This window comes from Geodermatophilus marinus, from assembly GCF_003428645.1.
GTDB lineage: Bacteria > Actinomycetota > Actinomycetes > Mycobacteriales > Geodermatophilaceae > Geodermatophilus.
Genome location: NZ_QVQH01000001.1, coordinates 1 through 445,686, shown reverse-complemented (window position 1 = coordinate 445,686; position 445,686 = coordinate 1). Strand labels below are relative to the sequence as shown.

The 445,686-nt window shown below is 75.4% G+C and carries 446 protein-coding genes, 9 tRNA genes and 3 pseudogenes (1 of these 458 only partly in view); 154 read left to right on the top strand and 304 right to left on the bottom strand.

The window, feature by feature from the left end:
* From D0Z06_RS02230 to D0Z06_RS02215, 4 genes are all read right to left on the bottom strand, one after another.
* On the bottom strand, positions 1-941 hold the 5' portion of the coding sequence (locus tag D0Z06_RS02230) for an ABC transporter permease (protein ID WP_117375718.1). It extends 337 nt beyond the left edge of the window; the window shows 941 of its 1,278 coding nt (coding positions 1-941); the start codon lies at positions 939-941; the stop codon falls past the left edge of the window.
* Positions 938-2,161: an ABC transporter permease gene (locus tag D0Z06_RS02225; RefSeq protein WP_199522063.1), complete on the bottom strand. Its 1,224-nt coding sequence runs from the start codon at positions 2,159-2,161 to the stop codon at positions 938-940. Before D0Z06_RS02225 ends, D0Z06_RS02230 begins: the two co-directional genes overlap by 4 nt.
* Positions 2,158-3,732, bottom strand: a complete 1,575-nt coding sequence (locus tag D0Z06_RS02220) for an ABC transporter ATP-binding protein (protein WP_117375717.1) — start codon at positions 3,730-3,732, stop codon at positions 2,158-2,160. The genes D0Z06_RS02225 and D0Z06_RS02220 overlap by 4 nt, the downstream gene beginning before the upstream one ends.
* A 217-nt stretch (positions 3,733-3,949) precedes the next feature.
* Complete coding sequence (locus tag D0Z06_RS02215) at positions 3,950-4,993, bottom strand: BMP family lipoprotein (RefSeq protein ID WP_199522062.1); 1,044 nt, start codon at positions 4,991-4,993, stop codon at positions 3,950-3,952.
* Positions 4,994-5,046: 53 nt separating this feature from the next.
* Here D0Z06_RS02215 and D0Z06_RS02210 point away from each other — a divergent pair.
* Positions 5,047-6,162: pseudogene (locus tag D0Z06_RS02210) on the top strand (D-alanyl-D-alanine carboxypeptidase family protein); the annotation flags it as partial.
* 322 nt (positions 6,163-6,484) lie between these two features.
* On the opposite strand, the gene D0Z06_RS26075 reads toward D0Z06_RS02210, so the two are convergent.
* The 4 genes from D0Z06_RS26075 to hisC all read right to left on the bottom strand — a co-directional run bounded on the left by D0Z06_RS26075 (position 6,485) and on the right by hisC (position 10,345).
* A complete protein-coding gene (locus D0Z06_RS26075) occupies positions 6,485-7,519 on the bottom strand; it encodes a YihY/virulence factor BrkB family protein (protein WP_370453276.1) in 1,035 nt (344 codons plus the stop codon).
* A gap of 46 nt (positions 7,520-7,565) precedes the next feature.
* The gene (locus tag D0Z06_RS02200; RefSeq protein ID WP_117375714.1) at positions 7,566-8,147 is read right to left on the bottom strand and encodes a 2'-5' RNA ligase family protein; all 582 of its coding nucleotides are present in this window, start codon (positions 8,145-8,147) and stop codon (positions 7,566-7,568) included.
* Positions 8,144-9,166 carry a tryptophan--tRNA ligase gene (gene trpS, locus D0Z06_RS02195; RefSeq protein WP_117375713.1) on the bottom strand — a complete coding sequence of 341 codons (1,023 nt, stop codon included), beginning with the start codon at positions 9,164-9,166 and terminating at the stop codon, positions 8,144-8,146. Before trpS ends, D0Z06_RS02200 begins: the two co-directional genes overlap by 4 nt.
* 66 nt (positions 9,167-9,232) lie before the next feature.
* On the bottom strand, positions 9,233-10,345 hold the full coding sequence (hisC, locus tag D0Z06_RS02190; protein ID WP_117375712.1) for a histidinol-phosphate transaminase: 1,113 nt from the start codon (positions 10,343-10,345) through the stop codon (positions 9,233-9,235).
* A 74-nt stretch (positions 10,346-10,419) separates the two neighbouring features.
* Here hisC and galE point away from each other — a divergent pair, with 74 nt between their 5' ends.
* Entirely contained in the window at positions 10,420-11,376 is a 957-nt protein-coding gene (galE, locus tag D0Z06_RS02185) for a UDP-glucose 4-epimerase GalE (protein ID WP_117375787.1), read from the top strand.
* A gap of 73 nt (positions 11,377-11,449) precedes the next feature.
* Here galE and D0Z06_RS02180 read toward each other — a convergent pair whose 3' ends face one another.
* Entirely contained in the window at positions 11,450-12,763 is a 1,314-nt protein-coding gene (locus tag D0Z06_RS02180; protein ID WP_117375711.1) for a hemolysin family protein, read from the bottom strand.
* 214 nt (positions 12,764-12,977) lie between these two features.
* Between D0Z06_RS02180 and D0Z06_RS26850 the strand changes: the two genes are divergently transcribed.
* A complete protein-coding gene (locus tag D0Z06_RS26850) occupies positions 12,978-13,871 on the top strand; it encodes a CAP domain-containing protein (protein WP_304999741.1) in 894 nt (297 codons plus the stop codon).
* Positions 13,872-14,020: 149 nt separating this feature from the next.
* Here the strand turns inward: D0Z06_RS26850 and D0Z06_RS02170 are convergent, their stop codons facing one another.
* The 4 genes from D0Z06_RS02170 to D0Z06_RS02155 all read right to left on the bottom strand — a co-directional run bounded on the left by D0Z06_RS02170 (position 14,021) and on the right by D0Z06_RS02155 (position 17,588).
* The gene (locus D0Z06_RS02170) at positions 14,021-15,235 is read right to left on the bottom strand and encodes an NADP-dependent isocitrate dehydrogenase (protein WP_117375710.1); all 1,215 of its coding nucleotides are present in this window, start codon (positions 15,233-15,235) and stop codon (positions 14,021-14,023) included.
* Positions 15,236-15,364: 129 nt separating this feature from the next.
* Positions 15,365-16,318, bottom strand: coding sequence for a malate dehydrogenase (gene mdh / locus D0Z06_RS02165; RefSeq protein WP_117375709.1), 954 nt, complete (start codon positions 16,316-16,318; stop codon positions 15,365-15,367).
* A 57-nt stretch (positions 16,319-16,375) separates the two neighbouring features.
* Complete coding sequence (locus D0Z06_RS02160) at positions 16,376-16,675, bottom strand: DUF3017 domain-containing protein (RefSeq protein WP_117375708.1); 300 nt, start codon at positions 16,673-16,675, stop codon at positions 16,376-16,378.
* A gap of 40 nt (positions 16,676-16,715) precedes the next feature.
* Positions 16,716-17,588, bottom strand: coding sequence for a bifunctional methylenetetrahydrofolate dehydrogenase/methenyltetrahydrofolate cyclohydrolase (locus tag D0Z06_RS02155; RefSeq protein WP_117375707.1), 873 nt, complete (start codon positions 17,586-17,588; stop codon positions 16,716-16,718).
* Positions 17,589-17,683: 95 nt separating this feature from the next.
* On the opposite strand from D0Z06_RS02155, the gene D0Z06_RS02150 reads away from it, so the two are divergent.
* Positions 17,684-18,433, top strand: a complete 750-nt coding sequence (locus tag D0Z06_RS02150) for a hypothetical protein (protein WP_199522061.1) — start codon at positions 17,684-17,686, stop codon at positions 18,431-18,433.
* A gap of 37 nt (positions 18,434-18,470) precedes the next feature.
* On the opposite strand, the gene D0Z06_RS02145 is transcribed toward D0Z06_RS02150, so the two are convergent.
* The 8 genes from D0Z06_RS02145 to D0Z06_RS02110 form a co-directional block, all read right to left on the bottom strand.
* Positions 18,471-19,103 (bottom strand): pentapeptide repeat-containing protein, encoded by a 633-nt coding sequence (locus tag D0Z06_RS02145; RefSeq protein WP_117375706.1) that lies wholly within the window; start codon positions 19,101-19,103, stop codon positions 18,471-18,473.
* 329 nt (positions 19,104-19,432) lie between these two features.
* Positions 19,433-20,983, bottom strand: coding sequence for a bifunctional phosphoribosylaminoimidazolecarboxamide formyltransferase/IMP cyclohydrolase (purH, locus tag D0Z06_RS02140; protein WP_117375705.1), 1,551 nt, complete (start codon positions 20,981-20,983; stop codon positions 19,433-19,435).
* Entirely contained in the window at positions 20,980-21,591 is a 612-nt protein-coding gene (gene purN / locus D0Z06_RS02135; protein ID WP_117375704.1) for a phosphoribosylglycinamide formyltransferase, read from the bottom strand. The genes purH and purN overlap by 4 nt, the downstream gene beginning before the upstream one ends.
* Before the next feature lie 67 nt (positions 21,592-21,658).
* Positions 21,659-22,855 (bottom strand): cell division protein PerM, encoded by a 1,197-nt coding sequence (locus tag D0Z06_RS02130; protein WP_117375703.1) that lies wholly within the window; start codon positions 22,853-22,855, stop codon positions 21,659-21,661.
* 78 nt (positions 22,856-22,933) lie between these two features.
* Positions 22,934-23,812 carry a hypothetical protein gene (locus D0Z06_RS02125; RefSeq protein ID WP_117375702.1) on the bottom strand — a complete coding sequence of 293 codons (879 nt, stop codon included), beginning with the start codon at positions 23,810-23,812 and terminating at the stop codon, positions 22,934-22,936.
* Between the two features lie 509 nt (positions 23,813-24,321).
* Entirely contained in the window at positions 24,322-25,197 is an 876-nt protein-coding gene (gene sucD, locus D0Z06_RS02120; RefSeq protein WP_117375701.1) for a succinate--CoA ligase subunit alpha, read from the bottom strand.
* Between the two features lie 90 nt (positions 25,198-25,287).
* Positions 25,288-26,448, bottom strand: coding sequence for an ADP-forming succinate--CoA ligase subunit beta (gene sucC, locus D0Z06_RS02115; protein ID WP_117375700.1), 1,161 nt, complete (start codon positions 26,446-26,448; stop codon positions 25,288-25,290).
* A 92-nt stretch (positions 26,449-26,540) separates the two neighbouring features.
* On the bottom strand, positions 26,541-27,605 hold the full coding sequence (locus tag D0Z06_RS02110) for a hypothetical protein (RefSeq protein ID WP_117375699.1): 1,065 nt from the start codon (positions 27,603-27,605) through the stop codon (positions 26,541-26,543).
* A gap of 259 nt (positions 27,606-27,864) precedes the next feature.
* On the opposite strand from D0Z06_RS02110, the gene D0Z06_RS02105 reads away from it, so the two are divergent.
* Both D0Z06_RS02105 and D0Z06_RS02100 read left to right on the top strand, forming a co-directional pair.
* Complete coding sequence (locus tag D0Z06_RS02105) at positions 27,865-28,680, top strand: esterase/lipase family protein (RefSeq protein WP_233517380.1); 816 nt, start codon at positions 27,865-27,867, stop codon at positions 28,678-28,680.
* 332 nt (positions 28,681-29,012) lie between these two features.
* A complete protein-coding gene (locus D0Z06_RS02100) occupies positions 29,013-29,822 on the top strand; it encodes a M23 family metallopeptidase (protein ID WP_117375697.1) in 810 nt (269 codons plus the stop codon).
* Between the two features lie 144 nt (positions 29,823-29,966).
* Here the strand turns inward: D0Z06_RS02100 and pcrA are convergent, their stop codons facing one another.
* On the bottom strand, positions 29,967-32,261 hold the full coding sequence (gene pcrA, locus D0Z06_RS02095; RefSeq protein ID WP_117375696.1) for a DNA helicase PcrA: 2,295 nt from the start codon (positions 32,259-32,261) through the stop codon (positions 29,967-29,969).
* 325 nt (positions 32,262-32,586) lie between these two features.
* Here pcrA and D0Z06_RS02090 point away from each other — a divergent pair, with 325 nt between their 5' ends.
* Positions 32,587-32,883, top strand: a complete 297-nt coding sequence (locus D0Z06_RS02090; RefSeq protein WP_117375695.1) for a chorismate mutase — start codon at positions 32,587-32,589, stop codon at positions 32,881-32,883.
* Positions 32,884-32,892: 9 nt separating this feature from the next.
* Here the strand turns inward: D0Z06_RS02090 and D0Z06_RS02085 are convergent, their stop codons facing one another.
* A complete protein-coding gene (locus tag D0Z06_RS02085; protein WP_117375694.1) occupies positions 32,893-33,300 on the bottom strand; it encodes a YybH family protein in 408 nt (135 codons plus the stop codon).
* Positions 33,301-33,452: 152 nt separating this feature from the next.
* Here D0Z06_RS02085 and D0Z06_RS02080 point away from each other — a divergent pair, with 152 nt between their 5' ends.
* The 5 genes from D0Z06_RS02080 (at position 33,453) to D0Z06_RS02060 (ending at position 38,779) form a co-directional block, all read left to right on the top strand.
* Complete coding sequence (locus tag D0Z06_RS02080) at positions 33,453-34,181, top strand: PIG-L deacetylase family protein (protein ID WP_117375785.1); 729 nt, start codon at positions 33,453-33,455, stop codon at positions 34,179-34,181.
* A gap of 103 nt (positions 34,182-34,284) precedes the next feature.
* Entirely contained in the window at positions 34,285-35,781 is a 1,497-nt protein-coding gene (locus tag D0Z06_RS02075) for a bifunctional cytidylyltransferase/SDR family oxidoreductase (RefSeq protein ID WP_117375784.1), read from the top strand.
* 17 nt (positions 35,782-35,798) lie between these two features.
* Positions 35,799-36,671 (top strand): glycosyltransferase family 2 protein, encoded by an 873-nt coding sequence (locus tag D0Z06_RS02070; protein ID WP_117375693.1) that lies wholly within the window; start codon positions 35,799-35,801, stop codon positions 36,669-36,671.
* A 33-nt stretch (positions 36,672-36,704) separates the two neighbouring features.
* Positions 36,705-37,949 (top strand): CDP-glycerol glycerophosphotransferase family protein, encoded by a 1,245-nt coding sequence (locus D0Z06_RS26845; RefSeq protein ID WP_117375692.1) that lies wholly within the window; start codon positions 36,705-36,707, stop codon positions 37,947-37,949.
* Positions 37,946-38,779: a CDP-alcohol phosphatidyltransferase family protein gene (locus D0Z06_RS02060; RefSeq protein ID WP_117375691.1), complete on the top strand. Its 834-nt coding sequence runs from the start codon at positions 37,946-37,948 to the stop codon at positions 38,777-38,779. The genes D0Z06_RS26845 and D0Z06_RS02060 overlap by 4 nt, the downstream gene beginning before the upstream one ends.
* 244 nt (positions 38,780-39,023) lie before the next feature.
* On the opposite strand, the gene D0Z06_RS02055 is transcribed toward D0Z06_RS02060, so the two are convergent.
* The 10 genes from D0Z06_RS02055 to D0Z06_RS02010 all read right to left on the bottom strand — a co-directional run bounded on the left by D0Z06_RS02055 (position 39,024) and on the right by D0Z06_RS02010 (position 52,634).
* Positions 39,024-39,320: a hypothetical protein gene (locus D0Z06_RS02055; RefSeq protein ID WP_147331967.1), complete on the bottom strand. Its 297-nt coding sequence runs from the start codon at positions 39,318-39,320 to the stop codon at positions 39,024-39,026.
* Positions 39,321-39,423: 103 nt separating this feature from the next.
* Positions 39,424-40,485, bottom strand: coding sequence for an acyltransferase family protein (locus tag D0Z06_RS02050; RefSeq protein ID WP_117375689.1), 1,062 nt, complete (start codon positions 40,483-40,485; stop codon positions 39,424-39,426).
* A 356-nt stretch (positions 40,486-40,841) separates the two neighbouring features.
* Complete coding sequence (locus D0Z06_RS02045) at positions 40,842-42,356, bottom strand: glycosyltransferase (RefSeq protein ID WP_117375688.1); 1,515 nt, start codon at positions 42,354-42,356, stop codon at positions 40,842-40,844.
* Between the two features lie 7 nt (positions 42,357-42,363).
* Positions 42,364-44,256, bottom strand: coding sequence for a hypothetical protein (locus D0Z06_RS02040; RefSeq protein ID WP_117375687.1), 1,893 nt, complete (start codon positions 44,254-44,256; stop codon positions 42,364-42,366).
* Between the two features lie 7 nt (positions 44,257-44,263).
* Positions 44,264-45,019 carry an ABC transporter ATP-binding protein gene (locus D0Z06_RS02035; protein ID WP_117375686.1) on the bottom strand — a complete coding sequence of 252 codons (756 nt, stop codon included), beginning with the start codon at positions 45,017-45,019 and terminating at the stop codon, positions 44,264-44,266.
* A 3-nt stretch (positions 45,020-45,022) separates the two neighbouring features.
* Positions 45,023-45,790 (bottom strand): ABC transporter permease, encoded by a 768-nt coding sequence (locus tag D0Z06_RS02030; protein WP_199522060.1) that lies wholly within the window; start codon positions 45,788-45,790, stop codon positions 45,023-45,025.
* A 116-nt stretch (positions 45,791-45,906) separates the two neighbouring features.
* The gene (locus D0Z06_RS02025; protein WP_255419324.1) at positions 45,907-49,473 is read right to left on the bottom strand and encodes a bifunctional glycosyltransferase/CDP-glycerol:glycerophosphate glycerophosphotransferase; all 3,567 of its coding nucleotides are present in this window, start codon (positions 49,471-49,473) and stop codon (positions 45,907-45,909) included.
* Between the two features lie 57 nt (positions 49,474-49,530).
* Entirely contained in the window at positions 49,531-50,592 is a 1,062-nt protein-coding gene (locus D0Z06_RS02020; RefSeq protein WP_117375684.1) for a glycosyltransferase family 2 protein, read from the bottom strand.
* A gap of 153 nt (positions 50,593-50,745) precedes the next feature.
* On the bottom strand, positions 50,746-51,414 hold the full coding sequence (locus D0Z06_RS02015) for a response regulator (RefSeq protein WP_255419323.1): 669 nt from the start codon (positions 51,412-51,414) through the stop codon (positions 50,746-50,748).
* Entirely contained in the window at positions 51,411-52,634 is a 1,224-nt protein-coding gene (locus D0Z06_RS02010; RefSeq protein ID WP_158579851.1) for an ATP-binding protein, read from the bottom strand. Before D0Z06_RS02010 ends, D0Z06_RS02015 begins: the two co-directional genes overlap by 4 nt.
* Positions 52,635-52,755: 121 nt before the next feature.
* Between D0Z06_RS02010 and D0Z06_RS02005 the strand changes: the two genes are divergently transcribed.
* Both D0Z06_RS02005 and D0Z06_RS02000 read left to right on the top strand, forming a co-directional pair.
* Positions 52,756-53,661 (top strand): PspC domain-containing protein, encoded by a 906-nt coding sequence (locus tag D0Z06_RS02005; RefSeq protein WP_117375682.1) that lies wholly within the window; start codon positions 52,756-52,758, stop codon positions 53,659-53,661.
* Entirely contained in the window at positions 53,654-53,950 is a 297-nt protein-coding gene (locus D0Z06_RS02000; protein WP_117375681.1) for a hypothetical protein, read from the top strand. The genes D0Z06_RS02005 and D0Z06_RS02000 overlap by 8 nt, the downstream gene beginning before the upstream one ends.
* A gap of 75 nt (positions 53,951-54,025) precedes the next feature.
* Here D0Z06_RS02000 and D0Z06_RS01995 read toward each other — a convergent pair whose 3' ends face one another.
* Together D0Z06_RS01995 and D0Z06_RS01990 are read right to left on the bottom strand one after the other, a co-directional pair.
* Positions 54,026-55,084 (bottom strand): sodium:calcium antiporter, encoded by a 1,059-nt coding sequence (locus D0Z06_RS01995; protein ID WP_233517379.1) that lies wholly within the window; start codon positions 55,082-55,084, stop codon positions 54,026-54,028.
* Between the two features lie 116 nt (positions 55,085-55,200).
* On the bottom strand, positions 55,201-55,785 hold the full coding sequence (locus tag D0Z06_RS01990) for a dienelactone hydrolase family protein (RefSeq protein ID WP_117375680.1): 585 nt from the start codon (positions 55,783-55,785) through the stop codon (positions 55,201-55,203).
* Positions 55,786-55,849: 64 nt separating this feature from the next.
* Here D0Z06_RS01990 and D0Z06_RS01985 point away from each other — a divergent pair, with 64 nt between their 5' ends.
* Positions 55,850-56,536, top strand: a complete 687-nt coding sequence (locus D0Z06_RS01985; protein ID WP_117375679.1) for a helix-turn-helix transcriptional regulator — start codon at positions 55,850-55,852, stop codon at positions 56,534-56,536.
* Between the two features lie 207 nt (positions 56,537-56,743).
* Here D0Z06_RS01985 and guaA read toward each other — a convergent pair whose 3' ends face one another.
* The 3 genes from guaA to guaB are packed head-to-tail and all read right to left on the bottom strand — an operon-like array spanning position 56,744 to position 60,963.
* Positions 56,744-58,306, bottom strand: coding sequence for a glutamine-hydrolyzing GMP synthase (gene guaA / locus D0Z06_RS01980; RefSeq protein ID WP_117375678.1), 1,563 nt, complete (start codon positions 58,304-58,306; stop codon positions 56,744-56,746).
* Complete coding sequence (locus tag D0Z06_RS01975; RefSeq protein ID WP_199522059.1) at positions 58,306-59,442, bottom strand: GuaB3 family IMP dehydrogenase-related protein; 1,137 nt, start codon at positions 59,440-59,442, stop codon at positions 58,306-58,308. The genes guaA and D0Z06_RS01975 overlap by 1 nt, the downstream gene beginning before the upstream one ends.
* A gap of 3 nt (positions 59,443-59,445) precedes the next feature.
* A complete protein-coding gene (gene guaB / locus D0Z06_RS01970; protein WP_117375677.1) occupies positions 59,446-60,963 on the bottom strand; it encodes an IMP dehydrogenase in 1,518 nt (505 codons plus the stop codon).
* Positions 60,964-61,083: 120 nt separating this feature from the next.
* On the opposite strand from guaB, the gene D0Z06_RS01965 reads away from it, so the two are divergent.
* A complete protein-coding gene (locus D0Z06_RS01965; RefSeq protein ID WP_117375676.1) occupies positions 61,084-61,476 on the top strand; it encodes a DUF5319 family protein in 393 nt (130 codons plus the stop codon).
* An 18-nt stretch (positions 61,477-61,494) separates the two neighbouring features.
* Here the strand turns inward: D0Z06_RS01965 and D0Z06_RS01960 are convergent, their stop codons facing one another.
* The 7 genes from D0Z06_RS01960 to D0Z06_RS01930 all read right to left on the bottom strand — a co-directional run bounded on the left by D0Z06_RS01960 (position 61,495) and on the right by D0Z06_RS01930 (position 68,254).
* Complete coding sequence (locus D0Z06_RS01960) at positions 61,495-62,172, bottom strand: 3-oxoacid CoA-transferase subunit B (RefSeq protein WP_117375675.1); 678 nt, start codon at positions 62,170-62,172, stop codon at positions 61,495-61,497.
* Complete coding sequence (locus tag D0Z06_RS01955; protein WP_117375779.1) at positions 62,169-62,834, bottom strand: 3-oxoacid CoA-transferase subunit A; 666 nt, start codon at positions 62,832-62,834, stop codon at positions 62,169-62,171. Before D0Z06_RS01955 ends, D0Z06_RS01960 begins: the two co-directional genes overlap by 4 nt.
* A gap of 66 nt (positions 62,835-62,900) precedes the next feature.
* Complete coding sequence (locus tag D0Z06_RS01950) at positions 62,901-64,520, bottom strand: tripartite tricarboxylate transporter permease (RefSeq protein ID WP_117375674.1); 1,620 nt, start codon at positions 64,518-64,520, stop codon at positions 62,901-62,903.
* Position 64,521: 1 nt separating this feature from the next.
* Positions 64,522-64,974, bottom strand: coding sequence for a tripartite tricarboxylate transporter TctB family protein (locus D0Z06_RS01945; protein WP_117375673.1), 453 nt, complete (start codon positions 64,972-64,974; stop codon positions 64,522-64,524).
* Between the two features lie 44 nt (positions 64,975-65,018).
* On the bottom strand, positions 65,019-66,008 hold the full coding sequence (locus D0Z06_RS01940; RefSeq protein ID WP_117375672.1) for a Bug family tripartite tricarboxylate transporter substrate binding protein: 990 nt from the start codon (positions 66,006-66,008) through the stop codon (positions 65,019-65,021).
* A 44-nt stretch (positions 66,009-66,052) separates the two neighbouring features.
* Complete coding sequence (locus D0Z06_RS01935) at positions 66,053-67,021, bottom strand: tripartite tricarboxylate transporter substrate binding protein (RefSeq protein ID WP_117375671.1); 969 nt, start codon at positions 67,019-67,021, stop codon at positions 66,053-66,055.
* Between the two features lie 483 nt (positions 67,022-67,504).
* Positions 67,505-68,254 carry a helix-turn-helix transcriptional regulator gene (locus tag D0Z06_RS01930; RefSeq protein WP_117375670.1) on the bottom strand — a complete coding sequence of 250 codons (750 nt, stop codon included), beginning with the start codon at positions 68,252-68,254 and terminating at the stop codon, positions 67,505-67,507.
* 259 nt (positions 68,255-68,513) lie between these two features.
* Between D0Z06_RS01930 and D0Z06_RS01925 the strand changes: the two genes are divergently transcribed.
* Complete coding sequence (locus D0Z06_RS01925; protein ID WP_117375669.1) at positions 68,514-68,813, top strand: WhiB family transcriptional regulator; 300 nt, start codon at positions 68,514-68,516, stop codon at positions 68,811-68,813.
* A 61-nt stretch (positions 68,814-68,874) separates the two neighbouring features.
* Here D0Z06_RS01925 and D0Z06_RS01920 read toward each other — a convergent pair whose 3' ends face one another.
* Positions 68,875-69,384 (bottom strand): hypothetical protein, encoded by a 510-nt coding sequence (locus tag D0Z06_RS01920; RefSeq protein WP_117375668.1) that lies wholly within the window; start codon positions 69,382-69,384, stop codon positions 68,875-68,877.
* Between the two features lie 49 nt (positions 69,385-69,433).
* On the opposite strand from D0Z06_RS01920, the gene D0Z06_RS01915 reads away from it, so the two are divergent.
* Positions 69,434-69,820: a MarR family winged helix-turn-helix transcriptional regulator gene (locus D0Z06_RS01915; RefSeq protein WP_199522058.1), complete on the top strand. Its 387-nt coding sequence runs from the start codon at positions 69,434-69,436 to the stop codon at positions 69,818-69,820.
* 186 nt (positions 69,821-70,006) lie between these two features.
* On the opposite strand, the gene groL is transcribed toward D0Z06_RS01915, so the two are convergent.
* Complete coding sequence (gene groL, locus D0Z06_RS01910; protein WP_117375667.1) at positions 70,007-71,644, bottom strand: chaperonin GroEL; 1,638 nt, start codon at positions 71,642-71,644, stop codon at positions 70,007-70,009.
* Positions 71,645-71,866: 222 nt separating this feature from the next.
* A complete protein-coding gene (gene groES, locus D0Z06_RS01905; protein ID WP_097205740.1) occupies positions 71,867-72,175 on the bottom strand; it encodes a co-chaperone GroES in 309 nt (102 codons plus the stop codon).
* Between the two features lie 190 nt (positions 72,176-72,365).
* Between groES and D0Z06_RS01900 the strand changes: the two genes are divergently transcribed.
* A complete protein-coding gene (locus tag D0Z06_RS01900) occupies positions 72,366-73,580 on the top strand; it encodes a THUMP-like domain-containing protein (RefSeq protein ID WP_117375666.1) in 1,215 nt (404 codons plus the stop codon).
* A 20-nt stretch (positions 73,581-73,600) separates the two neighbouring features.
* Here D0Z06_RS01900 and tsaD read toward each other — a convergent pair whose 3' ends face one another.
* The 3 genes from tsaD to tsaB all read right to left on the bottom strand — a co-directional run bounded on the left by tsaD (position 73,601) and on the right by tsaB (position 75,873).
* Positions 73,601-74,638 (bottom strand): tRNA (adenosine(37)-N6)-threonylcarbamoyltransferase complex transferase subunit TsaD, encoded by a 1,038-nt coding sequence (tsaD, locus tag D0Z06_RS01895; RefSeq protein WP_117375665.1) that lies wholly within the window; start codon positions 74,636-74,638, stop codon positions 73,601-73,603.
* A 150-nt stretch (positions 74,639-74,788) separates the two neighbouring features.
* On the bottom strand, positions 74,789-75,241 hold the full coding sequence (gene rimI, locus D0Z06_RS01890) for a ribosomal protein S18-alanine N-acetyltransferase (protein ID WP_117375664.1): 453 nt from the start codon (positions 75,239-75,241) through the stop codon (positions 74,789-74,791).
* A complete protein-coding gene (tsaB, locus tag D0Z06_RS01885) occupies positions 75,238-75,873 on the bottom strand; it encodes a tRNA (adenosine(37)-N6)-threonylcarbamoyltransferase complex dimerization subunit type 1 TsaB (protein WP_117375663.1) in 636 nt (211 codons plus the stop codon). The genes rimI and tsaB overlap by 4 nt, the downstream gene beginning before the upstream one ends.
* A gap of 76 nt (positions 75,874-75,949) precedes the next feature.
* On the opposite strand from tsaB, the gene D0Z06_RS01880 reads away from it, so the two are divergent.
* Together D0Z06_RS01880 and D0Z06_RS01875 are read left to right on the top strand one after the other, a co-directional pair.
* Positions 75,950-76,171 (top strand): antitoxin, encoded by a 222-nt coding sequence (locus tag D0Z06_RS01880; RefSeq protein ID WP_117375662.1) that lies wholly within the window; start codon positions 75,950-75,952, stop codon positions 76,169-76,171.
* Positions 76,172-76,177: 6 nt separating this feature from the next.
* Positions 76,178-76,609, top strand: coding sequence for a TA system VapC family ribonuclease toxin (locus D0Z06_RS01875; RefSeq protein WP_117375661.1), 432 nt, complete (start codon positions 76,178-76,180; stop codon positions 76,607-76,609).
* A 7-nt stretch (positions 76,610-76,616) separates the two neighbouring features.
* Here D0Z06_RS01875 and tsaE read toward each other — a convergent pair whose 3' ends face one another.
* The 12 genes from tsaE to D0Z06_RS01815 form a co-directional block, all read right to left on the bottom strand.
* Positions 76,617-77,069, bottom strand: a complete 453-nt coding sequence (tsaE, locus tag D0Z06_RS01870; protein ID WP_117375660.1) for a tRNA (adenosine(37)-N6)-threonylcarbamoyltransferase complex ATPase subunit type 1 TsaE — start codon at positions 77,067-77,069, stop codon at positions 76,617-76,619.
* Entirely contained in the window at positions 77,066-77,695 is a 630-nt protein-coding gene (locus D0Z06_RS01865) for a uracil-DNA glycosylase (protein WP_117375659.1), read from the bottom strand. The genes tsaE and D0Z06_RS01865 overlap by 4 nt, the downstream gene beginning before the upstream one ends.
* 44 nt (positions 77,696-77,739) lie before the next feature.
* A complete protein-coding gene (locus D0Z06_RS01860) occupies positions 77,740-78,933 on the bottom strand; it encodes an alpha/beta fold hydrolase (protein WP_117375658.1) in 1,194 nt (397 codons plus the stop codon).
* Positions 78,933-80,069, bottom strand: a complete 1,137-nt coding sequence (gene alr, locus D0Z06_RS01855; RefSeq protein ID WP_117375657.1) for an alanine racemase — start codon at positions 80,067-80,069, stop codon at positions 78,933-78,935. Before alr ends, D0Z06_RS01860 begins: the two co-directional genes overlap by 1 nt.
* A gap of 28 nt (positions 80,070-80,097) precedes the next feature.
* A complete protein-coding gene (locus D0Z06_RS01850; RefSeq protein WP_117375656.1) occupies positions 80,098-81,522 on the bottom strand; it encodes an NAD(P)H-hydrate dehydratase in 1,425 nt (474 codons plus the stop codon).
* On the bottom strand, positions 81,519-81,905 hold the full coding sequence (locus D0Z06_RS01845; RefSeq protein ID WP_117375655.1) for a holo-ACP synthase: 387 nt from the start codon (positions 81,903-81,905) through the stop codon (positions 81,519-81,521). The genes D0Z06_RS01850 and D0Z06_RS01845 overlap by 4 nt, the downstream gene beginning before the upstream one ends.
* Before the next feature lie 150 nt (positions 81,906-82,055).
* Entirely contained in the window at positions 82,056-83,912 is a 1,857-nt protein-coding gene (glmS, locus tag D0Z06_RS01840; protein ID WP_117375654.1) for a glutamine--fructose-6-phosphate transaminase (isomerizing), read from the bottom strand.
* Positions 83,913-84,046: 134 nt separating this feature from the next.
* Positions 84,047-85,390, bottom strand: coding sequence for a phosphoglucosamine mutase (gene glmM / locus D0Z06_RS01835; protein WP_117375653.1), 1,344 nt, complete (start codon positions 85,388-85,390; stop codon positions 84,047-84,049).
* Positions 85,391-85,401: 11 nt separating this feature from the next.
* Positions 85,402-85,821: a 30S ribosomal protein S9 gene (rpsI, locus tag D0Z06_RS01830; RefSeq protein ID WP_117375652.1), complete on the bottom strand. Its 420-nt coding sequence runs from the start codon at positions 85,819-85,821 to the stop codon at positions 85,402-85,404.
* Positions 85,818-86,261: a 50S ribosomal protein L13 gene (gene rplM / locus D0Z06_RS01825; protein WP_117375651.1), complete on the bottom strand. Its 444-nt coding sequence runs from the start codon at positions 86,259-86,261 to the stop codon at positions 85,818-85,820. Before rplM ends, rpsI begins: the two co-directional genes overlap by 4 nt.
* A gap of 145 nt (positions 86,262-86,406) precedes the next feature.
* Complete coding sequence (locus D0Z06_RS01820) at positions 86,407-86,901, bottom strand: beta-class carbonic anhydrase (RefSeq protein WP_117375650.1); 495 nt, start codon at positions 86,899-86,901, stop codon at positions 86,407-86,409.
* A 41-nt stretch (positions 86,902-86,942) separates the two neighbouring features.
* Positions 86,943-87,173: a hypothetical protein gene (locus D0Z06_RS01815; protein WP_117375649.1), complete on the bottom strand. Its 231-nt coding sequence runs from the start codon at positions 87,171-87,173 to the stop codon at positions 86,943-86,945.
* Positions 87,174-87,225: 52 nt separating this feature from the next.
* Between D0Z06_RS01815 and moeA the strand changes: the two genes are divergently transcribed.
* Genes moeA through D0Z06_RS01800 form a run of 3 tightly spaced genes read left to right on the top strand, consistent with a single transcriptional unit; the run spans position 87,226 to position 89,380 of the window.
* The gene (gene moeA / locus D0Z06_RS01810) at positions 87,226-88,419 is read left to right on the top strand and encodes a molybdopterin molybdotransferase MoeA (protein ID WP_117375648.1); all 1,194 of its coding nucleotides are present in this window, start codon (positions 87,226-87,228) and stop codon (positions 88,417-88,419) included.
* Positions 88,416-88,889, top strand: a complete 474-nt coding sequence (moaC, locus tag D0Z06_RS01805) for a cyclic pyranopterin monophosphate synthase MoaC (protein ID WP_117375647.1) — start codon at positions 88,416-88,418, stop codon at positions 88,887-88,889. Before moeA ends, moaC begins: the two co-directional genes overlap by 4 nt.
* Positions 88,886-89,380, top strand: coding sequence for a MogA/MoaB family molybdenum cofactor biosynthesis protein (locus D0Z06_RS01800; RefSeq protein WP_117375646.1), 495 nt, complete (start codon positions 88,886-88,888; stop codon positions 89,378-89,380). Before moaC ends, D0Z06_RS01800 begins: the two co-directional genes overlap by 4 nt.
* 144 nt (positions 89,381-89,524) lie before the next feature.
* Here the strand turns inward: D0Z06_RS01800 and fdhD are convergent, their stop codons facing one another.
* Positions 89,525-90,355: a formate dehydrogenase accessory sulfurtransferase FdhD gene (fdhD, locus tag D0Z06_RS01795; RefSeq protein WP_117375645.1), complete on the bottom strand. Its 831-nt coding sequence runs from the start codon at positions 90,353-90,355 to the stop codon at positions 89,525-89,527.
* A 41-nt stretch (positions 90,356-90,396) separates the two neighbouring features.
* On the opposite strand from fdhD, the gene mobA reads away from it, so the two are divergent.
* A complete protein-coding gene (gene mobA, locus D0Z06_RS01790; RefSeq protein ID WP_117375644.1) occupies positions 90,397-91,002 on the top strand; it encodes a molybdenum cofactor guanylyltransferase in 606 nt (201 codons plus the stop codon).
* Between the two features lie 9 nt (positions 91,003-91,011).
* Positions 91,012-91,677, top strand: coding sequence for an NAD(P)-binding oxidoreductase (locus D0Z06_RS01785; protein WP_117375643.1), 666 nt, complete (start codon positions 91,012-91,014; stop codon positions 91,675-91,677).
* A 42-nt stretch (positions 91,678-91,719) separates the two neighbouring features.
* Here the strand turns inward: D0Z06_RS01785 and truA are convergent, their stop codons facing one another.
* From truA to rpsL, 37 genes are all read right to left on the bottom strand, one after another.
* Positions 91,720-92,496, bottom strand: coding sequence for a tRNA pseudouridine(38-40) synthase TruA (truA, locus tag D0Z06_RS01780; protein WP_233517391.1), 777 nt, complete (start codon positions 92,494-92,496; stop codon positions 91,720-91,722).
* 79 nt (positions 92,497-92,575) lie between these two features.
* The gene (locus D0Z06_RS25620; RefSeq protein ID WP_233517378.1) at positions 92,576-92,878 is read right to left on the bottom strand and encodes a hypothetical protein; all 303 of its coding nucleotides are present in this window, start codon (positions 92,876-92,878) and stop codon (positions 92,576-92,578) included.
* Complete coding sequence (gene rplQ / locus D0Z06_RS27245) at positions 92,875-93,534, bottom strand: 50S ribosomal protein L17 (RefSeq protein WP_117375641.1); 660 nt, start codon at positions 93,532-93,534, stop codon at positions 92,875-92,877. Before rplQ ends, D0Z06_RS25620 begins: the two co-directional genes overlap by 4 nt.
* 232 nt (positions 93,535-93,766) lie before the next feature.
* Positions 93,767-94,843 carry a DNA-directed RNA polymerase subunit alpha gene (locus D0Z06_RS01770; protein WP_117375640.1) on the bottom strand — a complete coding sequence of 359 codons (1,077 nt, stop codon included), beginning with the start codon at positions 94,841-94,843 and terminating at the stop codon, positions 93,767-93,769.
* Positions 94,844-95,015: 172 nt separating this feature from the next.
* On the bottom strand, positions 95,016-95,642 hold the full coding sequence (gene rpsD, locus D0Z06_RS01765) for a 30S ribosomal protein S4 (protein ID WP_117375639.1): 627 nt from the start codon (positions 95,640-95,642) through the stop codon (positions 95,016-95,018).
* A gap of 32 nt (positions 95,643-95,674) precedes the next feature.
* On the bottom strand, positions 95,675-96,082 hold the full coding sequence (gene rpsK / locus D0Z06_RS01760) for a 30S ribosomal protein S11 (protein ID WP_014377968.1): 408 nt from the start codon (positions 96,080-96,082) through the stop codon (positions 95,675-95,677).
* Positions 96,083-96,230: 148 nt separating this feature from the next.
* Entirely contained in the window at positions 96,231-96,611 is a 381-nt protein-coding gene (gene rpsM, locus D0Z06_RS01755) for a 30S ribosomal protein S13 (protein ID WP_089303741.1), read from the bottom strand.
* Between the two features lie 15 nt (positions 96,612-96,626).
* Complete coding sequence (gene rpmJ / locus D0Z06_RS01750) at positions 96,627-96,740, bottom strand: 50S ribosomal protein L36 (protein WP_012950458.1); 114 nt, start codon at positions 96,738-96,740, stop codon at positions 96,627-96,629.
* A 68-nt stretch (positions 96,741-96,808) separates the two neighbouring features.
* Entirely contained in the window at positions 96,809-97,030 is a 222-nt protein-coding gene (infA, locus tag D0Z06_RS01745) for a translation initiation factor IF-1 (RefSeq protein WP_012950459.1), read from the bottom strand.
* Between the two features lie 323 nt (positions 97,031-97,353).
* Entirely contained in the window at positions 97,354-98,157 is an 804-nt protein-coding gene (gene map / locus D0Z06_RS01740) for a type I methionyl aminopeptidase (protein ID WP_117375638.1), read from the bottom strand.
* Between the two features lie 71 nt (positions 98,158-98,228).
* The gene (locus D0Z06_RS01735) at positions 98,229-98,828 is read right to left on the bottom strand and encodes an adenylate kinase (protein WP_304999740.1); all 600 of its coding nucleotides are present in this window, start codon (positions 98,826-98,828) and stop codon (positions 98,229-98,231) included.
* An 8-nt stretch (positions 98,829-98,836) separates the two neighbouring features.
* Positions 98,837-100,147: a preprotein translocase subunit SecY gene (gene secY, locus D0Z06_RS01730; protein ID WP_117375636.1), complete on the bottom strand. Its 1,311-nt coding sequence runs from the start codon at positions 100,145-100,147 to the stop codon at positions 98,837-98,839.
* Positions 100,148-100,479: 332 nt separating this feature from the next.
* Positions 100,480-100,923, bottom strand: coding sequence for a 50S ribosomal protein L15 (gene rplO / locus D0Z06_RS01725; RefSeq protein ID WP_117375635.1), 444 nt, complete (start codon positions 100,921-100,923; stop codon positions 100,480-100,482).
* Positions 100,924-100,936: 13 nt separating this feature from the next.
* Positions 100,937-101,134, bottom strand: a complete 198-nt coding sequence (gene rpmD / locus D0Z06_RS01720; RefSeq protein WP_117375634.1) for a 50S ribosomal protein L30 — start codon at positions 101,132-101,134, stop codon at positions 100,937-100,939.
* Between the two features lies 1 nt (position 101,135).
* The gene (gene rpsE / locus D0Z06_RS01715) at positions 101,136-101,750 is read right to left on the bottom strand and encodes a 30S ribosomal protein S5 (protein WP_117375633.1); all 615 of its coding nucleotides are present in this window, start codon (positions 101,748-101,750) and stop codon (positions 101,136-101,138) included.
* A gap of 46 nt (positions 101,751-101,796) precedes the next feature.
* Positions 101,797-102,177 carry a 50S ribosomal protein L18 gene (rplR, locus tag D0Z06_RS01710; RefSeq protein WP_199522056.1) on the bottom strand — a complete coding sequence of 127 codons (381 nt, stop codon included), beginning with the start codon at positions 102,175-102,177 and terminating at the stop codon, positions 101,797-101,799.
* A 29-nt stretch (positions 102,178-102,206) separates the two neighbouring features.
* On the bottom strand, positions 102,207-102,746 hold the full coding sequence (rplF, locus tag D0Z06_RS01705; protein ID WP_117375631.1) for a 50S ribosomal protein L6: 540 nt from the start codon (positions 102,744-102,746) through the stop codon (positions 102,207-102,209).
* Positions 102,747-102,758: 12 nt separating this feature from the next.
* Positions 102,759-103,163, bottom strand: coding sequence for a 30S ribosomal protein S8 (gene rpsH, locus D0Z06_RS01700; protein WP_458339528.1), 405 nt, complete (start codon positions 103,161-103,163; stop codon positions 102,759-102,761).
* Between the two features lie 175 nt (positions 103,164-103,338).
* Positions 103,339-103,524, bottom strand: coding sequence for a type Z 30S ribosomal protein S14 (locus D0Z06_RS01695; protein ID WP_012950469.1), 186 nt, complete (start codon positions 103,522-103,524; stop codon positions 103,339-103,341).
* 37 nt (positions 103,525-103,561) lie between these two features.
* On the bottom strand, positions 103,562-104,146 hold the full coding sequence (gene rplE, locus D0Z06_RS01690) for a 50S ribosomal protein L5 (protein ID WP_117375629.1): 585 nt from the start codon (positions 104,144-104,146) through the stop codon (positions 103,562-103,564).
* A 4-nt stretch (positions 104,147-104,150) separates the two neighbouring features.
* Positions 104,151-104,465 carry a 50S ribosomal protein L24 gene (gene rplX / locus D0Z06_RS01685; RefSeq protein ID WP_117375778.1) on the bottom strand — a complete coding sequence of 105 codons (315 nt, stop codon included), beginning with the start codon at positions 104,463-104,465 and terminating at the stop codon, positions 104,151-104,153.
* A 35-nt stretch (positions 104,466-104,500) separates the two neighbouring features.
* On the bottom strand, positions 104,501-104,869 hold the full coding sequence (rplN, locus tag D0Z06_RS01680; protein WP_117375628.1) for a 50S ribosomal protein L14: 369 nt from the start codon (positions 104,867-104,869) through the stop codon (positions 104,501-104,503).
* Between the two features lie 223 nt (positions 104,870-105,092).
* Positions 105,093-105,392, bottom strand: a complete 300-nt coding sequence (gene rpsQ / locus D0Z06_RS01675; RefSeq protein WP_117375627.1) for a 30S ribosomal protein S17 — start codon at positions 105,390-105,392, stop codon at positions 105,093-105,095.
* On the bottom strand, positions 105,389-105,622 hold the full coding sequence (gene rpmC / locus D0Z06_RS01670) for a 50S ribosomal protein L29 (RefSeq protein ID WP_117375626.1): 234 nt from the start codon (positions 105,620-105,622) through the stop codon (positions 105,389-105,391). Before rpmC ends, rpsQ begins: the two co-directional genes overlap by 4 nt.
* The gene (gene rplP / locus D0Z06_RS01665) at positions 105,622-106,038 is read right to left on the bottom strand and encodes a 50S ribosomal protein L16 (protein ID WP_117375625.1); all 417 of its coding nucleotides are present in this window, start codon (positions 106,036-106,038) and stop codon (positions 105,622-105,624) included. Before rplP ends, rpmC begins: the two co-directional genes overlap by 1 nt.
* Positions 106,039-106,041: 3 nt before the next feature.
* Positions 106,042-106,947, bottom strand: coding sequence for a 30S ribosomal protein S3 (rpsC, locus tag D0Z06_RS01660; RefSeq protein ID WP_117375624.1), 906 nt, complete (start codon positions 106,945-106,947; stop codon positions 106,042-106,044).
* Entirely contained in the window at positions 106,947-107,414 is a 468-nt protein-coding gene (gene rplV / locus D0Z06_RS01655) for a 50S ribosomal protein L22 (RefSeq protein WP_117375623.1), read from the bottom strand. Before rplV ends, rpsC begins: the two co-directional genes overlap by 1 nt.
* A gap of 22 nt (positions 107,415-107,436) precedes the next feature.
* Complete coding sequence (rpsS, locus tag D0Z06_RS01650) at positions 107,437-107,718, bottom strand: 30S ribosomal protein S19 (protein WP_089402109.1); 282 nt, start codon at positions 107,716-107,718, stop codon at positions 107,437-107,439.
* A 26-nt stretch (positions 107,719-107,744) separates the two neighbouring features.
* Positions 107,745-108,578, bottom strand: a complete 834-nt coding sequence (rplB, locus tag D0Z06_RS01645; RefSeq protein WP_117375622.1) for a 50S ribosomal protein L2 — start codon at positions 108,576-108,578, stop codon at positions 107,745-107,747.
* Positions 108,579-108,632: 54 nt separating this feature from the next.
* Positions 108,633-108,935 (bottom strand): 50S ribosomal protein L23, encoded by a 303-nt coding sequence (gene rplW, locus D0Z06_RS01640; RefSeq protein ID WP_117375621.1) that lies wholly within the window; start codon positions 108,933-108,935, stop codon positions 108,633-108,635.
* Positions 108,932-109,825, bottom strand: a complete 894-nt coding sequence (gene rplD, locus D0Z06_RS01635) for a 50S ribosomal protein L4 (protein WP_117375620.1) — start codon at positions 109,823-109,825, stop codon at positions 108,932-108,934. The genes rplW and rplD overlap by 4 nt, the downstream gene beginning before the upstream one ends.
* Positions 109,822-110,487, bottom strand: a complete 666-nt coding sequence (gene rplC, locus D0Z06_RS01630) for a 50S ribosomal protein L3 (protein WP_117375619.1) — start codon at positions 110,485-110,487, stop codon at positions 109,822-109,824. The genes rplD and rplC overlap by 4 nt, the downstream gene beginning before the upstream one ends.
* Before the next feature lie 10 nt (positions 110,488-110,497).
* Positions 110,498-110,803 carry a 30S ribosomal protein S10 gene (rpsJ, locus tag D0Z06_RS01625; RefSeq protein WP_014742859.1) on the bottom strand — a complete coding sequence of 102 codons (306 nt, stop codon included), beginning with the start codon at positions 110,801-110,803 and terminating at the stop codon, positions 110,498-110,500.
* Between the two features lie 170 nt (positions 110,804-110,973).
* On the bottom strand, positions 110,974-112,167 hold the full coding sequence (gene tuf, locus D0Z06_RS01620) for an elongation factor Tu (protein WP_117375618.1): 1,194 nt from the start codon (positions 112,165-112,167) through the stop codon (positions 110,974-110,976).
* 91 nt (positions 112,168-112,258) lie between these two features.
* Positions 112,259-114,358 carry an elongation factor G gene (gene fusA / locus D0Z06_RS01615; protein ID WP_117375617.1) on the bottom strand — a complete coding sequence of 700 codons (2,100 nt, stop codon included), beginning with the start codon at positions 114,356-114,358 and terminating at the stop codon, positions 112,259-112,261.
* Between the two features lie 100 nt (positions 114,359-114,458).
* Positions 114,459-114,929 carry a 30S ribosomal protein S7 gene (gene rpsG / locus D0Z06_RS01610; protein WP_117375616.1) on the bottom strand — a complete coding sequence of 157 codons (471 nt, stop codon included), beginning with the start codon at positions 114,927-114,929 and terminating at the stop codon, positions 114,459-114,461.
* A 1-nt stretch (position 114,930) separates the two neighbouring features.
* Positions 114,931-115,305, bottom strand: coding sequence for a 30S ribosomal protein S12 (gene rpsL / locus D0Z06_RS01605; protein ID WP_012950487.1), 375 nt, complete (start codon positions 115,303-115,305; stop codon positions 114,931-114,933).
* 544 nt (positions 115,306-115,849) lie between these two features.
* Between rpsL and D0Z06_RS01600 the strand changes: the two genes are divergently transcribed.
* The 3 genes from D0Z06_RS01600 to D0Z06_RS01590 all read left to right on the top strand — a co-directional run bounded on the left by D0Z06_RS01600 (position 115,850) and on the right by D0Z06_RS01590 (position 119,490).
* A complete protein-coding gene (locus tag D0Z06_RS01600) occupies positions 115,850-116,836 on the top strand; it encodes a chymotrypsin family serine protease (protein ID WP_117375615.1) in 987 nt (328 codons plus the stop codon).
* Positions 116,837-118,137: 1,301 nt separating this feature from the next.
* Positions 118,138-118,368, top strand: a complete 231-nt coding sequence (locus D0Z06_RS01595; RefSeq protein WP_117375777.1) for a hypothetical protein — start codon at positions 118,138-118,140, stop codon at positions 118,366-118,368.
* Positions 118,369-118,446: 78 nt separating this feature from the next.
* Positions 118,447-119,490, top strand: coding sequence for an LLM class F420-dependent oxidoreductase (locus tag D0Z06_RS01590; protein ID WP_117375776.1), 1,044 nt, complete (start codon positions 118,447-118,449; stop codon positions 119,488-119,490).
* 188 nt (positions 119,491-119,678) lie between these two features.
* Here D0Z06_RS01590 and D0Z06_RS01585 read toward each other — a convergent pair whose 3' ends face one another.
* From D0Z06_RS01585 to D0Z06_RS01545, 9 genes are all read right to left on the bottom strand, one after another.
* Positions 119,679-123,584, bottom strand: a complete 3,906-nt coding sequence (locus tag D0Z06_RS01585; RefSeq protein ID WP_117375614.1) for a DNA-directed RNA polymerase subunit beta' — start codon at positions 123,582-123,584, stop codon at positions 119,679-119,681.
* Between the two features lie 97 nt (positions 123,585-123,681).
* Positions 123,682-127,191, bottom strand: a complete 3,510-nt coding sequence (rpoB, locus tag D0Z06_RS01580; protein WP_117375613.1) for a DNA-directed RNA polymerase subunit beta — start codon at positions 127,189-127,191, stop codon at positions 123,682-123,684.
* Between the two features lie 593 nt (positions 127,192-127,784).
* Positions 127,785-128,183 (bottom strand): 50S ribosomal protein L7/L12, encoded by a 399-nt coding sequence (rplL, locus tag D0Z06_RS01575; RefSeq protein ID WP_117375612.1) that lies wholly within the window; start codon positions 128,181-128,183, stop codon positions 127,785-127,787.
* A gap of 17 nt (positions 128,184-128,200) precedes the next feature.
* The gene (rplJ, locus tag D0Z06_RS01570; RefSeq protein WP_117375611.1) at positions 128,201-128,779 is read right to left on the bottom strand and encodes a 50S ribosomal protein L10; all 579 of its coding nucleotides are present in this window, start codon (positions 128,777-128,779) and stop codon (positions 128,201-128,203) included.
* A gap of 330 nt (positions 128,780-129,109) precedes the next feature.
* Positions 129,110-129,829 (bottom strand): 50S ribosomal protein L1, encoded by a 720-nt coding sequence (rplA, locus tag D0Z06_RS01565; RefSeq protein ID WP_117375610.1) that lies wholly within the window; start codon positions 129,827-129,829, stop codon positions 129,110-129,112.
* Positions 129,830-129,963: 134 nt separating this feature from the next.
* Complete coding sequence (gene rplK, locus D0Z06_RS01560) at positions 129,964-130,395, bottom strand: 50S ribosomal protein L11 (protein ID WP_117375609.1); 432 nt, start codon at positions 130,393-130,395, stop codon at positions 129,964-129,966.
* Positions 130,396-130,481: 86 nt separating this feature from the next.
* Positions 130,482-131,366 (bottom strand): transcription termination/antitermination protein NusG, encoded by an 885-nt coding sequence (gene nusG / locus D0Z06_RS01555; protein WP_117375608.1) that lies wholly within the window; start codon positions 131,364-131,366, stop codon positions 130,482-130,484.
* Between the two features lie 40 nt (positions 131,367-131,406).
* The gene (secE, locus tag D0Z06_RS01550) at positions 131,407-131,946 is read right to left on the bottom strand and encodes a preprotein translocase subunit SecE (RefSeq protein ID WP_117375607.1); all 540 of its coding nucleotides are present in this window, start codon (positions 131,944-131,946) and stop codon (positions 131,407-131,409) included.
* Positions 131,947-132,058: 112 nt separating this feature from the next.
* Positions 132,059-132,131: transfer RNA gene (locus tag D0Z06_RS01545), tRNA-Trp, on the bottom strand.
* Between the two features lie 208 nt (positions 132,132-132,339).
* Between D0Z06_RS01545 and D0Z06_RS01540 the strand changes: the two genes are divergently transcribed.
* Positions 132,340-133,593: a pyridoxal phosphate-dependent aminotransferase gene (locus D0Z06_RS01540; protein WP_117375606.1), complete on the top strand. Its 1,254-nt coding sequence runs from the start codon at positions 132,340-132,342 to the stop codon at positions 133,591-133,593.
* Positions 133,594-133,620: 27 nt separating this feature from the next.
* Here D0Z06_RS01540 and D0Z06_RS01535 read toward each other — a convergent pair whose 3' ends face one another.
* From D0Z06_RS01535 to D0Z06_RS01510, 6 genes are all read right to left on the bottom strand, one after another.
* Positions 133,621-134,049, bottom strand: a complete 429-nt coding sequence (locus D0Z06_RS01535) for a MaoC family dehydratase (RefSeq protein ID WP_117375605.1) — start codon at positions 134,047-134,049, stop codon at positions 133,621-133,623.
* Positions 134,046-134,492, bottom strand: a complete 447-nt coding sequence (locus D0Z06_RS01530) for an FAS1-like dehydratase domain-containing protein (protein ID WP_117375604.1) — start codon at positions 134,490-134,492, stop codon at positions 134,046-134,048. Before D0Z06_RS01530 ends, D0Z06_RS01535 begins: the two co-directional genes overlap by 4 nt.
* 32 nt (positions 134,493-134,524) lie before the next feature.
* Entirely contained in the window at positions 134,525-134,689 is a 165-nt protein-coding gene (gene rpmG, locus D0Z06_RS01525; protein WP_117375603.1) for a 50S ribosomal protein L33, read from the bottom strand.
* 97 nt (positions 134,690-134,786) lie between these two features.
* A tRNA-Met gene (locus D0Z06_RS01520) sits at positions 134,787-134,860 on the bottom strand.
* Positions 134,861-134,918: 58 nt separating this feature from the next.
* A tRNA-Thr gene (locus tag D0Z06_RS01515) sits at positions 134,919-134,991 on the bottom strand.
* 67 nt (positions 134,992-135,058) lie between these two features.
* A complete protein-coding gene (locus D0Z06_RS01510; protein WP_117375602.1) occupies positions 135,059-137,599 on the bottom strand; it encodes a putative bifunctional diguanylate cyclase/phosphodiesterase in 2,541 nt (846 codons plus the stop codon).
* A 604-nt stretch (positions 137,600-138,203) separates the two neighbouring features.
* On the opposite strand from D0Z06_RS01510, the gene D0Z06_RS01505 reads away from it, so the two are divergent.
* On the top strand, positions 138,204-138,626 hold the full coding sequence (locus D0Z06_RS01505; RefSeq protein WP_117375601.1) for a pilus assembly protein TadG-related protein: 423 nt from the start codon (positions 138,204-138,206) through the stop codon (positions 138,624-138,626).
* 69 nt (positions 138,627-138,695) lie between these two features.
* Here the strand turns inward: D0Z06_RS01505 and D0Z06_RS01500 are convergent.
* Positions 138,696-138,777: transfer RNA gene (locus tag D0Z06_RS01500), tRNA-Tyr, on the bottom strand.
* Positions 138,778-138,878: 101 nt separating this feature from the next.
* On the opposite strand from D0Z06_RS01500, the gene D0Z06_RS01495 reads away from it, so the two are divergent.
* The gene (locus D0Z06_RS01495; protein WP_117375600.1) at positions 138,879-139,370 is read left to right on the top strand and encodes a YajQ family cyclic di-GMP-binding protein; all 492 of its coding nucleotides are present in this window, start codon (positions 138,879-138,881) and stop codon (positions 139,368-139,370) included.
* 149 nt (positions 139,371-139,519) lie between these two features.
* On the opposite strand, the gene htpX is transcribed toward D0Z06_RS01495, so the two are convergent.
* Entirely contained in the window at positions 139,520-140,389 is an 870-nt protein-coding gene (gene htpX, locus D0Z06_RS01490; protein ID WP_117375599.1) for a zinc metalloprotease HtpX, read from the bottom strand.
* Positions 140,390-140,594: 205 nt separating this feature from the next.
* Between htpX and D0Z06_RS01485 the strand changes: the two genes are divergently transcribed.
* Together D0Z06_RS01485 and D0Z06_RS01480 are read left to right on the top strand one after the other, a co-directional pair.
* Positions 140,595-142,514: a 2-oxoacid:acceptor oxidoreductase subunit alpha gene (locus D0Z06_RS01485; protein WP_199522055.1), complete on the top strand. Its 1,920-nt coding sequence runs from the start codon at positions 140,595-140,597 to the stop codon at positions 142,512-142,514.
* Entirely contained in the window at positions 142,511-143,617 is a 1,107-nt protein-coding gene (locus D0Z06_RS01480) for a 2-oxoacid:ferredoxin oxidoreductase subunit beta (protein ID WP_117375598.1), read from the top strand. Before D0Z06_RS01485 ends, D0Z06_RS01480 begins: the two co-directional genes overlap by 4 nt.
* 116 nt (positions 143,618-143,733) lie before the next feature.
* On the opposite strand, the gene pdxR is transcribed toward D0Z06_RS01480, so the two are convergent.
* A complete protein-coding gene (pdxR, locus tag D0Z06_RS01475) occupies positions 143,734-145,116 on the bottom strand; it encodes a MocR-like pyridoxine biosynthesis transcription factor PdxR (RefSeq protein WP_117375597.1) in 1,383 nt (460 codons plus the stop codon).
* Between the two features lie 78 nt (positions 145,117-145,194).
* On the opposite strand from pdxR, the gene D0Z06_RS01470 reads away from it, so the two are divergent.
* On the top strand, positions 145,195-145,893 hold the full coding sequence (locus D0Z06_RS01470; protein WP_117375596.1) for a pyridoxamine 5'-phosphate oxidase family protein: 699 nt from the start codon (positions 145,195-145,197) through the stop codon (positions 145,891-145,893).
* On the opposite strand, the gene D0Z06_RS01465 is transcribed toward D0Z06_RS01470, so the two are convergent.
* From D0Z06_RS01465 to D0Z06_RS01380, 18 genes are all read right to left on the bottom strand, one after another.
* Entirely contained in the window at positions 145,877-147,109 is a 1,233-nt protein-coding gene (locus tag D0Z06_RS01465) for a PQQ-dependent sugar dehydrogenase (RefSeq protein ID WP_117375774.1), read from the bottom strand. The genes D0Z06_RS01470 and D0Z06_RS01465 overlap by 17 nt on opposite strands.
* A gap of 24 nt (positions 147,110-147,133) precedes the next feature.
* The gene (locus tag D0Z06_RS01460) at positions 147,134-148,192 is read right to left on the bottom strand and encodes a polyprenyl synthetase family protein (RefSeq protein ID WP_117375595.1); all 1,059 of its coding nucleotides are present in this window, start codon (positions 148,190-148,192) and stop codon (positions 147,134-147,136) included.
* Entirely contained in the window at positions 148,192-149,730 is a 1,539-nt protein-coding gene (nuoN, locus tag D0Z06_RS01455) for an NADH-quinone oxidoreductase subunit NuoN (protein WP_117375594.1), read from the bottom strand. Before nuoN ends, D0Z06_RS01460 begins: the two co-directional genes overlap by 1 nt.
* Positions 149,730-151,400 carry an NADH-quinone oxidoreductase subunit M gene (locus D0Z06_RS01450; protein ID WP_117375593.1) on the bottom strand — a complete coding sequence of 557 codons (1,671 nt, stop codon included), beginning with the start codon at positions 151,398-151,400 and terminating at the stop codon, positions 149,730-149,732. The genes nuoN and D0Z06_RS01450 overlap by 1 nt, the downstream gene beginning before the upstream one ends.
* 33 nt (positions 151,401-151,433) lie before the next feature.
* Entirely contained in the window at positions 151,434-153,329 is a 1,896-nt protein-coding gene (nuoL, locus tag D0Z06_RS01445; RefSeq protein ID WP_199522054.1) for an NADH-quinone oxidoreductase subunit L, read from the bottom strand.
* 19 nt (positions 153,330-153,348) lie between these two features.
* A complete protein-coding gene (gene nuoK, locus D0Z06_RS01440) occupies positions 153,349-153,648 on the bottom strand; it encodes an NADH-quinone oxidoreductase subunit NuoK (protein WP_117375592.1) in 300 nt (99 codons plus the stop codon).
* Positions 153,645-154,490, bottom strand: coding sequence for an NADH-quinone oxidoreductase subunit J (locus D0Z06_RS01435; RefSeq protein ID WP_117375591.1), 846 nt, complete (start codon positions 154,488-154,490; stop codon positions 153,645-153,647). Before D0Z06_RS01435 ends, nuoK begins: the two co-directional genes overlap by 4 nt.
* A complete protein-coding gene (gene nuoI, locus D0Z06_RS01430) occupies positions 154,487-155,140 on the bottom strand; it encodes an NADH-quinone oxidoreductase subunit NuoI (protein ID WP_233517377.1) in 654 nt (217 codons plus the stop codon). The genes D0Z06_RS01435 and nuoI overlap by 4 nt, the downstream gene beginning before the upstream one ends.
* Positions 155,133-156,605 carry an NADH-quinone oxidoreductase subunit NuoH gene (nuoH, locus tag D0Z06_RS01425; RefSeq protein ID WP_117375590.1) on the bottom strand — a complete coding sequence of 491 codons (1,473 nt, stop codon included), beginning with the start codon at positions 156,603-156,605 and terminating at the stop codon, positions 155,133-155,135. The genes nuoI and nuoH overlap by 8 nt, the downstream gene beginning before the upstream one ends.
* Positions 156,602-159,070 (bottom strand): NADH-quinone oxidoreductase subunit G, encoded by a 2,469-nt coding sequence (locus tag D0Z06_RS01420; protein ID WP_117375589.1) that lies wholly within the window; start codon positions 159,068-159,070, stop codon positions 156,602-156,604. The genes nuoH and D0Z06_RS01420 overlap by 4 nt, the downstream gene beginning before the upstream one ends.
* Positions 159,071-159,173: 103 nt before the next feature.
* Positions 159,174-160,502: an NADH-quinone oxidoreductase subunit NuoF gene (gene nuoF / locus D0Z06_RS01415; protein WP_117375588.1), complete on the bottom strand. Its 1,329-nt coding sequence runs from the start codon at positions 160,500-160,502 to the stop codon at positions 159,174-159,176.
* A gap of 3 nt (positions 160,503-160,505) precedes the next feature.
* Positions 160,506-161,540 (bottom strand): NADH-quinone oxidoreductase subunit NuoE, encoded by a 1,035-nt coding sequence (gene nuoE, locus D0Z06_RS01410; protein WP_117375587.1) that lies wholly within the window; start codon positions 161,538-161,540, stop codon positions 160,506-160,508.
* Positions 161,541-161,613: 73 nt separating this feature from the next.
* On the bottom strand, positions 161,614-162,945 hold the full coding sequence (locus D0Z06_RS01405; protein WP_117375586.1) for an NADH-quinone oxidoreductase subunit D: 1,332 nt from the start codon (positions 162,943-162,945) through the stop codon (positions 161,614-161,616).
* Positions 162,942-163,679 (bottom strand): NADH-quinone oxidoreductase subunit C, encoded by a 738-nt coding sequence (locus tag D0Z06_RS01400; RefSeq protein WP_117375585.1) that lies wholly within the window; start codon positions 163,677-163,679, stop codon positions 162,942-162,944. The genes D0Z06_RS01405 and D0Z06_RS01400 overlap by 4 nt, the downstream gene beginning before the upstream one ends.
* A complete protein-coding gene (locus D0Z06_RS01395; RefSeq protein WP_117375584.1) occupies positions 163,676-164,344 on the bottom strand; it encodes a NuoB/complex I 20 kDa subunit family protein in 669 nt (222 codons plus the stop codon). Before D0Z06_RS01395 ends, D0Z06_RS01400 begins: the two co-directional genes overlap by 4 nt.
* 9 nt (positions 164,345-164,353) lie before the next feature.
* Entirely contained in the window at positions 164,354-164,716 is a 363-nt protein-coding gene (locus D0Z06_RS01390) for an NADH-quinone oxidoreductase subunit A (protein ID WP_117375583.1), read from the bottom strand.
* Between the two features lie 98 nt (positions 164,717-164,814).
* The gene (locus D0Z06_RS01385; protein WP_117375582.1) at positions 164,815-166,074 is read right to left on the bottom strand and encodes a geranylgeranyl reductase family protein; all 1,260 of its coding nucleotides are present in this window, start codon (positions 166,072-166,074) and stop codon (positions 164,815-164,817) included.
* 261 nt (positions 166,075-166,335) lie between these two features.
* Positions 166,336-167,061: a demethylmenaquinone methyltransferase gene (locus D0Z06_RS01380; protein WP_117375581.1), complete on the bottom strand. Its 726-nt coding sequence runs from the start codon at positions 167,059-167,061 to the stop codon at positions 166,336-166,338.
* A gap of 35 nt (positions 167,062-167,096) precedes the next feature.
* Here D0Z06_RS01380 and D0Z06_RS01375 point away from each other — a divergent pair, with 35 nt between their 5' ends.
* Positions 167,097-168,371 (top strand): isochorismate synthase, encoded by a 1,275-nt coding sequence (locus D0Z06_RS01375; RefSeq protein WP_117375580.1) that lies wholly within the window; start codon positions 167,097-167,099, stop codon positions 168,369-168,371.
* 46 nt (positions 168,372-168,417) lie between these two features.
* On the opposite strand, the gene D0Z06_RS01370 is transcribed toward D0Z06_RS01375, so the two are convergent.
* From D0Z06_RS01370 to D0Z06_RS01355, 4 genes are all read right to left on the bottom strand, one after another.
* Complete coding sequence (locus tag D0Z06_RS01370; protein WP_117375579.1) at positions 168,418-168,960, bottom strand: 2,4'-dihydroxyacetophenone dioxygenase family protein; 543 nt, start codon at positions 168,958-168,960, stop codon at positions 168,418-168,420.
* A gap of 76 nt (positions 168,961-169,036) precedes the next feature.
* Positions 169,037-170,746, bottom strand: coding sequence for a 2-succinyl-5-enolpyruvyl-6-hydroxy-3-cyclohexene-1-carboxylic-acid synthase (gene menD / locus D0Z06_RS01365; RefSeq protein WP_117375578.1), 1,710 nt, complete (start codon positions 170,744-170,746; stop codon positions 169,037-169,039).
* Positions 170,743-172,431: an ATP-binding protein gene (locus tag D0Z06_RS01360; protein WP_158579850.1), complete on the bottom strand. Its 1,689-nt coding sequence runs from the start codon at positions 172,429-172,431 to the stop codon at positions 170,743-170,745. Before D0Z06_RS01360 ends, menD begins: the two co-directional genes overlap by 4 nt.
* A gap of 87 nt (positions 172,432-172,518) precedes the next feature.
* Positions 172,519-173,466 (bottom strand): o-succinylbenzoate synthase, encoded by a 948-nt coding sequence (locus D0Z06_RS01355; RefSeq protein ID WP_117375576.1) that lies wholly within the window; start codon positions 173,464-173,466, stop codon positions 172,519-172,521.
* Positions 173,467-173,501: 35 nt separating this feature from the next.
* Here D0Z06_RS01355 and menE point away from each other — a divergent pair, with 35 nt between their 5' ends.
* Positions 173,502-174,695: an o-succinylbenzoate--CoA ligase gene (gene menE, locus D0Z06_RS01350; RefSeq protein ID WP_117375575.1), complete on the top strand. Its 1,194-nt coding sequence runs from the start codon at positions 173,502-173,504 to the stop codon at positions 174,693-174,695.
* Between the two features lie 2 nt (positions 174,696-174,697).
* Complete coding sequence (locus D0Z06_RS01345) at positions 174,698-175,570, top strand: 1,4-dihydroxy-2-naphthoate polyprenyltransferase (RefSeq protein WP_117375574.1); 873 nt, start codon at positions 174,698-174,700, stop codon at positions 175,568-175,570.
* 73 nt (positions 175,571-175,643) lie between these two features.
* Here the strand turns inward: D0Z06_RS01345 and D0Z06_RS01340 are convergent, their stop codons facing one another.
* Both D0Z06_RS01340 and D0Z06_RS01335 read right to left on the bottom strand, forming a co-directional pair.
* A complete protein-coding gene (locus D0Z06_RS01340) occupies positions 175,644-175,955 on the bottom strand; it encodes a DUF4229 domain-containing protein (protein WP_117375573.1) in 312 nt (103 codons plus the stop codon).
* Positions 175,948-176,385, bottom strand: coding sequence for an Lrp/AsnC family transcriptional regulator (locus D0Z06_RS01335; protein WP_117375771.1), 438 nt, complete (start codon positions 176,383-176,385; stop codon positions 175,948-175,950). The genes D0Z06_RS01340 and D0Z06_RS01335 overlap by 8 nt, the downstream gene beginning before the upstream one ends.
* Positions 176,386-176,498: 113 nt before the next feature.
* Between D0Z06_RS01335 and D0Z06_RS01330 the strand changes: the two genes are divergently transcribed.
* Positions 176,499-176,738 carry a hypothetical protein gene (locus tag D0Z06_RS01330; protein WP_117375770.1) on the top strand — a complete coding sequence of 80 codons (240 nt, stop codon included), beginning with the start codon at positions 176,499-176,501 and terminating at the stop codon, positions 176,736-176,738.
* A 158-nt stretch (positions 176,739-176,896) separates the two neighbouring features.
* Here the strand turns inward: D0Z06_RS01330 and D0Z06_RS01325 are convergent, their stop codons facing one another.
* The 14 genes from D0Z06_RS01325 to D0Z06_RS01260 form a co-directional block, all read right to left on the bottom strand.
* Entirely contained in the window at positions 176,897-177,274 is a 378-nt protein-coding gene (locus D0Z06_RS01325; RefSeq protein WP_117375572.1) for a hypothetical protein, read from the bottom strand.
* A 116-nt stretch (positions 177,275-177,390) separates the two neighbouring features.
* Complete coding sequence (gene ccsB / locus D0Z06_RS01320) at positions 177,391-178,350, bottom strand: c-type cytochrome biogenesis protein CcsB (RefSeq protein WP_117375571.1); 960 nt, start codon at positions 178,348-178,350, stop codon at positions 177,391-177,393.
* Positions 178,347-179,984, bottom strand: coding sequence for a cytochrome c biogenesis protein ResB (resB, locus tag D0Z06_RS01315; protein WP_117375570.1), 1,638 nt, complete (start codon positions 179,982-179,984; stop codon positions 178,347-178,349). Before resB ends, ccsB begins: the two co-directional genes overlap by 4 nt.
* Positions 179,981-180,829: a cytochrome c biogenesis CcdA family protein gene (locus D0Z06_RS01310; protein ID WP_117375569.1), complete on the bottom strand. Its 849-nt coding sequence runs from the start codon at positions 180,827-180,829 to the stop codon at positions 179,981-179,983. The genes resB and D0Z06_RS01310 overlap by 4 nt, the downstream gene beginning before the upstream one ends.
* A gap of 4 nt (positions 180,830-180,833) precedes the next feature.
* Positions 180,834-181,424, bottom strand: a complete 591-nt coding sequence (locus D0Z06_RS01305) for a TlpA family protein disulfide reductase (RefSeq protein WP_117375568.1) — start codon at positions 181,422-181,424, stop codon at positions 180,834-180,836.
* Positions 181,421-182,056, bottom strand: a complete 636-nt coding sequence (locus tag D0Z06_RS01300) for a histidine phosphatase family protein (RefSeq protein WP_117375567.1) — start codon at positions 182,054-182,056, stop codon at positions 181,421-181,423. The genes D0Z06_RS01305 and D0Z06_RS01300 overlap by 4 nt, the downstream gene beginning before the upstream one ends.
* Positions 182,056-183,441, bottom strand: a complete 1,386-nt coding sequence (hemL, locus tag D0Z06_RS01295) for a glutamate-1-semialdehyde 2,1-aminomutase (protein ID WP_117375566.1) — start codon at positions 183,439-183,441, stop codon at positions 182,056-182,058. Before hemL ends, D0Z06_RS01300 begins: the two co-directional genes overlap by 1 nt.
* Positions 183,438-183,818 (bottom strand): hypothetical protein, encoded by a 381-nt coding sequence (locus D0Z06_RS01290; RefSeq protein WP_233517375.1) that lies wholly within the window; start codon positions 183,816-183,818, stop codon positions 183,438-183,440. Before D0Z06_RS01290 ends, hemL begins: the two co-directional genes overlap by 4 nt.
* A 125-nt stretch (positions 183,819-183,943) precedes the next feature.
* On the bottom strand, positions 183,944-184,933 hold the full coding sequence (gene hemB / locus D0Z06_RS01285) for a porphobilinogen synthase (protein WP_117375565.1): 990 nt from the start codon (positions 184,931-184,933) through the stop codon (positions 183,944-183,946).
* Positions 184,930-186,474 carry a bifunctional uroporphyrinogen-III C-methyltransferase/uroporphyrinogen-III synthase gene (locus D0Z06_RS01280; RefSeq protein ID WP_117375564.1) on the bottom strand — a complete coding sequence of 515 codons (1,545 nt, stop codon included), beginning with the start codon at positions 186,472-186,474 and terminating at the stop codon, positions 184,930-184,932. Before D0Z06_RS01280 ends, hemB begins: the two co-directional genes overlap by 4 nt.
* Positions 186,475-186,556: 82 nt before the next feature.
* Positions 186,557-187,492 (bottom strand): hydroxymethylbilane synthase, encoded by a 936-nt coding sequence (gene hemC / locus D0Z06_RS01275; RefSeq protein WP_117375563.1) that lies wholly within the window; start codon positions 187,490-187,492, stop codon positions 186,557-186,559.
* A complete protein-coding gene (locus D0Z06_RS01270) occupies positions 187,489-188,862 on the bottom strand; it encodes a glutamyl-tRNA reductase (RefSeq protein WP_117375562.1) in 1,374 nt (457 codons plus the stop codon). The genes hemC and D0Z06_RS01270 overlap by 4 nt, the downstream gene beginning before the upstream one ends.
* A complete protein-coding gene (locus tag D0Z06_RS01265; RefSeq protein WP_117375561.1) occupies positions 188,859-189,539 on the bottom strand; it encodes a redox-sensing transcriptional repressor Rex in 681 nt (226 codons plus the stop codon). The genes D0Z06_RS01270 and D0Z06_RS01265 overlap by 4 nt, the downstream gene beginning before the upstream one ends.
* 251 nt (positions 189,540-189,790) lie before the next feature.
* Entirely contained in the window at positions 189,791-191,110 is a 1,320-nt protein-coding gene (locus D0Z06_RS01260; protein ID WP_117375560.1) for an AMP-binding protein, read from the bottom strand.
* A gap of 167 nt (positions 191,111-191,277) precedes the next feature.
* Here D0Z06_RS01260 and D0Z06_RS01255 point away from each other — a divergent pair, with 167 nt between their 5' ends.
* A complete protein-coding gene (locus tag D0Z06_RS01255; RefSeq protein ID WP_117375559.1) occupies positions 191,278-192,768 on the top strand; it encodes an aromatic amino acid ammonia-lyase in 1,491 nt (496 codons plus the stop codon).
* A gap of 18 nt (positions 192,769-192,786) precedes the next feature.
* Here the strand turns inward: D0Z06_RS01255 and D0Z06_RS01250 are convergent, their stop codons facing one another.
* Both D0Z06_RS01250 and D0Z06_RS01245 read right to left on the bottom strand, forming a co-directional pair.
* The gene (locus D0Z06_RS01250; RefSeq protein WP_117375558.1) at positions 192,787-193,026 is read right to left on the bottom strand and encodes a glutaredoxin family protein; all 240 of its coding nucleotides are present in this window, start codon (positions 193,024-193,026) and stop codon (positions 192,787-192,789) included.
* Complete coding sequence (locus D0Z06_RS01245; RefSeq protein ID WP_117375557.1) at positions 193,019-194,563, bottom strand: AMP-binding protein; 1,545 nt, start codon at positions 194,561-194,563, stop codon at positions 193,019-193,021. Before D0Z06_RS01245 ends, D0Z06_RS01250 begins: the two co-directional genes overlap by 8 nt.
* A gap of 245 nt (positions 194,564-194,808) precedes the next feature.
* Here D0Z06_RS01245 and D0Z06_RS01240 point away from each other — a divergent pair, with 245 nt between their 5' ends.
* Complete coding sequence (locus D0Z06_RS01240; RefSeq protein WP_117375556.1) at positions 194,809-195,720, top strand: HAD family hydrolase; 912 nt, start codon at positions 194,809-194,811, stop codon at positions 195,718-195,720.
* 214 nt (positions 195,721-195,934) lie between these two features.
* On the opposite strand, the gene D0Z06_RS01235 is transcribed toward D0Z06_RS01240, so the two are convergent.
* From D0Z06_RS01235 to D0Z06_RS01210, 6 genes are all read right to left on the bottom strand, one after another.
* Positions 195,935-196,843, bottom strand: coding sequence for a lysophospholipid acyltransferase family protein (locus tag D0Z06_RS01235; protein ID WP_117375555.1), 909 nt, complete (start codon positions 196,841-196,843; stop codon positions 195,935-195,937).
* The gene (locus D0Z06_RS01230) at positions 196,836-197,942 is read right to left on the bottom strand and encodes an NAD-dependent epimerase/dehydratase family protein (RefSeq protein ID WP_117375554.1); all 1,107 of its coding nucleotides are present in this window, start codon (positions 197,940-197,942) and stop codon (positions 196,836-196,838) included. The genes D0Z06_RS01235 and D0Z06_RS01230 overlap by 8 nt, the downstream gene beginning before the upstream one ends.
* A 10-nt stretch (positions 197,943-197,952) precedes the next feature.
* Positions 197,953-198,051 (bottom strand): 30S ribosomal protein bS22, encoded by a 99-nt coding sequence (locus D0Z06_RS01225; protein ID WP_012854759.1) that lies wholly within the window; start codon positions 198,049-198,051, stop codon positions 197,953-197,955.
* A gap of 307 nt (positions 198,052-198,358) precedes the next feature.
* A complete protein-coding gene (locus D0Z06_RS27240; protein WP_304999739.1) occupies positions 198,359-198,706 on the bottom strand; it encodes a helix-turn-helix domain-containing protein in 348 nt (115 codons plus the stop codon).
* 251 nt (positions 198,707-198,957) lie between these two features.
* The gene (gene proC / locus D0Z06_RS01215) at positions 198,958-199,779 is read right to left on the bottom strand and encodes a pyrroline-5-carboxylate reductase (RefSeq protein WP_117375553.1); all 822 of its coding nucleotides are present in this window, start codon (positions 199,777-199,779) and stop codon (positions 198,958-198,960) included.
* Positions 199,776-200,522: a hypothetical protein gene (locus tag D0Z06_RS01210; protein ID WP_117375552.1), complete on the bottom strand. Its 747-nt coding sequence runs from the start codon at positions 200,520-200,522 to the stop codon at positions 199,776-199,778. Before D0Z06_RS01210 ends, proC begins: the two co-directional genes overlap by 4 nt.
* Positions 200,523-200,581: 59 nt before the next feature.
* On the opposite strand from D0Z06_RS01210, the gene D0Z06_RS01205 reads away from it, so the two are divergent.
* A complete protein-coding gene (locus D0Z06_RS01205) occupies positions 200,582-201,148 on the top strand; it encodes a type 1 glutamine amidotransferase domain-containing protein (protein ID WP_117375551.1) in 567 nt (188 codons plus the stop codon).
* A 16-nt stretch (positions 201,149-201,164) separates the two neighbouring features.
* On the opposite strand, the gene D0Z06_RS01200 is transcribed toward D0Z06_RS01205, so the two are convergent.
* Both D0Z06_RS01200 and D0Z06_RS01195 read right to left on the bottom strand, forming a co-directional pair.
* Positions 201,165-201,941 (bottom strand): hypothetical protein, encoded by a 777-nt coding sequence (locus D0Z06_RS01200; protein WP_117375550.1) that lies wholly within the window; start codon positions 201,939-201,941, stop codon positions 201,165-201,167.
* Positions 201,938-202,885: a Ppx/GppA phosphatase family protein gene (locus tag D0Z06_RS01195; protein ID WP_117375549.1), complete on the bottom strand. Its 948-nt coding sequence runs from the start codon at positions 202,883-202,885 to the stop codon at positions 201,938-201,940. The genes D0Z06_RS01200 and D0Z06_RS01195 overlap by 4 nt, the downstream gene beginning before the upstream one ends.
* Positions 202,886-202,978: 93 nt before the next feature.
* On the opposite strand from D0Z06_RS01195, the gene D0Z06_RS26830 reads away from it, so the two are divergent.
* From D0Z06_RS26830 to D0Z06_RS01180, 3 genes are all read left to right on the top strand, one after another.
* Positions 202,979-203,857 (top strand): hypothetical protein, encoded by an 879-nt coding sequence (locus D0Z06_RS26830; protein WP_117375548.1) that lies wholly within the window; start codon positions 202,979-202,981, stop codon positions 203,855-203,857.
* Between the two features lie 77 nt (positions 203,858-203,934).
* Positions 203,935-206,205 carry a bifunctional MFS transporter/dTMP kinase gene (locus tag D0Z06_RS01185; RefSeq protein ID WP_158579849.1) on the top strand — a complete coding sequence of 757 codons (2,271 nt, stop codon included), beginning with the start codon at positions 203,935-203,937 and terminating at the stop codon, positions 206,203-206,205.
* Positions 206,206-206,209: 4 nt separating this feature from the next.
* The gene (locus D0Z06_RS01180) at positions 206,210-207,055 is read left to right on the top strand and encodes a class I SAM-dependent methyltransferase (protein WP_117375546.1); all 846 of its coding nucleotides are present in this window, start codon (positions 206,210-206,212) and stop codon (positions 207,053-207,055) included.
* A 152-nt stretch (positions 207,056-207,207) separates the two neighbouring features.
* On the opposite strand, the gene D0Z06_RS01175 is transcribed toward D0Z06_RS01180, so the two are convergent.
* Entirely contained in the window at positions 207,208-208,206 is a 999-nt protein-coding gene (locus D0Z06_RS01175; RefSeq protein WP_117375545.1) for a helix-turn-helix domain-containing protein, read from the bottom strand.
* Positions 208,207-208,287: 81 nt separating this feature from the next.
* Here D0Z06_RS01175 and D0Z06_RS01170 point away from each other — a divergent pair, with 81 nt between their 5' ends.
* Positions 208,288-208,494 carry a hypothetical protein gene (locus D0Z06_RS01170; RefSeq protein ID WP_117375768.1) on the top strand — a complete coding sequence of 69 codons (207 nt, stop codon included), beginning with the start codon at positions 208,288-208,290 and terminating at the stop codon, positions 208,492-208,494.
* Between the two features lie 44 nt (positions 208,495-208,538).
* Entirely contained in the window at positions 208,539-208,760 is a 222-nt protein-coding gene (locus D0Z06_RS01165; RefSeq protein ID WP_117375544.1) for a DUF3072 domain-containing protein, read from the top strand.
* A 216-nt stretch (positions 208,761-208,976) separates the two neighbouring features.
* Here the strand turns inward: D0Z06_RS01165 and D0Z06_RS01160 are convergent, their stop codons facing one another.
* Complete coding sequence (locus D0Z06_RS01160) at positions 208,977-209,657, bottom strand: response regulator transcription factor (RefSeq protein ID WP_117375543.1); 681 nt, start codon at positions 209,655-209,657, stop codon at positions 208,977-208,979.
* Positions 209,654-210,856: a sensor histidine kinase gene (locus D0Z06_RS01155; protein ID WP_199522053.1), complete on the bottom strand. Its 1,203-nt coding sequence runs from the start codon at positions 210,854-210,856 to the stop codon at positions 209,654-209,656. Before D0Z06_RS01155 ends, D0Z06_RS01160 begins: the two co-directional genes overlap by 4 nt.
* Positions 210,857-211,082: 226 nt before the next feature.
* Here D0Z06_RS01155 and phoU point away from each other — a divergent pair, with 226 nt between their 5' ends.
* Positions 211,083-211,742 (top strand): phosphate signaling complex protein PhoU, encoded by a 660-nt coding sequence (gene phoU / locus D0Z06_RS01150; RefSeq protein ID WP_117375542.1) that lies wholly within the window; start codon positions 211,083-211,085, stop codon positions 211,740-211,742.
* Between the two features lie 53 nt (positions 211,743-211,795).
* Here phoU and D0Z06_RS01145 read toward each other — a convergent pair whose 3' ends face one another.
* The 5 genes from D0Z06_RS01145 to mshA all read right to left on the bottom strand — a co-directional run bounded on the left by D0Z06_RS01145 (position 211,796) and on the right by mshA (position 216,506).
* Entirely contained in the window at positions 211,796-212,560 is a 765-nt protein-coding gene (locus tag D0Z06_RS01145) for a phosphoglyceromutase (protein ID WP_117375541.1), read from the bottom strand.
* 34 nt (positions 212,561-212,594) lie between these two features.
* A complete protein-coding gene (locus tag D0Z06_RS01140) occupies positions 212,595-212,894 on the bottom strand; it encodes a hypothetical protein (RefSeq protein ID WP_147331965.1) in 300 nt (99 codons plus the stop codon).
* A 114-nt stretch (positions 212,895-213,008) separates the two neighbouring features.
* Entirely contained in the window at positions 213,009-214,601 is a 1,593-nt protein-coding gene (locus D0Z06_RS01135; RefSeq protein WP_117375539.1) for an MFS transporter, read from the bottom strand.
* Positions 214,598-215,134, bottom strand: a complete 537-nt coding sequence (locus D0Z06_RS01130) for a YbjN domain-containing protein (RefSeq protein ID WP_117375538.1) — start codon at positions 215,132-215,134, stop codon at positions 214,598-214,600. Before D0Z06_RS01130 ends, D0Z06_RS01135 begins: the two co-directional genes overlap by 4 nt.
* A gap of 19 nt (positions 215,135-215,153) precedes the next feature.
* A complete protein-coding gene (gene mshA / locus D0Z06_RS01125; RefSeq protein ID WP_233517374.1) occupies positions 215,154-216,506 on the bottom strand; it encodes a D-inositol-3-phosphate glycosyltransferase in 1,353 nt (450 codons plus the stop codon).
* An 86-nt stretch (positions 216,507-216,592) separates the two neighbouring features.
* Between mshA and D0Z06_RS01120 the strand changes: the two genes are divergently transcribed.
* Positions 216,593-217,378 (top strand): SDR family oxidoreductase, encoded by a 786-nt coding sequence (locus D0Z06_RS01120; protein WP_117375536.1) that lies wholly within the window; start codon positions 216,593-216,595, stop codon positions 217,376-217,378.
* 130 nt (positions 217,379-217,508) lie between these two features.
* Here the strand turns inward: D0Z06_RS01120 and D0Z06_RS01115 are convergent, their stop codons facing one another.
* A complete protein-coding gene (locus tag D0Z06_RS01115; protein ID WP_117375535.1) occupies positions 217,509-218,516 on the bottom strand; it encodes a UDP-N-acetylmuramate dehydrogenase in 1,008 nt (335 codons plus the stop codon).
* Between the two features lie 34 nt (positions 218,517-218,550).
* On the opposite strand from D0Z06_RS01115, the gene D0Z06_RS01110 reads away from it, so the two are divergent.
* The 4 genes from D0Z06_RS01110 to D0Z06_RS01095 are packed head-to-tail and all read left to right on the top strand — an operon-like array spanning position 218,551 to position 221,302.
* The gene (locus tag D0Z06_RS01110) at positions 218,551-219,408 is read left to right on the top strand and encodes a class I SAM-dependent methyltransferase (protein WP_199522052.1); all 858 of its coding nucleotides are present in this window, start codon (positions 218,551-218,553) and stop codon (positions 219,406-219,408) included.
* A 38-nt stretch (positions 219,409-219,446) separates the two neighbouring features.
* Positions 219,447-220,205: a maleylpyruvate isomerase N-terminal domain-containing protein gene (locus D0Z06_RS01105; RefSeq protein WP_158579848.1), complete on the top strand. Its 759-nt coding sequence runs from the start codon at positions 219,447-219,449 to the stop codon at positions 220,203-220,205.
* A complete protein-coding gene (locus tag D0Z06_RS01100; RefSeq protein ID WP_117375533.1) occupies positions 220,202-221,065 on the top strand; it encodes a spermidine synthase in 864 nt (287 codons plus the stop codon). The genes D0Z06_RS01105 and D0Z06_RS01100 overlap by 4 nt, the downstream gene beginning before the upstream one ends.
* 30 nt (positions 221,066-221,095) lie before the next feature.
* Positions 221,096-221,302, top strand: coding sequence for a PspC domain-containing protein (locus D0Z06_RS01095; RefSeq protein ID WP_117375532.1), 207 nt, complete (start codon positions 221,096-221,098; stop codon positions 221,300-221,302).
* 9 nt (positions 221,303-221,311) lie between these two features.
* On the opposite strand, the gene D0Z06_RS01090 is transcribed toward D0Z06_RS01095, so the two are convergent.
* The 10 genes from D0Z06_RS01090 to murD all read right to left on the bottom strand — a co-directional run bounded on the left by D0Z06_RS01090 (position 221,312) and on the right by murD (position 230,003).
* Positions 221,312-221,599, bottom strand: coding sequence for a DUF2516 family protein (locus tag D0Z06_RS01090; RefSeq protein ID WP_117375531.1), 288 nt, complete (start codon positions 221,597-221,599; stop codon positions 221,312-221,314).
* A gap of 117 nt (positions 221,600-221,716) precedes the next feature.
* Positions 221,717-222,532 (bottom strand): hypothetical protein, encoded by an 816-nt coding sequence (locus D0Z06_RS01085; protein WP_117375530.1) that lies wholly within the window; start codon positions 222,530-222,532, stop codon positions 221,717-221,719.
* Positions 222,529-223,038 (bottom strand): helix-turn-helix domain-containing protein, encoded by a 510-nt coding sequence (locus D0Z06_RS01080; protein WP_117375529.1) that lies wholly within the window; start codon positions 223,036-223,038, stop codon positions 222,529-222,531. Before D0Z06_RS01080 ends, D0Z06_RS01085 begins: the two co-directional genes overlap by 4 nt.
* A 112-nt stretch (positions 223,039-223,150) precedes the next feature.
* On the bottom strand, positions 223,151-224,158 hold the full coding sequence (locus D0Z06_RS01075; RefSeq protein ID WP_117375528.1) for an asparaginase: 1,008 nt from the start codon (positions 224,156-224,158) through the stop codon (positions 223,151-223,153).
* 124 nt (positions 224,159-224,282) lie between these two features.
* Positions 224,283-224,843 (bottom strand): RsiG family protein, encoded by a 561-nt coding sequence (locus tag D0Z06_RS01070; protein ID WP_117375527.1) that lies wholly within the window; start codon positions 224,841-224,843, stop codon positions 224,283-224,285.
* A complete protein-coding gene (locus D0Z06_RS01065; protein WP_117375526.1) occupies positions 224,840-225,685 on the bottom strand; it encodes a beta-keto acid cleavage family enzyme in 846 nt (281 codons plus the stop codon). The genes D0Z06_RS01070 and D0Z06_RS01065 overlap by 4 nt, the downstream gene beginning before the upstream one ends.
* Positions 225,682-226,803, bottom strand: coding sequence for a CAF17-like 4Fe-4S cluster assembly/insertion protein YgfZ (gene ygfZ / locus D0Z06_RS01060; RefSeq protein ID WP_117375525.1), 1,122 nt, complete (start codon positions 226,801-226,803; stop codon positions 225,682-225,684). Before ygfZ ends, D0Z06_RS01065 begins: the two co-directional genes overlap by 4 nt.
* A complete protein-coding gene (locus D0Z06_RS01055; protein ID WP_117375524.1) occupies positions 226,800-227,267 on the bottom strand; it encodes a Fur family transcriptional regulator in 468 nt (155 codons plus the stop codon). Before D0Z06_RS01055 ends, ygfZ begins: the two co-directional genes overlap by 4 nt.
* Positions 227,268-227,302: 35 nt before the next feature.
* Positions 227,303-228,682, bottom strand: a complete 1,380-nt coding sequence (locus tag D0Z06_RS01050; RefSeq protein ID WP_117375523.1) for a hypothetical protein — start codon at positions 228,680-228,682, stop codon at positions 227,303-227,305.
* Complete coding sequence (gene murD, locus D0Z06_RS01045; protein WP_158579847.1) at positions 228,675-230,003, bottom strand: UDP-N-acetylmuramoyl-L-alanine--D-glutamate ligase; 1,329 nt, start codon at positions 230,001-230,003, stop codon at positions 228,675-228,677. Before murD ends, D0Z06_RS01050 begins: the two co-directional genes overlap by 8 nt.
* A 163-nt stretch (positions 230,004-230,166) precedes the next feature.
* Here murD and nhaA point away from each other — a divergent pair, with 163 nt between their 5' ends.
* Both nhaA and D0Z06_RS01035 read left to right on the top strand, forming a co-directional pair.
* Positions 230,167-231,555, top strand: coding sequence for a Na+/H+ antiporter NhaA (gene nhaA, locus D0Z06_RS01040; RefSeq protein ID WP_117375521.1), 1,389 nt, complete (start codon positions 230,167-230,169; stop codon positions 231,553-231,555).
* Positions 231,556-231,864: 309 nt separating this feature from the next.
* On the top strand, positions 231,865-232,578 hold the full coding sequence (locus D0Z06_RS01035) for a hypothetical protein (protein WP_117375520.1): 714 nt from the start codon (positions 231,865-231,867) through the stop codon (positions 232,576-232,578).
* Between the two features lie 18 nt (positions 232,579-232,596).
* Here the strand turns inward: D0Z06_RS01035 and D0Z06_RS01030 are convergent, their stop codons facing one another.
* The gene (locus D0Z06_RS01030; protein WP_158579846.1) at positions 232,597-233,319 is read right to left on the bottom strand and encodes an LmeA family phospholipid-binding protein; all 723 of its coding nucleotides are present in this window, start codon (positions 233,317-233,319) and stop codon (positions 232,597-232,599) included.
* Positions 233,316-235,604 (bottom strand): MMPL family transporter, encoded by a 2,289-nt coding sequence (locus D0Z06_RS01025; protein WP_117375518.1) that lies wholly within the window; start codon positions 235,602-235,604, stop codon positions 233,316-233,318. Before D0Z06_RS01025 ends, D0Z06_RS01030 begins: the two co-directional genes overlap by 4 nt.
* A 104-nt stretch (positions 235,605-235,708) precedes the next feature.
* On the opposite strand from D0Z06_RS01025, the gene D0Z06_RS01020 reads away from it, so the two are divergent.
* Entirely contained in the window at positions 235,709-236,302 is a 594-nt protein-coding gene (locus D0Z06_RS01020; RefSeq protein WP_147331964.1) for a hypothetical protein, read from the top strand.
* Between the two features lie 8 nt (positions 236,303-236,310).
* Here D0Z06_RS01020 and D0Z06_RS01015 read toward each other — a convergent pair whose 3' ends face one another.
* The 3 genes from D0Z06_RS01015 to D0Z06_RS01005 all read right to left on the bottom strand — a co-directional run bounded on the left by D0Z06_RS01015 (position 236,311) and on the right by D0Z06_RS01005 (position 239,628).
* Positions 236,311-238,008, bottom strand: a complete 1,698-nt coding sequence (locus D0Z06_RS01015) for a DUF885 domain-containing protein (protein WP_117375516.1) — start codon at positions 238,006-238,008, stop codon at positions 236,311-236,313.
* Positions 238,005-238,538: a heme-binding beta-barrel domain-containing protein gene (locus D0Z06_RS01010; RefSeq protein WP_117375515.1), complete on the bottom strand. Its 534-nt coding sequence runs from the start codon at positions 238,536-238,538 to the stop codon at positions 238,005-238,007. Before D0Z06_RS01010 ends, D0Z06_RS01015 begins: the two co-directional genes overlap by 4 nt.
* 127 nt (positions 238,539-238,665) lie before the next feature.
* On the bottom strand, positions 238,666-239,628 hold the full coding sequence (locus D0Z06_RS01005; RefSeq protein ID WP_117375514.1) for an NAD-dependent epimerase/dehydratase family protein: 963 nt from the start codon (positions 239,626-239,628) through the stop codon (positions 238,666-238,668).
* A gap of 136 nt (positions 239,629-239,764) precedes the next feature.
* On the opposite strand from D0Z06_RS01005, the gene D0Z06_RS01000 reads away from it, so the two are divergent.
* Together D0Z06_RS01000 and D0Z06_RS00995 are read left to right on the top strand one after the other, a co-directional pair.
* Complete coding sequence (locus D0Z06_RS01000) at positions 239,765-240,469, top strand: TetR/AcrR family transcriptional regulator (protein ID WP_117375513.1); 705 nt, start codon at positions 239,765-239,767, stop codon at positions 240,467-240,469.
* Positions 240,470-240,557: 88 nt separating this feature from the next.
* Positions 240,558-241,796 (top strand): PP2C family protein-serine/threonine phosphatase, encoded by a 1,239-nt coding sequence (locus tag D0Z06_RS00995; RefSeq protein WP_233517373.1) that lies wholly within the window; start codon positions 240,558-240,560, stop codon positions 241,794-241,796.
* A 71-nt stretch (positions 241,797-241,867) separates the two neighbouring features.
* Here D0Z06_RS00995 and D0Z06_RS00990 read toward each other — a convergent pair whose 3' ends face one another.
* From D0Z06_RS00990 to D0Z06_RS00975, 5 genes are all read right to left on the bottom strand, one after another.
* Positions 241,868-242,161, bottom strand: a complete 294-nt coding sequence (locus D0Z06_RS00990; protein ID WP_117375512.1) for a DUF1416 domain-containing protein — start codon at positions 242,159-242,161, stop codon at positions 241,868-241,870.
* A gap of 2 nt (positions 242,162-242,163) precedes the next feature.
* Complete coding sequence (locus D0Z06_RS00985; RefSeq protein WP_117375511.1) at positions 242,164-242,997, bottom strand: sulfurtransferase; 834 nt, start codon at positions 242,995-242,997, stop codon at positions 242,164-242,166.
* Positions 242,998-243,267: 270 nt separating this feature from the next.
* Positions 243,268-243,342: a putative leader peptide gene (locus D0Z06_RS27025; RefSeq protein WP_370453278.1), complete on the bottom strand. Its 75-nt coding sequence runs from the start codon at positions 243,340-243,342 to the stop codon at positions 243,268-243,270.
* Positions 243,343-243,402: 60 nt separating this feature from the next.
* Positions 243,403-244,092, bottom strand: a complete 690-nt coding sequence (locus tag D0Z06_RS00980) for an LmeA family phospholipid-binding protein (RefSeq protein ID WP_117375764.1) — start codon at positions 244,090-244,092, stop codon at positions 243,403-243,405.
* Between the two features lie 2 nt (positions 244,093-244,094).
* Positions 244,095-244,916 (bottom strand): hypothetical protein, encoded by an 822-nt coding sequence (locus D0Z06_RS00975; RefSeq protein WP_117375510.1) that lies wholly within the window; start codon positions 244,914-244,916, stop codon positions 244,095-244,097.
* Between the two features lie 194 nt (positions 244,917-245,110).
* Between D0Z06_RS00975 and D0Z06_RS00970 the strand changes: the two genes are divergently transcribed.
* The 6 genes from D0Z06_RS00970 (at position 245,111) to pstB (ending at position 251,150) form a co-directional block, all read left to right on the top strand.
* Positions 245,111-245,857, top strand: a complete 747-nt coding sequence (locus tag D0Z06_RS00970) for a winged helix-turn-helix transcriptional regulator (protein WP_117375509.1) — start codon at positions 245,111-245,113, stop codon at positions 245,855-245,857.
* Positions 245,854-246,795 (top strand): mycothiol synthase, encoded by a 942-nt coding sequence (mshD, locus tag D0Z06_RS00965; RefSeq protein WP_117375763.1) that lies wholly within the window; start codon positions 245,854-245,856, stop codon positions 246,793-246,795. The genes D0Z06_RS00970 and mshD overlap by 4 nt, the downstream gene beginning before the upstream one ends.
* A gap of 261 nt (positions 246,796-247,056) precedes the next feature.
* Entirely contained in the window at positions 247,057-248,181 is a 1,125-nt protein-coding gene (pstS, locus tag D0Z06_RS00960) for a phosphate ABC transporter substrate-binding protein PstS (protein WP_117375508.1), read from the top strand.
* Positions 248,182-248,314: 133 nt separating this feature from the next.
* The gene (gene pstC, locus D0Z06_RS00955) at positions 248,315-249,265 is read left to right on the top strand and encodes a phosphate ABC transporter permease subunit PstC (RefSeq protein WP_117375507.1); all 951 of its coding nucleotides are present in this window, start codon (positions 248,315-248,317) and stop codon (positions 249,263-249,265) included.
* The gene (gene pstA / locus D0Z06_RS00950) at positions 249,265-250,338 is read left to right on the top strand and encodes a phosphate ABC transporter permease PstA (RefSeq protein ID WP_117375506.1); all 1,074 of its coding nucleotides are present in this window, start codon (positions 249,265-249,267) and stop codon (positions 250,336-250,338) included. The genes pstC and pstA overlap by 1 nt, the downstream gene beginning before the upstream one ends.
* 32 nt (positions 250,339-250,370) lie before the next feature.
* Positions 250,371-251,150: a phosphate ABC transporter ATP-binding protein PstB gene (pstB, locus tag D0Z06_RS00945; protein ID WP_117375505.1), complete on the top strand. Its 780-nt coding sequence runs from the start codon at positions 250,371-250,373 to the stop codon at positions 251,148-251,150.
* 152 nt (positions 251,151-251,302) lie between these two features.
* Here pstB and D0Z06_RS00940 read toward each other — a convergent pair whose 3' ends face one another.
* Positions 251,303-253,375 carry an LCP family protein gene (locus tag D0Z06_RS00940; RefSeq protein ID WP_117375504.1) on the bottom strand — a complete coding sequence of 691 codons (2,073 nt, stop codon included), beginning with the start codon at positions 253,373-253,375 and terminating at the stop codon, positions 251,303-251,305.
* 170 nt (positions 253,376-253,545) lie between these two features.
* Here D0Z06_RS00940 and D0Z06_RS00935 point away from each other — a divergent pair, with 170 nt between their 5' ends.
* Positions 253,546-254,574, top strand: a complete 1,029-nt coding sequence (locus D0Z06_RS00935; protein WP_117375503.1) for a coiled-coil domain-containing protein — start codon at positions 253,546-253,548, stop codon at positions 254,572-254,574.
* An 11-nt stretch (positions 254,575-254,585) separates the two neighbouring features.
* Here the strand turns inward: D0Z06_RS00935 and D0Z06_RS26825 are convergent, their stop codons facing one another.
* On the bottom strand, positions 254,586-255,017 hold the full coding sequence (locus D0Z06_RS26825) for a DUF2795 domain-containing protein (RefSeq protein ID WP_117375502.1): 432 nt from the start codon (positions 255,015-255,017) through the stop codon (positions 254,586-254,588).
* Between the two features lie 25 nt (positions 255,018-255,042).
* On the bottom strand, positions 255,043-255,252 hold the full coding sequence (locus D0Z06_RS00925; protein WP_117375501.1) for a hypervirulence associated TUDOR domain-containing protein: 210 nt from the start codon (positions 255,250-255,252) through the stop codon (positions 255,043-255,045).
* A 277-nt stretch (positions 255,253-255,529) separates the two neighbouring features.
* Here D0Z06_RS00925 and D0Z06_RS00920 point away from each other — a divergent pair, with 277 nt between their 5' ends.
* The 7 genes from D0Z06_RS00920 to D0Z06_RS00890 all read left to right on the top strand — a co-directional run bounded on the left by D0Z06_RS00920 (position 255,530) and on the right by D0Z06_RS00890 (position 262,549).
* A complete protein-coding gene (locus D0Z06_RS00920; protein WP_233517372.1) occupies positions 255,530-256,306 on the top strand; it encodes a siderophore-interacting protein in 777 nt (258 codons plus the stop codon).
* Between the two features lie 92 nt (positions 256,307-256,398).
* Positions 256,399-257,154 (top strand): response regulator transcription factor, encoded by a 756-nt coding sequence (locus D0Z06_RS00915; protein ID WP_117375499.1) that lies wholly within the window; start codon positions 256,399-256,401, stop codon positions 257,152-257,154.
* Between the two features lie 68 nt (positions 257,155-257,222).
* Positions 257,223-258,728: a sensor histidine kinase gene (locus tag D0Z06_RS00910; RefSeq protein WP_233517371.1), complete on the top strand. Its 1,506-nt coding sequence runs from the start codon at positions 257,223-257,225 to the stop codon at positions 258,726-258,728.
* Positions 258,729-258,746: 18 nt separating this feature from the next.
* The gene (locus D0Z06_RS00905) at positions 258,747-259,460 is read left to right on the top strand and encodes a PaaI family thioesterase (protein WP_233517370.1); all 714 of its coding nucleotides are present in this window, start codon (positions 258,747-258,749) and stop codon (positions 259,458-259,460) included.
* Complete coding sequence (locus tag D0Z06_RS00900) at positions 259,457-260,203, top strand: inositol monophosphatase family protein (RefSeq protein WP_117375498.1); 747 nt, start codon at positions 259,457-259,459, stop codon at positions 260,201-260,203. The genes D0Z06_RS00905 and D0Z06_RS00900 overlap by 4 nt, the downstream gene beginning before the upstream one ends.
* Positions 260,204-260,207: 4 nt before the next feature.
* Entirely contained in the window at positions 260,208-261,224 is a 1,017-nt protein-coding gene (gene cysD / locus D0Z06_RS00895; RefSeq protein WP_255419322.1) for a sulfate adenylyltransferase subunit CysD, read from the top strand.
* A complete protein-coding gene (locus D0Z06_RS00890; RefSeq protein ID WP_117375496.1) occupies positions 261,224-262,549 on the top strand; it encodes a sulfate adenylyltransferase subunit 1 in 1,326 nt (441 codons plus the stop codon). The genes cysD and D0Z06_RS00890 overlap by 1 nt, the downstream gene beginning before the upstream one ends.
* Before the next feature lie 99 nt (positions 262,550-262,648).
* Here the strand turns inward: D0Z06_RS00890 and D0Z06_RS00885 are convergent, their stop codons facing one another.
* The 6 genes from D0Z06_RS00885 to D0Z06_RS00865 all read right to left on the bottom strand — a co-directional run bounded on the left by D0Z06_RS00885 (position 262,649) and on the right by D0Z06_RS00865 (position 268,419).
* Positions 262,649-263,479 (bottom strand): FAD binding domain-containing protein, encoded by an 831-nt coding sequence (locus tag D0Z06_RS00885; RefSeq protein WP_117375495.1) that lies wholly within the window; start codon positions 263,477-263,479, stop codon positions 262,649-262,651.
* Positions 263,476-263,979, bottom strand: coding sequence for a (2Fe-2S)-binding protein (locus tag D0Z06_RS00880; RefSeq protein ID WP_117375494.1), 504 nt, complete (start codon positions 263,977-263,979; stop codon positions 263,476-263,478). Before D0Z06_RS00880 ends, D0Z06_RS00885 begins: the two co-directional genes overlap by 4 nt.
* A complete protein-coding gene (locus D0Z06_RS00875) occupies positions 263,976-266,261 on the bottom strand; it encodes a xanthine dehydrogenase family protein molybdopterin-binding subunit (RefSeq protein WP_117375493.1) in 2,286 nt (761 codons plus the stop codon). Before D0Z06_RS00875 ends, D0Z06_RS00880 begins: the two co-directional genes overlap by 4 nt.
* Positions 266,262-266,395: 134 nt before the next feature.
* Positions 266,396-267,736, bottom strand: a complete 1,341-nt coding sequence (locus tag D0Z06_RS00870) for a cytochrome P450 (RefSeq protein ID WP_117375492.1) — start codon at positions 267,734-267,736, stop codon at positions 266,396-266,398.
* A gap of 59 nt (positions 267,737-267,795) precedes the next feature.
* Positions 267,796-267,960, bottom strand: coding sequence for a hypothetical protein (locus tag D0Z06_RS25615; protein WP_199522051.1), 165 nt, complete (start codon positions 267,958-267,960; stop codon positions 267,796-267,798).
* A 69-nt stretch (positions 267,961-268,029) separates the two neighbouring features.
* On the bottom strand, positions 268,030-268,419 hold the full coding sequence (locus D0Z06_RS00865) for an ATP-binding protein (protein WP_117375491.1): 390 nt from the start codon (positions 268,417-268,419) through the stop codon (positions 268,030-268,032).
* 175 nt (positions 268,420-268,594) lie between these two features.
* Here D0Z06_RS00865 and D0Z06_RS00860 point away from each other — a divergent pair, with 175 nt between their 5' ends.
* On the top strand, positions 268,595-268,975 hold the full coding sequence (locus tag D0Z06_RS00860) for a hypothetical protein (RefSeq protein WP_117375490.1): 381 nt from the start codon (positions 268,595-268,597) through the stop codon (positions 268,973-268,975).
* A gap of 19 nt (positions 268,976-268,994) precedes the next feature.
* Here D0Z06_RS00860 and hrpA read toward each other — a convergent pair whose 3' ends face one another.
* Positions 268,995-272,936, bottom strand: a complete 3,942-nt coding sequence (gene hrpA / locus D0Z06_RS00855) for an ATP-dependent RNA helicase HrpA (protein WP_117375489.1) — start codon at positions 272,934-272,936, stop codon at positions 268,995-268,997.
* 218 nt (positions 272,937-273,154) lie between these two features.
* Here hrpA and D0Z06_RS00850 point away from each other — a divergent pair, with 218 nt between their 5' ends.
* On the top strand, positions 273,155-273,661 hold the full coding sequence (locus D0Z06_RS00850; protein WP_233517369.1) for a MarR family winged helix-turn-helix transcriptional regulator: 507 nt from the start codon (positions 273,155-273,157) through the stop codon (positions 273,659-273,661).
* Positions 273,658-275,445, top strand: a complete 1,788-nt coding sequence (locus D0Z06_RS00845; protein WP_117375488.1) for an MDR family MFS transporter — start codon at positions 273,658-273,660, stop codon at positions 275,443-275,445. Before D0Z06_RS00850 ends, D0Z06_RS00845 begins: the two co-directional genes overlap by 4 nt.
* 130 nt (positions 275,446-275,575) lie before the next feature.
* On the opposite strand, the gene D0Z06_RS00840 is transcribed toward D0Z06_RS00845, so the two are convergent.
* Both D0Z06_RS00840 and D0Z06_RS00835 read right to left on the bottom strand, forming a co-directional pair.
* A complete protein-coding gene (locus D0Z06_RS00840) occupies positions 275,576-276,745 on the bottom strand; it encodes a zinc-dependent alcohol dehydrogenase (protein ID WP_117375487.1) in 1,170 nt (389 codons plus the stop codon).
* Positions 276,742-277,218: a hypothetical protein gene (locus D0Z06_RS00835; RefSeq protein ID WP_117375486.1), complete on the bottom strand. Its 477-nt coding sequence runs from the start codon at positions 277,216-277,218 to the stop codon at positions 276,742-276,744. The genes D0Z06_RS00840 and D0Z06_RS00835 overlap by 4 nt, the downstream gene beginning before the upstream one ends.
* A 112-nt stretch (positions 277,219-277,330) precedes the next feature.
* Here D0Z06_RS00835 and D0Z06_RS00830 point away from each other — a divergent pair, with 112 nt between their 5' ends.
* The gene (locus tag D0Z06_RS00830) at positions 277,331-279,124 is read left to right on the top strand and encodes an acyl-CoA dehydrogenase (protein WP_117375485.1); all 1,794 of its coding nucleotides are present in this window, start codon (positions 277,331-277,333) and stop codon (positions 279,122-279,124) included.
* Positions 279,125-279,224: 100 nt separating this feature from the next.
* Here the strand turns inward: D0Z06_RS00830 and D0Z06_RS00825 are convergent, their stop codons facing one another.
* Complete coding sequence (locus D0Z06_RS00825) at positions 279,225-279,407, bottom strand: hypothetical protein (protein WP_117375484.1); 183 nt, start codon at positions 279,405-279,407, stop codon at positions 279,225-279,227.
* Between the two features lie 197 nt (positions 279,408-279,604).
* Between D0Z06_RS00825 and D0Z06_RS00820 the strand changes: the two genes are divergently transcribed.
* Positions 279,605-281,077, top strand: a complete 1,473-nt coding sequence (locus D0Z06_RS00820) for an MFS transporter (RefSeq protein ID WP_117375483.1) — start codon at positions 279,605-279,607, stop codon at positions 281,075-281,077.
* 104 nt (positions 281,078-281,181) lie between these two features.
* A complete protein-coding gene (locus D0Z06_RS00815; RefSeq protein ID WP_117375482.1) occupies positions 281,182-282,240 on the top strand; it encodes a YihY/virulence factor BrkB family protein in 1,059 nt (352 codons plus the stop codon).
* Positions 282,241-282,294: 54 nt separating this feature from the next.
* Here D0Z06_RS00815 and D0Z06_RS00810 read toward each other — a convergent pair whose 3' ends face one another.
* Positions 282,295-283,197: an ABC transporter substrate-binding protein gene (locus D0Z06_RS00810; protein ID WP_117375481.1), complete on the bottom strand. Its 903-nt coding sequence runs from the start codon at positions 283,195-283,197 to the stop codon at positions 282,295-282,297.
* A 97-nt stretch (positions 283,198-283,294) separates the two neighbouring features.
* On the opposite strand from D0Z06_RS00810, the gene D0Z06_RS00805 reads away from it, so the two are divergent.
* The 5 genes from D0Z06_RS00805 to phaZ all read left to right on the top strand — a co-directional run bounded on the left by D0Z06_RS00805 (position 283,295) and on the right by phaZ (position 289,388).
* Entirely contained in the window at positions 283,295-285,007 is a 1,713-nt protein-coding gene (locus tag D0Z06_RS00805) for a phosphatase PAP2 family protein (protein WP_117375480.1), read from the top strand.
* The gene (locus D0Z06_RS00800) at positions 285,004-285,606 is read left to right on the top strand and encodes a hypothetical protein (RefSeq protein ID WP_117375479.1); all 603 of its coding nucleotides are present in this window, start codon (positions 285,004-285,006) and stop codon (positions 285,604-285,606) included. Before D0Z06_RS00805 ends, D0Z06_RS00800 begins: the two co-directional genes overlap by 4 nt.
* Positions 285,603-286,700: a lysylphosphatidylglycerol synthase transmembrane domain-containing protein gene (locus D0Z06_RS00795; protein ID WP_117375478.1), complete on the top strand. Its 1,098-nt coding sequence runs from the start codon at positions 285,603-285,605 to the stop codon at positions 286,698-286,700. Before D0Z06_RS00800 ends, D0Z06_RS00795 begins: the two co-directional genes overlap by 4 nt.
* Positions 286,701-286,789: 89 nt before the next feature.
* Positions 286,790-288,520, top strand: coding sequence for a PHA/PHB synthase family protein (locus D0Z06_RS00790; protein ID WP_199522050.1), 1,731 nt, complete (start codon positions 286,790-286,792; stop codon positions 288,518-288,520).
* On the top strand, positions 288,504-289,388 hold the full coding sequence (gene phaZ, locus D0Z06_RS00785) for a poly(3-hydroxyalkanoate) depolymerase (RefSeq protein ID WP_117375477.1): 885 nt from the start codon (positions 288,504-288,506) through the stop codon (positions 289,386-289,388). Before D0Z06_RS00790 ends, phaZ begins: the two co-directional genes overlap by 17 nt.
* A gap of 41 nt (positions 289,389-289,429) precedes the next feature.
* Here the strand turns inward: phaZ and D0Z06_RS00780 are convergent, their stop codons facing one another.
* The 3 genes from D0Z06_RS00780 to map (D0Z06_RS00770) form a co-directional block, all read right to left on the bottom strand.
* Positions 289,430-290,311 carry a hypothetical protein gene (locus D0Z06_RS00780; RefSeq protein WP_233517368.1) on the bottom strand — a complete coding sequence of 294 codons (882 nt, stop codon included), beginning with the start codon at positions 290,309-290,311 and terminating at the stop codon, positions 289,430-289,432.
* Positions 290,301-290,564: a hypothetical protein gene (locus D0Z06_RS00775; protein ID WP_147331963.1), complete on the bottom strand. Its 264-nt coding sequence runs from the start codon at positions 290,562-290,564 to the stop codon at positions 290,301-290,303. Before D0Z06_RS00775 ends, D0Z06_RS00780 begins: the two co-directional genes overlap by 11 nt.
* 410 nt (positions 290,565-290,974) lie before the next feature.
* Positions 290,975-291,751 carry a type I methionyl aminopeptidase gene (gene map, locus D0Z06_RS00770; RefSeq protein ID WP_117375475.1) on the bottom strand — a complete coding sequence of 259 codons (777 nt, stop codon included), beginning with the start codon at positions 291,749-291,751 and terminating at the stop codon, positions 290,975-290,977.
* A gap of 66 nt (positions 291,752-291,817) precedes the next feature.
* Between map (D0Z06_RS00770) and D0Z06_RS00765 the strand changes: the two genes are divergently transcribed.
* Positions 291,818-292,105: a helix-turn-helix domain-containing protein gene (locus D0Z06_RS00765; protein WP_117375474.1), complete on the top strand. Its 288-nt coding sequence runs from the start codon at positions 291,818-291,820 to the stop codon at positions 292,103-292,105.
* 554 nt (positions 292,106-292,659) lie between these two features.
* Here the strand turns inward: D0Z06_RS00765 and D0Z06_RS00755 are convergent.
* The 6 genes from D0Z06_RS00755 to D0Z06_RS00735 form a co-directional block, all read right to left on the bottom strand.
* Positions 292,660-293,274 (bottom strand): dihydrofolate reductase family protein, encoded by a 615-nt coding sequence (locus tag D0Z06_RS00755; RefSeq protein ID WP_117375757.1) that lies wholly within the window; start codon positions 293,272-293,274, stop codon positions 292,660-292,662.
* 320 nt (positions 293,275-293,594) lie between these two features.
* A tRNA-Lys gene (locus tag D0Z06_RS00750) sits at positions 293,595-293,667 on the bottom strand.
* A gap of 135 nt (positions 293,668-293,802) precedes the next feature.
* Positions 293,803-294,993 carry a PP2C family protein-serine/threonine phosphatase gene (locus D0Z06_RS00745; RefSeq protein ID WP_117375472.1) on the bottom strand — a complete coding sequence of 397 codons (1,191 nt, stop codon included), beginning with the start codon at positions 294,991-294,993 and terminating at the stop codon, positions 293,803-293,805.
* A gap of 435 nt (positions 294,994-295,428) precedes the next feature.
* Positions 295,429-295,581, bottom strand: a complete 153-nt coding sequence (locus D0Z06_RS26040; protein WP_233517367.1) for an ANTAR domain-containing protein — start codon at positions 295,579-295,581, stop codon at positions 295,429-295,431.
* 16 nt (positions 295,582-295,597) lie between these two features.
* Positions 295,598-296,116 (bottom strand): GAF domain-containing protein, encoded by a 519-nt coding sequence (locus tag D0Z06_RS26035; RefSeq protein ID WP_233517366.1) that lies wholly within the window; start codon positions 296,114-296,116, stop codon positions 295,598-295,600.
* 256 nt (positions 296,117-296,372) lie between these two features.
* Positions 296,373-297,005, bottom strand: a complete 633-nt coding sequence (locus D0Z06_RS00735; RefSeq protein WP_117375471.1) for a LysE/ArgO family amino acid transporter — start codon at positions 297,003-297,005, stop codon at positions 296,373-296,375.
* A 71-nt stretch (positions 297,006-297,076) separates the two neighbouring features.
* Between D0Z06_RS00735 and D0Z06_RS00730 the strand changes: the two genes are divergently transcribed.
* Positions 297,077-297,967, top strand: a complete 891-nt coding sequence (locus D0Z06_RS00730) for a LysR family transcriptional regulator ArgP (protein ID WP_117375470.1) — start codon at positions 297,077-297,079, stop codon at positions 297,965-297,967.
* 36 nt (positions 297,968-298,003) lie between these two features.
* Here D0Z06_RS00730 and D0Z06_RS25185 read toward each other — a convergent pair whose 3' ends face one another.
* The 4 genes from D0Z06_RS25185 to D0Z06_RS00715 form a co-directional block, all read right to left on the bottom strand.
* Complete coding sequence (locus D0Z06_RS25185) at positions 298,004-298,162, bottom strand: hypothetical protein (protein WP_158579845.1); 159 nt, start codon at positions 298,160-298,162, stop codon at positions 298,004-298,006.
* Between the two features lie 142 nt (positions 298,163-298,304).
* On the bottom strand, positions 298,305-299,168 hold the full coding sequence (locus tag D0Z06_RS00725) for a hypothetical protein (protein WP_117375469.1): 864 nt from the start codon (positions 299,166-299,168) through the stop codon (positions 298,305-298,307).
* Positions 299,169-299,201: 33 nt separating this feature from the next.
* Positions 299,202-300,080 carry a Rieske (2Fe-2S) protein gene (locus D0Z06_RS00720; protein WP_117375468.1) on the bottom strand — a complete coding sequence of 293 codons (879 nt, stop codon included), beginning with the start codon at positions 300,078-300,080 and terminating at the stop codon, positions 299,202-299,204.
* A 9-nt stretch (positions 300,081-300,089) separates the two neighbouring features.
* Positions 300,090-300,545 carry a VanZ family protein gene (locus D0Z06_RS00715; protein WP_117375467.1) on the bottom strand — a complete coding sequence of 152 codons (456 nt, stop codon included), beginning with the start codon at positions 300,543-300,545 and terminating at the stop codon, positions 300,090-300,092.
* A gap of 149 nt (positions 300,546-300,694) precedes the next feature.
* On the opposite strand from D0Z06_RS00715, the gene D0Z06_RS00710 reads away from it, so the two are divergent.
* The 4 genes from D0Z06_RS00710 to D0Z06_RS00695 all read left to right on the top strand — a co-directional run bounded on the left by D0Z06_RS00710 (position 300,695) and on the right by D0Z06_RS00695 (position 303,987).
* Positions 300,695-301,234, top strand: a complete 540-nt coding sequence (locus D0Z06_RS00710) for a GtrA family protein (protein WP_117375466.1) — start codon at positions 300,695-300,697, stop codon at positions 301,232-301,234.
* Between the two features lie 103 nt (positions 301,235-301,337).
* Positions 301,338-301,940, top strand: a complete 603-nt coding sequence (gene wrbA, locus D0Z06_RS00705) for an NAD(P)H:quinone oxidoreductase (RefSeq protein WP_117375465.1) — start codon at positions 301,338-301,340, stop codon at positions 301,938-301,940.
* Positions 301,941-302,041: 101 nt separating this feature from the next.
* The gene (locus D0Z06_RS00700) at positions 302,042-303,649 is read left to right on the top strand and encodes a metallophosphoesterase (protein WP_199522048.1); all 1,608 of its coding nucleotides are present in this window, start codon (positions 302,042-302,044) and stop codon (positions 303,647-303,649) included.
* A gap of 2 nt (positions 303,650-303,651) precedes the next feature.
* Positions 303,652-303,987, top strand: coding sequence for a hypothetical protein (locus tag D0Z06_RS00695; RefSeq protein ID WP_147331962.1), 336 nt, complete (start codon positions 303,652-303,654; stop codon positions 303,985-303,987).
* Positions 303,988-303,999: 12 nt separating this feature from the next.
* On the opposite strand, the gene D0Z06_RS00690 is transcribed toward D0Z06_RS00695, so the two are convergent.
* Positions 304,000-304,635: an AMIN-like domain-containing (lipo)protein gene (locus D0Z06_RS00690; protein ID WP_117375463.1), complete on the bottom strand. Its 636-nt coding sequence runs from the start codon at positions 304,633-304,635 to the stop codon at positions 304,000-304,002.
* 197 nt (positions 304,636-304,832) lie between these two features.
* On the opposite strand from D0Z06_RS00690, the gene D0Z06_RS00685 reads away from it, so the two are divergent.
* The 4 genes from D0Z06_RS00685 to D0Z06_RS25180 all read left to right on the top strand — a co-directional run bounded on the left by D0Z06_RS00685 (position 304,833) and on the right by D0Z06_RS25180 (position 305,431).
* Positions 304,833-304,905: transfer RNA gene (locus tag D0Z06_RS00685), tRNA-Glu, on the top strand.
* A 37-nt stretch (positions 304,906-304,942) separates the two neighbouring features.
* Positions 304,943-305,016, top strand: a tRNA-Asp gene (locus D0Z06_RS00680).
* Positions 305,017-305,040: 24 nt separating this feature from the next.
* Positions 305,041-305,114, top strand: a tRNA-Phe gene (locus tag D0Z06_RS00675).
* A gap of 161 nt (positions 305,115-305,275) precedes the next feature.
* A complete protein-coding gene (locus D0Z06_RS25180) occupies positions 305,276-305,431 on the top strand; it encodes a hypothetical protein (RefSeq protein WP_158579844.1) in 156 nt (51 codons plus the stop codon).
* A 289-nt stretch (positions 305,432-305,720) separates the two neighbouring features.
* Here the strand turns inward: D0Z06_RS25180 and D0Z06_RS00670 are convergent, their stop codons facing one another.
* The 3 genes from D0Z06_RS00670 to D0Z06_RS00660 form a co-directional block, all read right to left on the bottom strand.
* A complete protein-coding gene (locus D0Z06_RS00670) occupies positions 305,721-306,716 on the bottom strand; it encodes a hypothetical protein (protein WP_233517365.1) in 996 nt (331 codons plus the stop codon).
* Between the two features lie 125 nt (positions 306,717-306,841).
* Positions 306,842-308,557, bottom strand: a complete 1,716-nt coding sequence (locus D0Z06_RS00665) for an NAD(P)/FAD-dependent oxidoreductase (RefSeq protein ID WP_117375462.1) — start codon at positions 308,555-308,557, stop codon at positions 306,842-306,844.
* Entirely contained in the window at positions 308,554-309,426 is an 873-nt protein-coding gene (locus D0Z06_RS00660) for a hypothetical protein (RefSeq protein WP_147331961.1), read from the bottom strand. Before D0Z06_RS00660 ends, D0Z06_RS00665 begins: the two co-directional genes overlap by 4 nt.
* Before the next feature lie 182 nt (positions 309,427-309,608).
* Here D0Z06_RS00660 and D0Z06_RS00655 point away from each other — a divergent pair, with 182 nt between their 5' ends.
* The 3 genes from D0Z06_RS00655 (at position 309,609) to D0Z06_RS00645 (ending at position 314,845) form a co-directional block, all read left to right on the top strand.
* On the top strand, positions 309,609-312,188 hold the full coding sequence (locus tag D0Z06_RS00655; protein ID WP_158579843.1) for an ATP-binding protein: 2,580 nt from the start codon (positions 309,609-309,611) through the stop codon (positions 312,186-312,188).
* 169 nt (positions 312,189-312,357) lie between these two features.
* A complete protein-coding gene (locus D0Z06_RS00650) occupies positions 312,358-312,558 on the top strand; it encodes a hypothetical protein (protein WP_117375459.1) in 201 nt (66 codons plus the stop codon).
* A gap of 169 nt (positions 312,559-312,727) precedes the next feature.
* Entirely contained in the window at positions 312,728-314,845 is a 2,118-nt protein-coding gene (locus D0Z06_RS00645) for a transglycosylase domain-containing protein (RefSeq protein WP_117375458.1), read from the top strand.
* A gap of 7 nt (positions 314,846-314,852) precedes the next feature.
* Here D0Z06_RS00645 and D0Z06_RS00640 read toward each other — a convergent pair whose 3' ends face one another.
* From D0Z06_RS00640 to D0Z06_RS00630, 3 genes are read right to left on the bottom strand one after another with little or no spacing between them, the layout of a single operon-like run.
* Complete coding sequence (locus D0Z06_RS00640) at positions 314,853-316,466, bottom strand: GMC family oxidoreductase (RefSeq protein WP_117375457.1); 1,614 nt, start codon at positions 316,464-316,466, stop codon at positions 314,853-314,855.
* The gene (locus D0Z06_RS00635) at positions 316,459-317,772 is read right to left on the bottom strand and encodes a class I adenylate-forming enzyme family protein (RefSeq protein WP_117375456.1); all 1,314 of its coding nucleotides are present in this window, start codon (positions 317,770-317,772) and stop codon (positions 316,459-316,461) included. The genes D0Z06_RS00640 and D0Z06_RS00635 overlap by 8 nt, the downstream gene beginning before the upstream one ends.
* Positions 317,769-318,638, bottom strand: a complete 870-nt coding sequence (locus tag D0Z06_RS00630; protein ID WP_117375754.1) for an MBL fold metallo-hydrolase — start codon at positions 318,636-318,638, stop codon at positions 317,769-317,771. Before D0Z06_RS00630 ends, D0Z06_RS00635 begins: the two co-directional genes overlap by 4 nt.
* A 58-nt stretch (positions 318,639-318,696) precedes the next feature.
* Here D0Z06_RS00630 and D0Z06_RS00625 point away from each other — a divergent pair, with 58 nt between their 5' ends.
* Entirely contained in the window at positions 318,697-319,215 is a 519-nt protein-coding gene (locus tag D0Z06_RS00625) for a nucleotidyl cyclase domain-containing protein (RefSeq protein WP_117375455.1), read from the top strand.
* A 69-nt stretch (positions 319,216-319,284) separates the two neighbouring features.
* Here the strand turns inward: D0Z06_RS00625 and D0Z06_RS00620 are convergent, their stop codons facing one another.
* The 4 genes from D0Z06_RS00620 to D0Z06_RS00605 all read right to left on the bottom strand — a co-directional run bounded on the left by D0Z06_RS00620 (position 319,285) and on the right by D0Z06_RS00605 (position 323,598).
* Positions 319,285-320,622 carry a M23 family metallopeptidase gene (locus D0Z06_RS00620; protein WP_117375454.1) on the bottom strand — a complete coding sequence of 446 codons (1,338 nt, stop codon included), beginning with the start codon at positions 320,620-320,622 and terminating at the stop codon, positions 319,285-319,287.
* Between the two features lie 68 nt (positions 320,623-320,690).
* Positions 320,691-321,560, bottom strand: coding sequence for an ATP-binding cassette domain-containing protein (locus D0Z06_RS00615; protein WP_117375453.1), 870 nt, complete (start codon positions 321,558-321,560; stop codon positions 320,691-320,693).
* Complete coding sequence (locus tag D0Z06_RS00610; RefSeq protein WP_199522047.1) at positions 321,557-322,498, bottom strand: ABC transporter permease; 942 nt, start codon at positions 322,496-322,498, stop codon at positions 321,557-321,559. The genes D0Z06_RS00615 and D0Z06_RS00610 overlap by 4 nt, the downstream gene beginning before the upstream one ends.
* Before the next feature lie 104 nt (positions 322,499-322,602).
* Entirely contained in the window at positions 322,603-323,598 is a 996-nt protein-coding gene (locus D0Z06_RS00605) for a sugar ABC transporter substrate-binding protein (RefSeq protein ID WP_117375452.1), read from the bottom strand.
* Positions 323,599-323,725: 127 nt separating this feature from the next.
* Here D0Z06_RS00605 and D0Z06_RS00600 point away from each other — a divergent pair, with 127 nt between their 5' ends.
* The 3 genes from D0Z06_RS00600 to D0Z06_RS00590 all read left to right on the top strand — a co-directional run bounded on the left by D0Z06_RS00600 (position 323,726) and on the right by D0Z06_RS00590 (position 325,833).
* Positions 323,726-324,790, top strand: coding sequence for a Glu/Leu/Phe/Val family dehydrogenase (locus D0Z06_RS00600; RefSeq protein ID WP_117375451.1), 1,065 nt, complete (start codon positions 323,726-323,728; stop codon positions 324,788-324,790).
* A 119-nt stretch (positions 324,791-324,909) separates the two neighbouring features.
* On the top strand, positions 324,910-325,404 hold the full coding sequence (locus D0Z06_RS00595) for a hypothetical protein (protein WP_117375450.1): 495 nt from the start codon (positions 324,910-324,912) through the stop codon (positions 325,402-325,404).
* A 204-nt stretch (positions 325,405-325,608) separates the two neighbouring features.
* Complete coding sequence (locus tag D0Z06_RS00590; RefSeq protein ID WP_117375449.1) at positions 325,609-325,833, top strand: DUF3073 domain-containing protein; 225 nt, start codon at positions 325,609-325,611, stop codon at positions 325,831-325,833.
* Positions 325,834-325,937: 104 nt separating this feature from the next.
* On the opposite strand, the gene purM is transcribed toward D0Z06_RS00590, so the two are convergent.
* The 4 genes from purM to D0Z06_RS00570 form a co-directional block, all read right to left on the bottom strand.
* Positions 325,938-327,008: a phosphoribosylformylglycinamidine cyclo-ligase gene (gene purM / locus D0Z06_RS00585; RefSeq protein WP_117375448.1), complete on the bottom strand. Its 1,071-nt coding sequence runs from the start codon at positions 327,006-327,008 to the stop codon at positions 325,938-325,940.
* The gene (gene purF / locus D0Z06_RS00580; protein ID WP_117375447.1) at positions 327,005-328,543 is read right to left on the bottom strand and encodes an amidophosphoribosyltransferase; all 1,539 of its coding nucleotides are present in this window, start codon (positions 328,541-328,543) and stop codon (positions 327,005-327,007) included. Before purF ends, purM begins: the two co-directional genes overlap by 4 nt.
* 77 nt (positions 328,544-328,620) lie before the next feature.
* Positions 328,621-329,229, bottom strand: coding sequence for an MBL fold metallo-hydrolase (locus tag D0Z06_RS00575; protein ID WP_117375446.1), 609 nt, complete (start codon positions 329,227-329,229; stop codon positions 328,621-328,623).
* Positions 329,229-330,314: an S-(hydroxymethyl)mycothiol dehydrogenase gene (locus tag D0Z06_RS00570; protein ID WP_117375445.1), complete on the bottom strand. Its 1,086-nt coding sequence runs from the start codon at positions 330,312-330,314 to the stop codon at positions 329,229-329,231. Before D0Z06_RS00570 ends, D0Z06_RS00575 begins: the two co-directional genes overlap by 1 nt.
* A 199-nt stretch (positions 330,315-330,513) precedes the next feature.
* Here D0Z06_RS00570 and D0Z06_RS00565 point away from each other — a divergent pair, with 199 nt between their 5' ends.
* Together D0Z06_RS00565 and D0Z06_RS25610 are read left to right on the top strand one after the other, a co-directional pair.
* Positions 330,514-331,929, top strand: a complete 1,416-nt coding sequence (locus D0Z06_RS00565) for an OFA family MFS transporter (RefSeq protein WP_117375444.1) — start codon at positions 330,514-330,516, stop codon at positions 331,927-331,929.
* Entirely contained in the window at positions 331,926-332,090 is a 165-nt protein-coding gene (locus D0Z06_RS25610) for an MFS transporter small subunit (protein ID WP_199522046.1), read from the top strand. Before D0Z06_RS00565 ends, D0Z06_RS25610 begins: the two co-directional genes overlap by 4 nt.
* A gap of 536 nt (positions 332,091-332,626) precedes the next feature.
* Here the strand turns inward: D0Z06_RS25610 and D0Z06_RS00560 are convergent.
* From D0Z06_RS00560 to purB, 7 genes are all read right to left on the bottom strand, one after another.
* A complete protein-coding gene (locus tag D0Z06_RS00560; protein WP_117375443.1) occupies positions 332,627-333,010 on the bottom strand; it encodes a sterol carrier family protein in 384 nt (127 codons plus the stop codon).
* Positions 333,010-335,304 (bottom strand): phosphoribosylformylglycinamidine synthase subunit PurL, encoded by a 2,295-nt coding sequence (gene purL / locus D0Z06_RS00555; RefSeq protein WP_117375442.1) that lies wholly within the window; start codon positions 335,302-335,304, stop codon positions 333,010-333,012. The genes D0Z06_RS00560 and purL overlap by 1 nt, the downstream gene beginning before the upstream one ends.
* A complete protein-coding gene (purQ, locus tag D0Z06_RS00550) occupies positions 335,301-335,972 on the bottom strand; it encodes a phosphoribosylformylglycinamidine synthase subunit PurQ (protein WP_117375441.1) in 672 nt (223 codons plus the stop codon). Before purQ ends, purL begins: the two co-directional genes overlap by 4 nt.
* A 3-nt stretch (positions 335,973-335,975) precedes the next feature.
* The gene (gene purS, locus D0Z06_RS00545; RefSeq protein ID WP_117375440.1) at positions 335,976-336,215 is read right to left on the bottom strand and encodes a phosphoribosylformylglycinamidine synthase subunit PurS; all 240 of its coding nucleotides are present in this window, start codon (positions 336,213-336,215) and stop codon (positions 335,976-335,978) included.
* 130 nt (positions 336,216-336,345) lie between these two features.
* Positions 336,346-337,110 (bottom strand): alpha/beta fold hydrolase, encoded by a 765-nt coding sequence (locus tag D0Z06_RS00540; protein WP_117375439.1) that lies wholly within the window; start codon positions 337,108-337,110, stop codon positions 336,346-336,348.
* Between the two features lies 1 nt (position 337,111).
* Positions 337,112-337,987, bottom strand: a complete 876-nt coding sequence (locus D0Z06_RS00535; RefSeq protein WP_233517364.1) for a phosphoribosylaminoimidazolesuccinocarboxamide synthase — start codon at positions 337,985-337,987, stop codon at positions 337,112-337,114.
* Complete coding sequence (gene purB, locus D0Z06_RS00530; RefSeq protein ID WP_117375438.1) at positions 337,984-339,291, bottom strand: adenylosuccinate lyase; 1,308 nt, start codon at positions 339,289-339,291, stop codon at positions 337,984-337,986. Before purB ends, D0Z06_RS00535 begins: the two co-directional genes overlap by 4 nt.
* 101 nt (positions 339,292-339,392) lie before the next feature.
* Between purB and D0Z06_RS00525 the strand changes: the two genes are divergently transcribed.
* The gene (locus tag D0Z06_RS00525; RefSeq protein ID WP_117375437.1) at positions 339,393-340,886 is read left to right on the top strand and encodes an AI-2E family transporter; all 1,494 of its coding nucleotides are present in this window, start codon (positions 339,393-339,395) and stop codon (positions 340,884-340,886) included.
* Positions 340,887-340,905: 19 nt separating this feature from the next.
* On the opposite strand, the gene purD is transcribed toward D0Z06_RS00525, so the two are convergent.
* Together purD and rsgA are read right to left on the bottom strand one after the other, a co-directional pair.
* Positions 340,906-342,177 (bottom strand): phosphoribosylamine--glycine ligase, encoded by a 1,272-nt coding sequence (gene purD / locus D0Z06_RS00520; protein WP_117375436.1) that lies wholly within the window; start codon positions 342,175-342,177, stop codon positions 340,906-340,908.
* Positions 342,178-342,202: 25 nt separating this feature from the next.
* Entirely contained in the window at positions 342,203-343,234 is a 1,032-nt protein-coding gene (rsgA, locus tag D0Z06_RS00515; protein WP_117375435.1) for a ribosome small subunit-dependent GTPase A, read from the bottom strand.
* Between the two features lie 129 nt (positions 343,235-343,363).
* On the opposite strand from rsgA, the gene D0Z06_RS00510 reads away from it, so the two are divergent.
* On the top strand, positions 343,364-344,410 hold the full coding sequence (locus tag D0Z06_RS00510) for a glycerophosphodiester phosphodiesterase family protein (RefSeq protein WP_233517363.1): 1,047 nt from the start codon (positions 343,364-343,366) through the stop codon (positions 344,408-344,410).
* A gap of 107 nt (positions 344,411-344,517) precedes the next feature.
* Here the strand turns inward: D0Z06_RS00510 and D0Z06_RS00505 are convergent, their stop codons facing one another.
* Positions 344,518-345,807 carry an adenylosuccinate synthase gene (locus D0Z06_RS00505; protein WP_117375433.1) on the bottom strand — a complete coding sequence of 430 codons (1,290 nt, stop codon included), beginning with the start codon at positions 345,805-345,807 and terminating at the stop codon, positions 344,518-344,520.
* A 69-nt stretch (positions 345,808-345,876) separates the two neighbouring features.
* On the opposite strand from D0Z06_RS00505, the gene D0Z06_RS00500 reads away from it, so the two are divergent.
* The 4 genes and pseudogenes from D0Z06_RS00500 to D0Z06_RS26025 all read left to right on the top strand — a co-directional run bounded on the left by D0Z06_RS00500 (position 345,877) and on the right by D0Z06_RS26025 (position 348,480).
* The gene (locus D0Z06_RS00500) at positions 345,877-346,494 is read left to right on the top strand and encodes a hypothetical protein (RefSeq protein ID WP_117375432.1); all 618 of its coding nucleotides are present in this window, start codon (positions 345,877-345,879) and stop codon (positions 346,492-346,494) included.
* Between the two features lie 114 nt (positions 346,495-346,608).
* A complete protein-coding gene (locus D0Z06_RS00495) occupies positions 346,609-347,673 on the top strand; it encodes an ABC transporter permease (RefSeq protein WP_117375431.1) in 1,065 nt (354 codons plus the stop codon).
* Positions 347,670-347,939, top strand: a pseudogene (locus D0Z06_RS26820) (ATP-binding cassette domain-containing protein); the annotation flags it as partial. The gene D0Z06_RS00495 and the pseudogene D0Z06_RS26820, both read left to right, overlap by 4 nt.
* Before the next feature lie 130 nt (positions 347,940-348,069).
* A complete protein-coding gene (locus D0Z06_RS26025) occupies positions 348,070-348,480 on the top strand; it encodes a P-loop NTPase family protein (RefSeq protein WP_233517397.1) in 411 nt (136 codons plus the stop codon).
* A 9-nt stretch (positions 348,481-348,489) separates the two neighbouring features.
* Here the strand turns inward: D0Z06_RS26025 and D0Z06_RS25605 are convergent, their stop codons facing one another.
* Positions 348,490-348,633: a GPGG-motif small membrane protein gene (locus tag D0Z06_RS25605; protein WP_199522044.1), complete on the bottom strand. Its 144-nt coding sequence runs from the start codon at positions 348,631-348,633 to the stop codon at positions 348,490-348,492.
* A 137-nt stretch (positions 348,634-348,770) separates the two neighbouring features.
* Between D0Z06_RS25605 and D0Z06_RS00485 the strand changes: the two genes are divergently transcribed.
* Positions 348,771-350,012, top strand: a complete 1,242-nt coding sequence (locus D0Z06_RS00485; protein WP_117375750.1) for an MFS transporter — start codon at positions 348,771-348,773, stop codon at positions 350,010-350,012.
* A 3-nt stretch (positions 350,013-350,015) separates the two neighbouring features.
* Here the strand turns inward: D0Z06_RS00485 and D0Z06_RS00480 are convergent, their stop codons facing one another.
* The 9 genes from D0Z06_RS00480 to clpB all read right to left on the bottom strand — a co-directional run bounded on the left by D0Z06_RS00480 (position 350,016) and on the right by clpB (position 359,683).
* Positions 350,016-350,600, bottom strand: coding sequence for a hypothetical protein (locus tag D0Z06_RS00480; protein ID WP_117375430.1), 585 nt, complete (start codon positions 350,598-350,600; stop codon positions 350,016-350,018).
* A gap of 401 nt (positions 350,601-351,001) precedes the next feature.
* Positions 351,002-351,424 (bottom strand): DUF3151 domain-containing protein, encoded by a 423-nt coding sequence (locus D0Z06_RS00470; RefSeq protein WP_117375428.1) that lies wholly within the window; start codon positions 351,422-351,424, stop codon positions 351,002-351,004.
* Positions 351,424-352,458 (bottom strand): class II fructose-bisphosphate aldolase, encoded by a 1,035-nt coding sequence (fbaA, locus tag D0Z06_RS00465; RefSeq protein ID WP_117375427.1) that lies wholly within the window; start codon positions 352,456-352,458, stop codon positions 351,424-351,426. Before fbaA ends, D0Z06_RS00470 begins: the two co-directional genes overlap by 1 nt.
* Positions 352,459-352,543: 85 nt before the next feature.
* Entirely contained in the window at positions 352,544-353,122 is a 579-nt protein-coding gene (locus D0Z06_RS00460) for a pentapeptide repeat-containing protein (RefSeq protein WP_117375426.1), read from the bottom strand.
* Between the two features lie 28 nt (positions 353,123-353,150).
* The gene (gene pyrE / locus D0Z06_RS00455) at positions 353,151-353,753 is read right to left on the bottom strand and encodes an orotate phosphoribosyltransferase (protein ID WP_117375425.1); all 603 of its coding nucleotides are present in this window, start codon (positions 353,751-353,753) and stop codon (positions 353,151-353,153) included.
* A 75-nt stretch (positions 353,754-353,828) separates the two neighbouring features.
* On the bottom strand, positions 353,829-354,533 hold the full coding sequence (locus D0Z06_RS00450) for a fasciclin domain-containing protein (RefSeq protein ID WP_117375424.1): 705 nt from the start codon (positions 354,531-354,533) through the stop codon (positions 353,829-353,831).
* A gap of 153 nt (positions 354,534-354,686) precedes the next feature.
* Positions 354,687-356,330, bottom strand: coding sequence for a molybdopterin-dependent oxidoreductase (locus tag D0Z06_RS00445; RefSeq protein WP_117375423.1), 1,644 nt, complete (start codon positions 356,328-356,330; stop codon positions 354,687-354,689).
* A 67-nt stretch (positions 356,331-356,397) separates the two neighbouring features.
* Positions 356,398-356,979, bottom strand: coding sequence for a hypothetical protein (locus tag D0Z06_RS00440; protein WP_117375422.1), 582 nt, complete (start codon positions 356,977-356,979; stop codon positions 356,398-356,400).
* A gap of 118 nt (positions 356,980-357,097) precedes the next feature.
* Entirely contained in the window at positions 357,098-359,683 is a 2,586-nt protein-coding gene (gene clpB, locus D0Z06_RS00435; RefSeq protein ID WP_117375421.1) for an ATP-dependent chaperone ClpB, read from the bottom strand.
* A gap of 188 nt (positions 359,684-359,871) precedes the next feature.
* Between clpB and D0Z06_RS00430 the strand changes: the two genes are divergently transcribed.
* The gene (locus tag D0Z06_RS00430) at positions 359,872-360,315 is read left to right on the top strand and encodes a MarR family winged helix-turn-helix transcriptional regulator (RefSeq protein WP_117375420.1); all 444 of its coding nucleotides are present in this window, start codon (positions 359,872-359,874) and stop codon (positions 360,313-360,315) included.
* Positions 360,316-360,461: 146 nt separating this feature from the next.
* A complete protein-coding gene (locus D0Z06_RS00425) occupies positions 360,462-360,899 on the top strand; it encodes an OsmC family protein (RefSeq protein WP_117375419.1) in 438 nt (145 codons plus the stop codon).
* 9 nt (positions 360,900-360,908) lie between these two features.
* Here D0Z06_RS00425 and D0Z06_RS00420 read toward each other — a convergent pair whose 3' ends face one another.
* The 8 genes from D0Z06_RS00420 to D0Z06_RS00385 all read right to left on the bottom strand — a co-directional run bounded on the left by D0Z06_RS00420 (position 360,909) and on the right by D0Z06_RS00385 (position 369,764).
* Positions 360,909-361,829 (bottom strand): diacylglycerol/lipid kinase family protein, encoded by a 921-nt coding sequence (locus D0Z06_RS00420; RefSeq protein WP_117375749.1) that lies wholly within the window; start codon positions 361,827-361,829, stop codon positions 360,909-360,911.
* 49 nt (positions 361,830-361,878) lie between these two features.
* Positions 361,879-363,510, bottom strand: coding sequence for an MDR family MFS transporter (locus tag D0Z06_RS00415; protein WP_233517362.1), 1,632 nt, complete (start codon positions 363,508-363,510; stop codon positions 361,879-361,881).
* Positions 363,511-363,653: 143 nt separating this feature from the next.
* Positions 363,654-364,184, bottom strand: a complete 531-nt coding sequence (locus D0Z06_RS00410) for a MarR family winged helix-turn-helix transcriptional regulator (RefSeq protein WP_117375418.1) — start codon at positions 364,182-364,184, stop codon at positions 363,654-363,656.
* Positions 364,181-364,639: a heat shock protein transcriptional repressor HspR gene (locus tag D0Z06_RS00405; RefSeq protein WP_117375417.1), complete on the bottom strand. Its 459-nt coding sequence runs from the start codon at positions 364,637-364,639 to the stop codon at positions 364,181-364,183. The genes D0Z06_RS00410 and D0Z06_RS00405 overlap by 4 nt, the downstream gene beginning before the upstream one ends.
* Positions 364,636-365,847 (bottom strand): molecular chaperone DnaJ, encoded by a 1,212-nt coding sequence (gene dnaJ, locus D0Z06_RS00400; protein ID WP_117375416.1) that lies wholly within the window; start codon positions 365,845-365,847, stop codon positions 364,636-364,638. The genes D0Z06_RS00405 and dnaJ overlap by 4 nt, the downstream gene beginning before the upstream one ends.
* A 19-nt stretch (positions 365,848-365,866) precedes the next feature.
* Positions 365,867-366,580: a nucleotide exchange factor GrpE gene (grpE, locus tag D0Z06_RS00395; RefSeq protein WP_117375415.1), complete on the bottom strand. Its 714-nt coding sequence runs from the start codon at positions 366,578-366,580 to the stop codon at positions 365,867-365,869.
* Between the two features lie 28 nt (positions 366,581-366,608).
* Entirely contained in the window at positions 366,609-368,507 is a 1,899-nt protein-coding gene (gene dnaK / locus D0Z06_RS00390; protein ID WP_117375414.1) for a molecular chaperone DnaK, read from the bottom strand.
* Between the two features lie 279 nt (positions 368,508-368,786).
* Positions 368,787-369,764 (bottom strand): type IV toxin-antitoxin system AbiEi family antitoxin domain-containing protein, encoded by a 978-nt coding sequence (locus D0Z06_RS00385; RefSeq protein ID WP_233517361.1) that lies wholly within the window; start codon positions 369,762-369,764, stop codon positions 368,787-368,789.
* A 418-nt stretch (positions 369,765-370,182) separates the two neighbouring features.
* On the opposite strand from D0Z06_RS00385, the gene D0Z06_RS00380 reads away from it, so the two are divergent.
* Both D0Z06_RS00380 and D0Z06_RS00375 read left to right on the top strand, forming a co-directional pair.
* On the top strand, positions 370,183-372,483 hold the full coding sequence (locus D0Z06_RS00380) for a (Fe-S)-binding protein (RefSeq protein ID WP_117375412.1): 2,301 nt from the start codon (positions 370,183-370,185) through the stop codon (positions 372,481-372,483).
* A gap of 154 nt (positions 372,484-372,637) precedes the next feature.
* Positions 372,638-373,906: an MFS transporter gene (locus D0Z06_RS00375; protein WP_117375411.1), complete on the top strand. Its 1,269-nt coding sequence runs from the start codon at positions 372,638-372,640 to the stop codon at positions 373,904-373,906.
* Here the strand turns inward: D0Z06_RS00375 and dcd are convergent.
* Positions 373,872-374,462: a dCTP deaminase gene (dcd, locus tag D0Z06_RS00370; RefSeq protein WP_117375410.1), complete on the bottom strand. Its 591-nt coding sequence runs from the start codon at positions 374,460-374,462 to the stop codon at positions 373,872-373,874. The genes D0Z06_RS00375 and dcd overlap by 35 nt on opposite strands.
* Positions 374,463-374,637: 175 nt before the next feature.
* Between dcd and D0Z06_RS00365 the strand changes: the two genes are divergently transcribed.
* The 8 genes from D0Z06_RS00365 to D0Z06_RS00330 all read left to right on the top strand — a co-directional run bounded on the left by D0Z06_RS00365 (position 374,638) and on the right by D0Z06_RS00330 (position 380,859).
* Positions 374,638-375,192: a PAS domain-containing protein gene (locus D0Z06_RS00365; RefSeq protein ID WP_199522043.1), complete on the top strand. Its 555-nt coding sequence runs from the start codon at positions 374,638-374,640 to the stop codon at positions 375,190-375,192.
* Between the two features lie 139 nt (positions 375,193-375,331).
* Positions 375,332-376,150 carry a methyl-accepting chemotaxis protein gene (locus D0Z06_RS00360; RefSeq protein ID WP_117375408.1) on the top strand — a complete coding sequence of 273 codons (819 nt, stop codon included), beginning with the start codon at positions 375,332-375,334 and terminating at the stop codon, positions 376,148-376,150.
* 250 nt (positions 376,151-376,400) lie between these two features.
* Positions 376,401-376,471 (top strand) — tRNA-Gly (locus D0Z06_RS00355).
* 98 nt (positions 376,472-376,569) lie between these two features.
* A complete protein-coding gene (locus tag D0Z06_RS00350) occupies positions 376,570-376,947 on the top strand; it encodes an ArsR/SmtB family transcription factor (RefSeq protein WP_117375746.1) in 378 nt (125 codons plus the stop codon).
* The gene (locus D0Z06_RS00345) at positions 376,944-377,732 is read left to right on the top strand and encodes a cation diffusion facilitator family transporter (protein WP_117375747.1); all 789 of its coding nucleotides are present in this window, start codon (positions 376,944-376,946) and stop codon (positions 377,730-377,732) included. The genes D0Z06_RS00350 and D0Z06_RS00345 overlap by 4 nt, the downstream gene beginning before the upstream one ends.
* Positions 377,729-378,517: a putative protein N(5)-glutamine methyltransferase gene (locus tag D0Z06_RS00340; RefSeq protein WP_199522042.1), complete on the top strand. Its 789-nt coding sequence runs from the start codon at positions 377,729-377,731 to the stop codon at positions 378,515-378,517. The genes D0Z06_RS00345 and D0Z06_RS00340 overlap by 4 nt, the downstream gene beginning before the upstream one ends.
* Positions 378,518-378,646: 129 nt before the next feature.
* Entirely contained in the window at positions 378,647-379,144 is a 498-nt protein-coding gene (locus tag D0Z06_RS00335; RefSeq protein ID WP_117375407.1) for a universal stress protein, read from the top strand.
* Positions 379,141-380,859 carry a sensor histidine kinase gene (locus tag D0Z06_RS00330; RefSeq protein WP_233517360.1) on the top strand — a complete coding sequence of 573 codons (1,719 nt, stop codon included), beginning with the start codon at positions 379,141-379,143 and terminating at the stop codon, positions 380,857-380,859. Before D0Z06_RS00335 ends, D0Z06_RS00330 begins: the two co-directional genes overlap by 4 nt.
* A gap of 8 nt (positions 380,860-380,867) precedes the next feature.
* Here the strand turns inward: D0Z06_RS00330 and D0Z06_RS00325 are convergent, their stop codons facing one another.
* The 4 genes from D0Z06_RS00325 to D0Z06_RS00310 all read right to left on the bottom strand — a co-directional run bounded on the left by D0Z06_RS00325 (position 380,868) and on the right by D0Z06_RS00310 (position 383,902).
* Positions 380,868-381,530 (bottom strand): response regulator, encoded by a 663-nt coding sequence (locus tag D0Z06_RS00325; RefSeq protein WP_117375743.1) that lies wholly within the window; start codon positions 381,528-381,530, stop codon positions 380,868-380,870.
* A gap of 72 nt (positions 381,531-381,602) precedes the next feature.
* The gene (locus tag D0Z06_RS00320) at positions 381,603-382,631 is read right to left on the bottom strand and encodes a type III polyketide synthase (protein WP_117375406.1); all 1,029 of its coding nucleotides are present in this window, start codon (positions 382,629-382,631) and stop codon (positions 381,603-381,605) included.
* A gap of 112 nt (positions 382,632-382,743) precedes the next feature.
* Entirely contained in the window at positions 382,744-383,490 is a 747-nt protein-coding gene (locus D0Z06_RS00315; protein ID WP_233517359.1) for a methyltransferase domain-containing protein, read from the bottom strand.
* Positions 383,491-383,560: 70 nt separating this feature from the next.
* Positions 383,561-383,902: a DUF3140 domain-containing protein gene (locus D0Z06_RS00310; RefSeq protein ID WP_117375405.1), complete on the bottom strand. Its 342-nt coding sequence runs from the start codon at positions 383,900-383,902 to the stop codon at positions 383,561-383,563.
* Positions 383,903-383,951: 49 nt separating this feature from the next.
* Here D0Z06_RS00310 and D0Z06_RS00305 point away from each other — a divergent pair, with 49 nt between their 5' ends.
* The 12 genes from D0Z06_RS00305 to D0Z06_RS00265 all read left to right on the top strand — a co-directional run bounded on the left by D0Z06_RS00305 (position 383,952) and on the right by D0Z06_RS00265 (position 391,637).
* On the top strand, positions 383,952-384,449 hold the full coding sequence (locus D0Z06_RS00305; protein WP_117375404.1) for a DUF6328 family protein: 498 nt from the start codon (positions 383,952-383,954) through the stop codon (positions 384,447-384,449).
* Positions 384,450-384,478: 29 nt separating this feature from the next.
* On the top strand, positions 384,479-385,435 hold the full coding sequence (locus D0Z06_RS00300; protein WP_233517358.1) for a ribokinase: 957 nt from the start codon (positions 384,479-384,481) through the stop codon (positions 385,433-385,435).
* Between the two features lie 81 nt (positions 385,436-385,516).
* Complete coding sequence (locus D0Z06_RS25175) at positions 385,517-385,666, top strand: hypothetical protein (protein WP_158579842.1); 150 nt, start codon at positions 385,517-385,519, stop codon at positions 385,664-385,666.
* A 53-nt stretch (positions 385,667-385,719) separates the two neighbouring features.
* Entirely contained in the window at positions 385,720-386,736 is a 1,017-nt protein-coding gene (locus tag D0Z06_RS00295) for a TIGR03617 family F420-dependent LLM class oxidoreductase (RefSeq protein WP_117375403.1), read from the top strand.
* 105 nt (positions 386,737-386,841) lie between these two features.
* The gene (locus D0Z06_RS26660; protein ID WP_255419321.1) at positions 386,842-386,973 is read left to right on the top strand and encodes a hypothetical protein; all 132 of its coding nucleotides are present in this window, start codon (positions 386,842-386,844) and stop codon (positions 386,971-386,973) included.
* Positions 386,974-387,289: 316 nt separating this feature from the next.
* Positions 387,290-387,922: a TetR/AcrR family transcriptional regulator gene (locus tag D0Z06_RS00290; protein ID WP_117375402.1), complete on the top strand. Its 633-nt coding sequence runs from the start codon at positions 387,290-387,292 to the stop codon at positions 387,920-387,922.
* Positions 387,923-387,965: 43 nt separating this feature from the next.
* Positions 387,966-388,391: a hypothetical protein gene (locus D0Z06_RS00285; RefSeq protein ID WP_117375401.1), complete on the top strand. Its 426-nt coding sequence runs from the start codon at positions 387,966-387,968 to the stop codon at positions 388,389-388,391.
* 46 nt (positions 388,392-388,437) lie between these two features.
* The gene (locus D0Z06_RS25600; RefSeq protein WP_199522041.1) at positions 388,438-388,599 is read left to right on the top strand and encodes a hypothetical protein; all 162 of its coding nucleotides are present in this window, start codon (positions 388,438-388,440) and stop codon (positions 388,597-388,599) included.
* Between the two features lie 37 nt (positions 388,600-388,636).
* Positions 388,637-389,017 (top strand): lipopolysaccharide assembly protein LapA domain-containing protein, encoded by a 381-nt coding sequence (locus D0Z06_RS00280; protein WP_117375400.1) that lies wholly within the window; start codon positions 388,637-388,639, stop codon positions 389,015-389,017.
* Positions 389,018-389,213: 196 nt separating this feature from the next.
* Positions 389,214-391,058: an acyl-CoA dehydrogenase gene (locus tag D0Z06_RS00275; RefSeq protein WP_117375399.1), complete on the top strand. Its 1,845-nt coding sequence runs from the start codon at positions 389,214-389,216 to the stop codon at positions 391,056-391,058.
* Positions 391,059-391,222: 164 nt separating this feature from the next.
* Positions 391,223-391,435, top strand: coding sequence for a hypothetical protein (locus D0Z06_RS00270; protein WP_117375398.1), 213 nt, complete (start codon positions 391,223-391,225; stop codon positions 391,433-391,435).
* 16 nt (positions 391,436-391,451) lie between these two features.
* Positions 391,452-391,637 (top strand): hypothetical protein, encoded by a 186-nt coding sequence (locus tag D0Z06_RS00265; RefSeq protein ID WP_117375397.1) that lies wholly within the window; start codon positions 391,452-391,454, stop codon positions 391,635-391,637.
* 34 nt (positions 391,638-391,671) lie between these two features.
* Here the strand turns inward: D0Z06_RS00265 and D0Z06_RS00260 are convergent, their stop codons facing one another.
* The 5 genes from D0Z06_RS00260 to D0Z06_RS00240 all read right to left on the bottom strand — a co-directional run bounded on the left by D0Z06_RS00260 (position 391,672) and on the right by D0Z06_RS00240 (position 396,897).
* Complete coding sequence (locus D0Z06_RS00260; protein ID WP_117375396.1) at positions 391,672-392,277, bottom strand: response regulator transcription factor; 606 nt, start codon at positions 392,275-392,277, stop codon at positions 391,672-391,674.
* On the bottom strand, positions 392,274-393,464 hold the full coding sequence (locus tag D0Z06_RS00255) for a sensor histidine kinase (protein ID WP_147331960.1): 1,191 nt from the start codon (positions 393,462-393,464) through the stop codon (positions 392,274-392,276). Before D0Z06_RS00255 ends, D0Z06_RS00260 begins: the two co-directional genes overlap by 4 nt.
* Before the next feature lie 53 nt (positions 393,465-393,517).
* Complete coding sequence (locus tag D0Z06_RS25170; RefSeq protein WP_158579841.1) at positions 393,518-394,309, bottom strand: ABC transporter permease; 792 nt, start codon at positions 394,307-394,309, stop codon at positions 393,518-393,520.
* Between the two features lie 65 nt (positions 394,310-394,374).
* A complete protein-coding gene (locus tag D0Z06_RS00245) occupies positions 394,375-395,310 on the bottom strand; it encodes an ABC transporter ATP-binding protein (protein ID WP_117375393.1) in 936 nt (311 codons plus the stop codon).
* A gap of 195 nt (positions 395,311-395,505) precedes the next feature.
* On the bottom strand, positions 395,506-396,897 hold the full coding sequence (locus D0Z06_RS00240; protein ID WP_117375392.1) for an MFS transporter: 1,392 nt from the start codon (positions 396,895-396,897) through the stop codon (positions 395,506-395,508).
* Positions 396,898-397,133: 236 nt separating this feature from the next.
* Between D0Z06_RS00240 and D0Z06_RS00235 the strand changes: the two genes are divergently transcribed.
* From D0Z06_RS00235 to D0Z06_RS00225, 3 genes are read left to right on the top strand one after another with little or no spacing between them, the layout of a single operon-like run.
* On the top strand, positions 397,134-397,889 hold the full coding sequence (locus tag D0Z06_RS00235; RefSeq protein ID WP_117375391.1) for a 3-hydroxybutyrate dehydrogenase: 756 nt from the start codon (positions 397,134-397,136) through the stop codon (positions 397,887-397,889).
* A gap of 17 nt (positions 397,890-397,906) precedes the next feature.
* A complete protein-coding gene (locus D0Z06_RS00230; RefSeq protein WP_117375390.1) occupies positions 397,907-399,856 on the top strand; it encodes a helix-turn-helix domain-containing protein in 1,950 nt (649 codons plus the stop codon).
* Positions 399,857-399,904: 48 nt separating this feature from the next.
* A complete protein-coding gene (locus D0Z06_RS00225; RefSeq protein ID WP_117375389.1) occupies positions 399,905-400,771 on the top strand; it encodes a 3-methyladenine DNA glycosylase in 867 nt (288 codons plus the stop codon).
* A 9-nt stretch (positions 400,772-400,780) separates the two neighbouring features.
* Here the strand turns inward: D0Z06_RS00225 and D0Z06_RS00220 are convergent, their stop codons facing one another.
* Genes D0Z06_RS00220 through D0Z06_RS00200 form a run of 5 tightly spaced genes read right to left on the bottom strand, consistent with a single transcriptional unit; the run spans position 400,781 to position 405,642 of the window.
* Positions 400,781-401,932 carry a branched-chain amino acid ABC transporter permease gene (locus D0Z06_RS00220; protein WP_199522040.1) on the bottom strand — a complete coding sequence of 384 codons (1,152 nt, stop codon included), beginning with the start codon at positions 401,930-401,932 and terminating at the stop codon, positions 400,781-400,783.
* A gap of 14 nt (positions 401,933-401,946) precedes the next feature.
* A complete protein-coding gene (locus D0Z06_RS00215; protein ID WP_117375387.1) occupies positions 401,947-402,831 on the bottom strand; it encodes a branched-chain amino acid ABC transporter permease in 885 nt (294 codons plus the stop codon).
* Positions 402,828-403,586, bottom strand: a complete 759-nt coding sequence (locus tag D0Z06_RS00210; protein WP_199522039.1) for an ABC transporter ATP-binding protein — start codon at positions 403,584-403,586, stop codon at positions 402,828-402,830. The genes D0Z06_RS00215 and D0Z06_RS00210 overlap by 4 nt, the downstream gene beginning before the upstream one ends.
* Positions 403,583-404,386: an ABC transporter ATP-binding protein gene (locus tag D0Z06_RS00205; protein ID WP_199522038.1), complete on the bottom strand. Its 804-nt coding sequence runs from the start codon at positions 404,384-404,386 to the stop codon at positions 403,583-403,585. Before D0Z06_RS00205 ends, D0Z06_RS00210 begins: the two co-directional genes overlap by 4 nt.
* A gap of 20 nt (positions 404,387-404,406) precedes the next feature.
* On the bottom strand, positions 404,407-405,642 hold the full coding sequence (locus D0Z06_RS00200; protein WP_117375386.1) for a substrate-binding domain-containing protein: 1,236 nt from the start codon (positions 405,640-405,642) through the stop codon (positions 404,407-404,409).
* 357 nt (positions 405,643-405,999) lie between these two features.
* Between D0Z06_RS00200 and D0Z06_RS00195 the strand changes: the two genes are divergently transcribed.
* Both D0Z06_RS00195 and D0Z06_RS00190 read left to right on the top strand, forming a co-directional pair.
* Positions 406,000-407,208 (top strand): HNH endonuclease, encoded by a 1,209-nt coding sequence (locus D0Z06_RS00195; RefSeq protein WP_117375385.1) that lies wholly within the window; start codon positions 406,000-406,002, stop codon positions 407,206-407,208.
* Positions 407,209-407,366: 158 nt separating this feature from the next.
* Positions 407,367-408,212: a tyrosine-protein phosphatase gene (locus tag D0Z06_RS00190; protein ID WP_117375384.1), complete on the top strand. Its 846-nt coding sequence runs from the start codon at positions 407,367-407,369 to the stop codon at positions 408,210-408,212.
* Positions 408,213-408,255: 43 nt separating this feature from the next.
* On the opposite strand, the gene D0Z06_RS00185 is transcribed toward D0Z06_RS00190, so the two are convergent.
* The 3 genes from D0Z06_RS00185 to D0Z06_RS00180 form a co-directional block, all read right to left on the bottom strand.
* Positions 408,256-410,316 carry a sensor domain-containing diguanylate cyclase gene (locus tag D0Z06_RS00185; RefSeq protein ID WP_117375383.1) on the bottom strand — a complete coding sequence of 687 codons (2,061 nt, stop codon included), beginning with the start codon at positions 410,314-410,316 and terminating at the stop codon, positions 408,256-408,258.
* 189 nt (positions 410,317-410,505) lie between these two features.
* A complete protein-coding gene (locus D0Z06_RS25595; protein WP_199522037.1) occupies positions 410,506-410,655 on the bottom strand; it encodes a hypothetical protein in 150 nt (49 codons plus the stop codon).
* Positions 410,656-410,784: 129 nt separating this feature from the next.
* Positions 410,785-412,497, bottom strand: coding sequence for a phosphoenolpyruvate--protein phosphotransferase (locus D0Z06_RS00180; RefSeq protein WP_117375382.1), 1,713 nt, complete (start codon positions 412,495-412,497; stop codon positions 410,785-410,787).
* Positions 412,498-412,650: 153 nt separating this feature from the next.
* On the opposite strand from D0Z06_RS00180, the gene D0Z06_RS00175 reads away from it, so the two are divergent.
* The 4 genes from D0Z06_RS00175 to D0Z06_RS00160 all read left to right on the top strand — a co-directional run bounded on the left by D0Z06_RS00175 (position 412,651) and on the right by D0Z06_RS00160 (position 417,002).
* A complete protein-coding gene (locus D0Z06_RS00175; RefSeq protein WP_233517357.1) occupies positions 412,651-413,436 on the top strand; it encodes a DeoR/GlpR family DNA-binding transcription regulator in 786 nt (261 codons plus the stop codon).
* Positions 413,433-414,455, top strand: coding sequence for a 1-phosphofructokinase family hexose kinase (locus D0Z06_RS00170; protein WP_117375380.1), 1,023 nt, complete (start codon positions 413,433-413,435; stop codon positions 414,453-414,455). The genes D0Z06_RS00175 and D0Z06_RS00170 overlap by 4 nt, the downstream gene beginning before the upstream one ends.
* A gap of 22 nt (positions 414,456-414,477) precedes the next feature.
* On the top strand, positions 414,478-416,679 hold the full coding sequence (locus D0Z06_RS00165; protein WP_117375379.1) for a PTS fructose transporter subunit IIABC: 2,202 nt from the start codon (positions 414,478-414,480) through the stop codon (positions 416,677-416,679).
* 62 nt (positions 416,680-416,741) lie between these two features.
* Positions 416,742-417,002 carry an HPr family phosphocarrier protein gene (locus tag D0Z06_RS00160; RefSeq protein ID WP_117375378.1) on the top strand — a complete coding sequence of 87 codons (261 nt, stop codon included), beginning with the start codon at positions 416,742-416,744 and terminating at the stop codon, positions 417,000-417,002.
* 313 nt (positions 417,003-417,315) lie between these two features.
* Here D0Z06_RS00160 and D0Z06_RS00155 read toward each other — a convergent pair whose 3' ends face one another.
* The 5 genes from D0Z06_RS00155 to pdhA all read right to left on the bottom strand — a co-directional run bounded on the left by D0Z06_RS00155 (position 417,316) and on the right by pdhA (position 422,832).
* Positions 417,316-417,780, bottom strand: coding sequence for an SRPBCC family protein (locus tag D0Z06_RS00155; protein WP_117375377.1), 465 nt, complete (start codon positions 417,778-417,780; stop codon positions 417,316-417,318).
* Between the two features lie 40 nt (positions 417,781-417,820).
* Entirely contained in the window at positions 417,821-419,026 is a 1,206-nt protein-coding gene (locus D0Z06_RS00150) for an AGE family epimerase/isomerase (RefSeq protein ID WP_117375376.1), read from the bottom strand.
* Between the two features lie 106 nt (positions 419,027-419,132).
* Entirely contained in the window at positions 419,133-420,707 is a 1,575-nt protein-coding gene (locus tag D0Z06_RS00145) for a dihydrolipoamide acetyltransferase family protein (protein WP_117375375.1), read from the bottom strand.
* 2 nt (positions 420,708-420,709) lie between these two features.
* Positions 420,710-421,690 (bottom strand): alpha-ketoacid dehydrogenase subunit beta, encoded by a 981-nt coding sequence (locus D0Z06_RS00140; RefSeq protein ID WP_117375374.1) that lies wholly within the window; start codon positions 421,688-421,690, stop codon positions 420,710-420,712.
* Positions 421,687-422,832, bottom strand: a complete 1,146-nt coding sequence (pdhA, locus tag D0Z06_RS00135) for a pyruvate dehydrogenase (acetyl-transferring) E1 component subunit alpha (protein ID WP_117375738.1) — start codon at positions 422,830-422,832, stop codon at positions 421,687-421,689. Before pdhA ends, D0Z06_RS00140 begins: the two co-directional genes overlap by 4 nt.
* A 208-nt stretch (positions 422,833-423,040) precedes the next feature.
* Between pdhA and D0Z06_RS00130 the strand changes: the two genes are divergently transcribed.
* Positions 423,041-423,529 (top strand): Lrp/AsnC family transcriptional regulator, encoded by a 489-nt coding sequence (locus tag D0Z06_RS00130; RefSeq protein WP_117375373.1) that lies wholly within the window; start codon positions 423,041-423,043, stop codon positions 423,527-423,529.
* A gap of 36 nt (positions 423,530-423,565) precedes the next feature.
* On the opposite strand, the gene D0Z06_RS00125 is transcribed toward D0Z06_RS00130, so the two are convergent.
* Entirely contained in the window at positions 423,566-423,838 is a 273-nt protein-coding gene (locus tag D0Z06_RS00125) for a DUF3253 domain-containing protein (protein WP_233517356.1), read from the bottom strand.
* 67 nt (positions 423,839-423,905) lie between these two features.
* Here D0Z06_RS00125 and D0Z06_RS00120 point away from each other — a divergent pair, with 67 nt between their 5' ends.
* Complete coding sequence (locus tag D0Z06_RS00120) at positions 423,906-424,424, top strand: hypothetical protein (protein ID WP_199522036.1); 519 nt, start codon at positions 423,906-423,908, stop codon at positions 424,422-424,424.
* A gap of 25 nt (positions 424,425-424,449) precedes the next feature.
* Here D0Z06_RS00120 and D0Z06_RS00115 read toward each other — a convergent pair whose 3' ends face one another.
* From D0Z06_RS00115 to D0Z06_RS00105, 3 genes are read right to left on the bottom strand one after another with little or no spacing between them, the layout of a single operon-like run.
* The gene (locus D0Z06_RS00115) at positions 424,450-425,775 is read right to left on the bottom strand and encodes a serine hydrolase domain-containing protein (RefSeq protein ID WP_117375372.1); all 1,326 of its coding nucleotides are present in this window, start codon (positions 425,773-425,775) and stop codon (positions 424,450-424,452) included.
* 36 nt (positions 425,776-425,811) lie between these two features.
* Positions 425,812-426,138: a DUF3817 domain-containing protein gene (locus tag D0Z06_RS00110; RefSeq protein ID WP_117375371.1), complete on the bottom strand. Its 327-nt coding sequence runs from the start codon at positions 426,136-426,138 to the stop codon at positions 425,812-425,814.
* Complete coding sequence (locus tag D0Z06_RS00105; protein WP_199522035.1) at positions 426,135-426,728, bottom strand: hypothetical protein; 594 nt, start codon at positions 426,726-426,728, stop codon at positions 426,135-426,137. The genes D0Z06_RS00110 and D0Z06_RS00105 overlap by 4 nt, the downstream gene beginning before the upstream one ends.
* A gap of 6 nt (positions 426,729-426,734) precedes the next feature.
* On the opposite strand from D0Z06_RS00105, the gene D0Z06_RS00100 reads away from it, so the two are divergent.
* Positions 426,735-427,301: a hypothetical protein gene (locus D0Z06_RS00100; RefSeq protein ID WP_117375370.1), complete on the top strand. Its 567-nt coding sequence runs from the start codon at positions 426,735-426,737 to the stop codon at positions 427,299-427,301.
* On the opposite strand, the gene D0Z06_RS00095 is transcribed toward D0Z06_RS00100, so the two are convergent.
* Positions 427,279-427,656 (bottom strand): DUF2568 domain-containing protein, encoded by a 378-nt coding sequence (locus D0Z06_RS00095; RefSeq protein ID WP_158579840.1) that lies wholly within the window; start codon positions 427,654-427,656, stop codon positions 427,279-427,281. The genes D0Z06_RS00100 and D0Z06_RS00095 overlap by 23 nt on opposite strands.
* Before the next feature lie 115 nt (positions 427,657-427,771).
* The gene (locus D0Z06_RS00090; RefSeq protein WP_117375368.1) at positions 427,772-428,821 is read right to left on the bottom strand and encodes a C40 family peptidase; all 1,050 of its coding nucleotides are present in this window, start codon (positions 428,819-428,821) and stop codon (positions 427,772-427,774) included.
* Between the two features lie 282 nt (positions 428,822-429,103).
* Here D0Z06_RS00090 and D0Z06_RS25165 point away from each other — a divergent pair, with 282 nt between their 5' ends.
* From D0Z06_RS25165 to D0Z06_RS00080, 3 genes and pseudogenes are all read left to right on the top strand, one after another.
* Entirely contained in the window at positions 429,104-429,280 is a 177-nt protein-coding gene (locus tag D0Z06_RS25165) for a hypothetical protein (protein WP_158579839.1), read from the top strand.
* A 34-nt stretch (positions 429,281-429,314) separates the two neighbouring features.
* Positions 429,315-430,871 (top strand): phytoene desaturase family protein, encoded by a 1,557-nt coding sequence (locus tag D0Z06_RS00085; RefSeq protein ID WP_117375367.1) that lies wholly within the window; start codon positions 429,315-429,317, stop codon positions 430,869-430,871.
* Positions 430,865-431,680 (top strand): annotated as a pseudogene (locus tag D0Z06_RS00080) (YhjD/YihY/BrkB family envelope integrity protein); the annotation flags it as partial. The gene D0Z06_RS00085 and the pseudogene D0Z06_RS00080, both read left to right, overlap by 7 nt.
* Positions 431,681-431,703: 23 nt before the next feature.
* Here the strand turns inward: D0Z06_RS00080 and D0Z06_RS00075 are convergent.
* The 5 genes from D0Z06_RS00075 to D0Z06_RS00055 form a co-directional block, all read right to left on the bottom strand.
* Entirely contained in the window at positions 431,704-434,193 is a 2,490-nt protein-coding gene (locus D0Z06_RS00075; RefSeq protein WP_233517355.1) for a penicillin-binding protein, read from the bottom strand.
* A 190-nt stretch (positions 434,194-434,383) separates the two neighbouring features.
* Positions 434,384-435,052: an acVLRF1 family peptidyl-tRNA hydrolase gene (locus D0Z06_RS00070; protein WP_117375365.1), complete on the bottom strand. Its 669-nt coding sequence runs from the start codon at positions 435,050-435,052 to the stop codon at positions 434,384-434,386.
* On the bottom strand, positions 435,049-435,492 hold the full coding sequence (locus D0Z06_RS00065) for a rhodanese-like domain-containing protein (protein WP_117375364.1): 444 nt from the start codon (positions 435,490-435,492) through the stop codon (positions 435,049-435,051). Before D0Z06_RS00065 ends, D0Z06_RS00070 begins: the two co-directional genes overlap by 4 nt.
* The gene (locus D0Z06_RS00060) at positions 435,489-436,703 is read right to left on the bottom strand and encodes an MFS transporter (protein WP_117375363.1); all 1,215 of its coding nucleotides are present in this window, start codon (positions 436,701-436,703) and stop codon (positions 435,489-435,491) included. The genes D0Z06_RS00065 and D0Z06_RS00060 overlap by 4 nt, the downstream gene beginning before the upstream one ends.
* Before the next feature lie 263 nt (positions 436,704-436,966).
* Complete coding sequence (locus D0Z06_RS00055) at positions 436,967-438,781, bottom strand: phosphoenolpyruvate carboxykinase (GTP) (RefSeq protein ID WP_117375362.1); 1,815 nt, start codon at positions 438,779-438,781, stop codon at positions 436,967-436,969.
* Between the two features lie 175 nt (positions 438,782-438,956).
* Between D0Z06_RS00055 and D0Z06_RS00050 the strand changes: the two genes are divergently transcribed.
* Positions 438,957-439,163 (top strand): hypothetical protein, encoded by a 207-nt coding sequence (locus D0Z06_RS00050; protein WP_117375361.1) that lies wholly within the window; start codon positions 438,957-438,959, stop codon positions 439,161-439,163.
* Here D0Z06_RS00050 and D0Z06_RS00045 read toward each other — a convergent pair.
* Positions 439,142-439,651, bottom strand: a complete 510-nt coding sequence (locus D0Z06_RS00045; RefSeq protein ID WP_117375360.1) for an SRPBCC domain-containing protein — start codon at positions 439,649-439,651, stop codon at positions 439,142-439,144. The two genes, D0Z06_RS00050 and D0Z06_RS00045, sit on opposite strands and share 22 nt — an antisense overlap.
* Positions 439,648-439,977, bottom strand: a complete 330-nt coding sequence (locus D0Z06_RS00040; RefSeq protein WP_117375359.1) for an ArsR/SmtB family transcription factor — start codon at positions 439,975-439,977, stop codon at positions 439,648-439,650. Before D0Z06_RS00040 ends, D0Z06_RS00045 begins: the two co-directional genes overlap by 4 nt.
* 74 nt (positions 439,978-440,051) lie before the next feature.
* On the opposite strand from D0Z06_RS00040, the gene D0Z06_RS00035 reads away from it, so the two are divergent.
* Positions 440,052-440,270: a hypothetical protein gene (locus D0Z06_RS00035; RefSeq protein ID WP_117375358.1), complete on the top strand. Its 219-nt coding sequence runs from the start codon at positions 440,052-440,054 to the stop codon at positions 440,268-440,270.
* Positions 440,271-440,348: 78 nt separating this feature from the next.
* Positions 440,349-440,591 (top strand): acyl carrier protein, encoded by a 243-nt coding sequence (locus D0Z06_RS00030; RefSeq protein WP_117375357.1) that lies wholly within the window; start codon positions 440,349-440,351, stop codon positions 440,589-440,591.
* A 113-nt stretch (positions 440,592-440,704) separates the two neighbouring features.
* On the opposite strand, the gene D0Z06_RS00025 is transcribed toward D0Z06_RS00030, so the two are convergent.
* Both D0Z06_RS00025 and D0Z06_RS00020 read right to left on the bottom strand, forming a co-directional pair.
* Positions 440,705-441,088, bottom strand: coding sequence for an FKBP-type peptidyl-prolyl cis-trans isomerase (locus tag D0Z06_RS00025; RefSeq protein WP_117375356.1), 384 nt, complete (start codon positions 441,086-441,088; stop codon positions 440,705-440,707).
* A gap of 83 nt (positions 441,089-441,171) precedes the next feature.
* On the bottom strand, positions 441,172-442,464 hold the full coding sequence (locus tag D0Z06_RS00020) for an MFS transporter (RefSeq protein ID WP_117375355.1): 1,293 nt from the start codon (positions 442,462-442,464) through the stop codon (positions 441,172-441,174).
* 135 nt (positions 442,465-442,599) lie between these two features.
* Between D0Z06_RS00020 and D0Z06_RS00015 the strand changes: the two genes are divergently transcribed.
* From D0Z06_RS00015 to D0Z06_RS25050, 3 genes are all read left to right on the top strand, one after another.
* The gene (locus D0Z06_RS00015; protein WP_117375354.1) at positions 442,600-442,989 is read left to right on the top strand and encodes a VOC family protein; all 390 of its coding nucleotides are present in this window, start codon (positions 442,600-442,602) and stop codon (positions 442,987-442,989) included.
* A gap of 60 nt (positions 442,990-443,049) precedes the next feature.
* On the top strand, positions 443,050-444,768 hold the full coding sequence (locus tag D0Z06_RS00010) for a glycoside hydrolase family 13 protein (RefSeq protein WP_117375734.1): 1,719 nt from the start codon (positions 443,050-443,052) through the stop codon (positions 444,766-444,768).
* A 322-nt stretch (positions 444,769-445,090) separates the two neighbouring features.
* Positions 445,091-445,483, top strand: a complete 393-nt coding sequence (locus D0Z06_RS25050) for a hypothetical protein (RefSeq protein WP_147331959.1) — start codon at positions 445,091-445,093, stop codon at positions 445,481-445,483.
* Positions 445,484-445,686: the final 203 nt, after the last annotated feature.

Here is a 445,686-nt window from a genome sequence, read left to right as displayed (position 1 = left end):
CGCCAGTTGCCGAAGATGAGCGCCGCGAGGCCGATGAAGCCGCGCCCGCCGGTCTGGCCCTCGCGGTAGATCCCGGCGACGAAGACGAGGAACACCCCGCCGAGCCCGGCCAGCGCACCGGAGATGACCACGGCGGTGTACTTGAGCCGGTAGACCGGCACCCCCAGCGAGTCCGCCGCCGCCGGGTTCTCGCCGCAGGACCGCAGCCGCAGGCCGAAGGCCGTCCGCCACAGCACCAGGTAGGACACCGGCACCAGCAGCAGGGCGAGGATGGTGAGCAGCCCCACGCCGCTGGTCAGCCCGCGCAGCAGGCCGGCGAGATCGCTGAGCAGGAACCAGTCCTGCCGTTCGAGGTCACCGAGCAGGTCCGGGCCGGAGGAGAGCACCGGCAGCGAGAAGGACGGCGGATCGCTGGACAGCGAGGGCGACTGGGTGGGCCCACCGCCGGTGTCCTCGGTGAACAGCAGCTCGGAGAGGAAGCGCACCACGCCCGCGGCGAGGATGTTGATCGCGACCCCGGACACCACGTGGTCCACCCCGAAGGTCACCGTGGCGACCGCGTGCAGGAGTCCGCCGAGCGCTCCGAAGAGGACCCCGCCGACCACGGCACCGGCCCAGCCCCACTGGTAGCCGGCCCACCCCGCACCCCACGTGCCGAGGATGAGCATGCCCTCGAGGCCGATGTTGACCACGCCGGCGCGCTCGGACCACAGGCCGCCGAGGGCCGCGAGGCCGATCGGGACGGCCAGCAGCAGCGCCGCCGACAGGGTCGACGACGACGTGAGCTCCCGCTCGCCGGAGACCACCCGTACCAGGGCGAAGACCAGCCAGAGACCGATCAGCAGCCACATGACCCGCCGGGCACGGCCACCGCCGGTGAGCAGGTCGGTGAGCGGCCCGCGGCTGGGCCGGTCGGTCCGGGGTGACGCCGTGCTGCTCATGCCTGCACGTCCTCGGGGGTGTCGGGGACACCGGTGCGCACCCGGCGTCCGCCGTCCGGGCCGGTGGCGGGCGGTGCGCCGCCGCCGGTGCCGCCGCCGGCCGGGCCGGCGTCCGCGGCGGCACCGGCACGCTCCGCCGAGCGCAGCGCGAGCCGGCGGGCGATCTCGTTGGCGACGACGACCGCGAGGACGATCGTCCCCTGGATGATCGTCACCACAGAGGAGGGGATGTCGGCGAACTGCAGCGGCAGCGCCGCCCGGTCGAGGAACGCGAACAGCAGCGCGGCCAGCGCGATGCCCAGCGGCGTGCTCCGGCCCAGCAGCGCGACGGCGATGCCCAGGAAGCCCAGGCCGGCGGTGAACTCCGTGCCGTAGTCAAACTGGCTGCCCAGCAGGTCGGGCAGGCCGATGAGGCCGGCGATGGCGCCGGAGATGAGCATGGTCTTCACGACCATCGCCCGGGCGTCGACACCGCTGGCGGCGGCCGCGGACGGCGACAGCCCGGTGGCGCGCAGGTCGAAGCCGAAGCGGGTGCGCTTGAGCAGCACCGCGACGAGGACGCCGGCCACGGCCGCGACCAGCAGGAACCCGTAGAGGCCGCTGCGCGGCGCGGCCAGGCCCAGCCCGGTGAGCAGCCCGTTGAGGCTCGGGAAGCGGCCGGACTCGGGGATCTCCGCCGTCGTGATGATCGACGCCCCCGGCGGGCTGCCGCGCAGGGGACCGGTGAGCAGGTAGGACGACAGCCCCAGCGCGATGAAGTTGAGCATGATCGAGCTGATGACCTCGCTCACCCCCCGGGTCACCTTCAGCACGCCGACGATGCCGGCCCACAGCGCCCCTACGACCATCGCCACCAGCACGACGACGAGCACGTGCAGCGGGCCGGGCAGGACGATCGCGGCGCCCACGGCCGCGGCCAGGATGGTGGCCAGCCGGTACTGGCCCTCGACGCCGATGTTGAACAGGCCCATGCGGAAGGCGACCGCGACCGCCAGGCCGGCCAGGAACAGCGGCACCGCCCGGTTGAGGATGACGACGATCGACTGCACCTGCTGCGAGGGGGTGTCACCCAGGTCGACCATCACCTGGAAGGCGGTGAGCGGGTCCTCACCGATCAGGGCGATGACCACCGCCGAGATGGCCAGGGCCACGACGACGGCCAGCAGCGGGCCGAACAGGGCGAACCCGATCCGGCGCAGGACGGCGGAGGTCCGGCTCACGCCGCACCCGCCTCGGTCCGCGCCCCGGTCATGTACCCACCGAGCTGCTCGGGGGTGCACGAGGCGGGATCGAGCGAGGCGACGAGCCGACCGCGCAGCATGACGTAGAGGCTGTCGGAGAGCCCGATGAGCTCGTCGAGGTCGGCCGAGATCAGGACGATGGCCATGCCGGCGGCGCGGGCGTCCTTCAGCAGCTCCCAGATGGCCGCCTGGGCCCCCACGTCGACGCCGCGGGTGGGGTGGGCGGCGACGAGCAGGCGGGGTGTGGCGCTCATCTCCCGCCCGACGATCAGCTTCTGCTGGTTGCCACCGGAGAGGGCCACGGCGAGGGTGTCGGGGCCGGGCGCCCGGACGTCGTACTCCTGCATGATCCGGGCGGTGTCGGCGCGGGACCCGGACCGGTCGATGAAGACCCCTCGCGACGCCGGCGGGCGGGTCTGGTGACCCAGGATGCGGTTCTCCCACAGCGGCGCGTCGAGCAGCATCCCCTGGCGGTGCCGGTCCTCGGGGATGAACCCCACCCCCGCCTCCCGCCGGGCCCGGGTGCTCCAGGAGGTGACGTCCTCCCCGGCGAGGGCGATCTCCCCGCCGGCCAGCGGGCGCAGGCCCATGATGGCGTCGACCAGCTCGGCCTGGCCGTTGCCCTCCACCCCGGCGATGCCGACGACCTCACCTTCACGGACGGTCATCGTGACGCCGTCCACGGCCGGCCGGCCACCGCCGTCGTCCACCCGGACGTCGGTGAGCTCGAGGACGGGGGTCTCCCGGACGGTCGACTCCCGCTTCTCCGGCAGCGGGAGCTCCGAGCCGACCATCATCTCGGCCAGCTGCTTGGTGGTCGTCGCCCGCGGGTCGGCCGTGCCGACGGTCGTGCCGCGGCGGATGACGGTGATCGAGTCGGCGACGCGGCGCACCTCGTCGAGCTTGTGGGAGATGAAGATGACGGTCAGCCCCTCGCGCTTGAGCTCGGCGAGGTTGCCGAACAGCTCGTCGACCTCCTGGGGCACGAGGACGGCGGTGGGCTCGTCGAGGATCAGCGTGCGCGCATCGCGGTAGAGGACCTTGGCGATCTCGACCCGCTGCCGATCGCCCACGCCGAGGTCCTCGACGAGGTCGTCAGGGCGCAGCCCGAGGGCGTAGCGGTCGGAGATCTCGGTGATCCGGCGCCGTGCCTCGGCCAGGTCCAGCCGGCCGCCGCGGGTCGGCTCGCTGCCCAGGACGACGTTCTCCAGGACCGTGAAGTTGTCGGCGAGCATGAAGTGCTGGTGGACCATGCCGATCCCGGCGGCGATGGCGTCGGACGGGTTGCGGAAGCGCACCTCGCGCCCGTCGAGCAGGATCTGCCCCTCGTCCGGGCGGTGCTCGCCGTAGAGCGTCTTCATCAACGTGGACTTGCCGGCACCGTTCTCGCCGACGACCGCGTGCACCTCTCCGCGGCGGACCCGCAGCTCGATGTCCTTGTTGGCCACCACGCCGGGGAAGCGCTTCGTGATCCCGCGCAGCTCCACCGCGAGGGGCGCACCGGCCGACCCGGCCGCGTCGCTCTCCGGGGACGAGCTCCCTGTGGTCATGACGCCCTCTCCCTCCGTGTACTCCGCCGGTGGGCGGTCTGCGCCCTCGCCCCCCGGGGGCGGGATCGGCCGTCCGCCCCTGGGGGCGGACGTGGTGAGCCGTGGGCATGATGCCGCGGGTCACGGGTCGCGGGCGGCGACGGGGGCACGGACGACGACGCGGGCCCAGGCTATGCCCGGGCCCGCGTCGTCGGGCGTCAGCCAGCCGCTCGGAGCGTCACTCGATCGTGGTCGGGACCTCGATCGTGCCGTCGACGATCTGCTGCTTGTAGCTGTCGATCTCGCCGGAGATGTCGTCGATGAAGCCACCGCTGGTGGCCAGGTCGATGCCCCCGGTGGACAGGTCGTTGAGGACGTCGGTGGCCCCCTCGACGTCGCCCTCGGAGTAGCTCGTGATGAACTGCTCGACGGCGTTGTCGACCCGCTTGAGCATCGACGTCATGATCACGGCCTGCAGCGCCGGGTCGGAGACGGTCAGGTACTGGTCCGAGTCGACCCCGATGGCCCGGCCCCCGGAGGCCGCCGCCGCCGTGAAGACACCGATCCCCGACCCGCCGGCGGCGTGGTAGACGATGTCCGCGCCCGCGTCGTACATGCCCTGGGCGACGATCTGACCGCGCGCCGGGTCGTTGAAGCCCGTGAAGTCACCGGCCGGGGAGATGTACTGCCGGTCGATGATGATGTCCGGGTTCACGGCCTGGGCACCGGCGACGTAGCCGGCCTCGAACTTCTCGATCAGCGGGCTCTCCACGCCGCCGACGAAGCCGATGTGGCCGGTCTCGGTCTTCAGCGCCGCGGCGACGCCGGCGAGGAAGGAGCCCTCCTCCTCCGCGAAGATCAGCCCGGTCACGTTGTCGCCCTTGGCGCCGTCGGCGTTGGAGCCGTCGACCTGGGCGAAGGTGGTGTCGGGGAACTGCGGGGCGACCTCGGCGATGACCTCGTCGTAGTTGAAGCCGACCGCGATGACCGGGTCGTACCCCTGCTCGGCCAGCTGGGTGAGCAGGTCCGCGCGGTTGGAGGCGTCGTCGTTGGGGCTGAGCTCCTGCAGCTCGCCGCCGAGGTCGTCGACGGCCGTGGAGGCCCCCGTGTAGGCCGAGTCGTTGAACGACCGGTCGCCGCGGCCGCCGGTGTCGTAGGCCAGCCCGACCTGGAGCTCCTCGGCGGCGCTGCCGCCGCCCTCGCCTCCGCCGCCGTCGGTCTCGTCGCTGGCACAGGCCGCGAGGGCCATGCTGCCGGCCAGCAGCAGGGCGGCAGCCTTCATCCTCCGCGCTCGGCGCAAGACGGTCTCCTCTCTGGGGGGACGGCCCGCGGCAGGTGCCGGGCGCGTCCCGTGGGGGCGTGGACCGTGCGCTGCCGCACCGGGGGCGCGGTGCGCACGACCTCGGCACGCTAACCGCGACCTCGCCCGTTCCCGCCACATCGGGGCGACACCGAGATGGGATCGTTGCGAAGGCGCGACGGCGGCGTGGCCCGGGTCACCGGGCGGTCACCGGGCCGGACCCCGCGCCGGGGTGGACGGCGCGGCGGGCGGGCACGTCGACGGCTAGCGTCGCCCCCGTGCGGCGACGGGAGCGGGTGGGGACGGCGCTGGTCGCCGTCCTGGCGGCCGTCCTCGTCGCGCTGCCCGCCCTGCTGGGCGCACCGGCCGGGGGCGCGCAGGCCGCACCCGCCCGGCCCACCGCGGACCCGCTGGCGCCGACCCCCACCGCCCCGCCGCCCGGCGGCCCGCCCCAGGGCAGCGGTCCCGGCGGGGTCACCGTCGGCGGCGAGGAGCTCGACACCCGCGGCACCGTGGTGGCCGAGGGGACCCCGCCGCTGCCCGAGGGCGTCGTCGCGCCCGGCTGGCTGGTGGCCGACGCCGACGGGACCGTCCTGGCCGCCCGGGACCCGCACGGCCGCTACGCCCCCGCCAGCACGCTCAAGACGCTCACCCTGCTCACCCTCCTGCCGCTGCTCGACCCGGAGCACGTGGTCGAGGGCACGGTCGAGGACGAGGCGGTCGAGGGCAGCCGCGTGGGCCTGGTGGCCGGCGGCCGGTACCCGGTCCGGCTGCTGTTCGAGGCGCTGGTGATGCAGTCGGGCAACGACGCCGCCCTCGCGCTGGCCCGTGCCGCCGGCGGGGTCGACGTGACGCTGCGCGCGATGAACGAGACCGCCCGGGCCCTCGGCGCGTACGACACCGTCGCCGGCTCGCCGTCCGGCCTCGACGTCGCCGGGCAGAGCTCCTCCCCGTACGACCTGGTGCTCGTCTTCCGGCGGCTGCTGGCCGACCCGCGCGCGGCGGCGCTGCTCGTCACGCCGACCGCGCAGATGCCTCCGGTCGAGGGCCGCTCCGAGGGGTACCAGATCCAGAACGAGAACCCGCTGCTGTCCCGCTACCCGGGCAACCTCGGGGGGAAGACCGGGTTCACCGACGCGGCGCGCCACACCTTCGTGACCGCCGCGGAACGCGACGGCCGCCGGCTGCTCGTGAGCGTCATGGGCACCGAGAACGTGCCCCTGCGGGCGGCCGACCAGGCGGCGCTGCTGCTCGACTGGGGGTTCGCCGTGCCCGCCGGGACGCCGGGGGTCGGGGTGCTGGTGGACTCGGCGGCCGACGTCCCGCCGCCGTCCCGCACCGCGCCCCGGACGACGGGACCGCCGCCCGCCGTGGCCGCCGCCGGCGCCTCCGCGGCGCCGGCCGGACCGCCGCCGTCCGCGCTGCTGCCCGCCGTCCTGGCGCTGACCGCGGTCGCGGTCGCCGCGCTGGCGGTCACGGGTCGTCGCCGCGCGCGGCGGTGGGTGCCCCGCTCCGGTCGGGCAGCGGCCGAGCCGGCTCGGCCGGCCCCCCGGGGGTCGCCCGGACCACCGCCGGGAGGGTCGCGGTCCAGGCCGCGGTGAAGAACGCGAAGCGGAACACCAGGTTGATCCACACCAGGACGCCGACCGCGCCCCCGAACGCCGAGGCGGTCACGCTGCCGGAGATCAGCGAGACGTAGAGGCTGCCCGCCAGCTTCATCAGCTCGAACCCGGCGGCGCCGAACAGCGCCCCGGGCAGCAGCCGGCGCAGCGGGTGCCCGGTCGCCGGCACCACCTTGAGCAGCCACAGGAAGACCGCCACGTCGCTGGCCAGGGCGAGGGCGATGCCGAGCAGCGCGGTGGCCAGCGGCAGGCCGGGCGCCTCGGCCAGCCCCGCCCAGTCCAGCACCCACCCGGTGGCCTGGGTGACCAGCCCGGTGAACCCGAGGCTGAGCACGCCGAGCGCGCCGAGCGCCAGGAGCGCCGTCAGGTCGTGCAGGTTGTCCTTGAGGAACTCGGGGTCGTCCGCGCGCCCCTTCCAGATGCGCTCCATGCCGATCCGGAGCTTGTCCATCGCCCGCAGGCCCGCGTAGACGAAACCGGCCAGCCCGACCAGGCCGAACACGCCCGCCGCACCCACGGCCCCCTGCAGCTCGGCGACGATCTCCTCACCGGTCGCGCCGGGAAAGGCCTCGCGGATGGCGTCGTAGAGCTGCTCCTGCAGGAGCGTGTTGCCGGACAGGACCAGGCCGATGACCGAGGCGGCCAGCAGCAGCACCGGGACCAGGCCCAGGAAGACGAAGTAGGTGACCCCGGCGGCCATCAGGTCGCCCTGCGTGCCCCGGTAGCGGCCCCCGGCGCGGGCCAGGTGGTCCAGCCACGGCCAGGCCCGCCGGCGCCCGCGGAGGAAGGACTCCCACCCACCGCCGACCCGGGCACCGAGCCGGGACCAGCGGCTGCCCACCGGCGGCTCGTCGGTGCGCTCGGGCGTGGTCCGGGCGGAGCTCACCGGCCCCAGTCCGGGCCCGCGGAGGGTCGGGCGCCCGACGGCCCGGTCAGGTCGCGCGCCCGACCGGCGGGCCGGTCAGCGGGTACTCCCGGGCCACGGCCCACGCGCCGCTGGGGGTCTGCTCGAACTCGGTGAAGTGGTCGACCCGGAACTCGGCGTCGAGGTCGGCCAGGCCGTAGTAGGCCAGGTCGAGCATGTCCGGCGGGACGTCGTGGGCCACCGTGACGTGCGGGTGGTACGGGTAGGTCAGCGACCGGGCCAGCGGTCCGCAGCGGACGTCGTTGGCGATCAGCTCGCAGTTCCCGATGCCCCGGGCCACGGCCACGAAGACCACCTCCGAGACCGGCGAGAACGTGCCGGTCCCGGACAGGTGCATGGCGAACGGCGCGTGGGCGCGGGCCACCGCGGCGAGGTGCTCGGAGATCAGCGGCCGGTCGGCGACGGACACCTCGGTGGGCGGCAGCAGCGTCACGTGCGGGGGGACCAGGGCCGCCTGCGGGTCGCCGACCTTGGTGCGCCAGTCGACGAACAGCTGCGCCCACGGCTCGGGGATGGACACGACCACGCCCAGGACGGCCGACCGCGGGTCCGGGCTCGGGTCGCGCGGGACGAAGGTGTCGTCGTTCACGCACCCGCCCCCGCCGGTGGCAGGAAGCCGACCCGGTCGTAGACCCGGGCGACCGTGGCCGCGCCGACCTCGCGGGCCCGCGCCGCCCCGCCGGCCAGCACCCGCTCGAGCTCGGCCCGGTCGTCGAGCAGCTCGAGGGTGCGGGTGCGGACCGGCTCGAGGGCGTCGGTGACGACCTCGGCGACCTCCTTCTTGAGGTCCCCGTAGCCGCGGCCGGCGAAGCGCTCCTCGAGCTCGGCGACCGCCGTCCCCGACAGGGCGCCGTGGATGGTCAGCAGGTTGGTCACGCCCGGCTTGCCGACCGGGTCGGCCACCACCTCGCGGCCGGTGTCGGTGACGGCGGACCGGATCTTCTTCGCGGTCACCTTCGGGTCGTCGAGCAGGTAGATGCAGCCGGCCGGGGGCAGGCTCTTGCTCATCTTCTTGTCCGGGGACTGCAGGTCGAGGATCTTCGCCGCGCCCTGCGGGATGGAGGGGGCGGGCAGGGTGAACGTCGTCCCGAAGCGGCTGTTGAAGCGGGTGGCGAGGTCGCGGGTCAGCTCCAGGTGCTGGCGCTGGTCCTCCCCCACCGGCACCTGGTCGGCCTGGTACAGCAGGATGTCGGCGGCCTGCAGCACCGGGTAGGTGAACAGCCCCACCGAGGCGCCGGCCGTGCCCTCGCGCTGGCTCTTGTCCTTGAACTGGGTCATCCGGCTGGCCTCGCCGAACCCGGTGAGGCACTCCAGCACCCAGGACAGCTGCAGGTGCTCCGGGACGTGGCTCTGCACGAACAGGCTGCTGCGCGAGGGGTCCACGCCGAGGGCGAGCAGCTGCGCGGCCGAGACGAGGGTGTTGCGGCGCAGCTCCTCGGGGTCCTGCGGGACGGTGATCGCGTGCAGGTCGACCACGCAGTAGAAGGCCTCGGTGGTCTCCTGCAGCTGCACCCACTGCCGCAACGCACCGAGGTGGTTGCCGAGGTGGAACGAGCCCGCCGTCGGCTGGATGCCGGAGAGCACACGGGGAAGGGGCACGACGGCCATCAAACCAGCCACCCCGGCCCTCGTGCGCCACGCGCCCCGACGCGCCTCGTCGCCACGGCGTTCCGCTCAGCCCAGCCCGGCAGGTTCGCGCACCTCGTCGAGGGCGGCGAGGAAGACGTCGTCCTCCTCCGGGGTGCCCACCGTGACGCGGATCCCCTCCCCGGCGAAGGGCCGGGTGATCACCGCCCGCCCCTCGAGGGCGGCGGCGAGGGGTGCGGCCGCCTCGCCCACGGGCAGCCAGACGAAGTTGGCCTGGCTGTCGGCGACGTCGAACCCGCGCTCGCGCAGCGCCGTGGTCAGCCGGTCGCGCTCGGCGGTGACCGCCGCGCAGCGGCGCCGCACCTCGTCCTCGCTGGCCAGGGCGGCGACCGCGGCCGCCTGGGCCAGGCTGGACACGCTGAAGGGCACGTGGGTCTTGCGCACCGCCTCGGCGACGGCGGGGTCCTCGGCGACCAGGTAGCCGACCCGCAGCCCGGCCAGCCCCCAGGCCTTGGAGAACGTGCGCAGCACCGCCACGTTGGGCCGCCCGCGCAGGAGCTCCATGCCGTCGGGGACGTCGGGGTCGGTGACGAACTCCCGGTAGGCCTCGTCCAGGACGACGAGCGCGGTCCCGGGGACGGCGTCCAGGAAGCCCTCCAGCTCCGCCCGCCGCACCGCCGTCCCGGTCGGGTTGTTCGGGTTGCAGACGAACACCACGCGGGTGGTGTCGTCGACCGCCGCGGCCAGCCCCTCGAGGTCGTGGGTGTCGGCCGGTCCCCCGGGGCGGCCCGGCACCAGCGGCACCTGGACCGCCCGCGCGCCGGCCACCCGGGCCAGCAGCGGGTACATCTCGAACGACCGCCAGGCGAAGGCGATGCTGGTGCCCGGGTCGTTGAACGACTGGGCCAGCTGCTGGCACAGCATGACCGCCCCGCAGCCGGTCACGACCTGCGCCGGGTCGACGCCGTAGCGCTCCGCGAGCGCACCGGTGAGGACGACGGCGCCGTTGTCCGGGTAGCGGTTGGTCTCCGCCGCCGTCGCCGCGAGCGCCTCGACCACGGCGGGCAGCGGGGGGAAGGCCACCTCGTTGCTGGCGAGCTTGACCGCGCGGGGGACGCCGATCTCGCGGGCGAGGTCCGCGGGGTTGCGACCGGGCCGGTAGGCCGGTAGTTGCTCGATCGCCGGACGTGCGCTGACCACGTGTTCTGCCTCCTGACCGCATCTCGCCCGATCGCGGGACGCCGGTGCCCGCGCCCCCTCCTAGGGTGGGCGTCATGCGCGTTCTCGTCGCCGGTGGGGCCGGCTACATCGGCAGCGTAGTCACCGCCGCCCTGCTCGAAGGCGGGCACGAGGTGACCGTGCTCGACGACCTGTCCACCGGCCACGCCGACGCGGTGCCCGCCGGCGCCACCCTCGTGCAGGCCTCGCTGCACGACTCGGGCCCCGTGCTGGCCGACGTCCGCCCGGAGGCGGTGCTGCACTTCGCGGCCAAGAGCCTGGTCGGCGAGTCGCAGGTCCGCCCGGAGATCTACTGGGACACCAACGTCGCCGGCACGCTGGCGCTGCTCGAGGCGATGCGGGCCGTCGACTGCCGGCGCATCGTGTTCTCCTCGACCGCGGCCACCTACGGCGAGCCCGAGCAGGTGCCGATCCCCGAGGACGCGCCGACCCGGCCGACCAACACCTACGGCGCCACGAAGCTCGCCGTCGACGCGATGCTCACCTCCTACGCGACCGCGCACGACTTCGCCGCGGTCAGCCTGCGCTACTTCAACGTGGCCGGGGCGGCCCACGGCCTGGGTGAGCGGCACACGACCGAGACCCACCTCATCCCGATCGCCCTGCAGGTCGCCGCCGGCACCCGCGAGGCGATGACCGTCTACGGCGAGGACTACCCGACCCCCGACGGCACCTGCATCCGCGACTACATCCACGTCGCCGACCTCGCCGAGGCCCACCTGCTGGCGCTGGACGCCCCGCAGCCCGGCGAGCACCGCGTCTACAACCTGGGCAACGGCACCGGCTTCTCGGTGCAGCAGGTGGTCGACGCCGCGCGCGAGGTGACCGGGCACCCGATCCCGGTCGTCGTCGGCGAGCGGCGGGCCGGTGACCCGGCGCAGCTGGTGGCCTCCAGCGACCGGATCCGCGCCGACCTGGGCTGGGCGCCGCGGCACACCGACCTGACCGGGATCGTCCGCGACGCCTGGGAGACCGCGCGGAAGCGAGCCTGAGCCGGCCCTTCCGCGGCCCCGTCCCGGGCCCCGCCCCGAGCCTGCGAGGGGTGGGGAGGACGGGGTCCTTCCGCTAGGCCTCCGGCGGTTCGGCCGGCGCCGGCTGGGGGACCCGGTCCACCGAGAGGCGGGCGATCCGCCGTCCGTCGAGCTCCAGGACCGTCACCGCGCGGCCCTCGACCTCGACGTGGTCGCCGGGCTCGGGCAGCCGGCCCAGCTCGGCGAGCACGTAGCCGGCGACGGTCTCGTAGGGGCCCTCGGGCAGGTGCAGGCCGGTGGCCTCGCGGAAGTCCTCCAGGTTGAGCAGCCCGTCGACCTCCTGGGGGCCGCCGGGGGCCGTCTCGGGCTCGGCCGCGACGTCCTCGTCGTACTCGTCGTAGATCTCCCCGATGACCTCCTCGATGAGGTCCTCGAGCGTGACGATGCCGTCGGTGCCGCCGTACTCGTCGACCACGATGGCCAGGTGGTGGTTCTCCCGCCGCATCTCCGACAGGGCGGTGAGGACGCCGGCGGTGCCCGGCAGCCGCTTCACCTCGCGGGTCAGGTCCCCCACCGTGGCCGCCCGGCCGGCCGGGTGGTTGGGCAGGAACAGGTCCCGCACGTGCACGAAGCCGACGACGTCGTCCTCGTCCCGCCCCACCACCGGGTAGCGGGAGTGGCTCGAGTCGTGCACCTGCTTGGCCGCCCGGCTGACGGTGGTCGAGGCCTCGAGGAAGTCCACCTCCGTGCGCGGGGTCATCACCTCGCGGACCTCCCGGTCGCCGGCGCGGAAGACCTCGTCGATGAGCCGGCGCTCGTCGCTGCTCAGGGACTCGTGGGCGGCCACCAGGTCCCGCAGCTCCTCCTGGCTGATCGCCTCCCCGCTGGCGCGCGGGTCACCGCCGAGCAGCCGGACGAGCGCGTTGGTCGACACCGACAGCAGCCAGATGACCGGGCGGAACAGGGTCGCGATGGCGTTGAGCGGGGAGCCGACGAGCAGGGAGAAGCCCTCCGCCCGCTGCAGGGCGAGCCGCTTGGGCACGAGCTCGCCGACGACGAGCGAGAGGTAGCTGATCGCGAGGGTGACCAGCACGAAGGCGAGGGTGCCCGCGAACCCGCTGCCGAGGCCGAGCTCGGTCAGCCCGTCGGCCAGCGGCTCGGAGAGCGTGCTCGCGCCGAAGGCCGCGGAGAAGAAGCCGGCGAGGGTGACACCGACCTGCACCGCGGCGAGGAACCGGTTGGGGTCCTCCAGGAGGCGGGCCACGGTCCGCCCGCGCCGGCCGCGGTCGGACATGGCACGGACCTGCGACTCGCGCAGGCTGACCAGGGCGATCTCCGCACCGGCGAAGGCACCGCCGACCAGCACGAAGACCACGACCATGACGATGTTGAGCCAGACGTCGCTCACCGGCGGCGCGCTCCTCGGTGTGGGCGGTCAGCGGACGCCGACCATGCTGCCTGCCGCGGCCCCGGCCCGACAGCGGACACGGCCCCCGTCCGGGTGGAGCCGAGGGGATGTGAAGCCGCGCATATCTGACTGTGCGTGATCGCTTGCCTACGGCTAGTCTTGCCAAGGTTCCGCCCCCGAGTCCAGCACCACGTGAGGACCCCTCGTGCACCACATGCCGGCAGGCCCCCCGTCCCGCATCCCCTCGGCCCTCCGCCGCGCGCTCCGGGCCCGCCGTGTCGTCCTGCCGCTGTTCGTCGGCGTCGTCCTGAGCGGTGCGGTGGCGGTCGGGGTGCCGGCCGTCTCCCGGGTCGTGGGCCTGGACGCCACCGCCGCCACCTCCACCGCGCCGGGCGTGCACGACCCCGGGGCGAGCACCGGCCCGGTCCGGATGGGTGTCGACGGCATCCCGGGCGCCGGGGCGGTGGTCGAGGCGCCCGCCGGCGGGGCAGCGGCGCCGGCGGAGCCGCCGGCGGCGGCAGGGGGGGCCGAGCCGGTCGCACCCCCCGCCGGGGCGACGCCGTCCGCCCCCGGCAGCGCCGACCCCGCCGACCCCGCCGGCGCCCCGGCGACGCCCGGGACCGACGAGCCGGCGCCGCCCGCGGCGCCGGCCGGCGGTGCCGGCAGGCCGGTCCCCGGCGGCGACCCGGGGTCCGGCGCCGAGGCGCCCGTCGCGGCGGCGCTGCCCGCCGACCCGGCCGCGGAGGACGAGGTGCTGACCCTGGTCAACGCGGCCCGGGCCGAGGCCGGTTGCGGTGCGCTGGCCGCCGACGAAGGGCTGGCCGCCGTCGCGCGCGCCCACAGCGCGGACATGCGCGACCGGGACTACTTCTCGCACACCGACCCCGACGGCCTCGACCCGTTCGACCGCGCCGAGACGGCCGGCATCGACACCGCGCGGGCGGAGAACATCGCCTACGGGCAGCCCGACGCGCAGGCCGTGGTGACGGCCTGGCTGGGCAGCGAGGGCCACCGGGCCAACATCCTCGACTGCGACCTGCGCACGATGGGCGTGGGGGTGGCCGAGGGCCCGGGCGGCCCGTGGTGGACGCAGCTCTTCGGCGCCTGACGCCGGGGGCCGCCGGTCGCGACGACCGTCCGCCCCTCTCCCCGCACGTGCAGCACCGGGGGGCAGGGCCGCACACGTCGACGGGCCCCCGACCCGGTGGGGTCGGGGGCCCGTGGACGCGGTTCCAGGCGGCGCTCAGGCCGACCAGGTCAGGCCATGGCCTTCTGCAGGTTGCCGTCGATGGCCGCCAGGAAGTCCTGGGTGTTCAGCCACGGCTGCTCCTTGCTGATCAGCAGCGCGAGGTCCTTGGTCATCTGACCGCCCTCGACGGTGTCGACGCAGACCTTCTCCAGCGTCTCGGCGAACCGGGTCACCTCGGGGGTGCCGTCCAGCTTGCCGCGGTGGGCCAGGCCCCGGGTCCAGGCGAAGATCGAGGCGATCGGGTTGGTCGAGGTGGCCTCGCCCCGCTGGTGCTGGCGGAAGTGGCGGGTGACCGTGCCGTGGGCGGCCTCGGCCTCGACGGTGCGGCCGTCGGGGCTCATCAGCACCGAGGTCATCAGGCCCAGCGAGCCGAAGCCCTGCGCCACGGTGTCGGACTGCACGTCGCCGTCGTAGTTCTTGCAGGCCCAGACGTAGCCGCCCTCCCACTTGAGGGACGCCGCGACCATGTCGTCGATCAGCCGGTGCTCGTAGGTGATGCCGGCCTCGTCGAACTCGGCCTTGAACTCGGCGTCGAAGACCTCCTGGAAGAGGTCCTTGAACCGGCCGTCGTAGGCCTTGAGGATCGTGTTCTTGGTCGACAGGTAGACCGGGTAGCCGCGCTGCAGGCCGTAGTTCATCGAGGCCCGGGCGAAGTCGCGGATCGACTCGTCGAGGTTGTACATCGCCAGGGCGACGCCGGCGCCGGGCGACTGGAACACCTCGTGCTCGATGGGCGCCGAGCCGTCCTTCGGCGTGAAGGTCACCGTCAGCGTGCCCTCGCCGGGGAACCGGAAGTCGGTGGCGCGGTACTGGTCGCCGAAGGCGTGGCGGCCGACGACGATCGGCTGCGTCCAGCCGGGCACCAGCCGCGGGACGTTGGACATGATGATCGGCTCGCGGAAGATGACCCCGCCGAGGATGTTGCGGATCGTCCCGTTGGGCGAGCGGTACATCCGCTTGAGCCCGAACTCCTCGACCCGCGCCTCGTCGGGGGTGATCGTCGCGCACTTGACGCCGACGCCGTGCTGCTTGATCGCGTTCGCGGCGTCGACGGTGATCTGGTCGTCGGTCTCGTCGCGCTTCTCGATGCCCAGGTCGTAGTACTCGAGGTTGACGTCGAGGTACGGGAGGATCAGCTGGTCCTTGATGAACTGCCAGATGATCCGGGTCATCTCGTCGCCGTCGAGCTCGACGACGGTGCCCTCGACCTTGATCTTGCTCACGCGTTCTCCTTGTGCTCTCGTGGCCCCGCTGCAGGGTCCCGCCCCCGGCCCCGTCCCGGGTCCCACCCCGGGCTTGCGAAGGGTGAGGAGGACGGGGTCCTTCCACGGTGGGGGCAGCGGGGTCCTTCTTCAGAGGTCGGCTACGTCGGCCTGCTTGGCGCGCACGGCCTCGGCGGCCTCGCGCAGTCCGGTCAGCTCGTTCTCGGACAGGTCCCCCTCGACCACCCGGCGGACGCCCTCCCGCCCGATCTCGGCCTCGACCCCCAGGTAGACGCCGGAGATGCCGTACTCGCCGTCGACCCAGGCGCACACCGGCATGACGCTGCCTGCGTCCTCCATCACGGCCCGCGCCATGCGGGCCGCGGCGGCCGACGGGGCGTAGTAGGCCGAGCCCGTCTTCAGCAGGGCGACCACCTCGGCGCCGCCGTTGCGGGTCCGGTCGACGAGGTGCTCGATGCGGTCGGCCGCCAGCACGTCGGTCAGCGGCTTGCCGTCGACCGTGCAGCGCGAGGGCACCGGCACCATCGTGTCGCCGTGCGAGCCCAGCGTCAGGGTGCGCACCGAGCCCACCGGGACGCCGAGCTCCTCGGCGACGTTGTTGGTGAACCGGGCGGTGTCGAGCATGCCGGCCTGGCCCATCACCCGGTTCTTCGGGAAGCCGGTGGCCAGCTGGGCCAGCGCCGTCATCTCGTCGAGCGGGTTGGACACCACGATGACGACGGCGTCCGGCGAGGTCCGCGCGATATTCTCCGCGACCTGGCGGACGATCTTCGCGTTGGTCTCGATGAGGTCCATGCGGCTCATGCCCGGCTTGCGGGGCAGCCCGGCGGTGATGACCACGACGTCCGAGCCCTCGGTGCCCTCGTAGGACCCCCCGCCGACCCCGACGACCTGCGTCTCGAAGCCCTCGATGGGCCGCGACTGGTTCATGTCGAGGGCCAGGCCCTCGGGCTTGCCCTCGACGATGTCGGTGAGCACGACCGTCTCGAAGACGTCGTACTCCGCGAGGCGCAGGGCGGTGGTCGAGCCGTAGAAACCGGCACCGACGACGGTGACCTTGCCGTTCCGGGGCTGCTCTGCCATGGGCGTGAACCTATCGCCGGTCGCCGCCCGGCGCCCGCGCGGGTGCCCACCCCTCCTTCAGCCGGCCGGGATGGCCAGCGCGACGGCGGCGAGGGTCACGCCGGCAGCGCCCATGAGGACGACGTCGACCGGCCGGCTGCGGACGGCGAGGAAGCCGATGCGGCGCGCCGGCAGCAGCAACCGCAGCAGGGCCGCCAGCGCCAGCGCCGCGCCGAGGACGACCAGCCCGCGCCGCCAGTGCTCGAGCACCACCATGACCATGCCGGCGGCCACCACGAGGAGCACCGCGAACAGCGGGAGCTGGCGGAGGACCCCGGCCAGCACCGGGCGCCGCCGGTACAGCGGTGGTCGGGTCACGGCCGTGCACCCCGGGCCGGCGCGCCCACTCCGCGCCCGGTCACGAGGACGTCAGGACCTCGGCGGCGACCGCCTGCTCGGCGGCGAGGACGACGTTCTGCAGCAGCATCGCCCGGGTCATCGGCCCGACCCCGCCGGGGTTGGGGGCCACGAAGCCGGCGACGTCGACGACGTCCCTCGCGACGTCCCCGGCGATCTTCCCGTCGACCCGGCTCACCCCGACGTCCAGGACGGCGGCCCCCGGCCGGACGACGTCCGCCGTGACCAGGCCGGGCACGCCGGCCGCGGCGACGACGACGTCGGCCCGGCGCAGGTGCGCGGCCAGGTCCCGCGTCCCGGTGTGGCAGAGCGTCACGGTGGCGTTCTCGGTGCGCCGCGTGAGCAGCAGGCCGAGCGGGCGGCCCACCGTGATGCCGCGGCCGACGACGACGACCTCCGCCCCGGCGATCGGCACGTCGTAGCGGCGGAGCAGCTCGACGATGCCGACCGGGGTGCACGGGAGCGGGCCGGGGACGTTGAGCACCAGCCGGCCGAGGTTCACCGGGTGCAGCCCGTCGGCGTCCTTGGCGGGGTCCATGCGCTCGAGGACGGTGCTCTCCTCGACGCCCGCGGGCAGCGGGAGCTGGACGATGTAGCCGGTGCAGGCCGGGTCGGCGTTGAGCTCGTCGACGACCTCGAGGACGTCGCCGAGCGTGGCGGTCGCGGGCAGCTCGCGCTGGATGCTGGCGATGCCGACCTGCGCGCAGTCGGAGTGCTTGGCGTTGACGTACCACCGGCTGCCCGGGTCGTCGCCGACCAGCAGCGTGCCGAGGCCGGGCCGGTGGCCGGCGGCGGTCAGCGCCGCGACCCGCTCGGTCAGCTCGGCCCGGATGGCGGCCGCGGTGGCCTTGCCGTCGAGGATCGTCGCGCCCACGGCAGCACAGTGTGCCCGACGCCGGGCCGGGGAGCCGCCGACGGTCCTACGCTCGACGGCAGGGCCTCCCCGCTGCCGACCCGCCAGGAGCGCAGATGACCGAGCGCGAGCAGTCCACTCCCGCCGACTGGCGCGAGACCACGACGCCGGGCCTCCGGCCGGTGGGTGAGCACACGGACGCCGGGCCGGGCTGGGGGCCACCCGGCGCGACCGGGTACGGCACCGGCCCGGGCCACGCGGCCGGCCCGGGCCACGGCTCCGGCCCGGGCCACGGCTCCGGCCCGGGGTACGGCACCGGCCCGGGGTACGGCACCGGCCCGGGGTACGGCTCCGGCCCGGGGTACGGCTCCGGCCCGGGGTACGGCGCGCCGCCCACCACGCCGGAGTACTCGACGAAGCCGGTCACCGTCCGGCGCCCGGACTCGCTCGCCAGCCTGCTGCTGATCCTGGCCGGCATCGCGGCGGCGGTGAGCCTGCTCCTGACCTGGCTGCCCGGCAGCGAGCTGTCCGGCTGGGACCTCGTCACCCGCGGCCTCGACGACCTCGAGCAGGGCTTCGGGGTGCTGCTCGACACCGGCCTCTGGCAGCCGCTCGCCGTGGTCCTCGGTGGCGGGGTCCTCTTCGTGCTCGGGCTGCTGGCGGTGCTGCCGGCCCGCACGCACCGCTTCCTCGGGGTGCTGGCCCTGCTGGTCAGCCTGGTGGCGGCGGCCGGGGTGCTCGTCCCGCTGGACGACGTGGGGTGGGACCTCGAGCAGGTCGACACGGGGTTCTGGTTCGCCGCCGCCGTCCCGGCGCTGGGCCTGCTCGGTGCGCTGAAGGCGATGTTCACCGGCCCGCGGAGGTAGGCGGCGGGGACGGCGTCGCCCCGCCCGGGCCGGGGTCTCAGTCGGTGACCAGGGCGCCGTGGGCGCGGGCGACCTGGACGGACTGCTGGAGGTCCAGCCGCACGCCGGTGAGGTCCAGCGCGCGCCAGGGGACGGCGTCGGTGGACGCCCCCCGCAGGTCGGCACCGCGCAACGCGGCCCCCTGCAGGCGGGAGTGGTCGAGGTCGGCGCCGGTGAGGTCGCACTCGCGCAGGTCGGCGCCGGTCAGGTCCGCCTCCCGGAACCGCTGGCCGGAGAGGTCGGAGCCGGAGAGGTCCACCCCGCGCAGCGACGTCCACGACCAGTCGCAGTCCACCGAGGTCACGGGCCGCAGCACCGCGCCGGGGAACTGCGAGCCGGTGAGCTTGCACCCGGTCCACACGGCGTCGAACAGCCGGGCCCGGTCGAAGCGGCAGGAGAGGAACGCCGACCCGGTGTGCCGGGAGCCGCCCAGGCGGACGCCGGTGAGCACGCAGGAGTCGAACACGCAGCGCCGGGTGACCAGCTCCTCCAGCCCGGCGTCCTCGAAGCGGCAGCGGGTGAAGGTGACGGCCTCGAGCTCGGTGCCCCACCAGTCGACCCGGGCGAGGTCCTGCCCCTCGACCACCGCACCGGCCTCGGGCGGTCGGACGTGCGGTCGGCTGCTGTGCACCGGTGCAGGGTAGGCCCCGCGCCGAGCAGGCGACGTGCTGGAACGGCGTCCTCGCAGGGACCCGCCGCGAGCAGGTGACGAGTTGGAACGGCCACCCTCCAGGAACCCGCCGCGAGCAGGTGACGAGCCGGAACGGCCACCCTCCAGGGGCCCGCGCCGAGCAGGTGACGTGCTGGAACGGCCTCCTCGCAGGAACCCGCCGCGAGCAGGTGACGAGTTGGAACGGCCACCCTCCAGGGGCCCGCGCCGAGCAGGTGACGTGCTGGAACGGCCTCCTCGCAGGGACCCGCCGCGAGCGTGCGAGTGGCGGGGGGCGAGGAGGTCCTTCTTCAGTGCGCGAAGTGCCGGGTGCCGGTCAGGTAGAGCGGCACGCCGGCGGCCTCGGCCGCCGCGACCACCTCGGCGTCGCGCACCGACCCGCCCGGCTGCACCACCGCCCGCACGCCCGCCTCGAGCAGCACCTGGAGACCGTCGGCGAACGGGAAGAAGGCGTCGGAGGCCGCGACCGCCCCGGCCGCGCGGTCGCCGGCGCGGGTCACCGCCAGCCGGGCGGCGTCCACCCGGTTGACCTGGCCCATGCCGACGCCGACCGTCGCCCGGTCGTGGGCCAGCAGGATGGCGTTGCTGCGCACCGCGCGGACGCTGCGCCAGGCGAAGACGAGGTCGTCGAGCCCGGCGGCGTCCAGCGGCTGGCCGGTCGCGAGCGTCCAGGTCGTCGGGTCGTCGCCCGCGGCGTCGACGCGGTCGGCGACCTGGAGCAGCAGCCCGCCGCCGAGCGGTCGCAGCTCGGTGGCCGGCCGGGTCTCGTCGGGCAGTCGCAGCAGCCGGATGTTCTTCTTCGCCGTCAGCACGTCCACCGCGTCGGCGGTGAAGGACGGCGCGACGACGACCTCGGTGAAGACCTCGGCGACCTGCTCGGCCATCGCGAGGTCCACCTCCCGGTTGGCCGCGATGACCCCGCCGAAGGCGGACACGGGGTCGCAGGCGTGCGCCTTGCGGTGGGCCGAGGCGATGTCCGGCCCGACGGCGATCCCGCAGGGGTTGGCGTGCTTGATGATCGCCACGCAGGGGTCGTCGTGGTCGTGCGCGGCCCGCCACGCGGCGTCGGTGTCGACGTAGTTGTTGTAGGACATCTGCTTGCCGTGCAGCTGCTCGGCGTGGGCCAGCCCGGGCCGGTCGCTGCGGTAGAGCGCCGCGGCCTGGTGCGGGTTCTCGCCGTAGCGCAGCACCTCGGCCCGCTCCCAGCTCGCCCCCACCCAGGCGGGGAAGCCCGAGTCGTCGTCCGGTGCCAGCACGTTGCCCATCCAGGAGGCGACGGCGATGTCGTAGGTGGCGGTGTGCCGGAACGCCGCAGCGGCCAGCCGCTGCCGCTGGGCCGGCGTGAAGCCGCCCTCCCGCACCGCGACTAGGACGTCGTCGTAGCGGGCCGGGTCGACGACGACCGCGACCGACGGGTGGTTCTTCGCCGCGGCCCGCACCATCGCCGGCCCGCCGATGTCGATCTGCTCGACGCACTCGTCGGGCGTGGCGCCCGAGGCGACGGTCTGCGTGAACGGGTAGAGGTTGACCACCACGAGGTCGAACGCGCCGATCCCGAGCCGGTCGAGCTGCGCGACGTGCTCCGGCTTGCGGCGGTCGGCCAGGATGCCGGCGTGCACGGCCGGGTGCAGGGTCTTGACCCGCCCGTCCAGGCACTCGGGGAAGCCGGTCACCTGCTCGACGGGGGTGACCGGGACGCCGGCGTCGGCGATGCGCCGGGCGGTCGCCCCGGTGCTGACCAGCTCGACCCCGGCCGCGGCCAGCCCGCGCGCCAGGTCCTCGATGCCGCTCTTGTCGTACACGCCCAGCAGCGCGCGGCGGATCGGGGTCCGATCGGTCATCCAGGGGTCTCCGTTCCTCGGACGGCGGGGACCAGGCGGGCCACCGTCTCCACCAGGAGCTCGCGCTCCACCGTCTTGATCCGTTCGTGCAGCCGGGCCTCGTCGTCCCCGGGCTGCACCGGCACCTCGCGCTGCGCGAGCACCGGGCCGGTGTCCACGCCGGCGTCGACCAGGTGCACCGTGCTGCCGGTGACCGCGACGCCCGCGGCGAGCGCGTCGCGCACCGCGTGGGCCCCGGGGAAGGCCGGCAGCAGCGCCGGGTGGGTGTTGAGCAACCTGCCCTCGAAGGCGGCGAGGACCGCGGGGCCGACGATCTTCATGAAGCCCGCGGAGACCACCAGGTCCGGCGCGTGCGCCGCGATCTCGGCAGCCAGGGCGCGGTCCCAGGTGGCGCGGTCGGGGTGCGCGCCGAGCCGGCACGCGAACGTCGGGATGCCGCGGCGGCGGGCGTGCTCGAGCCCGGCGGCGTCCCGGTCGCTGCCGACCGCGACGACCTGCGCGGGGTAGGCCGGGTCGTCGGTGGCGGCGAGCAGCGCGGCGCAGAGCGAGCCGGTGCCGGACAGCAGGACGACGACCCGCGCCCGCGGGGACGGCTCGGGTGCGGGCACGGCAGCGACCCTACAAGGGCGCCGTGCGGGCCTCGCGGGCTCGGCGCGGCCCTGCGGACGCGGCCGGTCAGGCCGGGGACCGCCACCGGGCCACCGCGGCGGCCAGGCCCGCGGCGAGGCCGGCCTGGACGGCGACGGACAGCGCCGTGGCCACCGGGGGTGCCCCGACCTCGGCCAGGGCGCCGTCCCCGAGCGACCCGCCCGCGACCCAGGCGAACAGCCCGCAGGCCGCCCCGAGCAGCACGCCGGCCAGCACGCCCCACAGACCGGCGACGACCGACCCGGCGCTGCTGCCGCCGAGGTGCCGGCCGAGCGTGGTGCCCGCGACGACCCCGGCCAGCGCGGGCACCACCTGGGAGGCGAACGCGAGCAGCGGCACGGCCTGCGTGTCGGGCAGCGCGGCCAGCAGGGGCAGCGCCGGCACGGTGCCGAGGGTGACGCCGTGGACGGAGACCAGCGTCCCGCTGCCGACGGACAGGCCCGGCCCGGCCGCCACGCCGAGGGCGCCCGCGGCGGCGTTCGGCAGCAGCAGGACGCCGAGGGCCAGCAGGCCCAGCGCCCCGGCGCCGGCACCACCCAGCGAGCGGGACACCGCCGCGTAGCCCGCGGTGTCGGAGGCCAGCGCCACGGCGACCACCGCCAGGCCCAGGGCGACGGCGGCGAGCCAGCCGGCCAGCACACCGCGCAGCAGCGGGCGCACGGCGTCGGGCAGGCGTCCCGCGACGGGGTCGAGGGCCCCGGACTCGCGGACGACGCCCCACCCTGCCGCGGCGACGGCGAGGACGGCCGCGCCGAGCACCGCGGGCAGCAGGCCGACGCGGGCGCCGGCCGTGTCGGCGGCGAGGGCGACCCCGGCGGTGAGCAGCACGTGGACGGCGGCGAGCACGCCCACCGCGACCGCCGCGGCGCGGGCCCCGGTCAGGTCGCAGGCACGGACGACGACCCGGCCGGCGCTCGCCAGACCGCAGGCCAGCAGCAGGGTGACGAGCAGCGGCGCGAGCGACAAGCGCCCCGATGCCAGCGTCAGCTCGCCCCCCTGGGCCAGCAGCCAGAGCTGCCCGGCGAGGCGCAGCGAGCCGCCGAAGGGGAGGCCGCCGGACGGGTCGAGCGTCTGCACGACCACCACGGCCAGCGTCAGGCCGGCCAGGCCGAGGGCGGTGACCGCCGCGGACGCGGCGGCGGCCACGGCCGGTGCCCGGTCCGGCCACCGGGCACCGGTCGCGCTCTGCCGGGGCACGGTCAGTCGCGCCAGGAGGGAGACCACGCCCCCACTGTCCCAAGCCGCGGCGCCGGTCGTGGGCACCGCGCCGCGGCCGGGGACGACCGGTGGGCGCGTCCCGGGTCAGGTCCCGGAAGGCCGCTCGGGGTCCGCCCCCTGCCCGGAGGCGGTGGACCCGCCGGACGGGGTCCCGGGTCCCGGGTCCGTCCCCGGATCGCGCGGGGTGGCACCGCCGGGCTGCCCGTGCGGCGCCGGGCCGGCGGGCCAGCCGGGCGGCGGGGGGAACTGCCCGTAGGCGGGCTGCTGACCTTGGGGGGCGTGGCCGTACGGCGGCTGCTGGCCGTAGGGGGTCTGGCCGTAGGGGGTCTGGCCGTAGGGCGGCTGCTGGCCGTAGGGGGCCTGGCCGTACGGCGGCTGCTGGCCGTACGGCGGCTGCTGGCCGTACGGCGGCTGCTGGCCGTACGGCGGCTGCTGGCCGTACGGCGGCTGCTGGCCGTAGGGGGCCTGCTCCCGGGGCTGCTGGTCGTCGGCCCGCGGCCCGGCCGGGGGACCGAACTGCGGAGCCCGCTGGTCGGCCCACCGCGCGGCGTCGGCCAGCCCGCCCGGCAGCGCGCGCCCCGCCGTCAGCTCGGGCAGCAGCGCCAGCACGGCGAAGGCCAGGACGGCGAGCGCCGTCAGGAACCCGAGCAGCGCCCACAACGAGAAGGACAGCCCGATGCTGAAGGTGTCGATCCAGGCCAGCAGGGCCATGAGGAAGCCGAGACCGGCCAGGCCCACGGTGATCCACGACCGGGGGAAGCCGAGGTCGAGGCGCACGAACGCCGGCAGCACGGCCCACAGCGAGGCGAGCAGGAAGAGGAAGAACGCCGTGGTGACCTGGCCGGAGCTCCACCCCCAGACGCTGACGTCCGCGCCGAAGAAGACGTCCTCGAACCGGTACCAGGGGAAGAACGCCAGGACGAGGAACAGCAGGGTGCCGCCGGCGACGACGAGGTCGGCCATCCTCAGCTTCCGGGCGTCGAACGCGGGTCCGCCGCCCGGACGCCCCCCGTACCGGGCTCCGCCCGCCTGCCCGTGCGGGGCCGGCCCGCCGGGCTGCTGGCCGTAGGGCCCCTGCTGACCCGGGCCCGGCTGGGCCCAGGACGCCGGCTGGGCGTGGCCGGGCTGCTGCCCCGCCCCCGGCTGTCCCCAGCCGGGCGGCTGCCCGTGGGTCGGCTGCCCGTACGGGGGCTGCTCGTGGGACGGCCCGCCGTAGGGGGGGTGCCCGTGGCGCGGCTCCCCCGGGGGCTCCTGCCCCCACCCCGGTCCTCCGTACCCGCCCGCGGGCGGGGGCTGGCTGGTCATCGCGGGGCACTCCTCCGTCGGCCGGGCTCCACCGGGGCGCATGCTGACGAGCGGCGCCACGCCAGGCAATCGCGGCACGCCCCGCGGCCGACGTCCGTGACGCTACCGAGTCCCCGGCGCAGCGCCGCCCGCCGCCCCCGGGGGTGGGGGCAGCGGGCGGGGAGGCGTCAGCCGACGATCTCGCGCATGAGGCGGGCGGTCTCCGAGGGCGTCTTGCCGACCCTGACCCCGGCGGCCTCGAGGGCCTCCTTCTTGGCCTGCGCGGTGCCGGCCGAGCCGGAGACGATCGCGCCGGCGTGACCCATCGTCTTGCCCTCGGGCGCGGTGAAGCCGGCGACGTAGCCGACGACGGGCTTGGTGACGTTGGCCGCGATGAAGTCGGCGGCCCGCTCCTCGGCGTCGCCGCCGATCTCACCGATCATCACGATGGCCTCGGTCTCCGGGTCGTCCTGGAAGGCCTGCAGGCAGTCGATGTGCGTCGTCCCGATGACCGGGTCGCCGCCGATGCCGACGCAGGTGGAGAACCCGATGTCCCGGAGCTCGTACATCATCTGGTAGGTCAGGGTGCCGGACTTGCTGACCAGCCCGATCTTCCCCTGCTTGGTGATGTTGGCCGGGATGATGCCGGCGTTCGAGCGGCCGGGGCTGATCAGCCCCGGGCAGTTCGGGCCGATGATCCGGGTCGAGCCGCCCTGGGCGTGCGCCCAGAAGGAGGTCGAGTCGTGCACCGGGATGCCCTCGGTGATGACGACGGCCAGCCCGATCTGCGCGTCCACGGCCTCGACGACGGCGCCCTTCGCCCCGGCCGGGGGCACGAAGATGACGCTGACGTCGGCGCCGGTCTCCTTCATCGCCTCGCCGACCGAGCCGAACACCGGCACGCCGGCACCGTCGAAGTCGACGCTCTGGCCGGCCTTCTTCGGGTTGACCCCGCCGACGATCGCGGTCCCGGAGGAGAGCATGCGCTGGGTGTGCTTGCGCCCCTCGGAGCCGGTCATGCCCTGGACGATGACCTTGCTGTTCTCGTTGAGGAAGATCGACATCGTTGCTGAGTCCTGTCTCGGAAGGGGGGCACCGATGGCCCCGTCCAGAGGCTCGTCCCGAGCCTGCGAGGGATGAGGGGGACGGGGCCCTTACCCGGCCAGCTCCGCGGCCCGGCGGGCGGCGCCGTCCATCGTGTCCACCAGGGTCACCAGCGGGTGGTTGGCGTCGGCGAGGATCCGCCGGCCCTCCTCCACGTTGTTGCCGTCGAGCCGGACCACCAGCGGCTTGGTCGCCTCGTCCCCGAGCAGCTGCAGCGCGTGCACGATGCCGTTGGCCACCGCGTCGCAGGCGGTGATCCCGCCGAACACGTTGACGAAGACGCTCTTCACGGCGGGGTCGGAGAGGATGATGTGCAGGCCGTTGGCCATGACCTCGGCCGAGGCGCCTCCGCCGATGTCGAGGAAGTTGGCCGGCTTGACGCCGCCGAACTCCTCGCCGGCGTAGGCGACGACGTCCAGCGTGCTCATCACCAGGCCGGCGCCGTTGCCGATGATGCCGACCGCGCCGTCGAGCTTGACGTAGTTGAGGTCCTTCTCCTTGGCCGCCGCCTCGAGCGGGTCGGCCGAGGCGCTGTCCTCCAGGGCGGCGTGGCCCTCGTGCCGGAACGCGGCGTTCTCGTCGAGGGTCACCTTCGCGTCGAGCGCGAGCACGGTGCCGTCGGGGGCCTTCGCCAGCGGGTTGACCTCGACCAGCGTGGCGTCCTCCTTGCTGAAGACGTCCCACAGCTGGACGGCGATGGCGATCACCTGGTCCCGCACCTCGGCCGGGAAGCCCGCGGCGTCGACGATCTCGGCGGCCTTCGCGGTGTCGACCCCGACCGCGGCGTCGACCGGGACCCGGGCCAGCGCCTCGGGCCGCTCGACGGCCAGCTGCTCGATCTCCATCCCGCCCTCGACGCTGGCCATGGCCAGGAAGGTCCGGTTGGCGCGGTCGAGCAGGTACGAGAAGTAGTACTCCTCGGCGATGTCGCTGGCCTGGGCGACCATCACGCGGTGGGTGATGTGGCCCTTGATGTCCAGGCCCAGGATGTCCTCGGCACGGGCCCGGGCGGTCTCGGCGTCGTCGGCGAGCTTGACGCCCCCGGCCTTGCCCCGGCCACCGGTCTTCACCTGCGCCTTGACGACGACGGGGGCGGCGATCTCCCGTGCGATCGCCTCGGCCTGCTCGGGGGTCTCGGCGACGCCGCCGGGCAGCACGGGTACGCCGTGCGCGGCCAACAGGTCACGGGCCTGGTACTCGAAGAGATCCACGGAGAGGCACCGTAGACCCCGCGTGCGGGCACCGTCCCCCCGACGTCGGGGGGCGTGGGCCGCATCACAGCACCGCCGGGCGGAGGCCCTGCTCAGCGCCCTCCCCGCTCCACCGCGGGTGCGCGGCGGGCGCGCCAGGCCACCGCGGTGAGCCCGGCCCAGGCCAGGCCGGCGACCAGCAGGCCCGCGCCGGCGAGCGTCCACCGGAGGTCCGGCGACCCGGCGTCCCGCAGCCCGCCCAGGCCGGCGGCGAGGACGACGGCGGTGATCGCCAGCAGCCCGCCGACCGCCGCCAGCCGGGGGCGCAGGGACGGCGCCACCACCGCCCCCAGCACCAGGGCCGCGGCCAGCAGCAGCCCGCCCAGCAGGGCCAGCCCCGGGCGCTCGAGCAGCCCCTGCGGCCCCGGCTGCTCGACCACGGTCTGCAGGCCGGTGACGGGGTCGGTCACGACCCGGTCGGGGACGTCGGCCGCGGGCAGCACCAGGCAGAGGACGGTCGCCACCCCCAGCACCGCGCCGGCCCCGGCGAGGACCGGGCGGAGCGGGTCGAGGGCGCCGCCGTCCTCCATGACCGTGCGGCCCCACGCCGCCGCGGCGACGACACCGGCCAGCACGAGGAGACCGAGGGACACCGCACCCAGCACCCAGCCGGCGCCGACCTCGACCGAACTGGTCAGCACCCGCTCGCCGGCGAGCACCTCCACCGCCGGGCGCACCGTCGAGTCCCGGGCGCGGTACAGCTCGATGGCCAGCAGGCCGAGGGCGGGTGCCCCGAGGACGCCGGCGAAGGCCAGCCCGAACCGAGGCACCCGCCCGGCGGCCAGCCCGGCCCCCACCGCGACCGAGACCACGGGCACGAGCCACGCCGCGAGGACGCCGGCGATGCCGTCCCCCCGGACCAGCTCCTGCCCGCCGACGACCAGGTAGGTCGGGAACGGCGCCACGAGGCCCACGACCCCGGAGAGGACGAGCAGCACGCCGGCCGCCCGGGCCAGCGGCGGGACCGGCCCGATGACGAGCGCGTCACCCGGCGGGGGCCCGGGTCGCGCACCGCCGCCGCGCGCGTCGGCCGCGCCCCGGGCCGGCGACCGCCGGGCCGACGGCGCGCGGGCCCCCGCGGCCGGGCGTCTCCGGGTCGAACCGTCTCGGGCGGTCACGGTCCCCCTCCGTCGGTAGGTCACGAACCGGCCTCGATCGGCGGCCGGGTGCTGTCGTGCGTGTGACGACCGACACACACGGGGATTACCGTCGAGTGAACAGGGCGCCGCTGCGGCGGTGCACCCGCCTCGGCGGGTCGGTCGAGCCGGGGAGCCCCCGGACCGAGGACGGGAGGCGGAGACCGTGCGTCCGGCCGCCGACCCTCCTACCGGTCCAGCCTCGCACACCGAGGCCGTCCTCCCGGCCGCGCCACGGGGGTTGCGGGCCCTCGCCTCCCGGGCGGTCCTGACCGGCGGGATCACCGAGCTGGCCCTCGTCGGCGCCCACGTGCTGATGTACCCGCTGGGCACGCGGGTGGAGCCGGTGCGCCCCGACCCCAGCCGCCGGCCCGGCGGCCGGAACCCTGCGGCGCGGGCGTTGTTCGCCGCCGACCCGCTGGCCGCGCGGACCCCCGTCGTCCTGGTGCACGGCCTGATCGACAACTGCTCGATCTTCGCCGTGATGCGGCGCAGCCTCCGCCGGCGGGGCTTCGCCCACGTCTGCTCGTGGAACTACAGCCCGCTGCTGGACGACGTCGCCCGGGGCGCCGCCGACCTCGGTGCGCACCTGGAGCGGGTCTGCGAGCAGACCGGGCACGAGCGGGTGCACGTGGTCGGGCACAGCCTGGGCGGCCTGATCGCGCGCTACCACGTCCAGCGGCAGGGCGGCGACGCCCGGGTGGCCTCCCTCGTGACCCTCGGGACGCCGCACCGGGGTTCGGTGCTCGCGCACCTGCTGCCCACCCCGCTGGTGCGGCAGCTGCGCCCGGGTTCACCGGTGCTCGAGGAGCTGGCGTTGCCGGCCCCGGGGGTCCGCACCCCGATCACCGCGGTCTACAGCGACCTGGACCAGGTGGTGCTCCCCACCCGCGCGGGCCGCTGCGACCACCCCGACCTGCACGTCCGCAACGTGCTGGTCCGCGGCATCGGGCACATGACCCTGCCCTTCCACCGGCAGGTCCTCGACGAGGTGGCGGCGACCCTCGCCGGCCACCGACCGGTCGCCGTACCGCTCGCGACCACCGCCGCGGCCTGAGGAAAGGCCCTCGTCCCCCCACCCCTCGCCCGCTCGTGGCGGACCCCTGGACGAGGGCGGCGCCCCTGAGCCCCGGTGGCTGCCGTCCGGAGCAGGACGACCCGCGGAGCGCCACACCCGGCTCTTCCGGCTCATTCGTCACACGGGTTGCAGACAAGGCGACACGCGCCCGCGCCGGCCGATGGTGGCAATGACGGATCGTTACCGTCCGATCACGGCACCGGACAACCGGAGGGGGACCCGCACAGGTCGCCCGCGCCACCGCCGCTCCCCCGGCGGTCTGCCGCTCGGCAGCCCGGCCGGAGGGGCAGACCCACCAGGGAGGTGCTCCGGTGACCAGCCTGCTGGAGCGGCCGACGGCCGACCGGGAACCCGCGGTCACCCCGCGCCTCCCCGTGGACAGGACGCCCGCCGAGCGGGTGCCCGCGGCAGAGGCGCCGGCGGAGCAGGCGCCCGCCGTCGCGACGCCCGCCCCGCGCCGCCGCGGCCTCCCCCGTCCTCCCGGCCGGCGCGGTCCGGTCTGGCTGGCCGCCCTCGTCGCGGGCGCCGTCCTCGCCGGCCTGCCCGGCCTGCTGGGCGACGACCCCGTCCCCACCGGCATGACCTCCGTCGACTACGGCCTCGGGGTCTCCGACCTCGGGCTGGCGGGCGAGCTGGACGACGCCCTCGTGCGCCGCGGCATCACCGAGGCCGAGGCGCAGGCCCGGCTCACCGAGCTCGCCGCCTCCCGCGCCGCCCGGCGGCCGACGACCGCCCGGCCCGTCGAGGGCGCCCGCCTGACCACCTGCTTCTGCATGCGCTGGGGGGTCATGCACTGGGGCATCGACCTCGCGGCGCCGCTCGGCACGCCCATCCTGGCGGCCACCGACGGCGTGGTGATCCGTGCCGGCCGGGCCTCCGGGTACGGCAACGCCGTCTACATCCAGGACCCCGACGGCAACGTGCACGTCTACGGCCACATGCGCTACTACTCGGTGCAGGCCGGCGACATCGTGCACGCCGGCGATCCGATCGCGAAGATCGGCAACGAGGGCCAGTCGACCGGCCCCCACCTGCACTACCAGATCCACAGCGGCGGCCAAAACGGCCGCGCCGTCGACCCGGAGGACTTCCTCGCCGAGCGCGGCGTCTCGGTGCCCTGACCGGATCGGCCCCCCCCACCCCGGGGCACAGGAAGCATGTCCGGCGTCCCGGAGCCGCCGACGTGGGAAGAGCTGCCTGTGCCCGGCACCGGCCCACGCGCGACGAGCCCACGGGCGCCACCGGCCGGGGGCCGACCGCCCGGGTCAGAGCTTGACGAGCGGGGCGTAGCGGAGGACGAGGCGCTTGGTGCCGCCCGAGCCGAAGTCCACCGTCGCCTGGGCCTTGTCGCCGACGCCGGTGACCTCGACGACGGTCCCGAGCCCGAAGGCGTCGTGGCTGACCCGGTCCCCCACCTCGACCGAGATGACCGCCCGGTTGCCCGCGCCACCGCGCAGCCCGCCGGTCGACAGCCCGGTCGCGGCGACCCGCTGCTGCGCCGAGCGGTAACCCGTGCTCGGCGCGGGCACCGGCTCCTTGCCCGCCCACCGGACCGTGTCGCCCGGCAGCTCGTCGAGGAAGCGGGACGGCGGGTTGTAGGCCGGCTGCCCCCAGCTGGTGCGCACCGTGGCCCGGGAGAGGAACAGCCGCTGCTGCGCCCGGGTGATGCCGACGTAGGCCAGCCGGCGCTCCTCCTCCAGCTCCCGCGGGTCGCCCAGGGCGCGCAGGTGGGGGAAGACGCCGTCCTCCATGCCGGTGAGGAAGACCACCGGGAACTCCAGCCCCTTGGCGGTGTGCAGGGTCATCAGCGTGACCACGCCGGCGTCGTCCCCCGCGACCGGGATCTGGTCGGCGTCGGCCACCAGCGACACCTGCTCGAGGAAGTCGGTGACCGAGCCCCCGGGGTTGGCCGCCTCGAACTCCGCGGCCACGGAGATGAGCTCGTTGAGGTTGTCGACGCGCCCCTCGTCCTGCGGGTCGGTCGAGGCCTGCAGCTCGGTCAGGTAGCCGGTGCGGTCGAGGATGCTCTCCAGCAGCGCGGCCGGGCCCGAGCCGGTCTCGACCAGGTGCTCGAACTCCTCCAGCAGCGCGACGAACTCCTGCACCGCCTTGAGCGAGCGGGCGGCGAGGTCGGGGACCTCCGCGCAGCGCCGCAGGGCGGTGGCGAAGGCGATCCGCTCGCGGTCGGCGAAGGTCTCGATGCAGGACTCGGCCTTGTCGCCGATGCCGCGCTTGGGCGTGTTGAGCACCCGCCGCAGGCTCACCACGTCTGCGGGGTTGGCCACCACCTTGAGGTAGGCCAGCGCGTCGCGGACCTCCTTGCGCTCGTAGAAGCGCACCCCGCCGACGACCTTGTAGGGCATGCCGACGCGGATGAACACCTCCTCGAACACGCGGGAGGCGTTGTTGGTGCGGTAGAAGACCGCGATGTCCTTGGGCCTGGCCTGGCCCTCGTCGACCAGCGCGTCGATCTGCTCGGCCACCCAGGCGGCCTCGTCGTGCTCGTTCTCGGCGACGTAGCCCTCGATGAGCTCGCCGTCCCCGGCGTCGGTCCAGAGGTTCTTCGGCCGGCGTCCGGTGTTCTTGGCGATGACCTGGTTGGCCGCCTTGAGGATGCGCTGGGTGGAGCGGTAGTTCTGCTCCAGCAGGATCGTCGTGGCCTCGGGGTAGTCGCGCTCGAACTCGTCGATGTTGCGGATCGTGGCGCCGCGGAAGGCGTAGATCGACTGGTCGGCGTCGCCGACGACGCACAGCTCGGCCGGCGGCACCGGGCCGGCACCCGTGCCCACCAGCTCGCGCACCAGCACGTACTGGGCGTGGTTGGTGTCCTGGTACTCGTCGACCAGGACGTGCCGGAACCGGCGCCGGTAGTGCTCCGCGACGTCGGGGAAGGCCTGGAGCAGGTTCACCGTCGTCATGATCAGGTCGTCGAAGTCCAGCGCGTGCGCCTGGCGCAGCCGCTGCTGGTACAGCGTGTACGCCTCGGCGAGCACCTTCTCCGGCGCGGTGACCGGGGTGAACGACTCCTCGTCGACCAGCTCGTTCTTCAGGTTCGACACCTGCGCCGCGAGGCTGCGCCCGGGGTAGCGCTTGGCGTCGAGGTCCAGGTCGCGGGCGACCATCGTCATGAGCCGGACGGAGTCGCCCTGGTCGTAGATGGTGAACGAGCTCTTCAGCCCGAGCTTGGCGGCCTCGGCGCGCAGGATGCGCACGCACATGGAGTGGAAGGTCGACACCCACATCGCGCGGGCGCGCGGGCCGACCAGCTGGGCCACCCGCTCCTTCATCTCGCCCGCGGCCTTGTTCGTGAAGGTGATCGCGAGGACCTCGCCGGGCTGCACCCCGCGGGCACCGAGGAGGTAGGCGACCCGGTGGGTGAGCACCCGGGTCTTGCCCGACCCGGCGCCGGCGACGATGAGCAGCGGGCCGCCCTCGTGCACCACGGCCTGGCGCTGCGGGCCGTTGAGGCCGGCGAGCATGCGGTCCAGCTCCCGGCCCACCGAGCCGGACGCGGAACGCTGGAGGGACGCAGTGCCGGGGAGGGCCTGCTGGACGCTCATCCCGGGGACCCCACGGAGACGTGGAGCGCCAGCGGAGCGTTTTCGTGGGGTGGGTTCATGACCACACCACTGTAGTTCGGACGGGCGACGGTCCTCGGGTCGCGGACCCGCCCGCCCCACGCGCCCCGCGGGTGCGCTGGCGCCGCCCGCCGCGGGTGTGGCAGACTCCCGCCGTGCTCACCGCGCGCAGCTTTTACTACGGCCACCGGGTTCCGGTGTCCGTCACCGCTGGCTGAGCACACGCCGCAACAGACGCCCCGGGCCCGAGGAGCCCGGGGCGTTTCTCGTCCTCCGGGCCCGACGGCCCCCCGCACCGGAGGAACCGATGACCGCCATGATCCCCGCCACGCCGGCCCCCGCCACGCCGCCGCCCACCGCGCCCGACGCCCGCATCTCCGAGCTGCGCCAGGAGATCGACGCCTGCGATGCGGAGATCATCCGCCTGGTCCGCCAACGCCTGGCCGTCTCCCGGGAGATCGGTGAGCTGCGCCGGGCCGCGGGTGGCACCCGGCTCTCCCTCGCCCGCGAGCAGCAGGTGCTGGCCCGTTTCCAGGAGGCGCTCGGCAGCGACGGCGCCGCGCTCGGCATGATGCTGCTCCGCCAGGGCCGCGGCCGGCTGTAGCGGGCGGGCTCAGCGCTCCCGCTGGTCGGCCGGTGGGAAGTCGGCGTGCCGGTGCACCAGCCACCAGTCGCCCTCGACGCGCCGGTAGACGTGCGTCACCCGGATCGTCATCTCCCGCGGCTCCCCGCCGTCCACGCGGACGACCCCCTGCTCGGACCCGACCGTGAAGGCGAGGTCCCCGCTGACGTCGACGACCTCGTAGCGCGGGACGAGCCGGCCGTCGCTGAAGCGGCTGCCCACCCACTCGAAGGTCTTCGTGACGGCGCGGTACCCCTTCTCGACCGGTCCCCAGGCGCCGAACAGCGTCACGTCGGGGGAGTCGGCCCAGCAGGCCGCGTAGGGACCGGGGTTGCCGGCCCCCATGGCGGCCAGCCCGTCCGCGACCCGGTCCAGCGCCCGGGACAGTGCAGGGTCCACGTCGGCTCCTCCCCCGGCGGGCCGCAGCGGCCGGCCGTGCACCTGGTCCGTGGACCGCCAGGGTCCGCCCGATGCCGTTCCGGGGGAACCCCGGACCGCGTGGGCCTCCGGGGACGGGGCATCGCAGGACCCACCTAGGCTTGCCCGACGTGATGCCGACACCCCCGAAGCCCGCCGAGCACGTCGAGCGCGCGCTGTGCGTCCTGGCCCACCCCGACGACGTCGACTTCGGCAGTGCCGGGACGGTCGCCACCTGGACCGAGGCCGGCACCGAGGTCACCTACTGCATCGTCACCGACGGGGACGCCGGCGGGTTCGACGAGACACCCCGCGAGCGGATGGGCCCGCTGCGCCGCGCGGAGCAGGAGGCCGCCGCGGCGGCGGTCGGCGTCCGCGACGTCCGCTTCCTCGGCTACCCCGACGGCCGGCTCGAGCTGACCCTGGACCTGCGCCGCGACATCACCCGCGTCATCCGCCAGGTCCGCCCGCAGCGGGTGCTGACCAGCTCCCCGGAGCGGTTCTACGAGCGCATCGGCGCCAGCCACCCCGACCACATGACCGTCGGCGAGTCCACCCTGCGCGCCGTCTACCCCGACGCCCGCAACCCGTTCGCCTTCCCGGAGCTGCTCGCCGACGAGGGCCTCGAGGCGTGGACGGTCTCCGAGGTGTGGCTCGGGGCCGGCCCCCGGCCCGACCACGCGGTGGACGTGACCGACGTGGTGGAGCTGAAGTTCGCCGCGCTCAAGAGCCACGTCAGCCAGGTGGCCCACCGCGACGACCTCGAGGAGTTCGTCGGCGGCTGGATGCGGCAGACGGCGTCCCGTTTCGGGCTGCCGCACGGTCGCATGGCGGAGGCCTTCCACGTCGTCCACACCGCGTGACCGGGACGGCCCGGGCCGTCCCTCTGGCACCATTTCGTCCCACGCCGTCTCGGTGATCCCATGTGCAACTGTGCGATCACGCTCTGTCGCTACGGTCGTGCTCGTGACGAGACTGCGGAACGTGGCGGTGGTCCTGGCCGGGGGCACGGGGACGCGCGTGGGCCTGTCCATCCCCAAGCAGTTGATCAAGGTCGCCGGCAAGCCGATCATCGAGCACACCATCGGGCTGCTCAACGCCTCACCGCTGATCGACGAGATCGTCGTGATGATGACGCCCGGTCACCTCGACGCCGTCCGCGGCTTCCTCCGGTCGGGCGCCTACCCGAAGGTCACCGAGGTCCTCGAGGGCGCCGACACGCGCAACGCCACCACCCAGCGGGCCATCGACGCGCTGGGCGCCGATGAGTGCAACGTCCTCTTCCACGACGCCGTGCGGCCGCTGCTGAGCCAGCGGGTCATCGCCGACTGCGTCGACGCCCTGGACGAGTACGAGGCCGTGGACACGGCCATCCCCTCCGCGGACACGATAATCAAGGTCGACGAGGCGACGGGCCAGACGATCGACCAGGTGCTGCACCGGCCGCTGCTGCGCCGGGGGCAGACCCCGCAGTGCTTCCGCCTGTCCGTCATCCGGCGGGCCTACGAGCTCGCCGCCGGTGACCCGGACTTCGAGGCGACCGACGACTGCACCGTGGTGCTGCGCTACCTGCCCGACGTGCCGATCGCCGTCGTCCGGGGCGAGGACCGCAACATGAAGGTCACCGAGCCCATCGACGTCTACATCGCCGACAAGCTGTTCCAGCTCGACAGCCACGATGCGCCCCGGCCGCGGTTCGAGGCCGAGTACCGGGCAGCCCTGGAGGGCAAGACCGTCGTCGTGTTCGGCGGTTCCTACGGGATCGGCGCGGACATCGTGCGCCTAGCCGAGTCCTACGGCGCCACCACCTTCACCTTCAGCCGCTCGGAGACGCGGACCCACGTCGAGCGGCGCTCCGACATCGTGGCCGCCTGCGAGCAGGTGCTCGCCGCCACCGGCCGGGTGGACTTCGTGGTCAACACCGCCGGCGTGCTCCCCCGCGGCGAGCTGGCCGCGACCAGCGAGGAGACGGTCTTCCTGGCGACCGAGGTCAACTACCTCGCCCCGATCCACATCGCACAGGTCTTCCACCCGCACCTGCGGCGGACCGGCGGATCGCTGCTGCTCTACACGTCCAGCTCCTACACCCGCGGGCGCAGCGGCTACAGCCTCTACTCCTCCGCCAAGGCCGCCGTCGTCAACCTGACGCAGGCGCTGGCCGACGAGTGGGCCGGTGACGGCGTCCGGGTGAACTGCATCAACCCGGAGCGCACCGCCACGCCCATGCGGACCCGGGCCTTCGGCCGGGAGCCGGAGGGCACGCTGCTCACCCCCGGGGCCGTCGCCGAGACCTCCCTGGACGTGCTGATCTCCTCCTGGACCGGGCACATCGTGGACGTCCGACGCGAGGACAAGCTCGCCTCGCACCTCCACGCCTCCGTGGCCGCGGCGGAACTCCACGAAGAGGAGCCCGGCGACGTGGTCCCCGCAGGGGTGGACCCGCTGCTCGTCCACGGCGCCTGACCTCCGCCCACCCCGGCATGGCCCCGGTTCCGCACGTCGGCGTCGTCGTCCTGACCCAGGGCCGGCGCCCCGGCGACCTCGACCGGGCGGTGCGCTCGGTCCTCGCCCAGGAGGGCGTGCGCACCGACGTGGTCGTCGTCGGCAACGGCTGGGCGCCGGTCGGCCTGCCGGACGGCGTGGCCGCCCTCGCCCTGCCCGAGAACGTCGGCATCCCCGCCGGGCGCAACGCCGGCGTGCCCCGCGTCGAGGGCGGCCTGCTGCTGTTCCTGGACGACGACGCCGCGCTCCCCGATCCCGGCTTCCTGGCCGAGGCGTGCCGCCGGTTCGCCGCCGACCCCGGCCTGGGCCTCCTGCAGCCCCGCGTCGACGCCGCCGGCGGCGGCACGCCACCGCGCCGGTGGACGCCCCGGGTGCGGGTCGGCGACCGGCACCGCCCGAGCGCCGCGTTCTCCGTCTGGGAGGGCGCGGTGGTGGTGCGCCGGGCGGTGTTCGAGGCGGCCGGCGGCTGGCCGGCGCCGTTCTTCTACGCCCACGAGGGCATCGAGCTGGCGTGGCGGGTCTGGGACGCCGGCGCCGCCGTGCGCTACGCCGGCGACCTGGCGGCCACGCACCCGGTGACCGCGACGACCCGCCACGCGGAATTCTTCCGCCTCAACGCGCGCAACCGCGTCTGGCTGGCCCGGCGCAACCTGCCCTGGGCCCTCGGCGTCCCCTACGTGCTGACCTGGACGGCGCTCCAGGTGGTCCGGTCCGCGCGCACCCCCGGGACGCTTCGGCCCTGGTTCGGCGGGTGGTGGGAGGGGTGGCGGACGCCGGCCGGTCCCCGCCGACCGCTGCGGTGGCGGACCGCCGCCCGGATGGCCCGGCACGGGCGCCCACCGCTCGTCTGACGCCACGCCCGCACCACCGGAGGAGTCCTCGCAGTGCCACCCGTTCCCCCCGTCCTGACGTCCCGGCTGCGCTCCACCGGTGGGCGCCTGGTCCGGCGGCTGGGCCTGCTGCCGGGTGGTGAACCCGACGGGATCGGCGAGGACGCGGCCCTCGGCGACGTCGCCCTGGCGCAGCGGGTGGCCGTGTTCTTCCCGGAGCCCCCGCGCAACGCATACCAGGTCGAGCAGTGGCTGGAGCCGCTGCTCGACCTGGACCGGAAGCACGGCGTCGTGCTCCTCACCCAGGACAGCCGGACCACGGCCCGGCTGCGCACGCTGACCCGGCTGCCCGTGCACTGCGTCGCCCGGACCGCCACCCTGGAGGGGCTGGTGGAGCGCGGCGCCCTCGGCCTGGCCCTCTACGCCAGCCACCACCCGCGCAACTTCCAGTTCCTGCGCTTCGCCTCCCTCGCGCACGTCTACGTCGGCCACGGCGAGAGCGACAAGGCCGTGTCGGCGTCCAACCAGCTCAAGGCCTACGACTTCACCTTCGTCGCCGGCCAGGCCGGGGTCGACCGGGTGCGCGACGAGCTCATGTGGTTCGACCCGGACCGGCTCGTCGTCGTGGGCCGGCCCCAGCTGCCCGCGGTGGCGCCCCGGCGCCCCCGCGCGGCGGGCGAGCCCCCCACGGTGCTCTACGCGCCGACCTGGGAGGGCGCCCAGCCGGCCATGGCCTACAGCTCGGTGGCCACCCACGGGGCCGCGCTGGTCCGCTCGCTGCTGGCCGAGGGCTTCCGGGTGGTGTACCGGCCGCACCCGCGCACCGGCGCCAACCGGCCGGACGTGGCCGTGGCCGACGCCGCGCTGCGCCGGGCGTTCGACGAGCCCGCCGCGCGGGCCACGGGCAGCACCGTGGACGGCGGCGCCGCGCTGGCCGACGCCTTCGCCGGCGCCGACGCGCTGGTCACCGACATCTCGTCGATGGCCACCGAGTGGCTGCCCACCGGCCGGCCGCTCGTCGTCACGGTCCCCCGGGAGGCCGGGGCCCTGGTCCGGCCCTCGGCCCTGCTGGAGGCCGTCCCCCGGGTGACCGCCGGGGAGGCCGGCGCGGCCGGCGCCCTGCTGCGCCGCTGCCTGGAGACCGACGAGGAGCGGGACGTCCGCGCCCGCCTCCGCACGCACTACCTCGGCGACCCCGCCGACGGACCGGCGGCAGCCCGGTTCGTGGCGGCCTGCGCCGAGGTCCTCGCCGCCCGGGACGCCCGTCGGCCGGCACGCACCACGGAAGGCCCACGATGAGCACCACCGCACCGGAGACCACCGGCACCGCGCCACAGCGGCCCGCCCGGCCGACCATCGCGCAGCTGCGGGAGGTCACCCAGCCGCCGGCCATCCGGGGTCGCCGGACCGCCGAGCACTGGACCGGCGACCTCTACATGCGGCGCGTCTCGCCGTACCTGACCCGCCTGCTGGTCCGCGCCGGCCTGACGGCGAACGCGGTCACCGCGCTCATGATTGTCACCGGCGCCGCGTCGGGGTTCGCGCTGCTCGTCCCGGGTCTCGGCGGGGCGCTCCTGGCCGTGCTGCTGACCCAGCTGCAGATGCTCTGGGACGCCAGCGACGGCGAGGTCGCCCGCTGGCGGGGGACGTCGAGCCCGCTCGGCGTCTTCCTGGACAAGGTCGGCCACTACCTCACCGAGTCGCTCATCCCGCTGGCCCTGGGGGTGCGCGCCGCGGGCAGGCTCGGCGACCTGCCCGGCGGGTACGGGTGGACGACCCTCGGGGCGCTCCTGGCCGTGGTCATCGTGCTGAACAAGGCGCTCAACGACATGGTGCACGTGGCCCGGGCGTCGGCCGGCCTGGCGCGGGCAGCCGACGACGAGGCCACCACCGCGCCTGGCGCCTCGGGCCTGGCCCGGCTGCGACGCTTGGCCCGCTTCGTGCCGTTCCACCGGCTCTATCACTCGATCGAGCTGAGCCTGCTGGTGGTCGCCGCGGCGCTGTTCGACGTCGTGACCGGCGACCTGACCGGGACCCGCGTGCTCCTCGTGGCGCTGGTCCCCGCGTCCCTGCTCGCCGTGGCCGGCCACTTCCTCGCAATCGTGACCTCCTCCCGGCTGCGGGCCTGAGACGCCTCCTCTGGGTCGACCCAACCCCGAGGTCGGTGGGATGAACGCGTAGCAGGGCGTGCGCGGCGATGGTGGCGGCGGTGCGGGTCGGCAGGCCTCAGGAGGTGTGCGCGCCGTGGTGGGCGGGCGCAATCCGGTCGGGGAGCTCGCCGACGGTGACCTTGATGTAGTTGCGCCGGCAGGCGATCACCGGGCGCAGCGCGCGGGGCAGGCCGGCGCGCTGGGGCCGAATCGGTATCGAGGGTCAGCCGGGGACCGGAGACCACTCGCCGTGCGCACAGTCGCGGCCGGAGCCGGCGACCAGGTCATTCGGGCCGACCCGGCCGTCGGGGCCGCGGACCCGGGAGGGGTGCTCGACCGGCAGCGCGCTGGCGTCGACCTGGGCGCAGTGATCGACGTCCACCCCGGCGGCCAGCGCGGCGCGCAGCTGCTCGAAGGCCGCCCACGGCCGGCGGATCCGCCGGTCGGCCTCCGACTGGTGCGGCAGCCGGGGCGGCCCGGTCGACGTCGTCGGCCCGGGCCGCACTTCCTCCACGGCCACCGCCGATCACCCGAGCCCGGAGCATCACGCGGTGGTCGCCCTCGTACACGAGCCCGGCACCACAGCCGTGCGGCTCACCGGCGCGGAGGACCGGCCGACGAGCTCAGCGGGAGACGGGCTGCGGGTCGAGCAGGCCGGGGCGGCGCAGCTGGCGCTGCAGGAATGCGCTGACCGGGCGCTCGACGAGGCGGTGGAGGAGCCAGGACAGCAGCAGCATGGCGAGCACCGTCGCCGGCAGGACGACGTAGGCGGAGACGCCGTGCCGCCCGGCGAGGACGCCGATCATGGTGTACCCGACGTTCTGGTGGATCAGGTAGAAGGGGTAGCTCAGCGCGCCGGCGACCGTCAGCCACCGCCAAGACATCCAGTCCAGCCGCCCCCGCACCAGGGCCAGGAAGAACAGGGCCATCAGGCCCACCATCACCAGCACGCCCCAGTAGTGGACGTCCCTGCCGGTGACGTCTTCCTGGTGCGGCATGAACGTCTCCAGCCGGAACAGGGTGAAGGCGCCGTTCGCCCCGACGAGCAGCCAGGTGACGAACTGGTTGCCGAACCGGTGCAGCAGGTAGAAGCCGATCCCGAGGAGGAAGAAGCAGGCGTACTTGGGTTGCACCAGGTACGACACCAGCCCGTTGCCGATCCGGTCCGACAGGGGGATGGCGATCGTCCAGGCCGCGCAGAAGAGGGCGACCTTCCGGTACGACAGGCCGGTCCACACGACCAGGGCGAAGAGCAGGTAGAAGCGGAGCTCGACCCAGAGGGTCCAGTAGACGCCGTCGACGTGCCGCGCGCCGAGCCCCTCCTGGAACATCGTCATGTTCGCGAGCACCGCGCCCAGCGTGGGGGCCTCGATCACGGTCGGCACGAACGTCACGACCAGGAAGGTCAGACAGATGGCCGCCCAGTACACCGGGTACAGCCGGACCACCCGCGATGTGGCGAACTGGCCGACGGACTTCCCCCAGCTGCTCATGCAGATGACGAAGCCACTGATGACGAAGAAGATCTGGACGCCCAACCAGCCGTAGTGGGCCAGGAAGTCGGCGTTCGGGAAGACCCGGTGGACGTCTACGCCCCAGAAGTCGGACGCCGACTCCCTGCCCAGGTAGTGGTAGAGGGCGACCATCAGCGCCACCACCAGCCGCAGGCCGTCGAGGGCCCGCATCCGTCCAGCGACATTCGCCGGCCCGGCGCCCTGGGTGACACCGGAAACCTGGGCTGGCGTCCGAGGATCTCCAGCGCTGGATCCCGGTCGCGTCACATGGGGAACGCCCTGGGTGACCGCGTGGGTGCGGATGTCGAGCACGACCGACCCTGGCACGGACGCGAGCGGAACTCCGGGCGCCCGCCGGTAGCGAAGAGGTGTCCGTCGTCGGTGTGACTGCAGTGCATCGTGAGTCGCTCTCCGACCCCATCGTGCGAGGTGGGCCCGATGAGATCCGCGTGGAGGACGTCGCGCTCATGACCGGGACCGTGGTGCCTTGAGACCCGGCGGTGTAGCGGCGGCTGACACCCTCACAGTCAGGCCAGGAGGCGGTTCCACCGTTCGAAGACCGCCTGCTCCCCGAATCGCTCCAGGACCGACTGGCGCGCTCGGGCGCCGACCTTGCGGCGCAGCCGGTCGCTGCTCAGGTAGCGGACGATCTCCCGGGCCAGCGTGCGCTCGTCCCGGCCCGGGAGGATGGACCCCTGCTTGTCCCCGGGCACGATGTCCGAGGGCCCGTAGTCCACGTCGAAGGCCACCACCGGTGTCTCCTGCAGGCAGGACTCCGCGGCCGAGAGGCAGAAGCCCTCGTAGGCGGAGGTGATCACCGAGACCTGGGCGCGGGCCATCTGCCTGGTCGCCTCGCGGGTGAAGCCCTCGAGGAAGACGTTGCCCTGCAGGCCCTGCTCCTCGATGACCCGGGCCAGCTTCTCCCGCTCCTCGCCCGTGCCGTAGATGCGGTAGACGGCCTGCGGCAGCTCCTCGACGACGTGGCGGAACGCCCGGATGCCGGCATCGATGGCCTTCTGGTCGCTCAGCCGTGCCACGGTCACCGCCGTGCACGGCTCGCGCTCCTCCTGCAGCGCCGGGGTGTCGGCGAACGCGTGCGGGATGACGTGCGTGATGTCGCCGATGCCGTACATGTCGTGCAGGTCCCGGCGCTGGCGCTCGGTGAGGACGATGATCCCGTCGACGGACCGGGCCGCACGGAAGACCCGGTCGTGGTCGGCCTGCACCGTGGTCCTGTCCACCAGCGGCTGGGCCAGGTGGTTGTTGTGGATCTGCATGAACCTCAGGGCCCCGTTCGCCCGGACACCCGGCAGGGTGGCGATGCCGCCGATCCCGTCACCGATGAAGACCGGTCGCGCCGGGCCGCTCGCCGCCAGCTGGTCCAGCCAGGCGGTCTCCCACTCGGTCGTGGAGCCGTACTCGCGGACCGCGCCGGACCGGTCGAAGGTGAGCACCTTGTAGACGGCCCGGTTCTTGACCCCCATCCAGCGCATCGCGTAGCAGAAGCCGTCGGTGTCGAGGAACCGGTCCTGGACGACGATTGTGCCGTAGGGGTCGTAGCTGAGCTCCCGCCGCGCCTCGTCGCCGGTGGTGAACTCCACCCGCCGGGTGCGGCGGTGCGCGTCGTCGAAGAAGTCGACGAACTCAAGCGAACCGTCCGCGCGCCACTGCTTGTACATCCGGTAGCGCCCGCCCTCGAAGTACCGGGCGCCCCGGCCGTCGGTCCCGGCCGAGACGGCACGGAGCATCCCCGGCTCGTCGGTGCGCGGCAGGTCGGCGAACTCACCGCGCACGTCCGGGTCGGCGGCGCCGGCCTGCTGCCGGTGGTGCTCGAAGATGTTGAGGAGGCGGGCGTCGGGCCGCAGCAGGCCGAGCCGCCGGTACTCCGCCTCGACCTCGCGGTAGTCGCGCCGGGGGTCGGTGGTGACGAGCGCCGCGCGCCAGCCGTTCGCGGCGAACAGGTTGGCCCTCGTCATCATCGAGAGGGTCATCCCGCCGGCCTGCGTGCCGATCTGGTGGATCAGCATGTAGATCTCGCGCACTGTCCCCTCACCTTCCTGTGCCTGCGGTCGGGACTGCCGGGGTCGTCGGGTCGGGATCGGGGGCGACCGGCCCCAGCGCGTGGGCGCGAGCGGCCAGCGCGGTGACGGCGGCGTCGAAGCGCGCCGTCGCCGTTGGTTCCGCGGGGCCCAGGAGCTGCCGCCGGACGCCGGCGCGGGCCGGGGCAGCGGGGTCGGGCCGCCGCCCGGTCACGACGTCGCAGAAGGCGGCCAGCTCCGCCGGGTCGGTGGCCAGCACCGTCGCGGACGCCGCAGAGGGGAAGTCGGCGACGAACCGCTCGGGCCCGCGCTGCTGGGCGTCGCAGACGGCCACCGGCTTGTCGCTGGCCAGGAAGTCGGTGAGGACGCTGGACACGTCGGTCACGAGGGCCGACGCGGCGTTGAGGGAGCTGATCAGCGGGACGGCCCCGGCCCCCAGGACGACGTGGGCGGTCGGCGGCCGCTCGGCCAGTCGCTGCTCCCCCCGCCGGACGGCGTCGCGCTCGGCCGATGCCGCCGAGGACGCCTCCGGTGCAGGCTCGGCCTCCAGCACGGTGGGGACGTCGACCCCCGCGGCCTGGTTGGCGGCGCCGAGCAGATCCACGATCCGCCGGTGCGCGGCGGCGACCGCCGGTGACCGGCGGCCCGCGTAGGGGTGCGGACGGTAGACCAGCCGGATGCGGTCGGGGTGCCCCAGCACCGCACGGACCAGCGCCTCGCCGTGGGAGGCCACGGACGCGTAGTCCTGCTCGCTGTTCCAGCCCTCCCAGGTGGGCGCGTAGAGCAGCGTCACGACGTCCGGGCGTGTCGCCGGGGCCCGGCGGACCAGTTCCAGCTGGGGCCGGCCCACCTCGACCACGGCGTCGGGCCGGACGCCGGTATCGGCGCGCAGGTAGCGGTCGCGACCCGCCGGGCCGGCCACCCAGATCTCGTCGTAGACCTTGCTGTAGGGGTTGGCCGAGGCGTTCTTGTCGCTGTCGCCGTGCCCGATGAACGCCGTCCGCACGCCGGGGACGCGCAGTAGGTGGATGTTGTTGCCGACGTTGGAGACGAACAGCCCCACGCGGAACCGCTCCAGCGGCAGGGACATCAGGTCGGTCGCCCCGGGCACGCAGAGCACCGGCAGGGTCGTCGCCGGGAGCCGCTCCAGCGCCCGGCGGTTGCGCATGAGCAGCACCGCGTCGACGCTGAGCCGCTCCAGCGAGGGCAGCCACATCGTGACCTCGTGCAGGGCCGCCACACCCTCGCCGGCGTAGAGGACGACGGTCGGGTGCGTGCTTCGGAGGTGGTCGCGCATCCCCTGCAGGACCGCCTGCCGCCGTCCGCGGGCCCGGTGGAGCGCGAGGACCCAGCGGACGACGGCGGCTGCACCGGCGAGCAGTCCGGCTCCCGCGGCCGCCGCCACGACCGCCGGTCGCTGCGGCGCCAGGACGGCGGGCACGAGGAGGGCCATCTGCGGCAGCAGGGCCACCAGCTGCGCCGAGGGGCGGCGGACCAGCGGTACGGCGCCCACACCGGGGAGGCCACGGGCAGCCGGGTACCGGTGCAGCCCGTCGAGGCCGGTGTGGACCGCCGAGGTGAGGGCGACGAGGCACACCTGGACGGCGAGTGCCACGACGACGACCCGGAGGACGCCGGGCGACCACTCCCGTGCCCCGTGCAGCAGCAGGACCAGGCCCCACAGCGTCGTCCCGAGCGCGGCGTCGACGCGCCGCGCCTGCCCGGCGTCGGCATCCGCGTCGCGGTCGGTGGCCAGGGCGTCGAGGACCGCCACCGCCAGGAGGCCGGCCGGCACCACGGGGGCCCAGCCCGACACGGCGGCGACCCCGGCCAGAGCGAGGAGCGCCCCCGGGGCCGGCAGGGTGGGCAGCCGGCGCACCCAGGCGCCGGGGGAGGACATCACGCCGGGCTCACCGCAGCAGCCCGCTGTCGGACCCGTAGCGCTCGAGGGCCTCCTCCATCGGGCCGTCGAAGACCAGGCCGCCCTTCGCGAGGTAGATGCCCCGCCCGCAGAAGCGGCGCAGGTCGGCCTCGTTGTGGGAGACGACGAACAGCGTCGTCCCACCACGGGTCATCTCCTCGATGCGGGCGTAGCACTTCTTGCGGAACGCCGCGTCACCGACCGCGAGCACCTCGTCGACGAGCAGGATCGGTTCCTCGAGCCGGGAGACCACGGCGAACGCCACGCGGACCTTCATGCCGCTGGAGAGGTGCTTGTAGGGGGCGTCGAGGAAGTCCTCGATCTCGGCGAAGTCGACGATCTCGTCGAACCGGGCGTCGATCTCGGCCCTGGTCATGCCGTGCAGCCCGGCGGTCAGGCGGATGTTCTCGCGGACCGACAGATCGCCGACGAAGCCGCCGGTGATCTCGATCAGCGGCGCGACGCCGCCGCGCACGTCGACCCGGCCGCGGTCGGGCAGCAGGACCCCCGCGATCAGCTTGAGCAGCGTCGACTTGCCCTGCCCGTTGGCCCCGACCACGCCGATCGTCTCCCCGGCGTCGACCTCGAAGGAGACGTCCCGCAGTGCCCAGAACTGCCGCACCTGCTGGCCCCGGGAGCCCGTGAAGAGGAACTCCCGGGCACTGCGGTGCCGTTTGCCGGTGGAGAAGCTGATGCCCGCGTCCTCCACCGTGATGATCGGGCCGTCCGTGGCCACCGGGTGCATGGACTAGATCTCCTTGAGGACCGTGCGTTCCAGCCGGGCGAAGACCGCCCAGCCGATCAGCAGGACGGCGAGGCTCTCGACGGCGGAGATCCCGACGAGGGCCCAGTCGACCTCCCCGGGGAAGAACGTGCCCCGGTACAGGGAGAAGATGCCCGTGAGCGGGTTGAGCGCGAACACGGCCTGGTAGGCCTCGGGGATGTCCACGGACCCGTAGATGACCGGGGTCACGTAGAACCACAGGCGCAGCACGATCCGGACGACCCGCTCCAGGTCGCGGACGAGGACGACCAGCGGTGCGAGCAGCAGCCCGATGCCGGCCAGCAGGGTGCACTGCAGGACGAAGGCCAGCGGCAGCAGCACCACCTGCCAGTGCAGCTCGGCCTGGTAGAGCACGGCGAACAGCGCGAGCACCGGCAGGCTGCACAGGTACTCGATGCCCTTGGAGGCGACCAGCCGGAGCACCCAGACCTCGCGGTGCACGTTGGTCGAGCGGACCAGCTTCTCGTCCACGCGGAGTGCGCGGGCGGTGTCGGTCACCGCCCCGTTGAACCAGGTCCACGGCAGCAGCGCGGCGAGCAGGAAGACGATGTAGGGGCTCAGGCCGAGCGACTGGTCGAGGACGACCGTGAAGACGAACCAGTACACGGCGGCCATGAGCAGCGGGTCGAGCACCGACCACAGCCAGCCGAGCGCCGACCCGGCGTACCGGACCTTGAGGTCGCGGACCACGAGCAGGCGGAACACCCGCCGCGCCTCCCAGAGCCCGCGCACCCGCGACCAGGCCGCACCCACGGCGACCGGGCGCGCGTTTCCGCCGCCTCCTCCGCCGGCGCTCGTCGGTCGCGTCCGCAGCGCTGCCGTCCCCGCCCGTGAGCTCGCGAGCTCGCTCACGCGTCCCCCCGCGGGGCCATGACGGCGTCCACCAGCCGCTGCGACGCACGACCGTCCTCGAGGTCGAGGTACCGCGCCCGGAACTCCTCCCGCGCTGCCGCGGTCCGCGACGCCAGGCTCCGCAGGTCGGAGACCGCCGCGACGACCTCTGCCGTGGTCGACACGAGCGGACCCGGGGCGGTCGGCTCGTAGTCGAACAGCCAACCGCGCGCCTTGTCCTTGTAGAGGTCCAGGTCGGGGACGAGGAAGACCATCGGCTTGCCGGTCAGGGCGTAGTCGAAGCGGAGGGAGGAGTAGTCGAGCACCGCCGCGTCGGAGGCCAGCACGAGGTCGGTGATCTCGGGGTGGTCGGTGACGTCGATGACGTTGCCGCTGCGCGCCGTCCGGCCCGCCACCCGGGCGTTCATGGCGTGCCCCCGGACCAGCAGGACCGTGTCGGGGCCGACAGCTCGGGAGAACTGCTTGACGTCCAGGAAGTCGACCATGCGGGACCTGAACTCCGACGTCGACAGGTTGTCGCGGTAGGTCGGCGCGTAGAGCACCACCTGCTGGTGGTCGGCGATGCCCAGCGCGGCGCGGGTGCGGGCGCTGGCCTGCTCGGCACGGTCGTCGAGCAGCACATCGTTGCGCGGGTACCCGATCTCCAGCATCTCCCCCTCGACACCGAAGGCGTCCCGCAGCAGTGGGGTGGCATAGCGCGCCGGGGAGACGACGTAGTCCCAGTCGCGCATCCGCCGGTCGAACGACTCGACGCGGTGCCGCGCGTACCCGGACTTCGCCCAGTAGGGCCGGCCCATGAGCTTGAACGGGTAGCCGTGGAAGGTCTGCACGAAGACCTGGCCGTCCCGCTTGGTCGTGTAGTCCGGCTGGTGGACGTTGTCGAAGACGTAGCGGGCGCTCCCCAGCAGCTCGTAGAACTCACGGCTGTCCCGGAGGACCGGCACTCCGCCCTCCGGCACGGGCACCGAGTGGTCCTTGACGACCCAGTGGAGCGTCAGGTCGGTCCCGCGGCGCACTAGCTCCCGGTGGACCCCGAGGCCGTTGCAGGAGGTGTTCTCACCGTAGAACGAGCGGAACAGGACCGCGTCGCGGCGGGGGGCGAGGTCGGCGGTCCGGTGCGACTCCTGCAGGCGTCGCTGGTTGCGCGCGCCGAGCTCGTCGTCGGCCCGCGGCGGGATGACGATGAGGGTCACCGCTCCCTTGGGGGACCGCTCCAGCCGGGCGCGCAGCTGTGGCGTCCGCACCGGCAGGGGGAACTGCGCGACGGCGTCGTCGGAGAGCTCCAGCGCCGTCGGCGAGGTTCGCGAGGGGTCCCGGCGGTTCACGGTCCGGGCGACCAGCGTGTAGCGGCCCTCCGGGAGCGGGCGGGCCCCGTGGCCCCACGGATCCGCGGTGAGCGGCAAGGAGACGACGAAGCCGTCGGGGGTCCGCTCGACGGCGCCGGGGATTTCCTCGTTGTCGGTCTTCCAGGCGACGGCCAGCTGGTCCTGCGTCGACGTCCGGCCGCTGACCAGCAGTCGGTCGCCGGAGACCCGCCACTCCGTGACGTCGACGACCGTGCCGCCCTGGATCAGGGTCACGTTGCCGGCCCGCGTGCGCCGCAACTGGACGCCGCCGGCCTCGGTCAGCCCGCGGGGCTCCGGCGGCAGGCCACCCCAGCCCAGGGTGTGGGTACCGGCCCCCCGGCGGCTGCGCAGACTCCAGTACCGCGGTTGCCCCTCGCGGCGAGGCAGGACGAAGGTCACCGTCGTCCTGCCGTCGACCCACGGGCCGCCCCGGCCGGGCACGCTGACGCCCTTGCGGGTGGCGGTCACCTCGTCCAGCGGTGCACCGTCCTGTGTCGCGAGCTCGAGCGTCACCCGGTCCCCCTGGCCCCGGGCGCCGAGCACCCGGACGAGCGGCCGGTGGGTGTGGAGGCAGAAGACGCCCTGCGCGTCGATGCGCTGGCTGGTCCGGCCGACCTCGCCGAGGTCCCTGGCCGGCAGCTGCCCGGCCGAGCTCCACCGGTTCACCCCGCCGACGGGGGCCTCCCGGACGACGCCGGCGGTCTCCACGCGCGCCCACAGCTGCCAGGTCGTCGTCTCGCCGGCATCCAGCGAGGGCAGCGTCGTGACGTCCACCGAGACGGCGAACCCGCCGTCGCTGACGTCGGCCCACTGGTGGCCGCTGACCCGTGCGATGTCGGGGTCCGGCCACGACCGCACCTCGAGCGGCACGACGCGGCCGTCGGCCGAGCGCAGCGACATCTCGATGCTGCGGCCGTACCGGGCCAGGTCGAGCGTGGCGACGTGGGCCCAGCCGCGGATCTCCACGACCCGGTCGCTGGACCACCACGCGCGGCGCACCGCCGTGACGAGCGGGGTCTGGGACGGCCCCAGCTCGTTCCAGCCCGCCGGCCACTCCGCGCCCGGGTCGTCGTGCAGCGGCAGCTGTACGGTCACCCGCCCGTCCTCGACGGCCGTGGGGTGGGCGGTGATCGTCAGGCCCTTGGCCTCGAGGTAGCGCTCGGCGCGCGGCCGGTCGTCGCGCAGCACCAGGTGGTAGAGCGCCCGGGCCTGCGCGTAGATGTCGGGCCACACGTCGTCGGGAGCCATGTCGAACAGCTGGCGCACCCCGTCGACGAGGATCTTCCAGAAGTCGTCGCCGGCGGAGTCGATCTGGGCCAGCGAGAGCCGGAAGTCGTTGGCCAGCAGTTGCCGCGATCGCTCGTGCAGGACCTGGGGCGAGGCGTACTGGCGCAGCGCCTGCAGGCTGGCGAAGGCGGCGCCGAACCGCTCCCGCAGGTCGTTCTCGGTCGCGACCTGCTGGGAGATCGAGGAGCGGTCCTCGCGGACCCGCCAGTCGTAGAGGACGTCGGGCAGCACGTCGAAGGTCGTCGCCTTGGCGTAGGCCTCGGCCGAGACGGCCTGGTCCTCGTACAGCACGCCCTCCTGGAAGCGCAGGCCCGCCTCGTCCCAGAAGGAGCGCCGGTAGACCTTGCTCCAGGCGACCGCGTTCACCAGGACCGACGGCAGCTCCTCGAGGGTGCACCGCTGCCGCTCGACCGAGTGCAGCTCGCGGATCCACGGCCCGGCCGGCCAGGTCTTCTCGTTGTTCATGCGCCGGTAGCTCATGACGGCAAAGTCCGACCCGGTGCTGCGGAGCGACCTCATGACCGTGGCGACGGCGCGCCGGTCGATGCGGTCGTCGGAGTCGACGAAGGCCAGGTACTCGCCGGTCGCTGCCGCCGTCCCGCTGTTGCGCGCGCTGCTGAGGCCGCCGTTCGGCTGCGTGACGATCCGGATGCGCCGGTCCCGCCGGCGGGCGCGCCGGGCGACGGCGAGGCTCCCGTCCGTGGAGCCGTCGTCGACGACGACGACCTCAATGTTGCGGTAGGTCTGCGCCGAGATGCTCCGCAGGCAGGCCGCGAGATAGGGCTCGACGTTGTAGACGGGCACGACGATGCTGACCCTCGGTGCCCGGGTCAGCGGTGCACCGCCGAGGCCACGAGCGGACAGGACGAGTGCCCGCCGGACGGTTGCACGCCTCCGGGACCACGCTCCGCGGACGGCCGACGAAATCACGTTCACTGGGGCACTCCTCCTAGACCAGCACTCGCCGCGGGCATCCGCAGGCACTGCTCAGCGAGCCGAGGGGTCACCGGGCCGCCGTCCGAACAGGAACCCGCTGCCCCAGCTGAGGTGGATGGTGGCCAGCACGGCCGGGAACCACGCCCGCGCCCGCCAGGGGAGGTCGCGGCCCTCGGCCAGCGCCGCGACGACCGCACCCGCGCCGTAGCCGAGGGGGGCCAGCCAGCCCAGGTGCAGCGCCGGGGCGTCGGCGACCGCGCCGGCGACGCCGGCCACCGTGCCGGCGAGGATGGCGGCCGTGGCGGCCGGGGGCGCGAGGTAGCGCGCGCGGACCGAGTCGGGGTGCTGCCGGATGACCTCCCGCCGCCACCGGCCGGTGTGGAAGAACTGCCGGACCAGCTCGGTCCAGGACGAGCGCGGCCGGTAGGTGACCGCGAGCTCCGGGGAGAACCAGACGACGCCGCCGGCCTGCCGGATGCGGTGGTTGAGCTCCCAGTCCTGCGCGCGGTGGTAGTGCTCGTCGAAGCCGCCGAGGAGGTCGAGGACCTCGCGGCGGAACACGCCGAGGTACACCGAGTCGGCCGGCCCCTCGGCGCCGCCCACGTGGAAGCTGCCGCCGCCGAGACCGATCCTCGACGAGTAGGCCCGGGCGACCGCCTGCTCGAAGCCGGTGACGCCGACCGCCATCATCAGCCCGCCGACGTTCGCCGCACCGGTCGACCCGAGCAGCGACACGGCGCGCTCGAGGTAGCCGGGCAGCAGGATGCCGTGCCCGTCGACGCGGGCGACGATGCCGTGGCTGGACGCCCGCACGGCGGTGTTGAGACCGCACGGGGTCCGCCCGCTGGGGTTGCGCACCAGCTTGACCCGCGGGTCCGCGGCGGCGAGCTCGCGGGCGATGCGGTCGGTGTCGTCCCGGGAGGGACCGAGCGCGATGACGAGCTCGACCTCGCCGGGGTACTGCTGGGACAGGATCTGGGTGACGCTGGCTGCCAGGTGCGGCGCCTCGTTGAGCACCGGCATGACCACCGAGACGGCCGGCCAGGCCCGCTGCGGCGCGACGGCGATCTCATCAGGGAGGCCATCCGGCACCGGTGCGTACGTCTCTGTCATGACGCGGTGACTCTAAGTTCCGGAAACTCCCGGGTGGAGTCGTGTGCGGCGTTTCGTCGACATCTGCCACCGGCGACACGCTGCTCGGTTCACACGAGCACCAGGGGTCCCACCGGCGGGGCCGCGGCAGTGACGAACCACCCCGTCCGCCGGTCAGAGCAGGCGGTTGGTGGCCGCCCACCGGGTGAGCTCGTTGCGGTTGGAGAGCTGGAGCTTGCGCAGCACGTTGGAGGCGTGCGACTCCACCGTCTTCACCGAGATGAACAGCCGCGAGCCGATCTCGCGGTAGGTGTAGCCGCGGGCCAGCAGCTGCATCACCTCGCGCTCCCGGGCGCTGAGCAGGTCCAGCCCGGGGTCGGTCGCGGGGTCCTCCGGCGGCGGGGACGACGGCGTCGCGGCGAAGGCGTCGAGCACGAACCCGGCCAGCCGCGGGCTGAACACGACGTCGCCGTCGGCCACCCGCTGCACCGCGTCGCGCAGGTCGGGGCCGGAGATGGTCTTGGTGACGTAGCCACGGGCGCCGGCCCGGATGACCGCGATCACGTCCTCGGCCGCGTCGGACACCGACAGGGCCAGCCAGCGCACCGACGGGACCTCGGCGCGCAGCTCCTCGAGCACCGCCCGGCCCCCGCCCCCGGGCAGGTGGACGTCGAGCAGGACGACGTCGGGCCGGGCGGTCCGGATGCCCTCGACGGCACCGGCGACATCACCGGCCTCGCCGACCACGTCGACGGCGTCCCCGAGCTCGGCGCGCACGCCCGAGCGCACCATGGCGTGGTCATCGACCAGGAACACGCGGACGGCGGCACCCGGCGCGGTCACGCGGCCTCCCCCCGCGGCAGCACCAGCTCCACCTCGGTCCCCTCCCCCGAGGCCGAGCGCACGGTCGCCGTGCCGCCGACCCGGGCCAGCCGGCCGCTCACCGAGTCCCGGAGCCCGCGCCGGTCGTCGGGCACCGTCTCGGGGTCGAATCCCTTGCCCCGGTCGCGGACGAAGACCGCCACGCTGCCGGGGGTGACCTCGGTGTAGAGGTCCGCCGTCGGCACGCCGGCGTGCTTCGCGGCGTTGACCAGGGCCTCGCGGGTGGCCGCGCCCAGCGCTGCGAGGGCGTCGTCCACCGGGGCGTCGCCGACCACCACCGACTCGACGGTGAGGTCGTGGTCGGCCTCCACCTCGGCGACCATGCCCGACACCAGCGCCGCCCACGTCCCGCCGGCCGCCTTCGCCGGCTCGTACAGCCACGTGCGGAGCTCGCGCTCCTGGCTGCGGGCCAGCCGGGCCACGGCGGTGGGGTCGTCGGCGTGCCGCTGGATGAGCGCGAGGGTCTGCAGCACCGAGTCGTGCAGGTGGGCGGCCACCGCGGCGCGCTCCTCCGAGCGGACCCGCGCGGTGCGCTCGGCCTCCCGGGAGACCAGCAGCCGGCGCCAGACCGGGGCGGTGGCGAGCGCGACGCCGACCAGGATCACCAGCGTGGCGGTGAACCCGTTGCGCGCGTTGGCCAGCTGGCCGGTCGTGGCCAGCAGCAGGACCAGCCCGAGCACGCCGAGCAGCACGCCCCCGGCCAGCGCCCATCGCCCGTGCGCGCCGGTGAGCGTGCGTCCGGTGTCCAGCTGCCGCCAGATGACCGCCAGACCCCCGCAGACCAGCAGCAGGGGCAGCACCAGGTCGCTGTTGCCCCAGCTGGCGACCTGGGTGACCAGCACCAGGACACCGCCGCCGAGCAGGGTGAGCCCGAGCTTCTGCCGGCTGCTGGGCTCGTCGCCGACCGCGGCGGCCGGGGCGGGGGCGTCCGCGTCGGCCACCGGCATGAAGAACCACAGCAGCGCGTAGGTGACGACGCCGATGCCGGTCACCGCCAGCACGACGAACGTGATCCGCACGACCAGGGGGTCCAGCCGCAGGTGCGCGGCCGTCCCGGCGGCCACCCCGGAGAGCATCCGCCCGGACCGCGGGCGCGCCAGCGGTGCGCGCGCGGGCAGCAGCACACCCGGCGGCGCGCTCGGCGGCGCGGTCGCCGGGGCCGACGTCGGGGCTTCCGTCACGCACCGATCGTCGCACCGCCGGGGTGCCGACGACACGGGGAACCACCCGGGATGAGGACCGGGGTCGTTTGGGGGGCTTCCCTGATGGTCGGGGCCCCCGCCGATCGGCACGCTCGGTGCCATGACCTCCGCCGTCCCCCCCGCTCCCCCGTTCCCCGACCCCCCGCCACCGGCCCCGCCGGCGCGACCGCCGCTGCAGCGCAGCCGCAGCGACCGCGTCCTCGGCGGCGTCGCCGGCGGCCTGGCCGACTACACGGGCATCGACGCGCTCCTGTGGCGGGTCGCGTTCGTGGCCCTCACCCTCGCCGGCGGCACCGGCGTCCTGGTGTACGCGCTCCTGTGGCTGCTCACCCCGGCCGCCCCCGCCGTGCCCGGTGCCCCCGCCCGGCGGGCGGCGGGCCCGCCGGCGCCGCGGTCCCCCGTCCCCCGCATCACCGTGGCCGGGCTGCTCATCGTGGTCGGCGTGCTGGTGCTGCTCAGCCGGCTCGGCGACTGGGACCCCGGGCCCCGGGGCTTCCTCGGCACGGCCCTGCTGGTGGTGGGCCTGGGCCTGGTCGCCCTCTCCGTCACCGGCGTCCGGCGCGGCCGCGGCGGGCTGATCGGGCTCGGCGTGCTCCTGTCGTTCGCCCTCGCCGCGGCGTCCGCGGAGCCGTGGGAGGACGTCGACGGCGGCATCGGCGACCGCAGCTACCGCCCGGCGACGGCGGAGTCGGTGCGCCCGGTCTACCACCTGGGCGTGGGGGACACCCTGCTCGACCTCTCCCGGGTCGACGTGTCCGACCTCGACGAGCCGATCGAGACCCGCGTGGACGCGGGGATCGGCAACGTCGAGGTGCTGGTGCCCGACTCGGCCGACGTCCGCGTGGAGGTCGAGAGCGGCATCGGCGACGTCGACGTGCTCGACCTCGACGACTCCGGCGGGTTCTCCGCCGGCGAGGGTTCCGCGTCCTGGACCGGCGACGGGGACCCCGAGATCGTGCTGACCATCCACGCCGGTCTCGGTGACGTGGAGGTGGACCGTGCCTGACTACAGCGAGTTCCCGACGACCCCGACCGCCTGGCAGGAGGCGGCCTGGCGGGACGTGGCGCCCCTGCCGATGGAGGCTCCGCCGCCGCGCCCGCAGCGCCGCGGGATCGACCTGACCGCCTTCGTCGCCGGCCTGGTGTTCGTCGTCGTGGCGATCACCGCGATGGTCGGCGCGGTCCTGCCCTTCGACCTGGTGGCCGACGGCGGCCTGCTGTGGCTCCTCCTCATCGGTGGCGGGGTCGCGCTGCTGGTCACCGAGGTGCGCAGGGTGCGGCGCGGGCGCAGCTGACCCGCCGGGGGGCGGGTCCGGCAGGGGCCGGGGAGCGGATCGCTCCCCGGCCCCTCCGCTGCGCGCGGGCGGCGGTCAGCCGCTGGCGAAGACGAGGGCGACCGTGCCGGCATACACCAGCGGGATGGACACGCCCTCGAAACCGATCCACTTGCGGTCGCGCAGGATGAGCCCGGCGGCGAGCACCGCGGTCATCAGCAGCGTGCCGCCCAGCAGGACCAGGCTGGTGGGGCCGGCGTCGCGGTACAGCGGGCCCTGCAGGTAGGCGAGGTCCGCGACGGTGATCATGAGGACGTCGTAGACGTTGCCGCCCACGATGTTGCCCACGCCGAGGGTGAGCTGGCCCAGGCGCACCGCCGTGATCAGGACGACGAGCTCGGGCAACGAGCTGATCGCCGTGGTGAGCGTGAAGCCGACGAGCCCGCTGTCGAGGCCGGTCGCGGCGACCACCCCGAGGCCGGCCTGGCCGACCACCCACCCGGCGACGCCGACGACGAGCCCGAAGGCCGCCAGCCGCCCCCACAGCCCGCGGGTGGAGACCCGGCCGTAGGGGTCCTCCTCCCCGCCGCCGTCCTCGCCGTCACCGTCACCGTTGGTGTCGTCGTCGGCCGTCTGGTCGGTCCGGGTGGGCTGCCACATCGGCTCCTCCCGCATCTTGCGGAGCAGCCGCAGGCCGTAGGCGTAGAGCAGCGGGATCAGCAGGGAGAGCGGGTGGAACCAGCCCAGTTCCAGCCCGGGCGTGGCGTACCCGATGACCGGGATCGCCAGCATGGCGACGAGGATCACCGACTGCAGCACGTTCTCCAGCGAGGCCGCCGCGTGCTCGAGGTTGGCCCGGCGGTAGACGAGGTCGGCGATGGCCAGCCAGACCGTCTGGAGGGCGATGCCCCCGATCGGGTTGCCGAGCGCGAAGCCGGCGTCCCCCTCCAGGGCGCCGGTCAGCACGGTGACGTTGCCGGGCAGCGAGGTGAGCGCGCCGAGGAGGAGCGCCCCGCCGACGGCGTCGCCGAGCCCGGTGCGCTCGGAGAGCGTGTCGGCGATCTTGGTCAGCCGCACGCCGACCACCACGATGACGACGGCCATTCCCACGAGGGCCAGCCAGCTGGGCAGGGCGGGCCAGGGACTGCCGGTCACCTGGTCCTCCGCTCCGTCGACGCCTGCCTCCCCGACACCCCAGCACAGGGGCAGGCGATCCGCGCGGTAGATGCGCAGGTCAGGTGACCCTGCGGCGGTCAGCCGGTGCGGGGCGGTCAGCCGACCCGGCGGCAGAAGGCGAGGGCCCGGTCCCAGAGCAGGGCCGCCGCCTCCGGGTCGTACTCGGCCGGTAGCCCCGGGTCGGTGAACAGGTGCCCGGTTCCCGGGTACTCGAAGACCTCGACGGCGCCCCCGCCGGCCCGGGCGTCGGCGAGCAGCTGGTCGGTCCACTCCGGCCGGCGCAGCGGGTCGCCGGTGGTGTGGTGCAGCTGGGCGGGGACGCCGGCCGGCCAGCGCACGCCGTCCCCCAGGAGGGCGAGGGGCAGAGCGCCGGAGAACAGCAGCAGGCCGGCGACCCGCCGCCGGGTGGCGACGTACTCGGCCATGCCCGCGCCGTTGGAGAAGCCGGCGGCGACGAAGCCGTCGGGCAGCGCCGCGACGCCGTCGAGCGCGGTGGCCATGAGCGCGGGGAAGCCGACCGCCTCGACGTGGGCGCCGGCCTCGGCGTAGTCGTCGAAGGACCGCCCGCCGTACTGGTCGACCACGACCACGTCGTGGCCGGCGGCGCGGAGGCGGTCGGCGGCGTCGGTGATGCCGGGGCGGACGCCGAGTGCGGAGTGGAAGAGCGCGACGGTGGTCATGCGAGGACCCTCCCGCACCCCTGGTGACACCGTCCTGTCACCGTCTCTGCCAGGATCTGCGCCCGTGAACCGCACCGACCGGTTGCACGCGCTGACCGAGGAGCTGCGCCGGGCCGGCCCCCGCGGCCGGACGGCGCGGCGGCTGGCCGAGCTGCTCGAGGTGTCCACGCGCACGGTCAAGCGGGACGTCGACGCGCTGCAGCAGGGCGGGGTGCCGATCTGGGCGACGGCGGGGCCGGGCGGTGGGTACGTGCTGGACGCGGTCGCGACCCTGCCCCCGGTCAACCTCACCCCGGCGCAGGCGGTCGCGGTGGCGGTCGCGCTGGCCGGCGCGTCCGATGCGCCCTTCGCGGCCGACGGCCGCGCGGCCCTCGAGAAGGTGCTCGACGTGCTCGGCCCGTCGGCGCGGGCGGAGGTGGAGCGCCTCGGCGGGCGGGTGTGGGTGCGCAGCGGCCCGGTGCGCCGCCCGGGCACCGCCGCGGTGCTGGAGGAGGCGGTGGCGCGGCGCCGGGTCGTGGCGATCAGCTACCGCGACCGGCACGGGACGGCGTCCCGGCGCCGGGTCGAGCCGCACCTGCTCGCCCGCACCGGCGACCGCTGGTACCTCGTGGGCTGGTGCCGCGAGCGGGACGCGCCGCGCTGGTTCCGCTGGGAACGGATCGAGCGGGCCGACCTGACCACCGAGACGGCCCCGCAGCGCGATCCCGCGGTCTACGGGACCCCACCGCCGGACGCGCACCCGGTCCGGTGACCTGCTGGAACGGCCCCGCTGCAGGGGCCCGCGCCGAGCCCGGTGACCTGCTGGAACGGCCCCGCTGCAGGGGCCCGCGCCGAGCCCGGTGACCTGCTGGAACGGCCCCCCTGCAGGGGCCCGCGCCGAGCCCGGTGACCTGCTGGAACGGCCCCGCTGCAGGGGCCCGCGCCGAGCCTGCGAGGCGTGGGGGGCAGCGGGGTCCTCTTACTCCCACTCGATGGTGCCCGGGGGCTTGCTGGTCACGTCCAGCACGACGCGGTTGACCTCGTGCACCTCGTTGGTGATCCGGGTGGAGATGCGGGCCAGCACGTCGTAGGGCAGCCGGGTCCAGTCGGCGGTCATCGCGTCCTCGCTGGAGACCGGGCGCAGCACGACCGGGTGGCCGTAGGTCCGCCCGTCCCCCTGGACCCCCACAGAGCGGACGTCGGCCAGCAGGACCACCGGGCACTGCCAGATCTCGCGGTCCAGGCCGGCCGCGGTGAGCTCCGCCCGGGCGATCGCGTCCGCGCGGCGCAGCACGTCGAGCCGCTCGGCGGTCACCTCACCCACGATGCGGATCCCCAGCCCGGGACCCGGGAAGGGCTGCCGCCAGACCAGCGACTCGGGCAGGCCCAGCTGCAGGCCGACCGCGCGCACCTCGTCCTTGAAGAGGGTCCGCAGCGGCTCGACGAGGGTGAAGGTGAGGTCCTCGGGCAGCCCGCCGACGTTGTGGTGGCTCTTGATGTTCGCCGTCCCGGTGCCGCCGCCGGACTCGACGACGTCCGGGTAGAGCGTGCCCTGCACGAGGAAGTCGACGCTCTCGCCGTGCGCCTTCGCGTCGGCGACGACGTCGAGCGCGGCCTGCTCGAAGACCCGGATGAACTCGCGGCCGATGATCTTGCGCTTCTCCTCGGGGTCGGCGACCCCGGCCAGCGCGCCGAGGAACTGCTCCCGGGCGTCGACCACCCGCAGGTCGGCGCCGGTGACGGCGACGAAGTCCCGCTCGATCTGCTCGGTCTCCCCCTCGCGCATCAGCCCGTGGTCGACGTAGACGCAGGTCAGCCGGTCACCGATCGCCCGCTGCACGAGCGCCGCGGCGACGGCGGAGTCGACGCCGCCCGACAGCGCGCACAGCGCCCGCCGGTCCCCGACCTGGGCGCGGATCCGCTCGACCTGCTCCTCGACCACGTTGGCCGTCGTCCAGGTCGGCTCCAGGCCGGCGATGTCGAACAGGAAGTGCTCGAGCACCCTCTGCCCGTGCGCGGTGTGCCGGACCTCGGGGTGGAACTGCACGCCGGCCAGCCGGCGGTCGACGTCCTCGAAGGCCGCGACCGGCGCACCGGTGGAGGTGGCGGTGACCGTGAACCCGGGCGGGGCCTGCGACACCGCGTCGCCGTGGCTCATCCACACGTCCTGCTCGACCGGCAGCTCGCCGAACAGCCGGCCGCGCGTGGTCACGGTCAGCGGCGTCCCGCCGTACTCCCGGTCGCCGGTGCGGGCGACCGTGCCGCCCAGCGAGGCGGCCATGGCCTGGAAGCCGTAGCAGATGCCGAACGCCGGGACACCGGACCCGAACAGCGTCGGGTCGACCTGCGGGGCGCCCTCGGCGTACACGCTGGAGGGGCCGCCGGAGAGCACGATCGCCGCGGGCTTGCGCGCGACGATCTCCTCGCCCGGCACGTCGGAGGGCACGATCTCGGAGTAGACCCCCGCCTCCCGGATCCGCCGGGCGATCAGCTGCGCGTACTGGGCGCCGAAGTCGACGACCAGGACGGTGGGGAACTCCATCAGGCCTCCCGGCCCCCGATGACCAGGTCGACCCGCTGGAACTCCTTGAGGTCGCGGTAACCGGTCTTGGCCATCGTGCGGGCCAGGGCGCCGAAGAGGTTCGTGCGGCCGTCGGCGGCCGCCGCCGGGCCGAGCAGCACCTGCTCGAGCGGCCCGGCCGACGGCAGCGGCGCCGAGGTGGAGCCGCGCGGCAGCCGGGGGTGCGCGGCCACCGAGTCCCACCAGATGCCGCCGCCGGGGGCCTCCTCGGCGATCCGCAGCGGCTCGCCGATCTGGACGGCGTCGGCACCGCAGGCCAGCGCCCGGGCGATCGCCCCGCTGGTCTCGATGCGCCCGTTGGCGATGACGTGCACGTAGCGGCCGCCGGTCTCGTCGAGGTAGTCGCGGCGGGCGGCCGCGGCGTCGGCGATGGCGCTGGCCAGCGGCACCCGGATGCCCATGACGGCGTCGCTGGTGCTGAAGCTGTCGGCGCCGACGCCCACGATGACGCCGGCCGCCCCGGTGCGCATGAGGTGCAGCGCGGTCTGGTAGTTCGCCGCCCCGCCCACGATGACCGGCACGTCGAGGTCGGCGATGAACTCCTTGAGGTTGAGCGCATCCCCCTGGGTGGTGACGTGCTCGGCGGAGACGATCGTGCCCTGGATGACCAGCAGGTCGACGCCGGCGGCCAGCACGGTGGGCGCCAGCTGCAGGGTGTGCTGCGGGGAGACCCGGACGGCGGTGGTGACACCGGCGTCGCGCATCTCCTTGACCCGGGCGGTGAGGAGGTCCGCCTTGACCGTCTCGGAGTACACCTCCTGGAGCAGCGCCGTGGGCGGCGCGCCCCCGTCGGCGGCGTCCCGGAGGCGGGCGAAGACGGGCTCGGGGTCGTCGTAGCGGGTCCACAGGCCCTCGGCGTTGAGCACGCCCAGGCCCCCGGCCCGGCCCACGGCCACGGCGGTCGCCGGGCTCACCACGGCGTCCGACGGGCTGGTGACCAGCGGGATCTCGAACCGGAAGGCGTCGATCTGCCAGGCGGTGGAGACGTCGTCGACGTCCCGCGTGCGCCGGGAGGGCACGATCGAGACCTCGTCGAGGTCGTAGCCCCGGCGGGCGAAGCGGTTGAGCCCGATCTCGACGGTGTCGCGCACGTTCATCCCTCAGCGGCCTCGGTAGTTGGGGGCCTCGACGGTCATCTGGATGTCGTGCGGGTGGCTCTCCACCAGGCCCGCCGAGGTGATCCGGGTGAGCCGGCCGCGCTCCTGCAGCTCCGCGACGGTGGCCGCCCCGGCGTAGCCCATGGAGGCGCGCAGCCCGCCCACGAGCTGGTGGGCCACGGTGGCCAGGGCGCCGCGGTAGGGCACCTGCCCCTCGATGCCCTCGGGGACGAGCTTGTCGTCGGAGAGGACGTCGTCGGCGAAGTACCGGTCGCGGCTGAAGGACTGGTTGCCGCGCTTCTGCATGGCGCCGAGCGACCCCATGCCGCGGTAGGTCTTGTACTGCTTGCCGTTCATGAACACCAGCTCGCCGGGCGCCTCCTCGACGCCGGCGAACAGCCCGCCGATCATCACGGTGTCGGCGCCGGCGACCAGGGCCTTGGCGATGTCGCCGGAGTACTGCAGCCCGCCGTCGGCGATGACCGGCACGCCGGCCGGCTTCGCGGCCAGGCTCGCCTCGTGGATCGCCGTCACCTGGGGGACGCCGACCCCCGCCACCACGCGCGTGGTGCAGATCGAGCCCGGGCCGACGCCGACCTTCACCGCGTCGACCCCCGCGTCGACCAGCGCCTGCGCACCGGCCCGCGTGGCGACGTTGCCGCCGACCACCTGCACCCCGCCGTCGCCGCCGAAGTCCGCCCGCACCCGGGCCACCATGTCGAGGACGGCCCGCTGGTGCCCGTGCGCGGTGTCGACGACGAGCACGTCGACCCCCGCGTCGACCAGCAGCCCGGCCCGCTTGTAGGCGTCCTCGCCCACGCCGAGGGCCGCTCCCACGACCAGCCGGCCGTCGGCGTCCTTGGTGGCGTGCGGGTACTGGTCGCGCTTGACGAAGTCCTTGACGGTGATCAGCCCGCGCAGCCGGCCGGCGTCGTCGACGATCGGCAGCTTCTCGATCTTGTTCTTGGCGAGGAGGGCCAGCGCGGTGTCGGCGTCCACGCCCACCGGCGCGGTGATCAGCGGCATCGGCGTCATCACGTCGCGGACCAGCCGGTGCTGGTCGGTCTCGAAGCGCATGTCGCGGTTGGTGCAGATGCCGACCAGCACGCCGTCGGCGTCCACGACCGGCGCCCCGGAGATCCGGTAGCGGGCGGAGAGGGCGTCCACCTCGGCGAGGGTGTTGTCCGGGGAGCAGGTGACCGGGTTGGTCACCATCCCGGCCTCCGAGCGCTTGACCAGGTCCACCTGGCCGGCCTGCTCCTCGGCGGCGAGGTTGCGGTGCAGGACGCCGACGCCGCCGACGCGGGCCATGGCGATGGCCATGCGGGCCTCGGTGACGGTGTCCATCGCGCTGGACAGCAGCGGGACGGCCAGGCGGATGCCACGGGTCAGCCGGCTGCTGGTGTCGACGTCGGCCGGGACGACGTCGGACTCGCCCGGGATGAGCAGCACGTCGTCGTAGGTGAGACCGAGGGGCGCGAACTTCGCCGGCAGCTCGGGTGCTCGGTCGTCGGGCTGCATGGGCGCCACTACCTCCGGATCGGGCCGGCACCCTCGTGGGCGCCCGGGGTTCCGGGTCCGATCGTAGGCGGCGGCTCCGGGCGGGCGGTGCGATGCCCGCCGGGCCACTACCGTGGACACGTGAGTGCGTTCGATGACGGCCCCGACTTCGGGGCCCCCGACCAGCCGGGTCCGCCGCCGCTGACCATGGAGGAGCGGGCCGGCGTCCTCGACGACCTCGCCGAGCTCGAGGTGTTCCGCACGCTGCTGGAACCCACGGGCGTCAAGGGCATCGTCGTGGACTGCCCCGACTGCGACGAGGAGCACCACGTCGACTGGGCCCTCATGCAGGCCAACCTGCGGCAGTTGCTGGAGGAGGGGCAGACCGGCCGGCACGAGCCGCCGTTCGACCCCGACCCCGACGACTACGTCAGCTGGGACTACGCCAGCGGCTACGCCGACGGGGTGGCCGCCCGGGCCGAGCGCGAGGAGCCCGGCTCCAGGCGCACCGGCCGGCACGCCCGCGACGACTGACCAGGGCCCGCCGGGGGGTCACGGCCCGGCGGGCGACAGGGTCGCCACGTCGTCGGCGAACGTCAGCGGGGCGCCGGTGAGCCGCTGGAGCTCGGCGCGGGGCAGGCCGGCGACCACGTCGCGGACGACGAGGCCCGAGGGCCCCACGTCGAGCACCGCGAGGTCGGTGTAGACGCGGTGCACGACCCGGGCCGCGGTGAGCGGGTACGTGCACCGGCGGAGGATCTTGGGGCGGCCGTCGACCGTCGTGTGGGTCATCAGCACGAGCACCCGCTTGGCCCCGACCGCGAGGTCCATGGCCCCGCCCACGGCCGGTGGCATGCGGGCGTCGTCGGTCGCCCAGTTCGCCAGGTCGCCGTCCTCGGAGACCTGGAACGCGCCCAGCACCGTGACGTCGATGTGCCCACCACGCATGATCGTGAAGGAGTCGGTGTGGTGGAAGAACGCCCCGCCGGGGACGAGGGTGACCGGCTGCTTACCGGCGTTGATCAGCTCCGGGTCCTCCAGCCCGGGCGCCGGTGCCGGGCCCATCCCGAGGATCCCGTTCTCGCTGTGGAAGACGATCTCCTTCTCGGCGGACACCACGTCGCCGACCAACGTGGGCAGGCCGATCCCGAGGTTGACGTAGGAGCCGTCCGGGATGTCCCGGGCCACCCGGTTCGCCACCTCCACGGGGGACAACCGGGCGGCGGTCACACCCCCACCTCGACGACCCGGTCCACGAAGACCCCGGGGGTGACGACGCACTCGGGGTCCAGCGCACCGAGCTCCACGAACTCCCGCACCTGGACGACGGTCAGGGCCGCGGCCGTCGCCATCGTCGGCCCGAAGTTGCGGGCCGCGGCGCGGTAGACGAGGTTGCCCCAGCGGTCGGCCCGGAACGCCTTGACCAGCGCCACGTCCCCGGGCAGCGGCTGCTCGAACACGTGCCGGCGTCCTCCGATCACGCGGACCTCCTTGTCCCCTGCGAGCAGCGAGTCCGCCCCGGTCGGGGTGAAGAACCCGCCGAGGCCCGCGCCGGCCGCGCGCATGCGCTCGCTGAGCGTGCCCTGCGGCACGAGCTCCAGCTCGATCTCGCCGGCCGCCCAGAACTGCTCGAACCAGACCGAACCCGCCGAGCGCGGGTACGAGCAGATGATCTTCCGGACACGCCGTTCGCGGATGAGCGCGGCGACGTCGCCCTCACCGCTGCCGGCGTTGTTGGTCACGATGGTCAGGTCCCGGGCGCCCTGCTCGAGGACCGCGTGCACCAGCTCGACGGGGACGCCGGCTGCACCGAACCCGCCGACGAGCACCGTGGAGCCGTCCGCCAGCCCCGCCACCGCCGCGGCCGTCGAGGCGACCCGCTTGTCGATCACCGCCACCCCCTGCGCCGCGCCGGCCCGGTCCCCCGCCGGCCGCCCGGAGAGCGCGGGGACCGCCGGTCAGGCGCGGTCGTCGCGCTCACCCGTGCCCGGCGTGCGCGCGTCCCGGTCCACCGACTCGGCGCCGGGCGTGCCCTCCGGTTCCGCCGTCGCGTCGGCCGCGGCGAGGTCCTCCTCGCCCGGCGTGGCCGGCCGGCTCCGGCGCCGGCGGCGGAGGGCGGTCAGCGTGCTCACGGTGATCACCAGGGCCATGGCGGCGAACAGGACGCCGGACATCGGCCGGGTGAGGAAGATCGAGAACTCGCCGCCCGAGAGGAGCATGGACTGGCGGAACGCCCGTTCCAGGATCGAGCCGAGCACGAAGGCGAGCACCAGCGGGCCGGGCTCGAAGCCGGTCTTCTTCATCAACCAGCCGATGATCCCGAAGACCAGCACGACCCACATGTCGAAGGGGTCGTTGTTGACCGAGAAGACGCCGGCCATGGTCACCAGCAGCGCGAAGGAGGCGAGGATCCCCGAGCGCACCCGCAGCAGCTGGACGAAGAAGCCGACGAGCGGGATGTTCAGCGCCAGGAGCATGGCGTTGCCGATGTACATCGAGGCGATGACGCCCCAGAAGATCTCCGGGTTCTGCGAGATGAGCTGGGGGCCGGGGGTGACGCCCTGGATGAGCAGGGCCCCGAAGATGAGGGCCAGCACGACGTTCGCCGGGATGCCGAGGGTGAGCAGCGGGATGAACGCCGACGTGGACGACGCGTTGTTCGCCGTCTCCGGGCCGGCCACCCCCTCGATGGCCCCCTTGCCGAACCGGGTGGGGTCCTTGGCCCGCCGCTTCTCCGTGGCGTAGGAGGCCAGCGAGGAGATGACGCCACCGCCGCCGGGCAGCACGCCGATGAAGAAGCCGATCACCGACCCGCGGGCGATGGGCCCGGCGGAGGCGCGGAAGTCCTCGCGGGACGGCCAGATGTTCTTGATCTTCCCGACGACGGCCTGGGCCTTCTCCGTCTTCTCGACGTTGTGGAGGATCTCGCCGACGCCGAAGAGGCCCATCGCGACGGCGACGAAGTCCAGTCCGTCGAACAGCGAGATCTGGTCGAAGGTGAAGCGGGTGGTCCCGGTGATCGCGTCCTGGCCGATGGTGGCCAGGAGCAGCCCGAGCGCAGCCATCGACAGGCTCTTCACCGGGTGGCGGGTGCCCAGGTAGGTCACCAGCAGGATGCCCAGCGCGGTGAGCGCGACGTACTCGGGCGGGCCGAACTCGACCGCGAGGTCGGCCAGCGGCGGCGCCAGCAGGGTCAGCCCGATGACGGCGAGCGTGCCGCCGATCCAGGAGCCGACCGCCGCGATGCCCAGCGCCGGTCCGGCTCTGCCCTGCTTGGCCATCTGGTAGCCGTCGAAGGTGGTGACGACCGAGGCCGCCTCGCCGGGGAGCTGCAGCAGCACCGAGGTGATCGTGCCGCCGTACATCGAGCCGTAGTAGATGCCGGCGAGCAGGATGATCGCCGTCGTCGGGTCGATCTCGTAGGTCAGCGGCAGCAGCAGCGCGATCGTCGCGGTGGGGCCGAGGCCGGGCAGCACGCCGATGACCGTGCCGATGAGGACCCCGAGGAAGACGTACAGCAGGTTGGTGGGGTCGAGCGCGACCGAGAACCCCTGGCCGATGCCGTCGAGGATCTCCACGTCAGCCCCGGGCCGGTGCGAAGACGATGCCGTCGGGGAAGGGCACGGCCAGCGCCTCGACGAACAGCAGGTGGAACACCAGGGCGCCGATCACCGCGAGCGGCACGGCCCAGCGCCACGGCTCCCGCGCGAAGATGCGCAGCCAGAACAGCAGCATCAGCATCGCCGAGACCAGGAAGCCGATCGCCTGGAACAGCAGGATGAACGCCCCCAGGCTGACCAGCCCGAGGGCGATCCCCAGCGTGCCGCGGGTCCACGGCTCGTAGTCCGCCGGGTCGTCGATGACCAGCAGCACCACGCCGGTGACGGTGAGCAGGATCGACACCATGAAGGGCCACAGACCCGGGCCGGGGGTGCTCAGCTCCCCCAGGCCCAGGCCGCGGGCGGCCAGCGCAGCGGCCACGCCGATGACGACCAGGAGCAGGGGTCCGAGGCGGTAGAGCTGCTTGGACATCGACTCTCCCCACGAGCGGGTGGACGGGACCGCGGGCGGACCGCTCACTCCTGCAGGATCGGCCCGTAGGCCTCGACGATCTGGTCGATCCGCTCGGAGAAGGCGTCGGTGCCGACGAACTCGTCGGGCACGTACTGCTCCCCGAGCTGCTGCCGGACCTCCTCCTGCCCCAGGCACTCCTCCACCGTGCCCTCGAGCGTGGTGACCACGTCGTCGGGGACGCCCGCCGGCGCGGCCAGGCCGAAGACGGACACGCTGCTGGTCAGCTCGGGGAAGCCGGACTCCGCCAGCGTCGGGGCGTCGATGTAGTCGACCGGCTCCGGCGGGCTGACGGCCAGCGGCGTGAAGCTGCCGGCCTCGATGTTCTCCAGGACGTCCTGCGAGGCGTTGATGAAGACGGCGTCGACGTTGCCGCCGAGCAGGGCCGTGGTCATCTCGGCGTTGCCGGTGAACGGCACCGCGGTGACCTCGACGCCGTACTCCTCGGCCAGCCGCCGGAGCTCCATCGCCTGGGACGTCGTCGTGCCGGGGACGCCGACGTTGAGCGCGCCGGGGTTGGCCTCGGCGTACTCGAAGAAGGCCGCGGCGTCCTCGTACGGGGAGCCCTCCTCCACGGCGAGCACCGACGGGATCTCGGTGACCGCGGCGATCGGGACGTAGTCCTCGTTGGTGTAGCCGACGTCCTCCTGCAGCGGGTTGGTGGCCGTCGCGGGCACCGCGATCAGCGACAGGGTGTACCCGTCGTCGCCCCCGGCCAGCATGGCCTGCATGCCGACCGAGCCCGAGGCGCCCTCCCGGTTCTCCACGACCACGGTCTGCCCCAGCTGCTCCTCCAGGCAGCTGCCGATGGTGCGTGCGGCGAGGTCGGTCGGTCCGCCCGGGGCGTAGGGGACGATGAGGTTGATGCTCTCGGTCGGGTAGTCCGAGGCGCCCCCGCCGGAGCCCGTCGCGTCGTCCCCGTCGTTCCCGCACGCGGCGAGCGTCAGGACGGACACCGCGAGCAGCGCGGGTGCGGCAGTTCGGGTCTGGTGCATCTGTTCCTCCGGGAAGGACGGCGGGGCGGCGCGGCGGGCGTGGGTCAGCCGAGGATGGGCTCGTACACCTCCTGCGTCTCGTCGAGGACCGCGCGGAGGTCCTCGGCGGTGCCGAACTCCTCGGGCACGTAGCGGTCACCGAGCTGCTGGCGGACCTCCTCCTGCTCCAGGCACCCGCGCAGCGTGTCCTCGAGCGTGCCGGCCACCTCGTCGGGCAGGCCGGCCGGGCCGGCCAGCCCGAACGTGGAGCCGGACAGGGTCAGGCCCTCGTAGCCGAGCTCGGTGAAGGTGGGGGTGTCGGGGAGCCAGGACAGCCGCTCCTCCGAGGAGGCGACGAGCGGGACGAAGGACCCCGCGTCGATGTTCTCCACCACGTCCAGCGAGGCGTTGATGAGGACGGCGTCGACGTTGCCGCCGAGCAGGGCGGTGGTCATCTCCGCGTTCCCGTCGAACGGGACGGTGGTGACCTCCGCGCCGTGCTCGTCGGCGAGCCGCTGCAGCTCGATGGCCTGCGGGGTGGAGGCGCCGGGGACGCCGACCGAGACGGCGCCGGGGTCGGCCTCCACCGCGGCGAAGAAGTCCTCGGCCGACGCGTACGGCGAGTCCGCGCCGACCGCGAGGACGGAGGGCACCTCCGCCATGACGCCGATCGGGGTGATGTCGTCCTTGGTGTAGCCGACCTCGTTGGCCAGCGGCGTCAGCACCGTGGTGCCGGCCGTGACCAGCGACAGGGTGTACCCGTCGGGCTCGGCGCCGACCAGCTCGGTGGTGGCCAGCGCACCGGACCCGCCCGGCAGGTTCTCGACCACCACGGTCTGGCCGAGCTCGCTCTCGAGGCAGGCGCCGACCGTGCGGGTGGTCAGGTCCGTCGGGCCGCCGGCGTCGTAGGGCACGAGCAGCCGGATCGACTCGGTCGGGTACGACGCCGCATCACCGCCACCGGCCTGCTCCTCGCCGCAGCCGGCCAGGAGCGCGACGACGGCGAGCCCCACCAGCGCTGCCGCAGTGCGCATCGGTCCCCCAGGACTGCATCCGGCTGTGACGCGGGTCACTAGGATGTAAGCACAGGGCACGGACGACGGCGTCTCGAACGCACAACGATCCAGCGGGGTCGGGTAGCGACCGGATCAGCGCCGCTCGGGCCGGCCGGCCGGTCGCCCTGACGACCGGGAGGACACGGTGAGCGCCCCCTCCCGAGCCGGGAGGGGGCGCTCACCGTGTTCTCGTCCCGCCGCGGGGATCGATGCCCTGGCGGCACCGCTCGGCGCGAGCCGGGGACGGCACGTGGCCGCGGTGCGGCCCGGCGAGCGGGGGCCCGCAGGGTCCCCCGAGGTGGGCACGACCGAGCGGCTCCGCGCGAGCCGGGGACGGCACGTGGCCGCGGTGCGGCCCGACGAGCGGGGGCCCGCAGGGTCCCCCGAGGTGGGCACGACCGAGCGGCTCGGCGCGAGCCGGGGACGGCACGTGGCCGCGGTGCGGCCCGGAGGACCGCCATGTCACTGCATCATGCCCCGGCGGAACCCGGTGGCGACCGCCTCGGCGCGGTCCTTGGCGCCGAGCTTGCGGAACAGCCGGCGGGCGTGGGTCTTGATCGTGTCCTCGGAGAGGTAGAGCTCGCGACCGATCTGCGCGTTGCTCTTCCCCTGGCTCATGCCGGTGAGCACCTGCATCTCCCGCATGGACAGCGCGACCGGGGCGACCTCGCGCACCGTGGAGCGCACCGTCGTGGGGGCGGAGCCGGCCAGCGGGGTGGCGGCGCTCCAGGACGGCGCCCCGTTCGAGGGGCCGACCGAGGCCAGCGGGACCCCGGCGTGCGGGGCACCCGGCACCGGCGGCCGCCCGTCGACGCGCAGCCCCACGCGGGACAGGCCCAGGCCCATCTCCAGCGCGCTGGCGTCCCAGCGCAGGTAGCCGCGGGCGCCCGCGGCGACGGCGGCCCGCACGGTCTCGGCGTCGTCGGGGGCACCGAGCACGAGCACCCGCAGCCGGGGGTGCGCCCGCAGGGCCTGGGTGGCGACCGTCAGGCCGGAGTCGACGGCGCGCTGGGTGCCGATCAGCAGGACGTCGGGCATCCGGGTGGCCAGACGGGCCATGAGCGCGGCGGCGTCCCCGACGACCTCGACCCGGCTGACGAACGGCAGCGCCACCAGGCGGCCGGCGATGTCGTCGCGCACCCGCCGGCGCTCGTCGTAGACCCAGACGGTGGTGGTGCCCTGACCCGGGCCCCGCATCCTGTCGTCGATCACGGTTGCTCCTCGTCCCCCCGGCGACGTCCATGCCCCCGGATCACGGCCGCCCCGCGAGGGGCTCCCCACGGGTACGGCACGACCTGGGATCACCTTGATCGACTGCCCGGGGCGGCGACAGCGCCTCTCACCCAGCGGAGGGAGGGCGGAACCGGGAAAATGCGGGGTCGACGTGTGTTTGACCCGTCGAGGCGAAGGGCACCGGCCCCGTGCGGCCGGTATGTCCCCTCCGGCTGGCACCGAGCCGAGGAGGACCGACATGGCCGACATCCGCCGACTCCCGACACCCGTGGCCGAGGTGTGGGACTGGCAGCTGCACGGGGCCTGCCGTGGCGAGAGCACCGCCCTGTTCTTCCACCCGGACGGTGAGCGCGGCCCGGCCCGGGCCCGGCGCCAGCAGGCCGCCAAGGCCGTGTGCGCCCGCTGCCCCGTCGTCGACGCCTGCCTGAAGCACGCCCTGGCCGTCCGCGAGCCCTACGGCGTCTGGGGCGGCATGAGCGAGGAGGAGCGGGCCCGGCTGATCGCCGCGGAGCCCGCCGCCGTCGCCGCGGGCGTGTGAGCCCGCCCCCCTGATCTCACCGAGGGCCGGTCCAGCACCTGCTGGACCGGCCCTCGGTCGCTCACCCGCCCTCGTGGCGCCGGGCGGCCATGCGCTCGTCGTGCACCCACGTGGCGCCCCGGTCGCGGGAGGTCTCCGCCGACCAGGTGAAGGCGCCGGGGGTGACGCCGGTGAACCGCCAGCGCAGCCGGGGCTCCTCGTCATCGCTGAGCAGGACGACGTCCTCCCCCTGCCGGCGGCCGACGAAGCGCCGGACCCGGCCGTTGACCGGGTCCATCCAGGTCGACAGCCAGCGGCCCCCGGCCGGGTCCCGGAAGCGGACCGTCGTCCCGTGGAAGGCCAGCGGCGGGAGGCCCGCGCCGGGCCGCCCCCGGCCGGGGACGATCCAGACGTCCTGGACGGCACGGCCGCCCAGCACCCAGCCCACGTGCAGTTCCCCCTCGGCCCGGTGCCAGGCGCCGTCGGGGCCCAGGCCGGTCCAGTCGAGGTCCCAGGCCCCCACGAGGCGCCCGAAGTCGTCGAGGTCGACCCCGGGCGCCGGGCCGGGCGCGTGCAGCGCGTCCGCCAGCATGTCGCCACCTCCGTCAGCACCCTGCCATCACGGCAGTGTGCTGTCACACATGGACGACGTCCTCACGGCCTACCGCCTGCTCGTCGCCGACGTCTACGAGCTCGCCGGCACCTCGCGCCGCACGAGCGAGGCGATCGCCGCCGGCGCGGGGCAGACCGCGGCCCGGTGGCACGTGCTCAGCGTGCTGTCCGACGCGCCCCGCACCGCCGCCGGCACCGCGCGCCGGCTCGGCCTGGCGCGGCAGTCGGTCCAGCGGGTGGCCGACGACCTGGTCGCTGCCGGCCTCCTGGCGCGCGCGGCCAACCCGGACCACCGGCCCGCACCGCTGCTGTCGGTCACCGACGAGGGCGCCGGACGCTCGAGGACCTCGTCCGGCGGGGCGACGACCAGCGCGCACGGGTGCTGGCGGCCGCGGGCGCGACCGCGGCCGAGCTGACCGCGTGCCGGGACGTCGTCCGCCGGCTCGTCGCCGCGCTCGTCACCGACACCGGCTGAGCGCCCGAGCCCGGGACGGGGACGGCGACGGGGGCCGGCCCGGCGGACCGGACCGACCCCCGCCATCGACTCGGACCCGGGTCAGCGGCTCGCGCCCGGTGGGCGCGCCCCTGACCCGGGTCCTCGCTCAGTGGGCGTGCCCGTGGCCGTGCGAGTGGCCGTGGGTGTGGTGCCCCGCGTGCTCGTGCTCCTCCTCCGGCGCCTCGACGACGGCGGAGTCGGTGGTGAGCACCATGGAAGCGATCGACACGGCGTTGGACAGCGCCGCCTTGGTGACCTTGACCGGGTCGATGACGCCCTGGGCGGCCAGGTCGCCGTACTCGCCGGTCGCGGCGTTGAAGCCCGAGCCCTTGCCGGCCTCGCGGACCTTGGCGACCACGACACGACCCTCGACGCCGGCGTTCTCGGCGATCCGCACCAGCGGCTCGTCGAGGGCGGTCTTCACGGCGCGGGCGCCGATCAGCTCGTCACCGGTGAGGTCGAGGGCGTCGATCGCGGCGGCCGCGTGCACCAGGGCCGAACCGCCACCGGGGACGACGCCCTCCTCCACCGCGGCGCGGGTGGCGGCGATGGCGTCCTCGATCCGGTGCTTCTTCTCCTTCATCTCGACCTCGGTGGCCGCGCCGACGCGGATGACCCCGATGCCGCCGGCCAGCTTGGCCAGCCGCTCGTGCAGCTTCTCGCGGTCCCAGTCGGAGTCGGTCGCCTCGATCTCGCGGCGGATCTGCGCGACGCGGTCGCCGATGGCCTGCGTCGTCCCGCCGCCGTCGACGATGGTGGTGGCGTCCTTGGTGACGGTCACCCGGCGAGCGGTGCCGAGCACTTCGAGGCCGACGGAGTCGAGCTTGAGGCCGACGTCCTCGCTGACCACCTGACCGCCGGTGACGACGGCGAGGTCGGTCATGAAGGCCTTGCGCCGGTCACCGAAGTACGGCGACTTCACCGCGGCGACCTTGACGGTCTTGCGGATGGAGTTGACGACCAGGGTGGACAGCGCCTCGCCCTCGACGTCCTCGGCGACGATCAGCAGCGGCCGGCTGCCGGTGGACAGCACCTTCTCCAGCAGCGGCAGGAGGTCGGCCAGCGCGCTGATCTTGCCGCTGACCAGGAGGACGAGGGCGTCGTCGAGGACGGCCTCCATCGCCTCGGAGTCGGTGACGAAGTACGGCGAGAGGTAGCCCTTGTCGAACTGGACGCCCTCGGTCACCTCGAGCTCGGTGGAGAGGGTGGTGCTCTCCTCGACGGTGATGACGCCGTCCTTGCCGACCTTCTCCATCGCCTCGCCGATGAGCCGACCGACCTCGGCGTCCTGCGCGGAGATGGTCGCGACCTCGGCGATCGAGCGCTGGTCGTCGACCGGGATGGCGACCGAGTCCAGCTCCGCGGTGATCGCCTCGGCGGCGGCGCGCATGCCCCGGCCGAGGCTCATGGGGTTGGCGCCGGCGGCGACGGTCCGCATGCCCTGGTGGACCAGCGCCTGGGCCAGCACGGTGGCCGTGGTGGTGCCGTCACCGGCGACGTCGTTGGTCTTGGTGGCGACGTTCTTGGCCAGCTGGGCGCCGAGGTTCTCGTACGGGTCCTCGAGCTCGACCTCGCGGGCGATGGTGACGCCGTCGTTGGTGATGGTCGGGGCGCCGAACTTCTTGTCGAGGACGACGTTGCGGCCGCGCGGGCCGAGGGTCACCTTGACCGCGTCGGACAGCTTGCCCACGCCGCGCTCGAGCGCGCGGCGGGCGTCCTCGTTGAACTTGATGATCTTGGCCATGGGGCCCTTCCGATCAAGAGGTGCAGGGGTGAAGACGTCCGCCCCGGGACCCGGTCAGTACGGGTCGCCGGGGCGGACGCGAGGTGCTGGAACGACCCCTGTGAGGGCCGGGATCGGCCCCGTCGCAGGGTGCTGGAACCGGCCCCGTCGCAGGGTGCTGGAACCGGCCCCGTCGCAGGGCCCCGCCGCGAGCTCGCGAGCGGTGGGGGCGACGGGGTCCCCTTACTTCTCGACGACGGCGAGCAGGTCGCGGGCGGAGAGCACCAGGTACTCCTCGCCGGCGTACTTGACCTCGGTGCCGCCGTACTTGGAGTAGATGACGACGTCGCCGACCTTGACGTCGAGCGGGACGCGGTTGCCGTTGTCGTCGACGCGGCCGGGGCCCACGGCCACGACCGTGCCCTCCTGCGGCTTCTCCTTGGCGGTGTCGGGGATGACCAGACCCGAGGCGGTGGTGGTCTCGGCCTCGTTGGCCTGGACCACGACGCGGTCCTCCAGCGGCTTGATGGTGACCTTGGTAGCGGTCGTCACGTCGGTGACGCCCCCTTCTGGCTCGGACGGCTGGGTAGGTGGAGCTGATGCTGTGGCACGAAGGCCGGGCCTGCCGTCGCGGGGGTCAGGCACCTGCCCGTGTCGGTTGGCACTCTACCCAGGAGAGTGCCAGCCACTCAACCGGGCCCCCCGACCCGGGGGAGCACCGGCCGTGCGCCACGCTGGCGGCGTGCCCGACGACCTCACCAGGCTGCGCGCGCTGCGCACCCCCGCCGGGCAACGGGCCACCGCCCGGGCCGCCGACCTCCTCGCCGGGGGCGCCGAGGTGCTGGCCGGCCTGACCCGGCTGCGCGCCGAGGTGGGTGCCGAGCTGGCCGGGCCGGCGTGGGAGCTCGCCCGGCTGCGGGCCCGCGCCCGGCCGGTGTTCGGCGCGGACGCCGACGTCCTGCTGCTGACCGCCGACACCCTCGAGCAGGCCGGCCGGCCGGCGCTGGCCGCCCGCCGGGCCGCGCGGCTGCGCGTGGCCGGCTCGGACGCCGCCGACCTCGGGTGCGCCTCGGGCACCGACGCGATCGCCCTCGCCCGGGCCGGCGCGGCGGTGGTGGCGGTGGACCGGGACCCCGTCGCCCGGGAGCTGACCGCCGCGAACGCCGCGGCCCTCGGCCTGGCCGACCGCGTCACCGTGGTGGATGCCGACGTCGTCGACCTGGTCGCCGCCGCCGAGGGCGGGACGGTCGCCGGCTGCCGCGCCGCCGTGCTGGACCCGGCCCGGCGCGCCGGCGGCCGGCGCCGGCTCGACCCCGACCGCTGGTCGCCGCCCTGGCCGACGGTGGCCGCGCTGCTCGACGGGGTGCCGCGGGCGGTGGTGAAGGTCGCGCCCGGCCTGGACCACGCGCGGGTGCCCGAGGGCGTCGAGGCGGAGTGGGTGTCGGCCGGCGGCACGGTCGTGGAGGCGCTGCTGTGGGGGCGCGGGGTGTCGACGGCCTGGCGCCGGGCGTCCCTGGTGCACGGGGACGCGGTGCTGGAACTGACCGCGGACGAGGACCCCGGCTCCGCACCCACCGGGCCCGTGGGCACGTGGCTGCACGAGCCCGACCCGGCGGTGATCCGCTCCGGGCTGGTCGCGCTCGTCGCCGCCGACCTCGGCGCGACGCTGGTCGACCCGACGATCGCCTACCTCACCTCCGACGCGCCCGCCGCCTCCCCGTGGGTGGCCTCCTACCGGGTCGACGCGGTGCTGCCGTTCCACCTCAAGCGGCTGCGGGCGCTGCTGCGGGCCCGCGGCGTCGGCCGGGTCGTCGTGAAGAAGCGCGGCTCGGCGATCGAGCCCGAGCAGCTCGCCCGGCAGCTGCGCGGGCCGGGCGACGGCTCGGCGACCGTCGTGGTCACCCGGGTCGCCGGCCGGCCCACCGCCCTCGTCTGCGGAGTGGATCCGTCGAGGTGACACCGACGGATCCACTCCCGTCAGCGGGTGACGACGTCGATCGGCAGCGAGCTGTCGGCGCCGACGTCCGGCGCGGACGGCGCCACCCCCGCCGCGACCAGCCGCGAGCCCAGGGCCGCCACCATCGCACCGTTGTCGGTGCACAGCCGGGGGCTGGGCACCCGCAGCACGATGCCGGCCGCGGCGCACCGCTGCTCGGCCAGCGCCCGCAGCCGGGAGTTGGCCGCCACCCCGCCGCCGAGCACCAGGTGGTCCACGCCGTGGTCCCGGCAGGCCCGCACCGCCTTGGCCGTCAGCACGTCGGCGACCGCCTCCTGGAAGGACGCCGCGACGTCGGCCACCGGCACCGGCTCGCCGGCCCGCTGCCGGGCCTCGACCCAGCGGGCGACGGCGGTCTTCAGGCCCGAGAAGGAGAAGTCGTAGGGGGCGTCGCGGGGGCCGGTGAGCCCGCGCGGGAAGTCGATCGCCGCCGGGTCGCCCTCGCGCGCGGCCCGGTCGATCGGCGGGCCGCCCGGGAACGGCAGGCCGAGCACGCGGGCGACCTTGTCGAAGGCCTCCCCCGCCGCGTCGTCGATCGTGCGGCCGAGCGAGCGCACCTCCTGGGAGAGGTCGGGCACCAGCAGCAGCGAGCTGTGCCCGCCGGAGACCAGCAGCGCCAGCGACGGCTCCGCGAGCCGGCCGTGCTGCAGCTCGTCGACCGCGACGTGCGCGGCCAGGTGGTTGACGCCGTACAGCGGCTTGTCGAGGGCCAGCGCGTACGCCTTGGCGGCGGCCAGCCCGACCAGCAGCGCGCCGGTCAGCCCGGGCCCGGCCGTCACCGCGACCGCGTCGACGTCAGCGGCCCGGACGCCGGCCTCGGCCAGCGCCCGGTGCACCGTCGGCACCATCGCCTCCAGGTGCGCCCGCGAGGCGATCTCCGGCACCACCCCGCCGAAGCGCTCGTGCTCGGCCACCGACGTGGCCAGCGCGTCGGACAGCAGCGTGTGCCCGCGCACCAGCCCCACGCCGGTCTCGTCGCACGAGGTCTCGAATCCCAGCACCAGCGGTTCGTCGGTCACGCCCCTGCCCGCTCCCTGTCCCCGGTCGCTCCCGCGGAGCTCTCCGCTCCTCGCTCGTCCCTCGCTGCGATGCTCACGCCCCTGCCCGCTCCCTGTCCCCGGTCGCTCCCGCGGAGCGCTCCGCTCCTCGCTCGTCCCTCGCTGCGATGCTCACGCCCCTGCCCGCTCCCTCTTCATCACGACGGCGTCCGTGCCGCTCGGCTGGTAGTAGCGCGGGCGCCGGCCGACCTCGACGAACCCCCGCCTCCGGTAGAGCGCCTGCGCCGTCCCGTTGTCGGCGCGCACCTCCAGCAGCACGACCGGGCTGCGCCGGTCGGCCTCGACCAGCAGCGCGTCGAGCAGCCGCGCGCCGATGCCCTCGCCCTGGCGGCCGGTCGTCACCCCGATGGTGGCCACGTGCGCCTCGTCGTCGTAGGCGATCAAGCCGGCGTAGCCCACGACCCGGTCGCCGTCCTCGGCCACCAGGTAGTGGCGCGTGTCGGTGCGGGAGAGCTCGTCCCGGTACATCGCCCGCGTCCAGGTGTCGGGGGCGAACAGCTCCTCCTCCAGCGCGAGGACGGCGTCGAGGTCGGCCAGCCGCATCGGCCGCAGCCGGGTGCTCACGCCGACGTCACCGGCTTGTAGGAGGCGGGCGGGACGGCGTCCGGCCGGCGCAGGTAGAGCGGCACCAGCGGGCCGGCGGACGACGGGTCGGCCAGCTGCGGGCCGGCGGCGCGCAGCAGCCCGGCGGTGGTCACGTCGGCCGGGGTGACGTCGACGCCCAGCCGGTCGGCGAAGCGCGGGTCCCCCACCACCGGACGGGGGACGGTGAGCTCCTCGGGCCGCGCGACCCCCGGCCCGTCGAGCCGCCCGCCGTCGCCGCCGTAGACGGCCCAGTAGACCTCCTTGCGGCGGGCGTCGGTGACCACGGCGCGGGCGCCGGCGCCCACGGCGTCCAGCGAGCAGACGCCGACGACCGGCAGCCCGCGCGCGTCGCCGATCGCCGCGGCGGTGACGACCCCGACCCGCAGCCCGGTGAACGGCCCCGGCCCCAGGCCGGTGACGACCGCCCCGAGGTCGGCGACGCGGAGCCCGGCCTCGGCGAGCACCCCGGTGACGGCGCCGGTGAGCAGCTCGGCGTGCCGGGTGCCCGACGGCAGGGCGTGCTCGGCGAGGACGTCGGCCCGCCCGTCGGCCCAGCGGGCGACCCCTGCGACCAGGGTCGGGGTGGCGGTGTCGAGGGCGAGGACGAGCACGACCGACCAGGGTAGTGCGGGGACGCCGGGCGCCCACGGGTACGGCGGTGATGCCGTGATGCGGTATCATCAGGCCGTGCGGACGACGCTCGACCTGGACGACGACGTGCTCGCCGCCGCCCGCGAACTGGCCGCGAGCGAGCGCCGCTCGATCGGCTCGGTCGTCTCGGAGCTCGCCCGCCGCGGGCTGACCCCGGCCCGGGTGGAGAGCGACGGCGCGCTCCCGGTCATCCGCGTCCCGAGCGGCACCCCGCCCATCACGCCGTCGATGGTCGCCCGGGCCCTCGACGAGGCCTGACCGCAGGTGGCCCTGCTCGACGTCAACGCCCTCGTGGCCCTGGCGTGGGACTCGCACGTGCACCACGCCGCGATCCGGACGTGGTTCTCGGTCGCCGGCCGGACCGGGTGGGCCACCTGCCCGGTCACCGAGAGCGGGTTCGTCCGCGTCTCCTCCAACCGGGCGGTCCTGCCCAGCCCGATCGGTGCCGCCGCCGCACGGGAGGTCCTCGCCCGCCTGCGCCGCATCGGCGCTCACCGGTTCCTCGTGGACGACGTCTCGATGGTCGACCCGGACGTCCCCGCCACCGCAGGGCACCGCCAGGTGACCGATGCGCACCTGCTGGCGCTGGCCCGCCGGCGCGGGGTCCGGGTGGTCACCTTCGACGCGGGGCTCGCCGCCCTGGCCGGCCACCGGGACGTCGAGCTGCTCACGGCCCTGGGACCGGGCGGCGCCTGACGCGGGGTCAGACGCCGGCCAGGCGCCGCTCCCACCCGGGGCCGTGCGGGACGAGCAGCGCGGTCCGGACGTCGTCCTCCCGGCGGTCCAGCCGCACCTCCAGGTGCTCGTCGGCGAGCTGCTCGACCAGTCCCCGGCCCCACTCGACGACGGTCACCGACTCCTCCGCGGACGCGTCGAGGTCGAGGTCGTCGACGTCGGCCGCCCCGCCGAGCCGGTAGGCGTCCACGTGCACCAGCGGCAGCCGGCCGCCCCGGTGCACCCGGGCGATGACGAAGGTCGGCGAGGTCACCGGCTCCCCCACGCCCAGCGCGGCACCGAGGCCCTGGGTGAGGGCGGTCTTGCCCGCGCCGAGCGGCCCGGCCAGCACGACCAGGTCGCCGGCCCGCACCAGCTCGGCCAGCGCGGCGCCCAGGGCCCGGGTGTCCTCCACCGTGGGCAGCAGGTGCTCCCGCCTCACCGCAGGGTCCCGGCCACGGCCCTCAGGTCCTCGAGCAGCCCGGCCCGCGGCGCGCCGTTCGGGCCGAACCGGATCGCCGCCGACGGGTGGTAGGTGGCCCAGACGGCCCGCCCGTCCACGTCGTGCGCGCGGCCGCGCGCGGCGGCCAGCACCGTGCGCGGCCCGAGGAACCACTTGGCCGCCGAGAGGCCGAGCGCCACGACCGCCGGGGGGTCGAGCAGCTCCAGCTGGCGGTGCAGCCACCCGCTGCACCGGGTCACCTCGGGCGCCTTCGGGGTGCGGTTGCCCGGCGGCCGGCACTTCACCACGTTGAGCACCGCGGCCTGCGCGCGGTCCAGCCCGGCCTCGGCGAGCAGCTGGTCCAGCAGGGCTCCCGACCGGCCGACGAACGGCCGGCCGGTCTCGTCCTCGGTCGCACCGGGTGCCTCGCCGACCAGGGCGAGCCGGGGCCGGCCCGACGCGGGGACGTCCCCGACGACGACGTGCTGCCGGGCCCCGGCGAGCTCGGGGCAGGCCAGGCAGCCGCGCGCCGCCCCGGCCAGCGCGGCCCAGTCCGGCGCCGCCCGTGCGGTGGCCGCCACCTCCTCGGCGGCGGCGTCGAGCCGGGGCGGTCGGGGTGCGGCCACGCAGGCACCCTAACGGCGGGCACCGGACCGGTACCGCGCGGACGTCACCCGGGGGCGGGCGTCCCGGCGCCGACCCGGCGCAGCAGCGCCGTGAGGGCGCCGGTGACCTCGTCGGGCCGCTCCAGCGGCACCATGTGCCCGGCCCGGGGGACGACGACGTGCTCCACGTCGGCCGGGCCCTCCCGCGTGAGGTGCTCGACGATGGCCTCGCTGTGCCCCGGCGGGATCAGCCGGTCGGAGTCGCCGGTGAGCACCAGGGTCGGCACGGTGCGCAGGGGGCCGAGGGAGGCCGTCTCGTCGAGGCCGGCGATCGCCGGGTAGAACTCCGCGATCACGTCCACCGGCGTGCCGGCGATCATGGCGTCGACGTACCGGCCGAGCGCCGGGTCGACGTCGTCGGAGGCGAACGACAGCCCCCACGTGAGGTGCGAGATGAGGTCGGCGGCCAGCCGGCGGGTGCGCTCGGCGAGCGCCGGCCGGCGGCGCATGGTGTACGCGGCGACCGGGAAGACCGCCGCGCGCACGCGGGTGAGCAGCTCGGGCAGGCCGAAGCTGAGGTCGGCCAGGTTGCCGCTCGAGGTGCTCAGCAGCGCCGCGCCCACCACCCGCTCCCGGAACAGGTCGGGCCGGACGGCGGCCAGCGCCATCACCGTCATCCCGCCCATCGAGTGCCCGGCGAGGACGACGGGGCCGCGCGGCACCCGCGCGTCCAGCACCCGGGCGAGGTCGCGGCCCAGCTGGGCCATGGTGGCGTGCTCGGCCGCACCGCGGCCGGAGGCGCCGTGGCCGCGCTGGTCGTAGAAGACGAGGCGGGCGCGCGGCCGGGCACCGTTGGCCGTGGCGAGCTCGGCGGCCAGCGTGCGGCGCTGGAACGTCCAGGACGCCAGGGACAGCGAGTAGCCGTGCACGAAGACGACGGTCAGGGGGGCGTCGGTCGGCCCGACCTCCTCCACGTGCAGCAGCACGCCGTCGTCGGCCTGGACCAGCGCGGTGCGGTCCGCCCGCCGGGAGGCGGGGCCGAGCGGGTCGTCCTCGCGCAGCTCGGCGTCCGAGGCGCCGGGCGGCAGCCCGGCCGCGGACCCGATCCGCTCGGCGCCGACCCGGCGGGCCGCGGCGCGGCTGACCGCCACCCCCACCGCGGTCCCGGCGGCGGCCAGCCCGATCAGGGCGCCGACGACCCCGGCGCGGGTGTGCGGGAGGTGCGGCTGGTGCCGGCGGGCCGGCGGGCCGGCGGCCATCAGACGGCGCCGGCCGAGCCGACGTGCCGGCGCGCGAAGCGCCCGCCGATGCGGGCGACCAGCTCGTAGTGGATGGTGTCGACGGCGTCGGCCCACTGCTGCGCCGTGGGCTCCCCGCCGGTGCCCGGCCCCCACAGCACCACCCGGTCGCCGGGGGCCACCGCGTCGTCGCCGACGTCGAGCACGAACTGGTCCATGCACACCCGGCCGGCGATGGTCCGGTGCGCCCCGGCGGCGAGCACCGGGGCCCGGTTCCCGGCCGCCCGCGGGACGCCGTCGGCGTAGCCCACCGGCACGACGGCCAGCGTCGTCTCCCGCTCCGGCGCGTAGGTGTGCCCGTAGGAGACCCCCGCCCCGGCCGGCACCCGCTTGGTCAGCATGACGCGCGCCTGGACGGTCATGGCCGGGCGCAGACCGTGGACGGCGGGGTCGCCACCGAGGGGGTCCAGCCCGTAGACGGCCACCCCGGGCCGCACCATGTCGAACCAGGTGTGCGGCAGCGCCACGGTGGCCGCGGAGTTGGCCAGGTGCCGGCGCGCCCCGGTCAGCCCGGCGTCCCGCGCGATCACCACGGCCTCCTCGAACACGCCCACCTGCAGCCCGATCGTCGGGTGCGTGGGTGCGTCGGCGTAGGCCAGGTGGCTCCACAGCCCGACCACCTCGACCTCGCCGTCGGCCTGCGCGCGGGCGGCGGCGGCCACCAGGGCCGGCCACTGGTCGGGCGTCGCCCCGCCGCGGGAGAGGCCGGTGTCGACCTTGAGGTGCAGCCGGGCGGTGCGGCCGGCGGCCCGGGCGGCGGCGACGGCCTCCTCGAGCCCCCACACCGCGTTGACCGAGACCTCGACGTCGGCGGCCAGCGCCGCCGCCAGGTCCTCCCCCGGCCCGTTGAGCCAGGCCAGCACCGGCGCGGTGATCCCGGCCGCGCGCAGCGCCAGGGCCTCCTCGACGACGGCGACCCCGAGGGCGTCGGCGCCGCCGGCGAGCGCGGCGCGGGCGGCGGGCACCATGCCGTGGCCGTACCCGTCGGCCTTGACCACCGCCATGAGCGGCCGGCCGACCCGCTCGCGGAGCACGGCGGTGTTGGCGGCGATGGCGTCGAGGTCGACGACCACCTCGGCGCGGACGGGGTGGGTCACGGGGTCGATCCTCCCAGGCCCGCCGGGATCACCGGCGCAGGCGGGCCAGGGTCTCGGGGAGGCGGCGCACCAGGTCCCCGGCGAGCAGCGGCCCGCGCTCGGCGGCCACCTGCCCGACCCGCCCGTGCAGGTGGGCGGCGGTCGCCGCCGCCTCGGCCGGGTCCAGCCCGGTGGCGAGCACGGCGCCGGCGATGCCGGAGAGCACGTCACCCGTGCCCGCGGTGGCCAGCCACGACGTGCCGGTGCCGTTCACGAACGCCCGCCCGCCGGGGTCGGCGACCACGGTCGCGTCCCCCTTGAGCAGGACGACGGCGCCCAGGTCGGCCGCCAGGGTCCGCGCCGCGCCGACGCGGTCGGGCCCGGGCTCCCGCCCGAAGCGGGCGAACTCGCGGTCGTGGGGGGTGAGCACGGTCGGCGCCGACCGGCCCCGCACGAGGTCGGGGTCCTGCGCGGCCATCGTGAGGGCGTCGGCGTCCAGCAGCACCGGCAGGTCGGTGGCCAGCACCTCGGCCAGGACGCTGCGCGCGTCCTCGTCGGTGCCCACGCCCGGCCCGACGACCCAGGCCTGGACCCGGCCGGCGTCCCCGGGGCGCCCCTCGGTCACGATCGTCTCCGGCCACGCCGAGCGGACGCCGTCGGCCGCGGTGCCCGCGTACCGGACCAGGCCGGGCCGGGTCCGCAGCGCCGCGCCGGTGCAGAGGACGGCGGCGCCCGGGTAGGTGGCCGAGCCGGCCACGATGCCGACGACGCCCTGCGAGTACTTGTCGTCGTCGGGGGCCGGCGCGGGCAGCCGGTCGGCGACGTCGGCGTCGGCGAACTGGGAGAGGCCGGCCGGCGGCAGCTCCAGGCCGAGGTCGACGAGGTGGACGGTGCCGGCGTACCCGCGCCCGGCCCCGACGACCAGGCCCGCCTTGACGGCACCGAAGGTCACCGTGTGCTGGGCGGGGAACGCCGCCCCGGGCACCGCCCCCGTGGTGGCGTCGACCCCGCTGGGGACGTCGACGGCGACCATGAGCCCGGGGCCGGCGGCCGCGGCGGCGACCAGCGCCACCGCGGGCCCGCGCAGCCCGCCGGTGCCGCCGATGCCGACGATCCCGTCGAGCACGAGGTCCGCGCGCTCCAGGCCGGTCGGCCCGCCCGGACCGGTCACCCGCCCGCCGGCGGCGCGCAGCGCGGCCAGCCCGGCGGGGTGCGCGCGGTCGGCGTCGAGGAGGACGGCGGTGACCCGCGCGCCGCGGCGGGCCAGCAGCGCGCCGGCGAACAGCGCGTCGCCGCCGTTGTTGCCGGCCCCGACCAGCGCGGTGACGCGGACGCCGTAGCACCGGCCCAGCAGGTCCAGGCACGCGGTGGCCAGCCCGGTGGCCGCGCGCTGCATGAGCGCGCCCTCGGGGGTGGCGGCCAGCACCGGCTCCTCCGCGGCGCGGACCTCCGCGGCGGTGTGCAGGCCCCTCACGCGACCTCCCCGGTGCGGCCCTCGGCGACGACCACCGCCGAGGCGATGCCGCCGTCGTGGCTCAGGGACAGGTGCCACTCGGTCACGCCCAGCTGCGCGGCCCGCGCGGCGACGGTGCCGCGCACCACCAGGTGCGGGCGGCCGCGCTCGCCGACGGTGACCTCGGCGTCGTGCCACTGCAGGCCGCCGGGCGCGCCGAGCGCCTTGGCCACGGCCTCCTTGGCCGCGAACCGGGCGGCCAGCGACTCGCCGGTGCGGTCCGAGCCGGCGGGCGTCCGCTGCTCGGCGGGCGTGAACAGCCGGTCGCGCAGCGCCGGGGTGCGGGCCAGCGACTCGGCGAACCGGGCCACCGGGACGACGTCGATGCCCACCCCGATGACCACGCCGCCAGTCTGCCGTGCCGCCGTCCCGCCCGCGCAGCCTGGTGACGCGCCGGGCCGGCGTCCTGGCTCACCGTTGCAGGTCCTGGCTCAGCACCGGTGGTGAGCCAGGACCCCCGATGACCAGCTCACCTGATCATCGGCGGGGTCCTTCTACTCGACGGTGACGCTCTTGGCCAGGTTGCGCGGCTGGTCGACGTCGTAGCCGCGGGTGTCGGCGACCTCGCAGGCGAACACCTGCAGGGGCACGGTGGTCACCACCGGGGAGAGCAGGGTCGGCGTGGGCGGCACCCGGACGAGGTGGTCGGCGTAGGGGACGACGTCCTCGTCGCCCTCCTCGGCGATCACGATGGTCCGCGCCCCGCGGGCCCGCACCTCCTGGATGTTGCTGACCACCTTGCCGTGCAGCGGGCTCAGCCGCGCCGGGGCGATGCAGATGACCGGTGTGCCCTGGTCGATGACCGCGATCGAGCCGTGCTTGAGCTCGCCGGCGGCGAACCCCTCGGCGTGGATGTAGGCCAGCTCCTTGAGCTTGAGCGCCCCCTCCAGGGCGACCGGGAAGCCGACGTGCCGGCCCAGGAACAGGATCGTCCCCTCGCCGGCCAGGGAGCGCGCCAGCTCGCGCACGGCGTCCATCCCGCCGAGCACCTGCTCGACGGCCTCGGGCAGCCGGCGCAGCTGGTCGACCACCGAGCCGACCTCGTCGGCGTACTTGATGCCGCGCACCTGGGCGAGGAAGAGGCCCACCAGGTAGCAGGCGACCAGCTGGGTCAGGAAGCCCTTCGTGGAGGCGACGGCGACCTCCGGCCCGGCGTGCGTGTAGAGCACCGCGTCGGACTCCCGCGGGATGGTCGACCCGTTGGCGTTGCAGATGGCCAGCACGCGGGCCTTCTGGTCCTTGGCGTGCCGCAGCGCCATCAGGGTGTCCATGGTCTCGCCGGACTGGCTGATGACCACGACGAGGGTCGAGCGGTCGAGGACCGGGTCCCGGTAGCGGAACTCGCTGGCCAGCTCGACCTCGACCGGGATCCGCGTCCAGTGCTCGATGGCGTACTTGGCGATCAGGCCGGCGTGGTAGGCGGTGCCGCACGCCACGACGAAGACCTTGTCGACGTCGCGGAGGTCCTGGTCGGAGAGCCGGACCTCGTCGAGGACCAGCTGCCCCTGCTCGCCGAGCCGGCCCAGCAGGGTGTCGGCGATCGCCCGGGGCTGCTCGGCGATCTCCTTGAGCATGAACCAGTCGTAGCCGCCCTTCTCGGCGGCCGCGGCGTCCCAGTCGACGGTGTAGGCGACCGGCTCGACCGGCGCGCCGTCGAAGGTCGTCACGGTGAGCCCGCGGGTGCGGTCGATCTCGACGACCTGGTCCTGGCCGAGCTCGCGGGCCTCGCGGGTGTGCGCGATGAACGCCGCGACGTCGGAGCCGAGGAAGTACTCGCCGTCGCCGACGCCGACCACCAGCGGGCTGCTGCGCCGCGCTGCGACCAGCGTGTCGGGCTCGTCGGCGTGCGAGGCGACCAGGGTGAAGGCGCCCTCGAGCCGGCGGCACACCCGGCGCATCGCCTCGGCCAGGCGGCCCGGGCCCTCCGGGGTCTCGCGGTAGGTGGCGGCCAGCAGGTGCGCGGCCACCTCGGTGTCGGTCTCGGAGCGGAACTCGACGCCCCCGGCCTCGCACTCCGACCGCAGCGGGGCGAAGTTCTCGATGATCCCGTTGTGGATCACCGCGACCGTGCCGTCGGCGGACAGGTGCGGGTGGGCGTTGCGGTCGGTCGGCCCGCCGTGGGTGGCCCACCGGGTGTGCCCGATGCCCGTGCCCGCCTCCGGGAGCGGGCGCTCGGCGAGCACCTTCTCCAGGTTGGCCAGCTTGCCGGCCTTCTTCTCCGCGCTCAGCTCCCCGTCGGCCAGGACGGCGATCCCGGCCGAGTCGTAGCCGCGGTACTCCAGTCGGCGCAGACCCTCCAGGACGACGTCCCGCGCGTCCCGAGGACCGACGTACCCCACGATGCCGCACATTGGGCCCACGGTACCGGCGGTGCCGGACCGATCCGTCCGACACGGCCGCGGCACTCCCCGGGGGAGGCACTCGGCCCCCTCGCCCCGCAGCCGTCCCACGGGTCACCCCCGGGGCGGCCGGTCGCCCCGGGGGGTCAGGAGCAGCGCGCGACGACCCCGGCCAGCCGGGCGGCCACCGCCTCGGCCGCCTCCTGGGTGGGCGCCTCCACCATGACCCGGACCAGCTGCTCGGTGCCCGAGGGCCGCAGCAGGACCCGGCCGTCGTCCCCCAGCTCGGCCTCCACGGCGTTCACGGCGGCGGCGACCTCCTCGCTCTCCACGACCGCCATGCGGTCGGTCACCGGGACGTTGACCAGGGTCTGCGGCAGGCGCTGCACGACCGAGGCCAGCTCGGCCAGCGAGGCCCCCGTGCCGGCCATGCGCGAGAGCAGGGTCAGCCCGGTGAGCAGGCCGTCGCCGGTGGTCGCGTGCTCGAGGAAGACGAGGTGCCCGCTCTGCTCGCCGCCCAGCGAGAGCCCGCGGGTGCGCAGCGCCTCCAGCACGTACCGGTCGCCGACGGCGGTGGTGTGCACCGCGATCTCGGCGTCGCGCATCGTGTGGTGGAACCCGAGGTTGCTCATCACCGTGGCGACCACGGTGTCCTCCGCGAGCGCGCCCCGCTCCTTCAGGTCGAGGGCGCACACGGCGAGGATCGCGTCGCCGTCCACCTGCTCCCCGGTGGCCGACACCGCCAGGCAGCGGTCGGCGTCGCCGTCGTGCGCGATGCCGACGTCGGCGCCGTGGGCGCGCACCGCCTCGGTGAGGGGCCCGAGGTGCGTGGAGCCGATGCCGTCGTTGATGTTCCAGCCGTCGGGCTCGCCACCGATGACGTGCACGGTGGCCCCGGCGCGGCGGTAGACGTCGGGGGCGCACGCCGCCGCCGCGCCGTGGGCGCAGTCGACGACGAGGGTGAGCCCGGTGAGCGGCCGGGGAACGGTCGCGAGCAGGTGCTCGACGTAGGCCGCGGTGGCGTCGGTGAGGTCCCGGACGCGGCCCACCGCGGCACCGGTCGGGCGGGGCCCCGCGGCGTCCCCGCCCGTGACCGTCTCCTCGATGGCGGCCTCGACGGCGTCGGGCAGCTTGTGCCCGCCCCGGCTGAACAGCTTGATGCCGTTGTCGGGCATCGGGTTGTGGCTGGCGGAGATCATCACGCCGAGGTCGGCGCCGGTGTGCGCGGTCAGGTGCGCGATCGCCGGGGTGGGCAGCACCCCGGCGCGCAGCACCTCGGCACCGGCGCTGGCGAGGCCGGCCACGACGGCGGCCTCGAGCATCTCCCCGCTGGCGCGGGGGTCGCGGCCGACGACCGCGACGGGACGCCCCGTCCCGTCGCGGTCGGCGAGCACGCCTGCGGCGGCACGTGCCACCGCGAGGGCCAACTCCGGCGTGAGGTCGGCGTTGGCCCGACCCCGGACGCCGTCGGTCCCGAAGAGGCGACCCACGGACGTACCGGTCAGCGCTTCGAGTACTGAGGCGCCTTGCGGGCCTTCTTCAGGCCGTACTTCTTGCGCTCGGTGACGCGGGCGTCGCGGGTGAGGAAGCCGGCCTTCTTCAGGGCCGGGCGGTCCTCGGCGTCGACCTCGACGAGCGCCCGGGCGATGGCCAGGCGCAGCGCGCCGGCCTGCCCGCTGACGCCGCCGCCCCGGAGGATGCCGACGACGTCGTACTGCTCGGCCCGCTCCACGGTGACCAGCGGCTCGCGGATGAGCTGCTGGTGCACCTTGTTCGGGAAGTACTGCTCGATGGTCCGGCCGTTGAGGCGGAACTGGCCGGTGCCCGGCAGGAGCCGGACGCGCACCACGGCCTCCTTGCGGCGGCCGACGGTCTGCACCGGACGCCCCTCGGCGTCGGTCACGTTGAGGGCGGTCGTCACTGGGCCACCTGCTTGATCTCGAAGGGCTGGGGCTGCTGAGCGGCGTGCGGGTGCTCGGGCCCGGCGTACACCTTCAGCTTCTTGAGCATCTGCCGGCCCAGGCTGTTGTGCGGCAGCATCCCCTTGACGGCGCGCTCGACGACGCGGTCGGGGTGGGTCCGCAACTGGTCGCCGACGGGGATCGTCTTGAGGCCGCCCGGGTAGCCGGAGTGCCGGTAGGCGACCTTCTCGTCCCGCTTCGACCCGGTCAGGGCGACCTTGCCGGCGTTGACGATGACGACGAAGTCGCCGACGTCCACGTGCGGGGCGTACTGCGGCTTGTGCTTGCCGCGGAGCAGGACAGCGGTCTGGCTGGCGAGTCGACCGAGCACCACGTCCGTGGCGTCGATGACGTGCCAGGCCCGGGTGACCTCACCGGGCTTGGGCGAGTACGTGCGCACGGCGCGTCCTCCGTCGTCGTCGGGAGCGGCTGGTGGGATCGCCTCGCCGAGCACGGGAGACGTGGTGCGGCCGCGCGGGCACCAGCCGGCCCGCGCGCCAGCCGACGACGATACCAGCGCCCGGCCGGCCTCCCGACGGGCCGGCTCAGCCGTCGGCCGCGACCCGGCGCAGGCGCCCGGTGGACACGTCGTAGACGGTGCCGCAGATGTCGCGGGAGAGCAGGAACGGGCTCTCGCGGAGCAGCCGGATCGAGGTGCGCACGTCCTCCTCGACATCGGTGAACGCGCGCGCCGGCCACGGCGGGCGGTGCCCGGTGACCTGCTCGACCAGGTCGGCGAAGGACGCGTCGTCGGTCTTCTGCAGGCCGCAGTCGGTGTGGTGGACCAGCACGATCTCCCGCGTGCCGAGCAGGTGCTGCGAGATGGTCAGCGACCGGACCGTGTCGTCGGTGACCACGCCGCCGGCGTTGCGGATCACGTGCGCGTCGCCGACCGCGAGGCCGAGCAGCGGGAACAGCGGCATGCGGGAGTCCATGCAGGCGACCACGGCCACCTTCCGCGCGGGCGCGACCGGCAGCTCACCGGGGAACTGCTGCGCCCACGCCTCGTTGGCCGCCAGCATCCGGTCGTACTCGGCCATGCCCGGTCCTCCGCTCCTCGCCCCCGCCGCTGGGCCGGAGACTATCGGCGGTGGGCGCGGACCACCTGCGCGAGGCACTCCGGGGACGGCGCCGGTCGGCCGCCCAGCCGCCGGACGGTGCCGGTCACGGCCGCGGAGGCAGCCCAGGCGGCGTCGGCCGGGGCGGCGCCACCGAGCACCGCGGTGGTGAGCGCGGCCACGCAGGAGTCCCCGCCGCCGGTCGGGTCGACCGGGTCCCGGCCGACCTGGCCCAGCACCACGACGTCGGCCACGCGCCCTCCCGCCCCGCGGTGGCCCCGCTCGCGATCGGACAGGATGTGCCCCGTGCGCACCGTCGAGGAACACCAGGCCGCCGTGGCGGCGCTGCTGCCGCCGCTGCCCGAGGAGGAGGTCCCGCTCGCCGCGGCGCGCCACCGCGTCCTCGCCCGCGACGTCGTCGCCCGCGTGCCCCTGCCGGGCTTCGACAACTCCGCGATGGACGGCTACGCCGCGCGCTGGTCGGAGGTCTCCCCCGGCCCGGTCCGGCTCCCGGTCGCCGACGACGTGCCGGCCGGCCGCACCGACGTCCGCCCGCTCGCCCCGGGCACCGTGCAGCGGATCATGACCGGCGCGCTGCTGCCCGAGGGCGCCGACGTGGTCGTGCCGGTGGAGCTGACCGACGGCGGCACCGACGTCGTCGAGGTCCGCGACGCCCCCGCGGCCGGGACCCACCTGCGGCACGCCGGGGAGGACATCGCCGCCGGGGCCGTGGCGCTCACCGCGGGCACCGCGCTCGGCGCCGCCCAGCTCGGCCTGGCCGCCGCCGTGGGGGTGCGCGCCCTCGTGGTGCGGCGCCGGCCGCGGGTGCTCGTGCTCTCGACCGGGAGCGAGCTGGTCGAGCCCGGCGAGCCGCTGCTCCCGGGCCAGGTCTACGAGTCGAACTCGACGCTGCTCGCCGCGGCCGTCACCGAGGCCGGCGGGGAGGCCCGGCGGCTGCACTTCGTGCCCGACGACGTCGACGAGTTCCTCACCACCGTCCGCGCCGAGCTCGGCTGGGCCGACCTGCTGGTCACCAGCGGCGGGGTGAGCGCCGGGGCCTACGAGGTGGTCAAGGACGCCTTCGCCGGCCTGGGCACGGTGGAGTTCGGCAAGGTGGCCATGCAGCCGGGCGGGCCGCAGGGGGCGGGCACGGTGGACGGCGTCCCCGTGGTCACCCTGCCCGGCAACCCGGTGAGCTCCTTCGTCTCCTTCGAGGTGTTCGTCCGGCCGGCCCTGCGCCGGGCGCTCGGGCACACCTCCCCCGGCCGGCTGCGCGCGCCCGCGCGGCTCACCGCGCCGCTGCGCTCCCCCGCCGGGCGGCGGCAGTTCCTCCGGGGCCGCTACGAGGGCGGGGAGGTCTCCCAGGTCGGCGGGCCCGGCTCGCACCTGGTGGCGCACCTCGCGCGCGCCAACTGCCTGGTCGTCGTCCCCGAGGACGTCACCGAGCTGCCGGCCGGCGCCTCGGTCGACGTCGTCCTGATCGAAGGAGCCCTCCAGTGACCGGACCCCGGCTGACCCACGTCGACGAGGCCGGCGCCGCCCGCATGGTCGACGTCAGCGCCAAGGCCGTCACCGCCCGCGAGGCGACCGCCGCCGGCCGGGTGCTGTGCAGCCCCGAGGTGGTCGCCCTGCTGCGCGGCGAGGGCGTGCCGAAGGGCGACGCCGTGGCCGTGGCCCGCATCGCCGGCATCGCCGGGGCCAAGCGCACGCCGGACCTGGTCCCCCTGTGCCACCCCATCGCCCTGCACGGCGTCACCGTGGACCTCGAGGTGACCGACGAGGGCGTCGAGATCACCGCCACCGCCCGCACCGCGGACCGCACCGGGGTGGAGATGGAGGCGCTGACCTCGGTCGCCGTGGCCGGGCTGACGATGGTCGACATGGTGAAGGCCGTGGACCCGCGGGCCTCGATCACCGACGTCCGGTTGCTGGCCAAGTCCGGCGGCAAGAGCGGGGAGTGGCGGCGGTGAGCGAGCTGCCCCCCGGGGCGCGGGCGGTCGTCGTCACCGCTTCCAACCGGGCCTCGGCCGGCGTCTACGAGGACCGCAGCGGCCGCGCGCTCGCCGAGGGCCTGCGGGAGCTCGGCTTCACCGTCGAGGGCCCGCACGTGCGCCCGGACGACGTCGAGGCGCTGGCCGCGGTGCTGCGCGAGGCGGTCGCCTCCGGGGCGGACGTCGTCCTCACCACCGGCGGCACCGGGCTCTCCCCCACCGACGTGACGCCGGAGGCCACCCGCGCCGTCCTCGAGCGGGAGGCCCCGGGCATCGCCGAGGCGGTCCGCCGCTACGGCGAGGGGAAGGTGCCCACCTCGGTGCTCTCCCGCGGCACCGCCGGGACCGCGGGACGCACCCTGGTGGTCAACCTGCCCGGCTCGACGGGCGGGGTGCGCGACGGCCTGGCGGTGCTCGGCCCGCTCCTGCCGCACGTGGTCAGCCAGCTGCGCGGCGGCGACCATGCCTGATGTCGCGCTACCGCGCTCCCACCGCGGCCAGGTGCCGTCCCCCAGTGGCGCTGAGCCCTGCCTGACGGCTCGTCGCGGGAGCCTCCGGCCCCCACTCCTCGCGTCACCTGCGCGGGGCGGCTCCCGTGGCCGAGTGGCTCGACATCACTCCGGCAGCACGATCCGCTCCGGCCTGGTGTAGACGTTGCAGCCGTCGCCGCGGAGGAAGCCGACCAGGGTGATCCCGACGTCGGCGGCCAGCTCCACGGCCAGGGACGACGGCGCCGAGACGGCCGCGAGCACCGGGATGCCGGCCATCGCCGCCTTCTGCGTCAGCTCGAAGCTCGCCCGGCCGCTGACCACGAGCACGTGCCCGCCCAGCGGCAGCCGCCCGCCGCGGACCGCGTCACCGACGACCTTGTCGACGGCGTTGTGCCGCCCGACGTCCTCGCGCAGCGCGACCAGCTCCCCGTCGGCGGTGAACAGCCCCGCCGCGTGCAGCCCGCCGGTCTTGGCGAAGACCTGCTGGGCCGCACGCAGCCGGTCCGGCAGGGCCAGCAGCGTGCCCAGCGGCACCGCCACCGGGTCACCGGCGACGTCGTGGCGGGTGCGGGTGCGGATGGCGTCGATGGAGGCCTTGCCGCACACCCCGCACGAGCTCGACGTGTAGAAGTTCCGGTCCAGCGCGGTGTCCGGGGCCTCGACGCCGGGGGCGAGGTCCACGTCGACGACGTTGTAGGTGTTGCGCCCGTCGGCGTCCACCGAGTCGCAGTAGCGCAGGGCGGCGACGTCCTCCGCCGACCCGATGACGGCCTCGGTGGCGAGGAAGCCGTGCACGAGGTCGAAGTCGTCGCCGGGGGTGCGCATGGTCACCGCGAGCGGGGTCCCGGCCAGCCGGATCTCCAGCGGTTCCTCGGCGGCCACCGTGTCCGGCCGGGTGGTGCGCGACCCCCCGCGGATGCGGAGCACGGGTGTCCGGCTGGTGACTCGTCCCACGGGAGGCGACGGTACCCACGCCGGCGGCCTACGGTCCTCGCATGGTCCTGCCGCCGTACGCCGCGGTCGTCCTGGCCGGCGGCCGCGCGGCCCGGATGGGGGGACGGGCGAAGCCGCAGCTCGAGGTCGGCGGCCGGACGATGCTCGCGATCGTGCTGGCCGCCGTCGCCGACGCCGACCCGCGGGTGGTCGTCGGCCCGCCGCAGCCGGTGCCCCCCGGCGTGGTGGTGGTCCGGGAGGACCCGCCCCGGGGCGGGCCGGTGGCGGCGATGCGGGCCGGGCTGGCGGTCGTGGACACCGAGGTGGTAGCGCTGCTCGCCGGTGACCTCCCGTTCGTCACGGCCGGGCTGGTGCGCGCGCTGCGCGAGCGGCTGACCGGCGACGGCGTGCTCGTCGTCGACGACACCGGCCGTGACCAGCTGCTGCTCGGGGTCTGGCGCACCGCGGCGCTGGGCGCGGCGCTGTCCGGGGTCAGCGGCCCCACCTCGGTCCGCCGGGTGCTCGCCGAGCTGGCCGTCCGACGGCTGCGCCCGGAGGTGCCCGAGGGCCGGCCGCCGCCGTGGACCGACTGCGACACCCCGGCCGAGCTGGAGCGGGCCCGGGCGGCCGCCGAGCGCGCCCGGGTGGGGCGGCGCCGCCGGGGGTAGGCCCCGCGCATGCGCATCGTGATCGCCGGGGCCCACGGGCAGGTCGCCCGCCGCCTGGGCCGCCTGCTGTCCGCCCGCGGGGACACCGTCCTCGGCATCGTCCGCAACCCCGACCACCGGGCCGACCTGGAGGGCGACGGCGTGCGGCCGGTGGTGCTCGACCTCGAGCAGGTCTCCGCCGACGAGGTCGCCGAGGTCGTGCGCGGGGCGGACGCGGTCGTGTTCGCCGCCGGCGCCGGGCCCGGCAGCGGGGCACCGCGCAAGGACACCGTCGACCGCGGCGCCGCCGTCCTGCTCGCCGACGCCGCCGAGCAGGCCGGTGTCCGCACCTACCTGCTGGTGAGCTCGATGGGCGTGGACCGCGTGGCCGGGGGCGGGACGCCCGCGGGCGCCGACGAGGTCTTCACCGCCTACCTGCGCGCCAAGCTGGCCGCCGAGGCCGATCTGCTGGCCCGGCCCGCCCTGGCCGTCACCGTCGTCCGCCCGGGCGGGCTCACCGACGACCCGGGCACCGGGAGGGTGCGGCTCGGCCACGGCATCGACGCCGGCCAGGTGCCGCGGGACGACGTGGCCGCGGTGCTGCTCGCCCTGCTGGACGCCCCGCGGGACGGCGCGGTCGTGGAGCTGGTCGGCGGCGACACCCCGGTCGCCGAGGCGGTCGCGGCGACGCCGTAGCCGGTCGCGCCCGGCGGTCCCCGCGGCCCGCCGACCGGCCGGTCAGCAGCGGCGGGCCCGCGTGACCTTCGCCCGGGCGGCGAGCGCGTCGTCGGCGGGGTAGTCGACGCGCACCAGCGTCAGCCCGCGGGCGGGCGCGACCGGCACCTCCCCGGAGCGCTCGGTGCGGCCGAGCAGCGCCGCGGGCCACCCGACCGGCCGGCGCCCCTCCCCCACGACCAGCAGGGCCCCGACCAGGCTGCGCACCATCGAATGGCAGAACGCGTCCGCCGACGCGGCGACGGTGACGAGGGCACCGTCGCGGGCCACGTCGAGCGCCTGGAGCGCGCGCACGGTGGTGGCCCCCTCGCGGCGCCGGCAGAACGCGGCGAAGTCGTGCTCGCCCAGCAGCAGTCGCGCCGCGGCCGCCATGGCGGCCGCGTCGACCCCGCGCGGCCACGGGGTGGTGTCCGCCCGGCGCAGCGGGGGCGCCCCCCCGGGGGCGTCGGTGAGCCGGTACACGTAGTGGCGGGCCAGCGCCCCGAAGCGCGCGTCGAAGTCGGGCGGCGCGGTACCGACCGCGGTCACGGCGACGTCGGGGGCGAGGACGCCGCGCAGCCGCCGCACCAGCCCGTCCCGGTGCCGGTCCCACACGTCGAGGGGGACGTCGCAGTGCGCCACCTGCCCGGTGGCGTGCACGCCGGCGTCGGTCCGCCCGGCCACGGTCAGCCCCACCGGGCGGCGCAGCACGGTGGCCAGCGCCGCCTCCAGGTCGCCCTGCACGGTGCGCTGGCCGGGCTGGCGGGCCCACCCGTGCAGCGCCGTCCCGTCGTAGGCGATCGACAGGCGGAGACGGACGAGCCCGCCCCCGGGGACGGGGGCGGGCTCGTCGGTGTGCTGTGCGGCGGTCAGCGACCGCTCACCGGGGGTCGGGCGCGGCGTCGCCGCCCTCGTACCGGGTGCCGGAGGTCGCGGCGTCGGAGAGCTCGGCGGCCTCGACCTCGGCTGCGGCGGCTCGGGCGACCTCGGGCGAGAGCGCCGGGTCGTCGACGACCGCGGCGTTCTCCCGCTGCGGCTCCGGGGTGACGTCGCCGTCGTCCTGCCGCTCGTCGTCGGGGTTGAAGACGTCGGTGACGGTCTCCTGGGCCTCGGGGTCGACGTCGCCACCGGTCACGGCCGGCGAGGTGTCGCCGCCGGGGCCGGTGGTCTCCGGGCCGGTCACCTCGCGTCCCCGGGCTCCGCGGCACCCGCCGGCTCCGCGGCGTCCGTCGCGTCGACGTCCTCCGGGGTGGCGGGGCTGGCGTTGCTGCCGGCCTCGGCGGTCTCCTCCGGGCTGCCGGCGGAGTCCGCGGAGCCGGCGGAGTCCGCCGGCTCGGCGCTGTCGGCGGACTCGGCGCCCTCGGCCGACTCGAGCGCGTCGGCGGTGACCTCGCCCGCGGCGGCGGCGGCGGAGCCGGTGCCGGCGGCGAACCGGGTGCCGCGGGCCCGCTCGGCCTCGCCGACGGCCTGCTGGGCCACGGTCAGCGCCTCGACGAGCTCGATGACCGCCATGGGGGCGTTGTCGCCCTTGCGCGGCCCGACCTTGGTGATGCGCGTGTAGCCGCCGGGGCGGTTCTCGTAGCGCGGCCCGATCTCGGCGAACAGGGTGTGGACGACGTCCTTGTCGCGGATGACCGTCATGACCTGCCGCCGGGCGTGCAGGTCACCGCGCTTGGCGAAGGTCACCAGCTTCTCGGCGAAGGGGCGCAGCCGCTTCGCCTTGGCCTCGGTGGTGGTGATCCGCCCGTGCTCGAACAGCGAGGTGGCCAGGTTGGCCAGCATCAGCCGCTCGTGCGCGGGGGACCCGCCGAGACGGGGGCCCTTGGTGGGGGTGGGCATGTCGGTCCTTCCTCGGGCGGCCGGGCGGTGGGCGCCGGGCTGCATCGTGCAAGCAGTCGTGCGGGGGTGGTCATCCGTCGAGCGCGGGTGCCGGTCGTGCCGCGGCCCCCAGTGTGGCTGTCCGGACGACGGTGCCGGACGGCGGGTCTCCCCGCCATCCAACCCCGGACAGTCGGCCCCGCTGCAGGGTCCCGCCGCGAGCCTGCGAGCGGTGGGGGGCAGCGGGGTCCTTCTAGAGCTGCTCGGTCTCCTGGTAGGAGGCCTCGCCGTACTCGCCCCCGCCGTACTGGCCGCCGTACTCGGCGGCACCGTGGTAGGCGTCGGTCTCGTAGCCCTCGTCGTAGCTCTCGACCGAGGTCGGGATGAACCCGGGCGGGCTGTCCTTGAGCGCGAGGCCCATCGCCGCCAGCTTCATCTTGACCTCGTCGATCGACTTGGCGCCGAAGTTGCGGATGTCGAGCAGGTCGGCCTCGGAGCGGGTGACCAGCTCGCCGACGGTGTGCACGCCCTCGCGCTTGAGGCAGTTGTAGGACCGGACGGTGAGGTCCATGTCCTCGATCGGCATCGAGAAGTTGGCGATGTCCGCCGCCTCGGCCGGGCTGGGCCCGACCTCGATGCCCTCGGCGTCCACGTTCAGCTCGCGCAGCAGGCCGAACAGCTCGACCAGGGTCGAGCCGGCGGAGGCGATGGCGTCGCGCGGGGCGATCGAGGGCTTGGTCTCGACGTCGACGACCAGGCGGTCGAAGTCGGTGCGCTGCTCGACACGGGTGGCCTCGACGGCGTAGGTGACCTTGAGGACCGGCGAGTAGATCGAGTCGACCGGGATGCGGCCGATCTCCTGACCGGGCTGCTTGTTCTGCGGCGCCGGCACGTAGCCGCGGCCCCGCTCGACGACCAGCTCGATCTCCAGGCGGCCCTTCGCGTTGAGGGTCGCGATGTGCAGGTCGGGGTTGTGCACCTCGACACCGGCCGGCGGGGCGATGTCCGCGGCGGTCACCTCGCCGGGGCCCTGCTTGCGCAGGTACATGGTCACCGGCTCGTCGGAGTCGGAGCTGACGACCAGGCCCTTGAGGTTGAGGATGATCTCGGTGACGTCCTCCTTGACGCCCGGCACGGTGGTGAACTCGTGCAGGGTGCCCTCGATGCGGATGCTGGTGACCGCCGCACCGGGGATGGACGACAGCAGCGTGCGCCGCAGCGAGTTGCCGAGCGTGTAGCCGAAGCCGGGCTCGAGGGGCTCGATGACGAACCGCGAGCGGTGCTCGGAGATGGTCTCCTCGGTCAGCGTGGGGCGCTGTGCGATGAGCATGGGTGTTCTCCTCGGGGTCCTCCGGCGCCCGCCATATGACGCCGTGAGGGGGTGGTGCCAGCGGGGCGGTCATCTGTCCGACCGCCCCGCCGTGGTGACGCGATGGAACGGCCCCCTCGCCGGGACCCGCCGCGCGCGGAGCGCGTGGTGGGGAGCGAGGGGGTCCTTCTACTTACTTGGAGTAGAGCTCGACGATCAGCTGCTCCTGGACCGGGGTGTCGATCACCTGGCGGGCCGGGACGCTGTGGACCAGCACGCGCAGCTGGGAGCTGATGACCTCCAGCCACGGCGGCACCGGCCGCTCACCGGCGCGGGCCTGGGCGACCTCGAAGGGCATCATCCGGCGCGACTTCTCCGCGACCTCGACGATGTCGTTGGCGGCCACCCGGTAGGACGGGATGTCGACCTTGCGGCCGTTGACCCGGATGTGGCCGTGGCGCACCAGCTGGCGGGCCATGTCGCGGGACTCGGCGAAGCCGGCCCGGTAGACCACGTTGTCCAGCCGCGACTCGAGGATCTGCAGCAGGACCTCACCGGTCTTGCCGGACTTCTTGTTGGCCTCTTCGTAGTAGCCGCGGAACTGCTTCTCCAGCACGCCGTAGATCCGGCGGGCCTTCTGCTTCTCCCGCAGCTGCAGCAGGTACTCGCTGTCCTTGCTGCGTCCCCGGCCGTGCTCGCCCGGCGGGTAGGGCCGGATCTCGATCGGGCACTTCGGGGACTCGCACTTGCTGCCCTTGAGGAACAGCTTCATCTTCTCGCGCCGGCACATGCGGCAGTCGGCTCCGGTGTAACGGGCCACGGTTATCTACCTTCGCTCTCGTCGGTGGCCGGTCAGACCCGGCGGCGCTTCTTGGGGCGGCAGCCGTTGTGCGGCTGCGGCGTCACGTCCTGGATCTGGCCCACCTCGAGGCCGGTGGCCTGCAGCGAGCGGATCGCGGTCTCCCGACCCGAGCCCGGGCCCTTGACGAAGACGTCGACCTTGCGCATGCCGTGCTCCTGCGCCTTGCGCGCGGCGTTCTCGGCGGCCATCTGCGCGGCGAACGGCGTGGACTTGCGGGAGCCCTTGAAGCCGACGTGGCCGGCGGAGGCCCAGCTGATCACGTTCCCGTTGGGGTCGGTGATCGACACGATCGTGTTGTTGAACGTGCTCTTGATGTGCGCGGCGCCGTGGGCGACGTTCTTCTTCTCCTTGCGGCGGACCTTCTTGGCGCCGGCCGCGGCACGAGCCCTGGGAGGCATGTATCCGGTTCCTCTGTCTTTCGTGGCCTGGTGAGGGGGTGGAACGGCCCGGGTGAGGGCCTGGAACGGCCCCGGCGCAGTGCCGGAGTCGGCCCCGCTTCAGGGGCCCACGCCGAGCGTGCGAGGCGTGGGGGGAAGCGGGGTCCTCTTACTTCTTGCCGGCCTTCTTCTTGCCGGCGATGGTCTTGCGCGGGCCCTTGCTGGAGCGCGCGTTCGTGCGGGTGCGCTGCCCGTGCACCGGGAGGCCGCGGCGGTGCCGCAGGCCCTGGTAGCAGCCGATCTCCACCTTGCGGCGGATGTCGGCGGCCACCTCGCGGCGCAGGTCACCCTCGACGCGGAAGTGCTCGTCGATGTAGTCGCGCAGCTTGAGCAGGTCCTCGTCGCTGAGGTCCCGGGCGCGCAGGTCGGGGCTGACGCCCGTCGCGGCCAGGGTCTCCTTGGCGTGGGCCTTGCCGATGCCGTAGATGTAGGTGAGCGCGATCTCCATCCGCTTCTCGCGGGGCAGGTCGACGCCGGCCAGTCGTGCCATGTCTCAGGTACTCCCTCAGCCCTGCCGCTGCTTGTGGCGGGCGTTGTCACAGATGACCATGACCCGGCCGTGCCGGCGGATCACCTTGCACTTGTCGCAGATCTTCTTCACCGACGGCTGGACCTTCACCGGTGCCGCCCCTCATTCCTGTGCTCGTGCGCCCGGCGCGTCGTCGTCGACAGGACGCGCCGCAGCGGTTACTTGTAGCGGTAGACGATGCGACCGCGGGTCAGGTCGTAGGGCGAGAGCTCCACGACCACGCGGTCCTCGGGCAGGATGCGGATGTAGTGCTGGCGCATCTTGCCGCTGATGTGGGCGAGCACCCGGTGCCCGTTCTGCAGCTCGACCCGGAACATCGCGTTGGGCAGCGGCTCGACGACGCGACCCTCGACCTCGATGGCCCCGTCCTTCTTCGCCATGCCCGACACGGCCTCCCTGTCTCGGTGGTGCTGGTGGGACCCCTGCGCCCACGCCGGGGCCGGCGGGTGCGCGGAGGTGTGTTCGAACGGGTGGTGCAGGACGCTCCCGCAGAGGGCGCCCCGTGCCGCGCGGCCACAGCACGACAACAGGGCGGCGTTAGCGCCATCGGCCACTGTACCCCGCTCCGACGCGCCGCTCCAACCCGGGTGGATGTGATCCACCAGGAGGGACGCCGTCCCGAGCCGAGCCGGTGACCGACTGGAACGGCCTCGCTGCAGGGTCCCGCCGCGAGCCTGCGAGCGGTGGGGGTAGCGAGGTCCTCCTAGGTGCGGGGCGTGATCCCGAAGGGCGCCAGCCCCGCGACGCCGCCGTCCTCGGCCGTGAGGACCCACGGCCCCTCCGGGGTGACGGCGACGGTGTGCTCGAAGTGGGCCGCACGCGACCCGTCCTTGGTCACGACGGTCCAGCCGTCGTCGAGCTCCTCGGTGGCCGGGTCCCCCACGGTCACCATCGGCTCGATCGCCAGGGCGAGGCCGGGGACCAGGCGCGGGCCCCGACCCGGGCGGCCGTAGTTCAGCACGTGCGGGTCCTGGTGCATCTCGGTGCCGATGCCGTGCCCGCCGTAGTGGTCGACGATCCCGTAGGGGTGCCGCTCGGCCACGACGACCTCCTCGACGGCGTGGCTGATGTCGGTCAGCCGCCCGCCGGCGACGGCCCGGGCCAGGCCGGCCCACATCGACCGCTCGGTGACGTCCATGAGGGCGGCGTCCTCGGTAGAGGGCTCCCCCACGGTGACGGTGACGGCGGAGTCGCCGTGCCAGCCGTGCAGGATCGCACCGCAGTCGATCGAGATGTTGTCGCCCTGGGCGAGCACCCGGTCCGGCCGCGGGATGCCGTGCACGATCTCGTCGTTGATCGAGGCGCAGATGCTGCCGGTGAAGCCGTGGTAGCCGAGGAACGAGGGGACGGCGCCGGCGGTGCGGATGTGGTCCTCGGCGATGGCGTCCAGCTCGCCGGTGGTCACGCCGGGGCGGATGGCGGCGCGGACCGCCGCGATCGCACCGGCCACCACCAGGCCCGCCCCGCGCATGAGCTCCAGCTCGTGCGGTGTCTTGATCTGGATCATCCGTCCACTCCACTTCGCCAGCCGCGGCAGCCTACCGAGGAGCCCTCCGGCGGCCATCGTCGCCGCCCGCCTCAGACCGCGCCCGGCTGCCCGGCCGTCTGCGGCTGGCCGAGCGCGGCCATCGCGCGCGCGGTGACCTCCTCGACCGGCCCCATCGCGTCCACCCGGGCGAGCAGCCCCTCGGCCTCGTAGAACCCCGAGAGCGGCGCCGTCTGTTCCCGGTAGACCTCCAGCCGGCGCCGGACCGTCTCGGGCTTGTCGTCCTCGCGCTGGACCTGCTTGCCGTCGACCTCGACCACCCGGGTGGACAGCCGGGCGACCAGCTCCTCCTCGTCGACGACGAACTCGAGCACGCGGTCGAGCCCGTGGCCCAGTTCGGTGAGGGAGACGGCCAGCTGCTCGGCCTGGGCGATGGTGCGCGGGAAGCCGTCGAGCAGGAAACCGCCCGCGGCGTCGGCCTCGGCGAGGCGGTCCTTGACCATGGCCACGGTGATCGCGTCGGGCACGAGGTCACCGGCGTCCATGAACACCTTCGCCTCCAACCCCAGCGGCGTGCCGCCGCTGACGTTGGCGCGGAAGATGTCGCCGGTCGAGATGGCCGGGACGCCCAGCGCGCCGGCGAGGATCTGGGCCTGGGTCCCCTTGCCCGCCCCGGGGGGACCGAGCAGCACGACGCGCACTACTTCAGGAACCCTTCGTAGTTGCGCTGGTTGAGTTGCGTCTCGATCTGCTTCACGGTCTCCAACCCCACTCCCACCATGATCAGCACTGCGGTCCCCCCGAACGGGAAGTTCTGGTTCGCTCCCGGCTGGGTGATCGAGAGGAACAGGTTGGGCAACACTGCCACCAGCCCCAGGTAGATCGACCCGGGCAGGGTGATCCGGGACAGCACGTACTGGAGGTACTCGGCGGTCGGTCGGCCGGGGCGGATGCCGGGGATGAAGCCGCCGTAGCGCTTCATGTCCTCGGCGCGCTCCTCCGGGTTGAAGGTGATCGACACGTAGAAGTACGTGAAGAAGATGATCATCCCGAAGTAGATCGCCACGTGGACCGGGCTGCTCTGGTCGATCACGTAGTTCTCGAAGAACTGCCGCACGGGGCCGGTCTCGTCCCCCTGCAGCTGGGTGATCAGCTGCGGCAGGTAGAGCAGGGACGAGGCGAAGATGACCGGGATGACGCCGGCCTGGTTGACCTTCAGCGGCAGGTAGGTCGAGGTGCCCCCGTACATGCGGCGGCCGACCATGCGCTTGGCGTACTGGACGGGGATGCGCCGCTGGGCCTGCTCGACGTACACGACGGCGCCGATGATGAGCAGCGCCAGGAAGCAGACGAAGGCGAAGACGAAGCCGCCGCGGGTCTGCAGGATGGCGCCGCCCTCGGCCGGGATGCGGGCCGCGATCGAGGTGAAGATCAGCACGGACATGCCGTTGCCGATCCCCTTCTCGGTGAGCAGCTCCCCCAGCCACATGATGAGCGCGGTCCCGGCCGTCAGGGTGATGACCAGGAGGATCGTCGACCAGATGGAGTCCGACGGGATGATGTCCTGCGCGCAGCCGGGGAAGAGCTGGCCGCTGCGGGCGAGGGCGATGATGCCGGTGCTCTGCAGCACCGCGAGCGCGATCGTGAGGTAGCGGGTGTACTGGGTCAGCTTCTGCTGGCCCGACTGCCCCTCCTTCTTCAGCTGCTCGAAGCGCGGGATGACCACGACGAGCAGCTGCACGATGATGCTCGCGGTGATGTAGGGCATGATCCCCAGCGCGAACACCGAGAGGCGCAGCAGCGCGCCGCCGGAGAAGAGGTTGACCAGGGAGTAGACGTCCCGCTGGTCGGAGGCCTGCGCCTGCTCGAGGCAGCTGTTGATCGCCTCCACCGAGACGCCGGGCCCCGGGATCGCGGCGCCCAGCCGGTACACGGCGATGATCGCCAGGGAGAACAGCAGCTTGCGCCGGAGGTCTGGCGTCCGGAACGCCGCGGCGAACGCCTGCAGCACGTGCCCTCCCCTGGTCGGTCGGATGAGGTTATCAACGGGACGGAGCCCCCCTGCGCCCCGCCACTCGCGGTGGGGCCCGCAGGGGGAGACCCGGCCGGCGCGGTGGGAGGCGCCGGGCCCGGGAGCAGACGACCCCCGGGGCGGTCATCTCGCGCGGAGATGCGCCCCGGGGGTCAGACCCCTCTGCGGGGTCCCACCGCGGGCGGCCCTCCTACCGGGCCCCGCCGCGACGCCGCCGCGCACCCCGCCCCGGGCGTGCCGGGGCTGGGGTGGACGGCGTCCGTCGACGGAGGGCAGGGAGGGCCTTCCACGATGGGGCAGTGGGTCCTTCGTCAGATGCGGGTGGTGCTGCCCCCGGCCGCGGCGATCTTCTCCGCGGCGGACGCCGAGAACGCGTGCGCGTGCACGTGCACCTCGACCCCGCCGAGGTCGCCGGTGCCGAGCACCTTGACCGGCTGGCCGCGGCGGACCGCGCCGGCCTCGGCGAGCGAGTCGGGGTTGACCGACCCGCCCTGGGGGAACAGCGCCGCGATCCGGTCGAGGTTGACGACCTGGAACACGACCTTGTCGGCGTTCTTGAAGCCCGAGAGCTTCGGCAGCCGCATGTGCAGCGGCGTCTGCCCGCCCTCGAACCGCGGCGAGGTGTTGCCCCGCGCGCCCGTGCCCTTGGTGCCGCGGCCGGCGGTCTTGCCCTTGGAGCCCTCACCGCGCCCCACGCGGGTCTTGGCGGTGTGGGCGCCCGGCGCCGGGCGCAGGTGGTGGACCTTGAGAGTCATGACTCGTCCCTGCTCAGCTGATCTCTTCGACGGTGACGGTCTCCACACGCACGAGGTGCGGCACCGTCGCGACCATCCCGCGGATCTCGGGACGGTCCTCCTGGACGACCGAGTCGTTGATCCGCTTCAGGCCCAGCGAGCGCAGCGTCTGGCGCTGGTTGGGCTTGGTGCCGATCGCCGACCGGATCTGGGTGACCTTCAGCTGCGCCATGTCAGACCCCCTGGCCCGCACGCGCCCGCAGCATGGCCGCCGGGGCGACGTCCTCCAGCGGCAGACCGCGGCGGGCCGCGATCTCCTCGGGGCGGACGAGGTCCTTCAGCGCCTGCATGGTGGCGTGCACGATGTTGATCGGGTTCGACGAGCCGAGGCTCTTGGAGAGCACGTCGTGGATGCCGGCGCACTCGAGGACGGCGCGCACCGGGCCACCGGCGATCACACCGGTACCGGGGCTGGCCGGCTTCAGGAGCACGACGCCGGCCGCCGCCTCACCCTGCACCGGGTGCGGGATGGTGCTGGCGATGCGCGGCACCCGGTAGAAGTGCTTCTTGGCCTCCTCGACGCCCTTGGCGATGGCCGCGGGCACCTCCTTGGCCTTGCCGTACCCGACGCCCACGGTGCCGTCACCGTCGCCCACGATCACCAGGGCGGTGAAGCTGAAGCGCCGACCGCCCTTGACGACCTTGGACACGCGGTTGATGGCGACCACGCGCTCGATGTAGTTGCTCTTCTCGGCAGGCGCGCCGCCGGGCCCCCGCCCGCCGTCACGACGGTCGCGGCGGTCGTTGCCGCCGCCGGCGCCGCCGCCGCGTCGCTGTGGTCCTGGCATCAGAGGTCCCTCTCGATCTTCTTCGGCGTGCTCGTCGACGTGGTCATCAGAAGTCCAACCCACCCTCGCGGGCCGCGTCCGCGAGCGCGGCGATCCGGCCCTGGTAGCGGTTCCCACCGCGGTCGAACACGACGGCGGTGATGCCGGCGGCCTGGGCGCGCTCGGCGACCAGTGCCCCCACCCGGCGGGCCAGGGCGGACTTGTCGCCCTCCGCACCGCGCAGGCTGCGGTCCAGCGTGGAGGCGCTGACGAGGGTCCGGCCGACGGTGTCGTCGACGACCTGCACGTGGATGTGCCGGGAGCTGCGGTTGACCACCAGGCGCGGACGCTCCGGCGTACCCGCCACCCGCTTGCGCAGGCGGGTGTGCCGGCGCAGGCGGGAGGTCCGCCGCGCGGTGCTGACGTCGGTGCCGACGGGCTTGTGCACCCGAGCGGCACTCTTCTCGGTCTGTGCCATCACTTACCCGTCTTCCCGACCTTGCGCTTGATGACCTCACCCTGGTAGCGCACACCCTTGCCCTTGTAGGGGTCGGGGCGGCGCAGCCCGCGGATGTTGGCCGCGACCTGACCCACCTGCTGCTTGTCGATCCCGGCGACCCGCAGGCGGGTCGGCGACTCGACGGTGAAGGTGATCCCGTCCGGGGCCCGCACCGGCACCGGGTGGCTGTAGCCCAGCGCGAACTCGAGGTCCGAGCCGCGGGCCTGGACGCGGTACCCGACGCCGACGATCTCCAGCGTCTTGGTGTACCCGTCGGTGACCCCGGTGATCATGTTGGCGATCAGCGTGCGCGACAGGCCGTGCAGGGCTCGGCTCTCGCGCTCGTCGTCGGGCCGGAGCACGGCGAGCGTGCCGTCGTCGGCGCGCTCCACGGTGATGGGGGCCGCGACCGTGTGGGCCAGCTCGCCCTTGGGACCCTTCACGCTGACCATCCGGCCGTCGATCGTGACGTCCACACCGCTGGGCACCGGAATCGGCAGTCGTCCGATCCGTGACATCTGCTCGCTCCCTTACCAGACGTAGGCGAGGACTTCCCCGCCCACGCCCTTCTTGTTCGCCTGACGGTCGGTGAGCAGCCCCGTGGAGGTGGAGATGATGGCCACCCCCAGGCCGCCGAGCACCTTCGGCAGCGCGTTCGACTTCGCGTACACCCGGAGACCGGGCTTGGAGACGCGCCGGACGCCGGCGATGCTCCGCTCGCGGTTGGGGCCGTACTTGAGGTCCACCACCAGCTCCTTGCGGGTGGTGCCGTCCTTCTCGACCTCGTTGACGGACCAGCCGGCGATGTACCCCTCCTGCTGGAGGATCTCGGCGATGTGCGTCTTCAGCTTCGACGACGGCATGACCGCGGAGTCGTGGTACGCCTGGTTGGCGTTCCGGATCCGCGTGAGCATGTCCGCGATCGGGTCGGTCATCGTCATGGGTGTGGTGCCTCTCTCGCCGCGGTTCCTCTGCGCGTGGTCCCGAGGACTGCGCGCGGGCCTCTCGGCGATCGGTTGTGGGATGGAGCGGCCCGGCTGCGGGGCCGCCGTCGGGCCCCGTCCCGGGTCCCACCCTGAGCCTGCGAAGGGTGGGGAGGTCGGGGTCCTGCTACCAGGAGCTCTTGCTCACGCCCGGCAGCTCACCGGCGTGCGCCATCTCCCGGAGGCAGATCCGGCAGAGGCCGAACTTCCGGAAGACCGAGTGCGGGCGGCCGCACCGCTGGCACCGCGTGTAGCCGCGGACGGCGAACTTCGGCTTGCGGGCCGCCTTGTTGATCAGCGCCTTCTTGGCCATGTCTGTCTCTCCTCGTTCCCGCCGACTCGATCCCGGCTCAGCGGATGGTCGTGACGACGGGCTGGCCGGCGAACGGGAAGCCCAGCAGGCGCAGGAGCTCGCGACCCTCCTCGTCCGTGGTGGCGGTGGTGACCAGCGTGATGTCCATGCCGCGGGGGCGGTCGATCTTGTCGACGTCGATCTCGCGGAACATCGACTGCTCGGTCAGCCCGAACGTGTAGTTGCCGTTGCCGTCGAACTGCTTGGCGTTCAGGCCGCGGAAGTCGCGGATGCGGGGCAGGGCCAGCGACAGCAGCCGGTCCAGGAACTCCCACATGCGGTCGCCGCGCAGGGTCACCTTGGCGCCGATCGGCATGCCCTCGCGCAGCTTGAACTGGGCGATGGACTTGCGGGCGCGCACGACGGCCGGCTTCTGGCCGGTGATCGCGGTGAGGTCCCGGACGGCGCCGTCCATCAGCTTCGCGTCCCGGGTGGCCTCGCCGACGCCCATGTTGACGACGATCTTGGTCAGCCGCGGGATCTGCATGACGTTCTCGTAGCCGAACTCCGACTGCAGGGCCGGCGCGATCGATTCGCGGTAGTGGGCCAGCACGCGGGGCAGCTCACGGGTGGGTGCACTCATGGGATCAGAGGTCCTTACCGGTGCGCCGCGAGACCCGGATGCTGCGGCCTTCCTCGTCCTTGCGGTAACCGACCCGGGTCGGCTTGTCCTCGGAGTCGATCACCATCACGTTGCTGACGTGGATGGGCGCCTCCTGCGTGACGATCCCGCCCTGCTGCGCGCCGCGCTGGTTCGAGCTGATGCGGGTGTGCTTCTTCACCCGGCCCACGCCCTCGACCAGCACCTTCTGCTGCTTGGGGTAGGCGGCGATCACGCGGCCCTTCGCGCCCTTGTCCTTGCCGGACAGCACGACGACCGTGTCGCCCTTCTTCACCTTCATCGACGGGGTCTTCCCGCTGGCTGCCTGAGCCATGGTCACAACACCTCCGGAGCGAGCGAGATGATCCGCATGAACCGCTTGTCGCGCAGCTCGCGCCCGACGGGGCCGAAGATGCGGGTACCGCGCGGGTCCCCGCTGTCACGGATGATCACCGCGGCGTTCTCGTCGAAGCGGATGTAGGAGCCGTCGGGACGCCGCCGCTCCTTCGCCGTGCGGACGACGACCGCCTTGACGACGTCACCCTTCTTCACCCCGGCACCGGGCAGCGCGTCCTTCACGGTGGCGACGATGACGTCACCGATGCCCGCGTAGCGTCGCCCCGAGCCGCCGAGCACGCGGATGCAGAGGATCTCCTTCGCACCGGTGTTGTCGGCGACACGCAGTCGCGACTCCTGCTGGATCACGTGCTACTCCTGATCTCTCTCGGTGACAGCCGGGCCGGAACGGTGAACCGGCTGTCCGGTACCCACGCGCGGACGCACCGGCGGGGGCGACCGCCGGTGCGTCCGACACGGGTACCGGGATGCGGCGCCCACCCGTGGGCGGCGCCAGTCGTCCAGGGTACCTGGTCCTGGGTGGCCTCGACCGGGGCGTCCGCCACAGCGGACGCCCCGGGGAGGCCGCGGCTCACTTGGCCTTCTCGAGGACCTCGACCAGCCGCCACCGCTTGGTGGCCGACAGCGGCCGGGTCTCCATGATCTGCACGCGGTCACCGACGCCGGCGACCCCCTGCTCGTCGTGGGCCTTCAGCTTGCTCGTGCGCCGGAGGACCTTGCCGTAGAGGCCGTGCTTCACGCGGTCCTCGACCTCGACGACGATGGTCTTCTCCATCTTGTCGCTGACCACGTAGCCCTCGCGGACCTTGCGGTAGCCACGGCCGGCCAGGCCGGGACCGCTGGCGACAGCGGTGTTGTCGGGCTCGCTCATGCCACACCCTCGCTCGGGGCGGCCGAGAGGCCCAGCTCGCGCTCGCGCATGATCGTGTAGATCCGGGCGATGTCGCGGCGGACGGTCTGCAGCCGCCGGTTGTTGTCCAGCTGGCCGGTGGCCACCTGGAACCGCAGGTTGAACAGTTCTTCCTTCGACTCGCGCAGCCTCGTGGCGAGCTCCTCAGCGGAGAGCTCGCGCAGCTCGGGAGCGGTCAGACCGGCGGCCATCACACCTCTCCTTCACGCGTGATGAAGCGGCACTTCATCGGCAGCTTGTGGATCGCGCGGCGCATGGCCTCGCGGGCCACGGACTCCGGGACGCCGGACAGCTCGAACATGACCCGCCCCGGCTTGACGTTGGCCACCCACCACTCGGGCGAGCCCTTGCCGGAGCCCATGCGGGTCTCGGCGGGCTTCTTGGTGAGCGGGCGGTCCGGGTAGATCGAGATCCACACCTTCCCGCCACGGCGGATGTGCCGGGTCATCGCGATACGCGCCGACTCGATCTGCCGGTTGGTGACGTAGGCCGGCTCGAGCGCCTGGATGGCGTACTCGCCGAAGTTGATCTGCGTCCCGCCCTTGGCACGGCCCGAGCGGCTCGGGTGGTGCTGCTTGCGGTGCTTGACGCGCCGTGGGATCAGCACGGGTCAGCCCTCCGTGTTCTCGGTGGCCGCGCTCTCGGCCGCGGCGGCACCCTGGGCACCGGCGGACTCGGCGAGGGTCTGCTGGGCGGCGGCGTCCCCGGACGTCGTCGCGACCGCGCTGTCGGCGGTCGCCGGACCGGTGGGGGTCTCGGCGGCGGCGCGGCCGGCCTCGGTACCCCCGGCGGTGGTGCCCGAGGAGCCCGACCGGCGCGGCCGCTGCGAGCGCTCGCGGCGCTGCTGCCGGGCGGCCAGGGCCTCCAGCGCCTCGCGCTCGGCGCGCGAGCCGCTGACGTCGCCCTTGTAGATCCAGACCTTCACGCCGATGCGGCCGAAGGTCGTGCGGGCCTCGTAGATGCCGTAGTCGATGTTCGCGCGCAGGGTGTGCAGCGGCACGCGGCCCTCGCGGTAGAACTCCGAGCGGCTCATCTCGGTGCCGCCGAGGCGGCCCGAGCACTGCACCCGGATGCCCTTGACCTGCGGGCTGCGCTGGGCCGACTGCATCGCCTTGCGCATGGCCCGGCGGAAGCTGACGCGGCTGGACAGCTGCTCGGCGACGGCCTGGGCCACGAGCTGGGCGTCGGCCTCGGGGTTCTTGACCTCGAGGATGTTCAGCTGCACCTGCTTGCCGGTGAGCTTCTCCAGCTCGCCGCGGATGCGGTCGGCCTCCGCGCCGCGCCGGCCGATGACGATGCCCGGCCGGGCGGTGTGGATGTCGACGCGGACGCGGTCCCGCGTGCGCTCGATCTCCACCTTGGAGATGCCCGCGCGCTCCATGCCCTTGGTCATGAGCTTGCGGATGGCCACGTCTTCCTTGACGTAGTCCTTGTACAGCTTGTCGGCGTACCACCGGGACTTGTAGTCGGTGGTGATGCCCAGTCGGAACCCGTGCGGGTTGACCTTCTGACCCACTATCGGGTCCCTCCCCTCGTGTTGCCCTTCGACTGCTGGGTGGCCGGGCCGGACTGGCCGGTGCGACGGCGGGCCGTGCGCGACTTGCCGGCGAGCTCCTCGCTGGCGCTCACCTCGCTGACCTCGACCGTGATGTGGCAGGTCCGCTTGTTGATCCGGTACGCGCGGCCCTGGGCCCGCGGCCGGATGCGCTTGAGGGTCGGGCCCTCGTCGACGTAGGCCGCGCTCACGACCAGCGCGGCCGGGTCCAGCCGCAGGTTGTGCTCGGCGTTGGCGACGGCGCTGGCGACGACCTTGGCCACGGGCTCGCTGGCCGCCTGCGGCGCGAAGCGCAGCAGGGCCAGGGCCTCGTCGGTCGGCAGGTAGCGGACGAGGTCCACCACCCGCCGCGCCTTCATCGGGGTGACGCGGACGAACCGGGCGGTTGCCCGGGCGACCGGCGCCTCCTGTCCCACCTGGGAAGTCATTGTCTGAACTCTCTCTACCTGGTCAGCCGCGGCGCGACCGGCGGTCGTCCTTGACGTGCCCACGGAAGGTGCGCGTGGGTGCGAACTCGCCGAGCTTGTGCCCGACCATCGCCTCGGTCACGAAGACCGGGACGTGCTTGCGGCCGTCGTGCACGGCGATCGTGTGCCCGAGCATGTCGGGGATGATCGTCGAGCGGCGCGACCAGGTCCGGATGACGGTCTTGGTGCCCTTCTCGTTCTGCGCGTCCACCTTCTTGAGCAGGTGGTCGTCGACGAACGGGCCCTTCTTCAGGCTGCGTGGCATGTCTTCTCGTGCTCCCTCTGGCCCGCTCAGCGCTTCTTGTTGGTGCGCCGGCGGCGCACGATCAGGGCGTCACTGGCCTTGCGCTTGCGCGTGCGGCCCTCCGGCTTGCCCTTCGGGTTGACCGGGTGCCGGCCACCGGAGGTCTTGCCCTCACCACCACCGTGCGGGTGGTCGACCGGGTTCATCGCGACACCGCGGACGGTCGGGCGCTTGCCCTTCCACCGCATGCGGCCGGCCTTGCCCCAGTTGATGTTCGACTGCTCGGCGTTGCCCACCTCGCCGACGGTGGCGCGGCAGCGCACGTCGACGTTGCGGATCTCGCCCGACGGCATGCGCAGCTGCGCGAGCCGGCCCTCGCGGGCCACCAGCTGGACGCTGGTGCCGGCCGAGCGGGCGATCTTCGCCCCGCCACCGGGCCGCAGCTCGATGGCGTGGACCACCGTGCCGACGGGGATGTTCCGCAGCGGCAGGTTGTTGCCCGGCTTGATGTCGGCCGCGGGCCCGCACTCGACGGTGTCGCCCTGCTTGAGCCGGGCCGGGGCGAGGATGTAGCGCTTCTCGCCGTCGGCGTAGTGCAGCAGCGCGATCCGCGAGGTGCGGTTCGGGTCGTACTCGATGTGCGCGACCTTGGCCGGCACGCCGTCCTTGTCCGCCCGGCGGAAGTCGATCAGCCGGTAGGCGCGCTTGTGCCCGCCGCCCTGGTGCCGCGCGGTGACCTTCCCGTGCACGTTGCGCCCGCCGCGACCGTGCAGCGGCCGGACCAGCGACTTCTCGGGATGGTCGCGGGTGACCTCGGCGAAGTCGGCGACGGACGAACCGCGGCGGCCCGGCGTCGTCGGCTTGTACTTGCGGATAGCCATTTCTGACTCAGTCCCTGTCTGTTCTCTCTGGTCCGGTCACTGGGTGCGGGCGCCTCAGGCGCCCGGCCCGCCGAAGATCTCGATGCGGTCGCCGGGGGCGAGCGACACGATGGCCCGCTTGGTGTCCTTGCGCCGGCCCATCCGGTTGCCCCGGCTGCGCTTGCGCTTGCCCTGGCGGTTGATCGTGTTGACGCCGAGGACCTTCACGTCGAAGACCTGCTCGACCGCGATCTTGATCTGGGTCTTGTTGGCCTCGGGCAGCACCAGGAACGTGTACTGGTTCTCGTCGAGCAGCCCGTAGCTCTTCTCCGAGATGACCGGGGACAGCAGCACGTCCCGGGGGTCGCGCACGCTCACGGCTTCTCCTCGGTGGTGTCGTCGGTGTCGTCGGCGGGCACCTCGGCGCGGGCGGCCTCGGACGCGGTGGTCACGTCCTCCGCCGGCACGGCGCGGCCCGGGGTCCGGGGGGTGGCCTGCGGGTCGGGCGCCTCGGTGGTCTCGACGGTGCCCTCGCCCTCGGCCGGGGCGATCGACGGGACGCCGCCCTTGGTCAGGGAGGTCGCCACGTCGGGCAGGTCGCGGCCGCGGTCCCGGGAGGGGCCGGACACGAACTCGGCCAGCGCCGCCTCGGTGAAGACCACCTCGTCGGCCACGAGCACGTCGTAGGTGTTCAGCTGGCCGGCCTCGAGCAGGTGCACCTGCGGCAGGTTGCGCAGGCTGACCCAGTTGAGGACGTCGTCGCGGTCGAGGACCACGAGCACCCGCTTGGCCTGGGTGACCGACCGGAGGGTGGCCAGCGCGGCCTTGGTCCGGGGGGCGTCGCCGTCGACGAAGGTGCTCACCACGTGCACGCGGTCCTCGCGGGCCCGGTCGGAGAGGGCACCGCGCAGGGCGGCGGCCTTCATCTTCTTGGGGGTCCGCTGCGAGTAGTCCCGCGGCTGCGGGCCGTGGACGGTGCCGCCGCCCTCGAACTGCGGGGCGCGGGTCGAGCCCTGGCGGGCCCGGCCGGTGCCCTTCTGGCGGTAGGGCTTGGCGCCGCCACCGCGGACCTGGCCGCGGGTCTTGGTCGCGTGCGTGCCCTGGCGCGCGGCGGCGAGCTGGGCCACCACGACCTGGTGCATGAGCGAGACGTTGGCCGACGCGTCGAAGAGCTCGCCGGGCAGCGTGACGCTGCCGGTGGTCTCCCCGGCCGGGGTGCGGACGTCGACCTGGCGGTCGGTCCGGTTCTGGGTCGTCGATGCGGTCACTTGTCGTCACTCCCCACGGGGCCGCCCTTGACGGCCGAGCGCACGAGCACGACGCCGCCCTTGGGGCCGGGGATGGCGCCCTTGATGAGCAGCAGGCCGCGCTCGGCGTCCACCTTGTGCACGTTCAGCGAGAGGGTCGTCGTCTTGACCGCGCCCATGCGGCCGGCCATGCGCAGGCCCTTGAAGACGCGACCGGGGGTCGAGGCCCCGCCGATGGAGCCGGGCGACCGGTGCTTGCGCTGGGTGCCGTGCGCGGCACCCAGGCCGTGGAAGCCGTGCCGCTTCATGACACCGGCGGTGCCCTTGCCCTTGCTGGTGCCGATGACGTCGACCTTGGCGACGCCGTCGAAGACCTCCGCGGTCAGCTCCTGGCCGACCGTGTAGTCCGAGGCGTCCTGGGTGCGCAGCTCCACCACGTGGCGGCGGGGGGTGACCCCGGCCTTGGCGAAGTGGCCGCCCTCGGGCTTGTTCACCTTGCGCGGGTCGATCTCACCGAAGCCGAGCTGGACGGCGGAGTAGCCGTCGACCTCGGGGGTCCGGACCTGGGTGACCACGCAGGGGCCCGCCTTGACGACCGTCACCGGCACGATGCGGTTGTTCTCGTCGAAGACCTGGGTCATCCCCAGCTTCTCGCCGAGGAGACCACGGAACGTGTTCGCCATGACTCCCCCCTTACTGGATGTTGACGTCGACCGAGGCCGGCAGGTCGATGCGCATGAGCGCGTCGACCGTCTTCGGCGTCGGGTCGAGGATGTCGATGAGCCGCTTGTGGGTGCGCATCTCGAAGTGCTCCCGCGAGTCCTTGTACTTGTGCGGGGACCGGATGACGCAGTAGACGTTCTTCTCCGTCGGCAGCGGCACCGGGCCGACGACGCGCGCACCGGTCTTGGTCACCGTGTCGACGATGCGCCGCGCCGAGGCGTCGATCGCCTCGTGGTCGTAGGCCTTCAGCCGGATGCGGATCTTCTGTCCCGCCATCGCTGTTCTCTGCTCCTGCCGATCGGTGTTCGTTCGTAGCTGGGGAACGCCGGGTGGTCGCAGACCTCATCCGGTCTGGCCCCAGCGGGGAGGGTGTTCGTGCGCACAGCGCACGGCCACCCGGGGGACGGGCGGTGGTCGTGGGCACGACCACCGCCCGTCGCGGGGTGTTACTTGATGATCTTCGTGACGCGGCCGGCGCCGACGGTGCGACCACCCTCGCGGATGGCGAACCGCAGGCCCTCCTCCATGGCGATCGGCTGGATGAGCTCGACCGTCATCTCGGTGTTGTCGCCGGGCATGACCATCTCGGTGCCGGCGGGCAGGGTCACGACGCCCGTCACGTCCGTGGTCCGGAAGTAGAACTGCGGACGGTAGTTGTTGAAGAAGGGCGTGTGACGGCCACCCTCGTCCTTCGAGAGGATGTAGACCGAACCCTCGAAGTTGGTGTGCGGGGTGATCGAACCCGGCTTCACGACGACCTGGCCGCGCTCGACGTCCTCGCGCTTGATGCCGCGCAGCAGCAGGCCGACGTTGTCACCGGCCTGGCCCTGGTCGAGCAGCTTGCGGAACATCTCGACGCCGGTGACGGTGGTCTTGGTCGACGAGGGGCGGATGCCGACGATCTCGACCTCCTCGTTCACCTTGACGACGCCGCGCTCCACGCGACCGGTCACGACGGTGCCGCGGCCGGTGATGGTGAAGACGTCCTCGACCGGCATGAGGAAGGGCTTGTCGACCTCGCGCTGCGGCTCGGGGATCGCGGTGTCGACCGCGTTCATGAGCTCCATCAGCTTGTCGCCCCACTCGGCGTCGCCCTCGAGGGCCTTGAGCGCGGAGACGCGGACCACGGGGACGTCGTCACCCGGGAACTCGTACTCGCTGAGCAGCTCCCGGACCTCCAGCTCGACGAGCTCGAGGATCTCCTCGTCGTCGACCATGTCGGCCTTGTTGAGCGCCACGACGATGTAGGGGACGCCGACCTGGCGGGCCAGGAGCACGTGCTCCTTGGTCTGCGGCATCGGGCCGTCGGTCGCGGCGACCACGAGGATGGCGCCGTCCATCTGCGCCGCACCGGTGATCATGTTCTTGATGTAGTCGGCGTGCCCGGGGCAGTCGACGTGCGCGTAGTGCCGGTTCTCGGTCTGGTACTCGACGTGGGCGATCGAGATCGTGATGCCGCGGGCCTTCTCCTCGGGCGCCTTGTCGATCTGGTCGAAGGCCGACGCCTCGTTGAGGTCCGGGTACTTGTCGTGCAGCACCTTGGTGATCGCCGCGGTCAGGGTGGTCTTCCCGTGGTCGATGTGCCCGATGGTGCCGATGTTGACGTGCGGCTTGGTCCGCTCGAACTTGGCCTTGGCCACTGGGTTCCTCTCCTCGTGGTGTCGCAGTGAGCGCGAACTCTGGGGTGGGCTTGCTGGGTGGGGCCGGGCGGGGTCGCCCCCGCCCGGCAGGTCACTCGCCGGTGGCCTTGGCGATGATCTCCTTGGCCACGTTCTGCGGGACCTCGGCGTACGAGTCGAACACCATGGTGTAGCTCGCCCGCCCCTGGGTGCGGCTGCGCAGGTCGCCCACGTAGCCGAACATCTCCGAGAGCGGGACGAGGGCCCGGACGACGCGGGCGCCGGAGCGCTCCTCCATCGCCTGGATCGTGCCGCGCCGGGAGTTCAGGTCGCCGATGACGTCGCCCATGTAGTCCTCGGGCGTGACGACCTCGACGGCCATGAGCGGCTCGAGCAGGGCCGGGCTGGCCTTGCGCGCGGCCTCCTTGAAGACCATCGAGCCGGCGATCTTGAAGGCCATCTCGGACGAGTCGACCTCGTGGTACTGGCCGTCGATGAGCGAGGCCTTGACCCCGACGACCGGGTAGCCGGCGAGGATGCCGTACTGCATGGCGTCCTGGATGCCCTGGTCGACCGAGGGGATGTACTCCTTGGGCACCCGCCCACCGGTGACCTTGTTCTCGAACTCGTAGGTCGCCGAGTCGCCGCTGATCTCCAGCGGCTCCAGGGTGACCTGGACCTTCGCGAACTGGCCGGACCCACCGGTCTGCTTCTTGTGGGTGTAGTCGTACTTCTCGACGGCCTTGCGGATCGTCTCGCGGTAGGCCACCTGCGGCTTGCCGACGTTGGCCTCGACCTTGAACTCGCGCCGCATGCGGTCGACGAGGATCTCCAGGTGGAGCTCGCCCATGCCCGAGATGACCGTCTGACCGGTCTCGTCGTCGAGCTTGACGCGGAAGGTCGGGTCCTCCTCGGCCAGCTTCTGGATGGCGGTGGAGAGCTTCTCCTGGTCGCTCTTGGTCTTCGGCTCGATCGCGACGTCGATGACCGGGTTGGGGAAGCTCATCGACTCGAGGATCACCGGCTTCTGCGGGTCGCAGAGGGTGTCACCCGTGGTCGTCTGCTTCAGCCCGACGACGGCCACGATCTGGCCGGCGCCCACGCCCTGGCGCTCCTCGCGCTTGTTGGCGTGCATCTGGTAGATCTTGCCGATCCGCTCCTTGCGGTCCTTGGTGCTGTTGAGCACCGGGGACCCGGAGTCCAGCCGCCCGGAGTAGACCCGCACGTAGGTCAGCTTCCCCAGGTGCTGGTCGGTCTGGATCTTGAACGCCAGGGCCGAGAACGGCTCGTCCTCGTCGGCGTGCCGCACGACCTCGGTCTCGCCGTCCAGGGCGGTGCCGGTGATGGCGCCGACGTCCAGCGGGCTGGGCAGGTAGTCGACGACGGCGTCGAGCAGGGGCTGCACGCCCTTGTTCTTGAACGCCGTCCCGGTGAGCACCGGGTTGACCTGGGCGGCGATCGTGGCCCGGCGGATGGCGGCCTTCAGCGTCTCGGGGGAGATCTCCTCCCCGCCGAGGTACGCCTCCATGATCGCGTCGTCGGTCTCGGCGACGCCCTCGAGCAGCTTCTCCCGGTACTCGGCCGCCTGGTCGGCGAGCTCGGCCGGGATCTCCTCGATGGAGTAGTCCTCGCCCATCTGGGTCTCACCGCGCCAGGTGAGCGCGCGCATGTAGACCAGGTCGACGACGCCGACGAAGTCGGACTCGGCACCGATCGGCAGCTGCAGCACCAGGGGGTTGGCGCCGAGCCGCTCGACCATCATGTCGACGCAGCGGAAGAAGTCGGCGCCGGTGCGGTCGAGCTTGTTGACGAAGCACATCCGCGGGACGCCGTACTTCTCGGCCTGCCGCCAGACCTGCTCGGTCTGCGGCTCGACCCCGGCGACGCCGTCGTAGACCGCGATCGCACCGTCGAGGACCCGCAGGGACCGCTCCACCTCGACGGTGAAGTCGACGTGCCCCGGGGTGTCGATGATGTTGATGTCGTGGCCGTTCCAGGCGCATTTCGTCGCGGCGGACGTGATGGTGATGCCGCGCTCCTGCTCCTGCTCCATCCAGTCCATCGTGGCCGCGCCGTCGTGGACCTCACCGATCTTGTAGTTGATACCGGTGTAGAAGAGGATGCGCTCGGTCGTCGTGGTCTTGCCGGCGTCGATGTGCGCCATGATCCCGATGTTGCGGGTCTTGGCGAGCTGGGCCTCGTTGCTGGCCATTACTTCTCCTCTTGCGGGTTGTCCGTGTGCGGGCGCCGGGGCGTCGACGTCCAGGAGCGCCCCGGAGGTCCCGCCGACGGCGGGCGCTGGTGGACGCGCCTCACCAGCGGTAGTGCGCGAAGGCCTTGTTCGACTCGGCCATCTTGTGGGTGTCCTCGCGGCGCTTCACCGCGGCTCCCAGACCGTTGCTCGCGTCGAGCAGCTCGTTCATCAGCCGCTCGGTCATCGTCTTCTCGCGGCGGGCGCGGCTGTACTGGATCAGCCAGCGCAGACCCAGCGTGGTGCTGCGCGAGGCGCGGACCTCGACGGGCACCTGGTAGGTCGCACCACCGACGCGGCGGCTGCGGACCTCGAGCGCCGGCTTGACGTTGTCCAGCGCGCGCTTGAGCGTCACCACCGGGTCGGTGTCGGTCTTGGCGCGACAGCCCTCGAGGGCGCCGTAGACGATCGACTCGGCGACCGAGCGCTTGCCGTCGACCAGGACCTTGTTCACCAGCTGGGTGACCAGCGGCGACTGGTAGACCGGGTCGGCGACCAGCGGACGGCGCGGCGCGGGGCCCTTGCGCGGCATGTCAGCTCTTCTCCTTCTTCGCGCCGTACCGGCTGCGAGCCTGCTTGCGGTTGCGGACGCCCTGGGTGTCCAGCGAGCCGCGGATGATCTTGTAGCGCACGCCCGGGAGGTCCTTCACCCGGCCGCCGCGCACGAGCACCATCGAGTGCTCCTGCAGGTTGTGGCCGACGCCCGGGATGTAGGCGGTCACCTCGATGCCACTGGTGAGGCGGACGCGAGCGACCTTGCGCAGCGCCGAGTTCGGCTTCTTCGGCGTCGTCGTGTACACGCGGGTGCACACCCCACGACGCTGAGGGGAGCCCTTCAGCGCCGGGGTCTTGGTCTTCTCGACCTTGTCCTCGCGGCCCTTGCGGACCAGCTGGTTGATCGTGGGCATGGGTGGCCTGGATCTCCTACCTGCGCTGGGTCGTGCTGTGGACGGTGCTCTGTCGTGCCGGGTGCCGGTCCTGCCCGGGGCTGTACCCGGTCCCGGCCGTGGTCCACCACCGGCCCCCGCGGTCGGGCGTGTCGCCTTCCCCAGGACCGGCCGGTGATTCGAACCGGATCGGTCGCCCCCCGCGACTCGGCGCCACCACCTGCTGGCAGGCGCACCGCGAACGGGAGCAGGCCCAGGGCACCCTGGGCACGGCTGACCACGATACCCGCGTGCCGGAACACGGTCAAAGCGGGGTCCGGCACACCCGGCGGGCACTGATCAGCCGTGTCCGCGCGGGCACGTCCGGGTCAACCCGTCCCGCACGCGGGTTGTTCCCGAGCGCGGCGGCCGACCCGGCGGGGTGGCCGGGCGGGGTGCGGCGACCATACCCGCCACATCCCCCCGGGCCGGGACCCCGGCCCGGCCCGGCGGCCGTCGCGCGACTGTCAGTACCTCGCCCTACGGTCGGTGGCAGGACGCCCACCCACCGCCACCGGAGGCACCCGTGCACGTCGACCTCGCCCGCGAGCTCAAGGCCCATCTGGAGACGCGGCTGGCCGAGTCGGTCGGCCCGGTGACGGCCAGCGGGCTCGGTGGGACCCGCTGGGCGCGGCCTGCGCTCGGCCTGGCCCCCGTCGGCCCGCAGCAGGCCCACCTGGCCATCCGGCTGGCCAGCAAGGAGGACGCCGACATCCTGCTGGCCGGCCTGGACGACGCCGTCCTCGGCGAGGTCGACGTCCGGGTGATCGGCGCGGTCCGCGCACTGCCCTCGCCCACGATCCCCTCCCCCGCGCCCGGGGACCTGCAGCGCCGGGTCCGGCCGCTGCACCCGGGGGTGTCCGTGGGCCACGCCGGGGTCAGCGCGGGGACGCTGGGCGGGTTCGTGCACGCCGCCGGCCGGCTGGCGATGCTGTCGAACAACCACGTGCTCGCCGCCACCGACGCCGGCCGGGTCGGTGACCCGGTGCTGCAGCCGGGGCCGGCCGACCGCGGCGTGGACGCCGACCGCGTCGCGACCCTGGCCGCCTTCGAGCGGTTCCACGCCCACGGCGGGGTCAACCTGGTCGACGCCGCCGTCGCCGTCCTGGACCCGGAGGTGCCCGCCGAGCCCGGGCGGCTGCCCGGCGGCCCGCTGGGGGCCCTGGCCGTGCCGGTGGAGGAGATCGACCCGGACGAGGTCGTGGAGAAGGTCGGCCGGACCACCGGTCACACGCGGGGGCGGGTCACCGCGGTGGAGGTCGACGGCGTCGCGGTCCAGTACGACGGGGTGGTGCACACCTTCGACGACCAGGTGGAGGTCGAGGGCCTCGCGGGGGCCTTCAGCGCCGGCGGGGACAGCGGGTCGGTGATCTGGCGGAGCAGCGACCGCGCCCCCCTCGGGCTGCTCTTCGCCGGCAGCGAGCTCGGGGGCAGCACCGGCGGCGGGGTCACCTACGCCAACCCGCTGGTGACCGTCCTGGACGTGCTGGCCCTGGAGTGGATCGGCTCCTGAAGCAGCCCCGCGCAGGGGCCCGCGGCGAGCGCAGCGAGGCGTGCGGGGCGAGCAGGAGGGGCGGCCCCCGCGCAGGGGCCCGCGGCGAGCGCAGCGAGGCGTGCGGGGCGAGCAGGAGGGGCGGCCCCCGCGCAGGGGCCCGCGGCGAGCGCAGCGAGGCGTGCGGGGCGAGCAGGAGGGGCGGCCCCCTCGCAGGGGCCCGCGGCGAGCGCAGCGAGGCGTGCGGGGCGAGCAGGAGGGGCGGCCCCCGCGCAGGGGCCCGCGGCGAGCGCAGCGAGGCGTGCGGGGCGAGCAGGAGGGGCGGCCCCCTCGCAGGGGCCCGCGGCGAGCGCAGCGAGGCGTGCGGGGCGAGCAGGAGGGGCGGCCCCCGCGCAGGGGCCCGCGGCGAGCGCAGCGAGGCGTGCGGGGCGAGCAGGAGGGGCGGCCCCCTCGCAGGGGCCCGCGGCGAGCGCAGCGAGGCGTGCGGGGCGAGCAGGAGGGGCGGCCCCCGCGCAGGGGCCCGCGGCGAGCGCAGCGAGGCGTGCGGGGCGAGCAGGAGGGGCGGCCCCCTCGCAGGGGCCCGCGGCGAGCGCAGCGAGGCGTGCGGGGCGAGCAGGAGGGGCGGCCCCCGCGCAGGGGCCCGCGGCGAGCGCAGCGAGGCGTGCGGGGCGAGCAGGAGGGGCGGCCCCCTCGCAGGGGCCCGCGGCGAGCGCAGCGAGGCGTGCGGGGCGAGCAGGAGGGGCGGCCCCCTCGCAGGGGCCCGCGGCGAGCGCAGCGAGGCGTGCGGGGCGAGCAGGAGGGGCGGCCCCCTCGCAGGGGCCCGCGGCGAGCGCAGCGAGGCGTGCGGGGCGAGCAGGAGGGGCGGCCCCCTCGCAGGGGCCCGCGGCGAGCGCAGCGAGGCGTGCGGGGCGAGCAGGAGGGGCGGCCCCCTCGCAGGGGCCCGCGGCGAGCGCAGCGAGGCGTGGGGGGCGAGCAGGAGGGACGGCCCCCTCGCAGGGGCCCGCGGCGAGCGCAGCGAGGCGTGGGGGGCGAGCAGGAGGGACGGCCCCCTCGCAGGGGCCCGCGGCGAGCGCAGCGAGGCGTGGGGGGCGAGCAGGAGGGACGGCCCCCTCGCAGGGGCCCGCGGCGAGCGCAGCGAGGCGTGGGGGGCGAGCAGGAGGGACGGCCCCCTCGCAGGGGCCCGCGGCGAGCGCAGCGAGGCGTGGGGGGCGAGCAGGAGGGACGGCCCCCTCGCAGGGGCCCGCGGCGAGCGCAGCGAGGCGTGGGGGGCGAGGGGGTCCTTCTACTGTCCTCCGGCCGCTCGACAGGGCACCATGGTCGCCATGACCGACCGCGCCGCCGCCCGTGCCGCCAAGAGCGTCCTCGCCGCGCGGCTGGGTGCGGACCCGGAGGTGGTCGGCGTGGGGCTGGCCCGCCGCGACTCCGGCTACGTCCTGAAGGTCGACCTCGCGGACCCGCGCGCGGCCAGCCGGGTGCCCGGCGACGTGGACGGGGTCCGCGTCGTCACCGAGGTCGTGGGCGTGGTCCGCGCGCTGGGGCCCCGCACCGCCTGAGCCCGCGCAGCCCGCGCGGGCGCGGCCGCTACGGTCGGCCCGGCGTCAACGGTGGCGCCGCCGACCCCGGGAGTGGACGTGCGCATCGGCATCCAGGCCAGCTACAGCGGCGGGTTCCGCCAGACCGCCGCGGAGATCCGCGACCTCGAGTCCGCCGGGCTCGACCTCGCGATGGTGGCGGAGGTCTACACCTTCGACGCGGTGAGCCAGCTGGGCTACCTGGCCGCGGTCACCGAGCGGGTGGAGCTGATGAGCGGCATCTTCCCGATCTACAGCCGGACGCCGGCCCTGACCGCCATGACCGCCGCGGGGCTGGACTTCGTGTCCGACGGGCGGTTCACCCTGGGCCTGGGCGCCTCCGGGCCGCAGGTCATCGAGGGCTGGCACGGCGTCCCCTACGACGCCCCGCTGCAGCGCACCCGCGAGGTCGTCGAGATCTGCCGGCAGGTGTGGCGGCGCGAGCGCCTGGTCCACGACGGGCCGAAGTACCGGGTCCCGCTCCCGGCCGAGCAGGGTACGGGCCTGGGCAAGCCGCTGAAGCTGATCAACACCCCGGTGCGTGACCGCATCCCGGTGCTGCTGGCCGCCATCGGTCCCAAGAACGTCGAGCTGGCCGCCGAGATCGCCGAGGCGTGGGAGCCCATCTTCTTCGTGCCGGAGAAGGCCGGGTCGGTGTGGGGCGAGGCGCTGGCGGCCGGCCGGGCGAAGCGCGACCCGTCCCTCGGGGAGCTGCAGGTGGTGACGGGCGTCCCCGTGGCGATCGGCGAGGACGCCGGGTCGCTGCTGGACCGGGTGCGCCCCTCGCTGGCCCTCTACATCGGGGGCATGGGCGCCCGGGGCAAGAACTTCTACAACGACCTGGCCCGGCGGTACGGGTACGAGGACGAGGCCCGCACGGTCCAGGACCTCTACCTCGAGGGCCGGAAGGACGAGGCCGCCGCCGCGGTGCCCGACGAACTGGTGCAGGCCACCTCGCTGATCGGGCCGGAGTCGCACGTCGCGGAGCGGGTGGCCGCCTTCCGGGAGGCCGGGGTGGGAACCCTCATGCTGCAGCCGCTCGACGACAGCGCCGAGGGCCGGCTGCGCACGGTGGAGACCATGCGCCGCATCGCCGACGCCTGACCTCTCGTGATCATGGAGTTGTCGCTCGGCGACAACCCCATGATCACCGGCGGGTTTCGTCACGCCGTGAAACGCGGAAGGGCCCCGCAGGTCGATGACCTGCGGGGCCCTGGTGACCCGCTGGAGCGGCCCTCGTCAGGGTCCCGCGCCGGGCGTGCGAGGCGCGGGACCCTGACGAGGGTCCTTTCTCAGCCGCGCCAGTCGTACTCCTCGAGGCGGACGGCCTCCCCGGAGCCCGCGCCGAAGACATCGGGGCTGTAGTACTGCCCGTCGTCGTACCCGGCCATCGTGTAGACGGCGGCGCGGGCCTCCTCGGTCGGCTCGACCGTGATGTTCCGGTAGCGGCTGATCCCGGTCCCGGCCGGGATCAGCTTCCCGATGATCACATTCTCCTTGAGGCCGAGCAGGCTGTCGCTCTTGCCCTGGATCGCGGCGTCGGTGAGGACCTTCGTCGTCTCCTGGAAAGAGGCCGCCGACAGCCACGACTCGGTCGCGAGCGAGGCCTTGGTGATCCCCATGAGGACCGGACGGGCCGAGGCCGGCTCGCCGCCCTCGGCGACGACGCGGCGGTTCTCGGTCTCGAACAGCGTCCGCTCGACCAGTGCCCCGGGCAGGAACTCCGTCGCACCCGAGTCGATGATGGTCACCCGCTTGAGCATCTGCCGGATGATCACCTCGATGTGCTTGTCGTGGATCGACACGCCCTGGCTGCGGTAGACCTCCTGGACCTCGCGGACCAGGTGCAGCTGCACCTCGCGCGGGCCCATGATCCGCAGCACCTCGTGCGGGTCCACCGCACCCTCGGTGAGCTGCTCGCCGACCTCGACGTGCGAGCCGTCCTCGACGCGCAGCCGCGACCGGCGCGACAGCTTGTCGTAGACGACGTCGTCGGAGCCGTCGTCCGGGGTGATGGTCAGCTTGCGGAACTGCTCGCCGTCCTCGATCCGGACCGTGCCGGCCAGCTCGGCGATCGGCGCCTTGCCCTTGGGCACGCGGGCCTCGAAGAGCTCGACCACGCGCGGCAGTCCGTGGGTGATGTCCTCACCCGCGACACCACCGGTGTGGAAGGTGCGCATCGTCAGCTGGGTGCCGGGCTCGCCGATCGACTGGGCGGCGATGATGCCGACCGCCTCGCCGACGTCCACCAGCTTGCCGGTCGCCAGCGAGCGGCCGTAGCAGGTGGCGCAGGTGCCGAGCAGCGACTCGCAGGTGAGGACGCACCGGACCTTGACCTCGGCGACGCCGGCGTCGATGAGCTGCTGGATGAGCACGTCACCCAGGTCCTCACCGGCCCGCGCGACGACCGTGCCGTCCTCGGCGGGGACGTCGGCGGCCAGCGCACGGGCGTACACGCTGGTCTCCACGTGCGGGTCGCGGGTCAGCGTGCCGTCGAGGACGGTGCCGATCGGCATGAGCACGCCGCGGTCGGTACCGCAGTCCTCCTCGCGGATGATGACGTCCTGCGAGACGTCGACCAGCCGGCGGGTGAGGTAGCCCGAGTCCGCGGTCCGCAGCGCGGTGTCGGCCAGACCCTTGCGCGCGCCGTGCGTGGAGATGAAGTACTCCAGCACGGACAGACCCTCCCGGAAGTTGGCCTTGATCGGCCGCGGGATGATCTCGCCCTTCGGGTTGGACACCAGGCCGCGCATGCCGGCGATCTGGCTGATCTGCATCATGTTCCCGCGGGCGCCCGAGTTGACCATGACCCAGACCGGGTTCGTGGTGGGGAAGTTGTCCACCATCGCCTGGCTGACCTCGGCCCGCGCGCGGGTCCAGATCTCGACCAGCTCGGAGCGCCGCTCGGTGTCGGTGATGACACCGCGCTCGTACTGCTTCTCGATCCGCCGCGCCTCGTCCTCGTGCCGGTCCAGGATCTCCTGCTTGGCCGGCGGGGTGACGACGTCGTCGATCGCGATCGTGACACCGGCGCGGGTGGCCCAGTGGAAACCGGCCGACTTGAGCGCGTCGAGCGTCGCCGCGACCTGCACCTTGGGGTAGCGCTCGGCGAGGTCGTTGACGATCGCCCCGAGCTCCTTCTTCGGCACCTGGTAGTTGACGAAGCGGTAGTCCTCGGGCAGGGCCTCGTTGAACAGCACCCGGCCGAGGCTGGTCAGCACGCGCGCGGGGGCGCCCGGCGTCCAGTCCTCCGGCTGCTCCCACGGCGGGTTCACCGAGCCGTTGTCGACCCCGTACACCTCGTCGAGGCGGATCCAGGCCCGCTCCTGCAGGCCCAGGGACCCCTTGTCGTAGGCCATGACCGCCTCGGCCGCGGAGGAGAAGGCAGCCGGCTGGCCGCCCTCGGCCTCGTGCCGGCTCGGCACCACGGTCGTCAGGTGGTACAGGCCCAGCACCATGTCCTGGGTCGGCGCGGTGATGGGGCGGCCGTCGGCCGGCGACAGGATGTTGTTCGAGGACAGCATCAGGATGCGGGCCTCGGCCTGCGCCTCCGCCGACAGCGGCAGGTGCACGGCCATCTGGTCACCGTCGAAGTCCGCGTTGAACGCGGTGCAGACCAGCGGGTGGATCTGGATGGCCTTGCCCTCGACCAGCTGCGGCTCGAAGGCCTGGATGCCCAGGCGGTGCAGCGTCGGCGCCCGGTTGAGCAGCACCGGGTGCTCGGTGATGACCTCCTCGAGCACGTCCCACACGACCGGCCGCGCGCGCTCGACCATCCGCTTGGCGGACTTGATGTTCTGCGCGTGGTTGAGGTCGACCAGCCGCTTCATGACGAACGGCTTGAACAGCTCCAGCGCCATCTGCTTGGGCAGGCCGCACTGGTGCAGCTTGAGCTGCGGGCCGACGACGATGACCGACCGACCGGAGTAGTCGACGCGCTTGCCGAGCAGGTTCTGCCGGAACCGGCCCTGCTTGCCCTTGAGCAGGTCCGACAGCGACTTCAGCGGGCGGTTGCCCGGGCCGGTGACCGGCCGGCCGCGCCGGCCGTTGTCGAACAGCGCGTCCACGGACTCCTGCAGCATCCGCTTCTCGTTGTTCACGATGATCTCGGGCGCGCCGAGGTCGAGCAGCCGCTTGAGCCGGTTGTTCCGGTTGATGACCCGGCGGTACAGGTCGTTCATGTCGCTGGTGGCGAAGCGGCCACCGTCGAGCTGCACCATGGGGCGCAGGTCCGGCGGGATGACCGGGACGCAGTCCAGCACCATGCCCATCGGCGAGTTGCGGGTCTGCTGGAACGCCGCGACGACCTTGAGCCGCTTCAGGGCGCGCAGCTTGCGCTGGCCCTTGCCGGTGCGGATGGTCTCGCGCAGCGAGGCGGCCTCGGCGTCGAGGTCGAAGTCGGCGAGCAGCTTCTGCAGCGCCGCGGCGCCCATGCCGCCCTCGAAGTACTCCCCGAACCGGTCGCGCAGCTCCCGGTAGAGGCCCTCGTCGGCGATGAGCTGCTTGACCTCCAGCTTGCGGAAGGTGTCGAGCACCTCCTCGAGGCGGTCGATCTCCCGCTGGGCGCGGTCGCGCAGCTGGCGCATCTCGCGCTCGCCGCCCTCGCGCACCTTGCGGCGGACGTCGGACTTCGCGCCCTCGGCCTCGAGCTCGGCGAGGTCGGCCTCCAGCTTCTGCTGGCGGGCCTCGACGTCGGCGTCCCGGCGGGACTCCAGGTTGTGCTTCTCCGCACTGATCTCGGCCTCGATGGTCGGCAGGTCGCGGTGCCGCGCCTCGTCGTCGACCGAGGTGATCAGGTAGGCGGCGAAGTAGATGATCTTCTCGAGGTCCTTGGGCGCCAGGTCGAGCAGGTAGCCCAGACGCGAGGGGACGCCCTTGAAGAACCAGATGTGGGTGACCGGCGCGGCCAGCTCGATGTGGCCCATCCGCTCGCGGCGCACCTTGGCGCGGGTCACCTCGACGCCGCAGCGCTCGCAGATGATGCCCTTGAAGCGGACCCGCTTGTACTTGCCGCAGTAGCACTCCCAGTCCCGGGTGGGACCGAAGATCTTCTCGCAGAAGAGGCCGTCCTTCTCCGGACGGAGCGTGCGGTAGTTGATGGTCTCGGGCTTCTTCACCTCACCGTGCGACCACTGGCGGATGTCGTCGCCGGTGGCCAGGCCGATGCGGAGCTCGTCGAAGAAGTTGACGTCGAGCACTGAGTGGACCCCTTTCCCGGGGCTCGTTACTGCACTTCTAGTCGTTTGGCTGGGGACGCCGGCCGGTCCGTCGCCCGACGGACCGGCCGGCGGCCGATCACACGTCCTCGACGGACGACGGCTCGCGGCGGGACAGGTCGATGCCCAGCTCCTCCGCGGCCCGGAAGACCTCGTCGTCGGTGTCGCGCAGCTCGATCGCCTGCCCGTCGCCGGAGAGCACCTCCACGTTGAGGCAGAGCGACTGCAGCTCCTTGAGCAACACCTTGAACGACTCCGGGATGCCCGGCTCGGGGATGTTCTCGCCCTTGACGATGGCCTCGTACACCTTCACGCGGCCGAGGATGTCGTCGGACTTGATGGTCAGCAGCTCCTGCAGCGCGTAGGCCGCGCCGTAGGCCTGCATGGCCCAGCACTCCATCTCGCCGAACCGCTGGCCCCCGAACTGCGCCTTACCACCCAGCGGCTGCTGCGTGATCATCGAGTAGGGGCCGGTCGACCGGGCGTGGATCTTGTCGTCGACCAGGTGCAGCAGCTTGAGGATGTAGACGTAGCCCACCGAGATCGGCTCGGGGAACGGCTCGCCGGAGCGGCCGTCGAAGAGCCGGGCCTTGCCGGTCGGCTCCACCATCCGCTGGCCGTCGCGGTTGGGGGTCGTCGAGCCGAGGAGGCCGATGATCTCGTCCTCCTTGGCGCCGTCGAACACCGGCGTCGCCGCCCGGGTGCCGGGGGCCGCGGAGCGGGCCGCCTCGGGCAGGTTGCGCGCCCACTCCGGGTCGCCCTCGACGTCCCAGCCCTGCTTGGCCACCCACCCGAGGTGGGTCTCGAGGACCTGGCCGACGTTCATCCGGCCCGGCACGCCGAGCGGGTTGAGCACGATGTCGACCGGGGTGCCGTCCTCGAGGAACGGCATGTCCTCCTGCGGCAGGATCTTCGCGATGACGCCCTTGTTGCCGTGGCGGCCGGCGAGCTTGTCGCCGTCGGAGATCTTGCGCATCTGGGCGACGTAGACCCGGATCAGCTCGTTGACGCCGGCGGGCAGCTCGTCGCCGTCCTCGCGGGAGAAGACGCGGACGCCGATGACCTTGCCGGACTCACCGTGCTTGACCTTCAGCGACGTGTCGCGGACCTCGCGGGCCTTCTCGCCGAAGATCGCGCGCAGCAGCCGCTCCTCCGGGGTCAGCTCGGTCTCGCCCTTCGGCGTGACCTTCCCGACCAGGATGTCGCCCGGCACGACCTCGGCACCGATGCGGATGATGCCGCGCTCGTCGAGGTCGGCGAGGACCTCCTCGGAGACGTTCGGGATGTCCCGGGTGATCTCCTCGGCACCGAGCTTGGTGTCGCGGGCGTCGACCTCGAACTCCTCGATGTGGATCGAGGACAGGACGTCGTCCTGCACGAGGCGCTGCGACAGGATGATCGCGTCCTCGTAGTTGTGGCCCTCCCACGGCATGAAGGCGACGAGCAGGTTCTTGCCCAGCGCCATCTCGCCCTGGTCGGTGCACGGCCCGTCGGCGATGACCTGGCCGACCTCGACCCGCTGCCCCTCGTCCACGACCGGGGTCTGGTTGATCGAGGTGCCCTGGTTCGAGCGGCGGAACTTCAGCAGCCGGTAGGTCTGCCGGGTGCCGTCGTCGGCCATGACCGTGACGTAGTCGGCGGTGGAGTCCTCGACCACGCCGGCCTTCTCGGCCACCACGACGTCGCCGGCGTCGACCGCGGCGCGCAGCTCCATGCCGGTCCCGACCAGCGGGGCCTCGCTGCGCAGCAGCGGCACGGCCTGGCGCTGCATGTTGGCGCCCATCAGCGCGCGGTTGGCGTCGTCGTGCTCGAGGAACGGGATCATCGCCGTGGCGACCGAGGTCATCTGCCGCGGGGAGACGTCCATGTAGTCGACGTTCTCCGGCGCGAGGTAGTCGACCTCACCGCCCTTGGTGCGGACCAGCACGCGGTCCTCGGCGAAGCGGCCCTGGGCGTCCAGGGGCGAGTTCGCCTGGGCCACGACGAAGCGGTCCTCCTCGTCGGCGGTCAGGTACTCGATCCGGTCGGTGACCACGCCGTTCTCGACCCGGCGGTACGGGGTCTCGATGAAGCCGAAGGCGTTCACCCGCCCGTAGGCCGACAGCGAGCCGATCAGGCCGATGTTCGGGCCCTCGGGCGTCTCGATCGGGCACATCCGGCCGTAGTGGCTCGGGTGCACGTCGCGGACCTCCATGCCGGCCCGCTCGCGGGACAGACCACCGGGGCCCAGCGCCGAGAGGCGGCGCTTGTGGGTCAGGCCCGCGAGCGGGTTGGTCTGGTCCATGAACTGGGACAGCTGGCTGGTGCCGAAGAACTCCTTGATGGAGGCGACGACCGGCCGGATGTTGATCAGGGTCTGCGGCGTGATCGCCTCGACGTCCTGGGTCGTCATCCGCTCGCGGACGACGCGCTCCATGCGGGAGAGGCCGACCCGGATCTGGTTCTGGATGAGCTCGCCGACGGTGCGCAGCCGCCGGTTGCCGAAGTGGTCGATGTCGTCGACGCCGTGGTCGGGCTCGCCGGCGTGCAGCCGGACGACGTACTCGATGGTGGCGACGATGTCGTCCTCGGTGAGGGTCAGCGTCTGCTGGCCGACGTCGAGGCCCAGCTTCTTGTTCACCTTGTAGCGGCCGACCTTCGCCAGGTCGTAGCGCTTGGGGTTGAAGAAGAGGTTCTCCAGCAGCGCCTGGGCGCTCTCCCGCGTCGGCGGCTCGCCCGGGCGCAGCTTGCGGTAGATGTCGAGCAGGGCCTCGTCCTGCCCGGCGATGTGGTCCTTCTCCAGGGTGGCGAGGACGGTCGGCGACCACTGGAAGTGCTCGCGGATCCGGTCCTCGGTCCAACCCAGTGCCTTGAGCAGCACGGTGACCGGCTGCCGCCGCTTGCGGTCGATCCGGACGCCGACGGTGTCCCGCTTGTCGACGTCGAACTCCAGCCACGCACCACGGCTGGGGATGACCTTCGCGCTGAAGACGTCCTTGTCCGACGTCTTGTCCAGGGTCTTGTCGAAGTAGACGCCGGGGCTGCGGACCAGCTGCGAGACGACGACCCGCTCGGTGCCGTTGATGACGAACGTGCCCTTGTTCGTCATGATCGGGAAGTCGCCCATGAACACCGTCTGGCTCTTGATCTCGCCGGTGGTGTTGTTCATGAACTCGGCGGTGACGAACAGCGGCGCCGCGTAGGTCATGTCCTTGTCCTTGCACTCCTCGAGGGACGCCTTGACGTCCTCGAAGCGCGGGTTGGAGAAGGACAGCGACATCGAGCCGCTGAAGTCCTCGATCGGGGAGATCTCCTCGAGGATCTCGGCGAGGCCGCCGACGGCGTCGGCCTGCTCCTCGGGCGAGAGCGTGGCCCGCCACTCGGGGCTGCCGATGAGCCAGTCGAAGGAAGCGGTCTGCAGCGCCAGCAGGTCGGGGACCTCGAGGGGCTCCGAGATCTTGGCGAACGAGACGCGGAGGGGGGCGCCCGGGATCTTCTGCTGATCGGCCTCACCGGTGCGGGGGCCGGTCTGGGGGGCCTGCGGGGTGTGCTGGGTGGTGCCGGACTCGGTGGTGCTGGCGGAGATGCTGGTGGGGCGAGAGCCTGCCAAGATGCGTCCTTCCAAGGACCTCACGACGTGCGGGCGGGTGCGGGGTCGTCCTGGGTCGTCGTCGGTAGTGGCGGCACTGCCGACCGGTCTGCTGAACTGCCCGTCCGGGCGGTCTCCGCGGGGCGTCCGGGAGCGGTCCCCCGGGCACCCCAGGTGACCCGTCTCGGCGGGCATGCAGTCAGGGGGCAGCGCAACAGGGAACCCTACCCCGTTCTCAGCGGGCTGTCCACGCCGGGGGTCCGCACGAGGGGACCGCACCCGGGAGGGCAGCCGGCCGGCGGGGCCGGTTCGGCACGCCGCCGCGCGGCGCGGACCCATGATGCCAGCCGGGCCGCGTCGGCGGGACCGCCACGCCGCGGTTGTGGAGACGCGACAGGGGCCGTCTCCCGATCGGGAGACGGCCCCTGCGTGCGGCGGAGCGCCGCGAGGTGACGTGCTGGAGCGGCCCGGCCGCACCTGGAACGACCTGCGTGCCGCTCCTGGAACGGCTCAGGTGCCGCCCCTGAGGCCCCGCTCCCGGAGGACCCCCTGCCCCCCACCACTCGCACGCTCGTGGTGGGACCCTGCAGGCGGCCCGAGGGCAGCGGGGTCCCTCACTTGACGGTGACGGTGGCGCCGGCGCCCTCGAGGGCGGCCTTGGCCTTCTCCGCGGCGTCCTTGGCGACCTTCTCCAGGACCGGCTTCGGCGCGCCGTCGACCAGGTCCTTGGCCTCCTTGAGGCCGAGCGAGGTCAGGCCGCGCACCTCCTTGATGACCTGGATCTTCTTGTCACCGGCGTTCTCGAGGATGACGTCGAACTCGTCCTGCTCCTCGGCGGCGGCGGCGCCACCGTCGCCACCGGCACCACCGGCGGCCGGGGCCGCGGCGACGGCGACCGGGGCGGCCGCGGTGACGTCGAAGGTCTCCTCGAACAGCTTCACGAAGTCCGACAGCTCGAGGAGGGTCATCTCCTTGAACGCGTCGAGCAGCTCGTCGTTGGACAGCTTGGCCATGATCTCTCCTTCTGGGGTCAGTCGGCCGCGGCGGGGGCGGCGTCGGTGTCGGGGGTGGTGTCGGCAGCAGCGGCAGGAGCGTCCGCGGACTTCTTCTCCTGCAGGGCGGCGGCGAGGCGGGCGACCTGCGCGACCGGGGCCTGGAACAGACCCGCGGCCTTGGTGAGGTTGCCCTTCATGGCGCCGGCGAGCTTGGCCAGGAGCACGTCACGGCTCTCGACGTCGGCGAGGCGGGTGACCTCGGCGGCGTCGACCGTGCGGCCCTCGACCACGCCGCCCTTGACGACGAGCAGCGGGTTGGCGCGCGCGAAGTCACGGAGCGCCTTGGCCGCGTCGACCGGGTCGCCCTCGATGAAGGCGATCGCGGTCGGGCCGTTGAGCAGCGGCGCGAGGTCGGCGAAGCCCACCTGCTCCGCGGCACGCTTCGTCAGGGTGTTCTTGACGACGGCGTAGCTGCTGCCCTCACCGAGGGAACGGCGCAGCTGGGTCAGCTGCGCCACGGTCAGCCCGCGGTACTCGGTGAGCACCGCCGCGCTGGACGACTGGAACCGCTCGGTGATCTCGTCGATCACCGCGGCCTTCGCCTGCGTGGGCATGGGCCTCCTCTCGTCTGTCGGGCGGACCGCCGGCCGGTGCGCGGGGCGGGCGGTCGGGAGGGCCTGCAGACGACGAACGCCCCGGCGCAGGGCGCACGGGGCGAGGGGCGGGCGCGGGTGGGCGCCGCCGATCGGACCGTCCTCCTGCGCGGGCCGCCCGCCGGAGCGGGGCCTTCGACCGCACGCGGACGTGCGGCGACCAGCGGTCTTGGGGGGAACGGCAGCCAGCATACACGCCGCGCACGACCCCGAAGACGATCATGGCGCCGTGACCACGGCCCCGGGGACCGAGCGGTCACGGCGCCATGATCGCCGTGGGAGGAGCGGAGCTCAGGAGGTCGGCTCGTCCACCGTCAGGTTGCGGGTGCGGTTCGGGTCGACCGGGATGCCCGGGCCCATCGTCGTGGAGATGGTGACCTTCTTCAGGTACCGCCCCTTGGCCGCGGCCGGCTTGGCGCGCAGGACCTCGTCGAGGGCGGCGGCGTAGTTCTCCACGAGCCGGGTCTCGTCGAACGAGGTCTTGCCGATCACCAGGTGCAGGTTGGCCTGCTTGTCGACGCGGAAGTTGATCTTCCCGCCCTTGATGTCGTTGACCGCCTTGGTGACGTCGGGGGTCACGGTGCCGGTCTTCGGGTTCGGCATCAGGCCGCGGGGACCGAGGATGCGGGCGATCCGGCCGACCTTGGCCATCTGGTCCGGCGTCGCGATCGCTGCGTCGAAGTCCAGGAAGCCGCCCTGGATGCGCTCGATGAGGTCGTCGGAGCCCACGACGTCGGCACCGGCGGCCTCGGCCTCGGCGGCCTTGTCACCGGTCGCGAAGACGATGACGCGGGCGGTCTTGCCGGTGCCGTGCGGCAGGTTGACCGTGCCGCGGACCATCTGGTCGGCCTTGCGCGGGTCGACGCCCAGGCGCATCGCGACCTCGACGGTGGCGTCGTAGCTGGTCGGCGACGTCTGCTTGGCCAGGCCGGCGGCCTGCAGCGGGGTGTACAGGTTCTCGCGGTCGACCTTGGCGGCCGCCTCGCGGAACTTCTTGCCGTGCTTCGCCATGGTGGTTCCTCTCCCCCGGCGCCGGGCCGGGAGTCCTGTGGTGACCGGGCCTGGCGAGAGGCCCTCCCACGAACGGCCCCGCTGCGGGGTCCCGGGCCGGGCGTGCGAGACCCGGGGGGCAGCGGGGTCCTCTCCTACTGGGTGACGGTGATGCCCATCGAGCGGGCGGTGCCCTCGATGATCTTCTCGGCCTGCTCGAGCGAGTTGGCGTTGAGGTCGGCCATCTTGGTCTGCGCGATCTCGCGGACCTGGTCGCGGGTCACGGTGGCGACCTTGGTCTTGTGCGGCTCGCCGGACCCCTTCTCCACCCCGGCCGCCTTGAGCAGCATGCGGGCCGCCGGCGGGGTCTTGGTGACGAAGGTGAACGAGCGGTCCTCGAAGACCGAGATCTCGACCGGGATCACGTTGCCGCGCTGCGACTCCGTGGCGGCGTTGTAGGCCTTGCAGAACTCCATGATGTTGACGCCGTGCTGGCCGAGCGCCGGACCCACGGGCGGGGCGGGGGTGGCCGCACCGGCGTTGATCTGGAGCTTGATGACCGCGGTCAACCGCTTCCTGGGGGGCATGACTTCCTTCTCGATGGGGTGGTGGAACGGCCTCGGTGCAGGGCCCCGGGCCGAGCGGAGCGAGGACTGGGGGCACCGAGGCCCTTCTACAGCTTCTGCACCTGGTTGAACGACAGCTCGACCGGCGTCTCCCGGCCGAAGATGGAGACCAGCACCTGGAGCTTCTGCTGCTCGGCGTTGATCTCGTTGATGGTGGCCGGCAGGGTCGCGAAGGGCCCGTCCATCACGGTCACCGACTCGCCGACCTCGAAGTCGACCACGGCGGTGGTCGGCGCGGCGGCGGCCGCCGTGGTGGTCTCTGCCGCCTTGGTCACCTGCGGGGTGACGGTCGGCGCGAGGATCTTCACGACCTCGTCGAGGGTCAGCGGGGAGGGCCGGGAGGTGGCGCCCACGAAGCCGGTGACGCCCGGTGTGTTGCGCACCGCGCCCCACGACTCGTCGTTGAGCTCCATGCGCACCAGCAGGTAGCCGGGGAAGACCTTCCGGTTGACCTGCGTCCGCTTGCCGTTCTTGATCTCGGTGACCTCCTCGGTGGGCACCTCGATCTGGAAGATGTAGTCCTCCATGTCCAGGGACTGGATGCGGGACTCGAGGTTGGTCTTCACCTTGTTCTCGTAGCCCGCGTAGGAGTGGACGACGTACCAGTCGCCGGGCGCGATCCGCAGGGCCTTGCGCAGCTCCTCGACCGGGTCCTCGTCCTCGGCCGGCTCCGGCAGGTCGGAGGCGGGGGCCGGCGCGGCCAGCGGGTCGGTGGCCAGGCTGTCCGGGTCGCCGGCCTCCACCTCGGGGGCGACGTCGGCGACCCCGGTGTCGGCGTCCTGGTCGGCGGTCTCCGTGGAGCCCTCGGCGGCCCCGGCCTCGCCGACGCCGGTCTCCACGTCGGCGGAGCCGCGGAGGTCGAAGCGGGCGTCGTCGAGGTCGGTGGCCTCGACGGCGCTGTCGGTGTCGAAGGGCTCGCGGGGGTCGGTCACGGTGTCTCTTCCTCGGTCGGTGACGGGCGTGCGGGGGGGCTCAGCCGAAGACGGCGAGCACGCCCTGGGCGAAGAGCAGGTCGAGGCCGGCCACGAGGGCGACCACGAAGGCGACGAAGATGATCACCACGGTCGTGTAGGTGATCAGCTCCCGGCGCCCCGGCCAGATGACCTTGCGCAGCTCGGCGACGACCTCGCGGAGGAACCGGCGCAGGCTCCGGCGCTGGCGGACCTCGTCGGCGCGCGCCCGCTCGGCGGCCGCCCGGGACCGGGTGCCGCCGGACGGCGCCCGCCCCGCCGGCCGGGTGGAGCGCTCCCGGGCGGCCCGGCGCCCCGCGGGCGGCGCGGACTCGTCGTCCTCGTCCCCGGCGGTGATGCGGCCACCACGCCGGCCGCCGGTGCGCCCGGCGACCACCTTCTCCTCGTCCGCCTCGGCGTCCGCGGCGACGTCGTCCTCGGCGGCCTCGAGCGCGCCGGCGTCGTCGACGCCCGGGGTCTCCCGGTCGATCTGCTCGTCGGTGAGCTCGGCGTCGGCGGCGGTGCGGGCGTCGTCCTCGCGTCCCGGCTTGTCGTCGCTCACTGCGCCTCGCTCGCCTCGTGGTGGTGCCGGCCGGGGGCGGCCCCGGTCGGCCTGGTGCTGTCGTGGTCTCGTGCGGTCGTGCTGGTCGCCGGCAGCGGGCCGGCGGCACGGGCAGGGGTGACAGGACTTGAACCTGCAGCCTGCGGTTTTGGAGACCGCTGCTCTGCCAATTGAGCTACACCCCTGTGCCCTGGCCGGGCCTGGGACCGTCCGACCCGCTCCGGACAGCGCCCCACCCCGAGGGGATCCGGGGCACGCCGGTGGCGGGGTCGACCTGCCCCAGGACAAGCAGTGTACGGGACCGCGGGGGCCGGCAGCCAACGCGCTCCCGTCGGGCGCGGGGCAGGACGGACGCCGGGCGCCGGACGCGCCCGGCTTTGACACGATGACCCCATGACCGCCTCCTCCTCGGAGCCCGCCGCCACCACGACCGCCGCGCCCCCGGCCGAGCGGCGCGTCTCCCGCCGCATCGCCGCGATCGCCGAGTCGGCCACGCTGGCCGTGGACGCCAAGGCCAAGGCGCTCAAGGCCGCGGGCCGCCCGGTGATCGGCTTCGGTGCGGGGGAGCCGGACTTCCCGACGCCCGAGTACGTCGTCGAGGCCGCGGTCGCCGCCTGCCGGCAGCCGGCGATGCACCGGTACACCCCCGCCGGGGGGCTGCCGGCGCTCAAGGAGGCGATCGTCGCCAAGACCGCCCGGGACTCGGGGCTGCAGCTGACCCCGGCCAACGTCCTGGTCACCAACGGCGGCAAGCAGGCGGTCTACGAGGCCTTCGCCACGATGCTCGACCCGGGCGACGAGGTGCTCCTGCCGGCGCCCTACTGGACGACCTACCCCGAGGCGATCTCCCTGGCCGGGGGTGTGCCGGTGCCGGTGGTGGCCGACGAGCAGAGCGGCTACCTGGTGTCGGTCGCCCAGCTCGAGGCCGCCCGCACCCCGCGCACGAAGGTGCTGCTGTTCTGCTCCCCCTCCAACCCGACGGGGGCGGTGTACCCGCCGGAGGTGGTCGAGGAGATCGGCCGCTGGGCGGCCGACCACGGCCTGTGGGTGCTCACCGACGAGATCTACGAGCACCTCACCTACGACGGCGCCACGGCCCCCTCGATGCCGGTCCTGGTGCCCGAGCTGGCCGACCGCTGCGTCGTCGTCAACGGTGTGGCCAAGACCTACGCGATGACCGGCTGGCGGGTCGGCTGGCTGCTCGGGCCGGCCGACGTGGTGAAGGCGGCGACCAACCTGCAGTCGCACGCCACCTCCAACGTGGCCAACGTCTCCCAGGCGGCCGCGGTGGCCGCGCTCACCGGTGACCTCTCGGCCGTGGACACGATGCGCACCGCCTTCGACCGGCGTCGCCGGACCATCGTGTCGATGCTGCGGGAGATCCCCGGGGTGGCCTGCCCCGAGCCCCGCGGGGCGTTCTACGTCTACCCGTCGGTCAAGGCCCTGCTCGGCCGGTCGATCGGCGGGCGCACCGCCACGACCAGCGCGGAGCTGGCCGAGCTGGTCCTGGAGGAGGCCGAGGTGGCCGTCGTCCCCGGGGAGGCGTTCGGGACCCCCGGCTACCTGCGGATGTCCTACGCGCTCGGGGACGACGACCTCGTGGAGGGCGTGTCGCGGATGCAGCGCCTGCTCGCCCGGGCCGGCTGACCGCGCCCGGTCGGGGGCCGGGACGGGTCAGGCCAGCTGGACGGTGGCGCGGGCCAGGGAGAGCACCTTCTCCCCGCCGCAGGTGACGGTGAGGTCCACTCGGGCCCGGCCGTCCTCGCCCAGCGCGGCGACCCGCCCGCGGACGGCGACCGCCGTCCCCTCGTCGTCGTCGGGGACGACCACGGGGCGGCCGAAGCGGACCTGGTACTCGACGAGGGCGGCGGGGTCAGCGGCCCAGGTGGTGACCGCCCGGGCGGCGAGCGCCATCGTCAGCATGCCGTGGGCGATGACCCCGGGCAGCCCGACCGCCGTGGCCACCCGGTCGCTCCAGTGGATGGGGTTGAGGTCGCCGGAGGCCCCGGCGTAGCGCACGAGGTCGGCCCGGGTGACCGGGTAGACCTGCTCGGGGAGCTCGGTGCCGACCTCGACCTCGGCCGCGCGCACGGTGGCGCTCATGCATCCCCCCGGACGACGAGCATCGACGTCGCCGAGCAGACCGGCTCGCCGCCCTCGGTGGCGACGTCCACGCGGGTGGTGAGCAGGTCGTTGCCGCCGACGCTGCGGACCGCCTCCACCACAGGGGTGGCGACCAGCCGGTCACCGGCGCGGATGGGCCGGTGGTGGGTGAAGCGCTGCTCCCCGTGCACGACCCGGCTGTAGTCGAGGTCGACGTCGGGGTCGCGGACGACCGCACCGGCCGCGGCGAGGGTCACCACGATGGCGAACGTGGGCGGGGCCACGACGTCGGGGTGGCCGGCCGCCCGGGCGGCCGCGGCGTCGGTGTGCACCGCGTCGGTCGCGCCGACGGCGGCGGCGAACTCGGCGATCTTCTCGCGGCCGACCTCGTAGACGGCAGAGGGCGGGTAGCTGCGCCCGACCAGTCCCGTGTCGAGTGCCATGCTCCCGCCCTCCCGTCCGTGCGCGCCGCCGCTCAGCGCGTCTCGCGGTGGACCGTGTGCTTGCGGTCGACCGGGCAGTACTTCTTCAGCTCGAGCCGGTCGGGGTCGTTGCGCCGGTTCTTGCGGGTGATGTAGTTCCGGTTCTTGCACTCCTGGCAGGCCAGGGTGATCTTCGGACGGATGTCGGTGGCTGCCACGGGAGCGCTCCTCGCCTTGTCAGGACGGGCCGGCCGGCCCGGCGCGCGGGCGGGCGCCCACACGCGGACGGACCCCGGCTGGCGGGGTCCGTCGGGGTAGCGGTGACCGGATTTGAACCGGTGACACAGCGATTATGAGCCGCTTGCTCTGCCTGGCTGAGCTACACCGCCGGGGGCGGCCTGCGGCCCGGTCGGACGACCGGACCGCGCGGCCGCGGTGTTGTTCCAGAGCCCCTTTACGGAATCGAACCGTAGACCTTCTCCTTACCATGGAGACGCTCTGCCGACTGAGCTAAAGGGGCGGGCGCGAGGCCGAGGAGAACTGTACCCGACCTCGAGCGGGGGGTGTCGCGGGGGTTCTCGCCGGGGTCAGGCCCGGACGAACAGCCGCCGGTGCGGCGTCCCGGGCACGGCCGAGCGCACCCCGGTGCGCGCCAGCAGCCAGCTCTCCAGCTTGTCGTCGGGCAGCGGGCGGCTGATGAGGAAGCCCTGGAGCTTGTCGCAGCCCATGTCGGCCAGGGCGTTGCGGGTGAGCTCGTCCTCGACGCCCTCGGCGACCACGCGCAGGCCGAGGTTGTGGGCCAGCTCGATGATCGAGCGGGCGATGAAGGACTCCCCCTGGCTGGTGGACATGCTCAGCACGAACGACTTGTCGATCTTGACCTCGTCGATGGGCAGCTGCCGCAGCTGGGACAGCGACGAGTAGCCGGTGCCGAAGTCGTCCATCGACAGCCGCAGACCCAGGGCGTGCAGGTCGGCGAGCACGGTGCTGTTGCGGACCGAGTCGTCGACGACGCTGCCCTCGGTCAGCTCCAGGGTGAGCAGCTCCCCCGGCACCCCGTGCCGGCGCAGCGCGCGCCGCACCCGCTCGACGAGGTCGGGCTCGGCCAGGCAGTGGGCGGAGAGGTTGACCGCGACCGACAGCGCGATGTCCTGGTCCAGCCAGCGCCGGCAGCGGGCCAGCGCGAGGTCGAGCACGTGGTCGGTCAGCGCGCCGATGCGGCCGATCTGCTCGGCGAGGTGGATGAAGTCGTCCGGCGAGACCGCCCCGTAGCGGGGGTGCGCCCAGCGCACCAGGGTCTCCACCGACACGATGTCGGAGGTCCGGGCGTCGATGATCGGCTGGAAGACGACGCTGATCTGCCCGTCGGCCATGGCCTGCTCGATCTCGGTGCCGAGCTGGAGACGGCGGAGGCTCTGCTGGTCGAGCACGGGGTGGTAGCTCGCCACGCCGCCGGAGTCGGAGGCGGCGAGCAGGGCGACGTCCGCGCGCTGCATGAGGGTGCCGGCGTCGGTGCCGTGGACGGGAGCGGCGGCGACGCCGATGGTCAGCGTCACCTCGAGCTCCAGCCCCGCGACGAGCACCCGGGTGGAGGTGGCCTCCCGGAGTCGGCGGGCCGCCCGCTCGGTCGCGGCCAGGGACACCCCCGGCAGCAGGACGGCGAACTGGGCGCCCTCCATGCGGGCCACCAGGGCCGCGGGCGGGGCGTGCTCGCGCAGCAGCCCGGCGGTGACCAGGAGCAGCTCGTCGCTGGCGGCGTGCCCGAGGGTGTCGGTGACCTCGGTGTAGTTGTCGAGCACCGCGAAGACCAGGCCGGCCCGTCCGGCGACGGGGTCCTCGGCCAGGAGCACGTCGATGTCGGCAGCCAGCCGCTGCCGGTTGGGCAGGCCGGTCAGCCGGTCGTGGTCGGCGTCGTAGCGGATCTGGGCGAGCAGCTGCTGCTGGCGGATGGCCGCGTTGACGTGGGTGAGCATGGAGTCCAGGGCCGCCCGGTCGCCTTCGGCGAAGGTCACGATGTCGCTGCGCCGGTCGCAGACCTCGAGGTAGCCGGGCTCGCCGGCGGCGGTGATGACCGGGGCGGCCAGCAGGTCCTGGACGCCGCGCCGGGCCAGGGCGGCCACCTCGGCCTCGGTGGCCCGCGATGTCGACACCAGCAGCGGGCCGTCGGCGGTCCCGTCGGTGGCCCGCCGGCGGAGCAGGTCGTCGGGGTCCCCGGGGCCGTCGTACCAGACATCGCCGTCGTCCGAGGCGACGACCAGCTGCGGGCCCTCGTCGAGGTACGGCGGCAACCACAGCGCCACCCGCTCGGCGTTGAGCAGCTCGCGGATCGCCTCGACGAGCAGCCGGGGCCCGTCCTCGTCGGGGCCGATCTGCTCGACCTGGCGGGCGAAGTCGTAGACCTTCTCCAGGTCCTGACCCTCGCGGGAGACAGCGGCGAACCGCCGGTAGAGCATGACCAGGCCGGCCAGCAGCGGGGCCATGATCAGGAGGGACCAGACGGTCGTGTGCAGGAGCAGCAGGACGGCCAGACCCACCAGTACCGCCATCGGCGTCACGGTGAAGGTCGTGACCAGCAGGCTCGTCCACAGCGCGCGTCCCGGGTAGCCCTGCGTCGCGATGATCGCGAGCCTGATGAGCCCACCTCCGACGAAGGTGGCCAGGGTGACTGCGGCGAGGTAGGAGACCCACGTCGCAGGAGCGGTGACCGCACCGACCGGCGAGACGCTCAGCACGGCGACCGCGACGGCCACCTCCACCACCGCGACGGCCGTGTTGGCGATCACCTTGGCGAGGCTGAACCGCTGCACCAGGCAGACCCCGGCGACCGCGAGAGCCCGCATCACGGTGGCCCAGAAGGGGCCCACCTCGACCAGGGCGATCACGAAGGCCAACTCGGACGCGGAGATCGAGACGCTCTGCCGGCGGAACTCGACGTGGAGGTTGGCCGACTCCGCCACCGCGAAGGCCCCGAGCACTGCCAGGACGACGAAGGGCGACTCGGGTTCCGGGCGCGCCGAGAGGAGCCACACGGCAAAGGGGGCCGCGATGAAGACGCTCAACCACCCGATGGTGGACGGGCCCAGCGCGGTCAGCGGCCGGTGCTGCACCGGGGTATCGGGCTCGGCCACGGGCACCTGTGTTTCCAACCGGGGGAGAGGGCGCGCCGAGGCTAACAGCGCGACCGGCCGTTCCCCTGCGTCCGGCACTACTCCTCCCTCGTCGTGGGGAGGAGTAGTGCCGCGCCCCGGTCGTCCCGACGGGGGCTGCCTGCGCGTGTGGTGGAGATCAGGCGGACTGGCGGCTCCACTTGTGGCCGCGGCTCCACTTGTGGCCCCGGCTCCACTTGTGGCCACGGGCGGTGAGGGCAGTGCTGGTCATGACGCCTCCTCAGGCATGAAGGACTGCTTCTGACTGCGGCAGTCACCCAGGCGCGGGGGCAGAGCGTCGTTCGGTACGGACCGCGCCCGAGACCTTGCTGCCCGTCACCCTTCCGAGGCAAGCACCGAGAATCACGATCGGGTGACGAATCGTGATTCTGTGACCTTCGGTCACAACAGATAGGCGCTGCGTCACCTGGGTGGGTGATCGGGGGCCGTCGTGCGCCACGAACCCCTCGATCACGTCCTCAGGGTCTCCCCCCGACCGAGCCGCCGTCGCCCGATCGGGTTCACGAGCAGGCTCGGGGTGCTCCGCGGCTCGTGGACGGGCCGGCCACCACCTACCCTCCCCGCCGTGCGCAACGACGAGGCCGAGCGCGGGTCGGCGCTGCCGCTCGTGCTCGTGTGCTGGCTGGTCGCCGCGCTGATGGCGTTCGGGGCGATCGCCGCCTCCGACGCCTTCCTGGAACAGCTGGCGCTGCAGTCCGACTGCGACGGCGCGGCGCTGGCCGCGGCCAACGCGACCGACGAGGCGGTGGTCTACGCCTCGGGCGTGGGGACGGCGCTCCCGCTGACCGCCGCGAGCACCCGGGCGGCGGTGGCCGACCAGCTCGCCGACGCCGGCGTCGTCCTGGACTCCTGGTCCACCGAGACCGACGGGGCCGAGGTCACCGTGCGCTGCACGCGGTCGGTGGAGATCGCCTTCGGCTGGCTCTTCCTCGGCGACCGGCCGCTCGAGCGCACCGCCGTGGCCGGCGCTCGCGCGCCGGCGGCCTGAGGGCCGAGGGGGGACGGCGGAACGCCGACGGCCCCCGACCGGGGGTCGGGGGCCGTCGGGTACCGGGTGTGGCGGGTGAAGGATTCGAACCTTCGTAGGCTAAGCCGACGGATTTACAGTCCGCTCCCATTGGCCACTCGGGCAACCCGCCTCGGTTGGTACCGGGAGAGCGTACAAGACACCGGACCACGGCCCGCGCGAGGGACCTCGCGCCCGCGCCGCTCCGGACGACGAGCAGAGGAGACGCGACCGATGGCCGACTCGTCCTTCGACGTGGTGAGCAAGGTCGACCGCCAGGAGATCGACAACGCCCTCAACCAGGCCGCCAAGGAGCTGTCGCAGCGCTTCGACTTCCGCGGCACCAACGCCAGCATCGCCTGGGCCGGCGAGGAGGGCGTCACCCTGCAGGCCGACACCGAGGAGCGGGTCAGCGCCGCCCTCGACGTCTTCAAGGACAAGCTCGTCAAGCGCAAGATCTCGCTGAAGTCCCTGGACGCCGGCGACCCGCAGTCCTCGGGCAAGACCTACAAGATCAGCGCGCGGATCAAGCAGGGCATCGAGTCCGACACCGCGAAGAAGATCGCCAAGATCATCCGGGACGAGGGCCCGAAGGGCGTGCAGGCCCAGATCCAGGGTGACCAGCTCCGGGTCAGCGGCAAGAAGCGCGACGACCTGCAGGCGGTCCAGCAGCTGCTCCGCGGCAAGGACCTCGACGTCGCCCTGCAGTTCGACAACTACCGCTGACCGCTCGGCGGCCGCGCACCCTCGACCAGCAGGGACGGCACCCTGCGCTCGACGGCGTGAAGCCCTCGGCCTCCGGCGCCCGCCGGCTCCGCCTCGGGAGGTACCGGGCGTCGGCGCCGGGCACGACCACCCGGCGTGCCCGGGGTCGGTCAACCGATCCCGCGGGCCATCTGCTCCAGCCGGGCCACCCGCTCGGGCATCGGCGGGTGGGTGGAGAACAGCGAGGCCAGCCCCTGCCCGCGGAACGGGTTGGCGATCATCAGGTGGCTCTGGGTCACCAGCCGGTCCTCCTGCGGCAGCGGGCGGGCCGACGCCCCGGCCGCGATCTTGCGCAGCGCGCTCGCCAGGGCCAGCGGGTCCTGCGACAGCCGGGCGCCCGAGGCGTCGGCCTGGTACTCCCGGCTGCGGCTGACGGCCATCTGCACCAGCCCCGCGGCCAGCGGGCCGAGGAACACCAGCAGCAGGCTGCCGAGGGCGTTGCCGCCGCCGCGGTCCTCGGCCCGGCCGCCGAACAGCGAGGCGAACATCGCCAGGTGCGCCAGGTAGGTGATCACCGTGGCCATGGCGCCGGCGACCGAGCTGATGAGGATGTCGCGGTTGTAGACGTGCGACAGCTCGTGCGCGAGCACGCCGCGCAGCTCCCGCCGGTCGAGCAGCTCCAGGATGCCCTGGGTGACGCAGACCGCGGCGTTGCGCGGATTGCGGCCGGTGGCGAACGCGTTGGGCTGGTCGGTGGGGCTGACGTAGAGCCGCGGCATCGGCTGGCGGGCCTCGGTGGCCAGCTCCCGCACCATCGCGTAGAGCGCCGGGGCCTGCGTCTCGGTCACCGGGAAGGCCCGCATCGCCCGCAGCGCCAGCTTGTCGCTGTTGAAGTAGGCGTAGCCGTTGACCGCGAGGGCGATCACCAGGGCGATCAGCAGGCCGCTCCGCCCGCCGATCAGCGCGCCGGCGGCGAGGATGAACCCGCCCATGAGACCGAGGAGCACCGCGGTCTTCAGTCCGTTGTTCCAGCGCTGCACGACCCCTCCAACGGCGCTCCGGACGGCGCCGTTCCCCGTCCCCGGCCACGGCCGGGCTGCGACGTCCCTCACGGAATGCCGCCGCCCGCAGCCGGGGTTGCACCGGGTCAACGCCCGGAACAGGTGCCGGGCTGGAAGTGGTGCGGCTCACGGCTTTCCAGACCGGCCCCGCCACGTAATCTCGGCCGGTGGAGGTAGAGGACTGATGACTGCGACCAACGCGCCCCGCACCGACGGCGCGGCGGGCGGCCCGGCGCCCTTCGTCAAGAGCGTGGTGGAGCTGGACCGGGTGGTCATCCGGCTGGCCGGCGACTCCGGTGACGGCATGCAGCTGACCGGCAACCGGTTCACCAGCGAGACGGCGTCCTTCGGCAACGACCTCTCGACCCTGCCCAACTTCCCCGCCGAGATCCGGGCCCCGACGGGGACGCTGCCCGGTGTCAGCTCGTTCCAGCTGCACTTCGCCGACCACGACATCATGACCCCCGGCGACGCCCCGGACGTCCTGGTGGCGATGAACCCGGCCGCGCTCAAGGCCAACCTCGCCGACCTGCCCGGCGGTGGGCTGCTGATCGTCGACTCCGACGAGTTCACCCCGCGCAACCTGGCGAAGGTCGGCTACGCGACCAGCCCGCTCGAGGACGGCTCGCTGGACGGCTGGCAGACCGTCGCCGTCCCGCTGACCTCGATGACGCTCGAGGCGCTCGCCGACTCCGGCCTCGGCAAGAAGGAGGCCGAGCGGAGCAAGAACATGTTCACCCTGGGCCTGCTGAGCTGGATGTACCACCGGCCCACCGAGGGCACCGTGCGCTTCCTCGAGCGCCAGTTCCGCCGCAAGCCGGAGATCGCGGCGGCGAACATCGCGGCCTTCCGCGCGGGCTACAACTACGGCGAGACCACCGAGGCCTTCGCCGTCTCGTACGAGATCAAGCCCGCCCCCATGGCGCCGGGCCGGTACCGCAACATCTCCGGCAACCAGGCCCTGGCGCTGGGCCTCGTGGCGGCGGGGCAGCGCTCGGGCCTGCCGCTCTTCCTCGGCGCGTACCCGATCACCCCGGCGTCGGACATCCTGCACGAGCTGTCCCGGCACAAGGCCTTCGGCGTGCGGACCTTCCAGGCCGAGGACGAGATCGCCGGGATCTCCGCCGCCATCGGCGCCTCGTTCGGCGGGGCGCTCGGGGTCACCACCACCTCGGGGCCCGGGGTCTCGCTGAAGTCCGAGGCCATGGGCCTGGCCGTCATGACCGAGCTGCCCCTCCTCGTCGTCGACGTGCAGCGCGGCGGGCCCTCGACCGGCCTGCCGACCAAGACCGAGCAGTCGGACCTGCTGCAGGCGATGTTCGGCCGCAACGGCGAGGCGCCGCTGCCGGTCATCGCCCCCCGCTCCCCCGGCGACTGCTTCGACGCGGCGCTGGAGGCGGCACGGATCGCGCTGACCTACCGGACGCCGGTCGTCCTGCTCTCCGACGGGTACCTGGCCAACGGCGCGGAACCGTGGCAGATCCCCGACGTCGAGCAGCTGCCCGACCTGACCGTCGAGTTCGCCACCGAGCCCAACGGCGAGGACGGCGAGTTCCTGCCCTACCTGCGCGACCCGGAGACCCTGGCCCGCCCGTGGGCCGTCCCGGGCACCGCCGGCATGCAGCACCGCATCGGCGGCCTGGAGAAGGCCGACCGGACCGGCAACATCTCCTACGACCCGGCCAACCACGACCTGATGACCCGGCTGCGGCAGGCCAAGGTCGACGGGATCGCCGCGAGCATCCCGCCCACCGAGGTCGACGACCCCGACGGCGACGCCGAGGTCGCCGTCATCGGCTGGGGCTCGACCTACGGCCCGATCGGCGCCGCCTGCCGGCGGATCCGGCGCTCGGGCCGCAAGGTCGCCCAGGTCCACCTGCGGCACCTCAACCCGTTCCCCGCGGACCTCGGCGAGGTGCTGCGGCGCTACGACCGGGTCGTCTGCCCCGAGATGAACATGGGGCAGCTCGCGCTGCTGCTCCGCGCCCAGTACCTCGTCGACGTCCAGAGCCACACCCAGGTGCGCGGCCTGCCCTTCCGGGCGGCCGAGCTCGCCGCGGTCGTCCAGGACGTCATCGACGCCACCACCGGAGGCACCCAGTGACCACCTTCGACCTCGGCATGCCGGCTGCGTCGGTCCCCCCGCACGGCCCCGTCGCCGACGCCATCGCCCGCTCCGTCGAGAGCCAGGGCGAGAAGCAGACCCAGCTCAAGGCCAAGGACCTCAAGACCGACCAGGAGGTCCGCTGGTGCCCCGGCTGCGGTGACTACGTCATCCTCAACGCCGTCCAGAGCTTCCTGCCCTCGCTCGGCATCGCCCGCGAGGACATGGTCATCGTCTCGGGCATCGGCTGCTCGTCCCGCTTCCCGTACTACATGAACACCTACGGGATGCACTCGATCCACGGCCGCGCGCCGGCGATCGCGACCGGGCTGGCCGCCTCGCGCCCCGACCTGTCGGTGTGGGTGGTCACCGGGGACGGCGACGCGCTCTCCATCGGCGGCAACCACCTCATCCACACGCTGCGCCGCAACGTGAACCTGAAGATCCTGCTGTTCAACAACCGCATCTACGGGCTCACCAAGGGCCAGTACTCCCCCACCTCCGAGGTCGGGAAGGTCACCAAGTCCACCCCGATGGGCTCGCTGGACCACCCGTTCAACCCGGTCTCGCTGGCCCTCGGCGCCGACGCGACCTTCGTCGGCCGGGCGATGGACTCCGACCGCAAGGGCCTCACCGACGTGCTCCGGCAGGCCGCCGAGCACCAGGGCACCGCGCTGGTGGAGATCTACCAGAACTGCAACATCTTCAACGACGGCGCCTTCGACCTGCTCAAGGACCCGACCACCGGCGTCCAGTGGTCGATTCCCCTCGAGCACGGCAAGCCGCTGGTGTTCGGCCCCGAGGGCGCCTCGTGCGTGGTCCGCGACGACGCCGGGGGCCTGCGCATCGCCGAGACCAGCCAGGTCGAGGCGGAGGACATCGTGGTGCACGACACCACCCGCGCGGACCCCTCGTACGCCTTCGCGCTGTCGCGGCTGTCCAGCCAGGACCTCCGCTACACCTCCATGGGCGTGTTCCGCGCGGTGCAGAAGCCGACCTACGACCGCATGATGGCCGACCAGGTGGAGGAGGCCCGCACCCAGGGCGCGGGCGACCTCGAAACGCTGCTCAGCGGCAACGACACCTGGACCGTCGAGGGCTGACAGAGGACCCCTCTGCCCCCTCGAAGGACCCCGTCCCCCTCACCCCTCGCACGCTCGGGGTGAGTCTCCGGACGGGGCCGTCGGGGCTCGGCGCGGGGCCCCGCGGAGGGGCCGGTTCACGGCCGGGGGAGCTCGCGCAGCACCGCGGTGAGGACGTCGAGGGCCGCTCCGAGCGCCGCCCGGTCCGGCGCCGCGAAACCGAGCACCAGACCGGCCCGCGGCCCGGCGCCGGGACCGGCCGGCCGGTGCCGGGCGAGCCCGGCGAGGGCCACCCCCCGGGCCGCGGCCGCCGCGAGCACGGCCGCCTCGGCCTCAGGGCCGGGCAGCGGCACCAGCACGTGCGCCCCGGCGGCGTCCCCCTCCGCGCGGCAGCCGGCCGCGGCTACCGCGGCGACCACCTCCGCCCGCCGGCCGGCCAGCTCCCGGCGCAGCCGCCGCAGGTGCCGGGCGAGGTCGCCGGAGGTGGCGAACGCGGCGAACACCCGCTGCCCGGCGCGGGCCGGCCGGGTCCCGGTGGCCGTGCGCCGGGAGACCAGCTGCCGGCGCAGCGGCGCCGGGGCGACCAGCCAGCCGACGCCCAGGGTGGGGCTGAGGATCTTGCTCGTGGTGCCCAGGTGCACCACGACATCGGGGGCGAGCGCGCCGAGCAGCGGCAGGGGCGCCACGTCGTAGCGCAGCTCGCCGTCGTAGTCGTCCTCGAGCACCCACCAGCCCTCCGCCCGGGCGCGGGCGACCAGCGCCGCTCGGCGGGTCGCGGCCATGCGGCGTCCCAGCGGGTACTGGTGCGCCGGGGTGCAGTAGACGGCGGCCACCCCGCCGGGCACCGCGTCGACGACCAGCCCGTCGTCGTCCACCGGGACGGGCACCGGCTGCAGCCCGGCGTCGGCGAGCGCGGCGACCACCCGGCCGTAGCCGGGGTCCTCCACGGCCACCCGGCTGCCCGGGGGCAGGGTGCGGGCGACCTCGGCCACCGCCGCCGAGGTCCCGGCCGTGGCCAGCACGTCGTCCGGTCCGGCGGCCAGCCCGCGGTGGCGCAGCAGGTGCTCGGCGACCGCGGCCCGGAACGCGGGGTCACCGGTGGGCTCGGGTACCGCGTCCGGGGGCAGGTCCCCGGCGGCCCGCCAGGCCCGCCGCCAGGCGGCCCGGTCGAGCACCTCACGGCACGGCGACCCCGCGCGCAGGTCGGCCGGGGCCGGCCGGGGTGCGGGCACCGGCGCCCCGGCACGGACGGCGGCCGGCGCGGTCGCCAGCGAGCCCACCACGAAGGTCCCGACGCCGCGCCGCCCGGCGGCCCACCCCTCGGCGAGCAGCTGGTCGTAGGCGGCGGCGGTGACGGTGCGGCTGACCCGCAGCGCCGACGCGAGGGCCCGGGTGGACGGCAGCCGGTCGCCGGGGCGCAACACCGCGCCCGCGGCCGCCCGGCGCAGCGCGTCGGCGAGCTGCACCGACAGCGGCGTGCGGGAGGCCCGGTCGAGCACGACCGGCGGCACCTCGACCACGACGACCTCCCGGTGGCCTCCCGGGAATCCCCCGGATTGGCCGTTGGAGGATGCCACGCCCCGCGGCAGGGTGGGCGCGTGGACACCGCACCGCCCCTCTCGCCCACCGCCCGCAGCACCGTCCGCCGGGCCCCCCGGCGCGCCCGCACCGACCGGCGGGACCTGTACGCGGTGCTGGACGCGGGGCTGATCGGCCACCTGGCGGTGGTGCTCGGGGACGCCCCGGTGGTGCTGCCCACCGGCTACGGCCGCGACGGGGACACGCTCTACCTGCACGGCTCGACCAGGGCCGCCACGCTGCGAGCGGCCGCCGCCGGTGCGCCGGTGTGCTTCACCGTCACCCACCTGGACGGCGTCGTCTACGCCCGCTCGGCGTTCCACCACTCGGTCAACTACCGCTGCGCCGTGGTGCACGGCACGGCGCGGCTGCTGGCCGATCCGGACGAGCGGCGCCACGGGCTGGCGGTGCTCACCGAGCACCTGGCCCCCGGGTCGTGGTCGGCCACCCGCCGGCCCGACCGCAGGGAGCTGGCCGCCACCGCGGTCCTGGCGCTCGACCTCACCGAGGCCAGCGTCAAGGTGCGCACCGGCCCGCCGGGGGACGACGAGCGGGACCTGCCGGCCGCCGGCGACCCCGACCCGGTGTGGGCGGGCGTGCTGCCGGTGCGCACCGTGCTGGGTGCCCCCGAGCCCTGCCCGCTGCTGCCGCCGGGGACGCCGGTGCCCGGCCGCGTGCGGGACCGGGCTCCCGTCGGGGTGGTCAGCCCCCGGGCGTGACCCGGAGGACGACGTCCTCCCCGCCGCCGTTGTCGGTGGTGACGTACAGCGCCCCGTCCGCCCCCGTCTCCAGCGCGCGGATGCGGCCGTGGGTGCCGTCGAGCTCGGGCAGCCGGAAGCCCTCGACCAGCCGGCCGGCGTCGTCGAGCCGCAGCGCGTGCACGTGCTCCCCCCGCAGGGCGCCGATCACGAGCAGGCCGTCGTAGGTGCCCCACTCCTCCCCCGCGAGGAACGTGCCGCCGCTCGGTGCGACGGGCGGGGCGCCGGAGGCCCACACGGCGGGGACGGCGCCCTCGATCGCCGGGTCGGTCATCGGCACGCTCTCGTCGTAGCTCCCGCCCGGCCCGTCGGGGTCCCAGCCGTGGTTGCCGCCGGGCTGCAGCCGGTTGACCTCGTCGTCCCGGTCGGGACCGTGCTCCACCGAGTACACCTGACCGGTGCCGGGACGGACCGCCAGCCCCTGCACGTTGCGGTGCCCGTAGGTCCAGACCAGGTCGGCGGCACCGTCGCCCGAGCCCGCGAAGGGATTGTCCGGGAGGGCCTGCCCGGTGGCCGGGTCGGCCCGCAGCACCTTCCCCGCCAGCGTGCCGAGGTCCTGCGGGTAGGCGCCCACCGCGTTGTCCCCGGTGCCGACGAGCAGCGCGCCGTCCGGGGCGAACTGCACCCGGCAGCCGCCGTGCCGGCCGGTGCGCTCGTTGACCGGGATGCCGCCGATCAGCGGGTCGTCGACCCGGGTCGCCGAGCTCCAGTCCCCGGCCACCGTCCAGGCGATGACCTCGATCGACGGGCCGCCGCCCGGGCCGCCGTCGGTGACGCCCTGGCAGGTGTAGAAGCGCCGGTTCTCCTCGAAGGACGGGTCCAGGGCGAGCCCCATGAGGCCGGTCTCCCCGTCGACGAAGAGGTCGCCGAGGTCGGCCCGCACCGGCTGGACCGTGCCGTCGGGCAGGACCGCGGTGAGGCCGCCGGCGCGCTCGTCGACCAGCAGCGTGCCGTCGGGGGCCCGGACGACGTCCCACGGGTGGTCCAGCCCGTCGGCGAGCACCGTGACGTCGAGCGCGGGGGTCGTGGCGGGCGCGGTCCCGGGCGCGGTGGCGGACGTCGACGGGGCGGTGCCCGCCGGCGCCGACGTCCCCGCCGGTGGGGCTGCCTCCTCGCCCGAGGCCGCGCAGGCCGGGACGAGGAGGAGCGCGGCCAGGGCGAGGACGGGTCGGCGCATGCACCCCAGCATGCGCCGCCGGGTTCAACTGGTGCGGGTCACCACGTAGTCGCAGAGCGCCGAGAGGGCCTCGCGCACGGGCCCCTCGGGAACGGGGTCGAGCCGGGCCCGGGCCCGGTCGGCGTACTCCCGCAGCACCTCCGCGGCGCGCCGCAGCGACGCCGAGGAGCGCAGCAGGGCCAGCGCCTCGGCGTGCCGGTCGTCGTCGGTCAGCGGGCCGGTGACCAGCTCGCGCAGCCGCGCCTCGGCCGGGTCGTCCCCCGCGAGGGCGAACAGCACCGGCAGCGTGGCGACGCCCTCCCGGAGGTCCGTGCCGGGCCGCTTCCCCGACGCACCGTCCTGGCTGACGATGTCGAGCAGGTCGTCGGAGAGCTGGAACGCCACCCCGACCTCCTCCGCGAAGGCGGTGAGCGCCCGGACGAGCTCGCCGTCGACCCCGGCGAACGAGGCACCGAAGCGCGCCGAGGTGGCCACCAGGGAACCGGTCTTGTCGGCCAGCACGCCGAGGTGGTGGTCCACCGGGTCGGTCCCCGCGGGCGGTCCCACGGTCTCCCGGATCTGGCCGGTGACCAGCCGCTCGAAGGTGCGCGCCTGGATGCGCACCGCGTCCGGCCCGAGGTCGGCGAGCAGGTCGGAGGCCCGGGCGAACAGCAGGTCGCCGGTGAGGATGGCGACGCTGTTGCTCCAGCGGCTGTTCGCGCTCGGGGCCCCCCGGCGGACGGCGGCCTCGTCCATGACGTCGTCGTGGTACAGCGTGGCGAGGTGGGTGAGCTCGCACACCACCGCGGCCTCGGTCACGCCGGGGGCGAGGGGGTCGCCGAGCTCGGCGGCCAGCAGCGCCAGCAGCGGCCGGAACCGCTTGCCGCCGGCGGAGACCAGGTGCCCGGCGGCCTCCTGCACGAAGGGGTGCTCGCTGTCGACCGACGTCCGCAGGAGGGCCTCGACGCGCCCGAGCCCCTCGGCGAGGCGCGCGCCGAGCTCGCCGTCGGGCAGCCAGGGCCCGACGGTGGAGGCGGGGGTCGCGATCCGCTGCCAGGTGTCGCCCGGGGTGTCCCCGTCGACGGCGGCGCTGGCTCCGGTCATCAACCGACGAAGATAGCCGCCTGGTCGGCGAGGTCGAGCACCGCCCCGGGGACGATCCCCAGGACGAGGGTGGCGGTCGCGGTCACGGCCAGCACGATCGTCGTCGGCAGGCCCGGCACACCGACCGTCGGACCGTCGGGCGCCGGGTCGCTGAAGTACATGAGCACCATCACCCGCAGGTAGAAGAAGGCGGCCACGGCGCTGGCCAGCACGGCGACGACCACCAGCGGCCACGCCCCGGCGTCGATCGCCGCCCGGAAGACGGCGAACTTGCCGGTGAAGCCGCTGGTGAGCGGGATCCCGGCCAGCGCCAGCATGAACAGCGCCATCACCGCGGCGGTGAGCGGCGAGCGGCGCGCCAGGCCGGCCCACCGGGACAGGTGGGTGGCCTCGCCGTCGCCCTCGCGGACCAGGGTGAGGACGGCGAAGGCGCCCAGCGTGGTCAGGCCGTAGGCGAGCAGGTAGAACATCGTGGCCGCCAGGCCGGAGCCCCCGCCGTCCCCGCCGAGGCCGATGACGCCGGTGAGGAGGAACCCGGCGTGCGCGATGGACGAGTAGGCGAGCATGCGCTTGAGGTCGGTCTGGGTGAGCGCGAGCACCGCGCCCACCACCATCGAGACGATCGCGATGCCGTACACCAGCGGCCGCCAGGTCCACTCGCTGGTGCCGAAGGCGACGTAGAGCAGCCGCAGGATCGCGCCGAAGGCGGCCACCTTGGTGCAGGCGGCCATGAAGGCGGTGACCGGCGTGGGCGCGCCCTGGTAGACGTCGGGCGTCCACGCGTGGAACGGCGCGACGCTGGCCTTGAACATCAGCCCGACGACGAGCAGCCCGAGCCCGAGCACCAGCAGGGTGCCGGTGCCCTCGGCGGTGGACGCCGCCCGGATCTCGGAGAACCGGATGCTGCCGGTGGCGCCGTAGACGAGGGCGAGGCCGTAGAGGAAGAACGCCGAGGCGAACGCCCCGAGCAGGAAGTACTTGACCGCCGCCTCCTGGGAGAGCAGCCGCCGGCGGCGGGCCATCCCGCAGATGAGGTACAGCGGCAGGCTGAGCACCTCGAGGGCCACGAACATGACCAGGAGGTCGTTGGCCGAGACGAACAGCATCATCCCGCCGATGGCGAAGGTCGCCAGCGGGTAGACCTCGGTCTGGACCTGCTCGGAGGTGGCCAGCTCGCGGTCCCGCGCGGTGCCGGCCGGGACCGCCGCCGAGGCCACGAACGCCGAGCGCGCCGGGTCGAGCGAGCGCTCGGCGAACAGGAGCACGGCCAGGGCGCCGAGCCCGGCGATGGTGGCCTGGAGGAAGACCGCCGCACCGTCGACGGCCAGCGCGCCCTCGGCGGTCACCGTGCGCTCGCCGGCCAGCGCCAGGGTGGTGACCAGCCCGCCGAGGGTGCCCGCCAGCGCCACGCCGACCTGGACCGGGTGCCGGTTCTCCCGGGGGACGAACGACTCGACCAGCACGCCCACGCAGGCCGCGCCGAGCACGAACAGCAGCGGCGCCAGCGCCGCGAGCGAGAGCTCCGGGGTGTCGATCATCAGTCGGTCCCCCCGGGGCCGGTGGTGAGGCCGCTGCCGGCCGGCACGGCGGTGCCGGGGTCCACGCCGACGTCGACCATGGTGGCGGCGACCGCGGGCTCGATGAGGTCGAGCAGCGGCTGCGGATAGAAGCCGAGCACGAGCACCAGCGCGACCAGCGGGGCGGCGACGGCCATCTCCCGGCGGGAGAGGTCGCTGACCCGCAGCCGGGCGGGGCCGGCGGTCGCGGTGGTCGTCGCGGTGGTCGTCGTGGTGGTCCCGGTGGTGGTCGCGGTGGCACCGCCACCACCGGCGGGCACGGGTCCCGGCGCCGGCGCCCGCTCGAGCAGGACGCCGCGGGGCGGGCCGTGCATGGTCCGCTGGTACACGAGCAGCACGTAGAGGGCGGCCAGCACGATCCCGACGGTCGCCAGCACCGTGTACACCGGCACCTCGGGGAACGAGCCGATCAGCACGAGGAACTCGCCGACGAAGCTGCCGGTGCCGGGCAGCGCCAGCGAGGCCAGACCCGCCACCAGGAAGACGCCGGCGAGCAGGGGGGCCTGCGCGGCCACCCCGCCGTAGTCGCCGACCAACCGCGAGCCGCCGCGGGCGATGAGCATCCCGACGACGAGGAACAGCAGCCCGGTCGCGATGCCGTGGTTGACCATGTACACGACCGAGCCGGTGGCCGCCTCCGTGGTGAAGGCGAAGATCCCCAGGGCGATGAAGCCGAAGTGGGCGATCGACGTGTAGGAGACCAGCCGCTTCATGTCGGTCTGCCCCATCGCCAGCAGCGCGGCGTACAGGATGCCGATGACCGCCAGCACCAGGACCAGCGGCGCGAGGTCGCGGGAGGCGTCGGGGAACAGCGGCAGGCAGTAGCGCAGGAAGCCGAACGTCCCGACCTTGTCGAGGACGCCGACCAGCAGCACCGCGCCGCCGACCGGCGCCTCGGCACCGGAGTCGGGCAGCCAGGTGTGGAAGGGGACCAGCGGCGCCTTGATCGCGAAGGCGGTGAAGAAGCCGAGGAAGAGCAGCTTCTGCACCCCGGGGTCGATGTCGAGCTGGCGCAGCGCGTCGAAGGCGAAGGTGCCCTCGCCCAGCTGGCTGTTGCTCACCACGTACAGGCCGATGACCGCGGCGAGCATGACCAGCCCGCCGACCAGGCTGTACAGGAAGAACTTCACCGCCGCGTACTGCCGGCGCGGCCCGCCGAAGCTGCCGATCAGGAAGTACATCGGGACGAGCATCGCCTCGAAGAACACGTAGAACAGGAAGACGTCGGTCGCGGCGAAGACCCCGACCATCAGCGACTCGAGCAGCAGCAGCCAGGCCCAGAAGGCGGTCATCGACCGCGGCCCGGGCGCGGTCTCCCGCCAGGAGGCGAGCACGACGACCGGGACCAGGACGCCGATGAGCAGCAGCATGACCAGCGCGATGCCGTCGACGCCGAGGGCGAAGTCGACCCCGAAGTCGGGGATCCACGAGACCGACGTGGTCAGCTGGAACCGCGGCCCGCCGGTGTCGAAGGCCACCGTGGCGAGCACGGTCAGCACCAGCACGAGGAGGCTGACGCCGAGCGCGACCTGCCGGGCCAGGTGGTCGCGCCCCTTGGGCAGCGCCGCGACCGCCGCGGCCCCCACCGCGGGGACCGCGATCATGGCCAGCAGCCAGGGGAAGTCAGTCACGGGGCAGGACCTCTCCGTTCGTCGTCCGCCGGGTCATCCCGCCGTCACCGCCAGCAGTGCACCCGCCACCACCACCGCGCCGCCGAGGACGGTGAGCGCGTAGGAGCGCACGAAGCCGGTCTGCGCCCGGCCCAGCCGGGCCGACGAGCCGCCCAGCGTCGCGGCCAGCCCGTTCACCGCGCCGTCCACCCCGCGGTTGTCCACGAACACCAGGGCGCGGGTCAGCCACTGGCCGGGCCGCATGAACAGCGACTCGTTGACCGTGTCGGCGTAGAGCGCCCGCCGCGCGGCGCGCACCACCGGCGACACCCGGGCGGGGGCGGTGACCGGCACCTCGCGGCGGCCGACGAAGGCCCAGGCGGCGGCGACCCCGAGCACCATCACGAGGGTCACGAGCACGCTGACCACGATCGGGGCGACCACGTGCTCGACCTCCTCGGGCTCGCCGAACACCGGCGCGAACCACTCCTCCAGCGGGAACGCCACGACCAGCAGGAAGCCGGCGAACACCGACCCGAGCGCCAGCAGCACCATCGGCGCGGTCATGACCGACGGCGCCTCGTGCGGGTGCACGCCCTCCTCCCAGCGCGGCCGGCCGAAGAAGGTCATGAGCATCAGCCGGGTCATGTAGAAGGCGGTCAGCCCGGCCGCCAGGATCGCCACGCCGCCGAGCACGTAGCCCCAGCCGTCCCCGCGGTCGAAGGCGGCCTCGATGATCGCGTCCTTGGTGTAGAAGCCCGACAGGAAGGGAAAGCCGATCAGCGCCAGGTAGCCCAGGCCGAAGGTGACGAACGTGACCTTCATCCGCGGGGCCAGCCCGCCGAAGCGGCGCATGTCCACCGAGTCGTCCATCGCGTGCATGACCGACCCGGCGCCGAGGAACAGCCCGGCCTTGAAGAAGCCGTGGGTGAGCAGGTGCGCCAGGCCGGCGACGTACCCGGCGGGACCGAGCCCGACGGCCAGGAACATGTAGCCGATCTGGCTGACCGTCGAGTAGGCCAGCACCTTCTTGATGTCGTCCTGGGCGCAGCCGACGATCGCCCCGATCAGCAGGGTGATCGCCCCGACGGCGAGGACGACGGCCCGCGCGGTGGGCGTGAGGTCGTAGACGGGGGCGCTGCGGGCGATGAGGTACACCCCGGCGGTCACCATGGTCGCGGCGTGGATGAGCGCCGACACCGGGGTCGGGCCCTCCATGGCGTCCGGGAGCCAGGCCTGCAGCGGGAACTGGCCGGACTTGCCGCAGGCGCCCAGCAGCAGGAGCAGGCCGAGGGCGGTGATCGTGCCGCCGGCCAGCGTGCCGACCTGCCCGAACACGCCCTCGTAGGTGACCGTGCCGAGCTGGGCGAACATGATGAAGATCGCCAGGGCCAGGCCGACGTCACCGACCCGGTTCATGATGAAGGCCTTCTTCGCCGCGGTGGCCGCCGTGGGGCGCTCGTGCCAGAACGCGATGAGCAGGTAGGACGCCAGGCCGACGCCCTCCCAGCCGACGTAGAGGGCCACGTAGTTGTCGCCGAGGACGAGCAGCAGCATCGCGGCGACGAAGAGGTTGAGGTAGGCGAAGAACCGGCGGCGGCGCGGGTCGTGCGCCATGTAGCCGATCGAGTAGACGTGGATGAGCGAGCCCACGCCGGTGATCAGCAGGACGAAGACCGCCGAGAGCGGGTCGTAGAGCAGTCCGGCCTGGACGTCGAGGGAGCCGGTGGAGACGAAGGTGAACAGGTCGACGTCCACCCGGCGGCCGTCGAGCTGCAGCGTGCAGGCCAGCCCCAGGAGGAAGGCGGCGACGACGGTCGCCGTCCCCAGCAGGTGACCCCACCGGTCGGTGCGCCGGCCGCCGAGCAGCAGCACGGCGGCGCCGGCGAGGGGCAGGGCGATGAGCAGCCAGGAGGCGGCGAGCAGCCCCTCCGCGGGCACGATCTCCATCTACCGGGTCCCCGTCCTCTCAGTACTTGAGCAGGCTGGCGTCGTCGACCGACGCCGACCGGCGGGTCCGGTAGATCGACATGATGATCGCGAGGCCGACGACCACCTCGGACGCGGCGACGACCATGACGAACAGCGCCATGATCTGGCCGTCGATGGTGCCGGTGGACCGCGCGAAGGTCACCAGCGTCAGGTTCACCGCGTTGAGCATGAGCTCGACGCACATGAAGACGACGATCGCGTTGCGGCGCACGAGCACGCCGACCGCGCCGATGGTGAACAGGATCGCGGCGAGCACCAGGTAGTGCGTGAGACTCACCGGTGCTCACCGCCCTCGCGGCCGCCGGGCACGTCGCTGACCGTCGGGTCGAGGGCGCCCAGCGCGGCGTCGGGGCTGCCGAGCTGCTCGCGGCCGGTCGGCCGGGGCATCGGGGTGACCTCCTGCGGGTCGATGCCGGTCGCGAGGCTGTCCTCGGCGACCCGGCCGTCCGGCAGCAGCGCCGGGGCGGCCACGGAGTTCGCGCGGGCGAACACACCCGGGCCGGGCAGGGTCTGCGGCCGGTCGGTGAGGAAGCGGGCGCGCGAGAGCTCCTTCTGCGTGCGCCGGGTCCCGGCCTCCCGCTCCACGTGGGTGAGCACGAGCGCTCCGACCGCCGCGGTGATGAGCAGGGCACCGGTGACCTCGAAGGCCAGCAGGTAGCGGCTGTAGAGGACCGCGGCGATCGCGTCGATGTTGCCCGCGGCGGCGCCGCCCTCCCCGCCCTGGACGGCGGCCAGGCCCTCGACCGGCAGGTCCCGGGTGGCCCGCGCGGTGCCCGCGCCCACGAGGGCGGCGAAGCCGGCGCCGAACAGCAGGGCACCCACCCGCTGCCCGCGCAGGGTCTCCACGACCGAGTCGGAGGAGTCCCGGCCGACGAGCATGAGCACGAAGAGGAAGAGGATCATGATGGCGCCGGTGTAGACGATGATCTGGACCGCGCCCAGGAACGGCGCCTCCTGGACGACGTAGAAGACGCCCAGCGCCAGCATCGTGTTGACCAGCCACAGCGCCGAGTGCACGGCGTTGCGGGAGAGCACCATGCCGAGGGCGCCGGCGAGGGCGATCGGCCCCAGGATCCAGAAGACGACGGCCTCGCCGGTGCCGATGACCACCTCGTTCACGAACCCTCCCGGACGGCCGGCAGGTCCTGGGGCATCCGCACGTAGTAGTCCTTCTCGTCGTCGCCGAGCCGCATCGGGTGCGGCGGCGCCTCCATGCCGGGGAGCAGCGGGGCCATCAGCTGCTCCTTGGTGTAGATGAGGTCGGCGCGGTTGTCGTCGGCGAGCTCGAAGTCGTTGCTCATCGTCAGCGAGCGGGTCGGGCAGGCCTCGATGCACAGGCCGCAGAAGATGCACCGCAGGTAGTTGATCTGGTAGATGCGGCCGTAGCGCTCACCGGGCGAGTAGCGCGCGTCCTCGGTGTTGTCGCCGCCCTCGACGTAGATCGCGTCGGCCGGGCAGGCCCACGCGCACAGCTCGCAGCCGACGCACTTCTCCAGTCCGTCCGGGTGCCGGTTGAGCACGTGCCGCCCGTGGTAGCGCGGCTTGGTGACCTTGGGGACCTCGGGGTACTCCTCGGTGGTCACCTTGCGGAAGATCTGGCCGAAGGTGACGCCGAAGCCCTGACCCGGCCCGGGCAGCCAGCTGGACCGCCGGACCGGGCCCGCGTCGCGGTCGCGGCGGGCCACCTCGCGCCCGGCCTGCGCCACCGTGTCGTGGCCGGGGTCGTGCGGGTGCGGGGACCGGCGGTCCACGTCGCCGCGCTCAGCCATCGCCGTCCTCCTCGATCGTGGTGGTGCTGCGCCGGCCGGTGCCCACGACCGTGCCGGCGGCGACGGACTCCGAGCGCCGCAGCCGCGGCGACGGCGGCACCGCCAGGTCCATCGGCGGGACGGGGAAGCCGCCCTCGGCGCGGCTCGGCCCGGTCCGCTGGGCCGGCCGCCGCCGCGGCCCGGCCGGCGGCAGGACCTCCGGCTCGGCGTCGGTCGGGTGGGTGGAACCGGCCGCGGCCTTGACCGCGGCCACGCGGGTGTCCCGGTTGGTGGCCCGGCTCGCCACCAGCAGGACGGCGAGGACGAGCAGCGCGGCCGGGACGCCGACGAACAGCGCCACCTGGCCGGCCGAGAGGTCGGCCTCGCGGGAGACGGTGCGCATCGTCGCGACGATGAGGATCCACACCAGCGCGACGGGGACGAGCACCTTCCAGCCGAAGCGCATGAACTGGTCGTAGCGCAGCCGGGGCAGCGTCCCGCGCAGCCAGATGAAGACGAAGAGCGCGGCGACGACCTTGAGGAAGAACCACAGCAGCGGCCACCAGCCGCTGTTGGCGCCGTCCCAGATCGAGATCGGCCACGGGGCCCGCCAGCCGCCCAGGAACAGGGTCGCGGCCAGGGCGGAGACGGTGACCATGTTGATGTACTCGGCGAGGAAGAACAGCGCGAACTTCAGCGACGTGTACTCGGTGTGGAACCCGCCGACCAGCTCGCTCTCGGCCTCGGGCAGGTCGAACGGCGCCCGGTTGGTCTCGCCGACCACCGCGATCGCGTAGATGACGAAGCTGACCGGCAGCAGCACCCCGTACCAGCTGGGCCCGGTGAACTCCAGGCCGAAGAAGGAGACCTCGTTGCCGTCGGCCTGGGCGGCGACGATGCCCGAGGTGGACATCGTGCCGGCGTAGAGGAACACCGCGACGATGGACAGCCCCATCGCGATCTCGTAGCTGACCATCTGCGCGGCGCTGCGCAGCGAGCCCAGCAGCGGGTACGTCGACCCCGAGGCCCAGCCGCCGAGCACGATGCCGTAGATGCCCATCGCCGAGCAGGCCAGCACGATGAGCACCCCGATCGGGGCGTCGGTGAGCTGCAGCGGCGTCCGCTCGCCGAAGATGCTGACCACCGGGCCGAGCGGGATGACCGAGAAGGCCACGAAGGCCGGGACGGTGGCCAGGACCGGGGCCAGGAAGTACACCGGCCGGTCGGCCATCGCCGGCATGATGTCTTCCTTGAACGCCAGCTTCAGGCCGTCGGCGAGGCTCTGCAGGTAGCCGCGGGGCCCGACGCGGTTGGGGCCGATCCGCTGCTGCATCCGCGCGACGACCTTGCGCTCGAACACGATGGCGAACAGCGTCAGCAGCACCAGGACGCCGAACACGCCGACGATCTTGATGAGCACGATCCACCAGACGTCGCCGCCGAAGTCGGCGAGCGTGGGCTGGTCCTCGGCCGCCAGCAGGCTCACGCCGCACCCCCCGCCACGACGCGGACCACGCCACCGGGCCCGGTGCCCAGGGCGCTCCTGACCTCGCTGCCGGGCGAGCGCATCGGCAGCCACACGACCCGGTCGGGCATCGGGACCACCTGCACCGGCAGGGTGATCTCGCCGGCGCCCCCGCGGACGGTGACCCGGTCACCGTCGACCACGCCGAGCCGCTGGGCGGTGTCCCCGCCGATGCGCGCCACCGGCGGGCGGGCGGTCCCGGCGAGCTCGGGCTCGTCGCGCTGGAGGGTCCCGACGTCGAGCAGCTGGCGCCAGGAGGCCAGCACCGCCTCGTCGCCGGTGAGCTCGACGTCCCCGGGGGCGGGCACGTCGAGACCGGTCGCCGCGGGCGGGTCGTCGACCGCGCCGAGGGCGGCCAGCTCGGCCCGCGCTGCCTGCGGGGTGGGCAGCCCCAGGTCGACGTCCAGCTCGTCGGCGATGCCCTGCAGCACGCGGCTGTCGGGGAGCTGGCCGGTGCCGTGCAGCGTGGCGTCGAACGACCGCAGCCGGCCCTCCCAGTCGAGGTAGCCACCGGCCTTCTCCGGTGCCGCGGCGACCGGGAGGACGACGTCGGCGTGCGCGGTGACCGCGCTCGGCAGCATCTCCAGGCTGACCACGAACCCGGCCGCGGCCAGGGCGGCCTCCGCCAGCAGCGGGTCGGGCAGGTCGGCCGGGTCGACGCCGCCGACGAGCAGGCCCCCGAGGGTGCCCTCGCGGACGGCGGCGAGGATGCCGGTGGTGTCCCGGCCGGGCGTGGCCGGCAGGTCCGCCAGGCCCCACGCGGCGGCGACCCGCGCGCGGGCACCGGCGTCGGTGACCGGCCGCCCGCCGGGCAGCAGGGCCGGCAGCGCGCCGGCCTCGACCGCACCCCGCTCGCCGGCGCGCCGGGGCACCCAGGCCACCCGGGCACCCGTGACGCGGGCCAGCTCGGCGACCGCGGAGAGGGCACCGGGCAGCTCGGCCAGCCGCTCCCCGGCGAGCACGACCGCGCCGGGACGGCGCATCGCCTCGACCGCCGGCCCGCCCCAGCTGCCGTCGGCCAGCGCGCGCAGCGACCTGGCCTCGGTGCCCGGCAGCGTGGTGAGCACCGTGGCCTCCAGCTTCTCGGCCGCACGGGTGACGAACGGCGCCAGGTCGAAGACCGGGAGCCGGTTCTTGCGCACGGCCCGGCGCAGCCGGAGGAAGACGATCGGCGACTCCTCCTCCGGCTCGAAGCCGGCCAGCAGCACCGCCGGCGCGTCCGCCAGGTCGGCGTAGGTGACCCCACCGCGCCACGGGCCGGTGCCGGCCACGTGGGCGGCCAGGAACGCCAGCTCCTCGTCGGAGTGCGCCCGGGCCCGGGCGTCGACGTCGTGGGTGCCCAGTGCCACCCGGGCGAACTTCGCGTAGGCGTAGGCGTCCTCGACGGTGAGCCGCCCCCCGGGCAGCACGCCGACGCCACCGGCCGCGCGGGCCGCGCGGAGCCCCTCGGCGGCCACCGCCCAGGCCTCCGGCCACGACGCCGGCTCGAGCACCCCGTCGCGGCGGACCAGCGGGGTGGTCAGCCGCTCGTTGGCCGTCGCGTACCGGAACGCGAAGCGGCCCTTGTCGCAGTTCCACTCCTCGTTGACCTCGGGGTCCTCCCCGGCCAGCCGGCGCAGCACGCGGCCGCGGCGGTAGTCGGTCCGCTGCGCGCAGCCCGAGGCGCAGTGCTCGCAGACGCTGTCCTCGCTGCGCAGGTCGAACGGCCGCGAGCGGAACCGGTACTGGGCGCTGGTGAGCGCGCCGACCGGGCAGATCTGCGTGGTGTTGCCGGAGAAGTAGGACTCGAACGGCTCGTCCTCGTAGATGGCGACCTGCTCCAGCGCGCCGCGCTCGAACAGCTCGATGAACGGGTCGCCGGCGACCTGCTGGGAGAACCGGGTGCAGCGGGCGCAGAGCACGCAGCGCTCCCGGTCGAGCAGGATCTCGCTGCTGATCGGCAGCGGCTTCGGGTAGGTCCGCTTGACGTCGACGAACCGGGTCTCGGCCCGCCCGTTGCTCATCGCCTGGTTCTGCAGCGGGCACTCCCCGCCCTTGTCGCAGACCGGGCAGTCCAGCGGGTGGTTGATCAGCAGCAGCTCCATCGTGCCCTGCTGCGCCTTGTCGGCGACGACGCTGGTGAGCTGGGTGCGCACCGCCATGCCGTCGGTGACCGGCATGGTGCAGGAGGCCACCGGCTTGCGCTGCCCCTCCACCTCGACGAGGCACTGCCGGCAGGCGCCGACCGGGTCGAGCAGCGGGTGGTCGCAGAACCGCGGGATCTGGATGCCGACCATCTCGGCGGCCCGGATGATCAGCGTGCCCTTGGGGACGGCGACGTCGAAGCCGTCGATGGTGCAGTGCACGGCGTCCGGCGGGGTGTGCGGGCCCGGCGCACCCGGCGGCAGGGCCGGCGCGGGCTGCGGTGCAGCGGGCGTGACGGTCATGTGTCCTCCTCGCCGGCGCTGGTCCCGGCGACCTGGGGTGCGGTGCTCCTGCGCGACCTGGCCAGCTCGGTCACGAGACCCGTGCGCGACCTCGCGAGCTCGGTCACGAGGCGACCCCGGCGGGCTCGAGCCGCAGGGAGCGGCCCAGCCGCGCCTGCTCCTCGGGCGGCAGCAGCGCGACGTAGTCGTCGCGGAAGTACGCGAGCGAGCTGGTGATGCAGCTGGTCGCGCCGTCACCCAGGGCGCAGAAGGACCGGCCGAGGATGTTGTCGCAGGTGTCGGTCAGCACGTCGAGGTCGGCGGCGGTGCCGCGGCCGTGCGCGATCCGCTCGAGGACCTGCACCAGCCAGTAGGTGCCCTCCCGGCACGGGGTGCACTTGCCGCAGCTCTCGTGCGCGTAGAACTCGGTGAACCGCAGCGTCGCCTCGACGATCGAGTCGGTCTCGTCGAAGACCATGAGCGCGGTGGTGCCGAGCATCGAGCCGGCGGCCGCGACCGAGTCGAAGTCCAGCGGCACGTCGAGGTGCTCGGCGGTGAAGTACGGGGTGGAGGACCCGCCCGGGGTCCAGAACTTCAGCTGGTGCCCGGGGCGGATCCCGCCGGCCATCTCCAGCAGCTCGCGCATCGTCGTCCCCATGGGGGCCTCGTACTGGCCGGGGCGGACGACGCGGCCCGAGATCGAGTAGATCTTCGGCCCGGGCGACTTCTCGGGGCCGAACTCCTTGAACCAGTCCGCCCCGCCGCGGACGACGAACGGCACGCTGGCCAGGGTCTCCACGTTGTTGATCACCGTCGGGGCGCCGTAGAGGCCGGCGACGGCGGGGAACGGCGGCTTGAGGCGCGGCTGGCCGCGGTAGCCCTCGAGCGAGTCGAGCAGCGCCGTCTCCTCGCCGCAGATGTAGGCACCGGCACCGGCGTGCACCACGAGCTCCAGGTCGTAGCCCGAACCCAGGATGTCGGTGCCGAGGTAGCCGGCCGCGTAGGCCTCCTCGACGGCCGAGACCAGCCGGCGGTGGGCGTGCACGGCCTCGCCGCGGACGTAGATGACGGCGAACCGCGACCGGATGGCGTACGCCGAGATGATCACGCCCTCCACGAGGGAGTGGGGGTCGGTCATCATGAGCGGGAGGTCCTTGCAGGTGCCCGGCTCCCCCTCGTCGGCGTTGACCACGAGGTACTTGGGCATCGCGGCCGGCCCGGTGGGGGTCTCCCCCGGCTTGGGCTGCGGGATGAAGCTCCACTTCATCCCGGTGGGGAACCCGGCGCCGCCGCGGCCGCGCAGGCCGGAGTCCTTGACGAGGGCCACCAGCTCGTCGGGGTCCGTCCGCAGCGCCGTGCGCAGGGCGCTGTAGCCGTCGAGCCGCTCGTAGGTGGCCAGCCGCCAGGACTGCTCGGCGCCCCACCGCGAGGTCAGCACGGGGGTGAGAGGCACGGGTCAGGCCTCCTTGCTCTGGGTCGGGTCGGTGCCGGTGGCCGGCTCGGCGGCGGGCGGGGTGTCGGTGCCCTCCCGCTGGCGGCCGGCGGGCGGCCGGGGCCGCCCGTACTCGGCACCCGTGTCGGGGTGGGTCTGCGCGGCGCCGGCCCGCTCCGCGGGGGTGTCGGCGGCGGCGACGCGCGCGTCGGCGGCCTCCTCCTCCGGCGTCTCGCCGGTGCCCCCGGAGGGCGCCACCGTCTCCGCCGGCTCCCCCGCGTCGGCGGGTTCCGGCTCCGGGCCCGGCATGGGCGGGGCGGTCTCGCCCCGCTCGGCGGCCAGGCGGACGCCGCGCAGGGTCGGCTCGTCCTGCATCGGCGCGTCGACGGCGGCCCGCGCCGCGGCCTCGTCGGCGTGCTGGGAGAAGCCGGCCAGCTGGCGGGAGACGCCGCGGAAGTCGGTGAGCGGGGCGCCCCGGGTGGGGTGCGGCTTCTCGCCGCGGCGCAACGCCGCGACGAGGGAGCGGGCGCTCTCGACGTCCTGCTGGTCGTAGAACTCGTAGTCGACGGTGACCACCGGCGCGTAGTCGCAGGCGGCGAGGCACTCGGCGTGCTCGAGGGTGATCGAGCCGTCGGCGGTGGTCTCGTCGTGGTGGATGCCGAGGTCCGCCGACAGCGCGTCGTAGATCCGCTGCCCGCCCAGGACGGCGCACAGCGTGTTGGTGCACACGCTGACCAGGTGCCGGCCGGCGGGGCGGCGCTTGTACATCGTGTAGAAGGTCGCGACCGCCCCGACCTCGGCCTTGGTGAGGCCCAGCTCGTCGGCGCACAGCGCCACGCCCTCGGGTGAGACGTAGCCCTGGTAGCTCTGCACCAGGTGCAGCATCGGCAGCAGGGCCGAGCGCGGCTGCGGGTAGCGGGCGATGATCTCCCGCGCCTCGCGCCGGGTCTGCTCGGTCAGCGGCGGCAGCTCCGCCAGGGTCTCCGGCGAGGAGTCCACCGGCGAGGCGTCCAGCCCCGTCACCGCCGCGCCCGGTCCGCTCCCCGGGAGGGCGCTCACGCCGCCGCCTCGCCGGCGCTCGTCGACGCCGCTCGCGGCGCTGCTGTGCTCATGGGTTCGCTCGTACGCTGGCTCACCTGTCGCACCCCCCCATCACCGGGTCGAGCGAGGCGATCGCGGCGATGACGTCGGCGATCATCCCGCCCTCGCTCATCGCCGCCGTGGCCTGCAGGTTGACGAAGCTGGGGTCGCGCACGTGCACCCGCCACGGCCGGGTGCCGCCGTCGCTGACCACGTGGTAGCCGAGCTCCCCGCGCGGGCTCTCCACCGGCACGTAGACCTGCCCGGCCGGCACGCGGAAGCCCTCGGTGACCAGCTTGAAGTGGTGGATGAGGGCCTCCATCGACTGGCCCATGATGTGCGCGACGTGGGCCGGCGAGTTCCCCATGCCGTCCGGGCCCAGCGACAGCTGCGCGGGCCAGGCGATCTTCCTGTCCTCGACCATGACCGGGCCGGGCTCGAGCCGGTCGAGGGCCTGCTCGATGATCCGCATCGACTCGTTCACCTCGGCCATGCGGACCAGGTAGCGGCCCCAGGCGTCGCAGGTGTCGGCCGTCGGCACCTCGAAGTCGTAGGTCTCGTAGCCCAGGTAGGGCTCCACCTTGCGCAGGTCCCAGGGCAGGCCGGTGGCCCGCAGCACCGGGCCGGTGATGCCGAGCGCCACGCAGCCGGTGACGTCGAGGTACCCGGCGTCCTTGAGCCGGTTCTGCCAGATCGGCTGGCCGGTGAGCAGCTTGTGGAAGTCGGCGACCCGGGCCGGCATGACCTCGAGCCACTCACGGATGTGCTCGACGGCGCCCTCGGGGAGGTCCTGGGCCAGCCCGCCGGGGCGGATGTAGGCGTGGTTCATCCGCAGGCCGGTGATCTCCTCGAGCAGGTCGAGGACCATCTCCCGCTCGCGGAAGCCGTTGGTCATGCCGGTGAGCGCGCCCATCTCCATGCCGAACGTGGCCAGCGCGACCAGGTGCGAGGCGATCCGGTTGAGCTCCATGACCAGCACGCGGATCGTCTGCGCGCGCGGCGGGGCCTCGATGCCGAGCAGCTTCTCGACCGCCAGGCAGTAGCCGGCCTCGTTGTACAGCGGGGACAGGTAGTCCATCCGGGTCACGAACGTCGTGCCCTGCGTCCAGGTGCGGTACTCGGTGTTCTTCTCGATGCCGGTGTGCAGGTAACCGACCACGACCCGGGCCTTGGTGACGGTCTCGCCCTCGAGGTCGAGGACCAGCCGGAGCACGCCGTGCGTCGACGGGTGCTGCGGCCCCATGTTGACGACGAGCCGCTCCTCGCCGTAGGCCTCGGTCCCGAGCGTCTGGTCCCAGTCGCCGCCGGTGACGGTGTAGACCCGCCCCTCGGTGGTCTCCCGCGAGCCGGCGTAGGGGTCGGCGGGGTTGTACGTGGTGCTCATCGGTAGCTCCGCCTCGTGTCGGGTGGCGGGATGGTGGCGTCGTGGTACTCCACCGGGACGCCGCCCAGCGGGTAGTCCTTGCGCTGCGGGTGGCCGTCCCAGTCGTCGGGCATGAGGATCCGGGTGAGCGCGGGGTGGCCGTCGAAGACGACGCCGAACATGTCCCAGGCCTCCCGCTCCTGCCAGTCCGCCGTCGGGTAGACCGGCGTCACCGACGGGACGTGCGGGTCCTCGGCGGTCACCGCGACCTCCAGGCGGATGCGCCGCCGGTAGGTCATCGACGTCAGGTGGTAGACGACGTGCAGCCGGGGGCGGTCCGGCGCGCTCACCGGGCCGCCGCTGTCGAGGTAGTCGACGCCGGAGAGGCTGGAGAGCAGCTCGAACCGCAGCGCCTCGTCGTCCCGGAGGGCGCGCACCAGGGTGAGCAGGTGCTCCCGGACGACGAAGTAGGTGATCTCGCCCCGGTCGACCACCACCCGCGGCACCGCCGCGGCGTAGGTGGCCTCGCCGACGGCCTCGACGAGCGCGTCGGTGACCTCGTCGAAGTAGCCGCCGTAGGGCCGCTCGGTGGAGTGCAGCGCCACCGCGCCGCCGGGCTCGACGCGGACCAGCCCGCCGAACCCGGAGGTGTCGCCGCTACCGGTGACCCCGAAGGCGCCCTTGCGGAAGCCGCCGCCGGGCGCCGCGACGCCGCGCGAGGGGTCGGCGCCGCTGCGGTCCCCCGGCCCGGTCACCGCCGGACCTCCGGCAGCAGGACCGCGTTGCCGTCGCGCTGCTCGATCGCGAACTGACCGGCGCGGCCCTCCGCGGCCGCCTGCTCGTAGGCCGCGCGCCGGGCCTTGTCCACGCGGACCGTGGAGGGCATCTCGACGTGCAGGTCGGGGGCGGTGCCCTCGGCCCGGGCCCGCTCCAGCTCGCGGGCCCGCCGGGGCCCCAGCGGCTCGTGCATGATCTTGTGGTGCAGCTTGAGGATGGCGTCGACCAGCATCTCCGGCCGCGGCGGGCAGCCGGGCAGGTACATGTCCACGGGGACGACGTGGTCGACGCCCTGCACGATCGCGTAGTTGTTGAACATCCCGCCGGAGCTGGCGCAGACGCCCATGGAGAGCACCCAGCGCGGCTCGGGCATCTGGTCGTAGATCTGCCGCAGGACCGGAGCCATCTTCTGGCTGACCCGGCCGGCCACGATCATCAGGTCGGCCTGCCGCGGTGAGGCACGGAAGACCTCCATGCCGAATCGCGCCAGGTCGTAGCGGCCCGCGCCGGTGGCCATCATCTCGATGGCGCAGCAGGCCAGCCCGAACGTGGCCGGCCACAGGGAGGACTTGCGGGTCCAGTTGACCAGCTTCTCCACCGTGGTGAGCAGGACGCCGCTCGGCAGCTTCTCCTCGAGACCCATGTCAGCTCCTCAGTCCCACTCGAGCCCGCCGCGCCGCCACTCGTAGGCGTAGGCGATGAAGACGGTGCCGATGAAGACGACCATCGCGACCAGGCCCCACACCCCGAGCGCGTCGTTGGCCACCGCCCACGGGTAGAGGAAGACCACCTCGATGTCGAAGACGATGAACAGCATCGCGGTCAGGTAGAACTTCACCGGGAACCGGCCGCCGGTCAGCGGCTGGTCGACCGGCTCGATGCCGCACTCGTAGGCGGCGAGCTTGGCGCGGTTGTACCGGCGCGGCCCGACGAACGGCGCGATCGCCACCGAGAACAGCGCGAAGGCCGCGGCGAGGGCGAACAGCCCGACGATGGGCACGTAGGTCGAGAGCATCAGGGGCACCCTACGGTGAGCGCGGTCACGTTCCGGAAAGTGGGCGGTCGACGACGCGCCGTGTCGACTCGGCGGTGGAAGGCGGGGAGGGCCACGGCTCAGACCGCCGGTGCCAGCCGGGTGAGGACGGCGACGGCGCGGTCGAACCCGTCGCCGTCGCGGCCGTCGGAGAGGTTGCCCATGAGCCGCAGCGCCGCGGCGACCATCCGCGGCCGCTTCAGGCCGTGCGCGGTGGCGAAGCGGACCAGCCCCGGGCGCTCGAGCAGCGCGAGGAAGGCCGTGCCGAGCCGGTGGTGGCGGCCGTACTCCTCGCGCAGGCGGGCCGGGTAGGCGCGCAGCGCGGCCTCCCGGGCCGGCCCCTCGGCGGCGGCCAGCCCGGCGACGGCGGCCTCGGCGGCCATCCGCCCGGTCTCCAGCGCGTAGCTGATGCCCTCGCCGTTGAACGGGTTGACCACCCCGGCGGCGTCCCCGGCCAGCAGCAGGCCGCGGGTGTAGGCCGGCTGGCGGTGCAGCGCCATCGGCAGGCCGGCGCCGCGCAGGGGGGACACCGCGTGCTCCTCGCCGAACTGCCACTCGGGCGGGAGGGTGGCCAGCCACCCCTGCAGCACCGCGCGCGGCTCGACCCCGGTGCCGCGGCGCCGGTCGAGCAGGCCGAAGCCCACGTTGCTGGTGCCGTCGCCCATGCCGAAGGCCCAGCCGTAGCCGGGCATCGAGTCCGCGCTGGGCCCGGTGGCCGACAGGTCGAAGGAGATGTCGAGGTACTCGTCGTCCGTGCGCGGGGACCGCACGTAGCGGCGGACGGCGACGCCCAGCGGCCGGTCCTCCCGGCGGACGAGGCCCAGCGCCTTGCCCAGCCGGCCGGAGAGCCCCTCGGCCGAGACGACCAGCGCGGCCCGCCAGCGGACCGGGGTGCGGTCGGGCCCCTCGGTGGCCTCCACCCCGGCGACCCGGCCGGCCTCGTCGAGCAGGGGGCCGGTGACGGTGACCTCCTCGTGCAGGCGGGCGCCGGCGGCCACCGCGTGGGCGGCGAGCTGCGCGTCGAGCTCGGCGCGGCGGCGGACCAGGCTGTGGCCGGGCCAGCGCTCCAGCGCCGGCCAGTCGACCGTGACGACCCGGCCGCCGCCGGTGACCCGCAGGCCGCGGTGGCGCACCCAGCCGGTCGTGTCGACGCCCAGGTCGACCAGCGCCTTGACCCCGCGCGGGGTCAGGCCGTCGCCGCAGACCTTCTCCCGCGGGAGGCGGGCCTTCTCCAGCAGGACGACGTCCCGGCCCGCGCGGGCCAGGTGCCAGGCGGCCGCGGAGCCGGCCGGACCCGCGCCGACGACGACCACGTCGGCCCGCCGGTCCGCCGCGTCCACGGGTGCCCCCTCGCCCTCCGACTCCTCCCGACTTTGTGAATTGCTTCACAAGGTCGCTCGGTCCCCACTCTATGCCGGGGTGTGACGTCGCTGACAAGGGGCACCCGGGGAGGCGGACGTCACGGTTGGGTGACGGACCCCGTCCTCCTCGAGGAGGACCACCTCCCCCTCACCCCTCGCGCGCTCGGGGCGAGCCTCCGGACGGGGCCGCTCGAGCTCGCGGTCAGCCTCCGGACGGGGCCGCCCCGGCACCGACCGCGCTCAGGCGTGCGGCGTGCGGGCGCGGTGCAGCGCCACGACGCCCCCGGTGAGGTCCCGCCACTCCACGCCGGCCCACCCGGCGGCCCCGATGCGCCGCGCGAGCGCGGGCTGGTCCGGCCAGGCCCGGATCGACTCGGCGAGGTACACGTACGCCTCGGGGTTGCTGCTCACCGCGCGGGCGATCCGCGGCAGCGCGCGCATCAGGTACTCGGTGTAGACGGTGCGGAAGGGCGCCCACGTCGGGCTCGAGAACTCGCAGACCACGAGGGTGCCGCCGGGCCGGGTGACCCGCGCGAACTCGCGCAGCGCGGCGTCGGGGTCGACGACGTTGCGCAGCCCGAAGGAGATGACGACGCCGTCCACGCTCGCGTCGGCGAGGGGGAGGGCGGTCGCGTCCCCGGCCACCTTGGGCACCGGCCGGGCCGCGCCGGCGCGCAGCATGCCCTGGGAGAAGTCGCAGGCGATGGCCCGCACCCCGCCCGAGGCCAGCTCGACCGTCGACACCGCCGTCCCGGCCGCGACGTCGAGCACCGTCTGGCCCGGCCGGGCGCCGAGGGCCTCCCGGGTCGCCCGGCGCCAGGCGACGTCGCGACCGGCGGAGAGCACCGTGTTGGTGAGGTCGTAGCGCCGGGCGACGCGGTCGAACATGGCGGCCACGTCGGCCGGCCGCTTGTCCAGACCCGCCCGTGCGCCCGCCGTCGCCGCGTCCCCTCGCCGGTCCACCACGGCGGACGACGCTACCGGCTGCCTACCCTGGGAGCGTGACAGCGGCCGCCGTGACCTCCCCGGAGGCGCCCGCGCACCCGGTCACCACGACCGTGCTGCCCGGCAGCCCGGACCTGCTCGGGCTCCTGCCGGCGGCGGGCGCGCTCTCCTGGGTCCGCCGCGGCGAGGGGCTGGTCGGCTGGGGCGAGGCCGCGCGCCTGGAGGTCCGCGGACCCGGCGCGCTCGCGCAGGCCGCGGCGTGGTGGGACGAGACGGTGGCCGGGCTGGACGTCACCGACCCGCTCGGCGTGCCCGGCTCGGGCCCGGTCGTGTTCGCCGGGATCGCCTTCGACCCGGCAGCGGGGACGTCGGTGCTCGTCGTCCCCCGCGTGGTGGTCGGCCGCCGGGACGGCGTGACCTGGGTGACGACCACCGGGGACGTCGACCCGACCGCGGAGCTGACCCGGGCCCCCGCGACCGCCCCCGCGCCGCTGGGCCGGCTGCGCTACGCCGACGGGGGCCTGGACCCGGTCTCCTGGTGCCGCGCGGTCGAGACGGCGGTGCGCCGGATCTGCGCCGGGGACCTCGACAAGGTGGTGCTGGCCCGGGACCTGCTGGTCACCGCCGACGCCCCGCTCGACCCCCGCGCCCTGCTCGCCCGCCTGGCCGACCGCTTCCCGGACTGCTGGACGTTCGCCGTCGAGGGCCTGCTCGGCGCCACCCCGGAGCTGCTGCTGCGGAGGACCGGCCGGGAGCTGTCCGCGCGGGTGCTGGCCGGCACCGCGGCCCGGGGCGCGGGTGCCGAGGACGACCGGCTGGCCGCGACCCTGCTCGGCTCGGCCAAGGACCGCGCCGAGCACGCGTACGCGGTGGAGTCGCTGGTGCGGGCGCTGGCGCCCTACTGCACCACGCTCACCGCCCCCGACGAGCCGCGGCTGCTGACCCTCCCCAACGTGCGCCACCTGGCCACCGACGTGACCGGCCTGCAGCGCCGCGGCGGCGCCCGCGGCCGGGCCGGGCTGCTGGAGCTGGTCGGCGCGGTGCACCCCACCGCCGCGGTGTGCGGGACGCCGCCCGAGCGGGCCGCCGGGCTGATCGGCGAGCTGGAGGGGATGGACCGCGGCCGCTACGCCGGGCCGGTGGGCTGGCTGGACGCCCGCGGCGACGGCGAGTTCGGGCTGGCCCTGCGGTGCGCCCAGCTGTGCGACGACGACCCGGCCACCGCCCGGCTGTTCGCCGGGTGCGGCATCGTGGCCGGCTCCGACCCGGCCGCCGAGCTGGCCGAGACCCAGGCCAAGTTCGCCGCCTTCCAGGCCGCGCTCGAGGGCTGAGACCCGGGCCGGCGCCCCGGGTCGGCGTCCGGTGTGCGTCCCCGGGTCAGCGCAGCAGCTTCTCCACCTCGGCGGCGCCCAGACCCACCTTCTCGTAGTGGTCGCGGGCCAGCTCGAGGTAGTCGTAGGCGTCGAAGGTGCCCTCGGGCTCGCCGTCCTCGTCGAGCCAGATCAGCGGTCCGGTGACGTTGAAGTGCACCCGCATCGGCTCGTCGGACTCGTGCGCCACCAGGGTGTGCGCCTCACCCGGGGTCTCGTAGACGAAGGTGCCCTTCGTGGCCACCCAGTCGTGCTCGAGGTAGCTCCACCGGCCCGACAGGGTGTACCCGAACACCTGGTGCGGGTGGTAGTGCCGGTTCACCAGCCCGGCCTGCGTGGCCATGAGGACGTCGGCCCACCGGTTCTGCGTCAGGGAGATCCACAGGGGGCGGGAGCCGACCGTCTCCGACAGCGGGATGAAGTACCGCTCGTCGTCGTCGAGGGTGTCGGGCAGGAAGATCTCGGGGGCGGCGTCCTTGCGGAAGACCTTCTCGATCGGCTTGAGGTCGCGCCAGAACTCGGGGCCGGTGCGGGGCTCGGGGCTGACCATCGCGCACTCCTCGACGTCGCGGGTGGAAGGGTGCCCACAGCGTGCTCCTCCCCCACCGGGCGGGCCAGCCGGCCGGTCAGGGGCGCTCCAGTGCCTCCGCCGCCGCGGTGCGCAGCGCCGCCGCCAGCTGCGCCTCGGCCCGCTGGTCGGTGCGGACGACGACGACCCGCGGCCCGCCGCCGGCGAGGGCGGCGGCCAGCTGCGCGGGCCCGTCCACCGCGCTCGCCGGCCACCCCAGGGCCTCGGCGACCGCGACGAGGTCCCGGCCGTGCGGGGTGCCGAAGACCCGCCGGTAGTGCGACTCGTGCCGCGACGCCCCCGGCTCGAGCTGCGCGAAGATGCCGCCCCCGTCGTTGTCGGGGACGACGACCACGAGGTCCGGCCGGGGCTCGTCGTCGGCCACGAGCAGGCCCTGCAGGTCGTGCAGCAGGGTGAGGTCGCCGAGCAGGGCCACCGCGGGCCCGCCGCCGGCCCGCTGGTGCACCCGTGCCGCGCCGACCGCGGTCGACACGGTGCCGTCGATGCCGGCGACGCCCCGGTTGGCCAGCACGGTGAGCCCGTCGCGCGGCACGGCGAGCCGGTCGACGTCCCGGACCGGGGTCGAGGAGCCGAGGACCAGCAGCCCGCCGCCGGGCAGCGCGGCCACCACGTCGCGGGCCAGCCGCGCGGCGGTCAGCCCGGGCACCGCGTCGAGCAGGCCGTCGACCGCCGCGCCCGCGGTGGCACCCGCGGCCCGCCACTCCCCGGCCCACCGCCGGTCGACCGGGCCCTCGGGTACACCCCCGGCGGCGCTGCCCGCGAGCAGGGAGGTGGAGCGGCCGGCGTCCGGCCAGCGCGGCGACGAGGTCACCGTCACCACCTCGACGCCCGGGTCGGCCAGCAGCGCGTTCACCGGCCGGGACAGCGTGGGCCGCCCCACGACGAGCACGCGGTCGGGCCGGTGCCCGGCCAGCCAGGACGGGGCGCCGAGGACCAGCGCACCGCCGCGGACCGCACCGGCCGACCAGGCCCCGCTGCTCGGCTCGGCCACCACCGGCCAGCCGTTCGCCGCGGCCTCCTCCGCCGCCTGCCGGCCGGCCGCGGCGGGACCGTCGCCGACCACCACGAGCGTGCGCCGGCGCCACGGCGGCGCAGCGGGGACCGGGACGACGCGCGGCTCCGCGGCGGTCCACGGGGCACCGCCGGGCCGGCCGGCCCAGGGCCCGGTCAGCTCGGCCGGCGCCGCGTCGTCGGGCAGCAGCGGCTCGCGGAAGGGCAGGTTGAGGTGCACCGGGCCGGGGTCCCCGGAGAGGGCGCCCCGGGCCACGAGCAGCGCCTTGGCCGCCACCGAGCGCCAGTACCGGGCCTGGGCGGCCTCCCGGCCGGCCTCGGGGACGCCGACGTCGACCGCCGAGCGCACCGCGCCCCCGTAGAGCCCGGGCTGGTGCACGGTCTGGTTGGCGCCGGTGTCGCGCAGCTCGGGCGGCCGGTCGGCGGTCAGGGCCAGCAGCGGCACAGCGGAGGCGTCGGCCTCCAGCACCGCCGCGTGCAGGTGCGCGGTCGCCGTCCCGGAGGTGGTGAGCACCGGAACCGGCCGGCCCGAGGCCCGCGCGAGACCGAGGGCGAGGAACCCGGCGGTGCGCTCGTCGATGCGCACGTGCAGGGTCAGCCGGCCGGCGCGCTCGGCCTCGGCGAGCGCGAGGGCCACCGGCGCCGAGCGCGACCCCGGGGCCACCACCGCGTCGGTGACGCCGCCGCGGACCAGCTCGTCGACCAGCACGCGGGCCAGCGCGGTGGAGGGGTTCACCGTCGTCTCCGAGATGGGCGGCGAAAGGTCGGGCCTGGCCCGTAGCGGACGGCGATCCCTCGGGACTGCTCCGAGGTCTTGGCGAGCACTCCCCGCTCGACGAGATCCTTCAGGAACCCGCTCGCCTTGTAGACGTCTACGTCGAAGAGGTTCTGGACGGTTCGATTGTTGACCCACTCGTACTCGGCGACGTGCTCCACGATCTTGCGCTCGATCTCGGCCGTAGCAGGGCGGTGGTAGGTGACGGCGGGACCGAGCGCGGCCAGCACCTCCGCCCGGAGCCTGTAGTGCGGATGTCGACGGTGCGCTGTCCCCTTCGACGGTTCGATGAGCGCTACGTCGTCCGAGCTGAGGAGACGGAGCACGTCCTGCGCGCGCTCAGGGGTCCGTTGCAGGTGCGCCGCCGCATCGGGCGCCGAGACGCTCCGCCTCTGGAGGAGGAGGCTCAGGACGAGCAACGTGCTCACGTCCTCGCCCACACGCTGCGGTAGACCGCGTACGAAGCGGGCCACGCGGAGGTCCGGTTCGCGACCGATCAGCGTCACGGTGACCTCGTCGTCAGTAGCCGCGATGGCAGGGGCTGATCGTCCGTCACGCAACATCTCGCGGAACATCCGGTCCACGCCGGCCCCGATTTGCTCGACGAGCGAGAGCTTGTGCAGCAGGTCGAAGAGGGACGGGAAGCGTGCCCGGTGGGCATGCGTCAGGATGTTGTCCACCGTTATACCGGCGACGAGTGGTCCAGGGGAGGTCACGGTCAGCGCCTCCGGCGTGTGCTCGATGTGCACGGGCTCGCCGGTCCTGCTGTCCCCGTGCACGACCGCGTTCATGATCGCCTCCCGCACCGCAAGGCGCGGAACGTCCTCCAGGACGACCTGCCGACCGTCGGGAAGATGCATCGGCCGCTGCTGGGTTCGTACATCCACGGCCTCGAGGACACGCTCGACGGCCACGAGCAGGGAACCGTCGAGTCGAAGGACGTAGTCGGCCTCTGACCCCATCGACGGCTTGTGCTGGTAGATGATGCGGGGCCCCTGCACCACACCCGACGTTCCGAGGACCAGTGCCCCTGCTCGAGTCAGCCTGCCTCGGGTCGTGACCGCGCCGAGCGCGCGGAGGAAGTCGTCGTCAGGCAGGTCCGCAGTGCGGGCCAGCTCCGTGGACGACGCTCGCGCCACGCGTTCCCGTGCGACTCGGAGAGCGGACGGGTCCACAGCGCCTGACGAGTCCGCCCTCGCCGACCAGTCCTCTCCACGGCGTTCCTCTCCGAGACGCTGCACGTCGACCGGGCGCATGGGCACACACGTGTCGTGACGCCTCCACGAGTAGACGCCCTTCGTGGTCGCGTGCACGTCCAGCCCCTCCGGCACGGCGAGCACGAGGAGCTGCGCTCCTTCGCGCATCGCCTCCTCCACGCGGAGGTCCAACCCTGGCTGCGTCAACTCGAAGATCTGTCGCCGTACGACAGCGGCGTCGAGCTTCGTACCGACGAAGGCAGCTGGGCCGGGAGTGCGGTCCGCTACGCCCAGGACGATGAAGCCGCCAGATGCGTTGGCGAAGCACACAGCAGCCGACGCGAGGTCGGCATGCGTGTCCTTCGGCCGCGCGCTGTCCGTCTTGAAGTCGAGGGTGCCGTGCTCCAGGGAGTCAGCCGTGTCGCCGTCAGCGATGCGTGCCAGCGCCACTTCGACAAGTCTGTCCATCGGCCACTTTCCCGCTACTTTTGTGACATTGCCCGACGGGAGACTAGCGAAAAGTCCGACGAAAGTCGTTCACGCGGCGACCGCCGCCAGCCGGGCGCGCCAGCGGGCCGCCAGCCCGGGCCCGGCCGCGACCTCGGCCAGCCGGTCCGGGACGGCCGCGCGGACCGGGAGGGCACCGTCCACCGGCAGCAGCGGGTCGGTGGTGACGTCGTCCGCGAAGAGCGCCACCGTGGCCAGGCCGCAGGCGAACGGCAGCTCGGGCAGCGCCGCGGCCAGCGCCACGCCCGCGGCGATGCCGACCGACGACTCCAGCGCCGAGGAGACCACGCACGGCAGCCCGTGCGCCTCGGCCACGCGCAGGGCGGCCCGGACGCCGCCGAGCGGCTGCACCTTGAGGACGACGACGTCGCAGGCCTCCCGCAGGTCGACCGCCAGCGGGTCGGCCGCGCGCCGCACCACCTCGTCGGCGGCGACCCGGACGCCGCTGCGCCGGCGCACCTCGGCCAGCCCGGCGAGCGTGGCGCAGGGCTGCTCGGCGTACTCCAGGCCCACCCGGTCGAGCTCGCGCAGCCGGGCGACGGCGGTCCCGGCGTCCCAGGCGGCGTTGGCGTCGACCCGGATCGCCCCGGACGGGCCGAGCGCGTCGCGGACCGCCTCGACCCGGGCGAGGTCCTCGGCGGGCGTCTGCCCGGGCTCGGCCACTTTGACCTTGGCGGTGCGGCAGCCGGAGGCGGCGACGATCGCGTGCGCCCGCTCGGGCCCGACGGCGGGCACGGTGACGTTGACGGGGACGGCGTCGCGCACCGGCGGGGGCCAGCCCTCGACCGCCGCCTCCCGCGCCGCCCGCCACCAGCGGCGGCTCTCGGCGACGTCGTAGTCCCAGAACGGCGAGAACTCCCCCCAGCCGGCCGGCCCGCGCACCAGGACGCCGTCGCGCACGTCGAGGCCCCGGAACCGGGTGCGCAGCGGGACCGACCACGCGTGCGGCTCGAGCTCCGCGCCGGCCCCGGTGATCACGGGCCCACCCTAGAGCGGCAGTAGCCTCGACAGCCGTGGCCCGGCAGCTGACCCTCGTGCCCGCGCCGGCCGACCCGCTGGAGCTGGTGCCCGCCCTGCGCGCCGCCCTCGACGGCACGGCGCCGCTGGCGGTGCTGCCCTCGGGTCCCGCGGCCGCGACCGCGGCCGCGCGGGCCGTGCTCGCGCCCGGGGAGCCCCTGGAGGACGGCGCCGACCTCGTCGTGGCCACCTCCGGCTCCACCGGCGGGGGGCGGGGGGTGCTGCTGCCGGCGTCCGCGGTGCGCGCCTCCGGCACGGCGACGCACGCCCGGCTGGGCGGCCCGGGTGCCTGGTTGCTGGCCCTGCCCGTCTCGGCCGTCGCGGGCCTGCAGGTGCTCTGCCGCTCCCTGCTGGCCGGCACCCGGCCCACCGTCCTGGCGCGCGACGAGCCGCTGGCCGCGGCGCTGGCCCGGATGCCGCGCGGACGCCGCTACACCGCCCTGGTCCCCACCCAGCTGCGGCGGGCCCTCGACCGCGAGCCGGGGGCGCTGGCCGGCTTCGACGCGGTGCTGGTCGGGGGCGCGGCGGCCGACCCCGCCCTGCTGGCCCGGGCCCGGGACGCCGGCGTCGCGGTGGTCACGACCTACGGCATGACCGAGACCGCCGGCGGCTGCGTCTACGACGGCGTGCCGCTGGACGGCGTGCGGGTGGCGGTGGACGCCGACGGCGTCCGGTTGGCCGGGCCGGTCCTCGCCGTCGGCTATCGGCTCGACCCCGGGGGGACGGCGGCGGCCTTCGGCGGCGGCTGGTTCCGCACCCGCGACGCCGGGACGCTCGGCCCCGACGGCCGGCTGACCGTGCAGGGGCGGCTGGACGACGTGGTGGTGACCGGCGGGGTGAACGTGGCCCCGCAGGCGGTCGAGGCGGTGCTGCGCGAGCACCCCGGGGTGGCCGACGCGGTGGTCTTCGGCCGGCCCGACGACGAGTGGGGCCAGCGGGTGGTGGCCGCCGTCGTCCCGGCGCCCGGCGCTCCCCCCGAGCTGGCGGTGCTGCGCCGGTGGGTGACCGCCCGGCTCGGGGGGCCCGCCGCGCCGCGGGAGCTGCACGCCATCCCCGCCGTCCCGACCCTGCACACCGGCAAGCCCGACCGCCGCGGCGTCGCCGCGGCCCTCCTCCGGGAGGCCGACACCCCGCGGACCGGCGGCCGGCCCACCGGCGCCCGGGCGCCCCGCACCCAGGAGACCCGCTGACCGTGGCGACCCCCGCCCAGTGGCTGGCCGCGGCCCGCCCCCGGACCCTGCCCGCCGCCCTGGCGCCCGTCCTCGTCGGCACCGGGGCCGCCGCCGCGCTCGACGGCTTCCGGCCGTTGACCGCCGTCCTCGCCCTCGTCGTGGCGCTGGCCCTGCAGGTCGCGGTCAACTACGCCAACGACCACTCCGACGGGGTGCGCGGCACGGACGCCGCCCGGGTGGGCCCGATGCGGCTGGTCGGCTCGGGGGCGGCGAGCCCGCGGCAGGTGCTGGCCGCGGCGATCGCCTCCTTCGCCGTCGCGGCGCTGGCCGGCCTCGCCCTGGCCGCGCTGACGAGCTGGTGGCTGCTCGCCGTCGGCGCGGCCTGCATCGCCGCGGCCTGGACCTACACCGGCGGTCCGCTGCCCTACGGCTACCGGGCGCTGGGCGAGGTGTTCGTGTTCGTCTTCTTCGGCCTGGTGGCCGTCGTGGGGACGACGTTCGTGCAGACGGGCTCCGTCGAGGGCCTGGCCGTCGCCGCGTCGGTGCCGATCGGGCTGCTGTCGGTGGCGCTGCTGGTCGTGAACAACCTGCGCGACGTGGCGGGCGACGCGGCCGTCGGCAAGCGCACGCTCGCGGTGCTGCTGGGCGAGCGCCGCACGCGGCTGCTGTTCGCCGCGCTGCCCGTGGTCTCCGCCGCGGTGGTGGTCGCCATCGGCGTCGGGCGCCCGACGGTGCTGCTGGCGCTGCTCGCGGCGCCGCTGGCCGTCCCGCCGGTGCGGACCGTGCTCGCCGGGAGCCGGGGACCGGCGCTCATCGGGGCGCTGCAGGGCACCGGGCTGCTCACCCTGGTCACCGGGGTGCTGCTGGCGCTGGGCCTCGCCCTCAGCGGGTGACCGCGGCCCTCAGCGGGTGACCGCGGCCCTCGGCGGGTGGCCGCCGCCCTCGGCGGGTGGCCGCCGCCCTCGGTCAGGCGGCGTCGTCGCCGGTGAGCCGGGCGTCGAGGTCGGCGCGGGCCTGCTTGCGGGCGACGCCGCGGGCCGCCAGGGCCTCGGTGAGCCGCTCGCGCGAGGGGCGCAGCAGCAGGTAGGCGGCCGGCATCGACAGCAGCAGGCCGAACAGCAGCCCGGGGAAGCCGGGCATGCCGGCCCACCAGAGCAGCAGCACCAGCGCCGCGGCGATGGCGAAGCGCCCGACGGTGTAGACGACCAGCCACGGCAGCACCTTCGGCGGCGTCGCCGGCCCTCCGGTCGGTGCGCCCGGTGCGGCCTGCTCAGCCATGACGGCCCTCCCACTTCGTGCTCAGTACGACCGTGGTGCGGGTGCGCGCCACGCCTCTGATCCTGTTCAACGCGCTGATGGCCGACTCGAGTGCCGGGATGTCGGTCACCCTGACCTTGAGCACGTAGCCCTCGCTGCCGGCGACCCGCCAGCAGTCCTCGATCTCGGGCATCGCGCGCAGCGCCTCCTCGACGCCGGTGTCGTCGACCGAGTCGCTCTCGATGACCCCGACCAGCGCGGTGACGTCCAGCCCGACGGCCGCCGGGTCGACCACGGCGCGGTAGGCGGTGATGACCCCCGCGGCCTCCAGCTTGCCCACGCGCTCGTGCACGGACGGGGCCGAGAGGCCCACCTGGCGGGCCAGCTCGGCGTAGCTCGCCCGGCCGTTGGCCCGCAACAGGTCGATCAGCTGCCGGTCGACCGCGTCGATGGCGCTCTCCGTCCTCCGCCCGTGCTGCGGGACCTCCGCCGCACGCGACCGAGTATCCCCGCCGACGTACTGTGGTGTCGGACGGGCGGTCGGGTCTCGAGGGGGTGGGCGTCGTGGCCTTCCTGGTGGTGCTGTTGGTGGCGGTCGCGGTCGTCGTGCTCGTGATGCGGGCGGCCTCCGCGACCGGTGGTCCCGGCGGTGGCAGTGGCGGCGGCGGCGGGCTGCCACGCCCGCCACGGCCGCCGAGCCGTCCCCGGCCGTCGACCGGCCGGGTCGTGGGGCCCGACGACGACCCCGAGTTCCTCCGCGAGCTGGAGCGCCGCGCGCGGCGCGACGACGGCTCGCCGGCCTGAGCTCCGCTCCCCGCTCGTCGTCCCCGGCGCCCTGACCGGAGCCGACGACGGGCGGTCCCCTCCGGGGCACCGCGCCGAGCCTGCGAGGCTCGGGGAGGAGGGCGGCCCCGTCCGGAGGCTCGCCGCGGGCCTGCGAGCGGGGAGGGGGACGGGTCTTCCTAGGCGGCGCGGAAGAAGCGCCGCCAGCCGGCGCGACGGCGCGGGGGTGCCTCCCCGCCCGGGCCGGGCGGCGCCCCGCCGCCCGGGAGGTCCGGCAGCCGGTCCATCTGCGCGGTGTCGTCGGCCTCCCGCCCGGGCCCGTCCGCCGGTTCCGCGGTGGGTCCGGCGCCCGTCCCCCCGCCCTGCGGGGCGGCGTCGTCGGGCTCGTGCATGCCGCCGGGCCAGCCGAGGCCCTCGTGCCGCTCGCCCTCCCCGGGCCAGCCCAGCTCCCCCTGGCCGTGCGGCGCCCGCCGGCCGTCGGTCGCCGGGCGGCGCGCCAGGGCGGCGGCCACGAGCGGGTCCACCGCGGCGCCCTCGGCCGCCGAGTGCCTACCCACGGGAGCTCCTCCCACGGTGCGTCATGCGCGCATGGAAGCACGACACGCCGCACGGGGGCGACACGCGACGCCGCGCCCCGGGACAGGAGTCACCCGGTGTGACGGCAGGGGCGGACTCAGTCGAGACCGGCGTAGCTGTGCAGCCCGGTCGAGACCATGTTGACGTAGAGCAGGTTGAACACCATGACGCCGAGGCCCACGACGTTCACCCACGCCGCGGGCCGCCCGCGCCAGCCCGCCGTCGTCCGGGCGTGCAGGTAGCCGGCGTAGACGACCCACGCGATGAAGGCCCAGGTCTCCTTCGGGTCCCAGCCCCAGAACCGGCCCCAGGCGCTCTCGGCCCAGATGGCGCCGGCGATGACGGCGAAGGTCCAGATGGGGAAGCCGAACACCGCGGTGCGGTGCGCGACGCGGTCGAGGGTGACCGCCCCCGGCAGCCGGGCGAGCACCGAGCCGGCGTCCCCGCCGCCGGCGTCGTGGCGCAGCCGCAGCAGGTAGAGGGCGCTGGCGATCCCGCTGACGAAGAAGACGCCGAAGCCGAGGACGGCGCTGCTGACGTGCACCGCCAGCCAGCTCGAGCGCAGCGCGGCGACCAGCGGGCCGGCCTCGGCGTAGAGGAACAGGCCGATCGCGACCTGCGCGAGCACGACGACCGCGAGCACGTAGGCGCCGATGTCGCGGGCACCCGGCACGCGCACGGCGAGGACGACGAAGGACACCACCCCGACGAGGACCACCGCGGTGGCGAACTCGTACATGTTGCCCCAGGGCAGCCGGTCGGTGGCCAGGCCGCGGGTCACCAGCACCCCGGCGTGGACCAGCGCACCGACGACGGTCAGCGCGAGCCCGACCGCGCCCCAGCGGGACGCCCGCCCGGCCGGAGCCGGTCCCGCGGTCGCGGCGCCGTCCCCCGCGACGGGGGCGTCCCCGCCGGTGCCCGCGGCCACGAGCTGCCGGGCCGGCCGGCGGCCGAAGGCCAGCTGCGCGCAGAACGCCACGACGGCCGCCGAGTACACGGCGACGCTGGCCGAGAAGAGCGTGTCCGACAGCTCGGCCAGGGCGGGGTCGACGGTCACGGGTGGGGACCTCCGGGGTGCGGGTCGGCCCCGCCGGCCGGCGGGGTCGGGGAGGAGCGGTCGGCCAGCGCCGTGCGCAGCTCACCGGTCAGCTCGGTGAACCGTTCGGCGCTGTCGCCACCGCCGCGGGTGAGGGAGCCGACGGTCAGCACGGTACCGCCGCCGTCGGCCGCGGCGGTGGCGCGGGCGAAGAAGCGCTCCCGGCGCAGCAGGAGCAGCGCCAGGAGCCCGGCGAGCAGGGTGATCGAGGCGACCAGGACCCATACCTGGCCCGGGTCGTGCGAGAACTGCAGCGCGGCGAACTGGTCGACGCCGTCGAAGGTGATCGACGTCCCGTCGTCCAGGGTGATCGACTCCCCGACCGCCAGGTTGGCCCGGCCCACCTCCGTGAGGTTGCCGCGTTCGACCTGGTCGGCGTCGAGGGAGTACACCGACTGGGGCAGGCCGGAGTCCAGGCCGAGGTAGCCGCGGTAGACCAGGACCGCCACCTGCGGCGACAGGGGCCGGGGGTCGATCGAGGTGAGGACGCCGCCCTGGAGGACGCCGGTCGGGGCGAGGAACCCCTCGACTGCGAGCTGGTCCTCGACCCCCGCGCCGAGGTCGGGGAGCTTGAGCGCGCCCTCGCTGGCCAGCGTGCCCTGGTCGGCGGGCAGGAAGGGCGCCGAGACGCCCTCGAACACCGTGCCGTCCGGGAGCGTGACGGTGAACCGCGGGCTGTAGCCGTGCCCGGTGACGTACACGCGGTCGCCGCCGGTGCGCAGCGGGTCGTTGACGCCGATCGTCGTCCGCCGCCCCTCCGCGCCGGGCGGCCCGTAGGAGATGTCGGCGGTGTAGGAGGCGGCGGTGAGGTCCTCCTCGTACTCGGCGCGGAAGTCCTCGAGGTCGACGCACAGCGGGCTCAGGTCGGAGCCCTCGACCAGCGGCCCGGCCGAGTAGGTGTCGTACTGCTGGAACGAGTTGCAGAAGCCCTGGCCCTCGGTGACCAGGATGCTGCCCTCGTACCCCCAGAGCTTGCCGCCGGCCAGGCCGAGCAGCAGCGCGACCAGCGACAGGTGGAAGACCAGGTTGCCGGTCTCCTTCCAGGAGCCCTTCTCGGCCGACAGCTCCTCCCCGGCGGCCCCGGAGCGGCGGACCACGCGGAACCGGCGGACCCGGAGCTCCTCCTCCACCACGTCCAGGGCGGCCGGACCGGCCAGCGGCGTGGCCAGCCCGGCGGAATCGGGCAGCCGCAGCAGGCGCCGCGGCGCCGGCGGCGGGGCGGCGCGCAGCGCGCGGGCGTGCTCGGCGACGCGCGGGACGACGCAGCCGATGAGCGAGACGAACAGCAGCAGGTAGACCGCGGCGAACCACGGCGAGGAGAAGACGTCGAACAGGTAGAGCCGGTCGAGCACCGGCGCCAGCGTCGGGTGGTCGAGGTAGTACTGCCGGACGTTGTCCTGCGACAGCGCGCGCTGGGGCAGCAGCGACCCGGGGATGGCCGCGACGGCGAGCAGGAAGAGCAGGACGATCGCCGTCCGCATCGCGGTCAGCCGGCGCCACCAGCGCAGCCACAGCGCCCAGGCCCGGCGGCCGGCCGACGGGCGCGCGGCCGGCTGCGGCGCCTCGGCCGGCCGCGGGGGTGCCTCGATCGTCACAGCGAGGTCTCCGCGAAGCCGGTGGCGGCCAGCCACGACCGCAGCCAGCCCATCATCTCGGTCCAGGCGCCGGTCACGAGCAGGAGGCCCACGACCACGAGCAGCGCCCCGCCGACGCGGGTGACGGTGCGGGCGTGCCGGCGCAGCACCGAGGTGGCGCCGAGGGCCCACCGCGCCCCGAGGGCGACCAGGACGAACGGGATGCCGAGGCCTGCGCAGTAGGCCACGCCGAGCAGCGCCCCGCGGCCGGCGGTGGCCTCCACGTAGGCCAGCGAGTTGACCGCGGCCAGCGTCGGGCCGAGGCAGGGGGTCCAGCCCAGCCCGAAGACCACGCCCAGCAGGGGCGCGCCGGCCAGGCCGGCGACCGGCCGGGCGGAGAACCGCGCGGTGCGCTGGAGGAGGGGCAGCCAGCCGAGGAAGGCCAGGCCCATGACGACGGTGACGACGCCGAGCACGCGCGTCAGGACGTCGGAGTACTGCAGCAGCAGCCGGCCCAGCCCGCCGAACGCCGCGCCGAAGGCGACGAAGACGACGGTGAAGCCCAGGACGAACAGGAGCGCCCCGAGCACCATCCGGCCGCGCGGGGACCGCTCGTCGACCGCCGTCCGCTCGGCGACCGCGGCGCCGGGACCACCCCCGGGGTCCGCCGGGCCGCTCCGGTGCCGCGCTCGCGGCGGGGGTGCCGCGGTGCCGGCGCCGGCCAGGCCGGTCACGTAGGAGAGGTAGCCGGGCACGAGCGGCAGCACGCAGGGCGAGGCGAAGCTGACCAGCCCGACCAGCGCGGCCACCACCGCGGCCACGAGCAGCGGGCCGTCGGTGACCAGGCCGCTGAACGTCTCGCCCACGGGCTCAGCTCCTCTCGGCCAGGAGCAGGTCGAGCACCGCGCGGAGGTCCTCCTGCGACACCTCGCCGGTGTAGACCGCCGCCACCCGTCCCTCGCGGTCCAGCACGATCGTCGACGGGATCGCGTTCGCCGGGTAGTCCCGGAAGGTCAGGGCGACCTCGCCGCGGGGGTCGGACAGCGAGGGGAACTCGATGCCCTGGCTGTCGACGAAGGCCTGCGCGAACTGCTCGCTGGTCTCCTTGACGTTGATCCCGAGGAAGGCCACCCCGCGGTCGCGGACGTCGGCGTAGACCTCCTGGAACTGCGGCGTCTCGACCCGGCACGGCGGGCACCACGAGCCCCAGAAGTTGAGGACGGCGACGTCGCCGTCGAGCTCGGCCGAGTCGAACGACCCGCCGCCGAGCAGGGTGCCGGAGAAGTCCGGCGCCGCGGCGCGCTGCTCCTCGGGGATGACCTCCCCGGCGGCGGTGCCGGCGACGAAGCGGAACTGGCCGCCGTTGTTGACGTCGACCGCGTCGGTCCCGGCCGAGCAGCCGGCCAGCAGCAGCAGGGCACCGAGCAGGGCGGCGAGCACCGCCGCCGGGATCCGCCTCATGCGCCCGGCACCGCGTCGGGGTCGGTCGCGCCGGCCGGCTCGGCGTAGGAGAGGCCGGTGAACCGGTCGCCGTCGAAGGTCAGCGAGGTGACGCTGGCCAGGCCGCACTGCCGCCGCCGCGGGTCGTGCGCGTACCGGCGCCCCTGCAGGTGCAGCCGCAGGGTCCAGATCGGCAGCTGGTGGCTGACGCACACCGCAGCGGAGCCGCGCGCGGCGTCGCGGGCCGCCTCGACCGCGGCCAGCATGCGCGCGGCGATCTCCACGTAGGGCTCGCCCCAGGAGGGCCGGAGCGGGTTGCGGAGCTTCCACCAGTGCTGCGGCATGCGCAGGGCGCCGTCCCCCACGCCGACCCGCAGCCCCTCGAAGGCGTTGCCGGCCTCGATGAGCCGGTCGTCGACCTCGACGGGCAGCGACAGCGTCGCGGCGATCGGGGCGGCGGTCTGCTGGGCCCGCTCCAGCGGGCTGGAGACCAGGTGGGTCACCCCCCGGCCGGCCAGCCACTCCGCGGCGGCCTGGGCCATCGCCTCCCCGGTCTCGGAGAGCCGGTAGCCCGGCAGCCGGCCGTAGAGGACCTTCTCCGGGTTGAACACCTCCCCGTGGCGGAGCACGTGGACGACGGTCGTCTCGGCCATCAGGTGCTCATCCCGGTGGGCGCGTCGGCGGGCTCCTCGGCCGGCGGGGCGCTCGTCGGGTCGACCGCCGCGGCAGCGCGGGCGGCGGCGGGCAGCGCGTCGAGCACCCGGCCGACGGCGTCGTCGTCCAGCGCGGCGCTGACGAACCAGGCCTCGAACGCCGAGGGCGGCAGGTAGACCCCGCGGGCGAGCATCGCGTGGAAGAAGGCGGTGTAGCGGGCGGCCTCCTGCGACCGTGCGTCGTCGTAGTCGCGGACCTGCCGGTCGTCGGGCACGAAGAAGACCGAGAACATCGACCCGGCCTGCTGCACGCGGTGCGGCACGCCGGCGGCGAACAGCGCGGCGCTGGCCGCACCCCGCAGGGTCGCGGCGACCTCGTCGCAGCGGGCGTAGACGTCCTCGGTGCAGTGCCGCAGGGTGGTCAGCCCGGCGGCGACGGCCACGGGGTTCCCCGAGAGCGTGCCCGCCTGGTAGACCGGCCCGGCCGGCGCCAGGTGGCCCATGAGGCCGGCGCGGCCGCCGAAGGCCGCCGCGGGCAGCCCGCCGCCCATGACCTTGCCGAAGGTGAACAGGTCGGCGTCGACCGGGTCGAGGCCGTACCAGCCGGAGCGGGAGACCCGGAAGCCGGTCATGACCTCGTCGAGGACGAGCAGCGCCCCATGCGCGGCGGTGATGCGCCGCAGCTCGGCGTTGAAGCCGTCCAGCGGCGGGACGACGCCCATGTTCCCGGCCGCCGCCTCGCTGATGACGCAGGCGATGCGGTCCCCGCGCCCGGCGAAGACGGCCTCGACGGCGGCCACGTCGTTGTAGGGCAGCACCACGGTGTCGGCGGCCGCGCCCGTGGTGACCCCGGGGGTGTCGGGCAGGCCCAGGGTCGCCACCCCGGAGCCGGCGGATGCCAGCAGCGCGTCGACGTGGCCGTGGTAGTGGCCGGCGAACTTGACCACCAGGGGCCGGCCGGTGACCCCGCGGGCCAGCCGGATCGCCGAGAGCACCGCCTCGGTGCCGGAGTTGACCAGCCGCACCTGCTCGACCGGGGGCATCCGCGCCTCGATCTCCTCGGCCAGTTCCAGCTCGCCCTCGGTCGGGGCGCCGAAGGACAGGCCCCGGCGGGCGGCGGCGGTCACCGCCTCGACCACGGCCGGGTGGGCGTGGCCGAGGATCAGCGGCCCCCACGAGGAGACCAGGTCGACGTAGCGGCGCCCGTCGGCGTCGACCAGGTGCGGGCCGGAGCCCGAGGCCATGAACCGCGGCGTGCCGCCGACCGCCCGGAAGGCGCGGACCGGGCTGTTGACCCCTCCCGGGGTGACCCGCTGCCCGCGGGCGAAGAGGTCGGCGGAGGCGGGGGCCTCGTAGGCGTAGGGCGGGCTGTCCAGCGAGGTCACGACCCCAGTGTCCCCTCCTCCCCCGGTCCGGCGCCGGGGGTGTCCGTCACGGCGGTCAGCAGCGTCGCGGCGAGGGCCGCCGGGTCCCGGGAGGGCACCAGCACGGTGCGCCCGTCGGTCAGCCGCAGCGGCAGCCCCGACCGGCCGCGCGGCAGCGAGCCCGCGCCGCCGAGCACCGGCGCCCCGGCGTCCACCCCGGCGGTGCCGGCGGTGACCGCGCGCAGGTGCGCGGCGTCGATCCGGCGCAGCGGCACCCGCTCGCGGCCCACGGTGAGCGCCGGGTCGGGCCCGTCGGCGTCCACCCGGACCGTCCAGGTGCGCCGCGCGGCGAGCACGCCGGCGGCCACCAGGCCCAGGACGGCGAGCGCGGCGAGCACCCACGCGAGCGGGCCGGGGCCCGGGGCGCCCAGCGCGTCGGCGGCGGCCGGTACCGCGAGGACCCCGGCGGCGGCCCAGAACGGCCACCAGGAGCCCCCGGGCTCGACGTGGCCCCGGCCCCCGCTCAGCGCAGCCAGCGGGCCGCCTCCACCGCCCAGTAGGTGAGCACCGTGCCGGCGCCGGCGCGGCGGATGGCGGTGAGCGTCTCGAGCACCGCCCGCCGCCGGTCGACCCAGCCGCGGGCGGCGGCCGCCTCGACCATCGCGTACTCGCCGCTGACCTGGTAGGCGCTGACCGGGACGTCGACGGCGTCGGCGACCCGGGCGACGACGTCGAGGTAGGGCAGCGCGGGCTTCACCATGACCGCGTCGGCGCCCTCGGCGAGGTCCTGGCGCACCTCCCGCAGCGCCTCGTCGGCGTTGGGCGGGTCCATCTGGTAGGTCGACCGGTCGCCGAACTGCGGCGCCCCCTCGGCGGCCTCGCGGAACGGGCCGTAGAAGCCGGAGGCGTACTTGGCCGCGTAGGCCAGCACCGGCGTCTCGGTGCACCCGTCGCCGTCGAGGGCCCGGCGGATCGCCGCGACCTGGCCGTCCATCATCCCGCTCGGGGCGATGACGTGGGCGCCGGCCCGCGCCTGCGCCACCGCCACGGCGGCGTACCGGTCCAGCGTCGGGTCGTTGTCGACCACCCCGGCGGGGGTGACCAGCCCGCAGTGCCCGTGGTCGGTGTACTCGCACAGGCACAGGTCGGCCATGAGCACGAGGTCGTCACCGACGTCGGACCGCAGCTGCCGCAGCGCGACGTTGACGATCCCGTCCGCGGCGTCGGCCTGGGAGCCGACCGGGTCCTTCTCCGACGGGATGCCGAAGAGGATGAGCCCGCCGATCCCGGCCTCGGCCGCCTCGTGGGCGGCCTTGCGCAGGGACTCCGTCGTGTGCTGCACGACCCCGGGCATGGCGGAGATCGGCACCGGCTCGTCGATGCCCTCCTTGACGAAGACGGGCAGCACCAGGTCGGCCGGGGACAGCCGGGTCTGCGCGGTCAGCCGCCGCAGCGCGGGCGTCGACCGCAGCCGGCGCCCGCGCGCGAAGCCGGGGCTCGCGCCCCCGTTCACTTCCCTTCGCCCTCCTGCTCGGCCCGGCGGGCGGCGGCGAACTCGGCCAGGGCGTCGATCAGCGGCCCGACGGCGGCGGTCTCCGGCTGGACGTCGACCCGCAGGCCGAACTCCTGCGCGGTGGCCGACGTCTGCGGGCCGATCACCGCGACGACGGTCTTGGCGTGCGGCTTGCCGGCGATGCCGACGAGGTTGCGCACCGTGCTCGAGGAGGTGAAGCACACCGCGTCGAACCCGCCGCCCTTGATGGCCTCGCGAACGGGGGCGGGCGGCGGCGCGGCCCGGACCGTCCGGTAGGCCGTGACGTCGTCGATCTCCCAGTCGCGCTCCTTCAGCCCGGCGGCGAGGGTCTCGGTGGCGATGTCGGCGCGGGGCAGCAGCACCCGGTCGATCGGGTCCAGCACGTCGTCGTACTCGGGGAAGTCGGCCAGCAGGCCCTCGCTGGACTGCGGCCCGGTCGGCAGGAGCTCGGGCACGATCCCGAACGCGCGCACCGCGTCGGCGGTCTGCTCACCGACGCAGGCGACCTTGACCCCGGCGAAGGCGCGCGCGTCCAGGCCGAGCTCGACGAACTTCTCGCGGACGGCCTTCACCGCGTTCACCGAGGTGAACACGATCCAGCCGTACCGGCCGGTGACCAGGCCCTTGATCGCGCGGTCCATCTGGGCGGGGCTGCGCGGCGGCTCGACGGCGATCGTCGGGACCTCGACCGGGACCGCCCCGTAGGCGCGCAGCCGGTCGCTCATGTCCCCGGCCTGGTCCTTGGTGCGCGGCACCAGGACCCGCCACCCGAACAGCGGCCGGCTCTCCCACCAGGAGAGCTTGCCGCGCTTGTCGACGGCCGACCCGACGGTCGCCACGACCGGCCCGGTGACCGCGTCGAGCCCGGCGGTCTTCTCGGCGACGGCCGCCAGCTTGGTCACCACGCTGCGCTGCCCGGTCCCCGAGCCGCCGCTGGTCACCACGACCGCGGTGCTGCCGGGCAGGCCGCCCTCGACCAGGCCGACCGCGGCGTCGGGCAGCTGGGCGGCGTCGGCCGACAGGACCAGCGGGGCCCCCAAGCCGGAGGCGGCGGCGGCGAGCGCGGTGAGGTCGACCTCCGCGCGCAGGTCCGCCGACAGCGACGTCCCGCCGAGGGCGACGCCGGCGAAGGCGGGGATCGCCGTGGCCGGGGCGACGCCGGGCACGACGTCGAAGGGCACGGAGGTGCGCCCGACGGCGAGCACCTCCTTGACGACGGCGTCGTCGGTGAACGGGTCGCCGGCGACCAGCCGGACGACGGTGCCGCCGCTCCTGGCCTGGGCCACGGCCGCCTTGGCGACCTCGGCGGGCTCCCCGGAGACGGTCTCGGGCGGCAGGTCGGGCCGGGCGGCACCGACGGCGTCGGTGAGGGCCGGCGGCAGGTGGGGGTCGACGAGGAGGACGTCGGCCTCGGTCAGCGCGGCGGTCGCCCGGGCGGTCAGCATCCCGGGGTCGCCCGGGCCGGCGCCGACGAAGACGACCGTGCCGGTCGTCCCGTTGTGCTTGCGGGGGCGCGTCATCGCGTGCTCCTGTTCAGGGCCCCGGAGGGCTCGTGTGCGGGGGTCGGGGGGACCGGGGGGCGCTCCCCGGTCGGGGTGGGGCTCACCGGCCGGCCGCCATCAGCTCGGCGGCGCCGCGGTCGAGCAGGTCGGCCGCGATGTCGCGGCCGAGGCGCTCGGCGGCCTCGATCGGTCCGGTGAGGGAGGCGCGGACGGCGTCGCTGCCGTCCAGCGCGGTGACCGAGGCGCGGAGGTACAGCTCGGGGCCGTCCTCCCCCTCGGCGAGCTCGGCGTAGGCGGCCACCGGGGCGCTGCACCCGGCCTCCAGGGTGGCCAGGGCGGTGCGCTCGGCCAGCACGCACGCCCGGGTGCCGGGGTCGTCGAGCGTGGCCAGCAGCGCGCGGGTGCCCTCGTCCCCGCTGCGGCACTCGACGGCCAGGGCGCCCTGGGCCGGCGCAGGGAGGACCTGCAGCGGGTCGAGGGTCTCGGTCACGGCGTCGAGCCGGCCCAGCCGCGTCAACCCGGCCCGTGCCAGCACCACCGCGTCGAGATCCCCCGGGACGACCCGGCTCACCCGGGTGTCCACGTTGCCGCGGATCGGCACCACCTCGAGGCCGAGGCCGAGGGCGCGCAGCTGGGCGACGCGGCGCGGCGCGCCGGTCCCCACCCGCGACCCCGGCGGCAGCTCGCCGAGGGTCAGCCCGTCCCGGGCCACCAGCGCGTCGCGGGGGTCCTCCCGCGGCGGGACGGCGGCCACCGACAGGCCCGGCTCGGGCAGCGTCGGGAGGTCCTTGTAGCTGTGGACGGCGACGTCGACCGACCCCTCGAGCAGCGCCCGGCGGATCGCGGCGACGAAGACGCCGGTGCCCCCGAGCTGCGCGATGGCCGCCGACGACCGGTCGCCCTCCGTGCTGATGGGCACCAGCCGGACCGCGACCCCGGTGGCCGCGGTGAGGGCGTCGGCGACCGCCCGGGACTGGGTGGTGGCCAGCAGGCTGGCGCGGGTGCCCAGCCGCAGGGTGGTGGTGGAGACGCTCACGAGCTCCCCCCGCGCCGCAGCTCGTCGGGGTCGACGGTGACCGCCTCGGCCAGGTTGGTCCGCTCGGGGGTCAGCTCGGCGTCGATGCCCAGCCCGAACAGGGCGCGCAGCGCGTCGGCGTAGTCGACCCCGCCGGGGGCGCCGGCCAGCTCCTTGACGCGGACGGTCGGCTCGTGCAGCAGCTTGTCGACGACGCGGCGGACGGTGCGGGCCACCTCCGCGCGGGCCTTGGCGTCGAGGTCCGGCACCCGGGCCGACAGCCGCAGCAGCTCGGCGTCCACGACCTCGGCGGCCTGGCTGCGCAGGGCCGACACCGTGGGGGCGACGGCCGCGGCCTGCCGCTCGGCCCGCAGCAGCGCGGTCTCGGCCTCGATGAGCGCGTGCGCGGAGGCGATGTCGTCCGCACCGACCGCCCCGGCGACCGGGTCGGCGGACGGGGTCGCGCCCTCGCGCTTCTCGCTCTGCAGGAGGGCCAGGTCCACGACGTGCACGCCCGGCAGGCCGGCCACGCCGGGGTCGACGTCGCGGGGCAGCGCGAGGTCGACCACCACCAGCGGGCGGCCCGCGCGGCCGGTCATGGCGGCGCCGACCACGTCGGTGCCCACGACCAGCCCCCGGGCCCCGGTGCAGGTGACCAGGACGTCGGCCCCGGCCAGCTCCTCGGCCAGGTCCCCGAGCCCGGCGGCGCGGCCCTCGACGGCCTCGGCCAGCCGCTGCGCGGAGGCCGGCGTGCGGCTGATGACCGTCACGCCCGCGCCGCGGCGGGCCAGCGTGGTGGCGGCCAGCGCACCCATCGAGCCGGCGCCGACGACCAGCACCCCGCGCCCGGCCAGCGGGCCGATGCGCTCCTCGGCGCGGTCGAGGGAGACCGACACCAGCGAGGCCCCGGCGCGGTCGATGCCGGTCTCGGAGTGCACCCGCTTGCCCACCCGCAGAGCGCGCTGCGCCACCGGGTGCAGGGCCCGGCCCACGGTGCCCCGCTCGCGGGCCAGCGCGTAGGCGGTGCGCAGCTGCCCGAGCACCTGGGTCTCGCCGACGACCATGGAGTCCAGGCCCGCGGCGACGGTGAACAGGTGGCGGACCGCCTCGTCCTCGTAGTGCACGGTGACGTAGGGCGAGAGCTCCTCGACGGTGGCCCCCGCCTGGCGGGCCAGCACCCGGCTGACCTCCGCGACGCCCCCGTGGAAGCGGTCGACCTCGGCGAAGACCTCGACCCGGTTGCAGGTGGCGAGCACCATGGCCTCGCTCACGTGCGGGGTGTCGACGAGCTCGTGCAGGGCCTTGGTCGTCTCGTCGGCGCCCATCGCGAACTGCTCGAGCAGCGCGACCGGTGCGGTCTGGTGGCTCACGCCCACGGCCAGCAGGCTCATGCCGGCACCTCCACGGCCGGCGCGGGCAGCGCCGGGGCACCGGCGTCGCGCTGCTGGCCGAGGAAGGCCAGGACCTGCAGCTCGACGGAGAGGTCCACCTGGCGGACGTCGACGTCCCCCGGCGCGACGAGCGCCACCGGTGCGAAGTTCAAGATGCTCCTCACCCCGGCCGCGGTGAGCCGGTCGCAGACCGACTGCGCGACCTCGGCCGGTGTCGCGATGACCCCGATGCTGGCCGCCGTCGCGGCGACCACCTCGGCGAGCTCCTCCATCGGGCGGACCGGCTGCCCGCCGACGCGCTGCCCGACCCGCGCGGGGGCGGCGTCGAACAGCCCGACGAAGCGGAAGCCCCGGCCGCCGAAGCCGGCGTAGTCGGCCAGGGCCGCGCCGAGGTTGCCGATGCCCACGAGCACGCAGGCGCGCGAGCGCTCGACACCGAGCACCCGGGCGATCCGGTCCCGCAGGGTGGCCACCTCGTAGCCCACCCCGCGCACGCCGCACGGGCCCAGGTGGGAGAGGTCCTTGCGCAGCCCGGCCGGGTTGACGCCGGCGGCCGACGCGAGCTCACCGGAGGAGACGGTGGTGCGACCACCGTCCGCCAGGCCGGTCAGCACCCGGAGGTACACGGCGAGGCGGGCGACGGTGGCCTCCGGGATCCGGGGCCGCGGCTGCGTCACGGGCTCTCCACAGCGGTCGCACCCGCGGGCCGGCGGGCGCCGGTGCTGACGGACGACATCGGGGAGCCGGGCACTCCTGCCCGGCGAACGCCACGGTAACCGCTTGTGAACGCAGGAACAAAGTCGCCGGGGGCCTCCGGGGCCGTCACCGGCGCGGATCCACCCGCCTGTGGTGAGGACCATACCCCGGGAGCCGCTGCGGTCCCCCGTCGGGTGGCCGGCACGCGGCCCTGGGCCCGCGCGGCGGGCCGTCACCCCGACCGGACCAGCCGGAACTTCGCCCCCGGCGCGGTCGCCAGCGACGGCACGGGCCGGACGTCGACCGGCGGGGGCAGCGCGCCGGTCGACGTGACCGCCGCCACCAGCGCCGCGCGCAACCGCTCGGGCACGTCCGCGGCGGCGCCCGGCCCCAGCACGACCTGCGCGTGCAGGCCGGTCGCGTCGTGCACGAAGGCGTACTGGCCGACCCCGGGGAAGGGCGCCACCGCGGAACCCAGCACCGACGGGTGGACCGGCACGCGGGCGCCGTCCGGGCCGGGCAGGTGCAGGATGTCCGCGGTGCGACCGTCCACCGAGGCCAGGCAGCGCCACGGCCGGCCGGCGGGGTTGGGCCGCACCGACTCGGTGACGGCGTCGGTGAGCTCGTAGCGGACCAGCGGCTGGGCGCGGTCGACGAGGTTGGTCACGAGCACCCGCGCGCCGGGGGTGCCGGCGGGGACGGGGCGGCCGTCCTCGTCGACGACCTCGACCACGACGACGTCCTCGGCGACCTCGAGCTCCGGGTGCTCCGGGGTGCTGGAGGCGATGACCGGGGCCTCCGTGGCGGCGTACATCCCGACCGGCTCGACCCCCCAGGCGGCCCGGACCCGGCGGCGCAGGTCGGCGGTGAGCGCCTCCGACCCGAAGGCCACCGACCGCGGCGTGATGTGCAGCCGCCCGGCCACCTGCTCGTCGGCGAGCAGGCCGCCCAGCCCGGCCGCGCAGATGAGGACGTCGGGCCGCATCGCGTCCAGCGCGGCCGCGAGCCGGGGCAGCGGGGTCGCGGCCGTCAGCGGCGCCGGTGCTCCCGGCGGGGCGAGGACCTGCCGGGTCAGGTGCGCCGGGCTCGGGCTGCCGATGGCGGCCACCCGCTGGCCCGGCCGCATGCCGGCGCGGCGCCCCGCCCGCTCGGTCACCGCCCGCCATGTCGCGGCCTCCCGCTCGGTGAGGACGACGAGCGCGCGCCGGCCGGTGGTCCCCGACGTCGTGGCCACGCGGTACGCGCCGAGGAACGACCGGCCGGGGTCCTCCCCGGCGAGGTGCGCCTCCAGGTCCGCCCGGCGCAGCCGCGGGTCGCAGACGACCCGGTCGAACTGCTCCATCAGCGTGGTCTTGGTGAGCACGGGGAGCTCGGCCAGCGGGCGGTCGGCCGCGTCGGGGCCGAGCACCTCCCGGTAGTACGGGGACCGCCTGCTCGCGTGGGCCAGGAGCGTCCGCAGCCGCCGGCGCTGCAGCGCCAGCACCCGGTCGCGGGTCCACCCGTCGCGCAGGCCGATCGCCGTCCCGGCCGCGTCGACCGTCGTCCCTGCCATGACCCCTCCCCGGGTGCCGTGGTCGCGGACCCGACGGTCCTCGCGGTCCTCCGGGGGGCACCAGGGGCGCTCGTCACCGGTCCGGCGGGCAGCGGTGCGGCGACCGGCGGGCCCCGCGGGCCTACAGTCGTCCGGACCCGCTCCGCCCCTCCGGCGAGGAGGCCCCCGTGCCGACGGTGACGATCGACGACCGGGCCCTGTCGGTGGACGACCTGCTCGCCGTCGTCGACGGCGCACGGGTGGAGCTGGGCACCGCGGCGCGGGAGGCGATCGCGGCCGCCCGCGCCGTGGTCGACGAGGCGCTGTCCTCGCACGCCGCGGTCTACGGCCTGACCACGCAGGTCGGGCACCTGCGTGACACCCGGCTGTCCGAGGAGGAGATCCGCGGCGAGCAGGAGTTCCTCGTCCGGTCGCACGCGGGCGGGGTCGGGCCCCCGCTGCCGGTGCCCGTGGTGCGCGCGGCGCTGGCCGTGCGGCTGGCCGGCATCGCGCGGGGCGGGTCGGGGGCGTCGGTGGCGGCCGCCGAGACGCTGGCGGCGATGCTCAACGCCGGGGTCCACCCGGTGGTGCCGGAGACCGGGTCGGTGGGGGCGGCCGACATCGGGCAGATGGCCGGGATGGCCCAGGTGGCCATCGGCCTCGGCCGGGCCGAGCACCGCGGGGAGGTGCTCGACGGCGGCGAGGCGCTGCGGCGGGCCGGCATCGCGCCGCTGGTGCTCAGCGGCAAGGACGGCCTGGCGCTGATCTCGGCCAACGGGGTCTCGGTGGGCGAGGCGGCGCTGGTGGTCGCCCGGGCGGAGCGGACCGCCGAGGCGGCCGACGTCGCCGCCGCGCTGTCGATGGAGGCCATCCGGGCCAACCCGTCGGTCGTGCACCCCGCCGTCGGGCGGGCCCGGCCGATCCCCGGGCAGGTGGCGGCCGCCGACCACCTGCGGGACCTGCTGGCCGGCAGCGCGCTGCTCGCCCCGGGCGGGGCGGCATCGGTGCAGGACCCGCTGTCGTTCCGGGTCGTGCCGCAGGTGCACGGCGCGCTCCGCGCGCAGGTCGCGGCCACCCGCGCGGCGGTGGAGACCGAGCTGGCGGCGGCCGCCGACAACCCCCTGGTGTCGGTCGAGGACCGCACGCTGGTCAGCAACGGCAACTTCCACCCGATGGTGCTCGCCCTCGCCTGCGACGCGCTGCGGATCGGCGTCGCCGCGGTCGGGCAGCTCAGCGACCGCCGGCTGTCCCACCTGTGGGAGGCGTTCTTCCGGCAGCTGGCCGGCCCCCCGCCGTCGGCCGCCCACGGCCTGGCGCTGCGCCCCCCGGCGGCCGCGGTGGTGGCCGAGCTGAGGCAGCTCGCCGCGCCGGCGACCCTCGACGTCCCGCCGCTGGACAACGGCGTGGAGGACCACGCCACCGGCGCCCCGCTCAGCGCCCGCAAGGCCGGGGCCGCGCTGGACCTGCTGGCCGACGTCCTCGCCGTGGAGCTGCTGCTGGCCGGCGACGTCCTGGCCCCCGGCAGCGCGGGCACGGCACCGGACGGGCGGGCCCTGGGCACCGGCCCCCGCGCCGCGCTGGAGCTCGTCCGGGCGGCGACGGCCGCGGCCGAGCCGTACCCGGACGCCGTCCACCGGGCGCTGCGGGAGCGGTTCCCCGGGAGCCACCCGCGCGGCTGAGCCCCGGGCGGACCACGGTCAGACCAGGCCGAGGTCCCGGCGCAGCCGCGGCACGTCCACGGTGAAGTAGGAGTGCTCGCGGCCGTCGAGCAGCACGACGGGCACCCGGTCGCCGTACTCGGCCTGCAGCTCGGGGTCGGCGTCGACGTCCACCGCGGTCACCGTCGTCCCGGCCTCCGCGGCGATGCGCTCGAGGGTCTCGGCGGCCACCTGGCAGAGGTGGCACCCGTCCCGGGTCAGGAGCCGCAGGTCAGGCATCGTCGTCCTCCTCCCGCGGGCCGCTGTCGGGCCGGGAGAGGCCGAGCTCGCGCAGCCGGGCCCGGCTCACCTTGCCGGTCAGCGAGTGCGGGAGCGCGGCCAGCACCTGCACCGACGTCGGCACCTTGTACCGGGCCAGCGAGGCCGCCGCGTGCGCGCGCAGCTCCCCGTAGGTCAGCGTCCGCCCGGGGCGCAGCGCCACGACGGCCCGCACGGAGTTCCCGGTCCGGGGGTCGGGGACGCCGATCACCGCGCTCTCGGCGACGGCCGGGTGGCTGTCCAGCACCCGCTCGACCTCCGCGGGGTAGACGTTGAAGCCGCTGACCAGGACCAGGTCGCTGCGCCGGTCGACGAGGTGCAGGTCGCCGTCCTCGTCGGCGTAGGCCAGGTCCCCGGTGGCCAGCCACCCGTCGGCGTCCGGCCCGTCGGCCCCGTCGGGCCAGTACCCCGAGAACAGGTTCGGGCCGCGCACCCAGATCTCGCCCGGGCCGTCCTCGCCCCCGTCGCCCCCCTCGCGCTCCGCCGTGGGCTCGTGCAGGGCGGTGTCGCGCAGCTGCACCTCGACCCCCGGCAGCGGGCCGCCGATGCAGGCCGGCTTCGGCCGCCCGGTGGCCAGCGTGCTCGTCACGACCGGGCAGGCCTCGGTGAGCCCGTAGCCCTCCCACACGGTGACCGCGGCCCGCTCGCGCATCGCCGTCCAGACCTCGGCCGGCAGCGGCGCCGCGCCGGAGGAGGCGATCCGGACCGCGGCGAAGGCCCGCCGCAGCGCGGCGTCGGAGCCGGCCGCGTCCGCCTCCGCCAGCCAGGCCTGGTACATCGGCGGGGCGCCGGGGACGGCGGTGACCTCCTCGGCGGCCATGACCGCCAGCGTCGCGGCCGGGTCGAAGGCGTCCACGAGCACCGCGCAGGCCCCGGTGGCCGCGACCAGCCCGAACCCGGCGTTGAGGCCGTAGACGTGGAACAGCGGCAGGACGAGCAGCACCCGGTCGTCGGGCCGCACCGCCGGCGGGTCCATCGCCAGGCACTGCTCCTGGTTGGCCCGCAGCGCGGCGGCCGTGAGCACCGCGCCGCGCGGTCGGCCGGTCGTGCCGCTGGTGTAGGCCAGGAAGGCCGGCGCCGAGGGCTCCTCCGGCCGGGCCGGCGGGTCGCCGTCCCCGTGCGGCGGCCCGGCGACCACCGGCACGCCGGCCAGGGGCGGCCGGTCGGTGGAGGCCACCAGCAGCGACGCCCCGGAGTCGCCGAGCACGAACTCGAGCTCGGGGTCGGTGTAGGCGGTGTTGACGGGGACGACGACGCAGCCGGCGCGCAGCGCGCCGAGCACCGCCCGCAGCCAGGCGCTGCCGTTGGGCAGCTGCACCGCGACCCGGTCACCGGGCGCGAGGCCCCGGGCGGCGAAACCGGCCGCGGCCCGGTCCACCTGCGCGTCGAGCTCGGCCCAGCTGAGCCGTTCCTCCCCCGCCACCACCGCGGGCGCCTCCGGTCGGGCGCGGGCGGCCGCCCGCACCAGGGCGGGCAGGGTCGTCGCGGGCTGGGTCACGGCTCTCCCCTCGGTCGGCGGTCGGTCCCCCGGGACGGCGACGGCCGGGCCGTCCCCGGGCGCGCGGGACCACCGGCCGGCGCGACGGCACCGGTCCCGCGCGATCGTGTCACCACCGGCGCGGGTGCGCAGCCTCCACGCGCCGGGCCCGCGTCGGGCGCCGGAGCGGCCGCCGCTAGGGTCCGGGGGGCAGCCACCACCGCCGGACCGGGCCGCCGGGACGGCGGCGAACCAGGGAGGTCCTCGTGCCCGGAGTGCCGTTCCGCGGCCGCCGGAAGCGCGCGGGTGGTCCGCCGGACGAGGAGACCCGCGCGGTCCTCGCCGGTGCCGCGTCGGCGGCCGCGGCGGAGGTCGAGCCGGCACCGGCCGTCGTCCCCGACCTCGCCGCTGCGGCGTTCTTCGACGTCGACAACACGATGATGATGGGCGCCTCGCTGTTCTGGTTCGCCCGCGGGCTGGCGGCGCGGGACTACTTCAAGGCCCGGGACCTCGCGCTGTTCGTCTGGCAGCAGGCCAAGTTCCGCATCGCCGGCAACGAGAGCGCCGACGACATGCACACCATCCGGGAGAACGCGCTGGCCTTCGTCGCCGGCCGCCCGGTGGAGGAGATCGTCGCCGTCGGCGAGGAGATCTACGACGAGCTGATGGCCGACCGGATCTGGACCGGCACCCGCCTGCTGGCGCAGAAGCACCTGGACGCCGGCCAGCGGGTCTGGCTGGTCACCGCCACCCCGGTCGAGCTGGCCCGGATCATCGCCCACCGGCTGGGTCTGACCGGGGCGCTCGGCACGGTGGCCGAGGTGGTCGACGGGCGCTACACCGGCCGGCTGGTCGGGGAGCTCATGCACGGGGAGGCCAAGGCCGAGGCGGTGCGCGCGCTGGCCGACCGGGAGGGCCTGGACCTCTCCCGCAGCACCGCCTACAGCGACAGCTCGAACGACCTGCCGATGCTGACCCTCACCGGCTCGGCGGTGGCCGTGAACCCGGACACCGAGCTCCGGGCGGTGGCGCGGTCGCGGGGGTGGGACGTGCGCGACTTCCGGACCGGGCGCAAGGCCGTGAAGACCGTCGTCCCGACGGTGGCCGCGGCCGCCGTGTCGGGAGGGCTGGTCGGCGGGGCGGTCGCCCTGCGCCGCCGCAACCGCTGGCCGTTCTGAGCAACTCGTCGCCCTCCGGGCGACACCGCGGCCAGGTGCCGTCCCCCCGCTGCGACGAGCGCACCCTGCCACTCCTCGGGGACCCTCCGGGCCCCACTCGTCGCGGCACCTCGCAGGGCGGCACCAGCCACCACCGCGGCCAGGTGCCGTCCCCCCGCTGCGACGAGCGCACCCTGCCACTCCTCGGGGACCCTCCGGGCCCCGCTCGTCGGGTTCAGCCCCAGACGGAGGGGCGCTGCAGGAGGAGCTGGTAGAGCGACTGCTGGATGGTCTCGCGCACCTGGTCGGTCAGGTTGAACACCAGCATCGGGTCCTCGGCCGCCGCCGGGCCGTAGGACGCCGTCTCGATCGGTTCCCCGAAGGCGATCAGCCACTTGGAGGGCAGCGGTACCAGGCCCAGGGGGCCCAGCGCCGGGAAGGTCGGCGTGATCGGGAAGTAGGGCAGCCCGAGGAGGCGGGCCAGGGTGCGGGAGTTGCCGATCAGCGGGTAGATCTCCTCGGCGCCGACGATCGCGCACGGGATGATCGGCGCGCCCGTCCGCAGCGCCGCGGTGACGAAACCCCCGCGGCCGAAGCGCTGCAGCGTGTACCGCTCGCGGAAGGGCTTGCCGATGCCCTTGAACCCCTCGGGGAAAACGCCCACGAGCTCACCGGCGGTGAGCAGGCGCTCGGCGTCCTCGTTGCAGGCCAGCGTCGAGCCGAGCTTGCGCGCCACCGAGCCGACGACGGGCAGGTCGAACACCAGGTCGGCACCGAGCAGCCGCAGCCGCCGCCGGGCCGGGTGGTCGTCGTGCAGCGCCACCGTGGTCATCATCGCGTCGACCGGCACCGTGCCCGAGTGGTTGGCCACGACCAGGCCGCCGCCGGTGGCCGGGACGTTCTCCAGCCCCTGCGTCTCCACGCGGAACCAGCGCTCGAACAGCGGCCGCAGCAGCGGCATCAGCAGGTGGTCGGTCAGGTCGGGGTCGAAGCCGAACTCGTCGGTCTCGTAGTCCCCGGTGAGCCGTCGGCTGAGGAACTCCAGCCCGCCGGCCACCTGCTCCTCCCAGCTCGCCGCCGGGCGGGGCGACGCCCGCGGCTCGTCGTCCTCGGGGCGCAGCGGGATGACCCGCGCCTCAGGCATCGCGCACCGCCCGCAGGGGCGGGGCCGCGGGGGCCGGCCGCAGCCGGTCCCCCACCGCGCCCGCGGTCGCGCCGACCCGGTGCACCAGCCCGGCCGCGGAGCCGGTCACGGCCCGGACGGCCTCCGGCGGGACGACCGGCGGGACGGTCCGCGCGTAGTCGTCGAGGGCCTCCGCCGTGCTGTAGCGCGGCGTGTAGCCGAACTCGCGGCGCAGCACCGTGGTGTCCACGACCCGGCCGAAGTTGAGGAAGCGCATCTGCTCGGGCGAGTAGTCGACGAGGCCGAGGCGGCGGGTGAGCCGGCCGACCGAGCCGAGCGCGGGCGCGGGCAGCGGGAGCTGCAGGCGACCGAGCCGGCGGATGACCTGGGAGAGCAGCAGGGTCCCGCTCCCGCCGACGTTGACCGTGCCGGCGAAGTCGCCGGTCGTCGCGCGGGCCAGCACCGCCAGGGCGTCGTCCTCGTGCAGCAGCTGCACCCGCGCGTCGTAACCGAGGGCCGTGGGAACCACGGGCATCCGCAGGAAGGAGGTGAGGACCGAGTCGATCCGCGGGCCGATGAAGTTGGTGAACCGCAGCGCGGCGACGCCGACGTCCGGCCGGCGACGGGCGAACGAGCGCACGTAGCCCTCGATGTCGAGGCTGTCCTTGGCGAACCCGCCCGAGGGGACCCGCCGGGCCTGCATCGCCTCGGTGAAGACGGCGGGGTCGCGCGAGGAGGCGCCGTACACGGCGCTGGTCGACTTCAGCACCAGGCGCCGGACCGACGTCGACCGCTGGCAGGCGGCCAGCAGCTGCATGGTGCCGATGACGTTGAGCTCCTTCATCAGCCCGCGCCCCCCGGAGCCGGCCGGCGTGGCGCTGATGTTCATGTGCACCACGGTGTCGACCGACGCGGTCGCGATGACCTTGCCGATCAGCGGGTTGCGGATGTCGGCCCGCACGAACTCCGTGCGGCCGAGGCGGCGGAGCAGCTCCGTCGACGGGGGGACCGTGTCCACCCCGATGACCCGCTCGATGGCGGGGTCGCGAGCGAGCTCGGCCGCCAACGCACCGCCCAGCCACCGGCTGACGCCGGTGACGAGGACGACCGCGGGCGGCACGAGCGTCAGCTCACTTCTTGTTGCGTCGCTGGACGCGCGTCTTCTTCAGCAGCTTGCGGTGCTTCTTCTTCGCCATCCGCTTGCGGCGCTTCTTGATGACCGAACCCATACCAGTGCTCCCGACGTCGTGGGCGCGGACGTCCACCGGTGACCGGGGAGGTCACGCCGGGCGCCGCGCGAGGTGATCAGCTCGTGTGCGACGACCCGCACCACGGGTGCGTCGCTCGGCGACCGAGCGTACCCGGCCGGCCCGCGGCGACGCTGCCGCGGGAACCGGTCCCGGGGGTGCACCCACCCGGAGGGGGTGGTGGCCTCCCTGCGGGCTCCCGACGCGGGCCTGCGCGCGGCGGGGGCAGGGTGGCCCCGCCCAGGGTTCCGCCCTGGGCCTGCGGAGGGCGGGAGGACGGGGGCCCTGCTCAGGCGATGTCGGTGTAGGCGTCGCGCAGGTAGTCCTGGACGGCGCGCTCCGGCACGCGGAAGGAGCGGCCGACGCGGACGGCGGACAGCTCGCCGGCGTGCACGAGGCGGTACACGGTCATCTTGGAGACGCGCATCATGCTCGCCACCTCGGCGACGGTCAGGAAGGTGACCGCGGCGCGCGGGGCCGGGACGGCCGGGCGACCGACGGGCATGGCGGCCGGGTGGGCCGGGGCGATCGGGCGGGCCATGGTGGCGGCGGCGACCGGGCGGCCGACCGGGCGGGGGCCCGGGATGCCCTGACGGGCGTAGACGGCGGCAGGGGCAGTGCGCTGGGGCATGGTCATGACTTCATCTCCGGACCTAGCACGTGTCGGGCGCCGGCTTCCCCACCGACTACGGGTCACGCACGTGCTGATACAGAGCGTAGGGGGACACGCGTGACAGAAGCGATGGAAGAAACGGACAGGCGGACCGGTCCGTCCTCGGCAGAACTACACCTATGTAGCTCAGTCGACATGTTGTCGGGCGAGTCGTCCACAGGAAGTTCGCAACTCGTCACGGATTGTCGACTTGGCGGTGGGCAACCGGGTTACGGTCACCGGTCCTGTGCGGCCTCCCCCAGCTCGACCGAGCGGGCGTGGGCCGCCTCGATCGCCGCGATGAGCGCCGCCCGGACGCCGTGCCGCTCCAGCTCGCGGACCGCCGCGATCGTCGTCCCGCCGGGGCTGGTGACCGCCTCGCGCAGCTGCACCGGGTGCTCGCCCGAGTCGCGCAGCATCACCGCCGCCCCCAGGGCGGTCTGCACGATGAGGTCGGCGGCCAGCGCCCGCGGCAGACCCAGCAGGATGCCGGCGTCGATCATCGCCTCGACCAGGTAGAAGAAGTACGCCGGGCCGCTGCCCGAGAGGGCGGTGACCGCGTCCTGCTGGCTCTCCGGGACCCGCCGGACCCGCCCGACCGCGGCCAGCAGCGCCTCGGCCTCGTCGAGGTGCTCCTCCCCGGCGTGCGCCCCGGCGGAGAGCACGCTCATCCCCTCGTCGACCAGCGCCGGCGTGTTCGGCATGACCCGGACGACGGGGACCCCCGCGGGCAGGGCCGCCTCGATCGTCGCCGTCGGGACCCCGGCGGCGACCGACACCACCAGGTGCCCGGGGTCCACGGCCCCGGCCAGCAGCCCGAGCAGGGTGCCGATGTCCTGCGGCTTGACCGCCAGGAGCAGGACGCGGGAGCGCTCCGCCGCTTCGGCCAGCCCCAGCACCGGGACGTCGTAGCGGGCGGTCAGCTCCGCCGCCCGCTCGGGGCTGCGCTCGCAGACCACGATGCCCTCGCGGCTGCCGCGGCGGACCAGCCCGGACAGCAGCGCCTCCCCGATCTTCCCGCCCCCGATGATCGCCAGCCCCTGGCGCCCGGCGCTCACGACCGGCCCCCGCGGTGCCGCAGACCGCCGCGGACCCCGGCTCCCCAGGGCACGGCCACCCGCACCCGGTGGCCGGCCGCCACCAGGCGGCGCTGCTGCTCGATCGCGGCTCTCCACGGCATGACGTACTCCCAGGTGTGGTGTGCTCGGTCGTTCCAGGCCGCCCGCTCCCCCGCCACGGCGACCAGCCGGGGGTCGGTGGTGGCGACCCCCGGCTCCCCGCTCCCGGCCATGAGGACGGCGAGGCAGCGCGCCGCGGTGCGGTCGGCCGCCGCGCCGCCCCCGGTGCCCAGCCGGACCCGCCCGCCGGCGAGGGCGCGGCAGCGGGCCTCGGCGTCCGGGTCGGCCGCGCGCACGGCGGCGACCGCACCCGGCGTGCCCGCGACCTGCCGGTCCACCGGTTCCCCGGGGCCGGTCAGGACGACGCCGACCCCGGCGGGGAGGCCCTCCGCCGCCGGGTCCCCGGCGGGCAGCACCACCCGGCACGAGCCGGCCGGCAGCGCGTCGGCCAGCAGCGCGTCGGCCAGCAGGGCGGCCAGGTGCGCCGTCCCGTCCCCCGGCCGCTGCCCCGGCCCGGGCACGTGCAGCAGCTCGACGCGGTGGCCGGCGGCCACCAGCTCCGCGGCCACGCGGGCGGCGTCCCCGGGCCGGGGGCCGGCGCCGGCTCCGGGGCGGTCGCGCCGACCGCGCACCGCACCGCCGCCGAGCAGCCACCGGACCGGGGAGGAGGTCGACGGGGGCACGGGCGAACCGTAGTGCGCGGCGCGTGTGCTGCTCCCGGGGCCGGGGTAGCCGCCGCCGCATGGCAGGAGAACTGAACGGGATGAGGGTGGCCGTCCTCGCGACCGACGGGGTGGAGCAGGTCGAGCTCGACCGGCCCTGGCAGGCGCTCGAGGAGGCCGGCGCCCGGCCGGAGCTGGTCTCGCTGGCGTCGGGGTCGATCACCGCCTACGACCACATCGACCCGGCCGACAAGAAGGAGGTCGACGCGGTCGTCGGCTCCGCCGACCCGGACGACTACGCCGCGCTCGTGCTGCCCGGCGGTGTCATCAACGGTGACTTCGTGCGGGCCGACGCCGACGCGGTGGCCTTCGTGTCGGCCTTCTTCGAGGCCGCCAAGCCGGTGGCGGCGATCTGCCACGCCCCCTGGGTGCTGGCCGAGGCCGACGTCGTCCGGGGCCGCCGGATGACCTCCTGGCCCTCGCTGCGGACCGACCTGCGCAACGCCGGGGCGACGTGGGTCGACGAGGAGGTCGTCGTCGACGGCAACCTGGTGACCAGCCGCAAGCCCGACGACCTCGACGCCTTCGCCGCGGCGATGGTGGAGCGCTTCGCCGCCGGGGCGAGCGACCCGGACGAGGAGGGGTAGCCCCGGGCCCCGCGGGTCAGGTCCCGGACAGCAGGCCCGCGGCCGGGGCGATGGTGAGCAGCGTGCCGGCGAAGACGAGGACGGCGACCAGCCGGACGTCGGCCGGCTCCTTGTCCTGACGCTGCCGCCACGCCCCGACCGCACCGACCAGCCCGGCCACCACCACGGGGGCGAGCACCACCGCCAGCCACGGGAGCAGCTCCCAGAGCACGGTGAACAGGAAGTAGGTGCCGACGCCCGTGCCGAGGGCGACCACCAGCTCCCCGGCGAAGCGCAGCCAGGCCAGCGCTCCCTCCCGCGGGCCGAGCGCCTCGTCCTCGAGCAGCGGGGGGTCGTCCTGGGCGCGGACGACGGGGATCGGGCCGGTCGACGGGGTCGCCCCCGACGCGCGGCTCCCGGTGCCGGCGGTGACGGGCACCCCGGGCTTGCGGGAGGGCCGCAGCCCGGGGATGGCCGCGGTCGACGGCTCGTGCCGGCCGCGACCGCGTCCCGGGGCCGGCGTCGCCGTGTCCCCCGTCGCCCGGTCCCCCGTCGCCCGGTCCCCCGTCGCCCGGTCCCTCGTCGGCGTGCCCCCGGTCGCGTCGGCCCGGTCACCGGCGCGCCGGCCGAAGGCCGGCCGCTCCGCCACCCGGCCGGTGTCCCCGCCGCTGCCCCGCTGCCGGATCGGCGTCTCGCCGGTGTCACCGGACCGGGGCCGCCGCCGCCCGCTGCGCGGGGACTCGACCCCGGCCTCGCGCAGGATGTCGGCCAGGGACCGACCCCCGGTCTCGGGGTCCCGGCGCGGCTCGCTCATCGTTCCTCCCCCAGCTGGTCCAGTCGCCGGAGGATGACGCCCTCCCGCAGCGCCCACGGGCAGATCCGCACGGACGGTACGTGGAGGGCGCGCATCGCGGCCCGCGCCACGACGGCGCCGGCCGGGATCTGGTGCGCGCGGTCGGGTGAGACCCCCTGCAGCTCGGCCAGCGCCGCGGAGTCGATCCGGGCGACGAAGCCCAGCAGCTGGTCCAGCCCGTCCTGGGTGAGCCGGCGCTCGGCGCGCAGGCCGGCCGAGTACGGCGCCGCGCCGGTCAGCCGGGCGAGGGTGCGGAAGGTCTTGCTGGTGGCCGCCACGAGGTCGGGGGGACCGGCGCCGAGGAGCTCCTTCGCGGCCGGCTCGAGCAGGTCGGCGGCGTGCTCGTCGAGCTCGGCCAGCGCCCTGAGCGACGGCCGCCGGCCCTGCTGGGCGCCGGGCAGGTAGCGCCGGGTCGTCCGGCCGGCGCCCAGCGGCAGGGACAGCGCCACGTCGGGGTCCTCGTCGAGGCCGTTGGCCAGCTCCAGCGAGCCGCCGCCGATGTCGAGGACCAGCAGCCGGCCGGCGCTCCAGCCGAACCAGCGGCGGACCGCGAGGAAGGTCAGCCGGGCCTCCTCCTCGCCGCTGGTGACCTGCAGCTCGACACCGGTCCGCTCGCGGACCCGCTCCAGGACCTCGAGGCCGTTGCGCGCCTCGCGGATGGCGGAGGTCACCAGCGCCAGCAGCTGCTCGCAGCCCCGCGCCTCGGCCTGGTCGCAGGCCTGCCGCACCGCCTTGACGAGCGCCTTCTCGCCCTCCTTGGAGAGCAGGTCGTCCCGGCCGACGTGCTCGGAGAGCCGCAGCACCGACCGCTCGTCGTGCATCGGGGCCGGCTGCGCACCGCGGTGGGCGTCGACCACGAGCAGGTGGACGGTGTTCGAGCCGACGTCCAGCACCCCGAGCCGCATGCGGGTCAGTCTGCACGGCCCCCTCCGGAGGCTCGCGCCGAGCCGAGCGGAGCGGGGCGTGAGGGGAGGGGGTCCCTTCTCTAGGCTCGACCGGTGCCGGACGCGCCCCCCGAGGTCCCCCTCGACTTCGCCCGGGAGTGGGTGGAGTTCCCCGACCCCGCCGACCCCGACCACGTCGTCCGGGCCGACCTGACCTGGCTGTCGTCGGCGTGGACCTGCGTGTTCGGCCGCGGCTGCGCCGGCGTGGTGCCCGGTCGCCCGGACGACGGCTGCTGCAGCCACGGGGCCTTCTTCTCGGACGCCGACGACCTCGCCCGGGTGACCGCGGCCGTCGCCGACCTGACGCCCGGGGACTGGCAGCTGGCCGCCGCGGGCCGTGCCGGCTGGACCGAGGAGGACGACGCCGAGGACGCCGGGGGCGACGCCGGGGACGGTGGGGACGACGGCGGGACCGGCCGCGACCCGGTCCGCTCGCTGCGCACCCGGCTGGTCGACGGGGCCTGCGTGTTCCTCAACCGGCCGGGGTTCCCCGGCGGGACCGGCTGCGCCCTGCACCGCATGGCGCTGCGCGAGGGCCTGCACCCGATGCTGACCAAGCCGGACGTGTGCTGGCAGCTGCCGGTGCGCCGCGAGCAGGAGCACGTGGACCGGCCCGACGGCACGCGGGTGCTCGTCACGAGCATCGGGGAGTTCGACCGGCGCGGGTGGGGCCCCGGCGGGCACGACCTGCACTGGTGGTGCACCGGGTCCCCCGCCGCGCATGTCTCCCCGGAGCCCCTGGTGGCCACCTACGCCGCCGAGCTCACCGCGCTGGTCGGGGCCGCCGCCTACGCCGAGCTGCGCCGGCTCGCCGAGGCCCGGCTGGACGCCGGGCTCGTCGCGCCGCACCCGGCCAGCCCCGCCCCGGTCCCGGTGACCCTGCACCGCCGCCGGCCGGGGGAGGGTCCCCCGTCCGGGGTGCCGGTGCGCTGACCACGCGGGGCGCCGCCACTACCCTTCCGGGGACGGATCCACGAGCGGACGGCGGACCAGTGATCGAGGGACACGCGGTGACGGGCGCCCCCTCGTCCGGTGACCGGCACGGGCCGGGGCGGGGCGACAACGCCTTTCTCGCCCTCGTGCGGATCCCGGTCTTCCGCCGGCTGTGGGCGGCGATCACCGTCTCGAGCCTCGGGGACTGGCTGGGCCTGCTGGCCACCACGGCCATGGCCCAGCAGCTGACCCGCGACGAGTCGCTGGCGGTCCAGGGCGCGGCCATCTCCGGGGTGATCCTCACCCGCCTGCTGCCCGACCTGGTGCTCGGCCCGGTCGCGGGGGCCCTGGCCGACCGGCTGGACCGCCGGACGACGGTCGTCGTCGGCGAGCTGCTGGCGATGTCGCTCTACCTCTCGATCGCGGTGACCTACGAGCTCACCTGGCTCTACATCGCCCAGTTCCTCGTCGAGGCCGTCGGGCTGTTCACCAACCCGGCCAAGCAGGCGCTGTGGGTCTCCATCGTCCCGCGGGACCGGCTGGCGGTGGCCAACCAGGTCTCGCTGTTCAGCGTCTACGGCGCCGTGCCGGTCGCCTCGCTGCTGTTCGCGCTGCTCTCCACGCTGGCCCGGGTCTTCCCCGGCGGCACCGAGGGCGGGGAGGCGCGGACCGCCATCGTGGTGGCGCTGGTCGTCAACGCGGCCAGCTTCGGCGTGAGCGCGGCCACCGTGCTGTTCTCCCGGGGGCTCTTCCCGCCGTCCCCCGGCGAGCGCGCCGGGGAGCAGCGCAACGTCTTCTCCCTCGTGGTCGAGGGGGTCGCCTTCCTCCGCGGCCAGCCGTTGATGCGGGCCCTCTACGTCGGCGTCATCGGGGCCTTCGGCGCCGGGGGCCTGACCATCGGCGTCGCCCAGCTCTACGTGGCGACGCTGCAGGCGGGCACCGCGGGCTACGGCGTCGTCTTCGGCACGGTCTTCACCGGCCTGGCCATCGGCATGCTGGTCGGCCCCCGGGTGCTGCCCACGGTGCCGCGGCGCAGCGTCTTCAGCCACGCGATCGGGCTGGCCGGGCTGGCGCTGCTCACCATGTCGCTGCTGCGCGACTTCGTCCTGGCGACGGCGACGGCCTTCCTCGTCGGCCTGTTCGCCGGGGTGAGCTGGATCATCGGCTACACCCTCATCGGGTTCGAGGTCGAGGACCGGCTGCGCGGGCGGGTCTTCGCCTTCGTCATCTCCTCGGTGCGGATCGTGCTGCTGCTGGCCGTCGCGGTCGGCCCCGGGCTGGCCGGCCTGCTCGGCGATCACGCCTTCCGGCTCGGGGACCTCGAGCTCACCGTCACCGGCCCCGGGCTGACCCTGCTGATCGGCGGCGTCCTCGCGCTGGTCGTCAGCGCCTACGCCACCCGGCAGGTGGCGCACCGCTCCCGGCCCCGCCTCCGCGAGCTGCTGCGGCTGCTGTGGGGCCGCTCGGACCTGCTGTCGGCCGCCTCCAGCGGGGTGGGCCTGTTCGTCGTCGTGGAGGGCGCCGACCGGGAGCTGACCCGCCGCTACACCGAGGACCTCGCCCAGGTGCTGCGGGAGACCGGGTGCCCGGTCACCGTGACCTCCGAGCCCAGCGACACCGACCTCGGGCGCCAGGTGCGGGGGCTGCTGTTCCCGCCGTCGCCGACCTCGGGCACCGGTTTCCCGCCGTCCGCCGGGTCCGTGGCCGGCAGCGACGGCCGCCCGGTGGGGGCGCACACGGCGGCGCTGCTCGCCGCCGCCGACCGGGCCCAGCACGTCGCGACCGTCATCCGCCCCGCGCTCGAGCGCGACCGCGTCGTGGTGAACACCCACTACGTGGACACCTCGATCGCCTTCCAGGGCGCGGGTCAGGGGCTGGACGCCGAGCGCATCTTCCGCACCTCGCTGTGGGCCACGCGGGGGCTGCTCCCCGACCTCACCGTGGTGGTGGACGCGCCCGTGACCGCGGCCCCGGACGGCGCGGACCCCGGCGCGGTGCGCCGGGCCTTCCTCGCCCAGGCGGACGCGGCACCGGACCGCTACGTCGTCGTCCCCGGGGAGGTGCTGGACGCGGCCGGCCCCGGCTCGCTGGTCTCCCCGGCCGTCCGGCGGCGGGTGACCTCCCTGGTGGCGCTGCGCTACCCGGCCGCGGCCGGCGGCGAGGACGCAGCGGGCGACGGCAGGGCAGCGGGCGACGACGGAGCGGCCGAGGGCGACGACGGAGCGGCCGGGGGCGGCGGGGCCCCGGCCGGCGACGACCCCGGCGCGCGGCCCCGGCCCGCCGACGCCCCGCCGGTGGGCGCGGCGGCGCGGGTTCCGGGAGCGGCACCGGGCGGCTCCGTAGGCTGACCGGGTGAGCGCACCCGCCCGCTGGAGCACCGCGGACACCGAGGACGTCGTCTGCTGCCTGTGCGGCGTCCCCGGGACGCTCGTGCACGACGTGGCCCCCTTCGGGGTGGTCCGCTGCCCGCGCTGCCGGCTGGTGTTCGTCAGCCCCCGCCTGCGCCCCGAGGCGCTGCAGCGCCTCTACGACGACGCCGGCTACTTCGAGGGCGGGGTCTACGGCTCGGGGGTCTCCACCGACGCGGCGGCACCGGCCTCCGACGGGCGGCTGTCCCCCGCCATGCTGCTGCAGCGCACCTGGACCGCGGGGCGGCTGCGCCTCATCGAGCGTGAGCACGGCCGGCCGCCCGGCGGGCGGCTGCTCGAGGTCGGCGCCGGGTACGGGCTGTTCCTCGACGCGGCGCGCACCGCCGGCTGGACGACCTCGGGTGTCGAGCTCTCCCGGACCGGTGCCGCGCACGCCTCCGGCGCGCTCGGCCTCGACGTCTTCTGCGGCCAGGTGGAGGACGCCCCGCTCGAGCCGGGGTTCGCCGTGGTCTGCGCCTGGGACACCGTCGAGCACGTGCCCGACCCGCTGTCGTTCTGGCGCACGGTCCGCTCGCTGGTCGCCGACGACGGCGTCGTGCTGTTCTCCACGCCGTACTGGTCCTCGCTGCCCGCGTGGCTGCTGGGCACCCGCTGGTGGACCCTCAAGCCGACCGAGCACATCTGGCACTTCACCCCGCGCACCCACGCGCTGCTGCTGGCCCGGGCCGGCCTGGCCCTCACCGGTGTGGTGCGCAGCCCGCTGGCCGCGGCCAACGCCGGCCGGCTGGACTCGCTGGTCGGCGTCGCCCGGCCGATCCCCGGCGCCTGACGATCGGCCCCGGGGGGCCGGTGCGCCCTCGAGGCGTTCCCGCGGGCACGCCTCGAGCCCACCGGCCTGCCGGCGTTCCCGCGGGAACGCCGGCACCCCGCGGACCGGCCGGCCGGTGCCGGTGCCGCGCCGGGCCCGCGGAGCGTCCTCCCTCAGGCGGCGCGGTCGTCGTCCCCGACGGTGACCGCGGCCCGGAAGGTCTGCCGGTAGGCCCGCGGGGACACCCCGCGGCGCCGGGTGAACTGGTCCCGCAGGCCGGCCGCGGTGCCGAAGCCGACCAGCCGGGCGACCTCCTCGACCGGGGCGTCGCTGTTCTCCAGCAGCGCCTCCGCCGCGGCCAGGCGCTGGCCGAGCAGCCACGCGTGCGGGGTGGTCCCGGTGGTGGCCTTGAACCGGCGGGCGAAGCTGCGCGGGCTCATCAGGGCCCGGCGGGCGAGCAGCTCGACGGTGATCTCCTCCGCCAGGTGCCGCTGCGCCCAGTCGAGCACCGCCCCGAGCAGGTCGTCCTCGCAGGCGGGGACCGGCGCGTCGATGAACTGGGCCTGCCCGCCGTCCCGGTGCGGCGGGACGACCATCTCGCGGGCGAGGGCGTTGGCCGCGGCCGCGCCCCACTCCCGGCGGACGACGTGCAGCAGGGCGTCCACGCCGGCGGCGGTGCCCGCACCGGTGATGATCCGGCCGTTGTCGACGTAGAGCACCGTCGGGTCGACCCGCACCGCCGGGTAGCGGGCGGCCAGCTCCCCCGCGTACTTCCAGTGCGTGGTGGCCCGCTGCCCGTCGAGCAGGCCGGCGGCGGCGAGCACGAAGGCGCCGGTGCACTGGCTGATGATCAGCGCGCCGTTGGCGTGCGCAGCGCGGAACGCGTCGAGCAGCTGCGGTGACGGGACGCGGCTGAACAGCTCCCAGGCGGTGATCGTGACGATGTCCGACGCCGCGAGGCGGTCCAGGCCGTGCTCGACGGTCATCGGGATGCCGGTGTCGGTGCGCACGACACCCGGCTGCTCGGTGACGAGCCCGAAGTCGAACCGCGGCAGGCCGATGGCCCGCCGGTCGTAGCCGAAGACCTCCGCGGCGACTCCGAGCCCGAAGGACCCCACCAGCCCGTCGGCCACGACGGTGCTGACGACGAGGGGACGGTCGCTCCGGGTCATGCGCCCAGTATGGCAGGAACGACGCGGTAGGCGTCAGTCCTGCCACTCGTGCGGTTCGGGCGGTCGGCGCAGGCTCTCGGCATGTTCCTCATCACCTGCCCCGTGACCGGCACCGACGAGCTCGTCGCCGAGCGGCGCATCCGCTCGGTGGTGAACCACCCCACCCACATCGCCCTGCACGTCGAGTGCCCGTGCGGCGAGCTCCACGTCTACCGGACCGGCCGGCGGTGGACCGCTGCGGCTCAGCGCCGCACCGCCGACGCCGACCGCGCGCTGGTCGGCGTCTGAGCCCCGCCCTGCGGAGCAGGCCGGATGGGCCTACCGTCGAACACATGAGCGACGACAGGACCAACACCGGCGCGGCCGGCGACCCGACCGCGGAGAAGGACCCGTCGGACTGGGTGACCGGCGACGAGCCGGCCACCGGGGCCCAGCAGAGCTACCTGCACACGCTGGCCCGCCAGGCCGGCGAGGAGGTCCCCGACGACCTCACCAAGGCCGAGGCCTCGCAGCGGATCGACGCACTGCAGGACGAGACCGGCCGGGGGCAGTGACCCGGCCGGCCCCGCTGCCGAGCCGGGCCGGTACGGCTCGGCGCCCGCCGGGGACGGCACCTGGCCGCGGATGCCCGCGCGGAGCGGGGCCCGCAGGGTCCCCGACGAGCGGAGCGAGCGCACGGCTCAGCGGCGGCCGGGGACGGCTCCTGGCCGCGGTCGGAGGCCGGTAGGCCGACCATGGGCCAGGCCGGTGGGCCGACCATGGACACCGCGTCACGCCTCGAACTTGTACCCCAGGCCGCGGACGGTCACGAGGTGGCGGGGGTTCGCCGGGTCGGGCTCGATCTTGGCGCGCAGCCGCTTGACGTGGACGTCGAGGGTCTTGGTGTCGCCGACGTAGTCCGACCCCCACACCCGGTCGATCAGCTGCACCCGGGTGAGGACCCGCCCGGCGTTGCGCAGCAGCAGCTCGAGCAGGTCGAACTCCTTGAGCGGCAGGGCCACCGTCTCCCCGTCGACGGAGACCACGTGCCGCTCGACGTCCATCCGCACCGGGCCGGCCTCCAGCGTGGCCTCCACGGGCGCCTCGGCGTCGCCCCCGCGGCGCAGCACGGCTCGGATGCGGGCCACCAGCTCGCGAGCGGAGTAGGGCTTGGTCACGTAGTCGTCGGCGCCGAGCTCGAGCCCGACGACCTTGTCGATCTCGGCGTCCTTGGCCGTGAGCATGATGATCGGCACGCTGCTCCGGGCCCGCAGCGAGCGGCACACCTCGGTGCCGGGCAACCCGGGCAGCATGAGGTCCAGCAGCACGATGTCGGCGCCGCCGCGGTCGAACTCCGACAGCGCCTCGGGACCGGTCCCGGCGACGACGGCGTCGAACCCCTCCTTCCGCAGCATGTAGGACAGCGCATCGGAGAAGGACTCCTCGTCCTCCACCACGAGCACTCGCGTCATGAGCGTCCCTTCGAGACGTCGGCGGCGACGGCGTCGCCGGCTGGGGCATCGGGGTCGTCCGCGGGGCGGGCGGCCAGGGGGATGCGCAGGGTGAACGTGGAGCCGAGGCCCTCCTCGCTCCACACGGTCACCGCGCCGCCGTGGTTGCTGGCGACGTGCTTGACGATCGCGAGGCCGAGGCCGGTACCCCCGGTGCTGCTGGCCCGCGACTGGTCCACCCGGTAGAAGCGCTCGAAGATCCGGGAGCGGTCCTTCCGCGGGATGCCGATCCCGCTGTCGGTCACGGTGATCTCCGCGAAGCCGGACCGGGACCGGGCCCCGACCGCGATCCGGGTGCCCTCGGGGCTGTAGGTCACGGCGTTGGCCAGCAGGTTGGTCACCGCGGTGGCCAGCTGGGACTCGACCCCGCGGACCACGAGCCCCTGCTCGCCGCCGGTGGCGATGGGGATCCGCTTCGCCGACGCCGCCAGCCCCGTCCGGTCGACCGCCTCGGCGACGACGCGGTCGACCTCGACCGGGACCAGCTCGGGCATGGGCTCGCCGCCCTGCAGGCGGGACAGGTCGATGAGCTCGCGGACCAGCCGGCCCAGCCGGTCGGCCTCGTGGCTCATCCGGCTGGCGAACCGGCGCACCGTCTCGGGGTCGTCGGCGGCGTCCTCGATCGCCTCGGCCAGCAGGGACAGGGCACCCACCGGGGTCTTGAGCTCGTGCCCGACGTTGGCGACGAAGTCCCGGCGGACGGCCTCCACCCGGCGGGCCTCGGTGACGTCCTGGAGCACCAGCGCGACCGGCCCCGTGCCGGGACCGGGCCCCGCGGCCAGGAGCAGGCCGTGCACCCCCACCATGCGCGGGCTGGACCCGACCAGCGCCCCGGGCAGCGGCACGTCCGTGCGGGGCCGGCCGCCGTCGCGCGCGGCGCGGGCGATCTCCAGCAGCTCGGGGACCACCAGGCGGGTGTCGCGCACGATGCCGAGGCCGCGCGCGGCCCGGTTGGCGAGCACCACGACGTCGGCGGCGTCCAGCAGGACGACGGCCGGGTCCATGAGGTCGACCAGCCGGCGGGCCAGGACCGCCTCCGGAGGCGGGGCCGGCAGCGGCGCCGGCGGCCTCGGGCCCGGCCGGGCGTGGAGCAGCAGGACGGTGGCGACCAGGGCGCCACCGACGACCAGGCCGACCACGAGGGCGACCGTGGGGCTCACGACCGTGATGCTAGGCGGCCGCGACCCTCCGTCATCGCCCGTCCGGGTGGTGGACACCTGGGACGGGGACTGTTCACGCCGCGGTGCCCGGCCGTTCACCGTCCCGGCCGCCAGGGGGCAGGCGCTGGACCTACCCTCGACGGAGAGTGCGCCCGCGACGTCGAACCCACGGCCCGCGGTGCCAGCTGCCCACGGCCGCGGCCGGCCGGCCGACGAGGAGGACACGGTGCGCCAGCACTACCACGAGGAACTCGACGACATCAACAACTGCCTGGTCGAGATGACCAACGCCGTGGGCTCGGCGATGAGCAAGGCCACCACCTCCCTGCTCGACGCCGACGTGGACCTGGCGAACCTGGTCATCGAGGGCGACGGGCCCATCGACGACATGCGCACGAGCATCGAGGAGCGCTGCTTCACGCTGCTGGCCCGGCAGGCCCCGGTGGCCACGGACCTGCGCACGATCACCGCGGCGATGCGGATCATCGCCGACCTGGAGCGCATGGGGGACCTCGCCGTCCACGTGGCCAAGCTGGCCCGGATGCGCTTCCCGGACCGCGCCGTCCCGCAGGAGCTGCGGCCGATCTTCCTCGAGGCCGGGCACGTGGCCGAGAGCCTGGTCCGGCAGACCGCGTCCGTGATCGCCGAGCTCGACGTCGACGCCGCCGCGGCGCTCGAGGCCGACGACGAGCTCATGGACAAGCTGCACCGGCAGCTCTTCGCCGAGCTGCTCGCCAACGACTGGTCGCACGGCATGGAGGCGGCGATCGACATCACCCTGCTGGGCCGGTACTACGAGCGCTTCGCCGACCACGCGGTGAGCGTTGCCCGCCGGGTGGTCTTCCTGGTGACCGGCGAGCGGGAGATGCACGCCACCGCGACCTGACCCGGGCGCCCTCGGCAGACCGCCCGGCGCGCGGGCCCCGCCGAGGGCGCCGGCTACTTCCGGCCCTGGTTGCGGACCGCCTCGATGGCGGCCGCGGCCGCGGCCGGGTCCAGGTACTCGCCGCCGGGCCGCACCGGCCTCAGGTCGTCGTCGAGGTCGTAGCGCAGCGGGACCCCGGTCGGGATGTTCAACCCCACCACCTCGTCGTCCCCCATGCCGTCGAGGTGCTTCACGAGGGCCCGCAGGCTGTTGCCGTGCGCGGCCACGAGCACCGTCTGGCCCAGGCGCAGGTCGGGCACGATCGCGTCGTACCAGTAGGGCAGCATCCGGACGACGACGTCCTTGAGGCACTCGGTCGCCGGCCGGGCCTCCGACGGCAGGAACGCGTACCGCGGGTCGCCGTCCTGGGAGAACTCGCTGCCGGGCTCGATGGGCGGCGGCGGGGTGTCGTAGGAACGGCGCCACGTCATGAACTGCTCCTCGCCGAACTCGGCGAGGGTCGCGGCCTTGTCCTTGCCCTGCAGCGCGCCGTAGTGCCGCTCGTTGAGCCGCCAGGAGCGCTTGACGGGGATCCACTGCCGGTCGGCCTCGTGGAGGGACAGCTCGGCGGTCATGATCGCCCGGCGCAGCAGCGAGGTGTGCGAGACGTCGGGCAGCAGGCCGTGCTCGGCCAGCAGCCGGCCACCCGTCGCGGCCTCCTCCCGGCCCTTCTCCGACAGCGGCACGTCCACCCAGCCGGTGAACAGGTTGGCCTTGTTCCACTCGCTCTCGCCGTGGCGGAGCAGCACGAGGGTGTAGGTCGAGGACGACGTGGTCACGCCGCCATCCTGCCCGACCCCGCCGGGACCGGCCTCACGCGGTGAGCAGCGGCCAGAGCACCCACAGCTCGAAGGCCGCCGGCGGCAGCAGCCCGGCCAGCAGCCAGGGGCTGCGCACCCGGCGCACCGCGCCCCAGCGCAGCGCCGCCACCGCACCGACGCTGCAGGCGATGCCGACGCACAGCCAGACCACCACCGCGGCCACGTCGACGACGAGCAGCTGGGCGACCAGCAGCCGCACCGAGGCCAGCACGAGGGGGTAGGCCAGCGCCGAGGCGGCGACCACCCCGACGCAGGCCCGCACGAAGCGCTCCTGCCCCGTCAGCTCCTGCACCAGCGTCACGCTAACCGCTCCCGGGCGCCCGCGCGGGGCGGTGTCGCCCGGTGGGGTGCCGGGCACCCGCTGGGCGTCCGACCCGGGGGGCCGGCGGCCGCCGGCGCCGGTGACCTACCGGCGGGACGGCGCGGCGACCTGCTCCGGCCGGCGCCCGGGCAGCCAGGTGAACACGACCACCGCGGCCACGGCCGAGGCGGTCGCCGTCCCCAGGGCCGTGACGTGCATGGCCGAGACGAACGCCTCCCGGGCGGGCTCGACCAGCGCCCCGGCCGCCGCGGCCAGCTCCTCGTCCCCGCCGGCCCGGGCCCGCGCCAGCGCCTCCAGGGTGGCGACGACGGAGGTCCGGGCGTCGGCGCGGACGTCGGCCGGCAGCACGTCGAGGGCGTCGCCGAGCCGCGCCGCGTAGGTCGCCGACAGCAGCGAGCCCAGCGTCGCCACGCCGAGCGCGCCACCGACCTGGCGCACCGAGTTGTTCACCGCCGCCCCGGCGCCGGCCTTGTGCCGCGGTACCACCGACATGATCGACTCCGTCGTCGGGGCCATGACGGCGCCCATGCCCAGGCCCTGCACGCTCAGCACGGTCAGCAGCAGCGGCAGCGGCGACCCCCCGTCGAGCAGCTGGAACCCGAGGAACGACGAGCCGATGAGCACGAAACCGGTGCCGACGACGGCCTTCGCGCCGAAGCGCTCGGCCAGCCGCGAGCTCTGCGGGGCCATGAGCGACATGCCGAGCGCCACCGGGATGAGCGCGGCGCCGCTCTCCAGCGGGCTGTAGCCGCGGACCCCCTGCAGGTAGTAGACGAGGTAGAAGGTCGCGCCCATCAGCGCGAAGAAGTTCAGCCCCAGGGCGGCCGCGGCGGCCGAGAAGGCCGGGTTGCGGAACAGCGTGACGTCGAGCGCGGGGTGGGTCGAGCGCTTCTGCAGCCAGACGAACAGGCCCAGCAGCAGCAGCCCGCCCAGCAGCGGGACGAGCACGCCCGGGGACGTCCACCCGGCGCCCGAGCCGCCGTGGATGATCCCGTAGACCAGCCCGGCCAGGGCCACGATCGACAGCAGCACGCCGGGGACGTCGAGCCGGCCGGGCGCGGGGTCCCGCGACTCGGGGACCAGCGTCAGCGCGCCCGCGATGCCCAGCAGCGCGACCGGGACGGGGATGAGGAAGATCGCGCCCCACCAGAAGTGCTCGAGCACCGCGCCGCTGGCCAGCGGCCCGCCGGCCACCGCCAGCCCCGCCGCACCGGCCCACACCCCGATGGCCCGGCCGCGCTCGCCCGGCGGGAACACGTTGGTGATCACCGCCAGGGTCGCCGGCTGCACCGCGGCCCCGCCGATGCCCATGACCGCCCGCCACAGGATGAGCTGCCAGGGGCTGTCGCTGAAGGCGCCGAGCACCGAGGCCACCGCGTAGATCGACAGCCCGATCAGCAGCACGCGGCGGCGGCCGATCCGGTCCCCGACCACGCCCCAGGAGAACAGCAGCCCGGCGAAGACGAGGATGTAGGCGTCGATCGCCCACTGCAGCTGCCCCTGGGTGGCGCCGAGCTGGCGCTGCAGGGTCGGGATGGCCACGTTCAGCGTGGTGTTGCCCATGATCACCACGAGCAGGCACAGCGTCATCGTGCCCAGCACCCACCAGCGGCGGGCGTAGCCGGGTGGGAGCTCCGCGTCCTGCGGGGCCGACGTCGCGCGGTCGGTGGCGGTCACGCCCCGCCGTCCGCGGACCCCCTGCCGCGCCGGCCGGGGTCGACGAAGTCGGCGAACGCCTCCAGGTTGGCCAGGGACTCCCCGCGCGCGACCCGCCACTCCCACTCCCGGCGGATCGAGGTGCCGAAGCCGATCTCCAGCAGGGTGTTGAAGTGGTCGTCGGCGTAGCTCAGCACCGCGCCGAGGACCCGGTCGAGCTCCTCGGGCGTCACCGCGGCGTGCGGCAGCCGGCCGGTCAGGTAGACGTCCCCGACGGCGTCGATCGAGTAGGCCACCGCGTACATCCGGGCGTTGTGCTGCAGCAGGTAGGTCCACAGCTGCTCGCGGTTCTCGTCCGGCTGCCGGCAGACGAAGGCCTCGACGCGCAGCGAGTGCTCCCCCACGACCAGGCCGCAGACCGTCTTCAGCTTCCTGGTGCCGGGCAGGTCGACCAGCCAGCGCCCGGGGGCGGGGTGCTCGTGCACCAGCTCGGCGTCCCGGAGGGTCTGCCCGACGACGGCGTCCAGCTCGTCGACCACCCGTCGTCCGCTCACCGCACCTCCCCGACCGTGCTCAGCGTGCCACCTGCGCGCCCGGGACCGGGAGGACCGCGCCCAGCGCCCGCGCGGGCCGCAGCACCGGCACCCGGCGCAGCGCCGCGGCGGCGGCCATCTCCGCCCCCGCCGCCGTGTACGCCTCCACCAGCGCGTCCACCGTGCGGTCCCAGGAGAACGTGCCGGCGTGCCGCCGCGCCCCCGCCGAGAGCAGCTCCCGGCGGCCGAGCACCGCCCGGATGGCGGCGGCGTAGTCGGCCGGCTCGCGGGTGCCCACCAGGACCCCGGAGACGCCGTCGCGCACCGCGGTCGGCAGCCCGCCGACGGCCGCGGCGACCACCGGCGTGCCGCACGCCTGCGCCTCCAGGGCCACCAGCCCGAAGGACTCGTTGTGGCTGGGGACGACGGCGACGTCGGCAGCCCGGTAGTGCAGCGCCAGCCGCTCGGCGTGCTGGGGCGGCAGGAAGCGCACGCGGTCGCCGATGCCGAGGCGGGCGGCCATCTCCTCGAGCCGGCGGGGCGCGTCCAGGCCCGACCCGCTCGGCGCGCCGACGACGTGCACCTCGAGCCGGTCGCGCAGCGCCGGGTCCTCGGCGAGCATGCGGGCGGCGGTCTCCAGCAGCAGGTCCGGGGCCTTGAGCGGCTGGATGCGGCCGACGAAGAGCAGGACCACGGCGCCGCGCGGCACCCCCAGCTCCCGGCGGGCCGCCGCGCGGTCCCCCGGGCTGAAGCGGTCGAGGTCCACGCCGGGCGGGACGACCAGGGTGCGGCGCGGGTCGGCGCCGTAGTGCTCGACGAGCTGGCGGGCCTCGTCGTCGGTGTTGGCCACGAGCCGGTCGGCCTCCGCGACCACCTGCTCCTCGCCGATCACGCGCGCCCGCGGCTCGGGGGAGTCGCCGGCGGCCAGCGCGGCGTTCTTCACCTTCGCGAGGGTGTGCGCGGTGTGGATGAGCGGCACGCTCCACCGGTCGCGGGCCAGCCAGCCGACCTGCCCGGAGAGCCAGTAGTGCGAGTGCACGACGTCGTAGTGGCCTGGCTCGTGCTGCGCCTCCTCGCGGAGCACGGCCGCGGTGAAGGCGCACAGCTGTGCCGGCAGCTCCTCCTTGCCCAGGCCCTCGAACGGTCCCGCGCTCACGTGCCGCACGGTGACGCCGGGGGTCATCTCGGCCACCGGGGGCAGGTCGCTGGAGGTGGCGCGGGTGAACACCTCGACCTCGATGCCCCGCGCGGCCAGCCGCCGGGAGACCTCGACGACGTAGACGTTCATCCCGCCGGCGTCGCCGGCGCCGGGCTGGTCGAGGGGGCTGGTGTGCACCGAGAGCGTCGCCACCCGCCGGGGCGCGGCCGACCGGTGACGGCGGCGAGCGGCCACGTCCGACCTCCCGCCCTCGCTCCTGGTCGGGGCACCGGAGGCACCCGCTCGACTCCTCATCCTGCACCAGCGCCAGGATCGTCCTCATGGCCGACCCCTCGTCCCAGTCTGCATCCGCCTCCGCCGACCTGCCCGGTGCGGGCCGGACGGCCGTCGTGACCGGCGCCTCCAGCGGCATCGGGGCGGCCACCGCACGGCGGCTGGCCGCCGAGGGCTTCGACGTCGTCGTCGGGGCCCGCCGGGTCGACCGGCTGACCGCGCTGGCCGAGGAGACCGGCGCCCGCGCGCTGCCGCTGGACGTCACCGACCCCGCGTCGGTGGACGCCTTCGTCGACGCCCTCGACCGGGTCGACGTCCTGGTGAACAACGCCGGCGGCGCCTTCGACGCCGCCCCGGTCGCCGAGGCCGACCTGGGGTCCTGGCAGCGCACGTACGAGGTGAACGTGCTGGGCACCGTCCGGCTGACCAAGGCGCTGCTGCCGGCGCTGGTGGCCTCCGGCGCCGGCGACCTGCTGTTCGTCGGCTCCACGGCGGGGCTGATCAGCTACGAGGGCGGGGCGTCCTACACGGCCGCCAAGCACGCGGTGCACACGCTGGCCGAGACCCTGCGGCTGGAGCTGTTCGACCAGCCGGTCCGCGTGGTGGAGATCGCACCCGGCATGGTGAAGACCGAGGAGTTCACCCTCAACCGGGTGCAGGACCGGGAGAAGGCCGAGGCGGTCTACCGCGGGGTGCGCGAGCCGCTGGTGGCCGAGGACGTCGCCGACTGCATCGCCTGGGCGCTGACCCGCCCGCACCACGTCAACGTCGACCTGCTCGTCGTCCGCCCGCGGGCGCAGGCCGCCCAGCACAAGGTGCACCGCGAGGGCTGAGCCCGGGTCTCCCGTCGCGTCCCGGGCCGCCGTCGCGTGCCGGGCCGCCGTGATCATGGGGTTGTCGCACGTCGGCACGCCGCCGTCGGCGCGTCGACCGGCAAGAAGCCCATGATCACGGCCGGAAGGGTCAGGGATGGATCGCCGTGGGCTCGCGCTCCAGGGTCACGCCGAACCGCTCCTGCACCGCGGCGATGATCTTCTCGGAGAAGGCGAGCAGCTCCTCGGCGGTCGCACCGGGTTCGGTGGTCAGCGCGAGGCTGTGGCGGGGGGAGGTCCCCACCCGGCCGTGGCGCGTGCCGCGGCCGAAGCCGGCGTGCTGGACCAGCCAGGCGGCGCTGAGCTTGACCGCGCCGTTCCCGGAGGGCCAGCTCGGGCAGCCCTCGACCGCCCGCTCCGCCGGGACGACGGGGTTGGTGAAGAACGAGCCCGCGCTGCGGCTGGTGGGGTCGGCGAGGTCCCACACCATGCCCTTGCCGCGGCGCAGCTCCAGCACCGCGGCGCGGACGGCGGCCAGCGGGGCGCGCTCCCCCAGGTCCACGCCGAGGGCGCGCGCCAGCTCGGCGTAGCCCACCGGCCGGGAGAGCTCGCCGGGCTCCAGCTCGAGGGAGACGGTGAGGACGACGAACCGGCCGGGCTCGCGCTTGAGCCGGCTGTCCCGGTAGGCGAACCCGCACTCCGCGGGGGTGAGCACGTGCTCGGTGGCCGCGACGCGGTCCCAGACGCGGACGGCGGTGATGACCTGGCCGACCTCCTGGCCGTAGGCGCCGACGTTCTGCACCGGCGTCGCCCCGGTCGACCCCGGGATGCCGGACATCGCCTCCAGCCCGGCCAGCCGCTGCTCGACGGTGTGCGCGACCAGGTCGTCCCAGGGCTCCCCGGCCTGGACGACCAGCCGGCTCCCGGTCCGCTCGACGCCCCGGCTGCGCACCACCACCACGTCACCGGGCCACCCGGCGTCCGGGCCGATCAGGTTGGACCCGCCGCCGAGGACCAGCAGCGGCCGCCCCGCGGTGTCGGCGTCGCGGACGGCGGCGACCAGCTCCTCGGGGTCGGTGACCTCCACCAGCCGGTCGATCGGCCCGCCGACGCCGAGGGTCGTCAGGTCGGCGAAGCGGGCGTCGTGTCGGACCTGCACGGCACCACGCTAACCGCGACTACGCTCCGGACCGGTGAGCGAGGCCGGCGGCGGGGACCACAAGCGCCGGGCCAGCCTCCCCCGGAAGGCGAACCCGCGGCTGGCCGCCGGCCGCGCCCGCGCCCTGGGCCTGCCGACCCGCGGCACCACCAACGCCAACCGGCTCCGCCGCGTGGACCGCTGGCTGCTGGCCACCCAGGTGCCGCGGCTGCGCGACGCCGCCCGCCCGCTGGTGGTCGACCTCGGCTACGGCTCGTCGGCGGTGACCACGCTGGAGCTCGCCGACCGGCTCGGCCCGGAGGTGCACGGCCTCGAGGTGGTCGGCCTGGAGATCGACCCGCTCCGGGTGGCCGCCGTCCGGGCGCACCGCGACCCGCCGCGCGTCGACTTCCGGGTCGGCGGCTTCGAGCTCGCCGGCCTGCGGCCGGTGCTGGTGCGCGCCTTCAACGTGCTGCGCCAGTACGACGAGGAGTCCGCGGCGCGGGCGTGGACGACGATGAGCGCCGGGCTGGGGCCGGGCGGGCTGCTCGTGGAGGGCACCTGCGACGAGTGGGGACGGCGGGCGGCGTGGGTCGCCCTGGACGCCGACGGCCCGCTGACCCTGACGCTGTCGGCCCGGGTGGCCGACCTCGACCGCCCCTCGGACCTGGCCGAGCGGCTGCCCAAGGCACTCATCCACCACAACGTGCCGGGCCGGCCGGTGCACGCCTTCCTGCAGGCGTTCGACGCGGCCTGGGCGGCGGCCGCGGGGCTGTCGACGTTCGGGCCCCGGCAGCGCTGGACCGCCGCCGCCCAGGCGCTGGTCGACGGGGGCTGGCCGCTGGTCGGCGCCACCCGCCGGTGGCGGCACGGCGAGGTCACCGTGCGCTGGTCGGCGGTCGCGCCGTCCTGACCGGCGGCCCGCGTGCGGGGTGCGGCACGATGTCGGCCGTGCCCGTGGACGAGAGCCTGCACCGCGGCCGCCTGGCCGCGATCGCCCGGGAGGGCGAGCGGTTCGGCGCGCTGGCCGGCGAGGTCGCGGCCGGCCGCACGGCCGCGGCGGGGTGGGGCGCCCCCGTCCCGTGGGTGCCGGCCTGGGACGTCCGGGCCCTGGTCGCCCACCTGGGCACGGTGCACCGCTGGGCCACCGCGATCGTCGCCGCGGGCACGACCGACCCGCCGACGGCGCGGCCCCAGCCACCGGCGGAGGGGCTGCTCGACTGGTACGCCGAGGGCCTGGCCGGCCTGCTCGCGGTGCTGGAGGCCACCGATCCCGGGGCGCCGTGCTGGCACATGAGCCCGGCGGCGGAGCGGGTGGCCGCGTCGTGGGCCCGCCGCCAGGCGCACGAGGTGGCGGTCCACCGCACTGACCTCGAGGTCGCGGCCGGGCTGCCGGCCGGGGACGTCGCGCCGGACCTGGCCGAGGACGGTGTCGACGAGGTGCTCACCGTGGTCGTGCCGCGCTGGGCGCACCTGCCCGGGCCGGCCGCGGCCCGGGCCACCGTCGCCGTCACCTGCAGCGACACCGGGCGGGGGTGGTCGGTCACGCTGGACCGCGGGGCGGTCGGCGTCGTCCCGGGCGGCACCGGTGCGGCGGACGCCGCCGTCACCGGGACGGCGAACGCGCTGCTGCGGCGGCTGTGGGGGCGGCCGGCGGAGGTGACGGTGCGCGGCGACCGGGCGGCCGAGGCGCTCCTGCGCGGCCGGTGAGCCGCCGCGACCGGGACGGCGACGGGATCCTGCCGGGGCGGACGCCGGTCGACGGCGGGCTGGCCGAGCTGCTGGGTGACGCCGACCGGGACGGCGCGTGGGTGCTCCTGGTGGACGGGACCCCGCAGTCGCACGTGGACCTGGCCGACCCCGCCCACCTGGAGTTCGAGTACGTGCGCCGCGCGGGCCACGTGCTGGACCTGGCCGCGCCCGCGGGCGAGCCGGTGGACGCGGTGCACCTCGGTGGCGGCGCGCTGACCCTGCCCCGCTACCTGGCGGTGACCCGGCCCGGTTCCCGCCAGCGGGTGGTCGAGCTCGACCAGCGGCTCACCGACCTGGTCCGCGCGCGCCTGCCGCTGCCCCGCGGGGCACGGGTGCGGGTCCGGGCGGCGGACGCACGCGAGGGGCTGGCCGCGCTGCGGGCCGCCTCGGCCGACGTCGTGGTCAGCGACGTGTTCGCCGGGGCGCGGACGCCGGCGCACCTGACGACGGTCGAGTACGTCGCCGCGGCCCGGCGGGTGCTGCGCCCGGGCGGGGTGCTGGTGGTCAACGTGGCCGACGGCCCGCCGCTGGCCTTCGCCCGCCGACAGGTCGCGACGCTGGCCGCGGTCTTCCCCGAGGTCTGCCTGCTGGCCGAGCCGGGCACCCTGCGCGGCCGCCGCTTCGGCAACCTGGTGGCGGTCGCATCGCACGCCGCCCTGCCCGTGGACCGGCTGGTCCGCCGCTGCGCCGCCGACCCGATGCCCGCGCGCGTGGTGGCCGGGGACGACCTGCGGCGCTTCGCCGGCCGGGCGCGGCCGGTGCACGACGCGGACGCCGTCCCGTCACCCGAGCCGCCGGACGGCGTCTTCAGCAGGTGAGCCTGCACGCGGCCGCCGTAGGGTCGGGGCATGACGACGCCTGTCTACCGTGGCCCGCTCCGGCGCGACATGCAGCACAAGATGATCGCGGGGGTGTGCGCCGGGCTGGCGCGCCGGTACAACCTCTCCCGGTCGGGGCTGCGGCTGGCGTTCGTGCTCTCCACGATCCTGCCGGGGCCCCAGTTCATCGCCTACCTGGTGCTGTGGATCGTCATCCCGCCGGACACGCGCCGCTGAGGCCGGAGGTCACCAGCTGGTGCCACCCCGGCGCAGCTGGCGGACGGCCGGCCGCACGTCGACGAGGTAGACGACCGCGGCGATGATCGCCGGCAGGCCGAGGAAGCTCATCGGGCCGACCCAGAAGACGACGAGCAGGGCCAGGCCGGTGATCGCCGCCCAGGCCGGCTTGGTCAGCTTGCCCGCGGCCACGTAGCCGGGGGCCGGGCGCACCAGGGCGTCCACGAACGCCCAGGCGGTCAGCGCCAGGGCCCCGTAGTACAGGCCCAGGAAGACGACCCCGTCGAAGGACAGCATGCCCGGAGGGTACCCGCCCGCGGGGCCCTGACCGAGGACTCGCGCGGACCGCCCCCGGACGCGCGCAGGCCCCCGGCCGCGGAGGGCGACCGGGGGCCTGCGGGAGGGAGACCTGGGTCAGGCGTCCTTCTCGCTGGTGCGCTTGGTGGTGCGGGTGCGGGTCACGCGGGCGGTGGTGCCGGGGGTCCGCTTGCGGGCCGGCGAGGACTTCTTGGCCGGGCTGCGGCGGGCCGGGGCGGCCTTGGCCTCGACCTTGGCCTCGTCCTTCGCCGTGTCCTTCGCCGCGTCCTTGCCCTCGCCCTCGACCTCGTCGAGGGCGGCCTTGGCGGAGTCGGCGACCTCGGCGGTCTTCTCCTCGGCCTTGTCGGCGACCTTGGCCGCGCGGGCAGCCGTCTTCTGCGCCACGGAGGTCACCTCGTCGGAGGCCTCGGTGACGGCCTCGGCGGTGTCCTCGAGGACCTCCTCCAGGGTGTCCTCGACGGTGTCGACCGCGCGCTCGGCGCGGGCGACCAGCGTGCGGAAGGACGGCTGGCGGCGCAGCTCCTCGACGACCTCGCCGCCGCGGACCGCGAGGGTCTCGATGGTGGCCACGGCCTGGGTGCGGGCGGTGCTCACGAGCCCGGCGACGGTGCCGGCGACGGCGTCCGGGCGGACGGCCGCGGCGAACGAGCCGACGGAGGTGCGGGCGTGCTGCACCGTGCCGCGGGCGCGCTGGGCGGCCTCCTCGGCGCGGGTGCGGGCCTCCTTGGCGGCCAGGTCGACCTGGACCTGGGCCTCGCCGGGCAGGGCCTCGGCGCGGCTGCGCAGCTGCTCGACGACGGTCCGGGCCCGCTCGACGGCGAGGTCACCGGCGCCGACGGCGGCCAGCAGGACGGTCTTGTTCTGGACGGCGACGGTCTCGCCGTACTTCTTCAGGTTCTCGGTGGGGGTCATGCCGACTCCTCGTGGGTGCGGGACGGGGTGGTCTCGGGGGTGGCGGGCACGGGCCGGCCGGCCGCGTGCTCGCGCACGTAGGTCTCGTACAGCTCCAGCAGCACGGCCCGGTGCCGCTCGGACAGGGCCGGGTCCGACCGGATGGCCGCGACCGTGTCGGGCGTGCCCGCGCGGCGGTCGAGGATCCCGGCCTGCTCGTACAGCGTCTCGGCCGAGATCTCCAGGCCCTTCGCGATGGCGGACAGGATCTCCGCCGAGGGCTTGCGCAGCCCGCGCTCCACCTGGGAGAGGTAGGGGTTGCTGACCCCAGCGGCGCGGGCGAGCTCCCGGAGGGACACCCGGGCGGCGCTGCGCTGCTCCCGGATGAACTGGCCGACCTGGGAGCCGACCGCGGACACGTTGGACCGCTCGGTGGCGACCGTCCCCGCGACGTCGGCCGCGAGCTGGTCCACCTTCTCGCGGACGGTGGTCACCTGCCCGCGGACGAAGTTCCCGGGGTTCTGCACGTCCTCGACGCTAACCGCGGGTGCTAGCAACTGCAAGCGGTCCTGCTAGCAGGGCGGGGTGAGGTCCGTCACCCCCGGCGCGCCAGCCTTGACCGGTACCAGCGACGGCGGCTCAGCCCGCGAGCGCCGCCGCCGCGCGCACCTCGCCGACGACGCCGTCCCCTCCGCTGACCGCGGTGAGCGCCCACGGCGTGAGCAACGCCGGGTCCACGCCCAGCCGGGCGAGCCCGGCGCAGAGGGCGGGGGTGCGGCCGCGGTCCCCGCCGTCGGCCAGCTTGAGGGCGACCGCCCCGCGCCCCGGGACGGCGGCCACGTGCACGCCGTCGGCCCCGCCCTTGACGAGGAGGCCCTCGACGGCGCGCATCAGGTCGGTGTCCTCCCGGCCGGTGCCGGCGACGAACCAGGGGTGCGCCCGCATGGCGTCGGCGACCGACCGCTCCGGCGTCCCGGCCGGCGCCTCGACGAGCGAGGACACCCCCCGGGCCAGCCCGGCGAGCGGCAGGGCGTGCTGCGGTGCCCCGCACCCGTCGACCACCACGGCGGCGACCGGCGTCCCGGCGGCCTCGCCCAGCCGCGCCTCGACCGCCCGCTGCAGCGGGTGCCCGCGGTCGAGGTAGCCGGCGGTGGGCCAGCCGGAGGCGACGCAGGCGGAGAGCATCGCGGCGTGCTTGCCCGAGCAGTTCATCGCCGGCCGCTCCGGCGCCCGCCCGGAGAGCAGCCACCCGGCCCGGGTGCGCTCGTCGGAGGGCAGCGCCGGAGGGCAGCCCAGGTCGTCCGGGCTCAGGCCCGCGGCGGCCAGCATCCCGGCGACCAGGTCGCGGTGCGCGTCCTCGCCGGAGTGCGAGCCGGCACCGATGGCCAGCTCCTCCCCCGACCGCGGCGCCCAGCCGGCGGCCAGCAGCGCGGTGGCCTGGACCGGCTTGTTCGCCGAGCGCGGCAGCACCGGGCGGTCGACGTCCCCCGCCGCGAAGCGCACCTGCCCGTCGGTGCCGACGACGACGAGCGCACCGCGGTGCACCGACTCGAGGAAGCCCGAGCGCCAGACCTCCACCAGGACCGGCTCGTCCGGCCAGCCGGCCGAGGGCACCGGCGCCGACCCGGGACGGCTCACGCTGGTCATGCCCCCGCCCCGTCCCGAGGCCCCACCTGGCCACCCCCCAGGGCCCCGCCCCGAGGCCCCACCTGGCCACCCTTCAGGGCCCCGCCGCGAGCGGAGCGAGAGGTGGGGAGGAGGGGGTCCTTGTTCAGTGCCGGGCCTCGGCGGCCAGCAGCGCGGCCACGTCGGCCTCGCCGTTGCGGTAGCGGCGGCCCAGCTCGGCGGCGAGCGCGTCCATGACCTGCTGGACGCCCCGGCGGCGCTCGGACAGGGAGCCCTCGGCGGCGGCGAGGGCGCGGGCCGCCTGCTCGAGGTCGGTGTCCGAGAGGTCGGGCACCACGGCCGGGTCGACACCCGGGGTGAGCGCGGCGACCCAGGCCTCGTAGGCCTCCGGGTCGGCCGGCTGCACCGTCTGGTGACGGCCGAGGCCGTGCGCCGGCCCGCGACCCTTCTCGGCGAGGATCTCCGGCAGCAGGTCCAGCAGCGAGCGGCCGTCGTCCTCGGCCCGCCGCTGCAGCTCGCGGCGCAGGATGTCCAGCCGCCCCTGCAGCAGCCGCCGGGTGTAGGAGAGGTTGACCTCCTCCTGCTCGGCCTGGCGGCGCAGCCGGCGGACGTCGGCCATCGGGCGCTGCACGGCGGCGTCCAGGAAGCCGGGGTCGAGCAGGGCGTCGACGGCGGCCCCGCCGGCGGGGGGAGTCGGGCGGGTCACGGTGTTGCCTCCACGGATGTGCGGGGGATGCCGAGCAGCGACCGGGCCTCGGCGGGACCCAGCGGGGGCCGCTGGGCGATCCGCGCGAGACCGGCCGCGCGGGCGACGAGCTGCGCGTTGTCGCGCACCGGCTCGCCGGGTGCGTAGGTCAGCGTGTCCTCCATGCCGACGCGCAGGTGGCCGCCGGCCGCCAGCGCGGTGAGCATCACCGGCAGCGAGGTCCGGCCCACCCCGGTGGCGGCGAAGGTGGCGCCCTGCGGCAGGTGCGGCAGGCAGGCGGCGAGCGCCTGGGCGGTGCCGGGCATGCCGCCGGGCACGCCCATGACCAGGTCGGCGTGCACGTGCCCGCCGTGCGGCGGGCCGTGCCGGTCGAGCAGCCGCTCGAGGGTGGCGAGGTGGCCGAGGTCGAACACCTCGTACTCCGGCACGATCCCGCGGGCCTGCATCTGCGTGTGCAGCTCGACGATCAGGTCCCAGGGGTTGCTGAAGACGTCCCGGCCGAAGTTGACCGTGCCCAGGGAGAGCGAGGCGGCGTCGGGGGCGGCGTCCAGGACGGCGAGCCGCGCGTCGAACGGGTCGGTGACCGCGCCGCCGGTGGACAGCTGCACGACCAGGTCGGTGGCCTCGCGCACCGCGGCCACCACCTCGCCGACGTACCCGAGGTCCAGCGTCGGCCGGGCCTGCGCGTCCCGGACGTGCAGGTGGACCACCGCGGCGCCGAGCGCCTGGCAGTCGCGGGCGGTGGCCACGACCTCCTCGACCGTCACCGGCAGCGCCGGCACGTCGGCCTTGGCCGACTCCGCGCCGGTGGGCGCGACGGTGATGAGGGTGCCGGACGTCACCGCTGGATGGTCGCAGACCGGACGGCCCGGACCCGTTCGCGGGCCGCCGCCCGAGTGTCGTCGACCGCCGCGGGCACGTCGTCCGGGTCGATCGCGGCCCGCGCCTCCCCGACGGTGAGCTCGGTGCCCGCGGCGACGGACTGCTTCACCAGCGCCAGCGCGACCACGCCCAGCTCGTGGTGCCGGACGGCGGTGCCCACCCGGCCCACCTCCCGGGCGCCGGCGCGCACCGGCGTGCCCGGGGCGGGGAGGTCCTCGCTGACGCCGTCGAGGTGCAGGAGGACCAGCCGGCGCGGGGGGCGGCCGAGGTTGTGCACCCGGGCGACGGTCTCCTGCCCGCGGTAGCAGCCCTTGTCCAGGTGGACGGCGCTGGTCAGCCACCCGGTCTCGTTGGGGATGGTGCGGTGGTCGGTGTCGACGCCGACCCGCGGCCGCCGGGCCTCCACGCGCAGCGCGTCCCAGGCGTCGAGGCCGGCCGGGGTGGCGCCGGCGGCCAGCAGCGCGTCGGCGACGGCGGCCAGCTCCGCCCGGGGGACCAGCAGGTCGACGGCGGCCGCGCCGTCCCCCACCGGCGGCGTGCGCCGCACCCAGCCCCCGCCCTCGCGGGGCACCACCTGCCACACCTCCCCGGGCACGGGGAGACCCGCCGCCGCGAGCACCGCGTCACCACCCGGACCGGCCAGCGTCAGCAGCGCCCAGTCGGGGGTCACCAGCGCGGGCTCGACGCGCAGCAGGAAGCGCATCCGGTCCAGGAACGCCTGCAGCGGCTCCCCGGCGCCGGGCTCGGTGTCGATCCAGGTCGTGCCGGCCAGGTCGGCGAGCACCAGGTGGTGCTCGACGTGGCCGTGCGGCGAGAGCAGCAGCGCCTCCGTGCCGGCCCCCTCCGCCAGCCGCTCCAGGTGCTGGGAGGTGAGGCTGTGCAGCCAGGTCAGCCGGTCCGCGCCGGGGACCGCGAGGACGTCCCGGTCGCTGCGGTCGACCAGCGCGGCCCCCTCGGCCAGGGCGCGCTGCTCGCGCAGCGGGTCGCCGTAGTGGGCGGCGACGGCGCGGGAGGCGCGGGCGGACCCGTCCTCCGCGGGCACGGCGCCCGGGCGGGCGAGGAGGGGTGAGCGGCTCATGGGGACTCCGATCCGGCGCGGTCCTGGCAGGCGCGGCACGTCCCCGACAGCGCGACGTGCCCCACGTCGAGCGTGAAACCGAGATCGGCGGCCAGACGTTCCGCCGCGGAGTCGAGGAGGGCCGGGTCGGCGGAGGAGATCTCCCCGCAGCCGGAGCAGACCACGTGCAGGTGCAGGTGCTCGGCGGCGTGGTAGATCGGCGCGCCCCGGCCCAGGTGGGTGTGCCACACGAGCCCGAGCCGCTCGAGCAGCTCCAGGGCGCGGTAGACGGTGGAGGTGTCGGGGGCGGCGCCACCCGGTCCGGCCTCCTCGCGCAGCCGGGTCGCGATGGCCTCGGGGGTGGCGTGCTCGAGGTCGGCGACCGCGGCCAGCACCCGCTGCCGCTGGGTGGTCAGCCGCAGGCCGCGGGCGCGCAGGCGTTCGGCCAGCGGGGCGGCGAGCTCGGACGAGGGCGTGTCGGCCACGCCTCGAGCCTAGGCCGGGAGCGGCCGGGCGGGGCTCAGCCGACCGGGGTCCGCGCCTGCCCGAGCGCCCGGCGCAGCGCGGCCAGGTACCGGTCGGGGACGGCGTGCTCCCCGCGCGGCTCGAGGAAACCCGCGACCGTCGCGCCGGTGACCCCGGCGAAGGCCGCGGCCTCCGCGCCGAGGGCCCGCACGACCGGCGCCCGGCCCCACGCGGTGCTGCCGGCCAGGTGCGCCATCGCCGCGGCGCTCTCCGCCCGCTCCCCGACGCAGTCGAACGGCTTCTCGGTCGCCCACAGCACGCGGAACCCGTCGGCGAGGGAGAGGTCCTCCAGCGGGTTCCCGCCGAACACCGCCACCGCCTCCGCCGGGGGGAGGAACACCGCGAAGCAGAGGAAGGTGAACAGGCACTTGTCGCAGTGCAGGCACCAGCGCTGCTCGGCCGGGCCGCCGCCGGCGAGGCCCATGTGCCGCTGGGTGTAGGACCGGTTGCAGGAGAGGATCTCGCCGCGCAGGTCGGGCAGCGCGGCCACCGCGGCGACCGTGGCCAGCTCGGACAACTGGCGGGTCAGGCTGAAGTAGCCGACGCCGACCTCCGCCGCGGCCGCGGCGAACAGCCGCTCGAACTCGTAGGACTTCGAGTACTGGTGGTTCACCCGGGCGCCGGCGACCTCCAGCGTCTCCTCGTCGGCGGAGCGCTCGTTGGCGAACACGACCGGGTCGAAGCCGCCGAGGACGGCGACCAGCGTGGAGATGGCCGAGTTGATGGCGGTCACCGGCACGTGGCCGTTGAGCCCGCCGGCCCGGGTCCGCTCGGCCAGCAGGGGGTCCAGCCGCCGCCGGACGCCGAGCAGCGGGACGCCGGCGGCGGCGGTGACGGCGCGCTGGGCGTCGGTCGGGTTCACCGCCAGCGCGGTGGCCGGGGTGACGACCACGAGCGCCAGCGCGGAGTCCTTCCCCCCGCCGACCGGCAGCAGCGCACCGGAGCCGCCGGGGGCCGCCCCCGGCAGGACGTCGTCGCGGGTCTCCGCGTCGACGGCCACCTCGTGCGGCACCGGCAGTCGGTTCACCGCGGCGAACTCGCCGAGCCCGTGCGTGTACGCCGCCTCGGCCACGGCGAGCTGGGCCTCGGTGAGCGGACGGGTCACCGTCACCCGGCCGGGCGCGCGCAGCTTGTAGTAGCTGGTCCCCATGACCAGGTGCACGAGGTCGAGCGCCGCGTCGAGCCGGGCCGGGTCGGGCGCCCGCCCCAGCAGGGCGGGGTCCAGGGCCAGCCGCTCGGTGAACTCGTCGTCGCCGAGCCGGTAGGAGAAGGTGGCCTCGCCGGTCGCCGGGTCCAGGGCCCGCTCGGTGAGGAGGAAGGCCCCCGGGGTGACGGCACCGGGCGCGACGGCACCGGGCGCGACGGCGTCAGACACGCTCGGCCCCGGCGGCGAGGACGATCTGCTCATAGCGGTCGGCCAACTCCTCGTAGTTGCGGTAGCGGTGGTAGCTGGGGGCGCCCGGCGAGAGGAGGACGACCCCGCCGGGCGGCGTCGTCCGCACCGCCTCGGCGACGGCCTCGGCCAGCCCGGTGGTCTCGGTGACCGGCGCGGGCAACCCGGCGGCGGCCGCCGCGGCGCGGACGTCGGCGGCCAGCCGGGCGCCGGTGTCGGGGACGGTCACCACCCGCACGCCGCCGCCGCGGGCGACCACCGAGCGGGCGAGGTCGCCGTAGTCCAGGCCGCGGTCCTGCCCGCCGGCGACGAGGGTCACCGGCCGCCCGGGGAAGGCGTCGAGGGCGGCGAGCACCGACACCGGGGTGGTGCTGAGCGTGTCGTCGACGAACGTCACGCCGTCGCGGACCGCGACCGGCGCCAGCCGGTGGGGCAGCGCCCGGAACGCGGCCACGGCCGCGCGGACGTCGTCGCCGCGGGCGTCCAGGTCGGCGCCGGCGAGCACCGCGGCGGCCAGCGCGACGTGCAGGTTGGCCACGTTGTGCAGGCCGGGCAGGTGCCCGGCCGGGAAGCCGGCGAGCAGGTCCGCCGGCACGACCGCCCCGGGGTCGACCAGCTGCGCCGGGTCAAGGTGGTGCAGCGCGGTCTCCCGCGCCTGCGGCGCGACCACCACCGTGCCCGGGCCGCAGCCGGCGAACACGTGCAGCTTGTCCCGGTAGTACGTGGCGACGTCCCCGTGCCAGTCCAGGTGCTCGGGCGCCAGGGAGGTCACCGCCCCCCAGCCGCGGAAGTCGTCGACCGCGGCGGCCTGGTAGCTGGAGACCTCGACGACCAGCGTCGTCCCGTCACCGACGGCACCGTCCAGCAGGACGTCCAGCAGCGGGGTGCCGATGTTGCCGGCGTGCACCGCCGGCCGGCCCGCGGCCGCGAGCACGGCGGCGGCCAGGGCGCTGGTGGTGCTCTTGCCCTTGGTGCCGGTGACGCACAGCGTCGGGACCGAGCGCGCGCCGAACTCGGCCAGCGCCAGGGCGGTGCCGGAGGTGACGGTGGTGGTGGCGGCCAGCGCCCGCGCGTCCGCGCGGTAGGGGCTGATGCCCGGGGAGCGGAGGACCACCTCGCACCCGGCGAGCAGGCCGACGTCGGTGCCCGCCGCGACGTCCGCGGGCAGCCCGGTGGGCGGGACGGCGTCGACCACCAGGACCGCCGCGACACCGGCGGCGCGGGCGGCGCGCACGGCGGCCCGGCCCTCGCGGCCGTGCCCCCAGACGCCGACCCGCCGGCCGGCGAGGGCGGCGAGCCTCACGTGCGGCGAGGGGCGGGGCGTGCGGTCACGGCGACCACTGTACGGAGGGGAGCGCTCGACGAACGGCGACCGCAGGGGGTGCCCGGTAGAGTCGGGACCGGTGCGCCGGGAAGTCTGGTCGGCAGCGTCCTGACCGACCCCGGACCCCACCTGGAGCCGCGCCATGACCACACCCACCCGCACCCCGCGCCTGTTCGGCCGGGGCTCCTGGACCGAGGCCAGCCGGATCGCCTCGGTCCTGCGCAGGGAGACCGTCGGCGGCGCGCTGCTGCTCGTGGCGGCCGCCATCGCCCTCGCCTGGGCCAACTCGCCCTGGTCGGAGAGCTACGAGGCGCTGCGCGACACCGAGGTGGGGCCCGAGGCGCTGCACCTGGACCTGTCGCTGGGCACGTGGGCCGCCGACGGCCTGCTGGCCATCTTCTTCTTCGTCGCGGGGCTGGAGCTCAAGCGCGAGTTCGTCGCCGGCGACCTGCGCGACCCCCGGCGGGCCGCCCTGCCGGTGGCCGCCGCGATCGGCGGCATGGCCGTCCCGGCCGTGTTCTTCGTGCTCATCAACCTCGGCGGCGCGGAGGGGGCGCTGCGCGGCTGGGCCATCCCGGCGGCGACCGACATCGCCTTCGCCCTCGCCGTCCTCGCGGTGATCAGCACCCACCTGCCCAGCGCGTTGCGCACCTTCCTGCTCACCCTGGCGGTGGTCGACGACCTCCTGGCGATCATCGTCATCGCCATCTTCTACACCGCCTCGCTGGCGGTGGTCCCGCTGCTGCTGGCGCTGCTCCCGCTGGCGCTGTTCGGCTTCCTCGTGCAGAAGCGGATCCGGTCGTGGTGGCTGCTGCTCCCGCTGGCCGCCGTCACCTGGGTGCTCGTGCACGAGTCGGGGGTGCACGCCACGGTGGCCGGGGTCCTGCTGGCCTTCACCGTCCCGGTGGTGCGCAGCGAGGCGGCCGGCGGCCCCGGCGCGGGCCCGGGCCTGGCCGAGCACTTCGAGCACCGCATCCGCCCGCTGTCGGCGGGCGTCGCCGTCCCGGTGTTCGCCTTCTTCTCCGCCGGGGTGACCATCGGCGGGCTGGCCGGGCTCACCGAGTCGATCACCGACAGCGTCGCCGTCGGCATCATCGTCGGCCTGGTCGCCGGCAAGGCCATCGGCATCACCGCGGCCACCTGGCTGGTCTCCCGATTCACCCGCGCCGAGCTGGACGAGAACCTCGGCTGGCCCGACGTGGTCGGGCTGGCCCTGCTCGGCGGGATCGGGTTCACCGTCTCCCTGCTCATCACCGAGCTGGCCTACGGCATCGAGTCCGAGACCTACGACCACGCCAAGGTCGGCATCCTCGGCGGCACGCTGCTGGCCGCCCTGCTGGCCACGGTCATCCTCCGGCTGCGCAACCGCCGGTACCGGCGGATGTTCGAGGAGGAGCAGGTCGACCGCAACCACGACGGGATCCCGGACGTCTACCAGACCGAGATGGTCGACGACGTCGCCGACCACGACCCGGACTGGAAGGGCGCTCCCCCGCCCGGGCGCACGGTGCGCGATTCCGCCGAGGGCTGACGCAACCGCGTTGCCCCGGTCCCCCGCGGGACGTACCGTCGCAGGTACACGGGAGAGGAGGTGGTCCGAACAATTGCATGCTTATCGGACTCGTGAGGTGGCTGTCCGCTAGCCGCCGTCCAGATGGGCCGCCCGTCCGGTGTGGAAGCCGGACGACGGCATGATCGCCCGTCCGTCGACCGGCGGCGAGCGAGAACCGGACAGTCACCCGACCCCCGGGCTGCCGACCGTTGTCCAGTCGGCCCGCGTGCGACTCTGAACAGGCGCCGCGGAGCGGCCCGGGGGTTGTCCGTCTCCCGGGGAGGTCCCGTGCCGTTCGCCGGGCGCCCCGTCGAGGCGGACGTCTCCCCCGGCGCCTGGCTCTCCGGCACGCTCGCCGGGCCGGCCGGCACCGTCGCCGCCCTGGTGCCGCCCGCGTTCGAGGCGCACGCCCGGGTGCTGCACCCCGCCGTCCGGTACGCGGGGGACGACGACGTCGCGGTCCGCTGGAGCACCGTGGCCGCGGCCAACGGCCGGGTCGCCCACCCCGGGATGCAGTGGGCCGCCGTCACCGGCGCCTGGGACTACGTGAGCGCCGACAGCCAGCCGCCGCTGTGGGACGCCGCGCCCGCCGACGGTCACCTGCCCGAGCCGGTCGCCGTCCGGCTGGCCGCCGTTCTGGCCCGGCACACGACCACCCCCGGGGACTGCTTCTTCGGCCTCTGGCACGGCTTCGGTTTCGTCACCGCCGAGGCACCCACGCTCGTGCTGCCGCACCGCGAGTACTGGCTGGTCCGCGGGCCGGTGGGGACGGCGGCGGCCAACCTCGCCGACGAGCCCTCGGAGCAGAGCGCCAACCTGTGGTGGCCGGCGGACCGGGCCTGGTGCGTGGCCACCGACATCGACCTCATGAGCACCTACGTGTCGGCGGGTGCCGGCTGCGTGGCCGAGCTGCTCGGCGACGACGTCCTCGAGGTGGTGCCGGCCGCTCCCGGCGACCCCGTGGGCCCGGACTCCGACGGGGTGAACCCGCCGCCGGCCTGACGCCGGCCGCCGGGTGGCTCAGGGCCGCAGCAGCACGCCCTCGGCCGCGGTCCGGACGACGAGCGCCTCCTCCTCCGGCTGCACCGCGGTGACCGTCTGCCCGAACGGCAGGGGGTCGAGCGGGACGAGGATCGACAGCCGCTCGGCGAGGAGCAGCTCGGTGCCCTCCGGCGAGGCCCCGGTCTCCACGGCGGTGGGCTCGATGACCAGCGCCCCCGCCTCGGCCCCGAGCCGGGCGCGGGCCGCGACGTCGTAGCTGCCGCCCAGCGCCTGCACGGTCCCCGACAGGCGGACCTGCCCGTCGCCGGCGGGGGCCACCCGGAACGGCCGCCCGGTGAACCGGAGGTACCGGTCGAGGTCGGCGTAGTCCAGCCGCGCCTCCTGCACCGCCGCGTCGACGACCACCGCGTCGACCTCCTGCAGCAGCAGGTCGTGCAGCGGCACGCGGACGCCGCTGAGCTCGGCCGTCGTCGACCCGATCACCAGCGGCCCGTTGGACAGCCCCCGCACGGTGATCTGCACGGAGTCGAAGCGCCCGCGCAGCGCCTGCAGGAGGAACGGCCCCCCGCCGACCCGGACCTCCGGGCGGGAGCCGACGCCGGTCGCCTGCTGCACCTCCTCGACCAGCAGCGCCTCGGCCGCCCGGCGGGCCAGCGTGTCGGCGCCCCACAGCAGCGCGGCCGCGCCCACGAGCGCCACCAGCACGAGCACGGTGGCCTCGCGCGCCCGGCCGCGGGTCACCCGACCCCTCCGGCGGGCACCGGGGCGGGCGCCGGAGCGGCGGGCGGCGGCGCGTCGGCGGCGCGCTCGTCGGTCCGGATCCGCCGCCCGGGCCACCCGGCCGCGGGGCCCAGGAGCGTGAGGACGGCCGGGGTGAGCACCGGCCGGATGAGGAAGGTGTCGATGAGCAGCCCCACGGCCATGGTGAAGGCCACCTGCCGGAACAGCCCCAGCGGGATGATCGCGACCATCGCGAAGGTGGCCGCCAGGATCAGGCCCGCCGCGCTGATCGCCCGGGCGGTGGCCGGCATCGCCACCGTGATCGCCTGGCGCAGCGGCCGGCGGGTGGCCTCGTCCCAGATGGCCCCGACCGCGAAGACGTTGTAGTCCGACCCCAGCGCCAGCAGCAGCACGGCGGTGGTGAACGGGCCGAAGAAGATCAGCCCGGGGTCGCCGAGCAGGCCCTGGAACACCAGCGTGGTCAGCCCCAGCGCCGCGGCCACGCCGAGCGCGCTGCAGGCCAGCAGCGCGAGCGGGGCGATCAGCGCGCGCAGGTAGACGGCGAGGATCACGAAGACGATGACCAGCGCGGCCACCAGGATGCGGGTCAGGTTGGCACGGGTCAGCTCGGCCAGCTCGGCGGCGATCGCCGTCTGGCCGCCCACGCCGACCGCGACGTCCCCGAGCCCGGCGTCGGCGGCCAGGGCGTCGACCCGCTCCTGCAGCCGGCCCACGTCGGCGATGGCGGGCGCCCCCAGCGGGTCGCTGTCGAGGACGACGACGAAGCGGGCGGCGTCCCCGCTCGTGGAGAGGACCAGGCCGTACGCGTCGTCCAGCGGGTTCTGGGCGGGGCCGAGCACCGTCGCCACGCCCTCCTGGCGGCCCAGGGCGGCCTGGAAGCGCTCCAGCGCCGCCCGGTCGGCGGTGACCCCCTCCCCCTCGACGAGCACCTCGGTCGGCGCGACGATGCCGCGCACCCCGGACTCCTCGAGCACCCGTGCGCCGACCTTGACCGGGTCGTCGTCGGGCAGCTCGCTGGTGAAGGACACGTCGATGCGCATGTCGAGGAGGGGCAGCGAGGCGAGGACGAGGGCGGCGACCCCGAGGACCAGCCCGATCGCGGCTCCGGTCCGCGTGGCCACGGCCGCGGCCAGTGCGCGCGCGCTCCGGCTGGGCCCGTGCCCGACCGGTGCCATCGGGTCGCGTCCCCCGACCGCCCGGAACAGCCGCACGCCCAGGATCGCCATGAGGGCGGGGACGAGGGTCAGCGAGACGGCCACGCCGACGACGACGGTGAGCGCCAGCGCGGGCCCGAAGGCGCGGAAGAGCTGGAAGTCGGCCACCAGGAGCGCCGCGGTGCCGGCGGCGACGGTGGTCCCGGCGACGGCCACGATCGGCCCCTCGGTGAGCACCGTGGACCGGGCGGCGTCCAGCCGGTGCTGCCCGCGGCCGAGCGCCCGCCGGAAGCCGGAGAAGAACAGCACGCAGTAGTCGGTGACCACGCCGATGAGCAGCGCGGCGACCAGGGGGCGCAGCTCGTCGGGCAGCGCGAAGCCGAGCGCGCCGGCCGCGGCGTCGAGGACCCGCACCGACACCAGGTAGCCGAGCCCCGCGGTGAACAGCACCACCAGGGGGGCGACGACGGAGCGGAAGGTGATCGCGACGACGACGGTGATCAGCAGCAGGGTGGCGATCTCGAAGAGGCGCAGCCGCGACTCCAGGTGGTGGGCCTGGGCCACCTGGGCGGGGACCACCCCGGTCACGTAGGTCTGCACGCCGGGCTGGTTGGTGAAGTGCGTGGCGTACTGCCGCGCCAGCGCCGTCGACTCCTCCAGCCCCGTCCGCGGGGAGGCGTAGAGGTAGGTCGCCGCGGTCTGCGCGGTGTCGGTCGGCAGGGGGACGGCGCCGATGATCTGGCCGGTGCCCGGCGGGACGTCGCCCTCCAGGTAGGCCTGGGTGTGCGCCAGCGCCCAGAGCGCGACGTCGGCGCGGGTCAGCAGGCTCAGCCCGTCGGGGTCGTGCACGACGACGGTGGTGTCGGAGAGCACCGGCACGGCGAACAGGTCGGCCGAGCGCTCCTGCACGGCGACCGCCTCGCTGTCGGGCGGCAGCAGGCTCCCGATGTCGCCGCTGGCCCCGCCGCCGCCGGACGACGGGGCGACGGTGGCGAACACGGCGCCGGCCAGCCAGGCGGCCAGGACCAGCCAGCGGCCGCGCACCACGATCTCCCGCAGCAGCCGGCCGGCCGCGCGCAGGGGCCGCACGCGACGCCGGCCCGCCGGGGCTGGGTCGGGTCGTGCGGGCACCGCGGGCCTCCCGTCGTGGTCCTCGCCCGGGACCACGCGGCGGTGACTACCCCGTTGCACGCCCGGGTAGTGCTCGACCTGCCGGATCCAGGGAGAGGGCGGCGATGGCCGAGCGCAGCGGGGCAGCAGAGGCCGAGCGCAGCGGGGCAGCAGAGGCCGAGCGCAGCGGGGCAGCAGAGGCCGAGCGCAGCGGGGCAGCAGAGGCCGGGCGCGCGGGGGTGGCGGAGGCCGGGCGCGGCGGGGCGGCACCCCGGCGCGGCGTCCTGGGCGCGGCCCGCTCCGGCCTGCTCGTGGCCGTGGCCCTCGTGGTCGGGCTCGTCGCCGGCGCGCTCGCGGCGTCGCTGCTGCAGGAACCGGCCGCGCCGTCGGTCCCGCCGTCCTCGTCGGCCGGGTCCGGCGGGGTGCCGGGCGGGGACCTGCCGCCCGGCGGCCCCGGCGCGCGGTTCCAGGTGAACAACGCCTGCCTCGGGGCGCTCAACGCCGCCCAGGACGCCTACCTCGCCCTCGACGACCTCGGCCGCGCGGCCATGGACCTCGACGCGGCCCGCCTCGACGAGGTGGTGCGCCGCCTGCAGCCGGTGCAGACCCAGCTGGAGGCCGACCTCGAGGCCTGCCAGGTGACCACCGCGGTGTCCGGCGGCCGGCAGCCGTCGCCGGACGACCCGGCCGCGGCGTCGTCCGGCGACCCGGCGGACTGACCCGCGGGTCAGAGGGCGGCGAGCTCCGCGGCCAGGTCGTCGAGACCGAGCGAGCCCTGCGACAGCGCCGCCATGTGCCAGGCGCGCAGGTCGAAGGCCGGTCCCCGCGCCCGCCGCGCGGCCTCCCGGCCCTCGAGCCAGGCCCGCTCGCCGAGCTTGTAGCTGATCGCCTGGCCGGGCAGCCCCAGGTAGCGGACCAGCTCGCTGTCCAGGAACGCCGGGTCCCGGCCGCAGTTCTCGCCGAAGAAGGCGCGGGCCAGCTCCGGCGTCCACGGCTCGCCCCGCGCGCCCGCGACGGCGCCCCCGGCGTCGTCGGGCACCGGCAGGCGCAGGTGCATGCCGATGTCCACGATCACCCGGACGGCCCGCATCTGCTGCGCGTCGAGGTAGCCCAGCCGGGTGCCGGGGTCGGTCAGGTAGCCCAGCTCGTCCATCAGCCGCTCGGCGTAGAGGGCCCAGCCCTCGACGTTCGCACCGACCGACCCCAGCGAGGTCTGGTAGGTCGACAGCTGCCCGGAGACGTGCACCCACTGGGCGAGCTGCAGGTGGTGGCCCGGGACGCCCTCGTGGTACCAGGTGCTCACCAGGTCCCAGAGCGGGAAGCGCTCCCGGCCCAGGGTGGGCAGCCAGGTCCGGCCGGGCCGGGAGAAGTCCTGGGCCGGCCGGGTGTAGTAGGGCGCCGCGGCGCTGCCCGGCGGGGCGATCACCGCCTCGACCCGGCGGACCGGCTCGGCCAGGTCGAAGTGCGTCCCGTCCAGCTCCTCGATCGTGCGGTCCATCAGCGCCTGCAGCCGCTCGCGGACGGCCTCGACGCCCTCGACCGCCTCGCCGTGGACGTCCAGCCACCGCATCACCTCCATGGGGGAGGCGCCGGGCACGACCTCCTCGGCCGCGGCCCGCTGCTCGGCCAGGAGCCGCTGGTGCTCGGCCCAGCCCCAGGCGTAGGCCTCCTCCAGCCCGCTGTCCCGGCCCAGGTCCGAGCCGGTCCAGCGACGGGCGGCCAGGGCGTAGCGGTCCCGGCCGACGGCGTCCGGCGTCCCCTCGGCCCGGGGGGCGTAGCGGTCGCGCAGGAAGTCGCGGACGTCGGCGACCGCCTGGTCGGCCGCGGCCGCCGCCGCGTCGAGCTCACCGCGCAGCGACTCGGGCCCGGCCGCGGCGAACCGGCCGTAGAAGGGGCCCTGCAGCCACACGCCGAGCTGGCCGACGACGGTCCCGACCTGGCGCGGCGCCACGAGCAGCCCGCGGCGCGCGCCCTCCTCGAGCGCCGCCCGGAACCCGCGGTAGGCCTCGGGGACCCGCGCCAGGCGGCGCGCGACGACCGCCCAGTCGTCCTCCGTCCCGGTCGGCATGAGCATGAAGACCTGGCGGATCGAGTGCACCGGGCTGAAGAGGTTGGACAGCGCGCGCAGCCCCTCCCCGGCCTCGTGGGCGGCCAGCTCCGCGCCGAGCCGCTCGCGCAGGAGGCGGGCGCAGCGCCGCTCGACCGGGTCGTCGACCAGGGCGGGGTCGTCGGCCAGCAGGCGGTCGAGGTCGGCCAGGGTGTCCCGGGCCAGCCGGGCCTCGGCCTCGAGTCCGGCCGGGCCGGGGTCGGGCAGCCGGTCGTCACCGGGGCGGGTGCCCAGCGAGGTCGCCACGATCGGGTCGAGGTCGCAGACGGCGTCGACGTACCGGTCGGCGAGGCCGCGCGGGGTGACCGGGGTGGTCACCGCAGCCGCTCCAGCCGGGCGGACATGGTGGGCCGCAGCGGCTGGTCGGTGCCGGCGCGGTCGATGGCGTACATGAGCGCGCCGTCGACGATGCCGTACAGCCGGACGGCGCGGGCCACGTCGGGGGCCTCCGGGGTCCGGGCGACCACGTCGCTGGCCAGTTCCCAGCTGGTCGTCGTCCGGGCCCGGCCCACGTAGATCTCGACCAGGCCGTCGGGCGCGGCGACCAGCAGCTCCACGTCGTCGGCGCCGCGGGGCCGCCAGAACCCGGACTCCCGGTGGGCCGGGCCGACGACCTGCCCGTCGTCGGTGAGCCGCCAGGACCGCGCCTCGTAGGCGAGGAACCCGCGGCCGTCGTGGCTGAACCGCATCCACTGCCCGAACCGGTGGTCACCGCCCGCCCCGGCGGCCTGGCCCTCGCCGTGCCACTCGCCGAGCAGCGGCAGCAGGGCCAGCAGGGCGTCGGGGACGTCGGGGCCGGAGCGGACGTCGACGGTGTCCGGGACCGGCAGCTCGGTCGGGGCGCTCACCGCCGCACCCCGCGCGGCCGCCGGGCCAGGCGCGCGGCGGCGAACCCGCTGCCGAGCGCGCCGAGCGCGGTCAGGGCGACGAGGACCCAGGCTGCAACCATGCGCCCCACCGTAGGTCCGCCCTCCCTCAGGCGGGCACCCGAGCCCCGGTGGCGGCCGCGGTCGCGGCGACGACCTGCTCCCACGGCGTGGGGGTCAGCCCGAAGGTGGCGGTCGTCTCCCCCGCGTCGATGACGTAGTCCTGGTCGAACTGGTGCCGCACGGCGACGATCTCGCGCATCACCGGCGCCGCCAGGCCGACGGCGCGCAGCACCGGCCACGGGATCCCGCTGACCCGCGCCGGGGGCACGGGGTGGGCGGGCGAGGACATGACCGCGGCCAGGTCGGTCAGCGCCTGCCGCTGCGAGCGGGGCGGCGCGCTGGGCACGTGCCACGCGCGGCCGAGGGCGCGGTCGTCGGTGCCGAGGGTCACCAGGGTCGCGGCGACGTCGGGCAGGTAGGCCCAGCTGCGCAGGACGTCGGGGTCGCCGACGACCCAGGCGCGGCGCCCGCGCCGGAGGGTGTCGAGCTGGCGGACCAGGTGCGAGTGCGCCGCCGGCACCTGCGGGCCGACGAAGTCCGCGGCGCGGGCCTCGGTGACCCGCACCCGGCCGGCCTCGTGCGCGGCGAGCGCGTCGCGCCACATGGCCAGCCGGACCCGGCCCTTGACGTCGGTCGCGGCGAGCGGGCCGGCCGGGGTCATCGGGCCGGACGGGCGGCCGTAGACGTACAGGTTGCCCATCGTGACCAGCCGGGCGCCCGTGCGCTCGGCGGCGGTGAGCAGCGCCGCCGCGACCGGCGGCCAGTCGGTCGGCCACCGGGAGTAGGCGGGGTTGACGGCGTTGTAGACCGCCGCGGCGCCACGTGCGGCCGCGGTCAGCGCCCCGGCGTCGGCGGCGTCGACCGACCGGTGCTCCACGCGGTCGGTCGAGGTCCCACCGCTGCGGGACAGCACGCGGACCCGGTGGCCGCGGGCGGCGAGCAGCTCGGCGGTGGTGCTGCCGACGGGGCCCTTGCCGACGACGACGTGCAGGTCGGGGGTGCGGGACATGGGATCTCCTCGGTGCGACGGGTGTTCCGTTTCGAGAGCAGTGCTCTCACGACGTGGACACTGGCGCCCCTGGCCCTTCTTGTCAAGAGCGCTGCTCTCGTTTGCGTACACCGCTCACACGCGGCATCCTGGGGGCATGCCCCCTACCGTCCGGGAGCGCGTGCGCGCCGAGTTCACCGCCGAGATCACCGCGGCCGCCCGGCGCCAGCTCGCCGAGGTGGGCGCCGCCGGCCTGTCGCTGCGCGCGGTGGCCCGGGAGCTGGGCGTCGCCTCCTCCGCCCTGTACCGCTACTTCGCCGGGCGCGACGAGCTGCTGACCCGGCTGATCGTCGACGGGTACGACGGGCTGGGGTCCGCCGCCGAGGCGGCGGACGACCCCGCGGCCCCCGCGTACGAGCGGTGGATGGCCGTGTGCCGGGCGGTGCGCGCCTGGGCCCGCGCCCATCCCCACGAGTACGCGTTGCTCTACGGCTCGCCGGTGCCCGGGTACCGGGCACCTCGCGACACGGTGCCGGCCGCCTCCCGGGTCGGCCTGGTGATGGGCCGGGTGCTCGGGGACGCCGCCCGCGTCGGCCTGCTCCCCGAGCCCGCCGGCGTGCCGCGCGACCCCACCCTTGTCAGCGACGACGCGGTCCGCGTGCTGGGGGGCGAGCACCCGGCCCTGGACGACACCGTCCGGGTCCGGGCGCTGCTGGCCTGGAGCTCGCTCTACGGGACGATCAGCTTCGAGCTCTTCGGCCACTTCGTGGGCACGGTCGAGGACGCCGACCGCTTCGCCGAGGCCGCCATGGGCGAGCTCGCCGGCCTGCTCGGGCTCCGGTCGCAGCCGCCCACCGGGTGAGCCGCCCACCCGGTGCGGCAGGCTGGGTGGTCCGGGTGCACGGGAGAGGGCGGAGGGCGGAGCGATCGACGAACTGGTCGGCCGGAAGGTGCAGGACCTCGCGGCCCGCCGCTCGGTCGAGGCGGAGCTCGCGCGGACCCTCGTGCGCTACGAGCGGGTGCTCGCCAACGTCGCCGACGGCATCTACGGCCTGGACGCCGCCGGCCGCGTGGAGTTCGTCAACCCCGCGGCCGCGCGGATCACCGGACACCCCGCCGCCCGGCAGCGCGGCCTCGACCAGCACGAGCTGATGCACCACACCCGCCCCGACGGCACCCCCTACGCCCGGGAGGACTGCCCGGTGTGGCGGGCGCTCACCACGGGCCGCACGGTCGCGGCGGACTCCGAGGTGTTCTGGCGCAGCGACGGCACGCCCGTACCGGTCGAGCTGATCGCCGTCCCGACCGTGGAGGACGGCGCCGTCACCGGCGTCGTCGTCTCCTTCCGGGACCTCACCGAGCGGTTGGCCGCCGCCCGGCAGGCCGCCGAGCTGCGCCGCCTCGAGGAGCGGGCCGCCGCCGAGCGGGCGCTGTCGGACAGGCTGCAGCAGGCGCTGCTGACCCCACCCCCGGCGCCCGACCACCTGCAGGTAGCGGTGCGCTACCGGCCGGCGACGCGGGGGGTCCAGGTCGGGGGCGACTGGTACGACGCGTTCCTGCAGCCCGACGGCGCCACCGTGCTCGTCGTGGGTGACGTCGTCGGGCACGACAGCACCGCGGCGGCCGCCATGGGGCAGCTGCGCGGCCTGCTGCGCACCCTGGCCTACGACGACGACGCGCTCCCGTCGGCCACGCTCCGGCGGGCCGAGCGCACCGCCCGGGGCCTGGGCGTGAGCAGCCTGGCCACCGCCGTCCTGGCCCGCATCGAGCGCCACCCGGACGCGCCAGGTGCCGGCCGCAGGGTCCTGCGCTGGAGCAACGCCGGCCACCCGCCGCCGCTGCTGCTGGCCCCCGACGGCAGCAGCACCGTGCTGGCGACCCGGCCGGAGCTCATGCTCGGCGTGGACCCCGACGCCCCCCGCACCGACCACGCCGCCGACCTGCCCGACGAGCACACCCTGCTGCTGCTCACCGACGGCCTGGTCGAGCGCCGGGGGGCCGACCTGGACCAGGGGACCGCGGAGCTGCGCGCGGCCCTGCGCGACCTGGGCGGTGCCCCGCTCGACGAGCTCTGCGACACGCTGCTGGCGCGCCTGGTGCCGAGTGACGGCGCCGACGACGTCGCGCTGGTCGCCGTCCGCGCCCACCCGGAGGCCGGCCCCGAGCGCCTCCCGCCCGGGGCCGGGTGATCCCGGACGCGGCAGCGCCCCCCTCGCCTGGGCGAGGGGGGCGCTGCCGCGACGCTGCGGAGGAGGCGGCCTCAGGCGATCGCGACGGTGGTCTCGTTGAGCCCGATGTCGGCGCTGAGCACCCGCTCCCCCCGGCCGACGGGGGCCAGCGAGCGGAGCTTCCACTCACCGGGGGCGGCGAAGAAGCGGAACTCGCCCTCCGGGCTGGTCACCACCTCGGCGGTGAACTCGTCGGTGGCGTCCAGCAGCCGGACGTAGGCGCCGGCGACCGGGGCACCGTCGTGCCACACCGAGCCCTGGATGACCGTCTGGGTGGTCAGGTCCACCCCGGCGAGGGCGCCGCCCTGCTTGGGGGCACCGCACATGCTCAGGCCCCCTTCTCGATCGGGACGCCGACCAGCGAGCCGTACTCGGTCCAGGAGCCGTCGTAGTTCTTGACGTTCTGGTGGCCGAGCAGCTCGCGCAGCACGAACCAGGTGTGGCTCGAGCGCTCGCCGATCCGGCAGTAGGCGATGGTGTCCTTGGCGGTGTCGAGCCCGGCGTCGGCGTAGAGCGCGGCCAGCTCCTCGTCGCTCTTGAAGGTGCCGTCCTCGTTGGCCGCCTTGCTCCACGGCACGTTGACCGCGGACGGGATGTGGCCGGGCCGCTGCGCGCCCTCCTGGGGCAGGTGCGCCGGGGCGACCAGCTTGCCGGCGAACTCGTCGGGCGAGCGGACGTCGACCAGGTTCTTGGCACCGATGGCGGCGACGACCTCGTCGCGGAAGGCGCGGATCGAGGTGTCGGGCTCCTTGGCGACGTACTGGGTGGCGGGGCGCTCGACCGGGTCCTCGGACAGCGGCCGGCTGTCGAGCTCCCACTTCTTGCGGCCACCGTCGACCAGCTTCACCTGGTCGTGGCCGTAGAGCTTGAAGTACCAGTAGGCGTAGGCGGCGAACCAGTTGTTGTTGCCGCCGTAGAGCACCACGGTGTCGTCGTTGCCGATGCCCTTGGCCGACAGGAGCTGCTCGAACTGCTCCTTGCTCACGAAGTCACGGCGCAGCGGGTCCTGGAGGTCGGTCTTCCAGTCCAGCTTCACGGCGCCCTCGATGTGGCCCTTGTCGTAGGCGCTGGTGTCCTCGTCGACCTCGACGAAGACCAGGCCGGGCTGGCCGATGTGCTCCTGCGCCCAGTCGGCGGAGACGAGCACGTCGTTGCGGCTCATGGGGGGTGTTCCTCCCTGCGGATCGGTTCGGTCGGGCGGTGCGGTCGGGGGTGCTGATGAGGCGGTGCCGTCGGGGCGGCGCCGGTCAGGCGCTGCGGACCGGTGCGCTGGCACCGGGGCGGCTCGCCGGGACGGGTCGGCGGTGCGCCGGCCGGGGGACGTGCCACCGCGGGCCCGGTCGGGCGCGGCGCGCCCGGTGCGGTGCGGGGACATCGGCGGAGGCTCTCCGGACGGCGGTCGGGGCACGTCTGGGCGGGCCGGGGCTCGCCCTCAGCCGGCCGGACAGAGGCAGCTGCCGACGCGGCACAGGTCCACTGCGCGGCGCGAGGTCAGCAGGATGCCCACGCACCGAGCCTAACCGATGCGCCGGCGGGCCCACCGCGGCGGACGTGGCCGCCTGGAGGGTCAGCCGCTGAGCACCGTGTCCGTGGCGACCACGGTGACGACGACGCCGTCGGCCGCCGGGCGGACGCCGGTCAGCTCCAGCCCGAACGGCAGCGCCTCGATGGGGTAGCGCAGGTCGAGCAGGTCGCCGGCCCGGTTGACCAGCACGCGGGGGAGGTCGACGCCCGCGCCCGACGCCTCGTCGACGTCCACGACCAGCTCGTCCCCGTCGAGCGACACCGTGCCCACGGCGGTCAGCGGCAGCTCCTGACCGGCCAGCTCGACGGTGCGGGTGATCCGCAGCCCGTCCCCCTCCTGCTCCAGGGTGGTGCCCTCGCCCAGCTCGTCGGAGAGCAGGTCGTAGGACAGCGTGGCGGTGCCGTCGACCCGCTCGACGGGCACCTCCTGCACCACGCCGCCGAGGACGTCGGACAGCGGCACCTGCACGCCGCGCAGCGTCACGTCGATGCCGGTGACCTCCCCGGGGCCGACGTCGGCGGACCGGACCACGACCCGCACGTCGTCGTAGCGGCCCCCCAGCGCCTGGGTGAGGAACGGGAAACCGCCGATCTCGACGTCCGGGGTCGCCGGCAGCCCGCCCCGCTCGGCCACCACCTGGGCGACCTGCCGCTCGGCGACCCACTCGGCCAGGCGGTCGCCCAGCACGGCCAGCCCGGCGAGCCCCAGCAGCACGACCACGAGCGCGCGCACGGTCAGAGCACGCCCTGCAGCACCAGGGAGAAGGCCACCGGGGCCACCGCGGCGAAGGGCAGCACCGCCTGCACCACCGCCGCGGCCCAGGTCCGCCGGGCCCCGCCGGCGACGGTGTAGTCGGCGACGAGCCCGACGAGCGCGGCGACGCCGGCGAGGAGCAGGCCGGCCAGCAGGACGGTGACGACATCCAGCAGGTCCCCGCCGCCGGCGCGGAGCAGGGCGACCGCGGCCCCCGCGAGCACGGACAGCACCAGCGCCGGCACGCCGCGGGCCACGCCGGGCGCCAGGGAGGGCCGGGGGAGGACGAGGTCGACCAGGGCGCTCGTGACCAGCGTCGCGCCCACCACCAGCACCGCGGTCGTGACCGCCGGGGACCCCTCGCCGGTGGGCTCGAGCCGCAGCAGCAGGGCCAGGGCGGTGACCGCGCACACCAGCAGCAGGACGCCGGCCAGCGAGCCCACCACCTCCCGGCGCGGCGGGCGGCGCAGCATCTGGTGCAGGGCGGCGGCCAGGAACCCGGCACCGGGCACGGCCAGCAGCACGCCGATCTCCGGCTCCTCCGGGACGACCAGCAGCAGGTCGGCCCCGAGCGCCGCCGCCACCCCCAGCACCGGGGCGCCGCGCCCGCCGTGCACGCCGGTGGCCGGCACCCAGGCCAGGGAGAGGGCCACCTGCAGGACCGCCACCGCCGCCAGCCGGCCACCGGCGCCGGACTGCTCCGGCAGCGCCCACAGCAGCGCCGTGGCGACCGCGGCCGCCGCGGCGGCGGGCAGCTGGTGCCCGCGGGCCGACAGCCCGGTCCCGAGCGCAGCGGCGGTCATCGGTCGATCGTCGCAGACGGCGGGCGGTCGGGCCGGGACGGCGCACGGGCGGACCCCTGCCGGGGCGCCACGCAGCGCACACGCGGGGACGACGGACGGTCGCGACGCCGCGTCGGCTATCCTTCCGTATCTCGACAGCGCCGTCGTGGGCCCCCGGACGACCTGGTCGTCCCCGGCTCCCCCGAGGAGACGACATGCGACTCGTGCTCATGACCGCCGCCCGCCAGGCCACGACCGAGGTGCTGCCCGCCCTCGGGCTGCTCGGCCACCAGGTGCGCGTGGTGGCCCCCGAACTGTCGAGCCTGCTGGACGGCGACTCCGGGGACGTGGTCCTCGTCGACGCGCGGCACGACCTGATCCAGGCCCGGACGCTGTGCGGGCTGCTGTCCTCGACCGGCGTGGCCTCCGCCCTGGTGGCGGTGCTCTCCGAGGGCGGGCTGGTCGCCCTCTCCGCGGACTGGGGCGTCGACGACGTCCTGCTCGACACCGCCGGCCCCGCCGAGGTCGACGCCCGGCTGAAGTGGGCCACGTCCCGCCGGCTGGCCGCCAGCACCCCCGCCGACGGCGCCGACGGCGGGGTCACGCAGGCCGGCGAGCTCGTGATCGACGAGCACAGCTACTCGGCGAAGCTGCGCGGCCGCCCGCTCGACCTCACGTACAAGGAGTTCGAGCTGCTCAAGTACCTGGCCCAGCACCCCGGCCGGGTCTTCTCCCGGGCGCAGCTGCTCCAGGAGATCTGGGGCTACGACTACTTCGGCGGCACCCGCACCGTCGACGTCCACGTCCGCCGGCTGCGGGCCAAGCTCGGCACCGAGCACGAGGCGCTCATCGGCACCGTGCGCAACGTCGGCTACAAGCTGGACCAGCAGGTGGCCGACGCCACCGCCGCGGCCGCGCGGGCCGAGGCCGCCGACACCGAGCTGGTCCGAGGCCGGCCCTGACCTCGTCCTCCCCCGGTGACGCCGGCCGGCTCGACCCGGCCGGCGTCGCCGACGTCCTCGCCCTGCTCCGGGCGGCCGCCGCGGCCGACGGCGTGCGGCCGGTCTCCGAGGAGACCGAGCTGCGCCTCCAGCACGGCGGGCCGCCCGGCGGCCGGGACCTGCTGCTCCGGGACGACGACGGCGCGCCCGCCGGCTACGCCCGCTTCGAGGGCGGCGACGGCACGGGGGACGCCGCGGCCGAGCTCGTCGTGGCCCCGGACCGGCGGCGCCGGGGCGTCGGGCGGGCGCTGCTGACCCGGCTGGAGGAGCTGGCCGGGTCGCGGCCGCTGCGGGTGTGGGCGCACGGCGACCTCCCCGGCTCGGCCGAGCTGGTCCGCCCCCGGGGGTACGAGCGCGCCCGCGTGCTCCTGCAGATGCGCCGACCGCTGGACGGTGCCGACGCCGCGCGCCGGCCGCGGGTCCCGGAGGGGGTCCGCGTCGAGCCCTTCCGCGCGGGCCGCGACGAGGAGGCCTGGCTGGCCGTCAACGCCCGGGCCTTCGCCACCCACCCGGAGCAGGGCGGCTGGACGATCGAGGACCTCCGCGTGCGCGAGGGCGAACCGTGGTTCGACCCCGAGGGCTTCCTGCTCGCGTGGCGCGGCGAGCCGGGCGCCGGCGGGCGGCTGCTCGGGTACCACTGGACGAAGGTGCACCCGCCCGGGGACGAGGGACCGGAGGCGGTCGGCGAGGTCTACGTCCTCGGCATCGACCCGGAGGCGCAGGGCGGCGGGCTGGGGCGCGCCCTCACCGACCTCGGGCTGGCCCACCTGGCCTCGCGGGGCGTGACCTCCGTCCTGCTCTACGTCGAGGAGGACAACGCCGCGGCGGTCGCCCTCTACGAGCGCAGCGGGTTCCGCCGGCACGCGGTCGACGTCTCGTGGCGGCGTCCCGCCGGCTGAGCCGTCCCCGGGCGGGCGTCGCGCACGTCACCCCAACCACCCATCTCACCGTGACCTGCTCGTGACCGGAACCGGACTCGCGGGCTGTTCACCGTCCCCTCGCCCGGTGTACCGGGAGAGGTCGGCAGCACCACAACAGGCGTTCACCGGTCGTTCACCCGCTCCACCGGGGGCGTCCACCTCGGCTCCCTAGCGTCGGCGCTCGTCGGTTTCCCGCTGCCCGGCGATGCACGCCCGGGCACCCTGTCGAAAGGCATCGAGTTGAACCTCGGGACCAAGACGCGCGCCGCGACCCTCTCCCTGGCGCTCGCCGGCACCCTCGCCCTCGCTGCGTGCGGCGCCGCGAACGAGGAGAGCGACGCCGCCGAGGGCGGCACCGCAGGGGGCGGCGAGGCCGGCGAGCAGCTCAGCGGCACCCTCGTCGGCGCGGGCGCGAGCAGCCAGCAGGCGGCCATGCAGGGCTGGACCGCGGCCTACTCGAGCGTCCAGCCGGACGTCACGGTGAACTACGACCCGGTCGGCTCCGGCGGTGGCCGCGAGCAGTTCGTCGCGGGCGGCACCGACTTCGCCGGCTCCGACGCCTACCTCGACGAGGAGGAGCTCACCGCGGCCGAGGAGCGCTGCGCGGGCGACGGCCAGGTCTTCGAGCTGCCGAACTACATCGCCCCGATCGCGGTCGTCCACAACGTCGAGGGGGTCGACTCCCTCAACCTGCCCCCGGAGGTGGTCGCGGGCATCTTCGCCCAGCAGATCACCAACTGGAACGACCCGGCGATCGCCGAGGCGAACCCCGACGTCCAGCTGCCCGACCTGCCGATCACCCCGGTGAACCGGTCCGACGAGTCGGGCACCACCGAGAACTTCGCCGAGTACCTGGCCGCGGCCGCCCCCGACGTCTGGACCTACGAGGTCAGCGGCGACTGGCCCGTCCCGGGCGGCGAGGCCGGCCAGGGCACCTCGGGCGTCGTCCAGGCGGTGGGCGCCGGCAACGGCACCATCGGCTACGCCGACCCCAGCCAGGCGGGCGACCTCGGCATCGCCGCGATCGGCGTGGGTGAGGAGTTCGTGCAGCCCACCCCGGAGGCCGCGGCCGCGGTCGTCGAGAACTCCGAGCGGGTCGAGGGCCGGGGCGAGTACGACTACGCCATCGACATCCGCCGGGACACCACCGAGTCGGGGAACTACCCGATCGTCCAGGTGAGCTACCACATCGGCTGCGTCACCTACGACGAGCAGGAGACCGCGGACCTGGTCGCGGACTTCATGGGCTTCGTGGTCAGCGAGGAGGGGCAGCAGGCCGCGGCCGACGCCGCCGGCTCCGCGCCGATCTCCGACACCCTGCGCGAGCAGGCCCGGACGGCGATCGACGCGATCAACGCCGGGTGATCCCTGCGACACCGGCAACGGCCCGGGATGCCGAAGGGCGTCCCGGGCCGTTGTCCCGCCCGGAGACGGGCATGCTGCACCGCACACCCCCGCACCTCCCCGCCGCACCCGGCCCACGACCCTCGGAGCAACGGTGACCGCCACCCGGACCCCGTCCCCGCCCGGCCCCACCAGGCCGGTCCGCCGCCTCGGTGACCGGGTGTTCGCCGGCAGCGCCCGGGGCGCCGGCATCCTCATCCTCGTCATCCTGGCCGGCGTCGCGGCCTTCCTGGTCGCGGAGGCCGTCCCGGCGATCACCGCCCCCGCCGAGGAGATCCCCGGCGGCGAGGGCCTGACCGCCTACATCGCCCCGCTCGTCTTCGGCACCCTGCTGGCCGCCCTCATCGCGCTGGTCGTGGCCACGCCCCTGGCGGTGGCCATCGCGCTGTTCATCACGCACTTCGCGCCGCGGCGGCTGGCCCAGGGCCTCGGCTACCTCGTCGACCTGCTCGCGGCGATCCCCAGCATCGTCTACGGCTTCTGGGGCATCTCCTGGCTGGCGCCCAAGATGGTGCCCTTCTACCGGTGGCTGGAGGACAACCTCGGGTTCATCCCGTTCTTCGCCGGGCCGACGTCGGCCACCGGCCGCACCATGCTCACCGCAGGCCTGGTCCTGGCGATCATGATCCTGCCGATCATCAGCGCCATCTCCCGCGAGGTCTTCCTCCAGGTGCCCACGCTGCACAAGGAGGCGGCGCTGGCCCTCGGCGCCACCCGCTGGGAGATGATCAAGATGGCCGTCATCCCCTACGGCAAGAGCGGCATCATCGGTGGCTCGATGCTCGGGCTGGGCCGCGCGCTCGGCGAGACCCTCGCCGTCACCCTGGTGCTGTCGGTCTCCGGTGGCATCACGTTCAACCTGATCAGCAGCGGCAACCCGGCGACGATCGCGGCGAACATCGCCCTGCAGTTCCCGGAGTCGACCGGCATCGCGGTCAACACCCTCATCGCCAGCGGCCTGGCCCTCTTCGTGATCACCCTCGTGGTGAACATGCTCGCCCGCTGGATCGTCAACCGTCGCGCCGACTTCTCCGGAGCCAACTGATGGCCACCCAGACCCCCACGCCGGTCAGCACCGCCGCCGACGCGGTGGAGCCGGCCGCCGGCCGGCTGCCCCGATGGGCGCCCTGGGCCTGCTTCGCGGGTGCCGCCGCCGTCGCCGCGGGGCTCGAGCTCCTCGGCGACTTCAACATCGCGCTGTTCGTCGTCTACGCCGTCGTCCTGGGGACGCTGGCGCTCTACCTCGCCTCGCGGGTGACCGAGGGCCGCCGCAAGGCCACCGACCGGCTGGTGACCGCCGTCGTCACCAGCGCGTTCGGGATCGCGATGGTCCCGCTCGTGGCGCTGGTCTGGGAGGTCGTGGGCCGGGGCATCGTCCGGTTCGACGGCGAGTTCTTCGGCTCCTCGCTGGTCGGCATCATCGGCGAGGGCGGCGGCGCCTACCACGCCATCTTCGGCACGCTGATCATCACCGCGCTCACCACCCTGATCTCGGTGCCGATCGGGCTGATGACCGCCATCTACCTGGTCGAGTACGCCCGCGGCCGGCTCAAGCGGGCCATCACGTTCTTCGTCGACGTCATGACCGGCATCCCGTCGATCGTCGCCGGTCTCTTCGCCTACGCCCTGTTCGTGCTGTTCTTCGGTCCGGGCGTCCGGCTGGGCATCATGGGCGCCGTCGCGCTGTCGGTGCTGATGATCCCGGTGGTGGTGCGCTCGGCCGAGGAGGTGCTCAAGCTCGTCCCGAACGAGCTCCGCGAGGCCGCCTACGCCCTGGGCGTCCCGAAGTGGCGGACGATCGTCAAGGTCGTCATCCCGACGGCCATCGCCGGCCTCGGCACCGGGGTCACCCTGGCGATCGCCCGCGTCGTCGGCGAGACCGCACCGCTGCTGGTGACCGTGGGTATCACCAACGCCACGAACTTCGACCCGTTCGACGGCCGCATGGCGACCCTGCCGGTCTACGCCTACTACCAGCTCACCCAGCCGGGCGTGCCGCCGGAGTACGCGATCGACCGGGCCTGGACGGCAGCGCTCCTGCTCATCATGCTGGTCATGGGCCTCAACGTGGTCGCCCGCCTGATCAGCCGCTTCTTCGCCCCCAAGACCGGCCGCTGACGTCCCAGCACCGACCAGAGAGGACCACCTTCGTGGCCAAGCGCATCGACGTCTCGGACCTCAACATCTACTACGGCAACTTCCTCGCCGTGGAAGGTGTGAACGTCTCCATCGAGCCGCGCAGCATCACCGCCCTGATCGGCCCCTCCGGGTGCGGGAAGTCGACCTTCCTGCGGACGCTCAACCGGATGCACGAGGTCATCCCGGGCGCCCGCGTCGAGGGCAAGGTCGTGATGGACGGCCACGACCTCTACGGCGCCGACGCCGACCCGGTCGACGTCCGCCGCCAGATCGGCATGGTCTTCCAGCGGCCCAACCCGTTCCCCACGATGTCGATCTACGAGAACGTCGCCGCGGGGATGCGGCTCAACGCGCGGCGGATGAAGAAGTCCGACCTGGACGAGCTCGTCGAGCGGTCGCTGCGGGGGGCCAACCTGTGGGAGGAGGTCAAGGACCGGCTCGACCGGCCGGGGTCGGGCCTCTCCGGTGGCCAGCAGCAGCGGCTGTGCATCGCCCGGGCGATCGCGGTCGAGCCGGACGTCCTGCTCATGGACGAGCCCTGCTCGGCGCTGGACCCGATCTCGACGCTGGCGATCGAGGACCTGATGACGGAGCTCAAGGAGCGCTACACGATCGTCATCGTCACGCACAACATGCAGCAGGCCGCGCGGGTCAGCGAGTCCACCGGCTTCTTCAACCTCAACGGGGTGGGCCAGCCGGGCCGGCTGATCGAGTTCAACCCCACCGAGAAGATCTTCAGCAACCCGGACCAGAAGGCCACCGAGGACTACATCTCCGGCCGCTTCGGGTGAGCCCCGCCGGCCCCTGACGGGGTCGGCCGGCGCCTGCGGGCCCATCTCCCGGTGATCAGGGAGGACTCGCGGCAGGACGCGCCCGCACCGGCGTGTCCCCGTGCCGGATGCCCATGATCACCGCGAGACGGGCGCGGGCCGACCACCCACAGTCAGCAGCGGACGGGTCCGGCGCTCGCCGCCGGGGAGGTCTCCGGCGCGGCGGCGGTGGTCTCGGGCGCGGGTGCGGCGACGGGCGGGGGCGCGACGGTCACGGGGACGACGCCGTCGTAGCCGGGCCCCAGCACCAGCTGCACGGCGCTGCCGGCGGGCGCTCCCCCCTGCAGCGTCGCCCCGGGGACGGCGGCCGCCACGGTGCGGGCCTGCTCGGCCGCCTCGGGCGCGTACCGGACCAGGGTGCCGGTCGGCGCGCCCGGCTCGTTGCCGACCGCGCCGACCACGAACCCCTGGGCGCGCAGCTGCTCGGCCGCGGTGGCGGCCAGCCCGCCGGTCGCGGTGCCGTTGAGGACGTCGACGGTGATCTGCCCCGGCGGGACGGTGGGCGCCCCCGGAGCGGGCTCGGCGGCCGGTGCCGCGGCCTCCGGGGCCGGCTCGGCGGCCGGGGCCGGCGCGGCGGCGTCCGCCGGGGGGACGGCGAGCTCGGCGGGCAACCGGCCGCTGTCGATGACGGTCTCGAACAGCGTCCGGGTGGCCGCACCGTCGAGCACCACGACGGGCTGCTCCCCGCCGGCCGGCACGTGGTCCGCCCGCGCCACGGGCAGGTGGGTGCGCTGCACGGCGTCCCCGGTCAGGTCGCCGAGGGTGCCGGCGAGGGTCCGCAGGTCGCCGAGGTTGGTGTCCTGGTCGACGGTGAGGGCGCCGGTGGCGCGGAGGGAGAAGCGGGTGAGCGCCACCGGGTCGCGCAGCGTGTCCACCGACGCGGCGGCGAGCAGCGTGGCGGTCAGCAGGAGCTGGGTGCGCTGGGCGACGGCGGCGCCCGTGGCGTCCGCGGCGTCACCGGGCTGCAGGTAGCCGGCCACCTGCTCGCCGGTCAGCTCGGACGTCCCGGCAGGCACCGGGGCGGCCGCGCTCCCCTCCGCCCCCGACGGGGTGGGCACGCAGAGGGAGATGCCGCCGAGCGCGTCGACCATGCCCGGGACCCGGGCCAGGTCCACGCCGAGGTAGTGGTCGACCCGCAGCCCGGAGAGCTGCTGCACCGCGCGCACGAGGCAGGCCGGCCCACCGTCGAGCAGCGCGGTGGCGACGGCCTCGGTGGCCGGCTCGCGCAGGCCGCCGTCCTCCTGGACGCAGGCGGGGGTGTCGACCAGCGCGGCCGGGGGCAGGCTGACCAGCACCGCGGACTCCTGGTCGGCGGGTACGTGGGCGACCAGGGCCGTCACCGCGGCGGGGCCCTCCCCGCCCGGGACGCCCGTGCCGACGACCAGGTAGGTCTGCGCCCCTGCCTGCAGCTGGGGGGCGAGCACCTCCGGTCCGGCGGGGGCCAACGCGGCGACCCGGCGCATGCCCTGGTCGACGTAGAAGTACAGCCCGAGGTGGTAGGTCAGGACCACGCCGACGAGGACGAGCAGCGCGGAGGCGGCGCGGACGAGGCGCCTCCGGGCCGGGCTCCGGGACGCGCGGCGGGCGGCGCGGCGCTCGCGCGGCCCCGGCGGGGTGAGCCGGGTGGCCCCGGCGGGCGGGAGGTCGCGCCCCGGGATGGGCGGCAGCGGCGCGACCGGCCGGGAGGGCCGGTGGCCGGGCTGCTCGCTGCCCAGCGGCGGGAACAGCGGTACGGACGCGCGGGCGGACGCGGGTACCGGCGGCAACCCGGCGTGCGGCGGGACGGCGTCGGCGGGCCGCTCCGGGCCGCCGGTCGGCGCCGCACCCGGGACGGGTGGCAGGCCGCGCGACACGACCCCGCTGTCGCCGGGCTGCGCGGGGCGGCCGGACGGCGGCTGGTCGGGGGGCGGGCCGGGAACGGGCCCGGCCGCACCCGGGACGGGAGGCAGGCCGCGCCGGTGCGCGGGCGGCTGCTCGCCCGGCGCGAGGGGGATGGGCACCTCGCCGGTGCGCGCGGCCCGGCGGCGGCCCACCTCGCCACCCTGGCGGGCGACCAGCTGCTCGACGGTGACCGACTCGCGGGCGGGGCCGCCGCCCCGCGGTGGCTGGGCCGCCGGGCGGCGCCGGGCGCGGGTGGCACCCACCAGGCGGCTGCGCCCCTCGTCCCGCGTCCGCTCGTGCCCCACCGGCGTCGTCTTCCCATCCTCGTGACCCGCGCCGTGTCCCGGCGCGACCGCACCCACCGTTGCGCCGCGTGATCGTGGCTGTACCCAACGATACGGCCGACATGTCGCTTCGCGGGAGGGGACGCGCGAGCGAGGCGCGCACGGGCGGCGGTCTGCGTAGCGTTCGCGGGGTGAGACTCCCCTCGGTGCCCGGTCCGTCCGACGTCCTCTCCGCGGTGGGCGGGCTGCGGGACGGGGTCGGTGAGGCGCTGGCGCTGGTGCCCCGCGTCGCAGCGCTCGTCGGGCGGCTGGAGGACCTGGCCGATCGGGTGACGGCCGCGGTCGACCACCTCGACCGCATCGCCACGCGTGCCGACGAGCTGGTCGAGCGGGTGGACGAGACCCGGCAGCGCGCCGACGCGGAGATCCTGGGGGTCGAGGCGACCCGCCGCCGTGCGGACGCGGAGATCCTGGGGGTCGAGGCGACCCGCCGCCGTGCGGACGCGGAGATCCTCGGGGTCGAGACCACGCGGCAGCGGGCCGACGCGGCCGTGGCCGCCGTGGCCGGCACCCAGCAACGCGCCGACGAAGCCGTCGCCGCCGTCGCGAGCACCCAGCAGCGCGCCGACGAAGCCGTCGCCGCCGTGGCCGGCACCCAGCAGCGCGCCGACCAGGCCGTCGCCGCCGTGGCCGGCACCCAGCAGCGCGCCGACCAGGCCGTCGCCGCCGTGGCCGGCACCCAGCAACGCGCCGACCAGGCCGTCGCCGCCGTCGCGAGCACCCAGCAGCGCGCGGACGCCGCGGTGGCCGCGACCGGGGCGACGCTCGCCCGCGCGGACGGCGCCGTCGGCACCGCCGAGGAGCTGCTGGGGCGGGTCACCCCGCTGGTCGACACCTACGAGGAGCCGCTGCTGGCGCTGTCCCCCACGGTGCGCCGCCTGGTGGCGTCGGTCTCGCCCGAGGAGGCCGAGGCGCTGGTCACGCTGGTCGACCGGCTGCCGCAGCTCGCGGCGCACCTCGACGAGGACGTCCTGCCGATCCTGCGGTCGATGGGCAACGTCGGCGCCGACATCCACGACCTGCTGGACACCATGGAGGACGTCCGGCACGTGATCAAGGGGTTCCCGGGGTCACGGCTGTTCCGCCGTCGCGGTGCCGAGGAGATCGCCGAGGCCGAGGAGCGGGCGAGCGGGAACGGTCAGGAGCCCGTGAGCCCCTGACCGCCCTCGCGTCAGGTCTCCGTCGGGTAGCCGAGCGCCCGGACGACGTCGCCCACGCGCTCGTAGCGCTCCCCCTCGGGCAGCCGGCGCAGCTCGTCCACGACGGCGTCCGGGGCACGGTGGTCCAGGGCGGCCTCGACCAGGTCCGGACCGGTGCTCGGGAAGTCGGCCCGGTCCAGCCAGCGGGCCAGCTCGGCCCGGACGACGACGGCGTCGGCGTCCATGCCCGTGGGCGTGCCCCCGACCAGCGTCCCGGCCGGGTCCGCGTCGATGTCGGGATCCCCCTCGGCGACCGGCTCGACCTCGCGCCACTCCTCGGCGCGGGTGGACCGTTCGGCCTTCAGCATCCCCTGGACCTCGTGCTCCAGCTCCTCGTCCAGCCGCGGGTTGTGCTTGGTGCTGCGCGCGGACGTGCCGGCGAACTGGTCCCCGGTCTCGCTCACGGTCGTCCTCCTCCTCGTCGGGGTGTCACTTCTCGTGGAGGGCGCCGGGCTTGTGCACCGCCGTGTTGCCCGACTTCTCGCTCTCCACCTCGTACTGCGGCTCGTCCTTGCTGGCGCGCACGGTGCGGCCGGCCGCCTCGGTGTCCTCGGTGATCTTGCGCGTGACGGTGCCCTCGACCGTCTCGCCGTGGCTCTTCCAGGTGACGTCGTCACCCTTCTTCAGGTCGTCGGCCATCGCTCGCGCTCCCGTTCGCTCGTGGTCCCCTGCCCGTGCCCGCAGCGACCCGGAGGCACACATGTCCCCGTCCGTGGCGCATGGTCACCCGTTCGGGCAGTGGCAGATCCGCCGCGGTCACGTAGCGTGGAGGGCGACGGGGACGTCGTCGACATCGTCGCTGCTGAGCGGCGGTTGAGTGACTACTCACGGTGACGTCTCCCCGTCCTCGATCGCCGGCCCGGTCGACTCCATTCCCCCGGGGTCGGCCGGGTCGGCCCGTTTAGGCTGACTGGCCGTGACCGCCCCCGACGCCACCCGTCCGGTCGACGTGCTGACCGTCGTCTCGGTCGCCGGCGTCACCCCGACGGTCCGCCGGGTGGTCCTCTCCGGCACGGCGGAGGCCGTGGCCGCGGCCGGCCCGACGGTCAACCTGCTCGTCCCCGAGGTCGGCGACCCGGCGCCGCGGTGGCCGGCGGTCGCCCGGGACGGGCGGATCGTCTGGCCCCAGGGGCGCCACGGGGTCAGCCTGCGCAGCTACACCGCCCGCCGGCAGGACCCGGCCCGCGGTGAGGTGGAGATCGACTTCGTCCTGCACGGGGACGGCCCGGCCGCCACCTGGGCCGCGGCCGCGGTCCCGGGTGCCCTGCTGGGCGTCGCGGGCGCGGGTCCGCTCGGCGACCGGCCGGCCGGGTGGCTGCTCCTGGCCGGTGACGAGACCGCGCTGCCGGCGATCGGCCGGATCCTCGCCGCGGCACCCGCGGGGACCCGCGGCGTGGCCCTCGTGGAGGTGGCCGGCGCCGACGAGGAGCAGGCGCTGGTCCACCCGGCCGGCGTGGACGTCCGCTGGCTGCACCGGGGGGCCAGCCCGCCCGGGGAGGGGACGCTGCTGGTCGACGCCGTCGCAGCGCTCGAGCGGCCCGAGGGCGAGGACCTGTTCGCGTGGGTGGCCGCCGAGTCGGCGACCGTCCGCGCCGTCCGCGCCGACCTGCGCGGCCGGTGGGGCCTGGGCCGCGCCCAGCACCACGCCATCGGGTACTGGCGCCGCGGCCGCGCCATGGCCCCGGCCGGCTGACGCCGTCCGCCCCCGCCCCGCGCGGCACGGCGCACAGGCAGCTCACAGGTACCGTCCAGGGCGGGCCCAGTCCCCCGGCGCACCCTCGGGGCATGACGACGGCGACGCGCGCGACGGGAGGTGCTGTGACCGGCACCGGCAGGAGCTCGACCCCGGAGGCCCGCCTCCTCGTGGTCGACGACGAGCCGAACATCCGCGAGCTGCTCTCCGCCAGCCTCCGCTACGCCGGGTTCGAGGTGGCCACCGCGGCCGACGGCCAGCAGGCGCTGTCGATGGCGGCGTCCTTCCGACCCGACCTGCTCGTGCTCGACGTGATGATGCCCGGGCTCGACGGCTTCGGCGTCGTCCGCCGGCTGCGGGAGACCGGCCGCCACACGCCCGTCCTCTTCCTCACCGCGCGCGACGCCGCCGAGGACAAGGTCTCCGGCCTGACCCTCGGTGGGGACGACTACGTCACCAAGCCCTTCAGCCTGGACGAGGTGCTGGCCCGCATCCGGGCGGTGCTGCGGCGCACCGGCGGCCAGCAGCGCGCCGACGCGTCCCCGAAGCTCACCTTCGCCGACATCGAGCTCGACGAGGAGAGCCACGAGGTGGTCAAGGCCGGCGAGGTCATCAGCCTGTCGCCGACCGAGTTCAAGCTGCTGCGCTACCTGATGGCCAACGCCGGGCGCGTGCTGTCGAAAGCGCAGATCCTGGACCACGTCTGGAACTACGACTTCAACGGTGAGGCGAACGTGGTCGAGTCCTACATCTCCTACCTGCGGCGCAAGGTCGACACCACCGAGCCGCGGCTCCTGCACACGATCCGGGGCGTCGGCTACACCCTGCGGCTGCCGCGGGGCGCGTGACCGACCGGCCGCCACCGGGCACCGGCGCGGTGCCCGCCCGATCCGACGGGCGGGCACCGCGCTTCCCGTTGCGCGTCACGCTCGTGGCGCTGCTCATGGGTCTGGTGGTCATCGCGCTCACGGCCACGGGGATCGCCGCCACCTCGCTGCTCAAGCGCTACATCGTCGGGCAGCAGGACCAGCAGCTCCAGGCCACGCTGGCGCGCTACGAGCGGGAGCCCTGGTTCGACCAGGCCTGCGCGGAGGGCCTCCCATGGCCCCGCGGCGGTGGCCCGCAGATCAGCACGTACTACGTCGCCTGCCTGACCCCGGACGGCGGCAGCTCCGTGCTCTCCCTCCCCCTCGAGGCGGAGGGCCTCCGGTTCTCGGGGCGGGACGCCGAGCTGGTGCGGGCCGGCATCGGCCACCCGGTCACCGTCCGGTCGGACGACGGCCGGCTCTGGCGGGCGCTCAGCGAGGATGCCGGGAACGGGAACACCGCGGTCGTGGCCAGCGGCTTCGAGTCCGACGACCAGGTCATCGGCCGCCTGGTGGCCATCGAGGTCGTCGTCGGGCTGATCGTCCTGGCCGTCCTCGCCACGGCCGGGTACGTGCTCGTCCGCAACAGCCTCCGCCCGCTGTCCGAGGTGGAGCGCACCGCGCGGGCCATCGCCGCCGGGGACCTCTCGCAGCGGGTGCCCGTCGGCGACGAGCGCACCGAGGTGGGCCGGCTGTCGCTGGCCCTCAACGGCATGCTCGGGCGCATCGAGGCCTCGTTCCGGGCCCAGCAGGCCTCCGAGGAGCAGGCCCGGTCCTCGGAGGCGCGGATGCGCCGGTTCGTCGCCGACGCCAGCCACGAGCTGCGCACCCCGCTCACCTCGATCCGCGGGTTCGCCGAGCTCTACCGGCAGGGTGCCGTGGGCAGCCCCGAGGAGACCCGCCGGCTCATGGCCCGCATCGAGTCCGAGGGCGCCCGCATGGGCGTGCTCGTCGAGGACCTCCTGCAGCTGGCCCGGCTGGACCAGCAGCGGCCGCTGTCCATCGCGCCGGTCGACCTCGCCGAGGTCGCGGGGGACGCCGTCCACGACGCCCGCGCGGTCCAGCCGGAGCGGCCGGTCGCCCTGCACCTCGACGGGGGCCTCTCCGAGCTGCCCGTCGTGCTGGGGGACGAGGCCCGGCTGCGCCAGGTGGTCGGCAACCTGGTCACCAACGCGCTCGTGCACACGCCGACCACCGCGGCGCTCACCGTCACGATCACCGACGAGCCGGGCGACGGGGACGGCGGCCACGGGTCCGACGACGAGGACGGCGGGTTCGTCGTCCTCCGGGTCGCCGACGAGGGCCCCGGGATGGCCCCCGAGCACGCCGCCCGGGTGTTCGAGCGGTTCTACCGCGCCGATCCCTCCCGCGCCCGCGCGCAGGGCGGCACCGGTCTGGGGCTGGCGATCGTCTCCGCGCTGGTCGCCGCGCACGGCGGCACGGTGGACCTGCGGACGGCGCCCGGGGCCGGCGCCGTGTTCACGGTGCGGCTGCCGCGCTCGGGCCCCCCGCCGCAGCAGGCGCCGCCGTCCCCCGGCCCGGGGCCGCAGGGCTGAGCTGGCTACCGTCCGGTCGTGCAGACCGACGACGGGCAGCCGTACGACAGCGAGCTCATGGCCGCGGTGACCGAGCTGGGCACCGCCCTGCGCGGGCTGGTCGACGCCTCGGTGCGGACCACCGTGCCGGCGGGCGACCTGCGGGCGACCGCCACGGCGGTGCGGGAGCTCACCGGGCGGCTGGCGGCGGCGCAGCGGCCGGTGACGCAGCTGCCCGCGCTGGACGACCCGGTCGTGTTCCGCCGGGTCTACAACCCGGTGTCCGGCGTGGGCAGCGCCCTGGCGCCACCGGTGCGCTTCCGGCGCACCGACGGTGGTGTGCTCGGCCGGGCGACCCTCGGCCCGGCCTTCGAGGGTCCGCCCGGGTACGTGCACGGCGGGGTGAGCGCGCTGCTGGCCGACCAGCTGCTCGGCTCGGCGGCGATCGCGGCCGGGCTGTGGGGCATGACCGCCCGGCTGGAGCTCGAGTACCGGCGTCCCGTGCCGCTGGACACCCCGCTGGTGCTGCGGGCCGCGGTGACGGCGGCGTCCGGCCGGCGGGTGGACCTCGGCGGGAGCATCGCGGCCGAGGCCGCGCCCGACGAGCCGCTCGTCGCCGCCCGCGGGGTGTTCGTCATGCCCCGCGCCGACCGGCACGCCGACTACTTCGGGGCCATCACCGACGCCCGCGGGCGGCACGCACCGCCCCGGCGCCCCACCGACGCGACGGGCGTGCCCGGGGACGGGGAGTGACCGACGTCGCGGTCGCCGCGGCGGCGGCGCGGGCCGCCGCGGAGGCGCTGGTGGGGCTGCGGGACGGCGGGCTCACCGGTCGGGCCCTGGGCGACGCGGGGGACGCCGCCGCCCAGCGGGCCGTCACCCGGGTGCTGGCCGACCGCCGGCCCGACGACGTGGTGTTCAGCGAGGAGGCCCCCGACGACCGCCGGCGCCTGGCCGCCGACCGGGTCTGGATCGTCGACCCCCTGGACGGCACCCGGGAGTACGGCGACCCCGAGCGGGCCGACTGGGCGGTGCACGTGGCGCTGTGGTCGGCGGGGGACCTGACCGCGGCCGCCGTCGCCCTGCCCGCGCTCGAGGAGGTGCTGATGACCGACCCGCCGCCCGCCGTCCCGCCCGCCGAGGGGCGGCGGCTGCGGGTGGCGGTGAGCCGCACCCGCCCCCCGGCGCAGGCCGGACCGGCCGCGGCCGCGCTGGACGCCGAGCTGGTCCCCCTCGGGTCGGCCGGTTACAAGGTGACCGCGGTCGTCCGCGGCGAGGTCGACGCCTACGTGCACGACGGCGGCATGTACCAGTGGGACTCCGCCGCCCCCGTCGCCGTCGCCCGGGCCGCCGGGCTGACCGCCGTCCGGCTGGACGGCTCGCCGCTGCGCTACAACGAGCCCGATCCCTGGCTGCCCGACCTCCTGGTGTGCCGCCCCGAGCTCGCGGACCGGCTGCTGGCCGCGGTGCGAGAGGGGTCACGTCCCCCCGGGTGAGCCGATGGCGGACACTGGACGGGAATCCCGACCGAACCGGTGCGGTTGGTGCTGGTTCGAGCCCCGCCCGCTCGTCCCCCGCCCGTGCGCCCCGATCTCCGGAGACCGTGCCGTGACCACTCCCGACTACCGGCTCTCCCAGCTGGAGACCCTGGAAGCCGAGTCCATCCACGTGATCCGCGAGGTCGCCGCCGAGTCGGAGCGGCCGGTGCTGCTGTTCTCCGGCGGCAAGGACTCCATCGTGATGCTGGAGCTGGCCCGCAAGGCCTTCGCCCCGGCCCGGATCCCCTTCCCGGTCATGCACGTCGACACCGGGCTGAACTTCGACGACGTGCTCGAGTTCCGCGACAAGCGGGTCGCCGAGCTCGGCGTGGAGCTCGTCGTCGCCTCGGTGCCCGACGCGATCGCCGCCGGCACGGTGCGCGAGGAGCCCAACGGGTCGCGCAACCGCATCCAGACGCCGGTGCTGCTCGACGCCGTGGAGGAGCACGGGTTCACCGCGCTGTTCGGCGGCGCCCGCCGCGACGAGGACAAGGCGCGCGCCAAGGAGCGGGTGTTCTCCTTCCGCGACGAGTTCGGCCAGTGGGACCCCAAGAACCAGCGCCCGGAGCTCTGGGACCTCTACAACGGCCGGATCCACCTCGGGGAGTCCCTCCGGGTGTTCCCGCTGTCGAACTGGACCGAGCTGGACATCTGGCAGTACATCGCCCGCGAGCAGATCGCCATCCCGCCGCTGTACCTGGCCCAGGAGCGGGAGGTCGTCGACCGTCAGGGGATGCTCTACGCGGTCAACCAGTTCGTCCGGCCGCGCGAGGGCGAGCGGACCTCCCGGGCCGTGGTGCGCTACCGGACCGTGGGCGACGCCAACCTGACCGCCGCGGTGCGGTCGGAGGCGACCACGGTGGAGGAGGTCATCGCCGAGATCGCGGTGACCCGCATGACCGAGCGCGGCGCCACCCGGGGTGACGACAAGGTGAGCGACGCCGCGATGGAGGACCGGAAGAAGGAGGGCTACTTCTGATGGCTCCCGGAGAGAGCACCACCGCCCCCGTCGACGTCCACTCGGCCGCCGCCGAGCACGCCGCCGAGCTGGCCACCGCCCGCAAGGACATCCTGCGGATCGCCACCGCCGGCTCGGTGGACGACGGCAAGAGCACGCTCATCGGCCGGCTGCTGTTCGACAGCAAGGCGATCTTCGAGGACCAGTACGAGGCGGTCGCCCGCGCCAGCAAGGGCGACTACGTCGACCTCGCGCTGCTCACCGACGGCCTGCGGGCGGAGCGGGAGCAGGGGATCACCATCGACGTGGCCTACCGCTACTTCGCCACCCCGCGGCGGACGTTCATCCTGGCCGACACCCCGGGCCACGTGCAGTACACGCGCAACATGGTCACCGGCGCCTCGACCGCCGACCTCGCGATCGTGCTCGTCGACGCCCGCAAGCGCATGGTGGAGCAGAGCCGCCGGCACGCCTTCCTCGCCTCCCTGCTGCGGGTGCCGCACCTGGTCGTCGCGGTCAACAAGATGGACCTCGTCGACTGGTCGGAGGAGGTCTACGAGGGCATCCGCGACGAGTTCAGCGCCTTCGCCGCCAAGCTCGACGTCCCCGACCTGACGGTCGTGCCGATCTCGGCGCTGCACGGCGACAACGTCGTCAGCCACTCGGACCGCACGCCCTGGTACCAGGGCCCGACGCTGCTGCACCACCTCGAGCACGTGCACGTGGCGAGCGACCGCAACCTGACCGACGCGCGGTTCCCGGTGCAGTACGTCGTCCGCCCGCAGTCCGACGCGTTCCACGACTACCGCGGCTACGCCGGCACCGTGGCCAGCGGCGTGCTGCGCACCGGCGACGAGGTGGTGGTGCTGCCCAGCGGGCTGACCACCACGATCGCCGGGATCGACGGGCCGCGCGGCCCGCTCGACGAGGCCTTCCCGCCGATGTCGGTGACGCTCCGGCTCACCGACGACCTCGACGTCTCCCGCGGCGACCTGGTCTGCCGGCCCGGCAACCGGCCCGAGACCACCCAGGACCTCGACGCGCTGGTCTGCTGGATGACCGACCAGCCGCTGCGGCCGCGCCAGCGCCTGGCGGTCAAGCACACGACCCGCACGGTGCGCGCCATGGTCAAGGACCTCGCCTACCGGCTGGACGTGAACACCCTGCACCGCGACCTCGACGCCACCGAGCTCGGGCTCAACGACATCGGCCGGGTGCGGCTGCGCACCACCCAGCCGCTGTTCGTCGACGACTACACCCGCAACCGGGCGACGGGGCGGTTCATCCTGGTCGACGAGGCCACGAACGCCACCGTCGGCGCGGGGATGCTCACCCCGGCCGGCTGATGATCGACGCCGCCGGGACCTCGCGGTCCCGGCGGCGTCGCGGCCCCCTGCAGGGTCCCGCCGCGAGCGTGCGAGCGGTGGGGGGCAGGGGGTCCTTTCTCAGGCCGCGGCGGCTCCCGCGCCGGACGCCTTCTCCAGCGCCCGCCGGGTGAGCAGCCGGGCCAGGTGCCGGCGGTACTCCGGGTCGGCGTGCATGTCCGACGACGGGCTGGTGCCCTCGTCGGCCAGCCCGGCCGCCTCCGCGATCGACGCGCCGCGGGCCAGCGCCTCCTCGGTGGCGGTGGCCCGCACCACGGCCCCGGCCATGTTGGCCAGCGCGACGCGGCCCTCGACGGCGGCCACGGCGACGATCGGCCAGTCGTTGGCCCGCCGGGTGAACTTCTCGTAGGCCCAGCCGGCCGAGCCGGTGCGCGGCACGCGCACCTCGACGACGACCTCGTCCTCGGCCAGCGCGGTCTCGTAGAAGCCGAGCCAGAACTCCGTCATCGGGATGCTCCGGCGGCCCCCCGGCCCCTGGACGACGACGCTGCCCCCGAGCGCGAGCAGCGCCGTGGGCAGGTCGGACGCCGGGTCGCTGTGCGCCACCGTGCCGCCGAGCGTGCCGCGGTGGCGCACCTGCGGGTCGCCGACCTGGCTGGCGGCGTACGGCAGGATCGGCACCTCGGCCCGGGCGACGTCGTCCTTCTCGAGCTCGAAGTGCCGGGTGCCCGCGCCGATGGCCACCTCGTCCCCCTCGACCCGCACGTAGGACAGGTCGGGGATCCGGCTGATGTCGACCAGCACCGCGGGCATGGCCAGCCGCAGCTTCATCAGCGGGAGCAGCGAGTGCCCGCCGGCGATGAGCTTGGCGTCGTCGCCGTGCTCGACGAGGGCCGCGACGGCCTCCTCGACCGTGCCCGGCCGCACGTACTCGAACGCCCCGGGAATCACCGGGCCACCTCCTGGTCCTGCGGCACCTGACCGGCCGCGGGGCCGGCCTGGGCCGCGGACCGCACCGCGCGGACGATGTTGTGGTAGCCGGTGCACCGGCAGAGGTTGCCCTCCAGCCCCTCCCGGACCTCGCGGTCGCTGGGGTCGGGGTTGTCGGCGAGGACGCCGATCGCCGCCATCACCATGCCGGGCGTGCAGAACCCGCACTGCAGCCCGTGCTCCTCGCGGAACGCCTTCTGCATCGGGTGCAGCTCGCCGTCCGGGCCGGCGAGGCCCTCGAGCGTGGTGACCTGCGAGCCGTCGGCCTGGGCCGCCAGCACGGTGCACGACTTCACCGACAGGCCGTCGACGATCACCGTGCAGGCCCCGCACGAGGTCGTGTCGCAGCCGATGTTGGTGGCCTTGAGCCCCAGGACGTCGCGCAGGTAGTGCGCCAGCAGCAACCGCGGCTCCACGTCGTCGGTGTGCTGCTGACCGTTGACGGTCATCGAGACCTTCATGCGTTGCTGCCTCCCTGCTGGGCCTGCTGGATCGCCCGCCACACCTTCATCGGCGTGGTGGGCATGTCGATGTGCCGGACGCCGAGGTGCGCGACGGCGTCGATGACGGCGTTGTGGACGGCGGGCGTGGAGCCGATCGTGCCCGCCTCCCCGATGCCCTTGGCGCCCAGCGGGTTGATGGGCGTGGGCGTGGCCATGTCCACCAGCTCGAAGCTCGGCAGCTCGGTCGCCGAGACGAACGGGTAGTCGGCCAGGGTGGAGGTCTGCGGGTTGCCGTCGGCGTCGTAGAGGACCTCCTCGAGCAGCGCCTGCGCGACCCCCTGCGCGTAGCCGCCGTGCCGCTGCCCCTCGGCCAGCAGCGGGTTGACGATGGTGCCGGCGTCGTCGACGGCGACCAGCCGCTGCAGCTCGGCCTTGCCGGACTCCACGTCGACCTCGACCACGGCCACGTGCGCGCCGAACGGGAACGTCGGCGCGGCCGCCTCGAAGCGGGTCTGCACCAGCAGCGGCTCGTCGGCGGCGAGCTCGGCGAGGGTGACCCCGGCGCCGGGCGTGCCGCGCACGGCGAGCCCCGCGCCGGCCAGGTCCAGCTCGAGGTCGGCGGCATCCACCTCCAGCCGCTCGGCGGCCCGCTGCTTGGCCAGCGCGACCAGCTCGACGGCGGCCTGGTGCACCGCGGCGCCGCCCTGCTGCAGGCTGCGCGAGCCCATCGTCCCGCCACCCCGGGGGATGCGGTCGGTGTCGCCGTGCAGCACGGTGATCTTCTCGACCGGGATGCCGGTCTGGTCGCTGGCCAGCATCGCCCACGCCGTGGCGTGCCCCTGGCCGTGCGGCGAGGTGCCGGTCAGCACGGTCGCCGTCCCGTCCGCGTGCACCTCCAGCTCGGCGGACTCGGCCGAACCCAGGCCGGTGTCGGCCCCGGTGATCTCGACGTAGGTCGACAGGCCGATGCCGAGCTGCCGCGCCTCCCCGCGCTCCCGGCGGCGGGCCTGCTCGGCCCGCAGCTCGTCGTACCCGGCCGCCTCCAGCGCCTTCTCCAGGGCCGCGGTGTACTCGCCGGAGTCGTACGTCGCCCCCGACGGGGTGGTGTGCGGCTCCGAGAAGGACGGGACCAGGTTCTTCCGGCGGACCTCGGCGGGGTCCATGCCGATCTCGGCGGCGAACAGGTCGATCGCCCGCTCGACGGCGGCGGTCGCCTCGGGGCGGCCCGCCCCCCGGTAGGCCCCGATGGAGGTGGTGTTGGTGGCCAGCGCCCGGCCGTGGGCGTGCACCTTGGGGAAGGCGTAGGTCGCCGCGGCCATGAGCATGGTGAGCGTCGGCAGGATGATCCCGACCCTCGGGTAGGCGCCGCCGTCCTGGTCGACGGCGATGCTGTAGGCCTCGATGGTGCCGTCGCGGCGGCCGCCGATCCGGACCGTCTGGTCCTGGCCGCGGCCGTGCAGCATGCCGACCAGGTTCTCGGAGCGGTTCTCCGTCCAGCGGACCGGCCGCCCGGCGCGCTGGGCCAGCCAGGCCGTGAAGGCGTACTCGGGGTCGGCGCCGATCTTCGCGCCGAAGCCGCCGCCGACGTCCGGGGTGATCAGGTGGACCCGGGCCGGGTCCATCCCGAGCCAGCCGGCGATCTCGCCCTTGGCCTGCTGCGCGCCCTGGTTGGTGCACCAGATGGTGACCCGGCCGTCGTCGCCCCACGCGGCGGCGGCGGCGCGGGTCTCCAGCGGCACGGGGGCGACCCGCTGGTTGACCATGCGCTGCTCCACCACGACCTCGCAGCCGGAGAAGAAGTCGGCCGGGGCCGGCTCACCGAAGGTGGCCATGACGTTCGTGCCGGCGTCCTCGAAGAGCAGGACCTCGCCGGCCGCGGCGTCGGCGGTGGTGACCACCGCGGGCAGCGGGTCGATGTCGACCGAGACCAGCTCGGCGGCGTCCTCGCCCTGGTAGCGCTCCTCGGTGAGCACGACGGCGACGATGTCGCCGACGAAGCGCACCTTGCCCTGGGCCAGCCAGGGCCGCTGCATGGCCGGCGGGACCATCGGCAGGCCGGCGGGTATCGGGGCGAGGTCCGCGCAGTCCTCGGCCGTGTAGACGGCCACGACGCCGGGCGCCTCGCGGGCGGCGGAGGTGTCGACCGACAGGAGCCGGCCGTGCGCCACCTGGGAGCGGACGAAGGTCACGTGCAGGGCACCGGTGAGCCGGTCGTCGACCAGGTCGTCGGTGTAGGTCGCACCACGCGTGAGGAACAGCGGGTCCTCCGTGCGGACCACGCGGGTACCGAGGATGCTCATGCGCTCACTTTCCGTCGGGCGGGAGACCGCGATCACTATTTCCGACCGCGGGCCGCTCCGCCAACCCCCCCTCCCGCGGGGCGGGACGGCGACCGCGCCCGGGACGGGTCGCGCGCGGCCCCGAGGGCTCAGTCTCAGCGCAGCCGCACCGGCAGGTGCTCCACCCCGCGCAGCGTGACGAGGTCGCGGCGTTCGGGCCGGCCGGCCACCCGCAGCCCGGGGAACCGCTCGGTGAGGGCGCGCAGGCCGACGACGCCCTCCAGCCGGGCCAGCCCCGCCCCCACGCAGTAGTGCGGGCCGGCGGAGAAGGCCAGGTGCGCGCGGGCGTCGGCCCGGGTGACGTCGAAGCGGTCGGGGTCGGCGAACACCGCGGGGTCCCGGTTGGCCGCGCCGAGCAGCACCGTGACGCGGTCACCGGGCTGCAGCCGGCGACCGGCCAGCTCGGTCTCCACCCGGGCCGTGCGGCCGGTGATCTGCACCGGGCTGTCGTGGCGCAGCACCTCCTCCACCGCGTCGGGCCAGCGCTCCGGCTCGGCCGCCAGCCCCTCCCACTGGTCGCGGTGGGCGTCGAGGAGGACGACGGCGTTGCCGAGCAGGTTGACCGTGGTCTCGAACCCGGCGCCGAGCAGCAGCATCGCGATGGCGTGCAGCTCGCGGTCGGTGAGCGCGTCCGCGTCGCGGGCGGCCACCAGGGAGCTGACCAGGTCGTCGCCGGGGTCCCGGCGGAGCCGCTCGAAGTGGGCCTCGAGGAAGCCGTGCAGCTCCCGCAGCGCCCGGTCCCCGGCGAGGAAGCGGCGCGGGGGGAGCCCGGGGTCGAGGGTGGCGGCCGCGGCGGCGCCCCAGTGGAGGAAGTCGTCGACGCGGTCGGCCGGGACGGCGAGCAGGTCGGCGATGACCAGGACGGGGAGGGGGGCGGCGTAGGCGGCGACGAGGTCGACGTCGCCGCCTCGGCGGGCCTCGGCCTCGAGCCGGTCCAGCAGCCGGTCGGCGGTGCGCCGCACGCGGTCCTCGGCGGCGGCCACCGCCCGCGGGGTGAACGCGCCGCTGACGAGGCGGCGGTAGCGCGTGTGGTCCGGCGGGTCCACCACGAGCATGGACGGCGGCTCGGCGACACCGGTGACCGCCGGGTCGTCGCCGAAGGCCAGCAGCCGGCGGGCCGGCCGGGGCAGCCGCGACCAGTCGAACCCCACCCCGAAGCGGTCGGAGCGCAGCACCTCGGCGGCGACGGCGTGCGCGGCGGTGACCGGGCCGAGGGCGCTGTCGGCCAGCGGCCCGCGCGAGCGCACCTGCTCGTGCACGGCCCGCGGGTCCGCGCGCACGGCGGGGTCCCGCAGCAGCCGGGCGACCGGGTCCCCGCGGCGGGCGGCGCGGCGCAGGTGCGCGGCGGGCAGGCCGTGCCGGAGCGACCACCGGGCGAGGGCCCGCGCCGGGCGGAGCACGTCGGGTCGGGCAGCGCGGCCGGGTGCGGTCGGCACGCCCCCTCCCTCCGGCACGGGTGACGGGGGCGGCACCGGGCCGGCGCCGCCCCCGCGGGTCAGCTGTTCGGGTCGGGGGCGGCGCTCGGGTCGCCGTCCCAGTCCTTGCCCGCCACGTCGGCGTGCTCGGACGTGCTGTCGGTCTGCTCGGCCACGGTGCGCACCATCTCCTCGTCGGAGAGGCCCTCGCCCGCGTTCTCGTTGCGGCCGTTCGGCTCGCTCATCCCCACTCCTCGGATCGGGTCGGACTCGCCCCCGGGGCCTCCCCGCGCGCCGCCGTCCGCAAACCCGGCTCAGGCCGCCGGCGGGCCGAGGTCGAACCAGACCCGCTTGCCGCCCTCGTGGTCCTCGGCCCCCCACCGGTCGGCGACGAGCTGCACCAGCAGCATCCCCCGGCCGCGGGGGCGGCCGGTGTCGAGCTCGCGGACCACCGGCCGGACCGCGGACCCGTCGACCACGGCGACGCGCAGCCAGCCGTCGGAGTACTCGAGCTCCAGCCGGATCACCGCCTCGCCCGCGACGTGGTCGACGACGTTCGAGACCAGCTCGGTCACCAGGAGGGCGGCGTCGTCGCGGTCCTGGGGGGCGTCCCAGGCGGCCAGCAGCTCCCGGAGGGCGTGCCGGGCGGCGGGCACGCTGCGCGGCACCGGTGGCAGGTCCACGGCAGCGGTGAGGGTGGTCATCGGTCCCCGATCGTCCGGGACGGGGCCCGCGCCGGTCTACGGCACGCCATCCCGTCGGGCGCAACGGAACCACACCGACCGACGGTGTGCAACGACCGTTGCATGTCACACCTGTTGCATGCAACGCCCGTGAAATCGTGTAGTGTGCAACCGGATCGCGACCCGAGGAGGCGATGTGTCCGTCGACCCACGCGATGATCTCGTCAACCGCGACGCGGCCGCCGAGGCGCTGCGCACGCTGGTCACCGCGCTCGGCGAGTGCGGCGACCAGCTCGTGGAGGCCCGCCGGCGCGCCGAGCAGCTGCTCGCCCAGCGGGAGACCGGTCGGTCCTGGCTGGAGATCGTCAGCGCCGAGGAGCGCCCCCTGGTCGTGGAGCGGATCAGCTCGGTGATGGGCACCCTCGCCACCGCGGGCGGCGCCTGGCGGCGCGAGCAGGCCCACGCACTGCAGGCCGAGCAGGTGAGCATCAACCGGATCGCCGCCCTCTACGGGGTGACCCGGCAGCGGATCTCCGCGCTGCTGCGCGAGCGCCCCGCCGAGCCGACGGGCGCCTGACCCGGCGCACCGGGGCGGCTCAGGCGCCGATCGCGTCGATGGCCTTGTAGACCCGCTGCTCCGAGACCGGCCGCGGGGTGCCGATCGACTGGGCGAACAGGCTCACCCGCAGCTCCTCCACCATCCACCGCACCCGGGTGACCGGGTCGTCGGGCGCGCCGCTGGGCGGCAGCTCCCGGCGCAGCTGCTCGTACTCGGCCGTGACCGCCGCGACCTGCTGCATCCACAGCTCGTCGCGGACGGCGTTGGCCGGCAGCTTCTCCAGCCGGTGCAGCATCGCCGAGAGGTAGCGGACGACGTCGGGCAGCCGCCGCCGGCCGGTGGCGGCGACGAACCCCCGGTGCAGCAGGCCGCCCATCTGCCGGCGCAGGTCGGCGACCGCGGCCTCGGGCACCCGCCGGCCGGGTGCGGCGCCGATGGCCACCGCGACGTCGCGGGCCCGGGTCAGCACCGCCTCGACCCGCTGCACGGTGTCCACCGTGAGCGGCTGCAGCCGCTCGCGGGCGGTCTGCAGCAGCGCCGCGAAGGCGGCCTCGTCCCGCGGGGGGCCACCCGCGCCGGCCACCAGCTCGTCGGCGGCGGCGTCCACGCAGTCGTCGACCAGGGCCGGGATCTCGCCGTCGGGGTTGAACTGCAGCGCCAGCCGGGTCCGCGGGCCGAGGCCCTTCACCACCCGCGCCGCCGGTGAGCCGGCCGCCAGCACCAGCAGCCTCCGGGCACCGCGCCAGGAGAGCCGGGTGGCCTCGGCCTCGGTGGCGACCACGCGCAGCCCGACCGTCGTCCCCTCGTCGACCAGCGCCGGGTAGGCGGTCACGACGTGGCCGCCGCGGCGCACCTCGACGGTGCGGGGCAGGGTGCCGAACGTCCAGCTGGTCTGCCCCGTGCGCTCGACGTCGGAGGCCGCCGCGGCCAGGCCGGCGCGGGCCTGCGGCGCGACCTGCGCCCGGAGGGCCTGCAGGTCCTTGCCGGTGGCCAGCTCGCGGTGCCGGTCGTCGAGGACGCGGAAGGTGGCCCGCAGGTGGTCGGGCACCTCGGCCGGCCGCCAGGCGTCGGCCGGGACGACCACGCCGGCCGCGCGGCGCAGCTCCCGCTCCAGGGCCGGCAGGAGCGGCTCGGTGGGCTCGATGCGGGGCAGCACCTCCCGCACCCGGTCGGGGATCGGCACCAGCGCGCGGCGCAGCTGCTTGGGCAGCGTGCGCAGCAGCGCGGTGACGAGGTCCTCGCGCAGGCCCGGGACGGTGAAGGCCAGCGACTCCCCCGACGTCCGCTCGGCGACTGCGTCGAGCACGGCGAGCGGGACGTCGACGGTGACGCCGTCCTGCGGCGCCCCGGGGGCGAACGCGTAGGACAGCGGCAGGGTCAGCCCCTGCGTCAGCGGCACCCGGTCGGGGAAGTCCTCGGCCCGCACCTGCCCCGCGGCCGCGGCGTCGGTGAGCACCTCCGGGGTGAGGGTGAGCAGGTCCGGCTGCTCGTGGCGGGCGCGCTTCCACCACTTGTCGAAGTGCCGGGTGGAGACGACGTCGGCCGGGATCCGCGCGTCGTAGAGCTCGAACAGCGTCTCGTCGTCCACCCGGATGTCGCGGCGGCGGGCGCGCTCCTCCAGCTCGGCGACCTGCTGCATCGCGCGCTGGTTGTCGTGCCAGAAGCGGTGGTGCGTCGTCCACTCGCCCTGGACCAGGGCGTGCCGGATGAACAGCTCCCGCGAGACCACCGGGTCGATGGAGCCGTACTGCACCCGGCGGCCGACGACCAGCGGGATGCCGTACAGGGTGACCCGCTCGGTGGCCACGACCGAGCCGCGCCCGGCGTCCCACCGCGGCTCGGAGTACTGCCGCTTCACGAGGTGGTCGGCCAGCCGCTCCACGACCTCCGGGTCGACCCGCGCGACGGTGCGGGCGAACAGCCGGCTGGTCTCGACCAGCTCGGCGGCGACCACCCAGCGGGGCGGCTTGCGCGCCAGGGGCGTCCCGGGGGCGATGACGAAGCGGGCGTTGCGGGCGCCCAGGTACTCCCGGCTGCCGCGCCGGCGGTCACCGCGGGTGTCCTCGACCTGGACGCCGACGTGCGAGAGCAGGCCGGCCAGCAGCGCGGTGTGGATGCCGCGCTCGTCGGGCTCGGCCGCGAGCTGCCCGACGGACATGCCGAGCCGCCGGGCGGTGCTGCGCAGCTGGCCGTGCAGGTCCTGCCACTCGCGGATCCGCAGGTAGTGCAGGAACTCGCGCTTGGTGGTCCGGCGGAACTGGCTGCCCGACAGGGCCTCCTGCTGCTCGCCGAGGTACCGCCACAGGTTGAGCAGGGCCAGGAAGTCGGAGTTCTCGTCGGCGAACCGGGCGTGCGCCTGGTCGGCGGCCTGCTGGTGCTCGCCCGGCCGCTCGCGGGGGTCCTGGATGGTCAGCCCGGCGGCGATCACCAGCACCTCCTCCAGGACGCCGCGGCGGTCGGCCTCGACCACCATGCGGGCCATGCGGGGGTCCAGCGGCAGCGCGGCCAGGGCCCGGCCGGTGGCCGTGAGCCGACCCTCCGCGTCGAGCGCGCCGAGCTCCTCGAGCAGCGCCCGGCCGTCGGCGACCGCGCGGCGGTCCGGCGGGTCGATGAACGGGAAGTCGGCGATGTCGCCGAGCTCCAGCGCGGCCATCTGCAGCAGCACCGACGCCAGGCTGGTGCGGAGGATCTCCGGGTCGGTGTACTCGGGCCGGCTCTCGAAGTCCTCCTCGGCGTAGAGGCGGATCGCGATGCCCTCGCTGGTGCGCCCGCAGCGGCCCGAGCGCTGGCGGGCCGAGGCCTGGCTGACCGGCTCGATGGGCAGCCGCTGCACCTTCAGCCGCGCGCTGTAGCGGGAGATGCGGGCGACACCGGTGTCGACGACGTAGCGGATGCCGGGCACGGTCAGGGAGGTCTCGGCCACGTTGGTGGCCAGCACGACCCGCCGCCCGGTGTGCGGGGCGAACACCCGGTGCTGGTCGGCGGTCGACAGCCGCGAGTAGAGCGGCAGCACCTCCACGCCGGGGAAGCGGTCGGTGAGGGCGTCGGCGGTGTCGCGGATCTCGCGCTCGCCGGCCAGGAAGACCAGCACGTCGCCCGGGCCCTCGGCGACGAGCTCCTCGACCGCGTCGCCGATCGCGGTGACCTCGTCGCGGTCGGGGTCGGAGTCCGGGTCGTCGGGGTCGACCACCGGCCGGTAGCGGACCTCGACCGGGTACGTGCGCCCGCTGACCTCCACCACCGGGACCCGGGCGCCCTCGCCGCCGAAGTGACCGGCGATCCGGTCGACGTCGATGGTCGCGGAGGTGATGACGACCTTGAGGTCGGGACGGCGGGGCAGCAGCCGGGCCAGGTAGCCGAGCAGGAAGTCGATGGTGAGGCTGCGCTCGTGCGCCTCGTCGATGATCAGCGTGTCGTACTGGCGCAGCAGCCGGTCCCGGCCGATCTCGTTGAGCAGCACGCCGTCGGTCATGACCTTGACCAGGGTGGCGTCGCCCACCTGGTCGGTGAAGCGGACCTTCCAGCCGACCGCCTCGCCCAGCGGCGTGCCGAGCTCCTCGGCGACCCGTTCGGCCACGGTGCGGGCGGCGATCCGGCGGGGCTGGGTGTGCCCGATCCGGCCACGGACCCCCCGGCCCAGCTCGAGGGCGATCTTCGGCAGCTGGGTCGTCTTCCCCGACCCGGTCTCCCCGGCGACCACGACCACCTGGTGCTCGCGCAGCGCCGCGGCGATGTCGTCGCGGCGCGCGCTGACCGGGAGCTCGTCGGGGTAGCGGATGACGGCCGGGACGGCGGCCCGGCGGCGGGCGATGCGCTCCTCGGCGGCCGCGACGTCCGCGGCGACGCGGGCCCGCTGCCGCGCGCGGGCCTCGGCGTCCCGGGTCCGGCGGGTGCCGTCGAGCCGGCGGCCCAGGCGGTGCTCGTCCTCGAGGGTGAGCCCGGGCAGCCGCGCACGCAGGTCGTCGGGCGGGGTGGTCACGCGGGCTCCTCGTCGTCCTCGGGGCGGGTGCTCGGGGTGCGGTCCGGGGGTTGCGGCGGGCGCACCGGCCGGGACGCCGGCACCCAGGATCCCACCGCCGGGCGGCGGGGCCGGACGTGGCGGACGGCACAGGTGCGTGCGCACACCATCTCGATGCGTGCTACCTGCAACCGGTTGTAGGCTGCACCTGTTCCTGCCCCTCACCCCCGGAGCGCCCCGTGCCGTCCTCCCCCGCCGAGCCGGTGACCGCCGACCGGTCCGCGCAGCTGCGGACCCTCGGCGAGCAGTTGCCGCGCTTCGTGCGCCTGGTGCACGCCCTGAAGAACACCCAGGTCGCCGACGGCCGCGAGCGCGCGGCCCTCGTCCTGCTCTTCCCGCTGGAGCGCCTCGGCCCCCTGCGGCAGAGCGCCCTGGCCGAGCAGGTGCACGCCGACCCCTCGACCGTCAGCCGGCACGTCGCCGCGCTCATCGAGCGGGGGCTGGTCCAGCGCGTCGCCGACGAGACCGACGGGCGCGCCAGCCGCCTCGTCGTCACCGACGCCGGCCGGGAGGCGCTGCGCTCGGTCCGCGCGGAGCGGGAGGCGCACCTGGCCCGGGTGACCGCCGGCTGGCCTCCCGGGGAGCTCGCCGACCTCACCCGGCTGCTGGGCCGGCTGCTCGACGACATCGCCGCCTCCCTGCCCCCCGGCGACCCCGCCGTCCCCTGCCCGAGGGAGACCCCGTGACCACGAGCACCCGACCCACCGCGGCCGAACGGCGGGACGCCCGCGCGGCGGCCGCCGCGCCCGGCCAGGACGGCGTCTTCACCCACCGCCAGATCCTCACCGTGCTCGCCGGCCTGATGCTGGGCATGTTCCTGGCCGCGCTGGACCAGACGGTCGTCTCGACCGCGATCCGCACGATCGCCGACGACCTGCAGGGCTACGACCTCCAGGCCTGGGCGACGACGGCCTTCCTGATCACCTCGACGATCAGCACGCCGCTCTACGGCAAGCTGTCCGACATCTACGGGCGGCGGCCGTTCTACCTCTTCGCGATCGCCGTCTTCGTCCTGGGCTCGGCGCTGTGCGGCATCGCCACGTCCATGTACGAGCTCGCCGCCTGGCGCGCGGTCCAGGGCATCGGGGCCGGCGGCCTGATGTCCCTGGCGCTGGCGATCATCGGCGACCTCGTACCACCGCGGCAGCGGGCCAGGTACCAGGGCTACTTCATGGCCGTCTGGGGCACCTCGAGCGTGCTCGGCCCCGTGGTCGGCGGCTTCCTGGCCGGGCAGTCCTCCCTGCTCGGCGTCGACGGCTGGCGCTGGATCTTCTGGGTCAACGTCCCCCTGGGCGTCCTGGCCTTCGCGGTGGTCGTGCGGGTCCTGCACCTGCCGCACGAGCGGCGCGAGCACCGCATCGACTGGCCCGGCGCGCTGGCGCTCGTCACCTGCCTCGTGCCGCTGCTGGTCGTCGCCGAGCAGGGCCGCACGTGGGGCTGGGCGTCGACCGGGGCGCTGGCCTGCTACGCCCTCGGTGCCGTCGGGCTGGTGGCCTTCGTGCTGGCCGAGCGGAGCTACGGCGAGGACGCGCTGCTGCCGCTGCGCCTCTTCCGCAACCGCAGCTTCACCGTCGCCGGGATGGGCAGCGTCGTCATGGGCGCCGGGATGTTCGGCGGCCTGCTCCTGCTGCCGCAGTACCTGCAGATCGTGCAGGGGGCCAGCCCCACCGCGGCGGGGCTGCAGATGCTGCCCCTGGTGGCCGGGATCATGGCCGGGGCGATGAGCTCCGGCGTGGCGATCTCGCGCACCGGCCGGTACCGCGCCTTCCCGCTGGTGGGCACCGTCCTCATGACGACCGCGCTCGTCGCGCTGTCGTTCGTCGTGGACGCCGACGCCTCGTACTGGAGCCTGGTGCCGCTCATGGCGCTGCTGGGGATCGGCCTCGGCATGAACATGCAGCCGGTGGTGCTCGCCGTCCAGAACGCGGTCTCGCCGCGCGAGATGGGGGTGGCCACGTCGTCGGTGACCTTCTTCCGCCAGATGGGCGGCACCATCGGCACGGCCGCCTTCCTGTCGCTGCTGTTCACCCGGCTGCCGCAGGACATCGACGCCGCCGTCACCGAGGCCGTCCGCGCCGAGCCGGCGCTGGGCCCCCGGCTGCAGGAGCTGTTGGCCGGCGGGGGTGCGGCGGACCTGTCCGACACCTCGTTCATCCAGCAGCTGCCGCAGGCCCTCGCGCTGCCGTTCGAGGTCGGCTTCTCCGACTCGATCGACCTGGTGCTGCTCGTCGCGGCCGCCGTGGTGGCGCTCGGCTTCCTCGTCCTGTGGTTCCTGCCCGAGCTGCCGCTGCGCGACCAGTCCGGCATCCAGGCGCAGGCGGCGGCCCGGCAGACCGCGGGGCGTCCCGCGGCGGCCGACGAGGAGGCGCAGGCCACCCAGGCGGCGGGCGCGGCGGCCCCGACGTCCACCGCCCCGCCGGTGGGCCGGCCGGGCGACGCCGACGCCGGAGACCGCGGGCGCGGCGGCTGACCCGGGCCCCCGACGGTGATCACGGGGATGTGGCGGGCGACACGGCACGACACGCCGCCCGCGCCGGCGCGAACTCCATGATCGCGCCCGGCTCAGCCCGGCCCGTGCACGCCGGGCCGGGCCGACCGTGTCAGGGCGTGAAGACGGCGCGCACGCAGCCGTCCTCCTTGTCCTTGAACAGCTGGTAGCCGCGCGGGGCCTCCTCCAGCGGCATGACGTGGGTGGCCAGGTGCTCGGTCACCAGCTCCCCGCGGGCCATGTGCTCGAGGATCCGCGGGGTGTAGCGCTGGCCGTGCACCTGCGCGCCCCGCAGGGTGAGGCCCTTGTTCATCACCGCGCCGAGCGGGAACTTGTCCACCAGCCCGGCGAAGACGCCCAGCACGAAGACGCTGCCGCCCTTGCGGCAGGCCAGCACCGCCTCGCGGACGGCGCTGGACCGCCCGGTCTGCAGCCGCAGCTGCTGCTTGACCTGGTCGTAGACGCCGTGCACGCCGGGGCTGTGGGCCTCCATGCCGACCGCCTCGATGCAGACGTCGGGCCCGCGGCCCCCGGTCGCCTCCCGCAGCTCGGCGAGGACGTCGGTCTGCGAGTAGTCGATCGTCCCGGCACCGACGTGCTCGCGGACCTGGGCCAGCCGCTCGGGGACGCGGTCGACCACGAGGACCCGCTCGGCGCCCAGCAGCATCGCGGCGCGGGCGGCCATCTGCCCGACCCCGCCGGCGCCCCAGACGGCGACGACGTCCCCCGGCTTCGTGCCGGCCAGGTCGGCGCCGGTCCAGCCGGTGGACACCGCGTCCGAGGCGAACAGCGCCCGGTCGTCGCTGACCTCGTCCGGGACGACGAACGCCCCGACGTCGGCGTAGGGCACCCGGACGTACTCGGCGTGGCTCCCGGCGTAGCCGCCCATCGCGTGCGAGTAGCCGATGCAGCCGCCGGGGCTCTGCCCCCACAGCCCCTCGGTGATCCCGGGGTTCGGGTTGCCGTTGTCGCACAGGGAGTACAGCTCCTGCCGGCAGTACCAGCAGGAGCCGCAGGCGACGAAGGAGTTGACGACGACCCGGTCGCCCACCCGGCGGTGCCGCACACCCCGGCCGACCTCGACGACCTCGCCCATGAACTCGTGGCCGAGCACGTCGCCGGCCCGCATCGCGGGGATGTAGCCGCCGATCAGGTGCAGGTCCGAACCGCAGGTGGTGGTGCGCCGCACCCTCAGGATGACGTCGTGGTCGTTGAGGATCTGCGGATCGGGCACGGTCTCGACCGAGACCTCGTTGACGCCCGTCCAGGTCGCGGCCCTCACAGCACGCCCTCCTTCCCGGCCGAGGCCGCGGCCCCCTCGAGCGCGGCGCCCTGCGGCGTGCCCGCCCGCCGGCCGTGCGGTTGCGGGTCCACCCGCAGCACCTCGCCGACCTCCAGCAGCTGCTTGGCCTCGCGCAGCGCCGCGCGCAGCCGGCCGAGGTCCTCCTCCCCCGCGGGCTCGCGGAACCGGGCGGCCAGTTCGCTGCCCCGGTCACCGGGCGCCGGGGTCACGCGCACCTCGACGCGCTCCCCCAGCGCGGCCAGCGGGGCCGGGAGGTCCGCGCCGGTGCCGACCTCCGCCGGCGGGCGCAGCACGGTCACGGCCCGCCAGCGCCGGGCGGCGGTCCCCGGGTCGTCCGTGGTGGACGCCTGGCCCGCACCGGGCAGGCGCACGTGCTGGAGCCTGCGGAGCAGCTCGGCGCCCGCCGCGCCGGCCAGTCCCGCGGCGCGGTCGAGCAGTGTCGGTGCGGCCATGGGGCCCTCCTCCCCGCGCGCCCGTCCGGCGCGCGCAGGTGCCCACCTACCCTCGGGCAGGAGCGGGCCAACCGACCGCCCTGAAGCAGTTCCGACACCGATGGAGGCACCGATGCCCGCGTCGCTCGTCCTGTCCCGCCGGGATCTCGAGTTCCTCCTCCACGAGTGGCTCGACGTCGAGAGCCTGGTCAAGCGCCCCCGCTTCGCCGAGCACTCGCGGGAGACCTTCGACGCGGTGATGGAGCTCGCCGAGCAGATCGCCACCGAGCACTTCGCGCCGCACAACCGGACGTCCGACGAGCACGAGCCCCGCTTCGTCGACGGCCGGGTGGAGATGATCCCCGAGGTCGGGGAGGCCCTCGCCGTCTTCCGGGAGTCCGGGATCATGGCCGGCACCTTCGACGAGGAGTACGGCGGCATGCAGCTGCCGCAGACCGTCGGGCAGGCGGCCTTCGCCTGGTTCAAGGCGGCCAACGTCGGGACGTCGAGCTACCCGTTCCTGACCATGGGCAACGCCCGGCTGCTGCTCGCGCACGGCTCCCAGGAGCAGAAGGACACCTGGGTCCGGCCGATGCTCGAGGGCCGCTGGTTCGGCACGATGGCGCTGTCCGAGCCGCAGGCCGGGTCGTCGCTGGCCGACATCACCACCCGCGCCGAGCCCCAGGACGACGGCACCTACCGGCTCACCGGCAACAAGATGTGGATCTCGGCCGGCGACCACGAGCTGACCGAGAACATCGTCCACCTGGTGCTGGCCAAGATCCCCGGCGGGCCGCCCGGGGTGAAGGGCATCTCGCTGTTCATCGTCCCCAAGCGCCTGCTCGCCGGGGACGGGTCGGTCGGCGAGCGCAACGACGTCGTCCTGGCCGGCCTGAACCACAAGATGGGCTACCGCGGGACGACGAACACGCTGCTCAACTTCGGCGAGGGCGTGCACACCCCCGGCGGCCGGGCCGGCGCGGTGGGGTACCTGGTCGGGGAGCCGCACCAGGGCCTCTCCTACATGTTCCACATGATGAACGAGGCCCGGATCGGCGTCGGGATGGGCGCGACCGTGCTCGGCTACACCGGCTACCTGCACGCGCTGGAGTACGCCCGCACCCGCACCCAGGGCCGCGCCGCCAGCAGCAAGGACCCGTCGTCGCCGATGGTGCGGCTGGTCGACCACCCGGACGTCCGCCGGATGCTGCTGGCGGCCAAGAGCTACGCCCAGGGCGGGCTGGCGCTGGGCCTGTACTGCGCGCGCCTGGTCGACGAGGAGCGCACGGCGGAGACCGAGGAGGAGCGCGCCCGCGCCCACCTGCTGCTCGACACGCTCACCCCGATCGCCAAGGCGTGGCCCTCGCAGTGGGGCCCGGTGGCCGACGACCTGGCCATCCAGGTGCACGGCGGCTACGGGTACACCCGCGACTACCCGGTCGAGCAGTTCTACCGGGACAACCGGCTCAACCCGATCCACGAGGGCACCAACGGCATCCAGGCCCTCGACCTGCTCGGCCGGAAGGTCACGGTGCACGGCGGTGCCGGGCTGCGGCTGCTGGCCGAGACCGTCGGGGCGACGACGGCCCGCGCCGCCGGGACGCCGTTCGCCGACCTCGCCGCCGACGTCGGCGCCGCGGTCACCCGGCTGGTGTCGGTGACCGGCACGCTGTGGGGCACCGGGGACCCGGCGCTGGCCCTGGCCAACGCGTCGGCCTACCTCGACGCGGCGGGGCACACCGTGGTGGCCTGGCTGTGGCTGGAGCAGGCGCTGGCGACCCGGGAGGAGACCAGCGACTTCCACGAGGGCAAGCGTGCCGCGGCGCGGTACTTCCAGCGCTGGGAGCTGCCCAAGGTGCACACCTGGCTGGACCTGCTGGAGTCGCTGGACCGCACGGTGCTCGACACCCCCGACGCCCACCTCTGAGCGGACGTCCCCCGGGGGCGGCCGCGGCGGGCGCACGGGCCCGGACGCAGCGGCGCCCCGCCGCTCCCTCGGGGAGCGGCGGGGCGCGCAGGCCGGCAGGTCAGGCGGCGCGGGCCGCCGGCACCGGTTCGGCGGCGACCGGCGCCGGTGCCGGCGTCGCCGTCCGGCGCGCGGCGGCGCGCTGCTCCTGCTCGTACCGTGCGGTGCTCTGCGTCCCCATGAGGATCACCAGCGCGGTCAGCGCCAGGAAGCCGATGAGGGTCAGTGCAGGCCACAACACCATTCGTCCATCCCCGTCTCGTGTGCTCGGGCTGGTGCCACGCCGGGCGCGGCACGTCGTCCGGGCGCTCCATCCCCACCCGCGCGCCGTCTCAATCGTCGGATCCGGCTGTTCACCTGAGCGCGTGTGGCGCACCTCACCAGCACGGATGACCCGTGACCGTGCGCGTCGGGGCAGCGGGCCCGTGATCTGATCGCGACGTGCCCCGAGCTGACACCGCCCGCGAGCGGCCGGTGCGCCCGGTCCTGCTGGTCGCCACCCTCGCCCTCGGCACGACGGCGCTGTCCCTGCTGCAGAGCATCGTCGTCCCGGTGCTGCCCACCATCGCCGACCAGCTCGGGGTCTCCCCCACCGCGGCCGGGTGGGTGCTCACCGCCAACCTGCTGGCCGCGGCGGTCTCCACCCCGGTGCTCGGCCGGCTCGGGGACGCGCTCGGCGAGCGGCCGGTGCTGCTCGGCATCCTCGCCACGACGTGCGCCGGCACGCTGCTGGCCCTGGTGACGTCGTCCCTGCCGGCGCTGATCGTCGCCCGCGTCCTGCAGGGGGTCTCCTACGGGCTGTTCCCGCTGTCGATCAGCGTGCTCCGCCGGGAGCTGACCCCCGGCCGGCTCACCGTCGCGATGTCGGTCGTGAGCAGCACGCTCGCCGTCGGCGGCGTGGTCGGCCTGGTCGCCGCGGCGCTGCTGACCCGGGACGGCGGGGACTACCACGGGCCGTTCTGGCTCGGGGCGGCGGTGTCGCTGGCCGCCCTGGCGCTCACCGCCGCCGTCCTCCCGCGCCGGCCGCCGACCGGGGGCGGGCGGGTCGACTGGTGGGGCGCGCTGGTGCTGGGGGCCGGCCTGGTGCTCCTGCTGCTGCCGGTCTCGCAGGGCAACGGCTGGGGGTGGACGAGCCCGGCCACCCTGGGCTGCCTCGCCGGCGCGGTGCTCGTGCTCGCCGGCTGGGTGGTCCTGCAGCGGCGGCGCGCCGAGCCGCTGGTGCGCCCGGCCCTGCTGGCCGACCCGCGGACCCTCGTGCCGACCGTGGCCGGGCTGATGACCGGCGTCGGGCTGTTCGCCTCGTTCCTCGGCCTGCTCGCGTTCGTGCAGAGCCCGCCGCCCGACGGCTTCGGGGCCTCGGTGGTGGAGGCGGCCGTCCTCTACCTGCTCCCCGGCGGGGTGGCCGGGGTGCTGCTGGCGCCGGTGGCGGGCCGGGTCGTCGCCCGGGTGGGGGCGCTGCCCACGCTGCTCAGCGGCGCGGTGTCGGGGATCGCCGGCTTCGGCCTGTTCGCCCTGGCCCGCGCCGAGCCGTGGCAGGTGGTGACCGCCGGGCTGCTCACCCAGCTGTGGGCCACGGTCGCCTACGCGGCGCTGCCCGCGCTGGTGGTCGCCGCCGTCCGGCCCGAGGAGACCGGCGTGGCCAACGCGGTCAACTCCATCGCCCGCTCGGTCGGCCAGGCGCTCGGCAGCGCGGTCACCGTCGCACTGCTCGCCGCGGGCACCGACGCCCTCACCGGACGGACCGCGCCGGAGGCCACGACCGCCGTCGCGCTCGTCGGGGTGGGCGCGGCCGCCGTCGTCGTCCTGGTGGCCGTGCTCGGGCTGCGCGGCTCCCGGCGACGGGACCTGGGCACGCCGGAGACCGGGGCGACGGCCGCGGCCGGGGAGTGGTCCCCGGTCAGCGGGGTGCGCTGACCCGGGCAGCGGGGCCGGCGACACGCCGCCGCGTGAATGGAACGCGACCGTCCGGGGCACCGGGTGCACGACGTGCGCACACCCCATCCCGCGGAGGACGATCGATGGCCCGCCCCAGCGGCTCCCGCAGCGCCTCGACCGAGGCCACCTCGCCCGAGTCCCGGGACACCCGGTTCTCCGGCAACACGGCCGGCGACCCGGCCCCCCACGACGACAACATCAGCGCCACCCGCACCGACACCCGCCCGACCGGCACCGACACGAAGCCCACGACCGGCGGCACGCTGAAGCGGACGGTCAAGGAGTTCAGCGAGGACAACCTCCTCGACTGGGCGGCCTCGCTGACCTACTACGGCACGCTGGCGCTGTTCCCGGCGCTCATCGCGCTGATGTCGATCGTCGGGCTGCTCACCAACCCGCAGCAGCTGACCGACGCGCTGACCGCCGTCATCCCCCAGCAGGCCGCCAGCACGCTGGAGCCGGTGATCCAGCAGATCGCGGGCAACACCGGGACGGCGGGCTTCGGTCTGGTCCTCGGTCTCGCCGCTGCCATCTGGTCGGCCTCGGGCTACGTCGGCGCGTTCACGCGTGCGGCCAACGTGGTCTACGAGAAGCCCGAGGGCCGCAAGATCTGGAAGCTCAAGCCGCTGCAGCTGCTGATCACGCTGATCGGCGTCCTGTTCGCCGCGGTCATCGTCGCGATGCTGGTCCTGAGCGGCCCGGTCGTGGAGGCCGTCGGTTCGGCGATCGGGCTGGGCAGCACGGCGCTGACCGTGTGGAGCTGGGTCAAGTGGCCGGTGATCGTCGTGATCGCCGCGCTGATGGTCGCCGTCCTCTACTACTCGACGCCGAACGCCAGGCTGCGCGGGTTCACGTTCGTGAGCCCCGGTGCCGCCGTGGCGCTGCTCGTGTGGGCCGTCGCCTCGGCGCTGTTCGCCTTCTACGTCGCGAACTTCAGCAACTACAACGCGACCTACGGCGCCCTCGCCGGCGTGATCGTCTTCCTCATCTGGTTCTGGCTGACCAACATCGCCCTGCTGTTCGGCATCGAGCTCGACGCGGAGATCGAGCGCGGCAAGGAGATGAAGGAGGGCGTCCCGCACGCGGACAAGGAGATCCAGCTCGACGCGCGCGCCGAGCCCAAGGACCGCAACACCGCGTAGGAGGACCCCCTTCAGGGGGCCTCGGGTGGCGGGACCCCTCCTCGGCGCCCGCGCTCAGCGGCCCTCCCACCACAGCGCGGCCGCCTCGGCGGGGGTCCGCCCGTCGAGGACGAGCCGGTTGAGGCGCACCAAGTCGGCGCTCGACAGCCGGGCGCTCACGGCGTCCAGCGCCGTCCGCAGCTCCTCGCCGCCGCGCTCCAGCGCCTCCGTCCGCAGGAGGGGGACGACGTTCTCGGGCGGCTGCAGCCCGCGGTCGTCGTCGAGCAGCACCAGCGGGGCGTCGGCCAGCCGCCCGTCGGTCGTCTCCAGCAGGCCCACGTCGATCTCCTCGGACAGCAGCGCCTCGACCGTGGCCGCGCGCGTGGGCACGGCGAGCACCTCGGCGAACTCCAGGCCGTAGACCTCCTGCAGGCCGGGCAGGCAGTACCGCCGCTCCGGGCACTCCGGGGGGCCGCCGAAGACCAGTCCCGGCGCCACCACCGCGAGGTCGGACAGCCGGCGCACCCCGGTCTGCTCCGAGAAGGCGGCGCGGACGGCGAAGCCGTTCTGGTCCTCCGCCGGCGCGGGCGCCAGCACGGTCGCCCCGCGCTCGGCCATCGCCCGGGTGAGCGCCGCGTGCAGGTCCGCGGGCGTGCGCCGCCCGACCGGCTGCCCCGGCTCGGCGAACTCCAGGGCGGTGCCGAGGTAGTCGACGACGAGGTCCACCACCCCCTGCTCGAGCGCGGGCAGCACCACCTCGCGGGTGCCGATGCCGTGCTGGACCACCACCGGCACCCCGGCCCGCCGGACCGCCTCGGCGTAGACCTCGGCGAGGACCTGGTTCTCGGCGAAGTCGTAGGAGGCCACGCGGACGGCGTCCGGCACCGCTCGCCGCTGCTCCGGGGCCGCGCTCGCGCAGCCGGAGAGCAGGGCGGTCAGCAGCAGGAGGACGGCGGTCACCGCCCCGGGACGCCGCATCGCAGGACTCCTCCCGGCGGGTGCAGACAGACGTTAGTCCCGGACGGCGCGCATTCCGATGGACCGGACGACGAGAAGGGGTGGACCATCGTCCGACATGGCGCCGCTGCCGCGTGCTGCCCCCGAGGCGGGTCCCGCCCGGCGTCCCGAGCCGCCGGCGATCCAGCGCGTGCACCGCCGGCGGCGGCCCTCCGGGGAGCCCCCGCCGCTGCCGCGGAGCCTCAACGCGTCGGGCCGGTGGTGGCTGGGGCTGTCCGTCGGCGTGGCGCTGGCCTGGACCGCCGTGCTCGCCACCGGCGCCGTCCCGCTGGTCGACCTGGTCGACACGCGGGTGCTGCAGGCGATCGCACGGTTGCGGTCCCCCGCCCTGACCGACGTCGCCGAGGTCGCCGGGCTGCTGGCCACCTCCCCCGCGGTGCACGCCGTGTGGCTGGTCAACCTGGTCGTCCTCCTCGTGTTCCGGCGCTGGCACCACCTGTTCGTCTGGGTCGGCATCGGCCTGGTGGTGCCCAACACCGTCGCGCTGATGACCGTCCTGCTGCAGCGGCCACGGCCCGTCGAGGTGGCGCTGCTCGGGGAGTGGTCGGGCTACTCGATGCCGTCCCTGCCGGTCACCGTGCTGGCCGCGTTCCTGGTGAGCACGGTGTACGCGCTGGTCCCGGCGGGCCGGGCGCGGACGGTCGCGAAGTGGGTCGTGGTGGCCCTGCTGGCGGTCACCGTGGCCTCGCGGCTGTACCTGGCCCAGGACCACCCGAGCGACGTCCTGGCGGCGGTGGTCCTGGGCGTGGCGGTCCCGCTGGCCGCCTTCCGGCTCCTGACGCCCAACGACGTGCACCCGGTGCGCTACCGCCGCGGACGGCCGGCGCACCTGGACGTGAGCGGCGCCCGCGGCGACGCGATCGTGCGCGCCCTGCAGGACCAGCTCGGCCTGCTCGCCACCGCCTGCGCCCCCTTCAACCTGGCCGGGTCCGGCGGCTCGACCCCGCTGCGGGTCACCGTCAAGGCCGACCCGGCGGGGTCGGAGGAGGAGAGCCACGTCTTCGCCAAGCTCTACGCCGCCACGCACCTGCGCTCCGACCGCTGGTTCAAGCTCGGCCGCACCCTGCTCTACGGCCGGCTCGAGGACGAGAAGCCCTTCCACAGCGTGCGCCGGCTGGTGCAGTACGAGGACTACGTGCTGCGCCTGCTGTCCGACGCCGGGCTGCCGGTGCCGCAGCCGATGGGGATCGTGGAGATCACCCCCGAGCGGGAGTACCTGCTGGTCACCGAGTTCCTCGCCGGGGCGCGGGAGATCGGCGACCCCGCCGTCGCCGTCGACGACGGGGTCGTCGACCAGGGCCTGGCCGTGGTGCGGCGGATGTGGGACCTCGGCGTGGCGCACCGGGACCTCAAACCGGCCAACGTGCTGGTGCGGGACGGGACGCTGTACCTGATCGACTCGGCGTTCGCCGAGGTCCGGCCCAGCCCGTGGCGCCAGGCGGTCGACCTGGCCAACATGATGCTGACCCTCGCCCTGCGGACCGACCCCGCCCGCGTCCTCGCCCGCGCCCGGCGGGTGTTTTCCGACGAGGAGATCGCCGAGGCCTTCGCGGCCACCCGGGGGCTCACGATGCCCACCCAGCTGCGCCGCATGGTGCGCGCGCAGGGCCGGGACCTGCACGCCGAGTTCCTGCGCCTGCTGCCCTACCGCCTGCCGCCGGTGCGCATCCAGCGGTGGAGCTGGCGGCGGGCCGGGCTCTCCCTCGCCGCGCTGCTCGGCGTGGCCCTGGCCCTGCTCGTCGGCGTGGACATCCTGGGCTCCCCGCTGTGAGCGCGGCCCGGGGAACCCGGCGGGCCGCGGCGCCCGCGGTGCTCGCCCTGCTCCTCGCCGGGTGCGTCGCCCCGGGCGTCCCCGCGGGCCAGGTCCCGGCGTGCGCGATCGGTGACCGGGGAGCCGCGGCCAGCGGGGTGGTCCTCATGGCGCAGGCGGTGCCGACGGCGTCCTGGGTGCCCTGCGTGGAGGGCCTGCCCCTGGGCTGGCACGTGGCCGGCCTGGACGTGCGCTCCGGCTCGGGCCGGTTCTGGCTGGACTCCGACCGCGACGGCATCCACGCCATCGAGGTCCGGCTCACCGGCCGCTGCGACACCGAGGAGGCCACCGAGATCCGCAGCGACCGCCCGGGGATGCGCCGCTTCGAGCAGGTCGCCCAGGTCAGCCCGCAGTACCACGGCCGCCGGTACTACAGCTTCGGTGGCGGCTGCATCACCGTCGTCTTCCGGCTCGCCGGGGACAGCCGGGGGGAGCCCCTCGCGCTGGCCACCCAGGCGATCGGGGCCCTGCGGCGGGCCGACCTGGCCGAGCAGGTGCGCCAGGCCAGCGGCGACCGGCTGGAGCTCGACCCGCCCGCGGACGCCGGGGGCACGCCGTGACGGCCGCCGACCCGCCCGTCGCCCCTCCCCGGCCGCCGCGGGCGCGCTGGCGGCGCGCCCTCACGCCGGTGCTGTCCCTGGCGCTGGCCGCGGCGGTGCTGTTCTGGTTCCTGCCGCAGTTCACCAGCCTCTCGGCGGTGTGGGACTCGTTGCGCGCCCTGACCTGGGCCGAGGCCGGGCTGCTCGCCGCTGTCACCGCGTGGAACCTGCTCACCTACCAGTTCGTGGTGGTCGCGACCATGCCCGGCCTGACCCTGCGGCAGGCCACCGTCTCGACGCTCACGACCACGGCCGTCTCCAACACCGTGGTCGGTGGTGCGGCGATCGCCCTGGGGCTGACGTACGGGATGAACTTCTCCTGGGGGTTCTCCCGCGGGCGGACGTCGGTGTCCCTGCTCGTCGCCGGGCTGTGGAACAACTTCGCCAAGCTGGCGCTCCCGGTGCTGGCGCTGAGCCTCCTGGCCCTCCGGTCCGACCCGAGCCCGGGCCGGGTGGCGGCCGGCGCGGCCGGGCTGGCCGGCCTGGTCGCCGTCGTCGTCCTGCTGGGGCTGCTGCTGCACAGCCCCGTCGCCGCCGCTCGCATCGGCCGGGGCGCCGCCCGGGTGGTCTCCGCGGTGCTGCGGCCGCTGGGCCGTCCTCCCGTCGAGGGGTGGGACCGGGCCACGACGCGCTTCCGCGAGCGGACGGCGCTGCTGCTGCACGCCCGGTGGCACGTGATCACCGCCGCCACCCTGGTCAGCCACCTCTCCCTCTTCCTGGTGCTGCTGACGGCGCTGCGCGTGGTCGGCGTCGACGCCGCGCAGGTCGGCGTGCTGGAGGCGCTGGCGGTGTTCGCCTTCGCCCGGCTGCTCACCGCCGTCCCGTTCACGCCCGGGGGGCTCGGCGTGGTGGAGGTCGCCCTCATCGCCGGCCTGGCCGCCGCCGGCGGGGACCGCGCGCTGGTCGCGGCCGCCGTCCTCCTCTTCCGCGCGCTGACCTACGTGCTCCCGATCCCGCTGGGGCTGGGCACCTACGTGTTCTGGCGCGCGAACCGGTCGTGGCGGCGGCCGCCGAACACCGCGCCGCGCACGCCGCTGGTGCCCGAGTCGGTCTGAGCGGGCCCGGTCTGAGCGGGCGAGGCCCCCGGCACCGTGGTTGAGTGGCGGCGGTCACCCCGAGAGGCCCGAGCACCGAGGAGGCCGGCATGGCCGACACCGCCGCGGCACCCACCCGCAAGCGGCAGACCACCGACGGGCCCACGCCCGAGGCCGGCGAGGCCGTGATGGGCCTGGACATGCTGCTGGTCGACGGCGCCCGCGGGCCGCTGCGCCGGCTGGTCCCCCCGGCCGGGACCGCGCTGCGCCTCGCGCGGGCGCTGGCCGGCCGGCCCGAGGAGGTGGCCCGGAGGACCGCCGGCCTGGTGGGCGAGCTCGGGCGGATCACGCTCGGCCGCTCCGACATCGCGCCGCACCCGAAGGACCGGCGCTTCGCCGACCCGGCGTGGACGGGCAACCCGCTCATGCGCCGGGCGATGCAGGCCCACATCGCCGGCGCCCGCACCGCCGTCGGCCTGGTCGACGCCGCCGACCTCGACTGGCAGGACGACGAGCGGATCCGCTTCAGCCTGACCAACCTCGTCGACGCCCTGGCGCCGAGCAACACGCCGCTGAACCCGCTGCTGTGGAAGGCCGTCATCGACACCGGCGGGCGCAACGCCGTCTCCGGCGTGCGGCGGCTGGTCTCCGACCTCGCCTCCCCGCCGCGGGTGCCCTCCATGGTGGAGCCGGACGCCTTCACCGTCGGCGAGGACCTCGCGGTGACGCCGGGGGCCGTCGTGCTGCGGACGCCGGTCTTCGAGCTGATCCAGTACCGGCCCACCACCGAGCGGGTGCGCCAGGTGCCGCTGGTGATCGTCCCGCCGACGATCAACAAGTACTACATCACCGACCTCGCGCCGGGCCGCAGCATCGTGGAGCACTACGTCGGCGCCGGGCACCAGGTCTTCATGATGTCGTGGCGCAACCCCGACGCCCGGCACGCCGACTGGGGGCTGGACGCCTACGGCCAGGCCGTCCTCGACGCGATGGACGCCGCGACCGCCGTCACCGGCAGCGGGCAGGTGGCGCTCCAGGGGTTCTGCTCCGGCGGGATCATCGCCGCGATGGTGCTGGCCCACCTGGCCGCGACCGGCCGGCAGGACCGGGTCGCCGCGGCCAGCCTCGCCGTCACCGTGCTCGACTGGGAGCGGGCCGGCACGATCGGCGCGCTGATGGACCCGGAGGCGGTCCAGGACGCCGTCGAGAAGTCGCGGCGCAAGGGCTACCTGGACGGCGCGATGCTCGCCGAGGTCTTCGCCTGGCTGCGCCCCAACGACCTGGTGTGGAACTACTGGGTCAACAACTACCTGCAGGGCAAGCCCCCGGCCGCCTTCGACATCCTCTACTGGAACGCCGACACCACGCGGATGTCGGCGGCGCTGCACCGCGACTTCATCGAGCTGGCGCTGGGCAACTCCCTCACCGAGCCGGGGCGGGCGACGATGCTCGGGTCGCCGGTGGACCTGTCGAAGGTCGACGTCGACACCTACGTCACCGCGGGCATCGCCGACCACCTGTGCCCGTGGCAGTCCTGCTACCGCAGCACCCAGCTGCTGGGCGGGCGCAGCCGGTTCGTCCTCTCCACCAACGGGCACATCGCCTCGCTGGTCAACCCGCCCGGCAACCCGAGGTCGACCTTCCAGGTGGCGCCGGAGACGCCGGCCGACCCCGAGGCCTGGCTGGCCGCCGCCGAGAAGGTCACCGGCTCGTGGTGGCCGGACTTCACCGCCTGGCTGGCCGAGCGGTCCGGTGACGAGGTGCCCGCCCCGGAGGAGCTGGGCACCGCCGACCTCCCGCCGCTGGGCGACGCACCGGGGACGTATGTCTTCGACAGGTGAACCGCAGGGGACGGGGGAGCCGTGGGCCGGCGCACCGCACGGGACGGGTGCCACCGAGACCGTCCGCACCCTCACCGTCGGCGGTCGCACGCTGCGCGTGGCGCTGCGGCCGGGTGACGGGTCGGCCCCGCCGCTGCTGCTGTGCAACGGCATCGGCGCGAGCCTGGAGGTGCTGCAGCCCTTCGTCGACGCGCTGTCGCCGGGGCGCACCGTCGTCCGCTTCGACGTCCCCGGCGTGGGCGGCTCCCCGCCACCGGTGGTCCCCTACACGCTGGCCACGCTGAGCCCGGTGGTCTCCGGGCTGCTCAACCGGCTCGGCCACCCCGGTCCGGTCGACGTCCTCGGGCTGTCCTGGGGCGGCGGGCTGGCCCAGCACCTCGCCGTCCAGCACCGGCGACGGGTGCGGCGCCTGGTGCTGGCCGCCACGGGGACGGGCAGCCTCATGGTCCCGGCCTCGCCCCGGGTCCTGAGCCACATGCTCACCCCGCGGCGCCACCGCGACCCCGCGTACGCCCGGGCCGTGGCCGGGACCATCTACGGGGGCACGGTGCGCAGCGACCCGGCGCGGGCGGCCCGCGTGCTGCACTCCGCCACCCGGCTCGGGCCCCAGCGCGGGTACTACTACCAGCTGGCTGCGAGCGCCGGGTGGAGCAGCCTGCCGTTCCTGCGGCTGCTGCGGCAGCCCACGCTGGTGCTGGCCGGCGACGACGACCCGATCATCCCGGCGGTCAACGCGCGGCTCATGGCCCGGCTGATCCCCGACGCCCGGCTGCACCTCTACGCCGGCGGGCACCTCGCCCTCGTCACCGAGGCCGAGCACCTGGCGCCGGTGGTGGAGCGGTTCCTCGACGGCCCCGGCCGGCCCTAGCCACCGCGGTCCCCGGCCGGCCGGGGCCGCCGCGGGGCGGGTCAGGGTCGGGCGGCGGTGACGAGGGAGCAGCCCGCCGGGCCGTAGGGCTGCACGGTGCAGCCCATCTGCACCAGGACCTCGGTGAGGGCCGCGTTCATCGTCCGCTGCACTGCCGCGTCCAGGGCCTCGCCGCGGGCCCGGTGCACGCTCATCCGCTCGTGCCGGTGCCAGCTGACGAGCACTCCCCCGCGATCGGCCTGGGGGGTCAGGCAGACCCCGCCCTCGGAGCCGGCGCCGGCGCAGTCGTGCACCGGGAGGCCGGCCTCGACGAGGGCCGCGGCCACGTCGACCACCAGGGTGCCGAGCGCGTCGTCGTCGGTGACCAGGTCGTCCCACTCCTCGCCCAGGCGCACGAGGTGCGTGCCGAGCTCCTGCGTCCAGGCCCGGTCGTGGGGCTGGGAGCGCCGGTCCAGGCCGCCGTCCTCGCGGAGGACGCCGTGGTCGGCCCGCACCGAGTCGGCGAGCTGCTGGGACAGCGCGACCCAGTCCGCGTCGAGCCGGTCGCCGAACGGGCCGGCGACGACCTCCCCGCCGGGCAGGTCGGCGGCCTGGTCGACCAGCCACCACGCCGGCGCGGTCCGGCGGCTCCGCTCGCCGGCCGGGTGCGTGGCCACCCGCACCGGGGCGGCCTGCGCCCGGGCGGCCTGCGCCTGGGCGGGCTGCGCCGGGCGAGCGCCGTCGACCGCCGGTGCGGCCTGGGCGGCGGCGCCCCGGGGCGCCGCGGCGGCGGTGACCGGCGCGGCCTGCTGCCGCCGCTCCTGCGCCCGATTGCGCTCGAACTCGTACCGCGCCGTCGAGCTGGTGCCCAGCGCCACGACCACCGCGCCGAGCGCGAGGAACCCCAGCACCGCCACCGCCAGCCAGATCAGGTCACCATGCACGCCAGGCACCCCCCGGACCTGCTCCCCAGGCCGCGGCGCGGCGCGTCCAGCCGCGCACCAGCAGGCGCAGCCGGGCGACCTCGCCGGGGACGCGGGCCAGCACCGCGCGCAGGGGCGGGTGCGGCCGGCCCGACGGGACGGCGTCGTCCTGGTCGCAGAGGTCGAGCAGCGCGGCCAGCCCCACCTCCTCCACGCGCAGGGCGGGGACGAGAAAGCGGCCGGGTGGTGCGGGTGGTGCGGGAAGTGCGGTCACCTCAGGAACTCCTCGACGGTCCGTCGCGGCCGGGGAAGGGCCGCGGACGGGCTCGAAGTTAGGGGCCGGACCGGTGCCGGGGACCCGCTCGGACACGTCCTCGACGGGCCCGTTCCCGAACCGTTGCGCGGCGGCCCCGGGTGGGCCGGTGACCCCCTCCCACCTGCGGTTCCATGTCGACTTGCGCCCCGTTCCCGAGCGTGGGAGCCGGTGACCGTCGCGCCGGTGACACCGGGGCGGGCCCGGCGACCGGCGTGTCCCGCGGCACCGCCGGCGCCGGTCGGCACGGGCCCGTGGCGGGCCCCGTCCTCCATCGGCACCCCGACGGCCGCGCCGCACCACCGGGCGCACGCCGTCCTGCCCCGCGCGGCGCCGTCGCGCTCCCGGTCAGGCGCCGTCGAGGTCCCGGGTCAGGCGCCGTCCGGCAGGGTGAGGACCTCGGCCCCGTCGTCGGTGATGGCGATCGTGTGCTCGCTGTGCGCCGTCCGGCAGCCCGTCGCGCTGCGCAGCGTCCAGCCGTCGGCATCGGTGACGAGCTCGGCGGTGTCGGCCATGACCCACGGCTCCAGGGCCAGCAGCAGCCCGGGGCGAAGCCGGTACCCGCGACCGGGCCGCCCCGAGTTCGGGACGTGCGGGTCCTGGTGCATCGTCGACCCGACGCCGTGCCCGCCGAACTCGGTGTTGATCGGGTACCCGGCCCCGCCGAGCACCGAGCCGATGGCGTGGGAGATGTCCCCGATGCGGGCCCCCGGCCCGGCCGCCGCGATCCCGGCGGCCAGCGCGCGCTCGGTCACATCGATGAGCGCGACGCTGCCGGGCGGCTCGGTGTCGCCCACGACGAAGCTGATGGCGGAGTCGGCGACGACCCCGCCCAGGGAGACGGCGAGGTCGAGCGTCAGCAGGTCGCCGTCGGCGAGGGCGCGGTCGTGCGGCAGGCCGTGCAGCACCGCGTCGTTGACCGACGTGCAGATGTGGTGGCCGAACGGCCCGCGCCCGAAGGACGGCGCGTAGTCGACATAGCAGGACCGCGCGCCGGCCTCGGTGACCATCTCCCGGGCCCAGCGGTCGACGTCCAGCAGGTTCGTGCCCACCTCGCAGCGGCTCCTCGCCGCCTGCAGGATGCCGGCGACCAGGGCACCCGCCGCCCTCGCCCGGGGCAGCTGGGTGCGGTCCAGGATCTCGATCACGCGTTCCCCGCTCGTCCGTCCGATAACTATCCCGACCATGTTATCCCGGTATTAGAATCGGCGACCGTGGTCAGACTGCCGCTCACCCCCGCAGAGGTCGAACGCGGGCAGCGCCTCGGCGCCCTCCTGCGGCGCGCCCGGGGGGCGCGGTCGCTGCTCGACACCGCGCTGACCGCCGGCGTCTCGCCGGAGACGCTGCGGAAGATCGAGACCGGTCGCGTGGCCACCCCCGCCTTCCCCACCGTCGCCGCGATCGCCGACGTCCTCGGCCTCTCCCTCGACGCGGTGTGGTCGGAGATCAACGGCTCGGGCGCCGGGTCCGGGCGCCACGCAGGTGCGCAGTTCGCCTCGTAGCCCGCGATCCGCCCCCACGCCGGACGCTGCGCGCAGACGCCCGGGGATCGAACCCGCAACCCGCGGGTGGAAGCACGCACCTGTCGCTGTCCAGAACAGGCTGTTCACGTGTCGTTCCGAGCTCGACCAGCGGATCCAGCGGTGCACGTCGATGACGACCCATGGCCGAGAGTGGCCCTCTCGTGGGCGGCGAGTGGGCGCGGCCCATTCGCAGGGAGAGGGCCCACCCCGGCGCCGAGACGCTGCCGGCCGCGCCGGCCGCGGGACGGGCGCTGTCTGTCGCGTTCCTCCGGGATGGGCCTCGGGCCCTGCTCCCCCCCCGGCTCGCCGCGGCTGGCAGGAGGCACGTCGACGTCGTGCTGCACGTCATGGGAGGCCGAGCAGGAGAGCTGGAAGTGTCGGACGTCGTCACGGGTGCGGGCGCTGCCGGCGCCCTGGACCACCTCGCCCGACTGACCGAACCGACCTGGGCTGGGAGCAGATCGCTGCGCCGGTGCCCCTGAGCGACCCGCTGAGGGACAGGCCCCGGCGGTCGGCTTGCAGGGCGTGTCTCGTCAGTCCCGCGTCGAGTAGACGACGTGCGTCGCGTTCGGCGACGCGTGCACCTCGATCGGCTTCAGCCGGAGGTTGGCAAGACCGGCGAAGGGCGACTCGCCGCTACCGAGCACGATCGGCGCGTGGTTGAGCATGATCTCGTCGATCACGCCCGCCTCGAAGCCCTGCCGGACCGCGCTCGCTCCCCCGGCGATGGTGACCGTGTCGTCTCCCGCCGCCTCGAGTGCGCGCTCCATCGCCTTGTCGAAGCCGGTGACGAAGTGGAAGGTCGTGCCGCCCTCCATCTCCACCGGGTCGTGCGGGTAGTGGGTGAGCACGAAGACGGGCGCGTGGTACGGCGGGTTCTCGCCCCACCAGCCTCGCCACATCTCGCCCCCGGCGGCATCGGCCCAATCGCCGCGATCGGGGGCGTACATGTTGCGCCCCATCACGTAGGCGCCGCGCGGCGCGAGGATCCGCGCGGTCATCGCGCGGTCGACATCGTTGTCGGTCTGGCCGAGGTGCCAGAGGTGCAGGTCCTCGCCAAGAACGCCCAGCGGCTCCTCCCGGGTCTGGTGGGGGCCGGCGACGTAACCGTCGAGGGAGATGGACAGGTGCGCGGTGACCTTGGGCATGCGGGTCTGACCCCTGGTGCTGTCCGGACTCATCGGCCGCCCCATCAGGGACCGGACGAGCACGACAACGGCTGAGCCGAGCTCACGACGAGCGCGGGACGGGGTGGGCGGGGTTGTCGGCGTGAGCTCAAGACCACGCAGGCATCGACGACGAGGCCATCGTCGAGTTACGCCACGGACCGGAGCCGGCTGGCGAGTGGTCGTCCTCGACGCATCGACTTGCTCGCGCTCATCGAGTACGAAGCGGGAGCCGACGTCGTGGCCCGTGCGGCCGGCCCGACCGAAGTCTCAGGAAAGGGCAGAACGCCAGTTCAGAAGAGTGGGCCCCGTGGGGATCGAACCCACAACCCGCGGATTAAAAGTCCGCTGCTCTGCCAGTTGAGCTAGAGGCCCGGGGGGTGCAGAGAACCCTCCACACGACGCATCGCACGACGTGTTAAGGCAAGGGGGGCGTCTGCCGCGCGCTCCGAGGCTAGCGCGCCGCCGGCGCGGCCATCAGCGGGCGCTGCGGCGCAGCGGCGTGGGTGCTCAGCTGCTGCCGGTGGCGCGCAGGACGAGGACGGCGACGTCGTCGGCCGGCTGCCCGGCCTGGAAGTCCAGCACGCCGGCCTGGATCCGCTCGGCGATGTCGGCGGCGGAGGCGGCCCCGGCGGTCGCCAGCAGCGCACGCAGCCGGTCCTCCCCGAACATCTCGATCGTCCCTGTCCCGGTGTGGCAGCGGGCTTCGGTCGCCCCGTCGGTGTACAGCAGCAGCACGTCGCCGGCCCTCAGCGTCGAGGTGTGCACCGGCGGGTGGAGGTCATCGAGAGCGCCCATCAGCGGCCCGGGCGTGCCCAGCTCGTCCACCGCGCCGGTACCGGCGCGCCGGACCAGGGGCAGCGGATGACCGGCCGAGGCGTACCGCAGACGGATCTGGTCCCCGGCCCGTTCGGCCAGCACGCAGACGGCGGTGCAGGTCCCGTTCGGCGCGCCCTGGCGCAGCAGCACCGCATTGGCGGTGTGCAGCACCTCCGCCGGATCGGTGGTGCGGATGGCGGCCGCTCGGATCGCGTAGCGGACGGCGGCGGTGAGGGAGGCGGCGACCGGACCGCTGCCCTCGACGTCGCCGATGACGAGCAGCCACGAGGAGCCGTCGAGTTCCACGAGGTCGTAGAAGTCCCCGCCGACGGCGGACATGGCCTGCGCCGGCCGGTACAGCGCGGCCAGGTCCACGCCGGCGGGTGCGGGAAGGCGCGGGGGCAGCAGGCTGCTCTGCAGATCCTGCGCCAGGCGGCGGTGCTGCTCCTCGGACTCGGCCAGGGCCGCGGCCAGCCGGTGTTCGGTGGTCACGTCGGCGACGATGACGCACAGCCCGATGACCGTCTCGGCGTGCCGAACGGGGAAGAAGCTCGCGTTCCAGTGCCGCACGTCGTCGGGCCGGCTGCCCACCGCGCCGGTCATCAGCACGTCGCGGCGCGGCTGGCCCGAGCTCATCACCTGCCGGTACATCTCCTCGGCCGCGTCCCCGACGCCGGGGTGCAGCTGCGCGGGCGTCCGACCCAGCAGCTGCGCGGCGGGGAGACCGTTCATCTCCTCGAGCACCGGGTTGACCCGGACGTGCCGGACCTCCCGGTCGAACAGCCCGATGCCGAACGGCGCGCTGGTGATGACGGCCTCCATCTGCGCGGCGATCACCTCGAGCCGGTGGTGGTCGTCGTCGGCAGCCAGCGGAGCGGTCATCCACGGGATGGTCCCCCACCTCCTGAGCGCGGCAGTCGCCGGGCGGTGGCGTGCCCCGACCCACACCGGGGGTACCGCGTCGAGCAGCCGTCTGCGGTCCAGGACCCCAACCGCCCGATCCGCCGTCCAGCGCCCGGGCCCGCCCGGCGCGGAGGAACCCGGTGACTGCCCGCACCGCGCCCGTCTGCCCGCTCACCCTCATCGCCGGGCGACCGGGTGGCCTGACGGTGGGTGACCTGTGGTGGTGCGGTGCCGGTCTCGGCGGGCATGACCCCGAGAGCGCTCTGGCCGGCTACCTCGACGGCACCGCCGACTGGCCGGACGCCGAGCACGACGTCCTGGCGCAGACGCTCAACGAGGACCTGTGGGAGCTGGGCCTGCCGAGCCTGGCCCCGCACCGGGGCCCCGGGCCCACCGTGCCCGATGCCCCGCGGTTCAGGGGCCTCCGCGGCCGTGCCGGCCCCGGTCGGGCATGGCGCCGGTCGCGCACAGCTCGTCGGCGATGTCGACCAGCTCGCGGTCGGTCTGCGAGGACGCGGCGACCAGCAGCCGGACGGCGTCGTCGGCGGTGACCTCGTACCGCTCCATGAGGATGCCCTTGGTTCTAACCGATCAGGTCTCGGCTGGCGACCGCGGCCCGCAGGTGCGCCTCGGCCTGGGCGCCGGCCAGGGCGATCGCGCCGTGACGGGCGAACACCGAGCCGATCGACTCCGCCTCCTCGCCGAAGGCGTGCGGCTCGCGGGCGTAGAGGTTCAGCGCACCCAGCGTGCTCCCGGTGACGAACAGCTGGAACGACAGCATGCTGCGCATGCCCGTGCCGGCGGCCTCGGCCGGGAACCGCGGCCAGCGTTCCTCACCCTCGATGTCATCGATGCGGACGGTCCTCTGCTCGTGGACCGCGTCCAGGCACGGGCCCTCCCCGAGGCGTTCCTGCAGCCGGTCGATCTCACGCGGCAGGTCGCCGGTCGGCGCGCGGGACTCGACCTTGCGCCGCTCGAGCACCAGCCTGGTGCCGCACTCGTCGGTCCCGGGCACCGAGCGCACCGCCGCAGCCGTGATCGCCTCGAGCGTCGCGGCAACGTCACCGTGCTGCGCCTGCAGCGAGCGGACCACCTGACCCATGACCTCACCGAGGTTCGGCGTCCCCACCCTCCCCGCCGGAACCGTTCCCGGCGGCCGCCATGCGTGGAGCGATCTCCCCGTACCCGACCGGACGTCCTCCCACCGGTAGTCCTCCGCGTCCGATCCGGGAAGGGACCGGCTCATGGCGAGCGATCGGTCGGCGTGGTGCACGGGCCATCCGGACCGCTCGACCGCCACGGGGGCGAGCCCGGACCCACCGTTCCGCCGGGGTGCCGCACGGCGGCATCCCGGGGGGTCATGCGCCGCCGAGCCCCCGGACGGCCAGGGAGACGGCGAGGGCCGCCATCACGACGGCGATGCCGCCGTCGAGGACCCGCCACGCCGACGGGCGGGCGAACACCGGCCGGAGCAGGCGGGCGCCGAAGCCGAGGCCGGTGAACCACAGCACGCTGCCCAGGCCGGCCCCGGCGGCGAACTGCCAGCGGTGCTCGCCGTAGGTGGAGGCCATCGAGCCCAGCAGCACCACGGTGTCGAGGTACACGTGCGGGTTGAGCCAGGTCAGCGCCAGGCAGGTGCCGACGGTGGCCACGAGGCCGGCGCGGGCCCCGGCGGAGTCGGGCAGCAGCGCGCCGGGCCGCAGCGCCCGCCGGGCCGCCAGCAGGCCGTAGCCGAGCAGGAACGCCGCCCCGGCGGAGCAGACCACCGGGATCAGCCACGGCAGCCGCGACAGCGCCGCCCCGGCGCCGAGCACCCCGGCCATGATCAGCGCGAGGTCGGAGAGGGCGCACACGGCCACCACCGCGGCCACGTGCTCCAGACGCAGCCCCTGCCGCAGCACGAAGGCGTTCTGGGCACCGATGGCCACGATCAGCCCCAGGCCCAGAGCGAGGCCCGAGGCGAGGGCGAGCAGCGCGGGGGTGGTCGGCACGGGCTCGACGCTAGGAACACCACCGACCCGCGGTCCAGCTCATGATCCTGCAGCATCCTTAGCATCTCTTCATGGAACTGGACCCGGGCCAGCTGCGCGCGCTCGACGCCACCGTCCGCGCGGGCACGCTCGAGGCCGCGGCGCGGGCGCTGCACGTCACCCCGTCGGCGATCAGCCAGCGGCTGCGGGCACTGGAGGTCGCGACCGGCCGGATCCTGCTGGTGCGGACCAGACCGGTGCAGGTCACCGCGTCCGGTCAGGCGGTGCTGCGCCTGGCCCGGCAGGTCGACCTGCTCACCGCCGACGTCGTCCGCGAGCTCGGGGCCGCCCCGCCGTCCGAGGGCCCGCCCGCGCTGCCGATCGCCCTCAACGCCGACTCGATGGCCACCTGGGTGCTGCCGGCGCTCGCGCCGCTGGCCGGCGAGGTCTGCTTCGACCTGCACCGGGAGGACCAGGAGCGCACCGGCGCCCTGCTCCGCGCGGGCACGGTGATGGCGGCGGTGACCGCGGAGGCCGATCCGGTGCCCGGGTGCACCTCCACCCGGCTGGGCGGGATGCGCTACCGGCCGATGGCCGCACCGGCCTTCGCCCGGCGCTGGTTCCCCGTCGGCCCCACCCCCGAGGCGCTCGCCCGCGCACCCGTCGTCGTGTTCGACCGCGCCGACGACCTGCAGCACCGGTGGCTGCACGCGCAGGCCGGGCCCGGGGCCGCCCCGCCGGTGCACCACGTGCCCGCCGCGGCCGACCTCGTCGCCGCGGTCACGCTCGGGCTGGGCTGGGGCATGGTGCCCGACCTGCAGGCCCGGGAGGTGACGGGGGAGCTGGACGTCCTCGACCCGGCCGCCGCGGTGCACGTCGTCCTGCACTGGCAGCAGTGGCGGCTGCGCTCGGCAACGCTCGACCGCGTCCGCGAGGCCGTGCTGGCGGCCGCCGCCCGCGAGCTGGACCAGCCCGGCCGGTGACGACGCCGACCGGCCCGGCGCCGGTGACCACGCCGGTCAGAGCACGTCGAGGAGGAACAGCAGGAGCAGGGTCAGCAGCGCCGAGACCAGCAGGGACCCGAGGCAGCCCAGGCGGCTGGAGAACAGGAAGAACACCCCGGGGTGGTGCCCCGCCCGGCGGTCGCCTACCCGGCGACGCCCGGTGACGGGGTTCACCCCCGCTCACCCGGACAGGGGATCCCGGAACCCGAGCGGGACTCCGTAGCGTGACCTCGTCCGGTTCGCGGCTCCCGCGACCGGCCCCGCGCTCCGGTCCGGCCGTCCTGATTCCCCCCGGGACGGCCGGACCGGGTCCTCTTCAGCAGACCCGCTGCACCAGCGCCCAGAACGCGTCCTGCTGCGATCGGTCCACGGGCAGCGGCACCGGGACGGCGTCCTCCCCCTCCACCGTCACCCGCAGCGGGAACAGGAACGGCTGCTTGGTCTCGGCGAGCACGTGCGGCTCGCACGTGGCCAGGGTGAACGACACCCCGGTCACCGCCCGCTCCTCCCCCTCGGCCAGCTGCAGCGGCAGGCCGTCGGCGGCCACGTCGAGCAGCACGCTGCGGGTCAACCGGTCGGCGGTCACGGCCCGGTCGTCGTCCCCGGCGCGGGTCAGGACGACCCGCCCGGTCACCGCCTCCCCGTCGGCGCGGAGGTCCTCCAGGGACACCGCCGCCACCGCCAGCACCGCGGCGACGGCGCACTCCTCGGCGTGCACCTCGTCGAGGTCGTCGCCGGCCAGCGGGACCCGGACCTCCTCGACGGCGCCGTCCGGCCGCACCACGGTCAGCCGGGCGGCCAGCGGCTGCGGGGCTGCCGCGCAGACCGGTGCGCCGTACGGCGTGGGCAGGCTGATCCGCTGCCCGGGGTCGAAGGCGGCGGTGACCTCCCGCGGCGGCAGCGGCGTGAAGCCGGGCGAGTCGATGGCCACGGCGGTCACCGTGAACGGCGCGTCCCCGGTGTCGGTGACCTTGACCTGCACCTGCCCGCCGACCGCCTCGTCCGTGCGCAGCCGCACCACCTCAGCGGCGATGCCGGGGACGGCGGGCAGCGCGGGCGCGGCCGAGGACGGCGCGGCGGACGACGTACCGGCGGACGAGGCGCCGGGGGCCGACGACGCCGCCCCCGGGGCGCAGGCCGCGCACAGCGCCGCCGCCAGGACCAGGGCCGCCCACCGCACGGGCGGAGCGTAGGTCCCGCGCGGCCCCGGTGGTCAGCGCTCGCGCCCGGGCAGCCGGGCCATCACCCGCCCGGCCTCCATGCGGGTCTCCAGCTTCTCCTGCGGGTTGGCCGCCGGCCCGCGGCGCGGGGAGCCGTCCTCGAGGTCGAAGGCCGACCCGTGCCAGGGGCAGACCAGGCAGGTGTGCCCGCGCACGTCCTCGACCGTGCCCTCGTACAGCGGCCCGGACAGGTGCGAGCAGGCGCCCACGAAGGCGTCCACCCGCCCACCGCGCCGGACGGCGACCAGCGGGACGGCGACGCCCCCGCCGCGCCCGGTGCGCAGGGCGGGCCGCCCCTCGGGCAGGTCGTCGAGCGGGCCGAGGTCGAGCCAGTCGGTCGACAGGGCACGAGCGGCCGTGGCCGCGTGCGAGGCCCCGGAGGACTGCGCGTAGGACATGTGCCCGCCGATCGCCGCGGAGGCCGTGGCCACCCCGAGACCGGCGTAGGACAGGGCGCGCCCGAGCCCGCCCCGGCCCTGGCGCCGCGCGGCCAGCGAGCCCACGTACAGGCCGAGCGCGACGGTGTTGGTCAGCGCGTGCAGCGCCCCGAGCCGGCGCACCCCGGCACCCTGCTCCGACCAGTCGGCCGCGCCGGTGAGGGCCGCCGGGACCGACGCGGCCACCCCCGTCCCGATGAGCAGGGTGGCCGCCGGGCGCATCGGCGGGATGGCGTCGAGCAGGCCGGCCGACAGCCAGCTGCCCACGGGGACCTGGACCACGACCGGGTGCACCGGGTGGCCCAGCCACGTCCCGTGCAGCAGGTCCTTGAAACCCTGCGGGAGCGCGGCCTGCACGGCCTTGCGCGCCGGCTCGATGGCCTTGTCGAAGGTCGGCACGTCCGCGACCCGGTCGAGGATCCCCATGAGGCTCATGGGCGGCCCCTACCCGCGGACACCCGCCTCGATGCCGGGGCGCCGGTACCGCTCGGCGCACGCGGCGAGCGCGGCCACGACGAGCCCGACGGCCACCGCCCCGCCGGCGTTCAGGGCGGCGTCCAGCGGGGAGACCACCCGGCCCAGGGGCAGCAGGAGCTGCAGCAGCTCCACGGCGGCGCCCGTGGCGACGGCGGCGGCGGTGAGCGGGGCGGGAGAGCGCAGCGCCGGCCAGCGCAGGACGGCGGCCGCGGCGAGCGGGGCGAGCAGCAGCAGGTTGCCCACCAGCTGGAGGCGCACCGCGTCGGAGCCCAGCCCGTCGAGGTACCACCGGAGCTCGACGAGCGGCGCGCCCCAGGCCCAGCCCGCCCCGCCGGCGGGGGTCAGCGTCAGCAGGGCCACCAGCCCCGCCGCAGCGGCCACGACGAGGCCGGGGAACCGGGCGGGGGAGCGGTCACGCTGCATGACCCCAGCGTCACCGCCACGCCTGTGAGCCGGCTGGCGGTCCGCGGGGAGTTCGCCGTGTGGGTCACGACACGGAGAAATCGTCGTCCACGGGGGAATAACTGCTGGCATCCAGCCGATGCCCAGGAGGAACCTGCACAACGGACGGCATGGCCGTCGTGATCCCGAGAGACCAGGAGACCCCGGTGACCTGCCCGTCGCTGCTCTGCCGCCGCGAGGTGGTGGGCGAGCTCGGCGCGGACCGGGCGACCGGGCCGGCCGAGTGGGTCGTCGAGCAGGTGCGCGGGGGCGGCACGCTCGGGCAGTTCCTCCGCTTCGTGCTGGTCGGCGGGTCCACCACCGTGGTGTACGCGGCGCTGTTCGTCGCGCTCGGCTGGCTGGGCTACCTGCCGGCGCACGTGTCCGCCACGGTGGTCTCGACGATCCTGGCCAACGAGCTGCACCGCCGGCTGACCTTCCGGGCCGACGAGCGGGTGCACTGGTTCACCGCGCAGTGGGAGGCCGGCGGGGTCACCGTGGTCGGCCTGATGGCCACGAGCGCCGCGCTCGGCTGGCTGGACTCCCACGCGGGTAAGGCATCCGTCGTCACGCAGGTCGCCCTGGTCGTCTGCGTCACCGCGGCCATCGGGCTCATGCGGTTCGTCGCGCTGCGGTGGCTGTTCCGGGCTCCGGCGATCGACGCCGCCTGACCCTCGTCCCCCGTCCCACCCGGCCCGTGTTTGGGCTCCTCCGCCCGCGGGCATCGCTCCGGTGCAGTTGTTGAACGCACAACCAGATGTCCAGGGGAGCACCGTGCCGAAGATCGCCGTCATCTACTACTCGTCCACCGGGAACGTGCACCAGCTCGCCGCCGCGGTCGCCGACGGGGCCCGCGAGGCGGGCGCCGAGGTCCGGCTGCGCCGGGTCCCCGAGCTCGCGCCCGAGGAGGCCATCGACTCGAACCCGCTGTGGCGGGCGCACGTCGACGCGACCGCGGGCGAGGTCGAGGAGGCCGCCCCGGCCGACCTGGAGTGGGCCGACGGGTACGCCCTGGGGACGCCGACCCGCTTCGGCACCCCGGCCGCCCAGATGAAGCAGTTCATCGACACGCTGGGCGGGCTGTGGTTCGAGGGCAAGCTCGCGAACAAGGGCGCCACCGCCTTCACCAGCGCCCAGAACGTCCACGGCGGCAACGAGTCGACGATCCTGACCCTGTTCAACGTCTTCTCCCACTTCGGCGCCGTCATCGTGCCGCCGGGTTACACCGACCCGCTGCTGTTCGAGGCCGGCGGGAACCCCTACGGCACGTCGAACGCCTCCGGCGGCAAGTCGGCCACCGCGACCGAGGCCGAGCTGGCGGCCGCCCGGCACCAGGGCCGGCGACTGGCCGAGGTCACCGCGAAGCTCGCCGCCTGACCGGGCGCCCGTCGCCCGATCGGGTGCCGCCGCGAGGGGGTGGAGCGACACTCCCCGCGGCGGCACCCGGGGCGGGCGCCGGCGCTGCGTAGCCTGTGCCGGTGGACGAGCAGCCGGAGCCGGAGCGCGGGCGGCGCGCCGGTCGCGGGCTGCGGCGCCTGGGCGTCTGGGCCGGTCGGGTCGGCGTCGCGGCCGGGGGCGCCCTGATCGGCATCGCCCTGCTCGGCCGGGTGGACGCGCCCATCGGCCCCTTCGACGCCACGCTCGCCTTCCGGCCCCTCGGCGGCGGCGCCGACCTCGACATCCCGCCGCTGGGCGCGCTCGAGGTGGACGCCTACGACGGGCCGCTGCGGCTGGAGATCCAGCTCAACCGGGTCGACGAGCTGCGCGCCACCGCGCTGGCCACCGACCCCAGCGAGCTCGACGACGTCGTCGACCAGGTCAGCGCCGACCTGCGGGACGCGGTGGAACGGGTCGCCGTCCTCACCGCCCTCGCGGCGCTCACCGGCGCCACCGCGACCTCGCTGGTCGTCCTGCGCCGCCGCCGCGAGACGGTCATCGCCCTGGGCCTGTCGACCCTGCTCGTCGGCGGCACCGCCGGCCTGGCCGGGGCCACCTGGCGGCCGGAGGCGCTGTCCCAGCCGACCTACACCGGGCTGCTGGTCAACGCCACCAGCCTCATCGGCACCGCACAGGACATCGTGGCCCGGTTCGACGCCTACCGGGCCTCGCTCGAGGACATCGTCACCAACGTCAGCACGCTGTACTCGACCCTGTCGGCGCTGCCCGCGCCGGGCGCACCCGACGACGCGGTCGCCCTGCTGCACGTCTCCGACCTGCACCTCAACCCCGCCGGGTTCGACCTCATGGCGCAGGTGGCCGAGCAGTTCCGCGTCGACGCCGTCCTCGACACCGGGGACATCACCGACTGGGGCAGCCCGCCGGAGAACCAGCTCGTCGCCCGGGTCGGCCTGCTCGGCGTCCCCTACGTCTACATCCGGGGCAACCACGACTCCGCGGTGACCGCCGCGCTGGTCGCCGCCCAGGGCAACGCCACCGTGCTCGACAGCTCCGCGGTGACCGTGGCCGGCCTCGAGGTCGTCGGCACACCGGACCCCCGCTTCACGCCCGACCCCGCCAGCGACGTCGACGGGGACTCCCTGGAGCAGACCGGCGAGGACCTCGCCGAGCTCGCGGAGGGCCTCGACCGGCCGCCGGCGATCGCGATGGTGCACGACCCGGCGCAGGCGGCGCCGCTCGACGGCGTCGTCCCCCTCGTGCTGGCCGGGCACACCCACGAGCGCACGGTCACCGGGCTCGACGAGGGCACGCTGCTCATGGTCCAGGGCTCGACCGGCGGCGCCGGTCTGCGGGCGCTGCAGGGCGAGTACCCCGAGCCGCTGACCTGCACGGTCCTCTACCTCGACCCGGGCACCGGCGCGCTCACCGCCTACGACGACATCACCCTCGGCGGCCTCGGCGAGACGGAGGTCACCATCGAGCGGACGGTGGTCCCGCCGCCGGACGCCGCCGGCGGCGCCGCACCCGGGGAGGACGGCACCCCCAGCGACGGCACGCTGGTCGACGGCACACCGGTCGACGGGGCCCACCCGGCGACGCCGGCGCCCCCGCAGGGGACGCCGTGCTGCCGGTCGACGGCTCGCCGGGCGGCTGACCGGGCGGCCGACCAGGCGCCCCTAGGCTCGTGACCATGCCGCCGACCCCCGCCCGCGCCACCCGTCTCGCCGCCGGCTCCCTGCTCGGCGGCCTGGCCCTGGCCTCGCTGGGCGCCTGCACCTTCAGCTCGAGCAACTTCTCGTGCAGCGCCAGCTCCTGCACCGTGACCCTGACCGGCGATGGCTCGGACGTCGAGATCCTGGGCACCACGCTGGGCTTCGAAGGCGTCCAGGGCGACCGCGCCGGCCTCACCGTCGGCAACGCCTCCGTCTCGTGCGCGCAGGGGGAGACCGTCTCCGCCGGGCCCCTGTCGCTGGAGTGCACCTCCGTGGGCGAGGACTCGGTGGAGCTGACCGCCTCGCTCAGCTGACCCGCGGGCCGGTCAGCTGGGGTCTGCCAGCTCCACGACGACGCGCGTCGGCCCCTCCAGGGCGTAGACCCGGAAGGGCACCTGCGCGCTCGCGCCGACGAAGGCCACCGACGTCCCCTCGAAGGTCGCGTCCCAGGCGACCTCGGTCACCACGGTCGTGCCCGAGCCCGGCAGCGGGTCCGGCCCGGCCCACTCCTCGACCCCGGTGTCGTAGGGGTAGCCGACGCCGGTGAGCGTCACCTGGAGCACGGCGTCCCCGGCGACCTCCACCGGCTCGCCGCTGCCCTGGGAGGCGGCCTCGTCGACGTAGCGGACGTCCCACCCGGGGGTCCCGGTGCCCTCGACCTCGAACACCACGCGGTCGTAGCCCTCCTGCCGACCGGCCCGGATCCCGGTGACGGTCACCAGCGCGTCGCCGGACGCCTCGGCGGTGTCGGGCGACGTGTCGGCCGGGAACGCCGGGACGTCGGTCGGCGCGCCACCCCCCGCGGGCGTGGAGGCGCCCCCGGTCGCGGGGCCCCCGGCGGGCGCGGAGGACGACGACGGGGAGCCGCCGGAGGCGGTGTCGGTGCCGCCCCCCGCACACCCGGTGACGAGGGCCGCTGCGAGCAGGAGCGAGGGGCAGGCGAGCGCGAGACGACGGTCCACGGCTCGGAGCGTGACAGCCGCGGGGACCCGCCGGGCGACACCGGGGACGGCGTGTCGGACACCTCGGCCACCGTCCTGCTCCTCCCCGTCACCGCTCGCCGGGTGAGCGCCCAGGGCCCGGGGCGGGACGGCGCCGACCCCCCGTCCGCCCCCCTCCGCGGACCATGTATCGTTCTCGCTGCCCCCGGCGAACACGAGCCCCCATCGTCTAGCGGTCCAGGACGCCGCCCTTTCAAGGCGGTAGCACGGGTTCGAACCCCGTTGGGGGCACGCACCACCAGCAGGACACGCCCAGCAGTACACGCAAGGCCCTGTAGCGCAGTTGGTTAGCGCGCCGCCCTGTCACGGCGGAGGTCGCGGGTTCGAGTCCCGTCAGGGTCGCTCCCCGGTGCCGAGCACCGGGAGGGGCAGGTAGCTCAGTCGGTACGAGCGCTCGCCTGAAAAGCGAGAGGTCGGCGGTTCGACCCCGCCCCTGCCCACACCTCCTCCGCACGTCGGCCCGCCACCCGGCCGGCCGCATGCCCCACGCGGTGACCGGGTAGGCGCCGGGCAGCCCACGCCGCAGACGTCGCGGCCCCGGGGCCAGGGCGCCCGCCCGGACCCGCGGGCCTCTCGGGCCACCGCGCAGCAGGAGGACGCCATGAGCCACCCCGAACGCCGCCCCGATCCGAAGGACCCCGACTTCACCCCGACGCGGCGGGGGAAGCAGGGGCGCAGGGTCGTGCTGCTGGTCGTCCTCGGCGTGGCCGCCTTCGTCGCCCTCGTCTGGCTCGTGCTCTACCTGGTCGCCTTCTAGGAGGACCCCCGTGCCCCCCACCCCTCGCCCCGCTCGGGGCGGGACCCTGCACGGGGGCCGGAACCCTGACGCGGGGCCGGAACCCTGACGCGGAGCCGGGGCTCAGGCCCCCACCCCTCGCTCCGCTCGGGGCGGGACCCTGACGCGGGGCCGGGACCCTGACGCGGGGCCGGGACCCTGACGCGGGGCCGGGGCTCAGGCCCCCACCCCTCGCTCCGCTCGGGGGCGGGACCCTGCACGGGGGCCGGAACCCTGACGCGGGGCCGGAACCCTGACGCGGAGCCGGAGCTCAGGCCCCCACCCGGTCGGCGGCGAGCTGGGCGTACACCTGCCCGTGCACCGCCCGCACCGCGGCCAGCTGCTCGGCCCGCCAGGCGCGGTCGGCCGGCCGCGGCGCCGGCCGGGTGAGGGCGGCGGCGACGGCGCCGTCCAGCGACACCGGGTCGAACCCGCCGTCCTCGTCGTTGCCGTAGACCACCACGTCGCCCCACTGGTCGGCGAACCAGCCGCAGCCGGGGGCGACGACCCGGGTGCCGACGTCCCGGCAGACCTCCAGGTCCCGCGAGTGGGTGCCGCACCGTTCGGGCAGCACCGCGACGTGCAGCTCCTGGAGCTGCGCCGCCCACCGGCCGGGCTCGCGGGGCACGTACTCCAGCGTCCCGGCGGCGGCCGGCACCGGCGGCGCCGCGAAGCCGTCCTCGTCGAGGAACACCCGCAGCCGCCCGCCCCCGTTGACCGCCCCGGAGAGCGCCGCGCGGACCAGACCCGAGGGGTCCGGCACGGCCGGTCGCGGGCCGCCGAGGGCCATGCCGACGAGGCCGCGCTCGGCCCCGAGGCCCGGCTCGGGCACCGCCACCGAGGGGTGCGCCACGACGATCGCCGTCCGCCCGAACCGGTCGGCGATCTCCTCGGCGGCCCCGGGGGTCAGCGTGAGCACCACCTCGGCGGTGTCGAGCAGCGCCATGAGGTGGGCGTCCTGCCGCCGCGGCGCGTCCTGCCGCGGGTCGCGCAGCTGGTGCACCGTCGTCACCAGCGGCACGCCGGTCCGCCGCAGCGTCTCGGTCCAGCTGACCACCTCGTCCTCGGGCAGGTGGCCGTACCCGCCGTGCACGTGCAGCACGTCGACCGACGGGGCGTTCCGGGTGAGGTAGCCGGGGTCCAGCCACGGGCTCGGCGCGTGCGCGGGTCCGACCCGCACGACGCCCTCGGGCAGCACCGCGTCCACGTAGGGGTCGGCGTGGGGGATCGTCACCACGCGGACCGGGCGGTCCTCCGCGTCACTCACGCGTTCGTGTCCTCCTGCGGCCGCGCACTGCGACGGCAGGGGCGGTTCTCCTCGGCGGTTCGGTCGGGCAGACCGTCCTACCCGATGGCGCGCGATCGAACCAGCGGCGTCCTCACCCGATGGGGTCAGCCCCCGGCGGGCTGCCGCGCGGCCTCCGCCGCCGCGGCCCGCGCCGCCGCCAGGTGGGCGTGCACCAGGGTGACGGCCAGCGCCCCCTCCCCTACCGAGGAGGCGACCCGCTTGACCGACCCCGCGCGCACGTCCCCGGCCGCGAACACCCCCGGCACGCTGGTCTCCAGCAGGGCCGGTGGCCGCTCCAGCGGCCACGCCGGCGCGACGTCCGGCTCCAGCAGCGCCTGCCCGGTGAGCAGGAAGCCCCACCGGTCGCGGGCCAGGGTGCCGGCCAGCCAGTCGGTGCGCGGCTGGCTGCCGATGAGCAGGAAGAGGACGCCGGGCTCCCGGGTCTCCTCGCCCGTGTCGAGGTCCCGGACGACGACGTGCTCGAGGAACTCGGTGCCCGCGCCGCCCACGACCTGCGCGCGCGGCCGGATCGTCACGTTGGGCAGCGCCTCCAGCTCCCGGATCAGGTAGTCGCTCATCGTGTCGGTGAGGGAGGGCCGCCGCACCAGCACGGTCACCTGCTCGGCGTACCGGGACAGGTGCACCGCCGCCTGCCCCGCGGAGTTGCCGCCGCCGACGACGAAGACGTGCCGGCCGCGCATCGCCGGGGCCTCGCTGACCGCCGCGCCGTAGAACACGCCCCGCCCGACCAGCGCCTCCAGCTCGGGGACGCCGAGCCGCCGCCAGCTGGCCCCGAGGGAGAGGATGACCGTCCGGGAGCGCACCGACGTCCCGTCGGACAGGTCCAGCACGTGCAGGCCGCCCTCCTGGCGCAGCCCCTGGGCCCACCGCATGAAGTGGAAGGTGCTGCCGAAGGCCCAGGCCTGCTGGTAGGAGCTGAACGTCAGCCGGCTGCCGCTGATGCCGGTCGGGAAGCCGGGGTAGTTGCGGATCTTCGAGCTGGTGCCTGCCTGCCCGCCCACGGCCTCGGCCTCCAGCACCAGCGTCGAGAGGCCCTCGGACGCCGCGTACACGCTGGCCCCGAGCCCCGCCGGGCCGGCCCCCACGACGACGACGTCGTACACCGCGGCCGGGTCCAGGGGCGTGAACAACCCCAGCGCCTCGGCCAGCTCGACGTCGGTGGGGTCCTGCAGCACGGGCCGGTCGGGCTTGAAGCGGAGGACGACGACCGGGAACCGGGGCGCGTCGAGCTCCAGCCCCTGCAGCAGGGACCGGCCCTCCTCGGAGTCCGGCTCGTAGAAACCCAGGGGGACGCCGTTGCGGCTGAACTGGTCGCGCAGGTACTGCGTGCGCGGCGACCACCGGTGCCCGATCATCCGGAAGGCCTCGAAGCCCCCACCGCGCCGTGACGCCCACTCCTCGAGGTGCTCGGCGACCTGCCGGTGGAAGGCCTCGTCCAGGGGCTCCTCCGGCGCGATCAGCCAGCGGTCCAGCTCCCCCAGGGTGAGCGCCTCGAAGATCGGCCGCGTGGTCTCCCAGGCCCCCCACCGCACCAGGGCGACGGCCACGGCCTCCGGGTGGGCGGCGTGCAGCCGGCGCAGCACCCCCAGCCCCTCCTCGGGGTCGTCGTCGGCCAGGCCGCCGTACAGCACGGCCACCGGCGGGCGGCCGGAGTCCTCGAGGGCGGCGGGCACCCCCTCGGCCGACGCGCAGGAGACGATGGCGTAGTCGGTGCCGTAGCGGCGCGTCAGCTCCCGCGTGGTGGTCGCCCGGAGCGCGTCGTCACCGGTCACCACCACCAGCGCGGCGTGGGCGCTCACGACCGCTCCCGCGCCGGCACGGGGGCCAGCCGCCAGCCGGCGGCCCCGGTGAGGACGACGGCGACGACCATGACCACCATGACCCAGGCCGAGGGCTCCTCCCACTGCACGGTGCCGGCGAAGCGGACCAGGGAGATCGCGACCAGCACCCCGAAGACCGTGTAGGCGATCGCCGCCGTCCGCAACCGCTCCAGGTCGCCGCCGACCGCCGCCAGCGCCGTCGCCAGGCCGAAGGCGACCAGCCAGGCCGCGACAACCCGCGCGGTGAGCGGCGACAGCTCCCAGGGCCACCACGCGCCCGTGGTCGCCGGCGCCACGAACAGCGCCGCGCCCACCACCACCAGCACCGCCGACTCGACGGCCAGCGCCGCGCGCAGCCACCGCGGCACCGGCGCGCGGGCGGCCGGGTCGACACCCGGCGCCCGCTCCTGCGGCAGCAGCAGGGCCAGCATCGCCACCGGGACGACGACGTAGATCGCCAACCAGAACCAGGCGGCGCCCTGGGCCAGCGCACCGCGGTCGGCGAACTCCTCGGCCATGTGGAAGCGGTCGATGTGCAGCAGGGTCGCCACCAGCGTGAGGACGACGAAGGCCAGGATCGTCAGCAGCGGGACCCGCGTGCGCGCCCACACCCCGTCGCGCAGCGACAGCACCACCAGGACGAAGCCGGCGCCGTAGCCGGACCCCAGGAAGGCCGCGGTGAGCGGCGGCTGGATCGTCCAGGCGAAGGTCTCGTCGGTCTGGTCGGCGAGGACGAACAGCGAGCCCACCGCCAGCGCGGTGAGCAGGCTGAAGGCGACGAGCAGGACCCGCATCCCGGGCAGCAGCCGCCGGGTGGGTGCGCTGGTGCGGGTGGTGGGGGAGTCCATCGGACCTCCCGTGCATCGGTCCCCGTGCACGTTCTCGGACGGTGGACCGATGCAAGCACCACGGCACGGCCCTGTCACGGGGTTTGCGCACCTGCGGGCGCTCCCTAGACTCCCGGCCACGCCGCGCCGTGCCTCGTCGTGCCGGACCGCGCGCGGCGCCGGCGTCGGGTCGGGAGGTGGCCGTGGCCGATCCGCGGACCGACGGCGTCCCGCGCCCGATCGCCACGCCGGACCAGCGGCTGCGGGTCTTCGTCTCCTCCACGATCGAGGAGCTGGCCGACGAGCGGCGGGCCGTCCGCGACGCGGTGACCCGCATGCGGCTGACGCCGGTGCTGTTCGAGCTCGGTGCCCGGCCGCACCCGCCGCGCGACCTGTACCGCGCCTACCTCGCCCAGAGCGACGTGTTCGTCGGGATCTACGGCGAGCGCTACGGGTGGATCGCCCCGGGCATGCAGACCTCCGGCCTCGAGGACGAGTACGAACTGTCCGCCGGCCTGCCGCGGCTGCTGTACGTGCGCCGCACCGCACCCGGGCGCGAGCCCCGGCTGACCGACCTGATCACCCGGATGCAGGCCGAGAGCGGCGCCTCCACCACGCCCTACGACGACCCGGCCGAGCTGGCCGACCTGGTGGCCGACGACCTCGCCGTCCTGCTCACCGAGCGGTTCTCGGCCCCCGCGCCGGCCGCCCCGGGCCTGGCCGCCGGCTGGCTGCCCACGCCGGCCACCCCGCTGGTCGACCGGCGCGCGGAGCTGGACCTGGTGACCGGCCGGCTGCGCGACCCCGCCGTCCGCCTGGTCACCATCACCGGCCCGGGCGGCACCGGGAAGACCCGGCTGGCGCTGGCGGTGGCGGAGCGGCTGACGGGCGAGCAGGAGGCCGTGTGGTGGGTCGACCTCTCCCCCGTCCGGGACCCCGCCGAGGTCCCGGGCACGGTCGCCGCCGCCCTGGGCGTGGTGCCCGAGGGCCGCCGCCCGCTGCTGGACCTGGTCGCCGAGCGGCTGGCCGGGCTGCGGGCGCTGCTCGTCGTGGACAACGCCGAGCAGGTGCTGGGCGCCGCGCCGGCCGCGGCCGCCCTGCTCGCCCGCTGCCCCGGCACCCGGCTGCTGGTGACGAGCCGGGCGGTGCTCGGCCTGCGCGGGGAGCACGACGTGCCGCTGGGCCCGCTCGCCGTGCCGGAGGAGGGGGAGACCCGGCCGGACGTGCTCGCCGCGACCCCGGCCGTGGAGCTGTTCGTGGCCCGCGCCGGCCGGGCCGACCCCGCGTTCGCCGTCACCGAGACCACCGGCCCCGCCGTCGCCGAGGTGGTGCGCCGCCTCGACGGGCTGCCGCTGGCCGTGGAGCTCGCCGCGGCGCGGGTGCGCACCCTGCCGCCCGCCGTCCTGCTGCGCCGGCTCGGCCGGGCGCTGGACCTGCGCGGCGAGGACGTCGACGCGCCGGGCCGGCAGCGCACCCTGCGCGACACCATCGCGTGGAGCCACGACCTGCTCAGCGAGCCCGAACGGGCCCTGTTCGCCCGGCTCTCGGTGTGCGTCGGCGGGTGCACCCTCGACACCGCCGAGGCGATCGGCGCGGTGGACGACGACCTCGACGTCCTCGAGGCGCTCTCCGCGCTGGTCGGGCACAGCCTGGTGACCTCCACGGACACCGGGGCCGGCGAGCCGCGCTTCCGCATGCTGGGACTGGTCCGCGCCTACGCCGCCGAGCGCCTCGACGAGCGGGGTGAGACCGAGGCGACGCGCGGGCGGCTGGCCGAGCACCTGGCCGGGGTGAGCGCCGAGGCCGGCGCCGGGCTCTCCGGACCCGACCACGGCCGCTGGCAGGCCCGGCTGCAGGACGAGGTCGCCGACCTGCAGGCCGCGCTGCTGTGGGCGATCGAGCACGACCGGGCCGAGCTCGCCGTGCGGCTGACCGCCCCGCTGGCCCGCTGGTGGTGGGCCCGCGGGCTGCTGGCCCCGATGGCCGAGCTGGCCGAGCGCACCGCCGCGCTCCCGTCGGCCGCCCGCCTGCCCCCGGACCTCGCCGGGCACCTGCAGTGGGCGCGGGGCGCCATGCGGGTGGCCCAGGGCCGCCCCGCCGAGGCCCGGCCGCTGCTCGACGCCCTCGTCACCACGGCCCGGGAGCGGCACGACCCCTGGCTGCTCGGTCACGGGCTCAACGCGCTGGCGCTGACCCTGCCGCCGGACGACCCCGGGCTGGCCCCGGCGCTGGACGCCGCCGTGGCCGCCCTGCGGGAGAGCGGGGACACCTGGTCGGTGGCCTTCGCCCTGCTCTTCCGCGGTGCGGTCGACGTGCTGGCCGGCCGGCCGGACGAGGCCGCCGCCACCCACCGGGAGGCCTTGGCGCTGGCGATGTCGCTCGGCGACGACCACCTCGTCGCCGCCCTCGACGACCAGCTCGCCCTGGACGCCCTCCTGACCGGGGACCTCGCGGGTGCCCGCGACCGGCTGGTCGAGGCCGCCGACCTGCACCGCCGGGTCCGGGACCTCGAGGGGGTGGCCTACTGCCTCGACGGGCTGGCCGGCCTCGCGCTGGCCTCGGGCGACCCGGCCGCCGCCGCCCGGCTGGTCGGTGCCGCCGAGGCCGCCCGGGCGCAGCTGCGCGTGACCGTCTGGCCGCCCCTCCGACCGCTCGTCGACCAGCTCGCCGAGGGCATCCGGGCCGCCCTCGGGCCCGACGCCGAACGACGGGAGCGCGCCGCGGGGGCGGCCGCCGGGCCGTGGGCGGCGCTCGACGAGGCGCTGGCCGCGCTGACCGGCTGATCCGCGGCCCGGCCGGCCGCGAGCGGGCACACCCGGACGGCCCGGGCGCGGGGACGCACCGCGCGGCCCTGTCAACTGGCACGACCTGCGCACGCGGGCCGCCAGCTTCGGCCGGATCTGCCCGCACCCGACCCGTGACACGGACTGGTCCGGTGCTTACTGTCAGTGCATGCTCACGACGCTCCTGGTGATCGGCGGTGTCCTCGTCGGGCTCGTCGTGCTGCTCGCGCTCATCGTCGCCCTGAGCGCCCGCCCCGGCCCCTCCCGCAGTTCCGGCAGCGCGGCCGGGTGGGTGGCCGCCACCGGCCGGCCGCACCCCGACGCCTGGTCGGAGCCCGTGCCGACCTCGGAGCTGCCCGCCTCCCGCTGACCCCCGGTCCCGGCGTCCCGGCGGCTGCGGCATCGCGCCGCCGGGACGACCCGTCCGCCGCCGCAGCACCCGGCGCACGCATCCGACTGTCCCGATCCCGGCACTTCCGGGATGATCGGGACGCGCCGGGGCGCTCAGACCGGGATGCGCGGCGCAGGCGAGGTCGAACATGCAACGTTCGCACGGGGGACGCCGCTCGGACCCGCGGCTGCGCGCCGCGGGGGGTCTGCTCCTGGCCCTGTCCACGGCCGGGGCGCTCGTCGCCGGGCTGCTCGTGCCCTGGGTCGTGGTGCCGGCCCTGGTCGCCGACAGCTCCGCCGGGCTGCTCGCGCCGCTGCCGGTCGAGCTGACCGACGCCACACCCCCGGGCAACACCGTGGTGCTGGCCGCCGACGGCTCGGTGATCACCTACTTCTACCGGGACAACCGGACGCCGGTGGCCGCCGAGCGGATCGCCGACGTCATGGAGGAGGCGATCGTCGCCATCGAGGACGAGCGCTTCTACGAGCACAACGGCCTGGACGTCGAGGGCACCGTGCGGGCGCTGGTGCGCAACCTCGCCTCCGGCGGCGTGCGCGAGGGTGGCTCGACGCTCACCCAGCAGCTGGTGAAGCAGACCCTCCTGCAGATCGCCACCACGCCCGAGGAGCGGCAGGCCGCCACCGAGCAGAGCGTCACCCGCAAGCTCAAGGAGGCGCGGCTGGCGCTCGCGCTGGAGGACACCTACGACAAGCAGGAGATCCTCACCCGGTACCTCAACATCGTGTACTTCGGCGAGGGCGCCTACGGGGTGCAGGCCGCGGCCCGGACCTATTTCTCCGTCGACGCCGCCGACCTCACCCTGCCGCAGGCGGCGATGCTGGCCGGCCTGGTGCAGACACCGGCCAGCGACAACCCGCTGGCGGCTCCGGAGCAGGCCCGGGAGCGCCGCGACCAGGTGCTCACCCGGATGCACCAGCTGGGCGTCATCACCGACCAGCAGCTCGCCGAGGCCACCGCCACCCCCGTCGAGACCGTCCCCGAGCCGCGGCCCCCGAACGGGTGCGCGGGCGCGCTGATCGGCGGCTTCTTCTGCGACTTCCTGCAGCGCCACCTGGTCGACACGATGGGCATCTCGCAGACCGCGCTGGAGGAGGGCGGGCTGACCATCCGGACCACGCTGCGCCCCGACGTCCAGCGCTCCGCCGACGCCGCCGTCCTGGCCAACCAGCCGATGGGCGACCCGGTGGCGGCGATGTTCACCGCGGTCGAGCCGGGCACCGGCAACGTGCTGGCCATGAGCGCCAACCGGGTGTTCGGCTACGACCGGGAGGACCCGGCGCAGTCGTCGGTCAACCTCAACGTGGCCGCCAGCAAGGGCGCCGGCTCCACCTACAAGGTCTTCGTGGCGACGGCCGCCCTCGAGCGGGGCATCCCGCCGTGGCACCTCATCACGAGCGGCAACACCTACACCTCGCGGGTGTACCGCAACGGGCTCGACCCCTACACGGTGGAGAACTTCGGCGACAGCATCCCGCCGACGCTCTCCATGGCCGAGGCCCTGCAGCGCTCGTCCAACACCTACTTCGTCGCGCTGGAGGACCAGCTGGGCAGCGTCGAGGGCCCGGTGCGGGCGGCGCAGCGGATGGGCCTGTTCTCCCTGGACCCCGTGGCCGACCAGGTCGTCGCCGAGAACCGCGGCTCGTTCACCCTGGGCCCGGAGGCCACCAGCCCGCTGGCGCTGGCCAGCGCCTACTCCACCCTGGCCGCCAACGGCACCCGGTGCGCCCCGGTGCCGGTCGTGGAGGTCCTCGACCGCGACGGGCAGCCGCTCACCGGCGAGGACGGCACCCCGCTCGGCACCGGCGCGTCCTGCACGCCGGAGGCGGTGGCGCCGGCGGTGGCCACCACCCTCAACCAGATCCTGGTCGGCGGCTCGGCCCTGCCCTGGGGCACCGGGGTGCGCGCCGCCATCCCCGGCCACCAGATCGCCACCAAGACCGGCACCGCGCAGGACCGCTTCTCGGTGGCCTTCGTCGGCTACACCCCGCAGTACGCGGCCAGCGTCATGCTGTTCAACCCGACGGCGAACGTGGACGTCGGCGGGTTCGGCGGCGGCCGGGGCGGTCAGATCTTCAAGGACGCGATGACGCCGATCCTCAGCGCCCAGCCACCGGCCTTCTTCCCGCCGCCGGGCATCCCGCTGGACCCGCCGGTCCCCCAGGTCGCCCCGGCGCCGCAGCGGCCGGGAGGGGGCGCCACGGACACCACGCCCTTCCGCGGCGGCGGGGGCCGGGGGCCGCGCTGACCGGCGCTCAGCCACCGGTCAGCAGCTCCGCGGCCCGCTCCCCGATCGCCACCGCGGTGGCCGCCGGACCGCGCGAGGTCACCCGGGGCATCACCGAGGTGTCCACCACCCGCAGGCCCTCGACGCCGCGGACCCGCAGGTGCTGGTCGACCACCGCCCCGGGGTCGCCGTCCGGGCCCATCCGCGCGCTGCCGGCCAGGTGCACGGCCGTGGCCAGGTGCGCCCGTACCCACCGGTCGAGCTCCCGGTCGTCGGCCAGGACGGCGTCGGGCAGGCCCGTGCGCCGCTCCACCAGGGGCGCCAGGGACGCCGTCCGCAGCAGCTCGGCCGCCAACCGCACCCCCTCGCGCAGCCGGCGCCGGTCGGCCGGTTCGGTGAGGTAGCGGTACTCCACCCGGGGCAGCTCGCGCGGGTCGGCGGTGGTCAGCCGCAGCAGCCCCCGGCTGTCCTCCCGCTGCAGGGCCACCCCGACGAACAGGTCGTCGCGGCGCCGCGCGGTGTCGAGCAGCCGGGCCGGCGACGTCCCCCGCAGCGCCCGCAGCGTGGCCGCCGGCCGGCGGAGCGCCCCGGCCACCCCGGCGGCCGCGCGGTGCACCATCACCCGGCTGAAGGGCTTGAGCCACGGCAGCAGCTCCAGGTCGCCGGGCACCGCCGAGCCCTCGGCCGTGGTGTTCAGCGCCCCCCACAGCGGCAGCAGGTCCGGCGGCATGGGCAGCCGGCGGGCCGGCCGCCAGGTGACGTAGACGTCCGGGTGGTCGGTCAGGTCGCGACCGACCCCGGGGACGTCGGCCACCACCGCGATCCCCAGGGCCCGCAGCTCGTCGGCCGGGCCGATGCCCGACAGCAGCAGCAGGTGGGGGGAGCCGACCGCCCCCGCGCTGAGCACCACCTCGGCGGCGCGCACCGGCCCGGCGTCGGTCTGCACGCCGACCGCCTGGCCGCCCTCCACGAGCACCCGGCGCACCGGCGTCCCGCCGCGGACGGTGAGGCCCGGGTGCCCGCGCCGCGGCGCGAGGTGGGTCAGCGCCGTGCTCATCCGGACGCCGTCGGCGACGTTCATCGGCAGCGGCCCCCACCCGGGCGGGCCGTCGGCGTTCTTGTCCGGCTCCGCCGGGAAGCCGAGCTCGGCGGTCGCCGCGCCGAAGGCGTCGGCCAGAGGGTGCCCCGCGCGCGGCCGGGTCACCGGCACCGGGCCGGAGGCGCCGTGGCCGGGCGAGTCCCCGTACTCCCGGTCCGCCTCCAGCCGCACGAAGGCCGGCAGCAGGCGGTCGGCGGCCCACAGGTGGTTGCCGTCGGCGGCCCAGGAGTCGAAGTCGGCCCGGGTGCCCCGCACGAAGTAGCAGCCGTTGAGCGCGCTGGACCCGCCGACCACCCGGCCCCGCGGCACCGGGAAGGCCTGGTCGTCGGTGAGCCGGCCGGTGAGCTCCCAGTTGGCCGGGTGCCCCGGCACGGCGGCGCCCATCCGCGCGGCGTCGGCGAGCACCCCGGGCGGGCCCCCGGGGTGGTCCGCGCCGGCCTCCAGCACCAGCACCCGGCGGCCGGCGTCGGCCAGCCGGGCGGCCAGCGGGAGGCCCGACGTCCCCCCGCCGACGACGACGACGTCCCACTCCCGCTCAGCCACGCCCGGCGAGCCCCAGCAGCCCGGGCAGGTCCAGCCGGCGGACCTTGCCGGTCGAGGTGCGCGGCAGCTCGGCGACCGGGTGCAGGCTCTTGGGCCGCTTCGCCGGGGCCAGCCGCTCGCGCGCCCACGCGGCCAGCTCGGCGGGGTCCGCGGCGCCCACGTAGGCCGCCACCACGCGCTGCCCCCAGTCGGGGTCGGGGACGCCGACCACCGCGCTCTCCACCACCGCGGGGTGCGCGTCGAGCACCGCCTCGACCTCGGCCGGGTAGACGTTCACCCCGCCGGAGATCACCAGGTCCTCGCGGCGGCCGTCGAGCCACACCACCCCGTCGCCGTCCACCCGGCCGAGGTCGCCGACGGTGACCCGGTCGCCCCGCCAGGCCGCGGCCGTCTTCTCCGGGGCCCGCCAGTACTCGAAGCGGGCCCAGCGGGGCACCGCGCACCACAGCTGGCCGCGGGCGTCGGTCTCCAGCCGCCGTCCGGGCCGGGCCCGTCCCACGCTGCCGGGGTGCGCCAGCCAGTCCTCGGGCGAGCAGACGGTGAACTGCGCCTCGGTGGAGCCGTAGAACTCCCACACCGCACCTGCGGGCAGCGCCGCGAGCACCGCGCGCTTGAGCGGCTCCGGGCACGGGGCGCCGGCGTGCACCAGCCGCCGGAACGAGGACCAGTCGACGTCGTCGCGGCCGACCAGCCGCTGCAGGTGGGTGGGCACGCAGAACGTCGTGGTCGGGCGCCCGGTGGTGATCGCCCGCGCCGCGCGGGCGGCGTCGAACGGGCCGGGCAGGAGCACCTCGCCGCCGGCCAGCAGGGTGTGCACGGCGAAGCGCAGCGGCGCGGAGTGGTGCAGCGGGGAGAGCACCAGGTGCCGGTCGCCGGGGCCGAACCCCCACAGCTCGATCTCCTCCGCGGCCAGCGCGCGGGCGTCGTCCTCGGCGAGCACGCCCGACCACACGCCCTTGCGACGGCCCGTCGTCCCGGAGGTGTAGTGCATCGGCCGGGCCAGGGGCACGGGGGCGAGGTCGGCCTGCGCGCTGCCGTCGAGCAGCCGCTCCGGCTCGGCACCGGCGTCGAGGGCCGGATCGGCGTCCGCCGCCAGCGCGGCGCGCTCGGCCGCGGGCAGCGCCGGGTCGAGGACCACGGGGACGACGCCGGTGCGCAGCGCCCCGAGGACGACGGCCAGCAGCGCCGGGGAGGCCGGGGCGGAGACCAGCAGCCGGTCCCCCGCGCGCAGGCCGGCGGCCGCCAGCGCCGCCGCGGCCCGCCGCTGGTCGCGCTCGCTCCCGGCCGGCCGCACCACCGCGCTCATGCCCGCCGCACCGCCGCGTCCAGGTCGCCCTCGACCCGGCCCTCGGCCAGGAGCTTGGCGAGGGTGGCCCGGGTCGAGTGCGCCGCCGCCGGCCACACGGCCCGCGGCACGTCGGCGTAGACGGTGGCGACCAGCTCGTCCACGGTCCGCGGCCCGGGCGCCAGGGCCTCCAGCAGCTGCTGCTCGCGCATCGCCCGGTGCGCCCGGTAGTAGTCGAGGACCGCGCCCGGGTCCTCGGTCAGCTCCGGGCCGTGCCCGCAGTACAGCGCGCTCGGGCCCAGGTCGTGCACCCGGCGCAGCGACTCCAGGTAGGCCAGCACGTCCCCCTCGGGGTGGGTGACCACCGAGGTGCCGCGGCCGAGCACGTGGTCCCCGGCCAGCACCGCCCCGGACTCCAGCCGGAACGACAGGTGGTCGGCGCAGTGCCCGGGCGTGGGCACGACGCCGATCACCGTGCCGGCGAGGTCCAGCCGCTCCCCGGGCTCCAGCACCCGGCCGCCCGGCCCGGCCACCCGCGGGTCGGCCGCGGCCACCCGGGCGCCGAACCGGGCCCCCCACGGCAGCGCGGCCTCGGCGTGGTCGCCGTGGTGGTGGGTGACCAGGACCCCGACGCAGCGGGCGTCGCGGGCCGCCAGCGCGGCCTCCACCGCGGCCAGGTGCGCCGGGTCGTCGGGGCCCGGGTCGACGAGCACCGCCCGGCCGCTGCCCGGGGCGCCCACGACGTAGGTGTTGGTCCCGTCGAGGGTCATCGGGCCCGGGTTGGGGGCCAGGACGCGGGTGACGAGCGGCTCGAGGTCCGCGGTGCGGGGCATCGCGCCGGGTGCGGGGAGGTCCCAGGTGACGCGCGGGTCGGTCGGGGTCTGCACCCCGGCGACGGTAGCCGCGCCTGCCCGCCGCCCCGCGGGCACCGGCTAGCGTGCCCGCATGCGATCTCCTGCGACCCTGCTCCGCGCCGCCGTGGCCGGAGCCGCGGCCGTCGTCCTGCTCACCGCCTGCGGCGGCTCCTCCGACGAGGAGCCCGCCGCGACCGCGACGTCGTCGGCGACCTCGTCCTCGGCCGCCTCCTCCACCCCGGAGGACCCGACCGCCTCCCCCGACCCGGCCGCCGCCGAGTTCTGCAGCGAGGTCCAGACCGTCTTCGCCGACCTGACGACGGCCTTCCAGACCGCCACCCCCGAGCAGCTGCCCACCCTGCTCGAGGACGTGATCGGCGCGTTCGACACCGTCGAGGCCCCGCCGGCGATCGAGGCCGACTGGACCGCCCTCGGTGACGCGCTGCGCCAGCTGCAGTCCTCGGTGGCCGGGCTGGACCTCTCCACGCCCGAGGGCCAGCAGGCCTACGCCGAGGCCGAGGCGCAGCTGAGCACCCAGGTCGTCGAGGCCCAGACCAACGTCACCGAGTACGTGGTGGCCAACTGCCAGCCGGCCGCGCCGACCAGCTGACCGGCGCCCCGGCCGAACGCGCGACGGGCCCGCTCCCCCGTGGGGAGCGGGCCCGCCGTCGTGCAGGGGTCAGCAGCCGCCGATGCCGGCCCCGCGCGCGGCCATCCACGGCGCCGGGTCGACCGACCCGCTGTACATCGCGCCGTTCGGGTGGACCTCGAAGTGCAGGTGCGGGCCGGTGGACTGCCCGCGGTTGCCGACCTCGGCGATCTGCTCGCCGGCCAGCACCCGCTCACCGGCGGAGACGAAGTAGCGGTTCACGTGGCCGTAGACGGTCACCGCGCCGTCGTCGCCCAGGATGTAGACGGCGTAGCCGAAGCCGGTCGCCGTGCCGGCCCGCCGGACCACCCCGGAGTGCGCGGCGTAGACCGGGGTGCCGATCGGGGCGGCGATGTCCACACCGGCGTGCAGCGCGCCCCACCGGTAGCCGAAGCAGCTGGAGGTGCGGCCCGAGGTCGGCCGGACGTAGGCACCGGAGGCGGCACCGGAGGACGCCGAGCCGGACGACGCCGCGGCGGTCGACCCCGAGCCGGCCGCCCGGGCCCGGGCGGCGGCCGCCGCGGCGGCGGCCTCCTCGGCGGCGCGGGCGGCCGCGGCGGCCGCGGCCGCCTCCTCCGCCGCCTTCTGCGCCTGCCACTGCGCGTAGGCGTCCCGGGCCCCCTGGAGCTCGAGCAGCCGGACCTGCGCGTCCTGGAGCTGCTGGTCGAGGGCGCTCTTCTGCGCGGCGACCTGCTCGTAGGCGGCCTGCTGGCCGGCCAGCCGGCTGTCGGCCACGGCCTTGGCCTCGGCGGCGGCCTGCTCGGCCTCGGCCATCCGGTCGCGGGCCGCGCGGGCCGCGGAGTCGGCGTTGGCCTGCTGCACGCGGGCGATCTCGAGCTGGCCGAGGACGTCGAGCTGGTTGGCGGAGACGTAGTCGATCATGGCGGCCCGCTGGATGAGCTCCCCGGGCCCCTCGGCGTCGAGCAGCGCCGTCGCGGTGCTGAGGACGCTGCCGTTCATGTAGCTGTCCCGGGAGAAGCCCGCGATCCGGGAGAGCGCGGCGTCCACGGCGGCGGCCGCCTCCTGGAGCGCGCTCGCCGTCCGCTCCGCCTCGGCCTGGGCCTGGAGGAGCGCCTCCTCCGCGGCGAGGTAGGCCGCGCCGGCGGCCTCGGCCTGCACGCCGAGGCGCTCGAGCTCGGACTCGGCCGCGGCGACCTCCGCGGCGATCCGGCCGACCTCGGCCGCGGCGGCGTCCTGCGCCGACTGCGCCGCGCCGATCTCGCCGTCGGTGGGGTTGGGCGGCGACGCCGGTGCCGCGCCGGCCGGGCCGGCGCTGACCAGCAGGAGGGCCGCGGCCACGACCCCGGCCAGCAGGCCCCGGGCGGCCCGGGTCCGGCCGGCGGACCGGTGGCGTCGGCGCTGCAGCATCTCGCTCGCTCCCTGGGGAAGAGGGGCGTGGCGCCCGCCCGTCCGGCACAGGCTCCACGACTGTCCCTCTAGTGGTCGTCACCCGCCGGAGGGACCTTGAGGGCTCCGCCGCCCTTTTCCGCCGGGCCGGGGGTCCGCAGCTCCTCGGTGAGCGCGTCGAGCTCCCTCCCGCCGGCCATGAGCCGGGTGACCTCCTCGATGCTGACCTCGCCCTTCGCGAAGTCCCCGAGGCTGCGGCCGCGGCCGAGCAGGAGGAACCGGTCCCCCACGGGGTAGGCGTGGTGCGGGTTGTGTGTGATGAACACCACACCGACGCCGCGGTCCCGGGCGCGGGCGATGTGCCGCAGGACGACGCCGGCCTGCCGCACCCCGAGCGCGGAGGTCGGCTCGTCGAGGATCAGCACCCGCGCGCCGCGGTGCTCCGCCCGTGCGATCGCCACCGACTGCCGCTCGCCGCCGGAGAGGGTGCCCACCGGCTGGTCGGGGTCGCGGATGTCGATCCCCATCGCCGCCAGCTCCCGCCGGGCGAGCTCCTTGGCCCGGGCGGCGTCGAACCGGCGGAACGGGCCCCGGCCGCGGGTCGGCTCGTTGCCCAGCGTGAAGTTCCGCCAGATCGACATGAGCGGGATCATCGCGAGGTCCTGGTAGACGGTGGCGATGCCGGCGTCGAGGGCCTCGCGGGGGGCGTCGAAGGCCACCGGCCGGCCCTCCAGCAGCAGCTCGCCGCGGTCCTGCCGGTGCACCCCGGCGAGGATCTTGATCAGCGTGGACTTGCCGGCGCCGTTGTCGCCGAGCACGCAGGTGACCTCCCCGGCGCGCACCGTGGTGCTCACCCCGTCGAGGGCGATGACGGTGCCGAAGGTCTTGCCGACGTCGCGCAGCTCGAGCAGCGGCGGCTCCCCGCCGCCCCCGGCCCGGCCCGGTCCGGCCGCGCTCACCGCCGGCTCGCCTCGGCGTAGCGGCGGACCGCCCGGTTGGCGAGCACGGCGAGCAGCAGCATCAGCCCCAGGAAGAAGTAGAACCAGTCGGCGTCCCAGCGCAGGTACACGATGCCCAGCTGGGTCATGCCGAAGACCAGCGCGCCGAGCGCCGCGCCCACAGCCGAGCCGAAGCCGCCGGTGAGCAGGCAGCCGCCGATGACCGCGGCCACGATGTAGATCAGCTCCTGGCCGATGCCGGTGTTGGCCTGCACCGACGTCAGCCGCACCGCCAGCGTGGTGCCGACGAACCACGCCGCCCCCGCCGTCGTCATGAACAGCGCGATGGTCGTGCGCCGCGCGGGGACGCCGACGTTGCGGGCCGCGACCGGGTCGCCGCCGGTCGCGAACACCCAGTTGCCGAAGCGGGTGCGCAGCAGCACCCAGGAGGCCACCGCGGTGAGGAGCACCCACCACAGGATCGCGACCCGGAACTCCACGCCGGCGATCTCCAGGCGGGAGGCGAAGACCCACTCCGCGCTGCCGTAACCCGCGGCCGCGCCGATGCCGGAGGCGGTCACCGTGCCGGTGAACAGCTTGGTCAGGCCCAGGTTGAGGCCCTGCAGCATGAGGAAGGTGCCCAGCGTGATGATGAAGCTGGGCAGCCCGGTGCGGGTGACCAGCCAGCCGTTGAGGAGGCCGATCGCGAGGGCGACGACGAGCGCGACGGCGATGGCCACCCAGATGTTCTGGTCCAGCTCGGTCGCCACGACGCCGACCGTCAGGGCGGTCGTGCCGGTCATGACCCCTGCGGAGAGGTCGAAGTGGCCGCCGATCATCAGCAGCGCGACCGCGACCGCCATGATGCCCAGCGTCGAGGCGGGGTCCAGCCAGTTGGCCACGCCGCGCAGCGAGCGGAACTGCTCGGACTGCACCGCGAAGAAGGTGAAGACCGCCACCGCGCCGACCAGGGCGCCGAGCTCGGGCGTGACGAGCAGCCGGCGCAGCGGGCCGACGGCGGCGACCCGCTCGTCGGCCCGCGGCGGGCTCTGCGTGGCGCTGCTCAGCGGGTACCGGCCGCGGCCAGGTCGGCGATCTCGTCGACGTTGGAGGAGTCGACGATCCCCGGGCCGGTGAGCACCGGCCGGCCGCCGCCGACGGTGTTCAGGTTCTCGGCGTAGAGCTGGAGCATCACCACGGGCAGGTAGCCCTGCTCGTACTGCTGCTGGTCGACGGCGAAGGAGATGTCGCCCTCCTGGATACCGGTGATGACGTCCTGGTTGAGGTCGAAGGTCGCGACGGCGGCGTCCGACCCGGCGTCGGCCGCCGCCTCGACGGCCACCGCCGCGACGGCGGAGTTGAGCGTGAGGACGGCGTCGACCGAGGGGTCGCCCTGCAGCTGCGAGGTGATCGTCGACTGCGCGCCCTGCAGGTCGTTGATGTCCACCTGCACGGTCGTCAGCGGCCGGCCCAGGCCCTCGGCGGCGCCCGAGCAGCGCTGCTCCAGCCCGATGTTGCCCGGCTCGTGGACCACGCACAGCACGTTCTGCGCCCCGTCGGCGGCCAGCCGCTCGCCGGCGCCGCGGCCGGCGACCGTCTCGTCCTGCCCGACGTGCCCGATCGCGCCGAACTCGTCCGCGCGCTCGGCGCCGGAGTTGATCGTCACGACCGGGATACCGGCCGCGACCGCCGCCTCGACCGAGTCCTGCAGGGCGTCGGGGTTGGCCATCGACACCACGAGGCCGTCGACCCCCTGGTTCACCGCGGCGTCGATGAGCTGCGACTGCCGCTGCGGGTCGCCGTCGCTCTGGTAGTCGACGGCGACCCCGAGGTCCTCCCCGGCGGCCTCGGCCCCGTTCTGGACGACGTCCCAGAACGCGTCCCCGGCCGAGCCGTGGGTCACCACGGCGAAGGAGAGGTCGCCGCCGTCCCCGGCCCCTCCCCCGCCGCCGCCGGACCCGCCGGCGTCGCCGCCGCCCCCGCCGGTGGTGCAGGCGGCCAGGGTCAGGGGAGCGGCCACGGCGAGGGCCAGGAGTCGGTGTCGCTTCGGGGCAGCCATGGTCGAGAGATCCTCCGCGGGACGGGGTGTGCCGACCCAGGATCATGCCCGCCCGCCCCCACCGCGCGGCGCCGGACCCGCTCGGGACCCGCCCGCCGGGCCACCACCGGGGATCTACGCTCCCCGGGTGGACGTTCTCGCCTCCGGGCACGAACAGGTCGTCTTCTGCTCCGACCCGGCCTCGGGCCTGCGGGCGGTCATCGCGATCTACTCCACAGCCCTCGGGCCGGCGCTGGGCGGGACCCGCTTCTACCCGTACGCGACCGAGGAGGCCGCGGTCGCCGACGCGCTCGCGCTGTCGAAGGCCATGGCCTACAAGAACAGCCTGGCCGGGCTGGACCTCGGCGGCGGCAAGGCGGTCATCATCGGGGACCCGGCCACCGGCAAGACCGAGGCGCTGCTGCGCGCCTACGGCCGCTTCGTGGAGTCCCTGGGCGGTCGCTACCTCACCGCCTGCGACGTGGGCACCTCCAACGCCGACCTCGACGTGGTCGCCCGCGAGACGCGGTTCGCGCACGGCCGGTCGGAGGCCTACGGCGGGTGCGGCGACTCCTCGGTGCTCACCGCCTACGGCGTCTTCCAGGGCATGCGGGCCGCCGCCCAGCACCGCTGGGGCAAGCCCTCGCTGGCCGGGCGGACCGTCGCCGTGGCCGGCGTCGGCAAGGTCGGCAGCTGGCTGGTCGACCGGCTCGTGGACGACGGCGCGGACGTCGTCGTCACCGACGTCGACGCCGACGCGGTCGAGCGGGTGCTGGCGCGCCACCCGGCCGTGGACGCCGTCGGCGACACCGCCACGCTGGTGCGCACCCCGGCCGACGTCTACGCCCCCTGCGCGCTCGGCGGGGCGCTGGACGAGGAGACCGTGGCGGTGCTGGAGGCCGAGGTGGTCTGCGGCGGGGCCAACAACCAGCTGGCCTCCGACGGCATCGCCGGGCGGCTGATGGACCGCGGGATCCTCTACGCCCCGGACTACCTGGTCAACGCCGGCGGGGTCATCCAGGTCGAGGACGAGCGGCACGGCTTCTCGTTCACCCGCGCCGAGGCCAAGGCCGCCGGCATCTTCGACGTGGCGCTGCGGGTGTTCCGCGCCGCCGAGGAGCAGGGCGTCTCCCCGGCCGTGGCCGCCGACCGGATGGCCGAGGAGCGGATGGCCGCCGTCGGCCGGCTGGCCACCATCCGGCTGCCCCGCTGACGCCGGCTCCCTGCAGGGTCGGAGTGCCCTGGCCGGGCCGCCCGCTCCGGCGGACCCCCTCCTGCACCGTCGAGGCCGGATCGGGCCGACCGGCCCGGTCCCGCGGCAGAGGAGCCGTCATGAGGAGCCGCCTGTTCGCGCTGCTGGTCCTGACCCCGGTGCTGCTCGTGGGGGTCCTCGCCGGCGCCGCGTCGGCCCACCCGCATGCGCACGGAGGATCACCGGTGGAGCTCGAGGCCACGAGGACCATGCTCCACCTGTCGGAGCCCAGCCCCCTCCCGGGGTACGACGGCGTGGCGCACTTCAGCGTCACCGAGCGCGCCGTGACCGAGGGCCCCGGCATCTCCATGGTGGAAACCGGCGAGTACCGCTGCACCCAGGCGGCCGACGTGATCCGGTGCCGCGGCGTGATCCACGGAGAGGGCGTGGTGCTCGGCCAGAGCGGGACCATTCGCAGCCTCGTGAGCATCGTCTGCAACCTGCAGATCGAGTGCGACGGTCGCGGCACCCTGAAGGGCGTCGGCGGTGAGCTCACCGACCTCCGGGGCACGGCGACCAGCGAGAGCGTGGCGCAGGGTGTGGCGGCGATCCACTACCGGCTGTACCGGATCTGATGGTGTCGCCGGCCCGGCGGTGCGCATGCGGCCCCACCGGGGGCTGCCCCGCCCCCGCTCGGGGGACAGCGGGGGGAGACCCGTGCCGGTCGTCGATCGGTGTCGTAAGCTCGGTGGAGACAGAGTCACTCAGTCGGGGTCGCCACGCGGGCCGTCCAGCCCGCACGCTGGGCTCCCGTACTCCGTAACGAGGGGGTCGAGCCGATGGGGCGCGGCCGAGCGAAGGCCAAGCAGACACGCGTGGCCCGTGAGCTCAAGTACAGCTCACCGAACACCGACCTCTCCGCGCTGCAGCGCGAGCTGGCCGGTTCACCGTCGTCGTCGTACACCGCTCCGCACCGGGCGACCGACGACGACGAGGAGGACGACGAGTTCGTCGACCGCTGGGCGGACGACGACGCGGACGACGACTGGGCTGCCAGCCGTTGACCCGCGCCTGACCCGCACGGCCTGACACGACGGACACCGCGGCTCCCCCGGGGAGCCGCGGTGTCCGCGTGCTGCCGCCGGTCGCCCCGTCCGGGGGCTCGCGTTCAGCGGTAGCGGCCGACCAACCGGGCTGCGGTACCCCCCGAGCGCTCCTCGACGGTGCCCGCCACCCAGGCCGGCACCCCGCGCTCGCCGAGTGCGGCGACGACGTCGTCGGCGACCGCGGGGGCGACCACGGCCACCATGCCGACGCCGCAGTTGAACGCCCGCTCGGACTCCGCGCGCGGCACGCCGTGCTCCTCGACGAGCGCGACGGCGGCCGGCAGCGTCCAGGTACCGCGGTCCAGGACCGCCGCCAGGCCCTCGGGCACCACCCGGGCGGTGTTGCCGGCCAGCCCGCCGCCGGTGACGTGCGCCAGCGCGTGCACCCCGTCGACGCCGAAGCGCTCGACCAGGGTCAGGCAGTCGCGGGCGTAGATGCGGGTGGGCTCGAGGAGCACCTCGCCCAGCGGCCGGTCCAGGCCGGCCGGGACCGCGGCGAGGTCCAGCCCCGCACCGGCCACGACCCGGCGGACCAGCGAGTAGCCGTTGGAGTGGAAGCCCGACGAGGCCATCGCCACGACCGCGTCGCCGGCTCGGACCCGCTCCGGGCCGAGCACCGCGTCGGCCTCGACGACGCCCACGGCGGTGGCGGCGAGGTCGTAGTCGTCCGGGCCCATGAGGTCACCGTGCTCGGCGGTCTCCCCGCCGACCAGCGCCGCCCCGGCCTGCGTGCAGCCGGCGGCGATGCCCGTGACGATCGCGGCGATCCGCTCGGGCACCACGCGCCCGCAGGCCACGTAGTCCTGCAGGAAGAGCGGTTCGGCGCCGCAGGCGACCAGGTCGTCGACGACCATCGCCACCAGGTCGATGCCCACGGTGTCGTGCCGGTCCAGCGCCCGCGCGAGGGCGATCTTCGTGCCGACCCCGTCGGTGGAGGAGGCCAGCAGGGGCCGGCGGTACCGGGTCGTGTCCAGGGCGAACAGCCCGGCGAACCCGCCCAGCCCGCCGACGACCTCCGGGCGGTTGGTCCGCGCCACCGCCGCCCGCATCAGCTCGACCGCGCGTTCCCCGGCGTCGATGTCGACGCCGGAGGCCGCGTACGTGTACCGCCCGGTGCCCGTGCCGCCGCTCACGGGCGGTTGAGCGCGTCGTCCGCCCCGCCCGGGACGGTGGCGCTGCCGGCCTGCCGGCCGGTCCAGCCGGTCACCGCGCGGCGTTCGATGCCCTCGAGCACGTGCTTGCCCAGCACCTCGCTCTCCCCGAGCGGGATCGGGTACTGGCCGGTGAAGCAAGCGGTGCACAGCCGGGTGACCGGCTGCTCGGTGGCCGCGATCAGGCCCTGCTCGGAGACGTAGGCGAGCGAGTCGGCGTTGATCGAGGCGCGGATGCCGTCGACGTCCAGCCCGTTGGCGATCAGCTCGGCCCGGCTGGCGAAGTCGATGCCGTAGAAGCACGGCCACTTGACCGGCGGCGAGGAGATCCGGACGTGCACCTCGACCGCCCCGGCCTCGCGCAGCATGCGGATGAGCGCCCGCTGGGTGTTGCCGCGCACGATCGAGTCGTCGACCACCACCAGGCGCTTGCCGCGGATGACGTCGCGCAGCGGGTTGAGCTTCAGCCGGATGCCCAGCTGCCGGATCGTCTGGCTGGGCTGGATGAAGGTGCGCCCGACGTAGGAGTTCTTGACCAGCCCCAGGCCGTAGGGGATGCCCGAGGCCTCGGCGTAGCCGACCGCGGCGGGGGTGCCGGACTCGGGGACCGGGATGACCAGGTCGGCGTCGGCGGGGTGCTCCCGGGCCAGCCGCCGGCCGATCTCGACGCGGGCGGCGTGCACCCCCCGGCCGCCGATCGTGGTGTCGGGGCGGGCCAGGTAGACGTACTCGAACACGCAGCCCTTGGGCTCGGCCGCGGCGAAGTGCTGGCTGCGCAGCCCGTCCTCGTCGACGGCCAGCAGCTCGCCGGGCTCGACCTCGCGGACCACGGAGGCGCCGACGATGTCGAGCGCCGCCGTCTCGCTGGCCACCACCCAGCCCCGCTCCAGCCGGCCGAGCACCAGCGGCCGCACGCCCTGCGGGTCGCGGGCGGCGTACAGCGTGGTCTCGTCCATGAAGACGAAGCTGAACGCGCCGCGCAGCTGGGGCAGCACCTCCATGGCGGCGGCCTCGACCGAGAGGTCCGGCCGCGCGGCGATCAGCGCGGTGACCAGGTCCGAGTCGGTGGTGGAGGCGAAGGCACCGGGCACGCCGGCGTCGGCCGCCCGGCTCGCCAGCTCCCCGGTGTTGACCAGGTTGCCGTTGTGGCACAGCGCCAGGCCGGTGCCGGCGTCCGTCGTCCGGAAGGTGGGTTGGGCGTTCTCCCAGGTCGACGAGCCGGTCGTCGAGTAGCGGGTGTGCCCGACCGCGAGGTGCCCGTGCAGGCTGCCCAGCGTCGCCTCGTCGAAGACCTGGCTGACCAGCCCGAGGTCCTTGTAGACGACGACCGAGGCGCCGTCGGAGACGGCGATGCCCGCGGCCTCCTGGCCGCGGTGCTGCAGGGCGTAGAGACCGAAGTAGGTCAGCTTGGCGACCTCCTCCCCCGGCGCCCAGACACCGAAGACGCCGCAGGCGTCCTGGGGTCCGGGGGACTGGGGGTCGAGGTCGTGCGTCAGCCGTCCGTCACCGCGTGGCACCCGTCGAGGGTACCGGGGCGGGACGACGGAGCCGGGGCGGGCGAGGTGGTCCGCGCCACCCGCCCCGGCCCGCGACCTCAGGAGATGTTGCCCGCCTCGGCGGCCACGGTGGTGTCCTCGCCGTGCCCCGTGCGGACGACGGTGTCGCCGGGCAGGGTCAGCAGCCGGGTCCGGATGGAGTCGAGGATCGTGGGCTCGTCGCTGTAGGAGCGCCCGGTGGCCCCCGGGCCGCCGCGGAACAGCGTGTCGCCGGTGAACACCGTGCCCAGGTCCGGGGCCAGCAGGCAGGTGCTGCCCGGTGAGTGGCCCGGGGTGGACAGCGCGGTCAGCGTCGTCCCGGCGACGGTGAAGGTGGTGCCCTCGGTGAGCTCCTCGTCCGGGGCGGTACCGGGGTGGACGACGTCCCACAGCATCCGGTCGGCGGGGTTGAACCAGACCGGCGCGCCGGTGGCCGCCCGCAGGTCGACCGCGGCGGTGATGTGGTCGTTGTGCCCGTGGGTGAGCACGATCGCGGTCACCCGGCGGCCGCCGACGGCCTCGAGGATCGGCTCGGCGCGGTGCGGCGCGTCGATGACCAGCACCTCGTCGTCGTCGCCGACCAGCCAGACGTTGTTGTCGACGTCGAAGTCCTGCCCGTCGAGGCTGAACACGCCGGAGACGACGGTCTTGTCGATGCGGGCCGCCATCAGAAGACCACGACCGAGCGCAGCACGTCGCCGGAGTGCATCTTGGTGAAGGCCTCCTCGACGTCGTCGATGCCGATGGTCTCGGTGACGAAGTCCTCCAGCGGGAAGCGGCCCTGCAGGTAGAGGTCGACCAGCATCGGGAAGTCCCGGGAGGGCAGGCAGTCGCCGTACCAGGAGGACTTGACCGCCCCGCCCCGGCCGAAGACCTCGATCAGCGGCAGGGTGATGGTCATGTCCGGGGTGGGCACGCCGACCAGCACCACCCGGCCGGCCAGGTCGCGGGCGGAGAAGGCCTGCTCGAACACCGCCGGGTGCCCGACCGCGTCGATGGCCACGTCGGCGCCGAAGCCGCCGGTGGCCGCCTTGACCGCCTCGACCGCGTCGGCCTGCGTGGAGTTGACGGTGTGGGTGGCGCCGAACTTCTTCGCCCACTGCAGCTTCCGGTCGTCGATGTCGACGGCGACGATGGTGCGCGCCCCGGCCAGCCGGGCGCCGGCGATCGCGGCGTCGCCGACCCCGCCGCAGCCGAACACCGCCACGCTCTCCCCGCGCTGCACCCCGCCGGTGTTGAGCGCCGCGCCCACCCCGGCCATCACCCCGCAGCCGAGCAGCCCGGCGGCGGAAGCCGGGGCGGCGGGGTCGACCTTGGTGCACTGCCCGGCGTGCACCAGCGTCTTCTCGGCGAACGCGCCGATGCCCAGCGCCGGGGACAGCTCGGTGCCGTCGGCCAGCGTCATCTTCTGCGCGGCGTTGTGGGTGTCGAAGCAGTACTGCGGCTGCCCCTTGCGGCAGGCGCGGCACAGCCCGCACACCGCCCGCCAGTTGAGCACCACGTAGTCGCCGACGGCGACGTCGGTGACGCCCTCCCCGACCGCGGCCACCGTGCCGGCGGCCTCGTGGCCGAGCAGGAAGGGGAACTCGTCGTTGATGCCGCCCTCCCGGTAGTGCAGGTCGGTGTGGCAGACCCCGCAGGCCTGCACGTCGACGACGGCCTCCCCCGGGCCCGGGTCGGGCACGATGATCGTCTCGACGGTGACCGGGGCTCCCTTGCTGCGGGCGACGACGCCCTTCACCTCGTAGGCCATGCGGCGAGCTTAGGGGCGGCCCCGCTCCCACTCCTGCCCTCTCCCGGCAGGCGGAAGAGCTCGGTCACCCGATCGTTGAGAAGGCAACGATCAGGTCTCGCTCGGCGCGCGATCCGGCCGGGCACGACTTACCGTTCGCGGAGGTCCGTGACGCCGCGCACAGGCCCGTCCGAGACACCGGAACGTCGGAGGCCCGCTCATGGCAGTGCCCAGCTTCCTCAGCCGGGAGCGCATCGTCGCGCGCCCGGGCTTCAACCGCTGGCTGATCCCGCCGGCGGCACTGGCGGTGCACCTGTGCATCGGCCAGGCCTATGCCACCAGCGTGTACAAGACCGCCCTGGTCAACCACTTCGAGACCAGCCTGACCGCCATCGGCATCATCTTCTCGATCGCCATCGTCGTGCTCGGTCTCTCCGCCGCCGCGTTCGGCACCTGGGTGGACAGGAACGGCCCCCGGGCGGCGATGTTCACCGCCGCCTGCTTCTGGACCTCCGGCTTCCTCGTCGGCGCTCTCGGCATCGCCACGAACCAGCTCTGGCTGGTGTACCTCGGGTACGGCGTGCTCGGCGGGATCGGGCTGGGCATCGGCTACATCTCGCCGGTCTCCACGCTGATCAAGTGGTTCCCCGACCGGCCCGGCCTGGCCACCGGCATGGCGATCATGGGCTTCGGTGGCGGGGCGCTGATCGCCGCGCCGCTGTCCCGCCAGCTCATGAACTGGTACGACCCCAGCTACGACGGCACCGCGGGCACGACACCGTCCGGCGGTGCGGTCGCGGCCCTCTTCCTCACCCTCGGGCTGGGCTACCTCGTCTTCATGATGTTCGGCGCCTTCCTCGTGCGGGTGCCCGCCGACGACTGGAAGCCCGCCGGCTGGGACCCGTCGTCCGTGAAGCAGAAGTCTCTGGTCACGACCGAGAGCGTGTCGGCCCGCAACTCCGTCAAGACCCCGCAATTCTGGCTGGTCTGGACGGTGCTCTTCTGCAACGTGACCGCCGGGATCGGGATCCTCGAGCAGGCCGCGCCGATGATCCAGGACTTCTTCCGCGAGAACGGCACCTCGACCGTGGCCGCGGCCGCGGCCGGCGGGTTCGTCGGGCTGCTCTCGCTGTTCAACATGGCCGGCCGGTTCGTGTGGTCGTCGACCTCGGACTACATCGGCCGCAAGGGCATCTACATGGTCTACCTCGGTGTGGGCCTGCTGCTGTACGTCGCGCTCGCCACCATCGGCAGCTCGGCGGTGTGGCTGTTCGTCATCCTCGCCGCGATCATCATCAGCTTCTACGGCGGCGGGTTCGCCACGGTGCCCGCCTACCTGCGCGACCTCTTCGGCACCTACCAGGTGGGCGCCATCCACGGCCGGCTGCTCACCGCCTGGTCGGCCGCCGGCATCGCCGGCCCGCTGATCATCAACGGCGTCCTGGACACCCAGGGCACCCCCGGTGAGCTGGTCGCCGCCAACTACCGCCCGGCGCTGTTCATCATGGTCGGCCTGCTGGCCGTGGGCTTCGTCGCCAACCTGCTGATCCGACCGGTGGCCGCCAAGTGGCACGAGCCGAAGGCCACCACCCCCGCCACCGCCCGCGCGAACCCGGAACGGAGCGCCACCCGATGAGCTCGAGCACCTCCGCCGCCCCTGGGCAGCCGGCCTCGCACCAGGAGCCGACGCACACGCCCACCGCCCTCGTCGCCTTCGCCTGGACGCTGGTGGGCATCCCGCTGGTGTACGGCCTGGTGCAGACCGTCCGCACCGCCAGCACGCTGTTCACCGGCTGAGCCGACGCACCCCCGCAGCGCCCCGGTCGCCCCTGGCGGCCGGGGCGCTGCGCCGTGGCGGCCCGGCGAGCGGGGGCCCGCAGGGTCCCTGCGAGGAGGGCACGACCGAGCGGCTCAGCACGAGCCGGGGACAGCTCCTGGCCGCGGTGCGGTCCGACGAGCGGGGGCCCGCAGGGTCCCTGCGAGGAGGGCACGACCGAGCGGCTCCGCGCGAGCCGGGGACAGCTCCTGGCCGCGGTGCGGTCCGACGAGCGGGGGCCCGCAGGGTCCCTGCGAGGAGGGCACGACCGAGCGGCTCCGCGCGAGCCGGGGACGGCACGTGGCCGCGGTGCGGCCCGACGAGCGGGGGCCCGCAGGGTCCCTGCGAGGAGGGCACGACCGAGCGGCTCCGCGCGAGCCGGGGACGGCACGTGGCCGCGGTGCGGCCCGACGAGCGGGGGCCCGCAGGGTCCCTGCGAGGAGGGCACGACCGAGCGGCTCCGCGCGAGCCGGGGACGGCTCCTGGCCGCGGTGTCACCCGGAGGGTGACGGAGTATTCAGCGCAGCGGTCCCAGGGGCAGGTGGGCGCCGAGCTCCGCCCGGCTGCCGCTGGCGCTGACCCGGCCGCCGGCCACCGCGTCCGCCCAGGTGTCGGCGCCGGTGCACAGCCGCAACCAGGTGCGGGGGTCGGTCTCCACCACGTTGGGCGGTGTGCCGCGGGTGTGCCGCGGTCCGGGGACGCACTGGACGGCGACGTGCGGGGGCACCCGCACCTCGACCGACCGGCCGGGCACCTGCTGGGCCAGCCAACGGGCCGTCGTCCGGACCGCGGCGGCCAGCACCGGGCGCGGCGGCGGCCCGTCCACCCCGTCCAGCCAGCCGCGCACCGGCTCGACCGCGGCCCGCAGCTCGTCGGCCGGGATGGGCGCGGTGGCCGGCATCAGCTGGTCGGGACGGTCCCCGCCGGGACGCTGCCGACCGTGGCCTCCGGGGTGCCGAACAGGGCCGGGAGGGTGGCCGTCCACGCCGCCCGGAGCTCGGCCAGGGGCAGGTCGGCAACGCCCTCGACGGCGAGCACGTCCCCGCCGGTGGTGCCGAGCTCGGTGACCGGGACGCCGGCCCACTCGGCCGAGGCCCGCACGCCCTCGGGGTCCGTGGTGGTGACCACGGCGCGGGCGGTGGATTCGCTGAACAGCGCGGTGAACGCGTCGAGGCCGTCGGGCAGGGCCAGCCGGGCGCCGGTGCCGTGGCGCAGCGCCGACTCGGCGAGGGCCTGCGCCAGGCCGCCGTCGGCCAGGTCGTGCGCCGAGGAGACCAGGCCCTCGCGGGCCAGGGCCGCGAGCAGCTCGGCGAGCGCGCGCTCGGCGGCGAGGTCGACCGCGGGCGGCCGGCCGCCGAGGTGGCCGTGCACGACGCCCGCCCACGCCGAGCCGCCGAGCTCCGCCCGGGTCGCCCCGAGCAGGAGCACCGTCTCCCCCGCCCCCCGCCAGCCGGTGCGCACCCGCGTCCGGACGTCGTCGTGCACGCCGAGGACGCCGATGACCGGGGTCGGGTTGATCGGGACGTCGCCGGTCTGGTTGTAGAGGCTGACGTTGCCGCCGGTGACCGGCAGGCCGAGGTCGCGGCAGGCGTCGGCCAGGCCGCGGACGGCCTCGGCGAACTGCCACATGACCTCCGGCTCCTCCGGGGAGCCGAAGTTGAGGCAGTTGGTGACCGCCAGCGGGCGGGCGCCGCTCACCGCCACGTTGCGGTAGGCCTCGGCGAGGTTGAGCTGCGCGCCGGTGTACGGGTCGAGCCGGGCGTGCCGGCCGTTCCCGTCGAGGGCCAGCGCGATGCCGCGGTGGGTCTCCTCGTCGATGCGGACCACGCCGGCGTCGTCCGGCTGGGCCGCCACGGTGTTGCCGCGGACGTAGCGGTCGTACTGCTCGGTGACCCAGGTCTTGTCCGCACCGTCGGGGCTGGCGACGACGGCCAGCCAGTGCGCGGCCAGCTCCTCGGGGGTGCCCGGCCGGGGCAGCGCCACCGGATCGTCGGCCTGCAGGTCGTCGAGGTCGGCGGGGCGGGCCATCGGCCGGTCGTACACCGGGCCCTCGTGCGCGACCGTCCGCGGCGGGACGTCGACGATCCGCTCGCCGTGCCAGTCGACGGTGAGCCGGTCGCCGTCGGTGACCTCACCGATGACGGTGGCCAGCACGTCCCACCTGCGGCAGACGGCGAGGAAGGCCTCCACCTTGCCCGGCTCGACGATGGCGCACATGCGCTCCTGCGACTCGCTCATCAGGATCTCGGCGGGCGTCAGCGTGCTGTCGCGGAGCGGGACCCGGTCGAGGTCGACGTGCATGCCGCCGGTTCCGGCGCTGGCCAGCTCGCTCGTGGCGCAGGAGAGCCCGGCGCCGCCGAGGTCCTGGATCCCGGTGACGAGGTCCTGGGCGAAGATCTCCAGGCAGGCCTCGATGAGCAGCTTCTCGGTGAACGGGTCGCCGACCTGGACGCTGGGGCGCTTGGCCGGGCCCTCCGCCTCGAAGGTCTCCGAGGCCAGCACCGAGACCCCGCCGATACCGTCGCCGCCGGTGCGCGCGCCGAACAGGACGACCTTGTTTCCGACGCCCTCGGCCTTGGCCAGCCGGACGTCCTCGTGCCGCATGACGCCGACGCAGAGCGCGTTGACCAGCGGGTTGCCGGCGTAGCAGTCGTCGAAGAGGACCTCGCCGCCGATGTTGGGCAGGCCGAGGCAGTTGCCGTAGCCACCCACCCCGGCGACGACACCGGGCAGCACCCGGGCGGTGTCGGGGGCGTCGGCGCGGCCGAAGCGCAGCGAGTCCATGACGGCGACCGGGCGGGCGCCCATCGTCAGGATGTCGCGGACGATGCCGCCGACGCCGGTGGCCGCGCCCTGGTAGGGCTCGACGTAGCTCGGGTGGTTGTGCGACTCGACCTTGAAGGTGACCGCGTAGCCGTCGCCGACGTCGACCACGCCGGCGTTCTCGCCGATGCCGACGAGCAGCGCCTCGCTGCGCGGGAGGTCGCCGAAGCGGCGCAGGTGCACCTTGGAGGACTTGTAGGAGCAGTGCTCGCTCCACATGACGCTGTACATGGCCAGCTCGGCGGTGGTGGGGCGGCGGCCGAGGATATCGCGGATGCGCAGGTACTCGTCGCTCTTCAGCCCGAGCTCGGCCCAGGGCTGCTCGTCGTCGGGCGTGCCCGCTGCCCGCTCGACGGTGTCGACGGTGCTCACGCGCCCACCACGGCCTCCAGCACGGAGGTGAAGAAGCCGAGCCCGTCGGTGGAGGGTCCGGTGAGGTCCTCGACCGCGTGCTCGGGGTGCGGCATGAGGCCGACCACCCGGCCGTCGGCGCTGGTGACGCCGGCGATGTCGCGGCTGGAGCCGTTGGGGTTGCCCTCGACGTAGCGGACGGCGACCCGCCCCTCGCCCTCGAGCCGGTCGAGGTCGGCGTCGGCGGCCACGTAGCGGCCCTCGCCGTTCTTGACCGGGACGACGATCCGCTGCCCGGCCGCGTAGGACGTCGTCCACGCGGTGTCGGCGCGCTCGATGCGCAGCGCCTGGTCGCGGTTGCGGAAGTGCAGGTGGGCGTTGCGGGTGAGCGCTCCCGGCAGCAGGCCGGACTCGCAGAGCACCTGGAAGCCGTTGCAGATCCCGAGCACCGGCATGCCCTGGCGGGCCCGGTCGACGACGTCCTGCACCAGCGGCGCGCGGGCGGCGATGGCGCCGGCCCGCAGGTAGTCGCCGTAGGAGAAGCCGCCCGGGAGGACGACGGCGTCCACCCCCTTGAGGTCGTGCTCGGCGTGCCAGAGCGCGACCGGCTCGGCGCCGGCCAGCCGCACGGCCCGCGTCGCGTCGACGTCGTCCAGGCTGCCGGGGAAGGTGATCACACCGATGCGCACGTCTCAGCCCTCCGGGAGGTGCAGCTCGACGTCCTCGATGACCGGGTTGGCCAGGAGGGTCTCGGCGATCTGCCGCAGCTCGGCGGCGTCCGGCGTCCCCTCGACGTCGAGGACGAAGTGCTTGCCCTGGCGCACCCCCCGCACGCCGTCGTGGCCGAGGCGGCCGAGGGCTTGCAGGACCGCCTGACCCTGGGGGTCGGAGATCTCCGGCTTGAGGACGACGTCGACGACCACCCGCGGCACGCCGACGAATGTACCGGGGTGGCGCGGACCACCCGCCCGGGTGCGGGCGCACCCGCCGAGTGCGACGACGTCGTGGTGATGGCGGACCGATCACCACGAGTTCGTCGCACTCGGTACGGCGGAAGGCGGGTCAGGGGGCGGCGACCAGCGCCCACACCGCCTCGGGGGTCTCCCAGTGCGCGTTGTGACCGGCACCCGGGAGGACGACGGCGCCCGGGTCCACCCGCTGCATCGTCGCGAGGTCGACCATCGGGTCGCCGGCCCCCGCGGCCAGCCGCAGCGGGGCCGCGCACCGGGCCAGCACCTCCTCCACCCGCGGGCCCACGGCCGAGAAGGTGCGGGGGTCCAGCGCCACGCCGAAGCCCCCCTCGACCTCGCGGACGCCCGCGGCCGCCACCGGGTCTCCCGGGGTGGCCAGCGAGCGCAGCCCGGCGAGCTTCAGGTGCCGGTCCTCGGCCTCCTCCCGGGTCGCGAACACCTGCGGGGGCCGGCCGGCCATCCGGCGGGCGCCGGCCTCCTCCTCGTCCGTCCAGCTGATCTTGACCCCGACGGCGACCACCCCGGCCACCTCGACGCCGTACCAACCGCCGCCGAGGACCGCCCCCACCACGCCGCCGAAGGAGTGGCCCAGCACGGTCACCCGCGCGGCGCCCGCGGCGGCGGCGAGCTCCGCCACGTCCGCGGCGTGCACCGCGTAGCCGTAGGGCGGCTCGGCGGGCGAGCGGCCGTGCCCGCGCAGGTCGGGCGCGGCCCACGCGCCGGGCCAGTCCCGCTCGACCAGGGGCAGCAGCCGGTCCCACACCGCACCGGTGGCCCCGAGGCCGTGCAGCAGGACGAGCAGGTGCTCGCCGGACCCGCCGGAGCGGTAGGACGTCCCGGTACGCGTGAGCGGCACGTCAGCGGAAGGTAGTGCCCGTCAGCCGCTCGTAGGCGGTCACGTAGCGCTCCCGCGTGGCGGCCACGACGTCCCCGGGCAGCTCCGGCGGCGGGGAGACGCGGTCCCACCCGGAGGCGGTGAGCCAGTCCCGCACGTACTGCTTGTCGTAGGAGGGTTGGGCGGCCCCGGGGGACCACAGCGTGGCCGGCCAGAAGCGGGACGAGTCCGGGGTGAGCACCTCGTCGCCGAGCACCAGCCCGCCGTCGGCGGCGACGCCGAACTCGAACTTCGTGTCGGCCAGCACGATCCCCGCCTCCTCGGCCAGCTCGGCGGCCTCGCGGTAGAGCTCCAGGGTCAGCGCGCGCAGCTCCTCGGCCCGGCCCGCGCCGACGAGCTCGACCACGCGCTCGAACGCGATCGCCTCGTCGTGCTCCCCCGCCTCGGCCTTGGTCGACGGCGTGAACACCGGCGAGGGCAGCCGCGAGCCCTCGACCAGCCCGGCGGGCAGCGCGACGTCGAGGATCGCGCCGGTGCGCTCGTACTCCCGGGTCCCCGACCCGGCCAGGTACCCGCGCGCCACGCACTCGACCGGCAGCATCTCCAGCCGCTGCACCAGCATCGCCCGGCCGGTGACCGCCGGGGGGACGTCGGTCGCCGAGAGCAGGTGGTGCGAGGCGCCGAAGCGCTCCAGCAGCGGCGCGAGCTGCGCGAACCACCACACCGACAGCTGGGTGAGCACCCGGCCCTTGTCGGGGATCGGGGTGGGCAGGACGTGGTCGTAGGCGGAGATCCGGTCCGAGGCCACGAGCAGCAGCCGGCCGGCGCCGGCGTCGTAGACCTCCCGGACCTTGCCGCGGGCGACCAGCGGCAGGTCCACCTCCGGGCCGGGGCTCACGACAGCGCGGCGAGCCGGTCGAACAGCGGCCCGAGGTTGGCCACGTACCGCTCGGGCCGGCAGATCTCGTCCAGCCGGGCCTCGTCGAGCGCCACGTCCGCGGCCTTCGCCCGCGCACGCAGGGTCTCGCGGAACGGCGTCCCCGAGTTCCACGTCTCCATCGCCGCCCCCTGCACGAGCGCGTACGCGTCCTCCCGGGACAGCCCGCCCTCGACCAGCTCCAGCAGCACCGACGAGGTGTAGATCAGCCCGCCGGTGGACTCGAGGTTGGCCCGCATCCGGTCGGCGTCCACGACCAGGTTCTCGACCAGGCCGGTGGTGAGGTGCAGCAGGTAGTCGGTGGTGATCGCCGCGTCGGGGAGGAACACCCGCTCGGTGGAGGAGTGCGAGATGTCCCGCTCGTGCCACAGCGGGATGCCCTCCATGACCGGGACGACGGCGGCGCGCACCACCCGCGCCAGGCCGGCGATGCGCTCGGAGCGGATCGGGTTCTTCTTGTGCGGCATCGCGCTCGAGCCCTTCTGGCCCGACCCGAACGCCTCCGACAGCTCCCGGACCTCGGTGCGCTGGCCGTGCCGGACCTCCAGCGCCACGGTCTCGCAGACCGTGGCGACGATGGCCAGCGCGGCGACCCACTCGCTCACCGAGTCGCGCAGCACCACCTGCGTGGAGGCCTCCGCCGGGCGCAGGTCCAGCGCCTCGGCCACGGCCACCTCCACCGAGGGGTCGATGAGCGAGTACGTGCCCACCGCCCCGGAGATGGCCACGACGCCGACCCGCTCGCGGGCGGCGCGCAGCCGGTCGCGGGAGCGCGCCGCGGCGAAGGCGATGTCGGCGACCCGGTGACCCCACACGTCGGGCTCGGCGTGCACCCCGTGCGTGCGGCCGACCTTGATCGTGCCGCGGTGGGCCAGGGCGTGGTCGCGCAGTACGGCGACGAGCCGGTCGAGGCGGGCCAGCAGCAGGTCGGTCGCCTCGGTCAGCTGCACGGCCAGGGCGGTGTCGAGCAGGTCCGACGACGTCATGCCGTGGTGGACGTAGGCGGCGGCCGAGCGGGGCTCGGTGTTGTCGGCCCACGCGGTGAGGAACGCGATGACGTCGTGCTGCGTCGTCTCCTCGATCTCGGCGACCCGCTCCGGCGTCGGTGGCGGCGCGGCGCGCACCGGCTCCACCACGTCGGCGGGTACCCGGCCGGCCGCCGCGTGGGCCTCCAGCACCAGGGTCTCGACCCGGCACCACAGCTCGTACTTGTGCTGGTCGCTCCAGACCCGGCCCATCTCCGGCAGGGTGTAGCGCTCGATCATGCGGGTACCGCCCGGTGCCGGTCAGCTCGTCGAACCACGGGAACAGTCTCCCGTAGCGCTAGCGTGATCATGGACGGCCCCTACTGCGGCGGAGGTGCGGGATGCTGCGACGGGCCAACACCCTGGTGTCCAGGGCGCGGGCGCGCATCCGGGCGGCCGCGGAGCACGACCCGCACGCGTGGCCGGAGCGGGACGACGACCGGGCCATCCTCGTGTACGACGAGCCGGCGCCCGACCCCGCCGGCGGTGCCGTCCCCGGGTGGGACCACGACGCCCCCGCCACCTCCGGGCCGGACGACGGCCTCCCGCCGCAGGGCGGCTCCGCGCGCCCGCCGCTGGGCAGCCCCGAGCCCGGCGCGCCCGACCTCGACGGCGCGCTCGGCCCGGGCGGGGTCAGCGGCCCGCCCGACGGCGGCGCCGCGCGCACCGGCACGAGCCGCCCGTCCGGCCGCGGCGACCACGCCCGGCGGCTGACCGCCGCCGCCCGCCGCCCCGCCGACGACCCCGCGGTGCCGGCGGCGCTGCGGATCGCCGCCTCGTGGTCGTGGCGGCTGATCGTGGTGATCGCCGGGGTCTACGTGCTGCTCTACGCCGCGGCGCACGTGGCCGTGGTCGTCGTCCCGGTGTTCGTGGCCCTGCTGCTGTCGGCGCTGCTGCAGCCGGGCGCGGCCGCCCTCGTGCGGCACCGCTGGCCGCGGTCGCTGGCCGCGCTGACCATGATCGTCGTGGGCCTCGGCGTGGTCGCCGGGATCATCACCCTGGTGGTCGAGCGGTTCGCGGCCGGCTTCACCGACCTCACCGACCAGGTGACCGAGGGCCTCGGCCAGGTGCGCGACTTCCTGGTGAGCACCTTCCCGATCACCCAGCGGCAGCTCGACGAGGCGATCACCGCCGCCCAGGACGCCATCGTCGACAACCAGGAGACCCTGACGTCGGGCGCGCTCACCACCGCGCTCACCGTCGGCGAGGTCTTCACCGGCATCGTGCTCGCCCTGTTCACGCTGTTCTTCTTCCTCAAGGACGGCCGCACCATCTGGCTGTGGCTGGTCGGGCTGTGCCCGGCCGAGGCCCGCGCCTACGTCGACGAGGCGGCTCGCCGGTCGTGGCGGACGCTGATCTCCTACGTCCGCGCGACCGCCGCCGTGGCCCTCGTCGACGCCGTCGGCATCGGCATCGGCCTGGCGGTCCTCGGCGTCCCCCTCGTCATCCCGCTCGCGGCCCTGGTCTTCCTCGGCGCGTTCATCCCGATCATCGGGTCGTTCCTCGCCGGCACGGTGGCGGTGCTCGTCGCGCTGGTGTCCGAGGGGCCGATCACCGCGCTCATCGCCCTGGCGATCGTCGTCCTGGTGATGCAGCTGGAGGGGCACGTGCTCCAGCCGCTGCTGCTGGGCCGCGCCGTCCGGGTGCACCCGCTGGCCGTGGTGCTCGCCATCGCCGCCGGCCTGCTCGTGGCCGGCATCTTCGGGGCGCTCATCGCCGTCCCGCTGGTGGCCTGCGCGAACGTGGCCGGCACCTACCTCGCCCGCCGGCACGAGGGCCCGCGCCCGCCCGAGCCGCGACCCGAGCGGGCCCGGCCGGTCGTGGGCGCGGGCTGAGCAGCCGCGCCCGACCCGGTCACGGCACGCGGATCCGGCCCTCCACGGCGGCCAGGGCGATGTCGGTGCGCCAGTGCGCGTCGGCCAGCCGGACGCCGGCGACCCGCTCGTAGGCCCGCTGCCGGGCGGCCGCGAGGTCCGCCCCGACCGCGGTCACCGCGAGCACCCGGCCGCCGGCGGACCGGACCGCGCCGGCGGCGTCGAGCGCGGTCCCGGCGTGCAGCACGCCCTCGGCGTCGGCGCCGGTCACCGGGTCGCCGGTGCGCGGCCGCTCGGGGTAGCCCGGGGCCGCGACGACCACGGTCACCGCCGCCCCCGGGCGCCAGCGCAGCGGCGGGTGCCCGGCCAGCGCGCCGGTGGCCGCGGCCCGCAGCAGCCCGCCCAGCGGGGTGGCCAGCAGCGGCAGCACGACCTGGGTCTCGGGGTCGCCGAAGCGGGCGTTGAACTCCACGACGCGCACGCCGCGGGAGGTCAGCGCCAGCCCCGCGTAGAGCAGCCCGCTGAACGGCTCGCCGCGCCGGGCCATCTCGTCGACGGTCGGCTGCAGCACCGTGGCCAGCACCTCCTCGACCAGCCCCTGCGGCGCCCACGGCAGCGGGGCGTAGGCCCCCATCCCGCCGGTGTTGGGCCCCGCGTCGCCGTCGTCGCGCCGCTTGGCGTCCTGGGCGGGCACCAGCGGCAGCACCGTCGTCCCGTCGGTGACGGCGAACAGCGACACCTCCGGGCCGTCGAGGTACTCCTCCACCAGCACCGCACCCCCCGCGTCGAGGACGGCGGTGCCGTGCGCCACGGCCACGGCCCGGTCGGGGGTGACGACGACGCCCTTGCCCGCGGCCAGGCCGTCGTCCTTCACCACCCAGGGCGCCCCCGGCGCGAGCCGGGCCACCTCGTCGAGCGCGGTCTCCAGCTCCGCCGCCCCGCCGACCGGCCAGGAGCGGGCGGTCGGGACCCCGGCGGCGGCCATCACGTGCTTGGCGAAGGACTTGCTGCCCTCCAGCTGCGCCGCCTCGGCCGAGGGCCCGAAGCAGGCGATCCCCCGGTCCCGCACCGCGTCGGCGGCACCGGCCACGAGCGGCACCTCCGGGCCGACGACCACCAGGTCGGCCCGCCAGTCGGCGGCCAGCGCGGCGATGCCGGCCGGGTCGGCGACGTCGATCGGCATGGCCTCGGCCAGCGCGCGCGTCCCGGCGTTGCCGGGGGCGCAGGCGAGGGCGCTGACGGCCTGGTCGTCGGACAGAGCGACGCACAGGGCGTGCTCCCGGGCTCCCGAGCCGATCACCAGCACCCGCACGGCTGGCGACCCTACCGACCGGCGTTCACCTCGTCCGGGCGGGCCGGGCCCGCTGCGCCCGGTGCAGGGCCCGCACGCGGGCGTGGTCGGCGGCCCGCGCCCGGGCGTCGGCGCGCAGCTCCTGCCGGTACGCCTCGGCCTGCAGCTTGCGCCAGGCGGTGTAGCGGGCGGGGTCCAGCCGGCCGTCGTCGATCGCCGCCGCCACCGCGCAGCCCGGCTCCGTGCGGTGGGCGCAGTCGCGGAAGCGGCACCCGGCCGCCAGCTCCTCCACGTCGGCGTAGGCGGCCTCGAGGCCCGCGTCGTCCACGAGCCCGAGCTCCCGCATGCCCGGGGTGTCGACCAGCAGGCCGCCGCCCGGGAGCAGGTGCAGCTCGCGGGCGGTCGTGGTGTGCCGGCCGCGCCCGTCGGCCGCCCGGATCTCGCGGGTGGCCGCCACGGCCCGGCCGGCCAGCGCGTTGACCAGGCTGGACTTCCCGGCGCCGGAGGGCCCCACCAGCGCCGCCGTCCACCCCGCGCCCACGCGGGCCCGCACCGCGTCGAGGCCCTCCCCCGTGACCGAGCTGACCGCGAGCACCTCGACGCCCGGCGCCGACTCGGCCACCTCCGCCACACCGGCGGCGACGTCGTCGCACAGGTCGGCCTTGGTGAGCACGACCAGCGGCCGCGCCCCGCTGCCCCATGCGACGGTCAGGTAGCGCTCGACCCGGCGCAGCCTCGCCTCGCCGGCCAGCGCCTCCACCACCAGCACGAGGTCGAGGTTGGCGGCCACGACCTGCTCGCCCGAGGTGCGTCCGGCCAGGACGCGGGTGAAGGCCGTCCGCCGGGGCAGCACGGCCACCGCGCGCCCGTCCCGCAGCGCCACCCAGTCGCCCACCGCCGGGCCGGTGCCCGCCTGCACCGCCGACGTCGCCGGCACGCGCTGCTCGCCGCCGCCGTCGAGGACGGTCAGCAGCCCGCGGTCCACCCGGGCCACGCGGGCCGGTCCGGTGCCGCCGGGCAGCTCGGCGACCCGGTCGGGTGTCCACCCGAGGAGGGCGAGATCGGTCACACCCGGCATGTTCCCGCGCAGGTCAGCCCGCTGTCGTCCGATTTGTCGGCCGACCTCCGCCCGGCGTTGGGCTGCCGTTCAGGCAGCCGGTGTGTTGTAGCGGGCATGCGAGCGCCCGAGTCGCCGACCCTGCCGCCGGTGACCCGCTTCCCCCGCCCCGTCGTCGTCGGCCACCGGGGAGCCTGCGCCTACCGGCCCGAGCACACCGGGGCCAGCTTCGAGCTGGCGGTCGACATGGGCGCCGACATGCTCGAGCCCGACGTCGTCGTCAGCCGGGACGGCGCCCTCGTCGTCCGGCACGAGAACGAGCTGTCGCTGTCCACCGACGTGGCCGAGCGCCCGGAGTTCGCCGCACGACGCACCACCCGGGAGGTCGACGGCCGGGAGCGCACCGGGTGGTTCACCGAGGACTTCACCCTCCCCGAGCTGCGGACGCTGCGCGCGGTCGAGCGGATGCCGCAGCTGCGCCCGCTCAACACCACCTACGACGGCCGGGAGGGCGTGCTCACCCTGGCCGAGGTCGTGGCCATCGCCCGGCGCCGGTCCACCGCCGAGCGGCCCGTGCGCGTGCTGGCCGAGCTGAAGAAGCCGAGCTGGTTCGGGGCGCACGACCTGCCGATGACCGAGCTGGTCGCCGCCGAGCTGCGCCGGCTGGGCGCCGACACCCCCGACGGCACGGTGGTGGTGCAGTCCTTCGACGCCGCGGCACTGCGGACCCTGCGCGCCGAGCTCGGCAGCCACGGCCCCACGATGCTGCAGCTGGTGGACGACGGGCCGGGCGACGACCACCTGGTCACCCCCGTGGGCCTGCGCGAGGTCAGCACCTACGCCCAGGGCATCGCGCCCAGCCGGCACCGGGTGCTCCTCCGCGACGCCGACCAGGTCATGACCGGCGTCTCCGACCTCGTCGCCCAGGCGCACCGGGCCGGCCTGCTCGTCGTCCCGTGGACCCTGCGCCCGGAGAACGTCTACCTGCCGCAGCACCTGCGCCGCGGTGCGGACCCGATCGGCCCGGGCGACGCGCAGACCGAGGCCCGGCTGCTGTTCGCCCTCGGGGTGGACGGCGTCATCAGCGACGCCCCGGACGTCGCCGTCCGCGCGCGCGGGGAGCTCTACCCCTCGCGGCCCCACCGGGCCGCACCACGGCCCCTGCAGCGGCGGGGTGCCGTCCCGGGCGCCCGCTGAGCACGTCCGCGCCTGTGCCACCTCGGGGCTCACCGTTGCCGGTCCTGGCTCACCAGCGATGGTGAGCCAGGACCGGCGACGACCAGCTCAGCTGATCGTCGCCGGCCTCAGCCGATGAGGTCGTGGAGGACGACGTTCTCCTCCCGGCCCGGCCCGACGCCGATGACGCTCACCCGCGCACCGGAGAGCTCCTCGAGGCGGCGGACGTAGGCCTGCGCGGTGGCCGGGAGCTCGTCGAAGCTCCGGCAGGCGCGGATGTCCTCGAACCAGCCCGGCATCTCCTCGTACACCGGGGTGGCGTGGTGGAACTCGGTCTGCGTCATCGGCATCTCCTCGTGCCGGACGCCGTCGACGTCGTAGGCGACGCAGATCGGCACGGTCTCCAGCCCGGAGAGGACGTCGAGCTTGGTGAGGAAGTAGTCGGTGATGCCGTTGACCCGGCTGGCGTAGCGGGCGACCACCGCGTCGAACCACCCGCAGCGCCGGTCGCGGCCGGTCGTGACACCGACCTCGCCGCCCTGCTTGCGGAGGTACTCGCCCCACTGGTCGTGCAGCTCCGTGGGGAACGGCCCGGACCCGACCCGGGTCGTGTAGGCCTTGAGGATGCCCACGACCCGGTCGATGCGGGTGGGGCCGATCCCCGAGCCGGTCGCCGCGCCCCCGGCCGTCGGGTTGGACGACGTCACGAACGGGTAGGTGCCGTGGTCGACGTCGAGCAGGGTGCCCTGGGACCCCTCGAGCAGCACCCACTCACCGGCGTCGAGGGCCCGGCCGAGCAGCAGCCGGGTGTCGGCGATGCGGCCCCTCAGCTGGTCGGCGTAGCCGGCGTACTCGGCGACCACCTCGTCGACGTCGATGGCCTTGCGGTTGTAGACCTTGACCAGGACCTGGTTCTTCTCCTGCAGGGTGCCCTCGAGCTTCTGCCGCAGGATCGACGGGTCGAGCAGGTCGGCCACCCGGATGCCGGTGCGCGCCACCTTGTCGCCGTAGGCCGGCCCGATGCCGCGGCCGGTCGTGCCGATGCGCCGCTTGCCCAGGAAGCGCTCGGTGACCCGGTCCAGGGCGCGGTGGTGCGGCATGATCAGGTGCGCGTCGGCCGAGACGACCAGCCGCGAGGTGTCGACCCCGCGCTCCTCCAGGCCGGCCAGCTCCCCGATGAGCACCTCCGGGTCGATGACCACCCCGTTGCCGATCACCGGCGTGCAGCCGGGGGTGAGGATGCCCGACGGGATCAGGTGGAGGGCGTACTTCTCCCCGTCGGGGGTGATGACGGTGTGCCCCGCGTTGTTGCCCCCCTGGTAGCGGACGACGTAGGGGACCCGGCCGCCGAGGAGGTCGGTGGCCTTGCCCTTGCCCTCGTCGCCCCACTGGGCACCGATCAGCACGACTGCCGGCATCGCTCGTCCAGTTCCCCTCGAAGGCTCGGCACCGGCGGATGACCGGCTGGCAGGTGGCAGGGTATCGGCATGTCCCTCGTCGAGCTCGACCTGCGCGGCCTGGCTCCCGGGTGCGGGCCCGACCGCGCGACCCTCGAGGGGGTGACCGGCGCCGCGGCGCTGCTGGTCCGCGGGCCGGTTCCGGCGCTGGCCGCCGCGCTCGCCGCGCTGCACCGGCGAGGCCGCACCGGGGAGGTCCCCGTCTCCTGGGAGCCGGCCGACGACCGCGCCTCGACGGGGCTGGCCCGGGCGCTGGGGATCGGCACCGGCGGCGAGCGGGCGCTCGGCCTGGTCCGGGACGACCACGGCGGGGTGCTGCTGCACCACGGCCGGGTCGAGTCCGCCGCCGAGCGCCCGCGCGCGGTCCTCGGGCGCCGGCTGGGCGCGCGGGCGTACAACGACGACACCCGGGTGGCCGACGGGACGATCACCCGCATCGACGTGCGACCGGACTGGGCGGCGGTGGACACGATCGGCGTCGTCGTCATGACCCTGCCCCTGCGCCCGACGGTGCGCAGCCGCGGCCGGGCGCTGCAGATCGCCTCCGACCCGGCGCGGGTGCTGCGCGACGGCGTCCCGTACCCGCGGCCGGTGCACCGCTGGACCTGGTACGCCGACGACCGGGTGCGCTGGCGGTTGCGCCCCTGAGCGGACCTCCGTGGACGGCGCCGCGGCGGGGCCTGCACGGGGGCGTGCGTCGCGGTCGTGGACACTGGGGTCCCGCCCCGAGGAGGTCTCCCTGCCGACGTCCGGACCCGCCCGGTGACCAGCGGCCGCCTGCCCTCGTTCGGGGCTCCCACGGCGGCGCTCGGCCCGGTCCGGCGCCGTGGCCCGGCCACGCGTGCGCTGGCCCGGCCCGGCCTCCCGGCCCTGGTCGGCCTCGTCGTCGTCCTCGCGCTCTTCCTGCCGATCGCCCCCGGGCTGCTCGGCAGCGGCGGGCTGGCCACCCTGCTCGACACCGCGGCCCTGGTCGGCATCGGCGGGGTGGCCGTGGCCCTGCTGATGGTGGCCGGGCACTTCGACCTATCCGTCGGCGCGGTCGCCGCCGGCAGCGCCGTGGTCAGCGGGTTGCTCATGGCGGAGCTCGGCTGGGGCGCCTGGCCGGCGCTGGCCGTCTCGCTCGCGGCCGCCCTGGCCGTCGGGGCGGTCAACGCGGGCCTGGTCGTCGTCACCGGGCTGCCGAGCTTCCTCGTGACGCTGGCGACCGCCCTCGTCCTCCAGGGCACCGCCCTGGCCGGCACCGCCGCGCTCACCGGTTCGCTGCGGGTGGCCGGCCTCGAGGACGCCGCCGGCTGGGGGTCGGTCAGCGCCGTCTTCGACGCGACCGTGCAGCTCGGGGACGGGCGCTACCGCGTCTCCCTGCTGTGGTGGCTGGCGCTGACCGCCTGGGCGTCCTGGGCGCTGTGGCGGACCCGCTTCGGCAACGCGGTGCTCGGCATGGGCGGGTCCCGCCGCGCGGCGCGCGAGCTGGGGGTCCCCGACCGGCGGACGACGGTCGTCCTCTTCTGCGCCACGGCGGCCGCGGGGTGGCTCATCGGCACGCTGGGGCTGGTCCGGCTCGGCGCCGTGCAGGCCGCGCCCGGGCTGACCGCGGCGATCCCCTACGTCGTGGTGGCCGTCATCGGTGGCTGCCTGCTCACCGGCGGCTACGGGTCGGCGGTCGGCGCCGCCGTCGGCGCGCTGGTCTACGCGACCGTGCGGCAGGGGGTGCCGCTGGCCGGCTGGGACGCCCGCTGGTTCGAGGTGTTCCTCGGGTTGCTGCTGCTCGCCGCGCTCGTGGCCAACGGCGTGGTGCGCGGGCGGCTGCGGGCGGTGCCGCGCTCGTGAGCTCCCCGGCCCGCCCGCCGGTGCTCGAGCTGCGCGGGCTGAGCGTGCACCACGGGCACGTGCCTGCGCTCGCCCGGGTGGGGACGGCGCTGCCGGCCGGCCGCATCACCTGCGTGCTGGGCGAGAACGGGTCGGGCAAGTCGACGCTGGTCGGCGTCCTGTCGGGGCTGGTCCGGCCGGACTCCGGCGAGCTGCTGTTCGACGGCCGACCGGTGCGCTTCCGCACCCCCCGCGCCGCGCGGGCGGCGGGCATCGCGACCGTCTGGCCGGACCTCGCCGTGGCCCCGTTGCTGTCGGTGTGGCGCAACTTCTTCCTGGGGGCGGAGCCCACGCGCGGGTTCCCCGCCGCTGCGCCGGATCGACCGGGACGCGGCCCGCGAGATCGTGGTGCGTGCCATGGCGCAGGTCGGCGTCCCGGGCATCGACCCCGAGCTGCCGGCGGCGGCGCTGCGGGCCGGCGAGCGGCAGAGCCTCGCGGTGGCCCGCGCGCTGCACTTCGGCGCCCGCGCCCTGGTCGTCGACGAGCCGACCGCCAGCACCACGATCAGCCAGCACGCCCTGGTCGGGCAAGCGGTGCTGGCCGCGCGGGCCCGGGGTCTGGCCGTCCTGCTGGTCACCGGCAACCCGGGCTTCGCGCACCTGGTCGGCGACCGGTTCCTGCTGCTGGCCCGCGGTCAGGTGGCCGGGGACCTGACGCGTGAGGACGTCGACGTCGACGTCCTCACGCGCCTCGTGGCCGGGGGTGAGGGGTTGACGGCGCTCACCGCGACGCTGCGCGAGCTGCACCCGGAGCTCGACGAGCGGTGAGCGCCCGGGTCAGGCGAACAGGCTCACCCCGCCGGGGCCGACGAGCAGGCCCACGACGATGAGCACGATCCCCCACAGCAGCTGGCGGCGGACGATCGCGACGATGCCGGCGATCACCAGCACGACGGCGAGGATCCACAGGAGCGTGGCCACGTGACACCTCCTTCTCGGGCGCCCGGGCGGGCGCGCGTGGACGGAGCGTAAGCAGCACCGGAAGAACCTGCACGTCGGGCGGTCACCCAGTGTAGTGAATGGGCGACCGGCTCGCGGCCGCCTACCGTGCTGCCCTCGTGGGGGGACTCGTGCAGGCGGTGCTGCCCGCCCGGCTCGGATCGCCCTTCCGCTGGCTGGTGGCCTCCTCGTGGAGCAGCAGCCTCGGTGACGGCATCGCCCTGGCCGCCGGACCGCTGCTGGTGGCGTCCCAGACCTCCGACCCCCTGCTGGTCGCCCTGGCCGGCCTGCTCCAGCGGCTGCCGTGGCTGCTGTTCGGGCTGCACGCCGGGGTCCTGGCCGACCGGGTGGACCGCCGCCTGCTCGTCGTGCTGGTCGACGGCCTGCGGGCGGCCGTGCTCGGCGTCCTCGCCGTGGCGCTGGTGACCGGCCGGGTGGACGTCGGCGTCGTCCTGGTCGCCATGGCCCTGCTGGGCACCGCCGAGGTCTTCGCCGACACCGCGACCGGCACGCTGCTGCCGATGGTGGTGCCGCGGGCCGACCTCGGCGTCGCCAACGCCCGGCTCATGGCCGGGCACCTCACCGCCGGGAAGCTCGCCGGGCCGGCGATCGGGGCGGCGCTGTTCGCCGCCGGCAGCGCGTGGCCGTTCCTCACCCAGGCGGTGTGCGTCGCGCTGGGCGCCGTCCTGGTCTCCCGGATGCGGCTGCCCGCCGCGCCCCGCCCGGCCGACCGGGCCCGCGTCAGCCGGGACATCCTGGAGGGGCTGCGCTGGACGTGGGGCCACCCCGCGGTGCGCACCCTGACGCTCACCATCGTCAGCTTCAACGTCACCTACGGGGCGGCCTGGTCGGTGCTCGTGCTCTACGCCGACCAGCGGCTCGGCCTGGGCCCGGTCGGGTTCGGCCTGCTCAGCTCGGTCGGCGCGCTCGGCGGCATGGTGGGGACGGCGTCCTACGACCGGCTCGAGCGGCACGCCGCCCTGGCGGCGATCATGCGGGTCGGGCTGCTGGCGGAGACCCTGACGCACCTGGTCCTGGCCGTGACGACCACCGCCTGGGTGGCGATGGCGGTCATGTTCGTCTTCGGGGCGCACGCCTTCGTCTGGGGGACGACGTCCCGGACCGTGCGGATGCGGGCCGTGCCCCTGGGCCTGCAGGGCCGGGTCGGCGCGCTGTACGCGATCGGCGTCTACGGCGGCATCGTGGTCGGGCAGGCCGTGGGCGGGGTGGTGGCGCGGGCCTGGGGCGTGACCGGCCCGTTCTGGTTCGGGTTCGCCGGCTCGGCCGTCGTCCTGGTGCTCATCTGGCGGCAGCTGGCGCACATCGCGCACGCCGACGAGGAGGCCCGCGCGGCCGGGTGAGGCTCAGGCGGCCGGGTGCACCAGCCGGGCGAGCAGGTCGACGTGCCAGTCGACCTGCACCCGCCGACCCGCCGACCCGGCCGGGCGGACCAGGTCGAAGCGGGTGAGCACGCCGCCGGCGTCGGCCCAGAGCAGCGCCAGGTGGGTGGGGCCGGCCGCCGGGGCGTCGTCCGGGCCGAGGCGCAGCTGACGGCTGGGCTCCTGGCGGTAGAAGGCCCGCAGGCCCTCGGTGGAGGCCGCGGGCAGCTCGCCGTCGTCGGCCCGCCACACCCGCAGCACGTCGGTGGGGGTGCGCAGCAGCAGGCCGCTCATCGGCAGGCCCAGGTTGTCGGTCCCGGACCCGCCGAACTCCAGCTGCCGGGCCTGGAGCGGGTCGGAGAGCTCGTCGTGGTGGGCGCCCCACGGCCGCAGCCGCTCCATCGCCTCGCGGCGGACCAGCTGGTGGTCGAGGTGCCGGTCGGCGGCCGGGTTCCAGCCGTGCGCGGCGTGCACGGCGGCACTGACCCGGACGCCGGCCCCCAGCGCCTCGTGCACCGCGAGCAGGAGGGGGCGCAGGCGGCCGAGGACGGCCACGGGTGAGTGCTGCACGACGACATCGTCGTCCTACCGGACGACAACCGCGGCCAGGTGCCGTCCCCGACGACCACCGAGCCCCACCGCGCCCTCCTCGGGGACCCTCCGGGCCCCGCTCGTCGACCGCCCCACCGCGGCCAGGTGCCGTCCCCGACGACCACCGAGCCCCACCGCGCCCTCCTCGGGGCCCCTCCGGGCCCCGCTCGTCGACCGCCCCACCGCGGCCAGGTGCCGTCCCCGACCACCACCGAGCCCCACCGCGCCCTCCTCGGGGACCCTCCGGGCCCCGCTCGTCGACCGCCCCACCGCGGCCACGCGCCGTCCCCGACCACCACCGAGCCCCACCGCGCGACTGCGGGGAAGTCGTCGTCCGCGGGTCGCCCCGGGCGACGACTCCCCCGCAGCGGCCGGCGCCGCTACCCCGCCAGGCTGGGGTCGCAGTCGCGCAGCAGCGCCGTGCAGCGCTCCTGCTCGTCGGTCTCGCCGATCGCCTCGGCCGTGCGGGCCAGCACGGTGAGGCAGCGCAGGAACCCGCGGTTCGGCTCGTGCGACCAGGGCACGGGGCCGTAGCCCTTCCAGCCGTTGCGCCGCAGCGCGTCGAGCCCGCGGTGGTAGCCGGTGCGGGCGTAGGCGTAGGCCTCGATCGTGTCCTGCAGCTGCCGCTCCGGCCGGTGCAGCGCCTCCTCGGCCAGGACCGCCCAGGCCGCGCTCACCGTGGGGTGCCGCGCGGCCACCTCGGCCGCCGGGGTGCCGGAGGCGAGCTCGGCGTCGGCCTCGGGGTTGCCCGGCAGCAGGGTGGCCGGGGGCTCCCCCAGCAGGTTGTGGTGCCCGTGAGCCATCAGGCGCCCTGCGCCTGGCCGGCCGACCGGAGGTCCTCGCAGGCCTGGACGACCCGGTCGGCCATCGACGTCTCGGCGGCCTTCAGGTAGCTGCGCGGGTCGTAGGCCTTCTTGTTGCCGACCTCGCCGTCGATCTTCAGGACGCCGTCGTAGTTGCTGAACATGTGGCCGGCGACGGGCCGGGTGAAGGCGTACTGGGTGTCGGTGTCGACGTTCATCTTGACCACGCCGTAGGAGAGCGCCTCGTGGATCTCCTCCTGCAGCGACCCCGAGCCCCCGTGGAAGACCAGGTTGAACGGCTTGCTGCCCTCGGGCAGGCCGAACTCCTTGGCGACCAGCGCCTGGCCGCGCTGCAGCACGTCGGGGCGCAGCTTGACGTTGCCCGGCTTGTACACGCCGTGCACGTTGCCGAAGGTCGCGGCCAGCAGGTAGACGCCGCGCTCGCCGAGGCCCAGCTTCTGGGCGGTGCGCAGGAAGTCGCCGTCGGCGGTGTAGAGCTTCTCGTTGATCTCGGCGACGACGCCGTCCTCCTCGCCGCCCACGATGCCGATCTCGAGCTCGAGGACGATCTTGGCCGCCGCGGCCTTCTCCATGAGCTCCTCGGCGACGTCGAGGTTCTCGCCGAGCTCGATGGCCGAGCCGTCCCACATGTGCGACTGGAACAGCGGCGCCTGCCCGGCGTCCACCCGCTCCTGGGACAGCGCGATCAGCGGGCGGACGTAGGAGTCCAGCTTGTCCTTCGGGCAGTGGTCGGTGTGCAGCGCGACGTTGACCGGGTACTTCGCGGCGACGACGTGCGCGAACTCGGCCATGGCGACCGCACCGGTGACCATGTCCTTCACCCGGGTGCCGGAGGCGAACTCCGCGCCGCCGGTGGAGAACTGGATGATGCCGTCGCTGCCGGCGTCGGCGAAGCCCCGCAGCGCGGCGTTGACCGTCTCCGAGGAGGTGCAGTTGATCGCCGGGTAGGCGAAGCCGCCCTCCTTGGCCCGGTCGATCATGTCGGCGTAGACCTCAGGGGTCGCGATGGGCATGCGGGGCACTCCTGTCCTCAGGGGTCGGTCGCTCGCTCGGCGGTCAGTATCCCGCCGCCCGGGGCGCGGGCGACAGCCGCCGTCCTCACCCGACCCGCAGCCCGAGCGCGGTCACGAGCGCGACCGCCTGGGCCACGTCGACGAGGGCGCCGCCGAGCGCGACGGTGCGGGGGTCGAGGCCGGTGAGGTCGCTGCCGCGCAGGTCCGCACCCGAGAGGTCGGCGCCGGTGAGGTCCGCCGCGGTCAGGTCGCACCCGGTCAGCGTCGCGCCTGCGGCGTGCACGCCGGCCAGCACGGACTCGCGCAGCCGGGTGCCGGTGAAGGACGCCCGGTGCAGGTCGGCGCCGGTGAGCACCGTGAGGGACCAGTCTCCCCGCTCGACGGCCAGCAGGTCGAAGCCGCACCGCTCGAAGCGGCTGCCCAGCAGCTTGCAGCCGGTCAGCGACGCCTGGGCGAAGGAGCACCCGGTGAAGGTGCAGCCGACCAGGGCGGTGTCGGTCCAGGCCGCCCCCGTGAACCGGCAGTCGCGGAACGTGCAGTCGGTCCAGGCGGCGCCGTCCGCGGTGGTCTCCGACAGGTCGACGCCGCTGAGCAGCACGCCGGTGTGCTCCTCGCCGGAGAGGTCCTCCCCGTAGCGGTCGACGTCCCGGAGCTCGGCGCTCACGGCCGGACCGCACCGGCCGCGCCAGTGGTCACGCGAGCCCGAGGTCGTCGAGGGTGAACGCGGCCCGGTACTCCAGCCCGGCCTGCTCGACCGCGGCCCGCCCGCCGCGGTCGACGACCACCGCCACGGCGATCGGCTCCGCGCCGGCCTCCCGCAGCGCCTCCACGGCGGTCAGCGGGCTGGAGCCGGTGGTGGAGACGTCCTCGACGACGAGGACCGCCCGGCCGGCGACGTCGGGACCCTCGATCCGCCGCTGCAGCCCGTGCGCCTTGCCGGCCTTGCGGACCACGCAGGCGTCCAGGTGCCCCTCCCCCGCCGCGGCGGCGTGCAGCATCGCGGCGGCCACGGGATCGGCGCCGAGGGTGAGCCCCCCGACGACGTCGTAGCGCAGGTCCCCGGTCAGCTGCCGCATCACCCGGCCGACCAGCGGGGCGCCCTCGTGGTGGAGGGTGAGCCGGCGCAGGTCGATGTACCAGTCGGCCTCCCGCCCCGACGACAGGGTGACCCGGCCGTGGACGACGGCCAGCTCGACGACCAGCTCGCGCAGGCGGTCGCGGTCGGGGTGCGCGGCCCCGCCCCAGGGGCCCTCCCCGGGGGACGAGGGGTGCGCGGGAGCGGGGTCGGTGCTCATGCGCCCGACCCTACTGAGGCGGCGCGTCGGCCCCGTGCCGCTCGTCCGCGCCCACCCGGCCGGGTGGCCGGCCCCTCAGGAGCCGGCGGGCGCGAGCACCCCGTCGATGACGTAGACGGTGGCGTTGGCGGTCTGCACGTCGCCGCAGACGACGGAGGCCTCGGTCCCGGTCAGCGTCCCGTCGCCGCCGATCGTGAACTCCTCCCCGGAGCCCTCGACGGTCACCTCGTCGTCGTTGAGCGTGGCGTGCGTCCCGGCGAGCTCGTCGGGCGCGAGCCGGCCCGGGATCACGTGGTGGGTGAGGACGGCGGTGAGCTGCGGCGTGTCGGCCAGGAGGGCGGCCAGCCGGTCCTGCGGCACCGCCTCGAAGGCGGGGTTGGCGGGGGCCAGGACGGTGATGTCCTCGGTGGTGTTGAAGGTGTCCACCAGGTTCGCCGCCTGCAGGGCCTGCACCAGCGTGATCAGCACCGGGTTGTTGCTGGCCGCGGTCGCGACCGGGTCGTCGGCCATCCCGGCGAGGCTGCCCTCGCCGTCGGCCGGCAGGGCCGCGCAGCCCTCGCCGAAGGGCCCGGCCGAGGCGGTGCCCCCACCGGTGCCCCCGCCGGTGCCGCCGTCCGTGCTCCCTCCCGCGCCGGTCGCCGTCGCGGTGGAGGAGCTGGTGGCGCCGTCGTCCGCCCTGGAGGCGGTGCCGGTCGTGCCGTCGGAGCCGCAGGCGGGGAGGGTCAGCGCCAGGGTGGCGGCGAGGGCCAGCAGGCCGGTGCGGGCGGGGGTGCGCGTCACGGGTCGTCTCCTTGTCGGGTGCGGCCGCCATCGTCCCCGACGGCGGTCGGCGGGGACGGCGACCGCGCCGGTGGCGACCGGCGGGAGCGGCGACCGCGCCGGTGGCGGCCGGCCCGGACCGGGACCGCGGGGCGGGCCGCCGGCCCGAGGCGCTCAGGTCGCGACGACCCGGACCGAGTGCAGGCCGGTCGCGCCCGAGGGGAACGGGGCGGCCCGCGCGGCGGTCTGGACCTCGCCGTCCTCGGTCGTCGCGCGCACGGTGAGCAGGTGGGAACCGGGCGCGAAGTCGTGGGGGAGGACCCACTGGCGCCAGATGTCGGCGTCGACCCGGGGCGAGAGCCGGGCCTCCTGCCACTCGCCGTCGTCCACCCGCACCTCGACCCGGCCGATGCCCCGGGTCTGCGCCCAGGCGACCCCGGCGATCGCCCGCCGGCCCGCGGGGAGCCGGCGCAGCGGGCCGGGGGTGTCGATGCGGGAGGCGACCTGGACCGGCCCGCGGGCGGCCCAGCCGCGCTCCACCCAGTAGGCGTCGAAGGCGGCGTAGGTGCCGGCCTCGATCTCGGCGAGCCACTTGCAGGCCGAGACGTAGCCGTAGAGGCCCGGGATCACCATCCGCACCGGGAAGCCGTGCTCGACGGGCAGCGGCTCGCCGTTCATGCCGACCGCGAGCATCGCGTCCTCGACGGTGAGCGCCGCGCGGGTGGGCGTGCCGATCGTCATGCCGTCCACCGAGCGGCAGACCAGCTGGTCGGAGTCCGGGGACACCCCGACCTCGCGGAGCAGGGCACCCAGCGGGACGCCGAGCCAGCGGGCGGTGCCGGCCAGCCCGCCCCCGACCTCGTTGGAGACGCAGGTCAGGGTCACGTCCCGCTCGATCAGGTCGGCCCGGCCGAGCAGGTCGTCGAGGGTGTAGCTGCGCGGGGAGCCCACCATCCCGCGCACGGCCAGCCGGTAGGCCACCGGGTCCACCTGGGGCACGGCCAGCGCGGTGTCGATCCGGTAGAAGTCGCGGTTCGCCGTCACCAGCGGGGTCAGGCCGGGCACCTGCGGCGCGAGGTCGGCCCCGGCCGGTAGCGGCCCGGCGGGCGAGGCCGGCGCCGGGAGGGCCAGGCCGGCCCGGGCGCCGGTGACGTCGAAGCGGCGCAGCAGCAGCCGGCCGGTCCCCCCGGTCACCGCGGCGACCCCGGCCGCGGCCCCGGCGGTGAGCAGGAAGCGGCGGCGGTCCAGCCCGGCGCCCCTGCGGTCCCCCGCGGCCAGGACGTCACGGAGCCGCTCCACCGGGGGCACCCCGGGCGGGCGAGCGGTCCCGGCCGCCGGCGGCGTCCGCAGCGGGGCCAGCAGGACGGGCAGGACGAGGACCCCGGCCGCGGCCCCGACCAGCGAGGGGAGGACGTCGAGCGGGCTGCCGGCCGGTCCGGTCAGCGCGGCCAGCGCCCCCAGGGCGCCGAGCAGCAGGATCCCGGTCGTGCCCACGGCCGGCCGCCGCAGCGCCAGGAGCCCGAGCGCGGCCGCGGCGAGCGCGACCAGGAGGAGCGTGCCGCCGACGAGGACGGGCTTGTCGGCCTGCCCCAGGACGGCGATGGCGGCCTGCGTGACCGGCTCCGGCACGAGCGTGATGACGCGGTCCCCGACGGCGACCACGGGTGAGGACTGCGGGCCCACCGCCGCGGCGGTCAGCTCCGCGACCCCGAGGGCCAGCCCCGCCGCGACCACCCCGGCCGACGCGGCGGGCCACCGGCGCCCCCGCCGGGAGGCGGGGACCGGGCCGGTGGTGGGGGCCTGCTCGGTGGTGGTCACGGCACGTCCTCGTCCGGAGCACCGGGCCCGGTTCGACGGGGGGTCACGACGGGCAGCGGGGGCCGGGTCAGCGCAGCCCGGCCCGCCGGCGGGCGGTCATCGCCGCGTACCACTCGGTGCTCGGCCGGCGCGACAGCAGGACGATCCCGACGACGGCCAGCAGCATCTGGCACACCGCCAGCGCGGTGAGGAAGCCGGTGCTGGGCTGGGCCATCGCCGACAGGCCGCTGACCACGGCGATCGCCCCGAGCACGAGCAGCACGACCCGCGCCCAGTTCCGCCCCTGCCAGGCGAACCAGAGGAACAGCACCTCGAGGACGGCGAACGCCGTCGCGACCACCCCGGTCACGATGAGGACGGTGCGGACGCCGTCCTCGGACAGCTCGGCGCCGCCACCCGCGAGCGCCGCGTCGATGACCGGGTCCAGGTCGGCGAAGGTGACCACCGAGCCGACCAGGCCCAGCAGCAGGTTGGCGATGAAGGCGCCGACACCGAAGCGCACCGTGTCGGGGCGGACCGGCGCGGGCCCGGCGGGCAGGCCGGGTGCGGCCGGGGCGGGCCGGTACCCACCGGGGGAGGGCGCGGGCGGGTCGTGCTGCGGCGGCTGCCGGCCCTGTCGGGGGTCGCGCCCCCCGGGACCTGCGGTCATCGGGCGCCCCCTCCCCGTCGGCCTGCGCGGACACCCCACGCTATCGGGGCGGGTGCGGGGTCCCCCCGGGCGGACGCGCGGACCCGGCGGCTGCGCGCCGCCGGGTCCGCGCCCCGGGTCACCCGCGGGTGACGGTGAGGCCGTCCACGGAGAGGTCCTCCGGGGCGTCGACGAGCACCCGGTCGCCGTCCCGGATGTCGCCGGCCAGCAGGGCCTTGGCCAGCTGGTCGCCGATCGCCGACTGCACCAGCCGGCGCAGCGGCCGGGCGCCGTAGACCGGGTCGAACCCGTTGAGGGCCAGCCACTCGCGGGCGGCGTCGGTGACGTCGAGGGTCAGCCGACGGGCGGCCAGCCGCCGGGCCAGGACGCCGACCTGGATGTCGACGATGCCGGCCAGCTCCTCGCTGCCCAGCGCCCGGAAGACCACGACGTCGTCGAGCCGGTTGAGGAACTCGGGCTTGAAGTGCGACCGCACCACCTCGAGCACCGCGGCGCGGCGCCGCTCCTCCTCGACCGACTGGTCGGCGATGAGCTGCGACCCGAGGTTCGAGGTCAGGATCAGGATGGTGTTCCGGAGGTCCACCGTCCGGCCCTGGCCGTCGGTCAGCCGGCCGTCGTCCAGCACCTGGAGCAGCACGTCGAAGACGTCCGGGTGGGCCTTCTCGACCTCGTCGAGCAGCACGACCGTGTAGGGCCGCCGCCGCACCGCCTCGGTGAGCTGGCCGCCGGCCTCGTAGCCGACGTAGCCGGGGGGCGCGCCGACCAGCCGGGCGACCGAGTGCTTCTCGGAGTACTCGCTCATGTCGATGCGGACCATGGCCCGCTCGTCGTCGAACAGGAACTCCGCCAGCGCCTTGGCCAGCTCGGTCTTGCCGACGCCGGTGGGCCCGAGGAAGAGGAACGAGCCGGTCGGCCGGTCGGGGTCGGCGACCCCGGAGCGGGCCCGGCGGACGGCGTCGGACACCGCGCGCACGGCGTCGGGCTGGCCGACGACCCGGGCACCGAGCTCGTCCTCCATCCGCAGCAGCTTCTGCGTCTCGCCCTCGAGCAGCCGGCCGGCGGGGATGCCGGTCCAGGCCTGCACGACGTCGGCGATGTCGTCCGGGCCGACCTCCTCCTTGAGCATCGACCCGCCGTCCTCGACCGACGCCTCGGCCTCGGTCAGCGCCTTCTCCAGCTGCGGGATGCGGCCGTAGCGCAGCTCGGCGACGTGCGCGAGCTCGCCGTCCCGCTCGGCCCGCTCGGCCTCGGTGCGCAGCCGCTCCAGCTCCTCCTTGATCTGCTGGATGCGGACGATCGCGCCCTTGTCCTGCTGCCAGCGGGCGGTCAGCTCGTCGAGCTGCTGCCGCTTGTCGGCCAGGTCGGCGCGCAGCGCCCCGAGCCGCTCGACCGAGGACGGGTCGTCCTCCTTGGCCAGCGCCATCTCCTCGATCTCCAGCCGGCGGACCGCGCGCTCGACCTCGTCGACCTCCACCGGGCGGCTGTCGATCTCCATGCGCAGCCGGCTGGCCGCCTCGTCCACCAGGTCGATCGCCTTGTCCGGCAGGAAGCGGGCGGTGACGTACCGGTCCGAGAGGGCCGCCGCGGCGACGATCGCCGCGTCGGTGATCCGGACCCCGTGGTGCACCTCGTAGCGCTCCTTGAGGCCGCGCAGGATGCCGATGGTGTCCTCGACGGAGGGCTCGCCGACGAGCACCTGCTGGAAGCGGCGCTCCAGCGCCGGGTCCTTCTCGATGTGCTCGCGGTACTCGTCGAGCGTGGTGGCGCCGACCATCCGCAGCTCGCCGCGGGCGAGCATCGGCTTGATCATGTTGCCGGCGTCCATGGCCCCCTCTCCGGTCGCGCCGGCGCCGACGATCGTGTGCAGCTCGTCGATGAAGGTGATGACCTCGCCCTCGGCGTCGGTGATCTCCTGCAGGACGGCCTTGAGCCGCTCCTCGAACTCACCGCGGTACTTGGCGCCCGCGACCATGGAGGCCAGGTCGAGCGCCATCAGCCGCTTGCCCTTGAGGCTCTCCGGGACGTCGCCGGCCACGATCCGCTGGGCCAGGCCCTCGACGATCGCGGTCTTGCCGACGCCGGGCTCGCCGATCAGCACCGGGTTGTTCTTGGTCCGCCGGGACAGCACCTGCACGACGCGGCGGATCTCGGTGTCCCGGCCGACGACCGGGTCGATCCGGCCCTCGCGGGCCCGCTCGGTGAGGTCGACGGCGTACTTCTGCAGCGCCTGGAACGTGCCCTCCGGGTCCGGCGTGGTCACCTTGCGGCTGCCGCGCACGGTGCGGAAGGCGGCCAGCAGGGCGTCGCGGGTCGCGCCGGCGCTGCTGAGCACCGCCCCGGCCTCCCCGCCCGCGTCGGCGAGGCCGACGAGCAGGTGCTCGGTGGAGACGAACTCGTCGCCCAGCGCGGAGGCCTGCTCCCCCGCCGCGTTGAGGACGCGCAGGAACTCGCGGGACGGCGCTGGGGCGGGCACCGTGGCGCCGCTGACGCTGGGCATGCGGCGGACGGCGGCCTCGGCCTTGGCGCGGACGTCGGAGGCGTCGGTCCCGACCGCCCGGAGCAGCGGGCCGGCGATGCCGTCGGTCTGCTCGAGGAGCGCGACGAGCAGGTGCAGGGGCTCCAGGGCCGCCTGGCCACGGTCGACCGCCAGCCGCTGGGCGGCCGCGATCGCCTCCTGCGAACGGGTGGTGAGCTTGCTCTGCATGGTCGGTGGGTCCGGTCCTTCCACGAGCGGTCGGGTCGTCGCCCGGTCCAACGCGTCAGGAGTTGAGCCTGTTCCGCTCAACTCCAGGGATCTCCGTGCGGCTCGCGGGAGCGGCGCGACACCCTGGCGGGCGAGTCTCGGTGGGCCAAATCCCGGTCGCGCGCCACCGAGCGCCTAGACTCCGGAGGATGACGCGTCTGCCGGCCCCGAGCGTGGTCCTCGAGGACCAGTTGTGCTTCGCGCTCTACGCGGCCTCGCGAGCGATGACCGCGCGGTACCGCCCGCTGCTCGACGCCATCGGGCTCACCTACCCGCAGTACCTGGTGATGATGCTGCTCTGGGAGCAGGACAACCAGACCGTCGGCCAGCTCGGCGCCCGCCTCAACCTCGACAGCGGCACGCTCTCGCCACTGCTCAAGCGGCTGACCGCCGCGGGCCTGGTGACCCGCCACCGCCGTCTCGACGACGAGCGCTCGGTCTCCATCGCCCTCACCGACACCGGCCGGGGCCTGCGCGAGCACGCCGAGCGGATCTCCTCCGAGATCATCTGCGCGCTGGACATGGACTCCGGGGAGTTCACCGAGCTGAAGGGCCGGCTCGAGCAGGTCACCGACCGGGTCACGAACAACTGACGAAGGGCCCTCCTGCCCCCCCTACCGTGAAAGGACCCCGTCCTCCTCACCCCTCGCACGCTCGGGGTGAGCCTCGGGACGAGGCCGGCGGCGGGACCCTGCAGGAGGGCCGCCGCCCCCCCCCCCCCCGCAGACGAGGAGACCCGATGCCCACGCGCACCGCACGGACCGCCTGGAACGGCACGCTCATGGAGGGCTCCGGCCAGGTCGAGCTCTCGAGCTCGGAGGTCGGCACCTACGAGGTGTCGTTCCCGAAGCGGGCCGCCGAGGAGGCCGGCGGCACGACCAGCCCCGAGGAGCTCATCGCGGCGGCCCACTCGTCCTGCTTCGCGATGGCGCTGTCCAGCGAGATCGGCAAGGCCGGCGGCACCCCGCAGGCCCTCGAGGTCTCGGCCGACGTCACCCTCGGGCAGAAGGACGGCGCGCCCACCATCACCACCATCCGGCTCACCGTGCGCGGTGAGGTCGACGGGCTCGACGCCGACGGCTTCCAGCAGGCCGCGCAGGCGGCCAAGGTCGGCTGCCCGGTGAGCAAGGCCCTGACCGGCGTCGAGATCAGCCTGGACGCCGCGCTCGACTCCTGACGGGGGCGGTCAGGCCGGGACGACGAGGGACCAGGCCGCCGGCCGCACCGTCCAGGTGCGCGCCGGCACGGCCTCCTCGATCTCGCCGTCCGCGTCGAGGTCCACGGGCGCGCCGGACAGCCGGACGGCGCGCCCGCGGACCCGGATGACGTCCTCCCGCTCCAGGTGGCTCCCGGCCGCCAGCGCCGCCGCGTAGCCGGCCCGGGCCACCGGTCCGGTGGCGACACTCACGACGACGTCGAGCAGCCCGTCGCCCGGGTCCGCGTCCGGCGCCAGGTCGCTGCCCCCGCCGATGGAGGGGCCGTTGCAGACCCCGGCCATGAGGACCGGCCGGTCGCCGTCGGCGGCCCACGCGCCGGCCGCTGCGGTCACGACCGCGCCGTCGACCTCCACGCGCAGCGGCCAGCCCTCCTCGGCCACGCCGGCCGCCACCGCACCCACCGGGTAGGCGGCCGCGCCCAGCGCGGCCTTGAGGCCCGCGGCCCGGGCTCCCGCCCGCGCGCCGATCCCGGCGTGCACCGCGTTGACCACCAGCCCACCGGCGTCGTCGTCGAGCACGTCGAGCCGCCGGGGCACCCCGCCGAGGACGACGGCCGCGGCCTCCTCCGGGTCCAGGGGCAGCCCCAGCGCACGGGCCAGGTCGTTGCCGGTGCCGGCCGGGACCACCCCGAGGGGCGACCCCGCGTCGAGCACCCCGGCCCGGTCGAGCGCGGTCGCCACCGACGAGAGCGACCCGTCCCCGCCGACCACGACGAGGCGCCGGTCGCCGGCGGCGGCGACCACCTCGTCCAGGTCCGCGGGGGTCCGGGTGCCGACCACCTCCACGTCCGCACCGCGGCGCAGCACCGCCAGGGCGGCGTCCACCGCCCCGTCGCCGGCCGAGCCGGCCGCCGCGTTGACCACCACGAGCAGCGCCCGGTCCGCGACCACCCGCACCTCCCTCGTCCCCGGCCCGCCTCCTGCGGGCCGGCGGACGACGCTAGCGGTCGCCCCGGTCGCCGCGCAGGCGCTCCTCGCCGCTGTCGGTGCGCAGGGCCACCTCCCGGACGAGCAGGACGGCGACGACCGCGACGACCGCGACCAGGCCGGACACCAGGAAGACGCGCCCGGTGGCGTCGCCGTAGGCGACCCGGACGAGGGTCTGCACCGCCGCCGGGGCGTCGGCCAGGTCGGCCAGCCCGACACCCCCGGAACCCTGCGCGGCCCGGGCGGCCGCGGGTGAGCCGGCCAGGCCCTGGGCGACGAGGTCGGCGACCCGGCCGCTGAGCACCGCGCCGAGGACGGACACCCCGACGGTGCCGCCGAGGCTCCGGAAGAACGCGACTGCGGAGCTGGCCGCGCCCAGGTCCCGGGCGGCCACGGCGTTCTGCACCGCGAGGACGAGGTTCTGCATCGTCATGCCGATGCCGCTGCCGAGGACGACGAGGAAGGCGCCGAGCAGCACCACGTCGGTCTCGTGGTCGACGGTGGCCAGCAGGCCGAACCCGAGGACGACGAGCAGCGAGCCCCCGACCAGGAACCGCTTCCACCGGCCGTACCGGGTGATCAGCAGCCCGGAGACCGTGGAGGACACCAGCAGCCCGGCCACCATCGGGACGGTGAGCAGGCCGGCCGCCGTGGGCGAGTAGCCGCGCGAGATCTGCAGGTACTGGCCGAGGAACACCGAGGAGCCGAACATCGCGACACCGATCGCGATGCTGGCCACGACGGCCAGGGTGGTGGTCCGGTCGCGGAAGAGCCGCAGCGGCACCACCGGCTCGGCGGCCCGCAGCTCGGTGACGACGAACGCGGCGACCGCCGACGCGCCGCCGACGAGGAAGAGCGCGGTGGGCAGCGACCACCACGGGAAGGCGTCGCCGGCGAGGGTGACCCAGATCAGCAGCGCGGAGACGCCCGCGGTCAGGAACGCCGCGCCGAGGTAGTCGATGGGAACGGGGCGCCGGGTGACCGGCAGGTGCAGCGTGCGCTGCAGCAGCACCAGGGCCAGCGCCCCGAAGGGGACGCCGACGTAGAACACCGACCGCCACCCCAGCCAGCTGGTGTCGACCAGCACGCCACCGACGAGCGGGCCGCCGACGGTGGCCACGGCCATGGTGGCGCCGATCAGGCCGGAGTACCGCCCGCGCTCCCGGGGGCTGATCATCGCGGCCATCGCGATCTGCACCAGCGCCTGGATGCCGCCCAGGCCCAGGCCCTGCAGCACCCGCCAGGCGATCAGCATGCCGACCGACTGCGCCAGCCCGGCCAGCATCGAGCCGACGACGAACACCACGATCGCGAGCTGGAGCAGCAGCTTCTTGCTGGCGAGGTCGGCGAGCTTGCCCCAGATCGGCGTCGACGCGGTCGAGGCGAGCAGGGTCGCGGCGACCACCCAGGTGTACTGGGCCTGGGTGCCGCGCAGGTCGGTGATGATCGTCGGCAGGGCGGTCGAGACGACGGTCGAGGACAGGAACGCCACGAACATCGCCAGGAGCATCCCCGAGAGGGCCTCGAGGACCTGCCGGCGGGACATCCGGCCCTGCTGCGCGGCCGACGCCGCACCGGGGGCGGGGCGTTCGGTGGGCTCGCCGGGCGCCGCATCGGCGTCGGGGCGGCGGAGGGTGCTGGTCACGGTGCTCCCGGAGCCGGTGCCGGGGGAACGGCCACGGGCCGCCCTCCCCACGACAAGGTGTAGACCGCAACCATATGTCCGATTGGTTGCGGTCTACAACTTGCGGGCGGGGTGACCCGCGTCTCCCTGCGGGAGCGGTGCGGTCAGGACCGGTCGGAGTCCTCCCGGTCCCGCGCCTCACCGAGCTGGTTGAACCGGCCCAGCAGCTCGGCCAGCGTGCCGACGTCCTCGGCCGGCCAGTGCGCGAGGTCGGCCTCCCAGCGGGCCCGGCGCGCCTCGCGGATGCGGGTCAGCCGCGCGGCGCCCTCCCGGGAGGTGCGCAGCACCTGCGCGCGCCCGTCGGCGGGGTCGGCCTCCCGCGTCACCAGGCCCAGGTCGACGAGCGAGGCCAGCTGCCGGCTGACGGTGCTCTTGTCCAGCCCCAGCAGGACGACGAGGTCGCTGGCGCGCAGCGGCCCGGTGTCCTGGAGCAGCGCGAGCAGGCCGTAGGCCGCGCCGTCGAGGTCGGGGTGCAGCTCCCGGGACAGCCGGGCGGAGATGGCGCGGGAGCGGCGCAGCAGCAGGCCGACCTCCCGCTCCAGCCGGACGTAGGCCTCGCGGGTGGCCTCGTGGGTGGCCTCGTGGGTGGCCTCGTGGGTGGCCTCCTCGGGGTCGGACCCGGCGCTGTCGCTCATCGGCGGTCCCGCGGCCGCCAGACCACGAGCGCCGAGGTCGCGGGCCGCAGCGGCACGAGGTCGCCGCCGTAGCCGGCCCGCATCGCCGACTCCGCGGCGACCGCCCGGCTCTCGGTCACCTCCAGCTCGGTGAGCAGTTCCTGCACCCGCCGGCGGAGCGCCTCCACCTGCGACTCGAGGTCGATGATCCGCTTGATGCCGGCGAGGTTGACGCCGTCCTCCTGCGAGAGGCGCTGGACCTCCCGCAGCAGGGCGACGTCGCGCGGGCTGTACCGGCGGCCACCCCCGCGCGTGCGGCCGGGGCTGACCAGGCCGAGCCGGTCGTACTGGCGCAGCGTCTGCGCGTGCATGCCGGCCAGCTCGGCGGCCACGGAGATCACGAACACCGGCGCGTCCTCGGCGACCGCGCGCCCGGCGTCCCGCTGCTCGCGGCCCCCGTCGACCGGGGCGCTCACCGCCCGCCCCCCTGGTCGTGCACGGCCGCGGTGATCCGCGGCCGCGGGTCGCCGAGTTCGGCGTCGAGGACCTTGACGGCCTCCTGCGCGGCCGGCGAGAGCCGCTTGGGGACGGCGACCTCGACGGTGACCAGCAGGTCACCCGGGCGGCCCTTGCCGGGCACCCCGCGACCGCGGACCCGCAGCGTCTGGCCGCTGGCGGTGCCCGGCGGCACCTTCAGCGAGACGCTGCCGTCGAGGGTCGGCACGGTGAGCGTCGTCCCGAGGGCCGCCTCGGCGAAGGTGACCGGCACGGTGAGCGTCAGGTCGTCGCCCTTGCGGCCGAACAGCTCGTGCTCGGACACGTGGACCACGACGAAGAGGTCCCCGGCCGGCCCGCCGCGCCGGCCCGGGGCGCCCTTGCCGGCCAGCCGGATGCGCTGGCCGTCCTTGACCCCGGCCGGGATCCGCACGGTGATGGTGCGGGTCTGGGTGGTCACGCCGTTGCCCGCGCAGGTCGGGCAGGGGTCGTCGATCACCGTGCCGGTGCCGCGGCAGTTGCGGCACGGCTCGGAGAAGGCGAACGCCCCCTGGCTGCGGCTGGTGACCCCCGCGCCCTGGCACACCGGGCAGGTGTGCGGCGAGGTGCCGGGCCGGGCGCCGCTGCCGGTGCAGGTCGGGCAGACGCCCGGGCTCTGCATGCGCAGCGGGACGGTCACGCCGAGGACGGCCTCGTCGAAGGAGAGCGTGGCCTCGGTCTCGACGTCCTGACCCCGGGCCGGGCCGGAGGCCGCCTGGCTGCGGGCGCGGGCCGAGCCCGCACCCCCGCCGCCGCCGAACAGGCCGCCGAACAGGTCCCCCAGCCCACCGCCGGCACCGGCCCCGCGGCCGCCCGCGGCGCCGAAGAGGTCGCCGAGGTCGAAGGGCTGCCCGCCCCCGCCGCCACCGGGGAACCCGCCGGGGAAGCCGGCCCGCGCACCCGCGCCGCCGGCGCCGAACAGCCGCCGCGCCTCGTCGTACTCGGCCCGCCGCTTGGGGTCGGAGAGCACGTCGTAGGCCTCGGAGACCTCCTTGAACCGGGTCTCGGCCTCGGTGTTGCCCGGGTTCTTGTCCGGGTGGAGGTCCCGCGCCAGCTGGCGGTAGGCCTTCTTGATCGCCGCGGCGTCGGCGTCCTGGGAGACGCCCAGCGCGGCGTAGTAGTCCTTCTCGATGAAGTCCCGGGTGCTCATCGGACGCCCCCTCTCGCGCTCAGTCGGACGCCGGGGCGCCGGCCGGGGGGTCGCCCGGGGCACCGTCGGCCGGGGCGGCGTCGGCCGGGGCACCGTCGGCGGCCCCGGCCGCGGGGGCCGCCGGGGACTCCGGGTCGGTGACCGCGACCATCGCGGTCCGCAGCACCCGGTCGCCGCGGCGGAAGCCCTGCCGCAGCACCGTGCTCGCCGTCGGGACCTGCACCTCCGGCGAGGTGTCGTGGATGACCGCCTCGTGCAGCGCCGGGTCGAACGGGTCACCGGCCCTGCCGAAGGCCTCCACGCCGAGCCCCTCGAGCAGGCCGAGGAGCCGGTCGGCCACCGACTTGAACCCGCCGGTCAGCTCCCCGTGGTCCCGGGCCCGCTCGATGTCGTCGACGATCGGGAACAGCTGGGTGGCGAACCGCTCCGCGGCCTGGTCGACGACCAGCTGCCGGTCCCGGTCGACCCGCCGCCGGTAGTTCGCGTACTCCGCGGTGACCCGCTGCAGGTCATCCGTCCGCTCCGCCAGCTGGCGGGTCACGTCGTCCTCGGCCGCCGCCGGCCGGTCGCCGGCCACGGTCTCGTGCTCGCTCATCTGCTCCCCTGTGCCGTGTGCGCCCGTGCGGGCACCGGCCGGCTCCTCGCCGGCCGGCACCCGCACGGTGCCGCTGATCGGGTCGATGCGCCGCTTGTCGCGGATGACGACCCGCGGCTCCTCTTCCCGCTCGGTCATCGCCGACCTCCGCGCGCGTCCGTCGGGGTCATCGGCGGTCGGCGCCCTCGCCCGGCCCCTCGTCGACGATCTCGGCGTCCACGACGTCGTCGTCCGCCGACTGCGCCGACGCACTGCCGTCGCCGGGAGCCCCCGCCCCGGCACCCGCGCCGGCCCCGGCGCCCGCACCGGCCGCGCCGGCCTCGGACTGCTGGGCGTAGAGCGCGCCGCCGACCTCCTGGGAGATCCGCGCGACCTTCTCCTGCGCGGACTTGATGGCGGAGATGTCCGAGCCGCCGAGGGCGGAGCGCAGCTCGGTCAGGGCCTCGCCGAGCTCCTCCTTCTTGTCGGCCGGGATCTTCTCGCCGTTCTCGGCCAGGAACTTCTCGGTCTGGTACTGCAGCGACTCGGCCAGGTTGCGGGTCTCGGCCTCCTCGCGGCGGCGCTTGTCCTCCTCGGCGTGGGCCTCGGCGTCCTTCATCATCCGCTCGATGTCGTCCTTGGGGAGCGCCGAGCCGCCGGTGATGGTCATCGACTGCTCCTTGCCCGTGCCGAGGTCCTTCGCGGTGACGTGCACGATGCCGTTGGCGTCGATGTCGAAGGCCACCTCGATCTGCGGGACGCCGCGCGGCGCCGGGGGCAGGCCGGTCAGCTCGAACATGCCGAGCTTCTTGTTGTAGGCCGCCATCTCGCGCTCGCCCTGGAAGACCTGGATCTGCACCGACGGCTGGTTGTCGTCGGCCGTCGTGAAGATCTCGGAGCGCTTGGTCGGGATCGTGGTGTTGCGCTCGATGAGCTTGGTCATGATCCCGCCCTTGGTCTCGATGCCCAGGGACAGCGGGGTCACGTCGAGCAGCAGGACGTCCTTGACCTCACCGCGGAGGACGCCGGCCTGCAGGGCGGCACCGATGGCGACGACCTCGTCGGGGTTGACGCCCTTGTTCGGCTCCTTGCCGCCGGTCAGCTCGCGGACCAGGTCGGTCACGGCCGGCATGCGGGTCGAGCCACCGACGAGGACGACGTGGTCGATCTGGCCGACGGAGATGCCGGCGTCCCGGATGACCTGGTTGAACGGGGCGCGGGTGCGCTCGAGCAGGTCCTGCGTCATCCGCTGGAACTCGGCGCGGGTGATCGTGACGTCGAGGTGCAGCGGCCCCTCGGCGCCGGCGGTGATGTAGGGCAGGTTGACGTTGGTCGACTGCGCCCCGGACAGCTCGATCTTGGCCTTCTCGGCGGCCTCGCGGAGCCGCTGCATGGCCAGCTTGTCCTTGGACAGGTCGATGCCGTTGGAGGCGTTGAACGTCTTGACCAGGTGGTCGACGACCTTCTGGTCCCAGTCGTCACCACCGAGGTGGTTGTCACCGGCGGTCGCCTTGACCTCGATGACGCCCTCGCCGATCTCCAGCAGGGAGACGTCGAACGTCCCGCCACCGAGGTCGAAGACGAGGATCGTCTGCTCGGTCTCGCCCTTGTCCAGCCCGTAGGCCAGCGCGGCGGCGGTCGGCTCGTTGACGATGCGCAGGACGTTGAGGCCCGCGATCTCGCCGGCCTCCTTGGTGGCCTGGCGCTGGGCGTCCTCGAAGTAGGCGGGGACGGTGATGACGGCGTCGGTCACCGGCTCGCCCAGGTAGGTCTCGGCGTCCCGCTTCAGCTTCTGCAGGACGCGGGCGCTGATCTCCTGCGGGGTGTAGCGCTTGCCGTCGATCTCGGCGGACTTCCAGTCGGTGCCCATCTCGCGCTTGACGCTGCGGATGGTGCGGTCGACGTTGGTGACCGCCTGGTTCTTGGCCGACTGGCCGACGAGGACCTCGCCGTTCTTGGCGAACGCGACGACCGAGGGGGTGGTGCGCGAGCCCTCGGAGTTGGCGATGACCGTCGGCTCACCGCCCTCGAGGACGGTGACGACGGAGTTCGTGGTGCCGAGGTCGATACCGACCGCTCGAGCCATGGGGCTGGCCTCTCTTCCGTGAACTGCGTGCTGTGCTGTGGTGTCCCAGGAGCCGGGCGGTCCGCCTTGCGCGGGGTCCGCTCAACTTTCCTGCCCACCGTAACGGCACCCCGGTGCGTCGGTGTTCCCGGGGGTGCCGACGTCCTCACCCGTGAGCCGCACCACACCCCGGCCGGGGCGCCTCGACGATCAGGTCACCTGGTCGTTGCCGGTCCTGGCTCATCACCGGTAGTGAGCCAGGACCGGCAAGGGTGAGCCAGGACGGCGGACGAGCCGGGCTCAGGCGCTTCGCGGCACCGGCCTCCCCGCCGGCACCACGGTGAACCGCCGCGGACCCGCGAACGGGGTTGCGAGGAGCATCGCCAGCCTCTCCTCGACGCGCGGCCAGGCCGGACCGAGGTCAGCGTTGGCGATCCGGACCACCCGGATGTCCAGAGCGCGCAGCGCGTCCTCGCGCCGCTTCTCCTCCCAAGCCACCCGCGCGGGCGATCGATCATCGCGGGGCACCTCGTACTTCACGAAGCCGTCGAACTCGACGGCCACCGCAGCCTCCTCGTACCACCCGTCGACCCGGCCGACGAAGCCGTGCCGGTCGTGGATCTCCACCTGCAGCTCCGGCGCCGGCAACCCGGAGCCGAGGATGCGCAGGCGGCCCCGCGTCTCGAGCGGCGACTCGGCCCGGCCGTCGGCCAGACCTGCTGCGCGCGCAGCACCGCCGATCCCGAGCCAGTGGGTCTGCGCGAGCACGGCGGCCGTCAGCTCGTCGGGCTCGACCAGACGGCGGTGGAGGGCGTCGTCCATGGCGACGACGGCGTCCTCGAGCGACCACCCACGCGCGCAGTCGACGAGGGTCCGGGCGGGCGCGGTCACCCGGAAGGGGCCGAGGGGAAGGACGGAGCCCTGCGGCAGGGAGGCACGGGTGACCTCGTAGCCGCGGCCGCGCCGCCACTGGGCCTCGTCGGTGAGCCGCACGCAATCGTCCTGGGATCTCGGGGCCACGAGCCCGAGCACCCGGGCCGCCGAGGTGTGGCTGACGGCGGGGCCGGGTGCCAGCCGGACGAGGACGGCGGCGCAGTTCAGGCGGTGCCGCGCCGCAGGGTCCCCCGCCACCGCGTCGACGACGGCGCGGTCGGCGTAGACCCCGCGGCGCAGCCGAACCCAACGACCGCGGGCGACGAGCCCGCCGACGTCCTCCCGCGCGTAGCCGGCCGCGACCGCGTCCCCGGCGGTGAACACGCCGAAGCGGGGCTCGGCCACGGACGTGAGAGTCGGGTGCACCTGGCCAGCGTCCGGCCTGGAGCCGGCAGCCGGGGCCCGTGCGAGAGATCTGTGGACAACCGCCGTCCGGGCTCACCGTTGCCGGTCCGGGCTCAGCACCGGTGCCGAGCCAGGACCCGCGAGGACCAGGTGACCTGATCGTTGACGGACCGCCGGCCGCGGGGACGGCGATCGCGGGCCGGCCAGGCGGTGGGGACGGCGATCGCCGGCCGGCCGCGGGGGCCGACGTCCGCGGTTACCGGCGAGTAGCCTCCTGGCGCGAGAGTTATCGTGCGACGCGTGCGGGCACCGGTGCCCGCCGCGGCCCGCCCCCGGCCCCGTGCCGGCGCGGGGGCACACCCGTCGTCCCGGCGGGCGGGGAGTCAACGGACGCCGGCGGCGTCCGGGAGGGAAGTCGATGGGCCCCTTGCAGATCGTCCTCGGGACGATCAGCGTCCTGTTCCTGGTGGTCTCGGTCGTCATGGTGTACCGGGCGGTCCGGGCCATGATCCGGATCATCCGCACCGGGCAACCCGACGGGACGCGCTCCGGCCCGGCCGGCCCGCGCCTGAAGACGCTCGTCGTGGAGTCCCTCGGGCACACCCGGATGCTCAAGTGGTCGGCGATCGGCGTCGCCCACTGGTTCGTCTTCGTCGGCTTCTACGGCCTGTTCCTCACCCTGGTCGAGGCCTTCGGCGAGGTGTGGGACCCGGCGTTCCACCTGCCGCTGATCGGCAGCTGGGGCCTCTGGAGCCTGTTCGTCGACGTCATCGGCACCGGCACGGTGCTCGGCATCGTCTACCTGATCATCCGGCGCCAGCTCGACCACCCGCGCCGCCAGGGCCGCAGCAGCCGGTTCGCCGGCTCTAACGAGGGCCGCGGCTACTTCGTCGAGGCGATCGTCCTCATCGTCGGCCTGTGCATCCTCGGCATCCGCGCCGCGAAGATCGCCGCCGGCCTCGACGACGCCCCGGCGTGGTCGCACCCGGTCTCCGGCCTGATCGCGAACCTGCTGCCCGCCTCCCCCGACCTGGTCAGCGTCATCGCCTTCGTCAAGATCGTCGCGTCGCTGGTCTGGCTGGTCGTGGTCTCCCGGCTGCTCAACATGGGCGTGGCGTGGCACCGGTTCAGCGCGTTCTTCAACATCTACTTCAAGCGCGAGGACGACGGCCGCGTGGCGCTCGGCCCGCTGCAGCCGATGACCTCCGGCGGGGAGCCGATCGACTTCGAGGACCCCGACGAGGACGCGATCTTCGGCCGCGGCAAGATCGAGGACTTCACCTGGAAGGGGATGCTGGACTTCACCACCTGCACCGAGTGCGGGCGGTGCCAGAGCCAGTGCCCGGCGTGGAACACCGGCAAGCCGCTGAGCCCCAAGATGGTGATCATGGACCTGCGGGACCACCTCTACGCCAAGGCCCCGTACCTGCTCGGCGAGAAGACGGCCAGCGAGTCCGCCCCGGACTACGACGTCCTCAAGCCCAGCGACGAGCAGGTCTGGGCCTCCGGCTACGCCCGCATCGAGGGCACCAACGACGCCCAGGCGCACCGCCCGCTGGTCGGCACCCTCGAGGAGGGCGGGGTCATCGACCCCGACGTCCTGTGGAGCTGCACGAACTGCGGCGCCTGCGTCGAGCAGTGCCCGGTCGACATCGAGCACGTCGACCACATCGAGGACATGCGCCGCTACCAGGTGCTCATCGAGTCCAACTTCCCGTCCGAGGCCGGCGTGATGCTGCGCAACCTGGAGAACCGCGGCAACCCGTGGGGCGTGCAGGCCAGCACCCGCGAGGACTGGATGAAGGAGCTGGACTTCGAGGTGCGGCAGGCCGACGGCCCGCTGCCCTACGACGTCGAGTACCTGTTCTGGGTCGGCTGCGCCGGCGCCATCGACGACCGCGCCAAGAAGGTCACCAAGGCCGTCGCCGAGCTGCTGCACACCGCGGGCGTCGAGTTCGCCGTCCTCGGCTCCGGGGAGACCTGCTCCGGCGACCCGGCGCGGCGCATGGGCAACGAGTTCGTCTTCCAGATGCTGGCCCAGGAGAACGTCGAGACCCTCAACGGCGTCTTCGAGGGCCGGGTGCCGGGGATGCGCAAGATCGTGGCCACCTGCCCGCACTGCTTCAACAGCCTCGGCCGGGAGTACCCACAGCTCGGCGGCCACTACGAGGTGGTGCACCACACCCAGCTGCTCGGCAAGCTGGTCGAGGAGGGCCGGCTCACCCCGGTGACCCCGGTCGACCGCAAGGTCACCTACCACGACCCGTGCTTCCTCGGCCGGCACAACAAGGTCTACACGCCGCCGCGGGAGATCCTCGACTCCGTCCAGGGCCTGGACAAGCAGGAGATGCACCGCTGCGGGGACCGCGGCTTCTGCTGCGGCGCCGGCGGGGCCCGGATGTGGATGGAGGAGAAGATCGGCAAGCGGATCAACATGGAGCGCACCGAGGAGGCGCTCGCCCTGGACCCCGACCTGATCTCCACCGCCTGCCCGTTCTGCATCACGATGCTGTCGGACGCGCTGACCACCAAGAAGCAGAACGGCGAGGCCGGCGAGCACGTCGAGGTGCTCGACGTCAGCCAGATCCTGCTGCGGTCCATGACACCGGTCGGCGCCGCGGCCGGCGCGCCGGGCACCGAGCCCGGGGCCGACGTGGGCCGCAAGGCCGACGACGTGGCCGGCACCGGGTCGGCGGCCACGGAGCACGGCCCCGCGTAGGCGGCCCCCGGCCCCACGGCCGACCTGCGACGGCGCGCGTCCCGACCCCGGGGGGCGCGCCGTCGCCGTCCCGGGTGCAGCCCACCGCGCAGGTCGTTGCCCAGCGAAACGACCCGGCTGCGGGCGGCGCCCGTCGGGGGTGGACCATCGACCGGTGACCACTCCCGCCGGACCGGCCCGCGGCCAGGGCCTGGTGCTCATCGGCACCGCGATCGTGCTGACCGGCTTCAACCTGCGCACGGCGGTCAACAGCATCGGCCCGGTGCTGGAGGAGCTCGAGGCCGGGCTGGGCATCTCCAGCGGCCTGGCCGGGCTGGTCACCACGATGCCGGTGCTCTGCTTCGCCGCCATCGGGTTCGCCGGGCCGCCGCTGGCCGCCCGGTACCGCGACGGGCACGTGCTGGCCGGGGCGCTGCTGACCATGGCCGGGGGGCTGCTGCTGCGCGCGGCCGCCGACGCGTTCTGGCTGTTCCTCGTCGGCACGGTGCTGGCCATGGTCGGCGGCGCGCTGGGCAACGTGCTGCTGCCGGGCCTGGTGCGGCGGTACTTCCCCGGACGGACCGGCCTGCTCGTCGGCGCCTACGGGGTCGCCATGGCCGCCGGGGGCGCGCTCGCGGGCATCGCCGCGGCACCGATAGCGGCCGCGGTCGGCGAGGGCGGCTGGCGCTGGGCCCTGGGCATCTGGGCGGTGCCGGCGCTACTGGCCGCCGTCCCGTGGCTGGCCGTCCCCGCCCGCCGCGGGGGCAGACCGGCCACCGCGGACGCCGTCGGCATGCGCAGCCTGACCCGCAGCCCGACGGCGGTGGCGATGGCGGTCTTCTTCGGCGTCCAGGCGATGCAGGCCTACGTCATCATCGGCTGGACGCCGCAGTACCTCCGCGACGCCGGGCTGTCCGCGGCCGCCGCCGGCCTGCTGCTGGGCGTCAACACCGTCGTGGTGATCCCGCTCAACGCCGTCGTCCCGGCGCTGACCGTGCGGCCGCACCTGCAGCGCCCGCTGCTCGTGGCGTTCATGGCCTGCTACGTGGCCGGCTGGAGCGGGCTCATGCTGGCCCCGCGCACGGTCCCCTGGCTGTGGATGGGCCTGCTCGCCCTGGGCATGGGCACCTTCGCGATGGTGCTCACCCTCATCGGCCTGCGGGCGCGCACCCCGGAGACGACGGCCGCGCTGTCCACCGTCGTCCAGGGCTGGGGTTACGTGCTGTCGGGCGCCGGCCCGCTCCTGGTCGGCGTCCTCCGGGGCAGCTCGGGGGGCTACACCGGCATGTTCGTCATCGCCCTCGCCGGCGTGGCGGTGCTGTCGGTCACCGGCTGGGTGGTGACCCGCGAGCGGTTCGTGGAGGACGAGCTGCCCGGCGCGGCCCCGGCGGACCGGGCACCGGCCGGCGTCACGGCGCCGGGCGCCGCGTCTCCGCGCGGGTGAAGTTCCGGAACGAGCGGGACGGCGTCGGCCCGCGCTGGTCCTGGTACCGCGAGCCGTAGACCGCCGACCCGTAGGGGTGCTCGGCCGGGCCGGTGAGCCGGAACAGGCACAGCTGGCCGATCTTCATGCCCGGCCAGAGGGTGATCGGCAGGTTCGCCACGTTGGACAGCTCGAGGGTGATGTGCCCGCTGAACCCGGGGTCCACGAACCCCGCGGTGGAGTGGGTGAGCAGTCCGAGACGCCCTAGACTCGATTTCCCTTCGAGTCGTGCGGCGAGGTCGTCGGGGATGCTGACGACCTCCAGCGTGGACCCGAGCACGAACTCGCCCGGGTGCAGCACGAACGGGCCGTCGCCCTCGGTCTCCACCGGCGTGGTGAGGTCGTCCTGCTGGACCGCGGGGTCGATGTGCGTGTACCGGGCGTTGTTGAAGACCCGGAAGAACCGGTCCAGCCGCACGTCGATGCTGGAGGGCTGCACCAGCGCCGCGTCGTAGGGCTCGATCCCGAGGCGTCCCTCGGCGATGGCGGCCGTGATGTCGCGGTCGGACAGCAGCATGCGCGGGAGTCTAGGGACGGCCGGCGGGTCGCAGGTCCCGGGACCTTGGTCCCCGATGCGGCCGATCCGGTCGCGCCCGACCCGCTACGGCTGGAGTGCGGCACCCCGGTGCCGATGGGAACCAGACGACACCGTCCGAGCCCCGGAGGGACCCGTGCTGGACACCCGGCCGGCCGTGCGCAGACACGGCGCCCCGCGCACCACCCGACCCACCGGCGCGGAGCGGACCTTCGCCCCGGACGAGCTGATCGTCTCCAAGACCGACCCGCGGGGCGTCATCACCTACGCCAACGACGTGTTCCTGCGGGTGAGCGGCTACGGCCTCGACGAGGTCATCGGGCAACCGCACAACCTGATCCGCCACCCGGCCATGCCGCGGGCGGTGTTCGGCCTGCTGTGGTCCACCCTGGCGGAGGGCCGCGAGCTGTTCGCCTACATCAACAACCTGGCCTCCGACGGCGCGCACTACTGGGTGCTGGCGCACGTCACGCCGTCCTACGGGCCCGACGGCCGGGTGGTGGGCTATCACTCCAACCGCCGCCGCCCCTCCCCCGGCGCCGTCCGCCGGATCACCCCGATGTACGAGCAGCTCCTCGCCGAGGAGCGCCGGCACCCCAGCGCCCGGGCCGCCGTCGCCGCGTCGTCGGGGCTGATGGCCGAGCTCGTCGCGGCGCAGGCCTCCTCCTACGAGGAGTTCATCTGGTCGCTCATCAGCAGCGAGGAGAGCTGACACGGGGTTCCGCACGCGCGGCGAGCGCAGCGACGCCGAGGAACTGGCGGTCCACCGGGCCTTCGTCGCCCAGCTGACCGAGACCTGCGACGCCGCCGCCCGCGGTGACCTGGAGGCGCGCAGCCGGCCCACGCCCGGGGTGGAGGGCATCCCGGAGCTGCAGGCGCTCGGCGACAGCCTCAACCGCATGCTCGACGTCTCCGACGCGTTCGTCCGCGAGTCCTCGGCCGCCCTGGTGTCGGCCGCGCAGGGCCAGTTCCACCGGCGCGTGCTGCTGACCGGGCTGTCGGGCGCCTTCCACAAGGGCGCCACCGACATCAACGTGGCCCGCGACGCGATGCGCGAGACCGCCGGCCGGGTCACCGAGGCCCAGGCCGCCCGCCTGGGGCTGGCGGACGAGTTCGAGTCCGTCGTCCTGGCGATGTCCGAGCAGGTCGCCGCCGCGGCCACCGAGCTCAGCGCGACCGCCGCCGGGCTGACCACCGCCGGCGGAGCCGCCACCACCGAGGTGGGCAACGCCCAGGGCACCATCGCCGGGCTGACCCGCTCCTCGGAGGAGATCCAGCAGATCATCGCGCTCATCGACGCGGTGGCCGCGCAGACCCGGCTGCTGGCCCTCAACGCCACCATCGAGGCGGCGCGGGCCGGGAACGCCGGCAAGGGCTTCGCCGTCGTCGCCTCGGAGGTCAAGGACCTCGCCGACCAGACCGGCCGGGCCACCGAGCGGGTGACCGCGCAGGTCGAGCAGATCCGGCAGGCCTGCGAGGGCGTGGCCGAGGTGATGAGCACCGTCGGCGGCACGGTCTCGGGGATGAACGGCCTCGTCGAGGGCATCGCCGCCGCCGTGGACGGCGGGGTCGCCACCGACGCGGTCGGCGCCGACGCCCCGGGCCTGTCGCAGATGGCCGAGCGGCTGCGGGCGGAGGCCACCGGCTTCCTCGCCGGGATGCGCCGCTGACCCCGGGGTGGCGTTCGTCCCGGTGGGCGGCACGGCCGGCCACCGGGACACGTGCCCGGCGCGGTCCCGACGGGGTCGCCGGACGGGGCGGGAGGTGCGCCGGGAGTGGCAGTGGACGCCGAGCGGGCCCGCGCGGGGTTGCTGGCCGAGCTCGACCGCGCCGAGCCGGCGTTCTCCGCCGACGTCAGCCACGAACGCACCCCGTGGACGCCACCCGGCGGACGCCGGGTAGCATGCTCGGTGCGACGCCGCGGGTGTAGTTCAATGGCAGAACATCAGCTTCCCAAGCTGACAGTGCGAGTTCGATTCTCGTCACCCGCTCTCCTCGACGGCCTGCCCCGGTGGCGGGCCGTTCGTGCGTCCGGCGCCCGCACGTCTCCGCTGTCGACGGCCCGAGCCGCTAACATCGCTGTGTGGCGATGAATCGGACCGCGCCGGGCACCGTGCCGGCCGACGCCCTCGACGCGGCCGCCGCGCTGTCGGCCGCCGCATGCATGTTCCGCAGCCTCGGCGACCCCGCCCGGCTGGCCATCCTGCGCCACCTGGCCCTCGACGAGCACCGCGTCGTCGACCTGACCGCGCACCTCGGCCTGGCGCAGTCCACGGTGTCCGCGCACCTGGCCAGCCTGCGCGACTGCGGCCTGGTCACCTCCCGCCCGCAGGGCCGGGCCTCCCTGTGGTCCCTGACCACCGCACCGGAGCTGCTCGGCGTGCTGGCCGCCGCCGAGCGCCTGCTGGCGGCGACCGGCGACGCGGTCGCGCTGTGCCCGGCGCACGGCGAGGCGGCCACGCGGTGACCGCCGTGCACGCGCACCCGGCCCTCGCCGCGGACGGGCGCCACCGGCTCGGCCGCCGCGCCCAGCTGCTGGCCGGGGCGTCGGTCACCGACAACGTCGTGGAGGCCGTCGTCGCGGTGACGGCCGGGGTCGTCGCGGGGTCCGTGGCGCTGGTCGGTTTCGGGCTGGACTCGGTCGTCGAGGTGTCGAGCGGGCTGATCGTCCTCTGGCAGTTCCGCCACCGACTGCCCGAGACCCGCGAACGGCAGGCCCTCCGGCTCATGGCCGTCTCCTTCGCGGTGCTGGCCGCCTACGTCGCGGTGGAGTCGGTGCGGGCCCTGCTCACGGGTGGGGACCCGGACTCCTCCCGGGTCGGCATCGGCCTGGTGGTCGCCTCGCTGGTGGTCATGCCCGTCCTGTCCTGGGCCCAGCGCCGCACCGGCCGGGCGCTCGGCTCCGGGGCCGTCGTCGCCGACGGCACGCAGACGCTGCTGTGCACCTACCTCTCCGGGGTCCTGCTGGTCGGGCTGGTGCTCGACGCGACCCTCGGCTGGGGGTGGGCCGACCCGGTCGCCGGCCTGGTCATCGCCGCGGTGGCCGCCAGGGAGGCCCGGGAGGCGTGGCGCGGTGAGGGCTGCTGCGCACCCGCGGCGCCGCACCGCCCCTCCGGCGACGGGTGCGGGTGCGCCGGCGGGTGCGCCGGCGGGTGCGCCGGCGCCTGCCGCACGCCGTCCCCCGCGGCCGCACCGGCGGCCCGGCCCGCGACCGGGGTCCCGCCCGGCGCACCCGGCCGGCCGGGGCCGTGACCGCACCCGCCGGCGAGGAGGCGGCCCTGGCCGCCCGGCTGCGCGCCGCCGGCTGCGTCTTCGCCGAGGAGGAGGCGCGGGCCATCCTCGGCAGCGCCCGCGACGTGCCGGCCGCGGTCGCCCGGCGGGTCGCCGGGGAGCCGCTCGAGACGGTGCTCGGCTGGGCCGAGCTGGCCGGGACGCGGGTCGCGGTCGGCCCGGGCGTGTTCGTGCCGCGGCGCCGCTCCCGGCTCCTCGTCACGCTGGCCGCCGCGCTGCTGCGGGGTCGGGACGGCGCGGTGGTGGTCGACCTGTGCTGCGGCTCCGGCGCCCTCGGCGCGGCCCTGGCGGCGCGGTTGCCCGTGACCCTGCACGCCGCCGACGTCGACCCCCGGGCGGTGGGGTGGGCGCGCCGCAACCTCGGCCCGGTCGGCGGCCGGGTGCACGAGGGGGACCTCTACGACGCCCTGCCCGGGGAGCTGCAGGGCCGGGTGGACGTCCTGCTGGTCAACGCGCCCTACGTGCCGACCGCGGAGATCCCCCTCCTGCCCGCCGAGGCCCGCGTGCACGAACCGCGGCTCGCGCTCGACGGCGGCCCCGACGGCCTGGCCCTGCACCGCCGGGTCGCCGAGGGTGCGCCGCGGTGGCTGGCGCCCGGGGGCACCCTGCTGCTGGAGACCAGCGACCGCCAGGCCGCCGCGACCGCGGCCGCCGTCCGCGGTGCGGGGCTGACCACCCGGCTCGCCCGGGATGCGGGGATCGGGGCGACGGTGGTGCGCGGACGGCGCACGATGACTTCGAGGTGATCGAGCGATCACGCGGAGCCACAACGCGCCGTGCGCAATTGCCGGACCGAGGCCGGACGTAACGGCGGGACGCGGGTGCCGGGCCCTTGGTCCCTGCCCGGCACGCCGGAGTACGGGAACGATCACCCTATGAGCACGCCGCACGACGGGGCACCGAGCGAGCCGACCGGGGATCCCGCGCCGGACGCGCCCCGGCCGCAGCCCGAGCCGGTGCGCCTGCCGCTGCTGCCGCGCCGGCAGGCGCCGTCGCTCGTCGTCGAGGTGGACGGTTCACCGGAGGGCCACCGGGCGCTGGTGTGGGCGCTGCGGGAGGCGGCCCGCCGGGAGGCCACCGTCGTGGCCGCCTGCGTGGTGGACGCGGCCGGCGACGACCCGCTCGCCACGGGGTCCCGCCGTCCCGACCCCGGCCCGGCGCTGGCCCGCGTCGAGGCCCAGGTGCTGCGCGCCATCGCCGAGACCGGGGTGACCGGCCGGGTCCGCACCGCACTGGTGGACCGCCCCGTCTTCGACGCCCTCACCGGCACGACCCGGGGGGCCGACCTCGTCGTCGTCGGCACCCACGGCAAGACCCTGCTGCGGCCGGCGTCGCCCCGGACGCCCGCCCGGCGGCTGGCCCGCGGGGCGTGAGACGCCGCGGCGCCCCCGCGCACCGGCCGGAACCGGCTCCCCCCTCCCGGGCCCTGACCCCGCCCGACCCCTCCGGCACCGGCACGGGCGTCCCCGCCGTCCGGTCGACGCCGGTCGCCGAGGTCCGCGCCACCCCGGACGGGGCGCACCTGGACGGCACGCTGCACGCCATCGTCCGCGCCGCGGTCGACGCCGCCGACGCCGCCTACGGGGCGTTCGGCGTCCTCACCCCGGACGGCGCGCAGCTGGACCGCTTCGTCGTCGTGGGCATGGACGCGACCGACCGCGAGCGGATCGGCCGGCTGCCGGTGGGGGACGGCGTCCTGGGCCTGCTCGTCGACGACCCCGTCCCGCTGCGGCTGGCCGACCTGACCCGCCACCCGGCCGCCATCGGGTTCCCCCCGGGCCACCCGCCGATGCGGTCGTTCCTGGGCGTGCCGGTGCGGGTGCGCTCGACGGTGTTCGGCCACCTCTACCTGACCGAGAAGCGGGACGGCGGCCCGTTCACCGCGGCCGACGAGCAGGCCGTGTCCGCGCTGGCCGCGACCGCGGGGCTGGCCATCGAGAACGCCCGGCTGGTCGAGCAGGCCGAGCAGCGACGGGCGTGGGCCCAGGCCGGCACCGACATCGCCACGGCTCTGCTGTCGGGCACCGACCCCGACACCGTGCTGCGCTCCATCGCCGAGCGGGTCGCCACGCTGGCGGCCGCGGACGCCGCCGGGGTGCTGCTGCCCGCGCCCGACGCGGAGGACACGCTCACCGTCGTGGCCGCGGTCGGCACCCTGACCGAGGACGTCGAGGGGGTGCGGGTCCCCCTGCACGACAGCCAGCTCGGCGAGGCGCACCGGTCCGGTGTCCCCCGGCTGCTGGCCGACGTGAACGCGCCGCCGCTCGGGTGGCACCGGGCCGCCGTCATCGGCGAGCTGACCGCCCACCACGGGCCGGGGCTGCTCGTCCCGCTCGGCGGCCGCCCGGCGCTGGGGACCGTGGTGGCCCTGCGCCGCCGCGGGGTGGACCCCTTCCCACCGGGGACCCTCGGCCTGGCCTCGGCCTTCGCCGCCCAGGCCACCGTGGCCCTGGAGCTGGCCCGCAGCCAGCAGCGGGAGCGGCGGCTGCAGGTCGCCGCGGACCGCGACCGGATCGCCCGGGACCTGCACGACCACGTCGTCCAGCGGATCTTCGCCACCGGCCTGGCCCTGGACAAGGTCAGCCGCTCGCTGGAGGCCACCGACCCGCAGACCGCGGCCCGGATCGCCGAGCGGGTCGACGAGCTCGACGGCACGATCGCCCGGATCCGCTCGTCGATCTTCGAGCTGGCCCAGGACGTCGACGCCTCCCCCGACGCGGTCCGCACCCGGGTCGTCGACGTGGTGCGCTCCATCACCGGGGGGCAGGGCGTCCGGCCCGACGTCCGCGTGCGCGGGGACCTCGACGACCTGCCGCCGGCCCTCCTGCCCGACGTGGTGGCGGTGGTGCGGGAGCTGGTCACCAACGTCGTCCGGCACGCCGCGGCGACGCGGGTCGCGGTGACCGTCGAGGTCGACGGCGAGGTGCGGGTCGTGGTCACCGACGACGGCGTGGGCCTGCCGGAGGTCGCCGTCCGCAGCGGGCTGGCCAACCTGGCCGACCGCGCCGAGCGGCACGGCGGCCGGCTGACCACCTCCAGCGGGCCGGCCGCCACGCAGGTGCGGTGGACCGTGCCGCTGCCGCGCTAGCGGTGGGGCTAGCCGCCGTCGGTGCCCCGGTCGCGCATCTCGGTCGCCAGGATCGCGGCCTGGGTGCGGCGCTCCAGCCCCAGCTTGGCCAGCAGGTGGCTGGTGTAGTTCTTCACCGTCTTCTCGGCCAGCCCCATGCGCTCGCCGATCTGCCGGTTGGTCAGCCCCTCGCCGATCAACCGCAGCACGGTGCGCTCCTGGTCGGTGAGCGCGGCCAGCCGGCGGTCGGGCTCGGCGGGACGGCGGCGCGGCGGTTGCTGCCCGGCGGCCGCCTCGGGCGCGAACAGCGTCCCCCCGGCCGCCACCCGGCGGACCGCGCTGATCAGCGCCTGCCCGCGCACCTGCTTGAGCAGGTACCCCGAGGCCCCGGCGGCCACCGCGGCCGCGACCGCCTCCGGGTCGGGGTAGCTGGTGAGCACCAGGAACCGCGCGCCGGGCACGCGGGCGCGCAGGGCGCTGCACACCTCGGCGCCGTCGCCGTCGGGCAGCCGCATGTCGACGACGGTGACGTCCGGGCGGACCGCGGGGACGCGGGCCAGCGCCTCGGCGACCGAGCCGGCCTCACCGACCACGCGGATGGCGGGGTCCTCCTGGAGCAGGTCGGCCACCCCGCGGCGCACCACCTCGTGGTCGTCGACGAGGAAGACGCGGACGAGTCCGTCGGCCGGCACCGCCACCTCCACCCCGGGCCGTGATCCAGCTCACGGCAGGATAGCGGGTCCGTGCAGGGCGGGAGGCGGGCGTCAGGCGGGCAGCAGCAGCGCGGCGTAGAGCGTCAGCCCCGGGCCGAAGGCCATGACCACCACCGGGCCGTCGACGTCGGCGAGCTCCTCGAGGACGAGCAGCACGGTCACCGAGGAGCAGTTGCCGTGCTCGGCCAGGACCCGCCGCGAGGCGGCCATCCGGTCCTCGCCCAGCCCCAGCTCGTCGCGCACCACGTCGAGGATGCGCGGGCCGCCGGGGTGCACCGCCCAGCCGGCGACGTCCTCCACCCGCAGCCCGGCGCCGGTGAGCAGCTGGTCGACGACGTCCCCGACGTGCCGGCAGAGGACGTCGGGCACCCGCGGGGACAGCCCCATCCGGAAGCCGAGGTCGGTGACGTCCCAGGTCATGTGGTCGGCGGTGGAGGCGTCGGTGCGGGCCACCACCGCGGCCAGCCGCCGGCCCCGGCGGGCCCCGGGCTCCACCACGAGGGCGGCCGCGGCGTCGGAGAACAGCGCGTGCGCCACCACCTGGTCGAGCTCGGCCCGGGCCGGCTGCACGTGCAGGCTGGTCAGCTCGCAGCACAGCAGCACGGCCGGGCGGGACCGGGCCGTCACGAAGTCGCCGACGGCCGACAGCCCCGGGACGGCGGCGTAGCAGCCCATGTGGCCGACCAGCAGCCGCTGCAGGTCGGCCGGCATGCCCAGGTCGCCGGCCAGGCGGATGTCCAGGCCCGGGGTGGCGTAGCCGGTGCAGGTGGCGACGGCGAAGAGCCCCACCTCGCCGGGCGACAGGCCCGCGGCGTCCAGCGCCCCGGCGACCGCCTGCTTGCCCAGCGGCAGCGCCTCCTCGACGTAGCGCTGCATCCGCGCGCCGGTGCCCCAGCCGGAGAGGTCCTCGTCGACCGGGTTGGCCACGGCGTGCCGGCGGCGCACCCCGGAGGAGCGGAAGATGCGCCGGGCGGCGCGCAGACCGGCGTAGTGGCCGGCGAAGAAGCCGTCCCAGACGGCGTCCTGGTCGATCGTCGCCGGCAGCGCGGAGCCGGCGCCGGTCACGACGGCGGCGGTCACCGGCGACCGGTTCCCGCGCTCGACGTCATGCCCCGACCGTACGGGTGAGCTGCGCGCATCGCCCCTCCACGGGTCCGGCCGGCACGCCACCGCGCCGCACCGCACGCGCCGCTCACCGCTTGCGCCCGTAGCCGGCGAAGACCACCGCGGTCGAGCGGATCGGCTTCATGGTCACCAGGCGGCGGCGTCCCAGCCGCCAGGCCACCGCCTCGCGCAGGGACGGCCGCAGCCCCACCAGCCGCAGGTCCAGCCCCAGCCGGTCGGCGGCCTCGAGCAGCCGCGCCCGGTCGACGAACAGGGCCGGGTCGTGCAGCCCGCGCGGCGGGCCGCCGGGCAGCCGTTCGAGCAGGTGCACGTTGACCAGCGTGGAGAGCCGGCCCGCGGCCAGCGCGTCGAGGACCAGGACGCCGCCGGGCCGCAGCAGGCGGGCGCACTCGGCGAGCACGCCGACGTCGTCCTCGACGTGCTCGAGCAGCTCGCAGGCCAGCACCACGTCGGCGCAGCCGTCGGCCAGCGGCACCGCCAGCGCGGAGGCGGCGAGGGGGAGGACGCCGTGGTCGCGCGCCAGCCGCAGCCCGGGCACCCCGGTGTCGACGCCCACGTGCCGGTACCCCAGCCGCGCCGCGTACGGGGCCATGAGCCCGCCGCCGCAGCCGAGGTCGACCAGGAGCGCACCCGGGTGCCCCGCCGGCGGGATGTTCCCGGCCCGCGAGGCGGCCAGCCAGTGCAGGGCGGCGAACTCGCCGTCGTGCCGCCACCACTCCCCGGCCAGCTCGTCGTACTGCGCCGGGTCGTTGCGCCGCCGCCCGACGCCGTTGCCGTTCCCGCTGCCGTCGCTGCTGCCGTTCCCGTCGATCACGGCGCCGCGACCGCCGTCGGGGCCTGTGAGGTGGTCACGGGGCCATGATCGCGGCCGCACGGGTGGGCGGTCACCCCTTCAGCGGGTCGTGACCCCAGTTCATCAGCGAGTAGCGCCACTTCGAGCCCTCGACGTCCTCCTTCTCCGGCTCCTGGGCCAGGTGCCGCTGCACGTAACCGTGCACCTTGCGCATGTGCGCGTAGTCGTCGTCGCTGAGGTCGTCCTTCTTCGTGCGCAGCAGCTCGACGATGCGGCGCCCCGACTCGTGGCCGGTGGACTCCCCCGACCCGCCGCTCTTCTGCCCGACCGACTTCGACTCGTCGGTCTCCAGCCACTCCTCGAGCTCCTTGGGCGTCATGTTCACCGCCTCGCCGAACTCGCGACGGATGGTGTCGTGGTCCTCGTCGGCCATGCCGCCCCTCCCAGGTGTCCGGTGGTCCCGGGTGCGGTACCGCAGGGCCGTGGCGCAGAAACGGACCGACCTGGAGCGCACCGTGGAGGCGCGAGGGCAGACCCGCGACGAGGTGCTCGACCGCAACCTCGCCGAGCTCCTCCAGGAGACCCGGGTGGTCATCACCGGCGTGCAGGTGCTGTTCGCCTTCCTGCTGACCCTCGCCTTCACCGCCCGCTTCGACGACCTCGACGGCTTCGGCCGCACCGTCTACACGACCACGCTGATGAGCACGGCCAGCGCCACGCTGCTGCTCATCGCACCGGTCTCCTTCCACCGGCTGCTGTTCCGCCAGCAGCGCAAGGAGGAGCTGGTGACCTTCGCCGACCGCGCGCTGCTGGCCGGGCTGGGCCTCCTGCTGATCGGCATCGCCAGCGCGGTGCTCCTGGTGCTCGACGTCGCCCTGGGCCGGTGGCCGGCGGTGGTCGGGTGCGCCTGGGCGGTGCTGCTGGGCGTGGTCGTCTGGTACGTCGCCCCGCTGCGGCTGCGCCGGAAGCGGGACTGGTAGGGAGGGGTCCCACCCCCCAGGAGGTCCGAGTGCCCGTCACCGTCGTCGGCAGCCTCGACGAGGACGTGCCCGTCACCGTCGTCGGCAGCCTCAACGAGGACGTGCTCGTCACCGTCGCCCGGCTGCCCGGCCGGGGGGAGACCGTGGTCGGGCGGGGGACGAGCCTGGCCCCGGGCGGGAAGGGTGCCAACCAGGCCGCGGCGGCCGGCCGGCTGACCGGCGGCGTGGCGATGGTGGGGCGGGTCGGCGACGACCCGGCGGGGGAGCGCCAGCGGGCCGCCCTGATCGAGGTCGGCGTGGACGTCGGTGCGGTCCGGGTCACCGCCGGGGTGCCGACCGGGACGGCGACCATCCCGGTGGAGGAGGGCAGCGGGGAGAACCTCATCGTCGTGGTGCCCGGGGCCAACGCCCGGCTGGAACCCGCGGACGTCGGGGGCGACGCGGTGCGCGACGCCCGGGTGGTGCTGCTCCAGCTGGAGGTCCCGCCGGCCGCGGTGTCGGCCGCCGCCGCGACGGCCCGCGGCACCGTCGTCCTCACCCCGGCGCCGCCGCGGCAGCTGCCGCCCGAGCTGCTCGACCGCGTCGACGTGCTGGTGCCCAACGAGCACGAGCTGGTGCAGCTGGCCGGGGCCCCGCCCGGGGAGCGCGGCCCGGCCGAGCTCGCCGCGCTGGCCCGAGCGCTCGGCCCGACCACCGTGGTGACCCTCGGCGCCCGCGGCGCGCTGCTGGTCCCGGGCGACGGCCCGGTGCTGCTGCAGCCCCCGCCGCCGGTGCGGGCCGTGGACACGACCGGCGCCGGCGACTGCTTCTGCGGCGCGCTCGGTGCCGCGCTGGCCGCGGGGGCCGCGCTGCCGGAGGCCGTGCGCGAGGCCGTGGCCGCCGCGGCGCTGTCGACCACCGCGCCGGGCGCCCGCGGTGCCCTCCCGGACCGCGCCGCGGTGGACGCGCTGCTCGACCGGGTCCCCGGGCCGGAGCGGGTGGGCTGACCGTTTCCCCGGCCCGGCGGCGGGCACTGCCACCGCGGGGACCGCAGGCGGTCCCCGCGCCCGAGCCGACAGGAGCGACAGATGACCGAGCCCACCGACCGCGCCCCGGACGTCGACCAGCCGGACGGCGGCGCACCCGACCGCGAGGCCAAGGGGTCCGGGACCACCCCGCACCCGCAGCAGCCGGCCGAGGGCGAGGACAGCGACGGCGGGGGCGCCGACACCCCCTGACCCGACCCCCGGCCCTGGCCGGGGCGCCCCGCGGTGCGGCAGGCTCTGCGGCCGTGCTCATCGACGCGCTCCTGCCGGCCGGCCGCGACGACGTCGCCGAGGTCGCCCGCGACCTCGAGCAGCGCGGGTACGCCGGCGCCTGGACCTCCGAGACCGCCCACGACCCCTTCCTCCCGCTGGCCCTGGCCGCCCGGACGACGCGGGACCTGCAGCTCGGGACGGCGATCGCCGTCGCCTTCGCCCGCTCGCCGATGACCGTCGCCGGCACCGCCCACGACCTGCAGCGGCTGACCCGGGGCCGGTTCGTCCTCGGCCTGGGCACGCAGGTGCGTGCGCACGTCGAGCGGCGCTTCTCGATGCCCTGGAGCGCCCCGGTGCCGCGGATGCGCGAGTACGTCGGCGCGCTGCGGGCCGTCTGGGCCGCGTGGCAGGACGGCGTCCCGCTGCGGTTCCGCGGCGAGCACTACCGGCACACGCTGATGACGCCGGTGTTCAGCCCCGAGCCGCACGAGTGGGGCGCCCCGCCGGTGCACCTGGCCGCCGTCGGCCCGGCGATGACGCGGCTGGCCGGCGAGGTCGCCGACGGGCTGCTCGTGCACGCCTTCACCACCGCCCGCTACCTCGCCGAGCGCACCCTCCCGGCCCTGGAGGAGGGCCTCGCGACCGGCGGCCGGCTCCGCGGCGACGTCGTGGTGTCCCTGCCCGGGTTCGTCGTCACCGGGCGCACCGAGGCCGAGCGGGCGCAGGCGGCGGACACGGTCCGTGAGCGGATCGCCTTCTACGGCAGCACCCCGGCCTACCGGCCGGTGCTCGACCTGCACGGCTGGGGCCGGCTCGCCGACGAGCTGCACGCGCTCTCCGTCGGGCGGGACCCCGGTCGCTGGGCCGCGATGCGGGACCTGGTCGACGACGAGGTGCTCGAGGCGGTCGCCGTGGTCGCCGCCCCGGAGGACGTCGGGACCGCGGTGCGGCACCGCTTCGGGGGCCTGGTCGACCGCTTCGGCGTGCCGGTGGGCGCGGACCCCGACCGGGACCCCTGGGCCGCCCTGGTCGCCACGTCCGGCCGCTGACCGGCCCCGGACCAGGCACGACGTGACGGATCTCTCAGCGCACGAGAGCCACGTCACCGGTTCAGGGCTGTTTCCGGGCGCCCGGCCCGGGGGAGGGTGAGGCGCATGCAGGAGATGCAACGCGACCCGCGAGTAGCCCAGGACACCCAGGCGGACCGCCCCGCCGACGAGCAGGCCGAGCGCACGACCGCCGTGGCGCGGCTGCTGGCCAACCCGCGCCGGGTCCGCCGGGCCTGAGAAAGGACCCCGTCCTCCTCACCGTGGAAGGACCGCGTCCCCCTCATCCCTCGCGCGCTCGGGACGAGCCTCGGGACGCGGCCGGCGGCGAGCCTCGGGACGGGGCCGCTGCCCCCCACGCCTCGCAGGCTCGGGGCGGGACCCTGCAGGAGGCCGAGGTGGAAGCCGCGGACGGTCACGGAACGTCACACCCGCCCCACCGCTCCCCGACGTCCCGGCGAGCCCGGCCGCCCCTCGTCACCCAGAGCGACCAACCGTCCGCCGGACCCGGCGTGCCGCGAACTGCTCCGTCACGGCCTCGGGCACGATCCGGCACGTGACCGCCGCCGCCCTCCCCCTCGCCGCCGCCGATGACGTCTCGGCCCCCGTCCGACGCAGCCGGGCGGAGCGGCAGGCGATCGTCCTCGACACCGCCGAGCGGTTGTTCGCCTCGCGCAGCTCGCGCAGCGTGGGCATGGACGAGCTCGTCCGGGAGACCGGCCTCGGCAAGATGACCGTCTACCGGCTGTTCAAGAGCAAGGACGACCTGGTCGGCGCCTACCTGGCGCGCAAGGCGGCGACCGTGCTCTCCGCCATCGACGCCGAGCTGGTGCGCCTCGAGGACGACCCCCGGGCGGCGCTGCTGTCCGTCGTCGACACCGTCGAGCGCGACGTCACCCGGGCCGGCTTCCGCGGGTGCCCGTTCACCAACGTGAGCAGCGAGTACGACGACCCCGAGCACCCCGCCCGCAACGCCGCGGCCGACTACAAGTTCGAGCTGCACGCGCGGCTGGAGCGGCTGGCGGACGCCATCGTGCCCGACGGCGGCGACGACCTCGCCGCGCAGGTGCACCTCATCATCGACGGCATGTACCTCTCCGGCGGCCTGCTCGGGCCGGACGGGCCGGCCGCCCACGGCCGCCGGCTGGCCGAGCGCCTCGTCGACGCCGCCCTCGCCGCGACCCCCTGATCCCTGACGCGCGCCCGGGGCGGGCGCACCGCAGGATGAGCCGGTGAGCAACGACCGCAGCCGGCCCGACCTCGACGACACCACCGTGGAGGGCCTCGGCAAGCTCTCCGAGGCGCTGGAGACCATCGAGCAGGCCCGCGGCCAGCTGTACGGCTTCCACCAGCACTCCGGCAAGGCCGACCTGCTCCTGCAGGACGCCGTCCGGCTGCTCCGCGAGGCGGGGCACACCCAGCTGGCCGACGACCTCGACCGCGACCTGGTCGGGCGCAACGTCATCGCCGACCGCTGGACGTTCCAGATCGTCGAGGACTACGACGACAGCTACTGGTCGGTGTTCCGGGCCTTCGACGAGCGGGCGCGCACCGAGCTCGCCGACGGCGACCGGCACGTGTACGAGGCCCGGATGAAGCAGCGCGAGCGCACCACCGGGCACCCCCGGCACCAGGCCGGTCCCGCGCTGGACGGGTGACGCGCCCCGGGTCGCCGCGGGGGCCGGCGCGCCGCAGACTCGCGGCATGACCATGCCGACACCGGACGACGAGCGCGAGACCGGCCCGCTGGGCAGCGAGACCGCCCCACCGGCGGACGAGGGGTCCCAGGGCGGCAGCGGCGGGCCGGCGTCGGGCACCGCCGGCCCGAGCTACCCGCCGGCGGAGGGTGAACCCGACGCGCGCTGACCGTGCGAGCGACCGCCCCGCGCAGCACACTCGACCCGTGACCAGTCCCGACGCCCCGAGACCCTCCGGTCCGACCGGCCCGGGTGCCGCGCCCGGTCACGGCGGCCCCGCCGGCCCCGGGGGCGTCCCGCCCAGGAACGACCCGGCCCCCGGCCGCACCGCCGGCCGGCCCGCACCGCAGCGCGAGCGCCACACCGGCCGGGCCGTCGGACGCACCCTCGCGCTGGCGCTGCTGCTCTTCGTCACCGTCGTGCTGGTGCTCTTCGTCGTCTTCAACACCCAGTCGGTGGAGATCAGCCTGGTCTTCGGCAACGTCACCGCCCCGCTGGTCGTCGCGCTGGTGATCGCCGCCGTGCTCGGCGGCCTCCTCGTGGGGCTGGCCGGCCTGGCCTCGCGCGCCCGCCGCCGCAAGGACTGACCCAGGCCACCCTCCGGGCCCGGGACCCCTCGCGGGTCCCGGGCCCTCCCCTGCTCCCCGGGGGTGCCGGCGGAGTGCCCACCCCCTCCCCCGAGCGGGTGCCGCGGGTGGCTGCTTGCTCTTGTTACTGGCCAGTAATACCGTTTGTTACCGGCGGGTACGGACGAGCCGCCCACGGAGCACGGGAGCGACGCGCATGAGCCACTACACCGCGAACCTGCGGGACCTGGAGTTCAACCTCTTCGAGTTCCTCGACACCAAGGACCGGTTCGGCACCGGGCCGTTCGCCCAGATGGACGCCGAGACCGCCCGCGGGGTGCTCGCCGAGATCCGCCGGCTGGCGGAGGGCCCGATCGCCGCGTCCTTCACCGACGCCGACCGCAACCCGCCCGTGTTCGACCCGGCCACCCACTCGGTGACCCTGCCCGAGAGCTTCAAGCGCTCGGTCCGCGCCGTCGAGGACGGCGAGTGGTTCAACCTCGACCTGCCCGAGCACCTCGGGGGCTTCGGCGCCCCGCACACCCTGACCTGGGCGGCCTTCGAGATGGTGCTCGGCGCCAACCCCGCCGTCTTCATGTACGGCTCCTGGGCCGCCTTCGCCGCCGTCCTCGACGAGCTCGGCACGCCCGAGCAGAAGCAGCTCGCCCGGCTCATGCTCGAGCGCAAGTGGGGCGCCACCATGGTGCTCACCGAGCCCGACGCCGGCTCCGACGTCGGCGCCGGCCGGACGAAGGCCGTGCGGCAGGACGACGGCTCGTGGCACATCACCGGCGTCAAGCGGTTCATCACGTCGGCCGAGCACGACCTCTCGGACAACATCGTCCACCTGGTGCTGGCCCGCCCCGAGGGCGCGGGGCCGGGCACCAAGGGGCTCTCGCTGTTCGTCGTCCCGAAGTTCCACGTCGACCTCGGGACCGGCGCGCTCGGGGAGCGCAACGGCGTCCACGTCACCAACGTCGAGCAGAAGATGGGGCTGAAGGTCTCCACGACCTGCGAGCTGACCTTCGGCGACGGCCCGGTGCCGGCCAAGGGCTGGCTGGTCGGTGGGACCCACGACGGCATCGCCCAGATGTTCAAGGTCATCGAGCACGCCCGCATGTTCGTGGGCGCCAAGGCCATCGCCACCCTGTCGGCCGGCTACCTCGTGGCGCTGGACTACGCCAAGAACCGCGTCCAGGGCGCCGACCTCACCGCCACCAGCAAGGACGCCCCGCGGGTGACGATCACCCACCACCCCGACGTGCGCCGCTCGCTGATGCTGCAGAAGTCCTACGCCGAGGGCATGCGGGCGCTCTACCTCTACGCCGCCTCGTTCCGCGACCGGGTGACCGAGGCCGAGGCCGCCGGCACCGCCGACAGCGAAGAGGCGCGGCTGGCCGCCCGGGTCAACGACCTGCTGCTGCCGGTCGTCAAGGGGTTCGGCTCCGAGCGGGCCACCCAGCTGCTCACAGCTGAGTCGCTGCAGACCCTCGGCGGGTCCGGCTACCTGCAGGACTACCCGATCGAGCAGTACATCCGCGACTCCAAGATCGACACCCTCTACGAGGGGACGACGGCGATCCAGGGCCAGGACTTCTTCTTCCGCAAGGTGGTGAAGGACGGCGGCGTCGCGCTGACCTGGCTGGCCGGCCAGATCCAGGCCACGATCGACGCCGAGGCCGGCAACGGCCGGCTCAAGGAGGAGCGGGCGCACCTGGCCAGCGCGCTGGGTGAGGTCCAGGCGATGCTGACCGCGATGTTCGGCCAGCTGGGCGCCGCCCAGGACGACATCGCGAACCTCTACCGCGTCGGCCAGAACACCACCCGGCTGCTGCTCGCCGTCGGTGACCTGGTGACCGGGTGGCTGCTGGTCCGGCAGGCCGAGGTGGCGCTCGGTGCGCTCGCCGGGGAGGTCAGCGGTCGCGACCGGCACTTCTACGAGGGCAAGCTCGCCGCGGCCCGGTTCTTCTGCTCGCAGGTGCTGCCGCGCCTGGCCGCCGAGCGCGCCGTCGCCGAGGCGACCGACAACTCCCTCATGGAGGTCGACGAGGCCGCCTTCTGAGCGGTCCCACCCCCCGCCGAGGGCGTCCTCCCGCACGGGAGGGGGCCCTCGGCGCGTTCGGGGCCGGGCTGCCGGGGCACGACCGCGGGCGGGGTGCCCGGAGCCGTTTCGCGCTCCGCGACGCGGGCATGGCGCAGGGGACGGACGAGGCGAGGAGGAAGCCCGTGACCGACCCCCAGGGCAGCGACCGGATCCAGCAGGACGTGGCGACCGCGTCCGGCACCGGCGACAACAGCGACCTGAGCTCGTCGTTCGACGACGTGCCCCTCACCGCCGAGGAGGCCGTCGAGCGGGACGCCGCCCAGCCCGACGACCTGCCGGCCACGGCCGACTCCGACGTGTCCCGCGCCGAGCGCGGCGGCACCGGCGGCGCCTGACCCCGAGAGGAGACCGATGAGCGAGCCGACGGGGTACCGCGACTCCCCCGACACCACCGACGGGCCCACCGACACCGACCTCGTCGACGGCGTCCCCGGAGAGGACCGGTCCGACGGCGGGGAGCGGGACACCACTCTCACCACCGACGACGCGGCCCAGCGGGAGGACGGCGTCGTCCGCCCCGGCAACGAGCCGGACTGAGAAAGGACCTCCCTGCGGGGGACAGGAGGTCCTTCTAGATCCAGCCGTGCCGGCGGGCGACCTCCACGGCCGCGTGCCGGTTCGGCGCACCCAGCTTGGTGGCCGCCGAGGACAGGTGGTTGCGCACCGTCCCCGGGGACAGGTGCGCCCGGGCGGCGATCTCCTCGACCGGCGCCCCGCCGGCGGCCAGCTCCAGGACGTCGGCCTCGCGCGGGGTCAGCGGGCTGTCCCCGGCGCTGATCGCCTCGGCCGCCAGCTCGGGGTCGACGTAGCGGCCGCCGCGGTGCACGGTGCGGACCACCTCCGTCAGCACCGGCGCGCTCACCGTCTTCGGCAGGAACCCGCGCACCCCCGCCTCGAGCGCCCGCTTGAGATGGCCCGCGCGGCCGTGCCCGGTCACGATCACCACGGCGCACGACGGGAGGACGGTCGCGAGGTCGGCGGCCACCCCGATGCCGTCCCGGTCGGGCATCTGCAGGTCCAGGACGGCGACGTCCGGGGTGTGCGCGCGGGCCATGGCCAGGGCCTCGGCGCCGGAAGCCGCCTGGGCGACCACCTCGAGGTCGTCCTCGAGGGCCAGCAGCGCGGCCAGCGCCGAGCGGATCAGGTTCTCGTCGTCGGCGAGCAGCACCCGGATCACGCGGGCACCGCCGCGACCAGGGTGAAGGAACCCGCCGCGGGCCGGGTGGTCAGCCGCCCCCCGGCGGCGGCCAGCCGCTCCCCCAGCCCGGTCAGGCCCGAGCCCCACGGCCCGGGCGTCCCCGCGGCGTCGTTGGTCACCGTGAGCACCACCTGCTCCCCCTCGTCGGTGAGCGCGATCGCGCACCGGCCCGCCCGGCTGTGCCGCAGCACGTTGGTCACCGCCTCGCGCACCGCCCAGCCGAGCACCACCTGGGCCGGCTCGCCCAGCCGGCCGACCACCGCCTCCCCCTCGACCGTGCAGGCCACGCCGGCCGAGCGCAGCACCGAGCGCGCCCCGGCCAGCTCGCCGGCGAGGTCGGTGGCCCGGTAGCCGCGCACCACCTCGCGGACCTCGCGCAGCGACTCCTCGGCGATCCGGCTGATCCCGGCCACCTCCTCGGCGGCGCCGGCCCGGCCCCGGCGGACCAGCTCGCCGGCCAGCTGGCTCTTCACCGCGATGGCCGAGAGGTTGCGGCCCATGACGTCGTGCAGGTCCCGGGCGAAGCGCAGCCGCTCCTCGGCGACGGCCAGCTGGGCCTGCACCCCGCGGGTGCGCTCCATCTCCCGGACCACGTCGAGCACCCGGACGGAGAAGCGGAAGGCCAGGGCCAGGAGGGTCAGCGCCGCGCCGGTGACCACGGCCTGCACCGCGCCCACCGCCGGGGGTGCCCCCAGGGCGACGACGAGGACGCCGATCGCCCCGCCGACGCCGAACCCGGCGCGGGTCAGCGTCCGGGTGGGCCAGACCGCGGCGGCGGCCGTGAGGACCATCGCCGGCGGCATGCCCGCCCCCCAGACGAGCGCGGGGCTCCCGGGGACGCCCTCCCCGTAGGCGAGCACCCCGGCGGCCGAGGTCAGCAGGGCCACCGCCGCGGCGGCGAGTGCCGGGCCCCGCGGCAGGGTCCGGCGGGTCAACCGCGCGGCCAGCCCGGCCCGGGCGAGCAGCACCGCGGTGAGCGCCACCGCCACGGAGCCGGCCAGGAACACCGTCGCGGCCGGTTGGTCGGGCGGCTGCTCCGCCGAGCCGTGGATGCCGACGGACAGCAGCGGGGCGGTCGCCAGCCAGCCGTAGAAGGACCAGCGGGTGTAGAGCTCGATGCGCTGCGGGTCGGTGCGGTCGCTCCACCACCGCGCGACGGTCGGCACGGCGGCCATGCTGCCGTACCGACCGTGCCGCCCGGTCGCCGCCCGGTCCACCGTCAGCGCCGCGGGGCCCAGCGGAACGCGCGGGCGGTCAGGGCCCCCGCACCGAGCAGCCAGGCGACGAGCACCGCGAGGGGGACGAGCGCGGCCCCGTACAGGTCGGCACCGGCGACCGCCGCGCCGTCCCAGGTCCGCCCGGCCAGCCCCAGCTGCAGCAGCTCGACGACCGGCGTGAGCGGCAGCAGCCGGGCGACCGTGGCCAGCGCCTCGGGCAGGGCGGTCAGCGGGAAGAACAGGCCCGACAGCGCGGTGGCCCCGACGACGACCGGCAGCGTGGTGATCTGCGCGGACTCCGGGGTCCGGGTGAACAGGGTGCTCGCGGTGGCCAGCACCACCATCAGCGCCGCGCCGAGGACGACGGCCAGCAGCGGCAGGACGACGTCCACCGGGGCGGTCCACCGCCCGAGGACGGCGATGCCGGCGGCGAGCAGGACGACCTGGCCGGCGGTGACCAGCAGCGTGGGCACGGCGGTGGCCAGCAGCACCTCCGGTCCGGACAGCTCGCCGGTGCGCAGCCGCTGCAGCACGAGGTCCTCGCGGCGGGCGACGTAGGTGGTCACCAGGTTGTAGTAGGTCAGGAACACGAGGGTGACGACCACCGCCGTACCCACCAGGCCGCGGCCGCCGACGTCCCCGACCAGGGGGACGAAGGCGACCAGCAGCAGGGGCAGGGCGACGGAGTTGACGAGGGCCGTGCGGTTGCGCAGCAGCAACCGGGTCTCGGCGCCGACCAGGGCGGCGATGCGGCGGGCGCGGGACGGGCCGGCAGGAGCGGTCGGCGTGGTCACGGGAGCGGTCTCCTCCCCGGGTCGGGGGTCGGTCGGCGGGTGGGTCGAGGGCGGTCGGCAGGTGGTCAGTCGGCGTCGGCGACGGCGAGGAACGCCTGCTCCAGCGAGGCGGCGCGGGCCTGCAGGGCGCGCAGGACGACGCCGTGGCGGGCGGCCCAGGCCAGGAGCTCGGCGAGCACCGGCTGCAGGCTCCGGGTCCGCCAGTCGACGCGGGGGCCGGCCTCGACGACCTCGACGGCGTCGGGCACCGGTGGCGCCGGCGTGCCCGGGTCGAGGGTGAAGCGGATGGTGGCCGGCTGGGTCTCGGCGATCTCCTCCTGGGTGCCGGCGAGGACGACGCGCCCGGCCTTGAGCACGGCGATGCGGTCGGCGAGCTCCTCGGCCTCCTCGAGGTGGTGGGTGGTGAGGACGACGGCGGCCCCGTCGTCCACGAGGCCGGCGACCAGCCGCCACACCTGCCGGCGGCTCTCCGGGTCCAGCCCGGTGGTCGGCTCGTCGAGGACGACGACCCGCGGGCGGCCCAGCAGCGCCATCGCGAGGTCCAGCCGCCGCCGCTCGCCCCCGGAGAGGCTGCGCACCCGGACGTCGGCGCGCCCGGTGAGCCCGACCTGCGCCAGGGCCTCGGCGGGTTCCCGCGGCGCGGTGAGGGTGCCGGCCCAGGCCCGCACGACCTCGGCGACGGTGAGGTCCCCGGGCAGGCCGCTGGACTGCAGCAGCACTCCGAGGTGCGGGCGCACCCGGGCGCGGTCGGCGACCGGGTCGGCGCCGAGCACGCGCACCGTCCCGCCGGAGGGCCGGGCCAGGCCCTCGAGCACCTCGAGCGCGGAGGTCTTGCCGGCGCCGTTGACGCCGAGCAGCGCGAACACCTCCCCCGGGTGCACCTCGAAGGAGACGCCCCGGACCGCCTCGAAGTCGCCGTAGGCGCGACGCAGGTCGGCGACCTCGACCGCCGGCGGGGCAGCGGTCGCGCCGGTGCCGCTGCGGGTGGGGGCAGGCTGCACGGGGTTCTCCCTCCTCGGGTGCCCGCCGGCCGGGGGTCGGCCGGTCTCTCCGGGCACCCCCCACGCTGCCGCCGTCCCGAGCCCGGCACAGGTGCCGGATCTCACGTCCTGCGGCCGGCACGCCACGGGCCCCCCGTGACAGCAGTCACGGGGGGCCCGTGCGGCACCCTCACCCGGCCCGGCGGGCGCTCCGGCTCAGCCCCCGGCGGTGCGGGGCCCGGCGCCCGTGGCGGCGCCGTCGGCCCGGCCGGCGGCGTCCGTGGCCGCATCGTCGGCCAGGTCGCGGCGGGAGGTCTCGCCGTAGGTCCACACCGCGAGCAGGGTCACCACCGCGCAGCCGACGACGTAGAGCACGACGGCGGTGACGTTCGGCGCGTCGAAGCTGCCCAGCAGGGCCAGCGCGATGAGGGGCGCCGGCGCACCGGCGACCAGCGAGGACAGCTGGGCGCCGACCGAGACCCCGGTGTAGCGGGCCTTGGTGCCGAAGAGCTCGGAGAAGAACGCCGCCTGCGGGCCGTACATCGCGCCGTGGAAGAGCAGGCCGACGGTGACCGCGACGACGGCGAGGGCGAACCGACCGGTGTCCAGCAGGGGGAAGAAGGCGAACGCCCAGGCCCCGATGCCGGTGGCCCCCAGCAGGTAGACCGGCCGCCGGCCGAGGCGGTCGGAGAGGTGGCCCCAGAGCGGGATCGTCACCAGGTGCACCACCGAGGCCAGCAGCACCGCGTTGAGCGCGAAGGAGGAGTCCAGCCCGACGACGTTGGTCAGGTAGGTGAGGCTGAAGGCGGTGAGCAGGTAGAAGGACACGTTCTCGGCGATGCGGGCACCCATGGCGGTGAGCACCTCGCGGCGGTAGCGGGTGAGCACGGTGACGATCGGGGCCTTCTCGGCCCGGCCGGTCGCCGCGGCCTGGGCCTCGGCGGCCCGCTGGGCCGCCAGGAACACCGGGGACTCCGACACGCTCAGCCGCACCCACAGGCCCACCAGGATGAGCACCGCGGAGAGCAGGAACGGGATCCGCCAGCCCCAGGCCTCGAACGCGGCGTCGGACTGGAACGCGGCCAGCGCCGCCAGGACGCCGGTGGCCAGCAGGTTGCCCGCCGGGGCCCCGGCCTGCGGCCAGGAGGCCCAGAAGCCGCGGTGCTCGGGCCGGCCGTGCTCGGAGACGATGAGCACCGCCCCGCCCCACTCGCCGCCGAGGGCGAAGCCCTGCACCAGCCGCAGCGCGATGAGCAGCACGGGGGCCAGGACCCCCACGCTGCCGTAGGTGGGCAGCAGGCCGATGAGGAACGTGGCGCCGCCCATCATCAGCAGCGACACGACCAGCAGCTTCTTGCGGCCGAGCCGGTCACCGAAGTGGCCGAACACCAGCGCCCCGACGGGGCGGGCGAAGAAGCCGACCGCGTAGGTCGCGAAGGCGGCGAGGACGCCGACGAAGTCGTCGCTCTCGGGGAAGAAGAGCGGGCCGAAGACCAGGGCGGCCGCCGAGCCGTAGAGGAAGAAGTCGTACCACTCGACCGTGGTGCCGACGATGCTCGCGCCGACGACGCGGCCGAAGCGCGTGCCGGTCTGCGCGGGTGCGGACATGAGGGATCTCCTCGGGGAGCGGCAGGGGGACGGGGGACGACGCTAGGTCCGCGGTGCACCCGCCCACCATGTGCCCGGACCCACGGTGCGGTCGTGCTCGGTGTGGTGGTGGCACACCGGCTGGCGCGGCACCTCCCCGGTCGGACCGGATCACGGTGGCGGGGGCCACACCGCGGTCCCCGCCCGTGTGCTGCGACCCCATGTCGGCGACGCGGCCGTGGCCCTAGCGTGGCCGCATGACGAACGAGCAGCCGCTGGCCGGGCGCCGGGCACTGGTCACCGGTGGGGCGTCGGGCATCGGGCGGGCGTGCGCGGTCCGGCTGGCGGAGGCCGGTGCGCACGTCGTCGTCCTCGACCGGGACGGCGACGCCGCCCGCAGGGTCGCCGACGGGATCGGCGGCACCGCGGTCGCCGCGGACCTCACCGACCTGGCCGGCGTCGACGCCCTCGACCTCGACGTCGACGTGCTGGTGAACAACGCCGGGCGGCAGCACGTGGCCCCGCTGCACGAGTTCCCGACCGAGGTCTTCTCGGCGATCCTGCGGCTGATGCTGGAGGCGCCGTTCCGGCTGGTGCGCGGCGCGCTGCCCCACATGTACGGCCGCGGCTGGGGCCGGGTGGTCAACATCAGCTCCGTGCACGGGCTGCGGGCCTCGCCGTACAAGAGCGCCTACGTGACCGCCAAGCACGGGCTGGAGGGGCTGTCCAAGGTGGTGGCGCTGGAGGGGGCGCCGCACGGGGTGACCTCCAACTGCGTCAACCCGGCCTACGTGCGGACCCCGCTGGTCGAGGGCCAGATCGCCGACCAGGCCCGGGCCCACGGGTTGTCGGAGGACGAGGTCGTCGAGCGGGTGATGCTCGCCCCGGCCGCGGTCAAGCGGCTGATCGAGCCGGTGGAGGTGGCCGACGCCGTCCTCTGGCTGTGCTCACCGGCGGCGCAGTCGGTCACCGGCACCTCGCTGGCCATGGACGGCGGGTGGAGCGCCCACTGACCGTGCGACCGGCGAGGATGCCGGTCGTGCCACGGGATGCCGCACCGACCACCGCCGGGGCCGGCCCGGCCGCCGACGACGCCACCACCTGGGCCGCCGAGTACCTCGGGCTGCTGCTCGAGGACGCCGCGCCGATCGCCTACGAGGGCCCGCTGGTGCGGGCGCGGGCGGCGGGCGCGCCGCCCGCGGTGCTGGCCGGGCTCGAGCGGGCCCGCCTGCTGGCCCTGCAGGTCCGCGACGCCTTCGAGGCCCGCCGCCGCCGCGAGTCGGAGCTCTCGGCGCTGTTCGACACCGCCAGCGACCTGGCCACCCTGCGCAGCGTCGACGAGGTGCTCACCGCGATCGTCCGCCGGGCCCGCCAGCTGCTGGGCACCGACGTCTCGTACCTGACCCTCAACGACGACGCCCGCGGCGACACCTACATGCGGGTGACGGACGGCTCCGTCTCGGCCCGCTTCCAGGCCCTGCGGCTGCCGATGGGCGAGGGTCTCGGCGGGCTGGTCGCCCAGTCGGCCGCCCCCTACGCGACCGCCGACTACTTCGCCGACGCCCGGTTCCACCACACCGACGTCATCAACTCCGGGGTCCGCGAGGAGGGGCTGGTCGCCATCCTCGGCGTGCCGCTCATCCGGGGCCCCCGGGTCATCGGGGTGCTGTACGCGGCCGACCGGTCGCAGCGGTCCTTCGAGCGCTCCGAGGTCGCGCTGCTGGGCTCGCTGGCCGCGCACGCCGCGATCGCCCTGGACAACGCCCGCCTGCTCGAGGAGACCCGCGCCGCCCTGCACGAGCTGTCGGCGGCCGGCCGGGAGCTGCGCGAGCACACCGCCTCGGTCGAGCGGGCCGCCGGCGCCCACGACCGCTTCATCGACGTGGTGCTGCACGGCGGCGGGGTGGAGGACGTCGCGGCCGCGGTCACCGAGGCGCTCGGCGGCCGCATCACCGTGCTGGACGAGGAGGGCCGGGCCGTGTCGTCGTCCCCCGGCGGCGGCGAGCTGCCCGCCGACCCGGCGGCCGCGCTGACCCTGGCCCGCAGCACCGGCCGCACGGTCCGCGACGGCAGCTGGTGGACCGCCGCGGTGACCGTCGGCAGCGAGCTCCTCGGCGGGCTGGTGCTGCACCGGGACGACGGCCTGTCGGACTCCGACCAGCGCATCCTCGAGCGCGCCGCCCTGGTCACCGCGCTGCTCCTGCTCATCCGGCGGACCGCCGGCGAGGCGGAGGGCCGGGTGCGCGGTGAGCTGCTGGAGGAGCTGCTCGGCAGCGCGCTGCGCGACCCCGACGGGCTGCGCGAGCGGGCGCGGCGGCTGGGGGCCGACCTCGACCGGCCGTACGCGGTCGTCGTCCTGCGGGTCGAGGAGGCGTGCCGTGGCCGGGCGCTGGCGGCGGCCGGGCACCTGGCCGCCCTCCGCGGCGGGCTCGCCGGGGCGCACGACGGCGCGGTGGTCCTCTGCCTGCCCGACGTGGACGCCGCGACCGCCGCGGCCACCGCCCGCCGCGAGGTCGCCGCCGCCGCCGGCCGCCCGGTGACCGCCGGCGGCGCCGGGCCGGCCCGCGGCCCGGGTGGGGTGGCGCCCGCGCACGCCGAGGCGCGGCGGTGTGCGGCCACGCTGGAGGCGCTGGGCCGGGCCGGGGAGTCGGCCGGGGCCGCCGAGCTGGGGTTCGTGGGCCTGCTGCTCGGGGAGGGCCGCGAGGTCGGCGGGTTCGTCCGGGGCACGCTCGGTCCGGTGCTGGACTACGACGCCCGGCGGGGCACCGACCTGGTCGGCACGCTGCGGGCCTACTTCGACGCCGGCGCCTCCCCCGCCCGGGCCGCCGAGCGGCTCTCGGTGCACGTCAACACGGTCACCCAGCGCCTGGAGCGGGTCGGCCGGCTGCTCGGCCGCGAGTGGTCGGCACCGGACACCGCGCTGGAGGTGCAGCTCGCGCTGCGCCTGCACCGGCTCACCGGCTCCGCGGCGCTGGACTGACACCTCGGGTCCGGGCGGGTCCGGGCGGGCGCCGCCTACCCTGGCCCGGTGCCCGCCGCTGCGACCTCGCTGACCGCCGCCGTCTGGACCGCCCGGGCGCAGGCGCACGCGGAGCGGGCCGACGCCCTGACCGCCGGGCACCGGGCGCGGCGGGCCACCGGGGAGCGGCACCCCGTCGAGGACTTCCTCTACGAGTACTACCCGACCCGCCCGTCGGTGCTGCGCCGCTGGCACCCGGGGGTGGGGACGGCGCTCGAGGGCCCGGCCCCGCACGCCGGGTGGCGGCACTACTCCACCGGCGCCGACGGCGCGGTGACTCTGGACGCGGCGGCCTTCCGGGAGGCCCGCGGGGACGCCGTCGCCTTCGTCGCCCGGCTGCTGGCCGCCACCGCCGGCCGCCCGCCCACCTTCGGCTGCTTCGGGCTGCACGAGTGGGCGATGGTCTACCGCGCCGCCGCGCACCGGCACCCCCTGCCGCTGCGGCTCGGCCAGGCCGGCACGGACGCGGTGGTGGAGGGCGCCACGGTGCGCTGCTCGCACGTCGACGCCTTCCGCTTCTTCACCCCGGAGGCCGTCGGGCTCAACCGGCTGCAGCCGACCCGCGCCACCCAGGTGGACCTCGAGCAGCCCGGCTGCCTGCACGCGACCATGGACCTCTACAAGTGGGCCACCAAGCTGGGGCCCGCCGTCCCCGGTGAGCTGCTGCTCGACTGCTTCGCACTGGCCCGCGCCGTGCGGGAGCTGGACATGCGCGCCTCCCCCTACGACCTGCGGGCGCACGGCCGAGCGCCGGTGCGGATCGAGACCGCGGAGGGCCGGGCGGAGTACGCGGCGGCGCAGCGCGGGTTCACCGCCCGCGGCGCGGCGCTGCGCGCGCGGCTCCTCGAGGTCTGCGAGGTCCTCGACGGGGCCTGACCCCGGGCGTCAGGTCCCGTCGTGCGGCCGGCCGGCACCGGCGCCCACACCGGCCCCGCGGCCGGCGGCGTCGCGCAGCTGCTCGACCACCCGCCCGGGCGGCGGCGTCCCGTCGCCCGCCGGCCGCGCGCGGCCGCCGCGGCGCTCGCGCAACCGGGACACCAGACCGGCGATGCCCCCCGGCACGAAGAACACCACCAGGACGAACAGCGTGCCGAGCAGGAACAGCGGCTCCGACAGCGGCACCCGGAGCCAGGCCGGGAGGTCCTGCACCGCGGGGGAGGCGGCCAGGTCGGTCAGCCGGCTGTCCAGGTAGGTGTAGAGGACGCCGCCGAGCACCGCCCCCCACCGGCTGCCCGCACCGCCGAGCACCACCATGACCAGGAGCCCGAGGGTGAAGTCGGCGGTCGTCACCCGCGGCGTGGACCCGCCCAGCAGCAGCAGGTGCACCACCCCGCCGAAGGCGGCGAGCAGGCCGGCGAGCACGAAGACCAGCAGCTTGAAGCCGTAGGGGCGCAGGCCGAGCACCTCGACCCGCCGCTCGTTCTCCCGGATCGCCTGCCACACGTGGCCGGCGCGGGAGTTGGTCACCCAGGTCACCACGAGGTACACCAGCGCCAGGTAGGCCAGGGCCAGCCAGTACTTGTTCACCGTGTTGAAGACCCCGACGAGCGCGTCCGGGATCGGGTCGCGGGCCACGGCCAGCCCCTCCTCGCCGCCGGTGAGCCCGCCCGGGTCCTGCAGCACGAGGATGGAGCCGACCTGCGCGGTGGCCAGGGTGACCATCGAGAAGGCGATGCCGGAGACCCGCAGGGCGACGCCGCCGACCAGCAGCGGGAGGGCGATGCCCACCGCGCTGGTGAGCAGCAGCGCCGGCCCCAGCCCCCAGCCGAGCTCGGTGAGCGCCAGGTTGGCCACGTACGTCCCCGCGGCGAAGTACAGCGCGTGGCCGAAGGACAGCAGCCCGGTGAAGCCGAAGAGCAGGTCGTAGGAGAGCGCGACCCCGCCGAAGACGAGGCACAGCGCCAGCAGCTGGAGCGTGCCCGGGCTGTTCAGCACGCCGTCGAACAGGCCCGGCACCTGCAGCGTGGAGTACGGCAGCAGCGCCAGCACCACCAGGACGACCAGCGGGGCGAACCTCCCCGGACGCAGACCGCGCACCCCGCCGTCCCCTCTCATGCCACCCTCGCCGTCAGCCCGCCCGGGCGCGCCAGCAGGACCACGGCCAGCAGCAGGACGACCGACAGGTCGCCGACCCCGCTGGCCGCGTAGTAGTTCGCGAACTGCTGCACCAGGCCCACCAGCACCGCCGCGGCCGCCGTCCCGGTGATCGAGCTCATCCCGCCGATGACGACGACGATGAAGGCGAAGATCAGCAGGGAGGTGCCCTGGCCGGGCGAGATGGAGCCCAGGTACACCCCGCCGAGCGCCCCGGCCAGCGCGGCGAAGGCACCGCCGACGGCGAAGACGAGGGTGAAGGCCTTGCGGACGTCGATGCCCAGGGCGGTGACCATCGAGCGGTTCTCCACGCCCGCGCGGATCACCAGGCCGACCCGGGTGGTCCGGAGGAACACCAGGACGGCGACCAGCACGAGCACCGCGGTCGCGACGAGCAGGAACCGGTCGTTGGGCACCTGGGCGCCGAGCAGGGACGTCGTCCGCTGGGTCCACGCCGGCCGCGGGAACGGGCGGGGGTCCGAGCCCCAGATGGCCCGCACCAGCGCCACGAGGGCCAGGCTCAGCCCGACGGTCACCAGGACCTGCTCGATGTGCCGCTCGTACAGCGGCCGGATGAGCAGCAGCTCGACGAGGGCGGCCACGAGCGTCCCGACGGCGACCCCGAAGACCACCGCGTAGACGAACGACCAGCCGCCGTCCCCCGCCCCGGGCAGGTTCTCCGCGGCCCACCAGGTGCCGTAGGCGCCGATGGTGAGGAACGCGCCGTGGGCGAAGTTCAGCACGCCCATCAGCCCGAAGATCAGCGACAGCCCGGAGGCGACGAGGAAGTAGAGGGCGGCCAGCCCCAGGCCGGTCACGGCGAGCAGGACGAAGGTGCTCATGCGGCGTGCCCCCCGCTCGGTGCCACGCCCAGCAGCTCGCGGGTGCGGTCGGCGTCGGCCAGCAGGTCGGGCGCCGACCCGCTCCAGGCCACCCGGCCCTGGTCGACGACGACGGCGTCGGTGGCCAGCCGGCGCACCACCGTCAGGTTCTGCTCGACGAGCAGGATCGTCACCTCCTCGGCCGCGCGGGCCAGCACCTCGGCGACCTCGGCGACCAGCAGCGGCGCCAGCCCCTTGGTCGGCTCGTCGACGAGCAGCAGCCGGTTGTCGTTGAGCAGCAGCCGGGCGATCGCCACCATCTGCTGCTGGCCGCCGGAGAGGGTGCCGGCCAGCTGCCGGCCGCGGGTGCGCAGCTCCGGGAACAGCTCGAACACCCGGTCGTGGTGGTGGGCGCTGCCGCGCCGCTCGGCGAGCGCCAGGTTCTCCGCCACGGTCAGCCCGCCGAAGACCTCGCGGTCCTCCGGGGCGTAGCCGACGCCGAGCCGCACCACCTCGTGCGTGCGCCGCCCCGACAGCCGGTGCACCCGCCCGTCGGCGCCGGTGAGCTCGACCAGCCCGGTCGAGGGGACCAGCCCGAGCGCGGCCTTGACGGTGGTCGTCTTGCCGGCGCCGTTGCGACCCAGCAGGGCGGTCACCCCGCCCTGGCGCACGGCCAGGTCGACCCCCTGCAGGATGTGGCTGCCCGAGAGCCGGACGTGCACGTCGGACATGCGGAGCAGGACGTCGCCGCGGCCGGCCGCCGTCGCGCCGCTCACAGCGCGTCCCCCAGGTAGGCCTCCTGGACGGCGGGGTCGGCGGTGACCCGCCCGGGGGTGTCCAGGGCCAGCAGCGAGCCGTGGTGCATGACCGCCACCCGGTCGGCCAGGCCCAGCAGCACGTCCATGTGGTGCTCGACCATGAGCACGGTCCGGCCCTCCTCGCGGTGCACGCCCGCAATGACCTCGGTGAGTCCGCCGACGTCCTCGATGCTCACCCCGGCCATCGGCTCGTCGAGCAGCACGACGGCCGGGTCGGTGGCCAGCAGGATGGCCAGCTCCAGCTTGCGCTTGTCCCCGTGGGAGAGGGAGCCGGCCAGGGCGGTGGCGCGGTGCCCGAGCCGGACCCGCTCCAGGGCCCGGCCGGCCACCTCGTACGCGCGGTCGGTGCGCCGCACCAGCTGCCAGGGCCGCAAACTCCCGCCCAGCCGGGCCTGCGCGGCCAGCCGGACGTTCTCCTCCACGGTCAGCCCCGCGAAGACCGACGAGGCCTGGAAGGTGCGGCCCAGGCCGCGCCGGGCCCGTGCCGCCGGGCTCGCCGACGTGATGTCGGCGCCGTCCAGCGTCACGCTGCCCGAGGTGACCGGGAGCAGCCCGGAGAGCAGGTTGAACAGCGACGTCTTGCCCGCCCCGTTGGGGCCGATGACGGCCACGAACTCGCCCGGCGCCACGTCGAAGCCGACGTCGGAGACGATCACCGCCCCGCCGATGGCGCAGGTCAGGCCCGCCACCTGCAGCACCGGCGCCCCGGGCGGCGGCGCGGTCGGGGCCGCCGCCCGGCTCCCCACCGGTCCGGACACGTCCTGCCCCCCGGCCCCGGTCAGGAGGAGGCGACCGGCGGGGCGGTCGCCTCCGGGTCCAGCGTGTCGACGAGGACGGGGACGAGCTCGCCGCCCTGCTGCTCGAGGCGCGCCTGGAACATCGGCTGCAGCAGGGCGTGGTCCTCCTCGCGGATGGTCAGCTCGCCCTTGACGCCGTCGAACGTCCAGCCCTCGAGGGCGTCGATCATGGCCGTGACGTCGTCCCCACCGCCCTCCTCGACGGCGCGCGCGATCATCTGGGCGGCCGTGCACCCGTCGGGCGTGAAGAGGTCGACCTCGCCGCCGGCGGCCTCGACCCGCTCGGCCATGCCCTGGGCCACCTCGTTGTCCACGGCCTCGGCGAAGAAGTGGGAGAGGAAGTTCAGCTGGCCGGCGACCTCGTCGCCGTAGGTCGGGTAGGACGCCCGCAGGTCCAGGCCGGTGACGACGTTGGTGGAGTCGAAGACCCCCTGCTGGCCCATGGCCTGCCACATGGCGGGCGCGGTCTCCCCGGCCCAGGCGACGAAGGTCAGGTCCGCGCCGGCGTCGCGGGCCTGCGCGGCGAACGGCGTGAGGTCGGTGGCGCTGGCCGGGACGAGCAGGGGCGTGACGGTCGCCCCGCCCTGGTCGCCGAGGACGGCGGTGACCGCGGCGACGTTGGCCTGGCCGAAGGCGCTGTCCTGGGCGAAGACCAGCACGCTCTTGCCGGCGGCGTCCCCGATGAAGGACTCGGCTGTGCGCACGTCCTGGTAGGTCTGCCGGCCGGAGCGGAAGGTGTTGTCGTTGACGCCGGTGAGGGCGTCCGTGGCGGCCGGACCGGAGATGAACAGCACGTCGTTCTGCTCCGCGAGCGGGGCCACCTGCGTGGCCACCCCGGAGGAGGCCGAGCCGGCCAGGATCTGCACGCCCTGGCCGATCAGGTCGGTGGCCTCGGCGACGGCCTTGGCGGGGTCACCGGCGTCGTCCCGCTGGATGACCTCGATCGGCCGGCCGCCGACCTCGCCGGTGCCGTCGGTGACCATGTCCAGGCAGGCCTCGAACCCCTGCAGGTACTGGGCGCCGTAGGCGGCCAGCGGACCGGAGGTGGAGGTCACCAGCCCGACCTGGACCGGCGAGCCCTCGTCCCCGCCCCCACCGCCGCCACCGCCACCGGCGCTCCCCGCCGTCGGGCTGCCGCAGGCGGTGGCCATCGCCAGGACACCGGTCACCCCCAGGCAGACGGCGGTGGTGCGGGACCGGGGACGGCGTCGCGTCATCACGTGCTCCTCGGGGTGCGGGCCGGCTGGGCGTCCCGGCAGGCCCGGGACGTGGGCTGGACCACACGGTAGGGAGCCGATCTCGTTCCGCACATGGCGGGTGATCACACATCGACACCTCGAGGGGTGGGGGCGCGCGCCACATCTCACCCGATCGGGGGTCGTGAGGCGCCGGAGCACGGGGAAGTCGGCGGTTCCGCGCCTCCCCCTGGACCGCCTGCACCGGCACCGCCCCGTCAAGCCACGCCCGCGATCTGTGGACTGCGTGCTGAGCTCGGGATTCGTGCAGCGGCGACCGTTGGCGGGCGGTAGTATTCGTACACACGTTCGAAGCGAAGGTCAGGAGGTGAGCGGCCGGTGGAACCGCTGTCGGTGGCGCTGGACGAGCTGGCCGGGGCCGGGCTGGCCTCGGCGTTCGGCCCGGAACTGCTCGACCGGCTCGGTGCGCTGCTGGTCGCCCAGCACCGGATCGCCGCCGAGGTCGCCCGCACCGTGCGCGCCTGCGAGCTGGCCGGCGCGGCGGAGGTCGACGGGCTGAGGACCATGCAGGCGTGGCTGCGCGGGCACGGGCGGATGAGCCACTCCGCCGCGGCGGGGCTGGTCCGCGCCGGGCGCGCGCTGGAGGCCCTGCCCGCCCTGGCGGAGGCGCACGCCGCCGGCGCGGTGTCCGCCGAGGCGGTGGCGACCATCGCGCCGGTGGCCGCCGAGAAGAACCTCGCCGACGCACAGGCCGCCGGCGTGGACCTCGGGGAGATCGACCGGCTGCTCACCGGCGTCGCCGCCGCCCGCCCGCACGCCGACCTCGTGCAGGCGGTGCGGCACTACCTCACCGGCCTGGACCCCGACGGCCCCGAACCCGACCCCACCGAGGGCCGCCGGCTGAGCATCGCCAAGCACGCCGACGGGTCGATCTCGGGCCGGTTCGACCTCGATGCCGCCGGCGGGGAGAAGCTGCAGGCCGCCCTGGAGAGCCTCCTGCAGGCCGGGCGGTGCGCCGGCGACGAGCGCACCCGCCCCCAGGCGCAGGCCGACGCCCTCGTCCAGCTCTGCGATCTCCAGCTCGCCGCCGGCACCCTGCCGGTGCTGCGCACGGTCAAGCCGCACGTGGCCGTGGTCCTCGGCGCCGCCGACCTGGTCGACCCCGCGGTCGGCCCCGGCGCCGCGGAGCTGGGGTTCGGCGCCACCGTCTCCGCCGCCCGGGCCCGCTGGCTGGCCTGCGACGGGGCGGTCACCCGCATCGTGATGGGCCCCGACGGGGCACCGCTGGACGTCGGGCGCACCCACCGGGTGGTGCCCCCGCACCTGCGCCGGGCGGTGGAGCGCCGCGACCGGGGCTGCGTGTTCACCGGCTGCGGTGCCCCGACCCACTGGTGCGACGTGCACCACCTACTCGAGTGGGCCCTCGGCGGCGAGACCAGCCTCGCCAACTCGGCGTTGCTGTGCGAGCGGCACCACACCAAGGTCCACCACGGCTTCCGGGTCGAACGCCGACCCGACGGCGCCTGGCGCACCTGGCGCCCCGACGGCACCGAGATCCGCATCCCCCAACCCCTGGCCGCCGCCTGACCACAACCGAGGGGCCGGACCCAGACCCGCAGCACCGCCAACCCGGCGCACCCACCCGTGCGCCGGGCACCCGGCGTGCCCAGCTGCCGGGTCGCCCGCAGTTGCGATGGCCACCGGGGCGACACGCCCACGCCACCGCCAGGTCGTACCGTCGGAGGGTGACCTCCCGCCCTCTCGACGACGTGCACACCGCCCGCTGGCTGCTCCTCGACGGGACCACCAACACCCGCGACCTCGGCGGCCTGCCCACCACCGACGGCGGGAGGACCCTCCCCGGCAGGGTGCTGCGCAGCGACAACCTGCAGACGCTCAGCGACACCGACGTCCGGCGCCTCGTCGACGAGATCGGCCTGCGGGAGGTCGTCGACCTGCGCACCACGGCGGAGGTGCTGCTCGAGGGGCGCGGCCCGCTGCGCGCCCACCCCGCCGTCACCCACCGGCACTTCAGCCTGCTGCCCGAGCGCGGGCACCACACCGACGTCTTCGCCGTCGAGGAGGCCGAGCTGCCGGAGCTGCCCGCGGACTGGGCGGAGTCGGTGCTGCCCCGCCAGGTCGCCGAGGACGACCAGGGCGAGCCCCCCGCGGTGCGCTCCTACCTCGGCTACCTGTCCCACCGGCCGGAGAACGTGCTCGGCGCCCTGCGGGTCATCGCCGCCCAGACCCGGGGCGCGGCCGTGGTGCACTGCGCGGCGGGGAAGGACCGCACCGGCGTGGTCGCCATGTTCACGCTGGCCTGCGCGGGGGTCCCGCACGAGGAGATCGTCGCCGACTACGCGCTGACGGCCGAGGTGATCCACGACCTCGTGGCCAAGCTGGCCGCCTCCCCGACCTACGCCGAGGACATGGAGCGCCGGGACGTCTCGGTGCACACGCCGCGCGCGGAGACGATGGACCGGCTGCTCACGCTGCTGGACGAGCGGCACGGCGGACCGCTGGGCTGGCTGTCCCGGCACGGCTTCGGGCCGGACGAGCAGGCCGCGCTCCGGGCCCGCCTGCGCGACTGAGGGCAGACCCCGCCGGGGCCGCTCGCGGATCTCGGCGGACGCGTCAGCCGTCGAACGCCTCCGGGCCCTGCCGGCCGACGTGCTTGTGCCGGTACATCGCCTCGTCGGCCCGGCGCAGCAGCGCCTCGCCGCTGCCCCACTCGCCGCTGTGCACGGCCACGCCGACGCTGGTGCCGACCGCCACCTCGACCCCGTCGAGCCGGAAGGTGTCCTCGAAGCACCCGAGCACCCGGGCCACCACCCGGTCGGCGTCCTCCGGGCGGGAGAGCTCGGGCAGCAGGACGGCGAACTCGTCGCCGCTGAGCCGCCCGACGCTGTCGCCCGGCCGGACCGCCGCGCGCAGCCGCGCCGCGACCTGCCGGAGCAGCTCGTCGCCGGCGGCGTGCCCGTGGGTGTCGTTGACCGCCTTGAACCGGTCGAGGTCGCAGAACAGGACGCCGACGTGCCCGTCCGGGCCGGTCGCGGCCAGCGCGCCGCCGAGCAGGTCGAGGAACAGCCCGCGGTTCGGCAGCCCGGTGAGGACGTCGTGGGTGGCCTGGTGGCGGACCGTCTCGAGCAGCCGGGCCCGCTGCAGGGCGGTGGCCGCCTGGTCACCGACGCCGCGCAGCCGGGCGAGGATGTCCCCGGCCAGGGACGCCGGGGCCCGGCCGGCGGGCCAGGAGGCCGTGGCCACCCCGAGGAAGGTGCGCCCGGCGGAGATCGGGACGGCGACCCCCTCGCTCACGCCCAGGACGTCGAGGAGGTCGCGCACCACGGGGCTCGAGGTGGTGCCGAGGAACCGGGGCTCGCGGTCGGTGATCATGCCGACCAGCTCCGGGACGTCCTCGGCGCGCAGCGAGGTGGCCAGCAGGTGCTCGCGCGCCCGAGGGGACAGCCCGACGGTCGCGGCCGTGTGCAGCGCCGCGCCGGCCGGGTCCCACAGCAGCATCGAGGCGCTGTCGCACCCGACGACCCGGGGCAGCGCGTCGGCCACCACCCGGCACACGGCCGCGGCGTCGGTGGCCCCGGCCAGCTCGTGGGCCAGCGCCAGCAGCCGGCCCGCCCGGTCGGCCTCGAGGCGGGCGGAGTCCCGCACCATCAGCAGGTCCAGCGCCGCGGCGGCGTGGCCGGCGTACGCCGCCAGCATCGCCGCCTCGTCCCCGAGGAGACCGACACCGGGGGCGTAGAGGGCGGCCAGCCGGCCGTGCCGACGTCGGGCCGAGGCCACGTCGACCGCCACGACGTCCGGCCCGAGGTCCTCACCGGCCAGCAGCCGCGCCGCCAGGCCGGGAACCGCGTCCTCCGGCAGCCCGGCGCTGTGCACGAGGGGGCGGCCGCCCGCGGGGTCGGCCACCGCGAGCAGGTGGGCCGGGGCGAGCACCGCCTCGGCCGCGCGGACCACGATCCGCTGCAGCACGGTGCCCAGGTCGTCGCTGGCGACGAGCTCGGTGGCCGCCGTCTGCAGGGTGCGCAGCTGCTCCCGGAGCGCCTGCAGCTCGGGATCGGCGGCACGCCGGTCGCGGCGGCGCGTGCCCAGGCGGAGACGGCGCGCCCACGTCAGGTGGTAGAGGCAGGCCGGGTGCCCGTCGGACTGGCACTCCTCGTGCACCACCTCGGCGGGGGGCAGCCCGAAGATGGTCGGCACCATCCCGACGAGCCCCTGCACGTAGAGGCAGTCCAGCCGCGAGTGGACGTAGCCCGGGTGCAGGGTGAACCGGATGGTCGCCGATGCGGCACCGGCGTCCAGGATCTCCATGGTGGACGTCGTCGAGAACTTGGCCACCGCCGGCGGCAGCCTGCGGAAGACCTGCCGGGGCGACCCCATCGCCCGCACCACCAGGACGAGCGCGGGGTTCATCCCGGAGCTCAGCGCCTCGCGGCCGACCCGGAACATCGTGTCCGGGTCGCCGAGCACCTCCGTGGCGGCGGCGAACAGCCGGATGCGGGTGTCGTAGCTCGTCCAGGACGACGGGTGCGACAGCTCCTCGGCCGTGTGCGTGCTCCCCGCCCGCCGGAGCACCTCCGCGACGGCGGCGTCGCCACCGTGCTGGCGGACGTACCCGAGCAGCAGACCGGTGGTCGCGCCCGAGGTCTCGCGCGGCTCGGCCGGCCGCGGGTCGCTCACCGTGCACCGCCGACGAGCGGGACGACCCGGTCCGATGTCTTCACGCCCGGTGGTTCGGCAGCGGGGTCCGGGGGGTTGAGCGGAGCACCCCCAAGGGGGGAGCACCACCGAGAGCGGTCCCGCCCCGGACGGCGCGCGACCCCGGTCTCCGGGGCGGGAGACCGGGGTCGCGCCGGGCGGGGTCCGCGCTCAGCGGAGGTCGAAGCCGCCGCGGTTGGCCATCGTCAACAGCTCGTCGCGCATGGCGGGGCTGCTGGTGCGCGCCAGGGCGCGGTCCAGCGCCCGGCGCGTGCGCGCCGCCTGCCGACGCTGCCGCCAGCGGGTGGTGACGCTGCTCATCTCGGGTCCTTCTCTCGTGCCGTCGGGGGACTGACACCCTGAATAAACCAGGGAGACGGCGGGATATTCCGAAGGAACGCAGGTGAGGTGCGCTACACGTCGACGGATGTTCACCCGGCGGGGTGGGGTTCAGTCGATCGCCAGGCTCCGCCGGACCGCCGCCCGCGCCCCGGCCGGGTCGTCGGCGGCCAGCGCCGCGTCGGCCGCCCGTCGGCAGTCGTCCGAGGTCACGGTGGCCAGCCGGGCGCCCACACCGGCCACGGACGAGGCCGCGCAGGACAGCGAGGTGACGCCGAGGCCGACCAGCACGCAGGCCAGCAGCGGGTCCGCGGCGGCCTCCCCGCACACCCCGACGGACTTGCCGGCCCCCCGACCTGCCTCCGCGGTGACCTGGACCAGGGCCAGCAGGGCCGGCTGCCAGGGGTCGGTGAGGTCGGCGAGGTCGGCGGAGAGCCGGTCGGCGGCCAGGGTGTACTGCGAGAGGTCGTTGGTGCCGATCGACAGGAAGTCGACGTGCCGCAGCAGCCGCTCGGCCTGCAGCGCCGCCGAGGGCACCTCGACCATGACGCCGGGGACCATCCCGCGGTCGCGCACCCGGTCGGCGAAGTCCCGGGCCTCGGCGACGGTGGCGACCATCGGTGCCATCACCCACGGCTGCGCACCCGCCCGCCGGGCACCCTCGGCGATCGCGTCCAGCTGCCGCTCCAGCAGCCCGGGGTCCCGGCGGGCGACCCGCAGGCCGCGCACGCCGAGGGCCGGGTTCTCCTCGTCCGGCATCGTCGCGAAGGCCAGCGGCTTGTCCGAGCCGGCGTCGAGGGTCCGGACGACGACGCGCTGCCCGGGGAACGCCTCGAACACCTCCGCGTAGCCCGCGGCCTGCTCCTCGACGGTGGGCTCCTCGGCGCGGCTGAGGAACGCCAGCTCGGTGCGCAGCAGCCCGACACCCTCCGCGTGCTTGGCCGCAGCGGCCCGCGCTCCGGCGCCGTCCTGCACGTTGGCCAGCACCTTGACCTCGAGCCCGTCCCCGGTCCGGCCGGGGCCGCGGTAGGACGCCAGCGCGGCTGCGGCGGCGCGGGCGGCCTCGACCCGGGCCTGCGCCTCGCCCGGCTCGGGGTCCACGGTCACCGTGCCCCGCTCCCCGTCGAGCAGGACGGTCGCACCCTCGGGCACGTCGTCGAGCCCGCCGACGGCCACCACGCAGGGCAGCCCGAGCTGGCGGGCGATGATCGCGGTGTGGCTGGTGGTGCCGCCGAGCCGGGTCGCCAGGCCGACGACGCGCTCGGGGTCGAGCCCGGCGGTGTCGGCCGGCGCCAGGTCGTCGGCCAGGAGCACCGACGGGGTCTGCGGCCGCGGGACGCCCGGCTCGCCCTGCCCGGTCAGCTGCGCGACGATCCGGTCCCGGACGTCCCGGACGTCGGTGACCCGCTCGGCCATGACGCCCCCGAGGGAGGTGAAGAGGTCGACGAACTGCTGGGCGGCCCCGACCGTGGCCACGGCGGCCGGGGCGCCGGCGTCGATCCGCTGCTCGACGGCCGAGAGCAGGCCGCGGTCGCGGGCCAGCCCCGCCGTCGCCGCCAGCACCTCCGCGCTCACCCCCGTCGCACCCGCGGCGCGCTCGGAGAGCCGGTCGGCCACGGCCGAGGCCGCGGCGGAGAAGCGCTCCTTCTCCGCGCCCCGGCCGTCCTCGGGGACGGTCGCCCCCTCGTCGGCCGGGAGGACCACGGTGCCGGAGGGGCGGACCACCGGCCCCAGGACGACGCCGGGGACGACGGGGGTGCCGGGGAGCACGACGGGGCCCGCCGGGGTGGGCGCGGGGCCGGTGGCAGGAGCGGTGGTGGACATGGGTACCTCGCCTGGGGTGCCGTCGGGACGGGGCGCTGGTCGCGAGGGACGCGACCGAGGATGCTCGTGACCAGCCTCACGCCTGGGTGTTGACTTGTCAACGTTTCGGACGTAGAACAACACCATCACAACCCGATTCCAACATGATCGGGCATGGAGAGGGGGCGGGCGGTGTACGCCGAGGAACGTCAGCAGGCGATCGCCGGGCTGGTGACCGACCGCGGACGGGTCGCCGTCACGGTCCTGGCCGACCAGTTCGGGGTCACCACCGAGACGGTGCGGCGGGACCTGGCCGTGCTGGAGCGCGCGGGGATGCTGCGCCGCGTGCACGGCGGGGCGGTGCCCGTCGGCGCCCTCTCCCTGGTGGAGACCGGGTACGGGGAGCGGCGCGGCACCCGGACGGAGCAGAAGGCGAAGATCGCCGCGGCTGCGCTCGACCTGCTGCCCGGCACCGACGGCAGCCTCGTCCTGGACGGGGGCAGCAGCACCGCGGCGCTGGCCGACGTCCTCCCCACCGACCGGCGGCTGTACGTCGTCACCAACTCGGTGCCGATCTCCGCCCGGCTCGCCGGCGCCCCGGGTGTCACCCTGCACGTGCTGGGCGGCCGGGTCCGCGGCATCACCCAGACCTCCGTCGGGGAGGCCACCAACAGCGCGCTGTCCACCCTCCGCGTGGACGTCTCCTTCCTCGGCACCAACGGGATCACCGCCGCGCACGGCTTCTCCACCCCGGACGAGGCCGAGGCCGCCACCAAGCGGGCCATGGTGCGGGCCGGCGCCCGGGTGGTCGTGCTCGCCGACAGCAGCAAGCTCGGCCGGGAGCACCTGGTGCGCTTCGCCGACGTCGAGGACGTCGACGTCCTGGTCACCGACGACGGCGCCGACCCCGGGGCGGTCGCCGCCCTGGAGGAGGCCGGTGTCGAGGTGGTCGTCGCGTGAGCACCCACCCCACGCGGCCGCCCGGTCCGCGCGTCGTCACCCTGACGGCCAACCCGAGCCTGGACCGCACGCTCGCGCTGCCCGGCCCGCTGGAGCGCGGCAGCGTCGCCCGGCTGGCGCCGAGCTCCACCGAGCCGGGCGGGAAGGGCGTCAACGTCGCCCGTGCCGTGGCCGCCGCGGGCGGGGACGTGCTGACCGTGCTGCCCGCGCCGGACGACGACCCGATCGTCGCCGCCCTGCACCGGCTCGGCCTCCCGCTGGCCACCGTGCCGGTGCCCACGCCGGTCCGCACCAACTACACCCTCGCCGAGCCCGACGGCACCACGACGAAGCTCAACGAGCCCGGCGCCCCGCTCGACGACGCGACCCGGTTGCTGCTCGCCGACGTCCTGCACCGGCACGCGGCCGGCGCCTCCTGGGTGGTCCTGTCCGGTTCCCTCCCGCCGGGCACCCCGACCGGCTGGTACGCCGAGCTGGTCCGCTCGCTGCGCGACACCGGTGCCCGGGTCGCGGTGGACACCTCCGAGGCCCCGCTGCTGGCGCTGCTGGCCGCCGGCCCCGCGAGCGCCCCCGATCTGCTCAAGCCCAACTCCGAGGAGCTGGCCCAGCTGGCCGGCGTCCCGGAGGAGGACCTGCTCGCCGACCGGTCGGCCGCGCTCGCCGCCGTCGCCACGCTGCACGCGCGCGGGGTCGGCGAGGTGCTGCTGACGCTCGGCGCCGACGGCGCGCTGCTGTCCCGGGCCGCGGGTGGGGTCTGGACCGCCACCCCGCCGCCGGTCACCGTCCGCAGCACCGTCGGCGCCGGCGACTGCAGCCTGGCCGGCTTCGTGCTCGCCGACCTGGCCGACGCCCCGCCCGCCCACCGGCTGGCCACCGCGGTGGCCTACGGCGCCGCCAGCGCCTCCCTCCCTGGTTCCGCCGTCCCGGCGCCGTCGCAGGTGGACGTCGCCGCCGTCCGGGTCACCGCCGACCCGGTCCCGCACCCCGCCCCGGTCCCGGCCGCCGGCCGGGACGTCTGACCCACCCGGACAGGACGCTCCCATGCCCCCGTTGATCACCCCGGACCTGGTCGCGCTCGACGCCGATCTCGGCGCCGACAAGACGCAGGTGGTCCGCTCGCTCGCCGCGCTGGTCGCCGGCGCCGGCCGGGCCACCACCGCCGACGCGCTCGCCGAGGACGCCCTCGCCCGCGAGGCGCAGGCCGCGACCGGCCTGCCCGGCGGGATCGCCATCCCGCACTGCCGTTCGGCCGCGGTGACCGAGGCCTCGCTGGCCTTCGCCCGGCTGTCGCCGAAGGTGGATTTCGGCGCACCCGACGGGCCGGCCGACCTGGCCTTCCTCATCGCCGCCCCGGCGCACGGCGACGCCGACCACCTCACCCTGCTCACCGCCCTGGCCCGGGCGCTGGTGCGGCCGGAGTTCGTGGAGTCGCTGCGCGCGGCCGGTTCGGCCGAGGAGGTCGTCCGCCTGGTGCAGGACGTCGTCTCCCCCGAGCCGGCGCCCGCGGCCGGCGCCACGACGGGCGCCACGAGCACCACGGCCTCGGGGGCCGCCACGGCCACCGACGGCGCGGCCACCGACGGCGCGGCCACCGCGGGCGCGGCCGCGCCGGCTGCCGCGGGGGGCGCGGGGGGCGCCGCCACCTCCACCGCCCGGCGGAGCATCGTGGCCGTCAGCGCCTGCCCGACCGGCATCGCGCACACCTACATGGCCGCCGACAAGCTGCGGGCCGCGGCCGACCAGGCCGGCGTCGACCTGCACGTGGAGACGCAGGGCTCGTCGGGCTCCACGCCGGTGGACCCGGCGGTCATCCGGTCCGCCGACGCGGTGATCTTCGCCGTGGACGTGGGCGTCAAGGACCGGGAGCGGTTCGCCGGCAAGCCCGTCGTCCAGTCCGGTACGAAGCGGGCCATCAACGAGCCGGACGCGATGATCCGGGAGGCGCTGGCCGCCGCCGACGACCCGCAGGCCCGCCGCGTCCCGGGCGCCGGCGCCGCCGGCGAGGCCCCGGCCGCCGCGGCCGCCGGCCGCCCGAGCACGGCGTCGGAGATCCGCCGCTGGCTGCTCACCGGCGTCAGCTACATGATCCCGTTCGTGGCCGCCGGGGGCCTGCTCATCGCGCTGGGGTTCCTGTTCGGCGGCTACCAGATCGTCCTCACCGACCCGGACTCGGCCGCCGGGCAGAGCTACGCCCTGAACTGGGCGCTCAACAACAGCTTCCTCGACCTGCCCACCGGGAACAGCACCGAGGAGCTGCGCTTCGGCCTGCTCGGCTACCTGGGCGCGATCTTCACCGTGCTCGGCCAGGCCGCCTTCGCCTTCCTGGTGCCGGCCCTGGCCGGCTACATCGCCTACGCGATCGCGGACCGCCCGGGCATCGCCCCCGGCTTCGTCATCGGCGCGGTGTCCGTCACCGTCGGCGCCGGGTTCATCGGCGGCCTGGTCGGCGGCATCCTCGCCGGCCTGGTGGCGCTGTGGATCAGCAGGTGGAAGCTGCCCGCCGGTGTCCGCGGGCTGCAGCCGGTGGTGATCATCCCGCTGCTGGCCACCCTGATCTCGAGCGGGCTCATGGTCGCGGTGCTCGGCCGCCCGCTGGCCGCCGCTCTGGAGGGCCTGGGCAACTGGCTCAACGGCCTGAGCGGGACCTCCGCCGTCCTGCTGGGGATCATCCTCGGTCTGATGATGTGCTTCGACCTCGGCGGCCCGGTGAACAAGGCGGCCTACCTGTTCGCCACCGCCGGCCTGGCCTCGCAGACCAGCGGCTCGCTGGTGATCATGGCGACCGTCATGGCGGCCGGCATGGTCCCGCCGCTGGCGATGGCGCTCTCCACGGCCATCCGGCCGCGCCTCTACACGCCGGCGGAGCGGGACAACGGCAAGGCGGCCTGGCTGCTCGGCGCCTCGTTCATCTCCGAGGGCGCCATCCCGTTCGCCGCGGCCGACCCGCTGCGGGTCATCCCGTCGATGATGCTCGGCGGGGCCACCACCGGCGCGATCGTCGCGGCGAGCGGCATCGAGCTGCGCGCCCCGCACGGCGGCGTCTTCGTGTTCTTCGCGATCAGCAACTTCCTGGTGTTCCTCCTGGCCATCGCCATCGGCACGGTCGTCGGGGCGCTGGCGGTCACCATCGCGAAGAGCTTCGGCCGCCCGAAGGCCGGCACCGTCCCCGAGGACGCCGTCGACCTGGCCCACGCCCACGTCGCCGGGCAGCCCGCCCCGGTCACCCAGCCGGCCCGGACCTGACCCGGCAGGCTGTGCCCAGCACCGCCCCCAGCACCGCCCCCAGCAGCGAGGAGAGGACCCCCATGCCCAGTCAGACCGTCACCGTCGGTTCCCGCGTCGGGCTGCACGCCCGGCCGGCCGCGCTCATCGCCGAGGCCGTCGGGAAGTCCGGCGTCCCGGTCACCCTGGCCACGCCGGGCGGCAACCCGGTCGACGCCGGGTCGCCCCTGATGATCATGACGCTCGGCGCCAAGCAGGGCACCGAGGTCGTGGTGAGCAGCGAGGACCCAGCGGTGCTCGACCGGATCGTGGGCATGGTCGCCCAGGACCTCGACGCCGAATAGCCCCCCCGGCACACGCGACGGCGCCCGCCTCCTCGGTCGAGGAGGCGGGCGCCGTCGTGCTGGAACGGCGCCCTCGCAGGGTCCCGCCCCGAGCGTGCGAGCGGTGGGGGGCGGGTGACGGACTGGAACGGCGCCCTCGCAGGGTCCCGCCCCGAGCGTGCGAGCGGTGGGGGGCGGGTGACGGACTGGAACGGCGCCCTTGCAGGGTCCCGCCCCGAGCGTGCGAGCGGTGGGGGGCGGGTGACGGACTGGAACGGCGCCCTTGCAGGGTCCCGCCCCGAGCGTGCGAGGGGTGGGGGGCAAGGGCGTCCTTCTACTGGTCGGGACGGGAGACGTCGCCCCGCCAGGCGCCGGTCTCGGTGCCCCGGCCCTCGATGAACTCCTTGAACCGCTTCGCGTCGGCCTTGACCTGGCGGTCGTCGAAGCCGAGCGCGGCACCGGCCTTCTCCACGACGCCGGTCGGCTCCCAGTCGATCTGGATCATCACGCGGGTCTTGTCGTCGGCCAGGCGGTGGAAGGTCACCACGCCGGCGTGCTTGGCGTCGCCGCCGGTGCTGGTCCAGGCGACCCGCTCCTCGGGGTGCTGCTCGGTGATCTCGGCGTCGAACTCGCGGGTGACCCCGTCGATCTTGGTGACCCAGTGGGTGTGCCTGTCGTCGAGCTGGGTGATCCGCTCGACCCCGCCCATGAACTGCGGGAAGGTCTCGAACTGCGTCCACTGGTCGTAGGCGACGCGGATGGGGACGTCGACGTCGACGGCTTCCTGCACGGTGGCCACGGGATGCTCCTCGTGTCTCGGGTTCACGGTCCCCGTCGGCCTACCCGACGCCCCCGCCCGGGACACCTGCCAGCGCCGCCGCCACGCTCCCGCGGACCGGCCTGCCCTCCTGCAGCAGCAGCGCCTGCACCAGGTGGTACACGTCGGGCTGCCCCGCCCACGTGCCGGTGGCCACCTCGCCGGACGGCGTCAGCTCGTGGTGCCACGACCCGGTCGAGGGGTCGGCGAAGCGCGCCTCCCCGTGGGCCCACCAGCGCGCCGCGAGTGCGCCCGCGCCCGCCTGGCCGGCGACGTCGGCGAGCACCGCCGCGGCCGCGACGGCCTCGCACACGACCCAGTGCATGCGCTGCCCCACGACCGGGCGGTCGTCCCAGTCCAGGGTGTACGGGAACCCCTCGTGCCCGTCGGCCGCCCAGCCGCGGGTCGCGGCGGCGTCGAACAGAGCGGCCGCGTCGTCGAGCAGCCAGCCGGGGGCGCCGTCGTCGAGGGCGGCGCGCAGGTGCAGGCACAGCCGCGCCCACTCGAACTGGTGGCCCACGGTGACGCCGTAGGGCCGGAACGGGTGCGCCGGCTCGGCCCGGTTGTACGCCGGCAGCGGCTCCCACCCGGCGGTGAAGTGCTCGGGCAGCCGCCAGTCCCGGTCGCGGGCGAAGCCGTGCACCACCCGCTCGGTGCTGCGCAGCGCCTGGGCGCGCAGCCGCCCGGCCCGCGGGTCGTCGCCCAGGGCGTCGGCCGCGGCGAGGGTGGCCTCGACGCCGTGCATGGTGGCGTTGGCCCCGCGGTAGTCGGCCAGGCGGGTGAAGGCGGCGTCCCACTCCTCGACCGGCAGGCCGGCGTCGTCGTCCCAGAAGCGGTCCTGCCACACCCCGAGCGCGGCGTCGAGCAGGTCCCGGCCGCCCTCGACCCCGGCGGCGGTGGCGGTCGCGCCGGCGAGGACGACGAACGCGTGCGGGTAGGCGCCCTTCGTGCCGTCGTCCTCCGCCGCCCGCCAGCCCCCGTGCCGGCCGTCGCGGAGCGGGCCACCGGTCAGCGCGGCGACCCCGTGACGGAGCGGTCCGTCGGCCGCGGACCGGCCGAGCAGCGCGGCCAGGCCGAGGACGTGCGTCATGCGTGCGGTGATCCACGTCTGCAGCGGCCGGTCCGGCAGGACGGCGCCGGTCGTGCCGAGGTACCCGAAGCCCCCCGGCACGGCCGCCCGCGCGGCCAGGTCGAAGAGCCGGTCCAGCTCGGTCGCGGGCCGTGTCATGCCGCCATCGTCGCGCCTGCTCCCGCGATCACGGCGCCGGGACCTCCCGGCCCCCCTGCAGGGACCCGCCGCGAGCCTGCGAGCGGTGGGGGGCAGGAGGGTCCTGTCAGAACGCCAGCGCCGTCCCGGGGTCGTGCAGGAGTGCCCCCACGTCGGCCAGGAACCGGCTGCCCAGCTCCCCGTCGACGATGCGGTGGTCGAACGACAGCGCCAGCTGGGTCACCTGCCGCGGCACGACCTTCCCCTTGTGCACCCACGGCATCTCCCGGACCTGCCCGAAGGCCAGGATCGCCGACTCGCCGGGGTTGAGGATCGGCGTCCCGGTGTCGACGCCGAACACCCCCACGTTGGTGATGGTGATCGTGCCGCCGGACATGTCCGCCGGGGCGGTACGGCCGGCCCGGGCCGTCTCGGTCAGCTCGGCCAGCGCCGCGGCGAGCTCGGGCAGCGAGAGCCGCCCGGCGTCCTTGACGTTCGGCACGACCAGGCCCCGCGGCGTCGCGGCCGCGATGCCGAGGTTCACCTGCCCGTGGACGACGATCTCCTGCGCGGCCTCGTCCCACGAGCTGTTGACCACCGGGTGCCGGCGCGCGGCCAGCAGCAGTGCCTTGGCCACGAACAGCAGCGGGCTGACCTTCAGCCCGGCGAACTCGGGCCGCGCCGCGATCCGGCTGCGCAGCTTCATCGTCCGGGTCACGTCGACGGCGAGGAACTCCGTGACGTGCGGGGCGGTGAAGGCGCTGGCCACCATGGCCGCCGCGGTGTGCTTGCGGACCCCCTTGACCGGGATCCGCTGCGCCCCCGCGGTGCCGCCAGGCACCGCGGCCGGGACGGCGGCCGGCGCCCCCGGCGCGCCCTGCCCGGCCGCGGCCTGCACGTCGGCACGGGTGATGACCCCGCCGTCGCCGCTGCCGGTGAGCACGGCCAGGTCCACGCCGAGGTCCTTGGCCAGCTTGCGCACCGGGGGCTTGGCCAGCGGGCGGGGGCGGCCCCGGCCGCGGGTGGCCGGGGCCGACGGGGCGGCCGCCTCGGACAGCGCGTGCGCCTCGGCCTGCCGGCCGACCTCCAGCCCGCCGTGGCGCACCGGCTTGCTCCGGGCGTCGGGAGCGGTGGTCAGCAGGGGCGTGCCGGTGACGGCCGCCGGGGCGGGGCGCTCGGCGCCCCCGGACCCGTAGTCGGCCCCGGCGAGGGTGCCGGTGGCCTGCGGCGCGCTCGCCCGGGCGGCGGCCTCGCCGCCGCGGCGCGGGCGGCGGCGGGCCTCGGTGGTCCGCGGGCCGTAACCGACCAGCACCGCGGTCCGCCCACCGGGAGCCGCGCCCCCGATCAGCCCGGCGGCGGGCTCGGCGGCGTCCGCGGGGCCGCCGGCAGCTTCCGCCGGCGGAGCCGCCGCGGCTGCCGGGGCGGCGGCGTCCCCACCCGGTTCGCCCCCACCCTCCCCACCGGTGTCGATGGTGATGATCGGCGTGCCGACGTCGACGGTCTCCCCCGCCTCGTGCAGCAGCGCGGTGACCGTCCCGGCGTAGGGCGAGGGCAGCTCGACCGCGGCCTTGGCGGTCTCCACCTCGCACAGCGGCTGGTTGACGGTGACCGTGTCGCCGACGGCGACCAGCCACTGCAGGATCTCGCCCTCGGTCAGGCCCTCCCCGACGTCGGGCAGCTTGAACTGCTTGAGGTCCGGCACGGTCAGAACTCCATCGCGCGGTCGACGGTGTCGAGCACCCGGTCGAGGTCGGGGAGGTACTCCTCCTCGAGCTTCGACGGGGGGTAGGGCACGTCGTAGCCGCCCACCCGGAGCACCGGGGCCTCCAGCGAGTGGAAGCAGGTCTCGGTGACCCGCGCGGCGATCTCCGCCCCGAGCCCGAGGGTCACCGGGGCCTCGTGGACGACGACGCAGCGGCCGGTCCGGCGCACCGACTCGACCACCGGGTCGAGGTCGAGCGGCGACAGCGTGCGCAGGTCCACGACCTCCAGCGACCGGCCCTCCTCCTCCGCCGCCTGGGCCGCCTGCAGCGCCGTCTTCACCATCGGGCCGTAGGCCAGCAGGGTGAGGTCGTCGCCGCCGCGGACCACGCGGGAGGCGAACAGCGGGTCCGGGGTGGCGTCGGTGTCCACCTCGGCCTTCTCCCAGTAGCGGCGCTTGGGCTCGAGGAAGACGACCGGGTCGGGCGCGGCGATGGCCTGCTGGATGCCGAAGTAGGCGTCCACCGGGTTGCTGACCGCGACCACCTTGAGGCCCGGGGTGTGGGCGAAGTACGCCTCGGGGCTCTCGCTGTGGTGCTCGACCGCGCCGATGCCGCCGCCGAAGGGGATGCGGATGACGATCGGCAAGGCCAGCTTCCCGCGGGAACGGGCGTGGATCTTGGCCACCTGGGTGACGATCTGGTTGTAGGCGGGGAAGACGAAGCCGTCGAACTGGATCTCGCACACCGGCCGGTAGCCGCGCATGGCCAGGCCCACCGCGGTGCCGAGGATGCCGGCCTCGGCCAGCGGGGTGTCGACGACGCGGTCCTCCCCGAAGTCCTTCTGCAGACCGTCGGTGATCCGGAAGACCCCGCCGAGGCGGCCGATGTCCTCCCCCATGAGCACGACCTTCGCGTCGTCCTCCATGGCCCTGCGCAGGCCCAGGTTCAGGGCCTTGCCGATGGTGAGGGTCTGGGTGCTCACCGGCCGGCCTCCTCGAAGCTCGCCTGGTAGGCCGCGAAGTCGGCCCGCTGCTGCGCCAGGTGCGGGGTCTGCTCGGCGTACACGTGGTCGAACATCGCCGTCCCCGGCGGGTCGGGCATCTCGGTGGTGCCGCGCCGGATCCGGGCGGCGAGCTCCTCGGCCTCGGCCTCGACGGAGTCGAGGAAGGCGGCGTCGGCGACGCCCGACCGGGACAGGTGCGCCTTGAGGCGGGCGATCGGGTCGCGCAGCTTCCACTCCTCCAGCTCGCTCGCCAGCCGGTAGCGGGTGGGGTCGTCGGAGGTGGTGTGCGCGCCCATGCGGTAGGTGAAGGCCTCGATGAACGTGGGGCCCTGGCCGTCGCGGGCGGCGGCCAGGGCCGCCCGCGTCACCGCGAGGACGGCGAGGACGTCGTTGCCGTCGACCCGCACGCCGGGGAAGCCGAAGCCCGCGGCGCGCTGGTACAGCGGCACCCGGGTCTGCCGCTCCAGCGGCACGCTGATCGCGTACTGGTTGTTCTGGCAGAAGAAGACGACGGGGGCCGAGAAGCTGGCCGCCCAGATCATCGCCTCGTTGACCTCGCCCTGGCTGGTGGCGCCGTCGCCGAGGAACGCCAGCGCCGCGGTCTCGGCGCCGTCGCGCTGCAGGCCCATCGCGTACCCGGTGGCGTGCAGGCACTGGGCGCCGATGACGACGGTGTAGAGGTTGAAGCCGGTGGCGACCGGGTCCCAGCCGCCGTTGTCCACGCCGCGGAACAGGCTGATGACCTCGAGCGGGTCCACTCCCCGCGTCCAGGCCACGCCGTGCTCGCGGTAGGTGGGGAAGGCCGTGTCGTCCGGCTGCAGCGCGCGGCCGGCACCGATCTGGGCGGCCTCCTGGCCGAGCAGCGAGGCCCAGATGCCCAGCTCGCCCTGGCGCTGCAGCGCGGTGGCCTCGACGTCCCACCGGCGGACCAGCACCAGGTCGCGGTAGAGGTCGCGCAGTTCCTCGTCGCCGACCTCCAGCGGGTACTCGGGGTGCTCCACCCGCTCGCCCTCGGGGGTGAGGAGCTGGACGAGGTCGGGCTGCTGGGGGAGGTGGGGGGCGTCGGCCCCCGGGACGGGGTCGACCACCTCGGTGGTCGCGCTCGACACACTCACGGGCATCTCCTCGCCGTCGGCCGCCGCGGCCGGGGTCACCGGCGGGCGGTACTGGACGTGTCGCGGCACCGGGGTGTGGCACCACTCACACCCATGGTGGCACGGACCGGCCTCCGGTGAGAACACACCTCCCGGCAGATCTGCGCAAGGTCACGAGATCGTATTGCGCACCATGACCGGTGCGAGGGTGCCGCCGCGTGTCAGACTGAGCACCGTGCCGGCCCTCGACGCCACCGACGCGCGGCTGATCCGGGCCCTGACCGAGGACCCGCGCGCCACCGTCATGGCGCTCTCCCAGCGGCTGGGGCTGGCCCGCAACACGGTGCAGACCCGGCTGGCACGCCTCGAGGCCGGCGGGGTGCTCGCCCCCTTCGACCACCGGGTCCGGCCGGAGGCGCTGGGGTACCGCCTCGGCGCCTACGTGACGGTGCAGGTGGTGCAGCGCAGCCTGGCCGACGTCGGCGAGGCGCTGGCCGGGATCCCGGAGGTGCTGGAGGTGACCGCCCTCTCGGGGGTAGCCGACCTGCTCGTGCGGGTGGTCGCCACCGACGCCGACGACCTGTGGCGGATCACCGAGCAGGTCCTGGCCATCCCGGGGGTGCAGCGCACCGACACCGCGCTGGCGCTGCGCCGGCTGGTCGACCACCGGGTCGCGCCGCTGCTGGACCGCGCCGCCGGACCGGAGCCGGCCGGCGACGCCTGAGCCGAGCCGGCCGGTGCCACCCGGCCGGCCGCCTCCTCAGGACGGATCCCGCACGGCGCGGCGCACCCGCACCGGCCCGCGGGCGGTGGCCACGTCCACCACGCGGCCGCCCTGGGTGACCTCCACGCGGCCCGCCGCCGCCAGCCGGCCGGCGGCGGCCCGCGCGGCCGGCATCACCGCCCGCCAACCGGCGGGGTCGACGACGCGGGCGGCCTCCGACGGGCAGACCGAGGCCCCCTCCCGGCGCGCGGCGAGCAGCTGCTCGATCGCGCTCTCGAGCCGGGCGTCCAGGTCGTCCAGGTCGTCCACGGCCCCAGGGTGCGCCACCGGCGCGACGTCCGGCGTGGCCGGCCGGGCCGCGGGGTAGGGGCGCGCCATGGCGAAGCAGACCCCGATCGGGACCCTCGGCACGGGCCGGCGCGGCATCAGCGTGCTCGGCTGGGCACTGCGCGGGGCCGCCGCCGGCGCCGCCGGCACGACCGCCCTCAACGCCGTGACCTACCTCGACATGGTGGTGCGTGGGCGGGGCAGCAGCTCCACGCCCGAGCGGACCGTCGAGAAGCTGGCGGAGAAGGCGCACGTCGGCATCCCCGGCGACGAGGAGACCCGCCAGAACCGGGTGCAGGGCCTCGGCCCGATGACCGGGCTGGCCGCCGGCGTGGGCGTCGGGGTCGCCGTGGGCCTGGTGCGGGCGGCCGGCTACCGGTCCCAGCCACTGGTGGGCACGCTGCTCACCACCCTCGGCGTGCTGGTGGCCGCCAACGGGCCGATGACCGTCCTGGGCATCACCGACCCGCGGTCGTGGTCGGCCACCGACTGGGCCAGCGACGTCGTCCCGCACGTGGCCTACGCCGCGGTGGTGAAGACGACGATGGACGCCTTCGACCGGGCCTGACCGGAGCCCGCAGCACCCGCCGGGCTCAGGCCCGCCAGCCGCCCTCGTCGACGCCGCCGGGCACCGGGGCGGTCGGGTCGTAGGGCTCGCGGGTGAACACGAAGGTCCCGAGGTCCAGGTGGTCCTCGGCGATCCGCAGCGGCTCGCCGGCGTAGTAGCCCTCCAGGCCCACCCACGTGCCGTCGTCCCGGCGGGCGAACCGGCTGGCCCGCCCCGCCCGGCCCGGTAGCGGGCCCAGGTGCAGCAGCCCGCCGGGCAGCGCGCGCAGGACGTGCGGCGCCGGCCCCCAGTACCAGATGCCGAGCGTCTCCAGCGGCAGGGCGGGCGGCGAGGGCCGCCACGGCTCCACCACCCGCGGCTCGGCCGCGCGCAGGTCGGCGAGCAGGCCGGGCAGCAGCGGGTCCAGGCCGCTGGTCGTGTTCGCCAGCGACACGGCGCCCGCCTGCTCCTCCCGGTCGACGAAGACCCCGGCCAGGAAGCCGGGCATCGAGCCGCCGTGGCCGACCAGGGTGCGGCCGTCCACCCGCAGCACCTGCAGGCCCAGCCCGTAGGCCGACCACCCCGGAGCGGACGGGTCCACGCCGGCCGGCACGGTCATCTCCTCCAGGGTGGCGGGGTCGAGCACGTCGCCGGTGTCGCCGAGCAGGAAGGCGGCGAAGCGGCCGAGGTCGGCGAGGGTCGCCCACAGCTGGCCGGCGGCGGCCATCACCCCGGCGTCGTGCTCGGGCTCGGGGAGGACGACGTCGGCCCACGGGTGCACCGCGTGGCCCTCGGCCGCGGGGGCCGCCGGCCGCGGCGTGGTGCGGGCCATGCCCAGCGGCTCCAGCACCTCGGCGCGGACGACGTCCTCCCAGGACCGGCCCCGCAGCCGGGCCACCAGCTCGCCGAGCAGGCCGAACCCGAGGTTGGAGTAGTGGAACCGGCGGGCGGCACCGAGGACGACGTGCTCCTCGGCCAGGGCGAGCTCCTCCAGCCGACCGCCGGGGGTGCGCTCCCACCAGCCACCCGGGCTCTCGGCCGCCGCGCCGGCCACGTGCGCCAGCAGCTGGCCGACCGTCCGGTCCCGCAGCGGCGTGCCGGGCACGTGCCGCTCCAGCGGGTCGTCGAGGTGCACGCGGCCCTCGTCGCGCAGCCGCAGCACCGCCACCGCGGTGACCGTCTTGCTGATCGAGCCCAGCCGGTACTGCACGTCCGCGTGCGGCTCGGGGACGTCGCCGCGGCCGGCCGACCAGGCCAGCCCGCCGTCGCGCACCACGCCGGCCACGAGGGACGGCGCGCGGCTGTCGCGCTGCACCCGCGCGGTGCGGGCCAGCAGCGTGCGGGCGGTGGACGGCAGGACGGGCTCGGGCATGCCGGGACGGTAGCGAGGGGGCCGGCGTCCCGCGGCTCAGGACGTGGGCACGGGCTCCGGCAGCGGGAGCCGGCCGGTGCGGGTGGCCCACCGGTCGAACCACAGGGTGGCCAGGGGCGGGACCGAGGCGGCGAGGGCGAGCAGCGTGGTGCGCGGCTCCCAGCGCAGCACCCGGGCGGCCACGACGGCGAGCACGACGTAGGCGATGAAGATGCCGCCGTGGATCGGCCCGAAGATCTGCACGCCGCGCTCGGACGTGCCGAGCACCCACTTGACGAACATGCCGAACAGCAGCCCGACCCAGGAGCACGCCTCGGCGAGGGCGACGGCGCGGAAGGCGAGGGCGGTGGCGCGGGGGGTCACCGGCCCATGGTCCCACCGCCGCGGGAGAGGTAGGCGCGGCCCCGAGGGGACAGCTCGTACCCGACGGCTAGGCTGCGGGTGAGGCCGATCTCCTTCAGCTTGCGGACGTCCCGCTTGAACGGGAGCACCTCCCGCCCCAGGGTCGCCGCGAGGTCGGGCGCCCGCACCCCGGGACGTTCCGCGACGAGCGCCAGCACCGCGCGGGTCCACGGGCCGGACCGGGACGCCGCGTCCCACCGGGCCAGCCGGGCGTCGATGGCGGCGCGGTCGGCGGCGGTCAGCTGCTCCTGCTCGCGCAGCACCACCCGCGGGTCGGCCCCCGCCCCGCGCACCCGGACCCGGTAGACGTGCGCACCGCCCCGCCGCTCGAGCAGCCGCAGCAGCTGCGCCAGCGACGGCACGCCGGCGGCTGCGGCGTCGGCCTCGGTGAGGGCACCGGGGTCGACCTCGACGACCTCGCCGAACTCGACGACGCCGGCCGACGTCCGCTGGGTGCCACCCGGCCGCACCCGGGGCCGGTCCCAGCGGCGGAAGGCGAGCGTGACGGCGCCGTCCATGATGGCCGCCGCGGTGGCCGGTGGGATGAGCACGCCCGGATGCTGGCAGGGTCGTCGGTCGTGCGGGGTCTGGCGCGGCGGGAGTTCTGCCTCGTGCTGCTGCGCCGGATGGCCGACCTGCGCCCCGACCTGGTTGCCGAGGCGTTGCCCCGGCTGGGGGCCACCCGGGCCGAGGCGCACGCCGCGCAGACCCGCTGGCAGGGGCTCCAGCACTCGCGCCGGGCCCCTCGGGGGCTGGCCCTGCGCACCGCCGTCCTCGGACCCGCCGCGCAGGTGGCCGACCGCCGGTTCGGCGACCTGGACCTGCAGGTGCGCCGCTGGCCGCTGCCGCTGTGGCCGCACCTGTCCTGGGAGGTGCTGACCGGCCCGGGCGGGTCGGTGCTCGAGGAGCACCTGGTCCGGGCGCCCGGCTCCCCCGTCCCCCGCGCGAGCGCCGGCCGGCTGCTGGTCTGGGAGCACGTGCTCGACGACGTGGTGGGCCTGCCCGGCGCGCGCGGCGTGGACCCGGGCGTGGTCACCCGCTGGGAGGTGGAGCTGCCGGGTGGCGTGCGGGCGCGCTTCGTCTGGGGCCTGCTGCAGCAGGTCAGCGGACCGCCGGGGCGCTGACCGGGTCCGGCGGCTGCTGGGCGGTCAGCGGCCCGGAGAGCACGGTGCCGAGCACCGCCGCGACGGCGAGGACGGCGGCCAGCCGGGGCGCCCCCGCGCCCAGCAGGGCCAGGACGGCGGCGCCGAAGACGACGACCTTGGTCAGGACGGCCAGGACGAGGACCTGCACCACCGCCTGCGGCGCGGCGAACAGCCCCCAGGCCGCCGCGACGGCGAGCGGCAGGCCGATCGCCAGCACCCACCGCAACGCGGTCGTCCCGCCGGTCGTGGCGCCCCACCACGCCAGCGCACCGAGGGCCGCCAGCTCCGCCCCGAACGCCACGAGCGCCCAGGCCCACTGCCAGGTCTGCGCCACGACCGCCTCCTCGCTGTGAGCACTGATCAGATACGAGAGCAGTGTTCACCATCCGCGCGCGGGCGTCAACGCGCGCCGGTCCGCGACGGCCGGCGCACACCGCGCGGGCGGCCCGTCAGGCGGCGATGCGGCGGGCCCCGGCGTAGCTGCCCATCACGTCGATGCCGGCGACCTTCACCACGTCCCCCGAGGTGGGCGCGTGCACCATCTGCCCGTTGCCGATGTAGATGCCCACGTGGCTGACCGGGTTGTAGAAGAACACCAGGTCACCGGGGCGCAGGTCGGCGCGGGAGACGGCCTGCCCCATCGTCGACTGCATCCGGCTCGAGTGCGGGAGGCGGATGCCGGCGGCGGCGAAGGCGTACTGCACCAGCCCCGAGCAGTCGTAGGAGCCCGGGCCCGACGCCGCCCACACGTAGGGCTTGCCCCGCTGGGCCATCGCGGTGTCGACCGCCGTCTGGGCGGCCCCGCTGTCGGCCACCACCGGGGCCGACGGCGCGGGCTCCTCGCGAGCCGCCGAGCGGCTGGCCCGCTCCTCCTCCCCACCGACCGCGTGGGTGGCGGCCAGCTCCACCGCGGCCCGCCGCTCCTCGGCCGAGAGGCGGGCGAAGTCCGCCTGGTAGGCGGCGATCTCGGCCTCGAGCGCGGACTGCTGGGCGGCGACGGCGTCGTACTGCTGCTGCGCCTCGCCGGCCGCCCGGTCGGCGACGGCCTGGGCCGCGGCCGCGGCCTCCCCGGCGGCCGCCGCCTGGCCGAGGAGGGCGTTCTGGTGCCCGGCGACGGTCTGCAGCAGACCGACGCGGTTGACGAACTCGTCCGCCGAGTCGCTGGTCATGAGCGCCTGCAGCGAGCCCATGCTCTCGCCGGTGTAGGCGGTGCGCGCGATGCCGCGCACCTGCTCGCGCGCCGCGGCGGCCGCGGCGGCGGCCTCCTGCACCTCCGCGGCGGCCTGCTCGGCGGCGGCCTGCTCGGCGCGGAGGACCTCGCGGGCCTCGTTGAACTGCTCGGTGACCGCCTCGAGGGCGTGCCCGCGGGCGGCCACCAGGGCGGCCGCCTCCTGCGCGGTGCCCGGCTCCTCGGCCCCGGCCGGCGCCGGGAGGAGCGCGACGGACAGGGTGACCGCCAGGGCGGCGGTCAGCCGGGCGGCGGTACGCGGCGTCGCCATGGGACGGCGGCTCTCCCTCACTCCCTCGAGCCGCCTACCGGTGGGCTGACGGTCCGGGCGGCAAGCGCCCGGCGCGGCCGGCGGCGTCCGGGGGGTGTCACCCATTTCGGTGACTGAGCGCCCCCTCAGACACACGGAAAGTAATGGCCGTGACCCGGTCGTGACAACGGCACGCAGGTGATCTCGTGGACTCCCGCCCGGTTCCCGCAGGTCGGCGGGACGCCCGGGGCCGGTGGGGCGGCCGGGGTTCACGTCCGGCCCGCAGTGGGCAGCAGAAGCCCCATGGACCTCAAGCGTCTCCTCGCCGCCCTGGCCCTCACCGGGGCCCTCGCCGGCCCGCTGGCCGGCTGCGGCGACAACACCGACCTCGAACGCGGCACCACCGAGTGCGGCGCCGCCGAGGCGGGTGTCGCGGACGAGGCGGACTGCGCCGACGAGGAGCCCGGCTCGCCCACCTGACCCCCTGCCGGGCAGGGACGGCTACGGTCCGCCGGTGGACGCGCGCAGCAGGTACGACGCCGTGGTGGTCGGGGCGGGGCACAACGGGCTGGTCGCCGCGGCCTACCTGGCGGGGGCGGGCCGCTCGGTGCTGGTGCTCGAGCGGCTCGAGCGGGTGGGCGGCGCCGCCGTCAGCCGCCAGGTCTTCCCCGGCGTCGACGTCCGGCTGTCGGCCTACTCGTACCTGGTCAGCCTGCTGCCCGACCGCATCGTCGCCGACCTGGACCTGGAGATCACCCTCGCCGACCGCGCGGTGGCCTCCTACACCGCCGTCCCCGGGGGGCCCGGCCTGCTGGTCGAGCGCGACGAGGGCCCGGCGACCGAGGCGTCGTTCCGCGCGCTGACCGGGTCCGACGCCGAGTTCGCCGGCTGGCGGCGGTTCTACGGCCGGGTGGCCGCGCTGGCCGAGGACCTCGCCCCGACCCTCACCGAGCCGCTCCTGTCGCCGGGCGCGCTGGCCGGCCGGCTGCGCGACCCGGGCCTGTGGCACGACCTGCGCGAGCGGCCGCTGGCCGACGTGGTCGCCGACGAGCTGGCCTCCGACGTCGTCCGCGGGGTGTCGCTCACCGACGGCCTGATCGGCACGTTCGCCGACGTCCACGACCCCGGGTCCGCGGCGGGGCGGTGCTTACTCTACCACGTGGTGGGCAACGGCACCGGCCGCTGGCGGGTGCCGGTCGGGGGCATGGGCGCCGTCAGCGGCGCGATGGCGGCCGCCGCGCGCGCGGCCGGCGCCGAGCTGCTCACCCGCGCCACGGTCACCCGCCTCGACCCGCGGCGGGACGGCGTCACGGTGCACTGGACCGACGACGACGGCGCCGAGCACGCCGCGGACGCCGCGCACGTCGTCTGCGGGGCCGCCCCGGCGGTGGTGGACCGGCTGCTGGGCCGGCCGCCCGCGGACGGCACCGAGGGGGCCCAGCTGAAGGTCAACATGGTCCTGGCCCGGCTCCCCCGGCTGCGCTCGGGCGTCGACCCGGCGGTGGCCTTCGCCGGCACCTTCCACGTCGACGAGTCCGCCGCCCAGCTCGACGCCGCCTACGCCCAGGCCGCCGCGGGCCGGCTGCCGGACGTCATCCCCTTCGAGGTGTACTGCCACTCGCTGTCCGACCCGTCGGTGCTCGGCCCGGCCGAGCGCGCCGCCGGCCACCAGACCCTGACGCTGTTCGGCCTGCACACCCCCGCGGCGCTGTTCCGGGCCGACCCGGTCGGCACCCGCCGGGAGGCGGTGCGCCGGGTCGTCGACCAGCTCGACGCCCACCTGGCCGAGCCGCTGCTGGACTGCCTGGCCCGTGACGCCGACGGGGAGCCCTGCCTGCAGGCTGCCTCGCCGCTGGACGTGGAGGCGTCGCTGGCGATGCCGGGCGGGCACATCTTCCACGGCGACCTCGCCTGGCCGGTGGCGGGCACGGTGGAGGAGGAGGGCACCTGGGGCGTGGCCACCGACCACCCGCGCGTGGTCGCGGCCTCCTCCGGCGGGACGGTGCGCGGCGGGGCGGTCAGCGGCCTGGGCGGGTACGCGGCCGCGCGGCACCTGCTGGAGCGGTGCTGAGCGGCGGGCGGCGCGCCGGGTGGCCGGGGCGGCTGCGCGCGGAGGCCGCGGGCCTGCTGCGCGGCGTGCGGACGCGGTTGCACGGGCGGGACCTCGCCCTGATCGCCGCCGGGCTCACCTTCTACGCCGGCATCGCCGTCGTGCCCCTGCTGCTCGTGGCCTTCTCGCTCACCGCCCTCGTCACCTCCCCGGCGCGGGTCCGGGTGCTCTCCGACCGGCTCGCCGAGGTGCTGCCGGACCAGCTCGGCGCCCCCCAGGCGCTGCGCGCGCTCGCCGACGCCGGCGTCGGCCTGGATCTGGTGGCCTTCGCCCTCGCCCTGCTGCCGCTGTCCCTCTACGGGGAGGGGCTGCGTCGCGCGCTGCTGCGCTTCACGACCCGCCGGGACACCCTGACCGGGTGGCGGGGCCGGCTGCTCGCGCTGCCCCTGGTCGGCGCCTTCCCCCTGCTGCTGTACCCCCTCCTGCTCGCCGCCGCCGCGATGGCCGCCCTGCAGGAGCAGGACCGCACCCTGGGCAGCCTGGCGCTCGGCTACTACTCGGTGCTGTTCGTGCTCACCGTGCCGCTGCTCTGGGGGTACGCGGTGGTCGCGGCCGGCCGGGTCCGGTGGACGGCACTGCTCTGCGGCGTCCTGTTCACCGCCGCCTGCCTGTCCGGCTTCCTGCAGGGCTTCGTGCTCTTCCTCGCGCTGCCGCTGGCCCTCGGCGCGCCGTTCGGCGGGCTGGACGTCGTCGGCGCCGTGGTGGCGATCAGCCTGTGGCTCTGGCTGCTCCACCTGGTCGTGATCGGCGGGTGGCTGCTCACCCAGGCCCTCGACGAGCGGCTCCGCTCCGGTCAGCCCCCGGGCGGCGGCCCCGGCGCGGGCGCGGGCGGTGCGGGCTCGGCCGGCGCCGGCCCGGGGGGAGGGGGCTCGGCCGGTGCGGGCTCGGGCGCCCCGCCGGCGGGGGGGCCGCCCTCGGGCGGCGGCTCGGCCGGCGGCCCCTCGTCCGGCGGGCCGCCGTCGGCCGGCGGATCGGCCGGCCGTTCCGGCGCCGGCGCCGGGGCCGGCTCCTCGGCCGGCGGTCCGGCGGGTTCCTCCGGCGCGGTGGCCGGGGGCTCGGGCTCGGGCTCGGGCTCGGGGGGCGGGGGCGGCGGCGGGACGTAGTCGGACCCGTTGCTCACCAGGATGGTCACGACCTGGCCGGGCACCGCCCGCCCGCCGCGGGACGGGCTGGTGCCGAGGAAGGTCCCCGCCGACCGGCTGCTGTCGACGCGCACCGTGGTGTGCCCGAAACCCGCGTCGGTCAGCGCCGCCTGGCAGGCCCGCACCGAGGAGCAGCCGGGCACCGGGCGCGTGTTGCCGTTCTCCACCACCGGGTCGGCGGGCGGGAACTCGCCGCTGCCCCGGGTCTCGAGCACCGGCGCCATCGCGTCGCGCCAGATGGTCGCCCCCTTGCCGCCGCCGAAGCCGCCGACGTCCTCGTTGCGCTTGGGGTTGAGGACCATGACGCTGGCCGCGATCTCCGGCGTGTACCCGACGAAGGCCACCGAGTAGTTGTCCTGCGAGGTCCCGGTCTTGCCGGCGATCTGGTGGCCCGGGACGTAGGCCCGCCGGCCCGTCTGCCCCGGGAAGCCGGGCTCGACGTCCTTGCGCAACATCTGGTTCAGCGTGGTCGCCACACCCGGCGGGATCGCCTCGGGCGTGCAGCGGTCGCCGAGGGCCAGCGGCTCGCCGTCCGGGCCGACCGCGGGGTCGCCGTGCTGGTCGAGGACGGCGGTCACCGGGACGACGTCGCACCGGGTCCCGCTCGCGGCCAGCGTGGAGTAGGCGCTGGCCAGCCCGAGCGGGCTCGTCGCCTCCGAACCGAAGGTGAACGACCCGCGGTTCTCGTCGATGATCCGCTGCGGCAGGGCGGGGTCGTTGAACTGGAACAGGCCCATCGCCTCGGCCATCCGCACCGGGTCCTCCACGCTGCCGAGGGCGTCCTCCAGGGCGAGGAAGTAGGTGTTCGACGACTGGTACAGGGCGGTCGTGAGGTCCAGCGTGGAGCGGTAGGCGCCGGCGTTCTCCACGTCGTAGGGGCCGCTGCCGTCGCGGTAGACCCGCGAGACGTAGGGGTCGGAGGTGGTGAGCGTGTAGGTGCTGGAGTAGCCGCGGGCCAGCGCCGCCGCCGCGACGAAGACCTTGTAGGTGGACCCCGAGCCCTGGCTCGGCGCCACGTTGAGGTTGTAGGACTCCTGCGCCGGGTCGGCCCGGTCGTAGCCGAACACCCGGTTGACGCTCATCGCCAGCAGGTGCCCGGTGCCCGGCTCCACGGCGGTGAACATGCCGGCCAGCGAGTCGCCCATGGGGAGGCTGCCCAGCACCGCGGCGTCCCCGGCGCGCTGCAGGTCGACGTCCAGGGTGGTCTGGACGACGTAGCCGCCGTTGTCGAGGTCCTCCTGGGTCAGGCCCAGCTCCTGGACGAGGTAGCGCTGCACGAAGTCGCAGACGAACGGGCCGACCGTGGCCTCCACGCAGCCGCGCGGCGGGGCCGGGCCCGGGGACAGCCCGAGCGGGCTCGCCTGCGCGGCGGCGGCCTCGTCGGCGCTGATGTAGCCCTGCTCGGCCATCCGGGAGAGGACCTCGTCGCGCCGGTCGGTGGCCGCCTCGGGGTTGGTGAACGGGTCGTCCGAGGTGGGGCTCTGCGCCAGCCCGGCCAGCAGCGCGGCCTGGGTCAGGGTGAGGTCCGCGGCGTCGACGCCGAAGAAGGCCCGCGCGGCCGGCTGCACGCCGTAGGCGTTCTGCCCGAAGTAGACGATGTTGAGGTAGCGGGTGAGGATCTCGTCCTTGCTGTAGACGTCCTCGAGCGCCAGCGCGACCCGGGCCTCGCGCAGCTTGCGGCCCACGGTCTGCTCGGTCGCCGCGCGCCGTTCCTCCGGGGTCTCGGCGGTCTGCAGCAGGGTCTGCTTGACCAGCTGCTGGGTGAGCGTCGAGCCGCCCTCCTCCACGCCGCCGGCGGCCAGGTTGGTGACCAGCGCGCGCAGGGTGCCCTGGACGTCGAGGCCGTGGTGGCCGAAGAAGCGCGCGTCCTCGATGGCGACCATCGCCTCCTTCATGACGGGGGCGATCTCGTCGCCGCCGACCGGGTCCCGGTTCTCGTCGTAGAAGTAGGTGATCGGCTCGCCGTCGGCCGCGAGCAGCACCGTGTTGGGAGGCGGCGGGTCGACGGTCAGCTCGGCGGGGAGGTCCCCGAGCAGGCTGGTCGACTGCTGGGCGACCGAGAGGGGACCGCCCACCCACGGGAAGAGGAGCCCCGCGACGAGGAGGCCGGCGGCGACCACCGTCGCCGCGAGCTTGCCCACCGTCCTGACCCGTGCGTCCGTGCGCAGGTCCAATCTGCCTCCCTCCGTGGCGGCCCCCACCTGAACAGGGAACCCCCCAGGGCACAACCACCCGCGCCGCAGCCCCGGTCAGCCGTTGCACGACCGTGAGGTGCCGGTCACTCCGCGGTGCGGTCGGTGCTGCTCCGGGCCGCCGGCGCCGAGGTGCCGGTCAGCCCGGGCGGTCGCCGGGTTCGACCACGGTCACCTCGACCGCCCGCACCAGCGCGGGGGTGGAGAGCAGGACGGCCTTCGTGGGCTCCCCGACGTCCAGGGCGCGGCCGGCCCGGCGCTCGGCCAGCGGCCGCAGGCGGGGGTCGGCGAGGACGGCGTCGACCAGGCCGCGGTCGCCACCGGTGAACAGGCCCGCCAGCTCCCCCGCGTGCGGCAGCAGCACGCGGGCAGCGGTGTCGGCCGCCGCCCCGACCACCGCGTCGGCCTGGTGCGCCCGCCGGCGCGCGTAGCGCTGCTGGCTCCAGCCGCCGGCCGCGGTGCGGCCCTGCACCTGCCGGGAGCCCACCTTCGAGGCGACCAGCTCCGGGCCGTCCACCACGCCGACGGCCCACCGCCCCCGCCGGACCAGCAGCACCCCCGCCCGCCGGGGGGCGCGGGCCTGCGCGGTGAAGGTCGTCAGCAGCGCCGGCCCGGGGGTCCACGGGAACGGCGCGCGGAGGGTGACGGCGGTGCCGTCGGCGCACGCGGCGCGCACCGTGCCGGCGTCCTCGGCGACGGCGGTGAGGGCGCCGTGCCGGGCGGCGACGCCGTCGAGCCAGCGCGCGAGCCGTTCGGGGGCGACGCCGAGCCGGCGGCCACCCCCGGCCAGCGGGCGGGGCCGGGTCACCGGCCGGCCGCGCCGCCCGGGGTCACGGGCAGCCCGGCGGCCCGCCAGGCCTGGAAGCCGCCGATGACGTCGGCCGCCCGCCGCAGGCCGAGGGCGCGCAGCGAGTCCGCCGCCAGGCTGGAGGAGTAGCCCTCGTCGCAGAGCAGGACGACCTCGACGTCGTGGCCGGTGGCCTCGGGCAGCCGCGCGTCGCTGTCCGGGTCGAACCGCCACTCGAGGTGGTTGCGCTCCACGACCAGCGCGCCGGGGACGGTCCCGTCGGCGGCGCGCTGGTCGCCGGTCCGGGTGTCGACCAGCACGGCCCCCGCCGCGGCCCGGGCGGCGGCCTCGGCGGGCTCGAGGCGGTGGATCCGGCTGCGGGCCTCGGCCAGCACCTCGGCGATCGTGCGGGTCCCGTCGGGGCGCCCGGGGCCGACCGGCGCCCCCCCGTCGGCCCTCACCGCGCCATCGCCGGGGCGGCCGCGTGCTCGGCGGGCACGTGCAGGAGGCGCTGGCAGGAGGCGACCACGACGGCGGCCACCGCCGCGGCGACGGTCGCGACCGTGAACGCCGCGTTGGCCCCGGCCGTGTCGACCACCCAACCGGCCAGGGAGGCGCCGACGGCCACGCCGAGGCCCAGGGCGGTCCCGATCCAGGTGAACGCCTCGGTGGTCGCCGACCGCGGGACCAGGAGCTCGGCGAGGGTGAAGGAGCTGATGAGCGACGGGGAGACGGCCACGCCGGCGACGACCACGAAGGGGATCATCGCCCAGACGTTCCCGACGAACAGCAGCGGGAGGCTGAGCACGGTCAGCAGGACGAGGGCCACCGACAGCCGCTGCCGCAGCGGGTGCCGCCAGTGCACGCTGCCCCAGCCGATGCCGCTGGCCATCGACCCGACGGCCAGCGCGGCGATGAGCACCCCGGACAGCGACATCGCGCCGCTCTCGTCGGCGAAGGCCACCAGCGCGATCTCCAGGGTGCCGAGGACCGCGCCGACCGCGGCACCCACGACGAACAGCACGCGGATCCCCGGGCTGCGGATCGCGCGGGGGCCGGACCGGGCCTCGTGCCCGTGCGGGGGCGGCTCGGTGCGGCCCTGCGCGGCGAACAGCAGGCTGCCGACGACGGCGAGCACGAACGCGGTGACCACGCCGGAGGTCGCGTGCCCGGTGGTGGACAGGAAGGTGACCAGGACCGGGCCGACGATGAAGACGAACTCGTCGACCACCGATTCCATGGCCAGGGCGGTGGGCAGCCGGTGCGTCCCGCGCAGCAGGTGGGTCCAGCGGACCCGGATCATGGAGGCCACCGGCGGGATGCAGGCGCCGGCCACCCCCGCGGAGGCGAAGACGGTCCAGGTCGGCCAGTCGTTCTTGACCGCCGGCAGGAACACGCAGCCGGCGGCGACGAAGACGGCCACCACCGGCAGCAGGGTGCGGCGCTGCCCGTGGGTGTCGGCCCAGCGGCCGATGAGCGGCCCGGAGACCGCGGTGGTGACGGCCCCGGTGGCGGCGACCGCACCGCCGAAGCCGTAGGAGCCGGTCTCGGAGGCGATCAGCAGCACCGAGCCCAGGCCCACCATGGACAGCGGGAGCCGCCCGACGAAGGCGGCGAGCACCATCGGCAGCGCGTGTGGCGTGCGCAGCACGTGGAGGTACGGGTTGGGCACGAGGGACCTGTCGTCTCAGGTGGAGGGAGCGTGCGTACGCCCGGCCACGCTAACCGACCTGCGCCACCCGGGCCGGTCGGGACGCGGGCCGCGGCACGGGTGCCGCACGGGGCCCGGACGTGACGGGGCCCCGCCCCGGTCGCCGTTGACCGGTGCGGGGCCCCGAGCCTGCCGAGCTGCCGGAGCGCCCCCCTCCCAGGGTCGGCCACCCGTCAGGGGCCCGCGCCGAGCGTGCGAGGCGTGGGGGGAAGGGTGGTCCTCTTTCAGCCGAGCCGGTGCTTGAGGATCTCCAGCTCGTCCCACATGGTGCTGGGGAGCTTGTCGCCGAACTTCTCGAACCACTCGGTGATCTGCGGGACCTCGGCACGCCACTCGTCGGCGTCCACGGCCAGCGCCTTCTCCACCTGGTCGCGGGAGAGGTCGAGGCCGGAGACGTCGAGGGAGTCCGGCGTCGGCACGTGGCCGATCGCGGTCTCCTCGGCCGCCGCGGTGCCCTCGAGCCGCTCGACGACCCACTTGAGCACCCGGCTGTTCTCGCCGAAGCCCGGCCACAGGAAGCCGCCGTCCTCGTCGCGGCGGAACCAGTTCACGTAGAAGATGCGCGGCAGCTTCGCGGCGTCGTGCATCTTCCCGGTCTCGACCCAGTGGCCGAAGTAGTCACCGGCGTTGTAGCCGATGAACGGCAGCATCGCGAACGGGTCGCGGCGGACGACGCCGACCGCGCCGGTGGCGGCCGCGGTCGTCTCCGAGGACAGCGTGGCCCCCATGAAGACGCCGTGGTTCCAGTCGCGGGCCTCGGTGACCAGGGGGACGGTGGTCTTGCGCCGGCCGCCGAAGAGGATCGCCGAGATCGGCACGCCCTTCGGGTCCTCGTACTCGGGCGCGAGGATCGGGCACTGGGTGATCGGCGTGCAGAAGCGGCTGTTCGGGTGGGACGAGGGCTCGTCGGAGTCCGGCGTCCAGTCCCGGCCCTTCCAGTCGGTGAGGTGCGCCGGCGGCTCGTCGGTCATGCCCTCCCACCAGATGTCGCCGTCGTCGGTGAGGGCGACGTTGGTGAAGACCGAGTTGCCCTTGTCGATGGTGCGCATCGCGTTGGGGTTGGTGTCCCAGCCGGTGCCGGGGGCGACGCCGAAGAGCCCGAACTCGGGGTTGAGCGCGTAGAGCCGGCCGTCCTCGCCGAAGCGCATCCAGGCGATGTCGTCCCCGAGGGTCTCGACCTTCCAGCCCGGGATGGTCGGCTCGAGCATCGCCAGGTTGGTCTTGCCGCAGGCCGAGGGGAAGGCCGCGGCGATGTAGTAGGTCTTCTGCTGGGGGCTGGTCAGCTTGAGGATCAGCATGTGCTCGGCGAGCCAGCCCTCGTCGCGGGCCATCACCGAGGCGATGCGCAGGGAGTAGCACTTCTTCCCCAGCAGCGCGTTGCCGCCGTAGCCGGAGCCGTAGGACCAGATGGCCCGCTCCTCGGGGAAGTGCACGATGTACTTGGTGTCGCTGCAGGGCCAGGGCACGTCCTGCTGACCGGCCTCGAGCGGGGCGCCGAGCGAGTGCATCGCCGGCACGAACGACCGGTCGGTGCCCATCGCCTCGAGGATCGCGCTGCCGATGCGGGCCATGACCCGCATCGAGACGACGACGTACTCCGAGTCGGTCAGCTCCACGCCGAACATCGGGTTCTCGGCCTCGACCGGGCCCATGCAGAACGGGATGACGTACATCGTCCGGCCGCGCATGCACCCGCGGTAGAGCTCGGTCATGATCGACTTCATCTCGCCCGGGTCCATCCAGTTGTTGGTGGGCCCCGCGTCGGCCTCGTCGACCGAGCAGATGAAGGTGCGGTCCTCGACCCGGGCGACGTCGCTGGGGTCGGAGGCGCACCAGAAGGAGTTGGGCTTCCTCGCCAGGCGGGTGAACGTGCCGGCGTCGACGAGCTGCTGGGTGAGGCGCTCCCACTCCTCGTCGCTGCCGTCCACCCAGACCACGCGGTCGGGGGTGGTCAGCTCGGCCATCTCCCGGACCCAGGCCAGCAGCCGGGCGTGCGTGGTGGGGGCGTTGTCCAGACCGGGGGTGGCCACTGAGGTCACGGCGTCTCCATCCTCTGGGTCCGCCGGGCGGGGTGCGCCGGCGCGCGTGCAGGGGTGCTCGGTGTCGTCGGCCCGCCGTCCGCCGTCGGCGCCGGGCGTGGCCGGGTCCGGTCAGCGTACAAGCGGGGACGCTCACTGTAACCGTGAGAGATGTTACGTATAAGACGTCTACCCGATGGGACGGAAGTCCCTGGTGCGAGGCCCGCCGGGCACCCGCCCGGACGGCCACGCCGCGCCCGCCCGGGCGGTCCGGGCCGCCCTCGGACGGGTGAGCACCGACCGCGCCGCCCGCACCGCCGCCACCGCCCGGCTCGCGCTGGACGCCGTCGCGCTGGCGGTGCCGGTCCTGGGCGCGCGGGATCAGGCGGGACCGCGGCCGTAGAGCGGCCCGACCGCCGCCCAGAACGGCTCCCACTCCCCCGGGCCGTCGCCCCCCGTCACCTCGGCGTCGAGCTTGTCGAGGTACCAGTGCCAGCCACCGGCGACGTCGGCGACGTCGGCCCCCGCGGCGAAGTCCTGCCGGAAGGTGAGCACCGTCCGCCCGTCCTCGCGGACCAGGTCCAGCTCCACCCGCCAGTCGCCCTGACCCACCCACTCGACGACCAGCCGGCGCGGCGGCTCGCACTCGACGATCCGCACCTCCTCGCTCGCCGGCTCCAGCTCCTGGGTCATGGTGAAGGTGCCGACGCCGCCGACCACCCGCTGCCCGTCGTAGGTGCCGATCCAGCGCACCGTCCGCTCGGGTTCGGTGAGGGCCGACCAGACGTCCTCGACCGGGTCCGGCCACGACCGGCGGAACTCCAGCCGGCGTCGGCCGTCGGGCAGCTCGGTGACCGTCCCCCGCCGGGGGTGCGTGTGCTGCGCGGTCATGCGGGGCCTCCGTCCCGTCGCGCCCGCCGGCCGCGGGCGATCTCGGTGTCCAGCACGTCGAACCGGCGGGCCCACAGGTCGCGGTAGGGCTCCAGCCAGTCGTCGAGTTCCTGCAGGGGGCGCAGGTCGAGGGCGTACAGCCGCCGCCGCCCGTCCTCCCGGCAGGTGACCAGCCCGGCCTCGCGCAGCACGCGCAGGTGCCGGCTGATCGCCGGACGGCTCACCGGGAAGCGGCCGGCGAGCTCGCCGGCGGGCTGCTCGCCCGCGCGCAGCAGCGCCAGGAGCTGCCGCCGGGTGGGGTCGGCGAGGGCCGCGAGCGCCTCCACGCGGCCATGTGTAACACGTGGGTTACGTATTTGGCCAGGGGTTGACGCGCGATCCCCCCGGGCAGGGGGAGGCCATGAGCGTCACCGACCCCGACGTCCCCGACCCGCTCCACGACCCGCGCACCACGCAGGCCGACCCGGGCGCGCCCGGGCAGGGCGCGGACCTCGCCTCGGCCGGCGACGACCCGTCGGCCACCGGCGAGGACGAGCTCGCCGCGGGGCGGACCGAGCAGGACGACGCCGGCGGCGGGGAGGTCACCGGCGGCGCCTCCCCCCGGGCACCGGGGTCCTGAGACGGACCGGTCCGTTTCGCCACCGGCCGGCCGGGGGACCGGAGGGGACGCAGGCCACACACCGATCGAGGAGGGGCCATGGCCACCGGTGAGACCGGCTTCGAGGACGTCACGTTCGACCTGATCTCCGTGCAGTACCACTCGCTCAAGGCAGGGCACGACTACGGCCAGTACGTCCGTGATGCGGAGAACGCGGGCCTGGACGACGTCGCGGCGTTCTTCCGCGAGGTCATGGAGCAGGACTCCGCCCGTGCCCGCCGCTGCCACGAGCTGCTGCGGCAGATCTCGGGCACCGACCAGGGCGGCCCGGCGACCACGTAGGCCACCCGGGCACCGGGGGCCGGCGCGGCCGGCCCCCGGTGCGCGCGAGCCCGGCCGGGGATCCCGCCCGCGACCGGGCCGCCGGGCCCCGCGAGCCGGTCACCGCCGGTGGGTCACCGCACGCCCATGAGGTCGACGACGAAGACCAGCGTCGCGCCCGGCTCGATCACCCCTCCGGCACCCCGGTCGCCGTAGGCCTTGTGCGGCGGGATGGTCAGCCGCCGCCGCCCACCGACCCGCATCCCCGCGATGCCCTCGTCCCAGCCCTGGATCACCATGCCGACGCCGAGCCGGAACTCGAGCGGGTCGCCGCGGTCCCAGGAGGCGTCGAACTGCTCGCCGCCGTCGTGGGTGACGCCGACGTAGTGGGCGCTGACCAGGCTGCCGGGGGTGGCCTCGGGGCCGTCGCCGACGATGAGCTCCTCGATGACGAGGTCGGCGGGAGCGGGGCCGCTCGGCGGGTCGACGTCCGGTCGCGTGCGGGCGGGCTCGGCCACGGTTCTCCCTCCTGCGCCGGGGCGGTCCCGGCGCGGTCGTCCCATCCAAACAGCGGCCGGGACCGGTCGCAGCCGAGGGGCTTTCAGACCTCCGCGGGCACGGCCGGGGCCCGACCGCCGACCGGCGGGGTGTCCAGCGGGTGGGCCAGCTCGTCCTCCGGCATCCGCGCGGCGAGGACGGCCAGCACCGCCAGGACCGGGGGCACCAGCCCGGCGAGGAGGAAGACGGTGCCCAGACCGAGGACCTGGCCGACCGTCCCGGCCAGCGCCATCGACAGCGGCATGAAGCTCAGCGAGACGAAGAAGTCGAGGCTGGACACCCGCCCGAGCAGCGCCGGCGGCACGCGGCGCTGCAGGAGCGTGCCCCAGATGACCATGCCGGCCTGGAACGTCGCGCCCATGACCGCGCCGGCGAGGACCATCGGCCACAGGTCGCGTGTGACGGCGAAGACCACCATCGGCAGGCAGCCGAGCCCCCAGAGCCCGTTCATCACCGTCAGGTAGCGGCGCGGCAGCCGCAGCGAGGCGACGACGAGCGAGCCCACCGCCCCGCCGACCCCGAAGGCGGCCAGCACCCAGGCGTGCTGGCTGGGCCCCCCGCCGGCCTCCTGCACGGCGAAGGGGACCAGGACCTCGAACGGGCCGATGAAGACCAGCAGCATCAGGGACGCGAACAGCAGCGTGGCCAGGAGCCACGGCGTCCGCACCATGTAGGCGAAGCCCTCCCGGACGTCGCGGAGCAGCCCGCGCACCGCCCCGCCGGCGGGCAGCTCCCGCCGCACGGGCGTGGTGGGCAGCGCGGCCACGCACGCGGCCGCGCCCAGCGCCGCGGCGGCCGTGGCCGCCAGCGCCGCGCCCGGGGAGAGCGCGGCGACGAGGAAGCCGGCCGCCGCCGGACCCGCGGCCTGGGCGAGGACCGGGCGGACGACGCCCTCCAGCCCGTTGGCGGCCAGCAGGTCGCCCTCCGGCACGAGCGCCGGCACCAGCGCGGAGTACGCCGGGTAGTAGAGGCCGAGCGCGACGCCGTCGAGGAGCGAGACGAGGGCCAGGTGCCCCAGGGACAGGGCGCCGGCCAGGGACAGCGCCGCGGCGGCCGCGACCACCCCCGCCTGCAGCAGCGCGACGGCGAGCAGGATGCGCCGCTGCGGCACCCGGTCGGCCAGCGCGCCGCCGAGCAGCGTGGTGGCCAGCATGCCGCCGGCCGACAGGCCGGTGACCAGGGAGAGCGCGGCCGGGCCCCCGCCGAGGGCGACGACCTGCCAGACGACGGCGATCGCCCACAACCCCTGGCCGAGCAGGCTCAGCGCCAGCGACAGGGCCAGGAGGCGGTAGTGGCGGTGCCGCAGCGGGGAGAGCGCACGCGGCAGGGCGGGCATGGCGGTGCCTCCTCGTCGGGCCGGCGGGGCTGGGTGCGGGGGCCATCGTCGGCGACGGGTACGACAGGTCGCACGCGATTTCGCCCTCGGCGTCCCGCTTCCCGGGGGTGGCCGGCGCCGCTACGGTGCGGCGGCGTGATCGACCACCTCGCCCTGCAGGTCGCCGACGTGGACGCGGCCGCCGCGTTCTACACCCGGGTGTTCGCCCCCTGCGGGGTCCGCCAGGCCATGCGGTTCGACGCACCGGGCGGGCCGGTCGTGGGGCTGGCCGGGCCGGACGGGCAGCCCCGGCTGTGGCTGGGCCCCCTGGTGGAGGGCTCCGAGCGGCCGGTGCACCTGGCGGTGCTGGCGCCGTCCCGGGCGGCGGTGGACGCGGTGACCGCCCTCGCCCGGCAGGCGGGTGCGGAGGTGCTGCACGAGCCGCGGGTGTGGCCGGAGTACCACCCCGGCTACTACGGCGGCTTCTTCCGCGACCCCGACGGCAACAACGTGGAGGCGGTGCACCACTCGCCCCCGCCGTCCTGAGGCCCGTCGTCGCGCCCCCTCCGCGCGCGGTGCCCGCACCGCCGTGCTGGGGTGGTGGCCGTGACCGCCGAGCAGCCCGACGACGCCCCGTGGTGGACCCGCGCCGTCGTGTACCAGGTCTACCCGCGCTCGTTCATGGACTCCGACGGCGACGGCGTCGGCGACCTGGGCGGCGTCCTCCGGCGCCTGGACCACCTGACCGACCTGGGCGTCGACGTCCTGTGGCTCTCGCCGGTGTACCGCTCGCCGCAGGCCGACAACGGCTACGACATCAGCGACTACACCGACGTCGACCCGGCTTTCGGCACCCTGGCGCAGCTCGACGAGCTCATCGCGGCGCTGCACGAGCGCGGGATGAAGCTGGTCATGGACCTGGTGGTCAACCACACCAGCGACGAGCACCCGTGGTTCGCGGAGAGCCGCTCCGCGCCGGACTCCCCCAAGCGGGACTGGTACTGGTGGCGCCCGCCCCGGGCCGGCATGGCCCCCGGCCAGCCGGGCGCCGAGCCGACCAACTGGCACTCCTTTTTTTCCGGCTCCACCTGGGAGCTCGACGAGGCCAGCGGCGAGTACTACCTGCACCTGTTCGACCGCAAGCAGCCCGACCTCAACTGGGAGAACCCGCAGGTCCGGCACGCGGTGTACGAGATGATGCGGTGGTGGCTCGACCGCGGGGTCGACGGGTTCCGCATGGACGTCATCAACCTGATCAGCAAGGACGTCGGGCCGGGGGGCGAGCTGCACGACGGCCCGCCGATCCCGGGCCTGCCCTACGGCGACGCGACGTCCTCGGTCGTCTGCGGGCCGCGGATCCACGAGTTCCTCCAGGAGATGCACCGCGAGGTGTACGCCGGGCACCGCGACCGGCTGCTGCTCGTGGGCGAGATGCCCGGGGTGACCGTGGAGGAGGCGCGCCTGTTCACCGACCCGGCCCGGGAGGAGGTGGACATGGTGTTCCAGTTCGAGCACGTCCAGCTGGACTACGACGGCTCGAAGTTCTCCCCGCGGCCGCTGCGGCTGACCGACCTCAAGGCCTCGTTCGGGCGCTGGCAGGCCGGGCTGGCCGACGTCGGCTGGAACTCCCTCTACTGGGACAACCACGACCAGCCGCGGGCGGTGTCCCGCTTCGGGGACGACTCCCCGCGCCACCGCCGGGACTCGGCGACCTGCCTGGCCACCCTGCTGCACCTGCACCGCGGGACGCCCTACGTCTACCAGGGCGAGGAGCTGGGGATGGCCAACGCCCCGTTCGAGCACCTGGACGACTTCCGCGACGTCGAGTCGCTCAACCACTACGCGCAGGCCGTCGCGCACGGCGAGGAGCCCGGGGCCGTCCTCGGCGCGCTGCGCCGGATGAGCCGGGACAACGCCCGGACGCCGGTCCAGTGGGACGCCTCGCCGGACGCCGGGTTCACCACCGGGACGCCCTGGATCGCGGTCAACCCCGACCACGCGGAGTGGAACGCCGAGGCCCAGCGGGAGGACCCGCGCTCGGTGCTCGCCCACCACCGGAGGCTGGTCGCGCTGCGGCACGAGGACCCGGTCGTGGCGCTCGGGGACTTCACGATGCTGCTGCCCGAGCACGAGTCGGTCTACGCGTTCACGCGGTCGCGCGGCGGCGTCACCCTGCTCGTGGTCTGCAACGTCAGCGGGCACGAGTACCGGCTCGCGGAGCTGCTCCCGGAAGCCGGGGGCGCCGACCTGGTGCTGGGCAACCTGGACGTCGACGACCCCGCCGTCCTGCGCCCCTGGGAGGCCCGGGTGCTGCGCCTGCCCTGAGCCGGGCGCGGGCCGGGTGCGCGACGTGCTCGCCGCCGGCACCGCGGTCGTGGAGCACGAGGGCCGCGCCGTCCCGGTCGAGCGCCCGGTCCTCGTCGGGTCGGCCGAGGCCGCCCCGCACCTGTCCCGAGGGGACCGGTCGGTGCACCGGGTCCTCGGCGTCGACACCTTCCCTGCGCCTGCGCACCCCTGCCGCCTGAGCGGGGTGCCCGGACGCGGGAGGTGCACCCCGCTCACCGCGCTCGGGACCGTCGGCACCCGGGGGCACGCTGGGACGCACCCGGACGTTGACCGGGTGCAGCACCCGCACGAGGAGCCCACCATGCTCAGGTCCCCGACCCGGAGGGACGCCGACCGCCACCCGGACGACGCCTGGCCGCCCGCCCCGGTCCCGCGCGAACCCGTCGACGGCGCGCCGCGCGGCGGCGCCGCACCGCCCCCTGGACGCCGGGACCACTGGTCGGCACCCGACCCGCTCGCCGACATCCTGGCGTTCGCGTGGCAGCCCGGGGCCGCACCGCCGCGGGAGATCCGCATCCGGCCGGAGACCCTGGACCGCCTCCTCGCCCGGCTCTCCCCGTCCGATCGGGCGCGGCTGGAGCAGCAGGGCGTCGTCGGGGGACCGGCCGGCGTGCCGCTGGTCGTCGACGGGACCCTGCCGGCGTCCCCCGGCTTCGAGGTCGTGCGCGTCCCGCCGGCTCACCTTGTCGTTTAACCCCGTGGGTCCTCGAATGACAGGACCGTGATCCGGGGGCTGGCATGAGGGCGGCCACCGGGTGATCCTTTGGAGTTGCGAGCTGCAAACGATCACCGGTGGCCGTGATGGACAGTGTTCACCCGCAAGGCGGCGTTGGCGAGGTCTCGGCCGCGGAGGCCGCCGATCGACTGCGGGAATTCCGCGCCGGGTTCTACCGATGC

Excerpts from the sequence above, each read along its gene's own strand:
- infA (WP_012950459.1), bottom strand. The coding sequence starts at position 97,030 with ATGGCGAAGAAGGACGGGGCCATCGAGGTCGAGGGTCGCGTCGTCGAG.
- D0Z06_RS00815 (WP_117375482.1), top strand. The coding sequence starts at position 281,182 with ATGGCCCGCCCCAGCGGCTCCCGCAGCGCCTCGACCGAGGCCACCTCG.
- D0Z06_RS00635 (WP_117375456.1), bottom strand. The coding sequence starts at position 317,772 with ATGAGCGCGGTGGTGCGGCCGGCCGGGAGCGAGCGCGACCAGCGGCGG.
- dcd (WP_117375410.1), bottom strand. The coding sequence starts at position 374,462 with ATGCTGCTGTCCGACCGCGACATCACGGCCGCCATCGCCGAGGGACGC.
- rpsL (WP_012950487.1), bottom strand. The coding sequence starts at position 115,305 with ATGCCCACGATCAACCAGCTGGTCCGCAAGGGCCGCGAGGACAAGGTC.
- D0Z06_RS00695 (WP_147331962.1), top strand. The coding sequence starts at position 303,652 with ATGCCGCCGACCCCCGCCCGCGCCACCCGTCTCGCCGCCGGCTCCCTG.
- D0Z06_RS00915 (WP_117375499.1), top strand. The coding sequence starts at position 256,399 with ATGACGACGGCGACGCGCGCGACGGGAGGTGCTGTGACCGGCACCGGC.
- D0Z06_RS00590 (WP_117375449.1), top strand. The coding sequence starts at position 325,609 with ATGGGGCGCGGCCGAGCGAAGGCCAAGCAGACACGCGTGGCCCGTGAG.
- trpS (WP_117375713.1), bottom strand. The coding sequence starts at position 9,166 with ATGGCCGTCGTGCCCCTTCCCCGTGTGCTCTCCGGCATCCAGCCGACG.
- D0Z06_RS00710 (WP_117375466.1), top strand. The coding sequence starts at position 300,695 with ATGGCCGTCGTGATCCCGAGAGACCAGGAGACCCCGGTGACCTGCCCG.
- D0Z06_RS01270 (WP_117375562.1), bottom strand. The coding sequence starts at position 188,862 with ATGAGCCTGCTGGCCGTGGGCGTGAGCCACCAGACCGCACCGGTCGCG.
- D0Z06_RS00335 (WP_117375407.1), top strand. The coding sequence starts at position 378,647 with ATGAGCACGCCGCACGACGGGGCACCGAGCGAGCCGACCGGGGATCCC.
- D0Z06_RS01000 (WP_117375513.1), top strand. The coding sequence starts at position 239,765 with ATGCCCCCTACCGTCCGGGAGCGCGTGCGCGCCGAGTTCACCGCCGAG.
- rplV (WP_117375623.1), bottom strand. The coding sequence starts at position 107,414 with ATGACTTCCCAGGTGGGACAGGAGGCGCCGGTCGCCCGGGCAACCGCC.
- D0Z06_RS01535 (WP_117375605.1), bottom strand. The coding sequence starts at position 134,049 with ATGAGCGCCACCGTGCGCGCGGCCGAGGTCGAGGTCGGCACCGAGCTC.
- D0Z06_RS01785 (WP_117375643.1), top strand. The coding sequence starts at position 91,012 with ATGCGCATCGTGATCGCCGGGGCCCACGGGCAGGTCGCCCGCCGCCTG.
- D0Z06_RS00240 (WP_117375392.1), bottom strand. The coding sequence starts at position 396,897 with ATGTCCGCACCCGCGCAGACCGGCACGCGCTTCGGCCGCGTCGTCGGC.
- D0Z06_RS00200 (WP_117375386.1), bottom strand. The coding sequence starts at position 405,642 with ATGACGCGACGCCGTCCCCGGTCCCGCACCACCGCCGTCTGCCTGGGG.
- D0Z06_RS00525 (WP_117375437.1), top strand. The coding sequence starts at position 339,393 with ATGCTGCGACGGGCCAACACCCTGGTGTCCAGGGCGCGGGCGCGCATC.
- cysD (WP_255419322.1), top strand. The coding sequence starts at position 260,208 with ATGGCGGACACTGGACGGGAATCCCGACCGAACCGGTGCGGTTGGTGC.
- D0Z06_RS00620 (WP_117375454.1), bottom strand. The coding sequence starts at position 320,622 with ATGCTGCAGCGCCGACGCCACCGGTCCGCCGGCCGGACCCGGGCCGCC.
- D0Z06_RS00430 (WP_117375420.1), top strand. The coding sequence starts at position 359,872 with ATGACGCGTCTGCCGGCCCCGAGCGTGGTCCTCGAGGACCAGTTGTGC.
- D0Z06_RS00215 (WP_117375387.1), bottom strand. The coding sequence starts at position 402,831 with ATGAGCACCTTCGTCCTGCTCGCCGTGACCGGCCTGGGGCTGGCCGCC.
- D0Z06_RS01460 (WP_117375595.1), bottom strand. The coding sequence starts at position 148,192 with ATGACCGGAGCCAGCGCCGCCGTCGACGGGGACACCCCGGGCGACACC.
- D0Z06_RS00160 (WP_117375378.1), top strand. The coding sequence starts at position 416,742 with ATGCCCAGTCAGACCGTCACCGTCGGTTCCCGCGTCGGGCTGCACGCC.
- D0Z06_RS00625 (WP_117375455.1), top strand. The coding sequence starts at position 318,697 with ATGCGATCTCCTGCGACCCTGCTCCGCGCCGCCGTGGCCGGAGCCGCG.
- D0Z06_RS00645 (WP_117375458.1), top strand. The coding sequence starts at position 312,728 with ATGCAACGTTCGCACGGGGGACGCCGCTCGGACCCGCGGCTGCGCGCC.
- D0Z06_RS00035 (WP_117375358.1), top strand. The coding sequence starts at position 440,052 with ATGAGCGTCACCGACCCCGACGTCCCCGACCCGCTCCACGACCCGCGC.
- D0Z06_RS01170 (WP_117375768.1), top strand. The coding sequence starts at position 208,288 with ATGTTCCTCATCACCTGCCCCGTGACCGGCACCGACGAGCTCGTCGCC.
- D0Z06_RS01005 (WP_117375514.1), bottom strand. The coding sequence starts at position 239,628 with ATGTCCCGCACCCCCGACCTGCACGTCGTCGTCGGCAAGGGCCCCGTC.
- D0Z06_RS02060 (WP_117375691.1), top strand. The coding sequence starts at position 37,946 with ATGAGCACCACCGCACCGGAGACCACCGGCACCGCGCCACAGCGGCCC.
- D0Z06_RS01860 (WP_117375658.1), bottom strand. The coding sequence starts at position 78,933 with ATGGCCGCCGGCCCGCCGGCCCGCCGGCACCAGCCGCACCTCCCGCAC.
- D0Z06_RS01260 (WP_117375560.1), bottom strand. The coding sequence starts at position 191,110 with ATGGCAGGGACGACGGTCGACGCGGCCGGGACGGCGATCGGCCTGCGC.
- rplK (WP_117375609.1), bottom strand. The coding sequence starts at position 130,395 with ATGCCCCCCAGGAAGCGGTTGACCGCGGTCATCAAGCTCCAGATCAAC.
- rplO (WP_117375635.1), bottom strand. The coding sequence starts at position 100,923 with ATGACTCTCAAGGTCCACCACCTGCGCCCGGCGCCGGGCGCCCACACC.
- D0Z06_RS00440 (WP_117375422.1), bottom strand. The coding sequence starts at position 356,979 with ATGACCGCAGGTCCCGGGGGGCGCGACCCCCGACAGGGCCGGCAGCCG.
- D0Z06_RS01085 (WP_117375530.1), bottom strand. The coding sequence starts at position 222,532 with ATGACCCCCACCGAGAACCTGAAGAAGTACGGCGAGACCGTCGCCGTC.
- D0Z06_RS01945 (WP_117375673.1), bottom strand. The coding sequence starts at position 64,974 with ATGTCCAAGCAGCTCTACCGCCTCGGACCCCTGCTCCTGGTCGTCATC.
- guaA (WP_117375678.1), bottom strand. The coding sequence starts at position 58,306 with ATGGAGTTCCCCACCGTCCTGGTCGTCGACTTCGGCGCCCAGTACGCG.
- D0Z06_RS26040 (WP_233517367.1), bottom strand. The coding sequence starts at position 295,581 with ATGGAGCGGTACGAGGTCACCGCCGACGACGCCGTCCGGCTGCTGGTC.
- D0Z06_RS01990 (WP_117375680.1), bottom strand. The coding sequence starts at position 55,785 with ATGACCACCGTCGCGCTCTTCCACTCCGCACTCGGCGTCCGCCCCGGC.
- D0Z06_RS00575 (WP_117375446.1), bottom strand. The coding sequence starts at position 329,229 with ATGGCGGCCCGCATCGACAAGACCGTCGTCTCCGGCGTGTTCAGCCTC.
- D0Z06_RS00715 (WP_117375467.1), bottom strand. The coding sequence starts at position 300,545 with ATGCAGCGTGACCGCTCCCCCGCCCGGTTCCCCGGCCTCGTCGTGGCC.
- D0Z06_RS01390 (WP_117375583.1), bottom strand. The coding sequence starts at position 164,716 with ATGCTCTCGACCTACGTGCCCATCGTCGGGCTGTTCGCCCTCGCCGCG.
- D0Z06_RS01340 (WP_117375573.1), bottom strand. The coding sequence starts at position 175,955 with ATGGCTGAGCAGGCCGCACCGGGCGCACCGACCGGAGGGCCGGCGACG.
- D0Z06_RS00790 (WP_199522050.1), top strand. The coding sequence starts at position 286,790 with ATGGCCGACACCGCCGCGGCACCCACCCGCAAGCGGCAGACCACCGAC.
- D0Z06_RS01225 (WP_012854759.1), bottom strand. The coding sequence starts at position 198,051 with ATGGGTTCGGTCATCAAGAAGCGCCGCAAGCGGATGGCGAAGAAGAAG.
- D0Z06_RS01235 (WP_117375555.1), bottom strand. The coding sequence starts at position 196,843 with ATGCCTGAGGCGCGGGTCATCCCGCTGCGCCCCGAGGACGACGAGCCG.
- D0Z06_RS25595 (WP_199522037.1), bottom strand. The coding sequence starts at position 410,655 with ATGAGCAGCGTCACCACCCGCTGGCGGCAGCGTCGGCAGGCGGCGCGC.
- D0Z06_RS25610 (WP_199522046.1), top strand. The coding sequence starts at position 331,926 with ATGAGCTCGAGCACCTCCGCCGCCCCTGGGCAGCCGGCCTCGCACCAG.
- grpE (WP_117375415.1), bottom strand. The coding sequence starts at position 366,580 with ATGACCGAGCGGGAAGAGGAGCCGCGGGTCGTCATCCGCGACAAGCGG.
- D0Z06_RS00805 (WP_117375480.1), top strand. The coding sequence starts at position 283,295 with ATGGCGCCGCTGCCGCGTGCTGCCCCCGAGGCGGGTCCCGCCCGGCGT.
- D0Z06_RS01595 (WP_117375777.1), top strand. The coding sequence starts at position 118,138 with ATGACCGACCGCGCCGCCGCCCGTGCCGCCAAGAGCGTCCTCGCCGCG.
- D0Z06_RS00825 (WP_117375484.1), bottom strand. The coding sequence starts at position 279,407 with ATGGTGTTGTGGCCTGCACTGACCCTCATCGGCTTCCTGGCGCTGACC.
- D0Z06_RS00890 (WP_117375496.1), top strand. The coding sequence starts at position 261,224 with ATGGCTCCCGGAGAGAGCACCACCGCCCCCGTCGACGTCCACTCGGCC.
- rpmD (WP_117375634.1), bottom strand. The coding sequence starts at position 101,134 with ATGGCGCAGCTGAAGGTCACCCAGATCCGGTCGGCGATCGGCACCAAG.
- purH (WP_117375705.1), bottom strand. The coding sequence starts at position 20,983 with ATGACCGATCGGACCCCGATCCGCCGCGCGCTGCTGGGCGTGTACGAC.
- D0Z06_RS00975 (WP_117375510.1), bottom strand. The coding sequence starts at position 244,916 with ATGACCGCCGCTGCGCTCGGGACCGGGCTGTCGGCCCGCGGGCACCAG.
- D0Z06_RS26850 (WP_304999741.1), top strand. The coding sequence starts at position 12,978 with ATGCCGGCAGGCCCCCCGTCCCGCATCCCCTCGGCCCTCCGCCGCGCG.
- D0Z06_RS00425 (WP_117375419.1), top strand. The coding sequence starts at position 360,462 with ATGCCCACGCGCACCGCACGGACCGCCTGGAACGGCACGCTCATGGAG.
- D0Z06_RS00150 (WP_117375376.1), bottom strand. The coding sequence starts at position 419,026 with ATGACACGGCCCGCGACCGAGCTGGACCGGCTCTTCGACCTGGCCGCG.
- D0Z06_RS02220 (WP_117375717.1), bottom strand. The coding sequence starts at position 3,732 with ATGACCACAGGGAGCTCGTCCCCGGAGAGCGACGCGGCCGGGTCGGCC.
- D0Z06_RS01695 (WP_012950469.1), bottom strand. The coding sequence starts at position 103,524 with ATGGCCAAGAAGGCGCTGATCAACAAGGCGGCCCGCAAGCCGAAGTTC.
- D0Z06_RS00835 (WP_117375486.1), bottom strand. The coding sequence starts at position 277,218 with ATGGCCGCACCGACACTGCTCGACCGCGCCGCGGGACTGGCCGGCGCG.
- D0Z06_RS02020 (WP_117375684.1), bottom strand. The coding sequence starts at position 50,592 with ATGACAGAGACGTACGCACCGGTGCCGGATGGCCTCCCTGATGAGATC.
- D0Z06_RS00235 (WP_117375391.1), top strand. The coding sequence starts at position 397,134 with ATGACGAACGAGCAGCCGCTGGCCGGGCGCCGGGCACTGGTCACCGGT.
- D0Z06_RS01405 (WP_117375586.1), bottom strand. The coding sequence starts at position 162,945 with ATGAGCACCACGTACAACCCCGCCGACCCCTACGCCGGCTCGCGGGAG.
- D0Z06_RS02050 (WP_117375689.1), bottom strand. The coding sequence starts at position 40,485 with ATGCGGGCCCTCGACGGCCTGCGGCTGGTGGTGGCGCTGATGGTCGCC.
- D0Z06_RS00090 (WP_117375368.1), bottom strand. The coding sequence starts at position 428,821 with ATGGCGACGCCGCGTACCGCCGCCCGGCTGACCGCCGCCCTGGCGGTC.
- D0Z06_RS00650 (WP_117375459.1), top strand. The coding sequence starts at position 312,358 with ATGCTCACGACGCTCCTGGTGATCGGCGGTGTCCTCGTCGGGCTCGTC.
- D0Z06_RS00875 (WP_117375493.1), bottom strand. The coding sequence starts at position 266,261 with ATGAGCATCCTCGGTACCCGCGTGGTCCGCACGGAGGACCCGCTGTTC.
- D0Z06_RS01935 (WP_117375671.1), bottom strand. The coding sequence starts at position 67,021 with ATGCGCACTGCGGCAGCGCTGGTGGGGCTCGCCGTCGTCGCGCTCCTG.
- D0Z06_RS00410 (WP_117375418.1), bottom strand. The coding sequence starts at position 364,184 with ATGAGCGACAGCGCCGGGTCCGACCCCGAGGAGGCCACCCACGAGGCC.
- phaZ (WP_117375477.1), top strand. The coding sequence starts at position 288,504 with ATGTCTTCGACAGGTGAACCGCAGGGGACGGGGGAGCCGTGGGCCGGC.
- D0Z06_RS01200 (WP_117375550.1), bottom strand. The coding sequence starts at position 201,941 with ATGAGCGAGCCGCGCCGGGACCCCGAGACCGGGGGTCGGTCCCTGGCC.
- dnaJ (WP_117375416.1), bottom strand. The coding sequence starts at position 365,847 with ATGAGCACCCGGGACTTCATCGAGAAGGACTACTACGCCGCGCTGGGC.
- D0Z06_RS25600 (WP_199522041.1), top strand. The coding sequence starts at position 388,438 with ATGACCATGCCGACACCGGACGACGAGCGCGAGACCGGCCCGCTGGGC.
- D0Z06_RS00165 (WP_117375379.1), top strand. The coding sequence starts at position 414,478 with ATGCCCCCGTTGATCACCCCGGACCTGGTCGCGCTCGACGCCGATCTC.
- mobA (WP_117375644.1), top strand. The coding sequence starts at position 90,397 with ATGGTCCTGCCGCCGTACGCCGCGGTCGTCCTGGCCGGCGGCCGCGCG.
- D0Z06_RS01395 (WP_117375584.1), bottom strand. The coding sequence starts at position 164,344 with ATGGGTCTCGAGGAGAAGCTGCCGAGCGGCGTCCTGCTCACCACGGTG.
- D0Z06_RS01120 (WP_117375536.1), top strand. The coding sequence starts at position 216,593 with ATGGCCGACCCCTCGTCCCAGTCTGCATCCGCCTCCGCCGACCTGCCC.
- D0Z06_RS01495 (WP_117375600.1), top strand. The coding sequence starts at position 138,879 with ATGGCCGACTCGTCCTTCGACGTGGTGAGCAAGGTCGACCGCCAGGAG.
- D0Z06_RS00810 (WP_117375481.1), bottom strand. The coding sequence starts at position 283,197 with ATGCGGCGTCCCGGGGCGGTGACCGCCGTCCTCCTGCTGCTGACCGCC.
- D0Z06_RS01420 (WP_117375589.1), bottom strand. The coding sequence starts at position 159,070 with ATGACCGTCACGCCCGCTGCACCGCAGCCCGCGCCGGCCCTGCCGCCG.
- D0Z06_RS01370 (WP_117375579.1), bottom strand. The coding sequence starts at position 168,960 with ATGGTCAGCCCCGAGCCCCGCACCGGCCCCGAGTTCTGGCGCGACCTC.
- D0Z06_RS02090 (WP_117375695.1), top strand. The coding sequence starts at position 32,587 with ATGACCGCCATGATCCCCGCCACGCCGGCCCCCGCCACGCCGCCGCCC.
- D0Z06_RS00595 (WP_117375450.1), top strand. The coding sequence starts at position 324,910 with ATGAGGAGCCGCCTGTTCGCGCTGCTGGTCCTGACCCCGGTGCTGCTC.
- rplJ (WP_117375611.1), bottom strand. The coding sequence starts at position 128,779 with ATGCCCACGCAGGCGAAGGCCGCGGTGATCGACGAGATCACCGAGCGG.
- D0Z06_RS00560 (WP_117375443.1), bottom strand. The coding sequence starts at position 333,010 with ATGCCGGCCACCGCGCCCATCCCGGCCGACGAGCTGCGGGCCGCGGTC.
- D0Z06_RS02005 (WP_117375682.1), top strand. The coding sequence starts at position 52,756 with ATGACCTCCGCCGTCCCCCCCGCTCCCCCGTTCCCCGACCCCCCGCCA.
- rplB (WP_117375622.1), bottom strand. The coding sequence starts at position 108,578 with ATGGCTATCCGCAAGTACAAGCCGACGACGCCGGGCCGCCGCGGTTCG.
- D0Z06_RS02125 (WP_117375702.1), bottom strand. The coding sequence starts at position 23,812 with ATGGCCGACCTCGTCGTCGCCGGCGGCACCCTGCTGTTCCTCGTCCTG.
- D0Z06_RS00925 (WP_117375501.1), bottom strand. The coding sequence starts at position 255,252 with ATGGCCGACGACCTGAAGAAGGGTGACGACGTCACCTGGAAGAGCCAC.
- rpsG (WP_117375616.1), bottom strand. The coding sequence starts at position 114,929 with ATGCCGCGCAAGGGCCCCGCGCCGCGCCGTCCGCTGGTCGCCGACCCG.
- rpsK (WP_014377968.1), bottom strand. The coding sequence starts at position 96,082 with ATGCCTCCCAGGGCTCGTGCCGCGGCCGGCGCCAAGAAGGTCCGCCGC.
- D0Z06_RS01300 (WP_117375567.1), bottom strand. The coding sequence starts at position 182,056 with ATGGCCGAGACGACCGTCGTCCACGTGCTCCGCCACGGGGAGGTGTTC.
- rpmC (WP_117375626.1), bottom strand. The coding sequence starts at position 105,622 with ATGGCCGCCGGTCTGACCGCTCCCGAGCTGCGCGAGCTCTCCGCTGAG.
- purB (WP_117375438.1), bottom strand. The coding sequence starts at position 339,291 with ATGATCGAGCGCTACACCCTGCCGGAGATGGGCCGGGTCTGGAGCGAC.
- D0Z06_RS01095 (WP_117375532.1), top strand. The coding sequence starts at position 221,096 with ATGACGACGCCTGTCTACCGTGGCCCGCTCCGGCGCGACATGCAGCAC.
- D0Z06_RS01465 (WP_117375774.1), bottom strand. The coding sequence starts at position 147,109 with ATGCGCCGACCCGTCCTCGCCCTGGCCGCGCTCCTCCTCGTCCCGGCC.
- D0Z06_RS01165 (WP_117375544.1), top strand. The coding sequence starts at position 208,539 with ATGAGCGACGACAGGACCAACACCGGCGCGGCCGGCGACCCGACCGCG.
- D0Z06_RS00865 (WP_117375491.1), bottom strand. The coding sequence starts at position 268,419 with ATGACCACCCTCACCGCTGCCGTGGACCTGCCACCGGTGCCGCGCAGC.
- rplF (WP_117375631.1), bottom strand. The coding sequence starts at position 102,746 with ATGTCACGGATCGGACGACTGCCGATTCCGGTGCCCAGCGGTGTGGAC.
- fbaA (WP_117375427.1), bottom strand. The coding sequence starts at position 352,458 with ATGCCCATCGCGACCCCTGAGGTCTACGCCGACATGATCGACCGGGCC.
- D0Z06_RS00115 (WP_117375372.1), bottom strand. The coding sequence starts at position 425,775 with ATGCCCGAGCCCGTCCTGCCGTCCACCGCCCGCACGCTGCTGGCCCGC.
- D0Z06_RS00970 (WP_117375509.1), top strand. The coding sequence starts at position 245,111 with ATGCGACTCGTGCTCATGACCGCCGCCCGCCAGGCCACGACCGAGGTG.
- pdhA (WP_117375738.1), bottom strand. The coding sequence starts at position 422,832 with ATGCCCGTGAGTGTGTCGAGCGCGACCACCGAGGTGGTCGACCCCGTC.
- nuoI (WP_233517377.1), bottom strand. The coding sequence starts at position 155,140 with ATGGCTGAGCGCGGCGACGTGGACCGCCGGTCCCCGCACCCGCACGAC.
- D0Z06_RS00470 (WP_117375428.1), bottom strand. The coding sequence starts at position 351,424 with ATGGCTCACGGGCACCACAACCTGCTGGGGGAGCCCCCGGCCACCCTG.
- D0Z06_RS01160 (WP_117375543.1), bottom strand. The coding sequence starts at position 209,657 with ATGACGCGAGTGCTCGTGGTGGAGGACGAGGAGTCCTTCTCCGATGCG.
- D0Z06_RS01920 (WP_117375668.1), bottom strand. The coding sequence starts at position 69,384 with ATGCTGGCGGACGCGCTGCACGCGCCCGGCCCGGCGCCCGGGGTCGAC.
- D0Z06_RS01250 (WP_117375558.1), bottom strand. The coding sequence starts at position 193,026 with ATGCCTGACCTGCGGCTCCTGACCCGGGACGGGTGCCACCTCTGCCAG.
- D0Z06_RS00830 (WP_117375485.1), top strand. The coding sequence starts at position 277,331 with ATGCCCGCGTCGCTCGTCCTGTCCCGCCGGGATCTCGAGTTCCTCCTC.
- D0Z06_RS01975 (WP_199522059.1), bottom strand. The coding sequence starts at position 59,442 with ATGAACGTGCGCGACACCGTCGAGATCGGGCTCAACCGCTTCGCCCGC.
- D0Z06_RS01770 (WP_117375640.1), bottom strand. The coding sequence starts at position 94,843 with ATGCTCATCGCACAGCGCCCCACGCTGACCGAGGAGACCATCTCCGAG.
- D0Z06_RS26660 (WP_255419321.1), top strand. The coding sequence starts at position 386,842 with ATGCAGGAGATGCAACGCGACCCGCGAGTAGCCCAGGACACCCAGGCG.
- D0Z06_RS01305 (WP_117375568.1), bottom strand. The coding sequence starts at position 181,424 with ATGAGGCGGATCCCGGCGGCGGTGCTCGCCGCCCTGCTCGGTGCCCTG.
- D0Z06_RS01915 (WP_199522058.1), top strand. The coding sequence starts at position 69,434 with ATGGACGACGTCCTCACGGCCTACCGCCTGCTCGTCGCCGACGTCTAC.
- D0Z06_RS01925 (WP_117375669.1), top strand. The coding sequence starts at position 68,514 with ATGGCCGACATCCGCCGACTCCCGACACCCGTGGCCGAGGTGTGGGAC.
- D0Z06_RS00030 (WP_117375357.1), top strand. The coding sequence starts at position 440,349 with ATGGCCACCGGTGAGACCGGCTTCGAGGACGTCACGTTCGACCTGATC.
- rplE (WP_117375629.1), bottom strand. The coding sequence starts at position 104,146 with ATGAGTGCACCCACCCGTGAGCTGCCCCGCGTGCTGGCCCACTACCGC.
- rplX (WP_117375778.1), bottom strand. The coding sequence starts at position 104,465 with ATGAAGGTGAAGAAGGGCGACACGGTCGTCGTGCTGTCCGGCAAGGAC.
- rplC (WP_117375619.1), bottom strand. The coding sequence starts at position 110,487 with ATGGCGAACACGTTCCGTGGTCTCCTCGGCGAGAAGCTGGGGATGACC.
- pstA (WP_117375506.1), top strand. The coding sequence starts at position 249,265 with ATGGCCACCCAGACCCCCACGCCGGTCAGCACCGCCGCCGACGCGGTG.
- D0Z06_RS00570 (WP_117375445.1), bottom strand. The coding sequence starts at position 330,314 with ATGGCCTACGAGGTGAAGGGCGTCGTCGCCCGCAGCAAGGGAGCCCCG.
- rpsS (WP_089402109.1), bottom strand. The coding sequence starts at position 107,718 with ATGCCACGCAGCCTGAAGAAGGGCCCGTTCGTCGACGACCACCTGCTC.
- D0Z06_RS02080 (WP_117375785.1), top strand. The coding sequence starts at position 33,453 with ATGCCGACACCCCCGAAGCCCGCCGAGCACGTCGAGCGCGCGCTGTGC.
- rsgA (WP_117375435.1), bottom strand. The coding sequence starts at position 343,234 with ATGCCGGGTGTGACCGATCTCGCCCTCCTCGGGTGGACACCCGACCGG.
- rpsE (WP_117375633.1), bottom strand. The coding sequence starts at position 101,750 with ATGCCAGGACCACAGCGACGCGGCGGCGGCGCCGGCGGCGGCAACGAC.
- D0Z06_RS00050 (WP_117375361.1), top strand. The coding sequence starts at position 438,957 with ATGGGACGGAAGTCCCTGGTGCGAGGCCCGCCGGGCACCCGCCCGGAC.
- D0Z06_RS01075 (WP_117375528.1), bottom strand. The coding sequence starts at position 224,158 with ATGACCAGCGTGAGCCGTCCCGGGTCGGCGCCGGTGCCCTCGGCCGGC.
- D0Z06_RS25615 (WP_199522051.1), bottom strand. The coding sequence starts at position 267,960 with ATGAGCGAGCCGAACGGCCGCAACGAGAACGCGGGCGAGGGCCTCTCC.
- rplA (WP_117375610.1), bottom strand. The coding sequence starts at position 129,829 with ATGGCGAAGCACGGCAAGAAGTTCCGCGAGGCGGCCGCCAAGGTCGAC.
- fusA (WP_117375617.1), bottom strand. The coding sequence starts at position 114,358 with ATGGCCAGCAACGAGGCCCAGCTCGCCAAGACCCGCAACATCGGGATC.
- rpsQ (WP_117375627.1), bottom strand. The coding sequence starts at position 105,392 with ATGAGCGAGCCCGACAACACCGCTGTCGCCAGCGGTCCCGGCCTGGCC.
- nuoN (WP_117375594.1), bottom strand. The coding sequence starts at position 149,730 with ATGATCGACACCCCGGAGCTCTCGCTCGCGGCGCTGGCGCCGCTGCTG.
- sucD (WP_117375701.1), bottom strand. The coding sequence starts at position 25,197 with ATGTCGATCTTCCTCAACGAGAACAGCAAGGTCATCGTCCAGGGCATG.
- D0Z06_RS25180 (WP_158579844.1), top strand. The coding sequence starts at position 305,276 with ATGAGCCACCCCGAACGCCGCCCCGATCCGAAGGACCCCGACTTCACC.
- D0Z06_RS01820 (WP_117375650.1), bottom strand. The coding sequence starts at position 86,901 with ATGGCCGAGTACGACCGGATGCTGGCGGCCAACGAGGCGTGGGCGCAG.
- D0Z06_RS01540 (WP_117375606.1), top strand. The coding sequence starts at position 132,340 with ATGACCGCCTCCTCCTCGGAGCCCGCCGCCACCACGACCGCCGCGCCC.
- D0Z06_RS00275 (WP_117375399.1), top strand. The coding sequence starts at position 389,214 with ATGAGCCACTACACCGCGAACCTGCGGGACCTGGAGTTCAACCTCTTC.
- dnaK (WP_117375414.1), bottom strand. The coding sequence starts at position 368,507 with ATGGCTCGAGCGGTCGGTATCGACCTCGGCACCACGAACTCCGTCGTC.
- rplL (WP_117375612.1), bottom strand. The coding sequence starts at position 128,183 with ATGGCCAAGCTGTCCAACGACGAGCTGCTCGACGCGTTCAAGGAGATG.
- D0Z06_RS01940 (WP_117375672.1), bottom strand. The coding sequence starts at position 66,008 with ATGCACCAGACCCGAACTGCCGCACCCGCGCTGCTCGCGGTGTCCGTC.
- D0Z06_RS00380 (WP_117375412.1), top strand. The coding sequence starts at position 370,183 with ATGGGCCCCTTGCAGATCGTCCTCGGGACGATCAGCGTCCTGTTCCTG.
- D0Z06_RS00175 (WP_233517357.1), top strand. The coding sequence starts at position 412,651 with ATGGAGAGGGGGCGGGCGGTGTACGCCGAGGAACGTCAGCAGGCGATC.
- D0Z06_RS02215 (WP_199522062.1), bottom strand. The coding sequence starts at position 4,993 with ATGAAGGCTGCCGCCCTGCTGCTGGCCGGCAGCATGGCCCTCGCGGCC.
- guaB (WP_117375677.1), bottom strand. The coding sequence starts at position 60,963 with ATGCAGCCCGACGACCGAGCACCCGAGCTGCCGGCGAAGTTCGCGCCC.
- D0Z06_RS00045 (WP_117375360.1), bottom strand. The coding sequence starts at position 439,651 with ATGACCGCGCAGCACACGCACCCCCGGCGGGGGACGGTCACCGAGCTG.
- groL (WP_117375667.1), bottom strand. The coding sequence starts at position 71,644 with ATGGCCAAGATCATCAAGTTCAACGAGGACGCCCGCCGCGCGCTCGAG.
- D0Z06_RS00020 (WP_117375355.1), bottom strand. The coding sequence starts at position 442,464 with ATGCCCGCCCTGCCGCGTGCGCTCTCCCCGCTGCGGCACCGCCACTAC.
- pyrE (WP_117375425.1), bottom strand. The coding sequence starts at position 353,753 with ATGAGCACCGACCCCGCTCCCGCGCACCCCTCGTCCCCCGGGGAGGGC.
- mdh (WP_117375709.1), bottom strand. The coding sequence starts at position 16,318 with ATGGCAGAGCAGCCCCGGAACGGCAAGGTCACCGTCGTCGGTGCCGGT.
- D0Z06_RS26025 (WP_233517397.1), top strand. The coding sequence starts at position 348,070 with ATGGCGCAGGTCGGCGTCCCGGGCATCGACCCCGAGCTGCCGGCGGCG.
- D0Z06_RS00660 (WP_147331961.1), bottom strand. The coding sequence starts at position 309,426 with ATGGACTCCCCCACCACCCGCACCAGCGCACCCACCCGGCGGCTGCTG.
- D0Z06_RS00505 (WP_117375433.1), bottom strand. The coding sequence starts at position 345,807 with ATGCCGGCAGTCGTGCTGATCGGTGCCCAGTGGGGCGACGAGGGCAAG.
- D0Z06_RS01205 (WP_117375551.1), top strand. The coding sequence starts at position 200,582 with ATGGCAGGAGAACTGAACGGGATGAGGGTGGCCGTCCTCGCGACCGAC.
- map (WP_117375638.1), bottom strand. The coding sequence starts at position 98,157 with ATGATCCAGATCAAGACACCGCACGAGCTGGAGCTCATGCGCGGGGCG.
- D0Z06_RS25050 (WP_147331959.1), top strand. The coding sequence starts at position 445,091 with ATGCTCAGGTCCCCGACCCGGAGGGACGCCGACCGCCACCCGGACGAC.
- rplQ (WP_117375641.1), bottom strand. The coding sequence starts at position 93,534 with ATGCCCACCCCCACCAAGGGCCCCCGTCTCGGCGGGTCCCCCGCGCAC.
- D0Z06_RS00350 (WP_117375746.1), top strand. The coding sequence starts at position 376,570 with ATGAATCGGACCGCGCCGGGCACCGTGCCGGCCGACGCCCTCGACGCG.
- nuoL (WP_199522054.1), bottom strand. The coding sequence starts at position 153,329 with ATGGAGATCGTGCCCGCGGAGGGGCTGCTCGCCGCCTCCTGGCTGCTC.
- D0Z06_RS00500 (WP_117375432.1), top strand. The coding sequence starts at position 345,877 with ATGTCCCTCGTCGAGCTCGACCTGCGCGGCCTGGCTCCCGGGTGCGGG.
- ygfZ (WP_117375525.1), bottom strand. The coding sequence starts at position 226,803 with ATGAGCCGCTCACCCCTCCTCGCCCGCCCGGGCGCCGTGCCCGCGGAG.
- D0Z06_RS01020 (WP_147331964.1), top strand. The coding sequence starts at position 235,709 with ATGGCCGAGCGCAGCGGGGCAGCAGAGGCCGAGCGCAGCGGGGCAGCA.
- clpB (WP_117375421.1), bottom strand. The coding sequence starts at position 359,683 with ATGCAGAGCAAGCTCACCACCCGTTCGCAGGAGGCGATCGCGGCCGCC.
- galE (WP_117375787.1), top strand. The coding sequence starts at position 10,420 with ATGCGCGTTCTCGTCGCCGGTGGGGCCGGCTACATCGGCAGCGTAGTC.
- nhaA (WP_117375521.1), top strand. The coding sequence starts at position 230,167 with ATGACCACACCCACCCGCACCCCGCGCCTGTTCGGCCGGGGCTCCTGG.
- D0Z06_RS00265 (WP_117375397.1), top strand. The coding sequence starts at position 391,452 with ATGAGCGAGCCGACGGGGTACCGCGACTCCCCCGACACCACCGACGGG.
- D0Z06_RS00565 (WP_117375444.1), top strand. The coding sequence starts at position 330,514 with ATGGCAGTGCCCAGCTTCCTCAGCCGGGAGCGCATCGTCGCGCGCCCG.
- D0Z06_RS00985 (WP_117375511.1), bottom strand. The coding sequence starts at position 242,997 with ATGAGCCGCAACGACGTGCTCGTCTCCGCCGACTGGGCGCAGGAGCAC.
- D0Z06_RS25165 (WP_158579839.1), top strand. The coding sequence starts at position 429,104 with ATGGACCTCAAGCGTCTCCTCGCCGCCCTGGCCCTCACCGGGGCCCTC.
- D0Z06_RS00880 (WP_117375494.1), bottom strand. The coding sequence starts at position 263,979 with ATGAAGGTCTCGATGACCGTCAACGGTCAGCAGCACACCGACGACGTG.
- D0Z06_RS02070 (WP_117375693.1), top strand. The coding sequence starts at position 35,799 with ATGGCCCCGGTTCCGCACGTCGGCGTCGTCGTCCTGACCCAGGGCCGG.
- rpsM (WP_089303741.1), bottom strand. The coding sequence starts at position 96,611 with ATGGCACGACTGGCCGGCGTCGACCTGCCCCGCGAGAAGCGGATGGAG.
- rpsH (WP_458339528.1), bottom strand. The coding sequence starts at position 103,163 with ATGACCGACCCGATCGCGGACATGCTCACGCGGATCCGGAACGCCAAC.
- D0Z06_RS00120 (WP_199522036.1), top strand. The coding sequence starts at position 423,906 with ATGGCGAAGCAGACCCCGATCGGGACCCTCGGCACGGGCCGGCGCGGC.
- D0Z06_RS00720 (WP_117375468.1), bottom strand. The coding sequence starts at position 300,080 with ATGAGCCTCATGGGGATCCTCGACCGGGTCGCGGACGTGCCGACCTTC.
- D0Z06_RS00755 (WP_117375757.1), bottom strand. The coding sequence starts at position 293,274 with ATGCCCAAGGTCACCGCGCACCTGTCCATCTCCCTCGACGGTTACGTC.
- D0Z06_RS01195 (WP_117375549.1), bottom strand. The coding sequence starts at position 202,885 with ATGCGGCTCGGGGTGCTGGACGTCGGCTCGAACACCGTCCACCTGCTC.
- glmS (WP_117375654.1), bottom strand. The coding sequence starts at position 83,912 with ATGTGCGGCATCGTGGGGTACGTCGGTCCTCGGGACGCGCGGGACGTC.
- D0Z06_RS25175 (WP_158579842.1), top strand. The coding sequence starts at position 385,517 with ATGACCGAGCCCACCGACCGCGCCCCGGACGTCGACCAGCCGGACGGC.
- pcrA (WP_117375696.1), bottom strand. The coding sequence starts at position 32,261 with ATGAGCGTCCAGCAGGCCCTCCCCGGCACTGCGTCCCTCCAGCGTTCC.
- D0Z06_RS00745 (WP_117375472.1), bottom strand. The coding sequence starts at position 294,993 with ATGACCGCTCCGCTGGCTGCCGACGACGACCACCACCGGCTCGAGGTG.
- D0Z06_RS01280 (WP_117375564.1), bottom strand. The coding sequence starts at position 186,474 with ATGACGCGCCCCCGCAAGCACAACGGGACGACCGGCACGGTCGTCTTC.
- D0Z06_RS02150 (WP_199522061.1), top strand. The coding sequence starts at position 17,684 with ATGACCGAGCGCGAGCAGTCCACTCCCGCCGACTGGCGCGAGACCACG.
- D0Z06_RS01090 (WP_117375531.1), bottom strand. The coding sequence starts at position 221,599 with ATGCTGTCCTTCGACGGGGTCGTCTTCCTGGGCCTGTACTACGGGGCC.
- D0Z06_RS00100 (WP_117375370.1), top strand. The coding sequence starts at position 426,735 with ATGCTGGCAGGGTCGTCGGTCGTGCGGGGTCTGGCGCGGCGGGAGTTC.
- D0Z06_RS26035 (WP_233517366.1), bottom strand. The coding sequence starts at position 296,116 with ATGGGTCAGGTGGTCCGCTCGCTGCAGGCGCAGCACGGTGACGTTGCC.
- D0Z06_RS00730 (WP_117375470.1), top strand. The coding sequence starts at position 297,077 with ATGGAACTGGACCCGGGCCAGCTGCGCGCGCTCGACGCCACCGTCCGC.
- D0Z06_RS00230 (WP_117375390.1), top strand. The coding sequence starts at position 397,907 with ATGCCGGTCGTGCCACGGGATGCCGCACCGACCACCGCCGGGGCCGGC.
- D0Z06_RS00990 (WP_117375512.1), bottom strand. The coding sequence starts at position 242,161 with ATGTGCGGTGCCCCCAAGCAGGGCGGCGCCCTCGCCGGGGTGGACCTG.
- D0Z06_RS00605 (WP_117375452.1), bottom strand. The coding sequence starts at position 323,598 with ATGGCTGCCCCGAAGCGACACCGACTCCTGGCCCTCGCCGTGGCCGCT.
- D0Z06_RS27240 (WP_304999739.1), bottom strand. The coding sequence starts at position 198,706 with ATGACCATGCCCCAGCGCACTGCCCCTGCCGCCGTCTACGCCCGTCAG.
- D0Z06_RS02035 (WP_117375686.1), bottom strand. The coding sequence starts at position 45,019 with ATGCACCCGGTGGCCACGGACGGCCCGATCATCACGGTGGAGGACGCG.
- D0Z06_RS01485 (WP_199522055.1), top strand. The coding sequence starts at position 140,595 with ATGACTGCGACCAACGCGCCCCGCACCGACGGCGCGGCGGGCGGCCCG.
- D0Z06_RS01175 (WP_117375545.1), bottom strand. The coding sequence starts at position 208,206 with ATGACCCGGAGCGACCGTCCCCTCGTCGTCAGCACCGTCGTGGCCGAC.
- D0Z06_RS00180 (WP_117375382.1), bottom strand. The coding sequence starts at position 412,497 with ATGTCCACCACCGCTCCTGCCACCGGCCCCGCGCCCACCCCGGCGGGC.
- D0Z06_RS01530 (WP_117375604.1), bottom strand. The coding sequence starts at position 134,492 with ATGGCACTCGACACGGGACTGGTCGGGCGCAGCTACCCGCCCTCTGCC.
- rpsJ (WP_014742859.1), bottom strand. The coding sequence starts at position 110,803 with ATGGCGGGACAGAAGATCCGCATCCGGCTGAAGGCCTACGACCACGAG.
- D0Z06_RS00310 (WP_117375405.1), bottom strand. The coding sequence starts at position 383,902 with ATGGCCGACGAGGACCACGACACCATCCGTCGCGAGTTCGGCGAGGCG.